This is a genomic window from Pseudomonas sp. Tav-5-1A (assembly GCF_055755055.1).
On sequence record NZ_CM146901.1, the window covers coordinates 449,595 to 777,500 of the forward strand.

Consider the following 327,906-nt stretch of genomic DNA (forward strand, 5'->3'; position numbering starts at 1 on the left):
AAACCAACGACAACATCGTTGCCTTCTGGAACCCGGAAAAACTGCCGGAGCCAGGCCAGGCCCTGGACCACGACTACCGCCTGGTCTGGACCTCCAACGAAGACCAGCTGCACTCGCCTGAAACCGCCTGGGTCAAGCAGACCCTGCGTTCCACCGGCGACGTCAAGCAGTCCAACCTGATCCGCCAGCCTGACGGCAGCGTGGCCTTCCTGATCGACTTCACCGGCCCGGTGCTCGCCGCCCTGCCGGAAGACGCCCAGGTGCGCAGCCAGGTGAGCGTTGGCGACAACGCCGACCTGGTCGAGAACAACCTGCGCTACAACCCGGAAACCAAAGGCTGGCGCCTGACGCTGCGCCTGAAGGTCAAGGATCCTAAACAGTCGGTCGAGATGCGCGCCGCACTGGTCAAGGACGCACCACTGCCGCCCGCCAAGCCGGCTGAGCCTGTGAAGGAAGAGAAGCCTGCCGCCAAGCACGCCAAGGCCAACGCCAAGCATGCCAAGGCCGACAAGCCTGCCGAGCAGCCTGCCCCGGCTGCGCCCACCCCCGAGGAGCCGGTCAAGCCCGATCAGGTACTGACCGAAACCTGGAGCTACCAGTTGCCTTCCGATGAGTAATTCACAGACCCGGCCAGAGTCGCTCGGCGAGTACCTGGCCCACCTGCCCCTGAGCGAGGAGCAGCGCGCAGAACTTGCCCGCTGCAACTCGTTCAGCGAGCTGCATGAATACCTCTCCGCGCAGCCGGCGGACGAGTCGCGCGAGGCCGCCCAGGCCTCGGTCGGCCGTCGGTTGACCCTCAACAGCGCCGCTGAACTGGAAGAGGCCGAGATGCTCTCGGTCGACGCCGACGGCCGCGTGAAGCTCAAGGCCACGCCGCCGATCAACCGCACGCGGGTGGTCCCGGAGCCTTGGCGCACCAACGTGCTGGTGCGCATGTGGCGCCGGGTCACCGGCCAGAAGAGCGCGCCGGAACCGGTCAGCGACAAGCGCGAGCTGCCCAAGGCGCGCTGGCGCTGGGTGGGCTCCATGCGCCGCTACATCCTGCTGGTGCTGATGCTGGGCCAGACCGTCGTCGCCGGTTACTACATGAAAGGCATCCTGCCCTACCAGGGCTGGTCGTTCGTGGACCTGGACGAGGTGCTGCACCAGTCCGTGGCGCAGACCGCGCAGCAAGTGCTGCCGTACGTGCTGCAGACCAGCATCCTGATTCTGTTCGGCATCCTGTTCTGCTGGGTGTCGGCGGGCTTCTGGACTGCCCTGATGGGCTTCCTGGAACTGCTGACCGGGCGCGACAAGTACCGCATCTCCGGCGCCAGCGCCGGCAACGAGCCGATCGAGCCCGGTGCCCGCACCGCGCTGGTGATGCCTATCTGCAACGAAGACGTGCCGCGGGTGTTCGCCGGCCTGCGCGCTACCTTTGAATCGGTAGCCGCCACCGGTGACCTGGACCGTTTCGACTTCTTCGTGCTGTCGGACACCAACGACACCGACATCGCCGTGGCCGAGCAACAGGCCTGGCTGGACGTGTGCCGCGAGGCCAAGGGCTTCGGCAAGATCTTCTACCGCCGCCGTCGCCGCCGCGTTAAGCGTAAAAGCGGCAACCTCGACGACTTCTGCCGTCGCTGGGGCAGCGACTACCGCTACATGGTGGTGCTGGACGCCGACAGCGTCATGAGCGGCGAATGCCTGACCAGCCTGGTGCGCCTGATGGAGGCCACCCCGGATGCCGGTATCATCCAGACCGCGCCGAAGGCGTCGGGCATGGACACCCTGTATGCGCGCATGCAGCAGTTCGCCACCCGCGTGTACGGCCCGCTGTTCACCGCGGGCCTGCACTTCTGGCAGCTGGGCGAGTCGCACTACTGGGGCCACAACGCGATCATTCGCATGAAGCCGTTCATCGAGCACTGCGCGCTGGCGCCGTTGCCGGGCAAGGGTGCCTTCGCCGGCGCCATCCTGTCCCACGACTTCGTCGAAGCCGCGCTGATGCGCCGTGCCGGCTGGGGCGTGTGGATTGCCTACGACCTGCCGGGCAGCTACGAAGAACTGCCGCCCAACCTGCTCGACGAGCTCAAGCGCGACCGTCGCTGGTGCCACGGCAACCTGATGAACTTCCGCCTGTTCCTGGTGAAGGGCATGCACCCGGTGCACCGCGCGGTGTTCCTGACGGGCGTGATGTCGTACCTGTCGGCGCCGCTGTGGTTCTTCTTCCTGGTGCTGTCCACCGCGCTGCTGGCGGTGAACACGCTGATGGAGCCGGCGTACTTCCTGGAACCGCGGCAGCTGTACCCGCTGTGGCCACAATGGCACCCGGAAAAAGCCGTGGCGCTGTTCTCCACCACCATCGTGCTGCTGTTCCTGCCCAAGCTGCTGAGCATCATCCTGATCTGGGCCAAGGGCGCCAAAGAGTACGGCGGCCGCATCAAGGTCACTATCTCGATGCTGCTGGAGATGCTGTTCTCCATGCTGCTGGCGCCGGTGCGCATGCTGTTCCACACCCGGTTCGTGCTGGCCGCGTTCCTGGGCTGGGCCGCTACCTGGAACTCGCCGCAGCGTGACGACGACTCCACGCCATGGAGCGAAGCCGTGCGCCGCCACGGCCCGCAGACCCTGCTGGGCTTCCTGTGGGCGCTGCTGGTGTGCTGGCTGAACCCAAGCTTCCTGTGGTGGCTGACGCCTATCGTCGGTTCGTTGATGCTGTCGATCCCGGTGTCGGTGATCTCCAGCCGCACCAACCTGGGCCTCAGCGCCCGCGACGAGAAGCTGTTCCTCATCCCCGAGGAATACGACACGCCGCAGGAGCTGATCTCCACCGACCAGTACACCCATGAAAACCGCTGGCACGCGCTGAAGGATGGCTTCATCCGCGCCGTGGTGGACCCGCAGCAGAACGCCCTGGCTTGCGCCCTGGCCACTGCCCGGCACCGTTCGGTGGCGCCGATCGAATCGCTGCGCGAGGAGCGTATTCGCAAGGCGCTCAGCGTCGGCCCGCTGAAGCTGGACGGCAACACCCGCCTGCACCTGCTCAGCGACCCGGTGGCGCTGGCACGCCTGCATGCACTGGTTTGGAGCGAGGGCAACGATGCCTGGCTCGGCGCCTGGCGCCAGTCGCTGGAAGCGGACCCGCATTCGCCGCTGCTGCCGCTGCAACCGCACTCATCCACGCCGCCAGCCCTGGCCAACGCGTGATTCCAAAGGCCCCGGGCGCACTGCCCGGGGCAGCTGGAAACCTCTGGAAACACTGCCAACGGTCACTTTCTGTCGACCTTTGCGCATTAAATCCCTCTTCAGCACTTGTACTACCAGACGAGTACGTTAGGATCGCACCCCGAAATGGTGCGCCCCCGATGTGCGGCGCCCTGAATTGACACGCGCGAGCACGTTGCAACGCGTTAGTTAGGGGACTTGGTGATGAAGAAGTATCTGTCGATGCTGCTGCTGGGCGTCATGGCGCTGGGCGCAGTGGGTTCCGCCCAGGCGGGCGCCATCGATGACGCGGTCAAGCGCGGCACGCTGCGGGTGGGCATGGACCCTACCTACATGCCATTCGAGATGACCGACAAGCGCGGCGAGATCATCGGCTTCGAAGTCGACCTGCTCAAGGCCATGGCCAAGTCCATGGGCGTGAAGCTGGAGCTGGTGTCCACCAGCCTCGACGGCATCATCCCGGCGCTGATGACCGACAAGTTCGACCTGATCGGCAGCGGCCTGACCCTGACCCAGGAACGCAACCTGCGCATCAACTTCAGCGACCCCTTCATCGTGGTCGGCCAGACCCTGCTGATCCGCAAGGAGCTGCAAGGCACCATCAAGTCCTACAAAGACCTGAACGATCCCCAGTACCGCCTGACCTCCAAGGTCGGCACCACCGGCGAGATGGTCTCGCGCAAGCTGATGTCCAAGGCCCAGTACCACGGCTATGACAACGAGCAGGAAGCGGTGATGGACGTGGTCAACGGCAAGGCCGACGCCTTCGTCTACGACTCGCCCTACAACGTGGTGGCCGTCGACAAGGCCGGCAACGGCAAGCTGGTGTACCTGGAGAAGCCGTTCACCTACGAGCCGCTGGCCTTCGGCCTGAAGAAGGGCGACTACGACAGCCTGAACTTCATCAACAACTTCCTGCGCCAGGCCCACGAAGACGGGTCCTACGATCGCATTCACGACAAGTGGTTCAAGAGCACCACGTGGCTCAAGGACATGGAATAACCCCAGTCGTCCTTGTCTGACACCAGCGCGCGGGCTTGCCCGCGCGTTCGCATTTACGGAAAGGCAGTAGTGATCAAACACAAGAAAGCCCAGTGGCCCTGGCACGGGCTGACGGCGCTGGTCCTGGTGGGCCTGGCTGTCACCCTGTTTTACGCGACTTCGCTGATTTCCTACGAGTGGCGCTGGAGCCGCGTGCCGCAGTACTTCGCCTACCAGGCCGAAGACGTGCAGCGCGCCACTGGCAACGGCACGGTCGAGGCCATCGACGCCCAGGGCAGCATGACCCGGGTGACGCTCAAGGACGAGGACGGCGACCAGCAGGTGCTGACCGTGGCCCAGGACAGCGTGAGAGTGTCCCAGGGCGACGATATCTCCGAAGGTGACCCGGTAGGCGTCACCCGCCACTGGGCCGCAGGGCCGCTGGCCTGGGGCCTGTGGGCCACGGTGTGGATCTCGGTGGTGTCGGGGGTGATCGGCCTGTTCATTGGCCTGGTCGCCGGGTTGTGCCGCCTGTCCGGCAACCCCACCCTGCGCGACCTGTCCACGGTGTACGTCGAGTTGGTGCGCGGCACGCCGCTGCTGGTGCAGCTGTTCATCTTCTACTTCTTCATCGGCACCGTGCTCAACCTGTCGCGCGAGTTCGCCGGCGTGGCGGCGCTGGCGCTGTTCACCGGCGCCTACGTGGCCGAGATTGTGCGTGCCGGCGTGCAGTCCATCGCCCGGGGCCAGGGCGAGGCGGCCCGTTCGCTGGGCCTGAGCGCTGGCCAGTCGATGCGCCATGTGATTTTGCCGCAGGCGTTCAAACGCGTGCTGCCGCCCCTGGCCGGGCAGTTCATCAGCCTGGTCAAGGACACCTCGCTGGTGTCGGTGATCTCCATCACCGAACTGACCAAGGCCGGCCGCGAAGCCATCACCACCTCGTTCTCCACGTTCGAGATCTGGTTCTGCGTGGCGGCCCTGTATTTGCTGATCAACCTGCCGCTGTCGCACTTTGCCAGCCGGCTTGAGCGGAGGCTTGCACAAAGTGATTGAAGTTCGTGATCTGGTGAAAGTCTTCGACACCCGTGGCCACGTGGTGCGCGCGGTGGACCACGTGACCACGCAGGTGGCCAAGGGCGAAGTGCTGGTGGTGGTGGGGCCTTCGGGCTCGGGCAAGTCCACCTTCCTGCGCTGCCTGAACGGCCTGGAGCAGTTCGACGCCGGCACCGTGAGCATCGACGGCCTGTCCCTGGCCGACCCGAAAACCGACATCAACGCCTACCGCCGCGAAGTGGGCATGGTGTTCCAGCACTTCAACCTGTTCCCGCACATGACGGTGCTTGAGAACCTGTGCCTGGCGCAGAAGATCGTGCGCAAGCGCAGCAAGAAGGAGCGCGAGGAAAAGGCGCGCATGCTGCTGGACAAGGTGGGCATTGGCCAGAAGGCCAATGAATTCCCGTCGCGCCTGTCGGGCGGCCAGCAACAGCGCGTGGCCATCGCCCGCGCGCTGGCCATGGACCCCAAGGTGATGCTGTTCGACGAGCCCACCTCGGCCCTGGACCCGGAAATGGTCGGCGAAGTGCTGGACGTGATGAAGACCCTGGCGCTGGAAGGCATGACCATGATCTGCGTCACCCACGAAATGGGCTTCGCCCGCGAAGTGGCGCACCGCGTGCTGTTCTTCGACCACGGCAAACTGCTGGAAGACTCGCCCCCCGAGCAATTCTTCAGCAACCCCCGCGACCCCCGCGCCCAGGCGTTCCTGCGCCAGGTGCTGTAACCACCCCCACCCCATGGCCGCCGTGACGCAGCCTCCGGCAGCTGCTACGCGGATGCCCCGTAGCAGCTGCCGCCAGGCGGCGTCTGCAGGCGCCGCGGATGGCCCTGACGCAGCCTTCGGCAGCTGCTACGGGGTTAGACTCGGAAGCGGCCTACCAGGCCTTGGAGGTGGGTGCCCAACCGCGCCAGCTCGATGCTCGACGCTGCCGTCTCTTCACTGGCCGCCGAGGTCTGGTCCGAGACATCCCGCACGTTCAGCACGCTACGGTTGATCTCTTCGGCCACCGCGCTTTGCTGCTCGGCTGCCGCGGCGATCTGCTGGTTCATGTTCTGGATGGTCGATACCGTGCGGGTGATGTTTTCCAGCGAGTTGCCGGCGCGGCGGGTCAGTTCGACGCTGCTGTCGGTGAGGCTGCGGCTGTTGTCCATCACGGTAGCGACTTGCTGGGTGCCGCTTTGCAGGCCGGCGATCAGTTGCTCGATCTCTTCGGTGGATTTCTGCGTGCGCTGGGCCAGGCTGCGCACCTCGTCGGCCACCACGGCGAAGCCACGGCCGGCTTCGCCTGCGCGGGCGGCCTCGATGGCGGCGTTGAGGGCCAGCAGGTTGGTCTGCTGGGCCACGGACTTGATCACGTCCAGCACGCCGCCGATCTTGTCGCTTTCGCGCTTGAGGTGGCCCATGGCCTCGGTGGAATGGCCCACCTCGGCCGCCAGGCGCTCGATCTGCTCGATGGCCTCGCTCACCACCCGGTCGCCCTCGCGGGCCTGCTGGTCGGCGGCTACGGCGGCCTCGCTGGCCTGTTCGGCGTTGCGCGCCACTTCCTGCACGGTGGCGGCCATCTGGTTCATGGCGGTGGCCACCTGGTCGGTCTCGACTTTCTGGCTGGTGACGCCGGCGCTGGTCTGCTCGGTGACCGCCGACAGCTCCTCGGCGGCGCTGGCCAGCTGGGTGACGCCGTCGCTGATGCCGGCGATCAGGGTGCGCAGGCCCACGGTCATGCGCTGCAGGCTGTTCTGCAGCTGGCCCAGTTCGTCGCTGCGGTCCACGGTGTGGGCGTGGGTGAGGTCGCCGGCGGCCACCTCATCCATGATTTTCAGGGTGGCGTGCAGCGGGCGCACCACCTGGCGGGTGATGGCGAAACCGGCCAGCACGCTGAACACCAGGGCCATGAGCGCGCTGCCCGCCAGCCATTGCCTGGCGCTGGTGGCGTCGGTGTCGCGCTTGGCGGTTTGCGAGCGGGTCAGCTCGGCGCTCATGTCCAGCAGCACGCTGCCATCATCGGCCAGGCGCTTGAACAGCGGCGCGGTGTCGCGCTGCGGGTCATTGGCCTTGCGCGCCTGGTCCAGCTCGGTGACGGTCTGGCGGTAGTCGCGGGTGGCGCTGATCTGCCGCTCCAGCCGTTCCACGTCCTCGGGAGAAGTGAGCAGCGCGTGTGCGCTGGCCAACTGGGTGTCGAGCTTGCCCAGCACCGCCAGCACGCCTTCGATGCTGCCGTTCTCGTTCGCCACGCTCAGGCGGGCAATGCGCAGGTCGCGGGTCAGGTCACTGACCGTGGCAATGCTGTTGAGCTTGTTGCCTCGCTCGATCAGCGCGCCGAGGCCGTTCCAGCCGGCGGTGAAGGTGAGCAGGGTCATGGCCAGCACCAGGCCGAAGCCCAGCATCAACTTGCGTTGCACACCGATGTGCCCGAGGTGGTATTGCATCCAACGATACATGCGCTTGCACTCCTAGCGAGCAGACAGGGCGTTTTGCCATTAGCGTGCCTCTGTATCGGCCCTGTGCCTAGGATCTGTAATACCGTGGATCGGACTTTTACGGGCATTTGTGGGAGCTGGCCTGCCAGCGAGCTTTTGGAGGACAGCTCAAAAGCTCGCTGGCAAGCCAGCTCCCACAAAATCGCGCTAGAACAAACGCGCCAGCAGCGCGGTGACGGCAGTCTCGACGCGCAGGATGCGCTCGCCCAGTTGCACCGGGTTCAGGCCCGCCTTGCCCAGCAGCTCGACCTCGTAGGGAATCCAGCCGCCTTCCGGGCCGATTGCCAGGGTCACCGGCTCGCTCAGGCCGCGGGGGCAGGGCGGGTGATCGCCGGGGTGGCCGACCAGGCCCAGGGTGCCGTCGGCGATGGCCGGCAGGCGGTCTTCGACGAAGGGCTTGAAGCGCTTCTCGATGATGATTTCCGGCAGCACGGTGTCACGCGCCTGCTCCAGGCCCAGCACCAGGTTCTCGCGAATGGCGTCGGGCTGCAGGAAGGGCGTCTGCCAGAAGCTTTTCTCCACCCGGTAGCTGTTCACCAGGATGACCTTGGCCACGCCCATGGTGGCTACGGTCTGGAACACCCGCCGGAGCATTTTCGGCCGCGGCAGGGCCAGCACCAGGGTCAGCGGCAGCTTGGCCGGCGGCGGCTGGTCCAGCACAACCTGCAGTTCGGCTTCGCGGGCTTCCAGGCGCAGCACCTCGGCGCGGCCCATCAGGCCGTTGATGCGGCCCACGCGCAGGCTGTCGCCCACGGCCACGCCGTGTACTTCCTGCATGTGCTTCAGGCGGCGGTCGCGCAGGACCACCCGGTCGGCCGCGATGAAATCGGCCTCCTCGAGCAACAGCAGGTTCACGCCTGGGTCGCTGGCGGCTGGTCGTTGTGGTCGCTGGCGTCTTCTTCATGGTCGCCACGCTTGCTGACCAGGCCGCCGAACAGCACGCCAATCTCGAACAGCATCCACATGGGCACGGCCAGCAGGGTCTGCGAGAAGATGTCCGGCGGGGTCAGCAGCATGCCGACCACGAAGCAGCCAATGATCACGTACGGGCGCATCTTCTTCAGCTGCTTGACGTCGACCACGCCGATCCACACCAGCAGCACCACGGCCACGGGGATCTCGAAGGCCACGCCGAAGGCGAAGAACAGGGTCATGACGAAGTCGAGGTAGCTGGTGATGTCGGTCATCATCTGCACGCCGGCCGGGGTGGCCGAGGCGAAGAACTTGAAGATCAGCGGGAACACCAGGAAATACGCGAAGGCCATGCCGCAGTAGAACAGCAGGATGCTGGAGATCAGCAGCGGCACTGCCACGCGCTTCTCATGCTTGTACAGGCCGGGCGCGATGAAGCCCCAGATCTGGTGCAGGATGACCGGGATGGCCAGGAACAGCGAGACCATCATGGTCAGCTTCAGCGGCGTCAGGAACGGCGACGACACGTCGGTGGCGATCATGGTCGCGCCTGCCGGCAGGTATTCGCGCAGCGGCACCGACACGAAGGTGTAGATCTGCTGGGTGAAGGCGAACAGCGCGGCGAAGATGACGAAGATCGCCGCTACGCAGCGCAGCAGGCGGGTTCGCAGCTCGGTGAGGTGCGAGACCAGCGGCATGGGCTGGTCGTTTTCGGGAATTTCGCTCATGGGGCTCGCGGCGGCTGGGTCGGATCGTGAGGCGGCGTGTGGGCGCCGGGGACTTGCTCGGGCGAGGCATGCACCGGGGCGGCCGGTGCAGGTTCGGCGTGCACAGGCGCAGGTTCAGGCACCTGCGCAGGTTGTGGCTGTACCACCGGTGGCTGCGCGGGCTGCACAAGCGGGTTGAGGATCTTCTTCGCTTCCTGTTCCAGCGAGAGGATGTGCTCGTTGTGCAGCTGCCGGCGAATCTCGTCGGCGCCGATTTCACGTTCCACTTCCGCCTTGATGGCATTGAAGCTGCGCTTGAGCCGGCCTACCCACAGGCCGGCGGTGCGGGCGGCGCCCGGCAGGCGCTCGGGGCCGAGCACCAGCAGGGCCACCAGGCCCACCAGAAGCAATTCGCTGAAGCTGATCCCGAACATGACTTCAGTCTTTCCTGATGGGGTCTTCGACTTTCTGGGCCGTGGCATCGATGGTGTGCGGCTGGCTCAGGGGCGAGGTGGCCTGCGGGTGCACTGGCTGGGCAGGTGGCACCGGCTGGTCGGCGGGCTTTTCGTCGTCGTTCATGGCCTTGCGGAAGCCCTTGATGGACTCGCCGACGTCGGTGCCCAGGTTTTTCAGTTTCTTGGTACCGAACACCAGTACCACGACAATCAGGATGACAATCCAGTGTTTCCAGTCAAAGAGACCCATGGGGTAATTCCTCGTTCGATACGTTATGCAGAAGGCTGGCGGGCGGCTTTTTCGGCGTGGCCGGAAAGCCCGAAGCGGCGGTCCAGTTCATCCAGGACGGCCTGCGGGTGTTGCCCCAGCGCAGCCAGCATGACCAGGCTATGGAACCACAGATCGGCGGTTTCATAGATGACATCGCTGTAATCTCCGCTGACGGCGGCGTCCTTGGCGGCGATGATGGTCTCGACCGACTCTTCGCCGACCTTTTCCAGAATCTTGTTCAGGCCCTTGTGGTACAGGCTTGCGACGTACGAGCTGTCTGGCTCGGCGCCTTTGCGCGACTCCAGTACCTCGGCGAGCCGGGTCAGGGTGCTGTCAGTCATGGGAGTGTCCTGGCTGGTAGATGGCTTTCGGGTCCTTGAGCACGGGGTCGACGGTTTGCCAGCCGCCGTTCTCGTAGACGCGGTAGAAGCAGCTCTGACGACCAGTATGGCAGGCAATGTCGCCCACTTGTTCAACCATCAGGATAATCACGTCGGCGTCGCAGTCCAGGCGCATTTCGTGCAGGTGCTGCACGTGGCCTGAGTCCTCGCCCTTGCGCCACAGCTTGCCGCGCGAGCGCGACCAGTAGATGGCGCGGTTCTCGGCGGCGGTCAGGGCCAGCGCCTCGCGGTTCATCCAGGCCATCATCAGCACGCGCCCGGTCTTGTGATCCTGGGCGATGGCCGGGACAAGGCCGTCGCTGTTCCAGTTGATCTCGTCCAGCCAGTCTTTCATTTTTGACTCCGACAACGAGTTCGATCAGCTCGAACTCCTCACTAGTGTGCCACCCCGATGGGCGGCTGGCTATCAACGCGCGACCAGGTACAGGCCCGCGGCCAGCATGATCCACGCGGGCCACGCGGCCAGGCTGTCAATGGCGCCGCCGGTGGCGGCCAGTGTCGCACCCCCGGCCAGCAGGGCGCCACCCACCACGCGCAGCACGCGCTGTTCGCGTGGCTGTTGCCAGGGCGGCGGGGCGTCCTTGGCGTGGGGCTGCGACATGCGTTCCAGCAGGTCGCGGGTCATGTTGGCCAGGTGCGGCAGTTGCTCTACCTGGGATTGCACGTTGTGGAACAGGCTCTTGGGGCTCATGCGCTCGCGCATCCAGCGTTCCAGGAACGGCTGGGCGGTGCTCCACAGGTCCAGGTCCGGGTACAGCTGGCGGCCCAGGCCCTCGATGTTCAGCAGGGTCTTCTGCAGCAGCACCAGCTGCGGCTGCACTTCCATGTTGAAGCGCCGCGCGGTCTGGAACAGGCGCATCAGCACCTGGCCGAAGGAGATGTCCTTCAGCGGTTTCTCGAAGATCGGCTCGCAGACGGTGCGGATCGCCGCCTCGAACTCGTTGAGCTTGGTCTCGGCCGGCACCCAGCCCGAGTCGATGTGCAGCTGCGCCACGCGGCGGTAGTCACGCTTGAAGAACGCAAACAGGTTGCGCGCCAGGTAGTCCTGGTCCTCGGGCGTGAGGCTGCCGACGATGCCGCAGTCGATGGCGATGTACTTGGGGCTCCACGGCGCCACGGTGCTGATGAAGATGTTGCCCGGGTGCATGTCGGCGTGGAAGAAGCTGTCGCGGAACACTTGGGTGAAGAAGATCTCCACGCCGCGCTCTGCCAGCAGCTTCATGTCGGTGCGCTGGTCGGCCAGGGTGGCCAGGTCCGTGACCTGGATGCCGTAGATACGCTCCATCACCAGCACCTTGGGGCGGCACCAGTCCCAGTACACCTGGGGCACGTAGAGCATGTCCGAGGCTTCGAAGTTGCGCCGCAGCTGGCTGGAGTTGGCCGCCTCGCGCAGCAGGTCAAGCTCGTCGTAGATGGTCTTCTCGTAGTCGGCGACCACGTCCACCGGGTGCAGCAGGCGTGCGTCGGCCGAGAACTTCTCGGCCCAGCGGGCCAGCAGGAACAGCCACGCCAGGTCCTGGCCGATGACCGGCTTGAGGCCGGGGCGCACCACCTTGACCACCACTTCCTCGCCGCTGCGCAGCTGCGCCGAGTGCACCTGGGCCACCGAGGCCGAGGCCAGCGGTTCGACGTCGAAGCGGCTGAACACCTCGACGATCTTCTTGCCAAGTTGCTCTTCGATCAGCTTGATCGCCTGTTGCGGGTCGAACGGCGGCACGCGGTCCTGCAGCAGCATCAGCTCGTCGGCGATGTCTTCGGGCAACAGGTCGCGGCGCGTGGACAGCAGCTGGCCGAACTTGATGAAGATCGGCCCCAGGTCCTGCAGCGCCAGGCGCAGGGCGGCGCCACGGGTCAGCTCCAGGCGCTTGCGCGGCAGCCAGCGCCAGGGCATGGCGAAGCGCGTGATGCGCAGAAACCACGGCAGGGGGAGGGCGAATAACAGGTCATCGAGACGGTAGCGGATCACGACGCGCTGAATGCGCAACAAACGGCGGACGGCAAGCAGCTTCATGCGTTATCGCTAGGTTTGAGGGATCGGGCGAGGCGCTCAAGGCGCGCTTCGAGGCGTTCGACATCGAGCTTGAGCTCGTCGATTTCGGCAAACCTGGCTTCGGCTTCGTGCTTGCCCACCAGGGTGCGGGTTTCTTCGGCCAGGTATTCGGCCATGTTCTGGTTCAGGCTGGACAGGCCCTTGCGCACCCAGCTGGCGTCGCGGCGCAGGTGCCCGCTAACCAGCTGGCTGGCCACCGGGCCGAGCCAGCGTTGCAGCTCGTATTCCCAGTCCAGTTCCAGGTCCTGCAGCACCGCCACCAGTTCCAGCAGCACGGCGCTGTCGCCGGCCAGGTCCACTTGCGGGCTGTGCAGCACGGCGGTCTTGTCGCGGCTCACCGCCAATTGCGCCAGGCTGCTGGCCGGGGCCTGCAGCACGCAGTCGGCCGGCGCCGCCCATTGGCTGGCCAGCATCAGGCCTTCACCGCTGGGCAGGATGAACAGTTTCATGGCCGGCATCAGGCAATCGATCTCGATCACCTTGCCGGCCAGGCGCGCCAGCCGTGGCAGCGCCGTGCTGTCCAGGCGCAGCACACGGTTGAGGCCGTGTTCGGCGCTGGCGATCAGGCCGCTGTACAGCATCAGGGCTTGATGCCGCGGTGCAGGGCGACGATGCCCGAGGTCATGTTGTGGTAGGTGACGCGGTCGAAGCCGGCCTGCACCATCATCGACTTCAGGGTTTCCTGGTCCGGGTGCATGCGGATCGATTCGGCCAGGTAGCGGTAGCTTTCCGAGTCGTTGGTGATCAGCTTGCCAGCCAGGGGCATGAATGCGAACGAATAGGCGTCGTACACCTTGGACATGAACTTGTTGGTGGGCTTGGAGAACTCCAGCACCAACAGGCGGCCGCCTGGCTTGAGCACGCGCAGCATCGAGGCGATGGCGTCTTCCTTGTGGGTGACGTTGCGCAGGCCGAAGGCGATGGTCACGCAGTCGAAGTAGTTGTCCGGGAACGGCAGCTTCTCGGCGTCGGCCTGGACGAACTTGACGTTGCCGGCCACGCCCAGGTCCAGCAGGCGGTCGCGGCCTACCTTGAGCATGGATTCGTTGATGTCGGCCAGCACCACTTCGCCGCTGCTGCCCACCAGGTGGGAGAACTTGCGGGTCAGGTCGCCCGTGCCGCCGGCGATGTCCAGCACGCGGTTGCCGCTGCGCACGCCCGACAGTTCGATGGCGAAGCGTTTCCACAGCCGGTGCATGCCGCCCGAGAGCACGTCGTTCATCAGGTCGTACTTGGCCGCTACCGAGTGGAATACCTCGGCGACCTTCTCGGCCTTCTTGCTTTCGGGCACGTTCTTGTAGCCGAAGTGGGTAGTAGGTTCGGCATCGCTGGCTTTGCGCTGATCGGTCATATCGCTGTCACCGGAAAAAATTACTGGCCATTCTAATCCCCATGGCCGGCTTTGTCTTGGCAAGGCTGGTCGCAGATGGCTTGGAAGCGCAACCGCGCTACTATAGCCAGCATTATCACTTGAGCGGGACTGGTTGGATGACGCAAATCAGCGTTGAGCGCAAACATGGCCTTGGGCGCGATGCGGCCCGGCAGAAAGCCGAGGTGCTGGTGGACAAGCTGGCCAGGGAATATGACCTGCAGGCCCGGTGGGACGGGGATGTGGTGGAGGTCAAGCGTAGCGGCGCCAGCGGTACCATCCGCATCGGTGAGGACACCATCCGCGTGGACCTGAAGCTGGGCATGATGCTGTCGATCATGGGCTCGTCGATCAAGGGCGAGATCGAGAAGGCGCTGGATAAAGCGCTGGTAGGCTGACCCGTAGCAGCTGCCGCCAGGCGGCGTCAGCGGCTTGCGCGGTGCCTGTGACGCGGCCTTGCGGCCGCTGCTACAGGGGTTTTGGTTACTTCTGGACTACGGCGGTGCCGTCGGCCTTGGGCGCGATGGTGGCGTAGTCACGCAGGGTCTTGGGGTTGTACGGGTCGCCGATCAAGCGCGGGCGCGCCACGAACTTGTCGTTGACGATGCTCTTGGTCGGGTCCCATTCGTTGAAGCTCAGGCCCGCCAGGTCTGCCCACGTGTGGATCAGGTTCTGGGTGCTGTACGGCCGGTTGGCGTCGCCCTGGAAGCCCCACGCGTGGTCAGCCTTCCATTTCGGCGAGGCGTAGACCATGAACGGAATGGTGTACATGGCCGAGGTCGGATTGCCTTCGTTGCGGCCCAGGTTGGTGTGGTCGCCCGAGTCGTACACGTCTTCGCCGTGGTCGGACAGGTACAGCAGGAAGCCGTTCGGGTCGGCGGCCTGGTAGTTCTTGATCAGGCTCGACACCACGAAGTCGTTGTACAGCACCGCGTTGTCGTAGTCGTTGTAGGTTTGCAGGCGTTCGCCGGTGATCGACGGCGGCACGCCGACGTTGTCCTTGAACTTGTCGAACTCTGGCGGGAAGCGGTACTGGTAGCTGACGTGGGTGCCCAGCAGGTGGATCACGATCAGCTTGCGCGGTGCGCTGTCGGCCAGGGCCTTGGTGAACGGCTCGATCACGTCGCCGTCGTACTGGCGGGCGTTCTGGTTGCGGTTGTTGTTCATGTACGACTGCTCGTCCGCCTGCGCAGAGAAGGTGGTGAGCATGGTGTTGCGCTTGGTCAGGGTCTGCTGGTTGGTGATCCAGAAGGTCTTGTAGCCCGCCTGCTTCATCATCTTGACGATGGACGGCGTCTTCAGGAACAGGTCCGGGTGCTCTTCGTCGGCGAAGGTCAGCACCTGCTGCAGCGCCTCGATGGTGTAGGGGCGCGGGGTGACCACGTCGTTGAAGATGCTCAGCTGGTCGCGCATCTTGCTCAATTCGGGGTTGGTGTCACGGCCATAGCCGTACAGGCTCATGTGGCCGCGGTTGGTCGACTCGCCAATCACCAGCACCAGGGTGGACGGCTGGCCGGCAGCCGTGTCCTTGAGGTTGGTCAGCGGCGGGATCTTCGCGTCCAGCGCCAGCATGTCCTGCATGCCGTCCAGCTGCTTGAGGTAGTTGTTGTAGCCGATCACCAGCTGCCACGGCACCGCAGGCTCCATGCGGCCCTGGAAGTTTTCCATGCCGTTCTCGAAGCCGCCTTTCTTCTTCACCGCCTTCACCAGCGGCCACACCACCAGGCCCAGGATCAGCGCCAGGCTCACCGCGATGGCCTTGGTGGTGCTGATGCGCACCGGGCGCAGGCGGGTCCAGATGAACACCGGCACCGCCGCGTAGAGCAGGAAGGTCGGCACCATCCACCACTGGAAGTACTGGCCCAGGTACTCGCCGGCTTCAGCGTTGTTGGACTCGAACATGATGAAGATCACGCTCTGGGAGAACTCCTGGTGGTACACCAGGAAGTAGAACAGGCTGCCCAGCGAGCACAGGAACAGCACGATGCCGATGACCGCGGCGATTACCTTGGTGCGCGAAGGGAACAGCAGCACCGGGATCAGCCACAGGGCGCTGAGGAAGAAGGCGTCACGGAAGCCCTGGAAACCGGTGGTGCCGGCGGCCAGGATCAGCGCCTGGGTCACGCCCGAGAAGTACCAGAAGAACAGGAAAAGCCAGCCCAGTCCTGCCCAATCGGTGCGGGCGCGGCGGGCAACTGCGGGGGATGCGGTGGTCATGTGGGTTCCAACTCTCGGCGATCAGGCGCCGGAGTCAGCTGCCCGAAATCAAAAACGACACGCATGCTACGACGTCATATGTGAGTTTTTTGTCAAAACCCTGAATATTTCGTGACAAACGGATTTTGGTGCTTAGGGTGAGCATTCTAATTTTTGTCATTAAGGTGTGCCTATGCCCTGTGGTCGGGTGGGCAATCCTCCCTCTTTACAAGCATGAGGTGCACCATGGCAAAAGCGATCCTGAAGAAGAAGGTCCAGGTTCCGGCGGAACACGCCGCCGGTGAGGTTCGTTCCTACGCCCGCAAGATCTGGCTGGCCGGTATCGGTGCCTACGCCAAGGCCGGCAAGGAAGGCGTCAGCTACATCAAGGAGCTGATCAAGACCGGTGAAGACGTGGAAAAGACCGGCAAGAAAAAGATCGACGCCGAGATCAAGGCCGCCAACACCGAGATCGCCGAAGTGAAGGGCGAGGTGAAGGCCGAGCTCAAGTCCGTGAAGGGCAAGGTCGAGCTGCAGCTCGATCGCATCGAAAGCGCATTTGATTCCCGGGTAGCCAGTGCCTTGAACCGCATCGGCATCCCGTCCCGGCATGACGTTGAGACACTCTCTGCTAAGCTCGATGAGCTGACGGCATTGCTTCAACGTGTCGAGCGCAAACATTAAGGAGAGCAGGATGGCTGGCAAGAAGAAGGTTGAGAAAGAAGGCAGCTCCTGGGTCGGCGAAGTAGAAAAATACTCGCGTCAGATCTGGCTGGCTGGTTTGGGCGCTTACTCGAAGATCAGCAATGACGGCAGTAAGCTTTTCGAGAACCTGGTCAAGGACGGCGAAAAAGCCGAGCAACAGGCCAAGGAAGAAGTCGACAAGGGCGTGGACTCGGTGAAGTCCACCGCCAAGACCGCCAAGTCGCGGGTGGGCGATGTGAAAGAACGCGCGCTGGGCAAGTGGAGCGAGCTGGAAGAAGCGTTCGACAAGCGCCTGAACAGCGCCATTTCGCGCCTGGGCGTGCCTAGCCGCCTGGAAGTGAAGCAGCTGCACAGCAAGGTCGATACCCTGACCAAGCAGATCGAGAAGCTCACCGGGCAGTCGGTGACGCCGATCTCCAGCCGCACCGCTGCTGCCAAGCCTGCGGCCAAACCGCTGGCCAAGGCCGCTTCCACCGCCAAGGCCGCCACCAAGGCGGTGGCCAAGCCAGTTGCGGCGAAAACCGCGGCAGCGGCCAAGACCGCCACCAAGGCAGCCGCCAAGCCAGTCGCTGCCGCCAAGGCCGCCGCCAAGCCTGCTGCCAAGCCGGCGGCGAAAAAGCCTGCGGTGAAAAAACCGGCAGCCGCCAAGCCGGCCGGTCCGGCCGCCAGCGCTGCCCCGGCGTCCACCGCCAACAGCGCCGCCGCCCCGTCAGCGCCAGCGCCAAGCAGCGCGTCGGCCCCGGCAAGCGCCCCGCAGTCCTGATAGCCTCAGGCTGACCAAACGCCCGGCCCCGCAAAGGCCGGGCGTTTTTATTTGCCTCCGTAGCAGCAACTGTCTTGTGGGAGCTGGCTTGCCAGCGAGCTTTTATGGCCCCAACAACTCGCTGGCAAGCCAGCTCCCACAGGATGCCGCGTCAGCCCTCCAAGTAGCGCAGGGCGATGCGTTCGGCGGCGTGCCTCGGCTCGGGGTGCAGGTGCGGGGCCACCAGCATCATGATCTGGTACACCACCACGCCCACCTCGCCGTCGCGGCCCAGGATGCGCTGGTAGTCCAGGGAAAACACCAGGGTCAGGGTGATCTGCTCCACCAGTTGCCCCAGGGCCTGGGTGTCGCTGGTGACCTGGCCCTGGGCCTTGAGGCTGGCCAGCAGCGAGGCCAGGGTGCGCTTGATGCCGTTGAGCAGGCTGCGCACGCCGCGCGCCAGCTTGGGCAGGCGCCCGGCCAGGTTGGACAGGTCCTGGAACAGGAAGCGGTACTGGGCCATGCGCTCCACGATCAGGTGCAGGAACAGCCAGTAGTCCTCGGCGCTGAGTTCCACGTGTTCGGGTGGGTCCAGCAGCGGTGTCAGCTCATCTTCGAAACGCTCGAACAACCCCAGTATCAACGGCTCCTTGCCGTGGAAGTGGTAGTAGAGGTTGCCGGGGCTGATCCCCATTTCATTGGCGATCTCCATGGTCGAGACATTGGGTTCGCCCTGCTGGTTGAACAGCTGCAGGGCACACGCCAGGATACGGTCGCGGGTTTTCATCCGGTTTCTTGTCAGTCCTTGAGCAAAAAGTCAGCGCACCAGCACATAGGTACCTGGCGCGGCGTCCAGGGTCGGGTAGGTGGCACTGCCGAGGGCCATCTGGGTCTCGCGCTGGGTGCCCGAGCGCGCTTGAATCCAGCTCAGCCATTCCGGCCACCAGCTGCCTTCGACATGCTTGGCGTCGTAGTACCACGCCCGCGGGTCGCTGCTCAGGCGGGTGTTTTCCACGTAGTTGGCCTTGGGGTTGCCCGGCGGGTTGAGGATGCTTTGCACGTGGCCGCTGTTGGACAGGATGAACCGGCGCTCGCCGCCCAGCAGCAGGGTGGAGCGGTAGACCGCGTCCCACGGGGTGATGTGGTCGTTGATGCCGGCCACGCTGAAGCTGTCCACGGTAACCTTGGACAGGTCGATGGCCGTGCCGCACACCTCCAGGCCGCCGGAGTGGCTGAGCGGGTTGTGCTTGAAGAAGTCCAGCAGGTCGCCGTGCAGCGCGGCGGGCAGGCGCGTGGTGTCGTTGTTCCAGTAGAGGATGTCGAACGGCGGCGGGGTCTTGCCCAGCAGGTAGTTGTTGACGAAGTAATTCCAGATCAGGTCGTTGGGGCGCATCCAGGCGAACACCCGGGCCATGTCGCGGCCGTCCAGCACGCCGTGCTGGTAGGAGCGGCGCTTGGCCGCTTCCAGCGCCTGTTCGTCGATGAACAGCGCCGCCGGGCTTTCGATCTGGCTGTCCAGCAGGCTCACAAGGTAGGTGGCGCTGGCCACGCGGCGGCCCTGGCGCTTGGCCTGCAGCACGCCTTGCAGGGCCGCCATGGTCAGGCCGCCGGCGCAGGCGCCGATCAGGTTCACGTCGCGCGAGGCGGTGATGGAGCGGCAGACGTTCACTGCTTCCTCCAGCGCCTCGACGTAGGTGGACAGCCCCCACTCGCGATGGCGGGCATCGGGGTTGCGCCAACTGATGGTGAACACCTGCAGGCCGTTCTTCAGCGCGTACTGGACGAAGCTGTTGGTGGGGCTGAGGTCAAACACGTAGTACTTGTTGATCTGCGGCGGCACGATCAGCAGCGGCTTGGCGTACTGCTTCTCGCTCATGGGCTTGTACTGGATCAGCTCCAGCAGTTCGTTGCGAAACACCACTGCGCCGGGCGTGGTGGCCACGCTCTTGCCCACCTCGAACGCCTCGCGGCTGACCTGGCGGGGCAGGCCGTCGTTGTGGCGCAGGTCGTCGAGCAGGTGGCCGATGCCCTTGATCACGCTGGTGCCGCCCGAATTGAACAGCTCCTTGAGCGCCAGCGGGTTGAGCAGCGAGTTGGTGGGCGACATGGCGTCGTTGATCAGCGCGAAGACGAAGTGCGCGCGCACGCGGTCGTCCTCGGGCAGGCCGCTTTCGTCGATCCAGGCCTTCACCTCCTTCTGCCAGCTGAGGTAGGCCTGTAGCCCGCGGCGGTAGAAGGGGTTGAGGCTCCAGGTGGGGTCGCTGAAGCGGCTGTCCTTGGGGTTGGGCTGGTGCAGCGTGTCGCCCATCAGTACCCGGCTCAGCTGGCTGCCCAGGCGCAGGGCATGGCGGGCAGTGAGCACCGGGTGCAGCAGGCTGTGGCGGCCTACGCTGCGCAGGGTCGAAACCAGGTCACGACCCCGCAGCCCGGTGATCGCGCTCTGGGCGTTCATAAAGGTGGCAGCGATGGGCGTGTGCCCCTTGGCTGGTTTCTCTTTCATGCGTCAACACTCCTTCGTCGGGCCTTCTACCAACACATGGGTGCAAGCGCCGTGCAGCACGCTTGCGTTGATCGCGTTGGCAGCACTCCGGCCACGCACGCGACAACCAGCGGCCCCTCAGGGGCCGCGAAATGGCGCCGGTTGCGGGTGCATCACCGCGCGTTGGCGCTCTTCCTGGAGAAACTTCATGATGATCGGCGCGACGGCTTCCGCCCGGGTAATCAGGAACAGGTGGCCGTCGTCGATTATGTGTAGTTGGGCGTTGGGAATGCGCCAGGCCAGCAGGCGCATATTGATCAGCGGGATCAGCGGGTCATCGTCGCCGGCCAGCACCAGGGTCGGCTGGTGGATCTTGTGCAGCCAGTGGATGCTGGTCCAGCCCAGCCCGGCGAACAGCTGCCAGTAGTAGCCCAGCTTGCCCGAGGAACGCACCTTGGCGGCGTGGTTCATGGCCAGGTCCGGGTCGCGGCGGAACGCGCCGCCGTAGATCTCCGGGGCAATGCGCACCACGTGCGAGGGCTGGATGTAGCGCCGCGGGCTGGCCATCATCCACAGTACCTTGGGCTTGCCCGGCACCATCACCGCGCCGGCCGCCGTGGCCGCCAGCACCAGTTTCTTGCAGCGCTCGGGGTAGTCGTAGGCGAACTGCTGGGCCAGCGCGCCGCCCCACGACACGCCAATGGCGTTCACCTGGCCGTAGTCCAGGTAGTCGAGCATGCGCGCGGTCAGGCGTGCCAGCCCCGGGAACCGGTAGGGGTAGCTGGGCGTGGAGGAGCCACCGACCCCGGGCACGTCGAACGCAATCACTTCCAGGTCAGGGTCCAGCGCCTGCACGAAGGGGAATACCAGCTCCAGGTTGGCGCCGATGCCGTTGAAAATCAGCAGTGGGGTCAAATGCGGCTTGCCTGGCCTTACCGCGGTGCGGATGGCCTGGCCATCCAGATCCACGGTCCGGAAGATGTACTGTTCCTGCATGCATCAAGCCCTATAAGGTTGTGCCGCCACGCCAATTGTCGTGGCGGTTCTCGGACGGGCCTGGCGCCTCAGCGCTCGTGCACGTAAGTCCCGGGTGAAGCCTCCCCGGCCGGGTACGCCTTGTTGCCCAGCTTGAGTGGCGCCTTTTTCAGTTCCCCTGAACGTTCGGTCAACCAGGCTGCCCAGTACAACCACCAGGAATCGGTGTGCTTGGTCGAATCCTCCTGCCACTGCACGGGGGTGGACGTCAGCTCGCTATTGGTCATGAACCGCGCCTTGGGGTTGCCCGGCGGGTTGAGAATGCTCTGGATATGACCGCTGCTCGACAGCACGAACTCCACCTTGCCGCCAAACAGTTGTGCTGATTTGTAGCACGAAGTCCATGGCGTGATGTGATCGTTGGTGCCCGCCAGGCAGAAAATATCGCTGTCCACCTGCTTCAGGTCGATGGCGGTGCCGCAGACCTCCAGGGCGTTGGCGCGGGTCAGCGGGTTGTTCTTGAACATTTCGATCAGGTCGCCGTGGAAGGCGGCCGGCAGGCGCGTGGTGTCGTTGTTCCAGAACAGGATGTCGAACACCGGCGGCTCGTTGCCCATCAGGTAGTTGTTGACCCAGTAGTTCCAGATCAGGTCGTTGGGGCGCATCCAGGCGAAGATCTTCGCCATGTCCTTGCCTTCCAGCACGCCCGATTGGTAGGAGTGGCGCTTGGCCGCCTCCAGGGTCTGCTCGTCGACGAACAGCGCCACCTGAGTGTCCAGGGTGGTGTCGAGCACGCTCACCAGCAGGGTCAGGGCGTTCACCTTGCGCTCGCCCAAGGCGGCGTAGTGGCCCAGCAGCGCGGTGCAGGTGATGCCGCCCGAGCAGGCGCCGAGCATGTTCAAGTCCTTGCTGCCGGTGACGGCCAGCACCACGTCCACCGCTTCCTTGAGGGCGTCGATGTAGGTCGACAGGCCCCACTCGCGCTGCGCCTTGGTAGGGTTGCGCCAGCTGATGATGAAGGTCTGCACGTTGCTGCGCAGGCAGAAGCGCGCCAGGCTCTTCTCGGGGCTGAGGTCGAACACGTAGAACTTGTTGATCTGCGGCGGTACCACCAGCAGCGGCCGTTCCAGGGTCTGCTCGGTGATGGGGCTGTACTGGATCAGCTCCAGCACGTCGTTGCGGTAGATCACCGCGCCCTCGCTGGTGCCCAGGTTCTTGCCCACCTCGAACGCGTCCATGTTGACCTGGCTGGGCATGCCGCCGTTGTTCACCAGGTCCTTGGCCAGGTGCGACAGGCCGTCGAGCAGGCTCTTGCCGCCGGTCTCGAAGAAGCGCTTCACCGCTGCCGGGTTGGCCATGGTGTTGGTGGGCGCCATGGCCTCGGTCATCAGGTTGATGACGAAGTGGGCGCGGGCGATGTCCTGGGCCGAGAGGTTGCTCTCGCCCGCCCAGTCGTGAAGCTCCTTGCGCCACGCCAGGTAGGTCTGCAGGTAGCGGCGGTACAGGGGGTTCTGGCTCCAGGCCGGGTCACCGAAACGACGGTCATCGTTTTCCGGTACCAGGCTGGATTTGCCGAAGATCACGTTCTTCAGTTCGATGCCAAAATGGGCCACGTGCTTGGCACTGTGCAGCGGCTGCTTGAGAGCCTGCCGCAAAATCATGCGCGCAGAGCTGAGCAGATCCTTGCCGCGCAAGCCGATGACAGGGTTCAGGCCCAGAGTATTTTCCGAGGCCTGGTACTTCAGTTCATCGTTGTTCTTGTTACTCATCTACGACGCTCCGTTGTCCTGAGACGAGTACTGGTGGGACTGTGCCGACAGCGCAGCCGCGAGCCAGTACTACTGCCCGGGTGACCAGTGATAGCGAACAGTTGTGTAACGACTGGCCGGGCGATGCATCGCGGAGTCTTGCTGGCAATCCTGCGCCTGCGGAAGGCTACCTTCTCTCGCAACGTCCGAACCCGACCAGTACCCTGAGTGATGCAGGGAACTTGCCACTTCCATTGGTTACCCGACTTTGTACGAAATCGCAAGCGACCGTTGTAGGACCGCTGCCAAGGCATTCAAGCAAATAGAATTAGAAAATGCTCTCTAGAAAATCCGAGCCGCGGGCTAGAGCATCAGTTTGACTACCGACAATGCGGGGTCGCGGGTCTTGCCGGCTTTTTGCAGCTCGTCGAGGTAATCCGCCCACAGTTGCTCCTGGCGAATCGACAGCTGGTAGAGGTAGTCCCAGGTGAACAGGCCGCTGTCGTGGCCGTCGTCGAACGTCAATTTTAGTGCGTACTGGCCGGCCGGCTCTATTTTGGACAGGCCAACGCCCAGCTTGCCGAACTGCAGGATGGGGTTGCCGTGGCCCTGGACCTCGGCGGAGGGAGAGTGCACGCGCAGGAATTCGGCGGGCAGGTGGTACACCTCGCCAGGGCCGTAGGTGAGGCTCAAGGTCTTCGAGGCTTTGTGCAGGTTGATGGCGGTGGGGAGCTTGGTCATCGATACAGGGCTCTGAAGTTCAGGTCGCCCTTGTGGGAGCTGGCTTGCCAGCGAGCTTTTCGCTTCTAAAAGCTCGCTGGCAAGCCAGCTCCCACAGCACAGGTGCTACGGGCAGGTCTTGCCTTACAGGATATACCGAGACAGGTCTTCGTTCTGGGCCAATTCGCCCAGGTGGCTGTTCACGTACTCGGCGTCGATGCGGATCGGCGTCTCGTCGTGGGCGCTGGCCAGGTCGCCAGCGCTGAAGGACACTTCTTCCAGCAGGCGTTCGAGCAGCGTGTGCAGGCGGCGGGCACCGATGTTCTCGGTCTTCTCGTTGACCTGGAAGGCGATCTCGGCCAGGCGCTTGATGCCCTCGGGCGCGAACTCGATGTTCAGGCCTTCGGTCTTCAGCAGCTCGCGGTACTGCTCGGTCAGCGAGGCGTGCGGCTCTTGCAGGATGCGCTCGAAGTCTTCCGGGGTCAGGGCCTTGAGTTCCACGCGGATCGGCAGGCGGCCTTGCAGCTCGGGCACCAGGTCGCTTGGCTTGCTCAGGTGGAAGGCGCCGCTGGCGATGAACAGGATGTGGTCGGTCTTGACCATGCCCAGCTTGGTGTTCACGGTGCAGCCTTCGATCAGCGGCAGCAGGTCGCGCTGCACGCCTTCACGGGACACATCGGCGCCGCCGACGTTGCCGCGCTTGGCCACCTTGTCGATCTCGTCGATGAACACGATGCCGTGTTGCTCGACTGCTTCCAGGGCCTTGGCCTTGAGCTCTTCCTCGTTCACCAGGCGACCGGCTTCTTCCTCGCGCACCAGCTTCAGGGCTTCCTTCACCTTGAGCTTGCGGGCTTTCTTCTTGCCCTTGCCCATGTTGGCGAACAGGTTCTGCAGCTGGTTGGTCATCTCTTCCATGCCCGGTGGCGCGGAAATGTCGACGCCCATGGCTTCGGCCACTTCGATCTCGATTTCCTTGTCATCCAGCTGGCCTTCGCGCAGGCGCTTGCGGAACAGCTGGCGGGTGTTGGAGTCGGTGCTGTGGGTCTGGTCTTCGTTGAAGCCCATGCGTGCCGGCGGCAGCAGGGCGTCGAGGATGCGCTCTTCGGCGGCGTCTTCGGCGCGGTGCTGCACGCGGGTGATCTCCTGCTCGCGCAGCAGCTTCAGGGCGGCGTCGGCCAGGTCGCGGATGATCGACTCGACGTCGCGGCCCACGTAGCCCACTTCGGTGAACTTGGTGGCTTCGACCTTGATGAACGGCGCGTTGGCCAGCTTAGCCAGGCGGCGGGCGATCTCGGTCTTGCCCACGCCGGTAGGGCCGATCATCAGGATGTTCTTGGGCGTCACTTCAACGCGCAGCTCGGCCGGCAGCTGCATGCGGCGCCAGCGGTTGCGCAGGGCGATGGCGACGGCGCGCTTGGCATCGTCCTGGCCGATGATGTGGCGGTTGAGTTCGTGGACGATCTCGCGGGGGGTCATGGACATGATATGTGGCGGTCCTCTAGCGGTGCTGACAAGCGTGGGAAGGCCCGGCCGCAGCCGGGCGCCAGAACAACTTGTTACTCCGCGAGGTCCTGCTCCTCGATGGTCAGGTTGTGGTTGGTGAACACGCAGATGTCGCCGGCAATACCCAGTGCGGTCTCGGCGATTTCGCGGGCCGACAAGTCGGTTTTCATCAGCAGCGCGCGGGCAGCGGCTTGTGCGAACGCGCCACCGGAACCCATGGCGATCAGGCCGTCCTCGGGTTCGACGACGTCGCCGTTGCCGGTGATGATCAAGGAGGCGTCCTTGTTGGCCACGGCAAGCATGGCTTCCAGGCGGCTCAGGGAACGGTCGGTACGCCATTCCTTGGCCAGCTCGACGGCGGCGCGCACGAGGTGGCCCTGGTGTTTCTCCAGTTGGCCTTCAAAACGCTCGAACAGCGTGAAGGCGTCGGCGGTGGCACCGGCAAAACCGGCGATTACCTGGCCGTGGTACAGGCGACGCACTTTCTTGGCGTTGCCTTTCATCACGGTATTACCGAGGGAAACCTGGCCGTCGCCGCCCATGACGACTTTGCCGTGGCGACGAACTGAAACGATGGTGGTCAAGGGGAGAGTCTCCACGCAGCGGGGCGAAAATGCCCTGATGGAAACTCATATGGGGGTGCGGTTGGCTATTTCAACCTTGGGGGATGAGCGGTGGTGTTGCGAATGCCCGTAGCCGCTGCCGCCAGGCTGCGCTGGCCCTTGTGTTCGCTGAAGATCTCCAGTGAATGACAGGGCCGGCGCAGCCTGGCGGCAGCGGCTACTGGCTACTGGCTACTGGCGGGTCTGGCGTTGTTGTAACAGCAAGTTGCTGAAACCGCTGCCCGACAGCTGCTTCTGCGCCACGGTCAGCTGTTCGCGGTTGCTGAACGGGCCGACCAGCACCCGGTACCAGGTCTCGTCCTTCACGGTGCCAGATTCAACCGCCACCGCCTGGCCCAGCAGGATGATCTGCGCGCGCACGCGGTCCGCATCGGACTGCTTGCGGAACGAGCCGGCCTGCAGGAAGAACTGCGTGGTGGCTGCCGGCTTGATCACCGCCGGTGCTGGCGGCGGCGTCTGCCCCGACAGCGCCGCCTGGGCGCGCGCGGTGTCGATCTTCGCCGCTTCCGCCGGGGTGACCGGTGGTTGCGCCGGCACCGGCGGGGTTTTCTCCGGCACGGCTTCAGGCGGCACGATCACTTCCGACTCGGGCAGCAGGGTGTAGAAGTCGTACTTGGGCTTCACCGGCGCCTGCGGGCTTGGCGGCGTCTTGTTGGCCTCGGCGATCTTGTCGGCCTTGGCCTGCTCGGGTTTCACCCGCTTGACGTCGTCATGCCCCGGCTCCAGCTTCATCAGGAAGACGATGAAGGCGCCGACCGTGAGGCCGACCGCCATCCATACCCAACCCGGGATCGGCTTTTTCGCTGGAGCGGAGTTTCGGCTGGCGCCACGCTTGGGAGCAGGTTTTTTCTTGGCAACCAACTTACATGCGCTCCAGAGTTTCCAGGCCCAGCAGTTCCAGGCCTTGCTTGAGGGTGCGACCGGTCAGGGCGGCCAGGCGCAGGCGGCTTTGTTGCTGGGCCGGGGTATCGGCGGCCAGCACCGGGCAGTTCTCGTAAAAGCTGGAGAACAGGCCGGCGACGTCGTACAGGTAGGTGCACAGCACGTGCGGGGTGCCCTTTTCAGCGACGTTGTTCAGGATTTCAGCGAACTGCGCCAGCTTGGCGGCCAGTTCGTGCTCCTGCGGCGCTTCCAGCACGATCTCGCCTTCGACGTCGGCGAAGCTCTTGCCCAGCTTGCGGAACACGCCGGCAGTACGGGTGTAGGCGTACAGCAGGTACGGGGCGGTGTTGCCTTCGAAATTCAGCATCAGGTCGAAGTTGAAGCTGTAGTCGCTGGTGCGGTGCTTGGACAGGTCGGCGTATTTCACCGAGTCGATGCCCACTACCTTGGCGATGGCGCGCAGTTCTTCCTCGGCCAGTTCCGGGTTCTTTTCCTTCACCAGCGCGTAGGCGCGTTCCTGGGCTTCGGTCAGCAGGTCGATCAGCTTCACGGTGCCGCCGTCACGGGTCTTGAACGGGCGGCCGTCGGCGCCGTTCATGGTGCCGAAGCCCATGTGCTCCATGTCCATCGGGTGGGTGACGAAGCCGGCCTTGCGGGCCACGGCGAACACTTGCTGGAAGTGCAGGGCCTGGCGCTGGTCGACGAAGTACAGGGCGCGGTCGGCGGCCAGCTTGCCGCTGCGGTAGCGCACGGCGGCCAGGTCAGTGGTGGCGTACAGGTAGCCACCGTCGGCCTTGACGATGATCACCGGCAGCGGCTCGCCCTCGGCGTTCTTGAACTCGTCGAGGAACACGCACTGGGCGCCGTTGCTTTCGACCAGCAGGCCGGCGGCCTTGAGGTCGTTGACCACGTTGATCAGGTCGTCGTTATAGGCGCTTTCGCCCATCACGTCGGCCATGGTCAGCTTGACGTTCAGCAGCTCGTAGATCTTCTGGCAGTGCGACAGCGAGATGTCCTTGAACTTGGTCCACAGGGCCAGGCAGTCCGGGTCACCGGCCTGCAGCTTGACCACCAGGCCGCGGGCACGGTCGGCGAACTCTTCGGACTCGTCGAAGCGTTGCTTGGCGGCGCGGTAGAAGTTTTCCAGGTCCGACAGCTCGTCGCTGGTGATCGGGTTTTCCTGCAGGTACGCCATCAGCATGCCGAACTGGGTGCCCCAGTCGCCCACGTGGTTCTGGCGGATCACGGTGTCGCCGAGGAATTCCAGCACGCGGGCCACGCCGTCACCGATGATGGTGGAACGCAGGTGGCCGACGTGCATTTCCTTGGCCAGGTTGGGGGCCGACAGGTCGACCACCACGCGCTGGGTGGCGCCGGCCTTGCGCACGCCCAGCTGGGCGTCGGCCAGGGCGGCGTCCAGGCGGGCAGCCAGGGCCTGGGTGTTCTGGAAGAAGTTCAGGAAGCCGGGGCCGGCGATCTCGACCTTGCTGATCTGCGCGTCGGCAGGCAGGGCGGCGATCAGTTTTTCGGCCAGGTCGCGTGGTTTCAGGCCGGCCGGCTTGGCCAGCATCATGGCGATGTTGCTGGCGAAGTCGCCGTTCTTCTTGTCGCGGGCGTTTTCCACCTGGATCGCTGGCGTCAGCCCTTCAGGCAACACACCTTCCGTGACGAGTTGGGTGAGGGCTTGTTGAATCAGCTGGCGAATGGTGTCTTTCATGGTCTTCTCGTTCGACCGCATGGGCGGGCGGCGCCTGGAAGCGCGGGTGGAAAAACTGGATATTATCCGGTGCCAAGGTTGGCTTGCCAACCTTGTTTAGTGCAAGTTGTGGGAGCTGGCTTGCCAGCGAGCTTTTGGGCCTATTGAAAAACTCGCTGGCAAGCCAGCTCCCACGGTCTTTAATACAGGTCCACCGGGTCGACATCCAGCGACCAGCGCACCTGGCGGCCGCTGGGCATCTGCTCGAGCATCAGCAGCCAGCTGGCGATCAGGCGATGCAGCGGCGCCCGGGCGCTGGCCTGCAACAGCAGCTGCGCGCGGAAGCGGCCGGCGCGGCGCTCCATGGGGGCTGGCACCGGGCCGAGCAGTTCGATGCCCACCAGCTGCATTTGTTCCCGCAGGCGTTCGGCCTCGCTGCAGGCTTCATCCAGGAACGCTTCGGCCTGGCCCGGCTTGTGCGCCTCGGCGCGCAGCAGCGCCAGGTGGGCGAAGGGCGGCAGGCCGGCGGCGCGGCGTTCGCTCAGGGCCTGCTCGGCGAAGGCGAAATAGCCCTGTTCGGTGAGTTGCACCAGCAGCGGGTGGTCGGCCAGGTGGGTCTGGATGATCACCCGGCCGGGCTCTTCGGCGCGGCCCGCACGGCCCGCCACCTGCACGATCAGCTGGGCCATGCGCTCGCTGGCGCGGAAGTCGCCGGAGAACAGGCCGCCATCGGCATCCAGGATCGACACCAGGGTGACCCGCGGGAAGTGATGCCCCTTGGCCAGCATCTGTGTGCCCACCAGGATGCACGGCTGGCCCTTCTGGATGGTGGCGAACAGCTGGTTCATTGCGTCCTTGCGCGAGGTGCTGTCGCGGTCCACGCGCAGCACCGGGTAGTCGGGGAACAGGATGCTCAGGCGCTCCTCGGCGCGCTCGGTGCCGGCGCCCACCGGCCGCAGGTCCACGGTGTTGCACTTGGGGCAGTGGCGGGGCACGCGCTCCACGTGGCCGCAGTGGTGGCAACGCAGTTCGCCGTAGCGCTGGTGCACGGTGGTGCGCGCGTCGCAGCGCGGGCACTCCGACATCCAGCCGCAGTCGTGGCACAGCAGCGTCGGCGCGAAGCCGCGGCGGTTGAGGAACACCAGCACCTGCTGGCCGGCCGCCAGGGTCTGGCCAATGGCCTGCTGCATGGGGCCACTGATGCCGCTGTCCAGCGGCCGGCTTTTCACGTCCAGGCGCAGGAACTTGGGCTGCTTGGCGCCGCCGGCGCGGTGTTCCAGCTTCAGCAGGCCGTAGCGGCCGGTGTAGGCGTTGTGCAGGCTTTCCAGCGACGGCGTGGCCGAGCCCAGCAGGATCGGGATGTTCTCCTGGCGCGCGCGCACCAGCGCCAGGTCGCGGGCGTGGTAGCGCAGGCCTTCCTGCTGTTTATAAGAGCCGTCGTGCTCTTCGTCGATGATGATCAGGCCGGGGTGCTTCATGGGCGTGAACAGCGCCGAGCGGGTGCCGATAATAATGTCGGCCTCGCCGTCGCGCGCCGCCAGCCAGGCGTCCAGGCGCTCGCGGTCATTGACCGCCGAATGCAGCAGGGCGATGCGCGCGTTGAAGCGCTGCTCGAAGCGCGCCAGGGTCTGCGGCCCCAGGTTGATCTCGGGGATCAGCACCAGCGCCTGCTTGCCGGCCTCCAGGGTCTCGCGGATCAGCTGCAGGTAGACCTCGGTCTTGCCGCTGCCGGTGACCCCGGCCAGCAGGAAGGCGTGGAAGCTGTCGAAGCCGGCGCGCACCGCCTCGAAGGCCGCCCGCTGTTCGGGGTTGAGCGGCAGCTCGGGCTGCGCCAGCCAGTGTTCGTGGCGCACCCCGGGGGCATGCCGGCGCACCTCCACCTGCACCAGCTCTTTTTCCAGCAGCAGGTCCAGGCTGCCCTTGTTCAGGCCCAGCTTGCTCAACAGCTGGTGCGGCACACCGTGGGGGTGCTGGGCCAGGGTGGCCAGGGCTTCGCGCTGGCGAGGGGCGTTCTTGATGCGCGGGTCGTCCTGGCGCGCGCTGGGCGCAGCCAGCCAGAAGCGCTCCTGGCGCGCCTCGGCGGGCTCGCCCTGGCGCAGCAGCACCGGCAGGGCCCAGCTCAGGGTGTCGCCCAGGCTGTGCTGATAATATTGCGCGGTCCACAGGCACAGCTTGAACAGCGCCGGTGGCAGCGGGCTGACCGGGTCCAGCAGGGCCACCGCCGGCTTGAGCTTGTCGGCCGGCACGTCGCTGGTGTCGGCCACCTCGATCAGGATGCCGATCATCTCCCGGCGCCCGAACGGCACGCGCAGGCGCATGCCCGGGGTGAACGCGCTGGCTGGCATGCCGGCTGGCGCCCGGTAGTCGAACAGGCGTCGCAGCGGCGAGGGCAGGGCGAGGCGCAGAATGACGTCGGGCACGCGTGGGGGCTCTCTGAAGTAGGGGGTGATTGCAGGGGCGCAGCCTACCAGACGACAGTCGGTGCAAGCGATAACTTGCGTGTTTGACAAGGTCTGATAAGATACGCGGCCTAATTACGTGCGGTATTCAACAATGGTGTTGGATGGCGGCACGCAGCCTGAGGAAGTGACCATGAAACCAGAAATTCATCCAGCGTACGAAGCCGTTGACGCCACCTGCAGCTGCGGCAACGTCATCAAGACCCGTTCGACTCTGTGCAAGCCACTGAGCCTGGACGTTTGCTCCGAATGCCACCCGTTCTACACCGGTAAGCAGAAAACTCTGGACACCGGCGGCCGTGTTGACCGCTTCCAGAAGCGTTTCGGCGGTTTCGGCGCTCGCAAGGTTTGATCTAACGATCGAGCTGGTAAAGAAAGGTGTCCTTCGGGGCACCTTTTTTTTGCCTGTTTTTTGAACAATAGAAGCTCTGGATTGTTCACATAAATTAAATTAATTGTAGACAGTCGCAAGCCCCGCCGGCCGTGGCCCTGCGGCCAAAGTCCAATAGCCAGGCGCTTAAACCAAGTGACCGGCCAGTCTTGTCGCCTGTTTGCTGGGCGAGTATCCTCGGCGCTTCTAAAAGTCCATAGCACAAGCGGAACGCCAAAATGTCAGATTTGAAAACTGCCGCTCTCGAGTACCATGCCCAGCCACGTCCTGGGAAACTGAGTGTCGAGCTGACCAAACCCACCGCCACTGCCCGTGACCTGTCGCTGGCCTACAGCCCAGGTGTGGCCGAGCCGGTCCGCGAAATCGGTCGCGACCCAGAGCTGGCCTACAAGTACACCGGCAAGGGCAACCTGGTAGCAGTCATCTCCGACGGCACCGCCATTCTCGGCCTGGGTAACCTGGGCCCACTGGCTTCCAAGCCAGTGATGGAAGGCAAGGGCGTTCTGTTCAAGCGTTTCGCCGGCATTGACGTGTTCGACATCGAAGTCGACTCCGAAAGCCCGCAAGCCTTCATCGACACCGTCAAGCGTATCTCCATCACCTTCGGTGGCATCAACCTGGAAGACATCAAGGCACCCGAGTGCTTCGAGATCGAGCGCGCCCTGATCGAACAGTGCGACATTCCAGTGTTCCACGATGACCAGCACGGCACCGCCATCGTCACCGCGGCCGGCATGATCAACGCCCTGGAAATCGCCGGCAAGACCCTGGAAGACGCGAAGATCGTCTGCCTGGGCGCTGGCGCTGCAGCCATCTCCTGCATGAAGCTGCTGGTGAGCATGGGTGCCAAGGTCGAGAACATCTTCATGATCGACCGCACCGGCGTGATCCACGCTGGCCGTGACGACCTGAACCAGTACAAGGCCGTGTTCGCCCACGCCACTGACAAGCGCACCCTGGACGACGCCATCGAAGGCGCTGACGTGTTCGTCGGCCTGTCGGGCCCGAACCTGCTGAGCGCCGAGCAACTGAAGCGCATGGCGGCCAACCCGATCGTGTTCGCTTGCTCGAACCCAGATCCGGAAATCTCGCCAGAGCTGGCCCACGCCACTCGCAGCGACGTGATCATGGCCACCGGCCGTTCGGACTACCCGAACCAGGTCAACAACGTGCTGGGCTTCCCGTTCATCTTCCGTGGTGCCCTGGACGTTCGCGCCAAGCGCATCAACGAGGAAATGAAAATCGCCGCCGCCAACGCCCTGCGCGAACTGGCCAAGCTGCCGGTGCCTCAGGAAGTGTGCGACGCCTACGGCGGTATCGGCCTGGAGTTCGGCCGTGAGTACATCATTCCGAAGCCAATGGACGCTCGCCTGATCACCGTGATCTCCGACGCCGTGGCCAAGGCCGCCATCGAGACTGGCGTGGCTACCCTGCCGTACCCGAAGAACTACCCGCTGAAAAGCGTGGATGACGTGTTCAACGGCTAACCGCAGCCGGTAACAAAAAAGCCCGACTCATTGAGTCGGGCTTTTTTGTGGGTCTTGCATTATCCGTGTAGCCGCTGCCGCCAGGCTGCGCTGGCCGGCGTGAGCCCTGGAGATCTTCAGTGAAGCACAGGGCCAGCGCAGCCTGGCGGCAGCGGCTACGGGATTGGGCGCGCCTTAGAACAGATCGATAGGCGCCGACTCGTCCGCCGGCAGCGGGCTGCCAGGGGCGCTGCCGTTGCCCAGTTCGTTGACCGACGGCGGCGTGTCCTCGCTCTTGAACAGCTCGAAGTAGGCGTTCGGCGTGCTCGGCGTCGCCGCGCGGCCGCTGATCGGGTCTACGCGCAGGCTGACGATGCCTTCCGGCTCGGCCTGGGTGTGGGCCGGCTTGTCCTTCAGCGCGGCGGCCATGTAGTTCATCCAGATCGGCAGTGCCACGGTGCCACCGAACTCACGGCGGCCCAGGCTTTCAGGCTGGTCGAAGCCGGTCCACACGGTGGTCATGTAGTCGGCGTTGTAGCCCGAGAACCATGCATCCTTGGAGTCGTTGGTGGTACCGGTCTTGCCGGCCAGGTCGCTGCGGCCCAGGGCCATGGCGCGGCGGCCGGTGCCCTTCTTGATCACGTCCTCGAGCATGCTGTTGAGGATGAACGTGGTGCGGCCATCGACCACCCGGGTGGCCACGGCTGGCGGCTCGGTCAGCGCCGGGCTGGTGGCGCCGGTGATCAGCGAGTGCTCCGGTGCGGCGACGCCCGGCGCGGTGGCGGCGGCGCTGGTGTCGGCCGGCACACTGGGCGGGTTGGCGACGAACAGGGTGTCGCCGTTGCGGCTCTCGATCTTCTGGATCAGGTACGGCGACACCTTGTAGCCGCCGTTGGCGAAGGTGCTCCAGCCGGTCGCGATCTCGATGGGCGTGAGGGTGGCGGTACCCAGGGCCAGCGACAGGTTCGGCGGCAGGTCCTGCTTGTTGAAGCCGAAGCGGGTGATGTAGTCGATGGTCGGGTTCACGCCCAGCGCCTGCAGCACGCGGATCGACACCAGGTTGCGCGACTTGTACAGCGCTTCGCGCAGGCGGATGGGGCCCAGGAAGGTGTTGGTGTCGTTCTTCGGCCGCCAGACGTTGTCCATGTTGGCGTCGGCGAACACGATGGGGGCGTCGTTGACCAGGGTGGCCGGGGTGTAGCCGTTGTCCAGCGCCGCGCAATAGATGAACGGCTTGAAGCTGGAGCCTGGCTGGCGCTTGGCCTGCACGGCGCGGTTGTAGTTGCTCTGCTCGAAGGCGAAGCCGCCCACCAGGGCGCGGATGGCGCCGTTCTGCGGGTCAAGCGACACCAGCGCGCTCTGCACCGTCGGCACCTGGCTGAACTTCAGGGTGCCGTCCGGCTGTGGCTGCACACGAATCAGGTCGCCCACCTGGGCCACGTCCGACGGCTGCGCCGGGGCGCGGCCCTGGCTGTTGGTGTTGAGGAAGGGGCGGGCCCACTTCATGGTGTCCCAGGCCACGTGCTGCTGCTCGCCGTTGCGGTTGAGCACGCTCAGGCCGCCCTTGTCCACCTGGGTGACGATCGCCGGCTCCAGGCCGTTGAGCGGCCGTTGCTTGGCCAGCTCCTGCAGCCAGGCGTCGCGGGTCTTGCCCGGCAGGCGCGATTCGGGGCCGCGGTAGCCGTGGCGCTGGTCGTATTCGATCAGGCCGGCGGAGACGGCGGCGTTGGCGTCTTCCTGCAGGTTGCTGGGCACCGTGGTGGTGACGCGGAAGCCTTCGGTGTAGGCGTCGCTGCCGTAGCGGCCGACCATCTCGGCGCGGGCCATCTCGGCGATCCACGGCGCGTTCACTTCCGGGGTCGGCACGTGGTAGCTGGCGTTGATCGGCTCGGCCAGGGCGGTCTGGTACTCGTCCTCGGTGATCTTGCCCAGCTTGTACATGCGGCCCAGGATCCAGTCGCGGCGCTCCTTGGCGCGCACCGGGTTGGCCAGCGGGTTGAAGCGCGACGGCGCCTTGGGCAGGCCGGCGATCATGGCCATCTGCGCCAGGCTGATGTCGCGGATCGACTTGCCGTAGTACACCTGCGACGCGGCATCGATGCCGTAGGCGCGGTTGCCCAGGTAGATCTTGTTCACGTACAGCTCGAGAATTTCATCCTTGGTCAGCTGGCGTTCGATCTGCAGGGCAAGGAGAATCTCCGTGGCCTTGCGGGAGAAGCTACGCTCACTGCTCAGGAAGTAGTTCTTGGCTACCTGCATGGTGATGGTACTACCGCCCGTCTGAATGTGGCCGCTGCTGAACAGCTGGCCGGCGGCGCGCATCAGGCTGCTGGGATCCACACCGTAGTGATTGGCGAAATTATCGTCTTCGGCCGACAGCAGCGCTTGAATGAAGTGCGGCGGAATTTCGGCGAATTTGATTGGAGAACGGCGCATTTCGCCAAACTCGGCGATCAACTTGTTGTCGCTGCTGTATACCCGCAGCGGTATCTGTAGCTGCACGCTCTTGAGCGCGTCTACAGACGGCAGGCTGGGGCTAAGATACAGGTAGGCACCGCTCAGGCCGAGCAGCAGGCCACAGAAAACGGCGACGAAGGACCACCAGAAAAACTTCAGCAGGCGTATCAAGGCTTTTGGATTTCCAGATAAAAGAATGGGTTACGCACAAGGCACGGCGACCAGGGCAAAAGTGCTGGGCATTATAAGCATTTTTAGACACAGAGCGTTATTTGCGCTTCTGTCAAGACTGCTATTAAATGCTTCGTACTATAAGTGGTCCGTAAGTCACGGATAATGATAGGGAATCGGGCGTGCTTGGACTCTTCGGCAAGAAAGCAAATTCGCTTTTGGGGATCGACATCAGCTCGACATCGGTGAAGCTTCTGGAGCTCAGTCGCTCCGGCAACCGGTTCAGAGTCGAAGCCTACGCGGTTGAGCCCCTCCCGGCCAACGCGGTGGTGGAAAAGAACATCGCGGAGCTCGAGGGCGTGGGCCAGGCCTTGTCACGCGTGCTGGTCAAGGCCCGCACCAGCGCCAAGACCGTGGCCGTGGCGGTCGCAGGTTCCGCTGTCATTACCAAGACCATCGAGATGGACGCTGCGCTTTCCGAAGACGAAATGGAAAACCAGCTCAAGGTCGAGGCCGATCAATACATTCCCTACCCGCTTGAAGAGGTCGCCATCGACTTCGAGGTGCAGGGCTATTCGGCGCGCAACCCCGAGCGGGTGGACGTGCTGCTGGCGGCCTGCCGCAAGGAAAACGTCGAGGTGCGCGAGGCGGCCCTGGCCCTGGCCGGCCTGACGGCGCGCGTGGTCGACGTCGAGGCCTACGCCCTGGAGCGCGCCTTCGGCCTGCTGGAACCGACGCTGATGGAAGGCGAGGGCCCGCTGACCGTGGCCGTGGTCGACATCGGCGCCACCATGACCACCCTCAGCGTGCTGCACAACGGCCGCATCATCTACACCCGCGAACAGCTGTTCGGTGGCCGCCAGCTCACCGAGGAGATCCAGCGCCGCTACGGGCTGTCCATGGAAGAGGCGGGCCTGGCCAAGAAGCAGGGCGGCCTGCCTGACGACTACGTGGCCGAGGTGCTGCAGCCGTTCAAGGACGCCGTGGTGCAGCAGGTCTCGCGCTCGCTGCAGTTCTTCTTCGCTGCCGGCCAGCACAACGACGTCGACTACATCCTGCTGGCCGGTGGCACCGCCTCCATTTCCGGCCTCGACCAGCTGATCCAGCAACGCCTGGGCACCCCGGCCATGGTCGCCAACCCCTTTGCCGACATGGCCCTGAGCAGCAAGGTCAACGCCGGCGCCCTGGCCAGTGACGCGCCAGCGCTGATGATTGCCTGCGGCCTGGCGTTGAGGAGTTTTGACTGATGGCGCGCATCAACCTGCTGCCGTGGCGCGAACAGCTGCGCGAAGAACGCAAGAAACGCTTCCTGCTGGCCCTGGCCGGCGTGGTGGTGGGCGGTGTCGGCATCATCCTGCTGGCCGACCAGTACTACAGCCATGCCATCGACCAGCAGAACGCCCGCAACGCCTACATCCAGACGCAGATCACCGCCCTTGACGAGCGCATCAAGCAGATCGCCGAGCTGAAGGCGCGGCGCAAGCAACTGATCGAGCGCATGAAGATCATCCAGGACCTGCAGGCCAACCGCCCGATCATCGGCCACCTGTTCGACCAGCTGGCGCGCACCGTGCCGGACGGGGTGTATTTCACCGACGTGAAGATGACCGACAAGAGCATTGCCGTGTCCGGCTCGGCTGAATCCAACAATCGTGTATCGGACCTGATGCGCAACATGGAAGCTTCGCCGTGGATGGCCGCCCCCAGCCTGACCGAGGTCAAGGCCAAGCCGGGCGCGGACCAGCAGCAGACCAACAGCAACAATTTCCAGCTCACGGTCCGCCAGACCTCGCCCGCCACCGAGGAGAACGCGAAATGAATTTCTCCGAATGGATGGATGGCCTGCGCAAGATCAACCTCAGCGAGCTGGACTTCAACAACCTGGGCTCCTGGCCGCCGGCGATGAAAGGTATCGCCGGGGTGCTGCTGATGGTGTTGATCCTGGCCCTTGGCTACAACTTCCACATCAGCGACATGGGTGACGAGCTGGAGCGCGCCCGCGCCCAGGAACAAACGCTCAAGGAGCAATACGCCAGCAAGGCATTCCAGGCGGCAAACCTGGAGGCCTACACCCAGCAGATGAAGGAAATGGAAATTTCCTTCGGCGCCATGCTGCGCCAGCTGCCTAGTGACACCGAGGTGCCGGGCCTGCTGGAAGACATCACCCGCACCGGCCTGGGCAGCGGCCTGGAGTTCGAGGAAATCAAGCTGTTGCCCGAGGTCACCCAGCAGTTCTACGTCGAGCTGCCCATCCAGATCACCGTGACCGGCAACTACCACGACCTGGGCACCTTCGTCAGCGGTGTGTCGAGCCTGCCACGCATCGTCACCCTGCATGACTTCGAGGTGAAGCCGGTGGTCGACGGCAACACCACGTTGCTGCGCATGAACATCCTGGCCAAGACCTACCGCTACCACGACGGTGACAAGGACAAGGGGCCGGGCCCGGCCCAGGACAAGGGAGCGGCCAAATGAGGGCAGCATGCAGCCTTGTGCTGATCGGTTTCATGGCCCTGCTTTCCGGCTGTGGCAACGGCGATTTCGATGACCTGAAAGCCTACATGGATGGCGTCAAGGCACGGCCCCGGGGGACGATCGAGCCTATCCCCAAGTTCGCCCCCTACGAGCCGTTCACCTACCAGGCCTCGGCCTTGCGCAGCCCGTTCCAGCCGCCGGTCAAGATCGACCTGGCGCACCGGCAGAAGGGCGCCAGGCAGGTCAAGCCCGATCCCACCCGGGTCAAGCAGTTCCTGGAAGGCTTCAACATCGAGCAGTTTGAAATGGTCGGTACGCTGGCCAACGAAACCGGCAAGTTCGCCCTGATGAAGGGCGCCGGTGGGGTTTACCGCATGAAGGTGGGCGACTACCTGGGCCGCAACGAAGGGCGAATCGTGTCGATCACCGATTCGCAGGTCGACGTGGTCGAGATTGTCCCCGATGGCGAGGGCGGCTGGCTGGAACGGCCGCGCACCATCACTTTGAAAGAACGCTCATAACGGGCCTGGTCACGCACGCATAGTGGAAATCGATAATGAATAGGATGCTTTCAGCCCTTGGTCTCTCGCTATGGATGGCGCTGCTTTCGCCTGCCTTGATGGCGGCCACCCTGAAAACACTGGATGTGGCGGCGTTGCCAGGGGACCGGGTTGAGCTCAAGCTGACCTTCGACGCCCCCGTGCCGGCGCCACGCGGCTACACCACCGACCAGCCGGCGCGCATTGCCCTGGACCTGCCCGGGGTGACCAACGGCCTGGCTACCAAGACCCGTGACCTGGGCGTGGGCAACGCCCGCAGCGTGACCGTGGTGGAAGCCAAGGACCGCACCCGGCTGATCGTCAACCTCACCAACCTGGCGCCCTACGGCACCCGCGTGGAAGGCAACAACCTGTTCGTGATGATCGGCCAGGGCGCCAGCAACCTGGTGGGTGGCTCGGTGGCCCGTGCCCCGGCGCCTGCCGCCGCTGCCCCGGTTGGCGCGCTGCCACGCACTGCGGTGGCCAGTGCGGCGCCGTCGCGCCCGGTGTACGGCCAGCCAGCCGGCCGCGCCATTCGCAACGTCGACTTCCAGCGCGGCGAGCAGGGCGAAGGCAACGTGTTGCTCGACCTCAGCGACCCAAGCATCAGCCCCGATATCCAGGAGCAGGGCAACAAGATCGTCCTGACCTTCCCCAAGACCCAGCTGCCTGAGCCGCTGCGCGTGCGCCTGGACGTCAAGGACTTCGCCACCCCCGTGCAGTTCGTCAACTCCACGGCCTCGGCGGACACCGCCACCGTGACCATCGAGCCGGGCGGCACCTTCGACTACTCGGTGTTCCAGACCGACAACAAGCTGACCGTCAGCGTGCGCCAGGTCACCGCCGAGGACATCGCCCGCAAGAACGCCGATCGCTTCGTGTACACCGGCCAGAAGCTGTCGCTGAACTTCCAGGACATCGACGTGCGTTCGGTGCTGCAACTGATCGCCGACTTCACCAACCTCAACCTGGTGGCCAGTGACACCGTGCAGGGCGGCATCACCCTGCGCCTGCAGAACGTGCCGTGGGACCAGGCCCTGGACCTGGTGCTCAAGACAAAGAACCTCGACAAGCGCAAGGTCGGCAACGTGCTGCTGGTGGCGCCGGCGGCGGAAATCGCCGCCCGCGAGCGCCAGGAGCTGGAGTCGCAGAAGCAGATCGAGGAGCTGGCGCCGCTGCGTCGCGAGCTGCTGCAGGTGAACTACGCCAAGGCCGCCGACATTGCCAAGCTGTTCCAGTCGGTGACCAACTCCAAGACCAAGGTGGACGAGCGCGGCTCGATCACCGTGGACGAGCGCACCAACAACATCATCGCCTACCAGACCCAGGACCGCCTGGACGAGCTGCGGCGCATCGTCGCCCAACTGGACATTCCGGTGCGCCAGGTGATGATCGAGGCACGCATCGTCGAGGCCAACGTCAACTACGACAAGAGCCTGGGCGTGAGCTGGAGCGGTGCGACCAACGGCTCGGGCAGCAGCAAGTGGACCGTGGCCGGCACCCAGACCACCAGCACCAACACCTTCGTCGACCTGGGCGCCACCAGCGCCACCTCGGGCATCGGCCTGGGCTATGTGTCCAACAACCTGACCCTGGACCTGCAGCTCAGTGCCATGGAAGCCACCGGCAACGGCGAAGTGGTGTCGCAGCCCAAGGTGGTGACCTCGGACAAGGAAACCGCGCGCATCATCAAGGGCACCGAAGTGCCGTACCAGGAGTCCTCGTCCAGCGGTGCCACCTCGGTGGCGTTCAAGGAGGCCTCGCTGTCGCTGGAGGTGACCCCGCAGATCACCCCGGACAACCGCATCATCATGGACGTGAAGGTCAACAAGGATGAGCCCGACTACGCCAACGAGCTCAACGGCGTGCCGCCGATCAAGAAGAACGAGGTGAAGGCCAAGGTCCTCGTCAATGATGGCGAAACAGTGGTAATTGGCGGTGTTTTCTCCAATACCCAAACTAAAACGACAGACAAGGTGCCATTTCTCGGTGATGTGCCGTATCTTGGCCGCCTGTTTCGATCGGATACCGTGTCTGAGGCAAAAACCGAGCTGTTGGTCTTCCTCACTCCGCGTATCATGAATAACCAGGCGATTGCTGTGAGTCGTTGATTCTGTGCGAAATTTGATACTTGTTGGGCCAATGGGTGCCGGTAAGAGCACCATTGGTCGATTGCTGGCCAAAGAGCTCCGGTTACCGTTCAAGGATTCCGACAAGGAAATTGAACTGCGCACGGGTGCGAACATTCCTTGGATCTTCGATCAAGAAGGCGAAGCCGGTTTCCGTGACCGCGAGCAGGCCATGCTGGCCGAGCTGTGCGGCTATGACGGGCTGGTGCTGGCCACCGGTGGCGGCGCGGTGATGCGCGGTGAAAACCGCCAGGCCCTGCACGCCGGTGGCCGCGTGGTCTACCTGCATGCCTCCGTGGAGCAGCAGGTGGGCCGCACCGCCCGTGACCGCAACCGGCCACTGCTGCGCACCGCCGACCCTGCGGGCACGCTGCGTGCGCTGCTGGCCGTGCGCGACCCGCTTTATCGGGAAATTGCCGACCTGATCGTGGAAACCGACGAGCGGCCGCCACGCATGGTGGTGCTCGACATTCTCGAACGGCTGGCGCAGTTGCCGCCCCGCTGACGCGAATCGTCATGGAGTGCCCGCGCAAATGCGCTATCCTCGGCATCGCCCCGGCTTGCCAGCCAGGGTGCATGTCGACAAATAATAAATCCTGAGACAGGGCGACGGGCCCGGCTTCACTGTGGGGAAACATGCAGACAATCAAGGTCGAACTGGGTGAGCGCAGCTACCCGATCTACATTGGCGAAGGCCTGCTGGGCCAACCCGAGTTGCTGGCACCGCACATTGCCGGTCGTCAGGTGGCCATCGTCACCAACGAGACCGTCGGCCCCCTCTACCTGGAACAGCTGAGCCGCGCCCTGGGCGCCTACTCGGTGACCTCCGTGGCCCTGCCGGACGGCGAGGCCTACAAGAACTGGGAAACCCTGCAGCTCATCTTCGATGGCCTGTTGACCGCCCGTCATGACCGCCGCACCACCATCATCGCCCTGGGCGGCGGCGTGGTCGGCGACATGGCCGGCTTTGCCGCAGCCTGCTACCAGCGCGGCGTCGATTTCATCCAGGTGCCTACCACGCTGCTGTCCCAGGTCGATTCGTCGGTGGGCGGCAAGACCGGCATCAACCACCCGCTGGGCAAGAACATGGTGGGCGCGTTCTACCAGCCCAACGCCGTGGTCATCGACACCGCCAGCCTCAAGACCCTGCCGGCGCGCGAGCTGTCCGCAGGCCTTGCCGAGGTGATCAAGTACGGGCTGATCTGCGACGAGCCGTTCCTGGGCTGGCTGGAAGACAACGTCGACGCCTTGCGCGCGGTGGACCAGACCGCCCTGACCTACGCCATCAAGCGCTCCTGCGAGGCCAAGGCCGAAGTGGTCAACGCCGACGAGCGCGAGACCGGCGTGCGCGCCACCCTGAACCTGGGGCACACCTTTGGCCACGCCATCGAGACCCAGATGGGCTACGGCGTGTGGCTGCACGGTGAAGCCGTGGCCGCCGGCACCGCCATGGCCCTGGAAATGTCCATGCGCCTGGGCTGGATCAGCCAGCAGGCCCGCGACCGCGGCATCCGCCTGATGCAGCGCGCCGGCCTGCCGGTGGTGCCGCCGGCGGACATGACCCCCGCACAATTTCTCCAGCATATGGCCGTCGACAAGAAAGTGATCGATGGCCGCATGCGCCTGGTGTTGTTGCGTCACCTTGGCGAAGCCGTGGTGACCGACGATTATCCAACTGAAGTTCTACAAGCCACGCTGGCGGCGGATTACCGCGCCATCGCGGCTTCGCTTTGAGGTAATAGAGTTCGATGACACTGCACGCCGATGAGGCCTTTCTGGGCCACTACCAACTGGACCACGACCCCTTTGCGGCCCGTGTGCCGGGCTTCAAGTTCTTCCCCGCCCAGCGCAAGCCGGTGCTGGGGCAGCTGCACCACCTGGCGCGCTACAGCCAGCTGCTGCTGGTAGTCACCGGCCCCGAGGGCAGCGGCAAGACCCTGCTGCGCCAGGCCCTGGTGGCCAGCACCAACAAGCAGTCGGTGCAGAGCGTGGTGGTATCGGCCCGCGGCGCCGGCGACGTGGCCAGCGTACTGGCCCAAGTGGCCCAGGCGCTGAACCTGGCCAAGGCCGACACCCAGGCGATCCTGGCCCAGGTAGTACAGCTGGCCCTGACCGGCCAGGAAGTGTATTTGCTGGTGGACGATGCGGAACAACTTGAGGAATCCGCACTCGAAGCCCTGCTGACGTTGGCAGCCGGTACCCCGGAAGGCCGCCCCCACGTGTTCCTGTTCGGCGAGGCGTCGGTGATCGACGGGCTGGAGCAGCTGAGCGCCGAGCAGGAGCTGTTCCACGTTATCGAGCTGCAACCGTACAGCGTCGAGGAAACCCGCGAGTACCTGGCCCAGCGTCTGGAAGGGGCAGGGCAGGGGATCCAACTCTTTACCAATGATCAGATTGCCGACATTCACGAAAATTCCGAAGGCTGGCCCGGCGCAATCAACCAGGTCGCCCGTGATGCAATGATCGAGGCCATGATCGCTAGCCGCTCGGCGGTGAAGCGTCCATCTATGGGGTTCAAAATGCCGAAAAAACACGTACTGGCACTGACCGGGGTTGTGGTGATCGCCGTGGCTGCGGCGGCCCTGCTGCCGGGCCGCAAGTCTGCCAACGCGCCTACAGCGCCGGCTACCGAACAGGCGCAGCTGCCGCTGGGCCAGGGCACGCCGGGCAACGCCCAGCCGAACCAGGACGGCAGCAACGCCGCCATCGAGTTCGCCGGCAACTCCAAGCCCATGCCGCTGCCGCTGGTCGGCCAGTCGCAGCCCGTGATGCGTGGCCCGCTGGCCGAGGCCGCAGGTGCGGGTGATGGCGAGGAAACCACGCCAATCGCCCATGGTTCCTCGGCGCCGCCCACTGTGACCACCACCGCGCCGCCACCTGGCGTGCCGGCAGGCCCTGCAGCCACGCCAGTGCCGGTGCCAACCCCCGCGCCTGCCCCCGTGGCCGCCGCGCGCCCTGCACCGGCGCCTGCGCCTGTGCACAAGGCGCCAGTACAGGTGGCTACCGCCAAGCCCGAGCACAAGGCCGTCGAGAAGAAGCCTGAGCCCGTGGCCGCTGCCAAGCCTGCCGCAGGCGGTGCTGGCGCTGGCTGGTACAAGGGCCAGGCCGCTGGCAACTATGTGGTGCAGATCCTGGGCACCAGCAGCGAAGCCACCGCGCAGAACTACGTGAAAGAGCAGGGCGGCGAGTACCGCTACTTCAAGAAAACCCTGCAGGGCAAACCCCTGTACGTGATCACCTACGGCAGCTTCAGCAACCGCGATGCAGCGGTTGCGGCAATCAAGAACTTGCCAGCGAAGGTCCAGGCTGGTAAACCTTGGCCTAGAAGTGTCGCCAGCGTCCAACAAGACCTGGCATCGACGCGCTGAATGCCGCAAGCCCTGACCCTATGGCGGTCGGGGCCTTGTCCGGTGGCACCATCCCCGCCACCCCGCTGAGCGTCTCCTGATACGACCTCAAGCCTGCTGCGCAGAACGCGGCAGGCTTTCGTGTCCCAGACTGTCTGTGGTTACCCCCATTGCAGTCCAGGCTGATAAGCTTCAGACTCAAGCATCGTTGCTACCACAACACCTTGCTTAAAACTTATAGAATTGCGACATGATTTTGTGCGGAGTCGCCGTGCAAATTTGTGGGCGACCCTGTCGCTGTGTACAATGACCTCCCTTTTGCCCCTGCAAAGCTGGCGTACGTTCGGCGCGGTTGGTAAGCGGTTGAATTGAAAAGAAATTTGTCCCCCAAGGGGGCAGCCTGGTGAGAAAGTGTCTATGAAAACAGGTCTGTACCAACCCGATGAATTCAAGGACAACTGTGGCTTTGGGCTGATTGCCCATATGACCGGCGAACCCAGTCACCACCTGTTGCAAACAGCCATCGAAGCCCTGACCTGCATGACCCACCGCGGTGGGATCAACGCGGACGGCAAGACCGGTGACGGTTGCGGCCTGCTGATGCAGAAGCCCGATCAGTTCCTGCGCGCCGTCGCCCAGGAAACCTTCGGCGTCGAGCTGCCCAAGCAGTACGCCGTGGGCATGGTGTTCCTGAACAAGGACGACGCCCGCGCCGATGCCGCGCGCGAAAACATGAACCGCGAGATCCTGGCAGCCGGCCTGAACCTGATCGGCTGGCGCCAGGTGCCTATCGACACCAGCGTCCTGGGCCGCCTGGCTCTGGAGCGCCTGCCGAAAATCGAGCAGGTGTACATCGGTGGCGAAGGCCTGAGCGACCAGGAATTCGCGATCAAGCTGTTCAGCGCCCGTCGTCGCTCGTCCGTGGCCAACGCCGCCGACACCGACCACTACATCTGCAGCTTCTCGCACAAGACCATCATCTACAAAGGCCTGATGATGCCGGCGGACTTCACCGCCTTCTTCCCGGACATGAGCGACGAGCGCATGAAGACCGCCATCGCGGTCTTCCACCAGCGCTTCTCCACCAACACCCTGCCGAAGTGGCCGTTGGCGCAGCCGTTCCGTTTCCTCGCCCACAACGGCGAGATCAACACCATCACCGGCAACCGCAACTGGGCCCAGGCCCGTCGCACCAAGTTCGCCAACGACCTGATCCCGGACCTGGAAGAGCTGGGCCCGCTGGTCAACCGCGTGGGTTCCGACTCCTCGAGCATGGACAACATGCTGGAGCTGATGGTCACCGGCGGTATCGACCTGTTCCGTGGCGTGCGCATGCTGATTCCGCCAGCCTGGCAGAACGTCGAGACGATGGACCCCGACCTGCGGGCGTTCTATGAGTACAACTCCATGCACATGGAGCCGTGGGACGGCCCGGCCGGCGTGGTACTGACCGAAGGTCGCCATGCCGTCTGCCTGCTGGACCGCAACGGCCTGCGCCCGGCCCGCTGGGTAACCACCAAGAACGGCTACATCACCCTGGCGTCGGAAATCGGCGTGTGGAACTACAAGCCTGAAGACGTCGTGGCCAAGGGCCGCGTCGGCCCGGGCCAGATCTTCGCCGTGGACACCGAGACCGGCCAGATCCTCGACACCGACGCCATCGACAACCGCCTGAAGTCGCGCCACCCCTATAAGCAGTGGCTGCGCAAGAGCGCCCTGCGCATCCAGGCCACCATGGAAGACAACGACCACGGGTCGTCTTTCTATAACCCCGAGCAGCTCAAGCAGTACATGAAAATGTACCAGGTCACCTTCGAGGAGCGTGACCAGGTGCTGCGCCCGCTGGGCGAGCAGGGCTACGAGGCCGTGGGCTCCATGGGCGATGACACGCCGATGGCGGTGCTGAGCCAGCGCGTGCGCACCCCGTACGACTATTTCCGCCAGCAGTTCGCGCAGGTCACCAACCCGCCGATCGACCCGCTGCGCGAAGCGATCGTGATGTCCCTGGAAATCTGCCTGGGCGCCGAGCGCAACATCTTCCAGGAGTCGCCTGAGCACGCTTCGCGCGTGATCCTCAGCTCGCCGGTCATTTCCCCGGCCAAGTGGCGCTCGCTGATGAACCTCGACCTGCCAGGCTTCGAGCGGCAGATCATCGACCTGAACTACGACGAGAGCGTGGGCCTGGAAGCGGCCGTACGCAACATCGCCGACCAGGCCGAAGAAGCCGTGCGTGCCGGCCACACCCAGATCGTGCTCAGCGACCGTCACATTGCCCCGGGCAAGCTGCCGGTTCACGCCTCGCTGGCCACCGGCGCGGTGCACCACCGCCTGACCGAGAAAGGCCTGCGTTGCGACAGCAACATCCTGGTGGAGACCGCCACGGCACGCGACCCGCACCACTTCGCCGTGCTGATCGGCTTCGGCGCCTCGGCGGTCTATCCGTTCCTGGCCTACGAAGTGCTGGGCGACCTGATCCGTACCGGTGAAGTGCTGGGCGACCTCTACGAGGTGTTCAAGAACTACCGCAAGGGCATCACCAAGGGCCTGCTGAAGATCCTGTCGAAGATGGGCATCTCCACCGTGGCCTCGTACCGCGGCGCGCAGCTGTTCGAAGCCATCGGCCTGTCCGAGGAAGTCTGCAACCTCAGCTTCCGTGGCGTGCCAAGCCGCATCAAGGGCGCGCGCTTCGTCGACATCGAAGCCGAACAGAAAGCCCTGTCCGTCGAAGCCTGGAGCGCGCGCAAGCCGATCCAGCAAGGCGGCCTGCTGAAGTTCGTGCACGGTGGCGAATACCACGCCTACAACCCTGACGTGGTCAACACCCTGCAAGCCGCCGTGCAGCAGGGCGACTACGCCAAGTTCAAGGAATACACGTCGCTGGTGGATAACCGCCCGGTGTCGATGATCCGCGACCTGTTCAAGGTCAAGGAAGCGGCCACGCCGCTGTCGATCGACGACGTCGAGCCGCTGGAAGCCATCCTGCAACGTTTCGACTCGGCGGGTATCTCGCTGGGTGCGCTGTCGCCCGAGGCTCACGAAGCCCTGGCCGAAGCGATGAACCGCCTGGGCGCGCGCTCCAACTCCGGTGAGGGCGGCGAAGACCCGGCCCGCTATGGCACCATCCGCAGCTCCAAGATCAAGCAGGTTGCCACCGGCCGTTTCGGTGTTACCCCCGAATACCTGGTCAACGCCGAAGTGCTGCAGATCAAGGTAGCCCAGGGCGCCAAGCCGGGCGAGGGCGGCCAGCTGCCAGGCGGCAAGGTCAACGGCCTGATCGCCAAGCTGCGCTACGCGGTACCGGGCGTGACCCTGATCTCGCCACCGCCGCACCACGACATCTACTCCATCGAAGACTTGTCGCAGCTGATCTTTGACCTGAAACAGGTCAACCCGGCCGCACTGGTTTCGGTGAAGCTGGTGGCCGAGGCAGGCGTGGGTACCATCGCCGCCGGCGTGGCCAAGGCCTATGCCGACCTGATCACCATCTCCGGCTATGACGGCGGTACCGGTGCCTCGCCACTGACCTCCATCAAGTACGCGGGCGCACCGTGGGAGCTGGGCCTGGCCGAGACCCACCAGACCCTGCGCGGCAACGACCTGCGCGGCAAGGTGCGGGTACAGACCGACGGCGGCCTGAAAACCGGCCTGGACGTGATCAAGGCAGCCATCCTGGGCGCCGAGAGCTTCGGCTTCGGCACCGCGCCGATGATCGCCCTGGGCTGCAAATACCTGCGCATCTGCCACCTGAACAACTGCGCCACCGGCGTAGCCACCCAGAACGACAAGCTGCGCAAGGACCACTACATCGGCACCGTCGACATGGTCATCAACTTCTTCACCTACGTGGCAGAAGAGACCCGTGAATGGCTGGCCAAGCTGGGCGTGCGCTCGCTGGGCGAGCTGATCGGCCGTACCGACCTGCTCGACGTGCTGGAAGGCCAGACCGCCAAGCAGAACCACCTGGACCTGACGCCGCTGCTGGGCAGCTCGCACATTCCGGCCGACAAGCCGCAATTCTGCGAAGTGGACCGCAACCCGCCGTTCGACCAGGGCCTGCTGGCCGAGCAAATGGTCGAAATGGCCAAGGGCGCCATCGCTGCCAAGTCCGGCGGCGACTACAGCCTGGACATCTGCAACTGCGACCGTTCGATCGGTGCCCGTATCTCGGGTGAAATCGCCCGTGCCTACGGCAACCAGGGCATGGCCAACGCGCCTGTGACCTTCCGCTTCAACGGCACCGCGGGCCAAAGCTTCGGCGTGTGGAACGCCGGTGGCTTGAATATGTACCTGGAAGGCGACGCCAACGACTACGTGGGCAAGGGCATGACCGGCGGCAAGCTGGTGATCGTTCCGCCCAAAGGCAGCCCGTTCAAGACCCAGGACAGCGCCATCATCGGCAACACTTGCCTGTACGGCGCCACGGGCGGCAAGCTGTTCGCCGCCGGTACCGCGGGCGAGCGCTTCGCCGTGCGTAACTCCGGTGCCCACACTGTGGTGGAAGGCACTGGCGATCACTGCTGTGAATACATGACCGGTGGTTTTGTCTGCGTACTGGGCAAGACCGGCTACAACTTCGGCTCCGGGATGACCGGTGGTTTCGCCTACGTGCTGGACCTGGACAACAGCTTCGTTGACCGCGTCAACCACGAACTGGTGGAAATCCAGCGCATCAGCGGCGAAGCGATGGAGGCCTACCGCAGCCACATCGAACGCGTGCTGGCCGAATACGTGGCAGAAACCGATAGCGAGTGGGGCCGTAACGTCTGGGAAAACCTGGACGACTACCTGCGCCGTTTCTGGTTGGTCAAGCCCAAGGCTGCCAGCTTGAAATCGTTGCTCACCAGCACCCGTGCCAACCCGCAGTGATATGCGCCTGAAGAAGTTGATGAGGTTTTAAAATGGCTGAACGTCTGAATAATGACTTCCAGTTCATCGAGGTCGGGCGCAAGGATCCGAAGAAGAAACTGTTGCGTCAGCGCAAGAAAGAGTTCGTGGAAATCTACGAACCCTTCAAACCCCAGCAGTCGGCCGACCAGGCCCACCGCTGCCTGGGTTGCGGTAACCCGTACTGCGAATGGAAGTGCCCGGTGCACAACTTCATTCCCAACTGGCTGAAGCTGGTGGCCGAGGGCAACATCCTCGCCGCCGCCGAGCTGTCGCACCAGACCAACACCCTGCCTGAAGTGTGCGGCCGGGTGTGCCCGCAAGACCGCCTGTGCGAGGGTGCCTGCACCCTCAACGACGGTTTCGGCGCGGTGACCATCGGTTCGGTGGAGAAGTACATCACCGACACCGCGTTCGCCATGGGCTGGCGCCCGGACATGTCCAAGGTCAAGCCGACCGGCAAGCGCGTCGCCATCATTGGCGCCGGCCCTGCCGGCCTGGGCTGCGCCGACGTGCTGGTGCGCGGTGGCGTGACCCCGGTGGTGTTCGACAAGAACCCGGAAATCGGTGGCCTGCTGACCTTCGGCATCCCCGAGTTCAAGCTGGAAAAGACCGTGCTGAGCAATCGTCGCGAAGTCTTCACCGGCATGGGCATCGAGTTCCGCCTGAACACCGAGGTGGGCAAGGACGTGACCATGGAGCAACTGCTCGAGGAATACGATGCCGTATTCATGGGCATGGGCACCTACACCTACATGAAGGGCGGCTTCCCGGGCGAAGACCTGCCGGGCGTGCACGACGCGCTGGACTTCCTGATCGCCAACGTCAACCGCAACCTAGGCTTTGAAAAGTCGCCGGAAGATTTCGTCGACATGAAGGGCAAGAAGGTCGTGGTACTGGGCGGCGGCGACACCGCGATGGACTGCAACCGCACCTCCATCCGCCAGGGCGCCAAGGCCGTTACCTGTGCCTACCGCCGTGACGAGGCGAACATGCCGGGCTCGCGCAAAGAGGTGAAGAACGCCAAGGAAGAAGGCGTGAAATTCCTCTACAACCGCCAGCCTATCGCCATCGTCGGTGAAGACAAGGTCGAAGGCGTCAAGGTTGTCGAGACCCGTCTCGGCGAGCCTGACGCCCGTGGCCGTCGCAGCCCCGAGCCGATCCCCGGTTCCGAAGAGATCATCCCGGCCGACGCCGTGGTCATCGCCTTCGGCTTCCGTCCAAGCCCGGCGCCGTGGTTCGAGCAGTTCAGCATCCAGACCGACAGCCAGGGCCGCGTCGTGGCCCCGGAACAGGGCAAGTTCAAGCACCAGACCAGCAACCCGAAGATCTTCGCTGGTGGCGACATGGTCCGCGGTTCTGACCTGGTGGTGACGGCCATCTTCGAAGGCCGCAACGCCGCCGAAGGGATCCTGGATTACCTGGAAGTCTGATCCGATACCGCGTCGTACCATTCGCGGGCAGAGCCCGCTCCCACAGGGGCCAGTACATGCCCTGTGGGAGCGGGCTCTGCCCGCGAAGCGTTTATAAACGCCGCGGCAAATCGCCTCGATAGATAAAAGGCACGGCACACGCCGTGCCTTTTGCGTTCCAGTCTGGGAAAATGCTGGCACTTATCTGCCGGATGCTCCCATGACTGCCCTGAAGAACGACCGTTTCCTTCGTGCCCTGCTCAAGCAACCCGTCGACGTCACCCCTGTGTGGATGATGCGTCAGGCCGGTCGCTACCTGCCTGAATACCGCGCCAGCCGCGCCAAGGCCGGTGATTTCATGAGCCTGTGCATGAACCCGGCGTTCGCCTGCGAAGTCACCCTGCAACCGCTGGAACGCTACCCGCTGGATGCGGCCATCCTGTTCTCCGACATCCTCACCATCCCCGATGCCATGGGCCAGGGCCTGTACTTCGAGACCGGCGAAGGCCCACGCTTCAAGAAAGTGGTCAGCACCCTGGCCGACATCGAGGCGCTGCCGATTCCCGATCCGCAAAAGGACCTGGGCTACGTGATGGACGCCGTCAGCACCATCCGCCGCGAGCTCAACGGCCGCGTGCCGCTGATCGGCTTCTCGGGCAGCCCCTGGACCCTGGCCACCTACATGGTCGAAGGCGGCTCGTCGAAAGACTTCCGCAAGACCAAGGCCATGCTCTACGACAACCCGCACGCCATGCACCTGCTGCTGGACAAGCTGGCCCAGTCGGTCACCAGCTACCTCAACGGCCAGATCCTGGCCGGCGCCCAGGCCGTGCAGATCTTCGACACCTGGGGCGGCAACCTGTCGGCCGCGGCGTACCAGGAATTCTCGCTGGCCTACATGAAGAAAATCGTCAGCGGCCTGATCCGCGAGCACGAAGGCCGCAAGGTGCCGGTCATCCTGTTCACCAAGAACGGCGGCCTGTGGCTGGAAAGCATCGCCGACGCCGGCGCCGACGCGCTGGGCCTGGACTGGACCTGCGACCTGGGCGAAGCCCGCCGCCGCGTGGGTAACAAGGTGGCCCTGCAAGGCAACATGGACCCGACCGTGCTGTACGCCAAGCCCGAGGCCATCCGCGCCGAAGTGGCGCGCATCCTGGCCAGCTACGGCAACGGCACTGGCCATGTGTTCAACCTGGGCCACGGCATCACCCCGGAAGTGGACCCGGAGCATGCAGGCGCGTTCATCAACGCGGTGCATGAGTTCTCGGCGCAGTACCACCAGTAACGTCATTACTGACGATTGCTAAGGACTTTTCCTTCAAGCATTAGGAAACGTCTGACAGTAGCGTCCTAGGACGCCTCCGTACACTCGTCCCTCTTCTGATCTGAACAGGGACGTACTGTCATGAAACGTATCTTCACACCCGGTGCAGTGCTGGCGGCTGCCGGCATCGCACTGCTGGCCAGCCAGCAGGCGGCAGCCCACGGTTACATGAGCTATCCCCCCTCACGGGCCAAGCTGTGCCAGGACCGCCTGAACACCGATTGCGGTGGCGCGCAATATGAGCCCCATAGTGTCGGCGAAACCCTCAAGGGCTTTCCCGCCACTGGCCCGGCAGACGGCAAGCTGGCCAGCGGCCCGGACCGCTTCGGCGCCATGGACGCCCAGTCCGGGACGCGCTGGCACAAAACTGAAATCACCGACCGCGACATCGCCTTCGACTGGCGCTTCACCGCCGCCCACCCCACCACGGGTTGGGAGTATTTCATTACCCAGCCAGGCTGGAACCCCAACGAGCCGCTGACTCGCGCAAGCTTCGACCTGGCGCCGTTCTGCACCGTGGCCTTCGGCGGCGGCTTTCCTACCGGCGGTTCGAACGCCAACCCTGGTGACCTGGGGCAGAAGCACTCATGCACCCTGCCTGCCGACCGCCAGGGCTACCACGTGATCCTGGGCGTGTGGACCGTGCATGACACCGGCAATGCCTTCTACAACGCCGTGGACGTGGACATCCAGACCGACCCCTATGACGATGGCTGGAAAAAGGTCGGCTCGTTCGCGCCGCTGCCCCAACTGATCGCCGGCGACCAGGTGACGGCGCGCGCCTTCAGCGGTGCCGGGGAAAGCACCGATTATTCGGTGTCGCTGGAGATCGCCAGCAACGAACAGGGCCAGCAGGACACCTGGAGCCTGGCGCTGGCGCAAAAACTCAACGCCGCGCACCCGCTGGTGCGGGCCGGCCAGCGCAACGCAGAGGGTGTGATCGAAGCCCAGCGTGGCATGAACCTGCTCTATGCCCAACCCGACAGCGACGTGGTCAGCTACCAGATGGACTTCCAACTGGTGGGCGACCCACAGGCCTACGCGCGCCTGGAAGAGCTGCAGCCCGAGTATGAACTGCATCAGGGCCGGGTCGACGTTGACCTGAAGGTGGCCACCAACCGCAAGCTCAACGTCGACGTCACCCTGTTCGATGCCGAGCACAAGGCGGTGGGCAGCGTGCAGCAGGTGATCGATGCCACCACCGCGCCGCTGCGCATTGCCGTGCGCTCGAGCCCCGGTGCCCACCAGGCCAAGCTGATTGCGCGCAGCGACGATGGCCGTATCAACCTGCAGGCGCTGCACGACCTGACGTTGACCGGCGAGGCGGGCGGGGCTGATTACGACTACGTCTACGGCGAAGGCGTCGAGCATTACAAGGGCGGTACCACGGTGCTGCAGGCCAACGGCAAGGTCTACCGCTGCCTGTCCGACCAGCTCATGAGCTGGTGCCAGAACACCTCGCCCATTCATTACTCGCCGGGTGTTGGCCATGCCTGGCAAGAGGCGTGGGAAGAGCTCTGATCCTTGTTGCCGACCTGCCGGGTAAACGCTTGCCCGGCAACCTGCCTGAGTTAAGTTTTCATGACCCTACGTGTTTTCACCCCCCTGCAGGTCACCCTGCACTGGCTTTCGGCCGCCGTGATCTTGTGGGCGCTGTGCAGTGGCTTCCTGGTTGCCTTTGCTGATCTGCCGGCCCCGATCAAGAGTTGGATCAGTGGTTTCAACGTTTCATTGACGACCTTGCTGACCCCGCTGTTTGCCCTGCGCATGGCCCTGGCCTGGCGCCACCGGCACCGGTGCGTGCAGGCCCCGGGCTTGATGGGCTATTTGGCGCGCCAGGCCCATCGTGCCTTGTACGCCGTTACCGCGTTGGTGCTGTTGACCGGGGTGCTGATGATGGATCGCGACATCGAAGTATTTGGCCTGCTGCGCCTGCCGGCGCTGGTAGACGACCCGCTGATGTTGCGGCGCTATCATGCTATCCACCTAAATGCCTGCGTGGTGCTCGCAGGCCTGCTGGTGGCGCACCTGGGCGCTGTGGTCATGCACCACTGGCGCCGCACGCCAGTGCTGCTGCGGATGTGGTTTTGATGGCCCGGCCCGCTGCGCTGCTTCAATTCCTCGCGCCCTTGTTGGTGGTGGGCTGGGCGGGCTGGCAAGGTGTGCAGGAGTATTATCTGCGCTTGCTGCCTGTGCCTGCGCCGCCCTTGACCATGCCGTCACCGGCGCCTGGCACTTTTGATGGCGGGGACATCGCCCTGCTGTTCGGCCTGGGGCCGCAAGCGCCCGCCGGTGAGCCTGTTGCAAGCCATGACGTGAAGGCTATTCTGGCCGCCCGCGATGGCCAGGGCGTGGCCTTGATTGCCAGCGCGGGCCAGCAGCACCTGTATCGCGTGGGCGATGCCCTGCCATCGGGCGCGGTGGTGCGACGTATCGAGCCTGGCCGGGTCATCATCTGGCACGCTCGCCGTGAGCACACCCTCAGCCTGGCGGCCGCGCCGGCCTGGCTGGCCACCCGCGCGCCCGCAGAGGCGGTGCCACGTCATCTGCGCCAGGGTGGCAGGCCATGAAGCGCTGGCTTTGCCTGGTTGCCCTGGGCGTCTGCGGCCTGTGCCTGGCGCAGGATGAGCACTGGTACCTGAGTATGAAGGATGCCGAGCTGCGCGACGTGGTGCAGGAGATGTCCGCCATCCTGGGCACCACTATCGTCCTCGATTCGCGGGTGAAGGGCCGCATCAGCGTGCACTCGGACCGCGAGTTGGACCGCACGGGTGTGCGCGAACTGTTTTATTCCGTGCTCGACACCCATGGCTTTGCGGCGGTGGCCGATGGTGAGCAGCTGCTGATCGTGCCGGCCAGCGAGGCCAAGGGGCGCTCGGGCAGTGAGGGCCGCAGCCAATTCGTCACCCGCGTGGTGCCCTTGGGCGCTGCCAGCGCGGCGGACCTGGCAGCGTTGTTGCGCCCGCTGGTCTCCGCCAACGGCTACCTGGGCCCTTCGGCCTCGGCCAATGCCCTGGTCATCACCGACGCGTCGCGCAACGTGCAGCGCCTGGTGGACATCGTGCAACGCCTCGACACCGGCGCCAACCTCGCCCACGACGTGGTCGAGCTGCGCCAGGGGCTGGCGACCGAGGTCGCCAGGGTCATCGAGCAATCCCTGGGCAAGGTGGGCAGCGAGGCCGGCAGCCAGGTGCTGGCCGACCCGCGCAGCAACCGCCTGATCATCATCGGCACCCAGCCGGCCCGCCAGCGCCTGGTGCAACTGGCTCGCTCGCTGGACACCGGCGCCAGCCAGAAGACCGACAATTCACGGGTGGTCCGCCTGCGCCATGGGGATGCCGCACAGTTGGCCGAAGTGCTCGATGGCATCGCCCAGCAGATGGGCCAGGCCGTGCCAGCCGGGGCCGGCAAGGCCACGTTCAAGGCTGGGGGCGAGGTGATGGTGCGGGCCGACCAGAGCCAGAACGCCCTGGTGCTGATTGCGCCACCCCTGCAGCTGGACACCCTGGCGCGCATCATCGAGCAGTTGGACCAGCCGCGGGCACAGGTACTGATTCACGCAGCCATCGTCGAGATATCCGGCGACGTCAAGGAGGCCCTTGGCGTGCAGTGGGCGTTCAGTGGTGGCAGTGCGGGCGGTGCCATCAATTTCCCTGGCACAGGTATCAGCATTGGTTCGTTGCTGGGCAAGGGCGAAGTGAACCTACCGGAAGGGGCCGTGCTGGGGGCCGGCGGCGATCGTTTCGGCGTGCTGGTCAGCGCCCTGGCCAGCAGCAGCCACAACAACCTGCTGTCCACCCCCAGCCTGCTGACGCTGGACAACCAGCCTGCGGAAATCCTGGTGGGGCAGAACGTCCCGTTCCAGACCGGTTCCTACACCACATCCGGTAATGGCGCCGACAACCCGTTTACCACGGTCGAGCGCAAGGACGTTGGTATCAGCCTGAAGATACTCCCGCATATCAACGAAGGGGCCACCTTGCGGCTGGAGGTGGAGCAGGAAAGCTCCGAGATCGCCACGGTCGCCACCGGCAGCGAAGACCTGATCACCAACAAGCGCGCGCTCAAGAGCACCATCCTGGCCGACGACGGCGAAATTATCGTCATCGGCGGGCTGATCAAGGACAGCCTGCGCCACCAGGAGTCGGGCGTGCCGCTGTTGCGCAGCATTCCCTGGCTGGGCGGCTTGTTCCGTTGGCGCAGCGAGGTGAAGGAAAAAACCAACCTGATGGTGTTCCTGCGCCCCACCATCGTGCGCGGCACGGACACCCTGGCGCGGTTCAGCCAGGGTAGCTACGACCAGTTGCGTGGCCCCGGTGACGGCTCGCCGCTTCTGCCCGGGCGGCTCGACCAGGTACTTGACGCGCCTACCGTAGACCTGCGGCGACGCAAGGGGGATGCGCCATGACCGTCCTGCCGTTCGCCTTCGCCCAGCGCTTTGGCGTGCTGCTACAGGGCAATGGCCTGTGGGTTCGCGAGGATGCGCCACTGACTGCCATTGCCGAGGGCTTGCGGCTGATGCCGGCAGGTGGCGCCTTGCAGGTGGTCAACAGCGCGGACTTCGCCGCGCGCCTGGCGCAGTGTTATCAACGTGGCCAAAGCGCCGCCGAGCAAATGGCCCAGGGCCTGGACGGCGACCTGGACCTGCTGCGGGTAGCCGAGGCGCTGCCACGTACGGCGGATCTGCTGGAGCAGGAAGGGGACGCGCCGATCATCCGCCTGATCAATGCGCTGCTTGGCCAGGCAGTGCGGGAGAAGGCTTCGGACGTGCACCTGGAAACCTTCGAGCACAGCCTGGTGGTGCGCCTGCGCATCGATGGCCAGTTGCGCGAAGTGTTGCGGCCGCGGCGCGAGCTGGCCAGCCTGCTGGTGTCACGGATCAAGGTCATGGCGCGGCTGGATATCGCCGAGCGCCGCTTGCCCCAGGACGGGCGCATGGCCTTGCGCCTGGCGGGGCACGAGGTGGACGTGAGGGTCTCGACCTTGCCTTCCGCCCACGGCGAACGGGTGGTGCTGCGCCTGCTCGACAAGCAGGCCGGCCACCTCGACCTGGCGGCCCTGGGCATGGCCAGCGACACCCTCGCGCGTTGGCACGACGTGCTCGCGCGCCCCCACGGCATCGTGCTGGTGACCGGCCCCACCGGCTCGGGCAAGACCACCAGCCTGTATGCAGCGTTGCAGCAGCTCAACGACAGCACGCGCAACATCCTCACCGTCGAGGACCCGGTTGAATACCACCTGCCCGGTATCGGCCAGACCCCGGTCAACCCCCGTGTGGACATGACCTTTGCCCGTGGCCTGCGAGCCATCCTGCGCCAGGACCCGGACGTGGTCATGGTCGGCGAGATCCGCGACGCCGAGACTGCCCAGGTGGCGGTGCAGGCGTCGCTGACCGGGCACCTGGTGCTGTCCACCCTGCACACCAACAGCGCGACCAGTGCCGTTACCCGCCTGCTGGACATGGGCGTTGACGCCTACCTGCTGGCTTCGTCACTGACCGCCGTGCTGGCCCAGCGGCTGGTGCGCACGTTATGCCCGGCCTGCAAGGTGGCCTATGTCGCACAACCGCCTGAGCTTGCCCGCCTGGCCTTGCCGCCGGGCAGCCAGCAACAGCTCTGCCGCGCCCATGGCTGCGACGACTGCCTGCAAGGCTACCGTGGGCGGCAGGGCATCTATGAGCTGTTGGTCATGGATACCCGCTTGGCTGCGCTTGTACATGCCGGGGCTGCCGAGGGCGAGTTGCTCAAGGTGGCGCGCCAGGCGGCGCCCAGCCTGTTCGACGATGGTCGGCGACTGGTTCTGGCCGGCCAGACCAGCCTCGACGAGCTGTTGCGCGTCAGCCGGGAAGATTGACCATGGCGCTTTTCAATTACCGTGCCCGAGGTGCCAACGGCCGCTTGCAGCGCGGCGAGCAAGCGGCCGATAGCGCCCGCCACGCTCGGCAATTACTGCGCGAGCGCGGCCTGGCCGTGGAGCACATGCAACCTGCGCAGCAACGCCGCCGGGGCGGTGGCTTGAGCGCGGGCCAATTGGCCCTGTTCACTCGCCAATTGGCCACCCTGGTACAAGCCTCGCTGCCGCTGGAAGAGGCCCTGGCCGCGGTGGCCGCGCAAAGCGCAAGGCCAGGGCAGGCGAGCCTGGTCCAGGCGCTGCGCCTGCACATCATCGCCGGGCACGGCCTGGCGCAAGCGCTGGCCTGTCACCCGGGCAGTTTTCCTGAACTGTACCGCGCCGCTGTGGCCGCAGGCGAAAGCTGCGGCCACCTGGGCGCGGTGCTTGAGCAACTGTCCGACTACACCCAGGCGCGCCTGCAGGCACGCCAGCGCATCCAGATGGCGCTGGTCTATCCCTTGATCCTGCTGCTGGCGTCCATGGCCATTGTGCTATTCCTGCTGGGCTTCGTGGTGCCCGACGTGGTGGCGATGTTCGCCGACAGCGGCCAGGCGCTGCCCTGGTTGACGCGTGCGCTGATCGTGGTCAGCGACGCAGTGGCCGATCACGGCGGGGTTGGCCTGCTGCTGGGCGTCATGGCCGGAGTGGCGGCGGCCCTTGCCCTGCGCCGGCCTGGCGTGCGCCTGCGTTGGCACCAGTGGCTGCTGCGCGTGCCGCTGCTCGGCACCACGGTGCGTGCCATGGAAGCGGCACGTTTTGCCAGCACCCTGGCCATCCTCGGCCACAGTGCCGTGCCGTTGCTGGATGCCTTGCGCACGGCGGCCAGCGTGGTCGGCAACCTGAGCATGCGCGCGCGCCTGTTGCTGGTGGCCGAGGCCGTGCGCCAGGGCACCAGCCTGACCAGCGCCCTGGGCCAGGCGGGCGACCTGCCGCCGATGATGCTGCACATGATCGCCTGTGGCGAACGGGTCGGGGAGCTCAACCCCATGCTCGAACGCGCCGCGCAACAGCAGGAAAGGCAGCTGGCCGCACAACTGGCCTTGCTGGCCAGCCTGTTCGAACCCCTGATGCTGGTGGTGATGGGCAGCGTCGTGCTGCTGATCGTCATGGCCATCCTGCTGCCCATTCTCAGCCTCAACCAACTGGTGACCTGATGCGAACCCGGCAACGTGGCTTTACGTTGATAGAAATCATGATCGTGGTGGTGATCATCGGCGTGCTCGGCGCCCTGGTGGTGCCGCAATTCATGAGTAGGCCCGACCAGGCCAAGGCCACTGCAGCGCGCAGCGACCTGCAGGCCATCGCCACGGCGCTGGAAATGTACCGGCTCGACAACCACAGCTACCCCTCGACGCAGCAGGGGTTGCAGGCCCTGGTGCAGCGCCCGCTGGGGCAACCCGAGGCGCGCGCCTGGAACCCCCAGGGCTATTTGCGCCAGGTGCCGGTAGACCCCTGGGGCACGGCCTACCAGTACCGCAGCCCCGGGCAGCGTTCGCCTGGGCATTATGACCTGTACTCCCTGGGCGCCGATGGCGCGCCGGGTGGGGACGGCGTGGCCGCCGAGATCGGCAATTGGCAGCAGCCATGAGCCGTCTGGCCACTCGTGGTTTTACCCTGCTCGAAACCCTGGTGGTCATTGTGCTGCTGGGCGTGCTGCTGGGAATGGCCACCTTGGTTGCCGGGCCTTCGACGGGCCGGCAGGCCCGCGACCAGGCCACGGGCCTGCTGCAGGTGCTGCACGCGGCGCGTGAAGCCGCCGTGTTGGATGGGCGTGAATATGGGCTGCTGTTCAGGCCCGACAGCTATCGCCTGCTGCGTTTGCAGCCCGATGGCTGGCAGCCGGTAGCGCCTTTGCGCAGCGCCGGCAGCTTGCGCTGGACGCTGGCGCAAGGCGGCCTGCCGGTGGCACTGGGGCCGGAACAGGATGTGCCACAGGTGTGGCTGCTCACCAGTGATGAGTACAGCCCCTTCGAGCTGCAGCTTGAGGCCGACGGCAAACCGCTGGTGGCCATCATTGGCGATGGCCTGAACGAGCCTGCCTGGCATGAGTAATGAGCGCGGGTTCACCTTGCTGGAAATGATGGTGGCGCTGGCGGTGTTTGCCGCGCTGGCGACCGCCGTGCTGGGTGCCAGCCAGTTCAGCTTGCGCCAGGCCAGCCACTTGCAGGAGCGCCAGTTTGCCCAGTGGATCCTGGACAACCATCTGGCGCAGGTGTGGCTGGAGGCCGGTGGGCCGGGCAGCCTGGACGTACAGCGCATCGATTTTGCCGGGCGCCGCTGGCAGCTGCAGGCACGCCACGAGGGCGATAGCCTGCACCTGCAGCTGCGCTTGGAAGGTGACGAGAGCACCCTGCATACCTTGCACGCGTGGGTGCCCCGAGGTGGCTAGGCAACGGGGCTTTACCCTGCTGGAAATGCTGATCGCCCTGGCGCTGTTTGCCCTGTTGGGCGTGGCCTGCTGGCGCCTGTTCGACACGGTAGTGCGCGCCCAGCGCGCCAGTACCGAACAGGCCCAGGCGCTGCGCGGCCTGCAACGTGCGTTGGCGGTGGTGGAGCGTGACGTGTTGCACGTTGATCCTCGCTCCTTGCGCTTGGCTTCGGGGAGCCTGCAGCTGATACGGGGTAACTGGCCAGCCCCTGCATCCTTGCAGCGCAGCGAATTTCAGGGTGTGCGGTACCAGCTGGCGCAGGGCGCGCTGCTGCGCACGGGGTTACAGCCCCAGGCCCAGCGCCTGCTGGCCGGTGTCGAGCAACTGCAGTGGCGCGTGCGCGACCACGAGGGTCACTGGCATCTGCGCTGGCCCAGTGGTGGTACGCGCCGGCCGGTGGCGCTGGAGCTGAGCCTGTCCACCACTCGCCATGCCAATGTACGACGCCTGTGGTTGCTGCCGGTTGGCCCACCATGAAGCAGGGGCAGGCCGGGATGGCATTGATTACCGTGCTGCTGGTCATGGGGCTGGCGCTGTTGCTGACGGCAGCGATGTTACGTGAGCAACGGCTGATGGTGCGCAGCAGCGCCCTGCAGTTGCACACCCTGCAATTGCGTCAGTGGGTGATCAGCGCAGAGGGCTGGGCCAAGGCGCAACTGCCGCGCCAGCCTGGCCCCGTGGCCAGCGGCCAGCAGTGGGCGCTGGCGCAGCCGCCATGGCGTGCGCCGGGTGGGCTTGTGGAAGTGGCCATCGAAGACCTGGCCGGGCGGGTAAACACACCCTCGCAGGGGCCATCCCTCAGTGACAGGCACAATCCCCAGGTCAGCCATCTGCCACGGCATGTGGGGTTGAACATCAATACGGCGGGCCTGGATTCGATGCTGGCAAGCGGCCTTGCCCCGGAGGTGGCCCGGCGGTTGATCGCCGAACGGCCCCGCGGTGGCTATTCCAGCGTCGAAGCCGCTTTCAACGGGCAGGTGCCGACGGCGCCAGCCTTGAGCGTGACCAGCCGTTGGTTTCAGGTACGGGTGCGCGCGACCCTGGGCGATCATGGCCTGCTGCTGGTCAGCGATTTCGAACTGGCACGCAACGGTCGTGAACCGCTGCTGCGGCAAAGGCGGCTGTTACCCATCAGCGGCGCAGGGGGCTACTGGCCATGAATACCTGGTTATATCTACTGCCTGCCGGCCTCGCCGATCCAGGCCCACAATGGCCATGCCTGCTGTACCGGGCCGGTGAGCCGGCGCGTCCGCTGTCGCTGGCCGACGCCGCGGGAAGCGGGCACATGCGGGTCGTGCTGCCCATGGAGATGTTCGGCTGGTTGCAGACGCAGCCATGGTTGGGGCGCCGGCCCTCGGCGCTGGCGGTGGCCTATGCGCTGGAGGAGCAGATAGCGGGCGATATCGACACCCTGCAGCTGTTCCTCACGCCCCCCGACGCCTTGCGCCGCCACTGCCTGTGGTTCACCGAGCGCACAAGGTTCGCCGCGCTGCTGGCGCTGTTGCGGCCCCTTAAGCCCGACAGCGTGTGTATCGACGCCGACCTGCTGCCCAAGGCACTCCCCTGCGGGCGCTGGTGGGGCGGGCGCTGGTTGCTGGGCGGTGCACTGCCGGCACGCCTGGCGGTGCCGGCGAGCGGGCGCGAGGCGTTGCAGGCACACCTGCCCGCCGACATGACATGGCTGGACGCCGAGGAACAATGGGCGCCTTCCGCGCCTGGGTTCGATGTGCTCGGCGGCAAAGGGCGAGCCTTGGCCTGGCCTTGGCGCAGCCTGGTTGCCAGTGCCGCGCTGATGTGGCTGTTGGCGGGGTTTTTCACAGTCCTGCGCACGCAACACGTCGACCACCAGCTACAAGCGTTATCCACAGCCAACGACCTGCGCTTCGGCCAACTGTTGCCGCAGCACGCGCACGTTAGCGATGTGGCGACCCGCTTGCGCATTGCCGCGCAGCCGCCCACCGCCAGCGCCGGCACCGACATGGTTCGGCTGATGACGCTGGCAGCGTCACTGGCGGGTAGCGCCGACCTGCAGCTGCAACGTATTACCCTGCGCCCTGGGCAGGGCTGGACCCTGGACGTCAGCGTCAGCCACCTGCAGGCGCTGGAACAGCTCAAGGGACGCAGCCCGCTGCCGGTCCAGGTGCGCAGCGCCAACCAGGAGCAAGGGCGGGTGCAGGCCACCCTGGATGTGGAGGGGGTACAGCCATGAAAGGCTACTGGCAACGACGCTCCGCACGTGAGCGGCAATGGCTGAAGGGGGCGGCGCTGTTGCTGGCCGCAGTCATTGGCTACCTGGGCCTGTGGCTGCCTGCACATCAGCATCTGGCCACCGTGCAGGCGCGTTATGAGCAACAGCTGCAATTGCAGCGGGTGCTGGCGTCAGTCGGGGCCCAACGCGGGCAGCCTGCGCCCGCCTCACTGGCCAGCCTCGTGAGTGAAAGCGCGCAGCGGCGTGCGGTGCTGGTACGCGAGATGAGCCTGGCCGCCGGCAGCGTGCGCCTGGCCGCGAGCGGCGAAGCGCTGGCCTTGTTGGCGTGGCTGGCGGAGCTGGAGCAGGGTGGGGCACAGTGGCAGAGCCTGGTACTGACCCGTGAGGAGGAGGGGCTGTTGGTGCGCATGAGCCTGGACGACGGCTGAACCGTTGCTTTTCAAATGCAAAGGGTTACCATTACAATTTGTGCGATAATATCCATTCGCCATCATCTTGTTTTGTAACCCGCGACCGCCATGAAGCCAGCCCATTACACATTTACCCAGATCGGCCTGCACTGGCTGTCGGCCCTGTTCATCCTCTGGGCGCTGGTGATGGGCTTCTCGGTGATGCTCCTCGACGTCACACCTGGCTTCAAGGCCACCATCGCCGGCCTCAACGTGTCGCTGTCGATCCTGTTCATCCCGGTATTCGCCCTGCGCACCTGGCTGCGCCTGCGCCACCTGCGTGACCACGGCCACCGCCCCGGCGAGCGCCTGGCCGGGGTTATCCACAACGTCATCTACGCCGTCACCGCCCTGGTGCTGCTGACCGGCGTGCTGATGATGGACCGGCCCATCCAGGTGTTCGACTGGGTGACCTTGCCACAGCCCATCCTCGACCCCGTGTGGGACCACCGCTTCCACACCCTGCACGCCGCGTGCAATGCCCTGCTGGGCATGCTGGTGACGCTGCATGTGCTGGCGGTGGTCAAGCATGAAGCGCTGGGCAAGCCGGTGCTGCGGCGCATGTGGGCAGAAGCGCGTCCGTAACCCCCGACGCGGCCTCGCGGCCGCTGCTACACAGATTCTCTGTAGCCGCTGCCGCCAGGCTGCGCTGGCCCTTTTCCACGCTGAAGATCTTGAGTGTGCTCCGGGGCCAGCGCAGCCTAACGGCAGCGGCTACGCAGACCTTCACGCATCGCCCCTATCAGCGCAGGGTTTCGCCGGCGTGGCTGCGCTGGTCCAGGGTGTTCAGCGCCGCGCAGCCGGGCTCCAGTAGCAGGTAGGCGGCCAGGGCGAAGTGGCTCAGGTCGGCGTCCTCGGTGTTGCGCGCGCTCATGCAGGCCAGGCCCTTGAGCATGTTGTTGGCGGCGCGCATGCGTAGCTCGGTGAACTCGAGCAGGTCGGCCATGGGTGCCTCGGTGTCCAGGTGGAGGACGGGGGTGGCGGTGAAGTTGCTGGATAGAGCGGTGAATCGAGTCATCGGTTAGCCTTTTATCAGGAGTTGTTGGGCCACGGATCGCTGCTAAACGCTCAGGTGGCGACTGCACATGGATTAGCAGACCGGGTCACTCCCACCCCGGCGCACCCGAAGATGCCCCATGCACAGTCACCATAAACTGAGGTCGATACGAAACGCCTCGGTCCAGGGACGAGCTGCATGGGAGTGATCTGGACTGCTAAATCCAAGCCGCAAAAACGCGGCCGCCGGCACTATGCGGCCACGATTCCCCCTCAACAACCCCATTTCCGGCCTTTAGGAAACGTCCTGCAAGACTCTCGGATCATATAAAGGATTTGTAGGAAATGCCTGGGCGGGGGAGTGAGCAGATGTAACGTGGCCGGGCACAAAAAAGGCGACCTAGAGGCCGCCTACGATGCATTTTCGAGTATTGGCTGTTTATTCAACTCGTGGTGGGAATAACAAATAATCGAGAAGTGTCCTACCTGATCCCAAGACTTGCCCTATTGAAATTCCTTAAATATCAGAGGCCGTTTTATTTGAAGGTATTCGCTACACGCTGTGTTGCAAATTAGCTTTTGGTTTATGGCTCCGAGAGTTCAGAGCCCCTTGAGGCCCGTGCCACAATAGGAAATTCACCCGAAGTCTTCCAGTCGTGGAGTAGGCTGTGCTGTGTGCGCAAAATTATTGATGGAATTGGAATTTTCAGCGTTAGATAAAGACTTTACTGTGCCTCATCCTGAGACTGGGCAAGAAAGCTATGGTTACATATCGAGTTACAAGAGCCGTAACCTGACGCTGCCCGGCGGAGACATTTATCTGCGTGCCGGGAGGCACTTTGGAATCAACAATGGCTTTGGAGTCAACCATATCTGGGGTAGCCACGCCCACGAGCTGGCCAAATGGGGGTGTGTCGGAATCCAGGGTATTCCCCACTATGTGGCGAGCATCCTCATGCCAGGGGCACAAGTTCTGTGTGAGTTTCATCAGACCAAGGAGGGGTATCGCTTGACAGTTGTAAGGGGCGCGAAAGGGTGCGTAGTTCTGTCTCCACAGACTGATCGTGATGATGAGAATTATTATTCTGTAATCACAGCTTACAAAATCCACAGAAGTCGTAGCGCCACGAATGTTGGAAAGCTGAAAACAAAAAAGGCGCCTTAGGCGCCTTTTTCTAAATCATTCGGGCTGGTAGTCGCAGCGCTCGCTTAGCACGTCCGGCAAAAACCGAAAGGGGTCGAAAGCCAACCGTTGTTGCTGGTTGCCGCTACCACAAGGCTGGCGAGCCCTGCACATCCACAGTATTGAACCAATATCGCCGTGATATTCAATACCCCTGCTCTATAAGAGCCCGAGTCACTAGCTTATCAAGGGCTGGCAATTGCATCAACCTCACTTCCCACCAACCCCCAACGGCGCCAGCCGCGCCAACCGCGCCGCCACCGCCAGCGCCACCACCAGCAACCCACCAATAAACACCCCAACCCCATTCCACCCCGCATAGTTCCACGCCACCCCGCCCAGGGTGCCGGCTACGCTTGAGCCCACGTAGTAGCTGAACAGGTACAGCGACGAGGCCTGGCCCTTGGCCTTGGTGGCGCGGCGGCCGATCCAGCTGCTGGCCACGGAGTGGGCGCCGAAGAAGCCGAAGGTGAACATCAGCATGCCGACGATGATCACCGGCAGCGGGCTCAGCAGGGTGGCCAGCAGGCCGGCGAACATCAGGGTGATGCTCATCCAGAACACCTTGCGGCGGCCGTGCTGGTCGGCCAGGGCGCCGACCTTGGCCGAGCTGTAGATGCCCGCCAGGTACACCACCGACAGCAGGCCCACCAGCGCCTGGCTCATGTGGTACGGGCCGGCCAGCAGGCGGTAGCCGATATAGTTGAACAGCGTGACGAAGGCGCCCATCAGCAGGAACGCTTCCAGGAACAGCCACGGCAGGCCGGCGTCCTTGAAGTGCATGGTGAAGCCTTCCAGCAGGCCGCGTGGGTTCATCTTGCGCGGGCGGAAGTTGCGCGATTCGGGCAGGATCTTCACGAACACCAGCGCGGCCACCAGGGCCAGCGCGCCGATCACCAGCATTGCAGTGTGCCAGCTGACGAAGTCGATGAGCACGCCGCTGATCAGCCGCCCACTCATGCCGCCAATGGCGTTGCCGCCGATGTACAAGCCCATGGCCAGGCCGATGTGCTGCGGGTGGATTTCTTCGCTCAGGTAGGTCATGGCCACCGCCGCCAGGCCGCTGAGGGACAGGCCGGTGAGTGCGCGCATCACCAGCACGCCCTGCCAGGTGGGCATCATGGCGCTGGCCAGGGTGCACAGGGCGGCGGCGAACAGGGCGAAGACCATCACCGGCTTGCGGCCGATGGCGTCGCTGATGGGCCCGGTGATCAGCAAGCCGATGGCCAGCATGCCGGTGGACACCGACAGGATCAGGCTGCTTTGCGCCGCGTTGATGGCGAACTCTTTGGAAAGAATCGGCATCATCGGCTGCACGCAGTACAGCAGCGCGAAGGTGGCGAAACCGCCGGAGAACAGTGCCAGCACGGTGCGCATGAATAGCGGCGTGCCTTTCTCGATGTAGGCTTCGCTCAAGTGCGTGGCAACATCGGCGAGGGAAGTGGGGGGCGTTTCGGAGTGCTGAATGGCAGCGGCAGTTTTCACGCGGGGCCTCGAAAGGTGCGGCAGAAGTGGCATTGAGAAAAAGCATATAGCTGGCTAATTATTCTTTCCAATATATTGTTCGACCCATTTGATAGCTTTAACGACCTATTCGAGGCCGCCATGGAACTGCGACACCTGCGTTACTTCATCGCCGTGGCTCAGGAGCTGCATTTTGGCCGTGCCGCCGAGGTGCTGGGCATCTCGCAACCACCCCTGAGCCAGCAAATCCAGGCGCTGGAGCAGGAACTGGGCGCACGCCTGTTCGAGCGTACCAACCGTCGGGTGGCGCTCAGCGAGGCCGGCCGGCTGTTCCTGGAAGAGGCGCGGCTGGTGCTGGCCCAGGTGGACAAGGCCGCCAACGTGGCGCGCCGCGCGCAGCTGGGCGAACTGGGCGAGATGAAAATCGGCTTCACCTCGTCGGCGCCGTTCAACTCCGGCATTCCCAAGGCTATCTACGCGTTCCGCCAGGCCTTCCCGGCGGTGCACCTGAACCTGGAAGAGATGAGCAGCGTGGGCGTGGCGGAAGCGCTGGTGGACGAGACCATCGAAGTGGGCCTGATACGGCCCCTGCCGTTGCCCGACTCGCTGACCTGGGTCGAGCTGTTCAGCGAACCGCTGGTGGCCGTGCTCAACGCCGACCACCCCCTGGCCCAGGGCAGCGAAGCGGGGCTGTACATGAACGCCCTGGCGCAGGAGCCGTTCGTGTTTTTCCCGCGCAGCTACGGTAGCGGCCTGTACGCGCAGTTGATCAACCTGGCGACCCAGGCCGGCTTCAGCCCGCACTTCGCCCAGGAGGCCGGCGAGGCCATGACCATCATCGGCCTGGTGTCGGCCGGCCTGGGCGTGTCGGTGCTGCCGGCCTCTTACCAGTCCATGCGCATCGAAGGCGTGGTCTACCGCACCCTGCTCGACCCCGAGGCCATCACCTCGGTGTGGCTGGTGCAGCGCAAGGCCAACACCTCGGCCATGGCCAAGGCGTTCGTGGACATCGTGACCCGGCAATCAAGCCCTTGATAAATGGTCGAAATGGTCCGTTCAAGTTGTCGCACCCCAGGCCGATGACTTCAGGGCGAGTTATTCCCCTGGAGTCCCTATGAACGTCCGTCAGCTGCGCATCTCGACCCGTGCCTTTCTCAGTTTCGGCCTGATCAGCCTGTTGATGCTGGGCTTCGGCATCTTCTCCATGAACCAGATCACGCACATGCGTGAAGCTGTGATTCATACCGAGGACGTGTCCCACGCCGGCACCCGGTGGCTGGGCAGCATTCGTGACAACTCCCTGGGCATTCGCGTGCTCACCTTCCGCCTGATGCTCAACCGCGACCCGGCGCAGCTGCGTCCGGCCCTGGACCGCATGACCTTCCTGCGCGGCGAGCTGGACAAGGCGCTGCAGGGCTACACCCCGATCGTGCCGGACGCCGCCCGTTCGGCGTTCGCGCAGATGCAAAGCGTGGTGGGCCGCTACCAGGAGCAGTTGTCGCGCTACCAGGCGCTGTCTGACCAGGGCGACACCCAGGGCATGCTGGCGCTGCTCAACGGCCCCATCCAGGACCTGTCCGACCAGACCGGCAACCTGTTCAACGAGCTGGTGAAGATCAACCTGCAGGAATCCGGCCTGTACACCGCCGCCGCCAAGGGCCGCTACGAGACCGCCATGCAGACCACCATCGTGGTGCTGGCGATTGTCTTCCTGCTGACCGTGGTGCTGGCCTGGACGCTGACCCGCAGCATCGTCAAGCCGCTGGAAGAAGCCGTGACCGCCGCTGGCCGCATCGCCCAGGGCGACCTCACTGGCCGTATCAACGTCGATGGCGAAGACGAAGCCGCCGCGCTGCTGCGCTCGCTGGTGGCCATGCAGAAGAGCCTGACCGACACCCTGCGCCTGATCGGCGACTCGTCGCACCAGTTGGCGGCGGCGTCGGAAGAAATGACCGCCATCACCAACCAGACTTCGGGCGACCTGAACAACCAGAACGCCGAGATCCAGCAGGCCGCCACCGCGGTCAACGAAATGACCGCCGCGGTGGAAGAAGTGGCGCGCAACGCCGTCTCCACCGCCGACGCGTCCAGCGCCTCGACCAAGACCGCACAGCTGGGCCGCGAGCGCGTCGACACCACCATCATCGCCATCCAGCGCATGGGGGAGCGCGTCGAAGACGCCTCCGAACAGGTCAAGGAACTGGCCGCCCACTCCCAGGACATCGGCAAGATCCTCGACGTGATCCGTGGCGTGGCCGAGCAGACCAACCTGCTGGCGCTGAACGCCGCCATCGAGGCCGCCCGCGCTGGCGAGGCAGGCCGTGGCTTTGCCGTGGTGGCCGACGAAGTGCGCGCCCTGGCCGGCCGCACGCAAACCTCCACCCAGGAAATCGAGCAGATGGTCGCGGCCATCCAGCAGGGCACGGCCAAGGTGGTCGAGACCATGCAGGCCAACAACGACCAGGCGCTGTCGACCCTGGACACCGCCAAGACCGCCGGCACCGCCCTGGACGAAATCGCCGCGGCGATCTCGTTGATCCACGAGCGCAACATGGTCATCGCCAGCGCCTCGGAAGAACAGGCCCAGGTGGCGCGCGAAATCGACCGCAACCTGGTCAACATCCGCGACCTGTCGATCCAGACCTCGGAAGGCGCCGGCCAGATCGACGAAGCCAGCCAGTCGCTGTCGGGCCTGTCCCATGACCTGAAGAACATGGTGGGGCGCTTCCAGCTCTGACGATCAGGCTATCGACGCGAACTTCATACCGGCTGCGTGGACGACCCTGCACATAGTGCGCAGGGTCGGATTGCCTTCGGGGGACAGCGCACGGTAAAGACTTTCGCGCGACAGCCCGGCTTTCTCAGCGATCTCCTTCATGCCACCTTTGGCCTCGACGATGTGGCGTAACGCGATTAGAAATGCTGATTCGCCGCCGTCCAGGTCAAGTTCTTCGAATGCCGACCTGAGGTATTCGGCGGCGAACTCTTGATCATTGCGAATCAGCTCAATGATGCTTTCATCATGGCTTCGGGTTCGGTTCATGGTGTTCTCCGCTGATAGTCGGCCCAACAGTCGAGTGCTTTCTCGATGTCCTGCTGCTGCCTTCTCTTGTCTGCGCCGAGCAATAGCAGAATCAATCGCTTTTGCACCTGCGCGTAGTACACCCGATAGCCTGGACCGTGGTCGATGCGTAGCTCCCACACGCCCTGGCCAACGGGTTTGCAGTCGCCGATGGAACCTAGGCTGAGGCGGTTGAGGCGGGTTGCGATTCGCGCTTTTGCAATCGGGTCTTTGAGCCGGTTGAACCATTGCTGGTACAGGTCCTGCCCGTTTGGTGAAACGTAATGAGTTAAATCGATCATGCTCAAATGTAGCTTAAATGCTACATGATCTGATCATACCAGCTTCTGAAATGGCAGTAGGACCTTTCTGAGATGCCAATTCATCCCCACGGCCATGGTGCACGGAATATCCGTTCAAAGGTGCTGGCCGCCGTGCCACCAAGCCATCTACACTCGGGCATTCACTGGTACACGGAGGTTTTCCATGCGGCGCGTGGTGTTCAATCAGAAAGGTGGCGTTGGCAAATCGAGCATCGCTTGCAACCTGGCGGCGGTCAGTGCCCAGGAGGGCTATCGCACCCTGCTGATCGACCTGGATGCACAAGCCAACTCGACCCATTACCTGACCGGGTTGACGGGCGAGGACATCCCCATGGGCATCGCCGACTTCTTCAAGCAGACCCTGTCCTCCGGGCCGTTCGCCAAGAAGAACACGGTGGACATCTACGAGACGCCGTTCGACAACCTGCACGTGGTCACCGCCACGGCCGAGCTGGCCGACCTGCAGCCCAAGCTGGAAGCCAAGCACAAGATCAACAAGCTGCGAAAGCTGCTGGATGAGCTGGCCGAAGACTACGACCGCATCTACATCGACACGCCGCCGGCGCTGAATTTTTACGCGGTTTCCGCGTTGATCGCCGCCGATCGCGTGCTGATTCCCTTCGACTGCGACACCTTCTCGCGCCAGGCGCTGTACGGCCTGATCGCCGAGATCGGCGAGCTGCGCGACGACCACAACGAAGACCTGGAAGTGGAAGGCATTGTCGTCAACCAGTTCCAGGCCCGCGCCAGCCTGCCCCAGCAGATGCTCGACGAGCTGATCGCCGAAGGCCTGCCGGTGCTGCCGGTGTACCTCACCAGCTCCGTGCGCATGCGCGAATCACACCAGGCCAGCATGCCGCTGATCCACTTGGACCCACGGCACAAACTGACCCAGCAGTTCGTCGAACTGCACCAGCTGCTGGAAGCCAACGCCGCGGCTTAAATGCCCTGGCTGTTGAGCCACGCCAGCAGTTGCGGCAACGGGAACGCGCCGCTCTGGCGCGCCACTTCGCGACCGTGCTTGAACAGGATCAGGCTGGGGATCGAACGAATGTTCAATTGCCCGGCCAGCTGCTGGTTGGCCTCGCTGTCCAGCTTGGCCAGGCGGCAGCGGCCGCTCAGTTGGCCGGCGGCCTGCTGGAAGATCGGTGCGAAGGATTTGCATGGCCCGCACCATTCCGCCCACACGTCCACCAACAGCGGCAGGTCGCCCTTGATCTGGCTGGCGTAGTCGCCTTGCGTCAGGTCGAACGGCGTGGCCAGGATGACCTGGCCCTTGCAGCGCCCGCATTTGGGCGAGTCGCCCAGGCGTTCGGCGGGGATGCGGTTGAGGCCGTTGCAGTGGGGGCAGGGGATGACCAGGGGTTCGGACATGGTGGCTCCAGGTTTGGCAGTTTTGCAGATTCTACCGTTAAGCGAATCCCGTAGCAGCGGCCACAGGCCGCGTCAGCAGCGCCGCTGGACGCCGCCTGCGGCAGCTGCTACGGGCGTAGGGGTGGTCACGAGGAGCAACTGATTTCGAGGTGCTTGCCCCATTCCGGCGGCCGCTGGGCGTAGGCGTCCATGCCTTCCTGCGCTTCGAACGGCCTGGTCAGCACCTGGTGCAGCCGGCGCACTTCTTCGTAATCCCCTTGCTGGGCTGCATCGATCGCTTTCTGCGCCAGGTAGTTGCGCAGCACGTACAGCGGGTTCACCGCGTGCATGCGCGCAGTACGCCCGGCGTCGTCGCCATCGCGGGCAGTACGTTGCAGATAATCGGCGGCCCAACGGTCGAAGCCCTCGCGGTCGACGAAATCGTCGCGCAGCACCGCCACGGCGGCCGCCGCTGGCTGGTCGCCCAGGCGGCGGAAGAACAGGTTGTAGTCCACGCCGCTGTTCTGCATCAGCCGCAGCAGGCTTTCGACCATGGCCTTGTCGCCGTCTTCGGCGCGGGTGAAGCCCAGCCGGCGGCGCATCAGGTCCAGGTAGTGGGCCTCGTACAGCGGCAGGAACAGCTCCAGGGTCTCGCGCAGGGCCTCGACGCTGATGAACGGCGTCAGCGCCTGGGCCAGCGCGCTGAGGTTCCAGTGGGCGATGGGCACCTGGTTGCTGAAGCTGTAGCGGCCCTGGTCATCGGAGTGGTTGCAGATGAAGTTGGCGTCGAAGTCATCGAGGAAGGCGAACGGGCCGAAGTCGAAGGTGATGCCCAGGATCGACATGTTGTCGGTGTTCATCACCCCGTGGCAGAAGCCGTAGGCCTGCCACTTGGCGATCAGCTCGGCGTTGCGTTCCAGCACGCTGCGGAACATGGCCAGGTACGGCTCTGGCTGCTCCAGGCATTCTGGGAAATGCATGGCCAGCACGTGCTCGCCCAGCACCTTGGCCTGCTCCGGTTGCTTGGTGTAGTAGAAATATTCGAAGTGGCCGAAACGAATGTGGCTGGGCGCCAGGCGCAGCAGCATGGCGCCGCGCTCCTGGGTTTCACGCCACACCGGGGTGTCGGAGCCGATCACGCACAGCGCGCGGCTGCTGGGAATGCCCAGCGCGTGCAGGGCTTCGCTGGCGAGGAACTCGCGGATGGACGAGCGCAGCACCGCGCGGCCGTCGCCCATGCGCGAATAGGGGGTCAGGCCGGCACCCTTGAGGTGCAGGTCCCAGTGCTGGCCTGCGTCGTTGTACACCTCGCCCAGCAGCAGCCCGCGGCCATCGCCCAGGCGCGGGCTGTAGCCGCCGAACTGGTGCCCCGAATACACCATGGCCCGCGGGTCGGCGTCGGCCCACAGCTTGTGGCCGCCGAACAGCTGGGCGAAGGTGGGGGAGTGGGCCTCGGTAGGGTCCAGGTCGAGCAGCGCCATGGCCGCATCGCTGGCCACCACCAGGCGTGGATTGTCGAGGGGGTCGGGCAATACCGAGGTTGAGAACGCATCGCCCAGGCGGGCAAAGCGGTTGTCGAAGGTCAGTTCGTCGAGGGCTTTCAACGGCCATCTCCAGCAGAATGTCCGAGCATTCTGCTGGGGGATGGCCATGGCGTCCAGTCAGTCCAGATGAATGTCGGGCGGCTCGGGCCGGGTTTTCGCCTGCGGCTGGGCGTTGGGCAGCAGCTGTTCGTCGACCTTGTCCATCGGCACCATCTTGAACTCCTGGCCCTGGGTGTTCTTGAGGTACACCTCCATCTGCCGGAACGAGATGTTGATGTTGTTCTTCTTGAACTCGCGGTTGATGTAGCGGTTCATCTCGTCGAGCACCGGGTTGCGGTCGCCCAGGTCGCGCACATGCATGCGCAACTCGTGGTCCAGGGTGCTCTCGCCGAAGTTGAGGAAGTACACGCTGGGGCCTGGATCCTTGAGCACCCGCGGGTTCTCCTGGGCGCCCTTGAGCAGCAGCGCGCGCACCAGGTCCAGGTCCGAGCCGTAGTCCACGCCCAGCTTCAGGGTGACACGGGTGATGGTGTCGGTGAGCGACCAGTTGATCAGTTGCCCGGTGATGAACGTCTTGTTCGGGACAATGATGTCCTTGCGGTCGAAGTCGGTGATGGTGGTGGCGCGGATGCGGATCTTGCTCACCGTGCCCGACAGGCTGCCGATGGTGATGGTGTCGCCGATGCGCACCGGACGTTCGAACAAAATCATGATGCCGGAGATGAAGTTGGCGAAGATCTCCTGCATGCCGAAGCCCAGGCCTACCGACAGCGCCGCCACCAGCCACTGCAGCTTGTCCCAGCTGACGCCCAAGGTCGACAGCGACGAGACGAAGCCGATGCCGATGATGATGTACGACAGCAGCGTGGTGGTGGCGTAGGCACTGCCCTGGGCCAGGTTCAGGCGCGACAGCACCAGCACCTCCAGCAGGCCTGGCAGGTTGCCCGCCAGGGCCACGGTGATGCCGACGATGATCAGCGCGCCCAGCAGGTCGCCGAGGCTGATGGGCACCATGCTCATGGTGGCGCCGGTGCCGCTGGTGTATTCGTAGAGGGTGATGTTGTCCAGGTAGGCGAACACGCTGATCAGGTCCGACCACACCCAGTACAGCCCGGCGATGAACACGCCCATCAGCGCCAGGCGAATCAGGCGCAGGGACTGCTGGTTGACCTGTTCGATGTCCAGGGTCGGCTCTTCCACGGGAATCTCGCCGTCGCCGCTTTCCTTGGCCGCCTGGCGCTTGCTCAGGGCGCGCTGGTAGGCCAGGCGCCGCGCCGCCACGCTGAGGCCGCGGACGAAGGCGGCTTCGATCACCAGCCACAGCATCAGCAGGTACAGGGTGTCGATCAGCCGGTCGGTGAGCTTCAGCGCGGTGTAGTAGTAGCCGAAGCACACGGCCATGAACAACGCCACCGGCAGCGCCGTGAAGGCCACGCCCACCGCCTTGCGGAACAGCGAAGTGTTGCCGTGGGTGGGGCTGCTGAGCAGCAGGCGGCTGAGCAGCCAGGCCATCAGGGCGTAGCAGGTCAGCACCACGACGATGCCGATGACATCGTCGGCCAGGGCCGAAGGCTGCAGCTCGGCCACCGCCACCACGGCCACCAGGGCCATGACCACGATGCCCAGGCGGCGGATCCAGTTGCGCAGGAACTCCACCTGGGGCTTCTGCCAGCGGAAGTGCACCTCGGCCACGCCGCCGGGCGCCAGTATCCGGTAGGCGGTGTAGAACACCAGCCAGGCCTGGGCCATTTGCAGCAGCGCCGAACCCAGGCTGGCGTTCTGGCCGCGGGCGTCTATCTGCAAGGCCAGGCCGCACAGCGCCAGGCCCAGGCCCACGGGGATGGCCAGCAGCACGTTGACCAGCAACGCCTGGGGCGTGTGCCACTGGCTGTCACGCTTGAAGTGGCCAATGTCCTTGTGCACGCGGTTGAGGCGGTTGTGCAGGTAGCTGCGGCGCCACAGCAGCACGCCGATCAGCAGCAACAGCGGCACGAAGAACAGCGGCCGCTGCGCCAGGCCGTCGGCCAGCTCGCTGAGGCTGGAGGCCCAGGGCAGGGTGGTCAGCTGCTTGCTCAGGTGCGACGGCGCGCTTTCCAGCCAGTCGGGGTCCAGCGGTTTGTTGCTGGGAATCCAGAACATTTGCTCGTCGAGGGTGGCGCGCAGGCTCAGGGCGGTGCTCAGCAGCTGTTTCTGGTTCAACTGCAGGGTGATGGACTCGTTGAGCAGGGCGCTCAGCTCGCGGTTCAGCCGTTCCAGCAGGTCGCTGCGGGTGACCGCCAGGTCCAGCAACTGCTTGCGCAGTTGCGGCGTGACCTGCTCGGGCGGCTGCGCGGCGATCAGGCCGTCGACGTAGGCGGTGGGGCTGCTCAGGGCTTCGCGCTGCTGGTTGACCTCGAACTGGTACAGGCGGATGTCGGCGATCTCGTCCGCCAGGTTGCGGTCCACCTTCAGGTGCGGCAGCGCCTGTTTCTGCTTATAGAGGATCTTCGACAGCAGCAGGCTGCCCTTGAGCACGTTGATCTGCTCGTCCAGGGCCTGGTCGCTCTGGGTCAGGCTGTCCAGCTGCTGCTGGGTGTGCAGGTTCTGCTGGGTCAGGTCGTTGAGGCGGTCGGTGCTTTTCAGCAGGTAGTCCGACAGCTTGAGGTTGGTGGCGCTCTCGGTGGCCAGCACGCTGCTGCCGCCGGCCTTCTGCGCTTCGATGGACTGCTGCGTCACCGTCTCTTGTGACTGCGCCAGGCGTTTTTCGTTGATCAGCGACTGCAGGTCCTGGATTTCCTGGCTGATGCGCGAGATTTTCTCGAACACCAGGTCGTGCTGGCTGTTGCCCAGGTCCTGCAACAGGGTATTGCCGGCCAGCTCCTGGCGGCGCAGGGCAATCAAGGCGTTCAGCGAGGCCTGCTCGGCCAGCAGCTGGTTGCGCTGGTCGGCGGACACCACCTTGCCGTTGTCCTTGCCGGCCTTGAGGATGCCGTTGATCTGGGTGATGCGCGCCTGGCTGTTGCTGATCTCGGTCTGCGCCCGCTCCGGGCGGGTCTGGGCGGTGATGCTCAGGCTGTTGGCCTCGGTCAGCTGCTTCTGCAGGTCACCCTGCTGGGCGCCGCGGTCGTTGAGCAACTGCTCCAGCTGCGGCACCGACAGGTTGGCGTAGCGCTGGGCCACCGGGATCACCTTGGTGGCCTTCAGCTTGGTCAGCTCGCGCTGGTTCTCGCTGATCACTTGCGGGGCTTCGGTCAGCTGTTTCTTCAGCGCGGGCAGCTGGTTGTTGCTGTCGTCACGGCTGGAAAGGTACGCCAGGGTCTGCTCCAGTACCTGTTGCAGGGCTTTCTGGTCGGCGTCCGACAGCTTGCGGTCGGCGATCTTGTCGATGCTTTGCTGCACGGACTCGCTGGTGGGTGGGTCGGCCGCGTGGACGGCGGTGACAGTCAGGCACAGCCCAAGCAGGGCTGCGGAGAAAAATGAGCGCAGTGAGGGCATAGTGAAAAGTCGTTTACAGCTCGAGAGAGAATGGCAGTTTAGAGGAAGAGTCCGGGCCCCGGCGCACTTCCTTCGGGCAGTTTGACGCCCACTTTCTGGATCTTGTTCCCGTCCATCACGGCCACGGTCCAGATTGTGTTGTTCCACACCACGTGGTCGCCCACCACCGGCGCGCCGCCAACCTTCTGCATGATGAAGTGGCTGAGCGGCGTCTGCGGGTCCTGGCCGTCGAGCTGCAAACCGTACAACGCGGCTACAGGCCCCAGTTCTGCGTCCCCTTCGAGCACGAAGTCGCCGAAGAAGCGCAAATCCAGACCCCGTTGCGGCGCCTGGCTGAACAGCTTTCCGAGTGCTGGCAGATTGTGTTCGTGGCCGATTACACAGAGCAAATCATCCACTTCCAACACCGTACTACCCGACGGATGGAGCAGTTCCTGCCCCCTGAACAGGGCCGCGATGCGGGTACCCTCGGGCATTTTCAGCTCGCGCAGCGGCGAGCCGATGCACCATTTCTCGGCGCCCAGCTTGTAGACGAACAGCTCCCACTCGCTGGTGACGTGCACCTCCAGCGCCGAGCGGGAAATGGGCGCCGGGTCCGGCGGCACGGTGACCTTCAGCAGCTTGGCCACCCACGGCAGGCTGGTGCCCTGCACCAACAGCGACACCAGCACGATGAAGAACGCCAGGTTGAAGTACAGCTGCGCCTCGGGCAGCCCGGCCATCAGCGGGAACACCGCCAGGATGATCGGCACCGCGCCGCGCAGGCCTACCCAGGAAATGAAGGCTTTCTCACGGCCGTGGAAGGCCTTGAACGGCAGCAGGCCGACGAACACCGACAGCGGCCGTGCTACCAGGATCATGCCCAGCGCCAGCGCCAGGGCGGGCAGGGCGATGGGCAGCAGGTCGTGGGGCGTGACCAGCAGGCCCAGCACCAGGAACATGCCGATCTGCGCCAGCCACGCCATGCCGTCGAGCATGTGCAGGATGCCGTGGCGGCTGCGGATAGGCTTGTTGCCCATCACCAGGCCGCACAGGTACACGGCCAGGAAGCCGCTGCCGTGCAGGGCGTTGGTCAGGGCGAACACCACCAGGCCGCCAGCGACCACCAGGATGGGGTACAGGCCGCCGGCCAGGTTGATGCGGTTTACCAGCTGCAGCATCACCCAGCCGCCGCCCAGGCCGATGACCGCGCCGATGCCGAATTCCTGCACCAGGTGGCCCAGCAGGCTCCAGTGCAGGCCGGTCTGGTGGCTGGCGAGCATGTCGATCAGGGTCACGGTAAGGAACACCGCCATGGGGTCGTTGCTGCCCGATTCGATCTCCAGGCTCGCCGTTACCCGCTCGTTCAGGCCCTTGCCGCCCAGCAGCGAGAACACCGCCGCAGCATCCGTGGAACCGACGATGGCGCCGATCAGCAGGCCCTGGATGATGTTCAGGTTGAACAGCCAGGCGGCCATCATGCCGGTCAGGCCGGTGGTGATCAGCACCCCCACCGTGGCCAGCGACAGCGCCGGCCACAGCGCCACGCGGAAACTCGCCACCCGCGTGCGCAGGCCGCCGTCCAGCAGGATCACCGCCAGTGCCAGGTTGCCGACCAGGTAGGCCGTGGGGTAGTTGTCGAAGATGATACCGCCGCCGTCGACGCCGGCGGTCATACCCACCGCCAGGATGATCACCAGAATCGGGATGCCCAGGCGCGAGGAGAGGGAACTGACCAGAATGCTAGCACCTACCAGCAACGCGCCGATCAAGAACAGGCTGTTGATGGTCGTCGCATTCAAAGGCAGTACTCCCTAAAACTGAGGTGGCGAAACAGCCTGCATCATGCAGGCTGCGTGCCAAGGGATTCTAACCTGTGCAAATGTACCCATGTCAAAAAGGTTCGTATTTCGGTGGCCGTGACGCGGCCCCGTGTACCTCGTCGATCGCGTTGCAGGCAACGCGGTTTCAAGACAATGCTGCTACGTGTGCGATGGGCGCGACTGCTGTAGCCGCTGCCGCCAGGCTGCGCTGGCCCCGGCGTGCACTGAAGATTTTCAGCGTGGAGAAGGGCCAGCGCAGCCTTCGGCAGCGGCTACGCCGAATCCGCGTAGCAGCTGCCGCCAGGCTGCGTCCGGCTGCGGCGCGTTATGCCTGGGAATGCGCGGCGCCTGCGGACGCGGCCTGCGGCCGCTGCTACAGGAACCCCGTTACGCGGTGCCCCCGTAGCAGCTGCCGAAGGCTGCGTCATCGATCACGCGCCTAAAACCAACTGTCAGCCATCCCCAGGCAAGTATCGTCCCGGGTCTGCAACAAATGCAGGTCGTGATGACAGGCCGGCAGCTCCCACGTCAGGAAATACCGCGCTGCCTGCAGCTTGCCCTGGTAGAACTCGCGATCCACGGCGTTGCCCTGGTCCAGCCCCTCCTGGGCCCGAATCGCCTGCTCCAGCCAGCGCCAGCCAATCACCGTATGGCCGAACACCTTCAAATAAAGCGCCGAGTTCGCCAGGGTTCCAGTGACCTGCCCCTTGGCCAAATCGCCCAGCAGCCCCAGGGTCACGCCCTGCAACGCGGTCAACATGGTTTCCAGTGGCTGGCGCAAGGCGCTCAGCGAGTCATGCGCCTGGGCGCGCTCGCAGGTCTGGCTGATCAACCGCATCAACTGCTTGAGCCCGGCGCCGCCGTTCTGCGCCAGCTTGCGGCCCAGCAGGTCCAGCGACTGGATGCCATGGGTGCCTTCGTGGATCGGGTTCAGCCGGTTGTCGCGGTAGTACTGTTCCACCGGGTATTCGCGGGTGTAGCCGTGGCCGCCGAGGATCTGGATCGCCAGCTCGTTGGCCTTCAGGCAGAACTCCGACGGCCAGGATTTGACGATAGGCGTCAGCAGGTCCAGCAGCTCGTGGGCCTGGCGGCGCACCTCGTCGCTCTCGCCGGTCAGGGTGTCGTCGAACAGCCGCGCGGCGTACAGGCCCAAGTCGAAGGCGCCTTCCACGTAGGCTTTCTGGGTCAGCAGCATGCGCCGCACGTCGGCGTGGTTGATGATCGCCACCGGCGCGGTGGTCGGGTCCTTGGCATCGGGCAAGCGGCCCTGGGGCCGTTCGCGGGCATAGTCCAGGGAATACAGGTAGCCTGCGTAGCCCAGCATCACCGCGCCCATGCCGACGCCGATGCGTGCCTCGTTCATCATCTGAAACATGTAGCTCAGGCCCTGGTGCGGTTTGCCCACCAGGTAGCCGACGCAGTTGCCGTTATCGCCGAAGTTCAGCGCCGTGGAGGTGGTGCCGCGCCAGCCCATCTTGTGGAACAGCCCGGCCAGCAGCACGTCGTTGCGCGGGCCCAGGCTGCCGTCGTCGTTGACCAGAAACTTGGGCACGATGAACAGCGAAATCCCCTTCACCCCCGGCGGCGCGTCCGGCAGCTTGGCCAGCACCTGGTGCACGATGTTCTCGGACAGCGGGTGGTCGCCGCCGGAAATGAAGATCTTGTTGCCCTTGAGGCGGTAGCTGCCGTCGGCGGCAGGCTCCGCACGGGTACGGATGTCCGACAGCGATGAACCGGCGTGCGGCTCGGTGAGCGCCATGGTGCCGAAGAAACGCCCGTCGATCATCGGTTGCAGGAAGCGGCGCTTCTGCTCGTCGCTGCCGAAGCTCTCGATCAGGTTGGCGGCGCCCATGGTCAGGAACGGGTACGAGGTACTGCCGGCGTTGGCGGCCTGGAAATGCGCGAAGCAGGCTTGCGACAGCAGGGTCGGCAGCTGCATGCCGCCGTCCTCGAACGCACGGGCGGCGTTGAGGAAGCCGGCCTGCAGGAAGGCATCCACTGCGGGCTTCACTTCCGGGATCAGCACCGCGGTGCCGTTTTCATAGCGCGGCTCGTTCTCGTCGGCCTTGCGGTTATGCGGCGCAAAATACTTCTCGGCGATGCTGCGCGCGGTGCTGATGGCGGCGTCGAAGGTCTCGCGGTTGTGCTCGGCGAAGCGCTCGCGCTGGGTGAGGCTTTCGGCGTCCAGCACTTCGTACAGCTCGAAAGCCAGGTTGCGGGCGCTGAGGAGGGTCTCGGACATGGCGGCATCCTTTTATTTGATGCGCCGAGTGTAGAAGCGAGGTGGGGTGGGGAACAGCAAGATAGATGGCGGTGATGATGCAGCTTGCAGCCTTAGCTGTGGCCGTAGGCGCGCGACCAGGCTCCAGACCTGGGGTGTGTAGGGTGAGATTAGTGCAGTGGCACGGTATATATAAAATTCGTGCCTATAGTGTTGAAGTTGTATTATGTTTTTCCTTGTTTTTGTTGGGGGTTCGGTAGAGTGTTGTTGGTGTGAAGGTTGTTCATTTTTGCGGAGAAAAACAATGGCCACTGCACCTGCACCTACTTCCCAAGAACTAACAAGTTTGGCGCTGCATACCGATGATCGGACCCTTGGGGTATCGACCAGTCCTGTCAATACACCACTTTCACCCCAAGCTTCGTTTACACCTGCAGAATATGCAGTATTTGTGATGGTTCGAGAAATTACTGCCTATGCTTGCCAGAATTATAAAGACGACCCAGGCCCTTACAATTACTCGGGCATGGTGAATGGTATCACCGGGGTGGGTGGGTATTCAAAAGTCAATTTTGATGTGGATTTAAGTGTGCTGTATTTTTCAAACGCTAATGGAAAGTTCAACAAAATCACCGGTACGTTGGCTTCGAAGGTGCCTGTGGCACCTATTCCGGCGCTTCTTCAGGCGGGGGATATCTATACCTTTACGTTCGGGGATCCCTCATGGCGATTTACTGCTAGCGTCGTTCTGAATTCGCTGTACTGATGCGGGTTTCTTAGCTTGGTTCTGTTATTGGGTGGGGGGGTAATGTGCCCGGCTGCATGGGGTATTGATAAATGAAAAATTACCGCCAGCGTCTGGCGAATGAGGTGTGATATGGTTGATGAGGAATTAGATTCCGACGGTGCTGGTCAATATAATTACGCTTATGCAACGGAGGAGAAGTTGGAACCTGCTGGCGAAGAAGGTGCTGGGGGCGGTGATACAACGGTTACCATAACATTTCCTGATGGGACGGTAAGAACGGTCACGATAGATACAACAAAAGATCGCCCTTTTGAGGACATTAAACTTTGAGCTTGACCAATGAAAAAGGCGTCCCGAGGGACGCCTTTTTTGGTTTTTAAACGCTCAACCAATCGTCATCAAACTGGCATTCCCCCCCGCCGCAGCGGTGTTCACGCTCAACGCACGCTCGATCACCAACCGCTCCAGGGCGATGTTGCTTTCGCCGTGGGACAGCCCCTGCACGCCAACGATGGCGCCGGCACGCTTGGCCACTTGCTGGCACACCGCGCGCAGTTGGTCGGAGTCACCGTGGTGGATGACGGCGTCGAACACCACTTCGTCCTTGGTCCACTCCGGCACCAGCTGGATGCGGGCCTGTACTTCCTTCGGCAGGCGCGCGCGCAGCGGTTTGGCGATCTCGCCTTCCGGCCATACGGCGGTGCTGCCCACGGCCAGGGCGGCGGCCAGTTGCACCAGCAGGTCGGCTTCCTGGTCGGCCAGGCACAGCACGTGTTCGCGCGGCAGGATGCTGTAGCTGTTGCGCTCGCCGGTAGGGCCTGTCAGCTGGCGGGTCACGCCGCTTTGCGACTGCTGGGCGAATTGGCCGCACAGGGTGGCCAGTTCCGCGTGCTGGTTGCTGCCGGCCCAGGCTTGCAGGGCTTGCAACGGCTTGGCCATGGCGTCGCGCAGGCGCACGTCGGGGGCGGCTTCGCTGTCGGCGCGCTTGAAGGTGTGCTCGATGGCGCCTTCAGGGCGGGTGGACAGCAGGCGGTACAGGTACAGCGGGCCGCCGGCTTTCGGGCCGGTGCCCGACAGGCCTTCGCCGCCGAACGGCTGCACGCCCACCACGGCGCCGACGATGTTGCGGTTGACGTAGACGTTACCGGCGTTGACGTTATCGATGACCTTGGCGATGGTCTCGTCGATGCGGGTGTGCACGCCCAGGGTCAGGCCGTAGCCGGAGGCGTTGATCTGCTCGATCAGCTGGTCGAGGTTCTTGCGGCTGTAGCGCACCACGTGCAGCACCGGGCCGAAGATTTCGCGTTGCAGTTCGTCGAAGCTGTCCAGTTCGATCAGCGTTGGCATCACGAAGGTGCCGCGCTTCACTTCCTCGGCGTCGGCGATGGCCACCTGGTACACGGCGCGGCCTTTGTCGCGCATGCCCTGGATGTGCTTCTCGATGCCGGCCTTGGCTTCGGCGTCGATCACCGGGCCGATGTCCACGGACAGGCGCTCGGGGTTGCCCAGGCGCGATTCGGCCATGGCGCCCTTGAGCATTTCGATCACGCGGTCGGCGGAGTCTTCCTGCAGGCACAGCACGCGCAGGGCCGAGCAGCGCTGGCCGGCGGAGTCGAAGGCCGATGACACCACGTCGATGACAACCTGCTCGGTGAGCGCCGAGGAATCGACGATCATCGCGTTCTGGCCGCCGGTTTCGGCGATCAGCGGGATCGGCCGGCCCTGGCTGTCCAGGCGCCCGGCGATGTTGCGTTGCAGCAGGCGCGCCACCTCGGTGGATCCGGTGAACATCACGCCCTTGACGCGCTCGTCACCTACCAGGCGCGCGCCCACGGTTTCGCCGCGGCCTGGCAGCAGTTGCACCACGCCCTCGGGGATGCCGGCTTCCAGCAGCAGGCGCACGGCCTGGGCTGCCACCAGCGGGGTCTGTTCGGCCGGCTTGGCCAGCACCGGGTTGCCGGCGGCCAGCGCCGCGGCCACCTGGCCGGTGAAGATCGCCAGCGGGAAGTTCCACGGGCTGATACACACCACCGGGCCCAGCGGGCGGTGAGCGTCGTTGCTGAAATCGTTGCGGGCCTGCACCGCGTAGTAGCGCAGGAAGTCCACGGCCTCGCGCACCTCGGCGATGGCGTTGGCGAAGGTCTTGCCGGCCTCGCGGGCCAGCAGGCCCATCAGCGGCTGGATCTCGGCTTCCATCAGGTCGGCGGCGCGTTCCAGGATGGCGGCGCGCTCGGCCGGCGGGGTGGCCTGCCAGATCGGGCCGTTGCTCATGGCGCACAGAATGGCGTTGTCGACGTCGGCGACGGTGGCTTCCTGCACGTGGCCGACCACGTCGCGGTGGTCGGACGGGTTCAGCACTGCCTGGGCCACTTCGGTGCTGGCGTCGCAGCCCAGCATGGGCGCGGCTTTCCAGTCGGTGTGGGCGGTGCTCAGCAGCGCGCACGACAGCGACGCCAGGCGGTGTTCGTTGGCCATGTCGATGCCGGCCGAGTTGGCGCGTTCGCTGCCATACAGGTCACGCGGCAGCGGAATGCGCGGGTGCGGCAGGCCGGTGGTGCCTTCCTGGGTGGCCATGCGTTCGATGGTGCTGACCGGGTCGGCCACCAGTTCCTGGATGGAAATGGAGGTGTCGGCAATGCGGTTGACGAACGAGGTGTTGGCGCCGTTTTCCAGCAGGCGGCGTACCAGGTAGGCCAGCAGCGTCTCATGGGTGCCCACCGGGGCGTACACGCGGCACGGACGGTTCAGCTTGCCATCGGCGACCTTGCCTACCACCTGTTCGTACAGCGGTTCGCCCATGCCGTGCAGGCACTGGAACTCGTACTGGCCGGGGTAATAGTTCTGACCAGCGATGTGGTAGATGGCCGACAGGGTGTGGGCGTTGTGCGTGGCGAACTGCGGGTAGATGACTTCCGGCACCGACAGCAGCTTGCGTGCGCAGGCGATGTAGGAAACGTCGGTGTACACCTTGCGGGTGTACACCGGGTAGCCTTCCAGGCCTTCCACCTGGGCGCGCTTGATCTCGCTGTCCCAGTAGGCGCCCTTCACCAGGCGAATCATCAGGCGGTGGCGGCTGCGGCGCGCCAGGTCGATGACGTAGTCGATCACGTAGGGGCAACGCTTCTGGTAGGCCTGGATCACGAAGCCGATGCCGTTCCAGCCAGTCAGCTGCGGTTCGAAGCACAGGCGCTCGAGCAGGTCCAGGGACAGCTCCAGGCGGTCGGCTTCCTCGGCGTCGATGTTCAGGCCGATGTCGTATTGCTTGGCCAGCAGGGTCAGCGACAGCAGGCGCGGGTACAGCTCGTCCATCACGCGCTCGTACTGGGCGCGGCTGTAGCGCGGGTGCAGCGCCGACAGCTTGATGGAGATGCCCGGGCCTTCATAGATGCCGCGGCCGTGGGAGGCCTTGCCGATGGAGTGGATGGCCTGCTCGTAGGAAGCCAGGTACTTTTGCGCGTCGTGCTCGGTGAGCGCGGCTTCACCCAGCATGTCGTAGGAGTAGCGGAAGCCCTTGGCTTCGAACTTGCTGGCGTTGGCCAGGGCTTCGGCGATGGTCTCGCCGGTGACGAACTGCTCGCCCATCAGGCGCATGGCCATGTCGACGCCCTTGCGGATCATCGGCTCGCCGCTCTTGCCGATGATACGGCTCAGGGACGAGGTCAGGCCCGCTTCGTTGTGCGTGGACACCAGCTTGCCGGTCAACAGCAGGCCCCAGGTGGCGGCGTTGACGAACAGCGACGGGCTGTTGCCCAGGTGCGGCTGCCAGTTGCCGTTGCTGATCTTGTCGCGGATCAGCGCGTCGCGGGTGCCCTTGTCGGGGATGCGCAACAGCGCTTCGGCCAGGCACATCAGCGCCACGCCTTCCTGGGAGCTCAGGGAGAATTCCTGCAGCAGGCCCTGGACGATGCCGGCACGGCCGCCGGCGCTCTTTTGGTTGCGCAGTTTTTCGGCGATGCCGGCGGCCAGCTTGTTGGTGGCCTCGGCCATGGCGGCGGGCAGGCGCGCCTGCTCCAGCAGCATCGGCACCACTTCCGGCTCGGGGCGGCGGTAGGCGCCGGTGATGGCCGCGCGCAGCACCGATTGCGGCAGGATGCTCTCGGCGAACTCCAGGAAGCACTGGTGGGCGTGGTCGGCCTGTAGGTCGCCGGCGTCGTCGTTGGCCGAATGTGGCTGGCCGTTGAGTTCAGGCAGGGTGGCGCCACCCTCGAGCTTTTCCAGGTAATTGAAAATCGCCTGCTTGATCAACCAGTGCGGGGTGCGGTCGATGGACTGCGCAGCTGATTTCAGTCGCTCGCGGGTAGGGTCGTCAAGTTTGACCCCCAGGGTGGTCGTCGCCAATTTCTTGTCCTCATCAAGGCCACGTAGGTGTGGCAATAAAGCCGGCGGCAAGATTAGCCGTTGCTCACGGTAGGGTGCAACTAGGTGCAACCCGTATTTCGATGAAAAGTTGCACCTGTCATCGACTTGCTTTTTTTGTGTGGCGAATCTGCACAACGGCAGTGCGCGGCGCGCGCCCAATGCTCCCAAAGGAAGCAGAAGCAAGGCTTTGCGGGCGGCAGCCGGCTGTTGTGTAACAAGGTGCAACTTGCAGGCCATTTCGGTTGCGCCCTGTCCGCTGATCGCACCAAAATGCACTTCGTTGGTGCAACCCTTTCCCGGGGCATCAGCCTTCGTGCAAAAAGGTGCAACCCGGTGGTTGCTACATAACAACAACTAAAAGGAAGTTTCCCCGATGGGTGCGAGCAACCCCACCTTGATCACGTTCGTGGTCTATATCCTCGCCATGGTGCTGATCGGCTTCATGGCCTACCGCGCCACCAACAACCTCTCCGACTACATTCTGGGCGGGCGCAGCCTGGGCAGCGTGGTCACGGCGCTGTCGGCCGGCGCCTCGGACATGAGCGGCTGGCTGCTGATGGGCCTGCCTGGCGCGGTCTACCTATCCGGGCTGTCGGAAAGCTGGATCGCCATTGGCCTGATCGTCGGCGCCTACCTCAACTGGCTCTTCGTGGCTGGCCGCCTGCGGGTGCAAACCGAACACTGCGGCGACGCCCTGACCCTGCCGGACTACTTCGCCAGCCGCTTCGAGGACCGCAGCGGCCTGCTGCGGGTGATCTCGGCGGTGGTGATCCTGATGTTCTTTACCATCTACTGCGCCTCGGGCATCGTCGCCGGCGCGCGGCTGTTCGAAAGCACCTTCGGCATGAGCTACGAAACCGCCCTGTGGGCCGGCGCGGCGGCGACCATTGCCTACACCTTTGTTGGCGGTTTCCTGGCAGTGAGCTGGACCGACACCGTGCAGGCGACGCTGATGATCTTCGCCCTTATTCTCACGCCCATCGTCGTGGTGCTGGCCACCGGCGGCGTCGACACCACCTTCCTGGCCATCGCCGCCCAGGACCCGGCGCACTTCGACATGCTGCGCAATACCAGCTTCATCGGCATCGTCTCGCTGCTGGGCTGGGGCCTGGGTTATTTTGGCCAGCCGCACATCCTGGCGCGGTTCATGGCGGCCGATTCGGTGAAGTCCATCGCCAAGGCCCGGCGCATTTCCATGACCTGGATGATCCTGTGCCTGGGTGGCACCGTGGCCGTGGGCTTCTTCGGCATCGCCTATTTCGCGGCGCACCCGGAGCTGGCCGGTCCGGTCAGCGACAACCACGAGCGGGTGTTCATCGAACTGGCGAAGCTGCTGTTCAATCCCTGGGTGGCCGGCGTGCTGCTGTCGGCCATCCTGGCGGCGGTGATGAGCACCCTGAGCTGCCAGCTGCTGGTGTGCTCCAGTGCCCTGACCGAAGACTTCTACAAGGCCTTCCTGCGCAAGGCGGCCGGCCAGCGCGAACTGGTGTGGGTGGGGCGCGGCATGGTGCTGCTGGTGGCGCTGGTGGCCATCGCCATGGCCGCCAACCCGGAGAACCGCGTGCTGGGCCTGGTCAGCTACGCCTGGGCCGGCTTTGGCGCGGCGTTCGGGCCGGTGGTGCTGCTGTCGGTGCTGTGGCGGGGCATGACCCGCAATGGCGCCCTGGCCGGTATCGTCGTGGGCGCGGCAACGGTGGTGCTGTGGAAGCAGTTCAGCCCGGTGCCGCTGTACGAGATCATCCCCGGCTTTGCCTTCGCTACCCTGGCCATCTGGCTGGTCAGCGTGCTCGGCAAGGCGCCGTCGCTGGCCGTGCGTGACCGTTTCGACGCCTCCAGCGCGGCTTACCACGCCGGCAAATGATCGGATCGCGGCCCTGCAGCCTTGGGTTGCAGGGCCGCCCCGAGGTAAACTCCCGGGCCTTGCAGGAGTTGCCATGAACTATCGTCACGCCTATCACGCCGGCAACCACGCCGACGTCTTCAAACACCTGGTCTTGAGCCGCCTGCTTGCGCTGATGTCGCGCAAGGAGCAGCCCTTTGCCTACCTGGACACCCACGCCGGCATTGGTCTGTACGACCTGCGTGGCGACCAGGCCAGCCGTACCGGCGAGTTCCTGGAAGGCATCGCCCGCCTGTGGCAGGCCGATGACCTGCCGGCGCTGACCGCCGACTACATGGGCCTGGTGCGCGACATGAACCCCGACGGTGAGCTGCGCTACTACCCCGGTTCGCCCGAGGTGGCCCGCCGCCTGACCCGCCCGCAGGACCGTGTGCAGCTCAACGAGAAGCACCCGGCCGACGGCCTGCTGCTGAAAGACAACATCAAGGGCGACCGCCGCGTGGCCGTGCACCTGGGCGAGGGCTGGCATGTGCCGCGGGCCTTGCTGCCGGTGCCGGAAAAGCGCGCGGTGATGCTCATCGACCCGCCGTTCGAGCAGCTGGACGAGATGCAGCGTTGCGCCAAGGCGCTGAAAGAGGCGGTAGGGCGCATGCGCCAGACCGTGGCAGCCATCTGGTACCCGGTGAAGGACCAGCGTGCGCTGAAGCGCTTCTACCAGGACCTGGCCGGCAGCGGCGCGCCCAAGTTGTTGCGCGTGGAGTTGCTGGTGCACCCGGTGGATACGCCGCAGAGCCTGAACGGTTCGGGCCTGGCCATCGCCAACCCGCCGTGGGGCCTGGAAGAGGAACTGCGCGAGCTGCTGCCGTGGCTGGCCGAGAAGCTGGGCCAGACCCAGGGCAGCTGGCAGATGGACTGGCTGATCGCCGAGTGATTCGGCGGCGCCTGTGACGCGGCCTTGCGGCCGCTGCTACAGAGGTGCCGCGCCCCGAGATCGTAGCCGCTGCCGAAGGCTGCGCTGGTCGGTGTGAACACTGGAGGTTTCCAGTGGGGCATAGGGCCAGCGCAGCCTGGCGGCAGCGGCTACGCAACAGGCGTAGTTAGCGGTTCAACCAAGGCGGCATGCACACGCCGGTGCCACCCAGGCCGCAGTAACCCTCGGGGTTCTTGGCCAGGTACTGCTGGTGGTACGCCTCGGCGTAGTAGAAGGTCGGCGCTTCGGCGATTTCAGTGGTGATCTCACCTTCGCCGGCCTTGGTCAGCTCTTCTTGGTACGCCGCCTTGCTGGCCTCGGCCGCAGCCAGCTGCTCAGGCGTGGTGGCAAAGATCACCGAGCGGTACTGGGTGCCGATGTCGCCGCCCTGGCGCATGCCCTGGGTGGGGTTGTGGGATTCCCAGAACGGCTTGAGCAGTGCCTCGTAGCTGGTTTCCTTGGGGTCGAACACCACCAGCACCACTTCGCTGTGGCCGGTCAGGCCCGAGCAGGTTTCTTCATAAGTAGGGTTGGGCGTCATGCCTCCGGCGTAGCCCACGGCGGTGGTGTACACGCCTGGCTGTTGCCACAGCAGGCGCTCGGCGCCCCAGAAGCAACCCATGCCCAGGATGGCCACTTCCAGGCCCTCCGGGAACGGCCCGGTCAGGGTGCGGCCGTTGACGAAGTGCTCGGTGGGCACGGTCATGGCGGTTTCACGGCCAGGCAGGGCCTGGGCAGCGGTGGGCAAGACGTTTTTGTTCACAAGAATCTCCGAGCGCAGAACCATGTCCCATTCCCCTGAAGGCAGGTGTGGATAACCTGGGTGGTCATCTATTGATAGCCCGGTAGTTTGCCCGAGAGTGGCGCCGATGTCAGGCGCCGGGGCCGCGTGGGTAGCGCTTGAGGCGGCGCAGCAGCTCGTGGCTGGGAATAGGGCGGTCGAACAGGTAGCCCTGGCCCACGTCGCAGCGGTGGCGGCGCAGGAAATTCAGCTGCTCGGCGGTCTCGATGCCTTCGGCCACCACCTTGAGCTTGAGGTTGTGGGCCATGGCGATCACCGCGGAGGTGATCTCCATGTCGTCCTGGTTGTCGGGAATCTCGTGGATGAAGCTGCGGTCGATCTTGAGAATGTCGATCGGGAATTTCTTCAGGTAGCTGAGCGACGAATAACCGGTGCCGAAATCGTCCATGGCCAGGGTCAGGCCCAGCGCCTTCAGCTGGTCCAGCTGCTGGTGGGTGTCGTCGGTGGCTTCCAGCAGCAGGCCTTCGGTGAGTTCCAGCTCCAGCAGCGCCGGGTCCAGGTCTTCGTCCTTGAGGATGTGGGCGATGGACGCCACCAGGTCCGGGTCGGAGAACTGCTTGGGCGACAGGTTGATGGCCACCTGCAGGCGGCCTAGCCCGGCGGCGATCAGGCTCTTGGTCATGCGGCAGGCCTGGCGTGCGATCCATTTGCCGATGGGGATGATCAGGCCGGTTTCTTCAGCCACGCTGATGAACTGGTCGGGGCGGATCATGCCCTTTTCCGGGTGGTTCCAGCGCAGCAGCGCTTCCATGCCCAGCAGGCGCCCGGTGCGCAGGCACAGCTTGGGCTGGTAGAACACCTCCAGCTCGTTCTGGGTCAGGGCGCGGCGCAGGTTGTTTTCCACGAACAGCTTGTAGCTGGCCTCGGCGTTCAGCGCCTCGGTGAACACCTGCACCTGGTGCTTGCCGTTGGCCTTGGCCTTGTGCAGCGCCAGGCCGGCGTTCTTCATCAGGGTCTGCGGGTCACGGCCGTGCAGCGGTGCGCAGGCCAGGCCCACGGAGCCGGTGACGTTGATCAGCTGGTTGTCGACGAACATCGGCTTGTCGAGGGTCTTGAGCACCTGCACGGCGGTCTGCTGGCCGGCTTCCAGGTCAGTGTTGTCCAGCAGCACGGCGAACTCGTTGCTGGCGAAGCGCGCCAGGCTGCCGGACGGGCTCAGGCTGTTGCGCAGGCGCCGGGCCAGACTGATCAGCAGCTTGTCGCCGGTCTGGTGGCCGAGGCTGTCGTTGATGCGCTTGAAGTTGTCGATGTCCACCAGCAGCAGGCTGATGGGGGTGTCGCTGTCGCGGGCGAAGCGCTCGTCCAGGTTGCGGATGAACGCCGGCCGGTTGCCCAGGCTGGTGAGGTTGTCGGTGTAGGCCAGGCGCTCGATGCGCTGCTGGGCCAGCTTGCTCTGGGTGATGTCTTCGTAGATGCCGATGTAATGCGTCAACTCGCGGTTGTCGCCGTACACCTTGGAAATCGACAGCTGGCCCCAGTAGGGTTCCAGGTTCTTGCGGCGGCTCTTGAACTCGCCCTGCCAACTGTTGCTGTTGGCCAGGCTACCGGGGGCGTCGAACAGAATCTCGCTTAGGTTCTCCAGGGCCGGCAACTGCGACAGGCGCTGGCCGTGGACCTCTTCGGTGCTGTACTGGGTGATGGCGGTGAAGCTGGGGTTCACGTACTCCACCACGCCGTCGCAGTTCACCAGCAGGAAGGCGTTGGCGCTCTGTTCCACTGCGCGCTGGAACAGGTGCAGGGCGCTGGTGGCGGCGCGGCGGTTGTGGTTGTTGATGACCTGGGCGAACTGGTCGGCCAGCTCGCCGGCAAAGGCGATCTCGTCGGACTGCCAGGGCCGGGTTTCGCCGGTCTGCTCCAGGCACAGCACGCCCACCACCTGGCCGTCGATGCGGATGCTGGCGTCGAGGATGGCGTTGATGTCGCGCGCGCGCAGGCTCTCGACCATCTCGTGGGTGCGCGGGTCGAAGGCGGTGTCGTTGACGTCCACCGCGCGGCTGGTGTGCAGCGCCTCCAGGTAATCGGGGTAGCGGCTGACGTCGATGGGTTGCAACGGGCGGTATTCGCCCTTGAGGCCGTCGTAGGCGGCGATGGGCTCCATGCGCTGGTCGTTCAGGTTCCACAGGCTGGCGCCGCCGATGTCGTAGATTTCGCAGGCGCTGCGGGTGATCAACTGCGCCGCTTCGAGCATCGGGTTGTTGGTGCTGTAGCGCTGGCGGGCCAGGCGCAGGATCAGGTCCTGCTGGGCGCGCACGCGGTCCAGGTGTTGCAGTTGCTCTTGCTGGGCGCGCTGGTTCAGCTCCAGGGCGATCTGCAGGCGGTTGTTCTGCGATTCCAGGTCGCCCTGGCCGGGTAGTAGATCGCCCAGCAGGTCGTCGATCACCAGCAGGTAGCCGCGCAGCAGCTGGCGGTTGTGCTGCTTGTAGGGCTCGCCCAGCTCCAGCAGCGCCAGCGGGCCTGCCGAGGTGTGCAGGGTGTAGCGCACCAGGTAATGGGGCTTGCTGGCCAGCTGCAGCTGGATGGCGTCGTGCAGTTGGTAGCGAGCCTCGGGCTCCATCAGGCTGGCGTAGGGCGAACCGACCAGCGCGCACAGCTCCGCCGCGGGCAGGCCAAATTGGCGCTCGCAGTTGGGGTCCAGGAACAGCAGAGCCCAATTGGCTTCATTCAGCCGTTCGAAACGCAGCATACCGAGGCGCGAAGGCACCGGTAACTGCGTCACTACCTCGGCCGCCATACGGCTGGCGGCATCGGGTTGGCTTTTCATGGGGAGCTCGCTTCAAGAGTGCTGGTCGTGCGCGGGCGGGTACAAACCCTCAGGTTTCCGGGCGCATGTGGCAAGGTTGCATCATGGCGCTCAGGCTGACAAGCAATACAGTGGCTCCGTGCCTGTATCGTTATCGGCAGTGCGGTTCGATACTTCAATTTCCAGTGAAAATCAGTGTTTGTGGCGGTTTTGTTGGCGCCAGAGACCGGGTGGTTCTGAAGCGAAATCACTTGGGGCAACCCCAATTTGTTGCCCTGCCAACAAGGCGGACTGCGCAGATGCCACCGACTGTGCACGCCCGAAACAGATGTAGGACCGGGCTTGCGCGTCAGGCGGGGAAGCGCCGCGCGGGCGGCGCGCGGTCTGACGAACGCCGAAAATCCCAAGCGCACACCTCCAAGGCCCCACCACAACCCGTAGCCGCTGCCGCCAGGCTGCGCTGGCCTGCGTGAACCCTGAAGATCTCCAGTATAAGCGAGGGTCAGCGCAGCCCAGCGGCAGAAACTACAACGCCTAGCTTTGCGCTGCTTGATCCAATCCTTCCAGCGCAGCCGCCAGCAAGCCGCTGCTGCTGTCGATCAGTTGGCCCATGATTTGGTTCAAGGCTCGAGTTGTCCTCGTATCTGCGTCACATGCCTCGTCACACAATACGGCCATGTTTGCGAGGTTGGCGGCGAGGTGTTCGAGGGCTTCGTGTAGTGGGATGCCTGGTTGCACGCTGAAAAGCGCGTTGCCGGAAGATGTATGTCCGAAGGGGATGGCGAGCGTGGTCAATGCGTCTGAAGTCATGTTCATGGTCAGTTCCTCAAGTTTTGCCGCCACCTGTCGCCGTCAAACGAATAGGTGGCAGCTGTACGCAGGTTGACGGACCGGAGGAACCAACAAACCCGGCGCACCCGAAGGTGCCCCGCGCACAGCCGCCATAACGCGTGGACGAGCGCGTGCGCGTCCGAAATCTGCGATGGGACTTTGTTGATTTTCGAGGCCGTCAAACCTCATCACGAATGGGTCGTGACGGAGGCGAGGATAGGGGGTGAGTTCGGCAGGGTCAATCGTGGATGGTCTGGATTGTTGGGAAATATCCGCCACTAAAAATTGATCTCGCCGATCTTCAGTCGGCCAAACAAGGCGGACGGTGGAGAGGCCAATGACTGTGCACGCCCGAAACAACTGTGGGAGCGGGCTCTGCCCGCGAAGCGCCGTGCGGTGTGATGGGCGCCGAAAATCCCAAGCGCACACCTCCAGGCCCCACCACATGCGCTGGCCTGCGTGAACGCTGAAGATCTCCAGTGTAAATGAGGGCCAGCGCAGCCTTCGGCAGCGGCTACAGGGATTTTGGTGGGCCTCTGAAGTGTGCGCTTGAGATTTTCAGTGTTCACACAATCGAGCGCCGCCCGCGCGGCGCTTCGCGGGCAGAGCCCGCTCCCACAGTTTGTTTCGGGCCAATCATGCCAGTGACATCTCCACCGTCCGCCTTGTTTGTGCGCCATTGGATGGGTGGCGCGCCGTTTTAAAAGCAAAAAAAAGCCCCGCCAAATTGGCGGGGTTGAGGTACGAGCGTGGCGCTCGGAAAAAACAGGCCGCCCCCCACGTGGGGAGGCGGCGAACAGCGGTTTACAGCAGCATGGTGCGGATGTCGGTCAGCAGGTCGCCCAGGCGCTTGGTGAAGCGCGCGGCCGCGGCGCCGTTGATCACGCGGTGATCGTAGGACAGCGACAGTGGCAGCATCAGCTTGGGTTGGAAGGCCTTGCCGTCCCACACAGGCTGCATGGTGGCCTTGGACACACCCAGGATCGCCACTTCCGGCGCGTTGACGATCGGCGTGAAGCCGGTGCCGCCAATGTGGCCGAGGCTGGAGATGGTGAAGCACGCGCCCTGCATGTCGTCGGCCGAGAGCTTCTTGGTCCGGGCTTTTTCAGCCAGGGCCGCGGCTTCGGCAGCCAGTTGCAGCAGGCTCTTCTGGTCGACGTTCTTGATGACCGGTACCAGCAGGCCTTCAGGGGTGTCTACCGCGAAGCCGATGTTGACGTACTTCTTGCGGATGATGGCCTTGCCGCTCGGGGCCAGGGACGCGTTGAAGTCCGGCAGCTCCTTGAGCAGGTGGGCGCACGCTTTGAGCAGCAGCGGCAGCACGGTCAGCTTGACGCCAGCCTTCTCGGCCACGGCTTTCTGCGCGACGCGGAAAGCTTCCAGCTCGGTGATGTCAGCCTGGTCGAACTGGGTGACGTGCGGCACGTTCAGCCAGCTGCGGTGCAGGTTGGTGGCACCGGCCTGCATCAGGCGGGTCATCGGCACTTCTTCGATTTCACCGAAGCGGCTGAAGTCCACGACCGGGATCGGCGGGATGCCGGCGCCGCCGGTAGCGCCTGCTGCTGCAGCAGGGGCTTCCTTGGCCTTGGTCATGATCGACTTCACGTAGGCCTGAACGTCTTCCTTCAGGATACGGCCGTGTGGACCAGTGGCGCTGACAGCGCTCAGCTCGACGCCGAACTCGCGGGCCAGCTGGCGAACCGCCGGGCCTGCGTGAACCTTGGCGCCCGACGCGGCAGCCGGGGCGGCAGCGGCAGGGGCTGGGGCGGCCGGGGCCTTGGCAGCCGGGGCTGCGGCAGGCGCGGCGGCGGCCGGTGCGGCAGCTGGGGCAGGGGCAGCAGCAGGGGCTGCGCCAGCGACTTTCAGCTTGAGGATCAGGTCGCCGGTGCCGACTTCGTCGTCCAGCTTGACGCTGATGCTCTCGACCACGCCTGCGGCAGGAGACGGGATCTCCATGCTGGCCTTGTCCGATTCCAGGGTGATCAGCGATTGGTCGACTTCGACGTTGTCGCCGACCTTGACCGACAGCTCGATGATCTTGGCCTTGCCCGACGAGCCGATGTCCGGCACGTGGATGTCCTGCACGCTAGGCGCAGCGGCGGCAGCGGCTGGCGCCGGTGCAGCAGCAGGTGCCGGAGCAGCGGCAGCAGCAGGTGCGGCCGCCTGGGCCGGTGCAGCGGCTGGGGCAGCGCCCGCCACCTTCAGCACCAGGATCAGGTCGCCGGTACCCACTTCGTCGTTCAGCTTGACGCTGATGCTTTCCACCACGCCGGCTTCCGGCGACGGGATTTCCATGCTGGCCTTGTCCGATTCCAGGGTGATCAGCGACTGATCAGCCTCGACGGTGTCGCCGACCTTGACCGAGATCTCGATGATCTGGGCCTTGCCCGACGAACCGATGTCCGGCACGTGCACGTCCTTGCTGGCGGCAGCAGCGGCCGGGGCCGGTGCTGCAGCTGGCGCAGGGGCTGCGGCTTGTGGCGCAGCAGCCGGGGCGGCAGCGGCAGGCGCAGGCGCCGCGGGTGCTGCGGCAGCACCCTCGACTTCCAGCTCCAGCACGTCGTCGCCTTCTTTCAGGCGGTCGCCCAGCTTGACCTTGATGGCCTTGACCACGCCGGCCTTGGGAGCAGGGATTTCCATGCTCGCCTTGTCCGACTCCAGGGTCAGCAGGCTCTGGTCGGCTTCAATGCGGTCGCCGACCTTCACCAGCAATTCAATTACTTCACCCTCACCGCTGCCGATGTCAGGTACGCGAATGATCTCGCTCACGAAAATTCTCCTCAGCAGTCCAGTGGGTTGCGTTTCTCGGGGTCGATACCGAACTTCACGATGGCCTCGGCCACCACTTTAGGTTCGATGTCGCCACGATCAGCCAAGGCTTCCAGGGCAGCCAGCACGACGAAGTGGCGGTCGACTTCGAAGAAGTGACGCAGCTTCTTGCGGCTGTCGCTGCGACCGAAGCCATCGGTACCCAGGACTTTGAATTCCTTGGAAGGAACCCACTGACGGATCTGCTCGGCAAACAGCTTCATGTAGTCGGTGGAGGCGATGACCGGGCCTTTACGGCCAGTCAGGCACTCTTCGACGTAGGTGGCGCGAGGCTTCTGGCCTGGGTGCAGGCGGTTGAAGCGCTCGGCGGCCAGGCCGTCGCGACGCAGTTCGTTGAAGCTGGTGACGCTCCACACGTCGGCGCCGACGTTGAACTGCTCGCGCAGGATCTTCGCTGCCTCGCGGACTTCGCGCAGGATGGTGCCCGAACCCAGCAGTTGTACGTGGTGGGCCGCTTCTTTCTTGTCTTCTTCCAGCAGGTACATGCCCTTGACGATGCCTTCCTCGACACCGGCCGGCATGGCTGGCTGCTGGTAGGACTCGTTCATCACGGTGATGTAGTAGAAGACGTCCTGCTGCTCTTCGGTCATCTTCTTCATGCCGTCCTGGATGATCACCGCCAGCTCGTAGCCGTAGGTAGGATCATAGGTGCGGCAGTTCGGGATGGTGGCAGCCAGGATGTGGCTGTGACCGTCTTCGTGCTGCAGGCCTTCACCGTTCAGGGTGGTACGGCCGGCGGTGCCGCCGATCAGGAAGCCACGGGTACGGCTGTCGCCAGCGGCCCAGGCCAGGTCGCCGATACGCTGGAAGCCGAACATCGAGTAGAAGATGTAGAACGGCAGCATTGGCTGGTTGTGGCTGGAGTACGAAGTACCGGCAGCGATGAACGAGCTCATGGCGCCAGCTTCGTTGATGCCTTCTTCAAGGATCTGACCTTTCTGGTCTTCCTTGTAGAACATCACCTGGTCTTTATCGACCGGCTCGTACAGCTGGCCGACGGAAGAGTAGATGCCCAGCTGGCGGAACATGCCTTCCATACCGAAGGTACGGGCTTCGTCCGGGATGATCGGGACGATGCGTGGGCCGATTTCCTTGTCCTTGACCAGCTGCGCCAGGATGCGCACGAAGGCCATGGTGGTGGAGATTTCGCGGTCGCCCGAGCCGTCCAGGATAGCCTTCAGGGTATCCAGAGGCGGGGTCGGCACGCTGAAGCTGTTGGCGCGACGCTGTGGCACGAAGCCGCCCAGTGCGTTGCGACGGTCGGCCAGGTAACGGGCCTCGGCGCTGTTTGGCTCTGGCTTGAAGAACGGCAGGTTTTCCAGCTCTTCATCCTTGACCGGGATGTCGAAGCGGTCACGGAACAGCTTCAGGCTGTCGACGTCGACCTTCTTGGTGTTGTGCGCGGTGTTCTTCGCTTCGCCCGCACCAGTACCGTAACCCTTGATGGTCTTGGCCAGGATGACGGTAGGTTGTTCCTTGTGGTTGACCGCTTCGTGGTACGCCGCGTAGACCTTGTACGGGTCGTGGCCGCCACGGTTGAGCTTCCAGATCTCGTCGTCGGACAGGTCGGCAACCATCGCCTTGAGTTCAGGCGTGTTGAAGAAGTGCTCACGTACGAAGGCGCCGTCTTTGGCCTTGTAGTTCTGGTACTCGCCGTCGATGACTTCGTCCATGCGGCGTTGCAGGATGCCGTCGACGTCCTTGGCCAGCAGTGGGTCCCAGAAACGGCCCCAGATGACTTTGGTAACGTTCCACTGGGCGCCGCGGAACACGCCTTCCAGTTCCTGGATGATCTTGCCGTTGCCGCGAACCGGGCCGTCGAGGCGCTGCAGGTTGCAGTTGATGACGAAGATCAGGTTGTCCAGCTTCTCGCGGCCGGCCAGGGAGATGGCGCCCAGGGATTCGGGCTCGTCGCACTCGCCGTCGCCCAGGAAGCACCAGACTTTCTGCTTGCCTGGCTGGATGAAGCCGCGGTGCTCCAGGTACTTCATGAAGCGTGCCTGGTAGATCGCCTGGATCGGGCCCAGGCCCATGGATACAGTCGGGAACTGCCAGAAGTCAGGCATCAGCCAAGGGTGCGGGTAGGACGACAGGCCCTGACCGTCCACTTCCTGGCGGAAGTTGTTCATCTGGTCTTCGGTGATGCGGCCTTCCATGAACGCGCGGGCGTAGACGCCTGGCGAGGTGTGGCCCTGGAAGTAGATCAGGTCGCCGCCGTGCTCGTCGGTCGGGGCCTGGAAGAAGTAGTTGAAGCCGATGTCATACAGGGTCGCACTGGAAGCGAAGCTGGAGATGTGACCGCCCAGGTCCGAATCCTTGAGGTTCGTGCGCATAACCATTGCCATGGCGTTCCAGCGCACCAGCGAGCGAATGCGGCGTTCCATGAACAGGTCGCCAGGCATGCGTGCTTCGTGGGTGACAGGAATGGTGTTGCGGTACGGCGTGGTGATTGCGTAGGGGAGTTGCGAACCACTGCGGGTGGCCAACTCGCCCATGCGAGTCATCAGGTAGTGAGCGCGGTCTTCGCCTTCTTTGTCGAGAACCGACTCCAGGGCGTCCAGCCATTCCTGGGTTTCGACGGGATCGAGGTCTTGCATGGCTTGCTCCAGGGCGGAAAGGCTTCCAGAATCGAAGCCTGAGTTTGCGACGGCCTTGTGGGCAGACGATATAGATTCTTGGATTACCGGGGGTTGTGCCGGCGTCGTGTAGTTTTACTACAAATCGTTCGTCATTTCATGCGTTGACATTGCGACCATCGTAGTAAAACTACAGGCAGAGGGCTTTTGGCCACCTGTCCCGTTGTGAGAAAAATCGATAACGTGGGTTAAAAACAAGTCCTCGAAAGGTTGAGTGCGATGCTTTCTGCCAGGAAATACGAATTTTCAGCTATTTCTAACTTTTGTACGACAGTCCAACCGGCGCGAATCAAACGCCCGGTGCCGTGCAACCCCCTTCGCACGCCGATCAAGGATAGACCATGAGCCTGCCAACAACGGTGCAATTGCCGGCCATTTTGACGCAACTTGTTGCGCGCAATCGCCAGACCTTCGAAGCCGCCGTGGCCACTACCGAACGTGCCGGCGAGCTGGCCAATTGGCCTGCCGCGACCTGGCAGGCGTTCGACCATGTGTGCGCCGCCAGCGACTTCGTCATCCAGCAGGCCAGCGCCACGCCCACGCTGTTGCTTGACCTGGTGGCCAGCGGCGAACTGGACCGCAGCTTCGCCGCCGGCGAGTTGCGCGCACAGCTTGCCGCCGCCGTGGCCGCCGCCAGCAGTGACGATGAACTGGGCCGCCAGCTGCGCCGCCAGCGCGCGCGCCAGCAGGTGCGCATCATCTGGCGCGACCTGACGCGCCAGGCCGACCTGGTGCAAACCTGCCGCGATTTGTCCGACATGGCCGACGCTGCAATAGATGAAGCATATAAATGGTTGTATAGACGTCACTGCGACCAGTTCGGCGTGCCCAAGGGGCGGCGCACGGGCGAAGTGCAGCAGATGGTCATCCTGGGCATGGGCAAGCTGGGGGCAGTGGAGCTGAACCTGTCCTCGGACATCGACCTGATCTTCGCCTACCCCGAGGGCGGCGAGACCGAGGGCGTGAAGCGCCCGCTGGACAACCAGGAGTTCTTCATTCGCCTGGGCCAGCGGCTGATCAAGGCGCTGGACCCGGTGACCGTCGATGGCTTCGTGTTCCGCGTCGACATGCGCCTGCGCCCCTACGGCTCGGCCGGCGCCCTGGTGCTGAGCTTCAACGCCCTGGAACAGTACTACCAGGACCAGGGCCGCGACTGGGAACGCTACGCCATGATCAAGGCGCGGGTGGTGGCCGGCGACCAGCAGGCCGGCGCGCAGTTGCTGGAGATGCTGCGGCCGTTCGTGTACCGCCGCTACCTGGACTTCTCCGCCATCGAGGCGCTGCGCACCATGAAGCAGCTGATCCAGCAGGAGGTGCGGCGCAAGGGCATGGCCGACAACATCAAGCTGGGCGCCGGGGGCATCCGCGAGGTGGAGTTCATCGCCCAGGCGTTCCAGCTGATCCACGGCGGCCGCGACCTCAGCCTGCAACAGCGGCCGTTGCTCAAGGTGTTGGCCACCCTGGAAGGCCAGGGTTACCTGCCGCCTGCGGTAATCGCCGAACTGCGCGAGGGCTACGAGTTCCTGCGCTACACCGAGCATGCCATCCAGGCCATCGCCGACCGCCAGACGCAGATGCTGCCCGACGGCGCAACCGACCAGGCGCGCATCGCCTTCATGCTTGGCTTCGCTGACTGGAACAGTTTCCACGAGCGCCTGATGCACTGGCGCGGCCGTATCGACTGGCACTTCCGCCAGGTTATCGCCGACCCCGATGAAGACGAGGGCGACGAAAGCGAGGTGGTCGTGGGCGGCGAATGGCTGCCGCTGTGGGAAGACGTGCAGGACGAAGAGGCAGCCTGCCGGCAGTTGCAGGACGCCGGTTTCAGCGACGCCAGCAAGGCCCTGCGGCAGTTGGCCGGCCTGCGTGCCAGCCCGCAGCTGCGCGCCATGCAGCGCATCGGCCGCGAGCGCCTCGACGCGTTCATCCCGCGCCTGCTGGCCCAGGCCGTGGAACACGACAACCCGGACCTGGTGCTGGAGCGCGTGCTGCCGCTGGTGGAGGCCGTGGCCCGGCGTTCCGCCTACCTGGTGCTGCTGACCGAAAACCCCGGTGCCCTGCGCCGGCTGCTGACCCTGTGTGCCGCCAGCCCGTGGATTGCCGAGCAGATCGCCCGCTACCCGCTGTTGCTGGACGAGCTGCTGAACGAAGGCCGGCTGTTCAACCCGCCGCTGGCGCCGGAACTGGCCGCCGAGCTGCGCGAGCGGCTGACGCGCATCCCCGAGGACGACCTGGAGCAGCAGATGGAGGCCCTGCGCCACTTCAAGCTGGCCCACAGCCTGCGCGTGGCCGCCTCGGAAATCGCCGGCAGCCTGCCGCTGATGAAGGTCAGTGATTACCTGACCTGGCTGGCCGAGGCCATTCTTGAACAAGTCTTCATGTTGGCCTGGCGCCAGACCGTGGCGCGCCACGGCCTGCCGCAGCGGGCCGACGGCAGCCCCTGCGATCCGGGTTTCATCATCGTCGGCTACGGCAAGGTCGGTGGCATCGAGCTGGGCCACGGCTCGGACCTGGACCTGGTGTTCATCCACGACGGCGACCCCACCGCCGAGACCGATGGCGCCAAGCCCATCGACGGCGCGCAGTTCTTCACCCGCCTGGGCCAGCGCATCATTCACCTGCTCACCACCCAGACCAACTCCGGGCAGTTGTACGAGGTGGACATGCGCCTGCGGCCCTCTGGCGCCGCGGGTTTGCTGGTCAGTTCCTTGAACGCCTTCGGTCGTTACCAGGAGCACGAAGCCTGGACCTGGGAGCACCAGGCGCTGGTGCGTGCGCGGGTGCTGGTGGGCTGCAAGCACGTGGGCACCGCCTTCGAGCAGGTGCGCGCGCAGGTGCTGGGCCGCGAGCGCGATTTGCCCAAGCTGCGCGCCGAGGTCAGCGAGATGCGCGCCAAGATGCGCGACAACCTGGGCACCAAGGCCACCGCCGCCGGCACCGGGGCCAACGCCTTCGAGCCGGGGGCGCCGTTCGATATCAAGCAGGACGCCGGTGGTATCGTCGATATTGAATTTATGGTGCAATACGCGGCCCTGGCGTGGTCCAGGGATTATCCGGCGTTGCTGAAATACACCGATAATATCCGCATTCTGGAAGGGCTCGAGCAGGCCGGGTTGATACCCGCCACCGACGCGAGCCTGTTGCGCGAAGCCTACAAGGCCTACCGCTCGGCCGCCCACCGCCAGGCCCTGCAGAAGCAGGCCGGGGTGATCGGCGGGGATCAGTTTGTCGCCCAGCGTAGGGAAGTGCTGCGCATTTGGGCCGAAATGGGCTTGAGTTGATGTAGCAGGGCTGGGAGGCCTGGAAGGCCTGAAAGGGGCGCAGGCGGTCAATCTGCGCCTGACCAAAAGACAAGACGGGGAGGCCAGGCTGTACACCAACGGCCTGCTGCCTCCTCGGTCGTTTCTGGAAAAAGCATGAAAATTCTGATCATTGGACCCAGCTGGGTCGGCGACATGGTGATGGCGCAGACACTGTTCCAGTGCCTCAAGGTGCGCCACCCCGACTGTGTGATCGATGTGCTGGCGCCCGAGTGGAGCCGGCCGATCCTGGAACGCATGCCCGAAGTGCGCCAGGCCTTGAGCTTCCCGCTCGGCCACGGCGCGCTGGAACTGGCCACGCGGCGCACCATCGGCAAGTCGCTGAAGGGGCAGTACGACCAGGCGATCCTGCTGCCCAACTCGCTGAAGTCGGCGTTGGTGCCGTTCTTTGCCGGCATCCCGAAGCGCACCGGCTGGCGTGGCGAGCTGCGCTATGGCCTGCTCAATGATGTGCGGCGCCTGGACAAGGCCCGGTACCCGTTGATGATCGAACGCTTCATGGCCCTGGCCTTCGAGCCAGGCGCCGAGCTGCCCAAGCCGTACCCGCGCCCCACCTTGCGCATCGACCCGGCCAGCCGCGACGCGGCCCTGGCCAAGTTCGGCCTGGTGCTGGACCGGCCGTTACTGGTGCTGTGCCCCGGTGCCGAGTTCGGCGAGGCCAAGCGCTGGCCGTCGGAGCACTATGCCAAGGTCGCCGAGATGAAAATCCGCGAAGGCTGGCAGGTGTGGCTGTTCGGCTCGAAGAAGGACCACCCGGTGGGCGAGGCCATTCGCGGCCGGCTGATCCCGGGCCTGCGCGAAGAGTCGGTGAACCTCAGCGGCGAGACCTCGCTGGCCGAGGCCATCGACCTGATGAGCTGCGCCGACGCTGTGGTGTCCAACGACTCGGGCCTGATGCACGTGGCCGCAGCGCTGAACCGCCCGCTGGTGGCGGTGTACGGCTCGACCTCGCCGGGCTTCACGCCGCCCCTGGCCGACCAGGTGGAAGTGGTGCGCCTGGGCCTGGATTGCAGCCCGTGCTTTGACCGCACCTGCCGCTTCGGCCACTACAACTGCCTGCGCCTGTTGGAGCCGCAACGGGTGTCCGATGCCCTGCAGAAGCTGGAAGGGCCGGCCACGGTCGAACTGACGGTCGGGGTCGATTAAGTTGCGGGTACTGTTGATCAAGACCTCGTCCCTGGGCGATGTCATCCATGCGCTGCCGGCGCTGACCGATGCCGCCCGGGCCATCCCGGGCATCCGTTTCGACTGGGTGGTGGAAGAAGGCTTCGCCGAGATCCCCACCTGGCACCCGGCTGTGGATAAAGTCATTCCGGTGGCCATCCGCCGCTGGCGCAAGAACGTCTGGGAAACCATCAAGAGCGGCCAATGGCGGCGCTTCAAGCAGGCGTTGGGCGAGCGCAAGTACGACCTGGTGATCGATGCCCAGGGCCTGCTGAAAAGCGCCTTGCTGACCCGCTATGTGAAAGCACCGATCGCCGGCCTGGACCGTGAGTCGGCGCGCGAATCCCTGGCCAGCCGCTTCTACGACCGGCGCCTGGCCGTGGGCCGCGGCCAGCACGCGGTGGAGCGCCTGCGCCGGCTGTTCGCCCTGGCGCTGGGCTACGACCTGGCCCCCGGCCCGGGTGAATACGGCCTGGCGGCCGAGCGCCTGGGCAACGGCAAGTCGCGCGTGCCCTACGTGGTGTTCCTGCATGGCACCACCTGGGACACCAAGCACTGGCCCGAGATCTACTGGCGCGAAATGGCCGAGCGCCTGGGCCATGCCAGCATCGAAGTGCGCCTGCCCTGGGGCAACCCGGTGGAGCATGAGCGCGCCGAGCGCATTGCCGCAGGCTTGAAAAACGCCGTGGTGCTGCCCAAATTGAACCTGGCGGGCGTGGCGAAAGTGCTGGTGGCGGCGCGCGCCTGCGTGGCAGTGGACACCGGCCTGGGCCACCTGGCCGCAGCGCTGGACGTGCCGACCATTTCCCTGTTTGGCCCTACCAACCCGGGGCTGACCGGGGCCTATGGCCGCGACCAGGAGCACCTGGCCAGCGACTTCGCCTGCGCCCCGTGCCTGTCCAAGACCTGTACCTATCAGCCGACGCCGGAAGACCAGCGTCGGTTCGATCTTAAACGCGAGTGGCCCCTGTGCTTCACTCGCCTGAATCCCGAGCGTGTGGCGAGCCGACTAAGCGCATTGTTACTGGCTGAGGATCTTCGTTGATGCAACTGGCGTTTGTTCTATACAAGTATTTCCCGTTTGGCGGGCTGCAGCGCGACTTCATGCGCATTGCCCTGGAGTGCCAGAAGCGCGGGCACCAGATTCGCGTGTACACGCTGATCTGGGAGGGCGAGGTGCCGCCCGGTTTCGAGGTGCTGGTGGGCCCGGTGAAGGCGTTCTCCAACCACCGCCGCAACATCAAGTTCAGCGCCTGGATGGACAAGGACCTGGCCAAGCGCCCGGTCGACCGCGTGATCGGCTTCAACAAGCTGCCGGGCCTGGACGTGTACTACGCCGCCGACGGCTGCTACGAGGACAAGGCCCAGACCCTGCGCAACCCCATGTACCGGTTCTGGGGCCGCTACCAGCATTTCGCCGAGTTCGAGCGCGCGGTGTTCGCGCCCGAGGCCAAGACCGAAATCCTGATGATTTCCGAGGTGCAGCAGCCGCTGTTCATCAAGCATTACCACACCCCGCTGCAGCGCTTTCACCTGCTGCCGCCGGGCATTTCCCTGGACCGCCGGGCGCCGGCCAACGCCGCGCAGATCCGCGCCGAGTTCCGCGCCGAGTTCAAGCTGGGCGCCGACGACCTGCTGATGGTGCAGATCGGCTCGGGCTTCAAGACCAAGGGCGTGGACCGCAGCCTCAAGGCCCTGGCGGCGCTGCCGCCGGAGCTGAAGAAGCGCACGCGGCTGTTCGTCATCGGCCAGGACGAGCCCAAGTTCTTCCAGCTGCAGGCTGCCGCCCTGGGCCTCAGCGACCAGGTGGAGATCATGAAGGGGCGCAGCGATATCCCGCGCTTCCTGCTGGGCGCCGACCTGCTGATTCACCCGGCCTACAACGAAAACACCGGCACCGTGCTGCTGGAAGCCGCCGTGGCCGGCCTGCCGGTGCTGGTGTCGGCGGTGTGTGGCTACGCCCACTACATCGCCGAGGCCGACTGCGGCCTGGTGCTGGACGAGCCGTTCGAGCAGGCGCAATTGAACCAGTACCTGGTGCGCATGCTCAGCGATGGCCAGGCGCGCGCCGACTGGGGCCGCAACGGCCTGGCGTTCGCCGACAGCGCTGACCTGTACAGCATGCCGCAGCACGCCGCCGACGTGATCCTGGCCGGAGCCGCCTCATGAAGCTGATCCTTGCCGAGCCGTTCAAGACGCTGTGGGCCGGGCGCGACCCGTTCGAGGCCGTGGAGGCCTTGCAGGGCGAGGTGTACCGCGAGCTGGAAGCGCGCCGCACGCTGCGCACCGAAGTGGATGGCCGCGGCTATTTCGTCAAGATCCACCGCGGTATCGGCTGGGGCGAAATCGTCAAGAACCTGGTCACCGCCAAGCTGCCGGTGCTGGGCGCCGGCCAGGAATGGCAGGCCATCGAACGCCTGCAGCAAGCGGGCGTGGCGACCATGACCGGCGTGGCTTACGGCGAGCGCAACAGCAACCCGGCCGACCAGCATTCGTTCATCATCACCGAAGAGCTGGCGCCGACCGTCAGCCTCGAAGACTACAGCATCAACTGGCGCGCCGAGCCGCCGCAGCCGCGCCTCAAGCGTGCGCTGATCGCCGAGGTGGCGCGCATGGTCGGCATGATGCACCGCGCGGGCGTCAACCACCGCGACTGCTACATCTGCCACTTCCTGCTGCACACCGACAAACCGGTGACGCCGGACGATTTCAAGCTGTCGGTGATCGACCTGCACCGCGCCCAGACCCGCCCGGCCATCACCCGCCGCTGGCGCAACAAGGACCTGGCCGCGCTGTATTTCTCGGCGCTGGACATCGGCCTGACGCGCCGCGACAAGCTGCGCTTCCTGCGCGGTTACTTCCAGCAGCCGCTGCGCCAGGTCCTCAAGGACGAAGCGCGCCTGCTGGCCTGGCTGGAAGGCAAGGCCGAGAAGCTCTACGCGCGCAAGCTGCGCTACGGGGATGCGCTCTGATGGCGGGTTGGAACCTGGCGCCGGAATACGCGCACCTGCACGCCGAGTTCGGCACCCTGGACGCGGTGTTCGCGCTCAAGGGCGAGCACCTGACCCGCGACCCGCTGTCGGAAGTCAGCCGCGTCAACGTCGCTGGCGTGAACTACTACGTCAAGCGCTACACCGGCGCCGGCAAGGGCCTGCGGCGGTACCTGGGGCGGCCACGGGTGAAGTCCGAGTGGCAGAACCTCAAGCGCTTCGCCAAGTGGGGCATTCCCACTGCCGAGATCGTCGGCTGGGGCCTGGAGCGCAAGGGCGCGGCCTTCCACCGTGGCGCGCTGATCACCCGCGAGTTGCCCAACACCGTGGACATGTCGGCGCTGGCCGACCAGCACGACCCGCGCCTGCAAGACCGCGCCTGGGTCGATGTCATCAGCCGCCAGCTGGCGCGCGCCACGCGGGCGATGCACGACGAGCACTTCACCCACAACGACCTGAAGTGGCGCAACCTGCTGGTGGACGACAAGAACACGCTGTTCTTCATCGACTGCCCCAACGGCGCGTTCTGGGTCAGTTTCTGGCTGCGCTACCGTATCACCAAGGACCTGGCCTGCCTGGACAAGGTGGCCAAGTACCAGCTGTCCAACACCCAGCGCCTGCGCTTCTACCTGCAGTACCGCAACCGCAAGCACCTGAACGCTTCGGACAAGCGCCGCATCCGTCACATCATCACGTTTTTCGAGGGCCGCGAATGAGCGACTTCATCGCCGACGCCGAGCAGGGTTTGCTGCAGCGTCATGGCCTGGACAGTTTCGATGCGCTGTGGACCCTGCAGCTGGACCCGGTGGACGAGCCCAACACCGCCCGCGGTGGCTACAGCCAGGTGTTCCGCCTGGAGCTGGAAGGCAAGGGCTACTACCTCAAGCGCCAGCGTGGCTACCTGACCCGCACCTTGCACCACCCGCTGGGCGAGCCGACGTTCTCCCGCGAGTTTCGCAACATCCGGCGCTACCAGCAGCTGGCGATTCCTGCGTTGCAGGCTGCCTACTACGGGCAGCGCAAGCTGGACGGCGACCTGTGCGCCATCCTCATGACCCGCGCGCTGGACGGCTGGACCGACCTGGACGCGCTGTTGCTGGATTGGAGCGCCTCCACGGCCTCGCGGCGCCAGGCCATCCTGGCTGCCTGCGGCACGCTGGCGCGCACGCTGCACGGTGCCGGCCAGGTGCATGGCTGCTTCTACCCCAAGCACATCTTCCTGCGCCAGGGTGCCCACGGCTACCAGGCGCAGCTGATCGACCTGGAGAAAACCCGCCCGGCGCTGTTTGGCCGGCGTGACCGCGTGCGCGACCTGGAGCCGCTGCTGCGCCGCGCGCCCATGTGGGGCGAGGCCGACATTCGCGTGTTCCTGGCCGCCTACCTGAATCAGGACGCCGCCAGCCCGCTGGTGCAGGACTGGCTGCAACGCCTGACCCGCCGCCGCAGCCACAAGGAGGGCCGCTGATGCGCCTGTCCGAACTGACCAGGGCCGGCCGTGCGCCGGCCTTGCCCCTGAGCCTGACCCTGGCCGACGCCGCCGGCAGCGCCGAGCTGCAACTGCTGAGCCTGCTGCGCGTGCTGCCCGGCCAGCGTTACGTTGGTGCCGGCGTGTGGCGTGGCCGCACGGTGCTGGCCAAGCTGCTGGTGGGGCCCAAGGCGGCGCGGCACTTCCAGCGTGAACGCGACGGCGTCAAGCACCTGGCCTCCCAAGGCCTGACCACCCCGCAACTGCTGGCCGAAGGGCTGCAGGACGGCGAGGGCGGCTGGCTGCTGTTCGAATACCTGGAAGGCGCACAAAGCCTGGCCCAGGCCTGGGCAGCGGTGGAAAACCTGCCGGTGCTGGCCGATGCGCAGACCGAGGTGCTGGGCGAGGCCCTGGCCGCCGTCGCCGCCATGCACGCCAAGGGCCTGTGGCAGGAAGACTTGCACCTGGACAACCTGCTGCGTCACGACGGCCAGCTGTACCTGATTGACGGCGCCGGCATCTGCGTGGAAGAGCCCGGCAAGCCGCTGTCGCGCCAGCGCGTGCTGCAGAACCTGGGCGTGTTCTTCGCCCAACTGCCCAAGCCGTTCGAGCCCTTCATCGAAGAACTGCTGGTGTATTACCTGCTGGCCAACGGCGAGCACGCGTTGCCGCTCGAAGCCCTGCTCAAGCAGGTCGATAAGGTGCGCGCCTGGCGCCTGAAGGATTTCCTGGCCAAGGTGGGCCGCGAGTGCAGCCTGTTCGCGGTCAAGCGTGGGGCGTTCATGCTGCGCGCCATCCGTCGCGAGGAGGAGCCGGCCATGCTACCGGTGCTGGCCCAGGCCGACGCCTTGCTGGACCAGGGCCACCTGTACAAGACCGGCGGCGCTGCCAGTGTCGGCCAGGTGCAGGTGGGCGGCCGGCCGCTGGTGATCAAGCGCTACAACATCAAGCACTTCGCCCACTGGCTCAAGCGCTTCTGGCGCCCCAGCCGCGCCTGGCATTCGTGGGTGCAGGGCAACCGCCTGGCGTTCCTGGGCATCGCCACGCCCAAGCCGCTGGCCGTGCTGGAGAAGCGCTTCCTGTGGCTGCGCCGCAGCGCCTACCTGGTCACCGAACACCTGGCCGGCCCCGACCTGATCGAGCGTTTCGCGCCCTATGTGGATAACGCCGCCGTGCCGGAAGCCGAACTGACCGCCCTGGACCAGTTGTTCGCCGACCTGACCCGCGAGCGCATTAGCCACGGCGACCTCAAGGGCCACAACCTGTTCTGGGACAGCGGCCGCTGGGCGCTGATCGACCTCGATGCCATGTGCCAGCACAGCAGCCAGGCCAGCTTCGCCCCGGCCTACGCCCGCGACCGCGCGCGCTTCCTGCGCAACTGGCCAGCGGACAGCGCCCTGGCCCGAATGCTGGACCAGCGCCTGCCGCGTTTGCCCTGACGCAGCCTGCGGCAGCTGCTACGCCAATCTATGTAGCAGCGGCGGGGCGGCCATCCGCCGAAGGCCGCGTCATTGGCTTAAAACCCGTATTCCAACCCCACCCCCGCATACCACGACCGCCCCGGCGCCGCCTCGTAGTAGCGCTTGTTGCTGTCGCCCACGATCACCGAGCCCACGTACTGGCGGTCCAGCAGGTTGTCCAAACGCACGATCTGGTGGAAGGTCCAGTGGTCGACCTTCTGTTCGAAGCGTGTGCGCAGGTTGAACACCGCATACGAGGGCGCAGCCTTGTCCTGGTTGGTGTCCTCGACGTAGACCTTGCTGCGGTACATGCCTTCCAGCGCGGTGCTGACCCAGTCCTGCGGCTGCCATTTCAACTCGCCGAACAGGGTGTCCTTGGGCACGCCGGGCAGGTAGTTGCCCTTGTCCACCTGCTTGGCGCTGGTGCCGCTGCCGCTGGTGAAGTCGCTGTCATAGGTGGCATTGAGGTGGGTGTAGGCCAGTTGGGTGCTCCAGATGGGCGTCAGCTGGCTGTCCAGCGACAGCTCCAGGCCGCGGCGCAGGGTGCGGCCGGCGTTCTGGTAGCTGGTGCGGCCGTCGGTGGATTCGGCCACCACCAGCTCGTCGTCGGTGGTGATCTGGAACAACGCCGCGTTGATGCGGGTGCTGTCGCCGACCTTGGCTTTCAGGCCGATTTCGTACTGGCGGCTTTCCGAAGGCTTGAGGTTGAAGTTGAAGCCCTCGACGTTACCCGGCGCGTAGGCCATTTCCGCCTGGGTCGGGGTTTCGAAGCCTTTGCCGGCGCTGACGTAGCCATGCAGGTTCTCGGTGAAGGCGTACATCACGCTCAGCGACGGGGTGTTCTGCTGGTAGTCCTTGCTGCCGCTGGCGTCGCCGTTGCTGAGGAACTTGTCGTCCACGTCCATGCGCATGGTGCTATGGCGGACGCCGGCCTGCAGGGTCCAGTCGCCCAGGGCCCAGTTGGCCTGCACGAAGGGGTCGAGGCTGGTGGCGGTGTCGATCTCGTCGCGGGCCATGGCGCCTTTCACGCCCAGGGTGCTCCCAACGTAGTTCTGGTAGCCCTGGCGGTCGTCCTGGCTGCGGTCGTAGTCCAGGCCGGCGATGAGCTTCAGGTCGCCGGGGGCGGCCAGGATCGGCTGAATCCAGTGCAGGCTGCCGCCGTAGAAGGTGCGGTCGAAGTTGACCACGCCGCCGCCACGGGTGTCCGCTGGCGTGCCTTTGGGAATCGACAGGTACTGAATCACGCTGCGCGTGCCGTAGTAGCTGGTGACCTGCAGCGTCGCGTCGCCAATGTAGCGCTCGTAGTTCAGCCCCAGTTGCTGGTGGTCGATGCTCTTGCGCGTGTTGTAGTTCAACGCTGCAGCGGCCACCGAGCGCGGGTCGGCCTTGTAGGCGTCCCAGGTCTGGCCCAGTGGGTCCTGGGTGCCGTTCTGCTCCAGGCTGCTGTAGATCAGCGCCAGCTTGCTGTCTTCGTCGGGCTTGAGGTTGAGCTTGGCGAAGGTGGTGTCCCGGCGTGCGGCGCTGTGGTCGCGGTAGCCGTCGGTGTCCATGCGCGAGGCGTCCAGCACGAAGCCGGTGTCGGCGTCGATGCCGCCCTCGGCGTACACGTGGTTCTTGCTCATGCCATCGCTGCCCATCACCGTCTCGGCGCCCACCTTCGGCGCGCCGCTGCCGTCACGGGAGAACATCTGGATGACCCCGCCGGCGTTGCTGCCGTACATCGTAGCCGCCGGCCCGCGCAGCACCTCGATGCGCTCGGCGGTGTCGAGGTTGAACGTCGCCGCCTGGCCCTGGCCGTCCGGCGTGCTGGCCGGAATGCCGTCGGCAATCAGCTTCAACCCGCGCACCCCGAACGCCGAGCGCGCGCCAAAGCCGCGCGAGGAAATCTGCAGGTCCTGGGCGTAGTTCTGGCGGTTCTGCACCACCAGCCCGGGAATGCGTTGCAGCACCTCCGAGGCATTGATGCCCAGCTGCCCGTCGTGAATCTGCTCTGCACTGACGCTGTCCACCGAATAGGGCAGGTCGAAGCTGCTGTTTTCGCTGCGCGCGCCGCTGACCACCACCGAGTCGAGCACGATCTCGGGCGCATCGGCCTGGGCCAGGGGGCTGGCCAGCAACAGGCCGGTGAGCAGGGAGCGACGGCGCAGGAAGGGTGGGGCAGAAGTCATCGTGGGGAAAGGTCCGCAAGTGAAAATATGTACTGAATCGGACAAGTTTACCAACTCTGAAGCCCCATCGGGTCCCGTAGCAGCCGCCGCCAGGCTGCGTCTGCCGCGCGCGACGTGTCTGGATAACCGCAGCGCCTGGGACGCGGCCTGGCGGCCGCTGCTACGGGGTTTGGGCTTGGTCCTACGATTGCAGGGTTCACCCTAGGCTCCGGGTTCCCAACCTGGAGGATCGCTTCATGCTAGTTCGCGGTGCATTGGTCATGAACCTCGCCCTGTTGGGCATTGCGGTCTTAAAAAGGGCGGAATAAACCGCTCGATTGTGGGAGGGCTAAGCCCCGCGACACCCAGGCAATGCCCCCATATGCAGCCGCCACCGTGAATGCGCTATAATCCCGCCCTTTCGCCGCCGACAGCCCCACGGCCCTCGGCGCATATATTCCGTTGAAAGAGGCTAGACCCTTGGCATTGACGATTCTTGGCCTGTCCGGCGCCCTTAGCCATGATCCTTCCGCAGCCCTGTACATCGACGGCAAGCTGATCGCGGCTGCCGAAGAAGAGCGCTTCGTTCGTGACAAACATGCAAAGAACCGCATGCCCTATGAGTCGGCGAAGTTCTGCCTGGAGCAGGCCGGCATCAAGCCTTCCGACGTTGACGTGGTGGCGATTCCGTTCGCGCCCATCAGCCTGTTCGGCAAGGCCCGCTGGCACTACGCCAAGCGCTACTGGTACGCACCGGACCGCGCCCTCGACGCGCTGCTGATGGGCAACCGCCGCTACAAGCGCTACCGCAACAAGATCGTGTGGTGCCTGGAGCAACTGGGCTTCGACCCGAAGAAAATCAAGATCGAGCCGGTGGAACACCACCTGGCCCACGCCTCCAGCGCCTACCACTGCTCGGGTTTCAAGGAAAAAACCGCGATCCTGGGTATCGACGGCAAGGGTGAGTACGCCACCACGTTCTTCGGCTACGGCGAGAACGGCAAGATCCACAAGATCAAGGAATTCTTCGACCCGGATTCGCTGGGTGGCCTGTATGGCGCCATCACCGAGTTCCTGGGCTTCGAAATGCTCGACGGCGAGTTCAAGGTCATGGGCATGGCGCCGTACGGCGACGCCAGCAAGTATGACTTCTCGCGCCTGGCCAGCTTCGAGAACGGCGAACTGGTGATCAACACCGACTACGCCAACGTCGTCGGCATCCGCCGCTACAAGGAGAAGGGCAAGGGCTTCTACTTCTCGCCCAAACTGATCGAGTGGCTGGGGCCCAAGCGCGAAGGCGACATCGCCGACGAGCCGTACATCCACTACGCGGCCAGCATGCAGGCGCTGTTCGAGAAGCTGGCGCTGCAGATGATCGACTACTACCTGGGCGACGTGCTCAAGGAAACCGGCAAGCTGGCGTTCGCCGGCGGCTGCGCCCTGAACGTCAAGCTGAACCAGAAGATCATCGCCCGCAACGACGTGAAGGAGTTGTTCGTGCAGCCCGCTTCCGGCGACGCCGGCACCGCCGTGGGCGCTGCCGCCTACGTGTCCCACGCCCGTGGCGTGCCGGTCGAGAAGATGGAACACGTCTACCTCGGCCCGTCGTACAGCAACGAAGACGTAATCGCCGCCTGTGCCCGTCACCCGGACAAGCCGGCGTTCCGCAAGCTTGAGAACATGCCCGAGCAGATCGCCCAGATCATGGTCGACGGCAACCCCGTGGCCTGGTTCCAGGGCCGCATGGAGTTCGGCCCGCGTGCCCTGGGTGGTCGTTCGATCATCGGCTGCCCAAGCGTGCCGGGCGTGGCCGACCGCATCAACCACCAGATCAAGTTCCGCGAGCGCTGGAGGCCTTTCTGCCCGTCGATGCTCGACACCGTGGCCCCGCAGATGATCAAGATCGACCACCCGGCGCCGTTCATGACCTTCACCTTCGAAGTGGCTGAAGAGTGGAAGACCCGCGTGCCGGAAGTGGTGCACGAGGACGGTACTTCGCGTGCCCAGGTGCTCAAGCGCGAATACAACCCGCGCTACTACGACATGATGAAGGCACTGGAAAACCTGACCGGCAACGGCGTGTCGCTGAACACCTCGCTCAACCGCCGCGGCGAGCCGATGATCTGCTCGCCTACCGACGCCCTGAACATGTTCTTCGGTTCCGACCTGCAGTACCTGATCATGGAAGACATCCTGGTGGTCAAAGACGGCGCGAACGCTTATGACACGCTCGGCTGAGCGTCATGTGCTGCAGTTCTGCCACGGCTATGACGGGCCGTTCCTGGACTGCGCACGGCAATACGCCAGCCTCTTCGCCGGTACCGGCTATCGCGTGACCACGGTCTTTTTGACCGGGGTCGCCGACCCGCAGGTGGCGGCGGGCTGCGCCAGCGATGAAGTGCTGTTCATGGAATACAGTTCCAAGGCCATTCGTGGCCTGAAGCTGGGCGCCATTCGCGACTTGCGCAAGATTGTCGCCAGTCGCGACTTCAGCTTCTGCATCGCCCACCGTTTCAAGCCCATCTACATCACCCTGCTGGCCACCGCGTTGCCGGTGATCGGCGTGCACCATGCCTTCGGCGACTACCAGCGTGGCTCGCGCAAGCTGTTCGCGCACCTGTTCCGCAAGCGCCTGAGCCTCCTGGGCGTGTCGGACGCGGTGCGCGACGACATGCGCCAGTGCCTGCCCAAGTGGCCGACCGGGCGCATCCGCACCCTGTACAACCGCATCGACGTGGCCGCGCTGCAAGCCAGCCAGCTGCCTGCGGCCCAGGCGCGTGAAGCGCTGAAGCTGGACGCCGATGCCTGGATTGTCGGCAACGTCGGCCGCCTGCACCCGGACAAGGACCAGGCCACGCTGCTGCGTGGCTTCGCCCAGGCGCTGCCAACGCTGCCGGCCAGCGCACAGCTGGTGATCATGGGCACCGGGCGCCTGGAACAGGACCTGAAGGAGCTGGCTGCGGAGCTGAAAATCAGCGAACGTGTGCGCTTCCTGGGGCAAGTGCCGGAAGCGCGGCGCTATTTCCGCGCCTTCGACGTGTTTGCCTTGAGTTCGGACAACGAGCCGTTCGGCATGGTGCTGCTCGAAGCCATGGCCGCCGGCGTGCCGCTGCTGGCCACGGCCTGTGGCGGTGCCAAGGAAGTGGTCGAAGGGGTGGGTATCCTGTTCCCCTTCGGCGACGCCGAACACCTGGCCCAGGCGCTGGTGCACCTGTCGACGTTGGACGGCGAACAGCGCCAGGCTTGCGCCGACCTTATGCTGCAACGCCTGGCCGAGCGTTTCTCGGACCAGGCCGTACGCGAGACTTTCTGGCGCTTGCCGCAAGTCACCGACATTACTGCGGAGGCTTGATGCTCAACCGATTTCAAGGCTGGCGCGAGCGCGGCTGGACCCAGATCGACGCTGGCACTTATGCACAGGCATGGCAGCGTTTTGGCGGTAGCGTGGCCACCCACCCGCTGGTGGTGGAGCGCCTGGCCGGTTTGGCCGGGATCCCGGTGCGCTACCTGGGCTGGGAGCAGGCGGGTGAGTTGCGCGCGGCCATTCCTACCTGGGGCCGCTCGCTGGCCTTGTCCAAGGACGAGCTCAAGCGTGCGGGCAAGAAAGGCCTGTTCGACCTTGGCAACGCCGAGCTGATCCTGCCCGCCGCCAGCGACGCCCAGGCGCCGCTGCGCCATGCCGGGCGCTACCTGTCGGAACTCAACCAGGGCCGCTTCGCCACGCTCAAGCCCCAGGCTGAATCGCTGGCCATGGCCCGCACCCCCGAAGACCTGTCGAAGAAATTCCGCTACAACCAGCGCCGCGAGCTGCGCCTGCTGGAAGAGGCGGGCGGGGTGGTGCGCCCGGTCAGCGACTTCAGCAGCAGCGAACTTGCCGCCATGTACTGCGACCTGTTCCTGCGCCGCTGGGAATTCCCGGCCACCGGCGCCGAGCACATGGCCGAGGTGGTGGAGCTGTTGCGCGAGCTGCTGATCGGCTCGGTGCTGTTCCTCAACGACGCGCCCATCGCCATCCAGCTGGTTTATCGGGTGGAGGCGCCCGAGTGGGTCAGCGTCGAATACATCAACGGCGGCGTCGACCCGCAGACCCGTGCCTTCAGCCCGGGCAGCGTGCTCAGCTTCCTCAACACCCAGGCTGCGTGGGAAGATGCCCGTTCCCTTGGCAAGGCGTTGCGCTTCTCCTTCGGCCGCGCTGACCGCGAGTACAAGGATCGTTGGTGCAACCCGGTACCGGTATTCCAGATTTGAGCCGAAAACAGCAGCTCCTCAAGCGTCATCGTCGCAACAAGCGCCTGGCCCTGCTGGCAGGGCTGGTGGTGTTGGTCCTGCTGGGCGTACTGGTGAAGTGGTGGCTGGCGCCGCTGCTGGCCGTGCTGGCGTGGGTGGCTCACGAGGCCTGGTTTGCCGACCACCTGTTCTATGCCCCTGGCGACGACTACCAATACAACTTTGGCGACAGCGCCACGCAGCCGGCCGTGACCCTGGCCGACGGCCGCCTGCGCCTGGGCGAGCCGCTGGCATTGGACGGCAGCGAGACGCTGGTGCTGGCAGTCAAGGTCAAGGCCGGCTGGCTGGGGCGCTTGGTCGATCCCCAGGTGGAAATCAGCGGTGGCGGCCAGGCTGACCGCCAGGCCTTCGAGCGTGGCGTCGATGGCCTGCGCTACCTGAACCTGAGCAGCTTCGGCCCGGCCCTGGCGGCGGGCGAGCTGCAACTTCGCGGGCGTAATTGCCGCCTGCAAGGCGAGCCGCAGGCGTGGCTGTGGCGCCACCCGGACCTGCGCCAGCAGCGCGTGATGGTCGTCGCTCCCCATGCCGACGACGCCGAACTGGCAGCCTTCGGCCTGTACAGCCAGGCAGATACCTGGGTGGTCACCCTAACCGCAGGTGAGATCGAAGCCGAGCACTACCAGGCCATGGGCCTGCCCATGGCAGACGCCGCGCGCCTCAAGGGCCGCCTGCGCGCCTGGGACAGCATCGCCGTGCCGGCCTGGGCCGGCGTGGCCCAGGAGCGCTGCGTGCAGCTGGGCTATTTCTGCCTGCAGCTACCCGCCATGCAGGCCGCGCCGGACCAGCCGGTGGCGTCCCGCGAGGCGCAACTGGACGACACCCGCCTGTTCCGCCAATACAACCGCATTGCCCTGCCGGGCGATGATGGGGTGCCCAGCTGGAACAACCTGCTGGCCGACCTGCGCGCGCTGATCGAGCTGGCGCGCCCCGAGGTGCTGGTGATGCCCGATGCGGCCATCGACCCGCACCCGGATCACATCTGCTCACAAACTGCCGTGCTGGAAGCCTTGCAGGGCACTGGGTGGCAACCGCACACTTTGTTGGGTTATGCCAACCACCTGCATGACAACGACCGCTGGCCCATGGGCGATGCGCATGCCGGTGTCAGCCTTCCACCTTTTTTTGATGCATCGCAGGTTATGGTGCCGCTCAGCCTGGAGCTGGCCCCCGCCGTGCAGGTGGACAAGGCCATGGCCCTGGGCATGATGCACGACTTGCAGCCGGCGCCGCCGTTCAAGCGCAAGGTGCGTCGCTGGTTGCAGCAGCTGCTGGCCGGGCGCCGCTGGCCGCCGTATGGCGAGAATGAATTCATGCGCAAGGCCGTGCGCCGCCATGAGCTGTTTTGGATCGGTTCGCCGTCGCGGAGTAAATGATGAAGGTCCTGTTTCTGGTACAAAAAGAGCAGCGGGTGATCCTGGACCGCCTCTATCAGGCCGTGGCCGACCATTGCGAGTGCGACCTGCGCTGGCTGGACAGCGCCGACCAGCGTGACCTGCGTGGCTACTTCCGCCGTGAGGTGGACGCCAGCCAATATGACCGCATCCTGTTTTTCCTGCGTTTCAAGCAGGAGATCCGCCAAGTGGCGTTCATCCGCAGCGTGCCCAACCTGGTGATCCTGGAGCACGACGCCTACCAGAACTACATTGATTGCAAGTACACCGGCAAATTCAGCCGGCACTACCGCAACATTCCCTGGGTGCGGGTGATCAGCTCCGGCTACCAGGTCACCCAGCGCCTTGCGCAGGAGGGCTTCGACGCCGCCTTCGTGGCAAAAGGCTATGACCAGACGTTGCTCCGTGACCTGGGCGTGGAACGTGACATCGAATTGGCATTCGTGGGCAGCACCGGCAGCGTCGCCTACAGCGGGCGCAAGGCGCTGCTGGATGAGCTGGGCGCGTGTGAAAATCTGCTGGTGACCCGAACGAAGTCCGGTGACGACTATCTGAATACCCTGAACCGTATTCGCTTCTTCGTCAGCGCCGACGTGGGCATGGGCGAGTACATGATCAAGAATTTCGAAGCGATGGCGTGCGGGTGCGTGCTGCTGGCCTACGATCAAGGTGAGGCAGAGAACCGTGCGTTGGGCTTCGTCGACATGCACAACCTGGTGCTGTACACCTCGGTAAGCCAGTTGCAGGAAAAGCTGCAAGCGTTACGCGCCAATCCGCAGCTGGTGCGCGCCATCGCGCAGAACGGCAAGGAGCTGGTGGAGAGCCGCTACGGTTTCGATCGTATCGGCGCGCAGATTGTCGAGGCCATGCAGGCGCCGCTGCGTCCATCTAGTCTTGAGGGAAGCCTGGGCGAGTTCTGGCTGCGGGTGCGCCGATGGGTGTCAGGATAGGGTGTCTACGCAAGGCGGTGACACAGGGATAGGGACCGTTGGACGAAGGCTGTGCCACAGCAGTAAGGGACTGAGCATCAAGATGAAATGGCCATTGGTATCGATACTGGTTCCTTGTTACAACCACGAACTCTACATCGAGGAATGCCTGCTGAGCATCTTGCGGCAGGACTACGACAATGTAGAGCTGATCGTGGTCAATGACGGTTCTACCGACAGCAGCGGCGAAAAGATCAAGGCGCTGGCCCAGGCACACTCATTCCAGTACTACGAACAGAGCAACCAGGGCGTCAGCGCGGCGTTGAACCTTGCCTTGAGCCACGCCCGGGGCGACTTCATCATCACCCCCGATTCCGATGACGTGATGCTGCCTGGCCGCTTGAAGCTGCAGGTCAGCCACCTGCAGCAGCACCCCGAGGTCGGCTGCGTCGGCGGCCGGGTCATCTTCATCGATGCCCAGGGCGCCGAAATCAAGCGCGAGGCCTCAAGCTACGTGGACATCGAGCGCTTCGATTTCGCCCGGTTGCTGGAGCAGGCGTACTCGGTGGGTGCGCCGGTGGCCATGTATCGCCGTGAGGCTATCGAGCGGGTGGGTGGCTATGATCCGAGCATCCGTATCCAGGACTTCCAGATGACGCTGAAAATCGCGCACCTGGGGTACACCATCGACGTGCTGCCGCAGGCGTTGACCCTCTACCGTCGCCACGACACCAACATCTCCAAGACCGCCTACAAAAGCCAGCTGACCTACGACATGCAGGTCATTGACCGCTACAAGGACCACCCCGCCTATGCACGTGCGCGGGTGGCGGTGGTCAACAAGGCGCTCAAGCAGGCGGTGCGGTATGACTACTGCCTGGCTCGCGAGCTGTTCGCCAGCCTGCCGGTGCGCAGCTGGGACCGCGTCACCTGGAAGCGCTTCAGGCGCTACCTGTTCAAATCAAAATTCGGTTTCTCCAAGGAATAAGGCGTGGCATCACTTTACCCCCAGCAGCACCATTTCGATTTCGCCGTGGGCCCTATCCGGGCGGGCGTGCAGCAGTTGCGCGGCAAGCTGGGCATCGCCGGCCTGCTGTTGGGCTTCGGGCTGTTCTGGAGCGTGGCGGGTGTGCTGCTGACGCCGAACCTGAAGTTCTACGTGTGGCTGCTGTCGGCGTTCGCCTACGCGCCAAGCCTGTACCTGCTGGTGCGCCATTACCGTGACGCCGGGGTGATGCTGCGCGAGCGCAAGGAGTTGTGGGGGTACCTGGCGCTGCTGGCGTGGGCGCTGGTGACCCAGGCCTGGCCCATGGACAACCTGGACATGCCGTTGACCATGGTCAAGCGCGAGTCGCTGTTCCTGCTGCTGGTGCTGGGCTGGGCCTTGTGGGGGCGGTTCAACTCCTGGGGCCTGCAGTTGATGATCATCCTCTGGGGCGCGCTGGCGGGGCTGTATGCGTTGGCCGGGCTGGTGACCTACCCGATGCGCCACATCGACCGCCTCTTCGGCTTTGGCGGCTTCATGGACAACCCCAACCCGGCGGCCTATTCGATCGCCTGCCTGATGATAATGGGCCTGACCTGGTGGCCGCGCGCGGGTTGGGCGCGGGTGTTGTGGGGGGCGCTGAATCTTTGCTCGCTGGTGTTCGTGGTGTTGTCGGGCAGCCGTGGCGCGCTGCTGGCGACGGCTGCCGCGGCTATCGCCTATGTGCTGGCCGGGGGCAGGAAATTCCATTGGCTGACCGCGCTGGTGGGCCTGGGCTGCACCGGCCTGGTGCTGTGGCTCGACCCATCGCTGCTGGCGCGGGGCGATTCGGAGCGCCTGGAGCTGCTGCGCCAGGCCGTCGGGTTCATCAAGGAGCACCCGTGGGTAGGCATCGGCATCAGTGGTGATTACCGCATGGACATGCCGGGCCAGGACCTGGAGCACTGCCACAACTTCATTCTCGACACCGCCATTCGCTACGGCGTCATCGCCACGGGCGTGTGGCTGGTGATGTGGGGCTGGGTAGGGGTGCAGGCCTATCGCCTGCGGCACCAGGCCCTGGGCATGGCAGCGTTGCTGTTCTGGGTGTTTGCCTGCGTGGCCATCCAGTTCGATGTGTTCGCCCTGTTCGGCCGCAACCGTGCCATGTGGCTGGCGGTGTGGGTGCCGGTGCTGCTGGTCATGTGCCTGCCCCGCAAACCCACCGAAGCCCCGTAGCAGCAACTGTCTTTGTGGAAGCTGGCTTGCCAGCGAGCTTTCAGGGCATCAACAGCTCGCTGGGTGCGAGCGGGACATCCTTTACAAAATAAACCGGAGACATCGTTTACATCTTTACAGGCTTGAGAAGCGCTTTGCACCGCGCTCAAGCCTGCCTAAACGATGATTGCACAGATACAGATCCCACACCTCATCATCAACTTCCCGCATCCCGACCGCTTCCCCGATCAAGGCTTCGCTCAGGAATAGCGATTTCCCCTTCCATTTTATGTGCCCGTTCAATCGCACCCGTCTGACGACATCCTCCGACGAGTAGTCGAACGCAGGAACCTTGCCATGGTATTGCCTAACCGAGGGTGTGTAGATTCGGGCAGGAGTCATCATGTCCAGTGCTTCGTGCGGCCTGACGTAGTTGAACTCTTCCCGGAAACGCTCAAAGGCCAGTTGCTGCTGGATCAATGTGGTTTCAGGAGCGCACAAAAGGTCATCTTTCAGGGTACGGTGCATACGCTCATGGCGCCCATTTTGATCAGGCCTTCCAAGCTGTATGAGCTCTGGAAAAATACCAAGACGAATCCACCAGACTGACAGCGACGAAAGGCGAGAAAAGCCTGTCGAGGCAAACGGCGACCCATTGTCGGTGCGAATAACATCAGGCAAGCCGAATTCGTGAAACGCCCACTCAAAGCCTTCACGTGCATTGCTGACGTCAGGCTGGGCCTTGCATAACAGCAAAAAGCGGCTGGCATGGTCAGTGATCGTCAGGGGATGGCAGCGCTGCCCGCCTTTGAGCTTGAAGCTGCCCTTGAAGTCCGCTGCCCAGGTCTGATTCGGCTCGTCTGCTGGCCGCATGGTCTTGGGGCCTGTGGAAGGCCTGTTGAACTGCCGCCTGGCCTTCACCAAGCCAAATTTCCTCAGCCACTCCCCAGCTGTACTAGGCGCCGGCACCGTCATTTCAGGATGCTCACGCTGAAGCAGGGCAACCAGCTTTTTAGGGCCCCACGTTGGATGCTGGCGCTTCTGTTCAAGAAGAAGTTGAAGGAGGTGGTCGCTGGTCTGCGCGGGACAGGAAGAGGGGCGCCGAGAAGCCTCCTTGAGGCCGTCGACACCCTGCTCGGCGTAACGAGCAAGCCACTTGTCCAATGTCGGCCGTGACAAGCCATGGCGAGCGGCAAGCTGGGTTTTTGAGTAAAGGCCGGAATGCCATTCGGCAACCAGAGTGATTTTTTGATCCATCACGGATTCTCGATTCCAGGGCATGGTCAGGACCTCCTGACCATGGTTAATAACCTGTAAACGATGTCTCCGGTTTAAAACGTAAAGGATGTATCCGGTTCACACCCTGGCAAGCCAGCTCCCACAGGGAGATTTCAGGCGGGTCAGCTCAGGCGTTCAGCCAGCTGGCCGCTGTCCCAGCGCTGCGGCGCATGGGTGGCGTAGGCCTGGAAGAATGGCAGGCCGCCGTCCTGCATCAGCCAGTCGCGGTCCTGCTCGTAGCGCAACATGTGCTGGAAGTTGCGCAGGCACAGGCTCTTGCGCAGGGCCCAGGGGTAGGTGCGCAGGTCGGCGATGTCGATCAGCCCCAGCTCGCCTTCCGGCGTCATCACCACGTTGCCCAGGTGCAGCGAGCGGAAATACACGCCGCGTTCATGCAGCCCGGCGACGAAGGTGGCGAATTGGGTCAGCAGCGCCCGCGGCGGCGGCACCGCCCCGGTGATCAGCTGGCGCAGGGTGTCGCCGGGCAGTGGCGCGTAGTGCACCACGTCGCGCTCGATCTCGGCCACCCGGTAGGTGGCCAGGATGCGCGGGCAAGGAATGTCACGCTTGCGCAGGGCCTCGGTGTTGCTGGCGAAACGCTGGGCGTAGGGGAACAGGGCGGCGGAGGTGATGACGCGCTTGCGGCGGAACAGCTTGAGGAAGTTGCCATCGGGCAGCAGCAGTACCTTCTCGCCGTGGCCGTCGGCCTCGATCACCCGGGCGCCCTGGCGAAGGACCTGATAGTCCGCGTAGTCGAGTCTTTGCATGCCGGCCCCCTGAAAATAGCCGGCTATCATACCCCAGCCGGGCCCCATACGCTTAACCGGCCGACCCTGTGTTAGTATTTCCGCTCTCTTGTACGTGCAGATTTCTATGAGTCAGTCAGAAAAAGCCGAACCGTCCAGCCTCAAGGTCTACTTCCGCCTGCTGTCTTATATGCGGCCATATGTAGGCATTTTCGCCTTGAGCATCGTGGGCTTCCTCATTTTCGCGTCCACGCAACCGATGTTGGGCTACATCCTCAAGTACTTCGTGGATGGCCTGACCAACCCCAACGCCTCGCTGTTCCCCACGGTCCCTTACCTGCGTGACCTGCGCCTGTTGCAGGCGGTGCCGCTGCTGATCGTGTTGATCGCCGCCTGGCAGGGGCTGGGGTCGTACCTGGGCAACTACTTCCTTGCCAAGGTTTCCCTGGGCCTGGTGCAGGACCTGCGCATCGAGCTGTTCAACAACCTGTTGACGCTGCCCAACCGCTATTTCGACCAGAACAACTCCGGGCGCCTGATCTCGCGCATCACCTTCAACGTGACCATGGTCACGGGCGCGGCTACCGACGCCGTCAAGGTAGTGATTCGCGAAGGCATGACCGTGGTGTTCCTGTTCGGCTCGCTGTTGCTGATGAACTGGCGCCTGACCCTGGTGATGGTTGCCATCCTGCCGCTGATCGCGATCATGGTGCGCACCGCCAGCGGCAAATTCCGCAAGCAGAGCAAGAAGATCCAGGTGGCCATGGGCGACGTCACCCACGTGGCCTCCGAGACCATCCAGGGCTACCGCGTGGTGCGCAGCTTCGGTGGCGAGGCCTTCGAGCGTGATCGCTTCCTGGCCGCCAGCCAGAGCAACACCGACAAGCAACTGCGCATGACCCGCACCGGTTCCATCTACACGCCGATGCTGCAACTGGTGATCTACACGGCCATGGCCGTGCTGATGTTCCTGGTGCTGTTCCTGCGTGGCGACGCCTCGGCTGGCGACATGATCGCCTACATCACCCTGGCCGGCCTGCTGCCCAAGCCGATCCGCCAGTTGTCCGAGGTCAGCTCCACCATCCAGAAAGGTGTGGCGGGCGCGGAAAGCATCTTCGAACAGCTGGACGAGACCCCGGAAGTCGACACCGGCACCGTGGAGCGCGACCGCGTCAGCGGCCGCCTGGAAGTGCGCAACCTGAGCTTCACCTACCCGGAAACCGACCGCCGTGTGCTGGACGACATCAGCTTCAGCGTCGAGCCGGGGCAGATGGTGGCGCTGGTGGGGCGTTCGGGCAGTGGCAAGTCGACCCTGGCCAGCCTGATCCCGCGTTTCTACCACCACGACCAGGGTGAAATTCTGATCGACGGTGTCGAGGTCGAGGACTTCAAGCTGATCAACCTGCGCCGCCACATCGCCCAGGTCACCCAGCATGTCACGCTGTTCAGCGACACCGTGGCCAACAACATCGCCTACGGCGACCTGGCCGGCGCCCCGCGCGCCGACATCGAGAAAGCCGCGGCCGATGCCTATGCCAAGGAGTTCATCGAGCAGCTGCCCGAAGGCTTCGACACCCAGGTGGGCGAGAACGGCGTGCTGCTGTCCGGTGGCCAGCGCCAGCGCCTAGCCATTGCCCGTGCGCTGCTCAAGAACGCTCCGGTGCTGATCCTCGACGAGGCCACCTCGGCGCTGGACACCGAGTCCGAGCGGCATATCCAGGCGGCCCTGGACCAGGTGATGAAAGGCCGCACTACCCTGGTGATCGCGCACCGCCTGTCGACCATCGAGAAAGCCGACCTGATCCTGGTGATGGACCAGGGCCGTATCGTCGAGCGTGGCACCCACGACGAGCTGCTGGCGCACAACGGCTTCTACGCCAAGCTGCACGCCATGGGCCTGGACGAGCCGGTGACCGCCGACATCACCTGACGGCCAATGTAAAGCGCGTGGTACCTGGGGGGCGGCATATGTGTCGCCCCCTTTACGTTGTTGACCAAGGCTAAATATTTCTTCAGCTGCCAGTTGCTATTGTCTGCCCTCGATGCGCGGGTAACCCACACGGGGCCCGCCTTTAACACTCGGGTGCTGCAATGCTGCAACGTATGATCTGGAAGTTGCTTCCAAAGCCCCAGCGGGCGTTCCTGCTGGGGCGCCTGTCCGTGGTCGACCGCCAGGCTGTGAACAAGTCCATGTCCGGCTCCCTGACATTTCCCCAGGCGTTCGCCGAACGCGGCTGCCTGTTCATCCATGTGCCCAAGTGCGCGGGCAGCAGTGTCAGCACGGCGCTGTTCGACGGCTGGTTCCCCGGTCATATACCCCTGTACTGGTACGAGCAGCAGTTTCCCGAGCAATTCGCCGCAAGCTTCAAGTTTGCCTTCGTGCGCGACCCGCTGGAGCGCGCGTATTCGGCGTTCGCCTACCTCAAGGGGCGCCCCAACGCCCGCGACGGCCAGGCCCATGCGATGGTCAGCCGCTACAACGACTTCAACACCTTCGTCAGCCATTGGTTGCATGGGGACAACCTGCGCAAGCAGATCCATTTCGCGCCGCAGACCGATTTCCTGGTGGACTCCCTGGGCCACCTGTCGATGGACTTCATCGGCCGCCAGGAGCATATCCAGCGCGACTTCGGCCAGCTGTGCGAGCGCTTCGGCGTGAGCCGCGAGCTGCCGCTGGTCAACCGCTCGCGCAACCGGGTCGAAGCCCTGGCCCGGGAGTTCTGCAGTGTACGAACCCGGCGCCTGGTGCGCCGCGCCTATCAACGTGACTATGAGTTGCTTGGCTATGAATGAAGTGCTGCTGCGCCGTGGTGAGCAACCACAGATACGCCCCTATACCCTGGCCGTGCCGGTGCAGGCCCGGGCCGCCATCAAGGGCCAGCGCCCGCGGTGCATCTGGATGACCGGGTTGTCGGGGGCCGGCAAGTCGACCCTGGCCAATGCCCTGGAGGTGCAACTCAACCAGCGCTCGCTGCACACCTTCCTGCTCGACGGCGACAACGTGCGCGGCGGGCTGTGCAACGACCTGGGCATGAGCGCCGCGGCGCGCAGGGAGAACATCCGCCGGGTTGCCGAAGTGGCGCGGCTGATGGTGGACGCCGGGCTGATCGTCATCGTCTCGGCGATTTCGCCGTTCCGCGCGGAGCGTGACGCCGCGAAGGCACTGTTCGGGCCGGGCGAATTCTTCAGCGTGTATGTCAGCACCTCGTTCGCCACCTGTGCGCGGCGCGACCCCAAGGGCCTTTACCAGAAAGCCCTGAGCGGCCAGATCAAGGATTTTACCGGCCTGGACAGCCCTTATGAGGCCCCTCTGGACGCAGATTGCGACATCGACACCGAGCTGCTGGACCTCGGCCAGGCCACCGCCATGCTGCTGGACCGCCTGCAGATCCCTTGAGCGAGCCAGCCGGTCGCATGCCTTCTGAAGGCAAGCGCCGCCCTGTGTTAATATCGCGCCCTTGTCTATTTTGTATGTGGGTTGCCCATGAAGTTGTCCATGCCGCGATTCGATCAAGCCCCTGTCCTGGTGGTCGGCGATGTCATGCTCGACCGCTATTGGCATGGCGGTACCTCACGCATTTCGCCTGAGGCACCGGTGCCGGTGGTACGGGTCGAGCAGATCGAGGATCGCCCAGGTGGCGCGGCCAACGTTGCCCTGAACATCGCCGCCCTTGGCGCCCCCGCTTCGCTGGTGGGTGTCACCGGCCAGGACGAGGCGGCCGAGAGCCTCGCCAACAGCCTGCACGCTGCAGGCGTGCGTGCCCATTTCCAACGCATCGCCCACCAGCCGACCATCGTCAAGCTGCGGGTGATGAGCCGCCACCAGCAACTGCTGCGCATCGACTTCGAAGAACCCTTCGCCACCGATCCGCTGTCGCTGGGCGCCGAAGTCGACGCCTTGCTCGAAGGCATCAAGGTGCTGGTGCTGTCCGACTACGGCAAGGGCGCGTTGAAGAACCACCAGAGCCTGATCCAGGCTGCCCGCGCCAAGGGTATCCCGGTGCTGGCCGACCCCAAGGGCAAGGACTTCTCCATCTACCGTGGGGCCAGCCTGATCACCCCGAACCTCAGCGAGTTCGAGACCATCGTTGGCGGTTGCGCCGATGAGGCCGAGCTGGTGGCCAAGGGCGCCAAGCTGATGAGCGACCTGGAGCTGGGCGCCTTGCTGGTGACCCGTGGCGAGCACGGCATGACCCTGCTGCGCCCGGGCCACCCGGCGCTTCACCTGCCAGCCCGTGCCCGCGAAGTGTTCGACGTGACCGGTGCCGGCGACACGGTGATTTCCACCCTGGCCGCTGCCATTGCCGCGGGCGAGGAACTGCCCCACGCCGTGGCCCTGGCCAACCTGGCTGCGGGCATCGTGGTTGGCAAGCTGGGTACCGCGGCCATCAGCGCCCCGGAACTGCGCCGCGCCATCCAGCGCGAAGAAGGTTCGGAGCGCGGTGTGCTGGGCCTCGACCAGCTGCTGCTGGCGATCGAGGATGCCCGCGCGCACAACGAGAAGATCGTCTTCACCAACGGCTGCTTCGACATTCTGCACGCCGGCCACGTAACCTACCTGGAGCAGGCCCGCGCCCAGGGCGACCGGCTGATCGTGGCGGTCAACGACGACGCCTCGGTGAGCCGCCTGAAAGGCCCGGGCCGGCCGATCAACAGCGTCGATCGGCGCATGGCCGTGCTCGCTGGGCTGGGCGCAGTGGACTGGGTGATCAGCTTCAGCGAAGGCACCCCGGAAAACCTGCTGACCCACGTGCGTCCCGACGTGCTGGTGAAAGGCGGTGATTACTCGGTGGACCAGGTAGTGGGCGCCGACATCGTCAGCGCCTACGGTGGCACCGTGAAGGTGCTGGGGCTGGTGGAGAACAGCTCGACCACCGCCATCGTCGAGAAAATCCGCAGCAACTGACGCCCTGCGTAGCCGCTGCCGCAGGCTGCGCTGGCCCGATTGCACACCGGAGATCTCCGGCGAGGCACAGGGCCAGCGCAGCCTGCGGCAGCGGCTACGGGGTTGTGTGTCTACTCAGGTTTTATGCAAATTGCCACGCGCCAGGCGCAGCAGCGCCCGCGCCTTGTGCGTCAGTTTGCGCAGCCCGGTGCGCGGTTGATGCACCGGCGCCAGCCCCTGCTGGTGCAGCCAGTCCTTCCAGCGAATCCGCTCGTCGTGCACCACCCAGCCCTGCTGCTGGGCGAAGCTTTCGGCCAGGTGCACGCCGCGCGTGCTGGCCGGGTGCAGCTGGCCCTTCTTTAGCGTGTACAGCTCGGCGGCCGGCTTGCCGTCGTCCACCGGCATCAGATACAGGTCCGGCTTGCTGCGGTCCAGCCGCGCCACCAACTGGTCGTTCTCCAGCCGCTCGTCGACGTGGAACAGGCTCAGCGACTTCACTTCCTTCGGCACTTCCAGGCGCAAGTCGTACACCAGCTGCAGCGACGCCGTGGGCAGGTGCACGTAGGCGCGTGGCCGCTCGATCAGGTTCAGGCTGCCGGTGCGCACCGGCAGCGCCGCGCCGGACAGCGGCCGCAGCTTGAACGGCATTTTCTCGCGGTAGTGCAGGGCGCCGGTGTAGGGCGTGGGCAGCCAGGTGTCGTTGAATTTGCCGACCAGCCAGCCTTCGCTGGTTTCCAGCAGGCATTCCTCGGCCACCTCCTGGATGGCGGTGAGCAACGGCAGGTTCAGCTCGTGGGCCGGCACGTAGCCGGAGATCAGCTTGAGCACCACGTCGCCGCGGTCCTGGCGGCGCTGGCGGACCAGAATCCAGTAGTCGCGGTTCTGCCAGGTCAGGGTCAGGCGCACCGACACGCCCAGGTTGGCCAGCTCCAGGGAGAAGCGCTGGGGGTCTTCGACGGCCACCTGGCGGCGGCGCTGCAGGGTCTGCGCGAAGTTCAGCGGCATGCCGATGCTCTGGTAGCTCAGGCCTTCGGGCGTGGCTTCGACGAACAGCGGCAGGGTCTTGAAGTTGCTGGGGTTTTTTCTTATCAGGGTACGCGGCATGTCGGCTCCTCCTTGCGTCGGGGTCGGCCGCGTGGGCGGCTCCGTATGTGTCAGCTCCCGCGTATCACAGCGGCTGCGGTGGCCACGTTGTGGGCCAGGTGCAACGGGTTGATGGTGCCGACAATAGCACTGGCGACACCAGGGTGGGCGAACAGCAGCTCGAAACTGGCGCGCACCGGGTCGGTGCCCGGGCTCAGGCAGGCGTGGCCGCTGGCCAGGGCCTTCTTCACCAGGATGGCCTTGCCGTGCGTGGCAGCGTAGTCCAGCACCGGGCGTTCGCCCTGTTCGTTGAGATTGTAGGTGACCATGGCGCAATCGCCGGCCTCAAGCGCTTTCAGGCCGCCGGCCACGGTCTTGCCGGAGAAGCCGAAGCCGCGGATCTTGCCTTCCTGCTTCAGGCGCGCCAGGGCTTCGTACACCCCGGTCTGCTCGAGAATGGCCAGGTCGTTGCCATCGGAGTGCACCAGCACCAGGTCGATGAAGTCGGTTTCCAGGCGCTTGAGGCTGCGTTCCACGGAGAAGCGCGTGTGTTCGGCGCTGAAGTCGAAGCGGGACTGGCCGGCCTCGAACTCTTCGCCCACTTTGCTGACAATCACCCAGTCCTGGCGCTGGCCGCGCAGCAGCGGGCCCAGGCGGGTTTCGCTGGTGCCGTAGGCAGGCGCGGTGTCGATCAGGTTGATGCCCAACTGGCGCGCCTGGTCCAGCAACTGGCGCGCCTGCGCGTCGTCGGGAATGGTGAAGCCGTTGGGGTATTTCACCCCTTGGTCACGGCCCAGCTTGACGGTGCCCAGGCCCAGCGGCGAGACGCTGAGGCCGGTGCTGCCCAGCGGGCGGTGCAGGTTGTGCAAGGTGGCGACGGTCATGGCAGCAGCTGCTCCCAAGGGGTCTGGCCCATGGGCGGGCGGGGCAGGGCCGGCAGCGGTGCGTGGTTGCCCGGCATGATGCCGGCGCCTTCCAGGCTGGCGATGACCCGGTCGGCGAAGTCCGGCGCCAGGGCCAGCTTGGTCGGCCAGCCCACCAGCAGCGCGCCCTGTTCGGCCAGGAAGGCGTTGTCGGGACGCACCAGGCCGGACTGTGCCGGCTCGGCGCGGTCCACGCGCAGGGTGGCCCACTGCACTTGGCTGAGGTCGACCCAGGGCAGCAGTTGCTCCAGTTCCTTCTGCGCGGTGGCGATCTGCTCGGCCGGCGAGCGGGCCACGCCATCGGCCTCGGCGATATCGCCGCCCAGGTACCACACCCACTGGCCATCGGCCGCCGGGTGGGTGGTCACGGTGATGCGGGGCTTGGTGCCACCGCCCAGGCAGTGGGCGTACAGCGGCTTGAGGCTGGCGCCCTTGGCCAGAATCATGTGCAGCGGCCGGCGTTGCATGGCCGGCTGGTCCACGCCCAGGCTGGCCAGCAGCTCGGCAGTGCCGGCACCGGCGCTGAGCACCACGCGCTGGGCGCGGATCTCGCGGCCGTCGACGCGCAGGCCGGCCAGCTGGCCGTTGTCCAACAGCGGTTCCAGGCGTTCGCCGGCCAGCAGGCCGTCACCGCCCAGTTGCGCCAGGCGCTCGATTACGCCGGGGGTGTCGATGACCAGCTCGGCCAGGCGGTAGACCTTGCCCTTGAAGGCCTTGTCCTGCAGCGCCGGCGGCAGCTCGTCGCCCTTGACCTGGTCGACGCGGCCACGCACGGCCTTGCTGGCGAAGAAACTGGTGAGGTTGCCCGCGATAGTGCCCGGCGACCACAGGTAATGGGCCTGGGACAGCACGCGCACGCCGCTCAGGTCCACCTCGCCGGTGCCGGCCAGGGCCTCGCGCCAGCGCCGCGGCATGTCGGCGATGGCCTCGCTGGCGCCCGTCAGTGCACCGTGCAGCGCGTACTTGGCGCCGCCATGGATGATGGCCTGGGACTTGAGGCTCTGCCCGCCGCCCAGGCTGGCGTTTTCCACCAGCACGGTCGAATAGCCCAGGCGCCGCAAGCGGGCGTTGAGCCACAGGCCAGCGATGCCGGCGCCGACAATCAGCACGTCAGTGGAAATAGCGGAAGACATCAAGCAACCTCACAGGCGAAAACAGACCCGCAGTATACAGACTCAGTGCCCGGCGGTTTTCGAGAACAGCTGGATCACCACCACGCCCAGCAGGATCAGGCCCATGCCGGCGATGGCGGGCATGTCCAGTTTCTGCCCGTAGACCACCAGCGCGGCGATGCTCACCAGCACGATGCCCATGCCCGACCAGATGGCGTAGGTCACGCCGACGGGAATCACCCGCACCACCAGAATCAGCATCCAGAACGCGATGGCGTAGCCGCAGATCACCAGGATCAACGGCAGCGGGGTGCTCAGGCCCTTTACAGCTTTCATGCTGGTGGTGGCGATGACTTCGCAGCAGATGGCGATAGCGAGGAAGTAGTAGGCAGTCATGTGTGAACCCTCTTGAGATGGCTCGCATTCTAGAGGCTGGGCAGATGAGGTAAAGTGAATACCTATCGCTATTGGAGATAGGTTGCCATGGGCATCCAATGGAATCTGGAGCAGATCCAGCTGTTCGTGCAGGTGGCCGAGCAGTGTTCGTTTTCCGCCGTGGCGCGGCAGCAGGGCCGTGCCCAGTCGGCAGTCAGCAGCGCGATTGCCCTGCTCGAGGACGACCTGGGCGTGAGCCTGTTCAACCGCAGCAGCGGCCGCCAGCCGCAGCTCACCGAGGCGGGCAGGGCGCTGCTGGAAGAAGCCCGGGAGCTGCTGCGCCAGTGCGAGCGCCTGGACGGCCGCGCGCTGGCCCTGCACCGCGGCCAGGAAGCGCAGCTGCGCCTGGCCCAGGACGAGGCCATGCCCTACCAGCCGGTGCTCGACAGCCTGGAGAAGCTGGCGGGCCGCTACCCCGCGGTGGAAGTGCAACTGGCCAACAGCGCGCCGGGCGACGTGGCGCGCAAGCTGGTGGAGCGCCGTGCCGACCTGGGCTTGCTGTTTCACCATGAGCACATGCCCGCCGCGCTTGAACGCCGCGCCCTGGGCAGCGTCGAGATGGTCACCGTGTGTTCGGTCGACCATCCGCTGGCCAGCCACGCCCACGTCAGCCGCCAGCAGTTGGCCCGGCACCGCCAGCTGTTGGTGGCCCTGGAAAGCAGCCGCTACCCCGGCGGCGACCCCATCAGCCCGCAGATTTGGCGCGCCGACAGCTTCTACGTGATGGCCGAGCTGCTGATGCGCGGCCTGGGCTGGGCCTGGCTGCCACGGCATGTGGTGCAGTACCCGGCGTACCAGCAGCAGATGGTGGAGCTGAACAGCGAATGGGTGCCGCCGGCGCTGGTGGTTGAACTGGTGTGGCGCCGCGACGAGCCGCTGGGCCCGGCCGCGCGTTACCTGGCCGAGTGCTTTACCTGGCACTTGCGGGCCATTGGTTAAGCGGCCGCGCTGCTAGTAAACTCCGCCGCCATGAACAGAACTCTCTATACCCTGCTGTTTCACCTGGGGCTGCCACTGGTAGCGTTGCGGCTGTGGCTGCGTGCACGCAAGGCGCCGGCCTATGCCAAGCGGATCGGCGAGCGCTTCGCGCGCAACCTGCCAGCCATGCGCACCGGCGGTATCTGGGTGCACGCGGTGTCGGTGGGCGAGAGCATCGCCGCCGCGCCGATGATTCGCGAACTGCTGCTGCGCCACCCCGAGCTGCCGATCACCATCACCTGCATGACCCCTACCGGTTCCGAGCGCATCCAGGCGCTGTTCGGCAACGAGCCACGGGTACAGCATTGCTACCTGCCGTATGACCTGCCGTGGGCGGCGGGGCGTTTTCTGGATCATGTGCAGCCACGCCTGGCGGTGATCATGGAAACCGAACTGTGGCCCAACCACATTCACCAGTGCGCCCTGCGCGGCATCCCGGTGGCGCTGGCCAACGCGCGGCTGTCGGAGCGCTCGGCGCGCGGCTATGCGAAGTTCGCCAAGCTGACGGCGCCGATGCTGGCGCAGATGAGCCTGATTGCGGTGCAGACCGAGACCGAGGCCGAACGCTTCCGCCAGCTGGGCGCACGGCCTGAGTGCGTGCAGGTGACCGGCTCGATCAAGTTTGACCTGAAGGTCGATAGCCATCTGTTGGAACGTGCTGCTGCGCTGCGCCAGGCATGGCAGGCCGGCAGCCGGCCGATCTGGATCGCCGCCAGCACCCACGAGGGCGAGGACGCCATTGTCCTGGCGGCCCACCGTCAGTTGCTGGCCCTGCATGGCGACGCCTTGCTGATCCTGGTGCCACGGCACCCGGAACGCTTCAACAGCGTGTTCGAGCTCAGCGTGGGCCAAGGGTTTGCCAGTGTGCGCCGCTCCAGTGGCGAGGTGGTGGGCGCGCAGCACCAGGTGCTGGTCGGCGACACCATGGGCGAACTGCTGTTTCTCTATGCCCTGGCCGACAGCGCTTTTGTCGGCGGTAGCCTGGTGCCCAATGGCGGCCACAACCTGCTGGAACCGGCGGCACTGGCCAAGCCAGTGCTAAGTGGGCCACATGTGTTCAACTTTCTGGAGATTGCGGCGATGCTGCGCCAGGCCGATGCGTTGATCGAGGTCGATGATGCGGCGGGGTTGGCAGAGGCGGTACGCAAGTTGATCGAGCTGCCGCAGGATGCCCGGCGCATTGGCCAGGCGGGGTTGGCGGTGATGCAGGCCAACCAGGGCGCGTTGGAGCGGTTGTTGGTTGGCCTGAGCAAATTGTTGCGCCCATGACGCGGCCTGGCGGCCGCTGCTACAGGGCTATTTCTTCGCAGGCTTGAGTAACTCCTGCGCAGCCTTGGCCAGGTCCGGCGGCAGGAAGTCCTTGTCCGGGTTGTAGTCAGGCTTCAGCCAGCGCGCCAGGTCCTGCAGATCCTGTGGGCTGAGTGTCCCGGCGGCCTGCTTCAAACGCAGGTTGTCGAGGATGTAGTCGTAGCGGCTGTTGTTGTAGTCACGCACCGACGAGTACAGCTGCCGCTGCGCATCCAGCACGTCGACGATGTTGCGCGTGCCCACCTGGTAGCCGATCTCGGTCGCCTCCACCGCGCTCTGGTTGGAGATGATCGACTGCTTGCGCGCCTGCACCTGTTCCACGTCGGTGTTCACCGCGCGGTGCAGGTTGCGGGTGTTCTCCACCACCTGGCGGCGCAGGCCTTCGCGCTGCTGCTCGCTCTGGCTCAGGCGCTGGTAGGCCTCGCGCACCTGGGAGCTGGTGAGGCCGCCGCTGTACAGCGGGATGTTCACCTGCAGGCCCACCGTGCGCTGTTCCACGTCACCGTGGTAGGTCACGCCGGGGAACGGGCTGGGGTTGCTGAAGCCCAGCAGGTCGTTGTCGCCTTTCTCGTATTTGGCCACCGCGTCCACCGTGGGGGCATGGCCGGCCTTGCGCTGGCGCAGGGTTTCCTCGGCGCTGGTGACGGCGAAGGCGCTGGCCTGCAGGTTGAGGTTCTGCTGCGAGGCGGTCTCGACCCAGGTCTTGGCGTCGTTGGGGCTGGGCGGCAGCACCGGCAGGGTATGCACCACGCCCTGCACCGAGTTGTAGTCGCGGTTGGTCAGCGTCACCAGGGCCTCGAAGGCGTCGTCCACCTGGCGCTGGGCGAGGATGCGGTTGGCGCGGGCGGTGTCGTAGCTGGCCTGGGATTGCAGCACGTCGGTCTTGTCCGACAGGCCCACGTTGAAGCGCTCGTTGGACTGGTCGAGCTGGCGCTTGAACGCCGCTTCCTCGGCCTTGGTGGCGGCCAGGGTGTCCTGGGCGCGCAGCACGCTGAAATAGTCCTCGGCGGTCTGCAGGATCAGGTTCTGCTCGGTGGCTGACAGCTGCAGGGCCGCCTGTTCGTTCACGGCCTTGGCCGCCTTGAACTGGAACCAGCGGTCGGCGCGAAATATCGGCTGGCTGAGCGTGGCCTGGTAGCTGGTGCCGCTGCGCGTGGTGGTCTGCGCCGGCTCGTCGAGCTGGGTGCGCACGTTGGTGATGTCGCTGCCGGCCGACAGGTTGGGCAGCAGCCCGGCGCGGGCCTGGGGCACCACTTCGCTCTGGGCGGCGTAGTCGGCGCGGGCGGCGGCCAGGTCGGCGTTGTTGTTCACGGCTTCCTGATACACGCTGACCAGGTCGGTACGGCTGGCCAGTGGCGCAATCTCTGCTGCCTGTAACATTGCGTTGAACGCACCTGACACCGCAATCGCCAGTGCAATTTTGCGCAGCATGATTCAATCCTTGTAATTAAACGCTGTGCGAGTGTAGTTGCACGGGCGTGCTGCAACAATCCGGCATATCCGCCATTTATCCAGCACCATCACACAACCCTTGGCGTTTTGCCTGCCGCGCGTCTAGACTGACTGGGTTCTTGTCGGGGTGCCTTGAGTGAAAGGCTGAGATCGGTTAATCCGGATCCCGTTGAACCTGATCAGGTTAGCGCCTGCGTAGGGAACAAGATTTCTCGTCCTCCCGGCGAGTCCTCTTGTGCTTCGTCCGGGAAATTGTTCATTTTGTGAGCAGTTTGCGACGGCCAAAGCACAGCACCGCCCCAGGTGCAGTCCGTGCCTTTTCAGGTTCCACTCCCGACATTCCACTGCTGGATGCTGTCTGGAGAGCCTGTGATGAGTAAACAAGAAAAAAACCTTGCCCACCTGAGCGAATCGGCCCAGGTCGACGCGCAATCGGTACAACCGTTCACCCGTTCGCAAAAAGTCTATGTGCAGGGCTCGCGCCCCGACATCCGCGTGCCCATGCGTGAAATCAGCCTGGACGTGACGCCCACTGACTTCGGTGGCGAGATCAACGCCCCGGTCACCGTGTACGACACCTCCGGCCCCTACACCGACCCCAACGTGGTGATCGATGTGCGCAAGGGCCTGGCCGACGTGCGTTCGGCGTGGATCGACGACCGTGGCGACACCGAGCGCCTGGACGGCCTGAGCTCCCACTTCGGCCAGCAGCGCCTCAACGACGAAGAACTGACCAAGCTGCGCTTCGCCCACGTGCGCAACCCGCGCCGGGCCAAGGCCGGCGCCAACGTCAGCCAGATGCACTACGCGCGCCAGGGCATCATCACCGCCGAGATGGAGTACGTGGCCATCCGCGAGAACATGAAGCTGGCCGAGGCTCGCGCCGCCGGCCTGCTGAAAGAACAGCACAAGGGCCACAGCTTCGGCGCCAGCATCCCCAAGGAGATCACCGCCGAGTTCGTGCGCGAAGAGATCGCCCGCGGCCGCGCCATCATCCCTGCCAACATCAACCACACCGAGCTGGAGCCGATGATCATCGGCCGCAACTTTCTGGTGAAGATCAACGGCAACATCGGCAACAGCGCCCTGGGCTCCTCCATCGAGGAAGAAGTGGCCAAGCTGACCTGGGGCATCCGCTGGGGCTCGGACACGGTGATGGACCTGTCCACCGGCAAGCACATCCATGAAACCCGCGAGTGGATCATCCGCAACTCGCCGGTGCCCATCGGCACCGTGCCGATCTACCAGGCGCTGGAGAAGGTCAACGGCGTGGCCGAGGCCCTCACCTGGGAGCTGTTCCGCGACACCCTGATCGAACAGGCCGAGCAGGGCGTGGACTACTTCACCATTCACGCCGGCGTGCTGCTGCGCTACGTGCCGCTGACCGCCAAGCGCGTCACCGGTATCGTCAGCCGCGGCGGTTCGATCATGGCCAAGTGGTGCCTGGCGCACCACAAGGAGAACTTCCTCTACACCCATTTCGACGAAATCTGCCAGATCATGAAGGCCTACGACGTCAGCTTCTCGCTGGGCGACGGCCTGCGCCCCGGCTCCATTGCCGACGCCAACGACGAAGCGCAGTTCGGCGAGCTGGAAACCCTCGGCGAGCTGACCAAGATCGCCTGGAAGCATGACGTGCAGTGCATGATCGAAGGCCCGGGCCACGTGCCCATGCAGTTGATCAAGGAGAACATGGACAAGCAGCTGGAGTGCTGCGACGAGGCGCCGTTCTACACCCTGGGCCCGCTGACCACCGACATCGCCCCCGGTTACGACCACATCACCTCGGGCATCGGCGCGGCGATGATCGGCTGGTTCGGCTGCGCCATGCTCTGCTACGTCACGCCCAAGGAACACCTGGGCCTGCCGAACAAGGATGACGTGAAGACCGGCATCATCACCTACAAGATCGCCGCCCATGCCGCCGATCTGGCCAAGGGGCACCCCGGCGCGCAGATCCGCGACAATGCCCTGAGCAAGGCGCGCTTCGAGTTTCGCTGGGAAGACCAGTTCAACCTGGGCCTGGACCCGGATACCGCGCGCGCCTACCACGATGAAACCCTGCCCAAGGACTCGGCCAAGGTGGCGCACTTCTGCTCCATGTGCGGGCCGAAGTTCTGCTCGATGAAGATCACCCAGGAAGTGCGCGAATACGCGGCGAACCAGAAGATCGAGGCTGTGGATATCTCCATGGAGGAGGGCATGCGCGAGCAGGCCGCGCGCTTCAAGCAGGAAGGCAGCCAGCTGTACCAGAAGGTCTGACACTGCGTTGAATCTTCACGAATAACTGTGGGAGCTGGCTTGCCAGCGAGCTTTTCGGCGGCTTTGAAAAGCTCGCTGGCAAGCCAGCTCCCACAGTCCCAATGTGCATAACAACCCATCTCCTCCGAGATCCAAATTGAACACACCCAGCCATTACTCTCCGGACGTTGCCGTCCCTTCGTCCCAGCGCGTGTTCGGCGCGCGGGACCTGTTTTCCCTGTGGTTCTCCCTGGGCATCGGCCTGATGGTGCTGCAGACCGGTGCGCTGCTGGCGCCGGGCCTGGGCCTGTCGGGTTCGTTGCTGGCGATTCTGCTCGGCACCGCGGTAGGCGTGGTGCTGCTGGCCGCCGTCGGCGTGATTGGCAGCGACACCGGCCTGTCGTCCATGGCCGCCTTGCGCCTGAGCCTGGGCCAACATGGCGCCGCGCTGCCGGCGCTGCTCAACCTGCTGCAGCTGATCGGCTGGGGCGCGTTTGAAATCATCGTGATGCGCGACGCCGCCAGCCTGCTCGGCGCGCGGGCGTTTGGCGAGGGCAGCGCGCTCACCCAGCCGATGCTCTGGACCCTGGTGTTCGGTGCCCTGGCCACCTTGCTCGCGGTCAGCGGCCCGCTGACCTTCGTGCGCAAGTTTTTGCGCAAATGGGGCATCTGGCTGCTGCTGGCCGCCTGCCTGTGGCTGACCTGGAACCTGTTCGCCAAGGCCGACCTGGGCGCCCTGTGGGCCAAGGCCGGCGACGGCAGCATGAGTTTCGCGGTGGGCTTCGACATTGCCATCGCCATGCCGCTGTCCTGGCTGCCGCTGATCGCCGACTATTCGCGCTTCGGCCGTGCGGCCAAGGGCGTGTTCGGCGGCACCGTGCTGGGCTTCTTCATCGGCAACTTCTGGCTGATGAGCCTGGGCGTTGCCTACACCCTGGCCTTCGCGCCGAGCGGCGAAACCAACGCGCTGCTGCTGGCGCTGGCCGGCGCCGGGCTGGGTATCCCGCTGCTGCTGATCCTGCTGGACGAGTCGGAAAACGCCTTCGCCGACATTCACTCGGCAGCGGTGTCCACCGGCCTGCTGGTGCGCCTGAAGGTCGAGCACCTGGCGCTGGCCATCGGCATCGTCTGCACGCTGATTGCCTGCTTCGCGCCGCTGGCGCAGTACCAGAACTTCCTGCTGCTGATTGGCTCGGTGTTCGCGCCGCTGTTCGGCGTGGTGCTGGTGGACCACTTCATCCTGCGCAAGCGCAGTGCCCAGGCCCCGGCCGTGCCGCTGCGCTGGACCGCGCTGGTGGCCTGGGTGGGCGGCATCGCCACCTACCACGTGCTGGCCAACCTCTACCCCGAGGTCGGCGCTACCCTGCCGTCACTGCTGCTGGCCGGGGTGCTGCACGCGGTGCTGGCGGCCTTCAGCCGCGGCCGGGAAACAGTGCCGGCTTGATCACGCCATTGAGCCGCTGGTAGTCGACCTTGATCTCGGCCTGCCCCAGCGCATAGGGGGCGATGGTGTTGACGTCATACTTGAGGATGATGCCTGCCGAGGTCAGGGCGATGTGCGTGGTGTGCTTGAACGGCCAGTCCTTGACGAACTTGGGGTCGCTGGCCAGGCCGTTGTCCACCAGCCAGCCGCGGTGGGCCTCTTCCGCGGCCTTCCAGAACGCCGGTTCTTCGCCGGGCACCAGCATGTCCGCCAGCGTCAGCACCTTGTGCTGCTGGCGCGACCAGTTGATGAAGTCGCGGCCGGGGACGCCCTCTGGCGCGCCGGTGTCCAGGTAGCTCGACACCTCCACGATCACCAGCCCGTCATGCTGGTCGCGTACCTTCGATTGCAGGTAGCTGCCGTAGCGGTTGGGCGCGTGGGCCAGGAAGCTGTCTTCGTAGGCTTTCAGGGAGGTGGGCAGCGGCGCGTCGGCGTCGGTGCGGGTCAACTGCAGCATGCCGCGTTCCATGATCGGGTCGAGGGCCGGCTCGCCAGGGAAATGGATCACGTCCAGGTTGAACAGCGGGCAGTCCGGCGCCGTGCAGCCAGGCTTGGTGTGCTCGAAGGCGTCGCGGCGGGTGTCCAGCGGTTTGTTCATGCTCGGCTGAAACAGGCTTTGGCAGGCGCCCAATGTCAGGGCCACGGCGGCCATGGACGTGAATTTCAGAAGCGACATGGTGTTCCTTGACGGTCAGGAAGGGGGTTGCGGGCAAATGTTGTCGTGCTTCGACTCTCGGCATCGCCTTCAGTTCGCCACTAAGCTCAATAGTAACGGGCTGGGGCCCTGCCGCCTATCTTGCCGGGCGCGAATGGCGGTTCAAAGGGGCTGCAAAGCGCTGGCATCGCAGTTAGGATGGCGCGAAGCTGCACGGACGATGACGAGGTTTTACATGACAGACAGGGCACAGCCGACCAAGGTCGAGATCCTCAAGCGCGAGAACTGCTACAAGGGGTTCTACCAACTGGACCGCCTGCACCTGCGCCATGAGCTGTTCGATGGCGGCACCAGCAAGGACATGACCCGCGAAGTGTTCGTGCGCCACGACGCCGTGTGCGTGCTGCCCTACGACCCCAGGCGCGACGAAGTGGTGCTGCTGGAGCAGTTCCGCGTCGGTGCCATGTTGAAAACTGCCAACCCCTGGCTGGTGGAGATGGTTGCCGGTCTGATCGACAAGGCCGAGCAACCGGAAGAAGTTGCGCACCGCGAGGCCGAGGAGGAAGCTGGGCTTGTGCTGCAGTCGCTCTGGCCGATCACCAAGTACTTCCCTTCGCCAGGCGGCAGCACCGAGTTCGTGCATCTGTACCTGGGGCACTGCAGCAGCGAAGGCGTGGGCGGCCTGTTCGGCCTGAAGGACGAGAACGAGGACATCCGCGTCACGGTATGGGCGTTCGAAGACGCCCTGCAGGCCGTGCGCGATGGCAAGATCATCAACGCGGCAACGATCATCGCCCTGCAGTGGCTGGCGTTGAACCGCGAGGAAGTCAGGGGGCTGTGGAAGTGAACCTGTTGCGCGACCGCTACCGTGTCGACCTGGTCGGCCTGCAGGCAGCCTGCGAGGCAAACTACGCGCGCCTGATGCGCCTGTTGCCGAACATGCGCCATGAACAGCATTCGCGCAAAGTGGCCATGACCCAGGGCGAGCAGATGCTGGGCGTGCTCACCCTGGAGGTGCTGCTCGCCTGCCCCTATACCACCACCCTGCGCGTGCGCCAGGAGCACAGCCTGCCCTGGCTGCCGGTGCCGCAGCTGGAAGTGCAGGTCTACCACGACGCGCGCATGGCCGAAGTGGTCAGCGCCGAACACGCCCGCCGCTTCCGCAGCGTGTACCCGTACCCCAACGCCAGCATGCACCAGCCCGACGAGAAGGCGCAGTTGAACCTGTTCCTGGGAGAGTGGCTGAGCCATTGCCTGGCGTGTGGGCATGAGTATGAGTATGTGCGCTAGCAAACCCCTCGATCTCAAGGACGAGACAACACCTGCGCCGTGCAGCTCCAGGCCTGGCCACGTTCAGGCTTTTTATCCGCAGATGTGAGCCACATCCCGCCCCCGCGTTTGCCCCCCGCCCGCATCCCCACCATAATCCTTGCTGGTACCTCCTGAAGGAGACGGCCTTGCCGAGCGCACCCACCCCCACCACCGACGAAGCCGTGCTGCTGGTGCAGATTTCGGACAGCCACCTGTTCGCCGACGTCGACGGCGCCCTGCTGGGCCTGAAGACCGCCGGCAGCCTTGCGCGGGTGGTCGAGAAGGTGCTGGCCGAGCAGCCGCGCATCGACCTGGTGGTGGCCAGCGGCGACCTGTCCCAGGACGGCAGCCTGGAGTCGTACCAGCGCTTCGAGGCGCTGACCGCACCCATCCAGGCGCCCAAGCGCTGGTTCGCCGGCAACCACGACGAGCCGTTGCCGATGGAGCAGGCCGCACAGGGCCGTGACTACCTGCAACCGGTGGTCGACCTGGGCAACTGGCGTATCACCCTGCTTGATTCGTCGGTGACCGGCTCGGTACCGGGTTACCTGGCCGACGACCAGTTGCAACTGCTGGCCCAGGCCCTCAGCGAGGCCCCGGAGCGCCATCACCTGATCTGCTTCCACCACCACCCGGTGTCCATCGACTGTCCATGGATGGAGCCCATCGGCCTGCGCAACCCCCACGCGCTGTTCGAGGTGCTCGACCGCTTCCCACAGGCCCGCGCGCTGCTGTGGGGCCACATCCACCAGGACTTCGAGCGCGAGCGCAACGGCGTGCGGCTGATCGCCTCGCCGTCCACCTGCATCCAGTTCAAGCCAGGCAGCGAGGATTTCGCCCTGGACGAGCTGGCGCCGGGCTACCGGTGGTTGCGGTTGTTGCCGGACGGGAAGATTGAAACAGGGGTTTCGCGGCTCGAAGGCTTCGAGTTCACCCCAGACATGGCCGCCGAAGGGTATTAATAGCCATGGATGACGAATCGCGAGGCACCAAATTAGGGCAACGCCAGGATGTCAGTGTACTGATCGTCGAAGGCAGCACCGTCGGCGCCCATGCCCAAGAGAGTCTGCAGAAGTGTTTCTGCATTGAGGCTCTGGAGTCTTGGAGGGATTACCAGCTGTCCGGTAATCATTCGAGCGGAGATCAAGTCAGCAGATGGTTGAAAACCTGGGGCAGCGATGAACATAGTGAACTGCCAGGATGCAACGACTCGCAGCCGGCACCGTAGCCGCTGCCGGAGGCTGCGCTGGCCCTTGGGTACACTGAAAAACTCCAGCGAAAACCTGGGCCAGCGCAGCCTGGCGGCAGCGGCTACGGTGGTCAGCGAGCCATAAAATCGTTACAGAACCTCTTCCCCTGCCTAAACGTCACCAAGGCGCTGTAAACTGGGCGCCTTTTGCAAGGGAGGTGTCGGCGTGACGGGTTCCATTCTCTATATCCACGGTTTGAACAGCGCGCCGGCGTCGAAGAAGGCCAGCATGCTCACCGAGGTCATGCAGCGCATGGGCCTGGAAGGGCAGCTGCGGGTGCCGGCTTTGCACCATCATCCACGTGAGGCCATTGGCCAGCTGGACGCCGCCATCGCCGAGCTGGGCGCGCCCTTGCTGGTGGGAAGCTCGCTGGGCGGCTACTATGCCACTCACCTGGCCGAGCGCCACGGCCTCAAGGCCCTGCTGATCAACCCGGTGGTCAACCCGCACCGCCTGTTCGACGGTTTCCTCGGCACCCAGCAAAACCTGTATACCGGTGAGAGCTGGGAACTGACCCTGGACCACGTGGACGCCCTGGCCGCCCTGGAAGTGGCGGCCCCGCAAGACCCCCTGCGTTATCAAGTGTGGCTGCAGACGGCCGATGAAACCCTTGATTACCGCCAGGCCGAGCGTTTCTACCGCGCTTGCGCGCTGCGCATCCAGGCCGGTGGCGACCACGGCTACCAGGGCTTCGGCGCGCAGCTGCCGAGCCTGCTGAATTTCGCCGGGATCGAGCCCGGGCTGTACCGCGGCATCGATTTTGCCCAGCTTTGAGCTGTTTATTTTTCATGAACGACTGACGACGAGAACCCATGGCCAATCCCAGCGCTAGCTCTTATAACGCAGACGCCATCGAAGTCCTCTCGGGCCTCGACCCGGTGCGCAAACGCCCGGGCATGTACACCGACACCACGCGGCCGAACCACCTCGCCCAGGAAGTCATCGACAACAGTGTCGACGAAGCGCTGGCCGGCCACGCCAAGTCGATCCAGGTGATTCTGCACGCCGACCACTCGCTGGAAGTGAGCGACGACGGCCGCGGCATGCCTGTGGATATCCACCCCGAAGAGGGCGTGAGCGGCGTCGAGCTGATCCTCACCAAGCTGCACGCCGGCGGCAAGTTCTCCAACAAGAACTACCAGTTCTCCGGCGGCCTGCACGGCGTGGGCATCTCCGTGGTCAACGCCCTGTCCAACCAGGTGCGGGTCAAGGTCAAGCGCGACGGCAACGAGTACCAGATGACCTTCGCCGATGGCTTCAAGGCCACCGACCTGGAAGTGATCGGCACCGTGGGCAAGCGCAACACCGGCACCAGCGTGTACTTCGCCCCGGACCCGAAATACTTCGATTCGCCGAAATTCTCGGTCAGCCGCCTCAAGCACGTGCTCAAGGCCAAGGCGGTGCTGTGCCCGGGCCTGTCGGTGACCTTTGAAGACAAAGGCACCGGCGAGAAGGTCGAATGGCACTACGAAGACGGCCTGCGCTCCTACCTGGTGGACGCGGTCACCGAATTCAGCCGCCTGCCCGACGAGCCGTTCTGCGGCAGCCTGGCCGGCAACAAGGAGGCGGTGGACTGGGCGCTGCTGTGGCTGCCCGAGGGCGGCGACAGCGTGCAGGAAAGCTACGTCAACCTGATCCCCACGGCCCAGGGCGGCACCCACGTCAACGGCCTGCGCCAGGGCCTGCTGGACGCCATGCGCGAGTTCTGCGAGTTCCGCAACCTGCTGCCGCGCGGCCTGAAGCTGGCGCCGGAAGACATCTGGGAACGCATCGCCTTCGTGCTGTCGATGAAGATGCAGGACGCGCAGTTCTCCGGCCAGACCAAGGAACGCCTGTCCTCCCGCGAGGCTGCGGCCTTCGTGTCCGGCGTGGTCAAGGACGCCTTCAGCCTGTGGCTCAACGCCCACCCCGAGCTGGGTATGCAGCTGGCCGAACTGGCCATCAGCAACGCCGGCCGCCGCCTGAAGGCCAGCAAGAAGGTCGAGCGCAAGCGCATCACCCAGGGCCCGGCGCTGCCGGGCAAGCTGGCGGACTGCGCGGGCCAGGACCCGATGCGCTCCGAACTGTTCCTGGTGGAGGGTGACTCCGCCGGCGGCTCGGCCAAGCAGGCGCGGGACAAGGAATTCCAGGCCATCCTGCCGCTGCGTGGCAAGATCCTCAACACCTGGGAAGTGGACGGCAGCGAAGTGCTGGCCAGCCAGGAAGTGCACAACATCGCCGTGGCCATCGGCGTCGACCCGGGCGCCGCGGACATGAGCCAGCTGCGCTACGGCAAGATCTGCATCCTCGCCGACGCCGACTCCGACGGCCTGCACATCGCCACCTTGCTGTGCGCGCTGTTCGTGCAGCACTTCCGCCCGCTGGTGGACGCCGGCCACGTCTACGTGGCCATGCCGCCGCTGTACCGCATCGACCTGGGCAAGGAGATCTACTACGCCCTGGACGAGGCCGAGCGCGACGGCATCCTCGACCGCCTGGTGGCCGAGAAGAAGCGTGGCAAACCCCAGGTCACCCGATTCAAGGGCCTGGGCGAGATGAACCCGCCGCAGTTGCGCGAAACCACCATGGACCCCAACACTCGCCGCCTGGTGCAGTTGACCCTGGGTGACTTCGAGGACACGGCGAAGATCATGGACATGCTGCTCTCGAAGAAACGCGCCGGCGACCGCAAGACGTGGCTGGAATCCAAGGGCAACCTGGCCGAGGTGCTGGCCTGATGCGGCACGCGTTGGCAGCGCTGCTGCTGACCGTGTTGCCGCTGTTGGCGCACGCCGCGCCAGTGGAGCAGCTCAAGTTGCTGGCCGAGCACCCGGTGGACGGGATGGTCGGCGGCAACCTGTCGGGCATCGCCGCCTGCGGCGACCGGCTGTGGACGGAATCGGACCGCGACGACGGCATCATCTACCGGCTCGACACCACCAACACCGTGTGGAAGGCCGAGAACGTGCTCATCGACGTGCCGCCGCCACCGGCCGACACCGGCCTGCCGATGATGCTGCGCGCCACGGCCCATGCGGCCGCGGTGATCCGCGGTGGCATTCTCGACTTCGAAGGCATCAGCTGTGACGCCCAGGGCAACCGTTACCTGGTCAGCGAAGGCTTTGCCGCCGTGCTGCAGGTGCCCGTGGACGGCAAGCCAAACTGGCTGAAGATCGACCCCGCGATAATCCGCGAAGCCAACGCCAAGGGCATGCTGCGCCACTTCAACGCCATTTTCGAAGGCCTGGCCATCAATGCCGCCGGCGACCACCTGTGGTTGGCCGCCGAGCGCCAGCACCGCGGCCTGCTGTCGGTGTACAAGCAGGCTGACGGCACTTGGGGCTGCAAGGGCAGCTGCATCCTGCTGAACGAGGGTGGCACCGAAATGCAGCCCGACAAGCTGCCCAAGCCGCACCTGGTGGCCCGCGACTTCGCCGACCTGTCGCTGTACAAGGGCAAGCTGTACACCCTGGAGCGCAACATCTACCAGATCTGCCGCCGCGACCTGCAGACCGCCAAGGTCGAGCACTGCTGGTCGTTCGCCGACGAGGCGCTGCTGCCCAACCGCCAGTATTCCCAGGAATACGGGCTGGCCGAAGCGCTGATCGTCGACGACACCGGCGCCTGGGTGGGCATCGACAACAACGATGGCGCCCGTGCCGACGGTGAGGTGCGCCCCATCGTCTGGCGCTTTGCCGCGCCCGCAGGCGGCTGGAACGCTGCCCCGTGAGCACGCAACCTGCCGGCAAGCGCGCCGGGCGGATCTTCCTGATCCTGGCCTGGGCTGCGCTGCTGTTCCTGGCCACGCGGTTCTTCGGGCATTTCCAGCAGGCCCGCGAGAACCCCAACCCGGTGGTGGCCAGCGAGCACGGCCAGGGTTACATCGAGGTGCGCCTGGCCAGCAACGGCCAGGGGCACTTCGTGGCCAGCGGCATGATCAACGGCACGCCGGTACAGTTTATGCTCGACACCGGCGCCACCGACGTGGCGGTGAGCAAGGCCCTGGCCGAACAGCTGAAGCTGCCCTACGGCTATCCGATCACGGTGAACACCGCCAACGGCCAGGCCCAGGGCTATCGCACGCGGCTGGCCAGCCTGCAATTGGGCGACATCGTCCTCAAGGACGTACGCGCCGTGGCCATCCCCGACATGGATGGCGACCAGGTGCTGCTCGGCATGAGCGCCCTGAAACAACTCGAATTTTCCCAGCGCGGCGGCACCATGCTGCTGCGCCAGACTACACAATGATGAGGCCCGCATGAGCGACTCCCTTGATCTCAGCCTGGACGGCGTAGAACGCCGCTCGCTGGCTGACTTCACCGAACAGGCCTACCTCAACTACTCCATGTACGTGATCATGGACCGGGCCCTGCCGCACATCGGCGACGGCCTCAAGCCGGTCCAGCGTCGTATCGTCTACGCCATGAGTGAGCTGGGGCTGGATGCCGATTCCAAGCACAAGAAGTCGGCCCGTACCGTGGGTGACGTGCTCGGTAAATTCCACCCGCACGGCGACTCGGCCTGCTACGAAGCCATGGTGCTGATGGCGCAGCCGTTCAGCTACCGCTACACCCTGGTGGACGGCCAGGGCAACTGGGGGGCGCCGGACGATCCCAAGTCGTTCGCGGCCATGCGTTACACCGAGGCGCGCCTGTCGCGCTATTCCGAAGTGCTGCTCAGCGAGCTGGGCCAGGGCACCGCGGACTGGGTGCCGAACTTCGACGGTACCCTCGATGAACCGGCCGTATTGCCGGCGCGTTTGCCGAACATCCTGCTGAACGGCACCACTGGCATCGCCGTGGGCATGGCCACCGACGTGCCGCCGCACAACCTGCGCGAAGTGGCCAGCGCCTGCGTGCGCCTGCTCGACGAGCCGAAAGCCACGATCGAACAGCTGTGCGAGCACATCAAGGGGCCTGACTACCCCACAGAAGCGGAAATCATCACCCCGCAAAGCGAGCTGCTGAAAATCTACGAGACCGGCCGTGGCTCGGTGCGCATGCGTGCGGTGTACCGCATCGAGGACGGCGACATCGTCGTCACCGCGCTGCCGCACCAGGTGTCCGGCGCCAAGGTGCTGGAGCAGATCGCTGCGCAGATGCAGGCCAAGAAGCTGCCGATGGTCGCCGACCTGCGTGACGAGTCGGACCACGAGAACCCGTGCCGCATCGTCATCATCGCCCGTTCCAACCGGGTGGACCTCGACGAGCTGATGCAGCACCTGTTCGCCACCACTGACCTGGAGTCCACCTACCGGGTCAACGTCAACATCATTGGCCTGGACGGCCGCCCGCAGCTGAAGAACCTGCGCGCGCTGCTGCTGGAGTGGCTGGAATTCCGCATCAACACCGTGCGCCGCCGCCTCAAGTTCCGCCTGGACAAGGTGGAGCGCCGCCTGCACCTGTTGGAAGGCTTGCTGGTGGCGTTCCTCAACCTGGATGAAGTTATCCACATCATCCGCACCGAGGAACACCCCAAGGCCGCGCTGATCGCCCGCTTCGACCTGACCGAGACCCAGGCCGAATACATCCTCGAGACCCGCCTGCGGCAGCTGGCGCGCCTGGAAGAGATGAAGATCCGCAACGAGCAGGACGAGCTGGCCAAGGAACAGGCCAAGCTGCAGGCCCTGCTGGGCAGCGAGAGCAAACTGCGCAAGTTGGTGCGCAGCGAATTGATCAAGGACGCCGAGACCTACGGCGACGACCGTCGCTCGCCGATCGTGGCTCGCGCCGAGGCCAAGGCCCTGTCGGAAAACGAGCTGATGCCGACCGAGCCGGTCACCGTGGTGCTGTCGGAGAAGGGCTGGGTGCGTTGCGCCAAGGGCCACGACATCGACGCCACCGGCCTGTCCTACAAGGCCGGCGACGGCTTCAAGACCGCCGCCATGGGGCGCTCCAACCAGTTCTCGGTGTTCATCGACTCCACTGGCCGCAGCTATTCGGTGGCGTCGCACACGCTGCCGTCGGCCCGTGGCCAGGGCGAGCCGCTGACCGGGCGCCTGACACCGCCGCCAGGCGCCGCCTTCGAGTGCGTGCTGCTGCCCGACGACGATGCCCTGTACGTGATTGCCTCGGACGCAGGCTACGGCTTCGTGGTCAAGGGCGAAGACCTGCAGGCCAAGAACAAGGCCGGCAAGGCCCTGCTCAGCCTGCCCAACGGCGCCAAGGTGCTGGCCCCACGGCCGGTGCCGGACCGCGAGAACAACTGGCTGGCAGCGGTCACCACCGAAGGCCGCCTGCTGGTTTTCAAAGTGGCCGACCTGCCGCAGCTGGGCAAAGGAAAGGGCAACAAAATCATCGGCATTCCCGGTGAACGCGTGGCCAGCCGTGAGGAATACGTCACTGATTTGGCGGTGATTTCCGATGGCGCAACGCTTGTATTGCAAGCCGGCAAGCGTACATTGTCGCTCAAGGGCGAGGACCTCGAGCATTACAAGGGCGAGCGCGGGCGGCGCGGCAACAAGCTGCCGCGTGGTTTCCAGCGAGTGGATGCCCTGTTGGTGGAAAACGCCGGCTGACGCGATGGTGCTGTCTGGGAATCACTCCCAGACAGCACGCTAGAGCGGTTGGATGCGCTTTTTAAGCGCAGTTCGACGCTTAAGCGCTGGAGTCGTAGCGCATATTCGCGGATGATATGTCTTCTTGAGGTACCGGCGTGGCTGAGTACCCGGACGAATTCGTTGAGTATCACTGCGGTGAGCCTTGTGGCTGCCGCCTGGATGGAATGATGACTTTTTTGCGCCTTCCTGTTTTATTGCTGACCGGTGTCCTGGCCCTGGCGGGCTGCGCCGCTCACCAGCCGGTCGCGCTTTACCAGCTCGACAGCGGCAACCCCGGCCAACCCAAGCAGAGCACCGGCATGTCGGTACTGTTGGGCCCGGTTTCCGTGGCCGACTACCTGCAACGCGAAACCCTGTTGCAGCGCCAGCCTGATGGCAGCCTCAGCGCGGCGACCGATGGTCGTTGGGCCGGCAGCCTGTCTTCCGACATCGATCAACTGCTGCTGCGCCAACTGGCGTGGCGCCTGGACAGCCAGCGCGTGACCCTGGCGCCTGCCAGCAACACCGGTACGCCGGACGTGCAGGTGCTGCTGTCGATTACCCGCCTGGATTCCGGTGATTCGCAGCCGGCCATTCTCGATGCCCAGTGGCGTCTGCTCGACCGCCGTGGCCAGGTGCGTGACAACCGCATCGTCCACCTGGAAGAGAAGCACGCCGGCGGCACCGCGGCCCAGGTGAAAGCCCAGGGCGTGCTGCTGCAGCGCCTGGCCGAACAGCTGAGCGTGGCGCTGAAACCGCTGGCTAACCAGCCGGCGCTGGTGGAAGAGAAGAAGGCTGCGGCTAAGCCAGTGGCCAAGGATGAGCCGGACAAGCCGAAGATGCCGATCGCCTCGCCGATCCGCACCGACATGGAAGTGTTCCGCTTCTAACGAAAAAGCCCGCAGCGATGCGGGCTTTTTTGTTGTGGGAGCTGGCTTGCCAGCGAGCTGTTGAGGCCTGAAAAGCTCGCTGGCAAGCCAGCTCCCACAAAGACGCGTGTTTAAACGCGGGTCTCGTGCATGCGCGCCAATTGGCGCTCCAGCAACGACGGGTAAGGCTCCAGCAGCCGCTCCACGCAGCACGCACCCTCGGGGCTGGCGATGGGGCGGATGCGGGCGCGCTGGCGCACCAGGCTGTCGTCGCTGATACGGCGTTCCACCAGCAGCAGGTTGCGGCTGTGCTGCGACAGGGCCAGGGCATCCTGGGCCGGTTCGGTCAGCAGCAGGTCGATCTGGCTCATGCCGGCCAGGTCATCGCCCAGCACCAGGCCCAGCTGCAGTTGCAGGGTGATGCCGCTGTCGGCCACCTCGATCTGCAGCTGGTGGCCCAGGGCGCGCAGCAGTTCACCGCAGCAGATGGCGTTGGTCAGGTAGTCCTCGCCGCTGCTGTCGCTGTTGAACAGCATCAGCGTGCTGCCGTCGTTCAAGGTGTGCAGCTCGCTTTCGTACAGCGAGGCGGCCTGGTCCAGGCAGGCGCGGTAGCGCTCCAGCAGCTCCAGCAGGCGGGCGCGGGGCAGGCGGCGCAGTTGTTCCTGGCCACCCAGTTGTACGGCCAATACCGCGCTGTGCTGGGGTTCCTTCGGCGCCACCGGGGCAGGGGCGGCCTGCTTGGCGGCGACCGGCGCGGTGTCGCGCAGGTCGGCGAAGGGGTCTTCGTCGTCCTCGTCCTCGTCTTCTTCGGCATGCACCACGCGCTTGGGCGCAGGCTTCACCGGCACTGGGGTGCTTTCATCGAAGCGGGCGTCGCGCAGGTTGCGCACCTCGAAGGCCGGGCCTTCGTCTTCCTCTTCCTCGAACTCGGGCTCTTCCACCTCGGGCACCGGCGCAGGCTCGGGGGCGTAGCGCTGGTGCAGGTCGCGGGCCAGGTCGCCGATCTCGTCCTGGCGCTGGGTGGCCGGGGTGTGTTCGTCGATTTCGCGCAGCCACACCCGCAGTTGCAGCAGCGGGGTGGACAGGTTGCGGCCCAGGCGCAGGCTGAGGATCAGGGTCACCAGCAGCAGGATGGCGCCCAGGATGCCCATGCTTTCCAGGCTGATGGTCATCGGCTGCTGGAACTGGGTCATGTCCAGGCTGATGCGCAGGTGGCCGGCGGTCACGTCCTGGAAGGTGATCTTGGTCTCGTACAGGCCGCCCGCTTCGCCCAGCAGGCCGCTTTTCGGGCGGCTGCCGGCTTCGGCGAGGATGCGGTTGTCGACGCTGTAGATAGCCGCATGGGCCACCAGCGGGTTCTTCACCAGGTTATTGAGCAGCACGTTGAGGCTGAGGATGTCGTTGGACACCAACAGCTCGGTGGCCGAGGTCGCGGTCTGGGTGGTCAGGCTCTGACCCAGGGCGTCGGCCTGCTGGTGCATGGCCTGCTTGAACTGCAAACCCATCACGCAGGCGTACACCACCAGCGCCAGGGCGACCAGCAGTACGTTGAGGCTGGCGATACGCAGAGCTATCGGTGCGCGGCGGTGACGCAGGGCACGGAAGATCAGCAGGAAGAAATTGTCGGTTTTTACTGGCGTGGGCCGGTTCACTGAGCGCGGCTCTTTATGTCCGTGAAGTTGCTGCGCAGTATAGCGACAGGCCCCAGAGCGGCAAAGCGCTGCCTGTGCCCGATGGTCACTGAAAGTAGGTAGAATGCGATTTTTTTCCACGAACGGGGTGCCCTTTGCGCGAAATCGTCCTGATTAACATCACCGGTTCCGACCGTCCTGGCCTGTTGGCGGCCATCACCGGTGCCTTGGCCGAGGATGGCGTGCGCATTCTGGACATCGCCCAGGCGGTGCAGCACGGCGCCCTGGCGCTGGCCGTGGTTGCCTGCGCCGACGATGCAACCCGCCTGGCGGCGGTGCGCGAGCGCATTACTGCCGTGGCCGGCCGTCACGCCCAGTTCACCGCGCTGTCGGAACAGGCCTACCTGGACTGGGCCGGCGCGGGCACCAGCGACCGCCATGTGCTGACCCTGATGAGCCGTGAAATCAACGCGGCCCAGGTGCAGGGCGTGACCGAAATCGCCAACCGCCATGGCCTGGTGGTCGAGGCTATCGACCGTCTGTCGGGTCGCGTCGGCCTGGCCGCCGCGGCTGCCGACGGCAAGGCGTGCCTGGAGTTCCTGGCGCGCGGCGTGCCGGCCGACCTGGGCGCGCTGCGTCGCGACTTCCTGGCTGCTGCCATGCTGCTGGACGCCGACATCGCCATCCAGCAGGACGACGTCTACCGCCGCAACCGCCGCCTGGCGGTGTTCGACATGGACTCCACGCTGATCCAGGCCGAGGTCATCGACGAACTGGCCAAGGCCCACGGCGTCGGCCACCTGGTGTCGGAAATCACCGAGCGGGCCATGCGCGGCGAGCTGGACTTCCGCGCCAGCTTCAAGGAGCGCATGGCGCTGCTGCAGGGCCTGGACGTAAGCGTGCTGGATGCCATCGGCGCCTCGCTGCGCCTGACCGAGGGCGCCGAGGTGCTGTTTGCCGAGCTCAAGCGCCTGGGCTACAAGACCGCCATCCTCTCGGGCGGCTTCACCTACTTCGCCAAGCAGGTGCAGGCCAAGCTGGGTATCGACTACGTGTTCGCCAACGAGCTGCAGGTGGTGGACGGCAAGTGCACGGGCGTGGCCGTGGAACCGATCGTGGATGCGCAACGCAAGGCTGACCTGCTGGTGCAACTGGCCGAGCAGGAAGGCCTGGCGCTGGAGCAGACCATCGCCGTGGGCGATGGCGCCAACGACCTGCCGATGCTGGCCAAGGCCGGCCTGGGCGTGGCGTTCCGCGCCAAGCCGCTGGTGAAGCAGTCGGCCCGCCACAACATCACCACCCTGGGGCTGGACGGCGTGCTCTACCTGCTGGGCGTGCGCGACAGCCAGGCGTGACGGTGACGCGGCCTTGCGGCCGCTGCTACAGGATGCCCTCCGTAGCAGCGGCCGCTATAACTCCTTCCACAGCGACTCGAACTCGCTGCCTGCCTGCGCTGCTGCTGGTGCTGTTTCCAGCAACCTGAACTCGAACTGATTGAAGCTGCCCGTGGAGCTGAGCTTGCGGCCCAGGTGCGCGCGGTTTTCCTCGCCGTGGTTGTTGATCATCACCTTCTGGCCTTCCTGGAACGGCAGGCGCGGGGCGATCAGCGAAGCCTTGATGTCGATGGCGCGGATTTCCGGCAACTGCAGACCGCGCACGTACTGGCTGTGCTGCTGGTCGCTGCGCAGCAGTTGCAGGCCGCACGGGTCGGCGTGGGGAGCAATCAGCTCGATGCCCATCTGCGTGCCGCCGCCGCGCACCTGGCGAATCCAGCGCACCACCGCCACGCTCCAGCCTTGGGCCGGTGCGTCCTGGATGCCTACCAGCTCGCCAGCCTGTAATTGCGCCGGGACGTCCTTGGGCCAGGCCAGGCAGTAGCCGCCGGGGCTGTGGTTGATGATCTGCAGCTCGTGCACCGGGTAGTCGCGGTCGGCCTGGCCGCTGCCGCCCTCCAGGTCCATGGCCGGGTAGTCGATCTCTTCATAAGGCAGCATCGAGTCGCTGGTGCCACTGCCGGCGGCGTCGAACGCCAGGGTCCAGCTGTCGCTCGGGCCGCTGGGCTTGCCGCTGGCGAAGCTGGCGTTCATTCCGGCCTCGGGGCGCTTGAGCAGGTCGGCGAAACTGCGCTGGCCGCCCAGGTAGTAGTGCAGGGTGCTCATGCCAACGCACAGGCTCATGCTGCCCTGGCCCGGGGTGCGCTGGAAGGTGCGCTCGGCCACGTCGCCCCAAGCCGCAGCCAGGTGCTGGAGCATGTCCACGGTCAGGCCGGGTGGCACCAGCAGGCTGGACTGGCCGCGCTTGTCCACCGGTAGGTGCAGCCAGGCGGTGATGGCCTTGACCAGTGGTTGCGGGTCAAGGCCGACCATTTGCGGCAGCTGGCTGGCGGGGAACAGGCTCTTGTAGCGTGGCGGCGCATCGGCCTCGGGGGCCACGGCGAACTGCGCTTCGGCAGCGCTGGCGGGCACTACGCGGGTCAGCGCGCTCCAGGGTTCCAGCACGTTGGCCAGTTGCACGATGGCCTGCTGGCGCATCTGGTTGCAGCGTGAGCTGCCCATCAGCAGGGCGGTGGCGTAGGTCTGCTCGATGCTTTGATGATGGGCCTGGCTGACCAGGTCATCGGTGACGAAGGTGCGGTGCAGCTGGAAGCGGCTGGCCACCTGATATAGCTGGTGCAGCTCCAGCCACAGGCCCTCGGGCACCGGGCAGTAGAGCAGGCTGGCGCGCACCAGCGGCCCTTTCAGCGCATGCATGGCGCGCTGGATGGCGGTGGCCAGCAACAGGTTGCGGTCCTTGAGGCGCGCCGAGACGCGTAGCACGATCTGCTTGTAACCCACGGCCAGCAGGTTCTGCAGGGCCTGGCACAGGTTGGCGATCTTGCGCGCGCGTTCGTCCAGCACCACCGACTGGTTGAGGAAGTGGCGTTCCAGGTGGTTGCAGACGAAATAGACTTCCGGGCGCAGCAGCTCCAGCAACTGCAGGCGGTTGTCGCTGGGGGTGATCAGCTGGTTGAGTTCGATCAGGCCCTGGTACAGCTGGCGGGCGGTCTCGCCGAGGTTGGCCTTGGGCAGCGCGGCAATCCAGCGCTTGAGGTCGCGGGGCGTGGCTTCGCAGAACGTCAGGCTGGCCTGCGAGGGCGTGGGGGCGCGCAAAAGAGGTGGCGGGGTAGCGGACATCGAGCGGTTCCCGTTGAGTCAGTCGAGCTTGGGCGGCCTATTGTCACCCTTTGCGTCAAAGACTGCACGCCCTTGGCGCTGCTTGTAGCCGCTGCCGTGAGGCAGCGGCTGCATGAACATCAGGCGGCGCTGTCGACGCCTTGGCCGATGCGCTGGCCCATGTTCACCACGGAGCCGGCGCCCAGTTCGTGGGCCCATTTGACCTGGTCCGGGCCAAACAGCACCACGGCGGTGGAGCCCAGCTTGAAGCGGCCCATCTCGGCGCCTTTCTCCAGGTGGATAGGTGCGCGGGCGGCTTCGTCGTAGCGCACGGTCTTGAGTTCGCGCTTGGGCGGTGTCACCAGCCCGGCCCACACGGTTTCCACCGAGGCGACGATCATCGCGCCCACCAGCACCACGGCCATCGGCCCACGCTCGGTGTCGAACAGGCACACCACGCGTTCGTTGCGGGCGAACAGCTCCGGCACGTTTTCAGCCGTGGTCTGGTTCACCGAGAACAGGCGGCCAGGCACGTAGACCATCTCGCGCAGGGTACCGGCCAGGGGCATGTGCACCCGGTGGTAGTCCTTCGGCGACAGGTAGATGGTGGCGAACTCGCCGCCCATGAACGGCGCGGCCAGGGCTGGGTCGCCGCCCAGCAGTTCCAGGGCGCTGAAGCTGTGGCCCTTGGCCTGGAAGATACGGCCGTGCTCGATGGCACCCCACTGGCTGATGGCACCGTCGGCCGGGCTCAGGATGGCGCCCGGGGTTGGGTCCAGGGGGCGAGCGTCAGGCTTCAGCGCGCGGGTGAAGAAGTCGTTGAAGTGCTCGTAGGCGGTCAGGTCTTCGACCAGGGCCTGGGACATGTCCACCTGGTAGCGCTTGGCGAACCAGGCGGTGAAGGCGTTCTTGAACCAGCGCACGCGGCATTCGGCCACGCAGCCGGCCAGGCGGGACAGCAGGTGGTGCGGCAGCAGGTACTGGCTGAGGATAAACAAGCGGGATTTCATCGAATGTCCTTAAACTTCTACGGGCGTGTCGGGGTGGTTGCCCCATTCGCCCCATGAACCGGCGTAGCCCTTGACGCGCGGGTAACCGAGCGCCTTGGCCACCAGGTAAGTAAAACCGGAACGGTGGTGGGTCTGGCAGTGGGTAATGATTTCCTTGTCCGGGGTGATGCCCAGGGCCTCAAGGATTTCAGGCATGTCAGTGCGGATGCGCAGCTCGCGGGTCTTGTCCATGCCGGCGGTCCACTCGAAGTTGACCGCGCCGGGGATGTGCCCGCCCTTGGCCGCCAACACCTTCTCGCCGCTGTATTCCAGCGGGCCGCGGGCGTCCCAGATGGCCAGGTCGGCGGCGCCGAGGCGGCTCTGCAGGTATTCGCGGGTGGCGGTGGGCTCGTCGTGCAGGGTCAGGGCGACGCTGCCGGCGTGGGCTGCGGGTACGTGCTGAGTCAGTGGCAGTTGCGCCGCTTCCCAGGCCAGCACGCCGCCGTCCAGGTAGTGGTATTTCCGGTGGCCGATCACGTCCAGCAACCAGATGAAACGGCCGGCCCAGCCGCCGCCTTCGTCGTCGTACACCACGTAGACCGCGTCAGGGTTGTGGCCCAGTTCGCCGAACAGCGCCTGCAGCGCGGGCAGCGTGGGCATGAGCCCCGGCGCGGGTGGTTGGCCCAGCTGGGTGCGCTTGGGGTCGACGAAGCGGGCGCCCTGGATGTGGCCGGCGCCATAGCGCGCGGCGCTGGTGAGGTCGACCAGGATCAGCTCTGGAGCATCGAGGCGCTGTTGCAGCTGAGCGGCTTCGATCACCAGCGGCAGGCCCGAGAAATCAGCCATGTGAGGTCTCCAGATGGAAAAGAGGGGAGCGATTGTAGCGCATGCGTCAGGCGCCGCGCTTGCTGAACAGGGTCAGCGCGCGTTCGATGCACTGGGCCGTCCTGGCGAAGGCTTGCACCGAGATTTCCGCGAAGGGCAGGCCGCCCTGGTCGGCTACCAGCAGCATCACCACCCGTTCGTTGCTGGCCAGCGAGCGCAGCAGCAGGTGCTCGCCCTTGAACAGGCCGCGCAGGCTGGAAGGAAGCAGCGCCGAGAACTGCGCGTTGTTCTGCGGGGTCAGGCGGATCTGCGCCGGCTTGCTCAGCAGCCGTTGCAGCACGGTGCTCTGGCTGACCAGCAGGTTCAGGCTGGCGGCCTCTTCGGGCAGGCCGGCCACCTGGTGCACGCGCAGGTTGGTCTGGTTCTTGTCGAGCATCAGCAGCATCACCCGGCGCATGCCGCAGGCCAGCAACGCATCGCGGGCGAAGGTGGTCAGGTGCATGGCGTTGGTGAAGCGGCTGGGCTCCACCAGCAGCTCGGTGCAGTGCTTGCGCCAGGTGGCCAGGTCTTCGGCGGTGGGCGGCGGCGCGGGTTGCAGGCCACGGTGCACACGGCGGGTGCCCCAGGGCCAGATCAACGCTTCGGCCGGGTGCCACAGGCCGGGCGCGGCGTAATGGCGGGCGTTCTGCACCGCCTGCTGGTGCACCTGCTGTTGCAATTCATCCAGCGGCATCTGCAGGTACATGCACGTCAGGTACTGCCAGCGCAGGATATGCGGGGTATCCCAGGCTTCCTGGGCGGCCAGGGCCAGGCCGTTGGCCAGCACCACGGTGTTGGCCGGCTGGTTGAGCCAGCGGCGCAGGCCGGGGTCGTCGTCCAGGCGTTGCTGCTGGCGCAGGCGGTGCTCTTCGTCGCGGGCAATGTGCAGCACTTTGACGAACTCGCGCTGCTCGTCCAGCAGCAGGTTGTAGCCGTGGTGAATCCAGGCGGGCAGGCGCCATAACTGGGCCAGGCTCTGGCACAGGTTCAGCAGGCGTACGCCGAACAGCTCCAGTTCGACCTTGGCCACGGCTTCGCCCTTGTGCACCACGCGCAGCTCCCATTCTTCCAGCAGGCTGGGGTGGGTGATGGCCAGTGGCCAAAGGGGCGACAGGAACAGCAGGCTGCCCCAGTGGATCTCCTGCCACAGGCGCGCCAGGCGTGCGGCGAACAGGCCGTTGGCCTGCTGCGCGGCGTGCTGGCTGATCAGCAGCAACTGCCGCAGGCCGCGCGGGATGTCTTCGGGCTGCGCGGTCGGCAGGCGCTCCAGCAGCTCCTCGGTACGCTTGAGCCCCAGGCGGTTGAGGGCGATTTCCAGGCTCTCCACCGGCTCGGCCAGGCTCTGGTGCACCGGGTGGTTGGCCTCGCGGATCACGCTCAGCACCAAGGCTGGGCTATCCTGCATCAGCTCGGCAATGTCGCGCAGCGAACTGCGGCTATCGCCCAGGGCCGCCTGCACCCGCTCATGGCTTGCCATGGGGATGGGCAAACGCACGCTGTCGAGCAGCTTGAGCCAGTCTGGAAGGGTACGGGGAGTCTTGGTAGGCACGTTGGGCTCAATTGGCATGCTGTTGGGACCGAACTGGCTTTTCACCTTTTCAGGCTATAGTCTGGCGCAGAACTGCCGATAAGTAGAACAAGAGATTTAGAATCTTGCGCCCTCACCCTGACCACGACATGTAAGTGCTTCCAATCTATGGCTAAAATTATCGGCATCATCGTCGTATTCGCGAGTGTGCTCGGCGGATACGTTCTGTCCCACGGTAAGATCGCAGCGTTGATTCAGCCTTTCGAAGTGCTGATCATCGGTGGTGCCGCCTTTGGTGCCTTCCTGCAGGCCAACCCGGGCTACATGACCATGAAGGTCATCAAGAAGTCCCTGGGCATGTTCAAGTCGCGGTTCTCGCACAGCTTCTATATGGAAGTGCTGGGCCTGGTCTACGAGATCCTCAACAAGAGCCGTCGCGAAGGCATGATGGCGATCGAGAGCGATATCGAGGACGCCGCTGCCAGCCCCATTTTCGCCAAGTACCCCACCGTGCTCAAAGACGAGCGCATGACCGCCTACATCTGCGATTACCTGCGCATCATGTCCTCCGGCAACATGGCCCCCCACGAGCTGGAAGGCCTGTTCGACATGGAGTTGCAGAGCATGAAGGAAGAGCTCGAGCACACTTCCCACGCCGTGACCGGCATCGCCGACGGCATGCCCGGCTTCGGTATCGTGGCCGCGGTACTGGGTATCGTGGTGACCATGGCGTCCCTGGGTGATGGCGACAAGGCCGTGATCGGCGCCCACGTGGGCGGCGCGCTGGTCGGTACCTTCTTCGGTATTCTGGCTGCGTACGGCTTCATGGGCCCGCTGGCCACCTCCCTGGGCCATGACGCCAAGGAAGAGGTCAACCTGTACGAAGCCATCAAGGCTTCCCTGGTGGCCTCGGCCTCGGGCATGCCGCCGTCGCTGGCCGTGGAGTTCGGCCGCAAGGTGCTGTTCCCCGCCCACCGCCCAAGCTTCGCCGAGCTGGAACAAGCAGTTCGCGGTCGCTGAGTCATGGAAAATAACCAGCCGATAATCATCAAGCGCGTCAAGCGCTTCGCCGGCGGCCACCACGGCGGTGCCTGGAAGATCGCCTTCGCCGACTTCGCCACGGCGATGATGGCGTTCTTCCTGGTGCTGTGGTTGCTGTCCACCGCCACCCCGGAGCAGAAACTGGCCATCGCCGGCTACTTCCAGGACCCGGTGGGCTTCTCCGAGAGTGGCTCGCCCTACATCATCGACATGGGCGGCACGCCTAAGCTGGCGCCGGACAAGACCCTGAACCCGGACATCGAGAGCTCGCCGCCGACGCCGCAGACGCCGGACAAGATCAACGAGAACGACGCCGAGGCCGCTGCCGAGAAGATCGACCAGGAACGCCTGAACCTGCTGTTGCAGGAGCTGCAGAACAAGGTCGACCAGAACCCGCAGCTGCAGAAGTTCAAGGACCAGATCCTCTTCGAGATCACCCAGGAAGGCCTGCGCATCCAGATCATGGACGCCGAGAACCGGCCCATGTTCGACACGGGCAGCGCACGCCTGAAGCCGTATTTCGAAGACATCCTGCTGGCCATGGCCGACACCATCAAGGCGGTGCCGAACAAGATCAGCGTCAGCGGCCACACCGACGCCCAGCCATATGCCGGGCAGGGCGACTTCGGCAACTGGGAGCTGTCGGCCAACCGCGCCAACGCCGCGCGTCGCGCGCTGGAAGGTGGCGGTTACCCGGATGACCAGGTGGCGCGCGTGGTGGGTTATGCCTCTTCGTCGCTGTTTGACCGCAAGAACCCGCTGAACCCGGTCAACCGCCGCATCGACATCGTGGTGTTGACCAAGAAGGCCCAGCGCGAGATTGAAGGCGAGACCAAGCCGGATGCGCCACCCGCAGCGCCTGGCGCAGATGGCAAGCCTGCCGCGCCGGCTGCCCCAGGCGCCGCCGGCAAGCCGGGCGCCGCCATCGACCCGAACGCTCCGGTGCAGCCCCACGAGCTACGCCAGAAGCTGAACCTGTTCGAAGACGGCACGCTGAAAATGGACGAGCCGGCCAAGTAAGCCGCCGGCACTTCCCCCAACGCCCGCCCCGACCCTGTCGCGGCGGGCGTTGTGCGTTTCAGGCATGCAGGGTGATGGCGCCGACGATGGTGCGGGTGCTCCAGCCGCATTCGGCGTTGGCGGCGTTGCGCACCGTGGGCGAAATACGTTCCGGGCCGAACGGCTTGACGGCGATGATGGGCTTGCCTAGCCGTTGCGCGACCTCGATTTCCTTGTCGATCCACTTGCCGAAGGTGGGGTACACCCCGGCCATGATCACCAGTGCCGAACAGGGCCGCAGGTGCTCGACGATGGCCTGTTCGAAGGCCTGCGCGTCCAGCTCGATCACCGGGTGCGGCGCCGGCACGCTATGGCCCTGGAAGGTGAACGCAGGCTCCATCTGCAGCAGGTCCTGCAGGCGTTCATAGGCGTCCGAGTAGCGCCAGGATTGGCTGATGAACAGGTGATAGGTCGACATGGCAGTCCCTTTCCGTCGTGATGAATGGCGGGGCTGACAATCGTTCAGATGTGTTTCATGGGGCAATAGATGGCAGGAAAAAGAGACCGTTCCTACATCACACGGTAAAAATTCCTACAGAAATTTCCTACAGGCACAGCTTGCCCGTAGCAGCTGCCGCAGGCTGCGTCGCTTCTGCGAGCGACGCGGCCTGCGGCCGCTGCTACAGGGGAGGTGGGTTAGTAGCTGTCTTCGGGCAGGCTGGCGATGATCGAGCGGTAGCTGTTCATCCGCTGCTGCTGCACGCGGCCTTCTTCCAGCGCCTTGAGCAGCGCGCAGCCTGGCTCGCGGTCGTGCTTGCAGTCGCGGAAGCGGCAGCGGCCAAGCAGGTCGTCGAACTCGATGAAGCCCGCTTCCACGTCCGCGCGGCTCACGTGGCCCAGGCCGAATTCACGAATACCGGGGGAGTCGATCAGCTCGCCGCCGCCGGGGAAGTGGAACAGCCGCGCGGTGGTGGTGGTGTGGGTGCCCTGGCCGGACAGCTCCGACAGCGGGCCCACGCGGGTCTGCACTTCCGGCAGCAGGCTGTTGACCAGGGACGACTTGCCGACACCCGACTGGCCGACGAACACGCTGATGTGCCCGTCCAGCTGCGCCTGCAACTGCTGCATGCCGTCGCCATGGTGGGCCGACACTTCCAGTAGCGGGTAGCCCAGCTGGCGGTACACGGCCAGCAGCGCGTTCAGCGCCGGGGCGTTCTGCTCGTCGATCAGGTCGGCCTTGTTCAGCAGCAGCAGCGGGCGGATGCCGGCGTGCTCGGCGGCCACCAGGTAGCGGTCGATGAGGTTGGCGTGCGGCTCGGGCATGGGCGCGAAGACGATCACGATCAGGTCGACGTTGGCCGCCACCGGCTTCAGCTGGCCACGGCTGTCGGGCCGGCACAGCTCGGTGGTGCGCGGCAGCTGCGCGACGATCACGCCGATGCCCTGGTTGCCGGCGCGCCACACTACGGTGTCACCGGTCACCAGTGCCGGCAGGTTGGCCCGCAGGTGGCAGCGGAATACCTGGCCCGCCAGCTCGCCTTCCTGGGCTTCCACCTCGACCTGCACGCCGAAGTGGGCGATGACCAGGCCGGTCTGCTCAGGGCCCAGGTCGCCGCCTTCCAGCACCTCGAGGGTGTGGGACTCGCGTTTGGCGGCACGCGCGGCGCGCTCGCCCTGGATTTTTTCGATGCGCCAGTTCTGGCGACGGTTGAGCTGGCGTTTGGCCATGAGTGTTCCGTGCAGGGGGTAATTAAAACGGCGACGAGTTTAGCATGCCCGGCTGAGCTAAACTGCGCAGTCAAGCCGAGGAGCCCCCACATGCAAAACGCGAACAACCTGATCTGGATCGACCTGGAAATGACCGGCCTGGACCCGGACAGCGACGTCATCATCGAAATGGCGACCATCGTCACCGACAGTGACCTCAACACCCTGGCCGAAGGCCCGGTCATCGCCATTCACCACAGCGACGAAGTGCTGGCGCGCATGGACGAGTGGAACACCCGCACCCACGGCAACTCGGGCCTGACCCAGCGCGTGCGCGAAAGCAAGATCAGCATGGCCGAGGCCGAGGCCCAGACCATCGCCTTCCTGGAACAGTGGGTACCCAAGGGCAAGTCGCCGATCTGCGGCAACAGCATCTGTCAGGACCGCCGCTTCCTGTACCGCCACATGCGCGGCCTGGAAACCTACTTCCACTACCGCAACCTGGACGTCTCCACCCTCAAGGAACTGGCCGCGCGCTGGGCGCCGGAGGTGAAGGACAGCTTCAAGAAAGGCAGCACCCACCTGGCCCTGGACGACATCCGCGAATCCATCGCCGAGCTGCAGCACTATCGTCAGCATTTCATCAAGTTCTGACCCGCACACCGCGCCCGTCAATTACGCAAAAAACCTGTAGCAGCGGCCGCCAGGCCGCGTCCCAGGCGCCGCGGTCATGGCGTTGCAGGCTCAGGCACGCGCAGCGTGCTGCTTCAACGCCCACTCCACATGCTCGCGCACCAGCTCCGACGGGTAATCGCGCCGCGCTTCCAGCGCTTCCAGCACCGGAATGGTCGACGGCGCGTTTCCCAGCCCCACTGCCAGGTTGCGCAGCCAGCGCTCGTAGCCGGCGCGGCGCAGGGGCGAGCCCTCGGTGCTGTTGAGGAATTTCTCTTCATCCCACAGGAACAGCTCCGCCAGCCCGGCGTTGTCGAGGTTGTGCCGCGGCTTGAAGTCGCTTTCCCCGGTGGGCCGCGCGAAGCGGTTCCATGGGCAGACGATCTGGCAGTCGTCGCAGCCGAACACGCGGTTGCCGATCAGCGGTCGCAGGTCCTCGGGTATGGCGGTCTTCAGTTCGATGGTCAGGTACGAGATGCACCGGCGCGCGTCCAGTACGTACGGCCCGACGAAGGCGTTGGTGGGGCAGATGTCCAGGCAGGCGCTGCAACGGCCGCAGTGCTCGGTGGCATGCGGTTCGTCCACCGGCAGCGGCAGGTCGACGAACAGTTCGCTGAGGAAGAAGTAGCTGCCGGCCTTGCGGTTGAGGATCAGGGTGTTCTTGCCCAACCAGCCCAGGCCGGCCTGTTCGGCGATGGCTTTTTCCAGCACCGGGGCGCTGTCGACGAAGGCGCGGAAGCCAAACGGGCCGATGGCCTGCTGGATGCGGTCGGCCAGCTGTTGCACGCGCTTGCGGATCAGCTTGTGGTAGTCGCGGCCCAGGGCGTAGCGCGAGATGTAGGCCTTCTCGGGCTGGGCCAGCAACTGCGCCATGGCCGTGTCGCCGGGCAGGTAGTCCATGCGCAGCGACACCACGCGCAAGGTGCCCGGCACCAGTTCGTCGGGGTGCGAGCGCTTGCTGCCGTGGGCGCCCATGTACTCCATGTCGCCGTGGTAGCCGGCGTCCAGCCAGCGTTGCAGGTGGTGTTCGTGCTCACCCAGGTCCAGGCCGGCGATGCCGACTTGCTGGAAGCCCAGTTCGCGGCCCCATTCCTTGATGGAGAGGGCCAGGGCGGGGAGATCGGCGGTAAGGGCGGACATGCGAAGAGGGAAACCGGTGCTGAGGTAGGTATAATTCTGCCAGACATCGCCAGCGAACGTTCAAACATGCCACTGCCAGACGACGATATGCCCGACTTGCTGTACAGCGCGGCCCAGGTGCGCGCGCTGGATGCCGCCCTGATCGCGGCCGGTACCGATGGTTTTGAATTGATGCAGCGCGCCGCCCACGGCGCCTGGCGCGCCTTGCGCCGGCGCTGGCCAGAGGCTGGCGAGATCACTGTGTTGACCGGCCACGGCAACAATGCCGGCGACGGTTTCCTCATGGCCGCCCTGGCACGCCGCGCCGGCTGGGCGGTGACGGTGTTCGCGGTGGGCGACACCTCGGCGCTGAGTGGCGACGCCGCCAGTGCGCTGGCCGAGGCCAGGGCGGCCCAGGTGGACATCCTCCCGTGGCTGCCAGGCGTGGCCTTGCGGGGCGTGCTGGTGGACGCGCTGCTGGGCACCGGGCTCAAGGGCGCCGTGCGCGCGCCGTACGCCGAAGCCATCGAGGCGATCAACGGTAGCGGCCAGCCAGTGCTGGCGGTGGATATCCCCTCGGGGCTGTGCGCCGACACCGGCCAGGCGTTGGGCCAGGCGGTGCACGCCGACCTGACCGTGACCTTTATCGGCCTCAAGTTCGGCCTGTTCAGCGGCCAGGCCGCCGATCACGTCGGCCAATTGCTGTTCGATAGCCTGCAGGCCGACGCCGCCATCGTCGCCGCCAGCCCGGCCGTGGCCCGGCGCCTGAGCCCGGCGTCGCTGCCGCGGCCGGCGCCGCGGCCCATGACCGCGCACAAGGGCCAGTACGGCCAGGTGCTGGTCATCGGCGGCGACCACGGCACTGGCGGCGCCACCCTGATGAGCGCCGAGGCCGCGTTGCGTAGCGGCGCCGGTATGGTCAGCCTGGTCACCCGCGCCGAACACGTGGCCGCGGCGCTGACCCGCCTGCCCGAGGTGATGACCCTGGGCGTGCATTCGTCCAACCAGCTGCTGGACCCGCTGGACAAGGCTGACGTACTGGTAGTCGGCCCCGGGCTGGGCCAGGCCAGCTGGGGCCGCAGCCTGTTGTCCATTGCCGCCACTGGCTCTCAAGCCCAGGTCTGGGATGCCGACGCATTGAATCAGCTGGCGCAGGGGCTGGTGCGTCTGCCGGCTGGCTCGATCATCACCCCGCATCCCGGCGAGGCGGCGCGTCTGTTGGGCGTGACCACGGCCCAGGTGCAGGCCGACCGTGCCCACGCGGCGCTGGCCTTGGCCAAGAAGTTTTCAGCAATTTGTGTATTGAAGGGCGCCGGCAGCCTGGTCGCCGCCCCCGACGGCCGCCTGGCCCTGTGCGCCCACGGCCACCCGGCCATGGCTACGGCCGGCCTGGGCGACGTGCTGGCCGGTGTGCTGGGGGCGCTTCTGGCCCAGCACCTGGCCCCGTATGATGCCGCCTGCCTGGGCGTGTGGCTGCATGCCCGCGCCGGCGAGCAGCAAGGTGTGAATGGCCGCGGGCTGGCGGCCACCGATCTGATTCCAGCCATTCGTCAGTTGTTTGAGGAGTTGTCCCCGTGTCTGAAGTAGAGCTGTTTCTGGGCGATGAAAACGCCATGGTCGAGTTTGGCGGGCGCCTGGCGAAGATTACCCAGGCGGTGGGGGTCATTTTCCTCGAAGGCGACCTGGGCGCAGGCAAAACCACGCTCTCCAGGGGCCTGATCCGCGGCCTGGGGCACGAGGGCGCAGTGAAAAGCCCGACCTTCACGCTGGTGGAACCTTACGAGTTCCCGAGCTTTCGGGCCTATCATTTTGATCTGTATCGCCTTGTCGATCCCGAAGAACTGGAATTTCTTGGCATTCGGGATTACTTTGAAGGTGACGCTCTCTGTCTGATTGAGTGGCCTCAGCGTGGCGCGGGCTTTTTGCCAAAGCCTGACCTGACCATTACCATACGCCCCCACGCGGGCGGCCGTTCACTGACTCTGACGCCACAGGGCGCGCGTGGCGAGTCGTGGTGTGCCGTCCTGGCACAGGAAATCAAATAATTTTGGGTGGGTGTCTGTATGCGCATTCGCGCGCTGGTCGCGTTCGTGGGGTTGCTGTTGGCGACAGTTGTCGTCGACGCGTTTGCGGCTTCTCAGGTCAAGAGCGTTCGCCTGTGGCGAGCGCCGGATAACACGCGCCTGGTGTTCGACCTGTCGGGGCCGGTGGAACACAGCCTGTTCACCCTGCAGTCCCCGGACCGCCTGGTCATCGACATCAACGGCGCCACCCTGGCCGGCCCCTTGAACCTGCCCATCGCCAACACGCCGATCACTTCGGTGCGTTCGGCCCAGCGCACGCCCACCGACCTGCGCGTGGTCATCGACCTGAAGAAGGCGGTGACGCCGAAAAGCTTCTCCCTGGCGCCCAACCAGCAGTACGGCAACCGCCTGGTGGTCGACCTGTTCGACAACGCCGCCGACGCCGCGCCGCAGCCGCCGGAACCCACCGTGGCCACCACCCCGGCAGTACCGGTGACGCCTGCGCAGCCGGCCATCAAGCTGGCGCCGGTGCCCAACGGCAAGCGTGACATCATCGTCGCCATCGACGCCGGCCACGGCGGCGAAGACCCGGGTGCCTCGGGCTCGCGCGGCCAGCACGAAAAAGACATCACCCTGCAGATCGCCCGCGAGCTGCAGCGCCAGATCAACGGCGAGAAAGGCTTCCGCGCCGAACTGACCCGCACCGGCGACTACTTCATCCCGCTGCGCCAGCGCACCGAAATCGCCCGCAAGAAAGGCGCCGACCTGTTCGTGTCCATTCACGCCGACGCCGCGCCATCCTCGGCGGCCGTGGGCGCCTCGGTGTTTGCCCTGTCCGAACGTGGCGCTACTTCCGAGACCGCGCGCTGGCTGGCCGACAGCGAAAACCGTTCCGACCTGATCGGTGGCGCCGGGGCCGTGAGCCTCGACGACAAGGACAAGATGCTCGCGGGCGTGCTGCTGGACCTGTCCATGACCGCCTCGCTCAGCTCCAGCCTCAACGTCGGCCAGAAGGTGCTGAGCAATATCGGCCGTGTGACGCCGCTGCACAAGGCGCGGGTCGAGCAGGCCGGCTTCATGGTGCTGAAGTCGCCGGATATTCCGTCGATCCTGGTGGAAACCGGGTTCATCTCCAACGCCGGCGAGGCGGCCAAGCTGCAAAGCTCCAGCCACCAGCAGGCCCTGGCCCGTTCCATCACCAGCGGTGTGCGCCAGTTCTTCCAGCAGAACCCGCCACCGGGTACCTACATCGCCTGGCTGCGTGACAGCGGCAAGCTGGCCCAGGGCCCCACCGAGCACGTGGTGCGCCCCGGCGAAACTCTGCCGATGCTGGCCGTGCGCTACAACCAGTCGGTGGCTACCTTGCGCAGCGCCAACAACCTCACCACTGACGAGCTGAAGATAGGCCAGACCTTGAATATCCCGGCCACTGTACTGGCGGCCCAGCAATGACGTCGTCTGCACGCATCGAGCTGCTAAGCCCGCGGCTCGCCAACCAGATTGCCGCCGGTGAGGTGGTCGAGCGCCCGGCCTCGGTGATCAAGGAGCTGCTGGAAAACAGCCTGGACTCCGGTGCCCGGCGCATCGACGTGGAAGTCGAGCAGGGCGGCGTCAAGCTGCTGCGCGTGCGCGACGACGGCGGCGGCATCGCCTCCGACGACCTGCCGCTGGCGCTGGCGCGTCACGCCACCAGCAAGATCCGCGACCTGGAAGACCTGGAACGGGTGATGAGCCTGGGCTTCCGTGGCGAGGCCCTGGCCTCGATCAGCTCGGTGGCGCGCCTGACCCTGACCTCGCGCACCCGCGATGCCGACCAGGCCTGGCAGGTGGAAACCGAAGGCCGCGACATGGCCCCGCGCGTGCAGCCGGCGGCGCACCCGGTGGGCACCTCGGTGGAAGTGCGCGACCTGTTCTTCAACACCCCGGCGCGGCGCAAGTTCCTCAAGACCGAAAAGACCGAATTCGACCACCTGCAGGAAGTGATCAAGCGCCTGGCGCTGGCGCGTTTCGACGTGGCCTTCCACCTGCGCCACAACGGCAAGACCATCCTCAGCCTGCACGAGGCCAACGACGAGATCGCCCGCGCGCGCCGCGTGGCGTCCATCTGCGGCCCGGGCTTCCTGGAGCAGGCGCTGCCCATCGAGATCGAGCGCAACGGCCTGCACCTGTGGGGCTGGGTGGGCTTGCCGACCTTCTCGCGCAGCCAGGCCGACCTGCAGTATTTCTTCGTCAACGGCCGTGCCGTGCGCGACAAACTGGTGGCCCACGCGGTACGCCAGGCCTACCGCGACGTGCTGTTCAACGGCCGCCACCCGACCTTCGTGCTGTTCTTCGAGGTCGACCCCACGGTGGTCGACGTCAACGTGCACCCTACCAAGCACGAAGTGCGCTTCCGTGACGGGCGCATGGTGCACGACTTCCTCTATGGCACCCTGCACCGTGCCCTGGCCGACGTGCGTCCCGAAGACCAGCTGCCCACGGCCGCTGCCGTCGAGCCCGTGGCCCGGCCCAGCGGCCTGGCCGCCGGTGAATTCGGCCCCCAGGGCGAGATGCGCCTGGCCGCCAACCTGCTCGAACAACAGCAGCAGGAGCCCGCCAGCCGCGGCTACAGCAGCAGCTCGGGCGCCGGCTACCAGTACGTGCCGCGCCCGGCGCAGCCCATGCCCACGGCCGAGACCCAGGCCGCCTACCGCGAATTCTACGCGCCGCTGCCCCAGCAAGCCGGGGTTGCCGCGCCAAGCCTGCCCGAGGGGCAGGGCGATATCCCGCCGCTGGGCTACGCGCTGGCGCAGCTCAAGGGCATCTATATTCTTGCCGAGAACGCCCAGGGCCTGGTGCTGGTGGACATGCACGCCGCCCACGAGCGCATCATGTATGAGCGCCTGAAGGTGGCCATGGCCAGCGAAGGCCTCAGCGGCCAGCCGCTGCTGGTGCCTGAGTCCATCGCCGTCAGCCAGCGCGAGGCCGACTGCGCCGAGGAACACGCGGGCTGGTTCCAGCGCCTGGGCTTCGAGCTGCAGCGCCTGGGCCCGGAAAGCCTGGCCATTCGCCAGATCCCGGCGCTGCTCAAGCAGGCCGAGGCCAACCGCTTGGTGCACGATGTGCTGGCCGACCTGATGGAATACGGCACCAGTGACCGTATCCAGGCGCACCTGAACGAACTGTTGGGCACCATGGCCTGCCACGGCGCCATCCGCGCCAACCGGCGCCTGGCCATCCCGGAAATGAACGGCCTGCTGCGCGACATGGAAAACACCGAGCGCAGCGGCCAATGCAACCATGGCCGACCGACCTGGACCCAGATGGGCCTGGATGATCTGGACAAACTATTCCTGCGTGGCCGTTGATTGCGATGAGTGCGTTACCCCCTGCGATATTCCTGATGGGCCCCACGGCCGCCGGCAAGACTGACCTGGCCATTGAACTGAGCAAGGTGCTGCCCTGCGAGCTGATCAGCGTCGACTCGGCGCTGGTCTACCGCGGCATGGACATCGGCACCGCCAAGCCTTCCAAGGCGCTGCTGGCCGCCCACCCGCACCGCCTGATCGACATTCTCGACCCGGCCCAGGCCTATTCCGCCGCCGAATTCCGCGCCGACGCCCTGCAGGCGATGGCCGAGATCACCGCGCGCGGAAACATCCCGTTGCTGGTTGGCGGCACGATGTTGTATTTCAAGGCGTTACTGGATGGCCTGGCCGACATGCCGGCCGCCGACGCCGCCGTGCGCGAGGAGCTCGAAGCCATGGCCCAGGCCGGCGGGTTGCAGGCCTTGCACGATGAACTGGCCCGCGTGGACCCGGTATCGGCGGCGCGCATCCACCCCAACGACCCCCAGCGCCTGATCCGTGCACTGGAGGTTTACCGGGTAAGCGGTTCCAGCATGACCGAGCACCGCGCGCGTCAATCTGCGCAAAGTACCGACGCAGGCGCTCCGGGCGGCGGTCAATTGCCCTATACTGTTGCCAGCCTGGCGATCGCGCCAACCGATCGCAAGGTGCTGCACGACCGTATTGCCCTGCGTTTTCGGCAAATGCTGGAACAGGGCTTCGTCGACGAGGTCAGAGCCCTGCGTGCCAGAAGTGACTTGCACGCGGGCCTGCCGTCTATACGTGCGGTGGGGTATCGCCAGGTCTGGGATCATCTGGATGGCAAGCTGAGCTCGGTGGAAATGCAGGAGCGGGGCATCATCGCTACACGCCAACTGGCCAAGCGACAGTTCACCTGGCTTAGAAGCTTCGGTGATCTTCACTGGCTGGACAGTCTGGCTTGTGACAATCTGCCACGCACCTTGAAATACCTTGGAACGGTCTCCATATTGAGCTGAGTCCTTGTAATTGCCGTCTATCCTTGGGGTGAGACGGCCTAAGCCATCATTTTTTCTGATTTTTCTTACTATTGATCCTTAAAGGAGTGCGGCACATGTCAAAAGGGCATTCGCTACAAGACCCTTACTTGAATACATTGCGTAAAGAGAAGGTCGGTGTTTCGATCTATCTCGTTAACGGTATCAAGTTGCAAGGTACGATCGAATCGTTCGACCAGTTCGTGATTCTGCTGAAGAACACCGTCAGCCAGATGGTCTACAAGCACGCTGTCTCCACCGTCGTTCCCGTACGCCCGATCCGTCTGCCTAGCGCAACCGAATCCGAGCATGGCGACGTCGAACCAGGTAACGCCTGATAGGAGTCTGCTTTGTTCTTTGAGCGCCACGGTGGTGGTGAGCGGGCAATTCTCGTTCACTTGGATGGTCAGGACCCTGAGGCGCGCGAAGATCCGCAGGAGTTTCAGGAGCTGGCCACGTCGGCCGGCGCCGAAACTGTCGCGTTCGTCAACGTGGCGCGGCATCAGCCCACGGCCAAATACCTGATTGGCAGCGGCAAGGTCGAGGAATTGCGCGACCGGGTCAAAGCCGAACAGGTAGATCTGGTGATTTTCAATCACACCCTCACACCTTCCCAGGAACGTAACCTCGAGCGTGCTTTCGAGTGTCGCGTGCTGGACCGTACCGGTCTGATCCTGGATATCTTCGCCCAGCGGGCGCGCACCCATGAAGGCAAGCTGCAGGTGGAACTCGCCCAGCTCGAGCACATGAGTACGCGACTGGTTCGCGGCTGGACCCACCTTGAGCGCCAGAAAGGCGGTATCGGCCTGCGTGGCCCGGGTGAAACCCAGCTGGAAACCGACCGCCGCCTGCTGCGGGTACGCCTGCGCCAGATCAAGGGCCGGCTGGAGAAGGTGCGCAGCCAGCGCGAGCAGGCCCGTCGTGGCCGGCGCCGTGCCGACATCCCTTCGATTTCACTGGTGGGCTACACCAACGCCGGCAAATCGACCCTGTTCAACGCCGTGACCTCGTCCGAGGTGTACGCCGCCGACCAACTGTTCGCCACCCTCGACCCGACCCTGCGTCGCCTCGAGCTGGACGACCTGGGGCCGGTGATCCTCGCCGACACCGTGGGTTTCATTCGCCACCTGCCGCACAAGCTTGTCGAGGCTTTCCGGGCTACGCTCGAAGAGTCGAGCAACTCCGACCTGCTGCTGCACGTGATCGACGCCCATGAGCCGGAGCGCATGGCGCAGATCGAACAGGTGATGGCGGTGCTCACCGAGATCGGTGCCCAAGGGTTGCCGATCCTGGAGGTGTATAACAAACTCGACCTGCTTGAGGGGGTAGAGCCGCAGATCCAGCGCGATGCCGACGGCAAGCCGCAGCGGGTCTGGGTTTCGGCGCGTGACGGGCGTGGCCTGGACCTGGTGAAACAGGCCGTGGCGGAGCTTCTGGGTGACGACCTGTTCGTCGGCACCCTGCGCCTGCCGCAACGCATGGGGCGCCTGCGAGCGCAGTTCTTCGAGATGGGTGTGGTGCAGAGCGAGACGCATGACGAGGAGGGCGCCAGCCTGCTGGCGGTGCGCGTGCCTCGTGTCGAACTCAACCGTCTGGTCAGCCGGGCAGGGATGGAACCGCTGGAATTCATCGAGCAACACACTTTGCAATAAAAGCCCTGCAATGCGGCGATGCCGCGAGCTCGGGCATTCTGTAGCATTGGTTGGCGCGCCGTGGGTGCGTCTTTGCTTTATCAGATGGAGAGCGCTATGGCTTGGAATGAGCCGGGTGGCAACTCGAACAATCAGGATCCTTGGGGTGGCAAGCGCCGTGGGGGCGACCGCAAGGGGCCACCGGATCTCGACGAAGCCTTCCGAAAGCTGCAGGAAAGCCTGAACGGTTTGTTCGGTGGTGGAAAAAAACGCACGGGTGATGGCGGCGGTTCGTCCAGGGGCGGTGGCTTCGGCCTGCTCGGGATCGGGCTGGTCGTGCTGGCGGCTATCTGGCTGTACAGCGCCATCTACGTGGTGGACGAGCAGGAGCAGGCCGTGGTGCTGCGCTTCGGCAAGTACTACGAGACCGTCGGTTCGGGCCTGAATATCTACTTCCCGCCCATCGACAAGAAGTACCTGGAAAACGTGACGCGCGAGCGTACGTACACCAAGCAGGGGCAGATGCTCACCGAGGACGAGAACATCGTCGAGGTGCCGCTGACCGTGCAATACCGCATCAGCAACCTGCAGGACTTCGTGCTTAACGTCGACCAGCCGGAAGTCAGCCTGCAGCACGCCACCGACAGCGCCCTGCGCCACGTGGTGGGGTCCACCACCATGGACCAGGTGCTGACCGAGGGCCGCGAGCTGATGGCCAGCGAGATCAAGAAGCGCCTGCAGGGCTTCATGGACACGTACAAGACCGGTATCACCATTACCCAGGTCAACGTGCAGAGCGCGGCCGCCCCGCGTGAAGTCCAGGAAGCCTTCGACGACGTGATCCGTGCCCGTGAAGACGAGCAGCGTTCGCGCAACCAGGCCGAGACCTACGCCAACGGCGTGGTGCCCGAGGCCCGTGGCCAGGCGCAGCGCATCATCGAGGACGCCAACGGCTACCGCGATGAAGTGGTGTCGCGCGCCAAGGGTGAGGCCGACCGCTTCACCAAGCTGGTGACCGAGTACCGCAAGGCACCGGAAGTCACCCGCCAGCGCCTGTACCTGGAAACCATGCAGGACGTCTACAGCAACACCAGCAAGGTGCTGGTGAGCAGCGAGAAAGGGGGTAACAACCTGATCTACCTGCCGCTGGACAAGATGGTCAATGCCAGCCATGGCCCAGCGCCAGTGGCGTCGGGCAGCGTGACGCCGTCGGTGACCGACGCGGCGGGCGCCCGTGCAGCGGCCGATCTGCAACAGCAACAACGTGAACTGCGTTCCAGGGAGAGTCGCTGATGGGCAATAAATCACTGATCGCCCTGATCGTTGGCGTGGTACTGGCCATCGTGGCGTGGAACAGTTTCTACATCGTGTCCCAGACCGAGCGCGCCGTGCTGCTGCGCTTCGGCCGCGTGGTACAGGCCGATGTAGCCCCCGGCCTGCACGTGAAAGTGCCGTACGTGAACCAGGTGCGCAAGTTCGACGCACGCCTGATGACCCTCGACGCCCCGACCCAGCGGTTCCTGACCCTGGAGAAGAAAGCGGTGATGGTCGACGCGTACGCCAAGTGGCGCGTGAAGGACGCCGAGCGTTTCTACACCGCTACCTCGGGTATCAAGCAGATCGCCGACGACCGCCTGTCCCGCCGCCTGGAATCGGGCCTGCGTGACCAGTTCGGCAAGCGCACCCTGCACGAAGTAGTGTCGGGCCAGCGTGACGAGTTGATGGCGGGCATCACCGAGTCGCTGAACAAGATGGCCAATGACGAGTTGGGCATCGAAGTCATCGACGTGCGGGTGAAGGCCATCGACCTGCCGAAGGAAGTCAACAAGAGCGTCTTCGACCGCATGAGCACCGAGCGCGAGCGTGAAGCCCGCGAGCACCGCGCCAAGGGTAACGAGTTGGCCGAAGGCATCCGTGCCGACGCCGATCGTCAACGCCGCGTGTTGCTGGCCGAGGCCTATCGCGAGTCCGAGGAAGCCCGCGGTGACGGCGACGCCCAGGCGGCCGCCATCTACGCCAAGGCCTACGGCCAGGACCAGGAGTTCTACTCCTTCTACCGTAGCCTGCAGGCGTACCGTCAAAGCTTCTCCAACAAGAGCGACGTGCTGGTGCTGGACCCAAGCAGCGATTTCTTCCGCTACATGGAAAAGTACAAGCCGTGATGAAGGTACCCGCCGGGCGGTCAAATCGCCCGGCGGGGTGACCAAATCTGAAAACGTGTTATGATGCGGCAGCCGGGAAATTCCCGGCTTTTTTGCGTCTGCAAGATCGATTGGCCCTTCGTGCCAGTCTTTTGCATAGTGTTTCAAACTGTTTCCAAAGTAATCGAGGGCAATGGCTCAAGCAGGCAGGGCGGCATGAAAACCGCCGCACGTTGCCTCGCCGTTGCCTGCTTCACTCAAGGCTCGCAAGAACGCGTGCCGCCCGGATCATAGGGGAAAGGCGTAATGGCAACGGTAGACCGCTGGCTGCTGCCAGATGGCATCGAAGAAGTACTGCCGCCGGAAGCGGCGCGCATCGAAGTAGCGCGTCGCCAGGTGTTGGATCTGTTCCAGAGCTGGGGCTACGAGTTCGTCGTCACCCCGCATATCGAGTACCTGGAGTCGCTGCTTACCGGCGCCGGCCAGGACCTGGATCTGCGCACCTTCAAGGTCGTCGACCCGCAATCCGGGCGCCAGATGGGCTTCCGTGCCGACATCACCCCGCAGGTGGCGCGCATCGACGCCCACACCCTGCGCCGTGAAGGCCCGAGCCGCCTGTGCTACGCCGGCAGCGTGCTGCACGCCCAGCCGCGTGCCCTGTCGTCCTCGCGCAGCCCCATCCAGCTGGGTGCCGAGCTGTACGGCGACGCCAGCCCGAGCAGCGATGTCGAAGTCATCAGCCTGATGCTGGCTATGCTTCAACTTGCAGACGTGCCGGATGTGCACATGGACCTGGGCCACGTGGGCATCTACCGTGGCCTGGCCCGCGCCGCCGGCCTGTCGGGCAGCGTCGAGCAGCAGCTGTTCGACGCCCTGCAGCGCAAGGCCATCGACGAAGTCATCGCCTTGACCGAAGGCCTGCCGGCCGACCTGGCGGCCATGCTGCGTGCCCTGGTGGAGCTGTGCGGTGGTTCGGAAGTGTTCGCCGAGGCGCGCGTGCGCCTGGCCAACGCCCCGGCCCCGGTGATCGCGGCCCTGGACGACCTGCAAGCCATCGCCGAGCGCCTGGCTGCGCGTTTCCCCGAGCTGCCCCTGTATTTCGACCTGGGCGAGCTGCGCGGCTACCACTACCACACCGGTGTGGTGTTCGCGGTATTCGTCCCGGGTGTCGGCCAGTCGATCGCCCAGGGCGGTCGGTATGACGATATCGGCGCCGACTTCGGTCGTGCGCGCCCGGCAACGGGGTTCTCCACCGACCTCAAGACCCTGGTTACCCTGGGTCGCGCCGAAGTGGAACTGCCTAGCGGTGGCATCTGGATGCCAGACAGCACCGATGCGGCACTCTGGCAGCAGGTCTGCCAGCTGCGTCGTGAAGGCCAGCGTGTGGTCCAGGCGTTGCCTGGGCAGGCGTTGAGCGCGGCCGTCGAGGCCGATTGCGACCGCCAATTGATTCAGCAGAACGGGCTGTGGCAGGTACTGCCGCTGGCTTCTTGAGTTTTCCTGCCGGCCAACGCCGGCACCAAGTTTGCGCGAATGAGGACAAGTGTCATGGGTAAGAATGTCGTAGTCCTGGGCACCCAGTGGGGTGATGAGGGCAAAGGCAAGATCGTTGATCTGCTGACCGAACATGCAGCCGCCGTAGTGCGCTACCAAGGTGGCCACAACGCTGGCCACACCCTGGTGATCGACGGTGAGAAAACCGTCCTGCACCTGATTCCGTCGGGCGTGCTGCGCGAAGGCGTGCAGTGCCTGATCGGCAACGGCGTGGTGGTAGCACCCGACGCCCTGCTGCGTGAGATCGTCAAGCTGGAAGAGAAGGGCGTACCGGTGCGCGAGCGCCTGCGCATCAGCCCATCCTGCCCGCTGATCCTGTCCTACCACGTGGCCCTGGACCAGGCCCGCGAGAAAGCCCGTGGCGAGCTGAAGATCGGCACCACTGGCCGCGGCATCGGCCCAGCGTACGAAGACAAGGTGGCACGCCGTGGCCTGCGCATCGGTGACCTGTTCCACCGCGAGCGTTTCGCCGCCAAGCTGGGCGAGCTGCTGGACTACCACAACTTCGTCCTGGTGAATTACTACAAAGAGCCGGCCATCGACTTCCAGAAGACCCTGGACGAGTGCATGGAATACGCCGAGCTGCTGAAGCCGATGATGCTCGACGTCACCGCCGAACTGCACGAGCTGCGTCGCGCTGGCAAGGACATCATGTTCGAAGGCGCCCAGGGCTCGCTGCTGGACATCGACCACGGTACCTACCCGTACGTCACCAGCTCCAACACCACGGCTGGCGGCATCGCCACCGGTTCGGGCGTGGGTCCGATGTACCTGGACTACATCCTGGGCATCACCAAGGCCTACACCACTCGCGTCGGTTCGGGCCCGTTCCCTACCGAGCTGTTCGATGACGTCGGTGCCTTCCTGGCCAAGCGTGGCCACGAGTTCGGTGCCACCACCGGCCGTGCCCGTCGTTGCGGCTGGTTCGACGCCGTCATCCTGCGTCGCGCCATCGACGTCAACAGCATCTCGGGCATCTGCCTGACCAAGCTGGACGTGCTGGACGGCCTGGAAACCATCAACATCTGCGTGGGCTACAAGAACGCCGACGGCGCCGTCATCGACGCGCCGACCGACGCTGACAGCTACATCGGCCTGGAGCCGGTGTACGAGCAGATGCCAGGCTGGAGCGAGTCGACCCTGGGCGCCAAGTCCCTGGACGAACTGCCAGCCGCTGCCCGTGCGTACATCAAGCGCATCGAAGAGCTGGTCGGCGCGCCGATCGACATCGTTTCCACCGGCCCGGACCGCAACGAGACCATCGTGCTGCGTCACCCGTTCGCCTAAGAAACGCTGAGTTGCACCACAAAGGGCCCCTATGGGGCCCTTTGTCGTTTCTGCCTGCTGTGCGGCATGGCGATTGCTGGGAGGATTCCTTGTCGGTGCCATCATTTTGATGGCCTCCCCGGAGCAAGAGGAATCACCCGTGTCGGCCGTACTTTCTCTTCTGCGCAGTCGTTTGCTGCGGCCCGTGTTCATTACCCTGGGCGTTGCCCTTTTGGTGCAGGTGCTGGTAGCCGTTGCGCTGACCCGGAGCACCGTGGGCGCGCTGGAAACCGATTTGGGCCTGCGCCTGCAGTCCGATACCCATCAACTTACCGACCAGCTCGACCAGGCAGGCAAGGAAGTCAGCGCAGGCCTGGACGGCCTCTCGGCCAGCACCCGCCAGCGCCTGAGTGCCGGGTTGTCCTCGCGCCTTGAAGAAGAGCAGGGGCAGATACGCACTACCCTGGAGCAGGACCTCAAGGACTCCGCCAACGCCATGGCCCAGCTGCTGGCTTCGGTAGCGCCGCGGGCCATCTGGGACAACGACGTGCCCACCTTGTCCGAATTCGCCCGCCAGGCCCAGCGCAACCCCAGCGTGCTGTTCGTGATTTACGACGACGCCCAGGGCGAGCACCTGACCCGCTACCTGAACCGCGAAAACCCCATCAACCAGGCCCTTTTGGCCAAGGGCGCCGGCGAGCGGCCGCTGGACAAGGTGCTGGACGCGGCGAAGAACGATCCGTCGGTGTACTACGTGGAAGCCTCCATCAACCCTAATGGCGCAGAGATCGGCAAGGTGCGCATGGGCGTTTCCACGGCCAATGTCGAGGCCCAGCTGGGCGCGCTGGACAAGCGCTTCGCCGCCCTGATCGCCAGCGGCGACCAGTTGGTGGGCGACAGCCTGCTGGGCGCCTCCGCAGACAGCTCGAAGGCCTTGAGGGCGCGCCTGGAAGCGGCGCAGGGCAGCGCTGCGGCCATGCAAGGCAACGCCACCCGCAGCGTGCAGGAGGCGGCGGCTACCCTGCGCTGGCGCATCGGCATGGCCTTGGCGCTGGTCGGCCTGGGCGTGTTGCTGCTGGTGGCGGTAGTGCTTGGCCGGCGGGTGGTGAGCAAGCTGCGCCTGCTGATCGCCGCGCTCAACGATCTGGCCGCGGGGGAGGGCGACCTGACCCGCCGTGTGCGCCTCGACAGCCATGACGAAATCGGCGACATGGCGGCGGCGGTCAACCGCTTCGTCGACAAGCTGCAACCCATTGTGCGCGAGGCGGGTGACGTGGCCCAGCGCACCGGCCAGGAGATCGACCTGATGGCCCGGCGCAACGCCGGCGCCGACGCGGCCGCCCAGTTGCAGAGCAATGAAGTGGCCGCCAGCCTCCAGGCGCTGTCGACCATGGCTGATGAGGCCCAGGCCGAAAGCCGTGCCATGCAGTCGGCGTTGCAGCAGGTGGCAGAAATACGCACCGCCACTGACGCCAACACCCAGGCCTCGGCGCAGGTGGGCGGCCTGATCGAGGCGCTGGCCGGGCAGGTGCAAAACGGCTCCCAGGTCATCGAGCGGCTGGCCGAGCAAAGCCAACAGATTGAAGTGGTGCTCAGCGTGATCCAGAGCATCGCCGAACAGACCAACCTGCTGGCCCTGAACGCCGCCATCGAGGCGGCGCGGGCGGGCGAGACCGGGCGTGGCTTCGCGGTAGTCGCCGATGAAGTGCGGGCGCTGGCCAGCAAGACGCAAAGCTCCACCGGTGATATCCAGGCGCACATTGCTGCGCTGCAATCGGGCGCCCGTGAAGCGGTGACCGCCATCAGCCAGGCCGGGCGCCAGGCCGGCGAAGGTTTGCTGGTGCTGCGCGACAGCGCGCGGTTGCAGCAAAGCGTGCAGGCGTCGGTGGAGCAGGTGCATGCGGCGATAGGCCTGGCCACCCGTGCAGCGGAACAGCAGGCTGATGGCGCGCAGGCGGTGAAGGGCAGGGTGGAAAATATCCACGCCCAGGCACAACGCGCGGCGAAGGTGGTGGCTGACACCACGGCCAGCAGCAAGGTGCTGGATGACCTGGCTGCGCAACTGCGCGCCAGCATCGGCCAATTCAAAGCCTGACACCAATCCCTCGTAGCAGCGGCCGCAGGCCGCGTCCGGGGGATTGGTGTTCTGGAGGGCAGAAACGCAAAAACCCGCTTTCGCGGGTTTTTGAGATGATTCAGAGATCGTTGATCTGTGAATCTGAATTGGTGCCCAGAAGAAGACTCGAACTTCCACGACCGTAAGGTCACCAGCACCTGAAGCTGGCGTGTCTACCAATTTCACCATCTGGGCAGCTACTTCGACGTTGTCCGTCGTTGTGGTGCGCACTATACGGAGGGTTCGAACACCTGTAAACCCCCGAAAACACTTTTTTTCAAAAATTTCTCAAAGAATCTTTTCAGACCCCTGAAACGCAAAAACCCGCTTTCGCGGGTTCTTGTGAGTGGCTCAAGATGTTGTAATCTCAAGCCAGAAATTGGTGCCCAGAAGAAGACTCGAACTTCCACGACCGTAAGGTCACCAGCACCTGAAGCTGGCGTGTCTACCAATTTCACCATCTGGGCATCATCTTCAGCGCGTTTGCGTTGTCGATGGCGCGCACTATACGGGCAGTCTTTTGACCTGTAAACCCCTGTTGTTAAAAAAGTTTAGGTTTTTTCCAGGTTTCTTCCACGCGGTGCCTTTTTTACTGGAAGATGCGGCAATGCGGGGCTGTCAAACCGTGAAATTTCCCGTTTCAATACGCGTATGCCAAACTAACCCTTATATAGACAAGGTGAAATTTCTCTAATGGCCGATTGGCAGTCCCTCGATCCCGAGGCCGCTCGTGAAGCGGAAAAATACGAAAACCCTATTCCCAGCCGCGAGCTGATCCTCCAGCACCTCGACGAGCGCGGCTCACCCGCCAGCCGCGAGCAGCTGGTAGACGAGTTCGGGCTGACCACCGAGGACCAGGTCGAGGCCTTGCGTCGTCGCCTGCGCGCCATGGAGCGCGATGCGCAACTGATCTACACCCGCCGCGGCACCTACGCCCCTGTGGATAAGCTGGACCTGATCGCCGGTCGCATTGCCGGCCACCGCGACGGTTTCGGCTTCCTGATCCCCGACGACGGCTCCGACGACCTGTTCATGAGCCCGGCGCAAATGCGCCTGGTGTTCGACGGCGACCGTGCCCTGGCCCGTGTTTCCGGCCTGGACCGTCGTGGTCGTCGTGAAGGCGTGATCGTCGAAGTGGTGTCCCGTGGTCACGAGACCATCGTCGGCCGCTACTTTGAAGAGGGCGGCATCGGCTTCGTGACGCCGGACAACCCCAAGGTCAATCAGGAAGTGCTGATTACCCCGGGCCGCAACGCCGGCGCCAAGATCGGCCAGTTTGTGGAGGTGAAAATCACCCACTGGCCGACCCCGCGCTTCCAGCCCCAGGGCGATGTGATTGAAGTGGTCGGCAACTACATGGCGCCGGGCATGGAAATCGACGTCGCGCTGCGCACCTACGACATCCCGCACGTATGGCCACAGGCCGTGCTGAAGGAAGCCGCGAAGCTGAAGCCGGAAGTCGAGGAAAAGGACAAGCAGAACCGCGTTGACCTGCGCCACCTGCCGTTCGTCACCATCGACGGCGAAGACGCCCGCGACTTCGACGACGCCGTTTATTGCGAAGCCAAGAGCAAGCTGCGCCTGTTCAATGGCGGCTGGAAGCTGTACGTGGCCATCGCCGACGTGTCCAGCTACGTCAAGCTGGGCTCGGCCCTGGACGAAGAGGCCCAAGTGCGCGGCAACTCCGTGTACTTCCCCGAGCGCGTGATCCCGATGCTGCCGGAGGAGCTGTCCAACGGCCTGTGCTCGCTGAACCCGCACGTCGACCGCCTGGCCATGGTCTGCGAGATGACCATCTCCAAGACCGGCGAGATGACCGACTACCAGTTCTACGAGGCGGTGATCCACTCCCATGCGCGCCTGACCTATAACAAGGTCAGCACCATGCTCGAGCACTCGCGCACCAGCGAGGCCAAGGCCTTGCGCGGCGAGTACGGCGATGTGCTGCCGCACCTCAAGCAACTGTACGCCATGTACAAGGTGCTGCTGGGTGCCCGTCATGCCCGTGGCGCCATCGACTTCGAGACCCAGGAAACCCGCATCGTCTTCGGTTCCGAGCGCAAGATCGCCGAAATCAAGCCGACCGTGCGCAACGACGCCCACAAGCTGATCGAAGAGTGCATGCTGGCCGCCAACGTGGCCACCGCCGAGTTCCTGCAGAAGCATGAAATCCCGGCCCTGTACCGCGTGCACGACGGTCCGCCGCCAGAGCGCCTGGAAAAACTGCGCGCCTTCCTCGGCGAGCTGGGCCTGTCGATCAACAAGGGCAAGGATGGTCCGTCGCCCAAGGACTACCGCGCGCTGCTGGAAAACATCCAGGACCGCCCGGACTTCCACGTGATCCAGACCGTGATGCTGCGCTCCCTGAGCCAGGCGGTGTACAGCGCCGAGAACAACGGCCACTTCGGCCTGAACTACGAGGCGTACACCCACTTCACCTCGCCGATCCGTCGCTACCCGGACCTGCTGACCCACCGCGCCATCCGCAGTGTGATCCGCTCGAAGATGGACACCCCGCACGTCAAGCGTGCCGGTGCCATGACCATTCCGAAAGCGCGCATCTACCCGTACGACGAGCCGGCCCTGGAGCAGCTGGGCGAGCAGTGCTCGATGAGCGAGCGCCGTGCCGACGAAGCCACTCGCGACGTGGTGAACTGGCTCAAGTGCGAGTTCATGAAGGACCGTGTGGGCGAGACCTTCCCGGGCGTGATCACCGCCGTGACCGGTTTCGGCCTGTTCGTGGAGCTGACCGACATCTTCGTCGAAGGCCTGGTGCACGTCACCGCGCTGCCGGGCGACTACTACCACTTCGACCCTGTGCACCACCGCCTGGCGGGCGAGCGCACCGGCCGTAGCTTCCGCCTCGGCGACACGGTGGAAGTGCAGGTGATGCGCGTCGACCTGGACGAGCGCAAGATCGACTTCGGCATGTCGGAAAAATCCGCCAGCGCACCCGTCGGTCGCAAGAATCGCCAGGCCGAAAAGCCTGAAGCGAAGAAAGCGCCTGAGCGCAAGTCGGCGGACAAGAAGCCGGCGGCCAAGTCCTACGACAAGCCCGTGTACGAAAAACCGGCACCGGCAGCGCCGCTGTCGAAGCCGTCGAAGCGCCCAGCCAAGTCCTCGGAGTCGGCCAGCGCCTACCGTGCGTCGGATGCCGCGGCCAACAACGCCGACGTGCGCAAGAGCCGTGAAATGAAAAAAGCGCTGCTGGCCGAGGCCAAGGGCGGCGCGGGCAAGCCGGCGCGTTCGGACAAGTCCGGCGGCGCCAGCAAGCCCACCACGCACCGCAAGGGCCCGTCGAAATCGGGCGCCCGTAAACCGAAGGCGAAGTCATGAGTCAGTTGGAAAAGATCTACGGCGTGCACGCCGTGGAAGCCCTGTTGCGTCACCACCCCAAGCGGGTCAAGCAGATCTGGTTGGCGGAAAGCCGCAACGACCCGCGCGTACAGCCGCTGATCGCCCTGGCCGCGGAAAACCGCGTGTCGGTGGGCCAGGCCGAACGTCGCGAGATGGACGCCTGGGTTGAAGGCGTGCACCAGGGCGTTGTGGCTGAGGTCAGCCCAAGCCAGGTGTGGGGCGAGGCTATGCTCGACGAGCTGCTGGACCGCACCGAAGGCGCGCCGCTGCTGTTGGTGCTGGACGGCGTGACCGATCCGCACAACCTCGGCGCCTGCCTGCGCACCGCCGACGCCGCCGGCGTGCTGGCAGTGATCGTGCCCAAGGACAAGTCGGCCACCCTGACCCCGGCAGTGCGCAAAGTCGCCTGCGGCGCGGCCGAGGTGATCCCGCTGGTGGCCGTGACCAACCTGGCGCGCACCCTGGAGAAACTCCAGCAGCGCGGCCTGTGGGTAGTGGGCACTGCCGGTGAAGCCGAGCAGGAGCTGTACCAGCACGACATGACCGGGCCGACCATCCTGGTGATGGGCGCCGAAGGCAAGGGCATGCGCCGCCTGACCCGCGAGCACTGCGACTACCTGGTGAAACTGCCGATGCACGGCAGCGTCAGCAGCCTGAACGTGTCGGTGGCCACGGGCGTGTGCCTGTTCGAAGCCGTCCGTCAGCGCAACACCAAGAAGTAACCCAACCCCCGTAGCAGCTGCCGAAGGCTGCGTCGCTGTCAAAAGGCGACGCCGCCTGCGGCAGCTGCTACGGGGATTTGCATTCCGGCGAAAGCTGTTCAAATATTCGCCAATTCCCTTGCTTGTCCCCACTCCCTTCTCTACAATTGCGCCCCTTGCCTCGACGGCAGGTGCCAGCAGTTCATCGCCATCACCTTTTCCGCGAGCAAGACATACAGTGTCATTCACTCCTTGTCTGACCGCCCTGGCGGCAGGCTACAACCCGTAAGGAGCATTCATGCGTCATTACGAAATCATCTTTCTGGTCCACCCTGACCAGAGCGAGCAAGTCGGCGGCATGGTTGAGCGTTACACCAAGCTGATCGAAGAAGACGGCGGCAAAATCCACCGTCTGGAAGACTGGGGCCGTCGTCAACTGGCCTACGCAATCAACAATGTTCACAAGGCTCACTACGTGATGCTGAACGTTGAGTGCACTGGCAAGGCCCTGGCCGAGCTGGAAGACAACTTCCGTTACAACGATGCCGTGATCCGTAACCTGGTCATCCGTCGCGACGAAGCCGTAACTGGTCAGTCCGAGATGCTCAAGGCCGAAGAAAACCGCAGCGAGCGCCGTGAGCGTCGTGACCGTCCTGAGCATGCTGACAGCGCCGATGGCGATGACAGCGACAACAGCGACGCCAGCGATAACGCTGACGAGTAATCCACGGACCTTTTGAGGAGCCAATTACATGGCACGTTTCTTCCGTCGTCGTAAATTCTGCCGCTTCACCGCTGAAGACGTGAAAGAGATCGATTACAAAGATCTCAACACCCTGAAAGCCTACGTATCCGAAACCGGCAAAATCGTTCCAAGCCGTATCACCGGTACCAAAGCTCGTTATCAGCGTCAGCTGGCCGTCGCTATCAAGCGCGCCCGCTTCCTGGCCCTGCTGGCCTACACCGACAGCCACGGCCGCTGAGACCGGGTCGTCGACAAGTAGCAAGGGATTGAATGCATGCGCGCCATAGCTGATTTCATCATGCGCGGACGCATGCAGGCCACCCTGGTGGTGGCCATATCGGCAGTCATGCCGCTGTTGTTCTGGTTGGGTGCTGCCGCGGGAAGCCTGGTGCTTCTGCGGCGCGGATTTCAGGATGCCAAGAGTGTCCTCGCCCTCGGCCTGCTGCCCGCTCTGGCGTGGTGGCTGCTGGGAAGCGACCACGACCCCCGCGCACTTCTGGTGCTGCTGGGCTCGGCGACCCTCGCGCACGTGCTGCGCTCGAGTGAGTCCTGGATCCGCGTGCTGCTGGTCAGCATAGCCCTGGGGTTGGTGTATGCAGTGGTGCTGGGCGCGGTTTTCCGCCCTCACATCGACGGCATGGCGCAGGAACTGTCAAAGGTCCTGCCCATGGCCCTCGGTGATCTCTACCAGCAATTGTCGGTAGAAGAGCGAGCGCGCCTGAGCGCACTGCTGCCACCGGTCCTGACCGGCCTGATAGCGGCCATGCTGCAGATTGTCAGCGTGCTGTGCCTGATGTTGGGCCGGTACTGGCAAGCGTTGTTGTACAACCCGGGTGGGTTCGGTCGCGAGTTTCGCACCGTGCGCATCCCGCGGGGGCCGGCATTGCTGCTGCTGGCGTGCATGCTAGTGGGGCCGAATTTCGGCACTCAACTGGCCATGCTCACGCCGCTGTGCAGTGTGCCGCTGCTGTTCGCAGGCCTGGCCCTGATCCACGCCCTGGTCGCTGCAAAGCGCCTGGCGCGGTTCTGGCTGGTGGGGCTGTACGTGACGCTGCTGGTGTTCATGCAGCTGATCTATCCGTTGCTCGTGGTGTTGGCCATTGTCGACAGCCTGATTGATTTTCGCGGACGTCTGGCGTCGAAAGACGCTGGCAATGCGAACGGTGAAGGTTAAAAGTTAGAGGATTTCCACATGCAACTGATCCTTCTGGAAAAAGTCGCCAACCTGGGCAACCTGGGCGACAAAGTAAACGTTAAGGCTGGTTACGGCCGTAACTACCTGCTGCCTTACGGCAAAGCTACCGCCGCGACCCCAGCCAACCTGGCTGCGTTCGAAGAGCGTCGTGCCGAGCTGGAAAAACTGGCTGCAGACAAGAAAGCTTCGGCTGAAACTCGCGCTGCCCAACTGGCTGAGCTGGAAGTGACCATCACTGCCACCGCCGGTGACGAAGGCAAGCTGTTCGGTTCGATCGGCACCCACGACATCGCTGACGCACTGACCGCCTCGGGCGTTGAAGTTGCCAAGGCTGAAGTTCGTCTGCCGAACGGCACCATCCGTAACGTTGGCGAATACGACGTTGCCGTGCACCTGCACAGCGACGTAGAAGCTACCGTACGCGTTGTTGTTGTAGCTGCTTAAGGCACTACCTATCGGCTGGCACCCTTGGGTAACAGCCGGTAACATTGGGCACGATCCTGTCTACAGGTCGTGCCCTTTGTCTTTCTGTACCCTCTGATTTCAAGTGGCCATGAACGAGATATCGCAACCCGAACAGTACGATCTGCAAACCGCCGCCCTCAAGGTGCCGCCGCATTCCATCGAGGCCGAACAGGCCGTGCTCGGTGGCTTGATGCTGGACAACAACGCCTGGGAACGCGTGCTCGATCAAGTTTCGGATGGCGATTTCTACCGTCATGACCACCGCCTGATCTTCCGCGCCATTGCCCGCCTGGCGGATTTGAACACGCCGTTCGACGTGGTCACCCTGCACGAGCAGCTGGACAAGGAAGGGCAGAGCACCCAGGTCGGTGGCCTGGGTTACCTGGGCGAACTGGCGAAGAACACGCCGTCGGTCGCCAACATCAAGGCCTATGCGCAGATCGTCCGCGAGCGTGCCACGCTGCGCCAGCTGATCAGCATCAGCAACGAGATCGCCGACAGCGCCTTCAACCCCCAGGGCCGCAACGCCGCCGAGATCCTCGACGAGGCCGAACGGCAGATCTTCCAGATCGCCGAGGCGCGGCCCAAGACCGGCGGCCCGGTCAGCGTCAACGACCTGCTGACCAAGGCCATCGACCGCATCGACACGCTGTTCAACACCGACGAGGCCATCACTGGCCTGTCCACCGGCTACACCGACCTGGACGAGAAGACCAGCGGCCTGCAGCCGGCTGACCTGATCATCGTCGCCGGCCGTCCGTCGATGGGCAAGACCACCTTCGCCATGAACCTGGTGGAAAACGCCGTGTTGCGCAGCGAGAAGGCCGTGCTGGTCTACTCGCTGGAGATGCCAGGTGATTCGCTGGTCATGCGTATGCTGTCTTCCTTGGGCCGCATCGACCAGACCAAGGTGCGTTCCGGCCGCCTGGACGACGACGATTGGCCGCGCCTGACCTCGGCGGTCAACCTGCTCAACGACCGCAAGCTGTTCATCGACGATACCGCCGGTATCAGCCCGTCGGAAATGCGCGCGCGTACGCGCCGCCTGGTGCGTGAACACGGCGACATCGGCCTGATCATGATCGACTACCTGCAGCTGATGCAGATTCCCGGTTCCAGCGGCGACAACCGTACCAACGAGATTTCGGAGATTTCCCGCTCGTTGAAAGCCCTGGCCAAGGAATTCAACTGCCCGGTGGTGGCGCTGTCGCAGCTCAACCGCTCCCTGGAACAACGCCCGAACAAGCGCCCGGTAAACTCCGACTTGCGGGAATCGGGAGCGATCGAGCAGGACGCCGACGTGATCATGTTCGTGTACCGCGACGAGGTGTACCACCCCGAGACCGAGCACAAGGGCATCGCCGAGATCATCATCGGCAAGCAGCGTAACGGCCCCATCGGCTTCATCCGCCTGGCCTTCATCGGCAAATACACGCGCTTCGAGAACCTGGCGCCAGGCAGCTACAACTTCGACGACGACGAATAACCCGCGTAGCAGCTGCCGAAGGCGGCGTCGCTTTTAAAAAACGACGCCGCCTTCGGCAGCTGCTACGGGGGTTTTTATCGAGCGGGCTGAATTCCGACAGTGGTCGTCGGAATTGGTCAAAATTTGTGCTATATTCCGCGCCCGCGTTTTTTCAACATGTAGCCACACGGTCATCGACATGCAAGCAGCCAAGCCGTTATTCGACTATCCAAAGTACTGGGCCGAGTGTTTCGGGCCAGCGCCATTCCTGCCCATGAGCAGGGAGGAGATGGATCAGCTCGGCTGGGATTCCTGCGACATCATCATCGTCACCGGTGACGCCTACGTCGACCACCCGTCGTTCGGCATGGCCATCATCGGCCGCCTGCTGGAGGCCCAGGGCTTCCGCGTGGGCATCATTGCCCAGCCCGACTGGACCAGCAAAGACGACTTCATGAAGCTGGGCGAGCCGAACCTGTTCTTCGGCGTCGCGGCCGGCAACATGGACTCGATGATCAACCGTTACACCGCGGACAAGAAAATCCGCTCGGACGACGCCTATACCCCTGGCGGCCTGGCGGGCAAGCGCCCCGACCGCGCCAGCCTGGTGTACAGCCAGCGCTGCAAGGAAGCCTACAAGCACGTGCCGATCGTGCTGGGCGGCATCGAGGCCTCGCTGCGCCGCATCGCCCACTATGACTACTGGCAGGACAAGGTCCGCCACTCGATCCTGATCGACGCCTGCGCCGACATCCTGCTGTACGGCAACGCCGAACGCGCGATCGTCGAAGTGGCCCAGCGCCTGTCCTACGGCGAGAAGATCGAAAGCATCACCGACATTCGTGGCACCGCCTTCGTGCGCCGTGACACGCCGCAGGGCTGGTACGAGGTGGACTCCACCCGTATCGACCGTCCTGGCAAGGTCGACAAGATCATCAACCCGTACGTCAACACCCAGGACACCCAGGCCTGCGCCATCGAGCAGGAAAAGGGCCCGGTGGAAGACCCGAACGAGCCCAAGGTCGTGCAGATCCTGGCCAGCCCGCGCATGACCCGTGACAAGACCGTCATCCGCCTGCCGTCGTTCGAGAAAGTGCGCGGCGACGCCGTGCTCTACGCCCACGCCAACCGCGTGCTGCACCTGGAAACCAACCCGGGCAACGCCCGTGCGCTGGTGCAGAAGCATGGCGAAGTGGACGTATGGTTCAACCCGCCACCCATTCCCATGACCACCGAGGAAATGGACTACGTGTTCGGCATGCCCTACGCGCGCATTCCGCACCCGGCGTATGGCAAGGAGAAGATCCCGGCCTACGACATGATCCGCTTCTCGGTGAACATCATGCGTGGCTGCTTCGGCGGCTGCACCTTCTGCTCCATCACCGAGCACGAAGGCCGCATCATCCAGAACCGCTCGGAAGAGTCGATCATTCGCGAGATCGAAGAGATCCGCGACAAGGTGCCAGGCTTCACCGGCGTGATCTCGGACATGGGCGGCCCGACCGCCAACATGTACCGCATCGCCTGCAAGAGCCCGGAAATCGAATCGGCGTGCCGCAAGCCGTCGTGCGTGTTCCCGGGCATCTGCCCGAACCTGAACACCGACCACTCGGCGCTGATCCAGCTGTACCGCAGCGCCCGTGCCCTGCCGGGGGTGAAGAAAATCCTGATTGCCTCGGGCCTGCGCTACGACCTGGCGGTGGAATCGCCGGAGTACGTCAAGGAGCTGGTCACCCACCACGTGGGCGGCTACCTGAAGATTGCCCCGGAGCACACCGAAGAAGGCCCGCTGAACCAGATGATGAAGCCGGGCATCGGCTCGTACGACAAGTTCAAGCGCATGTTCGAGAAGTACTCCAAGGAAGCAGGCAAGGAGCAGTACCTGATTCCATACTTCATCGCCGCGCACCCGGGCACCACCGACGAAGACATGATGAACCTGGCGCTGTGGCTCAAGGGCAACGGTTTCCGCGCCGACCAGGTGCAGGCGTTCTACCCTTCGCCGATGGCGTCGGCGACCGCCATGTACCACTCGGGCAAGAACCCGCTGCGCAAGGTCACCTACAAGAGCGACGCGGTCACCATCGTCAAGAGCGAGGAGCAGCGCCGCCTGCACAAGGCCTTCCTGCGCTACCACGATCCGAAGGGCTGGCCGATGCTGCGCGAAGCGCTGGAGCGCATGGGCCGCGCCGACCTGATTGGCCCGGGCAAGCACCAGCTGATCCCGCTGCACCAGCCGGCGACCGACACCTACCAGAGTGCCCGTCGCAAGAACTCGACGCCGGCCGGCAGCCACAAGGTGGCCAAGGAAACCCGCATCCTCACCCAGCACACCGGCCTGCCGCCGCGTGGCAGCGACGGCTCCAAGCCGTGGGACAAGCGCGAACAGGCCAAGGCCGCCGCCGAAGCCCGCGCCAAGGAAGCCGCCAAGGCCCGCCACGACGCAGCCAAGGGCGGCAAGGGCAAGAAAAAGCCTTCGCGTCAGCCCGTCCTGCCGCGCTGATGTGAAGCCGGGTGTAACCGAAAATTTCGGTTACACCCGGTTTTGCATTTCCCCTTGCGCCCCGCCGCCGGCCTACGCAATATTTCGTTGGGCCCCCACACCTGTAGCAGCGGCCGCAAGGTCGCGTCACTAACGCCGCATAACCCGTGACGCAGCCTTCGGCAGCTGCTACGTACCGCGCTCCTCCCACTGAACAAGGAACCGTCCAGTGAGCACCGCTCTCAATCCGTCCTTCACCACCCCCTCCCAGCACTTCGCCCGCCAGCGCATCGAAAGCCGCATCAACCTGCCACGCCTGTTCGCCGCCATCGACGCCGACCCCGGAATCGTCGGCGCCGGGGTGGTGTATATCGACAGCGATTTCAACGTGATCACCCTGCGCGAGTTCCAGCCGATCTGCAGCAAGGCGGTAAAACGGGTGATATTGCGTGAGGCCAAGCGCCACACTACGCCCGAGCAGTTCATCAGCCAGGTGCATAACGACGGCCGCGAGTCGCGGGTGTTGCAGGAGGCGCTCAACGCCGGGTTGGCCTGCACGGGGGCGGTGCTGAGCTGGGTGGTAATGCTCAGCGGCACCATTGCCGTGCCGTTCACGGGGGGCGCCAGTACCGTGGTGACCATCATCGGTTACAGCGCCGCCACTGCCAGCGGGCTGCAATGCATCGCCGGGGTAGGGCGCACGGCGGTATCGGCCTACGACCAGCAGGCCGTGGACGAACTCGACAGCAATGATTGGTACCAGGCGGTGTCGCTCATTCTCGATGGCCTGTCATTGGCCGGTGTCGCTGCATCGGCGGTGACGACGACCAGGCTACTCCTGCTGGTCAAGGCCAACACGGGCAGGCCGCTTCGCGCGGCCCTTCAGGGCCTTACCCGGCAGGAGCGCAAGCGGTTGACCAGCGAGCTGCTTGCGTTGAAAGACCCGAAGTTGACCCCCAGGCTGATGAAGCTGAGGCAAGCTGCCAAGACACTGGAGAAGCGCTACACCCCGGCCCAGTTCAAACACGCCACTATCACCCAGATCAGAGACTCGATCAGCGCGTCGTTGGGCCTGATAGGCAGCAGCCTGTCGGGCAACATCAACGTAGCCGTCGGGCTGTATGAGGAGGAGGGTGAATGACTGACCAGGATGGCTCGCTCAGCTGGATGGCAAAATATTACCCAGCGTTCATAGGTGTTGTTCTGTGCTGTTGCCTTGCGATTGGTACGGTAGTTGCCATTGTCGGCTTCTCCTACCTGGCCAACGTGCCGCTCAAGCCGCTCAAGGGGCCGGGGCTGCTGTGGGGCGGGGCATCGGTGGGTGTGGCAGTTTTCATCAGCCATTTCCTGATGGTCAGGGGCCGGCTCGCGGCGACCTGGGTTATTGCCGCCGTGTTGCTGGCCTGCCTTGCCACGGCGCTTCCCAGCTATTTCTACCAGCCGCCGCTCGGTGTCTTCGCGGTAGCGGTGTTGTCGCCGCTCACGGGGTTGTTGCTACTGAATTCGAGACGCCATCGCGAAATGCGCCAACACTTCCTGTGGCTGCGTCGGCAGCGATAACGCCTTGGCCAACCGCCTCCTTCGCTTGCGTCATGTGCCTGCCCGATAAATGTGCAACCCTTGCGATGCTAATCGGGCATGGCACGATCTTGGTGCTGTGCTTGAATGAGCAGGCGCTCTAGTGCTTGGCTTTGCCCACGTGGCATAAACCTTGCGCGGTGCGCTTACCGTTAAGGCTCGCAGGAGGCACGCCGTGTCGATCCATGTCGCATTGCACCATGTCACGCATTACCGCTACGACCGTGCGGTTGAACTTGACCCGCAGATCGTCCGCCTTCGCCCCGCGCCCCATAGCCGCACGCGCGTGCTGTCCTATGCGCTAAAGGTGCTGCCCGAGCAGCACTTCATCAACTGGCAGCAGGACCCTCAGGGCAACTACCTGGCGCGCCTGGTGTTCCCGGAAAAGACCGACGAATTCCGCGTCGAGGTGGACCTGGTCGCCGAAATGGCGGTGTTCAACCCCTTCGACTTTTTCCTTGAGCCGTACGCGGAAAAGATCCCATTCGCCTACGCGAAGGACGAAAAGCACGAGCTGGCGCCTTACCTTGAGAAGTTGCCACTGTCGCCCAAGTTCGAGGCTTACCTCAAAGGCATCGACCGCACGCCGATACCGGCCGTGGACTTCCTGGTGGCGCTCAACCAGCGCCTGAGCCAGGACATCGGCTACCTGATCCGCATGGAACCGGGGGTGCAGACGCCGGAAGAAACCCTGGAAAACGCCTCGGGCTCCTGCCGTGACTCGGCCTGGTTGCTGGTGCAGTTGCTGCGCCACCTGGGCCTGGCCGCGCGCTTTGTGTCCGGCTACCTGATCCAGCTGACGGCAGATGTGAAAGCCCTGGACGGCCCGTCCGGCACCGAGGTGGACTTCACCGACCTGCACGCCTGGTGCGAGGTGTACCTGCCCGGTGCGGGCTGGATCGGCCTGGATGCCACCTCCGGGCTGTTCGCCGGTGAAGGGCATATCCCATTGGCCTGTAGTCCTGATCCGTCCTCTGCGGCGCCCATCAGTGGCCTGGTGGAGCCGTGCGAATGCGAGTTCAGCCATGAAATGGCAGTAGAGCGCATCTGGGAGGCGCCGCGCGTCACCCGGCCCTACAGCGAACAGCAATGGCAGCAGATCCAGGCGCTGGGCCGGCAGATCGACGCTGACCTGGTGGAGGGCGACGTGCGCCTGACCATGGGCGGCGAGCCGACCTTCGTGTCCATCGACGACCCCGATGGCGCCGAGTGGAACACCGCGGCCCTGGGCGACGCCAAGCGCAAACTGTCCGCCGAGCTGTACCAGCGCCTGCGCGCCCGCTACGCGCCCAAGGGCCTGGTGCACTTCGGCCAGGGCAAGTGGTACCCCGGCGAACAGTTGCCGCGCTGGTCGCTGAACGCCTACTGGCGCGTGGACGGCGAGCCGATCTGGCACAACGACGCGCTGATCGCCGATGAAACCCGTGATTACGGCGCCACCGGCGAGCTGGCTGGGCGCTTCCTGGCCAGCGTCGCCGAGCGCCTGAAGCTGCCGCCGCGCTTCGTGTTCCCGGCCTACGAAGACAACTTCTACTACCTGTGGCGCGAAGGCGCACTGCCGGTGAACGTCAGCGCCGAGGACTCGCGCCTGGGCGAGGAAATGGAGCGCAAACGCCTGCGCAAGGTATTCAGCCAAGGCCTGGACAAGGTCATCGGCCAGGTGCTGCCGCTGGCGCGCACGGCTGATGGCGACCAATGGCAGAGTGGCCGCTGGTACCTGCGTGACAGCCATTGCCGGCTGGTGCCGGGCGATTCGCCGCTGGGCTACCGCCTGCCCCTGGCCTCGCAGCCCTGGGTGACCGCTGCCGAATACCCCTTCGTGCACCCGCGTGACCCCAACCAGGACCTGGGCGCACTGCCCACCCCGGTGCAGCTGCAGGTCGCCAGCCCGGCCCAGGCCGCCGACGAGCGCGTGCCCAAGCTCGACGAGTCGGCCAGCTGGCTGACCCGCACGGCCCTGTGCGCCGAGGCCCGCGACGGCCGCCTGTACCTGTTCATGCCGCCGCTGGCCAAGGTCGAGGAATACCTGGAGCTGGTGGCAGTGATCGAGGCCACCGCCGAGGAACTCAAGTGCCCGGTGCTGCTGGAAGGCTACGAGCCGCCCTACGACCCGCGCCTGGCCAATTTCCGCATCACCCCCGACCCGGGCGTGATCGAGGTCAACGTGCAGCCTTCGGCCAGCTGGGACGAGCTGGTTGAGCGCACCGAGTTCCTCTACGAGCAGGCGCGGGAAACCCGCCTGAGCACCGAGAAGTTCATGATCGACGGCCGCCACACCGGCACCGGCGGCGGCAACCACTTCGTGCTGGGCGGCGCCACCCCGGCCGACTCGCCGTTCCTGCGCCGCCCGGACCTGCTGCGCAGCCTGATCAGCTACTGGCACAACCACCCGTCGCTGTCCTACCTGTTCAGCGGCCTGTTCATCGGGCCTACCTCCCAGGCGCCGCGCGTGGACGAGGCGCGCAACGACTCGCTGTACGACCTGGAGATCGCCTTCCAGCAGATGCCCGCGCCCGGCGAGCAGTGCCCGCCGTGGCTGGTGGACCGCTTGCTGCGCAACCTGCTGATCGACGTTACCGGCAACACCCACCGCGCCGAGTTCTGCATCGACAAGCTCTACTCCCCGGACGGCGCCACCGGCCGGCTCGGCCTGTTGGAGCTGCGCGGCTTCGAAATGCCGCCCCACGCGCGCATGAGCCTGGTGCAGCAACTGCTGCTGCGTGCCCTGGTGGCGCGCTTCTGGCGCGAGCCCTATGCACCACCGAAGCTGGCGCGCTGGGGCACCGAGCTGCACGACCGCTTCATGCTCGCGCACTTCATCGAACAGGACTTCGCCGACGTCATCGCCGACCTCAACGGCGCCGGCTACGGGCTGCAAGCCGAATGGTTCGCCGCGCACCTGGAGTTCCGCTTCCCGAAGATCGGCGACTACGCCGTGGCTGGCATCGAACTGGAGCTGCGTCAGGCGCTGGAGCCCTGGCACGTGCTGGGCGAGGAGGGCGGCGCCGGCGGCACCGTGCGCTACGTCGACTCGTCGCTGGAGCGCCTGCAGGTCAAGCTCAACGGCCTGTCGCCGCAGCGCTACGTGCTCACCTGCAACGGCCGCACCGTGCCGCTGCAGCCCACCGGCAAGGTCGGCGAGTACGTGGCCGGCGTGCGGTTCCGCGCCTGGCAGCCGTTCAACTGCCTGCAGCCGACCATCCCGGTGCACGCGCCGCTGACCTTCGACATCCACGACACGTGGATGCAGCGCTCCCTGGGCGGCTGCCAGTACCACGTGGCGCACCCGGGCGGGCGCAACTACGAGACGCTGCCGGTGAACGCCAACGAAGCCGAGAGCCGGCGCCTGTCGCGATTCTTCCGCCTGGGCCATAGCCCTGGCCCGCAGCCTGCGCCTACACTCACGAACAATGACGAGCTGCCGATGACACTGGACATGCGTCGCACCTGAAAGGGCGGCCGGGCAACCGGCCTGCCGCTTTTTTCTGATGTCTTACTGCCTGCGCCGAGCGTTCCATGCCAGACCTGCTTGACCGATACCCGCTGACGGCGGGAAGTTTTGACGAGATGCTCGCGGCTGACGGCTCGGTGCGTCCGCACTGGCGCAAGCTGTTCGACCAATTGCAGCGCAGCAGCCCGGCGCAGTTGGCCCAGCGCCAGGCGTTGCTGACCCGGCAGATCCAGGAAAACGGCGTGACCTACAACGTCTACGCCGACCCCAAGGGCGCCGACCGCCCGTGGGAGCTGGACCTGCTGCCCCACGTGATTCCCGCCGCCGAGTGGCAGCACCTGCGCGCCGGCATCGCCCAGCGCGCCCGCTTGCTGAACGCGGTGCTGGCCGACATCTACGGCCCCCAGGAGCTGATCCGCAAGGGCCTGCTGCCGGCCGAGCTGGTGTACGGCCACAACAATTTCCTCTGGCCGTGCCAAGGCCTGAAGCTGCCCGGCGACACCTTCCTGCACCTGTGCGCCGTGGATCTGGCGCGCACCCCCGACGGCCGTTGGTGGGTGACCGCCGACCGCACCCAGGCGCCCTCGGGCGCAGGCTATGCCCTGGAAAACCGCATGAGCGTGTCGCGGGCCTTCCCAGAGCTGTACCGCGACCTCAAGGTGGAACACCTGGCGGGCTATTTCCGCACCCTGCAGGACACCCTGCGGCGGCTGGCGCCGGGCGGCAACGAGACCCCGCTGATCGTGCTGCTGACCCCCGGGCGCTTCAACGAGAGCTATTTCGAACACCTGTACCTGGCGCGCCAGCTGGGCTACCCGCTGGTGGAAGGCAGCGACCTGACCGTGCGCGACGCCACCGTGTACCTCAAGACCCTCAACGGCCTGCGCCGGGTGCACGCGATCATGCGGCGCCTGGACGACGACTTCTGCGACCCGCTGGAGCTGCGCACCGACTCGGCCCTGGGCGTGCCCGGCCTGCTGGAAGCCGTGCGCCAGGGCCGGGTGCTGGTGGCCAACGCCCTGGGCAGCGGCGTGCTGGAGTCACCCGGGCTGCTGGGCTTTTTGCCGACCATCAACGAGCACCTGTTCGGCGAGAAGCTGATCCTGCCATCCATCGCCACCTGGTGGTGCGGCGAGCCGCCGGTGATGGCCCAGGCCCTGGAAAAACTGCCGAACCTGCTGATCAAGCCGGCGTTCCCCTCGCAAAGCTTTACCCCGGTGTTCGGCCGCGACCTTGATGCCAAGCAGCGCAAGGCCATGGCCGAACGCATCCAGGCGCGCCCTTACGCCTACGTGGCGCAGGAGCTGGCGCAGCTGAGCCAGGCGCCGGTGTGGCAGGACAACGGCCAACTGGCGCCGCGCGCCATCGGCATGCGCGTTTACGCGGTGGCAGGCTACGACGGCTACCGGGTGCTGCCCGGCGCCCTGACCCGGGTGGCTGCCGAGGCCGACGCCGAGGTGGTGTCGATGCAGCGTGGCGGTGCCAGCAAGGACACCTGGGTGTTGGGCGAACGCGTGCCCATCGGCGAACAGTGGAAGGCCCAGCGAACCATCGGCGTGCACGACGTGGTGCGGGTCGACCCGTACCTGCCGTCGCGGGTGGTGGAAAACCTATTCTGGTTTGGCCGCTACTGCGAGCGCTGCGACGACAGCGCGCGGCTGCTGCGCATCATCCTCGGCCGCTACATCGACGGCGACGACCCGCTGGCGCTGGACGCCGCGGTGGAGCTGGCCGAGCGCCTGTCGCTGCTGCCCGAGGAGGGCGAGCTGGAAGAACGCCTGCTGGCCGCGCTGCTGGGCGAGGAGTGGCCGTTCAGCCTGCGCGCCAACCTGCAGCGCTTGCAGTGGGCGGCCTCGCAGGTGCGCGGCAAGCTGTCCCGGGAAAACTGGCAGGCGTTGGTGGAACTGCAGCGCGAAGCCCAGAGCCTGGACGTGGAAGAACCCGACCTGGGCGAGCTGCTGGACTTCCTCAACCGCCTGGTGATGTCGCTGGCGGCGCTGTCGGGCTTCGCCCTCGACGACATGACCCGCGACGAGGGCTGGCGCTTCCTGATGATCGGCCGGCGCATCGAGCGCCTGCAGTTCCTCAGCACCAGCCTGGCCGGCTTCCTGCGCGGCGTGGCGGTGACCGACCAGGCCGGCCTTGAATGGCTGCTGGAACTGGGCAACAGCAGCATCACCTACCGCTCGCGCTACCTGGCGGTGCCGCAGCTGATTCCGGTGCTCGACCTGTTGCTGCTGGACGAGCAGAACCCCCACGCGGTGATCTTCCAGCTCAAGCTGGTGAACCGCGCGCTGCGGCGCCTCAACGATGAATTCGGTGCGCCCCGCGAGCGCGGCCTGGCCATGCTCATCGAGCGCCTGGCCGGCTTCGACCTGGGTAGCCTGGAACACTCGCTGTTCGGCGCGCCCAGCGTGCAGGCGGTGCTCGACGGCCTGGCCGACCTGCTGCAGACCATCAACGAAGCCAGCGGCCAGGTCTCTGACCGCCTGGCCCTGCGCCATTTCGCCCACGTCGATGATGTCAGCCAACGGACGGTGTCGGTATGAGCGCCCAGTACCAGATTCTTCACGACACCCATTACCACTACGACAGCCCGGTGTCCCTGGCCCAGCAGCTGGCGCACCTGTGGCCGCGGCCCTGCGCCTGGCAGATCTGCCGCGAGCAGAGCCTGGTCATCAGCCCCGACCCCAGCTGGCGCGTGGATGACTTCGACGTATTCGGCAACCCGCTGACGCGGCTGACCTTCGAGCGGCCCCACGACGAATTGAAAGTCAGCGCGCGCCTGCAAGTGGAGGTGCTGGCGCGGGCCACGCCGGACTTCGCCGCCTCGCAAGGCTGGGAAACGGTGCGCAACGCCCTGTGCTACAACAGCGCGCCCATCGCCGAGGACCTGATGAAGGCCTGCCGCTACCGCTTCGAGTCGCCCTATGTGCGGCTCAAGCAAAGCTTCGTGGCCTTTTCCGCCGATTGCTTCCCGCCCGGCCGGCCCTTGCTGGAAGGCGCGCGGGCGCTGATGGAAAAGATCTTCGAGGAATTCACCTTCGACGCCGAGGCCACCCAGGTGGCGACACCGCTGGTGGAAGTGCTGGAGCGCCGCCGCGGCGTGTGCCAGGACTTCGCCCACTTGATGCTGGCCTGCCTGCGCTCGCGCGGGTTGGCGGCGCGCTACGTCAGCGGCTACCTGCTGACCCAGCCACCGCCCGGCCAGCCGCGCTTGATCGGCGCCGACGCGTCCCACGCCTGGGTGTCGGTGTACTGCCCGCCGCTGGGCTGGGTCGACTTCGACCCCACCAACAACGTGCAGCCGGCGCTGGAGCACATCACCCTGGCCTGGGGCCGCGACTTCTCCGACGTCTCGCCACTGCGCGGGGTGATCCTGGGCGGCGGCAGCCATGACCCGGAGGTGCAGGTCACGGTGACGCCGCTGGGCGAGCTGGCGGGCTGATCAGTCCGGCTTCTTGTCGGTCCACTTCGGCAGCACGGTGGGCTGCCAGGCGTCCAGGGCGTCGAGCAGGTCGTTGGCCGAGTCGTTCACCTGCAGCATCGCCCGGTGCTGCTCGCGGACGAAGTTTTCCTCCACCAGGTGGTCGAGGAAGCCGGTGAGCTTGCTGTAGAAGCCGTTCACCTCCAGCAGGCCCAGCGGCTTGCCGTGGTAGCCCAACTGGCCCCAGGTCCACACTTCGAACAGCTCTTCCAGGGTGCCCAGGCCGCCGGGCAGGGCGATGAAGGCGTCGGCCAGCTCGGCCATGCGCGCCTTGCGTGCGTGCATGCCGTCCACCACTTCCAGGCGGGTCAGGCCCTTATGGCCGATTTCCAGGTCGTTGAGGCTGTGGGGGATGATGCCGATCACTTCACCACCGGCTTCCAGCACGGCATCGGCGACGATACCCATCAGGCCCACGGCGCCACCGCCGTAGACCAGCGTCAGCTTGCGCGCCGCCAGGGCGCGGCCCAAGGTGATGGCCGCCTCACGGTACACCGGGTTGTTGCCGCTGCTGGCGCCGCAGAAAACACAGACTGAAGTCAAAGGCATGGGGTGGCTCCTGGCACGTTGGGGGCCACAGGGTAAATCCGCAGGCGCTCTGGCTCCAGCTTTTCGTTCAGTCGTCCAGATGTTCGGTGCCGGTGTTGCCGCAGGCGTAGGCGGCGAGCAGGCTGCGCAGGAAATTGTTCATGTAAACGCTCCGTGATTGATATTGTATACAATATTAGGTGCGTGTAAGGTTTGTCTTGTTGCCATTTTCGATAGGGCTCATAGAAGAAGCCTTGCTTAATAACTGTCCTGGAGATCCACCATGTTCGCAAAAGTCGTAGCCGCCTCCCTGCTTGCCCTCGCTGCCGGCCAGGTATTTGCCGCTGATTGCAAGGTAGACGTCGATTCCACCGACAGCATGACCTTCGACACCAAGGCCATCGCAATCAGCAAGACCTGCAAGACCTTCACCGTCAACCTGGGACACTCGGGCTCGCTGGCCAAGAACGTCATGGGCCACAACTGGGTGCTGAGCAAGGCTGCCGACGCCCAGGGCGTGGCCAGCGACGGCATGGCTGCCGGCATCGACAAGAATTACCTGAAGGATGGCGACGAGCGCATCCTGGCCCACACCAAGATCATCGGTGCGGGCGAGAAGGATTCGGTGACCTTCGACGTGTCGAAGCTGCAGGCGGGGACTGACTACGCGTTCTTCTGCTCGTTCCCGGGCCACATCTCGATGATGAAAGGCGCGGTCACCCTGGTGGACTGATCGCCACACCCGTAGCCGCTGCCGCCAGGCTGCGCTGGCCCTTGAGTTCACTGCAGATTCTCAGTGAGGCACAGGGCCAGCGCAGCCTGGCGGCAGCGGCTACAGGGCGTTATGGTTTTACCTTGAACACATGGCGCAGGTACGCCACGAAGTTCTCGTCGCGGCACTGGGTCTTGGCCGCCTCGTCCGAGATCTTCGCCACCGGCTGGCCATTGCAGTCGGTCATCTTCAGCACGATGCTCATCGGTTCCACCCCCGGGATATCGCAGGTCAGGTTGGTGCCAATGCCGAAGCTGACGTTGATGCGCCCACGCAGTGCGCGGAAGATGTCCAGCGACTTGGGCAGGTTGAGCCCGTCGGAGAACACCAGGGTCTTGCTCATGGGGTCGATGCCCAGCTTCTGGTAGTGGGCGATGGCTTTTTCAGCCCACTGCACCGGATCGCCCGAGTCGTGGCGCAGGCCGTCGAACAGCTTGGCGAAGTACAGATCGAAATCGCTGAGGAAAGCGTCCATGGTGATGCAATCCGTCAGGGCGATGCCCAGCAGCCCACGGTATTCACGCACCCAGCAATCCAGCGCCGCGCTCTGGCTGTCGATCAGCCGCGGGCCCAGTTGCTGGTGGGCCATGATCCATTCATGGGCCATGGTGCCCAATGGCTTGATGTCCATTTCCCGCGCCAGGTGCACGTTGCTGGTGCCGACGAAGCGCCCGGGGAAATCGTGCTTGAGCACCGACACCACTTCTTCCTGCACCTTGTAGGAAAAGCGCCGGCGGGTGCCGAAATCGGCTACCTGCAATTCGGCCAGTTCGTCGGCCGAGGCGTTGGCCGCCAGCCAGTCGAACTTGCGGTACAGCTGCTCGCGGGCCTGGCCCAGGGTGACCTCGCGGTAACGCACGCGGTTGCGCACTTCACTGACGATGGCCAGCAGCGGCACTTCGAACAGGATCACGTGCAGCCACGGCCCGCGTAGCTTGATGCTCAGTTGGTCGTTCTCGATGCTGGTCTGGATATAGCGCAGGTTGAAGCGGAACAGGCCCAGGAAGCGCAGGAAGTCCGGCTTCATGAAGTTGATGCGCTCCAGGAACCCCAGCTGGTCGCTGCTCAGGCTCAGTTCGCAGAGGCGCTCGATCTGGTAGCGGATTTCGGCCAGGTACGGGCGCAGGTCTTCACCGTTGCGGCAGCGGAACTCCCACTCCACCTCGACGTTGGGGTAGTTGTGCAGGACGGCCTGCATCATGGTCAGCTTGTACAAATCGGTGTCGAGCAGGTTCTGCACGATGCGATCAGCGAATACGCTCTCGCTCATTGAGGGCTCCAACTGGGCCTGGCGGCATGACGGAATCGATAGTGGCGCACAGTAAAGGCTCATTCTGCCAGTCTTTTGTGCTGGCCGCCGAATGCTTGAGGCTGGCGCGAAAGCCTCTGGCATCGCCTTTTCGCCGCCACTATAAGTAGTTTCCTAACTAACTCTGTGTTTTTCCAGGCACCAGCTAGCCTGTAATGGTGCGTCGCGTAGCAATTGCGCACCGCTGATGTGCACTTCGGTTACGCAGCCTGTTACAGGTCGGTTGCACGCGCAAGTGCTAGCAGGTTGCAATGATGGCACTTTGTGGTTGCGCCTTTTTTGCAACCCGGTGTTACCAGGCCCGAGCCAGACGGTTGCACGAGCCGCAAAAAGGCGGGCGCAGGGCCTGCGCGCGCAAAACGGCGCCTGGCGTCCCACATTGGAAAATGGGATGGCACGGCGCTTGCTCAGAGCTATTGCTGAAGTTGTAGTGCCAACCAAAAAAACTCAGGAGCACCACCTCATGTCGCAGACGTTTTACAGGAAAGGTTTTCTGGCTCTCGCAGTGGCTACTGCGTTGGGTGTTTCTTCGTTTGTACAGGCAGCCGACATCAAGATCGGCGTGGCAGGCCCCATGACCGGTGCCAACGCATCCTTCGGTCTGCAATACATGAAAGGTGCCCAGGCGGCGGCCGACGAGATCAACGCCCACGGCGGCGTGAACGGCGGCAAGATCATCCTGGTGCAGGGCGACGACGCCTGTGAGCCGAAACAGGCCGTGGCGGTGGCCAACAAGCTGGCTGACCAGGACAAGGTCGCCGGCGTGGTCGGTCACTTCTGCTCCTCGTCCACCATTCCTGCTTCTGAGGTTTACGGGGATGCTGGCATCATCGCCATCACCCCAGGCTCCACCAACCCACAGGTTACCGAGCGTGGCCTGACCGCCATGTTCCGCATGTGCGGCCGTGACGACCAACAGGGCGTGGTGGCCGGTGACTACATCGTCGACGTGCTCAAAGGCAAGAAAGTCGCGGTCATCAACGACAAGGACACCTACGGCAAGGGCCTGGCCGACGCCACCGCCAAGCAGCTGACCGCCCGTGGCGTGAAGCCGGTGCTGGAAGAGGGCCTGACCCGCGGCGAGAAAGACTTCAGCGCCCTGGTGACCAAGATCCGCGCCGCTGGCGCCGACGTGGTCTACTTCGGTGGCCTGCACCCCGAGGCCGGCCCGCTGGTGCACCAACTGCGCGAGCAAGGCCTGAAAGACGTGAAGTTCATGTCCGACGACGGCGTGGTCACCGACGAACTGGTGACCACCGCCGGTGGCGCCCAGTACGTGGATGGCGTGTACATGACCTTCGGCGCCGACCCGCGCCTGCTGCCAGACAGCAAGGCCGTGGTGGACCAGTTCCGCAAGGCCGGCTACGAGCCTGAAGGCTACACCCTGTACGCCTACGCCTCGATCCAGGCCCTGGCCGCAGGCTTCAACGGCGCCAAGTCCGACAAGGGCGAAGACGCTGCCAAATGGCTGAAGGCCAACCCTGTCCACACCGTGATGGGCACCAAGACCTGGGACAGCAAGGGCGACCTGAAAGTCTCCGACTACGTGGTGTACCAGTGGGACAAGGACGGCAAATACCACCAGCTCGACAAGCAGAAATGACATGACGTCGGCCTGGCCCGGGGTTGAGCCCCGGGCCGGGTCAAACAGGGCCCGGCCGCTTGTGGCCAGGCCCGTCAGTTCTCTTACCACCGCTCGCGTCTCGAGTGGGCAGGCCCGGCTTGCCCGCGCGGACCCGTGCGGCCCAGAAGTTCGTGAGCGTGCATGATGGATGGTATTTTCCTGCAACAAATGATCAACGGCCTGACCCTCGGGTCGGTCTACGGGCTGATCGCCATCGGCTACACCATGGTCTACGGCATCATTGGCATGATCAACTTCGCCCACGGCGATGTGTACATGATCTCTGCCTACCTGGCGGCCATCGGCCTGGCGGTGTTGTCGTTCTTTGGCGTCGAGTCCTTCCCTTTCCTGATTCTCGGCACGCTGGTGTTCACCATCGTCGTCACCGGGGTCTACGGTTTCGTCATCGAGCGGGTGGCCTACAAGCCCCTGCGCAACTCCACGCGACTGGCGCCGCTGATCAGCGCCATTGGCATCTCGCTGATCCTGCAGAACTACGCGCAGATCGCCCAGGGCCCCAACCAGCAGGGCGTGCCCACGCTGCTCAGCGGCGGCTGGCGCTTCGACATCGGCACCGGCTTCGTGCAGATCACCTACACCAAGCTATTCATCCTGGTGGCAGCGTTCGCCGGCATGGCCGTGCTGACCTACATCATCCAGTACACCAAGCTGGGCCGCATGTGCAGGGCCACCCAGCAAGACCGCAAGATGGCCTCCATCCTGGGCATCAACACCGACCGGGTAATTTCCTACGTGTTCATCATCGGCGCGGCCATGGCGGCGCTGGCGGGCGTGCTGATCACCGTGAACTACGGCACCTTCGACTTCTACGCCGGCTTCATCATCGGCATCAAGGCCTTCACCGCCGCGGTGCTGGGCGGCATCGGCTCGCTGCCGGGGGCCATGCTCGGCGGGTTGATCCTGGGGGTTGCCGAGTCGCAGTTCTCCGGGTTGATCAACTCGGACTACAAAGACGTGTTCAGCTTCGCCCTGCTGGTGCTGATCCTGATCTTCCGACCCCAGGGCCTGCTGGGTCGACCACTCGTGGCGAAGGTGTAATTTATGTCTGGTGCCCCAATCAAACCCATCGATATCAAGCAAAGCGTGATCGACGCGGTGATCGCCGGCCTGCTGGCGCTGATCGTCTTCGGCCCGATCGTCGGCGTGGTGCTGCAAGGCTACAGCTTCAACCTGGAACCCACCCGCGTGGCCTGGCTGGTGCTGGCCGTGGTGATCGGCCGGTTCCTCATCAGCCTGTTCCTGCAGACGCCCCGTGGCCTGCGCATTTCCCAGGGCATGGAGCGCGGCGGCTCGGGCGTGCACGTGCTCGCCCCCGGCCACAAGTCGGCGCTGCGCTGGGTGATCCCGCTGGTGATCGTGCTGGCCATCGTCTTCCCGGCGTTCGCCAACAAGTACGTGCTGACCATCGTCATCCTCGGCCTGATCTACGTGCTGCTGGGCCTGGGCCTGAACATCGTGGTGGGCCTGGCCGGCCTGCTCGACCTGGGCTACGTGGCGTTCTACGCCATCGGTGCCTACGGCCTGGCGCTGGGCTACCAGTACCTGGGCCTGGGCTTCTGGTCGGCGCTGCCGTTGGCGGCCCTGGCCGCGGCGTTCGCCGGCTGCATACTGGGCTTCCCGGTGTTGCGCATGCACGGTGACTACCTGGCCATCGTCACCCTGGGCTTCGGCGAGATCATCCGCCTGGTGCTAAACAACTGGCTGTCGTTCACCGGCGGCCCCAACGGCGTGCCAGTGCCATCGCCGACCTTCCTGGGCCTGGAGTTCGGGCGCAAGGCGAAGGAGGGCGGCATCCCGATCCATGAGTTCCTGCACATCGACTACAACCCCGACCTGAAATTCGTGTTCATCTACGCGGTGCTGTTCCTGGTGGTGATCGGCGTGCTGTACATCAAGCACCGCCTTACCCGCATGCCGGTGGGCCGCGCCTGGGAAGCCCTGCGCGAAGACGAGATCGCCTGCCGTGCCATGGGCCTGAACCACGTGCTGGTCAAGCTCTCGGCCTTCACCCTGGGCGCCTCCACGGCGGGCCTGGCGGGGGTGTTCTTCGCCAGCTACCAGGGCTTCGTCAACCCGACCTCGTTCACCTTCTTCGAGTCGGCGCTGATCCTGGCCATCGTGGTGCTGGGCGGCATGGGTTCCACCGTCGGGGTGGTGATCGCCGCCTTCGTGCTCACCGTGGCCCCCGAACTGCTGCGCTCGTTCGCCGAGTACCGCGTGCTGCTATTCGGCGTGTTGATGGTGTTGATGATGATCTGGAGACCGCGCGGCCTGATTCGCATCAGCCGTACCGGTGTGGTCCCGCGTAAAGGAGTGGCGCCATGAGTGAATATGTACTCACGGTTGAAAACCTGATGATGCACTTCGGTGGCATCAAGGCGCTCAGCGATGTCAGCCTGAAGGTGAAGCGCAATTCGATCTTCGCCCTGATCGGCCCCAACGGCGCCGGCAAGACCACCGTGTTCAACTGCCTGACCGGCTTCTACAAGGCCACCGGCGGGCGCATCGAGCTGCAGACCCGTGGCATCAAGACCAACGTCATCAAGCTGCTGGGCGAGCCCTTCCAGCCCACCGACTTCGTCTCGCCGCGCAGCTTCGCCAGCCGCTTGTACTACAAGATGTTCGGCGGCACCCACCTGGTCAACCGCGCAGGCCTGGCCCGGACCTTCCAGAACATTCGCCTGTTCCGGGAAATGTCGGTGGTGGAAAACCTGCTGGTAGCCCAGCACATGTGGGTGAACCGCAACATGGTGGCCGGCATCCTCAACACCCGGGGCTACCGCAAGGCCGAGGAAGACGCGCTCAACACCGCCTTCTACTGGCTGGAAGTGGTGGACCTGGTGGACTGCGCCAACCGCCTGGCCGGCGAGCTGTCCTACGGCCAGCAACGCCGCCTGGAAATCGCCCGGGCCATGTGCACGCGGCCCCAGGTGATTTGCCTGGACGAACCCGCTGCCGGCCTCAACCCGCAGGAAACCGAAGCGCTGAGCGGCATGATCCGCCTGCTGCGCGACGAGCATGACATGACCATCGTGCTGATCGAGCACGACATGGGCATGGTCATGGGCATTTCCGACCACATCGTGGTGCTGGACCACGGCAACGTGATCGCCGAAGGCGGCCCGGAGCAGATTCGCCACGACCCGAAAGTGATCGCCGCCTACCTGGGCGCGGATGAAGAGGAGCTGGTATGAGTACCCCGATCCTCGAACTGAAGGAACTCGACGTGTTCTACGGGCCTATCCAGGCCCTGAAAAAGGTCTCGATGCACATCAACGAGGGCGAGACCGTGAGCCTGATCGGCTCCAACGGCGCCGGCAAGTCGACCCTGCTGATGTCCATCTTCGGCCAGCCGCGCGCCGCCAACGGCCAGATCATCTACCGCGGCACCGACATCACCAAGAAGTCCTCGCACTACATCGCCTCCAACGGCATCGCCCAGTCGCCGGAAGGCCGGCGGGTGTTCCCGGACATGTCGGTGGAAGAGAACCTGCTGATGGGCACCATTCCCATCGGCGACAAGTTCGCCAGCGAAGACATGCAGCGCATGTTCGAGCTGTTCCCGCGCCTCAAGGAGCGCCGCAACCAGCGCGCCATGACCATGTCGGGCGGCGAGCAGCAGATGCTCGCCATCGCCCGCGCCCTGATGAGCCGGCCCAAGCTGTTGCTGCTCGATGAGCCATCGCTGGGCCTGGCGCCCATCGTGGTGAAGCAGATCTTCAGCACCCTGCGCGAGCTGGCGAAGTCGGGGATGACGATCTTTTTGGTGGAGCAGAACGCCAACCATGCGCTGAAGCTGTCGGATAGGGCGTATGTGATGGTCAACGGCGAGATTCGGTTGACGGGCACGGGGGCGGAGCTGCTGAGTAACGATGAGGTGCGTAACGCTTACCTCGGCGGCCACTGACTTTTTTTTTGTGGGAGCTGGCTTGCCAGCGAGCTTTTCGGGCGCTCAACAACTCGCTGGCAAGCCAGCTCCCACAGAAGCGAAATCATTGATCCGGGTTTTGGAAAAAGGGTTTTCCACAGGATTGTGGAAAACCCTTTTTGCTTGCTCGCCCACTGCGACATAAAACCACTCCAATTCATTGTTTTGTCATGTAAAGCAGTTGTCCCCGGTTATTGTGGAGCTGGCTGTGGGTAACTTGGGTGTACATTGCCCAAGCCCTTTAACGGCGTGGCCTGCAGGGTTGTGGTTGTTTTTTGATCAGCGTTTTTCCAGCTTGCTAGTGGGGTGTTTGTCAAGCCCTTATCCACCGGCCAATACCGCTCGTCCGAGGCCTGAAAGCCTGTGGATAACTCTGTGGGCAAGCCTTGGAAAGACTGCCCGGAGCGGCGTAGTTACTGGCCTGGCGCCATCCCCGTGGTTATCCCTCACGCGTGGCCGTTGGCGGGGCTACCTGACTGCGCGGTCAAGGTCAAGCCGAAAAGCCGCTGCACCCCGCTACAAGCCCCGCCATTCAAGGCTTTGTGCACAGCACAGTTGCCCACGGATACTGTGCAAGGGCCTGTGGATAACGTGCGCAAAAGTGGCGGCGGCCCAGCTGGCACAAGGGTTTGCGGCCGGCGATCATTTTTTGATCAGGTGCGCCTTTTACTTGCCGTCGCGCAGCCGCGCGGGCATGCTTTGAAATCGACTTTACCCACAGCCTTCCAGGAGCATGCAATGACTTCCACCGTGTTTATCACTGGCGCCACTTCCGGGTTTGGCGAAGCTTGTGCCCGCCGTTTTGCCGAGGCCGGCTGGTCGCTGGTGCTGACCGGTCGCCGTGAGGAGCGCCTGAACGCCCTGGCCGAGGAACTCTCCAAGCAGACCAAGGTGCACGCCCTGGTGCTGGATGTGCGTGACCGCAAGGCCATGGAAGCTGCCATCGCCGGCCTGCCGCCGGAGTTCGACAAGCTCACCGGCCTGATCAACAACGCCGGCCTGGCCCTGGGCGTGGACCCGGCGCCCAAGTGCGACCTGGACGACTGGGACACCATGGTCGACACCAACGTCAAAGGCCTGATGTACAGCACCCGCCTGCTGCTGCCACGCCTGATCGCCCAGGGCCGCGGCGCCAGCATCGTCAACCTCGGTTCGGTGGCGGGCAACTACCCCTACCCGGGCAGCCACGTGTATGGCGCCACCAAGGCGTTCGTCAAACAGTTCTCGCTGAACCTGCGTTGCGACCTGCAGGGCACTGGCGTGCGCGTCACCAACCTGGAGCCGGGCCTGTGCGAAAGCGAGTTCTCGCTGGTGCGCTTCAACGGCGACCAGGCGCGCTACGACGCCACCTACGCGGGCGCCGAGCCGATCCAGCCACAGGACATTGCCGACACCATCTTCTGGATCCTGAACACCCCGGCGCACGTCAACATCAACAGCCTGGAGCTGATGCCAGTGACCCAGAGCTGGGCCGGCTTCGCCATCGAGCGCCCGCACAAGGCGTAAGGCGTCTTTGTGGGAGCCGGCTTGCCGGCGAGCTTTTGATGGCACTGAAAAGCTCGCTGGCAAGCCAGCTCCCACACATGTAGCTAAGCCTGGGCCAGGCTCTCGTAGCACGTAGCCAAATGGTACGGGGTGGTGGACGGCATATCCGGCCGGCTCACCGCCCCGCTGGCATCGCGGCACTCGTGCCAGCCGCCGGCATGCAGGAAGCGCGCTTGCAGCACTTGCAGCTGCCCGGCCACATCGGCGCCGGGGCGCAGGGTCAGGGCCCGCAGGTATTCAGCCTGGGCCCAGATGCGTTGAGTGGCATCGCGCACGCCGCCGTCGACGTCGAGCATCGCCAGCACGCCGCCCTGCTTCACGCCCATGCGCTCGGAAGGGGCGAACGCCTTGTCCAGCGAGCCGTGCAGCGCACCGCCGCGCAGCAGCTCGGATGATTCCAGCAGGTAGAACCATTCGAACTGATGGCCTGGCTCCCACCAGTTATCCACAGCGCCGCACGGTTTCTCCATCAGAAAGCCCGAAGCCTGGTCTACGAAGCGCGCCTGCATGGCCGCGCACAGGGCCAGCAGCGCCTCGCTCACCGCTTCGTCGTCACGCACTGCCAGGGTCGCCAGGAAGGCCTCGGCCAGGTGCATCAGCGGGTTCTGCAGCGGCCCGCTGCCCAGTGGCGCCCAGTCTTCTGCCAGCGCGGCCTCGTACAGGCCATCGCCGCTGGCGAACCGCGTGGCTACCACGTTGAGCGCGGCGTTGAGCACCGACTCGGCCAGCGGGTCGCGGGACTGCTGCCAGTAGTGGGCGCAGGCGAAGATGATGAAGGCGTGGGTGTACAGGTCCTTGGTGCGGTCCAGCGGCCGCGCCTGGGCGTCGATGCTGTAGAACCAGCCACCGTGCTCGGCGTCGTGGAAGTGCTTCTGCAGCGAGCGGAACAGCGCTGCTGCGTGCTCGCGCGCGCCCGGTTGCTCGATCAGCCCGGCGAACAGGTACAGCTGCCGCGCGCAGGCCATGGCCCGGTAGCGTTGCACCGGCATGGGCGTGTGGTTGGGCGCCAGCGCCTCGTAGGGCAACGCCAGGTCGGCGTTCCAGCCGGGGCCTTGCCACAGGGGCACGATGGTCTTCAGGAAGTGCTCATGCACGGCGGTGAAGGCGGCTTGCGGGGAGTGATCGAGCATGAAAGGTGTCGTCAAAGCGGCTGTTTGAGCGACATGGTAACAGGGATGAAGCGCCCCGTTGCTGCAACTGTTTTTGTGGGAGCTGGCTTGCCAGCGAGTTGTTCGGCCTCAACAGCTCGCTGGCAAGCCAGCTCCCACAGGGGGTGATCGATCAACCAGCCAGCAGCCACGCGCCGGTCAGGGCGGACAGGGCGCCGGCGATGCGCACCAGCGGGCTGGCAGCTTGCGGCAGCAGGCGCACCACGGCGTAGCCGACCGCGTGCAGCGCGGCGGTGGCGGCGACGAAGCCGGCGGCGTAGGCCCATGGGCTGGACATCTCCGGCAGTTCCAGGCCGTGGGCCACGCCGTGGAACAGGGCGAACAGCGCGGTGGCGCCAACGGCCAGGGCTACCGGTGGGCGAATGGCCAGGGCCACCGCCAGGCCCAGGGCCAGCACCGAGGCGGCGATGCCGCTTTCCAGGCCTGGCAACTGCAGGCCTTCAAAGCCCAGCACGCCGCCCAGCAGCATGGTGCCGACGAAGGTGGCGGGCAGCGCCCAGCGCGCCTTGCCGGTCTGCTGCGCGGCCCACAGGCCCACGGCCAGCATGGCCAGCAGGTGGTCGATGCCGGTCAGCGGGTGCAGCACGCCGGCGACGATGCCATGTTCGCCGTGGCCGGGGTGGGCGAAGGCCAGGGCCGGGGTGAGCAGCAGGGCGGCGGCGCCGAAGAGTTTTTTCAGGGTCATGGGTGGCTTCCTTGGTAGGTGTGTAGCCGCTGCCGAAGGCTGCGCTGGCCCCTGAGTACACTGGAAATCTCAAGCGTGGCTCAGGGCCAGCGCAGCCTGTCGGCAGCGGCTACGGGGTTGTGGTGGCTCAGGCGGCGGTCAGCAGCCCCTGGCGTTCGATGAAGGCGATGATCTCTTCAAGGCCCTGGCCGGTCTTCTGGTTGCTGAACACGAACGGCTTGCCGTTGCGCATGCGCTTGGTGTCGCCGTCCATCATTTCCAGCGAGGCGCCCACCAGCGGTGCCAGGTCGATCTTGTTGATCACCAGCAGGTCCGACTTGCAGATGCCCGGGCCGCCCTTGCGTGGCAGCTTATCGCCAGCCGACACGTCGATCACGTAGATGGTCAGGTCCGACAGCTCGGGGCTGAAGGTGGCCGAGAGGTTGTCGCCGCCCGATTCCACCAGGATCAGGTCCAGGCCCGGGAAGCGGCGGTTGAGCTGGTCCACGGCTTCCAGGTTGATGGAGGCGTCCTCGCGGATGGCGGTGTGCGGGCAGCCGCCGGTTTCCACGCCAATGATGCGCTCGGGCGCCAGGGCCTCGTTGCGTACCAGGAAGTCGGCGTCTTCGCGGGTGTAGATGTCGTTGGTGACCACGGCCAGGTTGTAGCGCTCGCGCAGGGCCAGGCACAGGGCCAGGGTAAGGGCGGTCTTGCCGGAACCGACCGGGCCGCCGATACCGACACGCAGGGGCTGGGTATTCATTATTGTCATCTCCTAGGAACGGAACAGGCGGCTGTACTGGCGCTCATGGGCCATGCTCGCCAGGGACAGGCCGAAGGCGGCGCTGCCGTAGTGGTGGGGGTCGAGTTCGCTGGCGTGCTGCTGAGCCTGCTGCAGCAAGGGCAGCAGCTCGCTGGTCAGGCGCTGGGCGGCTTGCTGGCCCAGCGGCAGGGTTTTCATCAGCACCGCCAATTGGTTTTCCAGCCAGCTCCACAGCCAGGCGGCCAGGGCGTCGGCGGGGCTGATATTCCAGGCGCGCGCGGCCAGCGCCCAGCCCAGGGCCAGGTGCGGTTCGGGCGTGGCAGCCAGGAAGTCGCGGGCGGCGCTGTCCAGCTCGGGCAGGCCGTCGAGCAACTGCTTGAGCGAATAGCCCATCTGCCGGCTTTCCTGGGCCAGCTCGCGGGTTTCGCGGCTGGCGCGGTGCTCGTCGCTCAACTCGCGCAAGGCAGGCCAGTCTTCCGCAGCCGCGGCGTTACAGTGGGCCAACAGCAACGGCGCCTCGAAGCGTGCCAGGTTGAGCAGCAACTGATCGCTGATCCACCGGCGCGCGTCGTCGGCCTGCTTGACCGTGCCTTGTTCCACGGCCATCTCCAGCCCCTGGGAGTAGCTGTAGCCGCCAATCGGCAGTTGCGGGCTGGCCAGGCGCAGCAGGGCCCAGGCCGGGTTCACGTGCGCACGCCGAACTGGTGGAGCTTGGGCGCGTAGTTGAAATCTTCCTCGCCATGGCGCGAGTGATGGTGGCCGCCGCCATAGGCGCCATGCTCGGGCTGGAAGGGCGCTTCGATGACTTCGGTGGTGGCGCCCAACTGGTCGAGCATGGCTTTCAGCACATAGTCGTCCAGCAGGCGCAGCCAGCCATCGCCCACTTGCAGGGCCACGTGGCGGTTGCCCAGGTGGTAGGCGGCGCGGGTCAGCTCGAAGGCGCTGGCGCAGGTGACGTGTAGCAGGGTTTCGGGGCGGGCCACGACTTTCACCACGCGGCCGTCCTGGGCTTCGAGGAATTCGCCGTCGTGCAGCGGCGGCTGGCCGCGCTCCAGAAACAACCCGACGTCTTCGCCGTCGGCACTAAAACAGCGCAGGCGGCTTTTGCTGCGCGCTTCGAAATTCAGGTGTAATTCGGCCGACCAGTCAGGTTTTGGCTCGGTTCTGCGGTGGATCACCAGCATTTTCAGGCATCCGGCTGAGTGCGATAGTTTGCTGACAGCAAGCATCTTGCCAACATGCGAGCGCTGCGAATGCCGGCCTTGCGCCAGAACTTGGGGCAACAAAATGTTACATATTGGTGCGCTTCAGCCTGTATGGCACCAAGCTGGGTCAGTCGTCAATACTGCTCAAACCATGCCAGTGCTTGGCGCCCATGAAGATGAAGCGCAGCTGCTGGGTGATCTTCGCCTGGGGCGACAACTGCCGGGGTAGAGCCTCGGCGGGCGGGTCGATGAGCTCGGGCAGGGTGGCGAACACGGTCTTCACCACCAGGTCCGCCATCACCGCCAGGGCGGCGCTGTCCAGGTGCTGCCACTTGGGCATCAGCGCCAGGTCTGCGGCCAGGTCCGAGCTGATGCCGTCGCGCAGGCAGGTCAGCGCCTGGCGTACTGGGCGCGAGTCGCCGTACTGCTCGCGGGCCAGGAACAGGAACTGCGAGCGGTGCGCGGCCACGCTGTCGAGGAAGATGCGCACAGAGGCGTCGGTCAGGCCCTTGAGCTCGAACTCGTTGCGGCGCACGCGGCGGATGGTTTCGCGGAAGGTTTCGCCCACTTCATTGACCAGGGCCAGGCCCAGCTGGTCCATGTCGTCGAAATGGCGGTAGAAACCGGTGGGCACGATGCCCGCGGCCTTGGCCACTTCACGCAGGCTGATGCTGCCGAACCCACGGCCGGCATCGATCAATTGCCGGGCGGCATCGAGGAGGGCGTGGCGGGTCTGCTGTTTCTGTTCGGCGCGGGGCAGCATGGTGCGGGATTCTGTGAAGGGCAGCGCAGCACTCTAGCAAATCGGCGGAAAAATCAAAGCCCGGTACGGGGACCGGGCTTTTTCCAGGGCAGCCAAGGCTCAGCTCGCGCGGTTCAGGGTACGGTCGGAGCCGTCCTGGGCGACGCGCATCAGGGTGCGGTCAGAGCCATCTTGAGCAACGCGGTTCAGTGTGCGGTCGGAGCCGTCCTGGGCAACGCGGTTCAGGGTGCGGTCCGAGCCGTCTTGAGCGACGCGGTTCAGGGTACGGTCAGAACCGTCCTGGGCAACGCGGTTCAGAGTGCGGTCCGAGCCATCTTGAGCAACGCGGTTCAGAGTACGGTCCGAGCCGTCTTGAGCAACGCGATTCAGGGTACGATCCGAACCATCCTGGGCCACGATCACCGCAGCGCTGTGCTGGGCAACGGCAGGTTGGACGTTGCTGGCGGCGAACACGTTGGCGGCCAGTACAGAGAGGGTCAGGGTCAGCAGCAATTGGCGTTTCATGATTTGGCGCTCCTTTGGAGGGCTGAAAAGTGGGTACGAAGCCAATGCTACTCTTGAGAATTAGATATAAAAGTTCATAAGGACAATGGTAACAATCAACGGAATTGATTGTTTGCCCTGGGGCTGTCTAATCAAGGCCTTACGCGGGTTTCGCCTGCACTGTCGCGGGGATTTTCCGCGGCGGCTGCGCTTTCATGGAACGTCCATCGATGAAAGTGTTCGGCGATTTCATCAATCGGGTTAAACCCCCGGGCGGTTTGCCAGTCCTAAGGTAATTGCTGCAACCAGGCGGGCCGCCGTTTTCCGGCTCGCTGTCACTTGGAGATTCGTGCATGACGCGCCCCCGCAAGATCCTGGCCTGGACAGTTGGCACTCTGGTGCTGCTGATCGTCGTACTGGTGGTGGTCATTGCCACCTTTGACTGGAACCGGGTGAAGCCGACGCTCAACGCGAAGGTGTCCGAAGCCCTGCACCGCCCGTTCGCCATCAACGGCAACCTGGCCGTGCACTGGGGCCGCGAGCCCGACGAGGGCGGCTGGCGCGCCTGGGTGCCGTGGCCGCACTTCGAGGCCGAGGACCTGACCCTGGGCAACCCCGAATGGTCGAAAGAGCCGCAGATGGTCGGCCTCAAGCGCGTGGCGTTCCGCCTGTCGCCGCTGCCTTTGCTGGCCGAGCGTATCGTCATCCCGCGCATCGACCTGACCCAGCCAGACGCCAACCTGCAACGCCTGGCCGACGGCCGCGCCAACTGGACCTTCGACTTCGGGCCCAAGGACCCTAACGCCGAACCGTCGAAATGGGTGATGGACATCGGCGCCATCGGCTTCGACAAGGGCCACGTGGTATATGACGACGTGACCCTGAAAGCCCACGCCGACGTGCTGATCGACCCGCTGGGCAAGCCGATTCCGTTCAGTGACATCGTCGGCAGCGGCGCGGCGAAGAAGGTCAGCGACCAGGGCGGCAGCGCCCAGGACTACGCCTTCGGCTTCAAGGTCACCGGCCGCTACAAGGACCAGCCCGTCAACGGCACCGGCAAGATCGGCGGCCTGCTGGCCCTGCAGGATGCGGCCAAGCCGTTCCCGGTGCAGGCCGACGTGCGCATTGCCGACACCCACGTGGCCGTCGCTGGCACCCTGACCGACCCGCGCAACCTCGGCGCCCTGGACCTGCGCCTGAAGCTGGAAGGCGCCAGCCTGAGCAAGCTGTACCCGCTGACCGGGGTGACGCTGCCCGACTCGCCGCCGTATTCCACCGACGGCCACCTGCAGGCCAAGCTCCATGAGCCCACCGGTGCCACCTTCGAATACCAGGGCTTCAACGGCAAGATTGGCAACAGCGATATTCACGGCGACCTGAGCTTCGTCGCCAGCCAGCCGCGGCCCAAGCTGACCGGCAAGCTGGTGTCCAACCAGCTGCTGTTCACCGACCTGGCACCGCTGATCGGCGCCGACTCCAACGCTAAGCAGGCCGCGCGCGGCAGCGAAAGCAAGCAACCGGCGGGCAAGGTGCTGCCGGTGGAAGAGTTCCGCACCGAGCGCTGGCGCACCATGGACGCCGACGTCGAGTTCACCGGCAAGAAGATCGTGCAGAGCAAGGAGCTGCCGTTCACCGACCTCTACACGCACCTGGTGCTCGATGACGGCCAGCTGAACCTGCAACCCCTGCGCTTTGGCGTGGCGGGCGGCAACCTCGACGCGCAGATCGGCCTCAACGGCCGCACCACGCCGTTGCAGGGCCGGGCCAAGCTGACCGCGCGCGGCTTCAAGCTGAAACAGCTGTTCCCCACCTTCGAACCGATGAAGACCAGCTTCGGCCAGCTCAACGGTGACGCCGACATCGCCGGCACCGGCAACTCGGTGGCGGCCTTGCTGGGCAGCGCCAACGGCGATCTGAAGCTGTTGATCAATGATGGCGCGGTCAGCCGCAGCCTGATGGAGATTGCCGGGCTGAACGTGGGCAACTACGTGATGGGCAAGATCTTTGGCGACAAGGAAGTGAAGATCAACTGCGCCGCCGCCGACCTGGGCATCAAGGATGGCCTGGCGGCGCCACGGCTGTTCGTGTTCGACACCGAGAACGCGATTATCTACATCGATGGCACGGTGAACTTCAAGACCGAACAGCTGGACCTGAAGATCACTCCCGAATCCAAGGGCTTCCGCCTGCTGTCGCTGCGTTCGCCGCTGTACGTGCGCGGGCCGTTCGCCAAGCCAAGCGCTGGCGTGCAAGCGGTGCCGTTGCTGCTGCGTGGCGCGGGGATGATTGCCTTGGGCGTGGTGGCGGCCCCGGCGGCAGGGCTGTTGGCGCTGGTGGCACCCAGCGGTGGCGAGCCTAACCAGTGCACGCCGTTGCTGGAGCAGATGAAGGCGGGCAAGGCGCCGAAGACAGTGCCGAGCACTCGTTGAGGCTACCCATGTGGGAGCGGGCTCTGCCCGCGAAAAGGCCCCCGCGCTTGATCAGACAAAGCGCGGGGGCCTTTTCGCGGGCAGAGCCCGCTCCCACTGGTTGGATGTAACGCTACTTACAGCCCTTCGAGAATATCCGCCATGTCATCGGCGTGTTCTTCTTCCTGGGCCAGGATCTCCTCGAACAGGCGGCGCGAGGTAGGGTCCTTGTCGCCGATGTACTGGATGATCTCGCGGTAGCTGTCGATGGCGATACGCTCGGCCACCAGGTCCTCGTACACCATTTCCTTGAGGTTGCTGCCCGGCTTGTATTCGGCGTGGGAGCGGCTGCTGAGGCTGTCGGGGTTGAAGTCCGGCTCGCCGCCCAGCTGCACGATGCGTTCGGCCAGCTTGTCGGCGTGCTCGGCTTCCTGGCCGGCGTGCTCCAGGAACTCCTCGGCGGCCACGTGGGCCTTCACGCCCTTGGCCATGTAGTAATGGCGTTTGTAGCGCAGCACGCACACCAGCTCCGTGGCCAGCGAGTCGTTGAGCAGGCGCAGCACCTCCTGGCGGTCGGCGTCATAGCCTTCGGTCACGGCGCCTTGGTCAACATTCTTGCGAGCGGTTTCACGCAGGGTGTTCTTGTCGGTCAGTGCAATGGTCATGACATTCTCCAGGCTATACGGTTGGGGCCGTCAGGCTCTATCGCGCCCGTCATTGGCTGACGGGCGCCCGGCTCGATCGGTACAGAGGGTGTGAGTGCGCGAGATGCCGGAAAGTTTTATCCACGCGACATCAGGGCATCGCCTTGACGTTGCCCTTGTGCTGGGCGCAGGTCATGAAGCCCTTGCTGTCCACGTGGCCGGTGCCGTCGAAGCTCACGTAGTAGGCCTGCTGCTTGCCGTCGGTGTTGAGCACGTAGTTATTGCAGGTGCCGGCGGCGGTCTTGCCGTTGCCATCCACGACGCTGGAGGGGGTACCGCCGATGGCGATGACCTGCTGCATGGTCATGCCGGTGTCCACCTGCTTGACCAGCGGCTCGTTGCGGTAGGTGACAAAGTCCACGGGGTTTTCGACCTTGGTGTTGGCGCAGCCCGCCAGCGAAGCCAGTACGCACACTGCAGCCAGGGTTTGCTTGTACATAGGTGTCGCTCCTTCGAATGAGCCAATAGTGGCCCCGTAATACTGTGGCAACGGCGCCACGCAGGAGTTCGATGTCAGTGCGCTAGTATGTTGGCTTGCTCCCCAAGGATGCCCACGCCATGGCCAAGCCCGGCGCTACCCGCTACCCCATCATCCTGGTGCCCGGCATGCTCGGCTTTGTCCGGCTGCTGCTGTACCCCTACTGGTTCGGCATCGTCCGCGCGCTGCGCCGTGGCGGCGCGCAGGTATTTCCGGTGCAGGTGTCGCCGATCAACAGCACCGAGGTGCGCGGCGAGCAGCTGTTGCTGATCATCCAGCGCATCCGCCACGAGACCGGCGCTGCCAAGGTCAACCTGATCGGCCACAGCCAGGGCGCACTGACCGCCCGCTATGCCGCGGCCAAACGCCCGGACTGGGTGGCGTCGGTGACCTCGGTGGCCGGGCCCAACCATGGCTCGGAGCTGGCCGACTACCTGGAGCGCCGCTACCCGCACAACTCGGTGGGCGGGCGCCTGCTGCATGTCGTCCTGTACCTGCTGGGGCTGTTGATGGGCGTGCTGGAAACCGGCTGGCGCGGGCCGCTGCTGCCCATCGACGTGCACGGGTCGCACAATTCCCTGACCTGCGCCGGGGTGGCGCGCTTCAACCAGGCGTATCCACAGGGCCTGCCCGCGACGTGGGGCGGGCAGGGCGAGCCGGTGGTCAATGGCGTGCACTACTACTCATGGTCGGGGGTGTTGCAGCACCCCTTGGCCGACGGCGGCGGCAACCGCCTGGACGGCTCGCACCGCAGCTGCAAGCTGTTTGCCCGCACCTTCGTGCGCGAGGCGGGGCAGTGCGACGGGATGGTCGGGCGCTTCAGCTCGCACCTGGGCCAGGTGATCGGCGACGACTACCCCATGGACCACCTGGACATCGTCAACCAGTCCCTGGGCCTGGTAGGCAAGGGGGTGGAGCCGGTGCGGCTGTTCACCGAACACGCCGCCCGGCTGGCGCAGGCCGGGCTTTAGGCGCAGGCGCGGGCACGGCCCAGCGGCGTGGTCCAGCGCTCGGCCATGATCACCCCGCCCAGGGTCAGCAGGCCGCCCACCAGGTGGTACAGCGCCAGTTGTTCATGCAGCACGGCGGCGGCAATCAGCGCGGTGATCAACGGCAGCAGGTTGAAGAACAGCGTGGTGCGGCTGGGGCCCAGGCGGCTGACCGCCTGCATCCACGCCAGCGGTGCGACCATGGAGGCCAGCAGGCAGGCGTACAGCACCAGGCCGATGTTGCCCAGGCCCAGGCCCACCTTGGGCGACAGCACGAACAGCGGCAGCAGCACGATAATCGCCACCAGCACCTGCAGGTACAGCAGTTGCAGCGCTGGCAGGCGCAGCTGCCATTTCTTCAGCAGCGTGCTGTACACCGCGTAGGCCAGGGTGGCCAGCAGCATCATCGCGTCGCCACGGTTCAGGCCGTGGGCCAGCAGGCTGCCCAGTTGCCCGGCCGAGACCACCACCAGCACCCCACCCAGCGATAGCACCGCGCCGAACAGCGCGCCGGCAGTGAGGCGCTGGCCCAGGGCGACGATGGCCATGGCCAGGGACATCAGCGGCATCAGCGAGAGGATGATGCCCATGTTGGTGGCGCTGGTCAGCGCCGCGGCAAAGTACGCCAGGCTCTGGTACACCGCCATGCCCAGCAGGCCCAGCACGAACACCTTGCCCAGGTGCGGGCGGATCGCCGCGCGGTTGGCCCACACCTTGGGCAGCAGGAACGGGGTGAACAGCAGGCCGGCGAGCAGCCAGCGGTAGAAGCCGATTTCGGCGGGGAAGATGGCGCCCACGGCCATCTTGTTGATTACGGTGTTGCCGGCCCAGATCAGAATGGCCAGCAACGGAAACGCGTATTGCATGGGGAACGCCTGTCAGTCGATAAGGCGCGATTATCCCCGCTTTGCACTGCGCGCACCTACCGCCAAGCCGTCAACCGACCCTGCGAATCCTACAATCTGCGCCGCCAGGGGCTGTTGCAAAGTTTGTCTACACTTCAGGCGAGGCTGCGCGGCCCAGCGCGGCGACAAGGAGAAAACTCCATGAAAATGCTGCACGCGCCCCTGCTGGTGCTCGGCCTGCTCCTGTGTTCTCAAGGCTTTGCCGCCACTGCGCAACAGAACAAGATGACCACCTGCAACGCCGACGCCACCACCAAGGGCCTCAAGGGCGATGAGCGCAAGACCTACATGAGCACGTGCCTGAAAGCCGCCCCAGCGGCGAGCACCACCAAGACCCTGACCCCGCAGCAGCAGAAAATGACCACCTGCAACGCCACCGCCAAGACCCAGAACCTGAGCGGCGATGCGCGCAAGACCTTCATGAGCAGTTGCCTGAAGAAATAGTCTCGCGCACAACGATCCCTGTGGGAGCTGGCTTGCCAGCGAGCTTTTCAGGCCTCAACAGCTCGCTGGCAAGCCAGCTCCCACAGGCCGCCACTGGCTCTGCCAGGCGAAGGCTGGCAGACTGCCGGGTCCTTCCATGTCGTACGTGTTCGAGGCTGTATGCCAACGTTTTCCCAGCGTCACGTGTTATGGGCCAGCCTGATCATTATGTTCTGTGGTCTGCTGCTGGTGATGCCTTTGCGCCTGCTGCCCAGCCTGCTGGCGGGTTTGCTGGTGTATGAACTGGTCAATATGCTCACGCCCAAGCTCGAGCACCTGATCTCCGGGCCGCGCGCGCGCTGGGTGGCGGTGGCGTTGCTGGGCACGGTGATCGTCAGCCTGCTGGCGGTGATCTTCGCCCTGGCCATCAGTTTCCTGATGCACGAGGCGGAGAACCCGGGGGCCTTCCTCGACAAGTTCATGGACGTGCTCAACCGCGCCCGTGGGCAACTGCCGCCGTCCATCGATGCCTACCTGCCGGCCAACGTCACCGAGTTCCGCTCGGCCATCAGCGACTGGGTCAGCAAGCACCTGGCCGAGCTGCAACTGGTGGGCAAGGACGCGGTGCGCACCTTCGTCACCCTGCTGATCGGCATGGTGCTGGGCGCTATCGTGGCGTTGAACCGCATTCCGCCCGAGGCTGAGCACAAGCCGTTGGCGGGCGCCTTGCTGACCCGCCTGACCCTGCTGGTGCAGGCGTTCCGCAATATCGTCTTCGCGCAGATCAAGATTGCCGCCTTGAACACCGTGTTCACTGCGGTATTCCTGCTGATCATCCTGCCCTTGTGCGGCATCAAGCTGCCGCTGCACAAGACCATGGTGGTGCTGACCTTCATCCTCGGCCTGCTACCGGTGATCGGCAACCTGATCTCCAACACCCTGATCACCATCATCGGCCTGTCGGTGTCGCTCTGGGTGGCGGTGGCGGCGCTGGGCTGGCTGATGCTGATCCACAAGCTGGAATACTTCCTCAACGCCCGCATCGTGGGCAGCCAGATCCGCGCCAAGTCGTGGGAGTTGCTGCTGGCGATGCTGATCTTCGAGGCGGCTTTCGGGCTGCCGGGGGTGGTGGCGGGGCCGATCTACTACGCGTATCTGAAAAGCGAGCTGCGCCGCGCCGAGTTGGTGTGATGGCCCATCGCGGGCAAGCCCGGCTCCTACCGAATGCGTAGGAGCCGGGCTTGCCCGCGATGGTCGCGGCGCGGTGTTTAGCCGTAGCGCTTGCGCGCCTCGATGGCCAGGCCGCTGCCAATGCTGCCGAAGATGTTGCCTTCCACGTGCCGCGCGTTGGGCAGCATGGCCGCCACGCTGTTGCGCAGCGCCGGGATGCCGCTGGAACCACCGGTGAAGAATACGGTGTCGACCTGGGCCACGCCCACGCCGGCATCGTTCAGCAGCGCCGTGACGCTGCCGCGCACCCGTTCCAGCAGGGTGTCGATGGACGCTTCGAACAGCGCGCGGCTCATGTCCACGCTCAGGCCCGGCTCGATGCGGTCCAGCGGCACCAGGCGGTTGTCGGCGTGGGTCAGCTGGATCTTGGTCTCTTCCACTTCCATGGCCAGCCAGTGGCCGGCGCGCTGGTCGATCAGCTTGAACAGGCGGTCGATGCCGGCGGTGTCTTCGATGTCGTAGCGCATGCTGCCCAGGGCCAGCTGGGATTTCTGCGAGTACACCGAGTTGATGGTGTGCCAGGTGGCCAGGTTCATGTGGTGGCTGGTGGGCATGAACGCCCCGCTTTTCATGCGGCTGCCGTAGCCGAATAGCGGCATCACGCCCTGCAGGCTCAGCTGCTTGTCGAAGTCGGTACCGCCGATGTGCACGCCGCCTGTGGCGAGGATGTCGCTATGACGGTCGTCGATGGTGTGGCGCTCGGGAGCCAGGCGAATCAGCGAGAAGTCCGAGGTACCACCGCCGATGTCGACGATCAGCACCAACTCTTCGCGCTGGATGGTGGACTCGTAGTCGAACGCCGCGGCAATGGGCTCGAACTGGAACGACACGTCCTTGAAGCCGATTTTCTTCGCCACTTCTTCCAGGGTGTCCTGGGCTTCCTGGTCGGCAGCCTTGTCGTCGTCGACGAAATGCACCGGGCGGCCCAGCACCACTTCATCGAAGGCACGGCCGGCGTTGGCTTCGGCGCGCTTCTTCAGCTCGCCGATGAACATGCCCAGCAGGTCCTTGAAGGGCAGGGCGGTGCCCAGCACGCTGGTGTCGTGCTTGATCAGCTTGGAGCCCAGCAGGCTCTTGAGCGAGCGCATCAGGCGGCCTTCGTAGCCTTCAAGGTATTCGTGCAGCGCCAGGCGGCCGTACACCGGCCGACGCTCCTCGATATTGAAGAACACCACCGACGGCAGGGTGATCTTGCCGTCTTCCAGCGCAATCAGGGTCTCGACGTCCGGCCGGTGCCAGCCGACGGTGGAGTTGGAGGTGCCGAAGTCGATGCCGCAGGCGCGGGCCGGGGTTTGGTTGGTCATGTCGTTGCCGGATTCTGTGCAAAAAACGGCCGCGCAGTTTATGCCAGTGGTAGCGATAATCAAGGCCATGGGGCGTTTAATTGCCACACGGTCGCACCTTGAAAGCGCGCCTCGGCCCCCCAATCTTGCAGTCATCCCCTACGACTGCGCCGCTGCGCCTTCAGCAAAGCGTACCGGCAGTCGATAAACTTACACCCCATTGCCAGGTCTCTACACTAAGTGGACTGACCGCGCGATCCCGATAAACGGATGGTGATCCTTCGATGGACTTCAAAGACTACTACAAGATATTGGGCGTGGAGCCGACCGCGGACGAGAAGGCGATCAAGACCGCCTACCGTAAGCTGGCACGCAAATATCACCCCGACGTCAGCAAGGAAAAGGACGCCGAGGACAAATTCAAGGAGGCCTCCGAGGCCTATGAAGCGCTGAGCAACGCCGACAAGCGTGCCGAGTACGACGAGATTCGCAAGTACGGCCAGCACGGCCGTCCGTTCCAGGGCCCGCCAGGCTGGCAGGGCCGTGGTGGCGGCGGCTTCGAGGAAAGCGCCGGCGACTTTTCCGATTTCTTCAGCTCCATCTTCGGCTCGGCCGGGCGTGGTGGCAATGGCAACCCCTTTGGCCGTGGCCAGCAACGCAGCGCCGGGCGGCGAGGACAAGACGTGGAAATGGAACTTGCAGTATTCCTCGAGGAAACCCTGGCCAACGAGTCGAAGCAGATCAGCTTCCAGGTGCCGCAGCACAACGCTGCCGGCCAGCAGACCGGGCACACCACCAAGACCCTCAACGTCAAGATCCCGGCCGGCGTCACCGATGGCGAGCGCATCCGCCTCAAGGGCCAGGGCGCGCCGGGCGTGGGTGGTGGTGCGAACGGCGACCTGTACCTGATCGTGCGGTTCGCCCCGCACCCGATGTTCGACGTGGAAGACCACGACCTGATCATCACCGTGCCGCTGGCGCCGTGGGAAGCGGCGCTGGGCACCAAGGTGGCGGTGCCTACCCTCACCGGGCGCATCAACCTCACCATCCGCCCCGACAGCCAGAGCGGCCAGCGCCTGCGCGTGAAGGGCAACGGCCTGCAACGCAAGCAGGGCGAGCGCGGTGACCTCTACGCACAACTGAAAGTGGTAATGCCCCCGCACGCCGACGAAGCCACGCAAGCGCTGTGGAAAACCCTGTCGGAGAAGGCGGCATTCGACCCCCGAGCCAACTGGAGTCGTTGATCATGGAAACGTCCCGCTACGTTCAACTGGACATGCAAGCGTTCTGTCAGGCCACCGAGATGTCGGCGGCCTATGTGATTGAAATCGTCGAGCACGGCATAGTGGAACCCACGGGACGGTCCCCGGAGGAATGGTTGTTCGACGACTTTTCCCCACTGATCGCGCGGCGCGCGGCGAAGTTGCACCACGACCTGGACCTGGAATGGGAAGGCGTGGCACTGGCGCTGGAGCTGCTGGAAGAAGTCCGCGACCTGCGCGCCGAAAACGCCCGGCTGCGCCAGCGCCTGGGGCGCTTTGTGCAAGGCTGATATAACTGTGGGAGCTGGCTTGCCAGCGAGCTTTTGAGGCCCTGGAAACCAGTTCCCACAGGGTTTGTGTCTAGAACAGGAAATACCGCTGCGCCATCGGCAGCGTCTCCGCCGGTTCACACCACAGCAGCACCCCGTCGGCCTTCACCTGATAGGTCTGCGGGTCGACGTCGATCGCCGGCAGGTAGCCGTTGTGAATCAGGTCGGTCTTCTTCAGCGTGCGGCAGCCCTTTACCACGCCAATCTGCTTCTTCAAGCCCAGCTGCTCCGGCACGCCGGCGTCCAGTGCTGCCTGGCTGATGAAGGTAATGCTGGTGGCATGGCGCGAGCCGCCGTAGCTGGCGAACATCGGCCGGTAGTGCACGGGCTGCGGGGTGGGAATCGAGGCGTTGGCGTCGCCCATCAGGCTGGCCGCGATGGCGCCGCCCTTGAGGATCAGCGTCGGCTTCACGCCGAAGAACGCTGGGCGCCACAGCACCAGGTCGGCCCATTTGCCAATTTCGATGGAGCCTACCTCATGGCTGATGCCGTGGGTGATGGCCGGGTTGATGGTGTACTTGGCGATGTAGCGCTTGGCGCGGAAGTTGTCGTTGCCCGGCGCGTCCTCGGCCAACGGGCCGCGCTGCTTTTTCATCTTGTCGGCGGTCTGCCAGGTGCGCGTCACCACCTCGCCGACGCGGCCCATGGCCTGGCTGTCGGAGCTGATCATCGAGAAGGCGCCCAGGTCGTGGAGGATGTCCTCGGCGGCGATGGTCTCGCGGCGGATGCGGCTTTCGGCGAAGGCCACGTCCTCGGCGATGCTGGGGTCCAGGTGGTGGCACACCATCAGCATGTCCAGGTGTTCGTCGATGGTGTTGCGGGTGAACGGCCGGGTCGGGTTGGTGGAGCTGGGCAGCACGTTGGGGAAGCCGCAGGCCTTGATGATGTCGGGGGCGTGGCCGCCGCCGGCGCCTTCGGTGTGGTAGGTGTGGATGGTGCGGCCCTTGAACGCGCCGAGGGTGGTTTCCACGAAGCCCGACTCGTTGAGGGTGTCGGTGTGGATGGCCACCTGCACGTCGTACTGGTCGGCCACGCTCAGGCAGTTGTCGATGGAGGCGGGGGTGGTGCCCCAATCTTCGTGCAGCTTGAGGCCGATGGCGCCGGCCTTCACCTGCTCGATCAGCGGCTCGGGCAGGCTGGCGTTGCCCTTGCCGGTGAAGCCGATGTTCATCGGGAACGAGTCGGCCGCCTGCAGCATGCGCGCCATGTGCCACGGGCCTGAGGTGCAGGTGGTGGCGTTGGTGCCGGTGGCCGGGCCGGTGCCGCCGCCGATCATGGTGGTGACGCCGCTCATCAGCGCTTCTTCGATCTGCTGCGGGCAGATGAAGTGGATGTGGGTGTCGATGCCGCCGGCGGTGAGAATCATGCCTTCGCCGGCGATGACTTCGGTGCTGGCGCCGATGGCGATGGTCACGTCGGGCTGGATGTCCGGGTTGCCGGCCTTGCCGATGGCGGCGATGCGGCCGTCCTTCAGGCCCACGTCAGCCTTGACGATGCCCCAGTGGTCGATGATCAACGCGTTGGTGATCAGCGTGTCCACCACCTCGGCGGCCAGCAGCTGGCCCTGGCCCATGCCGTCGCGGATCACCTTGCCGCCACCGAATTTCACTTCTTCACCGTAGGTGGTGAAGTCCTTTTCCACTTCGATCCACAGGTCGGTGTCGGCCAGGCGCACCTTGTCGCCGACGGTGGGGCCGAACATGTCGGCGTAGGCTTGTCTCGAGATTTTCATTGTCTGCCTTTGAATTCCAATTTCATGACCCCGCGGGGGCCTTACAAATCGCCCATGACGCGGCCGGCGAAACCGAACACGCGGCGGTGGCCGGCCAGGTCCACCAGTTCCACCTCGCGGCTCTGGCCCGGCTCGAAGCGCACGGCGGTGCCGGCCGGGATGTTCAGGCGCATGCCGCGGCTGGCGGCGCGGTCGAAGGTGAGGGCGTCGTTGGTTTCGAAGAAGTGGTAGTGCGAGCCCACCTGGATGGGCCGGTCGCCGCTGTTGGCCACCGTCAGGCTGAGGGTGCGGCGGCCGACGTTGAGTTCGATGTCGCCGGGTTGGATCTGGTATTGGCCGGGGATCATTCAGGCTTCCTTCAAAGAGTCTTGTAGAAAAACGCCGTGGCGGTGTATTCGCCGTCCGGGCGGCAGGCAAAGCCGGGGATCTGCCCCGCGCGCTTGTAGCCCTGGGACAGGTAGAACGCCTCGGCGGGCGAGCCGGCCTCGGTGTCCAGGTGCAGCAGGCCGCGCTTGTATTGGCGGGCGGCGACTTCCACCGCTTCCATCAGCTGCTGGCCCATGCCGCGGCGCTGGGCGTCGCTGCGCACCATCAGCTTCTGCACCTCGGCGCGGTTCAAGCCGTTTACGCGCTTGCAGAACACCAATTGCGCGCTGGCCAGCACCTGCTCGTCACGTACTACCACCCACAGCACCAGGTCATTGATGGCGATGCGGTTCTTCACTTCGTCAAGAAAACTGTTGGCTTCATGGGCGTCCACGTCGGCGAGGAAGCCGATGGAGGCGCCTTGCTTGACCGAGTCCAGCAGCAACTCGACCAGGCCCTGGCGGTAGTGGGCGAAGCTTTCAACGGTGACGCGGCGCAATTGGGCGGCATTCATGGCGGCTTACTCCACGGGAGTCGGGGAAGGTTCGGCGCCCGGGTTCAGGATCAGTTGCATGAAGGTCAGGTCCAGCCAGCGGCCGAACTTGCTGCCCACTTGTGGCATCTGCCCCGTGATCGTGAAACCGAGTCGCTCGTGCAGACGGATGGAGGCCACGTTGCCACTTTCGATGGCAGCCACCATCACGTGTTTTTCGCAGCCGCGTGCGCGTTCGATCAGGGCTTTCATCAGTGCGGGCCCCAGGCCCTTGCCTTGTTGATCGTTGCGCACGTAGACCGAGTGTTCGACGGTCTGGCGGAAACCCTGGAAGGGACGCCAGTCACCAAATGAAGCGTAGCCCAGCACAGCATCATTGGCGTCCACCGCCACCAGGATGGGGTAGTGCTGGGACTGGCGGGCGCTGTACCAGGCCTGGCGGTTGCCCAGGTCCACCGGTTGCTCGTTCCAGATGGCCGTGGTGTTGGCCACGGCATCGTTGTAGATGTCGCGGATGCCGGGCAGGTCGGCGTGTACGGCGTCGCGAATGCGGAAGGTCATGGCAGGCCTCAGGCGATGGGTTGGTGGACGGTGACCAGCTTGGTGCCGTCGGGGAAGGTGGCTTCCACCTGGATCTCGGGGATCATTTCCGGGATGCCTTCCATCACCTGGTCGCGGGTCAGCAGGGTGGTGCCGAAGTGCATCAGCTGGGCCACGGTCTGGCCGTCGCGGGCGCCTTCGAGCAGCGCTGCCGAGATGTAGGCCATGGTTTCCGGGTAGTTGAGCTTCACGCCCCGGGCCAGGCGGCGCTCGGCCACGAGGCCGGCGGTGAAGATCAGCAGCTTGTCTTTTTCGCGGGGTGTCAGGTCCATGGTGTGTCCATTCGGCAGTAACAAAACAGGATTCGAACACGCATTTCATTTGTGGGAGCTGGCTTGCCAGCGAGCTTTTGGGGCCCCAAACAGCTCGCTGGCAAGCCAGCTCCCACAAAATATCAGGTGCTCCAGATTCTTGGGGGCAGGGCTTCTTTGCCCAGCACTTCGGGGCGCAATATTTTCCACAGGCCAATCAGCCAGTCGCGGGCGTGCAGGCCTTCATGGGTCAGGCAGCGGGCTACCAGCAGGCCGGGCAGCTGGCTGAGGTCGCCACGCACCTGGCCTTCCACGGCCCGGCATTGTTCAAGCAACTCGGGGCTGATGTCGGCGGTCACCAGCAAGGTGGCGAACACGGTGTGGCCGTCCAGGCCCATGGGCGAGTCCAGCAGCCCGTCGTTGCCCACCACGCGCTGGCGTTCGTGCCACAGCAGCTGGCCGTCACGGCGAATGTCCACGCGGCTCTGGAAATGCCCGCGCTCGAAGCGCTCGTCCGCCGCCGGGCGGCCCAGGGCGACCATGTCCCAGTACACCAGGCGCGCGTCGCCTTGCAGCTCGACAGTCGTCTGCAGTTCTGCCTGGGCGGCGCTGTAGACGATGGTTTCCTGGGGCAGCCACTCCAGGGTCGCGCCGGGGGCCACAGTGAGGTTCAGGGTCTGGTAGGCGGGCCCGGCCGCGCGGTACCACTTGGCGGCGCCGGGGCTGGTCAGCTGCGCCCAGGCACCGGTGCCGACAGCGACACTGATATCCAGGCGGTCGCCGCCGGCAATGCCACCCGGTGGGTGCACGATGATGTGCTGGCACACCTCGGGGCCTTCGGCATACAGGTGCTTCTGCACCCGCAGCGGGCCCAGGTGGCGGCGCTGAGTGGGCCGGGTGGTGTCGCCGAAACGGCCGTAGCCCAGCTCGAGCTCGGCGTGCCAGCTGGGCGTGTACAGGGCGGTGGAAGCGGGCAGGTTCATAGGCGTGTTCGTTATTGGTTTGTGTGCAGATTAAATGGTTACCAGGCCGCGTACACCCTCGGCCTCCATATTTTCACCGCGGCCGTGCTGCACGATTTCGCCCCGGGACATGACGATGTACTGATCAGCCAATTCTGCGGCGAAATCGTAGAACTGTTCCACCAGCAGAATCGCCATGTCGCCGCGGGCGGCAAGCTTCTTGATCACCGCGCCGATTTCCTTGATCACCGACGGCTGGATGCCCTCGGTAGGCTCGTCGAGAATCAGCAGGCGCGGGCGGCTTGCCAGGGCGCGGCCGATGGCCAACTGTTGCTGCTGGCCGCCGGACAGGTCGCCGCCGCGCCGGTGTTTCATCTGCAGCAGCACCGGGAACAGCTCGTAGATGAACCCCGGCACCTCCTTGGCCTCGCTGGCGCTGAAGCGCGACAGGCCCATCAGCAAGTTTTCTTCCACCGTAAGCCGGCCGAAAATTTCCCGGCCCTGGGGCACGTAGGCGATGCCGGCGTGCACGCGCTGGTGCGGCTTGAAGCCGGTGATGGGTTTGCCTTCCCACTGCACGCTGCCTTCCTTGGACGGGATCAGGCCCATCAGGCACTTGAGCAAGGTGGTCTTGCCCACGCCGTTGCGGCCCAGCAGGCAGGTGACCTCGCCGACCTTCACGTCAAAGGACAGCCCGCGCAGGATGTGGCTGCCGCCGTAGTATTGGTGAAGCTTTTCGACCTGGAGCATGGTTCAAACTCTCCGCATATGGACCTTGTGGGAGCTGGCTTGCCAGCGAGCTTTTGAGGCCCTGAAAGCTCGCTGGCAAGCCAGCTCCCACAACAGCAGTGTTTCCATCAAAAAAGGGCAGGGTCAGCGGCCCAGGTAAACCTCGATCACCCGCTCATCCGCCTGCACCTGCTGCAGCGACCCTTCGGCCAGCACGCTGCCCTGGTGCAGCACGGTGACGTAGTCGGCGATGGTGTCGACGAAGCCCATGTCGTGCTCCACCACCATCAGCGAGTGCTTGCCGGCCAGGCGCTTGAACAGCTCGGCGGTGAATTCGGTCTCGGCGTCGGTCATGCCCGCCACCGGTTCGTCCAGCAGCAACAGCTGCGGGTCCTGCACCAGCAGCATGCCGATCTCCAGGAACTGCTTCTGGCCGTGGGACAGCAGGCCGGCGGGGCGGTGCACCGAGGTGGTCAGGCGGATGGTGTCGAGCACCTCGTCGATGCGGTCTTTCTGCTCGCCCGTCAGGCGCGCACGCAGGCTGGCCCACACCGACTTGTCGGTCTTCTGCGCCAGCTCCAGGTTCTCGAACACGCTCAGGGCCTCGAACACCGTCGGCTTCTGGAACTTGCGGCCAATGCCGGCCTGGGCGATCTGCACCTCGCTCATCTTGGTCAGGTCCAGGGTTTCGCCGAACCAGGCCTTGCCGTGGCTGGGGCGGGTCTTGCCGGTGATCACGTCCATCAGCGTGGTCTTGCCCGCGCCGTTGGGGCCGATGATGCAGCGCAGCTCGCCGACGCCGATGTACAGGTTGAGGTTGTTCAGCGCCTTGAAGCCATCGAAGCTGACGCTGATGTCTTCCAGGGTCAGGATGGTGCCGTGGCGGGCGCTGAGCGCACCGTCCACGCGCTGGCCCAGGCCGATGGCGTCACGGCTGGTGCCGGCGTCGCGGTTGGGTTCCAGGATGGGTTCGAGCATGAACTCGGGAGTCGGCGTGGTCTTCATTGTTCGCCCCTTTGCTTGATCAGGCCGATGACACCCTTGGGCAGGTACAGGGTGACGATGATGAACAGCGCGCCAAGGAAGAACAGCCAGTATTCAGGGAAAGCCACGGTGAACCAGCTTTTCATGCCGTTCACCAGGCCTGCGCCCAGCAGCGGGCCGATCAGCGTGCCGCGGCCGCCCAGGGCCACCCACACGGCGGCTTCGATGGAGTTGGTGGGCGACATTTCGCTGGGGTTGATGATGCCCACCTGGGGCACGTACAGCGCGCCGGCCAGGCCGCACAGCACCGCGCTCAGCACCCAGATGAACAGCTTGAAGCCGCGCGGGTCGTAGCCGCAGAACATCAGGCGGTTCTCGGCGTCGCGCAGGGCGGTCAGCACGCGGCCGAACTTGCTCTGTGCCAGGCGCCAGCCCAGCAACAGGCTGCCCACCAGCAACGCCACGGTGAGCAGGAACAGCACCGCGCGGGTGCCCTGCGAGGTGATGTCGAAGCCCAGCAGGGTGCGGAAGTTGGTGAAACCGTTGTTGCCGCCAAAGCCGGTCTCGTTGCGGAAGAACAGCAGCATGCCGGCGAAGGTCAGCGCCTGGGTCATGATCGAGAAGTACACGCCCTTGATCCGCGAGCGGAAGGCGAAGAAGCCGAACACCAGCGCCAGCAGCCCCGGGGCCAGCACCACCAGGCACAGGGCCCAGAGGAAATGCTGGGTACCGGTCCAGTACCACGGCAGCTCGGTCCACGACAGGAAGGTCATGAACGCCGGTAGGGCATCGCCGGCCGACTCGCGCATCAGGTACATGCCCATCGCGTAGCCGCCCAGGGCGAAGAACAGGCCGTGGCCCAGGGACAGCAGCCCGGCGTAGCCCCACACCAGGTCCAGGGCCAGGGCGACGATGGCGTAGCAGAGGATCTTGCCCACCAGGGTCAGGGTGTAGGCCGACACCTGCAGGCTGCTGGTGTCAGGCAGCAGCGACATCAGCGCCAGGGCCACCAACCCCAGCACCACCAGGGCGCCGATGGCGATAGTGGCCTTGGGGCCGGCCTTTTGCGCGGCGGTTACCATCAATGGTTGGTTCATCAGTCGATCACCCGTCCTTTCAATGCAAAGAGGCCCTGCGGACGTTTCTGGATAAACAGAATGATCAGCGCCAGGATCAGGATCTTGCCCAGCACCGCGCCAATCTGCGGTTCCAGGATTTTGTTGGCGATGCCCAGGCCGAACGCCGCCGAGACGCTGCCGGCCAGTTGGCCGACGCCGCCCAGCACCACCACCAGGAACGAGTCGATGATGTAGCCCTGGCCCAGTTCGGGGCCGACGTTGCCGATCTGGCTCAAGGCCACGCCGCCAAGGCCGGCGATGCCCGAGCCCAGGCCGAAGGCCAGCATGTCGATGCGCCCGGTGGGCACGCCGCAGCAGGCGGCCATGTTGCGGTTCTGGGTGACGGCGCGCACGTTCAGGCCCAGTCGGGTCTTGTTCAGCAGCAGCCAGGTCAGCACCACCACGAACAGCGCGAAGGCGATGATGACGATGCGGTTATAGGGCAGTACCAGGTTGGGCAGCACCTGGATGCCGCCGCTCAGCCATTCGGGGTTGGCCACTTCCACGTTCTGCGCGCCGAAGATCAGGCGCACGGCCTGGATCAGGATCAGGCTGATGCCCCAGGTGGCCAACAGGGTTTCCAGCGGGCGGCCGTACAGGTGGCGGATGATGGTGCGTTCCAGGGCCATGCCGATGCAGGCGGTAACGAAGAACGCCACCGGCAGCGCCACCAGCGGGTAGAACTCAATGGCGCCAGGGGCCAGGCGCTGGAACAGCAACTGTACGGCGTAGGTGGAGTAGGCGCCGATCATCAGCATCTCGCCGTGGGCCATGTTGATCACGCCCAGCAGGCCGAAGGTGATGGCCAGGCCCAGCGCCGCCAGCAGCAGGATCGAGCCCAGGGACATGCCGCTGAAGGCCTGGCCCAGCAGGTCGCCGATCATCAGCTTGCGTTTCACCTGCACCAGGCTGGTTTCGGCGGCGGTGCGCACGCCGGGGTCTTTCTCGACGTCGGGTTGCAGCAGGTTTTCCAGGCGGGTGCGGGCCATGGGCTCGCCGGTGTCGCCCAGCAGGCGCACGGCAGCCAGGCGCACGGCCGGATCCGGGTCTACCAGCTGCAGGTTGGCCAGGGCCAGGCTCAGGGCGGCCTTGACCGTGCTGTCCTGCTCGCCGGCCACCACGTGGTCCAGCAGTTTCAGCTGGGCGGGCTGGGCGCTTTTCTGCAGCTGTTGGGCGGCGGCCAGGCGCGTGGCCTTGTCGTTGTTGAGCAGTTGCTGGCTGGCCATGGCGTTGTCCACCAGGCCGCGCAAGCGGTTGTTCAGGCGCACTTTGCGCAGGTTGCTGTCGCTGGGGGCGTTGGCCTTTTCGATGACGGCGTGCTTGTCGGCGTCCATGGCCACGCGGCCGTCCTGCAGGGCCTGCAGCAGCTCAAGGCGTTCGGGGATGGGCTGGGCAGCCCAGGTTTCCAGCAGTTGTGCTTGCTGCGCAGAGTCACCGGCGACGAAATCGTCGCCGTCGCTGGCGTGGGCGGCCAGGGGCAGCAGCAGGATGAGGGAGAGCAGAAGGCGATAAAGGGACATGGCAGCGTCCTGAAAAGCGGAAAAAATCGGCGGCTTCACACCCGTAGCCGCTGCCGCCAGGCTGCGCTGGCCCTTGAGTACGCTGAAAATCTCCAGCGGGGCGCAGGGCCAGCGCAGCCTTCGGCAGCGGCTACGTTGGGGGGGTTAGTTGCTCTTCACTGCGTAGTCCGGCTTCTTGTCGTTGCCTGGAATGAACGGGCTCCACGGCTCGGCGCGGATCGGCTCCTTGGTCTGCCACACCACGTTGAACTGACCGTCGTCCTGGATCTCGCCGATCATCACCGGCTTGTGCAGGTGGTGGTTGGTCTTGTCCATGGTCAGGGTGAAGCCCGACGGCGCGGCGAAGGTCTGGCCGGCCATGGCTTCGCGCACTTTATCCACATCGGTGGACTTGGCTTTCTCGGCGGCCTGGGCCCACATGTGGATGCCCACGTAGGTGGCTTCCATCGGGTCATTGGTCACCGCCTTGTCGGCGCCCGGCAGGTTGTGGGCCTTGGCGTAGGCTTTCCAGTCGGCGACGAACTTGGTGTTGACCGGGTTATCCACAGACTCGAAATAGTTCCAGGCGGCCAGGTTGCCCACCAAAGGCTTGGTGTCGATGCCGCGCAGTTCTTCCTCGCCCACCGAGAACGCCACCACCGGCACGTCGGTCGCCTTCAGGCCCTGGTTGGCCAGTTCCTTGTAGAACGGCACGTTGGAGTCGCCGTTGACGGTGGAGATGACCGCAGTCTTGCCACCGGCCGAGAACTTCTTGATGTTGGCGACGATGGTCTGGTAATCGGCGTGGCCGAACGGGGTGTAGACCTCTTCGATGTCGCTGTCCTTCACGCCCTTGGAGTGCAGGAAGGCGCGCAGGATCTTGTTGGTGGTGCGTGGGTAGACGTAGTCGGTGCCCAGCAGGAAGAAGCGCTTGGCGCTGCCGCCGTCTTCGCTCATCAGGTATTCCACGGCAGGAATGGCCTGCTGGTTCGGCGCCGCGCCGGTGTAGAACACGTTCGGCGACATTTCTTCGCCTTCATACTGCACCGGGTAGAACAGCAGGCCGTTGAGCTCTTCGAACACCGGCAGCACCGACTTGCGCGACACCGAGGTCCAGCAGCCGAACACCACGGCCACTTTGTCCTGGGTCAGCAGCTGGCGGGCCTTTTCGGCGAACAGCGGCCAGTTGGACGCAGGGTCCACCACCACCGGTTCCAGCTTCTTGCCGTTGACGCCGCCCTTGGCGTTGATCTCGTCGATGGTCATCAGCGCCACGTCTTTCAACGAGGTTTCGGAAATTGCCATGGTGCCCGACAGCGAATGCAGGATACCGACCTTGATGGTCTCGGCGGCCTGGATAGTCCAGCTCATGCCCATGGCGGCGATGGACGCCGTGAGGGTAAACGCCTTGATCAAGCTACGACGCTTCATGGTGCAATCTCCAAATGATTTGATTTTTTAGTGGGGCAGATGGCGACTTCTGCCAGGGAGATTGCAAGGGGTGTGCCGAAGTGGTGCGGGGCCGTGGGATGGCGCTTTGAGGGCGGTGGAGGTCGTAGGCCTGCACCGGGCTGGTGCGCGTTTGGCGCGGTGGTGCGTGGGGTTGAGCGTTGCTGGTGCATTGCTAGCGGTATTGCTGAACATTCACGGACGCGGCCTGCGGCCGCTGCCGCCAGGCTGCGCTGGCCCCGGCGTGCACTGAAGATTTTCAGCGTGAAGAAGGGCCAGCGCAGCCTTCGGCAGCGGCTACACCGAACTCGCATAGCAGCTGCCGCGCGGTATGGCAGGGAATGCGCGGCGCCTGCGGACGCGGCCTACGGGCCCCGTGTACCTTGTCTATCGCGTCGCCTGCATCGCGCCCAAGGCCGGCTCCTACCACGGGCGGCGTAGGAGCCGACTTTAGTCGCGATGCAGACGACGCCGTTTCAAGACAGTTGCTGCCACACGGTTCGTAGCAGCTGCCGCCAGGCGGCGTCCGGCCCCGCCGCGATCAGCCTGCGGTGCAGGCGTCCACCAGCGCCTTGGCGGCATCAATCAATGGAATGACGCCGCGGGCCAGCAACTTGCCGTCCACGCCATCGCAGTCGGCGGCTTCATAGGCAATGGCCCCGGCGTAGCCGAGCAACAGCGAGGCATGGGCAAGCGCGTCGTCGGCGTTCGTGCCTGTGCGGACGGAGAAGAGGCGTTGGTTGTTTCGGTCCAGGGGGCCGAAGTGGTGGAGGCGCGTGGTGGGTAAATCGAAGCTCATGGTAAAAAACTCAATGATGTGGATGGCCCACCCTGCCGCTTGCACACGGTTGGGTGGCAGCTGTTCGCAGGTGTGCAAGACCGGACCACACCACTTCCGGCAGGGTTGACCCCTCCCGCGAACAGCTACCATGAGCATCATCGTGGCGTACGAATACGCCAGCGACGATTCTAACAGTTGCTGTTGATGTGGTTCAGGCTTGCACGCCTGGCCGCTGATTTCAGCGACCCGGGGAGGCTATCCCTGGTGCCCCATGACCTCAAGTCAGACGTTTCCGAAAATGACGTTACCTTGTAGGACGTAAACGCTTTTTCACGCCAAAAGGCGCTCGGAATCCATCAGCGAAACCTGTCTTATCCCTAGGCTTTCCAATCCGCTGCATGGCGTGGCTACCTCGCAAATGCGTGTGGAAAAGTATTTGTCGAATGGCTGCCAGTCTTCGAACTCAGCTGGGGCTACGGCTAGCGCGGTAATGCGACCGATCAAACCGCAGATCCAATCTGCGCACTGGAGCGTCTGAAACAAGTAACTTTCGCCTTGAAGGGGCGGTTCAATCATCGTTCTGCATTTTTCAGAGGCGTCCTCAAACATCGCTAACGTGCAGGCCTCAACATTTTTTTCCCGCCATTCGTTACCCGCTTTTTGTTCATCGAGAACCAGAATGAATGTGGCTCCCTGCGAGCTGCAGAAACGGTCGACTTTACGTACAGATTGCAGTAATTGGCGTTTAAACGTTTCCGTTGAATCATGCGTCGCAGGATCGGTTGTCTTTTCCTCGCCTGTGTAGAACACATGCCCGCCAAGCTTGCTGATGTGTTGGAGGAGTCGAAATGTCGCGCGTCTCAGTGCCTTATATTGGACAACATTTCGAAGCGAGTAGAGTTGCGACCCCTTCTTTTCCCATTGGTACGCCGGAAGGTTTTGCGGGTTGTGGTTCAGTAGATCCCAAGCAAGCAACTGGCACTTCATTCGGTAGAAATAAATAGCGAATTCACGCACCTGCGTAGCGGGTAGTAGAAGGCCGCCAAGGCCAAATACGGGACTGGTCTTGAATTTTGGATGGATGCGGGACACGTACTGGCCGACGTGCCCGAATTCGTCGAGGTAAACAATATAATGCGTCACTGAGAGCGAAGTCCTTGCTCCAGAAACACGAAAGCCCGCTGAGATTTCTCTCCAGCGGGCCTCGGAAGGTAGGCACGGGTATGAACCCATGCGTTAGGTAAATGATGGGCCTGAAGCGGCCGTTGGGTCAATACGCAATGATGGGATTCCATGGCTTTTGAAGGCTTTCCTTGTGTCCGGATGTTGCTGTCGCAGGCGGCAGTCGTGTACACCCGTACGAGGCTATCCATGGATACCTCATGCCTCAAGTCAGACATTTCTGAAAATGACGTTACCTTGTAGGACGTTTTCGCAGCAACGCGTTCTGATGCGGTGCAAACAAGGCCGGCAGCGCGAATCCCACAGGCCATGGCCTGTGAGAACCGCGCTGCCAGCCTTGTTCGCAGGTCTCCAGATTGGGTTGCTACGAGTGCACCGCGCTCGAGCTTGGAATACGCGCCAACGCCCACTCGATTGCCCACACCACCGCCAACGACACCCCCACCAGCGGAAACATCACCCCCAGCGCAACCATGATGCCGATCGCCACTTTCCATTTCGGCAAATCATGCCGCAGCGGCGGTACCCCCAGTTGCCCCACCGGCCGGCGTTTCCACCACATGATCAGGCCGCTCGCCGAGCCCAGCAGGATCATCAAACACACCAGCAGAATCACGATCTGGTTGAACGGCCCGAACATTTTCCCTTCATGCAGCATCACCCCGGCTTCGGTGGCGCGGGCGACGGGGCCGTAGTCTTTCCAGCCGACGTTGGCCAGTACTTGCCCGGTGTATTGGTCGACGTGCAGGGTGGCGTCGTTGTGCGGGTCGTCGGCGAACACCGAGACGGTGAACACACCGGTATCGGTGGTGGGCAGGGTGATGCTGTAGCCCGGCTCGACGCGATGCGCGGTGGCCAGGTCGACCACCTGCTGCAGGCTGATCAACGGATCGGCTGGCATCTGCATGTGCCCACCATGGGCCATGTGCTCGGCATGGGCGCCGCCGGACATGGGCATCGGCGTGTTTTCCAGCGCCCACGGCACGGTCTGGCGGTTGGCCTTGTTCAGCTCGCCCGCCTGCACGTCGGACGTGGGCACGTTGTCCCACATGGCGGCGGGGAAGGTGTTCCACACCTGGGCGAATTGCTTGCCCCACAGGCCGGTCCAGGTCATGCCGCTGAGCAGCATCAGCAGCAGGAACGCCGAGCCCCAGAAGCCCAGCACGCCATGCAGGTCGCGCCAGAACAGTCGGCCGCGGGCGTTAAGGCGCGGCCACAGCACGCCGGCGCCGGCCTTGCCGCGCGGCCACCACAGGTACAGGCCCGACACCACCAGCACAATGCCCCAGCCAGCGGCCAGTTCGACGAGGCGGTCGCCGACGGTGCCGATCATCAGCTCGCCATGCAGGGCACGGGCGATGGCCTGCAGGTTGAGTTTGGCGTCCTGGTCGCCCAGCACTGCGCCGGTGTAGGGGTTGATGAACACGTTCAGTTCACGCCCCTTGGCGCTCAGCACGAACTGCGCGCTGCGGTCGGCGGCGGTGGCCGGCAGGTATTGGGTGATGCCGTCCTGTGGATAACGGCTGTGCACGCGTTGCATCAGTTCATCGGCGCTGAGCGTGTGCTCGGCGGGGGCGACGATCATCAGCGAGCGATACATCAGCGGGTCGAGCTGCGGTTTGAACAGGTAGATGATGCCGGTGATCGCCAGCAGGATCATGAAGGGGGCGACGAACAGCCCGGCGTAGAAGTGCCAGCGCCAGGCCAGGTTGTAGAAATTAGTAGTTGGCTTGCTCATCACGGAGCGCTCCACGGTAGCAAAAAGGCGGCGCGATCCAGGCGCGCCGCCGAAAGGGTTCAGAAGCTGAAATCAACCTTGGTCCACAGCGTGCGGCCGGTTTCGTTGACCGCCTGCGGGTCGCTGGCCGGGTAGCCGAAGCCGGCGTTGCCCGCCAGGTTCAGGTGCTCGGAATAGGTTTTGTCGAGCAGGTTGTCGACGCCGGCGCTGACCTTCAGGTGCGGGTTGATGCGGTAGGCGCCGTTGAGCGAGAACACGCCGAAGCCGGGGCTTTTTTCGTAGTCCTTGCCGACGACGTTGCCGGCGTTGATGTCCACGCGGTCCTGCGCAGCCACCAGGCGCCACAAGGCGCCGGCGCTCCAGTTGTCCTGGGCGTAGGTCAGGCCCAGGCGTGATTCCAGCGGTGGCATTTGCGGCAGGGCGCGGCCGTCGCTGCTGTTCTTGCCCCAGGCGTAGGCCAGGGTGGCGTCGGCTTTCCAGCGCTCGGTGAGCCGGTAGGCGGCGCCCAGTTCGCCGCCCATGATGCGGGCGTCGATGTTGCGGGCCTGGGAGCTCATGCCGCTGTAGTCGAACAGGATGAAGTCGCGCACCTGGCCGACGTAGCCGGAGGCCCAGGCATCCAGCCGTTCGGTCTTGTACTGCACGCCGAAGTCCAGTTGCGTGGTTTTTTCCGGTTTCAGGTCGTGGAAGGCGTTGACCGCGCCGGGGCCGGAGGTGGGCGAGAACAGCTCCCAGTAATCCGGGAAGCGCTGTACGTGGCCCAGGCCAATGTAGGTGGTGGCGGGGAGAGCAGCCAGGTCGTGCTCGTACCGCAGGAAACCGCTGGGCAGGGTTTGCTCGCGGGTCTGATCGGCGGTGGGGTTGGCGATGGCGCTCATGCCTGAGCCGGTGGTTTGCCGATAGTCGCGCGCCTGGGCGCGGTCCACGCGGGCGCCGCCGATGACGCGGTCGTTGCCGCTGGCGTACCAGGTCAGCTCGCTGAACACGCCGACGTCCTGCATGTCGGCATCCTTGCTGCGCGGCACGTCCTTGTAGGCGTCCACGCCCATGGCGCTGCGCTTGCGGTGCTGGCTGGTCTGCGCGTCGATGCCGCTCAGCAGTTGCCAGTCGGCCCACTTCCAGGTCGCCTTGATGCGTGCGCCCAGGGTGCGGCGGTCGGGGTTGCTGGCCATGGCACCAGCCATCATGCCGGTGCCGGACGGGGTGCGCAGGGTGTAGTTGTCCATCACGTGGTCGGCGTAGTTGTAGTAGACCTGGGCCTCGACCTTGTCCAGCACCTCGCCGATGTTCGACTTCTCGAAGCGCAGGCCCAGGCTTTCGCGCTTGAACTGGGTGCCGTCCATGCCGCGGCCGGCGTAGCGCGATTCGCCATCGCCCTTGCCGGCGGTCAGCTCCAGCAGGGTGTCGGCGTCGGGCGTCCAGCCCAGGGCGACGTCGCCGTTCCATTTGTTCCAGCGTGAGGGCACGGTGTCGCCGTTGCCGTCCTTGTAGTCATCGGCCTGGGAGGTGTTGCCGACGAAGCGGGCGTAGCCGTCGGCATTGCCCACGGCGGTATCCACCACTTTATCGAAGCGGCCGTTGGAGCCGGCCAGCACGCTGGCATTGAAGCGGCTGCCCAGCGTGCCGAAGTGCTCGGGCTCGCGCTCGAACAGGATGGTGCCTGCCGAAGCACCGGGGCCCCATTGCACGGTTTGCGGGCCCTTGATCACGGTCAGGCGGTCGAAGGTTTCCGGGGCGATATACGAGGTGGGCGCGTCCATGCGGTTGGGGCAGGCGCCCAGCACGTTGCCGCCGTTGGTGAGGATGTTCAGCCGCGAGCCGAACATGCCGCGCAGCACCGGGTCGCCATTGGTGCCGCCGCTGCGGATGGCCGAGAAGCCGGGAATGGTTTTCAGGTAGTCGGCGCCATCGCTGGCCGGCACCGGCTGGCGCGGGTCCTTGGGGTTGGTGACCACGGTCAGGGGCGAGCTGGGCGCCACGGCGGTGATCACCGTGGGGCTCAGCTCGGTGGCGTCAATCAATTCCGCGGCGAAGGCCGCAGGGCAGAAAAGTGTGCCGCACAGCGCGGCGGCCGTCCGTTTGCGGGACAGCAACAAGGTAGCAGTAGACCTGGACATGGTTTATCCAACTTCGATCAGTCACAAAGGCACGGGTGCACGCCAGCCGCCGCGAGGGCAGCGTGGGAAACACGACGTGAGCAGGGGCTAGGCGAAGCGGATGGCAGGCGGGGCGCGGGTACGGGCGCCGGGGAACACGGCCTGGGCGGCGTGGCCCTGGCGGGTGGGGGCGATGAGGCCGGCCACCGGCAGTGGCTTGGCCAGTGGCAGGTAGCCGGGCGCCTGGGGCAGGGCCGGGGTGTGGAAGAACAGGCTGCAATAGCCGCACTTTTCCCAGATGGGGTGCAGCGAGGGGTCGCCATGATGGCCGCCCATGTCCATGCCCGGCATGTCCATGGACATTTCCATGGGCATGGCGCGGTCGTGGTCCATCGGCATCGACTGGGAAACCAGCGGGCCGATGAACATCATCAGCATGGCGAACAGGCTCAGCCAGGTCGCCCGCCGATTGGGCGGGGCATGGGGCCTGTGGTGGTGCGCGCGGCTCATGGCTTAGGGGTTGGCTACCGGGGGCTGCTTCATGACCACTACTTGCACGGTGATATCACCGGCTTGCTTGAAGTGTAGTGTCAGCGGGAAGTGCCCGCCATCCTGCAACTGGCTGCGGTCGCTGAGGTTGAGCAGCATCACGTGGTAGCCCATGGGCTGGAAGGTGGCCTGCTCGCCGGCGCCGATGTTCACGGCTTCCACGGGGGCCATTTTCATCATGCCGTCGCTGTCCATGTGCTGATGGATCTCGGCGCTGCCGGCAATCGGGCTGTCGGCCCCCAGCAGGCGGTCGGCGCTGTTGCCGTCGTTGCGAAGGGTGAAATACGCCGCCACGGTGGGGGCGTTGGGTGGCAGTTCCTGGGACCAGGGTTGCAGCACCTGGATGTCCTTGGCCTGGGCCATGAAGGCGGGCAACAGCAGGGTCAACGCTAACAGCACTTTCTTGAGCATGGTGGCTTTCCATGAGCAGCGTGTGGGATGACGGCAGCGGGGGATTATCCACGATACACCCGTGGCGCGCATCCACTGTAGCCGCTGCCGCCAGGCTGCGCTGGCCGGTGTGAACCCTGGAGATTTCCAGCGAGGTATAGGGCCAGCGCAGCCTTCGGCAGCGGCTACGGGTGGGATGACAGCGCTTCGAGCAATGCGGTGACACAATTGAATTCTCGGTCGGCGGCAGGTAGCGGCGGCCGAGCCAGGATCAATACCGGCACACGCAACTCCCTCGCCACCTCAAGCTTCGGCTCGGTGGCACCGCTACCACTGTTTTTGCTGATCAACACATCAATCTGCCGCCGCTCGAACAACGCCCGCTCATCCTCGAGATGGAACGGCCCGCGCGCGCCGATCACTTCGCAGCGTTCGTTGCCGGGGCAGCTTTCCAGCGCGCGCAGGGTCCAGAATTGATGCTCGGGAATCTCGTGCAAATGCTGCAGCGGTTCGCGGCCCAAGGTGAACAAGGGGCGTTCGAATGGCTTCAACGTCTCGATCAACGCCGGCCAACCGTCGAACTCGCGCCAGTCATCGCCGGCCTGTGCCTGCCAGGCCGGGCGGCGCAAGGCCCAGCAGGGCACCCCGGCAAGCGCCGCGGCCGATACGGCGTTGGTACTGATTTGCGCGGCATAGGGGTGGGTGGCATCGATCAGCAGTTCAATGCCTTCGGCGCGAATGAACGCCGCCAGCCCCTCGGCTCCGCCGTAACCACCCACTCGCACCTGGCAGCGCAGGTCCGTGGGCACGCGGCCCACGCCCGCCAGGCTGTAGATATGTTCAGGCCCCAGCGTGCGGGCAATCGCCAGCGCCTCGGTGACGCCGCCCAGCAGCAAAATTCGTTTCAACGCGCTTCCCCGACGATGCCACCGACTCGGTCGATGGCGAAGACTTCGACCTGCACCTGCGCCGGCACCACGCTGCGGGCGAAGGCCAGGGCATGGCGGCACACTTCATCACCCAGCTTGACCCCGACCGCGCTGGCCATGGCCAAGGCTTGCTGGCTGGTGTTGGCGGCGCGGATGGCGGCCTGCAGGTCGGCATCGGCGCCGATATCGGCCGCCCACTGTGCCAACTGCTCCAAGTTGATGCTCGAATGGCGGCTGTGCAGGTCCATGTGCCCGGCCGCCAGCTTGCTGATCTTGCCGAAGCCGCCGCACAGGCTGAGCTTATCCACAGGCACCTTGCGCAGGTGCTTGAGCACCGCGCCGACGAAGTCGCCCATCTCGATCAGGGCTATTTCCGGCAGGTTGTACACCCGGCGCATGGTGTCTTCGCTGGCGTTGCCGGTGCAGGCGGCGATGTGCATGTAGCCATTGGTGGTGGCGACGTCGATGCCCTGGTGGATCGAGGCGATGTAGGCCGCGCAGGAGAACGGCCGGACGATGCCGCTGGTGCCCAGGATGGACAGACCGCCGAGGATGCCCAGGCGCGGGTTCATGGTCTTCAGCGCCAGGGCGGCGCCGTCCTGCACGTTGACCGTCACTTCGAAGCCGCCGGTGTAGCCGCATTCCGTCGCGAGGGCGGTCAGATGCTCGGTGATCATGCGCCGTGGCACCGGGTTGATCGCCGGCTCGCCCACGCCCAGCACCAGGCCGGGGCGGGTGACGGTGCCCACGCCGTCACCGGCGACGAAGCGGATGCCGGCGTCGATCAGGCGTACCTGTGAGTACAGCAGGGCGCCGTGGGTCACGTCCGGGTCGTCGCCAGCGTCTTTCAAGGTGCCGGCTTCGGCGCCGCCATCCAGCAGCCGGCAGAACTCCAGGCGCATTTCCACCTGCTTGCCCTTGGGCAAGGTGATTTGCGCGGCGTCCAGTGCCTGGCCGGTCAACAGCAGGCGCGCGGCGGCAAGGCTGGTGGCGGTGGCGCAGCTGCCGGTGGTCAGGCCGCTGCGCAGGGGCGCGGGTTGTTCGGCGGTTTCGTCACGCATCGAGGGGTTTGACCAGTTCCAGCAGGGTGATGGGCAGCGCTTGGCGCCAGGTGTCGAACGCGCCCAGCGGCTGCGCCTGGGCCACGTGGATGCGGGTGAGGTCGCCGCCGTGCTGCTCGCGCCAGTGGGCCAGGGCCAGCTCGCTTTGCAGGGTGACGGCGTTGGCCACCAGGCGGCCGCCGGGCTTGAGTTGCTGCCAGCAGGCGTCGAATACGCCCTCGCGGGTGACGCCGCCGCCGATGAAGATCGCGTCCGGGCGTTCCAGGCCTTCCAGCGCCTGGGGCGCGCGGCCACGGACCAGTTGCAGGCCGGGCACGCCCAGGGCGTCGCGGTTGTGCTCGATCAACTGCTGGCGGCCGTCGTCGCTTTCGACCGCAAGGGTGCGGCAGCTGGGGTGCGCGCGCATCCACTCGATGCCGATGGAGCCGCTGCCGGCGCCCACGTCCCACAACAGTTCGCCGGGCTGCGGCGCCAGGCGGGCGAGGGTGATGGCGCGCACGTCGCGCTTGGTGAGTTGGCCGTCGTGACGGAAGGCGCTGTCGGGCAGGCCAGCCAGGCGCGACAGGCGCGGGGCGTCGAGGGCGGCGCGGCAGTCGATGGCCACCACGTTGAGGTCGGCCACGGGCGCCTCGGGGCAGTCGTTGGCGGCAAAGGCCACGCGGCGTTCAGCCGGGCCGCCCAGGTGTTCCAGAACGGTCATCAGGCTGGCGCCGTAGCCGCGCTCGCGCAGCAGGCTGGCGATGGCGGCAGGGCTGCTGCCGTCGTTGCTCAGCACCAGCAGGCGCACGCCGTTGGCCAGTTGTGCGTTCAGCGCCGCCACCGGGCGCGCGACCACCGACAACGTCACCACGTCCTGCAACGGCCAGCCCAGGCGGGCGGCGGCCAGGGACAGCGACGAGGGCGCCGGGTGAATCAGCAGTTCGTCTTCGGCCACCTGGCGCGCCAGGCTGGCGCCCACGCCGAACAGCATCGGGTCGCCGCTGGCCAGCACGCACACAGGGCTGCCACGCAACGCCAGCACCGGTGCCAGGGAGAATGGGCTAGGCCACTGCTGGCGCTCGGCGCGGATGCAGTGGGGCAGCAATTCGAGCTGGCGCGGGCTGCCGAAAACACGTGTGGCGTTCAACAGGGCGTGGCGCGCGGCCTTGCCGAGGCCGGGGTAACCGTCCTCGCCAATCCCCACGATAGTCAGCCAGGGTGACATGAATCTTCCTCATAACCAGCTAATCCGACCGGCAGGCTTTTCATGCGCTCGGACAAAGCAGGCATAATACCGCGCCTTCTACACTGACAACGCCTTTTCACGATTGCCGGATGCCCCTCTTGAGCCCACCCCAGCCCGCTGCCTCGATCCGCCCCTCGGCCTGCCCGGGGTTGTTGCGCATCGTCCAGGCGCTGGATGGCGGCATCTGCCGCATCAAGCTGGCCGGGGGGGAGCTGAGTGCCGTGCAGGCGCGCGCCGTGGCCGATGCCGCCGAGCGCTTCGCCGGCGGCGTGATCGAGGCCACCAACCGCGCCAACCTGCAGATCCGCGGCATTCGCGGCTCACACCCGGCCATGCTCGAAGGCCTGCTGGCCGCAGGGCTGGGGCCACGCAACAGCGGCAGCAGTGGTGGCGACGACGTGCGCAACCTGATGCTCAGCCCCAGCGCCGGCATCGACCCGCAGATGCTGTTCGACACCCGCCCGCTGGCCGCGCAGATCCTCGACAGCCTGCAACAGCGCGAGCGCCTGCATGAGCTGTCGGCCAAGTTCGCCGTGCTGCTGGACGGCGGCGAGGCCCTGGCCATGCACGAGCACGCCCATGACCTGTGGCTGGCGCCGGTGCAGCTGGATGGCGACACCTGGCTCGGCTTCGGCCTGGCGGGTTGCCCAGGCCAGGCGCTGGCGGCGGTGCCGCTGCACCAGGGCCATGACCTGGTGATGGCCGTGCTGGAGCGCTTCCTCGACCTTGCCAGCCCCGAGCAGACGCGCATGCGCCATGTGCTGGAGCACGTCAGCGCCCAGGCGTTCATTGCGCCGCTGGCCGTCACGATGCGCCTGGGGCCGTTCCCGGTGCCCAAGGCCGGCAGCGGCTGCCTGGGCACTTATCCACAGCGCCAGGCGGGCAAGCTGTTCGTCGGCGCTGCGCCAGCCCTGGGCCGCCTTGATCCGCCGATGCTGCGCGGGCTGGCCCGGCTGGCCGAGCAATATGGCGACGGCAGCCTGCGCCTGACGCCCTGGCAAAGCCTGGTCATCCCCAACGTGGAAAACGCCCCGGCGTTGACTGCCGACCTGCGGGCGCTGGGCCTGCTGTGCAGCGCCAGCGAGCCGCTGGCGCAACTGATCGCCTGCACCGGCAGCGACGGCTGTAAGAAGGGCCTGGCCGATACCAAGGCCGACGCTCGCCTGCTGGCCACCCTGCTGCCTGGCCCGCAAGCCGTGCACCTGAGTGGCTGCCCCCGATCCTGCGCCGCCGCCCATGTGGCGCCGGCCACCCTGCTGGCCACCTCGGCCGGCCATTACGACCTGTATCTGCGTGACGCCGGGCAACCGGGCTTCGGTGCCCTGCGCGCGCGCAATCTAGACCTGCACGCCGCCAGCGAACTGCTGGCACGCCTGCCCACGGAGCAACACCATGATTGATTACATCCGCGACGGTCAGGAGATCTATCGCAACTCCTTCGCCATTATTCGCGCAGAGGCGGACCTGAGCGGCATCCCCGCAGACCTGGAGAAACTCGCCGTGCGGGTCATCCACGCCTGCGGCCTGGTGGACGTGGTGCAGTACCTGCGCTTCTCGCCCGGTGCCGGCAAGGCCGGCCGTGACGCGCTGGCCAAGGGCGCGCCGATCCTCTGCGACGCGCGCATGGTGGCCGAGGGCATTACCCGCGCGCGCCTGCCCGCCAACAACGAAGTGATTTGCACCTTGCGCGACGAAAGCGTGCCGGCCCTGGCCCAGGAGCTGGGCAACACCCGCTCGGCGGTGGCCCTGGAGCTGTGGCGCCCGCACCTGGAAGGCGCGGTGGTGGTGATCGGCAACGCGCCGACCGCACTGTTTTACCTGCTGGAAATGATCGACGCCGGTGCGCCGAAGCCAGCGTTGATCCTCGGCTTCCCGGTGGGCTTCGTCGGCGCCGCCGAATCCAAGGCCATGCTCGCCGCTGACAGCCGTGGCATTCCGTTCGTGATCGTCGAAGGCCGCCGCGGCGGCAGCGCCATGGCCTCGGCTGCGGTCAATGCCCTGGCCACGGAGGTCGAATGATGCAGGCTCGCGGACGTTTGCTGGGCCTGGGCGTAGGCCCGGGCGACCCGGAACTGATCACGGTCAAGGCCCTGCGCCTGCTGCGTGAATCGCCGGTGGTGGCCTATTTCGTCGCCAAGGGCAAGAAGGGCAACGCCTTCGGCATCATCGAGGCGCACCTGCAACAGGCGCAGACCCTGCTGCCGCTGGTGTACCCGGTGACCACCGAGGTGTTGCCGGCGCCGCTGTCCTATGAACAGGTGATCAGCGACTTCTACGACAGCGCCAGCCTGGACGTGGCCGCGCACCTGGACGCCGGCCGCGACGTGGCGGTGATCTGCGAAGGCGACCCGATGTTCTACGGCTCTTACATGTACCTGCACGACCGCCTGGCCGACCGCTATGAGGCCCAGGTCATTCCTGGCGTGTGCTCCATGCTCGGTGGCGCCTCGGTGCTGGGTGCGCCGCTGGTGTACCGCAACCAGAGCCTGTCGGTGCTGTCCGGGGTGCTGCCGGCCGACGAGCTCAAGCGCCGCCTGGCCGACGCTGACGCCGCAGTGATCATGAAGCTGGGGCGCAACTTCCCCAAGGTGCGCGAGGTGCTGGCCGAGCTGGGCCTGGCCGAGCGCGCGCTGTACGTGGAACGCGCGACCATGGCCAACCAGAAGATCGTGCCCATCAGTGAGGTGGACCCGACGTCGTCGCCGTACTTCTCGCTGATCATTGTTCCGGGCGAAAGGTGGCAGGGCTGATGAATTCCAATGCACCGGCCATCGTCATCCTCGGCAATGGCAGCCTGGCCACCGCGCGCCGTATCCAGCAGATCTACCCTGACGCCCTGATCCACGGCCTGGCCGCGCGGGTGGAAGGCGCGGACCGGGAATACCACGACTTCGGCGACACCCTGCGCCAGCTGTACCAGCAGGACACGCCGATCATCGCCCTGTGCGCCGCCGGTATCGTCATTCGCTGCCTGGCGAGCGTGCTGCTCGACAAGGGCGCCGAGCCGCCGGTACTGGCCGTGGCCGAGGACGGCAGCGCCGTGGTGCCGCTGCTCGGCGGCCTGGGCGGCGTCAACGTCATCGCCCGGCAACTGGGTGCCGGGCTGGGGGTGGCTGCGGCCATCACCACCAGTGGCGAGCTGCGCTTTGGCACCTGCCTGCTCAACCCGCCCGCCGGCTACGCCCTGGCAGACCTGGAACTGGGCAAGCGCTTTGTCAGCGACCTGCTGGCCGGCGAAAGCGTGCGCATCGAAGGCGCCGCGCCGTGGCTGGCCCAGGCCCACCTGCCTGAGGACGAGCACGCGCAGCTGGCCATTCACGTGGGCTGCACCGCCCGTGAGCCGGCGGCCAACGAGCTGCTGATCTACCCGAAAAACGTGCTGGTGGCCGTGGACGCCGAGTTGGCGGACCTAGCCGCCAGCGTGCGCGCCGCGCTGCAGCAGGCGCGTATCGCGCTGCCGTCGCTGGCCTGCCTGCTGGCCAGCGACACGCAGATGGCCAGCGCCGCCCTGCGTGACGCCGCCAATGAACTGGGCGTGGCCCTGCGCTTCGCTGCGCCTGCAACCAGCGTCAGCGCCCTGGCCGAACAGGCCGTGCCGCAACTGCTGCCGGCGCTCAGCGTCAACCCGCAACTGGCGATTGCCGTGGCCAAGCAGCCGCTGGACGTAGCCAGCATTGGCCGCGTGCGTGGCCGCCTGGCCGTGATCGGCCTGGGCCCGGGCGCGGCAGAATTGATGGTGCCGGCCGTGAAGGCCGAACTGGCGCGTGCCAACGACATTCTTGGCTACGAGACCTACGTGCGCATGGCCGGCCCGTTCCGCCCCGACCAAGTGATGCACTGCACCGACAACCGCGAGGAAATGCAGCGCGCCCGGCATGCCTTCGAACTGGCGGCCCAGGGCCGCTCGGTGGTGGTGGTGTCGTCCGGTGACCCGGGCGTGTTCGCCATGGCGGCAGCGGTGCTGGAAGCGCTGCACGAGTCCAGCGACAGCGCCTGGCACAACGTCGAGCTGGAGATCCTGCCGGGCGTCTCGGCCAGCCTGGCCACCGCCGCCCAGGCCGGCGCGCCGCTGGGGCATGACTTCTGCGTGATGTCGCTGTCGGACAACCTCAAACCGTGGGACATCATCGAGAAGCGCCTGGACCTGGCCTGCCAGGCCGACCTGGCGCTGGCGTTCTACAACCCCATCTCGCGCTCGCGCCCCTGGCAGCTGGGCCGCGCCCTGGAAATCGTGCGCCTGCACCGCACCCCGGCCACCCCGGTGGTGCTGGGCCGCGACATCGGCCGCCCAGGGCAGACCCTGCGCAACATCACCCTGGGTGAGCTGACGCCTGAGCAGGTGGACATGCGCACCATGGTGCTGGTGGGCTCGTCGACCACCTGTGCCTTCCCCCGTGCGGAAGGCGGAAGTTGGGTGTACACCCCGCGCTGGTATGGCGACAAGCCCTGAAGCCTGCCCCGGCGACCTGTGCGTGCAGGTCGCCGGCGCCCCCTGCGCGGCCTTTCCCCATTCCTTGCCGTCCGCTCCCTGACTAATGTGCCGTGCAACAGGTTCATGTCGAACTTGCTTCATGAAAAGGGAATTGTCATGGAAAACATCACCACGCTGTCCAAATCCGAACGCCTCGAGAAGCTGCAGGCTTTTCACCACCAGAATGTTGTCGGGCCACGGATCCTGGGGAACGAGGAGGCGACCGCAACGGTTGTTGCCAATGGGCTGTTGACGTTCACCAAGGGCGTCAGCCGCGCTTTTCGGCAGGACGTCAAGAATGCCTACCTGTACGCCACTATGGCGGCCGACAAGAAGCATGGCTCCTACGCTGCCGGCGAAGACTGGTACAAGACATTTTGCCAAGTGATGGCCCTGGCGGGCTGGGTCGCCAAGGAGACCTCTTATCGTGCCCACACCACCCAGGAAAAACACCTGAGCATGGAAAAGGTCGCCATTGAGATTCTCAGGGGCGCAATCATCAGTGCTGCGATGGGGCCGGCAGGTACCCTGGAAGCACTGGATGCCGCGTACAAGGCCGTTGCCGTGGTTGCCAAGGACGACGCCGCACTCAAACTCTTCGACCGCAGCGCCAAGACTGATAGCGGCGCGAACTTTGGCATCGGCAGCGTCGTGGAAGAAGACGGCGACGTCTGCGTGGCCCTGGGCATGGTCCAGTACACCGGCCATGAGACCAAAACCAGTGTGTTGTTCACCAACTGGGACAGTTCCAGCCTGAACATCTACCAGGCCAAGACCGTGTTCTGGATGGATGAGAACGGTGTGGAAGATGCCCGCGACTTGATCAGGGCGAGCATTGCCGAGGCCCGCCAACGCAAAATGGCTGAACTCTCCATTTGATGAGACGTGCGCAGGCGCCCGGGCGGGCGCTTGCGCAGGTTGTCTGTTGGCTTGTACAAGGAGTACGACATGTCACCTGGTAACTATGAAACCTGGCTTGATGATGGGCAATTGGTGTGTCTGGATTCAACACTTCCTGCTACGGACAAGCAGGACATCCTGCAATCCACGCTTTACTTCCAGCTCGCAGCGTCGAAAAAAGTAAACAAGCTCCAGCACGTCGAACGCTGGTTTGATGCTTATCAGAATTGCTTGCGCGGGCTGGGCTGGAAAGTGCTCCGGGATGGGCAGGTGCAGGAACGTTATCCGCACCTGCTGGCCTTCACCTTGAGCGATGTAGTGCAGGCCCTGGTACGCAATGGGCTGCCCATTGAGTTGGGCGACCTTCAGCAGGTGCTTCCTGCTGGCGGCTCGGCCCTGACCAGCCTGGGCCTTGAGCATTTTTTCCAGCACTCGTTCGGGGTGTTGAACAATAGCGATGGCCCGTTGCATCAGGTTGCCATCTTCCTGAGCGTGGCTCGTGCGGATGCGTGCATGCATGGACTGCTGATTCATTTCAAGACCCGCCAGGTGGTGAGCGGTGACATCACCCGGGCCATCTTCAAATGTTCGAGCCTGCAGGGTGAGGTGGCAGCCGTGTGGTTGAGCGCTCGTCCAGATCCCTGGCAGTTTCCGGATTACCAGGAGGTCATGACTGCACGCCTGCAGGCACGCACCACAGGAGAGCTGGTGCGTATCGACAGGCCGGAGCTGCGTGTGGGAAAAGGGGGGGAGTGACATGGATAACGCCGACCATGTCGTTGCCTTTGACCGGAGAATCGGCCCAACGGAGCGCTCGGATATCCGGGCGTTGCTGCAGGACAGCGATCGCGCTGCCAGTAGCATTCATGATCGGGAAACCTTCTGGGATGCCTGGCGGCTGTACTATAACAACTGCCTGGAGCGACATGGGTGCAGTTGGCTGGCTTCGGTCACGACGCAGCCGTTGTTCATTTCCAAGGAGCGGGATCTTGATTCGCTGGAGCTCAACATCAAGGGCTACAGTGAACCCAAGGCGCTTTTCGACCTGGCCCAGCGGGTGATGGGGGGCATGGGGATTCGGGAGTTCGTTGCCAGTTGGCTGGCGGGTGACGGCACGGGTGATGCGCGCCTCCTGTCATGGGTGATCGTGCCTTGCCAGATCAATGACCAGGGGGGAATAAACATCACGACCTTCGGTATCCAGGTCAAGGGACTGCCGCTCACCACCCAGCAAAAGCCGGAACTGGTGATGCGCTTCAGTGGGGGCATCTACGGGTTTGATCCGGTAGCTTACGCCCCGTACAGGGACGCTATGCGCGCCAGGCTCCAAGGCATTGCCTTGCGCAAGCTGGGGTGCGTCGAGCTTTAGTGCCCGTTCACGACACCAGGTAGCCCTTGATCCCGGTAAAAATGATCTGCGCCGCCAGGGCGCAGACGAACAGCCCCATCAACCGGCTGACGATCTGCAGGCCCTGTTCACCCAGCAGCCGTTCGATGCGGTTGGACAGGTACAGCACCAGGCCCACGGTGGCGCTGGCCAGGGCGATGCTGAGGATGGCCATCAGCTTGTCGTCCCAGTGCGGCTGGCTGACGCCCATCACCAGCAGGGCACCGATGGTGCCGGGGCCGACGGTGATTGGGATGGTCAGTGGCACGATGGTCACGTCCTGCTGCACGTTGTCGGTCTGCACCCCCGACTTGCCCTGGGCCATGCCCAGCGCCGAGATGAACAGCACGCTGCCGGCGCCGATGCGGAAGGCGTCGGCGGTGATGCCGAACACGCTGAAGATCACCCGGCCGAACAGGTACAGCAGCACGCTGGACACCAGCACCCCCAACGCCACCTTCCACGCCAGGCGCTTGCGCTCCTTGAGCGAATAACCGCGTGACAGGCCGATGAAGCACGAGAGCACGAAGAACGGGCTGTAGAGCACCAGCATCTTGAGGTAAACGCTGAACAACGTCTGAAGCATGGGTTGGGCTCGTGCAGGGGGGGGCGATGGCAAAGTCTATAGCGCGCGCCGCCCAGCCACCACCCTCGCGTATTTCCCGTAGCAGCTGCCGAAGGCTGCGTCCCCGGGTTCAGCTCGGTTCCTGGGACGCGGCCTGGCGGCCGCTGCTACGGGGGGAATGTTTCAGGAATTGCTGGCCTGGTCCTGGCCCATCTCGCGCTGGGCTACCCAGTGCTCGATCAGCTCGCGCAGCTGCGACAGTTCGATGGGCTTGGCCATGTGGCCGTCCATGCCGGCCTGGCGGGCGCGTTCCTTGTGTTCGGTGAGGATGTGCGCGGTCAGCGCTACCACCGGCGTGCGCTCGCGCTGGGTGCCCAGCTCCCAGTCGCGCAGCTGCTGGGTGGCGGAGAAGCCGTCGAGGATCGGCATTTCGCAGTCCATCAGCACCAGGTCGTAGCGCTGGGCCTTCATGGCACGCAGCGCCTCCTCGCCGTTGCTGGCGGTGTCGGGCGACAGGTTGAGCTTGCCCAGCATGCCGCGGATCACCTTGGTGGAAATGCTGTTGTCCTCGGCCACCAGGATGCGAAAGTCCGCCGGCACCGAAATCGCCGTCGCCGCCACCGACGGCGGCGGCGCTGGTTGGGCCGGGTGCTGGCCGCGCTGGGCCAGTTCGTCGGCCAGGGTGGTCTTGAGCGTGTAGCCGGCCACCGGCTTGGCCAGGATGCGCTTGACCCCGGCGTTGCGGGCGATGATCTTGCTCGGCGCGTTGCTGATGCCGGTGAGCATGATGATCAGGATATCGTGGTTCAGGCTGGGGTCTTCCTTGATCTTCGCCGCCAACTGCATGCCGGTCATGCCGGGCATGTTCTGGTCCAGCAGCACCACGTCGAAATAGTCGCGCAGGTGGGCCTTGGTGCGCAGCAGGGCCAGGGCTTCCTTGCCCGACGGCACCGAGCTTACGTTCAGGCCCCAGGCGCCGCACTGCTGCACCAGCACCTTGCGGCAGGTGTCGTTGTCGTCCACCACCAGCACGCGGGCGCCGCGCAGGGGGCTGTCCAGGTCCAGGGTCGGGTGCTCGAGGCGCTCGGGGTCCAGCGGCAGGGTCAGCCACAAGGTGCTGCCCTGCTGGCTGCCGCTCTTGATGCCGAACTCGCCCTTCATCAGCAGGATCAGCTGGCGGGCGATGACCAGGCCCAGGTGGCCGCCCACCTCGTTGCCCGAGAGCAGGTTCTTGCTGTGCAGCTCGCTGTGCAGCAACGCCTCGCGCTCGTCACGCGGGATAGGCACGCCGCTGTCCTGCACGGCGATGCGCAGGCGCGGTTCGCCGCTGCGCTGGTCCAGGGCCACCACCAGCAGGATCTCGCCCTCGTCGGTCTTCTTCAGGGCGTGATCGAGCAGGGCCAGGAGGGTCTGGCGCAGGCGCGTGGGGTCGCCGCTGATGACCTGCGGCACCTGGGGCTGGGTGAAGCTGATCAGCTCGACGTTTTGCTGCTCGGCCTTGGCGCGGAAGATGTTCAGGCAGTCCTCGATCAGCGCGCTGAGGTCGAACTGCACGTCGTCCAGCTCGATCTGCCCGGACTCGATCTTGGAGATGTCGAGGATCTCGTTGATCAGGGTCAGCAGCTCGTTGCCGGCGCTGTGAATCGTTTGCACATAGTCGCGCTGCTTGACCGACAACGGCGTGCCCAGCAGCAGCTCGGTCATGCCCAGCACGCCGTTCATGGGCGTGCGGATCTCGTGGCTGATGCGCGCCAGGAACTCGGCCTTGGCGTTGACCTCGGCGTTGCTGGCCGCCAGCTCGCGGCTGGCGCTGAAGCGGTCCTCGCTGATGAAGCGCAGGCGCTCGCTGAGGGCGGTGTTGAGCATCAGCCCGGTCAGCGCGCCCACCGCCATCAGCCCCAGCACCAGCCACTGCGGCGGGGTGCGCGTGAGCACCAGCAGGGCCGGCAGCACGATCAGCACGCCCAGGTTGAGCAACAGCATGGCGCAGGTGAACAGCCGTGCCGGGCGGTAGCCCTGCTGCCAGTGGTAGCCGGAGGTGAGCAACATGCCCAGGCCGCCGACCACCATCATGGCGTAAGTGATGGAGTTGATCGGCAGGCCGTCCATCAGCAGCACCATCAGCCCGCTCAGGCCGATCAGCAGCTTGGCGGCGGTCAGCAGGCGGTCGATCAGTGGCGTGGAGCGCGGGGCGAAGAAACGCTGGGTGAACATCAGGCAGCAGATGGCCGCCAGCATCAGGGTGACGAAGCTGCCGGTGGTGCGCAGCGAATGCCAGGTGTCGAACCAGGGGCCGCTGAGGTTGAGCAGGATGGCGGCGCTCAGGGTCAGCAGGGTCTCGGCGCCGGCCAGCCACAGGCTGCTGCTGGAGCGGCTGTAGGTGTAGCGGGCGAGGTTGTGGATGACCAGCATGCCCAGGCAGCCGAACAGCAGGCCCATGATCAGGGTCTGGCGCTGGTCGGCGGCGGCGCTGACGGCGGGCATCATGCTGACGCTGGGGCGCAGCTGGTGCTCGGAGGCCAGGCGCAGGTACAGGTCCAGCGGCTTCTGGCTGACCGGCACGGGCAGCAGGATGTCGGTGTTGGCGAACGACGGCTCGCCTCCGGGCCGCCCGGCGTCGTTGCGTTGCTGGCGGATGACGGTGTCGCCGTCCAGCACGTAGAAGTCCAGGTCGGCAAGGTCGGGGGCGTAGATGCGCAGCACCTGTTCATGGGCTGCAGGGGGCAAATGGTAGTGCAGCCACTGGGCGGCATTGGGGCCGCTGGGCACCAGCTGGCTGAGCTCGAGGGGGCTGAACTGGTTCTGGTAGCGGTCCGAGCGCACGTCGCTCAGTTGCAGGCGCGCGTGTTCATCGAGCAATACTGACCAGCCACTGCTGGACTCGGCAAAAGCCGGGTACGCGCAGAGCAGTGTCAGCACACTGACTATCGATGAAATGGCGATCCTGAGCCAGCGCACAGCGAAATCCCTTCGAAGGTTAATGACTGAGTATAACTATGCGCGGCGGAGAAAGCGTAGGGCTAGTGGTCGAACGGCCTGAAGTACCGGGGAAAACCCGGTACTTCAGGGGGAGGGCAGGGGTTTTTACTCGCCTTTTTCGCGGGCAATGGCGCGGTAGCCAATGTCGGTGCGGTAGAAGCAGCCGTCCCAGTCGATCTTGCCGGCCAGGGCGTACGCCTGCTGCTGGGCTTCACCCACGGTGTTGCCCAGGGCGGTGGCGCACAGCACGCGGCCGCCAGCGGTCACTACCTGGCCGTCCTTCAGTGCGGTGCCGGCGTGGAACACCTTGCCAGGCAGTTGGGCTGCGGCGTCCAGGCCACCGATGACGGCGCCCTTGGCGTAGTCGCCCGGGTAGCCGCCAGCCGCCAGCACCACGCCCATGCTCGGGCGCGAGTCCCACTGGGCCTCGACCTTGTCCAAGGCCTGGGCCATGGCGGCTTCCACCAGCAGCACCAGGCTCGATTGCAGGCGCAGCATTACCGGCTGGGTTTCCGGGTCGCCGAAGCGGCAGTTGAACTCGATGACTTTCGGGTTGCCGGCCTTGTCGATCATCAGGCCTGCGTACAGGAAGCCGGTGTAGACGTTGCCTTCGGCCGCCATGCCGTTGACGGTCGGCCAGATCACCTGGTCCATGACCTTCTGGTGCACGTCGGCAGTCACCACGGGGGCCGGGGAGTAGGCACCCATGCCGCCGGTGTTCGGGCCGCTGTCGCCGTTGCCGACGCGCTTGTGGTCCTGGCTGGTGGCCATCGGCAGGACGTTCTTGCCGTCCACCATGACGATGAAGCTGGCTTCCTCGCCGTCCAGGAACTCTTCGATGACCACGCGCGAACCGGCGTCGCCGAAGGCGTTGCCTGCCAGCATGTCACGCACCGCGTCCTCGGCTTCAGCCAGGGTCATGGCGACGATAACGCCCTTGCCGGCGGCCAGGCCGTCGGCCTTGATCACGATCGGCGCGCCTTTCTCGCGCAGGTACGCCAGCGCTGGCTCGATCTCGGTAAAGTTCTGGTATTCGGCAGTCGGGATCTTGTGGCGCGCCAGGAAGTCCTTGGCGAACGCCTTGGAGCCTTCCAGCTGGGCCGCGCCCTTGGTCGGGCCGAAGCAGTCCAGGCCGCGCGAGCGGAACAGGTCGACCACGCCAGCCACCAGCGGCACTTCCGGGCCGACGATGGTCAGGGCAACGTGCTTCTCGGCGAAGTCGGCCAGTTGCTCGATGGCCTGCACGTCGATGGCGACGTTTTCGCACTTGGCTTCAATGGCAGTGCCGGCGTTGCCGGGGGCCACGAAGACTTTCTCGACGCGTGGGTCCTGGGCGACTTTCCAGGCCAGGGCGTGTTCACGGCCGCCGCTGCCGATGATCAATACGTTCATAGCTAAACCTCGAATTCTGTGTGGGGCGGTTCCACTTGTACTGTGGGAGCTGGCTTGCCAGCGAGCTTTTCAGGGCCTCAAAAGCTCGCTGGCAAGCCAGCTCCCACATTCAGTGCAGCGTCAACCGCCTGCTTTCGATCAGTGGCGGAAGTGGCGCATGCCGGTGAATACCATCGCGATACCTGCTTCATCAGCGGCAGCAATGACTTCAGCGTCGCGCATCGAGCCGCCTGGCTGGATAACGGCAGTGATACCCACTTTGGCGGCGTTGTCGATGCCGTCACGGAACGGGAAGAACGCGTCCGAGGCCATGACCGAACCCTGCACCTGCAGGCCAGCGTGCTCGGCCTTGATGGCGGCGATGCGTGCGGAGTTGACGCGGCTCATCTGGCCGGCGCCGACGCCGATGGTCTGGCGGTTCTTGGCGTAGACGATGGCGTTGGACTTCACGTACTTGGCCACTTTCCAGGCGAAGATCAGGTCGTGGATCTCTTGCTCGCTAGGCGCGCGCTTGGTCACGACCTTCAGGTCGTCGGCGCTGATCATGCCGATGTCACGGCTCTGCACCAGCAGGCCGCCGTTGACGCGCTTGTAGTCCCAGGCAGCGGCGCGGTCAGCCGACCACTCGCCGCAGGCCAGCAGGCGCACGTTGGCCTTGGCGGCAACGATGGCGCGGGCTTCGTCGCTGACCGACGGGGCGATGATCACTTCCACGAACTGACGGTCGACGATGGCCTTGGCGGTCTCGGCGTCCAGCTCGCGGTTGAAGGCGATGATGCCGCCGAACGCGGATTCGGTGTCGGTGGCGTAGGCCAGCTCGTAGGCCTGGCGGATGCCGCCTTCGGCGTCAGGGCTGACCGCCACGCCGCACGGGTTGGCGTGCTTGACGATGACGCAGGCAGGCTTGACGAAGCTCTTCACGCATTCCAGCGCAGCGTCGGTATCGGCGACGTTGTTGTAGGACAGTTCCTTGCCCTGCAGCTGGGTGGCGGTGGCGATGCCCACTTCGGCCGGCTTGGCTTCCTTGTAGAACGCCGCGCTCTGGTGCGGGTTCTCGCCGTAGCGCATTTCCTGGGCCTTGATGAACTGGCTGTTGAAGGTGCGCGGGAATTCGCTGCGGCCTTCGGTGCTCAGGGTCTCGGCGGCCTGGTCAACAGTGCCCATGTAGTTGGCGATCATGCCGTCGTAGGCAGCGGTGTGCTCGAACGCCTTCAGCATCAGGTCAAAGCGCTGGGCGTAGGTCAGGCCGCCGGCTTTCAGGCCTTCCAGCACCTGGCCGTAGTCGCTGGCGTTGACCACGATGGCCACGTCTTTGTGGTTCTTGGCCGCGGAGCGGACCATGGTCGGGCCACCGATGTCGATGTTCTCGATGGCGGTCGGCAGGTCGCAGCCTGGCTTGCTGATGGTGGCTTCAAACGGGTAGAGGTTGACCGCGACCAGGTCGATCGGCTTGATGCCGTGCTCGCTCATGATGGCGTCGTCGATGCCGCGACGGCCCAGGATGCCGCCGTGGATTTTCGGGTGCAGGGTTTTCACCCGGCCGTCCATCATTTCGGCAAAACCTGTGTAATCCGCCACTTCCACTGCGGCAACGCCGTTGTCCGCAAGCAGCTTGAAGGTACCGCCGGTGGACAGGATCTCGACGCCCAGGGCTTCGAGTTCACGGGCGAATTCAAGGATACCGGTCTTGTCGGAGACGCTGATCAAAGCGCGGCGGACGGGCAGGCGGGTAGTCTGGTCGGTCATTTCAATTTCCGTCTAAAGCAGAGGAGTCAGCAAAAAAGGCGACCCTGGACAGGTCGCCTTTTCTGGTTTGAATGCATGCTTACAGCAGATCGTATTGCTTGAGCTTCTTGCGCAAGGTACCGCGATTCAGGCCCAGCATCTCACTGGCCTTGGTCTGGTTGCCCTTGACGTAATTCATCACGCTTTCGAGCAAGGGGGCCTCGACTTCGGAAAGCACCAGGTTGTACACGTCAGTGACGGCAGCGCCCTCAAGATGGGCGAAATAATTGTGCAGCGCCTTCTCGACGCTGCCACGAAGGGTCTGACCCTCTTCGCTGGGCGTGTTGAGGTGCTGTTTCAAGTTGACGTTGTCGCTCACGGGCGTTGTTCCACTCACTAAAGTCTCGGTCATCATCGTCATGCGGCCACCCCCTGTCCGTCCCCTTTCACAGGGCTCTCGTTACATTCGCTGAGGAACCGGCGAACGTTGGCGCACTGCGCTTCCGTATCTTCCAAACGATTGAACTGGGCGCGAAATTCCTTGGCGCCCGGCAAGGTTGCCAGGTACCACCCGACGTGCTTGCGGGCGATTCGAACGCCCATCACATCGCCATAGAAGGCGTGCAGCGCAGCCAGGTGCTCCAGCAGAATCTGTTCCACTTCACTCAATTGCGGCGCCGGAAGCAATTCGCCGGTACGCAGGTAATGCTCGGTCTCGCGAAAGATCCACGGCCGCCCCTGGGCAGCCCGGCCAATCAGCAGGCCGTCGGCGCCGGTGGCGTCGAGGACCTGCCGGGCCTTTTGCGGCGAGGTGATGTCGCCATTGGCAAAGACCGGGATCGACACCGCCTGCTTGATGGCAGCGATGGTGTCGTACTCGGCTTCACCGGTATACAGGTCGGCGCGTGTGCGCCCGTGCACCGACAGGGCGCTGATGCCTGCCTGTTCGGCAATGCGTGCAACCGTGATGCCATTCTTGTTCGCCCGGTCCCAGCCGGTGCGAATCTTCAAGGTGACCGGCACCTCGACGGCGGCTACCACGGCGTGCAGGATTTCCTGCACCAGTGCCTCGTCTTTCAGTAAAGCGGAACCTGCCGCCTTGTTGCAGACTTTCTTCGCCGGGCAGCCCATGTTGATGTCGATGATCTGGGCGCCCATCTCGACGTTGGCCCGTGCTGCCGCTGCCAGCATCTGCGCGTCACCGCCGGCGATCTGTACCGAGCGGGGCTCGGGATCACCTTCGTGAATCATGCGCAGGCGCGACTTGCGGCTGTTCCACAGGCTCATGTCGCTGGTGACCATTTCCGAGACCACCAGGCCTGCCCCCATCCGTCGGCAAAGTTGACGGAAGGGTTGGTCCGTGACCCCTGCCATCGGGGCAAGGATCAGGGCGTTGTTCAATGTATATGGGCCGATGCGTACCGCCGACATAGGTGTTCCCTGTTGTGGGGCCGGATCATTAGAGTTCGAAAAAGGGTGGGCATAATACCCGCTCTCGGTGACCGGATAAAGATCGTTTTGGATAAAATCTGAACAACTATTGGCTTATGCCCAAGCGTTCGGTTGCCCTGAAGCGTCTAAATTGTGGGAGCTGGCTTGCCAGCGAGCTTTTGGGGCTGATGAAAAGCTCGCTGGCAAGCCAGCTCCCACAAGGCCTGGAAACGGCGGGGTGCCGGCTACTCGGGGGAGCGGAAGCTGAGGCTATAGTTCACGGCTTTCGGGCCCGGATCGAGGATATCGAGGGAGATATGGATCGGCGTCTGCGGCGGCATCTCGTCCTGCCCGGCCAGCTCGCCCGACAGGTACTCGCCGGGCTTGAACCGACGACTGGCGATCAGGTGGCCGTTGAGGTCGGCGAAGCGCAGCTCCAGCAGCGGGAACGGCTGGGAGAACGCCGCACGGTTGTAGATGATTGCATCCACCACCAGCGCGCCATTGAAGTCCGGGTGGCTGCGCACCACCAGGTTGCTGCTCTTGATCTTGTCGATGTCGACCTTGGACGGCACCGTGCAGCCGACGCTCGGGCACAGCTGCTGGAACCACGGGCGGTATTGGTCCTGGCGGGCCAGCTCGTCGAAGTGGTACCACACGTACTGGCCGGCCAGCGCCGCTGCGGCGACCAGGGTCAGGGCCAGCCACAGCAGGCGCTTGCCCCAAGGGGTGCGGCGCTTCTGCCAGTCCAGCTGCAGCGGGTCGTCCACCAGGTCCAGCAGCGGCGCGTCGCGCAGGTTCGGCTCGCTGCGCTCGTGCTTCTGCTTGCCCTGGCGCACCGGGGCTTCGCGAGGCTCGTCGTCCTCGTCGTCGGCATCCAGTGCGGACAGGCGCTGGCTGGCCGGCACGTCATCGTCGGCATGCAGGGCGCCAATGCCCGGCTCGCTGGCCTCGATGGGCGCCAGGGTCAACGAAGGCTCGGTACGCGCCTCAGCGGCAGCAGGGGCTTCGTCCAGCGGCGGGTCGCGCTCGATGATCGGCGGTGCCGGGGCGTCCTCGTGCAGCTCTTCCTCGTCGGCATGGGTGCCGAACGGCTGGTCGTGCCACTCGTCCAGCGCTTCGTCGCGGCTGGCGCTGAAGGACTCTTCCCGGCCCGGCTGGTCGCGGAAGGCCTTGGCCGGCTGGATTTCGCGCTGTTCCAAGCGTGCCAGTTCGCCGTCCAGGTCCAGTTTGTCCAGGTCCAGTTCGTTGGCTGACCACTCGCGCAGGCTGATAGGCGTGGCGCGCCGCTCCGGGGCCGCAGGGGCCGGTTCGGGGGCGGCGGGCTGCTGCTGGCCGGTGCTTTGCTCCAGCAGCTGGCGGGCAGCGTTGAACACCTGCAGGCAGGCGCCGCAACGCACAACCCCGCGGGCCACACTCAACTGATTGTGGCTGACGCGGAAGCTGGTCTGGCAATGGGGGCACTGGGTGACGAAACTGTCGGTCATGCGCGGATCCGGTTTATGCAGACAGGCATTCTAGGCCGTCTCAGCGGCGGCGACCACTGATGCGTACCCAGCCATCGCGGTTGGCGATAGGGTCCAGGTCGAAGTCGGCGGCGTAGGCGGCAGCCACTTCCTCGCCCTGTTCGGCGAGGATGCCCGACAGCGCCAGGCGGCCACCGCTCTTCACCAGGGTGCTCAGTTGCGGCGCCAGCGACACCAGTGGGCCGGCGAGGATATTCGCCACCAGCACGTCGGCCTGCACTTGCGGCAGGTCTTCAGGCAGGTACAGCGGGAATTTGTCTTCGGCCACGCCGTTGCGCCCGGCGTTTTCACGCGAGGCTTCGAGCGCCTGCACGTCGATGTCGGTACCCACGGCGTGCTCGGCGCCCAGCAGCAGCGCGGCGATGGCCAGGATGCCCGAGCCGCAGCCGAAGTCCAGGACGTTGCAGCCGGCCAGGTCCTGGCCGTCCAGCCATTCCAGGCACAGCGCGGTGGTGGGGTGGGTGCCGGTGCCGAAGGCCAGGCCCGGGTCCAGCAGCAGGTTCACCGCGCCAGGCTCGGGGGCCGCATGCCAGCTTGGCACGATCCACAGGCGCTGGCCGAAGCGCATGGGGTGGAAGTTGTCCATCCAGCTGCGTTCCCAGTCCTGGTCCTCGATGACTTCGGCGTGGTGCTCGGGCAGCGGCGCGTCGGTCAGCAGTTGCAGGTGGGCGAACACGCTGGCCGGCTCCGCGTCGGCTTCGAACAGCGCCAGCAGGTGGGTGTGGGTCCACAGCGGCGTGGTGTTCAGCTCTGGCTCGAAGATAGGCTGGTCTTCGGCGTCCATGAAGGTGACCGAAACGGCGCCGACTTCCAGCAGGGCGTCTTCGTAGGTTTCGGCTTGTTCTGGGCTGATGGCCAGACGGACTTGTAGCCAGGGCATGGCGGGTACCTTTGGAATCGGGAACTAAAGCGGGGCAGTTTACTAGAGCGCGCAGGCAAAAGCTGTGCCTCGCTGAAAATCTCCGGGGCACAGGCTGGCCAGCGCAGCCTGGCGGCAGCGGCTACAGATTTCGCGTAGCAGCTGCCGCAGGCTGCGTCGGCGGCGCCCGGGGCGCAGGCAATAAAAAACCGGCCACTGGGGCCGGTTTCTGGTGCAGCTATCTACAACCGTGGATCACTTCTGGGCAGCCAGCTTGTGTTCCAGGTAGTGGATGTTGACGCCACCCTTGCAGAAGCCTTCGTCGCGGGTCAGGTCGCGGTGCAGCGGGATGTTGGTCTTGATCCCGTCCACCACGATCTCGTCCAGGGCGTTGCGCATGCGCGCCATGGCTTCGTCGCGGTCCTTGCCGTAGGTGATCAGCTTGCCGATCAGCGAATCGTAGTTCGGCGGAACGGCATAACCACTGTACAGGTGCGAATCGACGCGAACGCCGTTGCCGCCTGGGGCGTGGAAGTGCTTGACCGTGCCTGGGCTAGGAATGAAGTTCTTCGGGTCTTCGGCATTGATACGGCATTCCAGCGAGTGACCGCGGATAACCACGTCATCCTGGGTGAACGACAACGGGTTGCCGGCCGCGATGCTCAACATCTCCTTGACGATGTCGATACCGGTGACCATTTCCGAAACCGGGTGCTCTACCTGGACGCGGGTGTTCATTTCGATGAAATAGAACGCACCGTTCTCGTACAGGAACTCGAAAGTACCGGCACCACGGTAGCCGATGTCGATGCACGCCTTGACGCAGCGGGCGAAGACCATCTGCCGGGCTTCTTCGTCGATGCCCGGGGCCGGCGCTTCTTCCAGCACCTTCTGGTGACGGCGCTGCAGCGAGCAGTCGCGGTCGCCCAGGTGAATGGCATGGCCCTGGCCGTCGGACAGCACCTGAACTTCCACGTGGCGTGGGTTGGTCAGGAACTTCTCCAGGTACACCATCGGGTTGCCGAACGCAGCACCGGCTTCGGTACGGGTCAGCTTGGCCGAGGCGATCAGGTCTTCTTCCTTGTGCACCACGCGCATGCCGCGACCACCACCGCCACCGGCGGCCTTGATGATCACCGGGTAGCCGACTTCACGGCCGATGCGCAGGGCTTCTTCCTCGTCTTCCGGCAGCGGGCCGTCGGAACCTGGAACGGTAGGAACGCCAGCTTCGATCATGGCGTGCTTGGCCGATACCTTGTCGCCCATCAGGCGAATGGTGTCGGCTTTCGGGCCGATGAAGGCGAAACCGGATTTCTCCACCTGTTCGGCGAAGTCGGCGTTTTCAGCCAGGAAGCCGTAGCCTGGGTGAATGGCGGTGGCGCCAGTCACTTCGGCGGCCGCGATGATCGCCGGGATGTGCAGGTAGGATTGCGCAGCCGGTGCCGGACCGATGCAAACGGACTCGTCTGCCAGGCCCAGGTGCATCAGCTCCTTGTCGGCCTTGGAGTAGACGGCAACAGTCTTGATACCCAGTTCCTTGCACGCGCGCAGGATCCGCAGGGCGATTTCGCCGCGGTTGGCAATCAGGACTTTTTCCAATTTCGCAGGTTGGGACATCGTTGGCTCTCCGCGATTCAAACGATGGTGAACAGCGGCTGGTCGAACTCAACCGGCTGGCCGTCTTCCACGAGGATCGATTCGATCACACCGCTGGTTTCAGCTTCGATGTGGTTCATCATCTTCATCGCTTCGACGATGCACAGGGTGTCGCCTTTCTTCACGGTCTGGCCGACTTCAACGAAGGCTGGCGAGGCTGGCGAAGCCTTGCGGTAGAAGGTACCGACCATTGGCGAACGGGCAACGGTGCCGTTCAGCTTCGGTGCAGCGGCTGGCGCGTCGGCGGCAGCGGCGGCTGGAGCAGCGGCAGCCGGGGCGGCTACTGGCGCGGCAACCGGGGCTGGCGCGTAGTACTGCTGGGCTGGGGTCTTGCTGTGGCGGCTGATCCGTACGGATTCTTCGCCTTCACGGATTTCCAACTCGTCGATACCGGATTCTTCCAGCAGCTCGATCAGTTTCTTTACTTTGCGAATATCCATTAATCATCAACTCCCAAGGGTCGGTCAGGGGCGTTCAGGTAGTGTTTCAAGCAGTTCCAGGGCGACCTCCCAGCCAGTCTGCGTGTGCGCTGGCGCCAAGGTCGCTGATCACCCCGGTGGCCGTGAGGCCGTGCCGGGGCGATGGCAAAGATTTCTACGAATGGCCTGTCGGACAATCGCACGTCGAAGAGTGGGATGCTCACTCTTGGCGGCGCGTCACGTTTTGCGTTGATACCAAGGGCAACTCAAGCGAAAACCGGTGGATCATCTTCATTCGCGGGCTCCCTGCATGGGCCAGTGGGTGCTGGCGGGGTGACTATGCCGCAACGGGGCAACGACTGTCCAGTCAAGCACAATAGCCAGCACGTTGCCCGATGTTCGCCTGAAATTTGTGACTAAATTGCTATTGGCGGTCATTTAGGCCGGAATTGCTCCGGCCTGGCGGGTCATGGCGCCTTTTTGCCGTCGGCGATGGCGATCTTGCCAACGAAATCGGCGGCATTGATCTCGCCGATCACCTTGGCCTCGTGGATTTCGTCGCCGTTGGCGGCAAAGAACATCAGCGCAGGGGGGCCGAACAGCTTGTAGCGGTCCAGCAGGGCGCGTTGTTCGGCGTTGCTGTCGGTGACATCGAAACGCACCTGCTGGTAGCCAGCCAGGCGCGCCTTCACCTCCGGATCGGTGAGCACCTCGTGCTCGATGACCTTGCAGCTGATGCACCAGTCGGCGTACCAGTCCAGCACCAGTGGCTTGCCGGCCTGCCTGGCGGCGGCCAGGGCCTGGTCCAGTTGCGCCGGGGTGGTGACAGTCTGCCAGGTGCTGGCAGTTGCAGGGGTGGCAAGGGCATTCGCCGGCGCCGGCAGGGGCCGCAGCGGGTCCCCCTGGCCACTGAGCGCGCCGTACCAGCAGGCCAGGCCGTACACCAGCAACAGCAGGCCCAGCAGTTGCGCCAGGCGCTGGCGCGGCGCCTTGTAGACAAATTCCAGGGCGCCCAGGAACAGGCCGACGCCGACCGCCAGCAGGCCCACCAGCACCAGCGTCACCGGGCCTGGCAGCACGCGGCTGAGCAAGCCGATGGCCAGGCCCAGCAGCAGCACGCCGATGGCGTTCTTGACCACCACCAGCCACGGCCCGCTTTTCGGCAGCCAGGTAACGCCGCCAATGGCCACCAGCATCAGCGGAATGCCCATGCCCAGGCCCAGAGCGAACAGTTTCAAGGCGCCGCCCAAAGCATCGCCGGTGGTGCTGATGTACAGCAGCGCGCCGGCCAGGGGGGCGGATACGCAGGGCGACACCAGCAGGCTGGAGAGCACGCCCATCACCGCCGCGCCCCACAGCGAACCGCCCTGGGTGTTGCCGGCGATGCGGTCCAGGCGGTGGGTGAGGGCGGCCGGCAGCTTGAGCTCGAACACGCCGAACATCGACACCGCGAACAGCACGAAGAACAGCGCGAACGGCCCCAGCACCCAGGCCGACTGCAGGCGTGCCTGCAGGTTGAGGCCAGCGCCGAACAGGCCCATCAGCGCGCCCAGCAGGGCGAAGCACAGGGCCATGGGCAGCACATAGGCCAGCGCCAGGCTGTAGCGGCGCAGGCGGCTGGTCTGCCCGCGCATCACCACCGCCGAGAGAATCGGCAGCATGGGCAGCACGCAGGGGGTGAAGGTCAGGCCGATGCCGCCCAGCAGGTACAGCAGCAGTTCCTTCCAGTCCCAGCCCTTGGCCGGCGTGCTGGCAGGTGCCGCGGCGGGCGCGCTGGCGCCGCCGTCGATGGCCAGTTTCTCGGTTTCCGGCGGGTAGCACAGGCCCTTGTCGGCGCAGCCCTGGTAGGTCACGGCCAGGGTGAAGGGGCGGGTGTCCTTGGGGTCGCGGGGCAGGGTGATCTCGACGATGCCGTGGTACACCTCGACGTCACCGAAATATTCATCGTGTTTCTTCTCGCCGTCGGGGATCTGCGGCGCGCCCAGCTTGATGTCGGCAGGCGTGGGCTTGAACGCGAAGCGGTGGCGGTACAGGTAGTAGCCATCGGTGGCCACGAACTGCAGGGTGATGGCCTCGGGCGTGGTCTTGCTGAGGTTGAGCTGGAACGCCTGGTGCACCGGCAGGAAATCGCTGCTGTTGTTCAGGGCGCTGCCCAGGGTGGCGCTGGGGCGGCTGTCCAGCAGGCTGGCGCCCATGGCGGGCAGGGTCAGCACCAGTAACAGAAGGCAAAGCAGGCGGCGCATGGCAATCTCGCAACACAAAAGTCTGCGCATCATAGCCCAGCGAGGGTGGCCGTGCAGGTGACAGGGTTGTTACCTGCCGTGTCGCAGCCTTTGTGGGAGCTGGCTTGCCAGCGAGCTGTTGAGGCCGTGAAAACTCGTTGGCAAGCCAGCTCCCACAAAAACATCGGCTGCTACGAAATCGTTTGCACGTGGTTGCGGCCGGCGCCCTTGGCGCGGTACAGCGCCTCGTCCGCCTGGGCGGCCATGCTCAGGCTGTCGCTGTCGGCGGCCATCTGCACCACGCCGGCGCTGAAGGTGCAGCGCAGGTCCTGGGGCTGCGCCGGGTAGTGGATCTCGGCGAAGCGCTGGCGGATTTCGTCCAGCACGTCGTGGGCGGCGGCAAGGTCAGTGTCAGGCATGACGATGGCGAACTCCTCGCCACCGTAGCGGCCAATGAAGTCGGTCTTGCGCAACCGTTGCTTGAGGAACAGCGCCAGGCTCTTGATCACCCGGTCGCCCATGGGGTGGCCGTGGCTGTCGTTGACCTTCTTGAAATGGTCGATGTCGAGCATGGCGAAGCTCAGCGGCTTGGCTTCACGGCGTGCGCGGAAGGCGCAGTCCTCCAGCAGTTGCAGGATGTGCGTGTGGTTGTACAGCCCGGTGAGGCTGTCGCGTACCATCCGCGACTTGAGGTTGCGCGCCCGCGAGGCGCGGTTGCGCACGGTGGTGATCAGGTGCCGCGAGCGAATCGGCTTGGTCAGGAAGTCGTCGCCGCCCTCGCTCATGGCGTCCAGTTGCTTGTCCAGATCATCCTCGGCCGACAGGTAAATGATCGGCACGCTGACGTAGCGGTCGTTGTGGCGGATCACCTTGGCCAGCTCCGGGCCGGTGCAGGCTGGCATGTACAGGTCGAGGATGATCAGGTCGGGCTGGAAATCGGCCAGCTCGGCCATGGCGCCGATGGGGTCGGTGAGGGTGCGGGTGACGATGCCGGCACCGTTGAGCAGGCGTTCGGTGTACATGGCCTGGGCCCGGGAGTCGTCGATGACCAGCACCTTGAACGGCTCGTACTGGGCCACGCAGGTCAGGGCCTCGATTTTCTCCAGCAGGCTGGAGGCCTCCAGCGCGCCGGTCAGGAACTCCTGGCCACCGGCGCGCACGGCGGCCAGGCGGGTAGGGGTGTCGGTGTCCAGCAGGCTGAAGAACAACAGCGGCAGCCTCGGCTCCTGGCCCTCCTGGGCCTGGGCCGCCAGCTGCAGGCCAACACCACAGCCACCGAAGTCCACGTCCATGACGATGGCCGCCGGCGTGCACTCCTGCATCGAGGCCTGGAACGCCGCCGCGCTGTCGAGGGCCTGGGCGTGCAGGCCGAAGAATTCCAGCTGCGTGGCCAGCCGCTCGCCGCGTTCGGCATCCTGCAGCAGCACGTACACCGGCTTGCGCAGCGGTGGCAGCAGCGTGTGGTCCAGCTCATCGCCATGGCGCAGGCCGGTGCGCGACAGGCGCTGCATCAGGCGGTTGAGCTCGTGGATCAGTTCGCTGCTCAGGCGCCCGCGGTTGTCTTCCACGGCCAGCAGGGCCTGGTTGAGGCTGCGGGCGATGGTGATGTGCTCGGGTTGCTCGAAGCGTTCGGCGAAGCGCAGCAGCCGCAGGTTGGCCTCGTTCAGCTCGCACAGGTCTGCGCTGGACCACTCGCTGCGCTGCAGGCGCTGCCAGACTTCCAGGATCTGCCGGGCCTGATGGATGACCCGCTGGGCAAAGTGATGCTTGAGGCGTTCGCGGCCGGGATCGTCTGCTTCGGTCATGTCCTGACTACTTATTGGGGGTGCTGCGACTCGATAGTGGCTCTATGCTAGCACTCATTTCCTTTCACGCGACTGTCATCCGGAAAATAACCCTTCGGTTTGTGTATTCATTTAATGACTGGCTAGTCGCTTATGCCTGCGGCGTCGCATCCTTTATAGTGCACCCAGGATCGACAGCCCCACTGGCACGATGCCAAGGGCTTGCGGTCGAACCTTTGAATTCAGTGATCGAAAGGATATAGCCATGCTGGACTGGAAGAACCGCACAGGCAAAGGCAAGGGCGAACCGCGCGAGCCCGCCGACAGCAACAGCAAGGGCCCTGCCAAGGCCGCACCCCGCAGCTACCTGGGCGGCCTGCTGGTCAGCCGCGCGCTGCTGACGGTGGTGGGGCTGTACCTGGTGGTCACCGGCCTGCTGGGCTGGTACTGGAGCGAGGAGCCGGCGCTGTTCCCGGTGCAGCAGCACGCCCAGGAAGCCGCCGCCCGCGAAGGCCACAAGATGGTGGTGGGCTACACCACCGTCGAAACCCTCAAGACCGTGGCCGGCACCCTGCTGAACAAGCCCGGTGGCTATATCTCCAACGATCGCTTCCCGCCTGGCCTGTGGATGGACAACATGCCCAGCTGGGAATACGGCGTGCTGGTGCAGGTGCGCGACCTGACCCGGGCCATGCGCAAGGACTTCGCCCGTTCCCAGTCGCAGTCGGCTGAAGACGCCGACCTGGTGCGCGCCGAGCCCAAGTTCAACTTCGACAACAAGAGCTGGATCTGGCCGTCCAGCGAGTCCGAGTTCCAGGACGGCATCAATTCCCTGAGCCGCTACCAGGCGCGCCTGTCCGACCCCAACCAGACCGGCGCGCTGTTCTACCCGCGTGCCGACAACCTCAACAACTGGCTGGGTGACGTCGCCACGCGCCTGGGTTCGCTGTCCCAGCGCCTGTCGGCCAGCGTTGGTCGGGTGAAACTCAACACCACCTCCAAGACCGAGACCATCGTGCCGGGCCAGGCGCCGCAGCTGGAAGAGGAAATCGTCGAGACCCCGTGGATGCAGATCGACAACGTCTTCTATGAAGCCCGCGGCCAGGCCTGGGCGCTGTCGCACATGCTGCGCGCCATCGAGGTCGACTTCGCCGACGTGTTGGCGAAGAAGAACGCCACGGTCAGCGTGCGCCAGATCATCCGCGAGCTGGAAGCCTCGCAGGAGCCGGTCTGGAGCCCGATGATCCTTAACGGCAGCGGCTTCGGCATCCTGGCCAACCACTCGCTGGTGATGGCCAACTACATCTCGCGGGCCAACGCCGCGGTGATCGACCTTCGCCAACTGCTGTCCCAGGGGTGACGGATGTCGTACTCCGATAAAGAAGCGGCGCACCGCGCCGCCTCCGACGCCGAGGCCATCGCCTGGGTGGACGAGCAGGACCACGTGCTGGGCGCCCTGCCGCGCCAGCAACTGCGCGAGCGTGGCTTGATCGGCCGCGCCACCTTCATCCTGCTGTTCAACTCCGCCGGCGAGCTGTGCGTGCACCGGCGCACCCTGAGCAAGGCCGTGTACCCCGGTTACTGGGACGTGGCCGCGGGCGGCATGGTCGGCGCCGGCGAAAGCTACGCCGATTCGGCGGCCCGCGAGCTGCACGAGGAACTGGGCGTGGCCGGCGTGCCGTTGACGCCCCACGGCCAGTTCTTCTTCGACCAGCCCGGCAACCGTGCCTGGTGCGCGGTGTTCTCGGCCGTGTGGGACGGGCCGTTGAACGTGCAGCCCGAGGAAGTGCTGGAAGCAAAGTTCATCCCTGTGGCCCAGGCCCTGGCCGAAAGCGAGACCCGCCCCTACTGCCCCGATTCCCTGGTGGCCCTGCAACGCGTAGTCGCCGGATAACCGCCCTGTAGCCGCTGCCGCAGGCTGCGCTGGCCCTGTGCCCCGCTGAAGATCTCCAGGGTTCATACTGGCCAGCGCAGCCTGTCGGCAGCGGCTACGGAATGGAGGCGGCCGCACACGTCGCGAATCCTTTGATAAATGGCGCGTTTTGGCACTTAGCAAGCCTTGCATTTGCCGTTACACTGCGCGACCTTTTCAAGCTGCAGCCATCTCCATGGCGCAGTAGCGCTGCCCCTGCCTGAGTGGGGCTTCGCGGTCGGAACCCGCCCTGTGCGCCGGCCAGTTTTTTCGTCCTCAACTGAGGATTGCCAGTGGCCAAGAAAACCACATCCTTCGCCGCTCTCGGCGGCCTGGTGTTCTCCACCGATGCTGGCCGGCATTGCCCGGACTGTCGTCAACCCATAGATGCCTGCATCTGCAAGCAGACCGTCATCCCCGAAGGTGACGGGATTGCCCGTGTGCGTCGTGAAAGCAAGGGCCGGGGCGGCAAGACGGTGACCACCATCACCGGCGTCCCGCTGGCGCCCGACGACCTCAAGGAACTGGCCACCACCCTCAAGCGCCGCTGCGGTACCGGCGGCGCGCTGAAGGATGGCGTGATTGAAATCCAGGGCGACCACGTCGAGCTGCTGCTCGCCGAGCTGGTCAAGCAGGGTTTCAAGGCCAAAAAGTCTGGCGGCTGACCAGCCCCACGCATTGCCATTTCTAAACTTGACGCGGCCAGCAGGGTCTACCCTGCACTGGCAGGTAATCGTCATCTTCGCTTATTACACTGCACCGGCCGAATCACCGGTGGTTTCTGACTTTCTATAGGGGACTTCGATGTCCGTACGACGCACACGCAAAGACGATGGCAGCCAATGGACAGTTGCGGACAGCCGCAGCGTTTATGGGATACGCCATTGGGGGGCCGGTTACTTCGCGATCAACGAGGCCGGGCGCGTGGAAGTGCGTCCCAATGGGCCGAAAAGCGCGCCCATCGACCTGTTCGAACAGGTAGACGAACTGCGCAAGAGCGGCTTGTCGCTGCCCTTGCTGGTGCGCTTCCCGGACATTCTGCAGGACCGCGTGCGCCAACTGACCGGCGCCTTCGATGCCAACATCGAGCGCCTGGAATACCAGAGCAAGTACACCGCGCTGTACCCCATCAAGGTGAACCAGCAGGAAGCGGTGGTGGAAAACATCATCGCCACCCAGGACGTGTCCATCGGCCTTGAAGCCGGCTCCAAGCCCGAGCTGCTGGCCGTGCTGGCCCTGGCGCCGAAGGGCGGCACCATCGTCTGCAACGGCTACAAGGACCGCGAATTCATTCGCCTGGCGCTGATGGGCCAGAAACTGGGCCATAACGTCTTCATCGTCATCGAGAAAGAATCGGAAGTGGGCCTGGTGATCGAAGAGGCCGCCGAGCTCAAGGTCAAGCCGCAGGTGGGCCTGCGCGTGCGCCTGTCGTCCCTGGCCTCCAGCAAGTGGGCCGACACCGGTGGCGAGAAGTCCAAGTTCGGCCTCTCGGCTGCCCAGCTGATCTCGGTGGTGGAGCGCTTCCGCGCCGCCGGCCTGGACGACGGCATCCGCCTGCTGCACTTCCACATGGGCTCGCAGATCGCCAACCTGGCCGACTACCAGCACGGTTTCAAGGAAGCCATTCGCTACTACGGCGAACTGCGCGCCCTGGGCCTGCCGGTTGACCACATCGACGTGGGCGGCGGTTTGGGCGTGGACTACGACGGCACCCACTCGCGTAACGCCAGCTCCATCAACTACGACATGGACGACTACGCCGGCGTGGTCGTGGGCATGCTCAAGGAGTTCTGCGACGCCCAGGGCCTGCCGCACCCGCACATTTTCTCCGAGAGCGGCCGCTCGCTGACCGCGCACCACGCCATGCTGGTGGTGCAGGTGACTGACGTCGAGAAGCACAACGACGAAGTGCCGGAAATCCTCGACAAGGAAAGCCTGCCCGAGACCGTGCAGTGGCTGGTGGACCTGCTGGGCCCGACCGACATCGAGATGGTCACCGAGACCTACTGGCGCGCCACGCACTACATGAGCGACGTGGCCACCCAGTACGCCGACGGCAAGATCACCCTGGCGCAGAAGGCTCTGGCCGAACAGTGCTACTTCGCCGTGTGCCGCCGCCTGCACAACTCGTTGAAAGCCCGCCAGCGCTCGCACCGCATGGTGCTGGACGAGCTCAACGACAAGCTGGCCGACAAGTACATCTGCAACTTCTCGGTGTTCCAGAGCCTGCCCGACACCTGGGCCATCGGCCAGGTACTGCCGATCCTGCCGCTGCACCGCCTGGACGAAGAGCCCCTGCGCCGCGCGGTGCTGCAGGACCTGACCTGCGACAGCGACGGCAAGATCAAGCAGTACGTCGACGAGCAAAGCATCGAGACCAGCCTGCCGGTGCACGCGGTCAACGAAGGCGAGGACTACCTGCTGGGCATCTTCCTGGTGGGCGCCTACCAGGAAATCCTCGGCGACATGCACAACCTGTTCGGTGACACCGACTCGGTGAACATCTACCAGAACGCCGACGGCAGCGCCTACAGCGCCGGCATCGAGACCCACGACACCATCGAGGACATGCTGCGCTACGTGCACCTGTCGCCCGAGGAGCTGATGAACCACTACCGCGACAAGGTGGCCAGCGCCAAGATCAGCCCGCGTGAACGCACCCAGTACCTGGACGCGCTGCGCCTGGGCCTGACCCGTTCCTCGTACCTGTCGTCGTAACCGGTGAAGGGGCTGCTGGCAGTCCTGGGCGGCGTGATGCTGGCTGCCCTGGCAGCCTGCTCGCCGCTGAAACTGGTGGACCGCGTCACCCCCTCGGACAGCTACCGGCTGACCGCAGGGGTGGCCTACGGCCCCGACCCCAGGCAGATGCTCGACATCTACCAGCCCGTGAAACCACTGCCGGACCATCCGGTGGTGGTTTTTTTCTATGGGGGCACCTGGAACAGCGGCTCGCGCCAGCAGTACCGCTTCGTCGGCGAGGCGCTGGCGTCCCAGGGCATCGTCGCGGTGGTGGCCGACTACCGGCTGTATCCACAGGTGCGCTATCCGGCGTTTCTCGAGGATAACGCCGCGGCAGTGGCCTGGGCCTACCGCCACATCGGCGACTACGGCGGCAACCCCCAGCGCTTTTTCCTGATGGGCCACAGCTCGGGGGCCTACAACGCTGCGATGCTGGCGCTGGACCCGCGCTGGCTGGCGGCCGAGGGCCTGACTCCGGCTATCCTGCATGGCTGGATCGGCCTGGCCGGGCCCTATGACTTCCTGCCCATCGAAAACCCCGAGGCCAAGCCGGTGTTCTTCGCCCCGCACGAGCCGCCCGATTCCCAGCCCATCAACCACCTGAGCGCCAGCGCGCCGCCGGCGCTGCTGATTGCCGCCAACAGCGACAGCCTGGTGAACCCGCAACGCAACACCCACCAACTGGCCGGGCGCCTGCGCGCGCTGGGCGTGCCGGTGCAGGACTTCTACTACGACCGCATCAACCACGTCACCCTGGTGGGCAGCCTGGCCAAGCCCCTGCGCTGGCTGGCCCCGGTGCTACCCGATGTGGTTGCCTTTGTGGGAGCTGGCTTGCCAGCGAGTTCTTCGAGACCCTGAAAATCTCGCTGGCAAGCCAGCTCCCACGGGCCGTCAGTTAAACCAACCGTCGCGCTGGTGCAGGCGCCAACCGACCACGCCCAGGGTCAGCGCGCGCAGCGCCATGAACAACAGGAAGCTCAACCACAAGCCATGGTTGCCTAACCCCATGGTCACCACGCCCACTGGCAGCATCAACGCCACGCTCAACAGCATGGCGTTGCGCATTTCCCGCGCGCGGGTGGCGCCAATGAACAGCCCGTCCAGCAAATAACTCCCCACCGCAATCAACGGCAGCACCGCCAGGTAGGGCAGGTAGATGTCAGCGGTCGCGCGCACGCTGGGGATGTTGGTCTGCGCGGCAATGAACAGGTGCCCGCCAAACAGGAACACCAGCGCGAAGACGACGCTGGCCAGCAGCGACCAGCCGCAGGCCACGGTCATCGAGCGGCGCAGTTCGTCGCGCTGGCCGGCGCCGATGGCGTGGCCGCACAGGGCTTCCACCGCGTGGGCCAGGCCGTCCAGGGCGTAGGCGGTCACCATCAAGCCATTGAGCAGCAGCGCATTGGCGGCCACGGTGGCGTCGCCCAGGCGCGCGCCCTGCACGGTGATCAGGAAGAACACCAGTTGCAGGGCCAGGCTGCGCAGGAAGATATCGCGGTTCACCACCAGCATCGGCTGCCAGTTCCGCCACAGCCGCAGCGCCGCCCACGCTACCTGGCCGGGGTAGGCCCGCAGGGCCGGCCGGGTCAGCGCCAGGCCGATGGCCACCGATAGCCATTCCGACAGCACCGAGGCCCAGGCCGAGCCGATCACGCCCCAGCCCAGGCCCAGCACGAACCACAGGTTGAGGATGATGTTGGTGATGTTGGTCACCAGCAGGATCGCCAGCGGCGCGCGGGCGTTCTGGGTGCCCAGGAACCAGCCCACCAGCGCGTAGCTGGCCAGCGCCGCCGGCAGGCCCAGCAGGCGCACCTGGAAGAACGCCTGGGTGCTTTGCGCCAGCGCCCCGGAGGGTTGCATCAGGCTCAGGGCCAGGTGGCTGAAGGGCAGGGCCAGCAGCCACAGCAGTAGCGCAAACAGTAGCGCCAGGATCAAGCCCTGAGCCAGCACCTGGCGCAGCCCGGCGCCATCGTTGCGCCCGGCGGCCTGGGCGGCGAAGCCGGTGGCGCCCATGCGCAGGAAACCCATCACCCAGGCCAGGAAGCCGTACAGGCTGGCGCCCACGGCCACCGCGCCCAGTTGATGGGCGTGGGGCAGGTGGCCGATGACGGTGCTATCGACCAGCGCCACCAGCGGCACGGAAATATTGGAGAGGATCATCGGCGCGGCCAGGGCCCACACCCGGCGGTGGGTGGGGCGGTCGCGCCAGTCGTTCAGCAGTGTGCTCATGCAGGCTCCTTGCGGGCCCGCCATCCTACCTGATTGGCGTCAGTGAATGATCCAGCTCAGCAGCCACAGGCCCAGGATCAACCAGATCACCCCGAGGAAGATCGAGGCACGCATGAACGCGCGCAAGGCCGAATACAGGAACATCAGGCCGATCACCAGGGCGATGATGCTGATCAGCGAGGCGTCCATGCCCAGGGTGCGCGACAGGCCGTCGACGAAATTGCCGCCGGCGTGGGCCAGCAGGTTGAACAGCCAGCCCAGGCTGTCGACCACGAAACGAATGATGGCGCCCAGCGCCTGGCCCAGCCATTCGAAAAAACCGTCTGCGTGCATGTGTGTTTCCCGATCGATTACCGGCGTGCTGCCGGCCAGAGCCTTGGGCACGACCAACGGCGCCAAGTTCAACTACATCGTAGCCGGATGATGCGCAACGCGCCGACCCGTAGCAGCTGCCGAAGGCTGCGTCAGGGCGTGACGCAGCCTTCGGCAGCTGCTACAGGCGGTAAGAAGTGGTTGCGGTGACAGCTCTAATGGCCGACCAGGTGGATTTTCGGCTCGGGGAACAGGTTGTTCAGGGTTTCCAGCAGGCGCACGTGGTAGATGGGCTTGCGGAACAGGTCCAGCACCTGCAGGCGCAGCATGTCGCTGACGTCCTCCATGTCGGCGTGGCCCGAAGTGACGATCACCGGCAAGTGCTGGCGCGAGGTGTGTTCGCGCAGGCGCTTGATCAGCGACATGCCGCTTTCCTCCGGCATGCGCAGGTCGGTGATCACCAGCGCGATGTCGGGGTTGCGGGTGAGGTGGTGCAGGGCGAGCTTGACCGAGGTCGCCGTGAAGCAGCAGAAGCCCTCGCCCTCCAGTAGCTCGGCGAGCTCCAGCAGTGCGTCCTCTTCGTCGTCCACCAGAAGCAGTTGTTGGCGTGGGGGTGGAGAGGGGCTCATAGAAAATACCTGATGCCGGGTGAGAACATGAGACTGTTGCCGTGGCAGCTCAACAATGGTTCACCTCAGTGTAGGTCATCAAAGGGAAGCTTGGATGGTGGTGAAAATCCCTTTGACCAAGGTTGAGATAGGGCTGATGAACGCGACGATGACCACCGCCACCATGGCGGCGACGATTGCGTATTCGATACCTGACGCGCCGCCTTTGTCTTGCCAGAACTGCACGATTTCAGTCTTGGTTTTCTTGAAGAGGGACATGAAGACATCTCCTTGGCGCCCCGGGCGCTGATGGCAAGGGATACCGAACGTGACGTGGATCCCTTGGTCTTCAGCATCGGCAACATAATGACGCCCAGCAACTGTAAGAAAGCATTATCACTAAAGCGATAGTCGGCGCTGCTGCGTCAACAAGTTGTTGTTTTTTCAAACCGCCAACGTTTGCGTGGATTTTGTTCACCCCGGTAATGGCGTTTCGTCCTACCTCTACTACCTTGAAATAGCGAAATAGTTTCACGCACTTAACACCCGCGGTGAGCCAGGCTTGGGAAGGCTGACGGTTACAAGGCATAAGGAGGCGCGCAGTTGAGCAGTCGATTGACCATGATTCTGGCGGGCCTGTTTCTGATGGGAGCACTGGTGGCGGCCTACTGGGGCATCGTGCTGAGCAAGCCTGCCGTATCGCCTGTGACCCCTGCCAGTAACACGGCCCTCTCGTGCCCGGAACCCGTGGCGTCGGCCGCCGCACCAGGCGAGTTGACCCAATCTGTGGTGGTCCTGGCCCGCGACATCATCCCCAATACCCCGCTGGCTGCCGCGGACCTGGCCATCGAGAAAGTGCACATTGCTCCGCCAGGCAGCTTTGCCTCGGTGGACCAGGCCCTGGGGCGCAGCACCTCGCGAAGCCTGGCGGCAGGAACCTGGCTCAGTGACGACGCCTTCAGCGCAGGCGGGCCATTGGCGCGCATGATTCGCGCCGATGAGCGGGCGCTGGCCGTTGGCGTCGATGAGGTCATTGGCGCCGCTGGTCAAGTGGCGCCGGGCGATTATGTCGATGTGATGCTGTACTTGCCCCAGCAACAGAGCAATCCGCTGGCCTCCGCCCAGGTGGTGATACCTGCGGTGCGGGTGCTCAGCGTAGGGGAACAGCTGGGCCTGGCTAACGACGGCCATGCGGCCGTGCCGGGTGCCGGCAACGATGACAAGAACCGCAAGGGCGCCCGTACCGTGGTGCTGGCCGTGCCCCAGGCGCTGGCCAGCCGACTGATGCTGGGGGCCCAGGCCGGGACCTTGCGCCTGGCGGTGCGCAGCGCCGACGAAAACCGCCTGGCGCGCTACTGGTCAGGTGAAAAGGACAGTGCGCAGGCGGTAGAAACCACCAACCGCCAGTTGCTGCAGTTCAGTCAGTTGGCCATGAGCAGCGCGGCATCGCCCAGTGCTGGCCAAGCCCCCGCGCGGCGCGAGATGGAAGTGATTCGCGGAAACGAGAAGCCCGATAAAACGCCCTGAATGACAGCAAGGATGCCTTGAATGAGCAGTCGTACCGTGCCGCTTTTCCAGCGAATGATCTGCAGCGTGCTGTTGGCGGGCAGTTGTGTGCCGGCCGTTCAGGCGGCTAGCGCTGGCTGTGCGCAGTTGCCTACGCTGCCAGGCGTGATGGAAGTGACCCAAGGCTTGCAGAACGAGGTGCACACTCCGGTTGCAATCACCCGCGTGGCGATTGGCGAGCCGAAGATCGCTGATGTTCGCGCTGCCGGGGCCAATGGTTTCGTGGTAACGGGCGTGGCCCAGGGCACTACCAGCCTGACGGTATGGACCGACTGCTCCAGCGCACCCCGGCAGAGCATGGTGTTTGTCCGTGGTGCCGCCACCGCCGGCCTCGACCCACTCAGCGGGCCACCTGTCAGCGACCCCGACTTGCCCAGCCAGGTGCAGACCGACATTCGTTTCGTGGAAGTCAGCCGCACCAAGCTCAAGGAGGCCAGCACGTCGATTTTCGGCAAGGGCTCGAACTTCCTGTTTGGCTCACCCAATACCGTCAGCGGCACCGTTGCCCCCGGTGGCATCGGCAGCGTGGCCGGCGCCGCTACCCTGGCCAGCGGCAGCTTCAACATCGCCTTCGGTGGTGGCAAGGTGCTGGGCCTGATCAACGCCCTGGAAAGCAGCGGCTTCGCCTACACCCTGGCACGCCCCAGCCTGGTGGCGCTGAGCGGCCAGAGCGCGAGTTTCCTCGCCGGTGGCGAGGTGCCTATCCCGGTGCCCAGCAGCGGCAGCAACAACATCTCCATCGAATACAAGGAATTCGGTATTCGCCTGACGCTCACGCCAACGGTGGTCAACGGCGACCGCATCTCCCTGAAAGTGGCGCCCGAGGTCAGCGAACTGGACTACACCGCCGGCATTACCATTGCCGGTACCACGGTGCCGGCCTTGAACGTGCGCCGCACCGACACCAGCGTTTCCCTGGCTGATGGCGAGAGCTTCGTCATCAGTGGCTTGATCAGCAACAAGACCACCTCCGATGTGAGCAAGTTTCCCGGCCTGGGCGATATCCCGGTGCTGGGTGCGTTCTTTCGCACCTCCAACATCACCCGTGAGGAAAAGGAATTGCTGATGGTCGTCACCCCGCACCTGGTCAGGCCGCTGGCCGCCAATGCGCGGCTGCCAAACATGCCCGGCGAGAACCTGCACAACTACGACCCCAATTGGTACCGGATGTACTTCCTCGAAAGTGGCGATTTCGACCGAATGAGTGGGCTGTCCAAATGAGCCAGAGCCTGAGTCAGACGTTTCTTGCCATCACCCGCAACGATGGTGACCTGGAGTGGCTGCAGGGCGCCCTGGCGCCGCTGGGCCAGGTGGTGGGCGCCGCCAGTGGCAGCCTCGACGAACTGCTGGCGCTGGTGGACGTGACCTTCGCCAGCCTGGTGTTCATTGGCCTGGACCGCGATCAGGTGGGCAACCAGTGCGCACTCATCGAGGGCGCACTGGAGGCGAAGCCGATGCTGGCGGTCGTGGCCCTGGGCGATGGCATGGACAACCAACTGGTGCTCAATGCCATGCGTGCCGGCGCCCGTGACTTTGTGGCCTACGGGTCGCGCTCAAGCGAAGTGGCCGGGTTGGTGCGCCGCCTGAGCAAACGCCTGCCGCCGGTGGCCACCAACCCCAACCTGGGTGCCCTGACCGTGCTGTACGGCGCCCAGGCCGATGGCGATGGTGCGCTGCTGTCGGCGCACCTGGGCCTGGTGGTGCACCGCAGCAAACAACATACGCTGCTGCTGGACCTGGGGCTGCCGCGTGGCAGCAGCCTGGCAATGCTCAACCTGGAGACCACCTTCCATTTCGGCGACGCCTTGCGCAACTTGCGGCGCCTGGACGGCACCATGATCGATAGTGCGTTCCCGCGGGCCCCCTCGGGCATGAGCATCCTGGCCTATGGCGAAAAGGATGAACCGCTGGAAGAGACCAGTGCCGCCGAGTTGTACATGTTGCTCAGCGCCTTGCGCCAGCATTTCCAGCACATCGTGGTAAACCTCATGGGCCAGCCCGACAGTGAAGCCTTGCGCACCTTCGTCAGCCACTGCGACAAATTGCTCTGGTACACCGACCAGAACGTGGTGGAGTGCCGGCGCAACCTGGCGGTGCTCAACCTGTGGCGGGAGAAGGGCATGAAATTGCAGCACGCACGTCTGCTGGTGGACCGCTACCTGCGGGCCGTGGCGCCGGATTCCGACGCCCTGGGTAAAAGCTACGGGTTGCCAGTGCTGTCGGTGCTGCCGTTCAGCCCGGAGGTGCGCATGAACGCCAAGAACCAGGGTACCAGCCTGTTCGAATTGGCCCCGCGGGAAACCCTGACCAACGGCCTCAAGGCCCTGGGGGAACGCCTGGCCAAACGCTCCGAGGCGGTGAAACCGCAAGGGGCGGGCTGGTTCAACCGTCTGTGGGGGGGGGGTAAGGAATGAGCGAAAAACTGTTCGGCGGCCCACGTGGCCAGGGCACAAGCGGCGACCCCCAGGGCCTGAAGCTGGTGCTGCACCGCTTTATCATCGATGCCATCGAAGAGTCGGGCAAAAACCTGCTGGAAGGCTCCCGCCCGGTCCTGGCCCAGTTCGTCATGGACCGGGTGGGCGACTACATCGCCCGCCGCCACCTGGCCGTGTCGCGCTATGAAATGGAACGCCTGGCCGAGGAGCTGGTGGATGAGCTGACCGGCTACGGCCCGTTGGAGGTGCTGTTGCGCGATGCCAGCGTGACCGAGATCCTGGTCAACGGCCCCCATCGAGTGTTTGTCGAACGTCAGGGGGTGCTGCACCACACGGACCTGCGCTTTATCGACGCCCACCATGTGGAGCGGGTGATGCAGCGTATTCTTGCACCGCTGGGCAGGCGCCTGGACGAGTCCTCGCCCATGGTCGACGCGCGGCTGCCCGACGGCAGCCGGGTCAATGCCATCATCCCCCCCATCGCCCTGGATGGCCCGTGCCTGTCGATTCGTAAATTTCGCAAGGACATGCTCAAGAGCACCGACCTGATGGCCACCCAGACCATCGACCAGGCCATCTACGACTTCATTCAGGAAGCCGTGGGCAAGCGCTGCAATATCCTGGTCAGCGGCGGCACCGGCACCGGCAAGACCACCATGCTCAATATCCTCAGCCAACTGATCAGCCCGCACGAACGGCTGGTCACCATCGAGGACGTGGCCGAGCTGCAGCTGGACCACCCCCACGTGGTGCGCCTGGAAACGCGCCCGCCCAACGCCGAGGGGCACGGCGAGGTAAAGTCCGCCGACCTGATTCGCAACGCCCTGCGGATGCGCCCCGACCGCATCATCCTTGGCGAGATCCGCGGGGTAGAGGTGGTGGACGTGCTCACCGCCATGAACACTGGCCACGATGGTTCCATGAGCACCGTGCACGCCAACAACGCCCAGGATGCCTTGTTGCGCCTGGAAACCCTGGTGGGCCTGACCGGGCGTACCGTGGCCGAGAAAACCCTGCGGCAGATGATTGTTGCCGCCCTGGACGTGGTGATCCAGCTCACCCGCCGCCCCGATGGCCGCCGCTGCGTGAGCGAGGTCGTGGAAGTAGTGGCCGTGCGTGACGACGTCTACGTCACCAACACCCTGTTCCGCCTCGACCGCCAGACCGGCTACGGCTTTGTGCGCGAAGCGATCAACCCGGCTGGCGACAAGCTGCGCCGGGACTCTTTCACCCACGTGCACTAGGCCGGGGGGCGCGCATGCTGTTGGCGATCGCGATGTACCTGCTGAGCCTGGGCCTGCTGACGCTGGCGGCACGGTTTTTCCTGCTGGGGCTGCGGCACAAGGGCGACAAGCTGGTGCTGGCGCGCCTGGGGCAAGGTCAGGCCGAGCCGGCCAGCACCCAGCCGTTGATGCAATGGATGGAGCGGCGTTTCCTGCGCGCAGGGCTGGGGCGCGCCAGTGAGCGCGTGGGCCTGTTTTTGGCGATATGGGCCGGGCTGGCCTTGCTGGGTGGCTTGCTGGGCGGCTGGTTCGGCTTGGCGGCCATGTTGCTGGCGCCACCGTTCGTGCTGCGCGCCTATGTCAGCTGGCGCTATGAGCGTCGCGTGCAACGCATGATCCAGCAGTTGCCTTCGCTGCTCGACTATACGGTGCGCAGCCTCAAGTCCGGGCGCACCCTGGCCGACGCCGTGCTGGGGGCCATGGACGCCAGCACCGACCCGTTGCGCGAGGCGATGATGCGGGTGGACCGCAACGTTCGCCTGGGCGTCAGCCTCGACGAGGCGGTGGATGACTTCGCCGAGCTGTTCGATCGCGATGAATTCCGTCTGTTCGCCCTTGGGCTGCGGATCAACCAGCGCTTTGGCGGCAATGCCAGCGAGTTGCTGGAGAACCTCATCAAGTTTATCCGCGAACGCGAGCAGGGCGCGCGGCAATTGTCGGCGATGACCGGTGAAACGCGCATGACGGCGGCAGTGCTGGCTGCGCTGCCGGTGTTGCTGGTGGGCTACTTCCTGCTCACCAATCCTGGGTACCTGATAGGCATGTGGCACCAGCCGACGGGCCAGCACCTGCTGTTGACCGCGTTGCTGTTGCAGGTCGGTGGCTGCGTGGCGCTGTGGCGCATGCTGAGGAGTATCTGATATGCCTTTGCTCTTGAGTGCGCTTTTGCTGCTGCTGGGCAGTGGTGTCTTCGTCCTTTACTACCGGCAGCAGATCCAGCGCCAGCGCCTGGTGGCGCGCCGCCTGCGCGGCCAGCGGGACCGGGACAACCGTGTGGGCAGCTGGTTGCAACTGTTGGGCGAAAGCGGCCTGGGCCAGCGGGCGATCCGCATGGACAGCGAGACTCAGGTGCTGCTCGACCGCATCGGCTGGCGCCGGGCCAGCCAGCGCGCACGTTTCGCCGCCTGGCAGGTGAGCTCGCCATTGCTGGCGCTGGGCCTGGTGTGGACGGTGCAGACCTTGTTCTTCCTGCCGGTGGAGCATGAGATGCTCGCGCCATTCTTCGCCCTGGGCATTGGCTATATCTTGCCTAAACGGGTGCTGGCGTGGGTGGCGAACCGACGCAAGCAACAAGTTGCCCGTGAGGTTTCCACGCTGATTCCGCTGCTGCGCATCCTGTTTGAGTCCGGCCTAGCCGTTGAACAGGCACTGCGCATCCTTACCCATGAGTCCCAGGGCTTGCTACCGGTGCTCAGCAGCGAGCTGCGCCTTGCGCTGACCCGCGTGGATTCTGGCCTGGAGCTGGGCGAGCAGCTGGACGGGATAGCGCGGCTGCTGGCGGTGGATGAGTTCACCGACACCTGCGTCATCCTGCGGCAGTTGATCAACCAGGGGGGCGGGGCAATGAAGTCTCTGCTCGCCTTGAAGCAGTTGCTCGATGACCGGCGCCTCACCACCCAGCAGGAATACATCTCGAAGCTGTCGGGGAAGATGTCGGTGGTCATGATGGTGTTCCTGTTTCCAGCGTTGCTGATTGTGTTGGCGGGTCCGGGAATGGTCGCCATTTCCAGAGCCTTTACCCATTGAACCCTGCAACGGACACGTACTGATGAAAGCATTGCTGATGGCCACCCTGCTGCTGGCGCTGACCGGCTGTGCCGCCGACGGCCGTTTTGACCTGCAGGCCCTCAACGGCAAGCCTGGGCAATGCCCCAAGCCTACGCCCGAGCAGGACCTGTCGCTGAACCTGGCCGACGACATGGCCAACGAAGGCCGCTTGCACGCCAGCCTGGCCAACCTCGAAGGGCTGCCCGACAACCTGGTGCAAGTGCGCGTGCGCAAGGCGCGGGTGATGCGGTTGTTGGGGCGCGGCGAGGCCGAACCGCTGTACCGCGGCCTGCTGGGTACGTGCATGGCAGCCGAGGGTGAGCACGGCCTTGGCCAGCTGGCGGCCGCCAAGGGCGACAATGGCCTGGCCATGAGCCATTTGCTGCGCGCGGCACGGTTGTCGCCCACCGACGAGAAAATTCGCAATGACCTGGGCGTGGTCTACCTCAACCAGCTACGCCTGGAGGATGCGCGCTTCGAGTTCCTCACCGCCATGGAGCTCAAGCAGGGGGACAGCCTGGCGGCAGTGAATATGGTGACCTTGCTGATCTACCAGGACAAATGGCAGCAGGCCGCCGAACTGACGACGCGTGCCAACCTCACGCCCGAGCAGGTCGGCGAGGCCCAGGCGCGCGCCGATAAACTCAAGACAGGCGGCAAGGTGGTGGCGACCATCGAGGCACCGGTTTCACCGGTCAAATAGTCAGGAGGCAGCATGGGAATCAAGGCATTGGCCGTCATGATGGCGCTGTGCACCAGCCCGGCATGGGCCATCGAGCCCGGCCCGGCATCAGCGGCGCAGCAGGGCACGGAGCAATGGCTGCTGCTGCAAAGCAGCGGCCAGGCGGCTTCGCGCAACCCGCAGCCGACCACCGCCGTGGAGCGCGAGGCGGCGATGCAGCGCTGGTTGGACAGTTACAAGCTGAAGATCCCGCAGTGGTATGTCAGGGATGACTCCGGCAAGATCGAGCACTAGCGTCAGTAGGCAGTGGCTCGCTGCCGCTGATTGGGCGCCAGCGCCAGGGCCAGTTGCGTACGGTTATGCATGTGGGTCAGGCGCAGCACCTGGCTCACGTAAAGCTTGACGGTGTTCTCGGTAATGCCCAGCTCGCAGGCGATCTGGTAGTTGGTCTGGCCCCTGCCCACCAGTTGCGCCACGGCCATTTGCCGCGGCGAGAGCTGGTCGAAGCCGGCCGGTATCGCCCGTGCTGCTTCAGTTGCCGGCGCTTCCAGCGCCTGCTCGCGCACCTGTTCAAGGTCCTGGTACAGGTCATTGATGGAGCTGGCGAGGAACTGCAGCTTTTCGTTCAGGTGGCCCAGGTGCTGGACGGTTTGCTGCCGGCTCGCCAGGTTGGCCTCGTGGCGCTGCAGGCCCTCCAGCAGCTCGTCGATATCCACGGGCTTCTGGTAATAGTCGACGAACCCTTCGCGTAGCGCCTTGATCACATCCTGCTTGTCGGCGCGCCCGGTCATCATGATGGGCTCGAACGGGCGCCCCTTGCCTGCCACTTGCTTGAGTTGCTGGACCAGTTCGATGCCGTCCAGGCCGGGCATGTGCAGGTCGCACAGCACCAGGCCGACGGCGGGGTCGCGGGCAAAGCATTCCAGCGCCTGCTGGCTGCTGAGGCAGGGCACGCACTGGTAACCGCTGGTCTCCAGCAGCTCGCAGAGCAGTTCGACGATCTCGGGTTCATCGTCGACGACCAGCACTTTGACGGACGAGACGTGCTTGTTCACGAGCAACTCCCTGTTGGCAACTGATAGGCAAGGTCTCTTGACGTAGTGGCAAATGATGGCCAGTCACTACCTTTTGACGTTAGCTGTACTTTCCGACTAAGTACATAGAGGCAGGCGCATTTATCGATCAGTGGATCCAAAAAAGTGACGCCAGGAAGCCTGCGAGCAGGAACGGCACGAAGGGCGGCTTGACCTGGGGATCCGGCTGCAGGTTCTGCAAGCGTTTGCGCAGCCGTGGGCTGAGGCGTTTCCATATCCGCGGGCCCAGCAGCATCCAGGCGATCATGGTCACCCCGGCGCCTATGAACGTGGCCAGCACATGCATGCGGTCGGTGGCCAGGGCCAAGGCCCACAGCAGCTTGACGTCACCTGCGCCCAGCCGGCCGCTGATGTAGCCGGGCAGGGTCAATACCATGGCGATAGCCAGTGCCAGGCCGGCTTCCTCGGCGGTGCCGCCCAGCCACGTGTGGCCGCTGTAGAACAGGAAGAACAGCGCGAACAGCGCTCCGCCAAAAGTCAGTCCGTTGGCAATCTGCCGGTGGCGGATGTCCTGTTCGGCGCAGAGGGTAAACCAGATCAATAGTACTAGGCTTGGCATCCGGTAAAAAACGTCCCTTTTCGTCGAATGATTCTATGCTCTAACACAGGTGTACTGTCAGGGTAGACGCGATCATGCATGCAAGCCTCCCCCACAAGCAAAAAGGTGCGGCCGCGATTGAATTCGCGCTGGTCTTCGTCATCTTTTTCGCGGTGTTCTACGGGGTGGTCGCCTACAGCCTGCCATTGCTGATGATGCAGACCTTCAACGAGGCCACGGCCGAGGCCGTGCGCCAGAGCGTGGCGGTCGACCCGGCCACCTCTGGCAGCGGCTATACCGCACTGGTCAAGTCCACGGCCACCGATTCAATCACCAACGCCATGACCAATTCATGGCTGCCCAAGGCCTTGAACTTCTCGTCCAGCTACATCTCCGTTACCTACGCGGGCGCCGGCAAACTGCTCACCGTGGCCATCAATTACCCCAGCAGCAACCTGAATGCCGTCATGCCGTTCCTGACCCTGCCGGGGCTGGGGCAGGTGCCGAACCTGCCAGCGACCATGACGGTCTCCTCGAGCATCATGCTTTGAGTGCCGGCGAGAAGCTGTTCGGGCGCTGGCGCTCGCAAACGACGCCCGTGCTGCCGGTGGCGCTGGAAGTGGCGCCCCAGGTGGCCAGCGGCCTGCAACTGCTGCTCGACCCCCAGGGCCAGGTGCTGCGCCTCAGCGGCCCCCTGCGCCACCAACTGGCCGCAGCGGCCGGCGCCGACCGCCGCCTGGCCAACTACCTGCAGCCTAACAGCCGGCTGGTGGTGGAGGGCGAGCCGGCGGACTGGCAGGGCCAGACCCTGGACCTGGACTTCAAGGCCGCCGACGGCACCCTGCACACCCGTGGCTGGGTGCAGCACCAGGCGGAAGGCTGGGTACTGCAAGTGTTCGACGTTGGCGACCTGCTGGCCGAGCGTGGCCAGCAGCAGGCGCACGGCCAGTTCCAGCGCCTGCTGGCACAGATCGCCGAGCGCCTGCGCCTGAGCAGCCTGGAGCGCCTGGATGAAGTAATCGCCGAGCAACTGCACGGTATTGCCAGCCAGTGCCAGTTGCCGGGCGTGGCCCTGCTGCTGCGTGCCGGCGAGGCGGCCCAGTGGCAGGTATTCAGCGACTGGTTGCGCCCCGGCGAGCTGACCCTGTGGCCCGCCGAAACGCGCCTTAACCGCAGCCTGCCCGGGCTGGACAGCCATGGCGTGCTGGACAGCGACCTGTTGGCGCCGGCCCTGGGCTGCCTGGTGCCGTACCGCGAAAATCACGGCGTCGCCGCCTGGCTGCTGTGCGCGCTGCCGCCCACGGGCGTACCTGTTGCGCTGAAAGAACATGGCCAGGCGCTGTTCGCCGCCCTGGCCGGGCCTGTGCTGGCGCGGCTGGCCGAGCGCGGCCATCGCCACCAGCTTGAGCGCCTGGAAACCCTGCAGGGGCTGATGGGCACCGGTTGGTGGGAGTTCTTCCCCGAACGTGACAGCCTGCAACTGGCCCCCGGCCTGGCCCAGGCCCTGGACGCCCCGCAACAACTGCCGCTGCAGGACTGGCTGGCGCTGGTCCACCCCGCCGACCGCGCCGAGCTGCAAAGCCGCCTGCGCGACGTGCAGCGCGGCCACGAGCTGAGCCTCAGCGTGCGCCTGCACAAGGGCGACCCGCCGCTGTGGTTCCGGGTGCAGGGCCGCGTGCTGGAGGGGGACCGCATCCGCCGCGTAGTGGGCATGATGCTCGACATCAGCGACATCAAGAACCAGCAACAGCAGGCCGCCGCCGCCCACAAGCGCCTGGACAACGTGATCGCCAGCTCGCCGGCGGTCATCTACGTGCAGCGCTACGCCGAGGGCGCGCTGCAACCCACCTTCTTCAGCGACAGCCTGCGGCCGCTGCTGGGCTGGGCCCTGGAAGACTGCCAGGACGGCGAGATGGCCCAGTGGGTGCACCCCGACGACCGCGACGGCTACTTCCAGCGCACCCGCCAACTGCTGCGCGAAGGCGCGGTGCGCAGCCGCTACCGCCTGCGCGACCGCCAGGGCAATTACCATTGGGTGCTGGACGAAGCCCGGCTGTTGCGCGACGACCTGGGCATGCCCGTGGAAGCCGTTGGCCTGTGGCTGGACGTGACCGAAGCCACCGTCGCCAGCGAACTGGTGCGCCAGAGCGAGGAGCGCTACCGCATCCTGGTGGAAGACTCGCCGGCGATGATCTGCCGCTACCGTCCCGACCTGACCCTGACCTTCGGCAACCAGCCGCTGGCCAAGTACCTGGAGTGCAGCACCGAAGAGCTGCCGGGCATCAACCTGGGCAACTGGCTGTCCAACGAACAGCGCGACGCCTTTGTGGCGCGCCTGGCCACCCTGACCCCGCAGCAGCCGGTGAGCGCCGCCGAAATCGCCCTGCAACTGCCCGGCCGTGAGCATGCCTGGTGGGTGTGGTCCGACCGTGGCGTGTTCGACGAGCGCGGGCAACTGATCGAGATCCAGGCCGTGGGGCGCGACAACACCGAGGTGCGGCGCACCCAGCAGCAACTGACCCAGAGCGCGAAAATGGCCACCCTCGGCGAGATGGCCACAGGCCTTGCCCACGAGATCAACCAGCCGCTGAACGTGATGCGCATGGCCATCGTCAACGTGCTCAAGCGCCTGGGCAACGGCGACGTGCAGATCGACTACCTGCAGGACAAGCTCAACCGCATCGACGCCCAGGTGCAACGCGCCGCGCGGGTGGTGGACCACATGCGGGTGTTCGGCCGCCGCTCGGAAATCGAGATGCAGCTGTTCAACCCCAAGGTGGCGGTGGAGGGCACCTTGTCGCTGCTGGCCGAGGGCATGAAAGGCAAGGGCGTGGAACTGCGCGTGCCGGAAATTACCCTGGAGGTGGTGGTGCGCGGCCACGTCGACCAGCTGGAACAGGTGCTGATCAACCTGATGGTCAACGCCCGCGACGCGCTGCTGACCAAGCGCGAGGGCAACCGCGAACTGGAACCCTGGATCGAAACCACCGCCGAGGCCGACGACGAGCGCGTGCGCCTCTACGTGCAGGACAACGGCGGCGGCATCCCGCCGCGCCTGCTGGAGAAAATCTTCGAGCCGTTCTTCACCACCAAGCCGGTGGGTGTCGGCACCGGGCTGGGGCTGTCGGTGAGCTACGGCATCATCGAAAACATGGGCGGCCGCCTGAGCGTGACCAACACCGACGAAGGCGCACGCTTCTGCATCGAACTGCCCATCGCCCACCCCGAATAACCACGCCGCCGCCCTGTAGCAGCGGCCGCAGGCCGCGTCAAAGCACGAGCTGCGCCCGGCCGGTCTGGCAGGTAAGGTTGGCGCCGACGTTTGCCGTCGCCAAATCTACGCCCAAGAGTGAGAGTAAAGAGTTGATGAGTGGATCAAGCAATGTTGCCAGCAATGAAACTAGTGGTGAAAGTAGGGTGCTGGTCAACGTGGTAACGGCACCTGCCAATGCAGTCGAAAGACCTGCAACAAGATTGGGAACAGTGGCTTTATAGTTTACGAGGATGTTATTGCTTAGGGCCGAGCTAAGGTTTCCCAAGATGTTCGTTGATGAAAACGAATAGTTTTGAGAGGCTTGGCCGATGTCTGGAGGGTTTGTAAAGGTGTGCGTGGAAGTGGTGCTTGCTAACGGGACGTTCACTTGCAGGCCTAGACCGCCCCCCGCCAATGGTGTGCGCACACAGTTGGAACTGAGCGCCCCGCACGTGATTGTTCCGATATCAAGAAGCAGTAAAGGGGATGCCGAAGCCGGCGAGGTTGAAGAAAGAAAATCAGTGCTGCTTATGGTGCCGACCCGAATCGTCCCTGCAGCAGTATCGCCTTGGGCTGTGAGCGATTTTTGCCCGGCCACGCAGCTATAGTCAGTTACGTAGGCATCGCTGCTACCTACTTCCACGCCAATACTGACCGTAGCGTCAGGAAGTATTTTTGGGTCAATGGTTGTACAGCCGAAGAGGCAACTTAGCGCATTTAACAACCCTGTCACGGTTCCCAGCCCCAAGTTGCCTACGCTGGTCAGTGTCTGGACAAGTGTCAGTTGTGCTGAAATAAGGAGGCGTACTTGTGCGGTTCGCACGTAGATGCGGTTTGCGCCCAGTGGGTCAGCTTTAGCCAAAGCAGGATTCCCAATGGCTGAGAACTGCGGTGGTTCGATAATGCTGGTTTGTATGCTGATGCTGGTCAGGCCTGGGATTGAAACTCCGGTGTTTAGCGAAACGGCATTGCCTTTCGCCGCGACCTGAATGATTCCTTGCACAAGTTGAAATAGCTGCAAGTTGCCATTTAGCCCGGCAGTGCCTGAGCCCGTGGTCGTTTGAATCAAATCCCCCAACTTGATCGTCGAACCGCTGCCAATCGCTGAAATCTGCCCCAGCGCGGTGGTCACCGTTGCAGCGGCGCCGTTCTGCTGTACCAGGGTAGCTGCGGCCTGAACCAGAGTGGTCACGCTCAAGTTGGTGTTGAGCAGCGTGGTGTAGTCACCCGCCGTTATGCCGGCAGTGATGGCGGCCTGGTTCAAATAACTGAGCAGGTTGACGTTGGTGCTGAGCAGGCCGTTGTACTGCGCGGCGCTGAGGTTGAGGCTGCCGCCCAGCAGGCCACCGAGCAAGGCGTTTAGCAATGGGGACTGGCTGGAGTCGACAGTGGCCAGGCTGCTGCGGATATTCAACTGTGCCAGCGGGTTGCCCACGTACCCTGCCGTGGCCGTGGCGTGCAGGGTGGTCGTGGTGCTGACGCCGGCGCCGGTCATCAGGCTCCATATGCCATAGGCCACGCTGGAGGTGACCGATTCGGTGGCCGTGACTTGTATCGCCTGGGTGGCCGTGATGCTGCTGGTGAAGGTACGCAGGTTGTTGCTGCCGGTGGTCAGCGTGCCGCAGGTGGCGGTGAGGGTGTTGCCCGAGCCCAGGGTGAAGCCGTTGCGCGCGGCGCTGGTCGTGGCCTGGGTGAGGGCGTTGACGCCCGTGCCGCTGCACACGGCGTTCATGTTCGACGCCTCGAGGGCGGCGGCGTCGACGACGCTCTGCAACTGGCGCTTGTTAAGGTAGATCCTGCCGCTGTCGATGATCAGCAGCATGAACAACAAGGCCATGCCCAGGGTGATGGCGGCCATCAGGCCGATCGCACCGCGTTGCCGGTACGGGGAAGCAAAGCGCGGGACCATCGAGCACTCCTTGCCGACACTGTCACGTCCAGTGGGTGTGTTTCAGCGTAGCAGCCGGTGGCGTGCTTGCACCCGTAGCAGCGGCCAAAGGCCGCGTCCCGCCGTGACACGGTCCGGACGCGGCCTGCGGCCGCTGCTACGGGGGTTATTTCGGCGGGTAGGTGGACAGCACCTTGGTCACGGTCTTCTGGATGGCCGCGGTGCGCTCGGCAGGGCTGGGCGGGTAGCTGTTCATGATCTGCTCGGAACTGCCGCGCCACACCAGCTTGCCGTCGTGGCCGTCCAGCAGGTCGACCTGGATGGTGGCCACCTTGTAGTCCACGCTGCGGGTCTCGTTGTACATCGGCCCGCCCCAGTAGCCTCCCCAGTAACCGCCCCAGGCGCCGCCGTAATTGGTGGTGATCTGCTGCTGGCGGTTCTCGACGATCAGGTAGGTCTGCACGCTGAGGTCACCGCGGGCCCCGGCCTGGGCGGGGCGCAGGCCGCGCTGGTCGAGTTCGCTGGCCACCGCTTCGCGGATGCGCTGCTCGGTGAGGTCACTCTTGATGCGCGGGTCATCGGGGCGGTACTGCAGGGCCGGTTCCTTCCAGCTCCAGCTGCGGTAGGCACCGAAGTCACGGCTGGCGTCGAAGTCGTGGTTGACCTGGTTGCTTTCGCAGGCGCTGAGCAACAGCGCCACCACTGACAGTAAAGCAAGACGGCGGAACATGATGATGTTCTCCAGTTACCTAGCGTGGGGGGTAGGCCGCGAGGGCCTTGTTCACGGCGCCGCGCAAGGCGTCGCCGCGTTGGCTGATGCTGCCTTGGCCGTCTGTCTCTGCGCTGGCGCTCCAGACCGGTTGCCCGGTGGCGCCGTCGAACAGGTTGATGCGCACCACCATGACCTGCACCTCATAGGTGCGCACTACAGGAGGATAGCCGCCGTAGGGCCCATAGGGACCGTAACCGGGGCCCGGGCCGTAATCTTCCTGCACCTGGCGCAGGCGCTTCTCCATGCGCACGTCGGTGCTCACCAGCAGGTCCGCCGGGCCGTTGCGCGCCGGGCGCAGGCCGCGCTGGTCCAGGCCCTCGCTGACGGCCTCGGCGATCTGGTCGGACTCAGCCAGCGGGCTGCCCGGCGGCGGCTGGTGGTTGAACCAGGTCCAGCTGCGGTAGCTGGCAAAATCCCGCGGCTGCGCCGGGTAGGCGCTGCGGTCGAAGGTCTGCGCCGCCTGCGGGGGTGCTGGCGGCAGCGGGTTGGAGCTGGCGGTGTAGGGGTTGGGGCTTTCGCAGCCGGCCAGGGCCAGCACGATCAGACTCAAGGCAAGTGGGCGGTACATGGTGATCTCCACAGCGTCAGACGGGACGGCAGATCCAGTGCAGATAGCGGCCAAGGCCCGCGTACGCCGGGTGGCGACGGTAGGCCAGTTCCATTTCCAGCAGGTCGTCCAGCGCCGCTTTCTTCTGGAAGTCGACCGGCATGTAATCGTGAAAAACCCGTACGCCGCTTCTGCTTTCGACCTGCCAATGGCCGTCGAGTTGCGCCTGCAGTTCGCGTGGGTCCAGAGGCATTTGCGGGGTGAGGCTCTGTTTTTCACCGGCCATGTCGTTGCTGCGCAGCTTGCGGAAATGGCCTTTGAGCAGGTTGCGATACACCAGCGCGTCGCGGTTGTAGAACGCCAGCGACAGCCAGCCGCCCGGTGCCACCAGGCTGCGCAACACCGGCAGGATGGTGAACGGCTCGGCCAGCCACTCCAGCACGGCGTGGCAGATCACCAGGTCGTACTGCTCGCTCAGCAGGCCGGGCAGGTCCTGCCACGGTGCCTGGATGAAGGTGGCGGCCAGGCCGGCCTCGGCGAAACGCTGGCGCGCGCCTTCGAGCATGGGCTCGGCGGGCTCGGCCAGGGTTACCTGGTGGCCTTGCTGGGCCAGCCACAGCGACATGTGGCCCAGGCCGGCGCCAATGTCCAGCACCCGCAGCGGGCGCTGGGGCAGGGCTTCGGTCAGATCGGTCTGCAACACGGCCAGGCGGATGGCGCCCTTGGCGCCGCCGTAGATCTTTTCGGCGAAGCGGGTGGCCAGTTCATCGAAGTGACGGTCGCTCATTTGGCGAACCGCCGTTCGCTGTGGGCCAGTTTGGCGCGCACCACGGCGTCCATGTCCAGGCCTAGTTCGCTGCACAGCAGCAACAGATAGAGGACGATGTCGCCCACTTCCTGGCCGGCGTGCTCAAGCTTGTCCGCCGGCAGCTGGCGCGACTGGTCTTCGCTCAGCCATTGGAAAATTTCCACCAGCTCGGCCATTTCGACGCTGGCGGCCATGGCCAGGTTCTTGGGGCTGTGGAAACCACGCCAGTCATTGTTGTCGCGGATGCGATGCAGGCGTTGGGTCAGTTCTTCGAGGTTCATGGGGCTCTCCTGTGCCTAAAGCTTGGGGCGCAGGCGCGCGGCGCGCAAGAGCAACGCGAATGAAAATCTGTATGGCGGCTGAAACCTGTGCAAATTCCCGGTGCGTGGTGCCTGGGACGCGGCCTGCGGCCGCTGCTACAGGATGACGTTGGGGCCCTAAAAACTCGCTGGCAAGCCAGCTCCCACAAAGACATTTGCTGCTACGGACCTCGTAGCAGCTGCCGCAGGCTGCGTCCGGGCCCGATGCGATGCCCCCTGGAAACCGCGCCGTCCGGGACGCGGCCTTTGGCCGCTGCTACAGGATGACGGTGAGCCAGGTGGAGATGAGCAGCAGCACCGCCAGGGTGCGATTCATGCGCTGCATGGCCCGGGGCGAGCGCAGCCAGCGCGCGGAGCCTGCGCCCAGCAGTGCCCAGCAGCCCATGCACGGCAGCGACACCAGGAAGAACGCCAGCGCCAGCCACTGCACGGCCAGGCCCTGGGCGCTGAACACGCTGACTACCGCCAGGGCCATCATCCAGGTCTTGGGGTTCACCAGTTGCAGGCTGGCAGCGCTGGCCAGGCCCAGGCGGCGCTCGTCGTCGGCGTGCACGGCGGTTGCCGGCGCCGCCCAGATTTTCCACGCCAGCGAGGTCAGCCACAGCAGGCCGGCCACGGTCATGGCCGGTTTCACGTAGGGCAGGGTCATCAGCGTGCGGCCCAGGCCGGTGCCTACCGCCAGCACGATCAGCGCCGCCGCCGCACAGGCGCCGAGGATAATTGGCAGCACCGCGCGCAGGCCGAAGCGTGCGCTGTTGCTCAGCACCAGGATGTTGGTGGGGCCGGGGGTGATGGAAGCGACGAAGGCGAACAGCATGAAGGCGAGCATGGCAGGCTCCGATAACGGGAAGTGGCCATGATCGGCGTTGCGCGGCGCTCAGTCTGGAAGGTTTGAGCAGCGCTTGCGGTATGCCGCCGGGGTCATGCCATAGGCGCGCATGAACCAGCGCCCCAGGTGGCTCTGGTCGGCGAAGCCCAGGTCGCTGGCCACGTCTGCTGGCCAGGCGCCCCCGGCCAGCAGGCGGCGGGCGCGGGCCAGGCGCAGCTGCACCAGGTAGGCGTGCGGCGGCAGCCCGAAGGCGGCCTTGAACGCGCGGGTCAGGCGGAAGCGGTCGACGCCGCAGGCGATGGCCAGTTCGTCCATGCCCAGGTCGCGGAAGCAGTGGCTGTGCAAATAATCGCGTGCGCGCTGGGCCACCAGCGGCAGGCGCGGGTCGCTGTTTTGGCGCTGGCGCCATTGGGTGTGGGTGGTCAGGCGCTCCAGCAGGCCGTCCAGCGCGCTCTGGCGCACGATGCGCAGTTCCTGGCCGTGCAGCGCGCTGAAGGCGAACAGCGCGGCGTGGGCCAGGCGCGGGTCCTGGGTCAGGGTCTCGGCGAAGCTCAGGGCGTGGTTGGCCGGGGCCTCCTCGAACAGGCTGGACAGCTCGCGCTCCAGCCAGTGCGGGTCCAGGTACAGCATGCGGTAGGTGAAGCCGGCGTCGTCAGGGGCTTCGCCGTCGTGGATCTCGCCCGGTTCGATCAGGAAAATCTTGCCCGGCGTGCTGTCGTGCAGGGTGCGCCGGCAGTTGAAGCGCTGCACGCCCTGCTCGGTGACGCCCACCAGGTAGCTGTCATGCCAGTGCGGGTCGTAGGCATGACCTTTGTAGAAGTGGGCGCGCAGGGTTTCGATGCCGGTTTCCCGGTCCTGGGCCAGGTCGATCCAGTTGGATGGGTTCATGGGCCAAGCTTATCGCGCGCGCGCCGGGGGCTGTCTAGAAGCTTTGTGCAGCCCCTGGGCATCAGGCGACGGGCGACCAGCCGCCCTCCATGTGCAGCAGGTCGGCCTTGCCCTTGAGCTCGAACTGGCCGCTGGAGCCGCCGGTGCTGGCCCACAGGATCAGCTCGCTGGGCAGCCGCACCGGTTTGCGGAACTGCGCGTCTAGCTCGACGTTCGCCGCAGGCAGCTGCTCGCGCAACGCCGCCAGCGAGCGCGCCAGGCTCCACATGCCGTGGGCGATGGCCGTGGGAAAACCGAACAGCCGGGCGCTGGCGGCGCTCAGGTGGATGGGGTTGTAGTCGCCGGAGACCTTGGCGTACTGGCGGCCGCAGTCGTTGCCGGCGTACCAGCGCGAGTGCTCGATCAGCGGTGCCACGCTGGGCTGCAGTTCTGCCGGGGGCGCGCCGTCCAGTTTCACGCCTTTGCACAACATCACGCTGTGTTCCTCCCACAACGGCCCCAGGGCGTCGTCGACCTGGGTCACCAGGTCAAAGGTCGCGCCTTTTTCGTGTGGCTCGAGATTTTCCACATGCACGCTGGCGTGCACCCGGCTCAAGCCGCCCAGCGGTCGCAGCACGCGAATGCGATTGCTCAGGTGCACAAGCCCCAGCAAGGGGAAGGGAAACTCGTGGCTGGTCAGCAGCTGCATCTGCAGGGCGAAGGCCATCACGTGTGGATAAGTGGCCGGCAGCAGGCCGCTTTCGCCGAAGCCGCAGGCCTGGCGGTAGGCGGCCAGGCGCGGGTTATCCACTGTCAGCCAGGCGCGCAGGCCGGTGTCGGGCAACTGCGTGCCGCTGATCTTGCGGCGCAGCGCGGCGCGGGTGTACAGGCCCGACAGGCCGTCGACGCGGTCGAGGTCTTGCCAATGCACGCTCATGCTCAGGCCCCCACCACGCTTTGGCCGCACACGCGCAGCACCTGGCCGTTGACCGCGCCGCTGCCCGGCTGGGCCAGCCAGGCCACGGCCTCGGCGACGTCCTGGGGCAGGCCGCCCTGGCCGAGGGCGTTCATGCGCCGCCCGGCTTCGCGCAGGGCGAAGGGCATTTGCGCGGTCATGTGGGTCTCGATGAAGCCCGGCGCCACTGCGTTGATGCTGGCGCCACGGGCGGCCAGGGTGGGCCCGAACGCCTGTGCCAGGCCGATCAGCCCCGCTTTGCTGGCGGCGTAGTTGGTCTGCCCGCGGTTGCCGGCGATGCCGCTGGTGGACGACAGCAGGATGACCCGGCCGTGGTCCTTCAGGGTACCGCTGTCGAACAGCGCCTGGGTCAGCAGGTGCGGGGCGTTGAGGTTCACCGCCAGCACCGAGTCCCAGTATTCGGGGGTCATGTTGACCAGGGTTTTGTCACGGGTGATGCCGGCGTTGTGTACCACCACGTCGATGCCGTCGGGCAGGGCGGCGATCAACTGCTGCGCGGCGTCGCTGGCGCAGATGTCCAGGTCCACGGTGCGCCCGCCCAGGCGCGCGGCCAGGGCGTCGAGGTCGGCCTTGGCCTGTGGCACGTCCAGCAGCACCACCTCGGCGCCGTCGCGGGCCAGGGTTTCGGCAATCGCGGCGCCGATGCCGCGGGCAGCACCGGTCACCAGGGCCTTCTTGCCAGCCAGCGGTCGGGTCCAGTCCGCTACTTGGCTGGCACAGCGGCTGAGGCGCAGCACCTGGCCGTCGACATAGGCGCTTTTCGGCGAGAGGAAGAAGCGCAGGGCGCCTTCAAGCTCAACGTCATCGTCCAGCTGTAGCAGTTGCAGCACGCCGCCGTTGCGCAACTCCTTGGCCAGCGAGCGGCTGAAGCCCTCGATGGCCTTCTGCGCGATATGCGCGGCAGGCGCCAGGCCGTCGGGCGCGCGGCCCAGGATCAGCAGGTGGGCGCTGTTGTCGAGGCTCTTGATCAGCGGCTGGAAGAACTCGCGCAGCTGCTTGAGCTCGGCGCTGTCGCTGATGTGGCTGGCGTCGAACACCACGGCCTTTATCTTCGGGCCCAGGCCGGCAGTCCAGGCGGGCAGGCTGGTGTTGTCGGTGGCAAAGCCGAAGGCGCTGTCGGTGAGCCGCGGCGCCAGTTCGGCGACGTTAGCCGCCAATGGGCCGCCGCCCACCACCAGGGTGCCGTCGATGGGCCGCAGGCGTCCGGCCTGCCAACGCTCCAGCCGGGCCGGCGTGGGCAGCCCCACGGCGCCCACCAGGCGGCGGCCTAGGTCGGAATTGGCGAAGTCGATATAACGGTCGGACATGGAACGCTCTCCGGCAGATTGAGTTCAAAGTGTGGACCACGTTGACGACTTGGTCGTTCGGTCGATCCACCGGCTTGTGATCCAGCCTTTGATCTGGCTTGTGATCTGGCTCTTGATCTTGATTGTATGCCCCGTAAAGCGCCCGGGCCGACTGGAGGTGTCGCTCAACGGGCTGCCCGAAGGGCCGAGGCCGCAGGCCGAAGAGACGGTAACCCGCAGGCTTCTATAGCGGGTGCCGTCTGCCCGTTGATCGGCGCCGGAAGGAGGGGACCCGTAGCGCAGCGGAGGGCCCAAGCAGGGGCAAGCGTTTTTTGCTTACTTTTTTTGGCGTCTGAAAAAAAGTGAGTCGGCGTAAGGCCGAAAAGGTGATTCTGCATCGCCCTCGGTAATGGATATGGTCACGGATTTAGCATCCCGCTTCGGCGATTTCGAACATATCCATTTTCGCGGGGAGACCACCGACCGTTTCGGCCTTACGCCGACTCACTTTTTGGCAGTCGCCCCAAAAAGTAAGCAAAAAGGGCTTGCCCCTGCTTGGGCCCTTCGCTGCGCTACGGGTCCCCTCCCTCCGGCGTCGCTCAAGCGGACGACGGCCCGGAATAGAAGCGCCTCCGGTTCCGTCTTCCCCGGCTACGCCGTGGACCGCTTGAGCGACGCCTCCAGTCGGCCCTGGCGCTTTACGGGGCCAAGATCAACGTCAAAAGCCAGATCAAGATCAAGATCAAGATCAAGATCAAGATCAAGCATCGGCTGGGTCGCCTACGCTCAAATCACTTTGTTCAGCCGTACAGGGAGTCTTCACATGAATGCACCGCGCCGGGTCGCCATCATCGGCGGCAACCGCATCCCCTTCGCCCGCGCCAACGGCCCCTACGCCAAGGCCAGCAACCAGGCCATGCTCACGGCAGCGCTGGAAGGCCTGATCGAGCGCTTCGGCCTGCACGGCCTGCGCATGGGCGAGGTAGCCGCAGGGGCGGTGCTGAAGCTGTCGCGCGATTTCAACCTGACCCGCGAATGCGTGCTGGGCTCGCGCCTGTCGCCGCAAACGCCAGCCTATGACGTCAGCCAGGCCTGCGGCACGGGGCTGGAAGCGGCGCTATTGGTGGCCAACAAGATCGCCCTGGGGCAGATTGAATGCGGCATCGCCGGCGGCGTCGACACCGCCTCCGATGCGCCCATTGCGGTCAGCGAAGGCATGCGCCAGATCCTCTTGCAGGCCAACCGCGCCAAGGGCACGGGGGCCAAGGTCCGCGCGCTATTGCAGCTGCGCCCGCATCATTTCAAGCCGGAACTGCCGCGCAACGGCGAGCCGCGCACCGGGCTGTCCATGGGCGAGCACTGCGAGCTGATGGCGCAGACCTGGCAGATTCCGCGCGAAGCCCAGGACCTGCTGGCGCTGCACAGCCACCAGAACATGGCCCGCGCCTACAGCGACGGCTGGCACGACGACCTGGTGACGCCGTTCCTGGGCCTGACCCGCGACAACAACCTGCGCCCCGACCTGACCCTGGAAAAGCTCGCCGCCTTGAAGCCGGTGTTCGAGCGCAGCGCCAAGGGCACGCTGACCGCGGGCAACTCGACGCCGCTTACCGATGGCGCCTCGGTGGTGCTGCTGGGCAGCGAAGATTGGGCGCGGGAGCGCGGCTTGCCGGTGCTGGCGTACCTGCGCGACGGCGAGACCGCTGCGGTGGATTTCGTCAAGGGCGCGGAGGGCTTGCTGATGGCCCCGGCCTACGCCGTACCACGGCTGTTGGCACGCAACGGCCTGAGCCTGCAGGACTTTGACTACTACGAAATTCACGAAGCCTTCGCCGCCCAGGTGCTGTGCACCCTCAAGGCCTGGGAAGACCCGGACTATTGCCACACGCGCTTGGGCCTGGACGCGCCGCTGGGCGCCATCGACCGCAGCAAGCTGAACGTCAAGGGTAGCTCGCTGGCAGCCGGCCACCCGTTCGCCGCCACCGGCGGGCGCATTGTCGCCAATTTGGCGAAGTTGCTGGCCCAGGCCGGCAGCGGCCGCGGGCTGATTTCCATCTGCGCCGCCGGCGGCCAAGGGGTGACCGCGATTATCGAGCGCTGACTGGGGCCTGGGCGTCGATCTCGGCCAGGGTCCGCGCCTTGATGCGGTGCGAGTAGCTCTCGGCGATCACCGAGCAGACGATCAGCTGCAGCGGGTGGTAGATCATGATCGGCAGCAGGATCAGGCCCAGGCCCGGGTTGGCGCCGAAGATCAGCGCCGCCATGGGCGCGCCGGCGGCCAGGGATTTCTTGGTGGCGCAGAACACCGCCGCCACCTCGTCGGCGTGGTTGAAATGCAGGGCCTTGGCGCTGCGGGTGGTGAGCACCAGAATCACCGCCAGCAGGATCGCGGTGCCGACGAACGCTGTCACCAGCACGCTGTCGCCCTGTTGCTGCCACATGCCCGAGACCATGGAGTTACAGAACGCGGCGTACACCAGCAGCAGAATCACCAGTTTGTCGATGACGTTGGTGTATTTCTTGTAGCGCGCGAAGAACTTGCCCAGCAGCGGGCGCATCAACTGGCCCAGCACCAGCGGCAGCAACAGCATGGCGCACAGGTCGAGCAGGGTCTTGCCCAGGTCGATGCCGCCGCTGCCGGTGCCCACCACCAGGCTCACCAGCCACGGCGTGATGAAAATGCCCAGCACGCTGGACAGGCTGGCGTTGAGGATGGCCGCCGGCACGTTGCCCGAGGCGCTGCCGGTGAGCGCCACCGACGAGGAAATGGTCGAGGGCAGGGCGCACAGGTAGAAGAAGCCCAGCATCAGCGTCGGCGACACGAAGTGGCCAAACAGCTTGTCACACACCAGCCAGATCAGCGGGAACACCACGAACGTGAACACCTGCACCATGATGTGCAGCCGGGTGTTTTTCAGCCCGTGGCGGATCTGCTCGCCCGACAGGTTGATGCCGTGCATGAAGAACACGATGAACACACCGGCGTTGATCACGTATTCCGCATGCATCGAACCGCCACTGGCGCCGAAGCGTGGGAAGAAGTAGGCCAGCAGCGTGGCCAGGAACATGCCGAGCAGGAACCAGTCGGTCACTACGCGTTTAAGGTGTTTGAGCGCTTGCATAACAGGATCCTGCGGACGGATTTGTAATCATTGGTCGCAAAGATTACCGTGAGCAATCTTCTGCCGTCTTGCGACACAAGGCCAATCGATGCCGACTAACGGACAAACCGGCCTGCCCCGCCGCATTCCCGAGCTGCTGGCACTGCCCCGGCCGCTCTATGCCAGGGCCGAGAGCCTGCACGCGGGGTCCTGGACCCCACGCCACCGCCACGACTGGGTGCAGTTTTCCTACGCCATCAGTGGCGTGCTGGGCGTGCACACCGCCGAGGGCAGCTTCTTCGCCCCGCCCCAGTGGGGCGTGTGGATTCCCGCCGGGCTGGAACACGAAGTGGTGACCTCCATGCGCGCTGAGATGCGCAGCCTGTACGTGCGCCGCGAGGACGCCCCTTGGGCCTCGCCGCGCTGCCGGGTGCTGGAGGTGACACCGCTGGCGCGCGAGCTGATCAAGGGCTTCTGCCAACTGCCGGTGGACTACCCCGAGGGCGACACCGCCGAAGCGCGCCTGGCCCAGGTGCTGCTGGACCAGTTGGCCAGCCTGCCTGAAGTGGGCTTCTCGCTGCCGTTGCCGCGCCACCCGCGTTTGTTGGGGCTGTGCAACGAGCTGATCGAGAACCCCGAACAGGCCGTCACCCTCAGCGACTGGGCCAGCCGCCTGGGCACCTCGGAGAAAACCCTGATGCGCCTGTTCCAGCGCGAGACCGGCCTGAGCTTTCGCGGCTGGCGCCAGCGCATGCGCCTGCTGTCGTCGCTGGACAGCCTGGAGCAGGGGTACAGCGTGACCACTGCGGCGCTGTCCTGTGGCTACGACTCCACGTCGGCGTTCATTGCCGCGTTCAAGAGCCTGTTCGGCATCACCCCGGGCGAGCTGTTCAGGTAGCCGCGGCTGTTTTCCCACGCCGGGGTTGTAGGACCCAGGCTTGAACGTCAGACCTTTCCCGCGCCGCACGTCGGCCCTGTCCTAAATGCAGATGCTGCAGACCTCCGTAGTTTGTCTTGGCCAACGGCAATCACAACTAAGGAAGGTTGAACATGAGCACGTATTTTTCCCTCGCGATACTGGCGGCCGGCGCAGCAGCGTTGAGCCAGGCGGCGCAAGCCGCGCCGCCAGCCTTCTTCTGGGGCGAACACGCCATGCTGGCCACCGCCAGCGCCGACACCCAGGCCTGGTACGGCGAACTGTCCGGCGTTCGCGGGCGTTTCGATGAACTGCGCAACCAGGACGGGCAGGAAGGCCTGTGGGTGCGCACCCTCAACAGCAAGGCGCGTTATTCGCCCACCAGTGGCGCCGACTACACCCAGCGCCAGGGCGGCTTCACCCTGGGCATCGACGCCAGCCTCAGCGATGAGGCGCGGGTGGGGCTGATGGGCGGCTACAGTCGTTCGCTGCTGAGCATCAAAGGCCCCGACAGTGCCTACCTGTCCAGCTACTACCTGGGCGCCTACGGCACCTGGATGAACGAGCAGGGCTACTACGTCGACGGCCTGGTGAAGGCCAACCAGCTGCGCAACGACCTGAAATCCAGCCATGGCAAGTACCGTATCAAGGGCCAGTATCGCAACCTGGCGCTGGGCACTTCGGTGGAGGCGGGCAAAGTCATCACGCTGGATGAGGGGTGGTACGTCAAGCCATTCGGGCAGATGGCGGCAGTTGCCGTGCAGGGCAAGGACTACGAGCTGAACTACGGCCTGGATGCCCACGCCGAGAACAGCCACTCCATGCAGGGCAAGGCCGGCCTGCAGGTAGGCCGCAAGCTTGAAACCACGCGGGGCGGCGCCATGCAGCCGTATGCACGGGTGGCGTATGCGCGGGAGTTTGCCGATACCAATGAAGTGTTCGTGGCCGTTGATCGTTACCGCAACGACCTGGCCGGTGGGCGCTATGAGTACGGCGTTGGCCTGGCCGCCCAGGTGTCACAGCGGGTGCAGCTCAACGCCGATGTCGAATACGCCAGTGGCAAGCGCGTCGAGCAGCCCTACGGGCTGAACGTGGGCATGCGCTATGCGTTTTGAGTCTGTGACGCGGCCTTTGGCCGCTGCTACGAACCGCGTAGCAGCGGCCGAAGGCCGCGTCTTTACGTCCTGAACCGGCGTACCAGCGCATCCAGTTCGTTCGACAACCCCGCCAGGCTTTGGGAATCGCTACGCGCGGTGTTGGCCAGCTCGGCCACCAACTGCGCATCCCCGTGAATCTGGCTAATGTGCCGGTTGATGTCCTCGGCTACCTGGTGCTGTTCCTCGGCCGCCGTGGCGATCTGGGTGTTCATGTCGCGAATCACGTCCACCGACTCGCGAATCTGCCCGAAGCTGGCGCGCGCCTGGCCGATGCGTTCCACCGACTGTTGCGACACTTCCAGGCTGGCGTGCATCTGCTGCGCCACCTGGCTGGTGCGCTGGGCCAGGTTGCCCAGCAGGCCGTCGATCTCGGCAGTGGAGTCGGCGGTGCGCTTGGCCAGCGCCCGCACTTCATCAGCCACCACGGCAAAGCCGCGGCCCTGCTCGCCGGCGCGGGCGGCCTCGATGGCGGCGTTCAGCGCCAGCAGGTTGGTCTGTTCGGCAATGGAGCGGATGGTGCCGAGAATCGACTGGATGTCGTTGCTGTCGCGTTCCAGCTGGGCAATGGACTGCGCCGACTGCTCGATCTCGTGGCTCAGGCGGTCGACGCTGTTCACCGCCGCGTCGATCTGCTGCTGGCCTTCACGGGCCTGGCGCTGGCCGCTGTCGGCGGAGTCGGCGGCCTGGCTGCACGAACGCGCGACCTCGTTGGCGGTAGCGACCATTTCGTGGAAGGCGGTGGAGACCATGTCCACGGCCTCGCGCTGGCGCCCGGCAGCGTCGGCCATGTTCGCCGACACCTGGGTGGAGCTGCTGGAGCTGGCGAGGATTTTCGTCGCCGCGCCGCCGATGCTCTGGATCAGGCTGCGGATGGCGCCCAGGAACTGGTTGAACCAGTTGGCCAGTTGCGCGGTTTCGTCGCTGCCGCGCACGGCCAGGTTCTGGGTGAGGTCGCCTTCGCCCTGGGCAATGCCTTCCAGGCCGCTGGCCACGCTGCGGATCGGCCGCACGATCAGGGTGGCGAAGCTGGCGCCCACCACGGCGAAGATCAGCGCCAGCACGGCGGCGATGCCGCCGATCAGCCAGGTCAGCTGGGTGGCGCCGCTCATCACCTCGCTCTGCTTGATCAGGCCGACGAAGGTCCACCCCAGCTGCTCCGACGGCCAGACGTTGGCCATGTAGCGCTCGCCGTTGATCTGTACTTCGACAAGGCCAGGGCCGGCCTTGGCCAGCTCGGCGTAGCCCTCACCCAGGCTGCCCAGCGCCTTGAAGTTGTGTTCCGGCTGCTTGGGGTCAACCAGCACCGTGCCGTCGCGCTCCATCAGCATCAGATAGCCGCTTTCGCCCAGCTTGATCTGCTTGACGATTTCGGTCAGGCCCTTGAGCGAGACGTCGATGTTGACCACGCCGCCCTGGCTGCCCAGCTGGTTGGCCACGGCGCGCACGGTGCTGACCAGCACGGCGTCGTCGCCGGCCCAGTAATAGGCCGAAGTGCGCAGGGTCTTGCCCGGGTTGGCCATGGCGGTCTTGTACCAGGGGCGCTGGCGCGGGTCGTAGTTGGCCATTTTCGGGTCGCCCGGCCAGAACGCATAGCCACCGGCGCTGGTACCGTAGGACACGTAGGAATAGTTGGGGTGGGTGGCGGCCAGGCTGGCGAAGAAGTCGAACAGTTGCTTGTCCTGCTCGCCCATGGGGATGTTCGGTGCGTCGGCGCCCTGGTAGCTCTTGAGGTTGGCGTCGGCGGCTTTTACCAGCGGGTGCTTGGCCAGGAAATCGACGTTCTGGCTGATGCCTTCGAAGAACAGCTGCATGGCGTTGGCCACCTGGCGGATCTCGCGGCTGCTGCCGTCGACGAAGTTGGACCTGGCATCGCTGCGCAGATTCAAGATGACCAGGGTGGCGACCAGGACAATGGGCAGACACGCGATCACCGCGAAGGCCCAGGTCAGTTTCTGTTTGATGTTCATCCGTGCTCCAGAATCTTTTTTATATAAAAAGGGGCAGTTCATCGAAAACAAAACGTGCGCGGCAGGCGTTGGTTTTTTTGGAGCCTGCATCGAGCATTGTCGGCTGGTATACCAAAATGTTGAGGTGAATTTTCAGCCGTGCTGGGGTCAAACGCTTCAGCTGATAGCGGTGCCGGCAATGCCTGGCATTACCTTTGCTCCGGAAAAGTCGGCATTGTGCCGCCACTATGAGAGGATGGCCGCCGAACCATTGCATTCCCGCGTGTTTGGTTACAAAGGACCCACAATAAAAGCTGATGAAGACTCCAAAACGCATTGAACCCCTGATCGAAGACGGTCTGGTCGACGAGGTGCTGCGCCCACTGATGAGTGGTAAAGAAGCGGCGGTCTATGTGGTGCGCTGTGGCAAGGAACTGCGCTGCGCCAAGGTCTACAAGGAGGCGAACAAACGAAGTTTTCGTCAGGCGGCCGAGTATCAGGAAGGCCGCAAGGTGCGTAACAGCCGCCAGGCCCGGGCCATGGCGAAGGGGTCGAAGTTCGGCCGCAAGGAAGCCGAGGAGGCCTGGCAGAACGCCGAGGTGGCCGCCTTGTTCCGCCTGGCCAACGCCGGGGTGCGGGTGCCCAAGCCGTTCGATTTCCTCGAAGGCGTGCTGCTGATGGAGCTGGTGGCCGACGAGTACGGCGACGCGGCGCCACGGTTGAACGACGTGGAACTGGACGCCGAACAGGCGCGCGAATACCACGAGTTCCTGATTCGCCAGATCGTGCTGATGCTCTGCACCGGCCTGGTGCACGGTGACCTGTCGGAGTTCAACGTGTTGCTGGGCCCGGACGGCCCAGTGATCATCGACCTGCCCCAGGCGGTGGATGCAGCGGGCAACAACCACGCGTTCAGCATGCTGGAGCGTGATGTGGGCAACATGGCCAGCTACTTCGGCCGCTTTGCCCCGGAACTGCGCGACACCCGCTATGCGCGGGAAATGTGGGCGTTGTACGAGGAAGGCAAGCTGCACCCGGCCAGCGTGCTGACCGGCCAGTTTGCCGACGACGACAGTGTGGCCGACGTCAACAGCGTGATGCGCGAGATCGAAGCGGCGCGGCTGGACGAAGCCCGTCGCCAGGCGGCCCGCAGCGCCGACGACGCGCCACCGTCCAAGGCCGAGGAACCGCCACCGCCCTGGTTGCAGTAAAAGGTTACCCTTTCAACTGCAGCAGCCGCCCGACGCCAGGTCCGCCAGGATCGGGCAGTCCGGGCGGTCGTTGCCCTGGCAGTGCGATGCCAGGTTCTGCAAGGTGTCGCGCAGCCCGGTCAGTTCGGCGATGCGCCGGTTCAGGTCGTCGATGTGCCGATGGGCCAGCGCCTTGACGTCGGCGCTGGCGCGGCCGCGGTCCTGCCACAGGGTCAGCAGTTGCGCCACTTCCTCCAGCGAAAACCCCAGGTCCCTCGAGCGCTTGATGAACGCCAGCGTGTGCAGGTCATCGTCCTGGTACAGGCGGTAGCCGCTGTCGGTGCGCAATGCCGGCTTGAGCAGGCCGATGGCCTCGTAGTAGCGGATCATCTTGGCGCTCAGCCCGCTGTGGCGGGCCGCCTGGCCGATGTTCATGTTCATGCTTTCATTCCTTGTCATCCAGCCCGCCGGGGCGCCAGGTTTTCAGCAGCAGCGCGTTGCTGACCACGCTGACGCTGGACAGCGCCATGGCCGCGCCGGCCAGCACCGGGTTGAGCAGGCCAAAAGCGGCCAGCGGTATGCCGATCAGGTTATACACAAACGCCCAGAACAGGTTCTGGCGGATTTTCGCGTAGGTCTTGCGGCTGATCTCCAGCGCTGCCGGTACCAGCCGTGGGTCGCCACGCATAAGGGTAATGCCCGCGGCCTGCATGGCCACGTCAGTGCCGCCGCCCATGGCGATGCCGACGTCGGCTGCGGCCAGCGCGGGGGCGTCGTTGATGCCGTCGCCGACCATGGCTACCACGCCATCCGCTGTCAGCCGTTTAACCATGATGGCCTTGTCGGCGGGCAGCACTTGGGCGTGCACATCATCGATGCCCAGCGCCTGGGCCACGACCCGGGCGCTGCCCTGGTTGTCGCCGGTCAGCAAGTGGCTGCTGATGTGCCGTGCCTGTAGCTGGGCTACGGCCTCGCGCGCGCCGGGTTTCAGGCTGTCACCGAAGGCCAGCAGGCCCAGCACCTGCGGGGTATCGCCCAACGCCACCAGCCAGCTCAGCGTGCGGCCTTCGTCTTCCCAGGCCTGGGCCGGCAGGCCGTCGCTGTTCAGGCCTGCCTCCTCCAGCAGGCGCCGGTTGCCCAACGCCAGGTGCCGGCCCTGCACCGTGCCGCTGACGCCGCGGCCGGCCAGGGCCTGGCTGTCGGCAGGCGTTTGCACTGCCAGCTGGCGCTCGGCGCAGGCCTGCAGCACGGCTTTGGCCAGCGGGTGTTCGCTGCCGCGCTGCAGGCTGCCCGCCCACTGCAGCAGCGTGGCTTCGGCAATGCCCAGCGCCTGCCAGTGCACCAGCGTCGGGGCGCCGGAGGTGAGGGTGCCGGTCTTGTCGAACACCACGCGGGTCACTGCCTGGGCGCGTTCCAGGGCTTCGGCGTCTTTGATCAGGATGCCGCGGCGGGCGGCGACGCCGGTGCCGGCCATGATCGCCGCCGGAGTGGCCAGGCCCAGGGCACAGGGGCAGGCGATGACCAGCACGGCCACGGCGTTGATGATCGCGGTTTCCAGCGGCGCACCGTGCAGCCACCAGCCGGCCAGGGTCAGCAGCGCCAGCACCAGCACGGCGGGCACGAACACCTGGCTGACGCGGTCCACCAGCTTCTGGATCGGCGCCTTGGCGGCCTGGGCGTCTTCCACCAGGCGAATGATCTGCGCCAGCACGCCTTCGCCGCCCAGGGCCGTGGCCTGCACCAGCAGGCGACCTTCGCCATTGATGGCGCCGCCGATCACCGCATCGCCGGCCTGCTTGGGCACCGGCAGGCTCTCGCCGCTGATCAGCGATTCGTCGGCGTGGCTGCGGCCTTCCAGCACCTGGCCATCCACCGCGAAGCGCTCGCCGGGGCGCACCACCAGCTGGTCACCCAGGCGCAGCTGGGCGATGGCCACGTCCTGCTCCACGCCGTCGCGCAGGCGGGTGGCGCGCTCGGGGCGCAGCTGTTCCAGGGCGCGGATGGCGCTGGCGGTCTGGCGCTTGGCGCGGCTTTCCAGGTATTTGCCCAGCAGCACCAGGGCGATCACCACCGCCGAGGCTTCGAAATACAGGTGCGGCATGTGCCCCGCCGGGGTGTGCGCCCATTCGTACAGGCTCAGGCCGTAGCCGGCGCTGGTGCCCAGGGCCACCAGCAGGTCCATGTTGCCGGCGCGGGCGCGCACCGCCTTGAAGGCGGCGATGTAGAAACGGGCGCCGAGGATGAACTGCACCGGGGTTGCCAGCGCCCACTGCAGCCAGGCTGGCAGCATCCAGTCCAGGCCAAACGGCTGGGCCAGCATGGGCGCTACCAGTGGCAGGGCCAGCAGCAGGGCGGCGATGAGCGCAAGACGTTCGCGCAGCAACGCCTTGGCCGGGTCCACGGGCGGTGCGTCGGGCAGGCTGGCGCTGTAGCCGGCCTTGGCCACGGCGGCAACCAGCATGGCCGGGTCCATGGCCGTCACCAGCTCGACGTGGGCCCGCTCGCTGGCCAGGTTGACGCTGGCCAGCTTCACACCGTCCACTTTATTCAGGGCGCGTTCCACCCGGCCGGCACAACTGGCGCAGGTCATGCCACTGATGGGCAGTTCGAGGGTAAGGGCGTTGGACATGGGAAGTCCTCCTTGGCAGAGGACCCTAGAATCAACCTTGCCACCTTGGCAAGGTCAAGCGTCAGGCAACCTCAGTACTGGTCCTCGGGCGCAGGCTTGAGGTACAGGCCGTTCGGCCCGTTGGCGATGCGGTACTTCTGCACCGCGCCGGCGTGCAGCTCGATGGCGGTGGCGTTGGGCGCCGGCAACCCCGGGGCACAACCGCCCACCTGGCCAGGCTCCTGCATCAGGCGCACCACCACTTTGCCCGGCGGCAGGTTGAACGATACTTCCTGCTCCTGGAACAACCGGCCGACCTTGTTATCGCCGATGTAGATGCTCAGTTCGCACGGCGTACCGACCTCCAGGCGTTCACGGGACACGATCAGGACGCTGTAGTCCTGGATGCTCTCGGCGTAGGCGCCGAGCGACAGGGTCAACAGACCCAGGGCGCCCAGAAGGCGGAAAATGGACCTGCGCATGGCGCACTTCTCCTGCGGTAGAAATCTTCGATGCCCAAGCTTGGCGGACGCGCCCGTTAATTTCCACCCCGGCAGGCAACGCCAGAACTTGACCTTGTCATGATGGCAAGGTTGAAGCTATACCTTCATCACCTTCAGGAGGCATCACCATGCAAGAGTTCAACGTTCAAGGCATGACCTGTGGCCATTGCGTGCGCGCCGTCACCCAGGCGGTGCAAGCCCTGGACCCGGCCGCCGTGGTCGAGGTCGACCTGGCCAACGCCAAGGTGCGGGTGGAAAGCCAGCAACCGCAGGCCGCCATCGTCGAGGCGATCAAGGAAGAAGGCTACACCGTGGCTTGAGTGACATAGCGTCGCGGTTTTGGCCCCACGGGATCCAGAGCGGTTAAACTGTACCGTTGCCCTGTTCGCAGCACCCACACTGGATCCTTGATGAACCTCAGAACCATCCTTATTCTCGGCGCGCTCAGCGCTTTCGGGCCGCTGGCCATCGATTTCTACCTGCCGGGCTTCCCGGCCATGGCTCAGGCCTTCGGCACCGACGAGCAGCACATCCAGCTGACCCTGGCGGTGTACTTCCTCGGCCTGTCCATCGGCCAGCTGGCCTACGGGCCGATTGCCGACCGCTTCGGCCGTCGCGTGCCGCTGCTGGTGGGCGTGACCCTGTTCACCCTGTCGTCCCTGGCCTGCGCGTTTGCGCCGAGCCTTGAGTGGCTGATTGCCGCGCGTTTCATCCAGGCCTTGGGCGGTTGCGCGGGGATGGTGCTGTCGCGGGCGATCGTCAGCGACAAGTGCGATGCGGTAGGGTCGGCCAAGGTGTTCTCGCAGCTGATGCTGGTGATGGGCCTGGCGCCTATCCTGGCGCCGATGCTCGGCGGGTTGCTGGTGAACACCCTGGGCTGGAAGTGGATCTTCCTGCTGCTGACCGCGTTCAGCGCCCTGGCCGGGCTCTCGGTGGCCCTGGGCCTGCCGGAAAGCATGCCTGCTCACCACCCGCGCCAGCCGCTCAGTGGCGCCCTGGGCCGGTATTTCGGCCTGCTGAAGGACCCGCAGTTCCTGGGCAACGCCCTGACCGGCGGCGTCGCCATGGCGGGCATGTTCGCCTACGTGGCGGGGTCGCCGTTCGTGTTCATCAAGCTCTATGGCGTGCCGGCGGAGCACTACGGCTGGCTGTTCGGCAGCAACGCCGCCGGCTTCATCCTGGTGGCCCAAGTGAACGCCCGCCTGCTGGCCAAGCGCGGCCCGGCGCACATGCTGTCGCGAGCGGTGTGGGTCTACCTGGCTGCGGCGCTGAGCCTGCTGGCCGTGAGCGCGCTGCACACCACGCAACTGTGGCCGCTGCTGATCCCGCTGTTCATCTGCATCGCCAGCCTGGGCTGCATCATTCCCAACGCCTCGGCCTGTGCCATGAACGGCCAGGGCGCGCGCGCCGGCAGTGCCTCGGCGCTGCTGGGCTGCCTGCAGTTCAGCGTGGCGGCAGGTTCCGCCTCATTGGTGGGCGCGCTGTATGACGGCAGCGCCATTCCCATGGCCCTGGTGATCAGCGGTTGTGGCCTGCTGGCCGTGATGTTGGCGCTGGTGACCCAGTGGCTGCGGCGCTCGCGCCCCGCTCACTGAGCGACGCGTTGTTGGCGATAAGGCAGCCGGTGGGGGGCTGCCAGCCGGGATTCCAGGGTGTCGATGAACGCCCGGGCCTCGGCCTCGGTACGAAAGGTCACTACATGTTGATCAAGGCGTACCTGCCATTGGCTACCGTGTTCCCTTGCCAGTTCAGTAAGCACTATCTTCATGGCTGAATGCCTCCGCAGGGTCAGAGGCCTCAAGTGTAGCGCTGCCCACGCGGCGTGGATTGATTCAGCGCAACCTTTGGACTGACGGTCGTGGGAGCTGGCTTGCCAGCGAGTTGTTCTTCAAAAGCTCGCTGGCAAGCCAGCTCCCACAGGCATTACCTCAAAAGCCTTCCAGCACGATCTTGCCACGCGCCTTGCCACTTTCCAGCAGGGCATGGGCGCGTTGCAGGTTCGCCGCGTCGATGCGGCCGAAATGCTCGCCCACGGTGGTGCGCAAGGTGCCGGCGTCGATCAGCTCGGCCACGCGGTTGAGCAGGTGATGCTGCTCGATCATGTCCGGCGTCTCGTACAGCGAACGGGTGTACATGAACTCCCAGTGCAGCGACAGGCTCTTGCGCTTGAGCAGGCCCACGTCCAGCGCCTTGGGGTCATCGATCAGGGCCAGGCGGCCTTGTGGCGCCAGGGCTTCCACCAGTTCGGCCAGGTGCTGGTCGGTCTGGGTCAGGCTGGCCACGTGGGTGACCGGGCCCAGGCCCAGGCGCTTGAGCTCGGCGCTCAGCGGCTGGCTGTGGTCCAGCACGTGGTCGGCGCCCAGTTCGCGCACCCAGGCCTGGGTTTCAGGGCGCGAGGCGCTGGCGATCACCGTCAGGCCGGTCAGTTGGCTGGCCAACTGCGTCAGGATCGAGCCCACGCCCCCGGCGGCGCCGACGATCAGCAGGCTCTGCCCGGCGTCCACATGCCCCGGCTGCACCTGCAGGCGCTCGAACAGCAGCTCCCAGGCGGTGATGGCGGTCAACGGCAGCGCCGCGGCCTCGGCGAAACCGAGGCTGGCCGGCATGCGCCCGACGATGCGCTCATCCACGGTGTGCAACTCACTGTTGCCGCCGGCGCGGGCGATGGAGCCGGCGTAGTAGACGCGGTCGCCGGGCTTGAACAGGCTGACGTCGGTACCGACCGCCTGTACCACGCCGGCCACGTCCCAGCCCAGCACCTTCGGGTTGCCGCCTTCGGGCGGCATGTTCAGGCGCACCTTGGTGTCCACCGGGTTCACCGAGATGGCCTTGACCTCTACCAGCAGGTCGCGCGGGCCGGGCTGCGGCGCGGGAAGTTCGATGTCTTGCAGCGATTGCGGGTCGGTGATCGGCAGCGAGGCGTAGTAGGCGATGGCTTTCATGGTAGCTCTCCAGAAATGTGTGCCCATGATTAGCTATTTTCAAACGGGGTAAAACCGGCTAAAAGCACAGGCTCTTTCAATATTTTGTTGATAATGGCCATGCTGCGATTCGATGACCTGCAACTGTTTGTCCGCGCCGCCGACCTCGGCAGCCTGTCCGCCGCTGCGCGGGTCATGGACCTGTCGCCCGCCGTGGCCAGCGCGGCGCTGAAACGCATCGAAGCGCAACTGGGCGCACGCTTGCTGGCGCGCTCCACGCGCAGCCTGCGCCTTACCGCCGAGGGCGAGCATTTCCTGGAGTATGCGCGGGCGGCGCTGGGCAGCCTCGAGGAAGGGCGCCAGGCCCTGGCGCGCAGCCAGGAGCAGGTCAGCGGTGTGATCCAGTTGTCGGCACCCTCGGACTTCGGCCGCAACGTGCTGCTGCCCTGGCTGGACGACCTGCAGCGCGAGCACCCGGGGTTGTCGGTGCGGCTGCTGCTGGGCGACCGTATCGCCGATCTGTTCCGCCAGCCCGTGGACCTGGCCCTGCGCTACGGCGAACCGGAAGACTCCAGCCTGGTGGCGTTGCCCATCAGCCCCGACAACCGCCGCGTGCTGTGCGCGTCCCCCGGTTACGTGGCGGCCCACGGCCAGCCGCTTCAGGTGGAGCAACTGGCACAGCATAATTGCCTGCTGTTCATGCTGGCCGGCCGCGTGCATGACCACTGGCGCTTCAGCGACGGCAAGCGCGAGCTGGCCCTGACCGTGACCGGCGATCGCTTCAGCGACGACGCCGACGTGGTGCGCCGCTGGGCACTGGCGGGCGTTGGCATTGCCTACAAGTCCTGGCTGGACGTGGCGGCGGACGTGCTGGCAGGGCGGCTGTTGGTGCTGATGCCACACCTGGTGGGTGAGCGCACGCCATTGAACCTGTTGTGCGGGCACCGGGCGCAATTGAGCAAGTCGGTCAACTTGTTGCGCGATACCTTGCGAAAAGGATGTACTGGACTGTCCAGAAGTTATCCGCGGGCGTAGTTAAAGTAGACTTCTGTTGCCAGCTTTTTGCACTCGTGCTGTAGGTATTTACTACCAGGCAATAAAACAAGTGTGCTGCTTCCACCCGAGGAAAGCGTTGCCATTACTCACCTGTGAATCAGCGGGCGCAAGTTTCAACGGGTTTATTTCCGGATGCAATATTGTTCTGGTCTGCCTACACAGCGCACCCACCGAAGGCGTTTCGTGTCTTATACCTAGTTGTACAAATTCGTACGATTATAATAACTGGGCAGCCATTGCCACCGAGAGAGGACAGCCTTGGAGCAGAGTGCCTCGTTCATTTGAGCGGCAGCCTTTTTTGTGAATAACTTGCTCACATAATAGTCTGGAGTTTATCGGCTTTTGGCACTTGTAACCTCTTTCGTTGGAGCTGTTTCAGTGATCGCTGACCTCAGCGGTCAAATAGACGAATGTTTCGACAGGGAGTTATTACATGGAACTTGCACCGAGCATCAGCCAAATCGCCATGCTATTGGCCGACCCCAAGCGCAGCGCCATGATCTGGGCGTTGATCGACGGCTCTGCGCGCGGGTCCGAAGAACTGGCCAGGCTCGCGGGGCTGACCCCTTCCTCGGCCAGCGCCCACCTGGCCCGCCTGGCCGCCGGCGGCCTGCTGAAACTGGAGGCACGCGGGCGCAAGCGCTTTTTCCGCCTGGCAACCCCGCAGGTCGGCACCGCCGTGGAAGCGCTGGCCAGCGTCTGGGCGGGGCGCACGGATATACCGACCGGGCTGGCGCTGGAAAGTCTGCCACCGACGCCGCCGTCCATGCGCCGGGCGCGCCTGTGCCATGACCACCTGGGGGGCGAACTGGCCGCCGAACTGCTGCAGCGGTTGCTCGAGGCCGCCTGGCTGGAACAGCATGATCGTCGCCTGGAAGTCACGCAGAAGGGGATAGAGCAATTGGCTGCTCAGGGCATCTATCTGCAGGCATTGGCGCGCCAGCAGGACCATGCCGTGTGCACCTGCTGCGACTGGAGCAACAGTAGACCGCACCTGGGTGGCGCGTTGGGCGCCAGCCTACTCAGGCTGTTCCTGCAATCGGGGTGGCTGCGCATCAGTGACGAGACCCGGGTGCTGCAGGTGACCCAGGCGGGCGTGCGCGAGATCGGCAAGATAGCCTGTGAGGCGGCATTGCCCGACGTGATTTAGCTCACTTTCCGCCACGGCGCCCGCAGCCCAGAGCTGTCGGCGTCGTTCACAGCAACGGCAGGGGTCGCTGTCAGGCATCGCCAGGTATGGCGATCACGCACACTCGGTGCAAGCCTACAGCATCGAGGAGCAGCCCATGCCCACCCACCGTTTCAGCGCCGCGGAGCGCCTGGAGAGGCTGCCCATCAGCGGCTACCACCGGGTGATTTTCATCGTCATTGCCCTGGCCTTCCTGTTCGATTCCATGGACCTGGCAATGATGACCTTCCTGCTGGGCTCCATCAAAGCCGAGTTCGGCCTGAGCAGCGCCCAGGCCGGGGTGCTGGCCAGCGCCAGTTTCTTCGGCATGGTAGTGGGCGCGTCGCTGTCGGGCATGCTCGCCGACCGTTTCGGCCGCAAGCCGGTGTTCCAGTGGAGCATCGTGCTGTGGGGGCTGGCCAGCTACCTGTGTTCCACCGCCCAGCACCTGGACAGCCTGACCCTGTTCCGGGTGTTGCTGGGCTTCGGCATGGGCATGGAGTTTCCCATCGCTCAGTCGATGCTGTCGGAACTGGTACCGGCGCGCCAGCGGGGGCGTTATATCGCCTTGATGGATGGTTTTTGGCCGCTGGGCTTCGTCGCCGCCGGCGTGCTGTCGTACTGGTTGCTGCCGCTGATCGGCTGGCGCGACATCTTCCTGGTGCTGGCAGTGCCGGCGGTGTTCGTGCTGGCGGTGCGCTTTTGCATTCCCGAGTCGCCGCGCTGGCTGGAGCACTCGGGGCGGCACGACGAAGCGGATCGGGTGCTCAAGGGCATCGAGGCCAAGGTCCAGCGTTCCCTGGGCGGCGGGCCACTGCCCGAACCCGTGGCCATGCCCCGGCAGGCGGCGGCCGCCAACGGCTTTTTCTCGGCGTTCGCGGCCCTGTGGTCGCCGCTCTATCGCCAACGCACGGTGATGATCTGGAGCTTGTGGTTCTTCGCGCTTTTAGGCTTCTACGGGCTGACCTCCTGGCTGGGGGCGCTGTTGCAGCAGTCCGGTTTCGCGGTGACGCAATCGGTGTATTACACCGTGCTGATTTCCCTGGGGGGCATCCCGGGTTTCCTGATGGCGGCCTGGCTGGTGGAGCGTTGGGGGCGCAAGCCTACCTGCGTGGTGACCTTGCTGGGCGGCGGGGCCATGGCGTTCGTCTATGGCCAGAGCGCGGTATTTGGCGGCAACGTCGGTTTGCTGATCGGCTCGGGGTTGCTGATGCAGTTCTTCCTGTTCGGCATGTGGGCGGTGCTCTACACCTACACGCCTGAGTTGTACCCCACTTCTTCGCGGGCCACGGGCTCGGGATTTGCCTCGGCCATTGGCCGGGTGGGGTCGTTGCTGGGGCCGATGGTCACCGGGCTGGTGTTTCCATTGACGGGGCAGGGCGGGGTGTTCGCGCTGGGGGCGGCATGCTTTGCCCTGGCGGCGCTGGTGGTGTGGCTGTTCGGCGTGGAAACCCGCGGCCGCACCCTGGAGGAGTTGACCGAAACCCTGTAGCCGCTGCCGCCAGGCTGCGCTGGCCCTCGAGTACACTGAAGATCTTCAGCGTGGAGCAGGGCCAGCGCAGCCTTCGGCAGCGGCTACAGTCGATTTGCGTAGCGTCCGTCAGGCGGAGGGGAGTCCGTCAGATCACGGCTTGACCAGGCGGGCGTCCAGGCTGTTCTGCGCCAGGCGTTTGGCCTGGTCCTGGGTCATGCCCAGGTCCTTGTACAGCGCGTGGAAGTTCTCGGTCACGTAGCCGCCGAAGTAGGCCGGATCGTCCGAGTTCACGGTGACCTTCACGCCACGCTCGAGCATGTCGAGGATGTTGTGCTGGCTCATGTGGTCGAACACGCACAGCTTGGTGTTGGACAGCGGGCACACGGTGAGCGGGATCTGCTCGTCGATGATGCGCTGCATCAGGCGTTCGTCCTCGATGGCGCGCACGCCGTGGTCGATACGCTGGATCTTCAGCAGGTCCAGGGCTTCCCAGATGTACTCGGGCGGGCCTTCCTCGCCGGCGTGGGCCACGGTCAGGAAGCCTTCGCCACGGGCGCGGTCGAACACGCGCTTGAACTTGCTGGGCGGGTGGCCCATTTCCGAGCTGTCCAGGCCCACGGCCACGAACGCGTCACGGAACGGCAGGGCCTGGTCCAGGGTTTTCTCGGCTTCTTCTTCGCTCAGGTGGCGCAGGAAGCTGAGGATCAGGCCGCTGCCGATGCCCAGTTGCTCGCGGCCATCCTTCAGCGCGTGGGTGATGCCGTTGAGCACCACTTCGAACGGGATGCCACGGTCGGTGTGGGTCTGCGGGTCGAAGAACGGTTCGGTGTGAATCACGTTCTGCGCCTTGCAGCGCTGCAGGTAGGCCCAGGTCAGGTCGTAGAAGTCCTGCTCGGTGCGCAGCACGTCGGCGCCCTGGTAGTACAGGTCGAGGAATTCCTGCAGGTTGTTGAAGGCGTAGGCCGCCCGCAAGGTTTCCACGTCGTTCCACGGCAAGGCGATCTTGTTGCGCTCGGCCAGGGCGAACAGCAGTTCGGGTTCCAGCGAACCTTCCAGGTGAAGGTGCAGTTCTGCCTTGGGCAGGGCGTTCAGCCAATCGTACATAAAGGTGTCTCTTAAGGTGCAATGGGCCGCATTCTACAGAGGTTATCGCCCGTTGGAGCGATAACCTGACCAGCCGGTTCAGATCGCCTCGGCCTGCTCGCGCCGGTAGGCGTAGGTGTCGGCGAAGCGCGACAGCAGGAATTCCGCACAGGTGGTGGGCGGGTACTTGGCCGGGTTGCCGATGCCCTGGCAGCCGGGCAGGCACTCGATGCGCGTGTCGGGGTGGGGCTCGGCAAAGAACGGCATGGAGTAGCGGTCGATGCCCAGCGGGCTGATCACCCGGTGCGGGGTGGAGACGTACTGGTCGTTGCTCCAGCGCGCCATCATGTCGCCCAGGTTGACCACGAAGGTGCCGTCGATGGGCGGCGCGTCTATCCACTGGCCATCGACGTTGCGCACCTGCAGGCCGCCGGCGCTGTCCTGGTATAGCAACGTGATGCAGCCATAGTCGGTATGGGCACCGGCGCCCTGCTGCTCGGGGGAGCTGGCGGTCTGGCGTGGCGGGTAGTGGATCATGCGCAGCACGCTGACCGGGTCTTCGAAGCGCTGGTCGAAAAAATCCTCGTCAATGTCCAGGGCCAGGGCAATGGCGCGCAGCAGGGTCTGGGCCAGGGCCTGCATGTCCTGGTAATGGGTTTCCATCAGCGTTTGCCAGCCCGGCAGTTGCGGGTGGCGGTTGGGCCCGCGCAACGGTTTTTCCGCCAGCACGTCCGGGTGCTCGGCCGGCAGGTGCAGGCCCATGTCGAAGGTTTCCTTCAGGTCGCTGGGCAGGCTGGGGTCCAGCTGCTCGGTGGCGATGGCGCCGTAGCCACGGTGGTGGCGGGTCTGGGTGATGTCGATGCTGAGCTTGTCGGCCAGGGGCTGGCCAAAGAAGGTCTTCGCCGCCTGCTGCAGCGCCTCGATGCGCTGCGGGCTGATGGGGTGGCCCTTGATGTAGAAGAAGCCCCACTGGCGGCAGGCGCGGTCGATGGCCTGGGCCACGCCCAGCCAGCCGTCGCGGTCGGCGGTGTACAGGGGGGCAATGTCGATGATCGGAAGTGTGTCCATCTGCTGGGTCCTGTGGGGCCGCCGGCGGGGCGGCCCGCTTCATTGTTATTGGGGCAGCTTGGCGCTCAGGCCTTCCACGTAGTAGTTCATGCCGGCAAGGTCAGCCAGGGTGGCGGAGCTGCCGGCAGGAATTTTCAGCGCGCCGGTCTGGTCCTTGATCGGGCCGGTGAAGGGCTGGAACTCGCCGCTCTTGATGCTGGCGATCAGCTTCTCGGCTTCGGCTTTCACGTCGGCGGGGACGATGTCGCTGATGGGCAGTTCGACGGTGCCGTCCTTAAGGCCGCCCCAATAGTCTTCGGACTTCCAGCTGTGGTCGATGACGTGCTGGGTGGTCTGGGTGTAGTACGGGGTCCAGTTGTTGACGATGGAGGTCAGCACGGCCTTGGGCCCGAAGTGCGCCATGTCCGAGGCGTAGCCCACGGCGTAGACGCCGCGGCGCTCGGCAGTCTGGATCGGCGCGGGGCTGTCGGTGTGCTGGAAGATCACGTCGGCGCCCTGGTCGATCAGGGCGTTGGCGGCGTCGGCTTCCTTGCCCGGGTCGAACCAGGAATTGACCCACACCACTTTCAGCTCGGTGCCGGGGTTGTACTTGTTCAGGGCCAGCTGGATGGCGTCGATGTCGCGGATCACCTCGGGGATCGGGAACGAGGCCACGTAGCCGATCTTTTTGGTCTTGGTCATCTTCGCCGCCAGGAAGCCGCCCACGTAGCGGCCTTCATAGGTGCGGGCCAGGTAGGTGCCCAGGTTCTTGCCCTGCTTGTAGCCGGTGGCGTGCTCGAAGATCACGTTGGGGAACTGCTGGGCGACCTTGGCGGTGGGGTTCATGTAGCCGAACGAGGTGCTGAAGATCAGGTCGTATTTGTCCTTGGCCATGTTGCGGATGACGCGCTCGGCGTCGGCGCCCTCGGGCACGTTCTCCACGTAGGTGGTGTTGATCTTGTCGCCCATCTTTTCCATCAGTTGCTTGCGGGCCAGCTCGTGCTGGTAGGTCCAGCCGTGGTCGCCGATGGGGCCCACGTAGACGAAACCGATCTTCAGCGGGTCGGCGGCGCTGACCGCCAGGCTGGTGGCCAGGCCGATAGCGGCGGCCAGTGTCCCCAACAGCGTCTTCAACGGGCGTGTGTGCATGTGTGGCGAAGCTCCATGTTGTTGTGTGTGCAGCAGGCCAATGCAAAAAATTGACCAACAGGACAACAAAGCCTTGCGATTGTGGGAGCTGGCTTGCCAGCGAGCTTTTGGGCCCCAACAGCTCGCTGGCAAGCCAGCTCCCACAGAAGCACATCGGTGCAGGTTGTTGCCGCCTGCTTTGTACTGGTGCGAAGGAAACCATCTGCCCCGGTCTACAGTCACTACACAACGAGCAAACGCCGGGCGCCCCGATGCTGACCTTATTCAAGCAAGAGAAATACCTGCTGCTGGCGTTGATCGTCACCTGCGCGGCTTACCCGCTGGAGCCGTGGCTGATGGGCCATGGCCACGGCGTGGCGCTGCTGGCCGGCATTGTGCTGGTGGTGGCGGTGGTGTGCGCCTCGGTGCAGGTGGCCCAGCACGCCGAGCTGCTGGCCGAGAAGGTTGGCGATCCCTACGGCACCATGATCCTGACCCTGTCTGCGGTGCTGGTGGAGGTGGTGATCCTGGCGATCATGATGAGCAACGAGGCCTCGCCCACCCTGGTGCGCGACACCATCTATTCGGCAGTGATGCTCGACATCAACGGCATCCTTGGCCTGTGCGCGCTGATGGGCGGCATCAAGCATGGCGAGCAGGTGTACAACGACGACTCCGCGCGCTCCTACGGGGTGATGATCATGACTGCCATGGGCATTTCCATGGTGGTGCCCGAGTTCATTCCAGAAGCGAACTGGAAGCTGTATTCGGCCTTCACCATTGGCGCCACGGTGATCCTCTACACGGTGTTCCTGCGCATGCAGGTGGGCCCGCACAGTTACTTCTTCAGCTACAGCTACCCGAAGAAAAAACGCCGCCAGGGCGCGGATGCGCAACCGCTGCCGGTGAGCCTGCCACTGTCGATTGGCACCTTGGTTTTCGGTGTGTTCGTGATCGGCGCGCTGGCCGAGGTGATGTCCAAGACCCTCGACTACGGGCTTGAGGGCAGCGGCGCGCCGCCGGTGCTGATGGCGATCATCGTCGCCGCCATCTCGGCAGCGCCCGAGATTCTGACCGCCCTGCGCGCGGCCCTGGCCAACCGCATGCAGTCCACCGTCAACGTGGCGCTGGGGGCGTCGTTGTCGACGGTGATCTTGACCGTGCCGGTGATGGAAGCCATGGCGCTGTACACCGGCCAGCCGTTCCAGATGGCGCTGACCCCGGTGCAGACGGTGATGATCGCCATCACCCTGGTGGTCAGCGCTATCAACCTGAACGACGGCGAGACCAACGCGATCGAGGGCATGACCCACTTCGTGCTGTTCGCCACGTTCATCATGCTGGCGTGCCTGGGGCTTTAGCGGGGTGGTTTACCCAATCAACGCCGCGGCCGCCTGGCGGTGATCGGCGATCAGCCCCTGCACATCCAGCCCTTCAACCTGGCCATCGACCACCCGCCACACGCCGCCCACCATTACCCGGTCGGCCTTGTCCGCCGCACACAGCAACAGCGCGCTCAGAGGGTCATGGCTGCCGGAAAAACGCAGTTCGTCCAGCTTAAACAGCGCCAGGTCGGCCTGCTTGCCCACCGCCAGCTCGCCAATGTCATCGCGCCCCAGCAGCCGCGCCGAACCACGGGTGGCCCAGCCCAGCACGCCTTCGGGGGTGATGGCCTTGGCGCCGTAGCGCAGGCGCTGGATGTACAGGGCCTGGCGCGCCTCCAGAATCATGTTCGAGGCATCGTTGGACGCCGAGCCGTCCACGCCCAGGCCCACCGGCGCGCCGGCGGCCAGCAGGTCGAGGGTGGGGCAGATGCCCGAGGCCAGGCGCATGTTCGACGTGGGGCAATGGCAAATGCCGGTGCCCGCCGCGCCCAGCCGGGCGATTTCGTCGGGGTTGAAATGAATGCCGTGGGCCAGCCAGGTGCGCGGGCCCAGCCAGCCGACGCTGTCCAGGTAGTCCACGGTGCGCAGGCCGAAGCGCTGCAGGCAGAAGTCTTCTTCGTCGAGGGTTTCCGCCAGGTGGGTGTGCAGGCGCACGTCCAGCGCTTCGGCCAGCTCGGCGCTGGCGCGCATGATCTCCGGGGTGACCGAGAACGGCGAGCAGGGCGCCAGGGCGATCTGCACCTGGGCGCCGGCGCCACGCTGGTGGTAGCGCTGGATCAGCCGTTGGCTGTCGGCCAGGATCACTTCGCCCTGTTGCACCGTCTGCTGCGGCGGCAGGCCGCCATCGGCCTCGCCCAGGCTCATGGACCCGCGGGTGAGCATGGCACGCATGCCCAGCTCGCGCACCACCTCCACCTGCACGTCGATGGCCTGCTCCAGGCCGTCCGGGAACAGGTAGTGGTGGTCGGCGGCGGTGGTGCAGCCCGACAGCAGCAGCTCGGCCAGCGCTACCTTGGTGGCCAGCGCCAGTTTTTCCGGGGTCAGCCGTGCCCATACCGGGTACAGGGTCTTGAGCCAGGGGAACAGCGGCTCGTTGACCACCGGCGCCCAGGCGCGGGTCAGGGTCTGGTAGAAGTGGTGATGGGTGTTGATCAGCCCCGGCAGCACCACGTGCTCGCGGGCGTCGAACACCTGCTGGCAGGGTTGCGACGGTTGCTGGCCGGCGGCCAGTACTTCGCTGATCAGGCCGTCTTGCAGCACCAGCCCGCCACGGCCGTCGAGGTCGTTGCCGGTGAACAGGGCCAGGGGGTGCTTGATCCAGATACGGGGTGCGGGCATGAGCCGGCTCCTCTGTCAGTTGATTGAGGTAAGCCAGCTCAGTGATTGCCCTGTCTGCTGATCCAGGGGCGCCGTCAGGCGCGGGGGCATATTACCAAGGGATGGTCTCGCCGCGATAGTTCACGAAGTGATGGCCGCCCTTGCCGGCGTAGGCGTTGACCTGGTCGATGAGCCCGCGGGTGCTGGTCTGCACGTCGATTTCCGCGCCTTCGCCGCCCATGTCGGTTTTCACCCAGCCGGGGTGCAGGCTGAGCACGGTCAGCGCGGTGTCGCCCAGGCTGCCGACGAAGGTGCTGGTCATGGAGTTCAGCGCCGCCTTGCTGGCCTTGTACAGCGCCAGTTCCGGCGCGTCGGGCATGGTCACGCTGCCCAGCACCGAACTCATGAAGGCGATTACGCCGCCTTGGGGCCGGACCTGGTCGTTGAAGTGCTTGGCCAGGCGAATCGGCGCCACGGCGTTGGTGTAGAACAGCGCGCCGATGTCCTCGGGGCTGACCTTGTCGACGCCCTGGTCGTTGGGGCCCTTGACCCCGGCGTTGACGAACAGCAGGTCCCAGGTCTGGCCCTGCAGCGTCTGCGCCAGCGCCGCTAGCTGGCCGGCGTCATCCATGTCCAGCTTCTCGATACGCACGCCCGGCACTGCTTGCAGTGCGTCGGCGGTGCGCAGGTTGCGCACCGTGGCGGTGACGTTCCAGCCGTCCTCGCGCAGGCGCTGCACCAACCCCAGGCCCAGGCCACGCGAAGCGCCGATGATCAATGCGTTCTTGCTCATGATGGATGTCCCTTGGCAGGCAAAGAGCATCAGCATAATCTGTGGGAGCTGGCTTGCCAGCGAGATTTTGAAAACTCGCTGGCAAGCCAGCTCCCACAGTCACCGCCCCGGCTGCCACGGCTGCCCCAGCGACACCGGCGCATACAACCGCGTGCGCACGCCATCGCGCGACAGCAGCACCAGCACCACAATGGTCGCCACGTACGGCAGCATCGCCAGCAGGTTCGACGGAATCGACAGGCCAACCCCCTGGGCCACCAGGTGCAGGATGCTCGCCAGGCCAAACAGGTAGGCGCCCAGCAGCACGCGCCACACCCGCCAGCTGGCGAACACCACCAGCGCCAGGGCAATCCAGCCGCGGCCGGCGCTCATGTTTTCCGCCCACATGGGCGTGTACGCCAACGACAAATACGCCCCGGCCAAACCGGCCATGGCGCCGCCGAACAACACCGCCAGGGTGCGCACGCGCAGCACCGGCAGGCCCATGGCGCTGGCCGCGTCGGGGTTTTCCCCCACGGCCTGGATGATCAGGCCCACCCGGCTTTTCAGCACCACCCAGGCCACCAGCGCGAACAGCGCGAACGACAGGTATACCAGCAGGTCCTGGGCGAACAGCATGCGGCCGATTAGCGGAATGCTGCTCAGCACCGGGATAGCCACCGGGTCGAAACCGGTGAGCGGCTTGCCCACCCAGCCGGCGCCGACAAAGGTCGACAAGCCCACGCCGAAAATCGTCAGCGCCAGGCCGGTGGCCACCTGGTTGGCGTTGAACACCAGCGCCACCAGGGCGAACAGCGACGACAGCAGCATGCCGGCGACCATCGCCAGCACCACGCCCAGCCACAGGTTGCCGCTGCTGAAGGCGACGATGAAACCCACCACCGCGCCGAACAGCATCATGCCCTCCTGGCCCAGGTTGAGTACGCCGCTTTTCTCGCAGATCAGTTCCCCCAGGGCCACCAGCAGCAGCGGCGTGCCGCAGCGCACCATGGCGAAGAGAATGTTACCCAGCAGATCGATATCCATCACAGCGCTCCTGCGGTGGCGACCGCGGTGGTACGGCGGGCCCAGCGCACGTTCAGGCGCGGGCGGTAGAGAATCAGCACGTCACAGGCCAGCAAAAAGAAAAGCATCAGGCCCTGGAACAGTTCGGTGATGGCCTGGGGCAGGTTCATCGCCATCTGCGCGTTCTCGCCGCCCAGGTACAGCAGGGCCATCAGCAGGCTGGAAAACACGATGCCAATAGGGTTCAAGCGGCCAAGAAAGGCCACGGTAATGGCCGCGTAGCCATAGCCGGGCGACACCTGCGGCACCAGTTGGCCGATCGGCCCGGTCACTTCGCACACCCCGGCCAGGCCGGCCAGCGCACCGCTGACCAGCAGCGCCAGCCACACCAGGCGTTTCTCGCGAAAGCCGACGAAGCCGGCGGCGCGCTGGTCCAGGCCCAGCACCTTGATCTGGAAACCCAGGAAGCTTTTCTGCAGCAGCACCCACACCGCCACCAGCGCCAACAGGGCGAAGTACAGCCCGGCGTGCAGGCGCCCGCCCTCGAACACCAGCGGCAGGCGGCTGGCGTCGCCGAACATGGCCGACTGCGGGAAGTTGAACCCAGCCGGGTCACGCAGCGGGCCGTGGACGAAATACAGCAGCAGGTTCAGGGCGATGTAGTTGAGCATGATGCTGGTGAGGATTTCATTGGCGTTGAAGCGTGTGCGCAGCCAGGCCGTCAGCCCGGCCCAGGCGGCGCCGGCGAGGGTGCCGGCCAGCAGCACCAGCGCCAGCGCCCAGCGGCTGTCCATGCCGATGATATTCACCGCCACGGCGCTGCCGCCCAGGGCGCCGATCAGCAGTTGGCCTTCGGCGCCGATGTTCCAGATGCGCGCCTGGTAGGCCACCGCCAGGCCCAGGGCGCACATCAGGATCGGCAGCGCCTTGACCAGCAGTTCGCTGACGCCGTACAGGTCGCTGATCGGCTCGATCAGCAGGGTATGCAGCGTCTGCAGCGGGTCATGCCCCAGGGCGATGAACAGCAGCGAGCCACAGCCCAGGGTCAGCAGCGCGGCCAGCAACGGCGAGCACCAGAGCATCAGGCGTGACTGCTGGCCGCGGGGTTCGAGGGAAAGCAACATGGAAGGCTCCGTTAACCGGCCAGGGCAGGGGTGGGGGATGGAAGGTCAGCGAAGCGCCCGGCCATCCAGCCGCCCAGCTCCACCTGGGTGGTCTGCGCGGTGGCTTGCAGGGCGCTGAGGCGGCCGCCGCTGAGGGCGCCAAGGCGGTCGCTGATCTGGAACAGTTCATCCAGGTCCTCGGAGATCACCAGGATTGCCGCGCCGGCATCGCGCAGGGCAATCAGCGCGCGGTGGATGGTGGCGGCCGCGCCCACGTCCACGCCCCAGGTGGGGTGCGCGGCTATCAGCAGGCGTGGCCGTTGGAGAATCTCGCGGCCGAGGATAAATTTCTGCAGGTTGCCGCCCGACAGGCTGCGGGCGGCGGCCTGGGCGTCCGGGGTTTTCACCGCGAAGCGGCGGATGATTTCGTCGGCCAGGGCCAGCACCTTGCGGGTGTGCACCATGCCCTTGCTCACCAGCCCTTGCTGGAAAGCGGTGAGCAGAGCGTTGTCGGCCAGGCTCATGTCTGGCACGGCGCCGTGGCCCAGGCGCTCGGCCGGTACGAACGCCAGGCCGCGGGCGCGGCGTTGGTCGGGGCGCAGGTGCGCCACGGGCTCGCCATCAAACCTGATGGTGGCCGGCTGCTTCAGGCGCTGTTCGCCACTGAGCAGGGCCAGCAGTTCGTCCTGGCCGTTGCCGGCTACCCCGGCGATACCAACGATTTCGCCGCTGCGCACCTGCAGGCTGACGCCCTGCAGCGAGCAGCCGAACGGGTCGGGGTTGTTCCAGTTCAGTTGGGTGACGCTGAGGAACGGTGCGCCGCCCTCGGCTTTCGGGTACTGCGCCACCAGGCCCTCGGCGTCGCCGACCATCAGCCGCGCCAGCTCCAGGTCGCTGCGCTCGGCCGGCACGCAGTGGCCCGACACGCGGCCGCCGCGCAGCACCGTGGCGCTGTGGCACAGGGCGCGCACCTCGCCCAGCTTGTGGCTGATGAACAGAATGCTGCAGCCCTCGGCGGCCAGGCGGCGCAGGGTCACGAACAGGTCGTCGGCCTCCTGCGGGGTAAGCACCGAGGTCGGCTCGTCGAGAATCAGCAGGCGGATGTCCTGCATCAGGCAGCGCACGATCTCCACGCGCTGGCGCTCGCCAATGGACAGGCTGTGCACCAGGCGGTCAGGCGCCAGCGGCATGCCGTAGCGCGCCGACACCTCGCGAATCTTCGGTTCCAGTTGCGCCGGCGTCTGCCCCGGGCCCATGGCCAGGGCGATGTTCTGCGCCACCGTCAGGGTCTCGAACAGCGAGAAATGCTGGAACACCATGCCGATGCCCAGCTGGCGCGCCTGGGCCGGGTTGCGCAGGCGCACCGGCTGGCCCTGCCACAGCACGCTGCCGCTGTCGGCCTGGGTGACCCCGTAGATGATCTTCATCAGGGTACTTTTGCCGGCGCCGTTCTCGCCCAGCAACGCACGGATCTCGCCGGGCTGCAGGCTCAGGTCAATGCTGTCGTTGGCCAGGCAGCCGGGGTAACGCTTGCTGATCGCGCGCAATTGCAGGCGCGGGGTGTTCGCAGGGTTGGACATGACAGGCTCGGTTGGAATGGGACGCTGGTGCATAAGCAATTTCCTGGCCAGTGGGTCAGGAAATGCGTGGCGCCTGCGTTTCCGCGGTTTTCGCCGTGGTGCAAGGGCACCAAGCCAGGGCGGCGCAGGGAGGAGCGCATCGAAATCGTGCTGGTTAAAAAATGATCAGCTGCCTGTGCAGGCCGTGCAGCCTGCGGCTGGCGCAGGCTTGCACGGCTTATCCACAGACTGCTCCACAGTTTTTGTGCGCAAGGGGAAAGCGCGGGTATAAGCGCGGGCGGGCTATCTTCGAACGGCGATAACTGTGCATAAGTATTTGAACGGGCGCCGTTTTCCGTTGTGGATAAGGCGATTGGTCAAATAACGTACAGAAGCCTGTAGCCCTTGATCCACAAGGGCTGGCGCTGATTGCGCAGAGCTTATCCACAACCGGGTGCACAGTAGATGTGGGCAGTTTTGCTGCGCCCGGGTTATGACGTCGCCTTCTGTAGCAGCGGCCGCAGGCCGCGTCAGTGGTTGGACGCAGCCTTCGGCAGCTGCTACGGGGAAGGGAGTTCCAGGAGGATGCGGCCGCGGCTCAGGTCGGCCAGTTGCTGCTGCAAGCGCGGTACATGCTCGCGGCCCAGGGCCAGTTGCAGGTCGACGCCATTGGCGGTGAAGTCTTCCTGCACCACCAGCCCGTCCAGTTCGGCCACGCGCAGCTTCACCAGGGCCAATTCGCTGAAGCTGCACGAGCAGGTCACCGCGATGCGGCTCACCAGCACGCGCTTCTCCGCCTGTTGCAGGCACTTGTTGGCGCCGCCCCCATAGGCGCGGGCCAGGCCGCCGGTGCCCAACTGGATGCCGCCGTACCAGCGAATCACCAACACCACCACCTGGTCGCAATCCTGCGCCTCGATAGCCGCCAGTATCGGCCGGCCCGCTGTGCCGCCTGGCTCGCCGTCATCGTTGCTGCGGTACTGCTCGCCCAGCTTCCAGGCCCAGCAATTGTGGGTAGCGTCGGGCACGCTGTGCTGGTCGAGAAACGCCTGGGCATCGGTCACGCTGGCGATGGGGGCGGCAAGGGTGATGAAGCGGCTCTTGCGGATCTCTTCACGAAATTCGCAGGGGCCGAACAAAGTCGAGGGCATTCAGGGCAGATCCGCGCAAACAGTCATTGGACAGGGGTGAGGCCGCAGCCTTTGAGGATTATACGGGTCAATTGCTCGCCGGCTTCCTCGAAGTCCTGCTTGGTCAGGCGCGTGCGGCCGGTGACGCGGCAGATCTGCGTGGCGAAGTCGGCGTAGTGCTGGGTGCTGCCCCACAGCAGGAAAATCAGGTGCACGGGGTCTACCGGGTCCATCTTGCCGGCGTCGATCCAGGCCTGGAACACCCCGGCACGGCCCTGGAACCAGGCGCGGTAGTCCTGGCTGAAGTATTCGTTCAGGCACTGGCCGCCGCTGATGATCTCCATGGCGAAGATGCGCGAGGCCTGCGGCTGGCGCCGCGAGAACTCCATTTTCGCGCGAATGTAGCGGGTCAGCGCCTGGGCCGGGTCATCGTCCACGGTCAGGGTGTTGAAGGTGCTGTCCCACAGTTCGAGGATGTTGCTCAGCACCGCGATGTACAGGCCCAGCTTGTTGGTGAAGTAGTAGTGCAGGTTGGCCTTGGGCAGCCCGGCCTTGAGGGCGATGGTGTTCATGCTGGTGCCCTTGAACCCGTGGCGGGCGAACTCGTCCTCGGCAGCCTGGATGATGGTCTCTTCGTTCTTCTGACGAATACGGCTGGCAGGTTTGCCGGAGGCGTGGGCGCTGTGCGCGGGGACTTCGAGGGTCATGGGCGGTTCCGAACAGATCGTATGGGTGCATCGTGATGCGTTGATAACGCACCCACACGATCCAGACAAGGCCTGGCGCGGAAAACCTTCAAACGCGAGTTTCAAGTCCTTCGCTTTCAACCGCCGGCGTAGTGGCCACAGGCTTGCCCTCGGGCAGCAGCAGGCACATGACCAGGGCAGTGATGCCGCCGCTGGTGATGGCCGAATCGAACAGGTTCTGCACCAGCTTGGGCAGCAGGTGCAACAGGGTCGGCTGCGCCGCCACGCCCAGGCCGACGCCGAACGATGTGGCGATAATCAGCATGTTGCGCCGGTCCAGCGGGCCCTGGGCCAGAATGCGCACGCCGGCGGCGGCGACGCTGCCGAACATCACCAGGGTGGCACCACCCAGCACCGGCTTGGGGATCTGCTGCAGCACCGCACCAATCACCGGCACCAGGCCCAGCAGGAACAGGATCGCGCCGATGTACAGGCCTACGTAGCGGCTGGCCACGCCAGTCAGCTGGATCACGCCGTTGTTCTGGGCAAAGGTGGTGTTGGGGAACGCGCTGAAGGTGGCGGCCAGCATGCAGCTGAAGCCGTCGCCGAGCACGCCGCCCTTGAGCCTTGCAATGTAGGTGGGGCCGCTGATGGGCTGGCGCGAGAGCATGCAGTTGGCGGTCAGGTCGCCGACCGTCTCGATGGTGCTGATGAGGTAGATCAAGGCCACCGGGAAGAACGCTGCCCAGTCGAAATTGAAACCGAATTTGAATGGGATCGGCAGGCTGACCAGGGGCAGCGGCGGCAGCGCCTGGGGCACCAGTTTGCCGGTGAACCAGGCGGCGATGCTGCCCACTGCCAGGCCGATGATGATGGCCGACAGGCGCACCCACGGCGTGCTCGAACGGTTGAGCAGGATGATCACCAGCAGCACGAACGCGCCCAGGGCCAGGTTGCCGGGGGCGCCGTAGTCCGGCGCGTTGAAGCCGCCGCCCAGGTCGGTCATGCCGACCTTGATCAGGCTGATGCCGATCAGGGTGATGACGATACCGGTCACCAGCGGCGTGATCACCCGGCGCAGTTGGCCGATGAAGCGGCTGAGCACGATCTGCACGGCGGCGCCGAAGAAGCACACGCCGAAGATCATCGCCATGATGTCCTCCGGGCTACCGCCGCGCTGCTTGACCATGAAGCCGGCGGACAGCACCGCGCCGAGGAAGGCGAAGCTGGTGCCTTGCAGGCAGATCATGCCGGCGCCGATGCCGAACGGCCGGCGGGCCTGGATGAAGGTGCCTACGCCGGACACCATCAGCGCCATGCTGATCAGGTAGGGCAGGTGCTCGGTCAGGCCTAGGGCCGAACCAATGATCAGCGGCGGGGTGATGATGCCGACGAAGCTCGCCAGCACGTGCTGCAGCGCGGCCAGCACGGCGGCCATGGGGTTGGGGCGATCATTCAGACCGTAGATCAGTTCGTTGGGCGACGATGATTCTGGTGGCATGGGAAGCTCTCGGCACGGGGCGTGTATCGGATGACACGTCCTGTTGCAAAAAGCTGTCCAACTGCTCAGGTTTGAAATGGGTGTTTGGCGTGTAGCCCTTGTAGATCAACGGATTAAAATTTTTTGCAGGTGCTTTGCCAGGCTGGCGCCCGAGGGCTTTTGCTAGCAACGTGCACTAGCGTGTGGCCGCCAGGCTTTCCAGGAAGCTCTCCAGCACCAAATGTGGGCGCCTGCCCTTGCGCGTCACCCACGACAGGCTCAGGTCATAAAACCGGCTGTCCGGTTTCAGCGCGCGCAGCCGCCCTTGCTGCACCCAGAAACTGGCGTAGTGGTCGGGCAGGTAGCCGATGAAACGCCCGGTGAGAATCAGGAACGCCATGCCCTCGCGGTCCGAGGCGCTGGCGGTGCAATGCAGCGCCTGGTAATGCGCCTGGATGTCGGCCGGCAGGCGGAAGGTCGGGGCGATGGCGTCCTGGGCGTTCAGGCGCGCGTCGTCCAGGTCGGCGTCGGCGGCGTAGAACAGCGGGTGGCCCACGGCGCAGTACAGCAGCGAGCGCTCGCTATACAGCGGTGCGTATTCCAGCCCCGACAGCGGGCTGGCCTGGGGCACCACGCCCACGTGCAGGCTGCCGTCGAGCACGCCTTGTTCCACCTGGCTGGGGGCGATCATGCGGATCTGGATGCGCACGTCCGGGCCACGGTCCTTGAGCTGGGCCAGGGCATGGGTGATGCGCATGTGCGGCAGGGTCACCAGGTTGTCGGTGAGGCCGATGTTCAGCTCGCCGCGCAGGTGCTGGTGCAGGCCGTTGACCTCGGTGCGGAAGCTTTCGATGGCGCTGAGCAGTTGCAGCGCCGAGTGGTACACCTCGCGGCCTTCCTCGGTCAGCGAAAAGCCGGCGCGGCCGCGTTGGCACAGGCGCAGGCCGAGGCGCTGTTCCAGGTCGCTCATCTGCTGGCTGATGGCGGAACGGCCGATGCCCAGCACGTTCTCGGCTGCGGAGAAACCGCCGCATTCCACCACGCTGCGGTAGATTTTCAGCAGGCGAATGTCGAAATCGCTGACCTGCGCCAGGGGATCGGGACGTCGGCTCATAGTTTAGTCATCGCCTAACCAAAGATTGGAAAAACAGGATTTTCCAGACTTTATCGCCGTGACAACGTAGCTGCAACAACACTCGTTACTTCCGATTCGAGGTCTTGCACGAATGAACTTGCCCGAAAACGCTCCGCACGGAATCACCAGCCAGCTGAAACTCGACGCGCACTGGATGCCCTACACGGCCAACCGCAGCTTCCAGCGCGACCCGCGTATCATCGTCGCCGCCGAAGGCAGCTACCTGACGGACGACAAGGGCCGCAAGATCTACGACAGCCTGTCCGGGCTGTGGACCTGTGGCGCCGGCCACACCCGCAAGGAAATCCAGGAAGCGGTGGCGCGCCAGTTGGGCGTGCTGGACTACTCCCCGGCGTTCCAGTACGGCCACCCGCTGTCGTTCCAGCTGGCCGAGAAGATCACCGAGCTGACCCCTGGCGAGCTGAACCACGTCTTCTACACCAACTCCGGTTCCGAGTGCTGCGACACCGCGGTGAAAATCGTGCGTGCCTACTGGCGCCTGAAAGGCCAGGCCACCAAGACCAAGCTGATCGGCCGTGCCCGTGGCTACCACGGCGTGAACGTCGCCGGCACCAGCCTGGGTGGCGTGAACGGCAACCGCAAGATGTTCGGCCAGTTGATGGACGTCGACCACCTGCCGCACACCCTGTTGGCCAGCAACGCCTTCTCCAAGGGCGCGCCGGAAGAGGGCGGCATCGCCCTGGCCGATGAAATGCTCAAGCTCATCGAGCTGCACGACGCCTCGAACATCGGCGCGGTGATCGTCGAGCCCATGGCCGGTTCCGCCGGCGTGCTGCCACCGCCCAAGGGTTACCTCAAGCGCCTGCGCGAGATCTGCACCCAGCACAACATCCTGCTGATCTTCGACGAAGTGATCACCGGCTTCGGCCGCACCGGCAACATGTTCGGTGCCGACACCTTCGGCGTTACCCCTGACCTGATGTGCATCGCCAAGCAGGTCACCAACGGCGCCATCCCCATGGGCGCGGTAATCGCCAGCACCGAGATCTACCAGACCTTCATGAACCAGGCCACGCCCGAGTACGCGGTGGAATTCCCCCACGGCTACACCTACTCGGCCCACCCGGTGGCCTGCGCCGCCGGCCTGGCCGCGCTGGACCTGCTACAGAAGGAAAACCTGGTGCAACAGGCCGCCGAACTGGCGCCGCACTTCGAAAAAGCCCTGCATGGCATCAAGGGCAGCAAGAACGTCATCGACATCCGCAACTTCGGCCTGGCCGGCGCCATCCAGCTGGCCCCGCGCGACGGTGATGCCATCGTCCGCCCCTACGAGGCCTCGATGAAGTTGTGGCAGGCAGGTTTCTACGTGCGCTTCGGTGGCGACACCCTGCAATTCGGGCCAACCTTCAACGCCAAGGCCCAGGACATGGACCGCCTGTTCGATGCCGTTGGCCAGGCGCTGAACGCGATCGACTGATCCCCTCTTTATATATAGGAAGCGGCACGCGCCGCTTCCTGGCATCTATTCCAGGAGTTTCACATGAGCAGCATTCAGCACCTGATCAACGGTGATCTGGTTTCCGGCGGCGACCGCACCGCCGACGTCTACAACCCATCGACCGGCCAGGTTATCCACAAGCTCCAGCTGGCCGACCTGCAAACCGTGCAGCAAGCCATCGACTCGGCCAAGGCCGCATTCCCGGCCTGGCGCAACACACCGCCGGCCAAGCGTGCCCAGGTGATGTTCCGCTTCAAGCAACTGCTGGAGCAGAACGAAGCCAAAATTTCGCAGCTGATCAGCGAAGAGCACGGCAAGACCCTGGAAGACGCAGCCGGTGAACTGAAGCGCGGTATCGAGAACGTCGAGTACGCCAGCGCCGCGCCGGAAATCCTCAAGGGCGAGTACAGCCGCAACGTCGGCCCGAACATCGACGCCTGGTCCGACTTCCAGCCCCTGGGCGTGGTCGCCGGCATCACCCCGTTCAACTTCCCGGCCATGGTGCCACTGTGGATGTACCCGCTGGCCATCGCTTGCGGCAACTGCTTCATCCTCAAGCCGTCCGAGCGCGACCCAAGCTCCACCCTGTTCATTGCCCAGCTGCTGCTGGAGGCCGGCCTGCCGGCTGGCGTGCTGAACGTGGTGCACGGCGACAAGGTGGCGGTGGACGCGCTGATCCAGGCGCCGGAAGTCAAAGCCCTAAGCTTCGTGGGCTCCACGCCGATCGCCGAGTACATCTATAGCGAAGGCACCAAGCGCGGCAAGCGCGTGCAAGCACTGGGCGGCGCCAAGAACCACGCCGTGCTGATGCCCGACGCCGACCTGGACAACGCCGTCAGCGCGCTGATGGGCGCGGCCTACGGTTCCTGTGGCGAGCGCTGCATGGCCATCTCGGTAGCCGTGTGCGTGGGTGACCAGGTGGCGGATGCCCTGGTGGCCAAGCTGGTGCCACAGATCAAGGCGCTGAAAATCGGTGCCGGCACCAATTGCGGCCTGGACATGGGCCCGCTGGTCACCGGCCAGGCCCGTGACAAGGTTGCCGGTTATGTCGAAGACGGCGTGCAGGCTGGCGCCAAGCTGGTGGTCGATGGCCGCAGCCTGGTCGTGCCGGGCAATGAAGACGGCTTCTTCCTGGGCGGCTGCCTGTTCGACAACGTCACCCCTGAAATGCGCATCTATAAGGAAGAGATCTTCGGCCCGGTGCTGTGCATCGTGCGGGTGAACAGCCTGGAAGAGGCGATGAAGCTGATCAACGACCACGAATACGGCAACGGCACCTGCATCTTCACCCGTGACGGTGAAGCGGCGCGCCTGTTCTGTGACGAGATTGAAGTGGGCATGGTCGGCGTGAACGTACCGCTGCCGGTACCGGTGGCGTACCACAGCTTCGGCGGCTGGAAGCGTTCGCTGTTTGGCGACCTGCATGCCTATGGCCCGGACGGTGTGCGCTTCTACACCCGCCGCAAGGCAATCACCCAGCGCTGGCCGCAGCGAGCCAGCCACGAAGCGTCGCAGTTCGCGTTCCCCAGCCTCTAAGGTTGTAGCGTGAGAAAAGGGCGGGCCGCAAGGCCCGCCTTTTTGTTCCACTACAAATCTCCATTGGTACCACCAAGGGGGCCCGGGAGATGCCACTGACATAATTGGCCCGAAACAAACGGGTAGCACCGGCCGCAGGCCGGGTC

General features: G+C 65.0%; 282 protein-coding genes, 2 tRNA genes, 7 pseudogenes and 1 riboswitch (1 of these 292 cut by a window edge). Of the genes and pseudogenes, 154 read left to right on the plus strand and 137 right to left on the minus strand.

The genetic code is table 11. The features are described from left to right. The 5 genes from AC0J42_RS02160 to AC0J42_RS02180 all read left to right on the plus strand — a co-directional run. A protein-coding gene (locus tag AC0J42_RS02160) for a glucan biosynthesis protein G (RefSeq protein WP_416422025.1) crosses the window boundary here: on the plus strand, positions 1–617 show its 3' portion. It extends 1,117 nt beyond the left edge of the window; 617 of the gene's 1,734 nt are visible here — the last part of the coding sequence; its start codon lies off the left edge, out of view; it ends in the stop codon at positions 615–617. Then, complete coding sequence (mdoH, locus tag AC0J42_RS02165) at positions 610–3,189, plus strand: glucans biosynthesis glucosyltransferase MdoH (RefSeq protein WP_416422026.1); 2,580 nt, start codon at positions 610–612, stop codon at positions 3,187–3,189. Before AC0J42_RS02160 ends, mdoH begins: the two co-directional genes overlap by 8 nt. A 222-nt stretch (positions 3,190–3,411) precedes the next feature. Then, on the plus strand, positions 3,412–4,209 hold the full coding sequence (locus AC0J42_RS02170) for a transporter substrate-binding domain-containing protein (protein ID WP_416422027.1): 798 nt from the start codon (positions 3,412–3,414) through the stop codon (positions 4,207–4,209). Positions 4,210–4,278: 69 nt separating this feature from the next. Beyond that, complete coding sequence (locus AC0J42_RS02175; RefSeq protein ID WP_416422028.1) at positions 4,279–5,241, plus strand: amino acid ABC transporter permease; 963 nt, start codon at positions 4,279–4,281, stop codon at positions 5,239–5,241. Continuing rightward, positions 5,234–5,968, plus strand: a complete 735-nt coding sequence (locus AC0J42_RS02180; protein WP_473006804.1) for an amino acid ABC transporter ATP-binding protein — start codon at positions 5,234–5,236, stop codon at positions 5,966–5,968. The genes AC0J42_RS02175 and AC0J42_RS02180 overlap by 8 nt, the downstream gene beginning before the upstream one ends. A gap of 134 nt (positions 5,969–6,102) precedes the next feature. Here AC0J42_RS02180 and AC0J42_RS02185 read toward each other — a convergent pair whose 3' ends face one another. The 10 genes from AC0J42_RS02185 to ubiE all read right to left on the minus strand — a co-directional run bounded on the left by AC0J42_RS02185 (position 6,103) and on the right by ubiE (position 13,869). Further along, complete coding sequence (locus AC0J42_RS02185; protein ID WP_416422030.1) at positions 6,103–7,683, minus strand: methyl-accepting chemotaxis protein; 1,581 nt, start codon at positions 7,681–7,683, stop codon at positions 6,103–6,105. A gap of 186 nt (positions 7,684–7,869) precedes the next feature. Then, complete coding sequence (locus tag AC0J42_RS02190) at positions 7,870–8,577, minus strand: 16S rRNA (uracil(1498)-N(3))-methyltransferase (protein WP_416422031.1); 708 nt, start codon at positions 8,575–8,577, stop codon at positions 7,870–7,872. Then, a complete protein-coding gene (tatC, locus tag AC0J42_RS02195) occupies positions 8,574–9,362 on the minus strand; it encodes a twin-arginine translocase subunit TatC (RefSeq protein WP_416422032.1) in 789 nt (262 codons plus the stop codon). The genes AC0J42_RS02190 and tatC overlap by 4 nt, the downstream gene beginning before the upstream one ends. After that, entirely contained in the window at positions 9,359–9,775 is a 417-nt protein-coding gene (tatB, locus tag AC0J42_RS02200) for a Sec-independent protein translocase protein TatB (protein WP_473005139.1), read from the minus strand. Before tatB ends, tatC begins: the two co-directional genes overlap by 4 nt. A 4-nt stretch (positions 9,776–9,779) precedes the next feature. Further along, complete coding sequence (locus AC0J42_RS02205) at positions 9,780–10,046, minus strand: twin-arginine translocase TatA/TatE family subunit (RefSeq protein ID WP_416422034.1); 267 nt, start codon at positions 10,044–10,046, stop codon at positions 9,780–9,782. A 23-nt stretch (positions 10,047–10,069) separates the two neighbouring features. Next, a complete protein-coding gene (locus tag AC0J42_RS02210) occupies positions 10,070–10,408 on the minus strand; it encodes a phosphoribosyl-ATP diphosphatase (RefSeq protein WP_416422035.1) in 339 nt (112 codons plus the stop codon). After that, the gene (hisI, locus tag AC0J42_RS02215) at positions 10,401–10,802 is read right to left on the minus strand and encodes a phosphoribosyl-AMP cyclohydrolase (RefSeq protein ID WP_416422036.1); all 402 of its coding nucleotides are present in this window, start codon (positions 10,800–10,802) and stop codon (positions 10,401–10,403) included. Before hisI ends, AC0J42_RS02210 begins: the two co-directional genes overlap by 8 nt. A 72-nt stretch (positions 10,803–10,874) precedes the next feature. Further along, positions 10,875–12,479 (minus strand): ubiquinone biosynthesis regulatory protein kinase UbiB, encoded by a 1,605-nt coding sequence (gene ubiB, locus AC0J42_RS02220; RefSeq protein ID WP_416422037.1) that lies wholly within the window; start codon positions 12,477–12,479, stop codon positions 10,875–10,877. Then, positions 12,476–13,099 (minus strand): ubiquinone biosynthesis accessory factor UbiJ, encoded by a 624-nt coding sequence (locus AC0J42_RS02225; protein WP_416422038.1) that lies wholly within the window; start codon positions 13,097–13,099, stop codon positions 12,476–12,478. Before AC0J42_RS02225 ends, ubiB begins: the two co-directional genes overlap by 4 nt. After that, positions 13,099–13,869, minus strand: a complete 771-nt coding sequence (ubiE, locus tag AC0J42_RS02230; protein WP_416422039.1) for a bifunctional demethylmenaquinone methyltransferase/2-methoxy-6-polyprenyl-1,4-benzoquinol methylase UbiE — start codon at positions 13,867–13,869, stop codon at positions 13,099–13,101. Before ubiE ends, AC0J42_RS02225 begins: the two co-directional genes overlap by 1 nt. A gap of 137 nt (positions 13,870–14,006) precedes the next feature. On the opposite strand from ubiE, the gene AC0J42_RS02235 reads away from it, so the two are divergent. Beyond that, complete coding sequence (locus AC0J42_RS02235) at positions 14,007–14,285, plus strand: polyhydroxyalkanoic acid system family protein (RefSeq protein WP_473005140.1); 279 nt, start codon at positions 14,007–14,009, stop codon at positions 14,283–14,285. 85 nt (positions 14,286–14,370) lie between these two features. Here the strand turns inward: AC0J42_RS02235 and cptA are convergent, their stop codons facing one another. Further along, positions 14,371–16,104: a phosphoethanolamine transferase CptA gene (gene cptA / locus AC0J42_RS02240; protein WP_416422041.1), complete on the minus strand. Its 1,734-nt coding sequence runs from the start codon at positions 16,102–16,104 to the stop codon at positions 14,371–14,373. Positions 16,105–16,329: 225 nt separating this feature from the next. Here cptA and AC0J42_RS02245 point away from each other — a divergent pair, with 225 nt between their 5' ends. Both AC0J42_RS02245 and AC0J42_RS02250 read left to right on the plus strand, forming a co-directional pair. After that, positions 16,330–16,767, plus strand: coding sequence for a phasin family protein (locus AC0J42_RS02245; RefSeq protein WP_416422042.1), 438 nt, complete (start codon positions 16,330–16,332; stop codon positions 16,765–16,767). Positions 16,768–16,777: 10 nt separating this feature from the next. Further along, positions 16,778–17,551, plus strand: coding sequence for a phasin family protein (locus AC0J42_RS02250; protein WP_416422043.1), 774 nt, complete (start codon positions 16,778–16,780; stop codon positions 17,549–17,551). A 151-nt stretch (positions 17,552–17,702) separates the two neighbouring features. Here AC0J42_RS02250 and AC0J42_RS02255 read toward each other — a convergent pair whose 3' ends face one another. The 10 genes from AC0J42_RS02255 to AC0J42_RS02300 all read right to left on the minus strand — a co-directional run bounded on the left by AC0J42_RS02255 (position 17,703) and on the right by AC0J42_RS02300 (position 30,576). Further along, positions 17,703–18,317: a TetR/AcrR family transcriptional regulator gene (locus tag AC0J42_RS02255; RefSeq protein WP_416422044.1), complete on the minus strand. Its 615-nt coding sequence runs from the start codon at positions 18,315–18,317 to the stop codon at positions 17,703–17,705. 30 nt (positions 18,318–18,347) lie between these two features. Then, entirely contained in the window at positions 18,348–20,030 is a 1,683-nt protein-coding gene (phaC, locus tag AC0J42_RS02260; RefSeq protein ID WP_416422045.1) for a class II poly(R)-hydroxyalkanoic acid synthase, read from the minus strand. A 117-nt stretch (positions 20,031–20,147) separates the two neighbouring features. Continuing rightward, the gene (phaZ, locus tag AC0J42_RS02265; RefSeq protein ID WP_416422046.1) at positions 20,148–21,005 is read right to left on the minus strand and encodes a poly(3-hydroxyalkanoate) depolymerase; all 858 of its coding nucleotides are present in this window, start codon (positions 21,003–21,005) and stop codon (positions 20,148–20,150) included. 68 nt (positions 21,006–21,073) lie between these two features. Beyond that, on the minus strand, positions 21,074–22,753 hold the full coding sequence (phaC, locus tag AC0J42_RS02270) for a class II poly(R)-hydroxyalkanoic acid synthase (protein ID WP_416422047.1): 1,680 nt from the start codon (positions 22,751–22,753) through the stop codon (positions 21,074–21,076). Positions 22,754–23,095: 342 nt separating this feature from the next. Next, positions 23,096–23,473: a gamma-butyrobetaine hydroxylase family protein gene (locus AC0J42_RS02275; RefSeq protein WP_473005141.1), complete on the minus strand. Its 378-nt coding sequence runs from the start codon at positions 23,471–23,473 to the stop codon at positions 23,096–23,098. 123 nt (positions 23,474–23,596) lie between these two features. Then, complete coding sequence (hslU, locus tag AC0J42_RS02280) at positions 23,597–24,934, minus strand: ATP-dependent protease ATPase subunit HslU (RefSeq protein ID WP_416422049.1); 1,338 nt, start codon at positions 24,932–24,934, stop codon at positions 23,597–23,599. Positions 24,935–25,008: 74 nt separating this feature from the next. After that, positions 25,009–25,539 (minus strand): ATP-dependent protease subunit HslV, encoded by a 531-nt coding sequence (gene hslV, locus AC0J42_RS02285; protein WP_008368013.1) that lies wholly within the window; start codon positions 25,537–25,539, stop codon positions 25,009–25,011. A 210-nt stretch (positions 25,540–25,749) separates the two neighbouring features. After that, positions 25,750–26,439 (minus strand): SPOR domain-containing protein, encoded by a 690-nt coding sequence (locus tag AC0J42_RS02290; RefSeq protein ID WP_416422050.1) that lies wholly within the window; start codon positions 26,437–26,439, stop codon positions 25,750–25,752. Between the two features lies 1 nt (position 26,440). Continuing rightward, complete coding sequence (gene argS, locus AC0J42_RS02295; RefSeq protein ID WP_473005142.1) at positions 26,441–28,177, minus strand: arginine--tRNA ligase; 1,737 nt, start codon at positions 28,175–28,177, stop codon at positions 26,441–26,443. A 179-nt stretch (positions 28,178–28,356) separates the two neighbouring features. Next, positions 28,357–30,576, minus strand: coding sequence for a primosomal protein N' (locus tag AC0J42_RS02300; RefSeq protein ID WP_473005143.1), 2,220 nt, complete (start codon positions 30,574–30,576; stop codon positions 28,357–28,359). Positions 30,577–30,748: 172 nt separating this feature from the next. On the opposite strand from AC0J42_RS02300, the gene rpmE reads away from it, so the two are divergent. Then, positions 30,749–30,967 (plus strand): 50S ribosomal protein L31, encoded by a 219-nt coding sequence (gene rpmE / locus AC0J42_RS02305; protein ID WP_158154476.1) that lies wholly within the window; start codon positions 30,749–30,751, stop codon positions 30,965–30,967. Between the two features lie 257 nt (positions 30,968–31,224). Further along, on the plus strand, positions 31,225–32,493 hold the full coding sequence (locus tag AC0J42_RS02310; protein WP_416422053.1) for a malic enzyme-like NAD(P)-binding protein: 1,269 nt from the start codon (positions 31,225–31,227) through the stop codon (positions 32,491–32,493). Between the two features lie 174 nt (positions 32,494–32,667). On the opposite strand, the gene AC0J42_RS02315 is transcribed toward AC0J42_RS02310, so the two are convergent. Next, positions 32,668–35,100, minus strand: coding sequence for a penicillin-binding protein 1A (locus AC0J42_RS02315; protein ID WP_416422054.1), 2,433 nt, complete (start codon positions 35,098–35,100; stop codon positions 32,668–32,670). A 182-nt stretch (positions 35,101–35,282) separates the two neighbouring features. Between AC0J42_RS02315 and AC0J42_RS02320 the strand changes: the two genes are divergently transcribed. The 25 genes from AC0J42_RS02320 to AC0J42_RS02440 all read left to right on the plus strand — a co-directional run bounded on the left by AC0J42_RS02320 (position 35,283) and on the right by AC0J42_RS02440 (position 62,774). Next, entirely contained in the window at positions 35,283–36,347 is a 1,065-nt protein-coding gene (locus AC0J42_RS02320) for a pilus assembly protein PilM (protein WP_416422055.1), read from the plus strand. Then, positions 36,347–36,919: a PilN domain-containing protein gene (locus AC0J42_RS02325; RefSeq protein ID WP_416422056.1), complete on the plus strand. Its 573-nt coding sequence runs from the start codon at positions 36,347–36,349 to the stop codon at positions 36,917–36,919. The genes AC0J42_RS02320 and AC0J42_RS02325 overlap by 1 nt, the downstream gene beginning before the upstream one ends. Next, positions 36,916–37,575 carry a type 4a pilus biogenesis protein PilO gene (gene pilO, locus AC0J42_RS02330; protein WP_416422057.1) on the plus strand — a complete coding sequence of 220 codons (660 nt, stop codon included), beginning with the start codon at positions 36,916–36,918 and terminating at the stop codon, positions 37,573–37,575. Before AC0J42_RS02325 ends, pilO begins: the two co-directional genes overlap by 4 nt. After that, positions 37,572–38,096, plus strand: coding sequence for a type 4a pilus biogenesis lipoprotein PilP (pilP, locus tag AC0J42_RS02335; protein ID WP_416422058.1), 525 nt, complete (start codon positions 37,572–37,574; stop codon positions 38,094–38,096). The genes pilO and pilP overlap by 4 nt, the downstream gene beginning before the upstream one ends. Before the next feature lie 35 nt (positions 38,097–38,131). Beyond that, positions 38,132–40,225, plus strand: a complete 2,094-nt coding sequence (locus AC0J42_RS02340) for a type IV pilus secretin PilQ (RefSeq protein WP_473005144.1) — start codon at positions 38,132–38,134, stop codon at positions 40,223–40,225. Between the two features lie 4 nt (positions 40,226–40,229). Beyond that, the gene (aroK, locus tag AC0J42_RS02345) at positions 40,230–40,748 is read left to right on the plus strand and encodes a shikimate kinase AroK (RefSeq protein ID WP_416422060.1); all 519 of its coding nucleotides are present in this window, start codon (positions 40,230–40,232) and stop codon (positions 40,746–40,748) included. 131 nt (positions 40,749–40,879) lie between these two features. Then, complete coding sequence (gene aroB / locus AC0J42_RS02350; protein WP_416422061.1) at positions 40,880–41,977, plus strand: 3-dehydroquinate synthase; 1,098 nt, start codon at positions 40,880–40,882, stop codon at positions 41,975–41,977. A gap of 14 nt (positions 41,978–41,991) precedes the next feature. After that, positions 41,992–43,611 carry an AAA family ATPase gene (locus AC0J42_RS02355; RefSeq protein ID WP_473005145.1) on the plus strand — a complete coding sequence of 540 codons (1,620 nt, stop codon included), beginning with the start codon at positions 41,992–41,994 and terminating at the stop codon, positions 43,609–43,611. 396 nt (positions 43,612–44,007) lie between these two features. Beyond that, the gene (gltB, locus tag AC0J42_RS02360) at positions 44,008–48,456 is read left to right on the plus strand and encodes a glutamate synthase large subunit (protein ID WP_416422063.1); all 4,449 of its coding nucleotides are present in this window, start codon (positions 44,008–44,010) and stop codon (positions 48,454–48,456) included. A 32-nt stretch (positions 48,457–48,488) separates the two neighbouring features. Beyond that, complete coding sequence (locus tag AC0J42_RS02365; RefSeq protein ID WP_158154464.1) at positions 48,489–49,907, plus strand: FAD-dependent oxidoreductase; 1,419 nt, start codon at positions 48,489–48,491, stop codon at positions 49,905–49,907. A 199-nt stretch (positions 49,908–50,106) separates the two neighbouring features. Then, the gene (hemE, locus tag AC0J42_RS02370; RefSeq protein WP_416422064.1) at positions 50,107–51,171 is read left to right on the plus strand and encodes a uroporphyrinogen decarboxylase; all 1,065 of its coding nucleotides are present in this window, start codon (positions 50,107–50,109) and stop codon (positions 51,169–51,171) included. Positions 51,172–51,291: 120 nt separating this feature from the next. Then, positions 51,292–52,731: a lytic polysaccharide monooxygenase gene (locus AC0J42_RS02375; RefSeq protein WP_473005146.1), complete on the plus strand. Its 1,440-nt coding sequence runs from the start codon at positions 51,292–51,294 to the stop codon at positions 52,729–52,731. A 60-nt stretch (positions 52,732–52,791) separates the two neighbouring features. Further along, positions 52,792–53,301, plus strand: coding sequence for a cytochrome b (locus tag AC0J42_RS02380; RefSeq protein ID WP_473005147.1), 510 nt, complete (start codon positions 52,792–52,794; stop codon positions 53,299–53,301). Further along, positions 53,301–53,780, plus strand: coding sequence for a type II secretion system protein N (locus AC0J42_RS02385; protein WP_473005148.1), 480 nt, complete (start codon positions 53,301–53,303; stop codon positions 53,778–53,780). The genes AC0J42_RS02380 and AC0J42_RS02385 overlap by 1 nt, the downstream gene beginning before the upstream one ends. Beyond that, positions 53,777–55,618 (plus strand): type II secretion system secretin GspD, encoded by a 1,842-nt coding sequence (gene gspD / locus AC0J42_RS02390; RefSeq protein WP_473005149.1) that lies wholly within the window; start codon positions 53,777–53,779, stop codon positions 55,616–55,618. The genes AC0J42_RS02385 and gspD overlap by 4 nt, the downstream gene beginning before the upstream one ends. Further along, positions 55,615–57,063, plus strand: a complete 1,449-nt coding sequence (gene gspE / locus AC0J42_RS02395) for a type II secretion system ATPase GspE (RefSeq protein WP_416422069.1) — start codon at positions 55,615–55,617, stop codon at positions 57,061–57,063. Before gspD ends, gspE begins: the two co-directional genes overlap by 4 nt. 2 nt (positions 57,064–57,065) lie before the next feature. Continuing rightward, positions 57,066–58,256, plus strand: a complete 1,191-nt coding sequence (gene gspF / locus AC0J42_RS02400) for a type II secretion system inner membrane protein GspF (RefSeq protein ID WP_416422070.1) — start codon at positions 57,066–57,068, stop codon at positions 58,254–58,256. Beyond that, on the plus strand, positions 58,256–58,690 hold the full coding sequence (gene gspG, locus AC0J42_RS02405; RefSeq protein ID WP_473005150.1) for a type II secretion system major pseudopilin GspG: 435 nt from the start codon (positions 58,256–58,258) through the stop codon (positions 58,688–58,690). Before gspF ends, gspG begins: the two co-directional genes overlap by 1 nt. Beyond that, entirely contained in the window at positions 58,687–59,154 is a 468-nt protein-coding gene (gene gspH, locus AC0J42_RS02410; protein WP_473005151.1) for a type II secretion system minor pseudopilin GspH, read from the plus strand. The genes gspG and gspH overlap by 4 nt, the downstream gene beginning before the upstream one ends. After that, positions 59,147–59,491 (plus strand): type II secretion system minor pseudopilin GspI, encoded by a 345-nt coding sequence (gene gspI, locus AC0J42_RS02415; RefSeq protein ID WP_416422073.1) that lies wholly within the window; start codon positions 59,147–59,149, stop codon positions 59,489–59,491. The genes gspH and gspI overlap by 8 nt, the downstream gene beginning before the upstream one ends. Further along, positions 59,484–60,008, plus strand: a complete 525-nt coding sequence (gene gspJ / locus AC0J42_RS02420; protein ID WP_473005152.1) for a type II secretion system minor pseudopilin GspJ — start codon at positions 59,484–59,486, stop codon at positions 60,006–60,008. Before gspI ends, gspJ begins: the two co-directional genes overlap by 8 nt. Positions 60,009–60,025: 17 nt before the next feature. Beyond that, positions 60,026–60,691, plus strand: a complete 666-nt coding sequence (locus AC0J42_RS02425; protein ID WP_473005153.1) for a type II secretion system protein GspK — start codon at positions 60,026–60,028, stop codon at positions 60,689–60,691. Next, positions 60,688–61,740 carry a type II secretion system protein GspL gene (gspL, locus tag AC0J42_RS02430; protein WP_473005154.1) on the plus strand — a complete coding sequence of 351 codons (1,053 nt, stop codon included), beginning with the start codon at positions 60,688–60,690 and terminating at the stop codon, positions 61,738–61,740. The genes AC0J42_RS02425 and gspL overlap by 4 nt, the downstream gene beginning before the upstream one ends. Then, positions 61,737–62,168 (plus strand): type II secretion system protein GspM, encoded by a 432-nt coding sequence (gene gspM / locus AC0J42_RS02435; protein ID WP_473005155.1) that lies wholly within the window; start codon positions 61,737–61,739, stop codon positions 62,166–62,168. Before gspL ends, gspM begins: the two co-directional genes overlap by 4 nt. 90 nt (positions 62,169–62,258) lie before the next feature. After that, positions 62,259–62,774, plus strand: a complete 516-nt coding sequence (locus AC0J42_RS02440) for a cytochrome b (protein ID WP_473005156.1) — start codon at positions 62,259–62,261, stop codon at positions 62,772–62,774. A 157-nt stretch (positions 62,775–62,931) separates the two neighbouring features. Here AC0J42_RS02440 and AC0J42_RS02445 read toward each other — a convergent pair whose 3' ends face one another. Together AC0J42_RS02445 and AC0J42_RS02450 are read right to left on the minus strand one after the other, a co-directional pair. Then, positions 62,932–63,207 carry a hypothetical protein gene (locus tag AC0J42_RS02445; RefSeq protein WP_473005157.1) on the minus strand — a complete coding sequence of 92 codons (276 nt, stop codon included), beginning with the start codon at positions 63,205–63,207 and terminating at the stop codon, positions 62,932–62,934. Positions 63,208–64,578: 1,371 nt separating this feature from the next. After that, positions 64,579–65,853: an MFS transporter gene (locus tag AC0J42_RS02450; protein WP_473005158.1), complete on the minus strand. Its 1,275-nt coding sequence runs from the start codon at positions 65,851–65,853 to the stop codon at positions 64,579–64,581. Positions 65,854–65,973: 120 nt separating this feature from the next. Between AC0J42_RS02450 and AC0J42_RS02455 the strand changes: the two genes are divergently transcribed. The 3 genes and pseudogenes from AC0J42_RS02455 to AC0J42_RS02465 all read left to right on the plus strand — a co-directional run bounded on the left by AC0J42_RS02455 (position 65,974) and on the right by AC0J42_RS02465 (position 68,569). After that, a complete protein-coding gene (locus tag AC0J42_RS02455) occupies positions 65,974–66,867 on the plus strand; it encodes a LysR family transcriptional regulator (protein ID WP_416422081.1) in 894 nt (297 codons plus the stop codon). 145 nt (positions 66,868–67,012) lie between these two features. Then, positions 67,013–67,663: pseudogene (locus tag AC0J42_RS02460) on the plus strand (MCP four helix bundle domain-containing protein); the annotation flags it as partial. A gap of 201 nt (positions 67,664–67,864) precedes the next feature. After that, positions 67,865–68,569 (plus strand): methyl-accepting chemotaxis protein, encoded by a 705-nt coding sequence (locus AC0J42_RS02465; protein ID WP_473006806.1) that lies wholly within the window; start codon positions 67,865–67,867, stop codon positions 68,567–68,569. Between the two features lie 3 nt (positions 68,570–68,572). On the opposite strand, the gene AC0J42_RS02470 is transcribed toward AC0J42_RS02465, so the two are convergent. After that, on the minus strand, positions 68,573–68,875 hold the full coding sequence (locus AC0J42_RS02470; protein WP_473005159.1) for an addiction module antidote protein: 303 nt from the start codon (positions 68,873–68,875) through the stop codon (positions 68,573–68,575). After that, positions 68,872–69,195, minus strand: coding sequence for a type II toxin-antitoxin system RelE/ParE family toxin (locus AC0J42_RS02475; protein WP_473005160.1), 324 nt, complete (start codon positions 69,193–69,195; stop codon positions 68,872–68,874). The genes AC0J42_RS02470 and AC0J42_RS02475 overlap by 4 nt, the downstream gene beginning before the upstream one ends. 184 nt (positions 69,196–69,379) lie before the next feature. On the opposite strand from AC0J42_RS02475, the gene AC0J42_RS02480 reads away from it, so the two are divergent. Continuing rightward, the gene (locus AC0J42_RS02480; protein WP_416422082.1) at positions 69,380–70,159 is read left to right on the plus strand and encodes a ParA family protein; all 780 of its coding nucleotides are present in this window, start codon (positions 69,380–69,382) and stop codon (positions 70,157–70,159) included. Here AC0J42_RS02480 and trxC read toward each other — a convergent pair. The 5 genes from trxC to AC0J42_RS02505 form a co-directional block, all read right to left on the minus strand. Beyond that, positions 70,156–70,590 carry a thioredoxin TrxC gene (gene trxC / locus AC0J42_RS02485; RefSeq protein ID WP_416422083.1) on the minus strand — a complete coding sequence of 145 codons (435 nt, stop codon included), beginning with the start codon at positions 70,588–70,590 and terminating at the stop codon, positions 70,156–70,158. The genes AC0J42_RS02480 and trxC overlap by 4 nt on opposite strands. 125 nt (positions 70,591–70,715) lie before the next feature. After that, positions 70,716–72,173 (minus strand): protein adenylyltransferase SelO, encoded by a 1,458-nt coding sequence (gene selO / locus AC0J42_RS02490; RefSeq protein ID WP_416422084.1) that lies wholly within the window; start codon positions 72,171–72,173, stop codon positions 70,716–70,718. Positions 72,174–72,230: 57 nt separating this feature from the next. Next, positions 72,231–75,587 (minus strand): mechanosensitive channel MscK, encoded by a 3,357-nt coding sequence (gene mscK / locus AC0J42_RS02495; RefSeq protein WP_416422085.1) that lies wholly within the window; start codon positions 75,585–75,587, stop codon positions 72,231–72,233. Between the two features lie 38 nt (positions 75,588–75,625). Next, on the minus strand, positions 75,626–77,368 hold the full coding sequence (locus AC0J42_RS02500) for a potassium/proton antiporter (protein WP_416422086.1): 1,743 nt from the start codon (positions 77,366–77,368) through the stop codon (positions 75,626–75,628). Positions 77,369–77,828: 460 nt separating this feature from the next. Continuing rightward, the gene (locus tag AC0J42_RS02505) at positions 77,829–79,631 is read right to left on the minus strand and encodes an acyl-CoA dehydrogenase (protein WP_473005161.1); all 1,803 of its coding nucleotides are present in this window, start codon (positions 79,629–79,631) and stop codon (positions 77,829–77,831) included. Positions 79,632–79,914: 283 nt separating this feature from the next. On the opposite strand from AC0J42_RS02505, the gene AC0J42_RS02510 reads away from it, so the two are divergent. Both AC0J42_RS02510 and AC0J42_RS02515 read left to right on the plus strand, forming a co-directional pair. Further along, positions 79,915–80,376, plus strand: coding sequence for a hypothetical protein (locus AC0J42_RS02510; protein ID WP_473005162.1), 462 nt, complete (start codon positions 79,915–79,917; stop codon positions 80,374–80,376). Between the two features lie 111 nt (positions 80,377–80,487). Next, entirely contained in the window at positions 80,488–80,688 is a 201-nt protein-coding gene (locus tag AC0J42_RS02515) for a hypothetical protein (protein WP_473005163.1), read from the plus strand. Between the two features lie 54 nt (positions 80,689–80,742). Here the strand turns inward: AC0J42_RS02515 and putA are convergent, their stop codons facing one another. After that, on the minus strand, positions 80,743–84,696 hold the full coding sequence (putA, locus tag AC0J42_RS02520; protein ID WP_416422088.1) for a trifunctional transcriptional regulator/proline dehydrogenase/L-glutamate gamma-semialdehyde dehydrogenase: 3,954 nt from the start codon (positions 84,694–84,696) through the stop codon (positions 80,743–80,745). 394 nt (positions 84,697–85,090) lie between these two features. On the opposite strand from putA, the gene putP reads away from it, so the two are divergent. Beyond that, on the plus strand, positions 85,091–86,578 hold the full coding sequence (putP, locus tag AC0J42_RS02525) for a sodium/proline symporter PutP (protein WP_416422089.1): 1,488 nt from the start codon (positions 85,091–85,093) through the stop codon (positions 86,576–86,578). A gap of 73 nt (positions 86,579–86,651) precedes the next feature. Next, positions 86,652–87,488, plus strand: a complete 837-nt coding sequence (locus AC0J42_RS02530; RefSeq protein WP_473005164.1) for a 23S rRNA (adenine(2030)-N(6))-methyltransferase RlmJ — start codon at positions 86,652–86,654, stop codon at positions 87,486–87,488. A 166-nt stretch (positions 87,489–87,654) separates the two neighbouring features. Here AC0J42_RS02530 and msrA read toward each other — a convergent pair whose 3' ends face one another. The 5 genes from msrA to aceE all read right to left on the minus strand — a co-directional run bounded on the left by msrA (position 87,655) and on the right by aceE (position 97,326). Next, the gene (gene msrA, locus AC0J42_RS02535) at positions 87,655–88,314 is read right to left on the minus strand and encodes a peptide-methionine (S)-S-oxide reductase MsrA (RefSeq protein ID WP_473005165.1); all 660 of its coding nucleotides are present in this window, start codon (positions 88,312–88,314) and stop codon (positions 87,655–87,657) included. Between the two features lie 85 nt (positions 88,315–88,399). Then, positions 88,400–91,090 carry a sensor domain-containing phosphodiesterase gene (locus AC0J42_RS02540; protein WP_473005166.1) on the minus strand — a complete coding sequence of 897 codons (2,691 nt, stop codon included), beginning with the start codon at positions 91,088–91,090 and terminating at the stop codon, positions 88,400–88,402. A 513-nt stretch (positions 91,091–91,603) separates the two neighbouring features. Further along, on the minus strand, positions 91,604–91,885 hold the full coding sequence (locus AC0J42_RS02545) for a DUF3077 domain-containing protein (protein WP_416422093.1): 282 nt from the start codon (positions 91,883–91,885) through the stop codon (positions 91,604–91,606). An 819-nt stretch (positions 91,886–92,704) separates the two neighbouring features. After that, positions 92,705–94,669: a dihydrolipoyllysine-residue acetyltransferase gene (aceF, locus tag AC0J42_RS02550; RefSeq protein ID WP_473005167.1), complete on the minus strand. Its 1,965-nt coding sequence runs from the start codon at positions 94,667–94,669 to the stop codon at positions 92,705–92,707. A gap of 11 nt (positions 94,670–94,680) precedes the next feature. Continuing rightward, positions 94,681–97,326, minus strand: a complete 2,646-nt coding sequence (gene aceE / locus AC0J42_RS02555; protein WP_416422095.1) for a pyruvate dehydrogenase (acetyl-transferring), homodimeric type — start codon at positions 97,324–97,326, stop codon at positions 94,681–94,683. Positions 97,327–97,706: 380 nt separating this feature from the next. On the opposite strand from aceE, the gene glnE reads away from it, so the two are divergent. From glnE to AC0J42_RS02595, 8 genes are all read left to right on the plus strand, one after another. After that, positions 97,707–100,646 carry a bifunctional [glutamate--ammonia ligase]-adenylyl-L-tyrosine phosphorylase/[glutamate--ammonia-ligase] adenylyltransferase gene (gene glnE, locus AC0J42_RS02560; protein ID WP_473005168.1) on the plus strand — a complete coding sequence of 980 codons (2,940 nt, stop codon included), beginning with the start codon at positions 97,707–97,709 and terminating at the stop codon, positions 100,644–100,646. Between the two features lie 135 nt (positions 100,647–100,781). After that, positions 100,782–101,831 carry a lipopolysaccharide heptosyltransferase II gene (gene waaF, locus AC0J42_RS02565; protein ID WP_416422097.1) on the plus strand — a complete coding sequence of 350 codons (1,050 nt, stop codon included), beginning with the start codon at positions 100,782–100,784 and terminating at the stop codon, positions 101,829–101,831. Position 101,832: 1 nt separating this feature from the next. Next, positions 101,833–102,894, plus strand: coding sequence for a lipopolysaccharide heptosyltransferase I (gene waaC / locus AC0J42_RS02570; protein WP_473005169.1), 1,062 nt, complete (start codon positions 101,833–101,835; stop codon positions 102,892–102,894). Then, positions 102,894–104,018: a glycosyltransferase family 4 protein gene (locus AC0J42_RS02575; RefSeq protein WP_416422099.1), complete on the plus strand. Its 1,125-nt coding sequence runs from the start codon at positions 102,894–102,896 to the stop codon at positions 104,016–104,018. Before waaC ends, AC0J42_RS02575 begins: the two co-directional genes overlap by 1 nt. Beyond that, positions 104,015–104,821, plus strand: a complete 807-nt coding sequence (gene rfaP / locus AC0J42_RS02580) for a lipopolysaccharide core heptose(I) kinase RfaP (RefSeq protein WP_473005170.1) — start codon at positions 104,015–104,017, stop codon at positions 104,819–104,821. Before AC0J42_RS02575 ends, rfaP begins: the two co-directional genes overlap by 4 nt. Next, positions 104,821–105,555: a lipopolysaccharide kinase InaA family protein gene (locus tag AC0J42_RS02585; protein WP_473005171.1), complete on the plus strand. Its 735-nt coding sequence runs from the start codon at positions 104,821–104,823 to the stop codon at positions 105,553–105,555. Before rfaP ends, AC0J42_RS02585 begins: the two co-directional genes overlap by 1 nt. Further along, positions 105,552–106,304, plus strand: a complete 753-nt coding sequence (locus tag AC0J42_RS02590; protein ID WP_473005172.1) for a lipopolysaccharide kinase InaA family protein — start codon at positions 105,552–105,554, stop codon at positions 106,302–106,304. The genes AC0J42_RS02585 and AC0J42_RS02590 overlap by 4 nt, the downstream gene beginning before the upstream one ends. Beyond that, positions 106,304–107,743 (plus strand): lipopolysaccharide kinase InaA family protein, encoded by a 1,440-nt coding sequence (locus tag AC0J42_RS02595; RefSeq protein ID WP_473005173.1) that lies wholly within the window; start codon positions 106,304–106,306, stop codon positions 107,741–107,743. The genes AC0J42_RS02590 and AC0J42_RS02595 overlap by 1 nt, the downstream gene beginning before the upstream one ends. Before the next feature lie 77 nt (positions 107,744–107,820). Here the strand turns inward: AC0J42_RS02595 and AC0J42_RS02600 are convergent, their stop codons facing one another. Then, positions 107,821–109,932, minus strand: a complete 2,112-nt coding sequence (locus tag AC0J42_RS02600) for a TonB-dependent receptor family protein (RefSeq protein ID WP_473005174.1) — start codon at positions 109,930–109,932, stop codon at positions 107,821–107,823. 459 nt (positions 109,933–110,391) lie between these two features. Between AC0J42_RS02600 and AC0J42_RS02605 the strand changes: the two genes are divergently transcribed. The 7 genes from AC0J42_RS02605 to AC0J42_RS02635 all read left to right on the plus strand — a co-directional run bounded on the left by AC0J42_RS02605 (position 110,392) and on the right by AC0J42_RS02635 (position 118,721). Further along, the gene (locus AC0J42_RS02605) at positions 110,392–112,149 is read left to right on the plus strand and encodes a carbamoyltransferase family protein (protein WP_473005175.1); all 1,758 of its coding nucleotides are present in this window, start codon (positions 110,392–110,394) and stop codon (positions 112,147–112,149) included. Continuing rightward, complete coding sequence (locus AC0J42_RS02610) at positions 112,133–113,263, plus strand: glycosyltransferase (protein WP_473005176.1); 1,131 nt, start codon at positions 112,133–112,135, stop codon at positions 113,261–113,263. The genes AC0J42_RS02605 and AC0J42_RS02610 overlap by 17 nt, the downstream gene beginning before the upstream one ends. Beyond that, positions 113,263–114,159 (plus strand): antimicrobial resistance protein Mig-14, encoded by an 897-nt coding sequence (locus tag AC0J42_RS02615; protein WP_416422108.1) that lies wholly within the window; start codon positions 113,263–113,265, stop codon positions 114,157–114,159. Before AC0J42_RS02610 ends, AC0J42_RS02615 begins: the two co-directional genes overlap by 1 nt. Continuing rightward, positions 114,156–115,571, plus strand: a complete 1,416-nt coding sequence (locus AC0J42_RS02620; RefSeq protein WP_473005177.1) for a PIG-L deacetylase family protein — start codon at positions 114,156–114,158, stop codon at positions 115,569–115,571. Before AC0J42_RS02615 ends, AC0J42_RS02620 begins: the two co-directional genes overlap by 4 nt. Further along, the gene (locus AC0J42_RS02625) at positions 115,571–116,539 is read left to right on the plus strand and encodes a glycosyltransferase (protein WP_416422110.1); all 969 of its coding nucleotides are present in this window, start codon (positions 115,571–115,573) and stop codon (positions 116,537–116,539) included. The genes AC0J42_RS02620 and AC0J42_RS02625 overlap by 1 nt, the downstream gene beginning before the upstream one ends. An 82-nt stretch (positions 116,540–116,621) precedes the next feature. Continuing rightward, complete coding sequence (locus tag AC0J42_RS02630) at positions 116,622–117,506, plus strand: glycosyltransferase family 2 protein (protein ID WP_473005178.1); 885 nt, start codon at positions 116,622–116,624, stop codon at positions 117,504–117,506. Positions 117,507–117,509: 3 nt separating this feature from the next. Continuing rightward, positions 117,510–118,721 carry an O-antigen ligase family protein gene (locus AC0J42_RS02635; RefSeq protein ID WP_473005179.1) on the plus strand — a complete coding sequence of 404 codons (1,212 nt, stop codon included), beginning with the start codon at positions 117,510–117,512 and terminating at the stop codon, positions 118,719–118,721. A gap of 114 nt (positions 118,722–118,835) precedes the next feature. Here AC0J42_RS02635 and AC0J42_RS02640 read toward each other — a convergent pair whose 3' ends face one another. After that, a complete protein-coding gene (locus AC0J42_RS02640; RefSeq protein ID WP_473003419.1) occupies positions 118,836–119,981 on the minus strand; it encodes an integrase core domain-containing protein in 1,146 nt (381 codons plus the stop codon). Positions 119,982–120,100: 119 nt separating this feature from the next. Further along, positions 120,101–120,745 (minus strand): protein kinase family protein, encoded by a 645-nt coding sequence (locus AC0J42_RS02645; protein WP_473005180.1) that lies wholly within the window; start codon positions 120,743–120,745, stop codon positions 120,101–120,103. 106 nt (positions 120,746–120,851) lie between these two features. On the opposite strand from AC0J42_RS02645, the gene msbA reads away from it, so the two are divergent. The 4 genes from msbA to hldE all read left to right on the plus strand — a co-directional run bounded on the left by msbA (position 120,852) and on the right by hldE (position 125,630). After that, positions 120,852–122,654, plus strand: coding sequence for a lipid A export permease/ATP-binding protein MsbA (gene msbA, locus AC0J42_RS02650; RefSeq protein WP_473005181.1), 1,803 nt, complete (start codon positions 120,852–120,854; stop codon positions 122,652–122,654). A gap of 161 nt (positions 122,655–122,815) precedes the next feature. Further along, the gene (locus AC0J42_RS02655; protein WP_473005182.1) at positions 122,816–123,517 is read left to right on the plus strand and encodes a sulfotransferase family 2 domain-containing protein; all 702 of its coding nucleotides are present in this window, start codon (positions 122,816–122,818) and stop codon (positions 123,515–123,517) included. Continuing rightward, positions 123,510–124,121, plus strand: a complete 612-nt coding sequence (gene cysC / locus AC0J42_RS02660; RefSeq protein WP_473005183.1) for an adenylyl-sulfate kinase — start codon at positions 123,510–123,512, stop codon at positions 124,119–124,121. The genes AC0J42_RS02655 and cysC overlap by 8 nt, the downstream gene beginning before the upstream one ends. Positions 124,122–124,208: 87 nt before the next feature. Next, positions 124,209–125,630 carry a bifunctional D-glycero-beta-D-manno-heptose-7-phosphate kinase/D-glycero-beta-D-manno-heptose 1-phosphate adenylyltransferase HldE gene (gene hldE, locus AC0J42_RS02665; protein ID WP_416422117.1) on the plus strand — a complete coding sequence of 474 codons (1,422 nt, stop codon included), beginning with the start codon at positions 124,209–124,211 and terminating at the stop codon, positions 125,628–125,630. A 114-nt stretch (positions 125,631–125,744) separates the two neighbouring features. On the opposite strand, the gene AC0J42_RS02670 is transcribed toward hldE, so the two are convergent. The 4 genes from AC0J42_RS02670 to AC0J42_RS02685 are packed head-to-tail and all read right to left on the minus strand — an operon-like array spanning position 125,745 to position 129,123. Next, positions 125,745–126,713: a metal ABC transporter ATPase gene (locus AC0J42_RS02670; RefSeq protein ID WP_416422118.1), complete on the minus strand. Its 969-nt coding sequence runs from the start codon at positions 126,711–126,713 to the stop codon at positions 125,745–125,747. Positions 126,714–126,763: 50 nt separating this feature from the next. Continuing rightward, positions 126,764–127,576 (minus strand): aldo/keto reductase, encoded by an 813-nt coding sequence (locus AC0J42_RS02675; RefSeq protein ID WP_416422119.1) that lies wholly within the window; start codon positions 127,574–127,576, stop codon positions 126,764–126,766. Further along, positions 127,573–128,748, minus strand: a complete 1,176-nt coding sequence (locus tag AC0J42_RS02680; RefSeq protein ID WP_473005184.1) for an NAD(P)/FAD-dependent oxidoreductase — start codon at positions 128,746–128,748, stop codon at positions 127,573–127,575. The genes AC0J42_RS02675 and AC0J42_RS02680 overlap by 4 nt, the downstream gene beginning before the upstream one ends. 42 nt (positions 128,749–128,790) lie before the next feature. Beyond that, positions 128,791–129,123, minus strand: a complete 333-nt coding sequence (locus tag AC0J42_RS02685; RefSeq protein ID WP_416422121.1) for a DMT family transporter — start codon at positions 129,121–129,123, stop codon at positions 128,791–128,793. A gap of 87 nt (positions 129,124–129,210) precedes the next feature. On the opposite strand from AC0J42_RS02685, the gene AC0J42_RS02690 reads away from it, so the two are divergent. Continuing rightward, complete coding sequence (locus AC0J42_RS02690; protein ID WP_416422122.1) at positions 129,211–130,101, plus strand: LysR family transcriptional regulator; 891 nt, start codon at positions 129,211–129,213, stop codon at positions 130,099–130,101. A 30-nt stretch (positions 130,102–130,131) separates the two neighbouring features. Next, positions 130,132–131,409 (plus strand): lipid IV(A) 3-deoxy-D-manno-octulosonic acid transferase, encoded by a 1,278-nt coding sequence (waaA, locus tag AC0J42_RS02695; protein WP_473005185.1) that lies wholly within the window; start codon positions 130,132–130,134, stop codon positions 131,407–131,409. 27 nt (positions 131,410–131,436) lie between these two features. Here waaA and AC0J42_RS02700 read toward each other — a convergent pair whose 3' ends face one another. After that, positions 131,437–132,879, minus strand: a complete 1,443-nt coding sequence (locus tag AC0J42_RS02700; protein WP_473005186.1) for a TolC family outer membrane protein — start codon at positions 132,877–132,879, stop codon at positions 131,437–131,439. Between the two features lie 134 nt (positions 132,880–133,013). Further along, a riboswitch (TPP riboswitch) is annotated at positions 133,014–133,119 on the plus strand. A 153-nt stretch (positions 133,120–133,272) separates the two neighbouring features. Here AC0J42_RS02700 and thiC point away from each other — a divergent pair. Next, positions 133,273–135,162, plus strand: a complete 1,890-nt coding sequence (gene thiC / locus AC0J42_RS02705; protein ID WP_473005187.1) for a phosphomethylpyrimidine synthase ThiC — start codon at positions 133,273–133,275, stop codon at positions 135,160–135,162. A 136-nt stretch (positions 135,163–135,298) separates the two neighbouring features. Continuing rightward, positions 135,299–136,585 carry a putative hydroxymethylpyrimidine transporter CytX gene (gene cytX, locus AC0J42_RS02710; RefSeq protein ID WP_416422126.1) on the plus strand — a complete coding sequence of 429 codons (1,287 nt, stop codon included), beginning with the start codon at positions 135,299–135,301 and terminating at the stop codon, positions 136,583–136,585. On the opposite strand, the gene AC0J42_RS02715 is transcribed toward cytX, so the two are convergent. Continuing rightward, the gene (locus AC0J42_RS02715; protein ID WP_416422127.1) at positions 136,554–137,300 is read right to left on the minus strand and encodes an RsiV family protein; all 747 of its coding nucleotides are present in this window, start codon (positions 137,298–137,300) and stop codon (positions 136,554–136,556) included. The two genes, cytX and AC0J42_RS02715, sit on opposite strands and share 32 nt — an antisense overlap. Positions 137,301–137,514: 214 nt before the next feature. Between AC0J42_RS02715 and AC0J42_RS02720 the strand changes: the two genes are divergently transcribed. The 9 genes from AC0J42_RS02720 (at position 137,515) to AC0J42_RS02760 (ending at position 147,247) form a co-directional block, all read left to right on the plus strand. Continuing rightward, positions 137,515–138,126, plus strand: a complete 612-nt coding sequence (locus AC0J42_RS02720) for an NUDIX domain-containing protein (protein WP_416422128.1) — start codon at positions 137,515–137,517, stop codon at positions 138,124–138,126. Further along, the gene (locus AC0J42_RS02725) at positions 138,117–138,569 is read left to right on the plus strand and encodes a DUF1249 domain-containing protein (protein ID WP_416422129.1); all 453 of its coding nucleotides are present in this window, start codon (positions 138,117–138,119) and stop codon (positions 138,567–138,569) included. The genes AC0J42_RS02720 and AC0J42_RS02725 overlap by 10 nt, the downstream gene beginning before the upstream one ends. Positions 138,570–138,736: 167 nt before the next feature. Next, the gene (cpdA, locus tag AC0J42_RS02730; RefSeq protein WP_473005188.1) at positions 138,737–139,552 is read left to right on the plus strand and encodes a 3',5'-cyclic-AMP phosphodiesterase; all 816 of its coding nucleotides are present in this window, start codon (positions 138,737–138,739) and stop codon (positions 139,550–139,552) included. 453 nt (positions 139,553–140,005) lie between these two features. Next, positions 140,006–140,614 (plus strand): YqiA/YcfP family alpha/beta fold hydrolase, encoded by a 609-nt coding sequence (locus AC0J42_RS02735; protein WP_473005189.1) that lies wholly within the window; start codon positions 140,006–140,008, stop codon positions 140,612–140,614. Positions 140,615–140,652: 38 nt separating this feature from the next. Continuing rightward, entirely contained in the window at positions 140,653–142,557 is a 1,905-nt protein-coding gene (gene parE, locus AC0J42_RS02740; RefSeq protein WP_416422134.1) for a DNA topoisomerase IV subunit B, read from the plus strand. Next, positions 142,557–143,549 carry an esterase-like activity of phytase family protein gene (locus tag AC0J42_RS02745; RefSeq protein WP_473005190.1) on the plus strand — a complete coding sequence of 331 codons (993 nt, stop codon included), beginning with the start codon at positions 142,557–142,559 and terminating at the stop codon, positions 143,547–143,549. Before parE ends, AC0J42_RS02745 begins: the two co-directional genes overlap by 1 nt. Continuing rightward, positions 143,546–144,067, plus strand: a complete 522-nt coding sequence (locus tag AC0J42_RS02750) for a retropepsin-like aspartic protease family protein (protein ID WP_416422136.1) — start codon at positions 143,546–143,548, stop codon at positions 144,065–144,067. The genes AC0J42_RS02745 and AC0J42_RS02750 overlap by 4 nt, the downstream gene beginning before the upstream one ends. Positions 144,068–144,077: 10 nt before the next feature. Next, a complete protein-coding gene (parC, locus tag AC0J42_RS02755) occupies positions 144,078–146,336 on the plus strand; it encodes a DNA topoisomerase IV subunit A (protein ID WP_416422137.1) in 2,259 nt (752 codons plus the stop codon). Positions 146,337–146,542: 206 nt separating this feature from the next. Beyond that, on the plus strand, positions 146,543–147,247 hold the full coding sequence (locus tag AC0J42_RS02760) for a PqiC family protein (protein ID WP_473005191.1): 705 nt from the start codon (positions 146,543–146,545) through the stop codon (positions 147,245–147,247). A gap of 110 nt (positions 147,248–147,357) precedes the next feature. Here AC0J42_RS02760 and AC0J42_RS02765 read toward each other — a convergent pair whose 3' ends face one another. Next, complete coding sequence (locus AC0J42_RS02765; RefSeq protein ID WP_473005192.1) at positions 147,358–148,878, minus strand: histidine kinase; 1,521 nt, start codon at positions 148,876–148,878, stop codon at positions 147,358–147,360. 185 nt (positions 148,879–149,063) lie between these two features. On the opposite strand from AC0J42_RS02765, the pseudogene AC0J42_RS02770 reads away from it, so the two are divergent. After that, positions 149,064–149,159: pseudogene (locus AC0J42_RS02770) on the plus strand (ACT domain-containing protein); the annotation flags it as partial. Between the two features lie 75 nt (positions 149,160–149,234). Continuing rightward, positions 149,235–150,212, plus strand: a pseudogene (gene serB / locus AC0J42_RS02775) (phosphoserine phosphatase SerB); the annotation flags it as partial. Between the two features lie 54 nt (positions 150,213–150,266). Here serB and AC0J42_RS02780 read toward each other — a convergent pair. The 4 genes from AC0J42_RS02780 to AC0J42_RS02795 all read right to left on the minus strand — a co-directional run bounded on the left by AC0J42_RS02780 (position 150,267) and on the right by AC0J42_RS02795 (position 155,429). Beyond that, complete coding sequence (locus AC0J42_RS02780) at positions 150,267–152,030, minus strand: molecular chaperone (protein WP_416422140.1); 1,764 nt, start codon at positions 152,028–152,030, stop codon at positions 150,267–150,269. A gap of 119 nt (positions 152,031–152,149) precedes the next feature. Beyond that, a complete protein-coding gene (gene asd / locus AC0J42_RS02785; protein ID WP_416422141.1) occupies positions 152,150–153,019 on the minus strand; it encodes an archaetidylserine decarboxylase in 870 nt (289 codons plus the stop codon). Between the two features lie 9 nt (positions 153,020–153,028). Continuing rightward, complete coding sequence (locus AC0J42_RS02790) at positions 153,029–153,844, minus strand: rhodanese-like domain-containing protein (RefSeq protein WP_473005193.1); 816 nt, start codon at positions 153,842–153,844, stop codon at positions 153,029–153,031. A gap of 46 nt (positions 153,845–153,890) precedes the next feature. Beyond that, a complete protein-coding gene (locus AC0J42_RS02795) occupies positions 153,891–155,429 on the minus strand; it encodes an HDOD domain-containing protein (protein WP_473005194.1) in 1,539 nt (512 codons plus the stop codon). 129 nt (positions 155,430–155,558) lie between these two features. On the opposite strand from AC0J42_RS02795, the gene motA reads away from it, so the two are divergent. Beyond that, on the plus strand, positions 155,559–156,410 hold the full coding sequence (motA, locus tag AC0J42_RS02800) for a flagellar motor stator protein MotA (RefSeq protein WP_416422144.1): 852 nt from the start codon (positions 155,559–155,561) through the stop codon (positions 156,408–156,410). Positions 156,411–156,413: 3 nt separating this feature from the next. Beyond that, positions 156,414–157,451: a flagellar motor protein MotB gene (gene motB / locus AC0J42_RS02805; protein WP_473005195.1), complete on the plus strand. Its 1,038-nt coding sequence runs from the start codon at positions 156,414–156,416 to the stop codon at positions 157,449–157,451. 58 nt (positions 157,452–157,509) lie between these two features. Here the strand turns inward: motB and AC0J42_RS02810 are convergent, their stop codons facing one another. Together AC0J42_RS02810 and rsgA are read right to left on the minus strand one after the other, a co-directional pair. Next, complete coding sequence (locus AC0J42_RS02810) at positions 157,510–157,908, minus strand: TIR domain-containing protein (RefSeq protein WP_473005196.1); 399 nt, start codon at positions 157,906–157,908, stop codon at positions 157,510–157,512. Between the two features lie 218 nt (positions 157,909–158,126). After that, on the minus strand, positions 158,127–159,158 hold the full coding sequence (gene rsgA / locus AC0J42_RS02815; RefSeq protein ID WP_473005197.1) for a small ribosomal subunit biogenesis GTPase RsgA: 1,032 nt from the start codon (positions 159,156–159,158) through the stop codon (positions 158,127–158,129). 90 nt (positions 159,159–159,248) lie between these two features. On the opposite strand from rsgA, the gene orn reads away from it, so the two are divergent. Further along, on the plus strand, positions 159,249–159,791 hold the full coding sequence (orn, locus tag AC0J42_RS02820) for an oligoribonuclease (RefSeq protein WP_416422148.1): 543 nt from the start codon (positions 159,249–159,251) through the stop codon (positions 159,789–159,791). 90 nt (positions 159,792–159,881) lie between these two features. Here the strand turns inward: orn and queG are convergent, their stop codons facing one another. Then, positions 159,882–160,949 (minus strand): tRNA epoxyqueuosine(34) reductase QueG, encoded by a 1,068-nt coding sequence (gene queG / locus AC0J42_RS02825; RefSeq protein ID WP_473005198.1) that lies wholly within the window; start codon positions 160,947–160,949, stop codon positions 159,882–159,884. A gap of 66 nt (positions 160,950–161,015) precedes the next feature. Here queG and AC0J42_RS02830 point away from each other — a divergent pair, with 66 nt between their 5' ends. The 13 genes and pseudogenes from AC0J42_RS02830 to AC0J42_RS02890 all read left to right on the plus strand — a co-directional run bounded on the left by AC0J42_RS02830 (position 161,016) and on the right by AC0J42_RS02890 (position 175,981). After that, positions 161,016–162,515 carry an NAD(P)H-hydrate dehydratase gene (locus AC0J42_RS02830; protein WP_473005199.1) on the plus strand — a complete coding sequence of 500 codons (1,500 nt, stop codon included), beginning with the start codon at positions 161,016–161,018 and terminating at the stop codon, positions 162,513–162,515. Then, the gene (gene tsaE, locus AC0J42_RS02835; RefSeq protein ID WP_416422153.1) at positions 162,503–162,973 is read left to right on the plus strand and encodes a tRNA (adenosine(37)-N6)-threonylcarbamoyltransferase complex ATPase subunit type 1 TsaE; all 471 of its coding nucleotides are present in this window, start codon (positions 162,503–162,505) and stop codon (positions 162,971–162,973) included. Before AC0J42_RS02830 ends, tsaE begins: the two co-directional genes overlap by 13 nt. A 6-nt stretch (positions 162,974–162,979) precedes the next feature. After that, positions 162,980–164,404 carry an N-acetylmuramoyl-L-alanine amidase gene (locus AC0J42_RS02840; protein WP_416422154.1) on the plus strand — a complete coding sequence of 475 codons (1,425 nt, stop codon included), beginning with the start codon at positions 162,980–162,982 and terminating at the stop codon, positions 164,402–164,404. Then, a complete protein-coding gene (gene mutL, locus AC0J42_RS02845) occupies positions 164,401–166,299 on the plus strand; it encodes a DNA mismatch repair endonuclease MutL (protein WP_473005200.1) in 1,899 nt (632 codons plus the stop codon). Before AC0J42_RS02840 ends, mutL begins: the two co-directional genes overlap by 4 nt. A 5-nt stretch (positions 166,300–166,304) precedes the next feature. Then, positions 166,305–167,276, plus strand: a complete 972-nt coding sequence (gene miaA / locus AC0J42_RS02850) for a tRNA (adenosine(37)-N6)-dimethylallyltransferase MiaA (protein WP_473005201.1) — start codon at positions 166,305–166,307, stop codon at positions 167,274–167,276. Positions 167,277–167,371: 95 nt separating this feature from the next. Continuing rightward, the gene (gene hfq / locus AC0J42_RS02855) at positions 167,372–167,632 is read left to right on the plus strand and encodes an RNA chaperone Hfq (RefSeq protein WP_008368554.1); all 261 of its coding nucleotides are present in this window, start codon (positions 167,372–167,374) and stop codon (positions 167,630–167,632) included. A gap of 12 nt (positions 167,633–167,644) precedes the next feature. Beyond that, positions 167,645–168,946 carry a ribosome rescue GTPase HflX gene (gene hflX, locus AC0J42_RS02860; protein WP_416422157.1) on the plus strand — a complete coding sequence of 434 codons (1,302 nt, stop codon included), beginning with the start codon at positions 167,645–167,647 and terminating at the stop codon, positions 168,944–168,946. 96 nt (positions 168,947–169,042) lie between these two features. Next, on the plus strand, positions 169,043–170,218 hold the full coding sequence (gene hflK / locus AC0J42_RS02865) for an FtsH protease activity modulator HflK (RefSeq protein WP_416422158.1): 1,176 nt from the start codon (positions 169,043–169,045) through the stop codon (positions 170,216–170,218). Then, positions 170,218–171,087: a protease modulator HflC gene (gene hflC / locus AC0J42_RS02870; protein WP_416422159.1), complete on the plus strand. Its 870-nt coding sequence runs from the start codon at positions 170,218–170,220 to the stop codon at positions 171,085–171,087. Before hflK ends, hflC begins: the two co-directional genes overlap by 1 nt. A 285-nt stretch (positions 171,088–171,372) precedes the next feature. After that, on the plus strand, positions 171,373–172,560 hold the full coding sequence (locus tag AC0J42_RS02875) for an ATP phosphoribosyltransferase regulatory subunit (RefSeq protein WP_416422160.1): 1,188 nt from the start codon (positions 171,373–171,375) through the stop codon (positions 172,558–172,560). 54 nt (positions 172,561–172,614) lie between these two features. After that, positions 172,615–173,907 carry an adenylosuccinate synthase gene (locus AC0J42_RS02880; protein ID WP_027979707.1) on the plus strand — a complete coding sequence of 431 codons (1,293 nt, stop codon included), beginning with the start codon at positions 172,615–172,617 and terminating at the stop codon, positions 173,905–173,907. 1,018 nt (positions 173,908–174,925) lie between these two features. Continuing rightward, a pseudogene (locus AC0J42_RS02885) lies at positions 174,926–175,075 on the plus strand (hypothetical protein); the annotation flags it as partial. 201 nt (positions 175,076–175,276) lie between these two features. After that, positions 175,277–175,981, plus strand: coding sequence for a methyl-accepting chemotaxis protein (locus tag AC0J42_RS02890; RefSeq protein ID WP_473006807.1), 705 nt, complete (start codon positions 175,277–175,279; stop codon positions 175,979–175,981). A 129-nt stretch (positions 175,982–176,110) separates the two neighbouring features. Here the strand turns inward: AC0J42_RS02890 and AC0J42_RS02895 are convergent. Both AC0J42_RS02895 and AC0J42_RS02900 read right to left on the minus strand, forming a co-directional pair. Further along, positions 176,111–176,197, minus strand: a tRNA-Leu gene (locus tag AC0J42_RS02895). 185 nt (positions 176,198–176,382) lie between these two features. Continuing rightward, a tRNA-Leu gene (locus tag AC0J42_RS02900) sits at positions 176,383–176,469 on the minus strand. Between the two features lie 226 nt (positions 176,470–176,695). Here AC0J42_RS02900 and rnr point away from each other — a divergent pair. The 13 genes from rnr (at position 176,696) to AC0J42_RS02965 (ending at position 194,889) form a co-directional block, all read left to right on the plus strand. Further along, positions 176,696–179,338: a ribonuclease R gene (gene rnr / locus AC0J42_RS02905; RefSeq protein ID WP_416422161.1), complete on the plus strand. Its 2,643-nt coding sequence runs from the start codon at positions 176,696–176,698 to the stop codon at positions 179,336–179,338. Beyond that, positions 179,335–180,081: a 23S rRNA (guanosine(2251)-2'-O)-methyltransferase RlmB gene (gene rlmB / locus AC0J42_RS02910; protein WP_416422162.1), complete on the plus strand. Its 747-nt coding sequence runs from the start codon at positions 179,335–179,337 to the stop codon at positions 180,079–180,081. The genes rnr and rlmB overlap by 4 nt, the downstream gene beginning before the upstream one ends. Positions 180,082–180,358: 277 nt before the next feature. Continuing rightward, positions 180,359–180,784 carry a 30S ribosomal protein S6 gene (gene rpsF / locus AC0J42_RS02915; protein WP_027979704.1) on the plus strand — a complete coding sequence of 142 codons (426 nt, stop codon included), beginning with the start codon at positions 180,359–180,361 and terminating at the stop codon, positions 180,782–180,784. A gap of 28 nt (positions 180,785–180,812) precedes the next feature. After that, entirely contained in the window at positions 180,813–181,043 is a 231-nt protein-coding gene (rpsR, locus tag AC0J42_RS02920) for a 30S ribosomal protein S18 (protein ID WP_008368574.1), read from the plus strand. A gap of 36 nt (positions 181,044–181,079) precedes the next feature. Next, positions 181,080–181,979: a YybS family protein gene (locus AC0J42_RS02925; RefSeq protein WP_416422163.1), complete on the plus strand. Its 900-nt coding sequence runs from the start codon at positions 181,080–181,082 to the stop codon at positions 181,977–181,979. An 18-nt stretch (positions 181,980–181,997) separates the two neighbouring features. Next, entirely contained in the window at positions 181,998–182,444 is a 447-nt protein-coding gene (rplI, locus tag AC0J42_RS02930) for a 50S ribosomal protein L9 (RefSeq protein WP_416422164.1), read from the plus strand. 109 nt (positions 182,445–182,553) lie between these two features. Further along, entirely contained in the window at positions 182,554–183,951 is a 1,398-nt protein-coding gene (gene dnaB, locus AC0J42_RS02935; RefSeq protein ID WP_473005202.1) for a replicative DNA helicase, read from the plus strand. A 178-nt stretch (positions 183,952–184,129) separates the two neighbouring features. Continuing rightward, positions 184,130–186,433: a YgiQ family radical SAM protein gene (locus AC0J42_RS02940; RefSeq protein ID WP_473005203.1), complete on the plus strand. Its 2,304-nt coding sequence runs from the start codon at positions 184,130–184,132 to the stop codon at positions 186,431–186,433. 208 nt (positions 186,434–186,641) lie between these two features. Further along, positions 186,642–187,553, plus strand: a complete 912-nt coding sequence (locus AC0J42_RS02945; RefSeq protein WP_416422167.1) for an NAD synthetase — start codon at positions 186,642–186,644, stop codon at positions 187,551–187,553. Beyond that, complete coding sequence (locus AC0J42_RS02950) at positions 187,550–187,972, plus strand: hypothetical protein (RefSeq protein WP_416422168.1); 423 nt, start codon at positions 187,550–187,552, stop codon at positions 187,970–187,972. Before AC0J42_RS02945 ends, AC0J42_RS02950 begins: the two co-directional genes overlap by 4 nt. Positions 187,973–188,165: 193 nt before the next feature. Further along, complete coding sequence (locus tag AC0J42_RS02955; RefSeq protein WP_473005204.1) at positions 188,166–191,441, plus strand: transglutaminase family protein; 3,276 nt, start codon at positions 188,166–188,168, stop codon at positions 191,439–191,441. A 65-nt stretch (positions 191,442–191,506) separates the two neighbouring features. After that, a complete protein-coding gene (locus AC0J42_RS02960; RefSeq protein WP_416422170.1) occupies positions 191,507–193,990 on the plus strand; it encodes a circularly permuted type 2 ATP-grasp protein in 2,484 nt (827 codons plus the stop codon). Beyond that, positions 193,987–194,889, plus strand: a complete 903-nt coding sequence (locus tag AC0J42_RS02965; protein WP_473005205.1) for a transglutaminase family protein — start codon at positions 193,987–193,989, stop codon at positions 194,887–194,889. The genes AC0J42_RS02960 and AC0J42_RS02965 overlap by 4 nt, the downstream gene beginning before the upstream one ends. Here AC0J42_RS02965 and AC0J42_RS02970 read toward each other — a convergent pair whose 3' ends face one another. Beyond that, entirely contained in the window at positions 194,890–195,477 is a 588-nt protein-coding gene (locus AC0J42_RS02970; protein WP_416422172.1) for an LOG family protein, read from the minus strand. It abuts the gene before it with no gap. 262 nt (positions 195,478–195,739) lie between these two features. Between AC0J42_RS02970 and azu the strand changes: the two genes are divergently transcribed. After that, complete coding sequence (azu, locus tag AC0J42_RS02975) at positions 195,740–196,189, plus strand: azurin (protein WP_416422173.1); 450 nt, start codon at positions 195,740–195,742, stop codon at positions 196,187–196,189. 109 nt (positions 196,190–196,298) lie between these two features. Here the strand turns inward: azu and pncB are convergent, their stop codons facing one another. Continuing rightward, a complete protein-coding gene (gene pncB / locus AC0J42_RS02980; protein ID WP_416422174.1) occupies positions 196,299–197,498 on the minus strand; it encodes a nicotinate phosphoribosyltransferase in 1,200 nt (399 codons plus the stop codon). A gap of 502 nt (positions 197,499–198,000) precedes the next feature. Here pncB and AC0J42_RS02985 point away from each other — a divergent pair. The 6 genes from AC0J42_RS02985 (at position 198,001) to AC0J42_RS03010 (ending at position 204,616) form a co-directional block, all read left to right on the plus strand. Further along, positions 198,001–199,140 (plus strand): branched-chain amino acid ABC transporter substrate-binding protein, encoded by a 1,140-nt coding sequence (locus AC0J42_RS02985; protein WP_416422175.1) that lies wholly within the window; start codon positions 198,001–198,003, stop codon positions 199,138–199,140. 165 nt (positions 199,141–199,305) lie between these two features. Continuing rightward, positions 199,306–200,220, plus strand: a complete 915-nt coding sequence (locus AC0J42_RS02990; RefSeq protein ID WP_473006808.1) for an ABC transporter permease subunit — start codon at positions 199,306–199,308, stop codon at positions 200,218–200,220. 3 nt (positions 200,221–200,223) lie between these two features. Next, complete coding sequence (gene livM, locus AC0J42_RS02995) at positions 200,224–201,507, plus strand: high-affinity branched-chain amino acid ABC transporter permease LivM (protein WP_416422176.1); 1,284 nt, start codon at positions 200,224–200,226, stop codon at positions 201,505–201,507. Beyond that, the gene (locus tag AC0J42_RS03000; RefSeq protein ID WP_416422177.1) at positions 201,504–202,376 is read left to right on the plus strand and encodes an ABC transporter ATP-binding protein; all 873 of its coding nucleotides are present in this window, start codon (positions 201,504–201,506) and stop codon (positions 202,374–202,376) included. The genes livM and AC0J42_RS03000 overlap by 4 nt, the downstream gene beginning before the upstream one ends. After that, positions 202,373–203,089, plus strand: coding sequence for an ABC transporter ATP-binding protein (locus AC0J42_RS03005; protein ID WP_416422178.1), 717 nt, complete (start codon positions 202,373–202,375; stop codon positions 203,087–203,089). Before AC0J42_RS03000 ends, AC0J42_RS03005 begins: the two co-directional genes overlap by 4 nt. Positions 203,090–203,848: 759 nt before the next feature. Next, a complete protein-coding gene (locus AC0J42_RS03010) occupies positions 203,849–204,616 on the plus strand; it encodes an SDR family oxidoreductase (RefSeq protein ID WP_416422179.1) in 768 nt (255 codons plus the stop codon). 83 nt (positions 204,617–204,699) lie between these two features. On the opposite strand, the gene AC0J42_RS03015 is transcribed toward AC0J42_RS03010, so the two are convergent. From AC0J42_RS03015 to AC0J42_RS03045, 7 genes are all read right to left on the minus strand, one after another. Continuing rightward, positions 204,700–205,785, minus strand: a complete 1,086-nt coding sequence (locus tag AC0J42_RS03015) for an AGE family epimerase/isomerase (protein WP_473005206.1) — start codon at positions 205,783–205,785, stop codon at positions 204,700–204,702. Positions 205,786–205,936: 151 nt separating this feature from the next. After that, positions 205,937–206,509, minus strand: a complete 573-nt coding sequence (locus AC0J42_RS03020; protein WP_473005207.1) for a HupE/UreJ family protein — start codon at positions 206,507–206,509, stop codon at positions 205,937–205,939. A 127-nt stretch (positions 206,510–206,636) separates the two neighbouring features. Continuing rightward, positions 206,637–207,251 carry an urease accessory protein UreG gene (ureG, locus tag AC0J42_RS03025; protein ID WP_416422182.1) on the minus strand — a complete coding sequence of 205 codons (615 nt, stop codon included), beginning with the start codon at positions 207,249–207,251 and terminating at the stop codon, positions 206,637–206,639. 12 nt (positions 207,252–207,263) lie between these two features. Beyond that, complete coding sequence (locus AC0J42_RS03030) at positions 207,264–207,938, minus strand: urease accessory protein UreF (RefSeq protein ID WP_473005208.1); 675 nt, start codon at positions 207,936–207,938, stop codon at positions 207,264–207,266. Further along, positions 207,935–208,435 carry an urease accessory protein UreE gene (ureE, locus tag AC0J42_RS03035; RefSeq protein ID WP_416422184.1) on the minus strand — a complete coding sequence of 167 codons (501 nt, stop codon included), beginning with the start codon at positions 208,433–208,435 and terminating at the stop codon, positions 207,935–207,937. The genes AC0J42_RS03030 and ureE overlap by 4 nt, the downstream gene beginning before the upstream one ends. A 148-nt stretch (positions 208,436–208,583) precedes the next feature. After that, the gene (locus AC0J42_RS03040) at positions 208,584–209,219 is read right to left on the minus strand and encodes a TetR family transcriptional regulator (protein ID WP_416422185.1); all 636 of its coding nucleotides are present in this window, start codon (positions 209,217–209,219) and stop codon (positions 208,584–208,586) included. Positions 209,220–209,318: 99 nt separating this feature from the next. Beyond that, positions 209,319–209,723 carry a phage infection protein gene (locus tag AC0J42_RS03045; RefSeq protein ID WP_473005209.1) on the minus strand — a complete coding sequence of 135 codons (405 nt, stop codon included), beginning with the start codon at positions 209,721–209,723 and terminating at the stop codon, positions 209,319–209,321. A gap of 332 nt (positions 209,724–210,055) precedes the next feature. On the opposite strand from AC0J42_RS03045, the gene AC0J42_RS03050 reads away from it, so the two are divergent. Next, complete coding sequence (locus AC0J42_RS03050; protein WP_473005210.1) at positions 210,056–212,131, plus strand: AsmA family protein; 2,076 nt, start codon at positions 210,056–210,058, stop codon at positions 212,129–212,131. 116 nt (positions 212,132–212,247) lie between these two features. Here AC0J42_RS03050 and AC0J42_RS03055 read toward each other — a convergent pair whose 3' ends face one another. Together AC0J42_RS03055 and osmE are read right to left on the minus strand one after the other, a co-directional pair. Then, a complete protein-coding gene (locus AC0J42_RS03055; RefSeq protein ID WP_416422188.1) occupies positions 212,248–212,775 on the minus strand; it encodes a ferritin-like domain-containing protein in 528 nt (175 codons plus the stop codon). 130 nt (positions 212,776–212,905) lie between these two features. Then, positions 212,906–213,253, minus strand: coding sequence for an osmotically-inducible lipoprotein OsmE (osmE, locus tag AC0J42_RS03060; RefSeq protein WP_416422189.1), 348 nt, complete (start codon positions 213,251–213,253; stop codon positions 212,906–212,908). A 119-nt stretch (positions 213,254–213,372) separates the two neighbouring features. On the opposite strand from osmE, the gene AC0J42_RS03065 reads away from it, so the two are divergent. Beyond that, on the plus strand, positions 213,373–214,263 hold the full coding sequence (locus tag AC0J42_RS03065; protein ID WP_416422190.1) for an esterase/lipase family protein: 891 nt from the start codon (positions 213,373–213,375) through the stop codon (positions 214,261–214,263). Here AC0J42_RS03065 and AC0J42_RS03070 read toward each other — a convergent pair. Then, positions 214,260–215,147, minus strand: a complete 888-nt coding sequence (locus AC0J42_RS03070) for a DMT family transporter (RefSeq protein ID WP_473005211.1) — start codon at positions 215,145–215,147, stop codon at positions 214,260–214,262. The genes AC0J42_RS03065 and AC0J42_RS03070 overlap by 4 nt on opposite strands. A gap of 180 nt (positions 215,148–215,327) precedes the next feature. Between AC0J42_RS03070 and AC0J42_RS03075 the strand changes: the two genes are divergently transcribed. Beyond that, on the plus strand, positions 215,328–215,630 hold the full coding sequence (locus AC0J42_RS03075; RefSeq protein ID WP_473005212.1) for a PsiF family protein: 303 nt from the start codon (positions 215,328–215,330) through the stop codon (positions 215,628–215,630). Between the two features lie 159 nt (positions 215,631–215,789). Continuing rightward, positions 215,790–216,800, plus strand: coding sequence for an AI-2E family transporter (locus AC0J42_RS03080; protein ID WP_416422193.1), 1,011 nt, complete (start codon positions 215,790–215,792; stop codon positions 216,798–216,800). 77 nt (positions 216,801–216,877) lie between these two features. On the opposite strand, the gene AC0J42_RS03085 is transcribed toward AC0J42_RS03080, so the two are convergent. Continuing rightward, positions 216,878–218,143, minus strand: coding sequence for an Hsp70 family protein (locus AC0J42_RS03085; protein ID WP_416422194.1), 1,266 nt, complete (start codon positions 218,141–218,143; stop codon positions 216,878–216,880). Between the two features lie 263 nt (positions 218,144–218,406). On the opposite strand from AC0J42_RS03085, the gene cbpA reads away from it, so the two are divergent. Then, positions 218,407–219,366 (plus strand): curved DNA-binding protein, encoded by a 960-nt coding sequence (gene cbpA / locus AC0J42_RS03090; protein WP_416422195.1) that lies wholly within the window; start codon positions 218,407–218,409, stop codon positions 219,364–219,366. 2 nt (positions 219,367–219,368) lie between these two features. After that, complete coding sequence (locus AC0J42_RS03095; RefSeq protein WP_416422196.1) at positions 219,369–219,674, plus strand: chaperone modulator CbpM; 306 nt, start codon at positions 219,369–219,371, stop codon at positions 219,672–219,674. A gap of 70 nt (positions 219,675–219,744) precedes the next feature. Here the strand turns inward: AC0J42_RS03095 and ureC are convergent, their stop codons facing one another. From ureC to cbiE, 21 genes and pseudogenes are all read right to left on the minus strand, one after another. Continuing rightward, the gene (gene ureC / locus AC0J42_RS03100; protein WP_416422197.1) at positions 219,745–221,445 is read right to left on the minus strand and encodes an urease subunit alpha; all 1,701 of its coding nucleotides are present in this window, start codon (positions 221,443–221,445) and stop codon (positions 219,745–219,747) included. Positions 221,446–221,486: 41 nt separating this feature from the next. Further along, on the minus strand, positions 221,487–221,792 hold the full coding sequence (locus AC0J42_RS03105) for an urease subunit beta (protein ID WP_416422198.1): 306 nt from the start codon (positions 221,790–221,792) through the stop codon (positions 221,487–221,489). 11 nt (positions 221,793–221,803) lie between these two features. Further along, the gene (locus tag AC0J42_RS03110) at positions 221,804–222,325 is read right to left on the minus strand and encodes a GNAT family N-acetyltransferase (protein ID WP_027979666.1); all 522 of its coding nucleotides are present in this window, start codon (positions 222,323–222,325) and stop codon (positions 221,804–221,806) included. Between the two features lie 6 nt (positions 222,326–222,331). After that, the gene (locus AC0J42_RS03115) at positions 222,332–222,865 is read right to left on the minus strand and encodes a GNAT family N-acetyltransferase (RefSeq protein WP_473005213.1); all 534 of its coding nucleotides are present in this window, start codon (positions 222,863–222,865) and stop codon (positions 222,332–222,334) included. Between the two features lie 8 nt (positions 222,866–222,873). After that, complete coding sequence (ureA, locus tag AC0J42_RS03120) at positions 222,874–223,176, minus strand: urease subunit gamma (protein WP_416422200.1); 303 nt, start codon at positions 223,174–223,176, stop codon at positions 222,874–222,876. 122 nt (positions 223,177–223,298) lie between these two features. After that, positions 223,299–224,138 carry an urease accessory protein UreD gene (locus AC0J42_RS03125; protein WP_473005214.1) on the minus strand — a complete coding sequence of 280 codons (840 nt, stop codon included), beginning with the start codon at positions 224,136–224,138 and terminating at the stop codon, positions 223,299–223,301. Between the two features lie 30 nt (positions 224,139–224,168). After that, entirely contained in the window at positions 224,169–224,867 is a 699-nt protein-coding gene (gene urtE, locus AC0J42_RS03130; RefSeq protein ID WP_416422202.1) for an urea ABC transporter ATP-binding subunit UrtE, read from the minus strand. Positions 224,868–224,990: 123 nt separating this feature from the next. After that, entirely contained in the window at positions 224,991–225,851 is an 861-nt protein-coding gene (urtD, locus tag AC0J42_RS03135) for an urea ABC transporter ATP-binding protein UrtD (protein WP_473005215.1), read from the minus strand. After that, on the minus strand, positions 225,848–226,927 hold the full coding sequence (gene urtC, locus AC0J42_RS03140) for an urea ABC transporter permease subunit UrtC (protein ID WP_473005216.1): 1,080 nt from the start codon (positions 226,925–226,927) through the stop codon (positions 225,848–225,850). The genes urtD and urtC overlap by 4 nt, the downstream gene beginning before the upstream one ends. Beyond that, a pseudogene (gene urtB, locus AC0J42_RS03145) lies at positions 226,927–228,222 on the minus strand (urea ABC transporter permease subunit UrtB); the annotation flags it as partial. The gene urtC and the pseudogene urtB, both read right to left, overlap by 1 nt. A gap of 53 nt (positions 228,223–228,275) precedes the next feature. Then, a pseudogene (locus AC0J42_RS03150) lies at positions 228,276–228,468 on the minus strand (urea ABC transporter permease subunit UrtB); the annotation flags it as partial. Between the two features lie 144 nt (positions 228,469–228,612). Beyond that, positions 228,613–229,878 carry an urea ABC transporter substrate-binding protein gene (urtA, locus tag AC0J42_RS03155; RefSeq protein WP_416422205.1) on the minus strand — a complete coding sequence of 422 codons (1,266 nt, stop codon included), beginning with the start codon at positions 229,876–229,878 and terminating at the stop codon, positions 228,613–228,615. Between the two features lie 559 nt (positions 229,879–230,437). Next, positions 230,438–230,695, minus strand: a complete 258-nt coding sequence (locus AC0J42_RS03160) for a DUF3077 domain-containing protein (protein ID WP_473005217.1) — start codon at positions 230,693–230,695, stop codon at positions 230,438–230,440. Between the two features lie 312 nt (positions 230,696–231,007). Then, positions 231,008–231,820 (minus strand): DUF3800 domain-containing protein, encoded by an 813-nt coding sequence (locus AC0J42_RS03165; RefSeq protein WP_416422207.1) that lies wholly within the window; start codon positions 231,818–231,820, stop codon positions 231,008–231,010. A 403-nt stretch (positions 231,821–232,223) separates the two neighbouring features. Beyond that, positions 232,224–233,597, minus strand: coding sequence for a PepSY-associated TM helix domain-containing protein (locus tag AC0J42_RS03170; protein ID WP_473005218.1), 1,374 nt, complete (start codon positions 233,595–233,597; stop codon positions 232,224–232,226). Positions 233,598–233,656: 59 nt separating this feature from the next. After that, positions 233,657–235,714 (minus strand): TonB-dependent copper receptor, encoded by a 2,058-nt coding sequence (locus tag AC0J42_RS03175; protein ID WP_473005219.1) that lies wholly within the window; start codon positions 235,712–235,714, stop codon positions 233,657–233,659. 87 nt (positions 235,715–235,801) lie between these two features. Beyond that, entirely contained in the window at positions 235,802–236,203 is a 402-nt protein-coding gene (locus AC0J42_RS03180; RefSeq protein ID WP_473005220.1) for a DUF2946 domain-containing protein, read from the minus strand. 3 nt (positions 236,204–236,206) lie between these two features. Next, positions 236,207–236,653: a copper chaperone PCu(A)C gene (locus tag AC0J42_RS03185; protein WP_416422211.1), complete on the minus strand. Its 447-nt coding sequence runs from the start codon at positions 236,651–236,653 to the stop codon at positions 236,207–236,209. A 164-nt stretch (positions 236,654–236,817) separates the two neighbouring features. Continuing rightward, positions 236,818–237,540 carry a cobalt-precorrin-6A reductase gene (locus AC0J42_RS03190; RefSeq protein WP_473005221.1) on the minus strand — a complete coding sequence of 241 codons (723 nt, stop codon included), beginning with the start codon at positions 237,538–237,540 and terminating at the stop codon, positions 236,818–236,820. Then, positions 237,537–238,622, minus strand: a complete 1,086-nt coding sequence (locus tag AC0J42_RS03195) for a cobalt-precorrin-5B (C(1))-methyltransferase (RefSeq protein WP_416422213.1) — start codon at positions 238,620–238,622, stop codon at positions 237,537–237,539. Before AC0J42_RS03195 ends, AC0J42_RS03190 begins: the two co-directional genes overlap by 4 nt. Then, a complete protein-coding gene (gene cbiE / locus AC0J42_RS03200) occupies positions 238,615–239,826 on the minus strand; it encodes a precorrin-6y C5,15-methyltransferase (decarboxylating) subunit CbiE (RefSeq protein WP_416422214.1) in 1,212 nt (403 codons plus the stop codon). Before cbiE ends, AC0J42_RS03195 begins: the two co-directional genes overlap by 8 nt. Before the next feature lie 110 nt (positions 239,827–239,936). On the opposite strand from cbiE, the gene cobG reads away from it, so the two are divergent. The 7 genes from cobG to AC0J42_RS03235 all read left to right on the plus strand — a co-directional run bounded on the left by cobG (position 239,937) and on the right by AC0J42_RS03235 (position 246,587). Further along, entirely contained in the window at positions 239,937–241,247 is a 1,311-nt protein-coding gene (gene cobG, locus AC0J42_RS03205; RefSeq protein WP_473005222.1) for a precorrin-3B synthase, read from the plus strand. Next, entirely contained in the window at positions 241,240–241,866 is a 627-nt protein-coding gene (locus AC0J42_RS03210) for a precorrin-8X methylmutase (protein WP_027979650.1), read from the plus strand. Before cobG ends, AC0J42_RS03210 begins: the two co-directional genes overlap by 8 nt. After that, positions 241,866–242,597: a precorrin-2 C(20)-methyltransferase gene (locus AC0J42_RS03215; protein WP_473006809.1), complete on the plus strand. Its 732-nt coding sequence runs from the start codon at positions 241,866–241,868 to the stop codon at positions 242,595–242,597. Before AC0J42_RS03210 ends, AC0J42_RS03215 begins: the two co-directional genes overlap by 1 nt. Further along, entirely contained in the window at positions 242,597–244,297 is a 1,701-nt protein-coding gene (gene cobJ, locus AC0J42_RS03220) for a precorrin-3B C(17)-methyltransferase (RefSeq protein WP_473005223.1), read from the plus strand. The genes AC0J42_RS03215 and cobJ overlap by 1 nt, the downstream gene beginning before the upstream one ends. Positions 244,298–244,435: 138 nt before the next feature. Further along, a complete protein-coding gene (locus tag AC0J42_RS03225) occupies positions 244,436–245,197 on the plus strand; it encodes a hypothetical protein (protein ID WP_473005224.1) in 762 nt (253 codons plus the stop codon). Positions 245,198–245,266: 69 nt separating this feature from the next. Further along, on the plus strand, positions 245,267–245,974 hold the full coding sequence (locus AC0J42_RS03230; RefSeq protein ID WP_473005225.1) for a hypothetical protein: 708 nt from the start codon (positions 245,267–245,269) through the stop codon (positions 245,972–245,974). A 1-nt stretch (position 245,975) separates the two neighbouring features. Next, positions 245,976–246,587: a hypothetical protein gene (locus AC0J42_RS03235; RefSeq protein WP_473005226.1), complete on the plus strand. Its 612-nt coding sequence runs from the start codon at positions 245,976–245,978 to the stop codon at positions 246,585–246,587. A 7-nt stretch (positions 246,588–246,594) separates the two neighbouring features. On the opposite strand, the gene AC0J42_RS03240 is transcribed toward AC0J42_RS03235, so the two are convergent. From AC0J42_RS03240 to AC0J42_RS03295, 12 genes are all read right to left on the minus strand, one after another. Continuing rightward, entirely contained in the window at positions 246,595–247,191 is a 597-nt protein-coding gene (locus AC0J42_RS03240) for a MarC family protein (protein WP_416422221.1), read from the minus strand. A gap of 162 nt (positions 247,192–247,353) precedes the next feature. Beyond that, on the minus strand, positions 247,354–250,128 hold the full coding sequence (locus AC0J42_RS03245) for a response regulator (RefSeq protein ID WP_473005227.1): 2,775 nt from the start codon (positions 250,126–250,128) through the stop codon (positions 247,354–247,356). Between the two features lie 126 nt (positions 250,129–250,254). Beyond that, positions 250,255–251,541, minus strand: a complete 1,287-nt coding sequence (gene purD, locus AC0J42_RS03250; protein ID WP_473005228.1) for a phosphoribosylamine--glycine ligase — start codon at positions 251,539–251,541, stop codon at positions 250,255–250,257. A gap of 138 nt (positions 251,542–251,679) precedes the next feature. After that, positions 251,680–253,287, minus strand: a complete 1,608-nt coding sequence (gene purH, locus AC0J42_RS03255) for a bifunctional phosphoribosylaminoimidazolecarboxamide formyltransferase/IMP cyclohydrolase (protein WP_416422224.1) — start codon at positions 253,285–253,287, stop codon at positions 251,680–251,682. Positions 253,288–253,366: 79 nt separating this feature from the next. Continuing rightward, positions 253,367–253,687 (minus strand): DNA-binding transcriptional regulator Fis, encoded by a 321-nt coding sequence (fis, locus tag AC0J42_RS03260; RefSeq protein WP_008368706.1) that lies wholly within the window; start codon positions 253,685–253,687, stop codon positions 253,367–253,369. Further along, positions 253,684–254,697: a tRNA dihydrouridine synthase DusB gene (dusB, locus tag AC0J42_RS03265; RefSeq protein ID WP_455924176.1), complete on the minus strand. Its 1,014-nt coding sequence runs from the start codon at positions 254,695–254,697 to the stop codon at positions 253,684–253,686. The genes fis and dusB overlap by 4 nt, the downstream gene beginning before the upstream one ends. A 245-nt stretch (positions 254,698–254,942) precedes the next feature. Beyond that, the gene (locus tag AC0J42_RS03270) at positions 254,943–256,184 is read right to left on the minus strand and encodes a DUF3426 domain-containing protein (RefSeq protein WP_473005229.1); all 1,242 of its coding nucleotides are present in this window, start codon (positions 256,182–256,184) and stop codon (positions 254,943–254,945) included. A gap of 40 nt (positions 256,185–256,224) precedes the next feature. Next, positions 256,225–257,103: a 50S ribosomal protein L11 methyltransferase gene (gene prmA, locus AC0J42_RS03275; RefSeq protein WP_473005230.1), complete on the minus strand. Its 879-nt coding sequence runs from the start codon at positions 257,101–257,103 to the stop codon at positions 256,225–256,227. 234 nt (positions 257,104–257,337) lie between these two features. Continuing rightward, on the minus strand, positions 257,338–258,699 hold the full coding sequence (gene accC, locus AC0J42_RS03280) for an acetyl-CoA carboxylase biotin carboxylase subunit (RefSeq protein WP_473005231.1): 1,362 nt from the start codon (positions 258,697–258,699) through the stop codon (positions 257,338–257,340). 17 nt (positions 258,700–258,716) lie between these two features. Next, positions 258,717–259,178 carry an acetyl-CoA carboxylase biotin carboxyl carrier protein gene (gene accB / locus AC0J42_RS03285; protein ID WP_473005232.1) on the minus strand — a complete coding sequence of 154 codons (462 nt, stop codon included), beginning with the start codon at positions 259,176–259,178 and terminating at the stop codon, positions 258,717–258,719. 446 nt (positions 259,179–259,624) lie between these two features. Beyond that, the gene (locus AC0J42_RS03290) at positions 259,625–261,400 is read right to left on the minus strand and encodes a protein-disulfide reductase DsbD (RefSeq protein WP_473005233.1); all 1,776 of its coding nucleotides are present in this window, start codon (positions 261,398–261,400) and stop codon (positions 259,625–259,627) included. 170 nt (positions 261,401–261,570) lie between these two features. Next, positions 261,571–263,184, minus strand: a complete 1,614-nt coding sequence (locus AC0J42_RS03295; protein WP_473005234.1) for a diguanylate cyclase — start codon at positions 263,182–263,184, stop codon at positions 261,571–261,573. Between the two features lie 244 nt (positions 263,185–263,428). Here AC0J42_RS03295 and AC0J42_RS03300 point away from each other — a divergent pair, with 244 nt between their 5' ends. From AC0J42_RS03300 to AC0J42_RS03320, 5 genes are all read left to right on the plus strand, one after another. Beyond that, complete coding sequence (locus tag AC0J42_RS03300) at positions 263,429–264,523, plus strand: DUF2333 family protein (RefSeq protein WP_416422232.1); 1,095 nt, start codon at positions 263,429–263,431, stop codon at positions 264,521–264,523. A 3-nt stretch (positions 264,524–264,526) separates the two neighbouring features. After that, positions 264,527–265,057, plus strand: coding sequence for an NUDIX hydrolase (locus tag AC0J42_RS03305; protein WP_416422233.1), 531 nt, complete (start codon positions 264,527–264,529; stop codon positions 265,055–265,057). A gap of 311 nt (positions 265,058–265,368) precedes the next feature. Then, positions 265,369–265,740 carry a translation initiation factor Sui1 gene (locus AC0J42_RS03310; RefSeq protein ID WP_473005235.1) on the plus strand — a complete coding sequence of 124 codons (372 nt, stop codon included), beginning with the start codon at positions 265,369–265,371 and terminating at the stop codon, positions 265,738–265,740. 139 nt (positions 265,741–265,879) lie between these two features. Further along, positions 265,880–267,793 carry an arginine decarboxylase gene (speA, locus tag AC0J42_RS03315; RefSeq protein ID WP_416422235.1) on the plus strand — a complete coding sequence of 638 codons (1,914 nt, stop codon included), beginning with the start codon at positions 265,880–265,882 and terminating at the stop codon, positions 267,791–267,793. A 36-nt stretch (positions 267,794–267,829) separates the two neighbouring features. Then, complete coding sequence (locus AC0J42_RS03320; RefSeq protein WP_473005236.1) at positions 267,830–268,672, plus strand: alpha/beta hydrolase; 843 nt, start codon at positions 267,830–267,832, stop codon at positions 268,670–268,672. 33 nt (positions 268,673–268,705) lie between these two features. On the opposite strand, the gene AC0J42_RS03325 is transcribed toward AC0J42_RS03320, so the two are convergent. The 4 genes from AC0J42_RS03325 to AC0J42_RS03340 form a co-directional block, all read right to left on the minus strand. After that, positions 268,706–270,043, minus strand: a complete 1,338-nt coding sequence (locus tag AC0J42_RS03325; RefSeq protein ID WP_473005237.1) for an MATE family efflux transporter — start codon at positions 270,041–270,043, stop codon at positions 268,706–268,708. Between the two features lie 39 nt (positions 270,044–270,082). Further along, entirely contained in the window at positions 270,083–270,376 is a 294-nt protein-coding gene (locus tag AC0J42_RS03330; RefSeq protein ID WP_416422238.1) for a hypothetical protein, read from the minus strand. Positions 270,377–270,570: 194 nt separating this feature from the next. Next, a complete protein-coding gene (locus AC0J42_RS03335; protein WP_416422240.1) occupies positions 270,571–270,984 on the minus strand; it encodes a response regulator in 414 nt (137 codons plus the stop codon). 78 nt (positions 270,985–271,062) lie between these two features. Continuing rightward, positions 271,063–271,242, minus strand: coding sequence for a Flp family type IVb pilin (locus tag AC0J42_RS03340; RefSeq protein WP_473005238.1), 180 nt, complete (start codon positions 271,240–271,242; stop codon positions 271,063–271,065). A gap of 324 nt (positions 271,243–271,566) precedes the next feature. Here AC0J42_RS03340 and cpaB point away from each other — a divergent pair, with 324 nt between their 5' ends. Genes cpaB through AC0J42_RS03380 form a run of 8 tightly spaced genes read left to right on the plus strand, consistent with a single transcriptional unit; the run spans position 271,567 to position 278,990 of the window. After that, on the plus strand, positions 271,567–272,490 hold the full coding sequence (gene cpaB / locus AC0J42_RS03345) for a Flp pilus assembly protein CpaB (RefSeq protein WP_473005239.1): 924 nt from the start codon (positions 271,567–271,569) through the stop codon (positions 272,488–272,490). Positions 272,491–272,511: 21 nt separating this feature from the next. Beyond that, complete coding sequence (locus tag AC0J42_RS03350; RefSeq protein WP_473005240.1) at positions 272,512–273,750, plus strand: type II and III secretion system protein family protein; 1,239 nt, start codon at positions 272,512–272,514, stop codon at positions 273,748–273,750. Continuing rightward, a complete protein-coding gene (locus AC0J42_RS03355; RefSeq protein WP_473005241.1) occupies positions 273,747–274,943 on the plus strand; it encodes a CpaE/TadZ family protein in 1,197 nt (398 codons plus the stop codon). The genes AC0J42_RS03350 and AC0J42_RS03355 overlap by 4 nt, the downstream gene beginning before the upstream one ends. Continuing rightward, positions 274,940–276,208 carry a CpaF family protein gene (locus tag AC0J42_RS03360; protein WP_473005242.1) on the plus strand — a complete coding sequence of 423 codons (1,269 nt, stop codon included), beginning with the start codon at positions 274,940–274,942 and terminating at the stop codon, positions 276,206–276,208. The genes AC0J42_RS03355 and AC0J42_RS03360 overlap by 4 nt, the downstream gene beginning before the upstream one ends. 14 nt (positions 276,209–276,222) lie before the next feature. After that, the gene (locus AC0J42_RS03365) at positions 276,223–277,107 is read left to right on the plus strand and encodes a type II secretion system F family protein (RefSeq protein ID WP_473005243.1); all 885 of its coding nucleotides are present in this window, start codon (positions 276,223–276,225) and stop codon (positions 277,105–277,107) included. 1 nt (position 277,108) lies between these two features. Then, positions 277,109–277,993 (plus strand): type II secretion system F family protein, encoded by an 885-nt coding sequence (locus tag AC0J42_RS03370; protein ID WP_473005244.1) that lies wholly within the window; start codon positions 277,109–277,111, stop codon positions 277,991–277,993. Positions 277,994–278,015: 22 nt separating this feature from the next. Next, positions 278,016–278,717 carry a hypothetical protein gene (locus AC0J42_RS03375; protein WP_473005245.1) on the plus strand — a complete coding sequence of 234 codons (702 nt, stop codon included), beginning with the start codon at positions 278,016–278,018 and terminating at the stop codon, positions 278,715–278,717. 12 nt (positions 278,718–278,729) lie between these two features. Continuing rightward, the gene (locus tag AC0J42_RS03380) at positions 278,730–278,990 is read left to right on the plus strand and encodes a DUF3613 domain-containing protein (RefSeq protein ID WP_473005246.1); all 261 of its coding nucleotides are present in this window, start codon (positions 278,730–278,732) and stop codon (positions 278,988–278,990) included. A gap of 2 nt (positions 278,991–278,992) precedes the next feature. On the opposite strand, the gene AC0J42_RS03385 is transcribed toward AC0J42_RS03380, so the two are convergent. Next, positions 278,993–279,751 carry a response regulator gene (locus AC0J42_RS03385; RefSeq protein ID WP_473005247.1) on the minus strand — a complete coding sequence of 253 codons (759 nt, stop codon included), beginning with the start codon at positions 279,749–279,751 and terminating at the stop codon, positions 278,993–278,995. 127 nt (positions 279,752–279,878) lie between these two features. Then, on the minus strand, positions 279,879–280,349 hold the full coding sequence (locus tag AC0J42_RS03390) for a prepilin peptidase (RefSeq protein WP_473005248.1): 471 nt from the start codon (positions 280,347–280,349) through the stop codon (positions 279,879–279,881). A 74-nt stretch (positions 280,350–280,423) separates the two neighbouring features. Between AC0J42_RS03390 and AC0J42_RS03395 the strand changes: the two genes are divergently transcribed. Together AC0J42_RS03395 and AC0J42_RS03400 are read left to right on the plus strand one after the other, a co-directional pair. Continuing rightward, positions 280,424–280,879 carry a TadE/TadG family type IV pilus assembly protein gene (locus AC0J42_RS03395; RefSeq protein WP_473005249.1) on the plus strand — a complete coding sequence of 152 codons (456 nt, stop codon included), beginning with the start codon at positions 280,424–280,426 and terminating at the stop codon, positions 280,877–280,879. Beyond that, the gene (locus tag AC0J42_RS03400; protein WP_473005250.1) at positions 280,876–283,560 is read left to right on the plus strand and encodes a PAS domain-containing sensor histidine kinase; all 2,685 of its coding nucleotides are present in this window, start codon (positions 280,876–280,878) and stop codon (positions 283,558–283,560) included. Before AC0J42_RS03395 ends, AC0J42_RS03400 begins: the two co-directional genes overlap by 4 nt. A gap of 37 nt (positions 283,561–283,597) precedes the next feature. Here the strand turns inward: AC0J42_RS03400 and AC0J42_RS03405 are convergent, their stop codons facing one another. The 9 genes from AC0J42_RS03405 to AC0J42_RS03445 form a co-directional block, all read right to left on the minus strand. Beyond that, complete coding sequence (locus AC0J42_RS03405; RefSeq protein ID WP_473005251.1) at positions 283,598–285,490, minus strand: pilus assembly protein TadG-related protein; 1,893 nt, start codon at positions 285,488–285,490, stop codon at positions 283,598–283,600. Between the two features lie 145 nt (positions 285,491–285,635). Beyond that, a complete protein-coding gene (locus AC0J42_RS03410) occupies positions 285,636–286,199 on the minus strand; it encodes a DUF4136 domain-containing protein (RefSeq protein WP_416422255.1) in 564 nt (187 codons plus the stop codon). Positions 286,200–286,218: 19 nt separating this feature from the next. Beyond that, positions 286,219–286,809 carry a DUF4136 domain-containing protein gene (locus AC0J42_RS03415; RefSeq protein ID WP_416422256.1) on the minus strand — a complete coding sequence of 197 codons (591 nt, stop codon included), beginning with the start codon at positions 286,807–286,809 and terminating at the stop codon, positions 286,219–286,221. 16 nt (positions 286,810–286,825) lie between these two features. Continuing rightward, entirely contained in the window at positions 286,826–287,575 is a 750-nt protein-coding gene (locus AC0J42_RS03420) for a methyltransferase domain-containing protein (RefSeq protein ID WP_416422257.1), read from the minus strand. Further along, positions 287,572–287,877, minus strand: coding sequence for a MazG-like family protein (locus AC0J42_RS03425; protein ID WP_416422258.1), 306 nt, complete (start codon positions 287,875–287,877; stop codon positions 287,572–287,574). Before AC0J42_RS03425 ends, AC0J42_RS03420 begins: the two co-directional genes overlap by 4 nt. Before the next feature lie 295 nt (positions 287,878–288,172). Then, positions 288,173–288,745: a LysE family translocator gene (locus AC0J42_RS03430; RefSeq protein ID WP_416422259.1), complete on the minus strand. Its 573-nt coding sequence runs from the start codon at positions 288,743–288,745 to the stop codon at positions 288,173–288,175. 48 nt (positions 288,746–288,793) lie between these two features. Next, a complete protein-coding gene (locus AC0J42_RS03435; protein ID WP_473005252.1) occupies positions 288,794–289,633 on the minus strand; it encodes an AraC family transcriptional regulator in 840 nt (279 codons plus the stop codon). Between the two features lie 61 nt (positions 289,634–289,694). Further along, complete coding sequence (locus tag AC0J42_RS03440) at positions 289,695–290,549, minus strand: MaoC family dehydratase (RefSeq protein WP_473005253.1); 855 nt, start codon at positions 290,547–290,549, stop codon at positions 289,695–289,697. A 2-nt stretch (positions 290,550–290,551) separates the two neighbouring features. Further along, the gene (locus tag AC0J42_RS03445; protein WP_473005254.1) at positions 290,552–291,895 is read right to left on the minus strand and encodes a 3-oxoacyl-ACP reductase; all 1,344 of its coding nucleotides are present in this window, start codon (positions 291,893–291,895) and stop codon (positions 290,552–290,554) included. An 802-nt stretch (positions 291,896–292,697) separates the two neighbouring features. Between AC0J42_RS03445 and AC0J42_RS03450 the strand changes: the two genes are divergently transcribed. After that, positions 292,698–293,975, plus strand: a complete 1,278-nt coding sequence (locus AC0J42_RS03450; RefSeq protein WP_473005255.1) for an acetyl-CoA C-acetyltransferase — start codon at positions 292,698–292,700, stop codon at positions 293,973–293,975. Here AC0J42_RS03450 and AC0J42_RS03455 read toward each other — a convergent pair. Next, complete coding sequence (locus AC0J42_RS03455) at positions 293,962–294,996, minus strand: bile acid:sodium symporter family protein (RefSeq protein WP_416422266.1); 1,035 nt, start codon at positions 294,994–294,996, stop codon at positions 293,962–293,964. The two genes, AC0J42_RS03450 and AC0J42_RS03455, sit on opposite strands and share 14 nt — an antisense overlap. An 88-nt stretch (positions 294,997–295,084) precedes the next feature. Here AC0J42_RS03455 and AC0J42_RS03460 point away from each other — a divergent pair, with 88 nt between their 5' ends. Beyond that, positions 295,085–295,873: an AraC family transcriptional regulator gene (locus AC0J42_RS03460; RefSeq protein ID WP_416422267.1), complete on the plus strand. Its 789-nt coding sequence runs from the start codon at positions 295,085–295,087 to the stop codon at positions 295,871–295,873. A gap of 152 nt (positions 295,874–296,025) precedes the next feature. Next, the gene (locus AC0J42_RS03465; RefSeq protein ID WP_473005256.1) at positions 296,026–297,006 is read left to right on the plus strand and encodes an autotransporter outer membrane beta-barrel domain-containing protein; all 981 of its coding nucleotides are present in this window, start codon (positions 296,026–296,028) and stop codon (positions 297,004–297,006) included. A 62-nt stretch (positions 297,007–297,068) separates the two neighbouring features. Here AC0J42_RS03465 and AC0J42_RS03470 read toward each other — a convergent pair whose 3' ends face one another. Both AC0J42_RS03470 and AC0J42_RS03475 read right to left on the minus strand, forming a co-directional pair. After that, positions 297,069–297,836: a methyl-accepting chemotaxis protein gene (locus tag AC0J42_RS03470; RefSeq protein WP_416427529.1), complete on the minus strand. Its 768-nt coding sequence runs from the start codon at positions 297,834–297,836 to the stop codon at positions 297,069–297,071. A gap of 138 nt (positions 297,837–297,974) precedes the next feature. Beyond that, a pseudogene (locus tag AC0J42_RS03475) lies at positions 297,975–299,105 on the minus strand (cache domain-containing protein); the annotation flags it as partial. Here AC0J42_RS03475 and AC0J42_RS03480 point away from each other — a divergent pair. Both AC0J42_RS03480 and AC0J42_RS03485 read left to right on the plus strand, forming a co-directional pair. After that, positions 299,008–299,334, plus strand: coding sequence for a hypothetical protein (locus AC0J42_RS03480; RefSeq protein WP_416427611.1), 327 nt, complete (start codon positions 299,008–299,010; stop codon positions 299,332–299,334). The pseudogene AC0J42_RS03475 and the gene AC0J42_RS03480 overlap by 98 nt on opposite strands. After that, a complete protein-coding gene (locus AC0J42_RS03485; RefSeq protein WP_416422269.1) occupies positions 299,312–300,205 on the plus strand; it encodes a PA4780 family RIO1-like protein kinase in 894 nt (297 codons plus the stop codon). The genes AC0J42_RS03480 and AC0J42_RS03485 overlap by 23 nt, the downstream gene beginning before the upstream one ends. A gap of 12 nt (positions 300,206–300,217) precedes the next feature. Here the strand turns inward: AC0J42_RS03485 and cueR are convergent, their stop codons facing one another. The 3 genes from cueR to AC0J42_RS03500 all read right to left on the minus strand — a co-directional run bounded on the left by cueR (position 300,218) and on the right by AC0J42_RS03500 (position 303,274). Further along, the gene (cueR, locus tag AC0J42_RS03490) at positions 300,218–300,619 is read right to left on the minus strand and encodes a Cu(I)-responsive transcriptional regulator (RefSeq protein ID WP_416427530.1); all 402 of its coding nucleotides are present in this window, start codon (positions 300,617–300,619) and stop codon (positions 300,218–300,220) included. Positions 300,620–300,629: 10 nt separating this feature from the next. Further along, positions 300,630–302,813: a heavy metal translocating P-type ATPase gene (locus tag AC0J42_RS03495; RefSeq protein WP_473005257.1), complete on the minus strand. Its 2,184-nt coding sequence runs from the start codon at positions 302,811–302,813 to the stop codon at positions 300,630–300,632. Between the two features lie 71 nt (positions 302,814–302,884). After that, the gene (locus AC0J42_RS03500) at positions 302,885–303,274 is read right to left on the minus strand and encodes a hypothetical protein (protein WP_473005258.1); all 390 of its coding nucleotides are present in this window, start codon (positions 303,272–303,274) and stop codon (positions 302,885–302,887) included. Between the two features lie 149 nt (positions 303,275–303,423). Here AC0J42_RS03500 and AC0J42_RS03505 point away from each other — a divergent pair, with 149 nt between their 5' ends. After that, positions 303,424–303,615: a heavy-metal-associated domain-containing protein gene (locus AC0J42_RS03505; RefSeq protein WP_416422272.1), complete on the plus strand. Its 192-nt coding sequence runs from the start codon at positions 303,424–303,426 to the stop codon at positions 303,613–303,615. 90 nt (positions 303,616–303,705) lie between these two features. Next, positions 303,706–304,890, plus strand: a complete 1,185-nt coding sequence (locus AC0J42_RS03510; RefSeq protein WP_416422273.1) for a multidrug effflux MFS transporter — start codon at positions 303,706–303,708, stop codon at positions 304,888–304,890. Here AC0J42_RS03510 and AC0J42_RS03515 read toward each other — a convergent pair. Further along, positions 304,884–305,063: a hypothetical protein gene (locus tag AC0J42_RS03515; RefSeq protein WP_416422274.1), complete on the minus strand. Its 180-nt coding sequence runs from the start codon at positions 305,061–305,063 to the stop codon at positions 304,884–304,886. The genes AC0J42_RS03510 and AC0J42_RS03515 overlap by 7 nt on opposite strands. 160 nt (positions 305,064–305,223) lie before the next feature. After that, positions 305,224–306,237, minus strand: a complete 1,014-nt coding sequence (locus AC0J42_RS03520) for a zinc-binding alcohol dehydrogenase family protein (RefSeq protein ID WP_416422275.1) — start codon at positions 306,235–306,237, stop codon at positions 305,224–305,226. 99 nt (positions 306,238–306,336) lie between these two features. On the opposite strand from AC0J42_RS03520, the gene AC0J42_RS03525 reads away from it, so the two are divergent. From AC0J42_RS03525 to AC0J42_RS03535, 3 genes are all read left to right on the plus strand, one after another. Then, entirely contained in the window at positions 306,337–307,251 is a 915-nt protein-coding gene (locus AC0J42_RS03525; protein ID WP_473005259.1) for a LysR family transcriptional regulator, read from the plus strand. Between the two features lie 454 nt (positions 307,252–307,705). Then, positions 307,706–308,422 (plus strand): ArsR/SmtB family transcription factor, encoded by a 717-nt coding sequence (locus AC0J42_RS03530; RefSeq protein ID WP_416422277.1) that lies wholly within the window; start codon positions 307,706–307,708, stop codon positions 308,420–308,422. Positions 308,423–308,558: 136 nt separating this feature from the next. Beyond that, positions 308,559–309,932, plus strand: coding sequence for an MFS transporter (locus AC0J42_RS03535; protein ID WP_473005260.1), 1,374 nt, complete (start codon positions 308,559–308,561; stop codon positions 309,930–309,932). A 132-nt stretch (positions 309,933–310,064) separates the two neighbouring features. On the opposite strand, the gene AC0J42_RS03540 is transcribed toward AC0J42_RS03535, so the two are convergent. From AC0J42_RS03540 to AC0J42_RS03550, 3 genes are all read right to left on the minus strand, one after another. After that, positions 310,065–311,018, minus strand: a complete 954-nt coding sequence (locus AC0J42_RS03540; protein WP_416422279.1) for an adenosine deaminase — start codon at positions 311,016–311,018, stop codon at positions 310,065–310,067. Positions 311,019–311,096: 78 nt separating this feature from the next. Next, positions 311,097–312,065 (minus strand): isopenicillin N synthase family dioxygenase, encoded by a 969-nt coding sequence (locus AC0J42_RS03545; protein ID WP_473005261.1) that lies wholly within the window; start codon positions 312,063–312,065, stop codon positions 311,097–311,099. A 45-nt stretch (positions 312,066–312,110) separates the two neighbouring features. Further along, positions 312,111–313,193, minus strand: a complete 1,083-nt coding sequence (locus AC0J42_RS03550; protein ID WP_473005262.1) for a BMP family ABC transporter substrate-binding protein — start codon at positions 313,191–313,193, stop codon at positions 312,111–312,113. A 251-nt stretch (positions 313,194–313,444) separates the two neighbouring features. On the opposite strand from AC0J42_RS03550, the gene AC0J42_RS03555 reads away from it, so the two are divergent. After that, entirely contained in the window at positions 313,445–314,533 is a 1,089-nt protein-coding gene (locus AC0J42_RS03555; protein ID WP_416422282.1) for a calcium:cation antiporter, read from the plus strand. A 9-nt stretch (positions 314,534–314,542) separates the two neighbouring features. On the opposite strand, the gene AC0J42_RS03560 is transcribed toward AC0J42_RS03555, so the two are convergent. From AC0J42_RS03560 to AC0J42_RS03600, 9 genes are all read right to left on the minus strand, one after another. Beyond that, entirely contained in the window at positions 314,543–315,895 is a 1,353-nt protein-coding gene (locus AC0J42_RS03560) for an 8-oxoguanine deaminase (protein ID WP_473005263.1), read from the minus strand. Between the two features lie 91 nt (positions 315,896–315,986). After that, positions 315,987–316,667: an SDR family oxidoreductase gene (locus AC0J42_RS03565; RefSeq protein WP_473005264.1), complete on the minus strand. Its 681-nt coding sequence runs from the start codon at positions 316,665–316,667 to the stop codon at positions 315,987–315,989. 99 nt (positions 316,668–316,766) lie between these two features. Beyond that, positions 316,767–317,693: an ABC transporter permease gene (locus AC0J42_RS03570; protein ID WP_416422285.1), complete on the minus strand. Its 927-nt coding sequence runs from the start codon at positions 317,691–317,693 to the stop codon at positions 316,767–316,769. After that, entirely contained in the window at positions 317,693–318,796 is a 1,104-nt protein-coding gene (locus tag AC0J42_RS03575; RefSeq protein ID WP_473005265.1) for an ABC transporter permease, read from the minus strand. Before AC0J42_RS03575 ends, AC0J42_RS03570 begins: the two co-directional genes overlap by 1 nt. An 11-nt stretch (positions 318,797–318,807) precedes the next feature. Further along, positions 318,808–320,355, minus strand: a complete 1,548-nt coding sequence (locus AC0J42_RS03580; protein ID WP_473005266.1) for an ABC transporter ATP-binding protein — start codon at positions 320,353–320,355, stop codon at positions 318,808–318,810. Positions 320,356–320,894: 539 nt separating this feature from the next. Further along, positions 320,895–321,485, minus strand: a complete 591-nt coding sequence (locus AC0J42_RS03585) for an IMPACT family protein (protein WP_473005267.1) — start codon at positions 321,483–321,485, stop codon at positions 320,895–320,897. A gap of 23 nt (positions 321,486–321,508) precedes the next feature. Continuing rightward, the gene (locus tag AC0J42_RS03590; protein WP_416422289.1) at positions 321,509–322,171 is read right to left on the minus strand and encodes a TetR/AcrR family transcriptional regulator; all 663 of its coding nucleotides are present in this window, start codon (positions 322,169–322,171) and stop codon (positions 321,509–321,511) included. Positions 322,172–322,259: 88 nt separating this feature from the next. After that, positions 322,260–323,651 (minus strand): uracil-xanthine permease family protein, encoded by a 1,392-nt coding sequence (locus tag AC0J42_RS03595; RefSeq protein WP_473005268.1) that lies wholly within the window; start codon positions 323,649–323,651, stop codon positions 322,260–322,262. Between the two features lie 175 nt (positions 323,652–323,826). Further along, a complete protein-coding gene (locus AC0J42_RS03600) occupies positions 323,827–324,744 on the minus strand; it encodes a LysR family transcriptional regulator (RefSeq protein ID WP_416422291.1) in 918 nt (305 codons plus the stop codon). A 112-nt stretch (positions 324,745–324,856) separates the two neighbouring features. On the opposite strand from AC0J42_RS03600, the gene aptA reads away from it, so the two are divergent. After that, positions 324,857–326,203, plus strand: coding sequence for an omega-aminotransferase AptA (gene aptA, locus AC0J42_RS03605; protein WP_473005269.1), 1,347 nt, complete (start codon positions 324,857–324,859; stop codon positions 326,201–326,203). A gap of 63 nt (positions 326,204–326,266) precedes the next feature. Then, the gene (locus AC0J42_RS03610; RefSeq protein WP_416422293.1) at positions 326,267–327,760 is read left to right on the plus strand and encodes a CoA-acylating methylmalonate-semialdehyde dehydrogenase; all 1,494 of its coding nucleotides are present in this window, start codon (positions 326,267–326,269) and stop codon (positions 327,758–327,760) included. The last annotated feature ends 146 nt before the right edge of the window (positions 327,761–327,906 follow it).

What these genes read in the sequence shown, in the direction of transcription:
- gspL (WP_473005154.1), top strand. Translation starts at nt 60,688, where the DNA reads ATGAATACCTGGTTATATCTACTGCCTGCCGGCCTCGCCGATCCAGGC.
- AC0J42_RS02610 (WP_473005176.1), top strand. Translation starts at nt 112,133, where the DNA reads ATGACACGCTCGGCTGAGCGTCATGTGCTGCAGTTCTGCCACGGCTAT.
- rsgA (WP_473005197.1), bottom strand. Translation starts at nt 159,158, where the DNA reads ATGGCCAAACGCCAGCTCAACCGTCGCCAGAACTGGCGCATCGAAAAA.
- AC0J42_RS02250 (WP_416422043.1), top strand. Translation starts at nt 16,778, where the DNA reads ATGGCTGGCAAGAAGAAGGTTGAGAAAGAAGGCAGCTCCTGGGTCGGC.
- miaA (WP_473005201.1), top strand. Translation starts at nt 166,305, where the DNA reads ATGAGTGCGTTACCCCCTGCGATATTCCTGATGGGCCCCACGGCCGCC.
- AC0J42_RS02545 (WP_416422093.1), bottom strand. Translation starts at nt 91,885, where the DNA reads ATGAACATGACTTCAGACGCATTGACCACGCTCGCCATCCCCTTCGGA.
- AC0J42_RS02515 (WP_473005163.1), top strand. Translation starts at nt 80,488, where the DNA reads ATGGTTGATGAGGAATTAGATTCCGACGGTGCTGGTCAATATAATTAC.
- cbpA (WP_416422195.1), top strand. Translation starts at nt 218,407, where the DNA reads ATGGACTTCAAAGACTACTACAAGATATTGGGCGTGGAGCCGACCGCG.
- AC0J42_RS02575 (WP_416422099.1), top strand. Translation starts at nt 102,894, where the DNA reads ATGCAACTGGCGTTTGTTCTATACAAGTATTTCCCGTTTGGCGGGCTG.
- AC0J42_RS03560 (WP_473005263.1), bottom strand. Translation starts at nt 315,895, where the DNA reads ATGCCCGCACCCCGTATCTGGATCAAGCACCCCCTGGCCCTGTTCACC.
- AC0J42_RS03570 (WP_416422285.1), bottom strand. Translation starts at nt 317,693, where the DNA reads ATGGATATCGATCTGCTGGGTAACATTCTCTTCGCCATGGTGCGCTGC.
- accB (WP_473005232.1), bottom strand. Translation starts at nt 259,178, where the DNA reads ATGGATATTCGCAAAGTAAAGAAACTGATCGAGCTGCTGGAAGAATCC.
- AC0J42_RS03425 (WP_416422258.1), bottom strand. Translation starts at nt 287,877, where the DNA reads ATGAACCTCGAAGAACTGACCCAACGCCTGCATCGCATCCGCGACAAC.
- AC0J42_RS03350 (WP_473005240.1), top strand. Translation starts at nt 272,512, where the DNA reads ATGAGCAGTCGTACCGTGCCGCTTTTCCAGCGAATGATCTGCAGCGTG.
- argS (WP_473005142.1), bottom strand. Translation starts at nt 28,177, where the DNA reads ATGAAAGACACCATTCGCCAGCTGATTCAACAAGCCCTCACCCAACTC.
- AC0J42_RS03370 (WP_473005244.1), top strand. Translation starts at nt 277,109, where the DNA reads ATGCCTTTGCTCTTGAGTGCGCTTTTGCTGCTGCTGGGCAGTGGTGTC.
- ureE (WP_416422184.1), bottom strand. Translation starts at nt 208,435, where the DNA reads ATGCTGGTGATCCACCGCAGAACCGAGCCAAAACCTGACTGGTCGGCC.
- AC0J42_RS03080 (WP_416422193.1), top strand. Translation starts at nt 215,790, where the DNA reads ATGCCAACGTTTTCCCAGCGTCACGTGTTATGGGCCAGCCTGATCATT.
- hflC (WP_416422159.1), top strand. Translation starts at nt 170,218, where the DNA reads ATGGGCAATAAATCACTGATCGCCCTGATCGTTGGCGTGGTACTGGCC.
- phaC (WP_416422045.1), bottom strand. Translation starts at nt 20,030, where the DNA reads ATGAAAGAGAAACCAGCCAAGGGGCACACGCCCATCGCTGCCACCTTT.
- AC0J42_RS03585 (WP_473005267.1), bottom strand. Translation starts at nt 321,485, where the DNA reads ATGCCCTCGACTTTGTTCGGCCCCTGCGAATTTCGTGAAGAGATCCGC.
- rpmE (WP_158154476.1), top strand. Translation starts at nt 30,749, where the DNA reads ATGAAACCAGAAATTCATCCAGCGTACGAAGCCGTTGACGCCACCTGC.
- parC (WP_416422137.1), top strand. Translation starts at nt 144,078, where the DNA reads ATGAGCGACTCCCTTGATCTCAGCCTGGACGGCGTAGAACGCCGCTCG.
- AC0J42_RS02170 (WP_416422027.1), top strand. Translation starts at nt 3,412, where the DNA reads ATGAAGAAGTATCTGTCGATGCTGCTGCTGGGCGTCATGGCGCTGGGC.
- ubiB (WP_416422037.1), bottom strand. Translation starts at nt 12,479, where the DNA reads ATGAAGCTGCTTGCCGTCCGCCGTTTGTTGCGCATTCAGCGCGTCGTG.
- AC0J42_RS02585 (WP_473005171.1), top strand. Translation starts at nt 104,821, where the DNA reads ATGGCGGGTTGGAACCTGGCGCCGGAATACGCGCACCTGCACGCCGAG.
- AC0J42_RS02235 (WP_473005140.1), top strand. Translation starts at nt 14,007, where the DNA reads ATGACGCAAATCAGCGTTGAGCGCAAACATGGCCTTGGGCGCGATGCG.
- AC0J42_RS03575 (WP_473005265.1), bottom strand. Translation starts at nt 318,796, where the DNA reads ATGTTGCTTTCCCTCGAACCCCGCGGCCAGCAGTCACGCCTGATGCTC.
- AC0J42_RS03215 (WP_473006809.1), top strand. Translation starts at nt 241,866, where the DNA reads ATGCAGGCTCGCGGACGTTTGCTGGGCCTGGGCGTAGGCCCGGGCGAC.
- AC0J42_RS03195 (WP_416422213.1), bottom strand. Translation starts at nt 238,622, where the DNA reads ATGCGTGACGAAACCGCCGAACAACCCGCGCCCCTGCGCAGCGGCCTG.
- AC0J42_RS03070 (WP_473005211.1), bottom strand. Translation starts at nt 215,147, where the DNA reads ATGCAATACGCGTTTCCGTTGCTGGCCATTCTGATCTGGGCCGGCAAC.
- ureC (WP_416422197.1), bottom strand. Translation starts at nt 221,445, where the DNA reads ATGAAAATCTCGAGACAAGCCTACGCCGACATGTTCGGCCCCACCGTC.
- AC0J42_RS02880 (WP_027979707.1), top strand. Translation starts at nt 172,615, where the DNA reads ATGGGTAAGAATGTCGTAGTCCTGGGCACCCAGTGGGGTGATGAGGGC.
- urtE (WP_416422202.1), bottom strand. Translation starts at nt 224,867, where the DNA reads ATGCTCCAGGTCGAAAAGCTTCACCAATACTACGGCGGCAGCCACATC.
- putP (WP_416422089.1), top strand. Translation starts at nt 85,091, where the DNA reads ATGGGTGCGAGCAACCCCACCTTGATCACGTTCGTGGTCTATATCCTC.
- gspM (WP_473005155.1), top strand. Translation starts at nt 61,737, where the DNA reads ATGAAAGGCTACTGGCAACGACGCTCCGCACGTGAGCGGCAATGGCTG.
- AC0J42_RS03125 (WP_473005214.1), bottom strand. Translation starts at nt 224,138, where the DNA reads ATGAACCTGCCCGCTTCCACCGCCCTGTACACGCCCAGCTGGCACGCC.
- AC0J42_RS02795 (WP_473005194.1), bottom strand. Translation starts at nt 155,429, where the DNA reads ATGCCAATTGAGCCCAACGTGCCTACCAAGACTCCCCGTACCCTTCCA.
- osmE (WP_416422189.1), bottom strand. Translation starts at nt 213,253, where the DNA reads ATGTACAAGCAAACCCTGGCTGCAGTGTGCGTACTGGCTTCGCTGGCG.
- AC0J42_RS03015 (WP_473005206.1), bottom strand. Translation starts at nt 205,785, where the DNA reads ATGCTCGATCACTCCCCGCAAGCCGCCTTCACCGCCGTGCATGAGCAC.
- AC0J42_RS03320 (WP_473005236.1), top strand. Translation starts at nt 267,830, where the DNA reads ATGCTGGCTGCCCTGGCAGCCTGCTCGCCGCTGAAACTGGTGGACCGC.
- accC (WP_473005231.1), bottom strand. Translation starts at nt 258,699, where the DNA reads ATGTCCCAACCTGCGAAATTGGAAAAAGTCCTGATTGCCAACCGCGGC.
- trxC (WP_416422083.1), bottom strand. Translation starts at nt 70,590, where the DNA reads ATGTCCGAACCCCTGGTCATCCCCTGCCCCCACTGCAACGGCCTCAAC.
- AC0J42_RS02275 (WP_473005141.1), bottom strand. Translation starts at nt 23,473, where the DNA reads ATGACCAAGCTCCCCACCGCCATCAACCTGCACAAAGCCTCGAAGACC.
- glnE (WP_473005168.1), top strand. Translation starts at nt 97,707, where the DNA reads ATGAGCCTGCCAACAACGGTGCAATTGCCGGCCATTTTGACGCAACTT.
- AC0J42_RS02245 (WP_416422042.1), top strand. Translation starts at nt 16,330, where the DNA reads ATGGCAAAAGCGATCCTGAAGAAGAAGGTCCAGGTTCCGGCGGAACAC.
- AC0J42_RS02970 (WP_416422172.1), bottom strand. Translation starts at nt 195,477, where the DNA reads ATGCCTTTGACTTCAGTCTGTGTTTTCTGCGGCGCCAGCAGCGGCAAC.
- AC0J42_RS03365 (WP_473005243.1), top strand. Translation starts at nt 276,223, where the DNA reads ATGCTGTTGGCGATCGCGATGTACCTGCTGAGCCTGGGCCTGCTGACG.
- aptA (WP_473005269.1), top strand. Translation starts at nt 324,857, where the DNA reads ATGAACTTGCCCGAAAACGCTCCGCACGGAATCACCAGCCAGCTGAAA.
- AC0J42_RS03000 (WP_416422177.1), top strand. Translation starts at nt 201,504, where the DNA reads ATGAGTGAATATGTACTCACGGTTGAAAACCTGATGATGCACTTCGGT.
- AC0J42_RS02615 (WP_416422108.1), top strand. Translation starts at nt 113,263, where the DNA reads ATGCTCAACCGATTTCAAGGCTGGCGCGAGCGCGGCTGGACCCAGATC.
- AC0J42_RS03510 (WP_416422273.1), top strand. Translation starts at nt 303,706, where the DNA reads ATGAACCTCAGAACCATCCTTATTCTCGGCGCGCTCAGCGCTTTCGGG.
- AC0J42_RS02875 (WP_416422160.1), top strand. Translation starts at nt 171,373, where the DNA reads ATGGCAACGGTAGACCGCTGGCTGCTGCCAGATGGCATCGAAGAAGTA.
- AC0J42_RS03420 (WP_416422257.1), bottom strand. Translation starts at nt 287,575, where the DNA reads ATGAGCGACCGTCACTTCGATGAACTGGCCACCCGCTTCGCCGAAAAG.
- AC0J42_RS03325 (WP_473005237.1), bottom strand. Translation starts at nt 270,043, where the DNA reads ATGAGCACACTGCTGAACGACTGGCGCGACCGCCCCACCCACCGCCGG.
- AC0J42_RS03170 (WP_473005218.1), bottom strand. Translation starts at nt 233,597, where the DNA reads ATGAGCAAGCCAACTACTAATTTCTACAACCTGGCCTGGCGCTGGCAC.
- thiC (WP_473005187.1), top strand. Translation starts at nt 133,273, where the DNA reads ATGAGTAAACAAGAAAAAAACCTTGCCCACCTGAGCGAATCGGCCCAG.
- AC0J42_RS02205 (WP_416422034.1), bottom strand. Translation starts at nt 10,046, where the DNA reads ATGGGTCTCTTTGACTGGAAACACTGGATTGTCATCCTGATTGTCGTG.
- AC0J42_RS02670 (WP_416422118.1), bottom strand. Translation starts at nt 126,713, where the DNA reads ATGCCGCGTACCCTGATAAGAAAAAACCCCAGCAACTTCAAGACCCTG.
- AC0J42_RS03495 (WP_473005257.1), bottom strand. Translation starts at nt 302,813, where the DNA reads ATGTCCAACGCCCTTACCCTCGAACTGCCCATCAGTGGCATGACCTGC.
- AC0J42_RS02445 (WP_473005157.1), bottom strand. Translation starts at nt 63,207, where the DNA reads ATGACTCGATTCACCGCTCTATCCAGCAACTTCACCGCCACCCCCGTC.
- AC0J42_RS02470 (WP_473005159.1), bottom strand. Translation starts at nt 68,875, where the DNA reads ATGAACCGAACCCGAAGCCATGATGAAAGCATCATTGAGCTGATTCGC.
- AC0J42_RS02510 (WP_473005162.1), top strand. Translation starts at nt 79,915, where the DNA reads ATGGCCACTGCACCTGCACCTACTTCCCAAGAACTAACAAGTTTGGCG.
- hslU (WP_416422049.1), bottom strand. Translation starts at nt 24,934, where the DNA reads ATGTCCATGACCCCCCGCGAGATCGTCCACGAACTCAACCGCCACATC.
- AC0J42_RS02425 (WP_473005153.1), top strand. Translation starts at nt 60,026, where the DNA reads ATGGCATTGATTACCGTGCTGCTGGTCATGGGGCTGGCGCTGTTGCTG.
- AC0J42_RS03115 (WP_473005213.1), bottom strand. Translation starts at nt 222,865, where the DNA reads ATGACCTTCCGCATTCGCGACGCCGTACACGCCGACCTGCCCGGCATC.
- rpsF (WP_027979704.1), top strand. Translation starts at nt 180,359, where the DNA reads ATGCGTCATTACGAAATCATCTTTCTGGTCCACCCTGACCAGAGCGAG.
- AC0J42_RS03405 (WP_473005251.1), bottom strand. Translation starts at nt 285,490, where the DNA reads ATGGTCCCGCGCTTTGCTTCCCCGTACCGGCAACGCGGTGCGATCGGC.
- AC0J42_RS02780 (WP_416422140.1), bottom strand. Translation starts at nt 152,030, where the DNA reads ATGTCCGCTACCCCGCCACCTCTTTTGCGCGCCCCCACGCCCTCGCAG.
- ureA (WP_416422200.1), bottom strand. Translation starts at nt 223,176, where the DNA reads ATGGACCTGACACCCCGCGAAAAAGACAAGCTGCTGATCTTCACCGCC.
- AC0J42_RS03240 (WP_416422221.1), bottom strand. Translation starts at nt 247,191, where the DNA reads ATGCTTCAGACGTTGTTCAGCGTTTACCTCAAGATGCTGGTGCTCTAC.
- AC0J42_RS02625 (WP_416422110.1), top strand. Translation starts at nt 115,571, where the DNA reads ATGAAGGTCCTGTTTCTGGTACAAAAAGAGCAGCGGGTGATCCTGGAC.
- AC0J42_RS02960 (WP_416422170.1), top strand. Translation starts at nt 191,507, where the DNA reads ATGCCAGACCTGCTTGACCGATACCCGCTGACGGCGGGAAGTTTTGAC.
- AC0J42_RS03360 (WP_473005242.1), top strand. Translation starts at nt 274,940, where the DNA reads ATGAGCGAAAAACTGTTCGGCGGCCCACGTGGCCAGGGCACAAGCGGC.
- AC0J42_RS03520 (WP_416422275.1), bottom strand. Translation starts at nt 306,237, where the DNA reads ATGAAAGCCATCGCCTACTACGCCTCGCTGCCGATCACCGACCCGCAA.
- rnr (WP_416422161.1), top strand. Translation starts at nt 176,696, where the DNA reads ATGGCCGATTGGCAGTCCCTCGATCCCGAGGCCGCTCGTGAAGCGGAA.
- AC0J42_RS03485 (WP_416422269.1), top strand. Translation starts at nt 299,312, where the DNA reads ATGAAGACTCCAAAACGCATTGAACCCCTGATCGAAGACGGTCTGGTC.
- gspE (WP_416422069.1), top strand. Translation starts at nt 55,615, where the DNA reads ATGACCGTCCTGCCGTTCGCCTTCGCCCAGCGCTTTGGCGTGCTGCTA.
- AC0J42_RS03480 (WP_416427611.1), top strand. Translation starts at nt 299,008, where the DNA reads ATGTTCATCCGTGCTCCAGAATCTTTTTTATATAAAAAGGGGCAGTTC.
- AC0J42_RS02380 (WP_473005147.1), top strand. Translation starts at nt 52,792, where the DNA reads ATGACCCTACGTGTTTTCACCCCCCTGCAGGTCACCCTGCACTGGCTT.
- gspH (WP_473005151.1), top strand. Translation starts at nt 58,687, where the DNA reads ATGAGCCGTCTGGCCACTCGTGGTTTTACCCTGCTCGAAACCCTGGTG.
- cobJ (WP_473005223.1), top strand. Translation starts at nt 242,597, where the DNA reads ATGAATTCCAATGCACCGGCCATCGTCATCCTCGGCAATGGCAGCCTG.
- hisI (WP_416422036.1), bottom strand. Translation starts at nt 10,802, where the DNA reads ATGAAAGACTGGCTGGACGAGATCAACTGGAACAGCGACGGCCTTGTC.
- AC0J42_RS02985 (WP_416422175.1), top strand. Translation starts at nt 198,001, where the DNA reads ATGTCGCAGACGTTTTACAGGAAAGGTTTTCTGGCTCTCGCAGTGGCT.
- AC0J42_RS03270 (WP_473005229.1), bottom strand. Translation starts at nt 256,184, where the DNA reads ATGACCGACAGTTTCGTCACCCAGTGCCCCCATTGCCAGACCAGCTTC.
- AC0J42_RS02600 (WP_473005174.1), bottom strand. Translation starts at nt 109,932, where the DNA reads ATGACTTCTGCCCCACCCTTCCTGCGCCGTCGCTCCCTGCTCACCGGC.
- AC0J42_RS03580 (WP_473005266.1), bottom strand. Translation starts at nt 320,355, where the DNA reads ATGTCCAACCCTGCGAACACCCCGCGCCTGCAATTGCGCGCGATCAGC.
- tatB (WP_473005139.1), bottom strand. Translation starts at nt 9,775, where the DNA reads ATGTTCGGGATCAGCTTCAGCGAATTGCTTCTGGTGGGCCTGGTGGCC.
- AC0J42_RS02890 (WP_473006807.1), top strand. Translation starts at nt 175,277, where the DNA reads ATGGCTGATGAGGCCCAGGCCGAAAGCCGTGCCATGCAGTCGGCGTTG.
- AC0J42_RS03185 (WP_416422211.1), bottom strand. Translation starts at nt 236,653, where the DNA reads ATGCTCAAGAAAGTGCTGTTAGCGTTGACCCTGCTGTTGCCCGCCTTC.
- AC0J42_RS03355 (WP_473005241.1), top strand. Translation starts at nt 273,747, where the DNA reads ATGAGCCAGAGCCTGAGTCAGACGTTTCTTGCCATCACCCGCAACGAT.
- AC0J42_RS03005 (WP_416422178.1), top strand. Translation starts at nt 202,373, where the DNA reads ATGAGTACCCCGATCCTCGAACTGAAGGAACTCGACGTGTTCTACGGG.
- AC0J42_RS03065 (WP_416422190.1), top strand. Translation starts at nt 213,373, where the DNA reads ATGGCCAAGCCCGGCGCTACCCGCTACCCCATCATCCTGGTGCCCGGC.
- AC0J42_RS03465 (WP_473005256.1), top strand. Translation starts at nt 296,026, where the DNA reads ATGAGCACGTATTTTTCCCTCGCGATACTGGCGGCCGGCGCAGCAGCG.
- ubiE (WP_416422039.1), bottom strand. Translation starts at nt 13,869, where the DNA reads ATGACCGATCAGCGCAAAGCCAGCGATGCCGAACCTACTACCCACTTC.
- AC0J42_RS03055 (WP_416422188.1), bottom strand. Translation starts at nt 212,775, where the DNA reads ATGACCATTGCACTGACCGACAAGAACACCCTGCGTGAAACCGCTCGC.
- AC0J42_RS02700 (WP_473005186.1), bottom strand. Translation starts at nt 132,879, where the DNA reads ATGCTGCGCAAAATTGCACTGGCGATTGCGGTGTCAGGTGCGTTCAAC.
- mutL (WP_473005200.1), top strand. Translation starts at nt 164,401, where the DNA reads ATGACGTCGTCTGCACGCATCGAGCTGCTAAGCCCGCGGCTCGCCAAC.
- AC0J42_RS02455 (WP_416422081.1), top strand. Translation starts at nt 65,974, where the DNA reads ATGGAACTGCGACACCTGCGTTACTTCATCGCCGTGGCTCAGGAGCTG.
- azu (WP_416422173.1), top strand. Translation starts at nt 195,740, where the DNA reads ATGTTCGCAAAAGTCGTAGCCGCCTCCCTGCTTGCCCTCGCTGCCGGC.
- mdoH (WP_416422026.1), top strand. Translation starts at nt 610, where the DNA reads ATGAGTAATTCACAGACCCGGCCAGAGTCGCTCGGCGAGTACCTGGCC.
- rpsR (WP_008368574.1), top strand. Translation starts at nt 180,813, where the DNA reads ATGGCACGTTTCTTCCGTCGTCGTAAATTCTGCCGCTTCACCGCTGAA.
- AC0J42_RS03335 (WP_416422240.1), bottom strand. Translation starts at nt 270,984, where the DNA reads ATGAGCCCCTCTCCACCCCCACGCCAACAACTGCTTCTGGTGGACGAC.
- AC0J42_RS03180 (WP_473005220.1), bottom strand. Translation starts at nt 236,203, where the DNA reads ATGAGCCGCGCGCACCACCACAGGCCCCATGCCCCGCCCAATCGGCGG.
- purD (WP_473005228.1), bottom strand. Translation starts at nt 251,541, where the DNA reads ATGAACGTATTGATCATCGGCAGCGGCGGCCGTGAACACGCCCTGGCC.
- AC0J42_RS02640 (WP_473003419.1), bottom strand. Translation starts at nt 119,981, where the DNA reads ATGCCCTGGAATCGAGAATCCGTGATGGATCAAAAAATCACTCTGGTT.
- pilP (WP_416422058.1), top strand. Translation starts at nt 37,572, where the DNA reads ATGAGGGCAGCATGCAGCCTTGTGCTGATCGGTTTCATGGCCCTGCTT.
- phaC (WP_416422047.1), bottom strand. Translation starts at nt 22,753, where the DNA reads ATGAGTAACAAGAACAACGATGAACTGAAGTACCAGGCCTCGGAAAAT.
- AC0J42_RS03020 (WP_473005207.1), bottom strand. Translation starts at nt 206,509, where the DNA reads ATGACCCTGAAAAAACTCTTCGGCGCCGCCGCCCTGCTGCTCACCCCG.
- AC0J42_RS02475 (WP_473005160.1), bottom strand. Translation starts at nt 69,195, where the DNA reads ATGATCGATTTAACTCATTACGTTTCACCAAACGGGCAGGACCTGTAC.
- gltB (WP_416422063.1), top strand. Translation starts at nt 44,008, where the DNA reads ATGAAAACAGGTCTGTACCAACCCGATGAATTCAAGGACAACTGTGGC.
- AC0J42_RS02530 (WP_473005164.1), top strand. Translation starts at nt 86,652, where the DNA reads ATGAACTATCGTCACGCCTATCACGCCGGCAACCACGCCGACGTCTTC.
- AC0J42_RS02675 (WP_416422119.1), bottom strand. Translation starts at nt 127,576, where the DNA reads ATGACCGTCGCCACCTTGCACAACCTGCACCGCCCGCTGGGCAGCACC.
- livM (WP_416422176.1), top strand. Translation starts at nt 200,224, where the DNA reads ATGTCTGGTGCCCCAATCAAACCCATCGATATCAAGCAAAGCGTGATC.
- rplI (WP_416422164.1), top strand. Translation starts at nt 181,998, where the DNA reads ATGCAACTGATCCTTCTGGAAAAAGTCGCCAACCTGGGCAACCTGGGC.
- AC0J42_RS02965 (WP_473005205.1), top strand. Translation starts at nt 193,987, where the DNA reads ATGAGCGCCCAGTACCAGATTCTTCACGACACCCATTACCACTACGAC.
- AC0J42_RS03010 (WP_416422179.1), top strand. Translation starts at nt 203,849, where the DNA reads ATGACTTCCACCGTGTTTATCACTGGCGCCACTTCCGGGTTTGGCGAA.
- hfq (WP_008368554.1), top strand. Translation starts at nt 167,372, where the DNA reads ATGTCAAAAGGGCATTCGCTACAAGACCCTTACTTGAATACATTGCGT.
- AC0J42_RS02355 (WP_473005145.1), top strand. Translation starts at nt 41,992, where the DNA reads ATGACACTGCACGCCGATGAGGCCTTTCTGGGCCACTACCAACTGGAC.
- AC0J42_RS02810 (WP_473005196.1), bottom strand. Translation starts at nt 157,908, where the DNA reads ATGTCGACCTATCACCTGTTCATCAGCCAATCCTGGCGCTACTCGGAC.
- hemE (WP_416422064.1), top strand. Translation starts at nt 50,107, where the DNA reads ATGACTGCCCTGAAGAACGACCGTTTCCTTCGTGCCCTGCTCAAGCAA.
- AC0J42_RS02790 (WP_473005193.1), bottom strand. Translation starts at nt 153,844, where the DNA reads ATGGCTGATTTCTCGGGCCTGCCGCTGGTGATCGAAGCCGCTCAGCTG.
- AC0J42_RS02760 (WP_473005191.1), top strand. Translation starts at nt 146,543, where the DNA reads ATGATGACTTTTTTGCGCCTTCCTGTTTTATTGCTGACCGGTGTCCTG.
- AC0J42_RS02540 (WP_473005166.1), bottom strand. Translation starts at nt 91,090, where the DNA reads ATGAAAAGCCAACCCGATGCCGCCAGCCGTATGGCGGCCGAGGTAGTG.
- AC0J42_RS03550 (WP_473005262.1), bottom strand. Translation starts at nt 313,193, where the DNA reads ATGCACACACGCCCGTTGAAGACGCTGTTGGGGACACTGGCCGCCGCT.
- AC0J42_RS03590 (WP_416422289.1), bottom strand. Translation starts at nt 322,171, where the DNA reads ATGACCCTCGAAGTCCCCGCGCACAGCGCCCACGCCTCCGGCAAACCT.
- AC0J42_RS03410 (WP_416422255.1), bottom strand. Translation starts at nt 286,199, where the DNA reads ATGTTCCGCCGTCTTGCTTTACTGTCAGTGGTGGCGCTGTTGCTCAGC.
- cysC (WP_473005183.1), top strand. Translation starts at nt 123,510, where the DNA reads ATGAATGAAGTGCTGCTGCGCCGTGGTGAGCAACCACAGATACGCCCC.
- AC0J42_RS03545 (WP_473005261.1), bottom strand. Translation starts at nt 312,065, where the DNA reads ATGGACACACTTCCGATCATCGACATTGCCCCCCTGTACACCGCCGAC.
- purH (WP_416422224.1), bottom strand. Translation starts at nt 253,287, where the DNA reads ATGACCGACCAGACTACCCGCCTGCCCGTCCGCCGCGCTTTGATCAGC.
- AC0J42_RS03085 (WP_416422194.1), bottom strand. Translation starts at nt 218,143, where the DNA reads ATGACCAACCAAACCCCGGCCCGCGCCTGCGGCATCGACTTCGGCACC.
- dusB (WP_455924176.1), bottom strand. Translation starts at nt 254,697, where the DNA reads ATGTCGGCGGTACGCATCGGCCCATATACATTGAACAACGCCCTGATC.
- pncB (WP_416422174.1), bottom strand. Translation starts at nt 197,498, where the DNA reads ATGAGCGAGAGCGTATTCGCTGATCGCATCGTGCAGAACCTGCTCGAC.
- AC0J42_RS02255 (WP_416422044.1), bottom strand. Translation starts at nt 18,317, where the DNA reads ATGAAAACCCGCGACCGTATCCTGGCGTGTGCCCTGCAGCTGTTCAAC.
- AC0J42_RS03430 (WP_416422259.1), bottom strand. Translation starts at nt 288,745, where the DNA reads ATGCTCGCCTTCATGCTGTTCGCCTTCGTCGCTTCCATCACCCCCGGC.
- AC0J42_RS03095 (WP_416422196.1), top strand. Translation starts at nt 219,369, where the DNA reads ATGGAAACGTCCCGCTACGTTCAACTGGACATGCAAGCGTTCTGTCAG.
- AC0J42_RS02210 (WP_416422035.1), bottom strand. Translation starts at nt 10,408, where the DNA reads ATGACTGACAGCACCCTGACCCGGCTCGCCGAGGTACTGGAGTCGCGC.
- AC0J42_RS02440 (WP_473005156.1), top strand. Translation starts at nt 62,259, where the DNA reads ATGAAGCCAGCCCATTACACATTTACCCAGATCGGCCTGCACTGGCTG.
- AC0J42_RS02590 (WP_473005172.1), top strand. Translation starts at nt 105,552, where the DNA reads ATGAGCGACTTCATCGCCGACGCCGAGCAGGGTTTGCTGCAGCGTCAT.
- AC0J42_RS03595 (WP_473005268.1), bottom strand. Translation starts at nt 323,651, where the DNA reads ATGCCACCAGAATCATCGTCGCCCAACGAACTGATCTACGGTCTGAAT.
- msrA (WP_473005165.1), bottom strand. Translation starts at nt 88,314, where the DNA reads ATGGTTCTGCGCTCGGAGATTCTTGTGAACAAAAACGTCTTGCCCACC.
- AC0J42_RS02480 (WP_416422082.1), top strand. Translation starts at nt 69,380, where the DNA reads ATGCGGCGCGTGGTGTTCAATCAGAAAGGTGGCGTTGGCAAATCGAGC.
- AC0J42_RS02225 (WP_416422038.1), bottom strand. Translation starts at nt 13,099, where the DNA reads ATGCTGTACAGCGGCCTGATCGCCAGCGCCGAACACGGCCTCAACCGT.
- gspI (WP_416422073.1), top strand. Translation starts at nt 59,147, where the DNA reads ATGAGTAATGAGCGCGGGTTCACCTTGCTGGAAATGATGGTGGCGCTG.
- AC0J42_RS03530 (WP_416422277.1), top strand. Translation starts at nt 307,706, where the DNA reads ATGGAACTTGCACCGAGCATCAGCCAAATCGCCATGCTATTGGCCGAC.
- motB (WP_473005195.1), top strand. Translation starts at nt 156,414, where the DNA reads ATGGAAAATAACCAGCCGATAATCATCAAGCGCGTCAAGCGCTTCGCC.
- mscK (WP_416422085.1), bottom strand. Translation starts at nt 75,587, where the DNA reads ATGCCCTCACTGCGCTCATTTTTCTCCGCAGCCCTGCTTGGGCTGTGC.
- phaZ (WP_416422046.1), bottom strand. Translation starts at nt 21,005, where the DNA reads ATGCAGGAACAGTACATCTTCCGGACCGTGGATCTGGATGGCCAGGCC.
- waaF (WP_416422097.1), top strand. Translation starts at nt 100,782, where the DNA reads ATGAAAATTCTGATCATTGGACCCAGCTGGGTCGGCGACATGGTGATG.
- AC0J42_RS03160 (WP_473005217.1), bottom strand. Translation starts at nt 230,695, where the DNA reads ATGAGCTTCGATTTACCCACCACGCGCCTCCACCACTTCGGCCCCCTG.
- AC0J42_RS02630 (WP_473005178.1), top strand. Translation starts at nt 116,622, where the DNA reads ATGAAATGGCCATTGGTATCGATACTGGTTCCTTGTTACAACCACGAA.
- dnaB (WP_473005202.1), top strand. Translation starts at nt 182,554, where the DNA reads ATGAACGAGATATCGCAACCCGAACAGTACGATCTGCAAACCGCCGCC.
- AC0J42_RS03540 (WP_416422279.1), bottom strand. Translation starts at nt 311,018, where the DNA reads ATGTACGATTGGCTGAACGCCCTGCCCAAGGCAGAACTGCACCTTCAC.
- ureG (WP_416422182.1), bottom strand. Translation starts at nt 207,251, where the DNA reads ATGAATACCCAGCCCCTGCGTGTCGGTATCGGCGGCCCGGTCGGTTCC.
- AC0J42_RS03455 (WP_416422266.1), bottom strand. Translation starts at nt 294,996, where the DNA reads ATGCAAGCGCTCAAACACCTTAAACGCGTAGTGACCGACTGGTTCCTG.
- AC0J42_RS02685 (WP_416422121.1), bottom strand. Translation starts at nt 129,123, where the DNA reads ATGACTGCCTACTACTTCCTCGCTATCGCCATCTGCTGCGAAGTCATC.
- AC0J42_RS03110 (WP_027979666.1), bottom strand. Translation starts at nt 222,325, where the DNA reads ATGAATGCCGCCCAATTGCGCCGCGTCACCGTTGAAAGCTTCGCCCAC.
- AC0J42_RS02655 (WP_473005182.1), top strand. Translation starts at nt 122,816, where the DNA reads ATGCTGCAACGTATGATCTGGAAGTTGCTTCCAAAGCCCCAGCGGGCG.
- AC0J42_RS03450 (WP_473005255.1), top strand. Translation starts at nt 292,698, where the DNA reads ATGAATGCACCGCGCCGGGTCGCCATCATCGGCGGCAACCGCATCCCC.
- AC0J42_RS03075 (WP_473005212.1), top strand. Translation starts at nt 215,328, where the DNA reads ATGAAAATGCTGCACGCGCCCCTGCTGGTGCTCGGCCTGCTCCTGTGT.
- cueR (WP_416427530.1), bottom strand. Translation starts at nt 300,619, where the DNA reads ATGAACATCGGCCAGGCGGCCCGCCACAGCGGGCTGAGCGCCAAGATG.
- hldE (WP_416422117.1), top strand. Translation starts at nt 124,209, where the DNA reads ATGAAGTTGTCCATGCCGCGATTCGATCAAGCCCCTGTCCTGGTGGTC.
- AC0J42_RS02690 (WP_416422122.1), top strand. Translation starts at nt 129,211, where the DNA reads ATGGGCATCCAATGGAATCTGGAGCAGATCCAGCTGTTCGTGCAGGTG.
- waaA (WP_473005185.1), top strand. Translation starts at nt 130,132, where the DNA reads ATGAACAGAACTCTCTATACCCTGCTGTTTCACCTGGGGCTGCCACTG.
- AC0J42_RS02645 (WP_473005180.1), bottom strand. Translation starts at nt 120,745, where the DNA reads ATGCAAAGACTCGACTACGCGGACTATCAGGTCCTTCGCCAGGGCGCC.
- AC0J42_RS02830 (WP_473005199.1), top strand. Translation starts at nt 161,016, where the DNA reads ATGCCACTGCCAGACGACGATATGCCCGACTTGCTGTACAGCGCGGCC.
- cobG (WP_473005222.1), top strand. Translation starts at nt 239,937, where the DNA reads ATGCCCCTCTTGAGCCCACCCCAGCCCGCTGCCTCGATCCGCCCCTCG.
- AC0J42_RS02950 (WP_416422168.1), top strand. Translation starts at nt 187,550, where the DNA reads ATGACTGACCAGGATGGCTCGCTCAGCTGGATGGCAAAATATTACCCA.
- asd (WP_416422141.1), bottom strand. Translation starts at nt 153,019, where the DNA reads ATGAAATCCCGCTTGTTTATCCTCAGCCAGTACCTGCTGCCGCACCAC.
- AC0J42_RS03295 (WP_473005234.1), bottom strand. Translation starts at nt 263,184, where the DNA reads ATGACCGAAGCAGACGATCCCGGCCGCGAACGCCTCAAGCATCACTTT.
- AC0J42_RS03390 (WP_473005248.1), bottom strand. Translation starts at nt 280,349, where the DNA reads ATGCCAAGCCTAGTACTATTGATCTGGTTTACCCTCTGCGCCGAACAG.
- AC0J42_RS03290 (WP_473005233.1), bottom strand. Translation starts at nt 261,400, where the DNA reads ATGCGCCGCCTGCTTTGCCTTCTGTTACTGGTGCTGACCCTGCCCGCC.
- AC0J42_RS02365 (WP_158154464.1), top strand. Translation starts at nt 48,489, where the DNA reads ATGGCTGAACGTCTGAATAATGACTTCCAGTTCATCGAGGTCGGGCGC.
- AC0J42_RS03500 (WP_473005258.1), bottom strand. Translation starts at nt 303,274, where the DNA reads ATGCGCAGGTCCATTTTCCGCCTTCTGGGCGCCCTGGGTCTGTTGACC.
- AC0J42_RS03445 (WP_473005254.1), bottom strand. Translation starts at nt 291,895, where the DNA reads ATGTCCGACCGTTATATCGACTTCGCCAATTCCGACCTAGGCCGCCGC.
- AC0J42_RS03610 (WP_416422293.1), top strand. Translation starts at nt 326,267, where the DNA reads ATGAGCAGCATTCAGCACCTGATCAACGGTGATCTGGTTTCCGGCGGC.
- AC0J42_RS03340 (WP_473005238.1), bottom strand. Translation starts at nt 271,242, where the DNA reads ATGTCCCTCTTCAAGAAAACCAAGACTGAAATCGTGCAGTTCTGGCAA.
- rlmB (WP_416422162.1), top strand. Translation starts at nt 179,335, where the DNA reads ATGAGTCAGTTGGAAAAGATCTACGGCGTGCACGCCGTGGAAGCCCTG.
- pilO (WP_416422057.1), top strand. Translation starts at nt 36,916, where the DNA reads ATGAATTTCTCCGAATGGATGGATGGCCTGCGCAAGATCAACCTCAGC.
- AC0J42_RS03300 (WP_416422232.1), top strand. Translation starts at nt 263,429, where the DNA reads ATGCTGGACTGGAAGAACCGCACAGGCAAAGGCAAGGGCGAACCGCGC.
- hflK (WP_416422158.1), top strand. Translation starts at nt 169,043, where the DNA reads ATGGCTTGGAATGAGCCGGGTGGCAACTCGAACAATCAGGATCCTTGG.
- queG (WP_473005198.1), bottom strand. Translation starts at nt 160,949, where the DNA reads ATGTCCGCCCTTACCGCCGATCTCCCCGCCCTGGCCCTCTCCATCAAG.
- AC0J42_RS03235 (WP_473005226.1), top strand. Translation starts at nt 245,976, where the DNA reads ATGGATAACGCCGACCATGTCGTTGCCTTTGACCGGAGAATCGGCCCA.
- AC0J42_RS03375 (WP_473005245.1), top strand. Translation starts at nt 278,016, where the DNA reads ATGAAAGCATTGCTGATGGCCACCCTGCTGCTGGCGCTGACCGGCTGT.
- AC0J42_RS02465 (WP_473006806.1), top strand. Translation starts at nt 67,865, where the DNA reads ATGACCGCCGCGGTGGAAGAAGTGGCGCGCAACGCCGTCTCCACCGCC.
- AC0J42_RS03505 (WP_416422272.1), top strand. Translation starts at nt 303,424, where the DNA reads ATGCAAGAGTTCAACGTTCAAGGCATGACCTGTGGCCATTGCGTGCGC.
- gspF (WP_416422070.1), top strand. Translation starts at nt 57,066, where the DNA reads ATGGCGCTTTTCAATTACCGTGCCCGAGGTGCCAACGGCCGCTTGCAG.
- cbiE (WP_416422214.1), bottom strand. Translation starts at nt 239,826, where the DNA reads ATGTCACCCTGGCTGACTATCGTGGGGATTGGCGAGGACGGTTACCCC.
- aroB (WP_416422061.1), top strand. Translation starts at nt 40,880, where the DNA reads ATGCAGACAATCAAGGTCGAACTGGGTGAGCGCAGCTACCCGATCTAC.
- fis (WP_008368706.1), bottom strand. Translation starts at nt 253,687, where the DNA reads ATGACGATGATGACCGAGACTTTAGTGAGTGGAACAACGCCCGTGAGC.
- tatC (WP_416422032.1), bottom strand. Translation starts at nt 9,362, where the DNA reads ATGAGCGAAATTCCCGAAAACGACCAGCCCATGCCGCTGGTCTCGCAC.
- cptA (WP_416422041.1), bottom strand. Translation starts at nt 16,104, where the DNA reads ATGACCACCGCATCCCCCGCAGTTGCCCGCCGCGCCCGCACCGATTGG.
- urtD (WP_473005215.1), bottom strand. Translation starts at nt 225,851, where the DNA reads ATGAAGACCACGCCGACTCCCGAGTTCATGCTCGAACCCATCCTGGAA.
- AC0J42_RS03435 (WP_473005252.1), bottom strand. Translation starts at nt 289,633, where the DNA reads ATGAACCCATCCAACTGGATCGACCTGGCCCAGGACCGGGAAACCGGC.
- AC0J42_RS02185 (WP_416422030.1), bottom strand. Translation starts at nt 7,683, where the DNA reads ATGTATCGTTGGATGCAATACCACCTCGGGCACATCGGTGTGCAACGC.
- parE (WP_416422134.1), top strand. Translation starts at nt 140,653, where the DNA reads ATGGCCAATCCCAGCGCTAGCTCTTATAACGCAGACGCCATCGAAGTC.
- AC0J42_RS03440 (WP_473005253.1), bottom strand. Translation starts at nt 290,549, where the DNA reads ATGAGCGTGCATTGGCAAGACCTCGACCGCGTCGACGGCCTGTCGGGC.
- AC0J42_RS03565 (WP_473005264.1), bottom strand. Translation starts at nt 316,667, where the DNA reads ATGAGCAAGAACGCATTGATCATCGGCGCTTCGCGTGGCCTGGGCCTG.
- AC0J42_RS03515 (WP_416422274.1), bottom strand. Translation starts at nt 305,063, where the DNA reads ATGAAGATAGTGCTTACTGAACTGGCAAGGGAACACGGTAGCCAATGG.
- AC0J42_RS03555 (WP_416422282.1), top strand. Translation starts at nt 313,445, where the DNA reads ATGCTGACCTTATTCAAGCAAGAGAAATACCTGCTGCTGGCGTTGATC.
- AC0J42_RS02595 (WP_473005173.1), top strand. Translation starts at nt 106,304, where the DNA reads ATGCGCCTGTCCGAACTGACCAGGGCCGGCCGTGCGCCGGCCTTGCCC.
- AC0J42_RS03305 (WP_416422233.1), top strand. Translation starts at nt 264,527, where the DNA reads ATGTCGTACTCCGATAAAGAAGCGGCGCACCGCGCCGCCTCCGACGCC.
- AC0J42_RS03460 (WP_416422267.1), top strand. Translation starts at nt 295,085, where the DNA reads ATGCCGACTAACGGACAAACCGGCCTGCCCCGCCGCATTCCCGAGCTG.
- AC0J42_RS02325 (WP_416422056.1), top strand. Translation starts at nt 36,347, where the DNA reads ATGGCGCGCATCAACCTGCTGCCGTGGCGCGAACAGCTGCGCGAAGAA.
- AC0J42_RS03415 (WP_416422256.1), bottom strand. Translation starts at nt 286,809, where the DNA reads ATGTACCGCCCACTTGCCTTGAGTCTGATCGTGCTGGCCCTGGCCGGC.
- aceE (WP_416422095.1), bottom strand. Translation starts at nt 97,326, where the DNA reads ATGCAAGACCTCGATCCCGTCGAAACCCAGGAATGGCTGGACGCCCTG.
- AC0J42_RS03525 (WP_473005259.1), top strand. Translation starts at nt 306,337, where the DNA reads ATGCTGCGATTCGATGACCTGCAACTGTTTGTCCGCGCCGCCGACCTC.
- gspG (WP_473005150.1), top strand. Translation starts at nt 58,256, where the DNA reads ATGCGAACCCGGCAACGTGGCTTTACGTTGATAGAAATCATGATCGTG.
- AC0J42_RS03175 (WP_473005219.1), bottom strand. Translation starts at nt 235,714, where the DNA reads ATGTCCAGGTCTACTGCTACCTTGTTGCTGTCCCGCAAACGGACGGCC.
- AC0J42_RS02745 (WP_473005190.1), top strand. Translation starts at nt 142,557, where the DNA reads ATGCGGCACGCGTTGGCAGCGCTGCTGCTGACCGTGTTGCCGCTGTTG.
- AC0J42_RS02340 (WP_473005144.1), top strand. Translation starts at nt 38,132, where the DNA reads ATGAATAGGATGCTTTCAGCCCTTGGTCTCTCGCTATGGATGGCGCTG.
- AC0J42_RS03395 (WP_473005249.1), top strand. Translation starts at nt 280,424, where the DNA reads ATGCATGCAAGCCTCCCCCACAAGCAAAAAGGTGCGGCCGCGATTGAA.
- AC0J42_RS02990 (WP_473006808.1), top strand. Translation starts at nt 199,306, where the DNA reads ATGGATGGTATTTTCCTGCAACAAATGATCAACGGCCTGACCCTCGGG.
- AC0J42_RS03380 (WP_473005246.1), top strand. Translation starts at nt 278,730, where the DNA reads ATGGGAATCAAGGCATTGGCCGTCATGATGGCGCTGTGCACCAGCCCG.
- AC0J42_RS03230 (WP_473005225.1), top strand. Translation starts at nt 245,267, where the DNA reads ATGTCACCTGGTAACTATGAAACCTGGCTTGATGATGGGCAATTGGTG.
- AC0J42_RS02925 (WP_416422163.1), top strand. Translation starts at nt 181,080, where the DNA reads ATGCGCGCCATAGCTGATTTCATCATGCGCGGACGCATGCAGGCCACC.
- prmA (WP_473005230.1), bottom strand. Translation starts at nt 257,103, where the DNA reads ATGCCCTGGCTACAAGTCCGTCTGGCCATCAGCCCAGAACAAGCCGAA.
- AC0J42_RS03225 (WP_473005224.1), top strand. Translation starts at nt 244,436, where the DNA reads ATGGAAAACATCACCACGCTGTCCAAATCCGAACGCCTCGAGAAGCTG.
- speA (WP_416422235.1), top strand. Translation starts at nt 265,880, where the DNA reads ATGTCCGTACGACGCACACGCAAAGACGATGGCAGCCAATGGACAGTT.
- AC0J42_RS02385 (WP_473005148.1), top strand. Translation starts at nt 53,301, where the DNA reads ATGGCCCGGCCCGCTGCGCTGCTTCAATTCCTCGCGCCCTTGTTGGTG.
- urtA (WP_416422205.1), bottom strand. Translation starts at nt 229,878, where the DNA reads ATGAAGCGTCGTAGCTTGATCAAGGCGTTTACCCTCACGGCGTCCATC.
- gspD (WP_473005149.1), top strand. Translation starts at nt 53,777, where the DNA reads ATGAAGCGCTGGCTTTGCCTGGTTGCCCTGGGCGTCTGCGGCCTGTGC.
- AC0J42_RS03040 (WP_416422185.1), bottom strand. Translation starts at nt 209,219, where the DNA reads ATGCTGCCCCGCGCCGAACAGAAACAGCAGACCCGCCACGCCCTCCTC.
- orn (WP_416422148.1), top strand. Translation starts at nt 159,249, where the DNA reads ATGCAAAACGCGAACAACCTGATCTGGATCGACCTGGAAATGACCGGC.
- AC0J42_RS02505 (WP_473005161.1), bottom strand. Translation starts at nt 79,631, where the DNA reads ATGTCCGAGACCCTCCTCAGCGCCCGCAACCTGGCTTTCGAGCTGTAC.
- motA (WP_416422144.1), top strand. Translation starts at nt 155,559, where the DNA reads ATGGCTAAAATTATCGGCATCATCGTCGTATTCGCGAGTGTGCTCGGC.
- AC0J42_RS02680 (WP_473005184.1), bottom strand. Translation starts at nt 128,748, where the DNA reads ATGTCTTCCGCTATTTCCACTGACGTGCTGATTGTCGGCGCCGGCATC.
- AC0J42_RS03050 (WP_473005210.1), top strand. Translation starts at nt 210,056, where the DNA reads ATGACGCGCCCCCGCAAGATCCTGGCCTGGACAGTTGGCACTCTGGTG.
- AC0J42_RS03105 (WP_416422198.1), bottom strand. Translation starts at nt 221,792, where the DNA reads ATGATCCCCGGCCAATACCAGATCCAACCCGGCGACATCGAACTCAAC.
- AC0J42_RS02720 (WP_416422128.1), top strand. Translation starts at nt 137,515, where the DNA reads ATGACAGACAGGGCACAGCCGACCAAGGTCGAGATCCTCAAGCGCGAG.
- AC0J42_RS03210 (WP_027979650.1), top strand. Translation starts at nt 241,240, where the DNA reads ATGATTGATTACATCCGCGACGGTCAGGAGATCTATCGCAACTCCTTC.
- AC0J42_RS03330 (WP_416422238.1), bottom strand. Translation starts at nt 270,376, where the DNA reads ATGCACGCAGACGGTTTTTTCGAATGGCTGGGCCAGGCGCTGGGCGCC.
- AC0J42_RS02375 (WP_473005146.1), top strand. Translation starts at nt 51,292, where the DNA reads ATGAAACGTATCTTCACACCCGGTGCAGTGCTGGCGGCTGCCGGCATC.
- AC0J42_RS03600 (WP_416422291.1), bottom strand. Translation starts at nt 324,744, where the DNA reads ATGAGCCGACGTCCCGATCCCCTGGCGCAGGTCAGCGATTTCGACATT.
- AC0J42_RS02715 (WP_416422127.1), bottom strand. Translation starts at nt 137,300, where the DNA reads ATGTCGCTTCTGAAATTCACGTCCATGGCCGCCGTGGCCCTGACATTG.
- AC0J42_RS03470 (WP_416427529.1), bottom strand. Translation starts at nt 297,836, where the DNA reads ATGGCCGACGCTGCCGGGCGCCAGCGCGAGGCCGTGGACATGGTCTCC.
- AC0J42_RS03045 (WP_473005209.1), bottom strand. Translation starts at nt 209,723, where the DNA reads ATGAAACGCCAATTGCTGCTGACCCTGACCCTCTCTGTACTGGCCGCC.
- AC0J42_RS02940 (WP_473005203.1), top strand. Translation starts at nt 184,130, where the DNA reads ATGCAAGCAGCCAAGCCGTTATTCGACTATCCAAAGTACTGGGCCGAG.
- AC0J42_RS02310 (WP_416422053.1), top strand. Translation starts at nt 31,225, where the DNA reads ATGTCAGATTTGAAAACTGCCGCTCTCGAGTACCATGCCCAGCCACGT.
- msbA (WP_473005181.1), top strand. Translation starts at nt 120,852, where the DNA reads ATGAGTCAGTCAGAAAAAGCCGAACCGTCCAGCCTCAAGGTCTACTTC.
- urtC (WP_473005216.1), bottom strand. Translation starts at nt 226,927, where the DNA reads ATGAACCAACCATTGATGGTAACCGCCGCGCAAAAGGCCGGCCCCAAG.
- AC0J42_RS03535 (WP_473005260.1), top strand. Translation starts at nt 308,559, where the DNA reads ATGCCCACCCACCGTTTCAGCGCCGCGGAGCGCCTGGAGAGGCTGCCC.
- rfaP (WP_473005170.1), top strand. Translation starts at nt 104,015, where the DNA reads ATGAAGCTGATCCTTGCCGAGCCGTTCAAGACGCTGTGGGCCGGGCGC.